Source organism: Micromonospora sp. HM5-17 (genome assembly GCF_003762835.1).
Taxonomy (GTDB): domain Bacteria; phylum Actinomycetota; class Actinomycetes; order Mycobacteriales; family Micromonosporaceae; genus Plantactinospora.
This window is the reverse complement of the sequence record NZ_RJWA01000002.1, coordinates 1-461,373: the sequence shown is the minus strand read 5'-3', so window position 1 is coordinate 461,373 and position 461,373 is coordinate 1. Positions and strand designations below refer to the sequence as shown.

At 72.7% G+C, this 461,373-nt stretch carries 371 protein-coding genes, 3 tRNA genes, 18 pseudogenes and 3 CRISPR repeat arrays (1 of these 395 only partly in view); of the genes and pseudogenes, 158 read left to right on the top strand and 234 right to left on the bottom strand.

Going from position 1 to position 461,373, the window contains the following annotated elements:
• The 4 genes from EF879_RS07305 to EF879_RS07290 all read left to right on the top strand — a co-directional run.
• A protein-coding gene (locus tag EF879_RS07305; protein ID WP_123556103.1) for a bifunctional aldolase/short-chain dehydrogenase crosses the window boundary here: on the top strand, nt 1–119 show its final stretch. 1,942 nt of this gene lie to the left of the window's left edge; the window shows 119 of its 2,061 coding nt (coding positions 1,943–2,061); the start codon falls outside the window, past its left edge; it ends in the stop codon at nt 117–119.
• On the top strand, nt 116–1,741 hold the full coding sequence (locus EF879_RS07300) for a rhamnulokinase family protein (RefSeq protein WP_233604291.1): 1,626 nt from the start codon (nt 116–118) through the stop codon (nt 1,739–1,741). Before EF879_RS07305 ends, EF879_RS07300 begins: the two co-directional genes overlap by 4 nt.
• 180 nt (nt 1,742–1,921) lie before the next feature.
• Nucleotides 1,922–4,087, top strand: a complete 2,166-nt coding sequence (locus tag EF879_RS07295; RefSeq protein ID WP_148086375.1) for an acyltransferase family protein — start codon at nt 1,922–1,924, stop codon at nt 4,085–4,087.
• Nucleotides 4,088–4,319: 232 nt separating this feature from the next.
• Nucleotides 4,320–5,423, top strand: coding sequence for an IniB N-terminal domain-containing protein (locus EF879_RS07290; RefSeq protein WP_148086374.1), 1,104 nt, complete (start codon nt 4,320–4,322; stop codon nt 5,421–5,423).
• A 153-nt stretch (nt 5,424–5,576) separates the two neighbouring features.
• Here EF879_RS07290 and EF879_RS07285 read toward each other — a convergent pair whose 3' ends face one another.
• The gene (locus tag EF879_RS07285) at nt 5,577–6,875 is read right to left on the bottom strand and encodes an ABC transporter substrate-binding protein (protein WP_123556096.1); all 1,299 of its coding nucleotides are present in this window, start codon (nt 6,873–6,875) and stop codon (nt 5,577–5,579) included.
• A gap of 493 nt (nt 6,876–7,368) precedes the next feature.
• Between EF879_RS07285 and EF879_RS07280 the strand changes: the two genes are divergently transcribed.
• Nucleotides 7,369–8,055, top strand: a complete 687-nt coding sequence (locus EF879_RS07280) for a methyltransferase (RefSeq protein WP_123556095.1) — start codon at nt 7,369–7,371, stop codon at nt 8,053–8,055.
• Between the two features lie 13 nt (nt 8,056–8,068).
• Entirely contained in the window at nt 8,069–9,286 is a 1,218-nt protein-coding gene (locus EF879_RS07275; protein ID WP_123556093.1) for a cytochrome P450, read from the top strand.
• Here EF879_RS07275 and lspA read toward each other — a convergent pair.
• Together lspA and EF879_RS07265 are read right to left on the bottom strand one after the other, a co-directional pair.
• The gene (gene lspA / locus EF879_RS07270; RefSeq protein ID WP_233604290.1) at nt 9,241–9,783 is read right to left on the bottom strand and encodes a signal peptidase II; all 543 of its coding nucleotides are present in this window, start codon (nt 9,781–9,783) and stop codon (nt 9,241–9,243) included. The two genes, EF879_RS07275 and lspA, sit on opposite strands and share 46 nt — an antisense overlap.
• A 262-nt stretch (nt 9,784–10,045) precedes the next feature.
• A complete protein-coding gene (locus EF879_RS07265; RefSeq protein WP_123556091.1) occupies nt 10,046–11,038 on the bottom strand; it encodes an aldo/keto reductase in 993 nt (330 codons plus the stop codon).
• 140 nt (nt 11,039–11,178) lie between these two features.
• Between EF879_RS07265 and EF879_RS07260 the strand changes: the two genes are divergently transcribed.
• Nucleotides 11,179–12,684, top strand: coding sequence for a PLP-dependent aminotransferase family protein (locus tag EF879_RS07260; protein WP_199736197.1), 1,506 nt, complete (start codon nt 11,179–11,181; stop codon nt 12,682–12,684).
• Here EF879_RS07260 and EF879_RS07255 read toward each other — a convergent pair.
• The 4 genes and pseudogenes from EF879_RS07255 to EF879_RS07240 all read right to left on the bottom strand — a co-directional run.
• Nucleotides 12,632–13,300, bottom strand: coding sequence for a response regulator transcription factor (locus tag EF879_RS07255; protein WP_123556087.1), 669 nt, complete (start codon nt 13,298–13,300; stop codon nt 12,632–12,634). The two genes, EF879_RS07260 and EF879_RS07255, sit on opposite strands and share 53 nt — an antisense overlap.
• A gap of 62 nt (nt 13,301–13,362) precedes the next feature.
• On the bottom strand, nt 13,363–15,096 hold the full coding sequence (locus EF879_RS07250) for a sensor histidine kinase (protein ID WP_233604289.1): 1,734 nt from the start codon (nt 15,094–15,096) through the stop codon (nt 13,363–13,365).
• 110 nt (nt 15,097–15,206) lie between these two features.
• Nucleotides 15,207–15,944, bottom strand: a complete 738-nt coding sequence (bioD, locus tag EF879_RS07245) for a dethiobiotin synthase (RefSeq protein ID WP_123556857.1) — start codon at nt 15,942–15,944, stop codon at nt 15,207–15,209.
• 134 nt (nt 15,945–16,078) lie between these two features.
• Nucleotides 16,079–17,212 (bottom strand): annotated as a pseudogene (locus tag EF879_RS07240) (8-amino-7-oxononanoate synthase); the annotation flags it as partial.
• Between the two features lie 260 nt (nt 17,213–17,472).
• Between EF879_RS07240 and bioB the strand changes: the two are divergent.
• From bioB to EF879_RS07220, 4 genes are all read left to right on the top strand, one after another.
• Nucleotides 17,473–18,468, top strand: coding sequence for a biotin synthase BioB (gene bioB, locus EF879_RS07235; RefSeq protein ID WP_123556085.1), 996 nt, complete (start codon nt 17,473–17,475; stop codon nt 18,466–18,468).
• 14 nt (nt 18,469–18,482) lie between these two features.
• Nucleotides 18,483–18,707, top strand: a complete 225-nt coding sequence (locus tag EF879_RS07230) for a hypothetical protein (RefSeq protein ID WP_123556082.1) — start codon at nt 18,483–18,485, stop codon at nt 18,705–18,707.
• Between the two features lie 184 nt (nt 18,708–18,891).
• Nucleotides 18,892–20,844, top strand: a complete 1,953-nt coding sequence (locus EF879_RS07225; RefSeq protein WP_123556079.1) for a lectin — start codon at nt 18,892–18,894, stop codon at nt 20,842–20,844.
• Nucleotides 20,845–21,101: 257 nt separating this feature from the next.
• Nucleotides 21,102–23,108 (top strand): glycoside hydrolase family 3 protein, encoded by a 2,007-nt coding sequence (locus EF879_RS07220; RefSeq protein ID WP_233604288.1) that lies wholly within the window; start codon nt 21,102–21,104, stop codon nt 23,106–23,108.
• A 74-nt stretch (nt 23,109–23,182) separates the two neighbouring features.
• Here the strand turns inward: EF879_RS07220 and EF879_RS07215 are convergent, their stop codons facing one another.
• Nucleotides 23,183–25,903, bottom strand: coding sequence for a glycoside hydrolase family 9 protein (locus tag EF879_RS07215; RefSeq protein ID WP_233604287.1), 2,721 nt, complete (start codon nt 25,901–25,903; stop codon nt 23,183–23,185).
• An 834-nt stretch (nt 25,904–26,737) separates the two neighbouring features.
• On the opposite strand from EF879_RS07215, the gene EF879_RS07210 reads away from it, so the two are divergent.
• Nucleotides 26,738–28,318, top strand: a complete 1,581-nt coding sequence (locus EF879_RS07210) for an aldehyde dehydrogenase family protein (RefSeq protein WP_123556075.1) — start codon at nt 26,738–26,740, stop codon at nt 28,316–28,318.
• Between the two features lie 178 nt (nt 28,319–28,496).
• Here the strand turns inward: EF879_RS07210 and EF879_RS07205 are convergent, their stop codons facing one another.
• From EF879_RS07205 to EF879_RS07170, 8 genes are all read right to left on the bottom strand, one after another.
• A complete protein-coding gene (locus tag EF879_RS07205) occupies nt 28,497–29,705 on the bottom strand; it encodes a GNAT family N-acetyltransferase (RefSeq protein ID WP_123556073.1) in 1,209 nt (402 codons plus the stop codon).
• Between the two features lie 37 nt (nt 29,706–29,742).
• Nucleotides 29,743–30,543, bottom strand: coding sequence for an amino acid-binding protein (locus tag EF879_RS07200; protein ID WP_233604286.1), 801 nt, complete (start codon nt 30,541–30,543; stop codon nt 29,743–29,745).
• A gap of 173 nt (nt 30,544–30,716) precedes the next feature.
• A complete protein-coding gene (locus EF879_RS07195; RefSeq protein ID WP_123556071.1) occupies nt 30,717–31,760 on the bottom strand; it encodes a LacI family DNA-binding transcriptional regulator in 1,044 nt (347 codons plus the stop codon).
• Nucleotides 31,761–31,842: 82 nt separating this feature from the next.
• Entirely contained in the window at nt 31,843–33,276 is a 1,434-nt protein-coding gene (locus EF879_RS07190) for a GH1 family beta-glucosidase (RefSeq protein ID WP_123556069.1), read from the bottom strand.
• Nucleotides 33,273–34,106: a carbohydrate ABC transporter permease gene (locus tag EF879_RS07185; RefSeq protein ID WP_123556851.1), complete on the bottom strand. Its 834-nt coding sequence runs from the start codon at nt 34,104–34,106 to the stop codon at nt 33,273–33,275. The genes EF879_RS07190 and EF879_RS07185 overlap by 4 nt, the downstream gene beginning before the upstream one ends.
• 71 nt (nt 34,107–34,177) lie before the next feature.
• Entirely contained in the window at nt 34,178–35,155 is a 978-nt protein-coding gene (locus tag EF879_RS07180; protein ID WP_123556067.1) for a carbohydrate ABC transporter permease, read from the bottom strand.
• 123 nt (nt 35,156–35,278) lie between these two features.
• Entirely contained in the window at nt 35,279–36,586 is a 1,308-nt protein-coding gene (locus EF879_RS07175; protein WP_123556065.1) for an ABC transporter substrate-binding protein, read from the bottom strand.
• Nucleotides 36,587–37,067: 481 nt separating this feature from the next.
• Nucleotides 37,068–37,613: a plasmid pRiA4b ORF-3 family protein gene (locus EF879_RS07170; RefSeq protein WP_123556063.1), complete on the bottom strand. Its 546-nt coding sequence runs from the start codon at nt 37,611–37,613 to the stop codon at nt 37,068–37,070.
• Between the two features lie 148 nt (nt 37,614–37,761).
• Here EF879_RS07170 and EF879_RS07165 point away from each other — a divergent pair, with 148 nt between their 5' ends.
• From EF879_RS07165 to EF879_RS07115, 11 genes are all read left to right on the top strand, one after another.
• Nucleotides 37,762–38,514 carry a pyrimidine reductase family protein gene (locus EF879_RS07165; RefSeq protein ID WP_123556061.1) on the top strand — a complete coding sequence of 251 codons (753 nt, stop codon included), beginning with the start codon at nt 37,762–37,764 and terminating at the stop codon, nt 38,512–38,514.
• A 129-nt stretch (nt 38,515–38,643) separates the two neighbouring features.
• On the top strand, nt 38,644–40,401 hold the full coding sequence (locus tag EF879_RS07160) for an ATP-binding protein (RefSeq protein ID WP_123556058.1): 1,758 nt from the start codon (nt 38,644–38,646) through the stop codon (nt 40,399–40,401).
• Between the two features lie 16 nt (nt 40,402–40,417).
• On the top strand, nt 40,418–41,563 hold the full coding sequence (locus EF879_RS07155) for an exonuclease SbcCD subunit D (RefSeq protein WP_123556057.1): 1,146 nt from the start codon (nt 40,418–40,420) through the stop codon (nt 41,561–41,563).
• Nucleotides 41,563–44,046: an AAA family ATPase gene (locus tag EF879_RS07150; protein ID WP_123556055.1), complete on the top strand. Its 2,484-nt coding sequence runs from the start codon at nt 41,563–41,565 to the stop codon at nt 44,044–44,046. The genes EF879_RS07155 and EF879_RS07150 overlap by 1 nt, the downstream gene beginning before the upstream one ends.
• Nucleotides 44,043–45,020: a hypothetical protein gene (locus tag EF879_RS07145; RefSeq protein WP_123556053.1), complete on the top strand. Its 978-nt coding sequence runs from the start codon at nt 44,043–44,045 to the stop codon at nt 45,018–45,020. Before EF879_RS07150 ends, EF879_RS07145 begins: the two co-directional genes overlap by 4 nt.
• A gap of 150 nt (nt 45,021–45,170) precedes the next feature.
• Nucleotides 45,171–46,022: a spermidine synthase gene (locus EF879_RS07140; protein WP_123556051.1), complete on the top strand. Its 852-nt coding sequence runs from the start codon at nt 45,171–45,173 to the stop codon at nt 46,020–46,022.
• Nucleotides 46,023–46,277: 255 nt separating this feature from the next.
• Nucleotides 46,278–46,970, top strand: coding sequence for a sigma-70 family RNA polymerase sigma factor (locus tag EF879_RS07135; RefSeq protein WP_123556849.1), 693 nt, complete (start codon nt 46,278–46,280; stop codon nt 46,968–46,970).
• Nucleotides 46,967–47,728: a zf-HC2 domain-containing protein gene (locus EF879_RS07130; RefSeq protein WP_123556049.1), complete on the top strand. Its 762-nt coding sequence runs from the start codon at nt 46,967–46,969 to the stop codon at nt 47,726–47,728. Before EF879_RS07135 ends, EF879_RS07130 begins: the two co-directional genes overlap by 4 nt.
• Nucleotides 47,729–48,779: 1,051 nt before the next feature.
• Nucleotides 48,780–49,775, top strand: coding sequence for a Pecanex-like protein 1 (locus tag EF879_RS07125; protein WP_233604285.1), 996 nt, complete (start codon nt 48,780–48,782; stop codon nt 49,773–49,775).
• Nucleotides 49,776–50,106: 331 nt separating this feature from the next.
• Nucleotides 50,107–51,027 (top strand): DNA-3-methyladenine glycosylase, encoded by a 921-nt coding sequence (locus EF879_RS07120; RefSeq protein ID WP_123556046.1) that lies wholly within the window; start codon nt 50,107–50,109, stop codon nt 51,025–51,027.
• Between the two features lie 179 nt (nt 51,028–51,206).
• Nucleotides 51,207–52,238, top strand: a complete 1,032-nt coding sequence (locus tag EF879_RS07115; RefSeq protein ID WP_123556044.1) for a glutathione S-transferase family protein — start codon at nt 51,207–51,209, stop codon at nt 52,236–52,238.
• A 301-nt stretch (nt 52,239–52,539) separates the two neighbouring features.
• On the opposite strand, the gene EF879_RS27165 is transcribed toward EF879_RS07115, so the two are convergent.
• Nucleotides 52,540–52,677 (bottom strand): hypothetical protein, encoded by a 138-nt coding sequence (locus tag EF879_RS27165; RefSeq protein ID WP_158624122.1) that lies wholly within the window; start codon nt 52,675–52,677, stop codon nt 52,540–52,542.
• Nucleotides 52,678–52,786: 109 nt separating this feature from the next.
• Here EF879_RS27165 and EF879_RS07110 point away from each other — a divergent pair, with 109 nt between their 5' ends.
• Nucleotides 52,787–52,990 (top strand): hypothetical protein, encoded by a 204-nt coding sequence (locus tag EF879_RS07110; RefSeq protein ID WP_123556042.1) that lies wholly within the window; start codon nt 52,787–52,789, stop codon nt 52,988–52,990.
• 108 nt (nt 52,991–53,098) lie between these two features.
• On the opposite strand, the gene EF879_RS07105 is transcribed toward EF879_RS07110, so the two are convergent.
• Nucleotides 53,099–53,314, bottom strand: a complete 216-nt coding sequence (locus EF879_RS07105; protein WP_123556040.1) for a hypothetical protein — start codon at nt 53,312–53,314, stop codon at nt 53,099–53,101.
• 132 nt (nt 53,315–53,446) lie between these two features.
• Here EF879_RS07105 and EF879_RS07100 point away from each other — a divergent pair, with 132 nt between their 5' ends.
• From EF879_RS07100 to EF879_RS28600, 5 genes are all read left to right on the top strand, one after another.
• Nucleotides 53,447–54,544, top strand: coding sequence for an ATP-dependent DNA ligase (locus EF879_RS07100; RefSeq protein ID WP_123556038.1), 1,098 nt, complete (start codon nt 53,447–53,449; stop codon nt 54,542–54,544).
• A gap of 123 nt (nt 54,545–54,667) precedes the next feature.
• Nucleotides 54,668–56,242 carry an alpha/beta hydrolase gene (locus tag EF879_RS07095; protein ID WP_123556035.1) on the top strand — a complete coding sequence of 525 codons (1,575 nt, stop codon included), beginning with the start codon at nt 54,668–54,670 and terminating at the stop codon, nt 56,240–56,242.
• Nucleotides 56,243–56,354: 112 nt separating this feature from the next.
• Nucleotides 56,355–56,822: a GNAT family N-acetyltransferase gene (locus EF879_RS07090; RefSeq protein WP_123556032.1), complete on the top strand. Its 468-nt coding sequence runs from the start codon at nt 56,355–56,357 to the stop codon at nt 56,820–56,822.
• 123 nt (nt 56,823–56,945) lie between these two features.
• Nucleotides 56,946–57,281 carry a helix-turn-helix transcriptional regulator gene (locus EF879_RS07085; RefSeq protein ID WP_123556029.1) on the top strand — a complete coding sequence of 112 codons (336 nt, stop codon included), beginning with the start codon at nt 56,946–56,948 and terminating at the stop codon, nt 57,279–57,281.
• Between the two features lie 289 nt (nt 57,282–57,570).
• Nucleotides 57,571–59,892, top strand: a complete 2,322-nt coding sequence (locus tag EF879_RS28600; RefSeq protein WP_123556027.1) for an LLM class flavin-dependent oxidoreductase — start codon at nt 57,571–57,573, stop codon at nt 59,890–59,892.
• 152 nt (nt 59,893–60,044) lie between these two features.
• On the opposite strand, the gene ligD is transcribed toward EF879_RS28600, so the two are convergent.
• Nucleotides 60,045–61,082 (bottom strand): non-homologous end-joining DNA ligase, encoded by a 1,038-nt coding sequence (ligD, locus tag EF879_RS07075; RefSeq protein ID WP_123556025.1) that lies wholly within the window; start codon nt 61,080–61,082, stop codon nt 60,045–60,047.
• A gap of 14 nt (nt 61,083–61,096) precedes the next feature.
• Nucleotides 61,097–61,585, bottom strand: a complete 489-nt coding sequence (locus EF879_RS07070; protein WP_148086373.1) for a hypothetical protein — start codon at nt 61,583–61,585, stop codon at nt 61,097–61,099.
• Nucleotides 61,586–61,763: 178 nt separating this feature from the next.
• Here EF879_RS07070 and msrB point away from each other — a divergent pair, with 178 nt between their 5' ends.
• From msrB to EF879_RS07055, 3 genes are all read left to right on the top strand, one after another.
• A complete protein-coding gene (gene msrB / locus EF879_RS07065) occupies nt 61,764–62,192 on the top strand; it encodes a peptide-methionine (R)-S-oxide reductase MsrB (RefSeq protein WP_123556021.1) in 429 nt (142 codons plus the stop codon).
• Between the two features lie 135 nt (nt 62,193–62,327).
• On the top strand, nt 62,328–62,588 hold the full coding sequence (locus EF879_RS07060) for a Prokaryotic metallothionein (RefSeq protein ID WP_123556019.1): 261 nt from the start codon (nt 62,328–62,330) through the stop codon (nt 62,586–62,588).
• A gap of 118 nt (nt 62,589–62,706) precedes the next feature.
• The gene (locus EF879_RS07055; protein ID WP_123556017.1) at nt 62,707–63,225 is read left to right on the top strand and encodes a GNAT family N-acetyltransferase; all 519 of its coding nucleotides are present in this window, start codon (nt 62,707–62,709) and stop codon (nt 63,223–63,225) included.
• 51 nt (nt 63,226–63,276) lie between these two features.
• Here EF879_RS07055 and hemQ read toward each other — a convergent pair whose 3' ends face one another.
• The 3 genes from hemQ to hemE form a co-directional block, all read right to left on the bottom strand.
• Complete coding sequence (gene hemQ, locus EF879_RS07050; protein ID WP_123556015.1) at nt 63,277–63,993, bottom strand: hydrogen peroxide-dependent heme synthase; 717 nt, start codon at nt 63,991–63,993, stop codon at nt 63,277–63,279.
• Nucleotides 63,990–65,402, bottom strand: coding sequence for a protoporphyrinogen oxidase (gene hemG / locus EF879_RS07045; RefSeq protein ID WP_233604341.1), 1,413 nt, complete (start codon nt 65,400–65,402; stop codon nt 63,990–63,992). The genes hemQ and hemG overlap by 4 nt, the downstream gene beginning before the upstream one ends.
• A gap of 92 nt (nt 65,403–65,494) precedes the next feature.
• On the bottom strand, nt 65,495–66,586 hold the full coding sequence (hemE, locus tag EF879_RS07040) for a uroporphyrinogen decarboxylase (RefSeq protein WP_123556011.1): 1,092 nt from the start codon (nt 66,584–66,586) through the stop codon (nt 65,495–65,497).
• Between the two features lie 147 nt (nt 66,587–66,733).
• Here hemE and EF879_RS07035 point away from each other — a divergent pair, with 147 nt between their 5' ends.
• Together EF879_RS07035 and EF879_RS07030 are read left to right on the top strand one after the other, a co-directional pair.
• A complete protein-coding gene (locus EF879_RS07035; protein ID WP_123556009.1) occupies nt 66,734–67,306 on the top strand; it encodes a DUF3000 domain-containing protein in 573 nt (190 codons plus the stop codon).
• Nucleotides 67,307–67,417: 111 nt separating this feature from the next.
• Nucleotides 67,418–68,737 (top strand): ribonuclease D, encoded by a 1,320-nt coding sequence (locus EF879_RS07030; RefSeq protein ID WP_123556007.1) that lies wholly within the window; start codon nt 67,418–67,420, stop codon nt 68,735–68,737.
• A 119-nt stretch (nt 68,738–68,856) separates the two neighbouring features.
• On the opposite strand, the gene galE is transcribed toward EF879_RS07030, so the two are convergent.
• Nucleotides 68,857–69,873, bottom strand: coding sequence for a UDP-glucose 4-epimerase GalE (gene galE / locus EF879_RS07025; RefSeq protein ID WP_123556005.1), 1,017 nt, complete (start codon nt 69,871–69,873; stop codon nt 68,857–68,859).
• A gap of 229 nt (nt 69,874–70,102) precedes the next feature.
• Between galE and EF879_RS07020 the strand changes: the two genes are divergently transcribed.
• From EF879_RS07020 to EF879_RS07005, 4 genes are all read left to right on the top strand, one after another.
• Nucleotides 70,103–71,296, top strand: a complete 1,194-nt coding sequence (locus EF879_RS07020; RefSeq protein ID WP_123556003.1) for a thiolase family protein — start codon at nt 70,103–70,105, stop codon at nt 71,294–71,296.
• 49 nt (nt 71,297–71,345) lie between these two features.
• Nucleotides 71,346–73,412: a 3-hydroxyacyl-CoA dehydrogenase NAD-binding domain-containing protein gene (locus EF879_RS07015; protein WP_123556001.1), complete on the top strand. Its 2,067-nt coding sequence runs from the start codon at nt 71,346–71,348 to the stop codon at nt 73,410–73,412.
• A gap of 227 nt (nt 73,413–73,639) precedes the next feature.
• The gene (locus tag EF879_RS07010; RefSeq protein WP_123556000.1) at nt 73,640–74,218 is read left to right on the top strand and encodes a TetR/AcrR family transcriptional regulator; all 579 of its coding nucleotides are present in this window, start codon (nt 73,640–73,642) and stop codon (nt 74,216–74,218) included.
• An 18-nt stretch (nt 74,219–74,236) separates the two neighbouring features.
• The gene (locus EF879_RS07005; RefSeq protein ID WP_370375466.1) at nt 74,237–75,262 is read left to right on the top strand and encodes an NAD(P)-dependent oxidoreductase; all 1,026 of its coding nucleotides are present in this window, start codon (nt 74,237–74,239) and stop codon (nt 75,260–75,262) included.
• 94 nt (nt 75,263–75,356) lie between these two features.
• On the opposite strand, the gene EF879_RS07000 is transcribed toward EF879_RS07005, so the two are convergent.
• Both EF879_RS07000 and EF879_RS06995 read right to left on the bottom strand, forming a co-directional pair.
• Complete coding sequence (locus EF879_RS07000) at nt 75,357–76,382, bottom strand: ion transporter (RefSeq protein WP_233604283.1); 1,026 nt, start codon at nt 76,380–76,382, stop codon at nt 75,357–75,359.
• Nucleotides 76,383–76,543: 161 nt separating this feature from the next.
• The gene (locus EF879_RS06995) at nt 76,544–76,936 is read right to left on the bottom strand and encodes a VOC family protein (RefSeq protein WP_123555994.1); all 393 of its coding nucleotides are present in this window, start codon (nt 76,934–76,936) and stop codon (nt 76,544–76,546) included.
• Nucleotides 76,937–77,121: 185 nt separating this feature from the next.
• On the opposite strand from EF879_RS06995, the gene EF879_RS06990 reads away from it, so the two are divergent.
• From EF879_RS06990 to EF879_RS06980, 3 genes are all read left to right on the top strand, one after another.
• Complete coding sequence (locus EF879_RS06990; protein ID WP_233604282.1) at nt 77,122–77,646, top strand: YbaK/EbsC family protein; 525 nt, start codon at nt 77,122–77,124, stop codon at nt 77,644–77,646.
• Between the two features lie 32 nt (nt 77,647–77,678).
• A complete protein-coding gene (locus EF879_RS06985) occupies nt 77,679–78,020 on the top strand; it encodes a cupin domain-containing protein (protein ID WP_199736193.1) in 342 nt (113 codons plus the stop codon).
• Between the two features lie 76 nt (nt 78,021–78,096).
• Entirely contained in the window at nt 78,097–78,528 is a 432-nt protein-coding gene (locus tag EF879_RS06980) for a thioesterase family protein (protein WP_123555992.1), read from the top strand.
• 100 nt (nt 78,529–78,628) lie between these two features.
• On the opposite strand, the gene EF879_RS06975 is transcribed toward EF879_RS06980, so the two are convergent.
• From EF879_RS06975 to EF879_RS06965, 3 genes are all read right to left on the bottom strand, one after another.
• Nucleotides 78,629–79,873 carry a cell wall metabolism sensor histidine kinase WalK gene (locus EF879_RS06975; RefSeq protein ID WP_123555990.1) on the bottom strand — a complete coding sequence of 415 codons (1,245 nt, stop codon included), beginning with the start codon at nt 79,871–79,873 and terminating at the stop codon, nt 78,629–78,631.
• Entirely contained in the window at nt 79,870–80,583 is a 714-nt protein-coding gene (locus EF879_RS06970) for a response regulator transcription factor (protein ID WP_123556844.1), read from the bottom strand. Before EF879_RS06970 ends, EF879_RS06975 begins: the two co-directional genes overlap by 4 nt.
• A gap of 143 nt (nt 80,584–80,726) precedes the next feature.
• A complete protein-coding gene (locus EF879_RS06965; protein ID WP_123555988.1) occupies nt 80,727–82,127 on the bottom strand; it encodes a PQQ-binding-like beta-propeller repeat protein in 1,401 nt (466 codons plus the stop codon).
• 200 nt (nt 82,128–82,327) lie between these two features.
• Here EF879_RS06965 and EF879_RS06960 point away from each other — a divergent pair, with 200 nt between their 5' ends.
• Nucleotides 82,328–84,058 carry a hypothetical protein gene (locus EF879_RS06960; protein WP_233604340.1) on the top strand — a complete coding sequence of 577 codons (1,731 nt, stop codon included), beginning with the start codon at nt 82,328–82,330 and terminating at the stop codon, nt 84,056–84,058.
• A gap of 80 nt (nt 84,059–84,138) precedes the next feature.
• Here EF879_RS06960 and EF879_RS27530 read toward each other — a convergent pair whose 3' ends face one another.
• The gene (locus tag EF879_RS27530; RefSeq protein WP_199736191.1) at nt 84,139–86,151 is read right to left on the bottom strand and encodes a hypothetical protein; all 2,013 of its coding nucleotides are present in this window, start codon (nt 86,149–86,151) and stop codon (nt 84,139–84,141) included.
• Nucleotides 86,148–88,004 (bottom strand): hypothetical protein, encoded by a 1,857-nt coding sequence (locus EF879_RS06950; protein ID WP_233604281.1) that lies wholly within the window; start codon nt 88,002–88,004, stop codon nt 86,148–86,150. Before EF879_RS06950 ends, EF879_RS27530 begins: the two co-directional genes overlap by 4 nt.
• Nucleotides 88,005–88,347: 343 nt before the next feature.
• Here EF879_RS06950 and EF879_RS06945 point away from each other — a divergent pair, with 343 nt between their 5' ends.
• Nucleotides 88,348–89,538 carry a hypothetical protein gene (locus tag EF879_RS06945; protein WP_233604280.1) on the top strand — a complete coding sequence of 397 codons (1,191 nt, stop codon included), beginning with the start codon at nt 88,348–88,350 and terminating at the stop codon, nt 89,536–89,538.
• Nucleotides 89,539–89,761: 223 nt separating this feature from the next.
• Here the strand turns inward: EF879_RS06945 and dxs are convergent, their stop codons facing one another.
• Nucleotides 89,762–91,756, bottom strand: coding sequence for a 1-deoxy-D-xylulose-5-phosphate synthase (gene dxs / locus EF879_RS06940; protein WP_123555978.1), 1,995 nt, complete (start codon nt 91,754–91,756; stop codon nt 89,762–89,764).
• 376 nt (nt 91,757–92,132) lie between these two features.
• Here dxs and EF879_RS06935 point away from each other — a divergent pair, with 376 nt between their 5' ends.
• The gene (locus EF879_RS06935) at nt 92,133–92,384 is read left to right on the top strand and encodes a hypothetical protein (protein ID WP_123555976.1); all 252 of its coding nucleotides are present in this window, start codon (nt 92,133–92,135) and stop codon (nt 92,382–92,384) included.
• Between the two features lie 12 nt (nt 92,385–92,396).
• On the opposite strand, the gene EF879_RS06930 is transcribed toward EF879_RS06935, so the two are convergent.
• Nucleotides 92,397–93,656, bottom strand: coding sequence for a class I SAM-dependent RNA methyltransferase (locus EF879_RS06930; protein ID WP_233604339.1), 1,260 nt, complete (start codon nt 93,654–93,656; stop codon nt 92,397–92,399).
• 119 nt (nt 93,657–93,775) lie between these two features.
• Nucleotides 93,776–95,857 (bottom strand): APC family permease, encoded by a 2,082-nt coding sequence (locus tag EF879_RS06925; protein WP_123555974.1) that lies wholly within the window; start codon nt 95,855–95,857, stop codon nt 93,776–93,778.
• Between the two features lie 214 nt (nt 95,858–96,071).
• Between EF879_RS06925 and EF879_RS06920 the strand changes: the two genes are divergently transcribed.
• Both EF879_RS06920 and EF879_RS06915 read left to right on the top strand, forming a co-directional pair.
• Complete coding sequence (locus EF879_RS06920; RefSeq protein WP_123555972.1) at nt 96,072–96,737, top strand: TrkA family potassium uptake protein; 666 nt, start codon at nt 96,072–96,074, stop codon at nt 96,735–96,737.
• Between the two features lies 1 nt (nt 96,738).
• Nucleotides 96,739–97,428, top strand: a complete 690-nt coding sequence (locus EF879_RS06915) for a TrkA family potassium uptake protein (protein WP_123555970.1) — start codon at nt 96,739–96,741, stop codon at nt 97,426–97,428.
• 86 nt (nt 97,429–97,514) lie between these two features.
• Here EF879_RS06915 and EF879_RS06910 read toward each other — a convergent pair whose 3' ends face one another.
• From EF879_RS06910 to dut, 4 genes are all read right to left on the bottom strand, one after another.
• Nucleotides 97,515–98,216 carry a DUF3159 domain-containing protein gene (locus EF879_RS06910; protein WP_123555968.1) on the bottom strand — a complete coding sequence of 234 codons (702 nt, stop codon included), beginning with the start codon at nt 98,214–98,216 and terminating at the stop codon, nt 97,515–97,517.
• 43 nt (nt 98,217–98,259) lie between these two features.
• Entirely contained in the window at nt 98,260–98,640 is a 381-nt protein-coding gene (locus EF879_RS06905) for an OB-fold nucleic acid binding domain-containing protein (protein WP_123555966.1), read from the bottom strand.
• A 257-nt stretch (nt 98,641–98,897) separates the two neighbouring features.
• Nucleotides 98,898–99,638, bottom strand: a complete 741-nt coding sequence (locus EF879_RS06900; protein ID WP_123555964.1) for a DUF3710 domain-containing protein — start codon at nt 99,636–99,638, stop codon at nt 98,898–98,900.
• Between the two features lie 105 nt (nt 99,639–99,743).
• Nucleotides 99,744–100,247, bottom strand: a complete 504-nt coding sequence (dut, locus tag EF879_RS06895) for a dUTP diphosphatase (protein ID WP_123555962.1) — start codon at nt 100,245–100,247, stop codon at nt 99,744–99,746.
• A gap of 92 nt (nt 100,248–100,339) precedes the next feature.
• Here dut and EF879_RS06890 point away from each other — a divergent pair, with 92 nt between their 5' ends.
• Nucleotides 100,340–100,843 (top strand): DUF3093 domain-containing protein, encoded by a 504-nt coding sequence (locus EF879_RS06890; protein ID WP_123555959.1) that lies wholly within the window; start codon nt 100,340–100,342, stop codon nt 100,841–100,843.
• Nucleotides 100,844–100,885: 42 nt separating this feature from the next.
• Here EF879_RS06890 and EF879_RS06885 read toward each other — a convergent pair whose 3' ends face one another.
• Together EF879_RS06885 and EF879_RS06880 are read right to left on the bottom strand one after the other, a co-directional pair.
• Nucleotides 100,886–101,737: a hypothetical protein gene (locus EF879_RS06885; RefSeq protein ID WP_233604279.1), complete on the bottom strand. Its 852-nt coding sequence runs from the start codon at nt 101,735–101,737 to the stop codon at nt 100,886–100,888.
• A gap of 155 nt (nt 101,738–101,892) precedes the next feature.
• Nucleotides 101,893–102,189 carry a DUF4193 domain-containing protein gene (locus EF879_RS06880; protein ID WP_123555957.1) on the bottom strand — a complete coding sequence of 99 codons (297 nt, stop codon included), beginning with the start codon at nt 102,187–102,189 and terminating at the stop codon, nt 101,893–101,895.
• 420 nt (nt 102,190–102,609) lie between these two features.
• On the opposite strand from EF879_RS06880, the gene EF879_RS06875 reads away from it, so the two are divergent.
• Nucleotides 102,610–103,149, top strand: coding sequence for a LytR C-terminal domain-containing protein (locus EF879_RS06875; protein WP_123555955.1), 540 nt, complete (start codon nt 102,610–102,612; stop codon nt 103,147–103,149).
• Nucleotides 103,150–103,389: 240 nt separating this feature from the next.
• Here EF879_RS06875 and EF879_RS06870 read toward each other — a convergent pair whose 3' ends face one another.
• Nucleotides 103,390–104,214: an inositol monophosphatase family protein gene (locus EF879_RS06870; RefSeq protein WP_123555953.1), complete on the bottom strand. Its 825-nt coding sequence runs from the start codon at nt 104,212–104,214 to the stop codon at nt 103,390–103,392.
• A 302-nt stretch (nt 104,215–104,516) separates the two neighbouring features.
• Between EF879_RS06870 and EF879_RS06865 the strand changes: the two genes are divergently transcribed.
• Both EF879_RS06865 and EF879_RS06860 read left to right on the top strand, forming a co-directional pair.
• Nucleotides 104,517–106,196, top strand: coding sequence for an RNA polymerase sigma factor (locus EF879_RS06865; protein WP_123555951.1), 1,680 nt, complete (start codon nt 104,517–104,519; stop codon nt 106,194–106,196).
• Nucleotides 106,197–106,442: 246 nt separating this feature from the next.
• The gene (locus tag EF879_RS06860) at nt 106,443–106,676 is read left to right on the top strand and encodes a hypothetical protein (RefSeq protein ID WP_123556838.1); all 234 of its coding nucleotides are present in this window, start codon (nt 106,443–106,445) and stop codon (nt 106,674–106,676) included.
• A 199-nt stretch (nt 106,677–106,875) separates the two neighbouring features.
• Here the strand turns inward: EF879_RS06860 and EF879_RS06855 are convergent, their stop codons facing one another.
• The 3 genes from EF879_RS06855 to EF879_RS06845 form a co-directional block, all read right to left on the bottom strand.
• Entirely contained in the window at nt 106,876–108,603 is a 1,728-nt protein-coding gene (locus EF879_RS06855; RefSeq protein ID WP_123555949.1) for a DEAD/DEAH box helicase, read from the bottom strand.
• Nucleotides 108,604–108,924: 321 nt separating this feature from the next.
• The gene (locus tag EF879_RS06850) at nt 108,925–109,554 is read right to left on the bottom strand and encodes a trimeric intracellular cation channel family protein (RefSeq protein ID WP_123555947.1); all 630 of its coding nucleotides are present in this window, start codon (nt 109,552–109,554) and stop codon (nt 108,925–108,927) included.
• A gap of 164 nt (nt 109,555–109,718) precedes the next feature.
• A complete protein-coding gene (locus tag EF879_RS06845) occupies nt 109,719–109,994 on the bottom strand; it encodes a DUF3039 domain-containing protein (RefSeq protein ID WP_123555945.1) in 276 nt (91 codons plus the stop codon).
• Nucleotides 109,995–110,069: 75 nt separating this feature from the next.
• Here EF879_RS06845 and EF879_RS06840 point away from each other — a divergent pair, with 75 nt between their 5' ends.
• Nucleotides 110,070–110,987 carry a pseudouridine-5'-phosphate glycosidase gene (locus EF879_RS06840; protein WP_123555942.1) on the top strand — a complete coding sequence of 306 codons (918 nt, stop codon included), beginning with the start codon at nt 110,070–110,072 and terminating at the stop codon, nt 110,985–110,987.
• The gene (locus tag EF879_RS06835; protein WP_123555940.1) at nt 110,984–111,928 is read left to right on the top strand and encodes a carbohydrate kinase family protein; all 945 of its coding nucleotides are present in this window, start codon (nt 110,984–110,986) and stop codon (nt 111,926–111,928) included. Before EF879_RS06840 ends, EF879_RS06835 begins: the two co-directional genes overlap by 4 nt.
• A gap of 81 nt (nt 111,929–112,009) precedes the next feature.
• Here the strand turns inward: EF879_RS06835 and EF879_RS06830 are convergent, their stop codons facing one another.
• The 3 genes from EF879_RS06830 to EF879_RS06820 all read right to left on the bottom strand — a co-directional run bounded on the left by EF879_RS06830 (nt 112,010) and on the right by EF879_RS06820 (nt 113,669).
• A complete protein-coding gene (locus EF879_RS06830) occupies nt 112,010–112,366 on the bottom strand; it encodes a DUF3099 domain-containing protein (protein WP_123556836.1) in 357 nt (118 codons plus the stop codon).
• 146 nt (nt 112,367–112,512) lie between these two features.
• Nucleotides 112,513–113,100 (bottom strand): HhH-GPD-type base excision DNA repair protein, encoded by a 588-nt coding sequence (locus EF879_RS06825; RefSeq protein WP_123555938.1) that lies wholly within the window; start codon nt 113,098–113,100, stop codon nt 112,513–112,515.
• Between the two features lie 206 nt (nt 113,101–113,306).
• Nucleotides 113,307–113,669, bottom strand: coding sequence for a nuclear transport factor 2 family protein (locus EF879_RS06820; RefSeq protein WP_233604278.1), 363 nt, complete (start codon nt 113,667–113,669; stop codon nt 113,307–113,309).
• A 564-nt stretch (nt 113,670–114,233) separates the two neighbouring features.
• Here EF879_RS06820 and EF879_RS06810 point away from each other — a divergent pair.
• From EF879_RS06810 to dtd, 4 genes are all read left to right on the top strand, one after another.
• Nucleotides 114,234–114,818, top strand: a complete 585-nt coding sequence (locus tag EF879_RS06810; protein ID WP_123555932.1) for a hypothetical protein — start codon at nt 114,234–114,236, stop codon at nt 114,816–114,818.
• 89 nt (nt 114,819–114,907) lie between these two features.
• Entirely contained in the window at nt 114,908–116,107 is a 1,200-nt protein-coding gene (locus EF879_RS06805) for a CPBP family intramembrane glutamic endopeptidase (protein ID WP_199736189.1), read from the top strand.
• 73 nt (nt 116,108–116,180) lie between these two features.
• The gene (locus EF879_RS06800) at nt 116,181–117,665 is read left to right on the top strand and encodes a methyltransferase (RefSeq protein WP_199736187.1); all 1,485 of its coding nucleotides are present in this window, start codon (nt 116,181–116,183) and stop codon (nt 117,663–117,665) included.
• Nucleotides 117,666–117,670: 5 nt separating this feature from the next.
• Nucleotides 117,671–118,093 carry a D-aminoacyl-tRNA deacylase gene (gene dtd / locus EF879_RS06795; protein ID WP_123555928.1) on the top strand — a complete coding sequence of 141 codons (423 nt, stop codon included), beginning with the start codon at nt 117,671–117,673 and terminating at the stop codon, nt 118,091–118,093.
• A 121-nt stretch (nt 118,094–118,214) separates the two neighbouring features.
• Here dtd and EF879_RS06790 read toward each other — a convergent pair whose 3' ends face one another.
• Nucleotides 118,215–119,003 carry a sporulation protein gene (locus tag EF879_RS06790; RefSeq protein WP_123556832.1) on the bottom strand — a complete coding sequence of 263 codons (789 nt, stop codon included), beginning with the start codon at nt 119,001–119,003 and terminating at the stop codon, nt 118,215–118,217.
• A 388-nt stretch (nt 119,004–119,391) separates the two neighbouring features.
• Here EF879_RS06790 and sigB point away from each other — a divergent pair, with 388 nt between their 5' ends.
• Nucleotides 119,392–120,357 (top strand): RNA polymerase sigma factor SigB, encoded by a 966-nt coding sequence (gene sigB, locus EF879_RS06785; RefSeq protein ID WP_233604277.1) that lies wholly within the window; start codon nt 119,392–119,394, stop codon nt 120,355–120,357.
• A gap of 91 nt (nt 120,358–120,448) precedes the next feature.
• Here sigB and EF879_RS06780 read toward each other — a convergent pair whose 3' ends face one another.
• Entirely contained in the window at nt 120,449–122,077 is a 1,629-nt protein-coding gene (locus EF879_RS06780; protein WP_123555924.1) for an ABC transporter permease, read from the bottom strand.
• Complete coding sequence (locus tag EF879_RS06775; protein ID WP_123555922.1) at nt 122,074–123,000, bottom strand: ABC transporter ATP-binding protein; 927 nt, start codon at nt 122,998–123,000, stop codon at nt 122,074–122,076. Before EF879_RS06775 ends, EF879_RS06780 begins: the two co-directional genes overlap by 4 nt.
• A 123-nt stretch (nt 123,001–123,123) precedes the next feature.
• Between EF879_RS06775 and EF879_RS06770 the strand changes: the two genes are divergently transcribed.
• Nucleotides 123,124–124,065, top strand: coding sequence for a TetR family transcriptional regulator (locus EF879_RS06770; RefSeq protein ID WP_158624121.1), 942 nt, complete (start codon nt 123,124–123,126; stop codon nt 124,063–124,065).
• A 323-nt stretch (nt 124,066–124,388) separates the two neighbouring features.
• Here EF879_RS06770 and EF879_RS06760 read toward each other — a convergent pair whose 3' ends face one another.
• Nucleotides 124,389–125,570, bottom strand: a complete 1,182-nt coding sequence (locus EF879_RS06760) for an acetoin utilization protein AcuC (RefSeq protein ID WP_123555916.1) — start codon at nt 125,568–125,570, stop codon at nt 124,389–124,391.
• Nucleotides 125,571–125,767: 197 nt separating this feature from the next.
• Nucleotides 125,768–126,637: a sulfurtransferase gene (locus tag EF879_RS06755; protein ID WP_123555914.1), complete on the bottom strand. Its 870-nt coding sequence runs from the start codon at nt 126,635–126,637 to the stop codon at nt 125,768–125,770.
• A 97-nt stretch (nt 126,638–126,734) separates the two neighbouring features.
• Here EF879_RS06755 and EF879_RS06750 point away from each other — a divergent pair, with 97 nt between their 5' ends.
• Nucleotides 126,735–127,424: a metal-dependent transcriptional regulator gene (locus EF879_RS06750; protein ID WP_123555912.1), complete on the top strand. Its 690-nt coding sequence runs from the start codon at nt 126,735–126,737 to the stop codon at nt 127,422–127,424.
• 154 nt (nt 127,425–127,578) lie between these two features.
• On the opposite strand, the gene EF879_RS06745 is transcribed toward EF879_RS06750, so the two are convergent.
• The 5 genes and pseudogenes from EF879_RS06745 to EF879_RS06725 form a co-directional block, all read right to left on the bottom strand.
• Nucleotides 127,579–128,124 carry a hypothetical protein gene (locus EF879_RS06745; protein WP_148086372.1) on the bottom strand — a complete coding sequence of 182 codons (546 nt, stop codon included), beginning with the start codon at nt 128,122–128,124 and terminating at the stop codon, nt 127,579–127,581.
• A gap of 334 nt (nt 128,125–128,458) precedes the next feature.
• Nucleotides 128,459–128,710, bottom strand: a pseudogene (locus EF879_RS06740) (DUF5522 domain-containing protein); the annotation flags it as partial.
• Between the two features lie 304 nt (nt 128,711–129,014).
• Complete coding sequence (locus EF879_RS06735; RefSeq protein WP_123555908.1) at nt 129,015–131,900, bottom strand: vitamin B12-dependent ribonucleotide reductase; 2,886 nt, start codon at nt 131,898–131,900, stop codon at nt 129,015–129,017.
• 65 nt (nt 131,901–131,965) lie between these two features.
• A complete protein-coding gene (gene nrdR / locus EF879_RS06730; RefSeq protein ID WP_123555906.1) occupies nt 131,966–132,478 on the bottom strand; it encodes a transcriptional regulator NrdR in 513 nt (170 codons plus the stop codon).
• Nucleotides 132,479–132,682: 204 nt separating this feature from the next.
• Complete coding sequence (locus EF879_RS06725) at nt 132,683–133,066, bottom strand: LysM peptidoglycan-binding domain-containing protein (protein WP_233604276.1); 384 nt, start codon at nt 133,064–133,066, stop codon at nt 132,683–132,685.
• A gap of 242 nt (nt 133,067–133,308) precedes the next feature.
• On the opposite strand from EF879_RS06725, the gene lexA reads away from it, so the two are divergent.
• Nucleotides 133,309–134,091, top strand: a complete 783-nt coding sequence (gene lexA / locus EF879_RS06720) for a transcriptional repressor LexA (RefSeq protein ID WP_123555904.1) — start codon at nt 133,309–133,311, stop codon at nt 134,089–134,091.
• Between the two features lie 242 nt (nt 134,092–134,333).
• On the opposite strand, the gene EF879_RS06715 is transcribed toward lexA, so the two are convergent.
• Nucleotides 134,334–136,121, bottom strand: coding sequence for a hypothetical protein (locus tag EF879_RS06715; RefSeq protein ID WP_123555902.1), 1,788 nt, complete (start codon nt 136,119–136,121; stop codon nt 134,334–134,336).
• Nucleotides 136,122–136,202: 81 nt separating this feature from the next.
• Complete coding sequence (hflX, locus tag EF879_RS06710; protein ID WP_199736185.1) at nt 136,203–137,654, bottom strand: GTPase HflX; 1,452 nt, start codon at nt 137,652–137,654, stop codon at nt 136,203–136,205.
• Nucleotides 137,655–138,027: 373 nt separating this feature from the next.
• Here hflX and EF879_RS06705 point away from each other — a divergent pair, with 373 nt between their 5' ends.
• On the top strand, nt 138,028–139,509 hold the full coding sequence (locus EF879_RS06705) for an NAD-dependent malic enzyme (protein WP_123555900.1): 1,482 nt from the start codon (nt 138,028–138,030) through the stop codon (nt 139,507–139,509).
• Nucleotides 139,510–139,741: 232 nt separating this feature from the next.
• On the opposite strand, the gene dapF is transcribed toward EF879_RS06705, so the two are convergent.
• Genes dapF through EF879_RS06690 form a run of 3 tightly spaced genes read right to left on the bottom strand, consistent with a single transcriptional unit; the run spans nt 139,742 to nt 142,321 of the window.
• The gene (gene dapF / locus EF879_RS06700; RefSeq protein WP_123555898.1) at nt 139,742–140,590 is read right to left on the bottom strand and encodes a diaminopimelate epimerase; all 849 of its coding nucleotides are present in this window, start codon (nt 140,588–140,590) and stop codon (nt 139,742–139,744) included.
• Between the two features lie 7 nt (nt 140,591–140,597).
• Nucleotides 140,598–141,614 (bottom strand): tRNA (adenosine(37)-N6)-dimethylallyltransferase MiaA, encoded by a 1,017-nt coding sequence (gene miaA / locus EF879_RS06695; RefSeq protein ID WP_123556826.1) that lies wholly within the window; start codon nt 141,612–141,614, stop codon nt 140,598–140,600.
• Nucleotides 141,584–142,321 (bottom strand): hypothetical protein, encoded by a 738-nt coding sequence (locus EF879_RS06690; protein WP_123555896.1) that lies wholly within the window; start codon nt 142,319–142,321, stop codon nt 141,584–141,586. The genes miaA and EF879_RS06690 overlap by 31 nt, the downstream gene beginning before the upstream one ends.
• Before the next feature lie 210 nt (nt 142,322–142,531).
• Between EF879_RS06690 and EF879_RS06685 the strand changes: the two genes are divergently transcribed.
• Nucleotides 142,532–143,740 carry a DUF349 domain-containing protein gene (locus EF879_RS06685; protein WP_123555893.1) on the top strand — a complete coding sequence of 403 codons (1,209 nt, stop codon included), beginning with the start codon at nt 142,532–142,534 and terminating at the stop codon, nt 143,738–143,740.
• 39 nt (nt 143,741–143,779) lie between these two features.
• On the opposite strand, the gene miaB is transcribed toward EF879_RS06685, so the two are convergent.
• Nucleotides 143,780–145,300 carry a tRNA (N6-isopentenyl adenosine(37)-C2)-methylthiotransferase MiaB gene (miaB, locus tag EF879_RS06680; protein ID WP_123555891.1) on the bottom strand — a complete coding sequence of 507 codons (1,521 nt, stop codon included), beginning with the start codon at nt 145,298–145,300 and terminating at the stop codon, nt 143,780–143,782.
• 126 nt (nt 145,301–145,426) lie between these two features.
• Here miaB and EF879_RS06675 point away from each other — a divergent pair, with 126 nt between their 5' ends.
• On the top strand, nt 145,427–145,687 hold the full coding sequence (locus tag EF879_RS06675) for a DUF2277 family protein (protein ID WP_123555889.1): 261 nt from the start codon (nt 145,427–145,429) through the stop codon (nt 145,685–145,687).
• Here EF879_RS06675 and EF879_RS06670 read toward each other — a convergent pair.
• Nucleotides 145,636–146,118, bottom strand: coding sequence for a hypothetical protein (locus EF879_RS06670; RefSeq protein WP_123555887.1), 483 nt, complete (start codon nt 146,116–146,118; stop codon nt 145,636–145,638). The two genes, EF879_RS06675 and EF879_RS06670, sit on opposite strands and share 52 nt — an antisense overlap.
• 919 nt (nt 146,119–147,037) lie before the next feature.
• Here EF879_RS06670 and EF879_RS06665 point away from each other — a divergent pair.
• The 9 genes from EF879_RS06665 to EF879_RS06625 all read left to right on the top strand — a co-directional run bounded on the left by EF879_RS06665 (nt 147,038) and on the right by EF879_RS06625 (nt 153,627).
• Nucleotides 147,038–148,234 carry a helix-turn-helix transcriptional regulator gene (locus EF879_RS06665; RefSeq protein ID WP_123555885.1) on the top strand — a complete coding sequence of 399 codons (1,197 nt, stop codon included), beginning with the start codon at nt 147,038–147,040 and terminating at the stop codon, nt 148,232–148,234.
• A gap of 215 nt (nt 148,235–148,449) precedes the next feature.
• The gene (locus EF879_RS06660) at nt 148,450–148,695 is read left to right on the top strand and encodes a hypothetical protein (protein ID WP_148086371.1); all 246 of its coding nucleotides are present in this window, start codon (nt 148,450–148,452) and stop codon (nt 148,693–148,695) included.
• Entirely contained in the window at nt 148,692–148,955 is a 264-nt protein-coding gene (locus tag EF879_RS06655; protein ID WP_123555879.1) for a hypothetical protein, read from the top strand. Before EF879_RS06660 ends, EF879_RS06655 begins: the two co-directional genes overlap by 4 nt.
• 335 nt (nt 148,956–149,290) lie before the next feature.
• Complete coding sequence (locus EF879_RS06645) at nt 149,291–149,800, top strand: hypothetical protein (RefSeq protein WP_158624120.1); 510 nt, start codon at nt 149,291–149,293, stop codon at nt 149,798–149,800.
• Nucleotides 149,801–149,910: 110 nt separating this feature from the next.
• A tRNA-Sec gene (locus tag EF879_RS27160) sits at nt 149,911–150,006 on the top strand.
• A 268-nt stretch (nt 150,007–150,274) separates the two neighbouring features.
• Entirely contained in the window at nt 150,275–151,051 is a 777-nt protein-coding gene (locus EF879_RS06640) for an amino acid ABC transporter ATP-binding protein (RefSeq protein WP_123555873.1), read from the top strand.
• Nucleotides 151,052–151,113: 62 nt separating this feature from the next.
• Nucleotides 151,114–151,977 (top strand): glutamate ABC transporter substrate-binding protein, encoded by an 864-nt coding sequence (locus EF879_RS06635; protein ID WP_123555871.1) that lies wholly within the window; start codon nt 151,114–151,116, stop codon nt 151,975–151,977.
• Nucleotides 151,978–152,059: 82 nt separating this feature from the next.
• Complete coding sequence (locus EF879_RS06630; protein ID WP_123555869.1) at nt 152,060–152,734, top strand: amino acid ABC transporter permease; 675 nt, start codon at nt 152,060–152,062, stop codon at nt 152,732–152,734.
• Nucleotides 152,734–153,627: an amino acid ABC transporter permease gene (locus EF879_RS06625; protein ID WP_123555867.1), complete on the top strand. Its 894-nt coding sequence runs from the start codon at nt 152,734–152,736 to the stop codon at nt 153,625–153,627. The genes EF879_RS06630 and EF879_RS06625 overlap by 1 nt, the downstream gene beginning before the upstream one ends.
• Before the next feature lie 361 nt (nt 153,628–153,988).
• Here EF879_RS06625 and rny read toward each other — a convergent pair whose 3' ends face one another.
• The 10 genes and pseudogenes from rny to EF879_RS06590 all read right to left on the bottom strand — a co-directional run bounded on the left by rny (nt 153,989) and on the right by EF879_RS06590 (nt 163,566).
• On the bottom strand, nt 153,989–155,764 hold the full coding sequence (rny, locus tag EF879_RS06620) for a ribonuclease Y (protein WP_123555865.1): 1,776 nt from the start codon (nt 155,762–155,764) through the stop codon (nt 153,989–153,991).
• Between the two features lie 724 nt (nt 155,765–156,488).
• Nucleotides 156,489–157,193, bottom strand: a complete 705-nt coding sequence (locus tag EF879_RS06615) for a 3-keto-5-aminohexanoate cleavage protein (protein WP_123556822.1) — start codon at nt 157,191–157,193, stop codon at nt 156,489–156,491.
• A gap of 201 nt (nt 157,194–157,394) precedes the next feature.
• On the bottom strand, nt 157,395–158,120 hold the full coding sequence (locus EF879_RS06610; protein WP_123556820.1) for a regulatory protein RecX: 726 nt from the start codon (nt 158,118–158,120) through the stop codon (nt 157,395–157,397).
• 24 nt (nt 158,121–158,144) lie between these two features.
• Nucleotides 158,145–158,648 (bottom strand): hypothetical protein, encoded by a 504-nt coding sequence (locus tag EF879_RS28595; RefSeq protein ID WP_370375465.1) that lies wholly within the window; start codon nt 158,646–158,648, stop codon nt 158,145–158,147.
• A gap of 195 nt (nt 158,649–158,843) precedes the next feature.
• Nucleotides 158,844–159,638: pseudogene (locus EF879_RS28590) on the bottom strand (recombinase RecA); the annotation flags it as partial.
• Nucleotides 159,639–159,656: 18 nt separating this feature from the next.
• Nucleotides 159,657–161,339 (bottom strand): annotated as a pseudogene (locus EF879_RS28580) (LAGLIDADG family homing endonuclease); the annotation flags it as partial.
• A pseudogene (locus tag EF879_RS28575) lies at nt 161,331–161,561 on the bottom strand (hypothetical protein); the annotation flags it as partial. The pseudogenes EF879_RS28580 and EF879_RS28575, both read right to left, overlap by 9 nt.
• A 210-nt stretch (nt 161,562–161,771) precedes the next feature.
• Nucleotides 161,772–161,972 carry a DUF3046 domain-containing protein gene (locus EF879_RS06600; RefSeq protein ID WP_123555861.1) on the bottom strand — a complete coding sequence of 67 codons (201 nt, stop codon included), beginning with the start codon at nt 161,970–161,972 and terminating at the stop codon, nt 161,772–161,774.
• A gap of 39 nt (nt 161,973–162,011) precedes the next feature.
• Nucleotides 162,012–162,374 (bottom strand): annotated as a pseudogene (locus EF879_RS06595) (MFS transporter); the annotation flags it as partial.
• Between the two features lie 49 nt (nt 162,375–162,423).
• Nucleotides 162,424–163,566, bottom strand: coding sequence for an acyl-CoA dehydrogenase family protein (locus EF879_RS06590; RefSeq protein WP_123555860.1), 1,143 nt, complete (start codon nt 163,564–163,566; stop codon nt 162,424–162,426).
• A 158-nt stretch (nt 163,567–163,724) separates the two neighbouring features.
• On the opposite strand from EF879_RS06590, the gene EF879_RS06585 reads away from it, so the two are divergent.
• Entirely contained in the window at nt 163,725–163,979 is a 255-nt protein-coding gene (locus EF879_RS06585) for a hypothetical protein (RefSeq protein WP_123555858.1), read from the top strand.
• 56 nt (nt 163,980–164,035) lie between these two features.
• Here the strand turns inward: EF879_RS06585 and EF879_RS06580 are convergent, their stop codons facing one another.
• Nucleotides 164,036–164,734 carry a UdgX family uracil-DNA binding protein gene (locus tag EF879_RS06580; protein WP_123555855.1) on the bottom strand — a complete coding sequence of 233 codons (699 nt, stop codon included), beginning with the start codon at nt 164,732–164,734 and terminating at the stop codon, nt 164,036–164,038.
• A gap of 29 nt (nt 164,735–164,763) precedes the next feature.
• The gene (locus EF879_RS06575) at nt 164,764–166,104 is read right to left on the bottom strand and encodes an aminotransferase class I/II-fold pyridoxal phosphate-dependent enzyme (protein WP_123555854.1); all 1,341 of its coding nucleotides are present in this window, start codon (nt 166,102–166,104) and stop codon (nt 164,764–164,766) included.
• 39 nt (nt 166,105–166,143) lie between these two features.
• Between EF879_RS06575 and EF879_RS06570 the strand changes: the two genes are divergently transcribed.
• Both EF879_RS06570 and leuE read left to right on the top strand, forming a co-directional pair.
• Entirely contained in the window at nt 166,144–167,397 is a 1,254-nt protein-coding gene (locus EF879_RS06570; RefSeq protein ID WP_123555852.1) for a bifunctional pyridoxamine 5'-phosphate oxidase family protein/GNAT family N-acetyltransferase, read from the top strand.
• Nucleotides 167,397–168,074 carry a leucine efflux protein LeuE gene (gene leuE / locus EF879_RS06565; protein ID WP_123555851.1) on the top strand — a complete coding sequence of 226 codons (678 nt, stop codon included), beginning with the start codon at nt 167,397–167,399 and terminating at the stop codon, nt 168,072–168,074. Before EF879_RS06570 ends, leuE begins: the two co-directional genes overlap by 1 nt.
• A 44-nt stretch (nt 168,075–168,118) precedes the next feature.
• Here the strand turns inward: leuE and EF879_RS06560 are convergent, their stop codons facing one another.
• The 10 genes from EF879_RS06560 to EF879_RS06515 all read right to left on the bottom strand — a co-directional run bounded on the left by EF879_RS06560 (nt 168,119) and on the right by EF879_RS06515 (nt 178,961).
• Nucleotides 168,119–169,102, bottom strand: a complete 984-nt coding sequence (locus tag EF879_RS06560; RefSeq protein WP_233604275.1) for a sporulation protein — start codon at nt 169,100–169,102, stop codon at nt 168,119–168,121.
• Nucleotides 169,103–169,273: 171 nt separating this feature from the next.
• Entirely contained in the window at nt 169,274–170,338 is a 1,065-nt protein-coding gene (locus EF879_RS06555; protein WP_123555847.1) for a hemolysin family protein, read from the bottom strand.
• A 76-nt stretch (nt 170,339–170,414) separates the two neighbouring features.
• Nucleotides 170,415–171,752 (bottom strand): hemolysin family protein, encoded by a 1,338-nt coding sequence (locus tag EF879_RS06550; protein WP_123555845.1) that lies wholly within the window; start codon nt 171,750–171,752, stop codon nt 170,415–170,417.
• 200 nt (nt 171,753–171,952) lie between these two features.
• On the bottom strand, nt 171,953–172,441 hold the full coding sequence (mnhG, locus tag EF879_RS06545; RefSeq protein ID WP_123555843.1) for a monovalent cation/H(+) antiporter subunit G: 489 nt from the start codon (nt 172,439–172,441) through the stop codon (nt 171,953–171,955).
• Complete coding sequence (locus EF879_RS06540) at nt 172,438–172,698, bottom strand: monovalent cation/H+ antiporter complex subunit F (RefSeq protein ID WP_123555840.1); 261 nt, start codon at nt 172,696–172,698, stop codon at nt 172,438–172,440. Before EF879_RS06540 ends, mnhG begins: the two co-directional genes overlap by 4 nt.
• Nucleotides 172,695–173,354 carry a Na+/H+ antiporter subunit E gene (locus EF879_RS06535; RefSeq protein WP_123555838.1) on the bottom strand — a complete coding sequence of 220 codons (660 nt, stop codon included), beginning with the start codon at nt 173,352–173,354 and terminating at the stop codon, nt 172,695–172,697. Before EF879_RS06535 ends, EF879_RS06540 begins: the two co-directional genes overlap by 4 nt.
• Complete coding sequence (locus EF879_RS06530; protein ID WP_123555836.1) at nt 173,351–174,856, bottom strand: Na+/H+ antiporter subunit D; 1,506 nt, start codon at nt 174,854–174,856, stop codon at nt 173,351–173,353. The genes EF879_RS06535 and EF879_RS06530 overlap by 4 nt, the downstream gene beginning before the upstream one ends.
• Nucleotides 174,853–175,443: a Na(+)/H(+) antiporter subunit C gene (locus tag EF879_RS28740; RefSeq protein WP_123555834.1), complete on the bottom strand. Its 591-nt coding sequence runs from the start codon at nt 175,441–175,443 to the stop codon at nt 174,853–174,855. Before EF879_RS28740 ends, EF879_RS06530 begins: the two co-directional genes overlap by 4 nt.
• Complete coding sequence (locus EF879_RS06520; protein WP_123555832.1) at nt 175,440–178,328, bottom strand: Na+/H+ antiporter subunit A; 2,889 nt, start codon at nt 178,326–178,328, stop codon at nt 175,440–175,442. Before EF879_RS06520 ends, EF879_RS28740 begins: the two co-directional genes overlap by 4 nt.
• Before the next feature lie 195 nt (nt 178,329–178,523).
• Nucleotides 178,524–178,961 carry a hypothetical protein gene (locus EF879_RS06515; RefSeq protein ID WP_233604274.1) on the bottom strand — a complete coding sequence of 146 codons (438 nt, stop codon included), beginning with the start codon at nt 178,959–178,961 and terminating at the stop codon, nt 178,524–178,526.
• A 110-nt stretch (nt 178,962–179,071) separates the two neighbouring features.
• Between EF879_RS06515 and EF879_RS06510 the strand changes: the two genes are divergently transcribed.
• Nucleotides 179,072–179,308, top strand: a complete 237-nt coding sequence (locus tag EF879_RS06510) for a MerR family DNA-binding protein (protein ID WP_199736181.1) — start codon at nt 179,072–179,074, stop codon at nt 179,306–179,308.
• Between the two features lie 69 nt (nt 179,309–179,377).
• Here the strand turns inward: EF879_RS06510 and EF879_RS06505 are convergent, their stop codons facing one another.
• Nucleotides 179,378–180,067, bottom strand: coding sequence for a response regulator transcription factor (locus EF879_RS06505; RefSeq protein ID WP_123555829.1), 690 nt, complete (start codon nt 180,065–180,067; stop codon nt 179,378–179,380).
• The gene (locus EF879_RS06500) at nt 180,064–180,843 is read right to left on the bottom strand and encodes a sensor histidine kinase (RefSeq protein ID WP_123556816.1); all 780 of its coding nucleotides are present in this window, start codon (nt 180,841–180,843) and stop codon (nt 180,064–180,066) included. Before EF879_RS06500 ends, EF879_RS06505 begins: the two co-directional genes overlap by 4 nt.
• On the opposite strand from EF879_RS06500, the gene EF879_RS06495 reads away from it, so the two are divergent.
• The 7 genes from EF879_RS06495 (at nt 180,831) to EF879_RS06465 (ending at nt 193,426) form a co-directional block, all read left to right on the top strand.
• Nucleotides 180,831–182,855: a multicopper oxidase family protein gene (locus EF879_RS06495; protein ID WP_123555827.1), complete on the top strand. Its 2,025-nt coding sequence runs from the start codon at nt 180,831–180,833 to the stop codon at nt 182,853–182,855. The two genes, EF879_RS06500 and EF879_RS06495, sit on opposite strands and share 13 nt — an antisense overlap.
• 60 nt (nt 182,856–182,915) lie before the next feature.
• Nucleotides 182,916–185,087: an MMPL family transporter gene (locus EF879_RS06490; RefSeq protein ID WP_199736179.1), complete on the top strand. Its 2,172-nt coding sequence runs from the start codon at nt 182,916–182,918 to the stop codon at nt 185,085–185,087.
• Between the two features lie 106 nt (nt 185,088–185,193).
• The gene (locus tag EF879_RS06485; protein WP_199736251.1) at nt 185,194–189,744 is read left to right on the top strand and encodes an ATP-dependent helicase; all 4,551 of its coding nucleotides are present in this window, start codon (nt 185,194–185,196) and stop codon (nt 189,742–189,744) included.
• 234 nt (nt 189,745–189,978) lie between these two features.
• Complete coding sequence (locus tag EF879_RS06480; RefSeq protein WP_123555821.1) at nt 189,979–190,449, top strand: hypothetical protein; 471 nt, start codon at nt 189,979–189,981, stop codon at nt 190,447–190,449.
• A 58-nt stretch (nt 190,450–190,507) separates the two neighbouring features.
• Nucleotides 190,508–191,134, top strand: coding sequence for a PadR family transcriptional regulator (locus tag EF879_RS06475; protein ID WP_123555819.1), 627 nt, complete (start codon nt 190,508–190,510; stop codon nt 191,132–191,134).
• Nucleotides 191,131–192,363, top strand: coding sequence for an NAD(P)/FAD-dependent oxidoreductase (locus tag EF879_RS06470; protein WP_123555817.1), 1,233 nt, complete (start codon nt 191,131–191,133; stop codon nt 192,361–192,363). The genes EF879_RS06475 and EF879_RS06470 overlap by 4 nt, the downstream gene beginning before the upstream one ends.
• A gap of 109 nt (nt 192,364–192,472) precedes the next feature.
• Nucleotides 192,473–193,426: a siderophore-interacting protein gene (locus EF879_RS06465; RefSeq protein WP_123555815.1), complete on the top strand. Its 954-nt coding sequence runs from the start codon at nt 192,473–192,475 to the stop codon at nt 193,424–193,426.
• A 168-nt stretch (nt 193,427–193,594) separates the two neighbouring features.
• Here the strand turns inward: EF879_RS06465 and EF879_RS06460 are convergent, their stop codons facing one another.
• Complete coding sequence (locus EF879_RS06460; RefSeq protein ID WP_123555813.1) at nt 193,595–194,533, bottom strand: LLM class F420-dependent oxidoreductase; 939 nt, start codon at nt 194,531–194,533, stop codon at nt 193,595–193,597.
• 40 nt (nt 194,534–194,573) lie between these two features.
• Here EF879_RS06460 and EF879_RS06455 point away from each other — a divergent pair, with 40 nt between their 5' ends.
• From EF879_RS06455 to EF879_RS06435, 5 genes are all read left to right on the top strand, one after another.
• Nucleotides 194,574–195,071 carry an N-acetyltransferase gene (locus EF879_RS06455; RefSeq protein ID WP_123555811.1) on the top strand — a complete coding sequence of 166 codons (498 nt, stop codon included), beginning with the start codon at nt 194,574–194,576 and terminating at the stop codon, nt 195,069–195,071.
• 41 nt (nt 195,072–195,112) lie between these two features.
• The gene (locus tag EF879_RS06450) at nt 195,113–195,889 is read left to right on the top strand and encodes an S-adenosyl-l-methionine hydroxide adenosyltransferase family protein (RefSeq protein ID WP_123555809.1); all 777 of its coding nucleotides are present in this window, start codon (nt 195,113–195,115) and stop codon (nt 195,887–195,889) included.
• A gap of 83 nt (nt 195,890–195,972) precedes the next feature.
• Complete coding sequence (locus tag EF879_RS06445) at nt 195,973–196,218, top strand: CPCC family cysteine-rich protein (RefSeq protein ID WP_233604273.1); 246 nt, start codon at nt 195,973–195,975, stop codon at nt 196,216–196,218.
• A 237-nt stretch (nt 196,219–196,455) separates the two neighbouring features.
• Nucleotides 196,456–197,292 carry an Fpg/Nei family DNA glycosylase gene (locus EF879_RS06440; protein ID WP_123555807.1) on the top strand — a complete coding sequence of 279 codons (837 nt, stop codon included), beginning with the start codon at nt 196,456–196,458 and terminating at the stop codon, nt 197,290–197,292.
• A gap of 396 nt (nt 197,293–197,688) precedes the next feature.
• Nucleotides 197,689–201,606: a hypothetical protein gene (locus EF879_RS06435; RefSeq protein WP_123555805.1), complete on the top strand. Its 3,918-nt coding sequence runs from the start codon at nt 197,689–197,691 to the stop codon at nt 201,604–201,606.
• Nucleotides 201,607–201,644: 38 nt separating this feature from the next.
• On the opposite strand, the gene EF879_RS06430 is transcribed toward EF879_RS06435, so the two are convergent.
• From EF879_RS06430 to EF879_RS06390, 8 genes are all read right to left on the bottom strand, one after another.
• The gene (locus EF879_RS06430) at nt 201,645–202,427 is read right to left on the bottom strand and encodes a hypothetical protein (protein WP_123555803.1); all 783 of its coding nucleotides are present in this window, start codon (nt 202,425–202,427) and stop codon (nt 201,645–201,647) included.
• 26 nt (nt 202,428–202,453) lie between these two features.
• Complete coding sequence (locus EF879_RS06425; RefSeq protein ID WP_123555801.1) at nt 202,454–203,317, bottom strand: PspA/IM30 family protein; 864 nt, start codon at nt 203,315–203,317, stop codon at nt 202,454–202,456.
• Between the two features lie 287 nt (nt 203,318–203,604).
• Entirely contained in the window at nt 203,605–204,300 is a 696-nt protein-coding gene (locus EF879_RS27525; RefSeq protein ID WP_233604272.1) for a helix-turn-helix transcriptional regulator, read from the bottom strand.
• A 192-nt stretch (nt 204,301–204,492) separates the two neighbouring features.
• Nucleotides 204,493–205,011: a CinA family protein gene (locus EF879_RS06410; protein WP_123555799.1), complete on the bottom strand. Its 519-nt coding sequence runs from the start codon at nt 205,009–205,011 to the stop codon at nt 204,493–204,495.
• Between the two features lie 88 nt (nt 205,012–205,099).
• A complete protein-coding gene (gene pgsA, locus EF879_RS06405) occupies nt 205,100–205,699 on the bottom strand; it encodes a CDP-diacylglycerol--glycerol-3-phosphate 3-phosphatidyltransferase (RefSeq protein ID WP_123556812.1) in 600 nt (199 codons plus the stop codon).
• 126 nt (nt 205,700–205,825) lie between these two features.
• The gene (gene rimO, locus EF879_RS06400; protein ID WP_123555797.1) at nt 205,826–207,343 is read right to left on the bottom strand and encodes a 30S ribosomal protein S12 methylthiotransferase RimO; all 1,518 of its coding nucleotides are present in this window, start codon (nt 207,341–207,343) and stop codon (nt 205,826–205,828) included.
• Between the two features lie 128 nt (nt 207,344–207,471).
• A complete protein-coding gene (locus tag EF879_RS06395) occupies nt 207,472–208,698 on the bottom strand; it encodes a hypothetical protein (protein ID WP_148086370.1) in 1,227 nt (408 codons plus the stop codon).
• A 114-nt stretch (nt 208,699–208,812) separates the two neighbouring features.
• Nucleotides 208,813–211,287: a DNA translocase FtsK gene (locus tag EF879_RS06390; RefSeq protein ID WP_123555791.1), complete on the bottom strand. Its 2,475-nt coding sequence runs from the start codon at nt 211,285–211,287 to the stop codon at nt 208,813–208,815.
• Between the two features lie 197 nt (nt 211,288–211,484).
• Here EF879_RS06390 and EF879_RS06385 point away from each other — a divergent pair, with 197 nt between their 5' ends.
• The gene (locus EF879_RS06385) at nt 211,485–211,967 is read left to right on the top strand and encodes a YbjN domain-containing protein (protein WP_123555789.1); all 483 of its coding nucleotides are present in this window, start codon (nt 211,485–211,487) and stop codon (nt 211,965–211,967) included.
• 41 nt (nt 211,968–212,008) lie between these two features.
• Nucleotides 212,009–213,532, top strand: a complete 1,524-nt coding sequence (locus EF879_RS06380) for a YbjN domain-containing protein (protein WP_123556810.1) — start codon at nt 212,009–212,011, stop codon at nt 213,530–213,532.
• Here the strand turns inward: EF879_RS06380 and EF879_RS06375 are convergent.
• The 7 genes and pseudogenes from EF879_RS06375 to EF879_RS06345 all read right to left on the bottom strand — a co-directional run.
• A complete protein-coding gene (locus EF879_RS06375; RefSeq protein WP_233604270.1) occupies nt 213,423–213,902 on the bottom strand; it encodes a DUF2784 domain-containing protein in 480 nt (159 codons plus the stop codon). The two genes, EF879_RS06380 and EF879_RS06375, sit on opposite strands and share 110 nt — an antisense overlap.
• A gap of 62 nt (nt 213,903–213,964) precedes the next feature.
• Nucleotides 213,965–215,653 carry a ribonuclease J gene (locus EF879_RS06370; protein ID WP_123555787.1) on the bottom strand — a complete coding sequence of 563 codons (1,689 nt, stop codon included), beginning with the start codon at nt 215,651–215,653 and terminating at the stop codon, nt 213,965–213,967.
• Nucleotides 215,654–215,684: 31 nt separating this feature from the next.
• Nucleotides 215,685–216,611 (bottom strand): 4-hydroxy-tetrahydrodipicolinate synthase, encoded by a 927-nt coding sequence (gene dapA / locus EF879_RS06365; protein WP_123555785.1) that lies wholly within the window; start codon nt 216,609–216,611, stop codon nt 215,685–215,687.
• Between the two features lie 46 nt (nt 216,612–216,657).
• A complete protein-coding gene (thyX, locus tag EF879_RS06360; RefSeq protein ID WP_123556806.1) occupies nt 216,658–217,401 on the bottom strand; it encodes an FAD-dependent thymidylate synthase in 744 nt (247 codons plus the stop codon).
• A gap of 259 nt (nt 217,402–217,660) precedes the next feature.
• Nucleotides 217,661–218,209: a DUF2752 domain-containing protein gene (locus tag EF879_RS06355; RefSeq protein ID WP_233604269.1), complete on the bottom strand. Its 549-nt coding sequence runs from the start codon at nt 218,207–218,209 to the stop codon at nt 217,661–217,663.
• A 169-nt stretch (nt 218,210–218,378) separates the two neighbouring features.
• Nucleotides 218,379–219,608: a winged helix-turn-helix domain-containing protein gene (locus EF879_RS06350; protein ID WP_123555781.1), complete on the bottom strand. Its 1,230-nt coding sequence runs from the start codon at nt 219,606–219,608 to the stop codon at nt 218,379–218,381.
• 268 nt (nt 219,609–219,876) lie between these two features.
• Nucleotides 219,877–221,118, bottom strand: a pseudogene (locus tag EF879_RS06345) (glycosyltransferase 87 family protein); the annotation flags it as partial.
• A 35-nt stretch (nt 221,119–221,153) separates the two neighbouring features.
• Between EF879_RS06345 and EF879_RS06340 the strand changes: the two are divergent.
• On the top strand, nt 221,154–221,711 hold the full coding sequence (locus EF879_RS06340; RefSeq protein WP_123555779.1) for a GNAT family N-acetyltransferase: 558 nt from the start codon (nt 221,154–221,156) through the stop codon (nt 221,709–221,711).
• A gap of 46 nt (nt 221,712–221,757) precedes the next feature.
• Here EF879_RS06340 and dapB read toward each other — a convergent pair whose 3' ends face one another.
• The 8 genes from dapB to EF879_RS06300 form a co-directional block, all read right to left on the bottom strand.
• On the bottom strand, nt 221,758–222,492 hold the full coding sequence (gene dapB, locus EF879_RS06335; protein WP_123556804.1) for a 4-hydroxy-tetrahydrodipicolinate reductase: 735 nt from the start codon (nt 222,490–222,492) through the stop codon (nt 221,758–221,760).
• 112 nt (nt 222,493–222,604) lie between these two features.
• Complete coding sequence (locus tag EF879_RS06330; RefSeq protein WP_148086369.1) at nt 222,605–223,402, bottom strand: hypothetical protein; 798 nt, start codon at nt 223,400–223,402, stop codon at nt 222,605–222,607.
• 224 nt (nt 223,403–223,626) lie between these two features.
• A complete protein-coding gene (locus EF879_RS06325; protein ID WP_199736177.1) occupies nt 223,627–224,991 on the bottom strand; it encodes a pitrilysin family protein in 1,365 nt (454 codons plus the stop codon).
• Nucleotides 224,992–225,107: 116 nt separating this feature from the next.
• The gene (locus EF879_RS06320) at nt 225,108–227,501 is read right to left on the bottom strand and encodes a polyribonucleotide nucleotidyltransferase (RefSeq protein ID WP_123555775.1); all 2,394 of its coding nucleotides are present in this window, start codon (nt 227,499–227,501) and stop codon (nt 225,108–225,110) included.
• A 274-nt stretch (nt 227,502–227,775) separates the two neighbouring features.
• Nucleotides 227,776–228,045: a 30S ribosomal protein S15 gene (gene rpsO, locus EF879_RS06315; protein WP_123555773.1), complete on the bottom strand. Its 270-nt coding sequence runs from the start codon at nt 228,043–228,045 to the stop codon at nt 227,776–227,778.
• A 352-nt stretch (nt 228,046–228,397) separates the two neighbouring features.
• Entirely contained in the window at nt 228,398–229,345 is a 948-nt protein-coding gene (locus EF879_RS06310) for a bifunctional riboflavin kinase/FAD synthetase (RefSeq protein WP_123555771.1), read from the bottom strand.
• Between the two features lie 53 nt (nt 229,346–229,398).
• Entirely contained in the window at nt 229,399–230,292 is an 894-nt protein-coding gene (truB, locus tag EF879_RS06305; protein WP_123555769.1) for a tRNA pseudouridine(55) synthase TruB, read from the bottom strand.
• A 578-nt stretch (nt 230,293–230,870) separates the two neighbouring features.
• A complete protein-coding gene (locus EF879_RS06300; RefSeq protein ID WP_199736175.1) occupies nt 230,871–231,431 on the bottom strand; it encodes a TetR/AcrR family transcriptional regulator in 561 nt (186 codons plus the stop codon).
• A 92-nt stretch (nt 231,432–231,523) separates the two neighbouring features.
• Between EF879_RS06300 and EF879_RS06295 the strand changes: the two genes are divergently transcribed.
• Complete coding sequence (locus EF879_RS06295) at nt 231,524–232,234, top strand: SDR family oxidoreductase (protein WP_123555765.1); 711 nt, start codon at nt 231,524–231,526, stop codon at nt 232,232–232,234.
• Nucleotides 232,235–232,465: 231 nt separating this feature from the next.
• On the opposite strand, the gene EF879_RS06290 is transcribed toward EF879_RS06295, so the two are convergent.
• The gene (locus tag EF879_RS06290) at nt 232,466–235,273 is read right to left on the bottom strand and encodes an AAA family ATPase (protein ID WP_158624119.1); all 2,808 of its coding nucleotides are present in this window, start codon (nt 235,271–235,273) and stop codon (nt 232,466–232,468) included.
• A 270-nt stretch (nt 235,274–235,543) separates the two neighbouring features.
• On the opposite strand from EF879_RS06290, the gene EF879_RS06285 reads away from it, so the two are divergent.
• Together EF879_RS06285 and EF879_RS06280 are read left to right on the top strand one after the other, a co-directional pair.
• The gene (locus EF879_RS06285) at nt 235,544–236,371 is read left to right on the top strand and encodes a hypothetical protein (RefSeq protein ID WP_148086368.1); all 828 of its coding nucleotides are present in this window, start codon (nt 235,544–235,546) and stop codon (nt 236,369–236,371) included.
• A 35-nt stretch (nt 236,372–236,406) separates the two neighbouring features.
• Nucleotides 236,407–237,180 carry a hypothetical protein gene (locus EF879_RS06280; protein ID WP_123555759.1) on the top strand — a complete coding sequence of 258 codons (774 nt, stop codon included), beginning with the start codon at nt 236,407–236,409 and terminating at the stop codon, nt 237,178–237,180.
• Between the two features lie 244 nt (nt 237,181–237,424).
• Here the strand turns inward: EF879_RS06280 and argG are convergent, their stop codons facing one another.
• Together argG and EF879_RS06270 are read right to left on the bottom strand one after the other, a co-directional pair.
• Nucleotides 237,425–238,876, bottom strand: a complete 1,452-nt coding sequence (gene argG, locus EF879_RS06275; RefSeq protein ID WP_123555757.1) for an argininosuccinate synthase — start codon at nt 238,874–238,876, stop codon at nt 237,425–237,427.
• Nucleotides 238,877–238,926: 50 nt separating this feature from the next.
• Entirely contained in the window at nt 238,927–240,306 is a 1,380-nt protein-coding gene (locus tag EF879_RS06270) for an MATE family efflux transporter (RefSeq protein WP_123555755.1), read from the bottom strand.
• Nucleotides 240,307–240,594: 288 nt separating this feature from the next.
• Here EF879_RS06270 and EF879_RS27520 point away from each other — a divergent pair, with 288 nt between their 5' ends.
• A complete protein-coding gene (locus EF879_RS27520; protein ID WP_123555750.1) occupies nt 240,595–241,437 on the top strand; it encodes a hypothetical protein in 843 nt (280 codons plus the stop codon).
• A gap of 88 nt (nt 241,438–241,525) precedes the next feature.
• On the opposite strand, the gene EF879_RS06260 is transcribed toward EF879_RS27520, so the two are convergent.
• Entirely contained in the window at nt 241,526–243,583 is a 2,058-nt protein-coding gene (locus EF879_RS06260) for a hypothetical protein (protein WP_123555748.1), read from the bottom strand.
• Nucleotides 243,584–243,780: 197 nt separating this feature from the next.
• Here EF879_RS06260 and EF879_RS06255 point away from each other — a divergent pair, with 197 nt between their 5' ends.
• Both EF879_RS06255 and EF879_RS06250 read left to right on the top strand, forming a co-directional pair.
• Nucleotides 243,781–244,059 carry a hypothetical protein gene (locus EF879_RS06255; protein WP_233604268.1) on the top strand — a complete coding sequence of 93 codons (279 nt, stop codon included), beginning with the start codon at nt 243,781–243,783 and terminating at the stop codon, nt 244,057–244,059.
• Between the two features lie 927 nt (nt 244,060–244,986).
• Complete coding sequence (locus EF879_RS06250) at nt 244,987–246,276, top strand: PQQ-binding-like beta-propeller repeat protein (RefSeq protein WP_123555746.1); 1,290 nt, start codon at nt 244,987–244,989, stop codon at nt 246,274–246,276.
• A 950-nt stretch (nt 246,277–247,226) separates the two neighbouring features.
• Here EF879_RS06250 and EF879_RS06245 read toward each other — a convergent pair.
• The 9 genes and pseudogenes from EF879_RS06245 to rimP form a co-directional block, all read right to left on the bottom strand.
• Complete coding sequence (locus tag EF879_RS06245; RefSeq protein WP_123555744.1) at nt 247,227–247,436, bottom strand: DUF6186 family protein; 210 nt, start codon at nt 247,434–247,436, stop codon at nt 247,227–247,229.
• The gene (locus EF879_RS06240; RefSeq protein ID WP_123555742.1) at nt 247,433–247,840 is read right to left on the bottom strand and encodes a hypothetical protein; all 408 of its coding nucleotides are present in this window, start codon (nt 247,838–247,840) and stop codon (nt 247,433–247,435) included. The genes EF879_RS06245 and EF879_RS06240 overlap by 4 nt, the downstream gene beginning before the upstream one ends.
• A gap of 140 nt (nt 247,841–247,980) precedes the next feature.
• Nucleotides 247,981–249,024, bottom strand: a pseudogene (locus EF879_RS06235) (bifunctional oligoribonuclease/PAP phosphatase NrnA); the annotation flags it as partial.
• Complete coding sequence (rbfA, locus tag EF879_RS06230; RefSeq protein ID WP_123556795.1) at nt 249,021–249,509, bottom strand: 30S ribosome-binding factor RbfA; 489 nt, start codon at nt 249,507–249,509, stop codon at nt 249,021–249,023. The gene rbfA and the pseudogene EF879_RS06235, both read right to left, overlap by 4 nt.
• 161 nt (nt 249,510–249,670) lie before the next feature.
• A complete protein-coding gene (locus EF879_RS06225; protein WP_123556792.1) occupies nt 249,671–249,964 on the bottom strand; it encodes a DUF503 domain-containing protein in 294 nt (97 codons plus the stop codon).
• A 187-nt stretch (nt 249,965–250,151) separates the two neighbouring features.
• A complete protein-coding gene (gene infB, locus EF879_RS06220) occupies nt 250,152–253,097 on the bottom strand; it encodes a translation initiation factor IF-2 (RefSeq protein WP_123555740.1) in 2,946 nt (981 codons plus the stop codon).
• A 93-nt stretch (nt 253,098–253,190) separates the two neighbouring features.
• Nucleotides 253,191–253,536: pseudogene (locus tag EF879_RS06215) on the bottom strand (YlxR family protein).
• A gap of 15 nt (nt 253,537–253,551) precedes the next feature.
• Complete coding sequence (nusA, locus tag EF879_RS06210; protein ID WP_123555737.1) at nt 253,552–254,607, bottom strand: transcription termination factor NusA; 1,056 nt, start codon at nt 254,605–254,607, stop codon at nt 253,552–253,554.
• Nucleotides 254,604–255,260, bottom strand: a complete 657-nt coding sequence (gene rimP / locus EF879_RS06205; RefSeq protein ID WP_123555735.1) for a ribosome maturation factor RimP — start codon at nt 255,258–255,260, stop codon at nt 254,604–254,606. The genes nusA and rimP overlap by 4 nt, the downstream gene beginning before the upstream one ends.
• Nucleotides 255,261–255,511: 251 nt before the next feature.
• Between rimP and EF879_RS06200 the strand changes: the two genes are divergently transcribed.
• Nucleotides 255,512–255,964 (top strand): hypothetical protein, encoded by a 453-nt coding sequence (locus EF879_RS06200; protein ID WP_123556789.1) that lies wholly within the window; start codon nt 255,512–255,514, stop codon nt 255,962–255,964.
• A gap of 97 nt (nt 255,965–256,061) precedes the next feature.
• Nucleotides 256,062–256,484 (top strand): ferritin-like domain-containing protein, encoded by a 423-nt coding sequence (locus tag EF879_RS06195; RefSeq protein ID WP_123555733.1) that lies wholly within the window; start codon nt 256,062–256,064, stop codon nt 256,482–256,484.
• Nucleotides 256,485–256,689: 205 nt separating this feature from the next.
• Here EF879_RS06195 and EF879_RS06190 read toward each other — a convergent pair whose 3' ends face one another.
• On the bottom strand, nt 256,690–257,400 hold the full coding sequence (locus tag EF879_RS06190) for a VIT1/CCC1 transporter family protein (protein ID WP_123555731.1): 711 nt from the start codon (nt 257,398–257,400) through the stop codon (nt 256,690–256,692).
• Nucleotides 257,397–258,254 carry a type I methionyl aminopeptidase gene (map, locus tag EF879_RS06185; protein ID WP_123555729.1) on the bottom strand — a complete coding sequence of 286 codons (858 nt, stop codon included), beginning with the start codon at nt 258,252–258,254 and terminating at the stop codon, nt 257,397–257,399. Before map ends, EF879_RS06190 begins: the two co-directional genes overlap by 4 nt.
• Nucleotides 258,255–258,737: 483 nt before the next feature.
• Between map and EF879_RS06180 the strand changes: the two genes are divergently transcribed.
• Both EF879_RS06180 and EF879_RS06175 read left to right on the top strand, forming a co-directional pair.
• Nucleotides 258,738–259,070, top strand: a complete 333-nt coding sequence (locus EF879_RS06180; RefSeq protein ID WP_123555727.1) for a helix-turn-helix transcriptional regulator — start codon at nt 258,738–258,740, stop codon at nt 259,068–259,070.
• Nucleotides 259,067–260,650 carry a SulP family inorganic anion transporter gene (locus EF879_RS06175; RefSeq protein ID WP_199736173.1) on the top strand — a complete coding sequence of 528 codons (1,584 nt, stop codon included), beginning with the start codon at nt 259,067–259,069 and terminating at the stop codon, nt 260,648–260,650. Before EF879_RS06180 ends, EF879_RS06175 begins: the two co-directional genes overlap by 4 nt.
• A 698-nt stretch (nt 260,651–261,348) precedes the next feature.
• On the opposite strand, the gene EF879_RS06170 is transcribed toward EF879_RS06175, so the two are convergent.
• On the bottom strand, nt 261,349–261,852 hold the full coding sequence (locus EF879_RS06170; protein WP_123555725.1) for a DUF456 domain-containing protein: 504 nt from the start codon (nt 261,850–261,852) through the stop codon (nt 261,349–261,351).
• A 146-nt stretch (nt 261,853–261,998) separates the two neighbouring features.
• Between EF879_RS06170 and EF879_RS27995 the strand changes: the two are divergent.
• A pseudogene (locus EF879_RS27995) lies at nt 261,999–262,724 on the top strand (DUF998 domain-containing protein); the annotation flags it as partial.
• Nucleotides 262,725–263,095: 371 nt separating this feature from the next.
• On the opposite strand, the gene EF879_RS27990 reads toward EF879_RS27995, so the two are convergent.
• The gene (locus tag EF879_RS27990) at nt 263,096–263,560 is read right to left on the bottom strand and encodes a hypothetical protein (protein WP_233604264.1); all 465 of its coding nucleotides are present in this window, start codon (nt 263,558–263,560) and stop codon (nt 263,096–263,098) included.
• 420 nt (nt 263,561–263,980) lie between these two features.
• Here EF879_RS27990 and EF879_RS06160 point away from each other — a divergent pair, with 420 nt between their 5' ends.
• Both EF879_RS06160 and EF879_RS06155 read left to right on the top strand, forming a co-directional pair.
• On the top strand, nt 263,981–265,273 hold the full coding sequence (locus EF879_RS06160) for a dicarboxylate/amino acid:cation symporter (RefSeq protein ID WP_123555723.1): 1,293 nt from the start codon (nt 263,981–263,983) through the stop codon (nt 265,271–265,273).
• A 63-nt stretch (nt 265,274–265,336) separates the two neighbouring features.
• Nucleotides 265,337–266,404 (top strand): NADH:flavin oxidoreductase/NADH oxidase, encoded by a 1,068-nt coding sequence (locus EF879_RS06155; RefSeq protein WP_123555721.1) that lies wholly within the window; start codon nt 265,337–265,339, stop codon nt 266,402–266,404.
• A 53-nt stretch (nt 266,405–266,457) separates the two neighbouring features.
• On the opposite strand, the gene EF879_RS06150 is transcribed toward EF879_RS06155, so the two are convergent.
• From EF879_RS06150 to EF879_RS06135, 4 genes are all read right to left on the bottom strand, one after another.
• Complete coding sequence (locus tag EF879_RS06150) at nt 266,458–267,297, bottom strand: GNAT family N-acetyltransferase (protein ID WP_123555719.1); 840 nt, start codon at nt 267,295–267,297, stop codon at nt 266,458–266,460.
• A 194-nt stretch (nt 267,298–267,491) separates the two neighbouring features.
• Entirely contained in the window at nt 267,492–267,749 is a 258-nt protein-coding gene (locus EF879_RS06145; protein ID WP_199736171.1) for a substrate-binding domain-containing protein, read from the bottom strand.
• Between the two features lie 94 nt (nt 267,750–267,843).
• A complete protein-coding gene (locus EF879_RS06140; RefSeq protein ID WP_233604263.1) occupies nt 267,844–268,071 on the bottom strand; it encodes a hypothetical protein in 228 nt (75 codons plus the stop codon).
• A gap of 404 nt (nt 268,072–268,475) precedes the next feature.
• Complete coding sequence (locus EF879_RS06135; protein ID WP_123555715.1) at nt 268,476–268,859, bottom strand: DoxX family protein; 384 nt, start codon at nt 268,857–268,859, stop codon at nt 268,476–268,478.
• Between the two features lie 182 nt (nt 268,860–269,041).
• On the opposite strand from EF879_RS06135, the gene EF879_RS28570 reads away from it, so the two are divergent.
• From EF879_RS28570 to EF879_RS28480, 6 genes are all read left to right on the top strand, one after another.
• Nucleotides 269,042–269,887 (top strand): nucleotidyltransferase domain-containing protein, encoded by an 846-nt coding sequence (locus EF879_RS28570; RefSeq protein ID WP_158624118.1) that lies wholly within the window; start codon nt 269,042–269,044, stop codon nt 269,885–269,887.
• Nucleotides 269,888–270,265: 378 nt separating this feature from the next.
• A complete protein-coding gene (locus EF879_RS06125) occupies nt 270,266–271,864 on the top strand; it encodes an arabinogalactan endo-1,4-beta-galactosidase (protein ID WP_123555711.1) in 1,599 nt (532 codons plus the stop codon).
• Nucleotides 271,865–272,104: 240 nt separating this feature from the next.
• Nucleotides 272,105–272,677 carry a PadR family transcriptional regulator gene (locus tag EF879_RS06120; protein WP_123555709.1) on the top strand — a complete coding sequence of 191 codons (573 nt, stop codon included), beginning with the start codon at nt 272,105–272,107 and terminating at the stop codon, nt 272,675–272,677.
• 252 nt (nt 272,678–272,929) lie between these two features.
• The gene (locus tag EF879_RS06115; RefSeq protein ID WP_123555707.1) at nt 272,930–273,535 is read left to right on the top strand and encodes a DUF4956 domain-containing protein; all 606 of its coding nucleotides are present in this window, start codon (nt 272,930–272,932) and stop codon (nt 273,533–273,535) included.
• Nucleotides 273,532–274,395, top strand: a complete 864-nt coding sequence (locus EF879_RS06110; RefSeq protein ID WP_123555705.1) for a polyphosphate polymerase domain-containing protein — start codon at nt 273,532–273,534, stop codon at nt 274,393–274,395. Before EF879_RS06115 ends, EF879_RS06110 begins: the two co-directional genes overlap by 4 nt.
• A 2-nt stretch (nt 274,396–274,397) precedes the next feature.
• Nucleotides 274,398–276,563 carry a CotH kinase family protein gene (locus EF879_RS28480; RefSeq protein ID WP_370375454.1) on the top strand — a complete coding sequence of 722 codons (2,166 nt, stop codon included), beginning with the start codon at nt 274,398–274,400 and terminating at the stop codon, nt 276,561–276,563.
• Between the two features lie 78 nt (nt 276,564–276,641).
• Here EF879_RS28480 and ispG read toward each other — a convergent pair whose 3' ends face one another.
• The 6 genes and pseudogenes from ispG to EF879_RS06080 form a co-directional block, all read right to left on the bottom strand.
• Nucleotides 276,642–277,814 (bottom strand): flavodoxin-dependent (E)-4-hydroxy-3-methylbut-2-enyl-diphosphate synthase, encoded by a 1,173-nt coding sequence (ispG, locus tag EF879_RS06100; protein ID WP_123555701.1) that lies wholly within the window; start codon nt 277,812–277,814, stop codon nt 276,642–276,644.
• A gap of 7 nt (nt 277,815–277,821) precedes the next feature.
• Nucleotides 277,822–279,069, bottom strand: a complete 1,248-nt coding sequence (locus tag EF879_RS06095; RefSeq protein WP_123555699.1) for an RIP metalloprotease — start codon at nt 279,067–279,069, stop codon at nt 277,822–277,824.
• Nucleotides 279,069–280,280, bottom strand: coding sequence for a 1-deoxy-D-xylulose-5-phosphate reductoisomerase (dxr, locus tag EF879_RS06090; RefSeq protein WP_123556780.1), 1,212 nt, complete (start codon nt 280,278–280,280; stop codon nt 279,069–279,071). The genes EF879_RS06095 and dxr overlap by 1 nt, the downstream gene beginning before the upstream one ends.
• Nucleotides 280,281–280,323: 43 nt before the next feature.
• On the bottom strand, nt 280,324–281,016 hold the full coding sequence (locus EF879_RS06085) for a Uma2 family endonuclease (RefSeq protein ID WP_123555697.1): 693 nt from the start codon (nt 281,014–281,016) through the stop codon (nt 280,324–280,326).
• Nucleotides 281,017–282,017: 1,001 nt separating this feature from the next.
• A complete protein-coding gene (locus EF879_RS26935; protein ID WP_148086367.1) occupies nt 282,018–282,341 on the bottom strand; it encodes a hypothetical protein in 324 nt (107 codons plus the stop codon).
• Nucleotides 282,342–282,587: 246 nt separating this feature from the next.
• Nucleotides 282,588–283,328: pseudogene (locus EF879_RS06080) on the bottom strand (hypothetical protein); the annotation flags it as partial.
• A 34-nt stretch (nt 283,329–283,362) separates the two neighbouring features.
• Between EF879_RS06080 and EF879_RS06075 the strand changes: the two are divergent.
• Nucleotides 283,363–283,869 (top strand): transposase, encoded by a 507-nt coding sequence (locus EF879_RS06075; RefSeq protein WP_233604262.1) that lies wholly within the window; start codon nt 283,363–283,365, stop codon nt 283,867–283,869.
• 424 nt (nt 283,870–284,293) lie between these two features.
• On the opposite strand, the gene EF879_RS26930 is transcribed toward EF879_RS06075, so the two are convergent.
• Nucleotides 284,294–284,734: a hypothetical protein gene (locus EF879_RS26930; protein ID WP_148086365.1), complete on the bottom strand. Its 441-nt coding sequence runs from the start codon at nt 284,732–284,734 to the stop codon at nt 284,294–284,296.
• Nucleotides 284,735–284,877: 143 nt separating this feature from the next.
• Nucleotides 284,878–286,068, bottom strand: a complete 1,191-nt coding sequence (locus EF879_RS06065) for a helix-turn-helix transcriptional regulator (RefSeq protein ID WP_123555694.1) — start codon at nt 286,066–286,068, stop codon at nt 284,878–284,880.
• A gap of 176 nt (nt 286,069–286,244) precedes the next feature.
• On the opposite strand from EF879_RS06065, the gene EF879_RS06060 reads away from it, so the two are divergent.
• Nucleotides 286,245–286,508, top strand: a complete 264-nt coding sequence (locus tag EF879_RS06060; protein WP_123555692.1) for a flavin reductase — start codon at nt 286,245–286,247, stop codon at nt 286,506–286,508.
• A 35-nt stretch (nt 286,509–286,543) separates the two neighbouring features.
• Here EF879_RS06060 and EF879_RS06055 read toward each other — a convergent pair whose 3' ends face one another.
• The 5 genes and pseudogenes from EF879_RS06055 to EF879_RS26925 all read right to left on the bottom strand — a co-directional run bounded on the left by EF879_RS06055 (nt 286,544) and on the right by EF879_RS26925 (nt 290,894).
• Nucleotides 286,544–287,818 (bottom strand): site-specific integrase, encoded by a 1,275-nt coding sequence (locus EF879_RS06055; RefSeq protein WP_123555690.1) that lies wholly within the window; start codon nt 287,816–287,818, stop codon nt 286,544–286,546.
• Nucleotides 287,808–287,999, bottom strand: a complete 192-nt coding sequence (locus tag EF879_RS06050) for a helix-turn-helix domain-containing protein (RefSeq protein WP_123555688.1) — start codon at nt 287,997–287,999, stop codon at nt 287,808–287,810. The genes EF879_RS06055 and EF879_RS06050 overlap by 11 nt, the downstream gene beginning before the upstream one ends.
• Nucleotides 287,996–289,305: pseudogene (locus EF879_RS06045) on the bottom strand (replication initiator). Before EF879_RS06045 ends, EF879_RS06050 begins: the two are co-directional and overlap by 4 nt.
• Nucleotides 289,302–290,411, bottom strand: a pseudogene (locus EF879_RS06040) (FtsK/SpoIIIE domain-containing protein); the annotation flags it as partial. The pseudogenes EF879_RS06045 and EF879_RS06040, both read right to left, overlap by 4 nt.
• A 144-nt stretch (nt 290,412–290,555) precedes the next feature.
• Nucleotides 290,556–290,894 carry a hypothetical protein gene (locus tag EF879_RS26925; protein ID WP_148086364.1) on the bottom strand — a complete coding sequence of 113 codons (339 nt, stop codon included), beginning with the start codon at nt 290,892–290,894 and terminating at the stop codon, nt 290,556–290,558.
• A gap of 414 nt (nt 290,895–291,308) precedes the next feature.
• Here EF879_RS26925 and EF879_RS06035 point away from each other — a divergent pair.
• Nucleotides 291,309–292,111: pseudogene (locus EF879_RS06035) on the top strand (IS5 family transposase).
• Between the two features lie 474 nt (nt 292,112–292,585).
• Here the strand turns inward: EF879_RS06035 and EF879_RS06030 are convergent.
• Nucleotides 292,586–300,454: a ricin-type beta-trefoil lectin domain protein gene (locus EF879_RS06030; protein ID WP_123555686.1), complete on the bottom strand. Its 7,869-nt coding sequence runs from the start codon at nt 300,452–300,454 to the stop codon at nt 292,586–292,588.
• A gap of 444 nt (nt 300,455–300,898) precedes the next feature.
• On the opposite strand from EF879_RS06030, the pseudogene EF879_RS06025 reads away from it, so the two are divergent.
• Nucleotides 300,899–303,994 (top strand): annotated as a pseudogene (locus EF879_RS06025) (DNRLRE domain-containing protein).
• 118 nt (nt 303,995–304,112) lie between these two features.
• Here EF879_RS06025 and EF879_RS06020 read toward each other — a convergent pair.
• Nucleotides 304,113–304,688, bottom strand: coding sequence for a GNAT family N-acetyltransferase (locus tag EF879_RS06020; protein WP_123555684.1), 576 nt, complete (start codon nt 304,686–304,688; stop codon nt 304,113–304,115).
• 385 nt (nt 304,689–305,073) lie between these two features.
• Complete coding sequence (locus EF879_RS06010; RefSeq protein WP_123555680.1) at nt 305,074–307,347, bottom strand: MMPL family transporter; 2,274 nt, start codon at nt 307,345–307,347, stop codon at nt 305,074–305,076.
• Between the two features lie 106 nt (nt 307,348–307,453).
• On the opposite strand from EF879_RS06010, the gene EF879_RS06005 reads away from it, so the two are divergent.
• Both EF879_RS06005 and EF879_RS06000 read left to right on the top strand, forming a co-directional pair.
• Nucleotides 307,454–308,182 carry a TetR/AcrR family transcriptional regulator gene (locus tag EF879_RS06005; RefSeq protein ID WP_123555679.1) on the top strand — a complete coding sequence of 243 codons (729 nt, stop codon included), beginning with the start codon at nt 307,454–307,456 and terminating at the stop codon, nt 308,180–308,182.
• A 169-nt stretch (nt 308,183–308,351) separates the two neighbouring features.
• A complete protein-coding gene (locus EF879_RS06000) occupies nt 308,352–309,950 on the top strand; it encodes an NAD(P)/FAD-dependent oxidoreductase (RefSeq protein WP_123555677.1) in 1,599 nt (532 codons plus the stop codon).
• A gap of 89 nt (nt 309,951–310,039) precedes the next feature.
• Here EF879_RS06000 and EF879_RS05995 read toward each other — a convergent pair whose 3' ends face one another.
• Nucleotides 310,040–311,614, bottom strand: a complete 1,575-nt coding sequence (locus EF879_RS05995; RefSeq protein ID WP_123555675.1) for a Rieske 2Fe-2S domain-containing protein — start codon at nt 311,612–311,614, stop codon at nt 310,040–310,042.
• Between the two features lie 260 nt (nt 311,615–311,874).
• On the opposite strand from EF879_RS05995, the gene EF879_RS05990 reads away from it, so the two are divergent.
• Nucleotides 311,875–312,141, top strand: coding sequence for a hypothetical protein (locus tag EF879_RS05990; protein WP_123555673.1), 267 nt, complete (start codon nt 311,875–311,877; stop codon nt 312,139–312,141).
• A gap of 84 nt (nt 312,142–312,225) precedes the next feature.
• Here EF879_RS05990 and EF879_RS05985 read toward each other — a convergent pair whose 3' ends face one another.
• The 8 genes from EF879_RS05985 to EF879_RS05950 all read right to left on the bottom strand — a co-directional run bounded on the left by EF879_RS05985 (nt 312,226) and on the right by EF879_RS05950 (nt 321,317).
• A complete protein-coding gene (locus EF879_RS05985; protein ID WP_123555671.1) occupies nt 312,226–313,473 on the bottom strand; it encodes a DivIVA domain-containing protein in 1,248 nt (415 codons plus the stop codon).
• Between the two features lie 95 nt (nt 313,474–313,568).
• Nucleotides 313,569–314,705, bottom strand: coding sequence for a 23S rRNA (adenine(2503)-C(2))-methyltransferase RlmN (gene rlmN, locus EF879_RS05980; protein ID WP_123555669.1), 1,137 nt, complete (start codon nt 314,703–314,705; stop codon nt 313,569–313,571).
• Between the two features lie 100 nt (nt 314,706–314,805).
• Nucleotides 314,806–316,353, bottom strand: coding sequence for a phosphatidate cytidylyltransferase (locus EF879_RS05975; protein ID WP_123555667.1), 1,548 nt, complete (start codon nt 316,351–316,353; stop codon nt 314,806–314,808).
• Nucleotides 316,353–316,910, bottom strand: a complete 558-nt coding sequence (gene frr, locus EF879_RS05970; RefSeq protein ID WP_123555665.1) for a ribosome recycling factor — start codon at nt 316,908–316,910, stop codon at nt 316,353–316,355. The genes EF879_RS05975 and frr overlap by 1 nt, the downstream gene beginning before the upstream one ends.
• Before the next feature lie 61 nt (nt 316,911–316,971).
• Entirely contained in the window at nt 316,972–317,739 is a 768-nt protein-coding gene (gene pyrH, locus EF879_RS05965) for a UMP kinase (RefSeq protein ID WP_123555663.1), read from the bottom strand.
• Between the two features lie 175 nt (nt 317,740–317,914).
• Nucleotides 317,915–318,745, bottom strand: coding sequence for a translation elongation factor Ts (gene tsf / locus EF879_RS05960; protein WP_123555661.1), 831 nt, complete (start codon nt 318,743–318,745; stop codon nt 317,915–317,917).
• Between the two features lie 129 nt (nt 318,746–318,874).
• On the bottom strand, nt 318,875–319,723 hold the full coding sequence (rpsB, locus tag EF879_RS05955) for a 30S ribosomal protein S2 (protein WP_123555659.1): 849 nt from the start codon (nt 319,721–319,723) through the stop codon (nt 318,875–318,877).
• 307 nt (nt 319,724–320,030) lie between these two features.
• On the bottom strand, nt 320,031–321,317 hold the full coding sequence (locus EF879_RS05950) for a hypothetical protein (RefSeq protein ID WP_123555657.1): 1,287 nt from the start codon (nt 321,315–321,317) through the stop codon (nt 320,031–320,033).
• A 519-nt stretch (nt 321,318–321,836) separates the two neighbouring features.
• On the opposite strand from EF879_RS05950, the gene EF879_RS05945 reads away from it, so the two are divergent.
• The 5 genes and pseudogenes from EF879_RS05945 (at nt 321,837) to EF879_RS05925 (ending at nt 328,220) form a co-directional block, all read left to right on the top strand.
• Nucleotides 321,837–322,196, top strand: a complete 360-nt coding sequence (locus tag EF879_RS05945) for a YraN family protein (protein WP_123555655.1) — start codon at nt 321,837–321,839, stop codon at nt 322,194–322,196.
• Nucleotides 322,197–322,774: 578 nt separating this feature from the next.
• Nucleotides 322,775–324,292, top strand: a complete 1,518-nt coding sequence (locus EF879_RS05940) for a YifB family Mg chelatase-like AAA ATPase (RefSeq protein ID WP_123555653.1) — start codon at nt 322,775–322,777, stop codon at nt 324,290–324,292.
• Between the two features lie 104 nt (nt 324,293–324,396).
• Nucleotides 324,397–325,662: pseudogene (locus EF879_RS05935) on the top strand (DNA-processing protein DprA); the annotation flags it as partial.
• A 235-nt stretch (nt 325,663–325,897) separates the two neighbouring features.
• Nucleotides 325,898–326,839 carry a tyrosine recombinase XerC gene (locus EF879_RS05930; RefSeq protein WP_123555649.1) on the top strand — a complete coding sequence of 314 codons (942 nt, stop codon included), beginning with the start codon at nt 325,898–325,900 and terminating at the stop codon, nt 326,837–326,839.
• 190 nt (nt 326,840–327,029) lie between these two features.
• Complete coding sequence (locus EF879_RS05925; protein ID WP_233604261.1) at nt 327,030–328,220, top strand: aminotransferase class V-fold PLP-dependent enzyme; 1,191 nt, start codon at nt 327,030–327,032, stop codon at nt 328,218–328,220.
• Nucleotides 328,221–328,267: 47 nt separating this feature from the next.
• Here EF879_RS05925 and EF879_RS05920 read toward each other — a convergent pair whose 3' ends face one another.
• The 23 genes from EF879_RS05920 to ftsY all read right to left on the bottom strand — a co-directional run bounded on the left by EF879_RS05920 (nt 328,268) and on the right by ftsY (nt 351,336).
• A complete protein-coding gene (locus tag EF879_RS05920) occupies nt 328,268–328,933 on the bottom strand; it encodes a murein hydrolase activator EnvC (protein WP_123555647.1) in 666 nt (221 codons plus the stop codon).
• A gap of 332 nt (nt 328,934–329,265) precedes the next feature.
• Entirely contained in the window at nt 329,266–329,589 is a 324-nt protein-coding gene (locus EF879_RS05915) for a DUF2469 domain-containing protein (RefSeq protein WP_123555645.1), read from the bottom strand.
• Nucleotides 329,586–330,398 (bottom strand): ribonuclease HII, encoded by an 813-nt coding sequence (locus tag EF879_RS05910; RefSeq protein WP_123555643.1) that lies wholly within the window; start codon nt 330,396–330,398, stop codon nt 329,586–329,588. Before EF879_RS05910 ends, EF879_RS05915 begins: the two co-directional genes overlap by 4 nt.
• Before the next feature lie 2 nt (nt 330,399–330,400).
• The gene (locus EF879_RS05905) at nt 330,401–330,859 is read right to left on the bottom strand and encodes an NUDIX hydrolase (RefSeq protein WP_123555641.1); all 459 of its coding nucleotides are present in this window, start codon (nt 330,857–330,859) and stop codon (nt 330,401–330,403) included.
• Between the two features lie 64 nt (nt 330,860–330,923).
• Nucleotides 330,924–331,565, bottom strand: a complete 642-nt coding sequence (gene lepB, locus EF879_RS05900; protein WP_123555639.1) for a signal peptidase I — start codon at nt 331,563–331,565, stop codon at nt 330,924–330,926.
• Nucleotides 331,562–332,458: a signal peptidase I gene (gene lepB, locus EF879_RS05895; protein ID WP_123555637.1), complete on the bottom strand. Its 897-nt coding sequence runs from the start codon at nt 332,456–332,458 to the stop codon at nt 331,562–331,564. The genes lepB (EF879_RS05900) and lepB (EF879_RS05895) overlap by 4 nt, the downstream gene beginning before the upstream one ends.
• Before the next feature lie 230 nt (nt 332,459–332,688).
• On the bottom strand, nt 332,689–333,045 hold the full coding sequence (rplS, locus tag EF879_RS05890) for a 50S ribosomal protein L19 (RefSeq protein ID WP_123555635.1): 357 nt from the start codon (nt 333,043–333,045) through the stop codon (nt 332,689–332,691).
• A 136-nt stretch (nt 333,046–333,181) separates the two neighbouring features.
• Nucleotides 333,182–333,958, bottom strand: a complete 777-nt coding sequence (gene trmD / locus EF879_RS05885) for a tRNA (guanosine(37)-N1)-methyltransferase TrmD (RefSeq protein WP_123555634.1) — start codon at nt 333,956–333,958, stop codon at nt 333,182–333,184.
• An 85-nt stretch (nt 333,959–334,043) separates the two neighbouring features.
• A complete protein-coding gene (rimM, locus tag EF879_RS05880; RefSeq protein ID WP_123556775.1) occupies nt 334,044–334,604 on the bottom strand; it encodes a ribosome maturation factor RimM in 561 nt (186 codons plus the stop codon).
• Nucleotides 334,605–334,613: 9 nt separating this feature from the next.
• Complete coding sequence (locus EF879_RS05875) at nt 334,614–334,874, bottom strand: RNA-binding protein (RefSeq protein ID WP_199736169.1); 261 nt, start codon at nt 334,872–334,874, stop codon at nt 334,614–334,616.
• Entirely contained in the window at nt 334,849–335,301 is a 453-nt protein-coding gene (gene rpsP / locus EF879_RS05870; RefSeq protein WP_123555630.1) for a 30S ribosomal protein S16, read from the bottom strand. The genes EF879_RS05875 and rpsP overlap by 26 nt, the downstream gene beginning before the upstream one ends.
• 374 nt (nt 335,302–335,675) lie before the next feature.
• Entirely contained in the window at nt 335,676–336,560 is an 885-nt protein-coding gene (locus EF879_RS05865; RefSeq protein ID WP_123555628.1) for a carbohydrate ABC transporter permease, read from the bottom strand.
• Nucleotides 336,557–337,468: a carbohydrate ABC transporter permease gene (locus tag EF879_RS05860; protein WP_233604260.1), complete on the bottom strand. Its 912-nt coding sequence runs from the start codon at nt 337,466–337,468 to the stop codon at nt 336,557–336,559. The genes EF879_RS05865 and EF879_RS05860 overlap by 4 nt, the downstream gene beginning before the upstream one ends.
• A 127-nt stretch (nt 337,469–337,595) precedes the next feature.
• Nucleotides 337,596–338,885: an extracellular solute-binding protein gene (locus tag EF879_RS05855; RefSeq protein ID WP_123555624.1), complete on the bottom strand. Its 1,290-nt coding sequence runs from the start codon at nt 338,883–338,885 to the stop codon at nt 337,596–337,598.
• Between the two features lie 731 nt (nt 338,886–339,616).
• Complete coding sequence (locus EF879_RS05850; RefSeq protein ID WP_123555622.1) at nt 339,617–340,270, bottom strand: DUF402 domain-containing protein; 654 nt, start codon at nt 340,268–340,270, stop codon at nt 339,617–339,619.
• A 2-nt stretch (nt 340,271–340,272) separates the two neighbouring features.
• Complete coding sequence (proS, locus tag EF879_RS05845; RefSeq protein WP_123555620.1) at nt 340,273–341,679, bottom strand: proline--tRNA ligase; 1,407 nt, start codon at nt 341,677–341,679, stop codon at nt 340,273–340,275.
• A gap of 114 nt (nt 341,680–341,793) precedes the next feature.
• Nucleotides 341,794–342,876 carry an amidohydrolase family protein gene (locus EF879_RS05840; RefSeq protein ID WP_123555618.1) on the bottom strand — a complete coding sequence of 361 codons (1,083 nt, stop codon included), beginning with the start codon at nt 342,874–342,876 and terminating at the stop codon, nt 341,794–341,796.
• Between the two features lie 195 nt (nt 342,877–343,071).
• Nucleotides 343,072–344,619 carry a signal recognition particle protein gene (gene ffh, locus EF879_RS05835; protein ID WP_123555616.1) on the bottom strand — a complete coding sequence of 516 codons (1,548 nt, stop codon included), beginning with the start codon at nt 344,617–344,619 and terminating at the stop codon, nt 343,072–343,074.
• A 195-nt stretch (nt 344,620–344,814) separates the two neighbouring features.
• Complete coding sequence (locus EF879_RS05830; protein ID WP_370375453.1) at nt 344,815–347,250, bottom strand: [protein-PII] uridylyltransferase; 2,436 nt, start codon at nt 347,248–347,250, stop codon at nt 344,815–344,817.
• Between the two features lie 22 nt (nt 347,251–347,272).
• Complete coding sequence (locus EF879_RS05825; RefSeq protein WP_199736245.1) at nt 347,273–347,611, bottom strand: P-II family nitrogen regulator; 339 nt, start codon at nt 347,609–347,611, stop codon at nt 347,273–347,275.
• 25 nt (nt 347,612–347,636) lie between these two features.
• Entirely contained in the window at nt 347,637–349,043 is a 1,407-nt protein-coding gene (locus EF879_RS05820; protein ID WP_123555612.1) for an ammonium transporter, read from the bottom strand.
• Between the two features lie 230 nt (nt 349,044–349,273).
• Nucleotides 349,274–350,095: an aminoglycoside phosphotransferase family protein gene (locus tag EF879_RS05815; protein ID WP_123556771.1), complete on the bottom strand. Its 822-nt coding sequence runs from the start codon at nt 350,093–350,095 to the stop codon at nt 349,274–349,276.
• 53 nt (nt 350,096–350,148) lie between these two features.
• The gene (gene ftsY, locus EF879_RS05810; protein ID WP_370375464.1) at nt 350,149–351,336 is read right to left on the bottom strand and encodes a signal recognition particle-docking protein FtsY; all 1,188 of its coding nucleotides are present in this window, start codon (nt 351,334–351,336) and stop codon (nt 350,149–350,151) included.
• 144 nt (nt 351,337–351,480) lie between these two features.
• Between ftsY and EF879_RS05805 the strand changes: the two genes are divergently transcribed.
• The 4 genes from EF879_RS05805 (at nt 351,481) to EF879_RS05790 (ending at nt 355,631) form a co-directional block, all read left to right on the top strand.
• Nucleotides 351,481–353,199, top strand: a complete 1,719-nt coding sequence (locus EF879_RS05805; protein ID WP_123555608.1) for an alkaline phosphatase D family protein — start codon at nt 351,481–351,483, stop codon at nt 353,197–353,199.
• A 110-nt stretch (nt 353,200–353,309) separates the two neighbouring features.
• Complete coding sequence (locus EF879_RS05800; protein WP_123555606.1) at nt 353,310–353,612, top strand: WXG100 family type VII secretion target; 303 nt, start codon at nt 353,310–353,312, stop codon at nt 353,610–353,612.
• 70 nt (nt 353,613–353,682) lie between these two features.
• A complete protein-coding gene (locus EF879_RS05795; RefSeq protein WP_148086363.1) occupies nt 353,683–355,236 on the top strand; it encodes a peptidoglycan-binding protein in 1,554 nt (517 codons plus the stop codon).
• 11 nt (nt 355,237–355,247) lie between these two features.
• Nucleotides 355,248–355,631 carry a hypothetical protein gene (locus EF879_RS05790; RefSeq protein WP_123555601.1) on the top strand — a complete coding sequence of 128 codons (384 nt, stop codon included), beginning with the start codon at nt 355,248–355,250 and terminating at the stop codon, nt 355,629–355,631.
• A 49-nt stretch (nt 355,632–355,680) separates the two neighbouring features.
• Here the strand turns inward: EF879_RS05790 and EF879_RS05785 are convergent, their stop codons facing one another.
• The 4 genes from EF879_RS05785 to EF879_RS05770 all read right to left on the bottom strand — a co-directional run bounded on the left by EF879_RS05785 (nt 355,681) and on the right by EF879_RS05770 (nt 361,121).
• Nucleotides 355,681–356,127, bottom strand: coding sequence for a protease inhibitor I42 family protein (locus EF879_RS05785; protein WP_158624117.1), 447 nt, complete (start codon nt 356,125–356,127; stop codon nt 355,681–355,683).
• A gap of 67 nt (nt 356,128–356,194) precedes the next feature.
• Entirely contained in the window at nt 356,195–356,815 is a 621-nt protein-coding gene (locus EF879_RS05780; protein ID WP_123555598.1) for an HAD-IA family hydrolase, read from the bottom strand.
• Entirely contained in the window at nt 356,815–360,393 is a 3,579-nt protein-coding gene (smc, locus tag EF879_RS05775) for a chromosome segregation protein SMC (protein ID WP_123555596.1), read from the bottom strand. Before smc ends, EF879_RS05780 begins: the two co-directional genes overlap by 1 nt.
• A 533-nt stretch (nt 360,394–360,926) precedes the next feature.
• On the bottom strand, nt 360,927–361,121 hold the full coding sequence (locus tag EF879_RS05770; protein WP_101370286.1) for a hypothetical protein: 195 nt from the start codon (nt 361,119–361,121) through the stop codon (nt 360,927–360,929).
• A gap of 438 nt (nt 361,122–361,559) precedes the next feature.
• On the opposite strand from EF879_RS05770, the gene EF879_RS05765 reads away from it, so the two are divergent.
• Together EF879_RS05765 and EF879_RS05760 are read left to right on the top strand one after the other, a co-directional pair.
• Nucleotides 361,560–362,561 (top strand): CAP domain-containing protein, encoded by a 1,002-nt coding sequence (locus tag EF879_RS05765; RefSeq protein ID WP_123555594.1) that lies wholly within the window; start codon nt 361,560–361,562, stop codon nt 362,559–362,561.
• 101 nt (nt 362,562–362,662) lie between these two features.
• Nucleotides 362,663–363,556, top strand: a complete 894-nt coding sequence (locus EF879_RS05760; protein WP_123555592.1) for an endo alpha-1,4 polygalactosaminidase — start codon at nt 362,663–362,665, stop codon at nt 363,554–363,556.
• Nucleotides 363,557–363,577: 21 nt separating this feature from the next.
• Here the strand turns inward: EF879_RS05760 and mutM are convergent, their stop codons facing one another.
• From mutM to rsmD, 8 genes and pseudogenes are all read right to left on the bottom strand, one after another.
• Nucleotides 363,578–364,441, bottom strand: coding sequence for a bifunctional DNA-formamidopyrimidine glycosylase/DNA-(apurinic or apyrimidinic site) lyase (gene mutM, locus EF879_RS05755; protein WP_123555590.1), 864 nt, complete (start codon nt 364,439–364,441; stop codon nt 363,578–363,580).
• 14 nt (nt 364,442–364,455) lie between these two features.
• The gene (gene rnc / locus EF879_RS05750; protein ID WP_233604259.1) at nt 364,456–365,265 is read right to left on the bottom strand and encodes a ribonuclease III; all 810 of its coding nucleotides are present in this window, start codon (nt 365,263–365,265) and stop codon (nt 364,456–364,458) included.
• Nucleotides 365,262–366,312 (bottom strand): annotated as a pseudogene (locus EF879_RS05745) (phosphate acyltransferase PlsX). The gene rnc and the pseudogene EF879_RS05745 overlap by 4 nt, the downstream one beginning before the upstream one ends.
• 114 nt (nt 366,313–366,426) lie before the next feature.
• Nucleotides 366,427–366,600: a 50S ribosomal protein L32 gene (gene rpmF / locus EF879_RS05740; RefSeq protein ID WP_123555588.1), complete on the bottom strand. Its 174-nt coding sequence runs from the start codon at nt 366,598–366,600 to the stop codon at nt 366,427–366,429.
• A 9-nt stretch (nt 366,601–366,609) separates the two neighbouring features.
• Entirely contained in the window at nt 366,610–367,173 is a 564-nt protein-coding gene (locus EF879_RS05735; protein ID WP_123555586.1) for a DUF177 domain-containing protein, read from the bottom strand.
• Between the two features lie 209 nt (nt 367,174–367,382).
• Complete coding sequence (locus tag EF879_RS05730) at nt 367,383–367,880, bottom strand: hypothetical protein (RefSeq protein ID WP_123555585.1); 498 nt, start codon at nt 367,878–367,880, stop codon at nt 367,383–367,385.
• A 175-nt stretch (nt 367,881–368,055) separates the two neighbouring features.
• Complete coding sequence (coaD, locus tag EF879_RS05725; RefSeq protein ID WP_123555583.1) at nt 368,056–368,541, bottom strand: pantetheine-phosphate adenylyltransferase; 486 nt, start codon at nt 368,539–368,541, stop codon at nt 368,056–368,058.
• On the bottom strand, nt 368,538–369,119 hold the full coding sequence (gene rsmD / locus EF879_RS05720; protein WP_123555581.1) for a 16S rRNA (guanine(966)-N(2))-methyltransferase RsmD: 582 nt from the start codon (nt 369,117–369,119) through the stop codon (nt 368,538–368,540). Before rsmD ends, coaD begins: the two co-directional genes overlap by 4 nt.
• 460 nt (nt 369,120–369,579) lie before the next feature.
• On the opposite strand from rsmD, the gene EF879_RS05715 reads away from it, so the two are divergent.
• Nucleotides 369,580–370,539 (top strand): cell wall anchor protein, encoded by a 960-nt coding sequence (locus EF879_RS05715; protein WP_148086362.1) that lies wholly within the window; start codon nt 369,580–369,582, stop codon nt 370,537–370,539.
• A 703-nt stretch (nt 370,540–371,242) separates the two neighbouring features.
• On the opposite strand, the gene recG is transcribed toward EF879_RS05715, so the two are convergent.
• Both recG and EF879_RS05705 read right to left on the bottom strand, forming a co-directional pair.
• On the bottom strand, nt 371,243–373,516 hold the full coding sequence (gene recG / locus EF879_RS05710) for an ATP-dependent DNA helicase RecG (protein WP_123555577.1): 2,274 nt from the start codon (nt 373,514–373,516) through the stop codon (nt 371,243–371,245).
• 43 nt (nt 373,517–373,559) lie between these two features.
• The gene (locus tag EF879_RS05705; protein ID WP_123555575.1) at nt 373,560–375,305 is read right to left on the bottom strand and encodes a DAK2 domain-containing protein; all 1,746 of its coding nucleotides are present in this window, start codon (nt 375,303–375,305) and stop codon (nt 373,560–373,562) included.
• 181 nt (nt 375,306–375,486) lie between these two features.
• Between EF879_RS05705 and rpmB the strand changes: the two genes are divergently transcribed.
• Nucleotides 375,487–375,678, top strand: coding sequence for a 50S ribosomal protein L28 (gene rpmB / locus EF879_RS05700; protein ID WP_123555573.1), 192 nt, complete (start codon nt 375,487–375,489; stop codon nt 375,676–375,678).
• Between the two features lie 216 nt (nt 375,679–375,894).
• On the opposite strand, the gene EF879_RS05695 is transcribed toward rpmB, so the two are convergent.
• Nucleotides 375,895–376,362 (bottom strand): GNAT family N-acetyltransferase, encoded by a 468-nt coding sequence (locus EF879_RS05695; RefSeq protein WP_123555571.1) that lies wholly within the window; start codon nt 376,360–376,362, stop codon nt 375,895–375,897.
• A 78-nt stretch (nt 376,363–376,440) separates the two neighbouring features.
• Nucleotides 376,441–377,379, bottom strand: a complete 939-nt coding sequence (locus EF879_RS05690; RefSeq protein WP_233604257.1) for a thiamine-phosphate kinase — start codon at nt 377,377–377,379, stop codon at nt 376,441–376,443.
• 137 nt (nt 377,380–377,516) lie between these two features.
• Here EF879_RS05690 and EF879_RS05685 point away from each other — a divergent pair, with 137 nt between their 5' ends.
• Both EF879_RS05685 and EF879_RS05680 read left to right on the top strand, forming a co-directional pair.
• On the top strand, nt 377,517–377,750 hold the full coding sequence (locus EF879_RS05685) for an Lrp/AsnC ligand binding domain-containing protein (protein WP_123555567.1): 234 nt from the start codon (nt 377,517–377,519) through the stop codon (nt 377,748–377,750).
• Nucleotides 377,751–377,774: 24 nt separating this feature from the next.
• On the top strand, nt 377,775–378,422 hold the full coding sequence (locus EF879_RS05680) for a DUF3515 domain-containing protein (protein ID WP_123555565.1): 648 nt from the start codon (nt 377,775–377,777) through the stop codon (nt 378,420–378,422).
• 123 nt (nt 378,423–378,545) lie between these two features.
• Here the strand turns inward: EF879_RS05680 and EF879_RS05675 are convergent, their stop codons facing one another.
• Nucleotides 378,546–379,643: a D-alanine--D-alanine ligase family protein gene (locus EF879_RS05675; protein ID WP_123555563.1), complete on the bottom strand. Its 1,098-nt coding sequence runs from the start codon at nt 379,641–379,643 to the stop codon at nt 378,546–378,548.
• 431 nt (nt 379,644–380,074) lie between these two features.
• Between EF879_RS05675 and EF879_RS05670 the strand changes: the two genes are divergently transcribed.
• Nucleotides 380,075–381,406: a 26S protease regulatory subunit gene (locus EF879_RS05670; RefSeq protein ID WP_123555561.1), complete on the top strand. Its 1,332-nt coding sequence runs from the start codon at nt 380,075–380,077 to the stop codon at nt 381,404–381,406.
• Between the two features lie 28 nt (nt 381,407–381,434).
• Complete coding sequence (locus EF879_RS05665) at nt 381,435–382,619, top strand: lipopolysaccharide assembly protein LapB (RefSeq protein ID WP_123555559.1); 1,185 nt, start codon at nt 381,435–381,437, stop codon at nt 382,617–382,619.
• A 49-nt stretch (nt 382,620–382,668) separates the two neighbouring features.
• On the opposite strand, the gene EF879_RS05660 is transcribed toward EF879_RS05665, so the two are convergent.
• Nucleotides 382,669–382,887, bottom strand: a complete 219-nt coding sequence (locus tag EF879_RS05660; RefSeq protein WP_123556767.1) for a hypothetical protein — start codon at nt 382,885–382,887, stop codon at nt 382,669–382,671.
• Nucleotides 382,888–383,350: 463 nt separating this feature from the next.
• Here EF879_RS05660 and EF879_RS05655 point away from each other — a divergent pair, with 463 nt between their 5' ends.
• Both EF879_RS05655 and EF879_RS05650 read left to right on the top strand, forming a co-directional pair.
• Nucleotides 383,351–384,196 (top strand): helix-turn-helix transcriptional regulator, encoded by an 846-nt coding sequence (locus EF879_RS05655; protein WP_123555554.1) that lies wholly within the window; start codon nt 383,351–383,353, stop codon nt 384,194–384,196.
• Between the two features lies 1 nt (nt 384,197).
• A complete protein-coding gene (locus EF879_RS05650; protein WP_123555552.1) occupies nt 384,198–384,425 on the top strand; it encodes a DUF397 domain-containing protein in 228 nt (75 codons plus the stop codon).
• Between the two features lie 152 nt (nt 384,426–384,577).
• On the opposite strand, the pseudogene EF879_RS27970 reads toward EF879_RS05650, so the two are convergent.
• The 5 genes and pseudogenes from EF879_RS27970 to EF879_RS05625 all read right to left on the bottom strand — a co-directional run.
• Nucleotides 384,578–385,174, bottom strand: a pseudogene (locus EF879_RS27970) (DUF998 domain-containing protein); the annotation flags it as partial.
• 101 nt (nt 385,175–385,275) lie between these two features.
• Entirely contained in the window at nt 385,276–386,337 is a 1,062-nt protein-coding gene (locus EF879_RS05640; RefSeq protein WP_123555549.1) for an ROK family protein, read from the bottom strand.
• A gap of 178 nt (nt 386,338–386,515) precedes the next feature.
• Nucleotides 386,516–387,643 (bottom strand): cystathionine gamma-lyase, encoded by a 1,128-nt coding sequence (locus EF879_RS05635; protein WP_123555547.1) that lies wholly within the window; start codon nt 387,641–387,643, stop codon nt 386,516–386,518.
• Between the two features lie 24 nt (nt 387,644–387,667).
• Nucleotides 387,668–388,663, bottom strand: coding sequence for an NAD(P)H-dependent glycerol-3-phosphate dehydrogenase (locus EF879_RS05630; protein WP_123555545.1), 996 nt, complete (start codon nt 388,661–388,663; stop codon nt 387,668–387,670).
• Nucleotides 388,660–389,406 (bottom strand): 1-acyl-sn-glycerol-3-phosphate acyltransferase, encoded by a 747-nt coding sequence (locus EF879_RS05625; protein WP_123555543.1) that lies wholly within the window; start codon nt 389,404–389,406, stop codon nt 388,660–388,662. The genes EF879_RS05630 and EF879_RS05625 overlap by 4 nt, the downstream gene beginning before the upstream one ends.
• A 176-nt stretch (nt 389,407–389,582) precedes the next feature.
• Between EF879_RS05625 and EF879_RS05620 the strand changes: the two genes are divergently transcribed.
• The 4 genes from EF879_RS05620 to EF879_RS05605 all read left to right on the top strand — a co-directional run bounded on the left by EF879_RS05620 (nt 389,583) and on the right by EF879_RS05605 (nt 394,401).
• Nucleotides 389,583–390,407 (top strand): NTP transferase domain-containing protein, encoded by an 825-nt coding sequence (locus EF879_RS05620; RefSeq protein WP_123555541.1) that lies wholly within the window; start codon nt 389,583–389,585, stop codon nt 390,405–390,407.
• Nucleotides 390,408–390,442: 35 nt separating this feature from the next.
• Nucleotides 390,443–390,640, top strand: coding sequence for a cold-shock protein (locus EF879_RS05615; protein WP_199736167.1), 198 nt, complete (start codon nt 390,443–390,445; stop codon nt 390,638–390,640).
• Nucleotides 390,641–390,970: 330 nt separating this feature from the next.
• Nucleotides 390,971–393,271, top strand: a complete 2,301-nt coding sequence (locus EF879_RS05610) for an RNA degradosome polyphosphate kinase (protein ID WP_233604256.1) — start codon at nt 390,971–390,973, stop codon at nt 393,269–393,271.
• Between the two features lie 95 nt (nt 393,272–393,366).
• A complete protein-coding gene (locus EF879_RS05605; protein WP_123555537.1) occupies nt 393,367–394,401 on the top strand; it encodes an NUDIX domain-containing protein in 1,035 nt (344 codons plus the stop codon).
• A 133-nt stretch (nt 394,402–394,534) separates the two neighbouring features.
• Here EF879_RS05605 and EF879_RS05600 read toward each other — a convergent pair whose 3' ends face one another.
• The 3 genes from EF879_RS05600 to leuC form a co-directional block, all read right to left on the bottom strand.
• A complete protein-coding gene (locus EF879_RS05600; protein ID WP_123555535.1) occupies nt 394,535–395,068 on the bottom strand; it encodes an HU family DNA-binding protein in 534 nt (177 codons plus the stop codon).
• A 174-nt stretch (nt 395,069–395,242) separates the two neighbouring features.
• Nucleotides 395,243–395,830, bottom strand: coding sequence for a 3-isopropylmalate dehydratase small subunit (gene leuD / locus EF879_RS05595; RefSeq protein WP_123555533.1), 588 nt, complete (start codon nt 395,828–395,830; stop codon nt 395,243–395,245).
• 15 nt (nt 395,831–395,845) lie between these two features.
• The gene (gene leuC / locus EF879_RS05590) at nt 395,846–397,300 is read right to left on the bottom strand and encodes a 3-isopropylmalate dehydratase large subunit (RefSeq protein ID WP_123555531.1); all 1,455 of its coding nucleotides are present in this window, start codon (nt 397,298–397,300) and stop codon (nt 395,846–395,848) included.
• A gap of 49 nt (nt 397,301–397,349) precedes the next feature.
• Between leuC and EF879_RS05585 the strand changes: the two genes are divergently transcribed.
• Nucleotides 397,350–398,036 (top strand): IclR family transcriptional regulator, encoded by a 687-nt coding sequence (locus EF879_RS05585; protein WP_123555529.1) that lies wholly within the window; start codon nt 397,350–397,352, stop codon nt 398,034–398,036.
• Nucleotides 398,037–398,338: 302 nt separating this feature from the next.
• Here EF879_RS05585 and EF879_RS05580 read toward each other — a convergent pair.
• The 3 genes from EF879_RS05580 to EF879_RS05570 all read right to left on the bottom strand — a co-directional run bounded on the left by EF879_RS05580 (nt 398,339) and on the right by EF879_RS05570 (nt 399,477).
• Nucleotides 398,339–398,411 (bottom strand) — tRNA-Glu (locus EF879_RS05580).
• Between the two features lie 85 nt (nt 398,412–398,496).
• Nucleotides 398,497–398,571, bottom strand: a tRNA-Gln gene (locus EF879_RS05575).
• A gap of 102 nt (nt 398,572–398,673) precedes the next feature.
• Nucleotides 398,674–399,477 (bottom strand): fumarylacetoacetate hydrolase family protein, encoded by an 804-nt coding sequence (locus EF879_RS05570; protein ID WP_123555527.1) that lies wholly within the window; start codon nt 399,475–399,477, stop codon nt 398,674–398,676.
• A 227-nt stretch (nt 399,478–399,704) separates the two neighbouring features.
• On the opposite strand from EF879_RS05570, the gene EF879_RS28565 reads away from it, so the two are divergent.
• The 3 genes from EF879_RS28565 (at nt 399,705) to EF879_RS05555 (ending at nt 403,414) form a co-directional block, all read left to right on the top strand.
• Nucleotides 399,705–401,318 (top strand): hypothetical protein, encoded by a 1,614-nt coding sequence (locus EF879_RS28565; protein ID WP_148086360.1) that lies wholly within the window; start codon nt 399,705–399,707, stop codon nt 401,316–401,318.
• Between the two features lie 33 nt (nt 401,319–401,351).
• Nucleotides 401,352–402,245 (top strand): 3-methyladenine DNA glycosylase, encoded by an 894-nt coding sequence (locus EF879_RS05560; RefSeq protein ID WP_123555523.1) that lies wholly within the window; start codon nt 401,352–401,354, stop codon nt 402,243–402,245.
• A 131-nt stretch (nt 402,246–402,376) separates the two neighbouring features.
• Entirely contained in the window at nt 402,377–403,414 is a 1,038-nt protein-coding gene (locus tag EF879_RS05555) for an aminotransferase class V-fold PLP-dependent enzyme (protein ID WP_123556764.1), read from the top strand.
• A gap of 191 nt (nt 403,415–403,605) precedes the next feature.
• Here the strand turns inward: EF879_RS05555 and arfB are convergent, their stop codons facing one another.
• The 5 genes from arfB to EF879_RS05530 form a co-directional block, all read right to left on the bottom strand.
• A complete protein-coding gene (gene arfB / locus EF879_RS05550; protein ID WP_123555521.1) occupies nt 403,606–404,025 on the bottom strand; it encodes an alternative ribosome rescue aminoacyl-tRNA hydrolase ArfB in 420 nt (139 codons plus the stop codon).
• 19 nt (nt 404,026–404,044) lie between these two features.
• Nucleotides 404,045–404,908, bottom strand: coding sequence for a S1C family serine protease (locus EF879_RS05545; protein WP_123555518.1), 864 nt, complete (start codon nt 404,906–404,908; stop codon nt 404,045–404,047).
• A gap of 181 nt (nt 404,909–405,089) precedes the next feature.
• On the bottom strand, nt 405,090–406,049 hold the full coding sequence (locus EF879_RS05540) for a VWA domain-containing protein (RefSeq protein WP_123555516.1): 960 nt from the start codon (nt 406,047–406,049) through the stop codon (nt 405,090–405,092).
• A gap of 109 nt (nt 406,050–406,158) precedes the next feature.
• The gene (locus EF879_RS05535; RefSeq protein WP_123555514.1) at nt 406,159–407,178 is read right to left on the bottom strand and encodes a DUF58 domain-containing protein; all 1,020 of its coding nucleotides are present in this window, start codon (nt 407,176–407,178) and stop codon (nt 406,159–406,161) included.
• Nucleotides 407,179–407,336: 158 nt separating this feature from the next.
• The gene (locus EF879_RS05530; RefSeq protein WP_123555512.1) at nt 407,337–408,389 is read right to left on the bottom strand and encodes a MoxR family ATPase; all 1,053 of its coding nucleotides are present in this window, start codon (nt 408,387–408,389) and stop codon (nt 407,337–407,339) included.
• 157 nt (nt 408,390–408,546) lie between these two features.
• Between EF879_RS05530 and EF879_RS05525 the strand changes: the two genes are divergently transcribed.
• Nucleotides 408,547–409,731, top strand: coding sequence for a hypothetical protein (locus tag EF879_RS05525; RefSeq protein ID WP_123555510.1), 1,185 nt, complete (start codon nt 408,547–408,549; stop codon nt 409,729–409,731).
• Between the two features lie 118 nt (nt 409,732–409,849).
• Nucleotides 409,850–410,836, top strand: a complete 987-nt coding sequence (locus tag EF879_RS05520; protein WP_370375463.1) for an endonuclease/exonuclease/phosphatase family protein — start codon at nt 409,850–409,852, stop codon at nt 410,834–410,836.
• A gap of 153 nt (nt 410,837–410,989) precedes the next feature.
• Here the strand turns inward: EF879_RS05520 and EF879_RS05515 are convergent, their stop codons facing one another.
• A complete protein-coding gene (locus EF879_RS05515; RefSeq protein WP_123555506.1) occupies nt 410,990–411,499 on the bottom strand; it encodes a hypothetical protein in 510 nt (169 codons plus the stop codon).
• A 568-nt stretch (nt 411,500–412,067) separates the two neighbouring features.
• The gene (gene cimA / locus EF879_RS05510) at nt 412,068–413,657 is read right to left on the bottom strand and encodes a citramalate synthase (RefSeq protein ID WP_123555503.1); all 1,590 of its coding nucleotides are present in this window, start codon (nt 413,655–413,657) and stop codon (nt 412,068–412,070) included.
• 334 nt (nt 413,658–413,991) lie between these two features.
• Between cimA and EF879_RS05505 the strand changes: the two genes are divergently transcribed.
• Nucleotides 413,992–414,729 carry a tyrosine-protein phosphatase gene (locus EF879_RS05505; RefSeq protein WP_123556762.1) on the top strand — a complete coding sequence of 246 codons (738 nt, stop codon included), beginning with the start codon at nt 413,992–413,994 and terminating at the stop codon, nt 414,727–414,729.
• Between the two features lie 91 nt (nt 414,730–414,820).
• On the opposite strand, the gene EF879_RS05500 is transcribed toward EF879_RS05505, so the two are convergent.
• Together EF879_RS05500 and EF879_RS05495 are read right to left on the bottom strand one after the other, a co-directional pair.
• Nucleotides 414,821–415,918, bottom strand: a complete 1,098-nt coding sequence (locus EF879_RS05500) for a branched-chain amino acid aminotransferase (RefSeq protein WP_123555501.1) — start codon at nt 415,916–415,918, stop codon at nt 414,821–414,823.
• 413 nt (nt 415,919–416,331) lie between these two features.
• Complete coding sequence (locus EF879_RS05495; protein WP_123556760.1) at nt 416,332–417,363, bottom strand: 3-isopropylmalate dehydrogenase; 1,032 nt, start codon at nt 417,361–417,363, stop codon at nt 416,332–416,334.
• A gap of 250 nt (nt 417,364–417,613) precedes the next feature.
• Here EF879_RS05495 and EF879_RS05490 point away from each other — a divergent pair, with 250 nt between their 5' ends.
• On the top strand, nt 417,614–418,474 hold the full coding sequence (locus tag EF879_RS05490; protein ID WP_123555499.1) for an FAD:protein FMN transferase: 861 nt from the start codon (nt 417,614–417,616) through the stop codon (nt 418,472–418,474).
• 364 nt (nt 418,475–418,838) lie between these two features.
• Here the strand turns inward: EF879_RS05490 and serA are convergent, their stop codons facing one another.
• From serA to EF879_RS05460, 6 genes are all read right to left on the bottom strand, one after another.
• Complete coding sequence (gene serA / locus EF879_RS05485; protein WP_123555497.1) at nt 418,839–420,440, bottom strand: phosphoglycerate dehydrogenase; 1,602 nt, start codon at nt 420,438–420,440, stop codon at nt 418,839–418,841.
• A gap of 216 nt (nt 420,441–420,656) precedes the next feature.
• Nucleotides 420,657–421,901: a mannosyl-3-phosphoglycerate synthase gene (mpgS, locus tag EF879_RS05480; protein ID WP_123555495.1), complete on the bottom strand. Its 1,245-nt coding sequence runs from the start codon at nt 421,899–421,901 to the stop codon at nt 420,657–420,659.
• Nucleotides 421,902–422,198: 297 nt separating this feature from the next.
• The gene (gene ilvC / locus EF879_RS05475; protein WP_123555492.1) at nt 422,199–423,212 is read right to left on the bottom strand and encodes a ketol-acid reductoisomerase; all 1,014 of its coding nucleotides are present in this window, start codon (nt 423,210–423,212) and stop codon (nt 422,199–422,201) included.
• Nucleotides 423,213–423,281: 69 nt separating this feature from the next.
• A complete protein-coding gene (gene ilvN / locus EF879_RS05470; RefSeq protein ID WP_123555490.1) occupies nt 423,282–423,797 on the bottom strand; it encodes an acetolactate synthase small subunit in 516 nt (171 codons plus the stop codon).
• A gap of 13 nt (nt 423,798–423,810) precedes the next feature.
• Nucleotides 423,811–425,745, bottom strand: coding sequence for an acetolactate synthase large subunit (locus EF879_RS05465; protein ID WP_123555488.1), 1,935 nt, complete (start codon nt 425,743–425,745; stop codon nt 423,811–423,813).
• Between the two features lie 264 nt (nt 425,746–426,009).
• Nucleotides 426,010–428,346 (bottom strand): bifunctional diguanylate cyclase/phosphodiesterase, encoded by a 2,337-nt coding sequence (locus EF879_RS05460; protein ID WP_233604255.1) that lies wholly within the window; start codon nt 428,344–428,346, stop codon nt 426,010–426,012.
• Between the two features lie 421 nt (nt 428,347–428,767).
• Between EF879_RS05460 and ilvD the strand changes: the two genes are divergently transcribed.
• Complete coding sequence (ilvD, locus tag EF879_RS05455; protein WP_123555486.1) at nt 428,768–430,618, top strand: dihydroxy-acid dehydratase; 1,851 nt, start codon at nt 428,768–428,770, stop codon at nt 430,616–430,618.
• 45 nt (nt 430,619–430,663) lie between these two features.
• Here the strand turns inward: ilvD and EF879_RS05450 are convergent, their stop codons facing one another.
• The 3 genes from EF879_RS05450 to EF879_RS05440 all read right to left on the bottom strand — a co-directional run bounded on the left by EF879_RS05450 (nt 430,664) and on the right by EF879_RS05440 (nt 432,903).
• Nucleotides 430,664–431,608 carry an alpha/beta fold hydrolase gene (locus EF879_RS05450; protein ID WP_123556756.1) on the bottom strand — a complete coding sequence of 315 codons (945 nt, stop codon included), beginning with the start codon at nt 431,606–431,608 and terminating at the stop codon, nt 430,664–430,666.
• Entirely contained in the window at nt 431,601–432,071 is a 471-nt protein-coding gene (locus EF879_RS05445) for a hypothetical protein (RefSeq protein WP_199736165.1), read from the bottom strand. Before EF879_RS05445 ends, EF879_RS05450 begins: the two co-directional genes overlap by 8 nt.
• Nucleotides 432,072–432,279: 208 nt before the next feature.
• Nucleotides 432,280–432,903, bottom strand: a complete 624-nt coding sequence (locus tag EF879_RS05440; protein WP_158624116.1) for a TetR/AcrR family transcriptional regulator — start codon at nt 432,901–432,903, stop codon at nt 432,280–432,282.
• Nucleotides 432,904–433,034: 131 nt separating this feature from the next.
• Between EF879_RS05440 and EF879_RS27515 the strand changes: the two genes are divergently transcribed.
• Together EF879_RS27515 and EF879_RS27510 are read left to right on the top strand one after the other, a co-directional pair.
• Nucleotides 433,035–433,322 carry a hypothetical protein gene (locus EF879_RS27515; protein ID WP_199736163.1) on the top strand — a complete coding sequence of 96 codons (288 nt, stop codon included), beginning with the start codon at nt 433,035–433,037 and terminating at the stop codon, nt 433,320–433,322.
• Nucleotides 433,319–433,594, top strand: a complete 276-nt coding sequence (locus tag EF879_RS27510; protein ID WP_233604254.1) for an SIP domain-containing protein — start codon at nt 433,319–433,321, stop codon at nt 433,592–433,594. Before EF879_RS27515 ends, EF879_RS27510 begins: the two co-directional genes overlap by 4 nt.
• Before the next feature lie 102 nt (nt 433,595–433,696).
• Here EF879_RS27510 and nudC read toward each other — a convergent pair whose 3' ends face one another.
• Nucleotides 433,697–434,614, bottom strand: coding sequence for an NAD(+) diphosphatase (nudC, locus tag EF879_RS05430; protein ID WP_370375452.1), 918 nt, complete (start codon nt 434,612–434,614; stop codon nt 433,697–433,699).
• Nucleotides 434,615–434,979: 365 nt separating this feature from the next.
• On the opposite strand from nudC, the gene EF879_RS05425 reads away from it, so the two are divergent.
• Nucleotides 434,980–436,710 (top strand): cellulose-binding domain-containing protein, encoded by a 1,731-nt coding sequence (locus EF879_RS05425; RefSeq protein WP_123555479.1) that lies wholly within the window; start codon nt 434,980–434,982, stop codon nt 436,708–436,710.
• 66 nt (nt 436,711–436,776) lie between these two features.
• Here the strand turns inward: EF879_RS05425 and EF879_RS05420 are convergent, their stop codons facing one another.
• The 4 genes from EF879_RS05420 to EF879_RS05405 form a co-directional block, all read right to left on the bottom strand.
• Nucleotides 436,777–438,453 (bottom strand): hypothetical protein, encoded by a 1,677-nt coding sequence (locus tag EF879_RS05420; protein WP_148086359.1) that lies wholly within the window; start codon nt 438,451–438,453, stop codon nt 436,777–436,779.
• Nucleotides 438,454–438,485: 32 nt separating this feature from the next.
• Entirely contained in the window at nt 438,486–440,879 is a 2,394-nt protein-coding gene (locus EF879_RS05415) for a SulP family inorganic anion transporter (protein WP_123555475.1), read from the bottom strand.
• Nucleotides 440,880–441,171: 292 nt separating this feature from the next.
• On the bottom strand, nt 441,172–443,415 hold the full coding sequence (locus tag EF879_RS05410; RefSeq protein ID WP_123555473.1) for a UvrD-helicase domain-containing protein: 2,244 nt from the start codon (nt 443,413–443,415) through the stop codon (nt 441,172–441,174).
• Nucleotides 443,415–449,906 carry a DEAD/DEAH box helicase gene (locus EF879_RS05405; protein WP_123555471.1) on the bottom strand — a complete coding sequence of 2,164 codons (6,492 nt, stop codon included), beginning with the start codon at nt 449,904–449,906 and terminating at the stop codon, nt 443,415–443,417. The genes EF879_RS05410 and EF879_RS05405 overlap by 1 nt, the downstream gene beginning before the upstream one ends.
• A 182-nt stretch (nt 449,907–450,088) precedes the next feature.
• Between EF879_RS05405 and EF879_RS05400 the strand changes: the two genes are divergently transcribed.
• From EF879_RS05400 to EF879_RS05390, 3 genes are all read left to right on the top strand, one after another.
• Entirely contained in the window at nt 450,089–450,400 is a 312-nt protein-coding gene (locus tag EF879_RS05400; RefSeq protein WP_123555469.1) for an AAA family ATPase, read from the top strand.
• 101 nt (nt 450,401–450,501) lie between these two features.
• Nucleotides 450,502–451,416: an AAA family ATPase gene (locus EF879_RS05395; protein WP_158624115.1), complete on the top strand. Its 915-nt coding sequence runs from the start codon at nt 450,502–450,504 to the stop codon at nt 451,414–451,416.
• 330 nt (nt 451,417–451,746) lie between these two features.
• The gene (locus EF879_RS05390) at nt 451,747–453,144 is read left to right on the top strand and encodes a CBS domain-containing protein (protein WP_158624114.1); all 1,398 of its coding nucleotides are present in this window, start codon (nt 451,747–451,749) and stop codon (nt 453,142–453,144) included.
• Between the two features lie 58 nt (nt 453,145–453,202).
• Nucleotides 453,203–453,659: direct repeats of the CRISPR family, unit length 29 nt; unit sequence GGGATCACCCCCGCGTGCGCGGGGAGCAC.
• A gap of 326 nt (nt 453,660–453,985) precedes the next feature.
• Here EF879_RS05390 and EF879_RS05385 read toward each other — a convergent pair.
• Nucleotides 453,986–454,348: a hypothetical protein gene (locus EF879_RS05385; RefSeq protein ID WP_123555463.1), complete on the bottom strand. Its 363-nt coding sequence runs from the start codon at nt 454,346–454,348 to the stop codon at nt 453,986–453,988.
• 217 nt (nt 454,349–454,565) lie between these two features.
• On the opposite strand from EF879_RS05385, the gene EF879_RS27505 reads away from it, so the two are divergent.
• Genes EF879_RS27505 through EF879_RS05370 form a run of 3 tightly spaced genes read left to right on the top strand, consistent with a single transcriptional unit; the run spans nt 454,566 to nt 457,749 of the window.
• Nucleotides 454,566–454,706 (top strand): hypothetical protein, encoded by a 141-nt coding sequence (locus EF879_RS27505; RefSeq protein WP_199736161.1) that lies wholly within the window; start codon nt 454,566–454,568, stop codon nt 454,704–454,706.
• Complete coding sequence (locus tag EF879_RS05375; protein WP_123555461.1) at nt 454,699–455,310, top strand: DUF6879 family protein; 612 nt, start codon at nt 454,699–454,701, stop codon at nt 455,308–455,310. The genes EF879_RS27505 and EF879_RS05375 overlap by 8 nt, the downstream gene beginning before the upstream one ends.
• Before the next feature lie 24 nt (nt 455,311–455,334).
• On the top strand, nt 455,335–457,749 hold the full coding sequence (locus EF879_RS05370; protein ID WP_199736160.1) for a tetratricopeptide repeat protein: 2,415 nt from the start codon (nt 455,335–455,337) through the stop codon (nt 457,747–457,749).
• A 53-nt stretch (nt 457,750–457,802) separates the two neighbouring features.
• Nucleotides 457,803–459,671: direct repeats of the CRISPR family, unit length 28 nt; unit sequence GGATCACCCCCGCGTGCGCGGGGAAGAG.
• 645 nt (nt 459,672–460,316) lie between these two features.
• A CRISPR array of direct repeats spans nt 460,317–461,324; the repeat unit is 28 nt; unit sequence GGATCACCCCCGCGTACGCGGGGAACAC.
• Nucleotides 461,325–461,373: the final 49 nt, after the last annotated feature.

Genomic DNA, 461,373 nt, shown 5'->3' with positions numbered 1-461,373 from the left:
AGGTGTTGCCGGAGCACGTCGCCAACGCGGTCTTCGCGCTGACCGGCGGAGACCTGTCGCACACCACCGGGCTGCACGTGCCGGTGGACTCCGGCGTGGCCGCGGCCTTCCTGCGGTGACCGCCCGGAGGACGGTCCCGGCCGGCCGGGCGGCGGCCGCCGGGGTGGATCCGGCTCCCGGGCCGGCGACCGCCGCGACGGTGGAACCAGCCGGCGCCGGGCCGGCGACCGCCGCCGGGGTGGGTCCGGTCGGCGGTGGCCGGGCCGACACGACCGCCGTGGCCGCGGTCGACCTCGGCGCCGGGAGCGGACGGGTCATGCTCGCCGAGATCGACCGGGACGGGGTGGCCCTGACCGAGGTGCACCGCTTCCCGAACGACCCGGTACGGCTGCTCGACACCCTGCACTGGGACGTGCTGCGGCTGTACGCCGAGACCCAGGCCGGGCTGCGCGCGGCGCTGGCCCGCCGGCCCGACCTGGCCAGCGTCGGCATCGACTCGTGGGCCGTCGACTACGGGCTGCTCGACGCCGGCGGCGCGCTGCTGGGCAACCCGGTGCACTACCGGGACCGGCGTACCGAGGGCGTGCCGGAGCGGGTGGTCGCGGCGCTCGGCGCCGACTACCTCTACCAGACGACCGGGCTGCAACTGCTGCCGTTCAACACCCTCTTCCAACTCGTCGCCGCCGCCGGCACGCCGATCCTGGACCGGGCGGAACGGCTGCTGCTCATTCCCGACCTGCTCAGCTACTGGCTGACCGGGACGGTCGGCACCGAGGTCACCAACGCCTCCACCACCCAACTGCTCGACGTCCGGACCCGGACCTGGGCGACCGAGTTGATCGACCGGGCCGGGCTGCCGGCCCGGCTGTTCGGAACGCTCCGCCAACCCGGGGAGCCGGCCGGCGAGCTGCGCCCTGAGGTCCGGGAGGCGATCGGCGCGAGCGGGCCGCTGCCGGTGACCACGGTCGGCTCGCACGACACCGCCTCGGCGGTCGTCGCGGTCCCGGCCGGAACCGACCGGTTCGCGTACGTCTCCTGTGGCACCTGGTCGCTGGTCGGGCTCGAGCTGCCGGAGCCGGTGCTGTCGCCGGAGAGCCGGGCGGCCAACTTCACCAACGAGGCCGGGGTGGACGGTATGGTCCGCTACCTGCGCAACGTGATGGGACTCTGGCTGCTCCAGGAGTCGCTGCGGGTGTGGCGCGCGCGGGGGTACGACCCGGTGCTGCCGGAACTGCTCGCCGCCGCCGCCCGGGAACCCGGGCTGGCCGCCGTGGTCGACCCGGACGATCCGGCCTTCCTCCCACCCGGCGACATGCCGGCACGGATCGCCGCCGCGTGCGCGGAGCGGGGTCAGCCCGTTCCGGAGACCCCGGCCGCGGTCACCCGGTGCATTCTGGACAGTCTGGCGCTGGGCCACCGGGCCGCGGTACGGCAGGCGCAACGGCTCGCCGGCCGGGCCGTCGACGTGGTGCACGTCGTCGGCGGCGGCGCCCGCAACGAGCTGCTCTGCCAGCTCACCGCCGACGCCTGCGGGCTGCCGGTGGTGGCCGGCCCGGTCGAGGCGACCGCCCTGGGCAACGCCCTGGTGCAGGCGCGGGCGCTCGGTGTGCTGGAGGGTGGGCTGGCGGAGCTGCGCGGGCTGCTGCGCCGCACCGAGACGGTGCGGACGTACCACCCGACGCCCGGGGCCGAGCCGGCCTGGCGGGCCGCCGCCGCCCGGGCCGGAGTTCGGGACGAGTAGCGGACGGTCACCGCATCATCACCAGTCGACGCACCCGGCCGAGGTTCGGGGCGGGTGGCGGAGGGCCGCCACCCGACGGCACCGAACAACGCTCATGAATCCCCAAAACAGCTCTGTTCAGGACGATATCTGTTAGGAAGGGGCTAACGGGACGACGAGCACAGGCTGGGAGGGTGACCGATGCCGACGCGGACGCGCCACTGGTCCCACCCGGTGGCCGGCACCCGGTCCGGCCACCGGACCGACCTCTCCGGGCTGGCCGCCGTGGCGCTCCTACCGTTGCTGGCCGCGGCCATCATTCCCGGGGTTCTCCCCGGTGGCGCCGCCGGGGTGGACGTCCTCTTCGTCCTCAGCGGCTTCCTGGTCACCAGCGTCCTGGTCAGCGAGTGGACCCGGGCCGGCCGGATCACCCTCCTCACCTGCTACGCCCGGTACGCCCGGCGCCTGCTCCCCGCCGCCGCGCTGGTAATGGCCGCGACGGGGCCGCTGATCCTGACCTGCCTGCCCCGATCATCGTGGCCGGACGCGGGCTGGGACCTGCTCACCGGTGGCCTCGCCGTCCTGAACTGGCGACGTGCCGCTCAGGACGCGGCGGTGCCGACGGTGCCGGACGCGGCGGCCGGTGTGCTCGCGCACTACTGGACGCTCGGCGTCGCCGGACAGGTCCTCCTGCTCTGGCCTCCCCTGCTCGCCGGTGCCGCCGCCTGGGCGTTCCACCGTCGACACCACGACCCACGCCGGGCACCGCTGCTCGTGGCCGGCCTGCTCACCGCCGGCTCCCTCGCCTGGGCGGTCGGCGCGTCGGGCGCACCGGCGGTCTTCGGCACCCACACCCGGCTGTGGGAGCTGACGCTCGGCGGCGGGCTCGCCCTGGTCGCGCTGCGTCCGGTGGGGCTGCCCCGGAGCGTCGCCGCCGTACTCGGCTGGGGCGGCCTCGCCGCGGTCACCGCCACGGTGTTCCTCCACCGTCCGGAATCGGCCGGCCTCGCGGCGCTGCCGCCGGCGCTCGGGACCGCCGCGATCATCGTCGCCGCGACCGCCCGGACCGGCCCGTCCGGCGCCGGGCCGGCGGGGACCCCGACGACCGGCGCCGGCCCGGTCCGGATCCTGGCGACCCGACCGTTGCGCGCCGTGGGTCGGCACTGCTACCCGCTCTACCTCTGGTACTGGCCCCTGCTGGTCGCGGCGCACGCCCGGTTCGGCGAGGTGCCCGTGGTGGCGGGACTGGGCGTACTCGGCGCCGCCGCGCTGCTCGCCGTCATCACCCACCGGTATGTCGAGGCGCCGGTGCGGGCCCGCGTACGCGGATGGTCGCCGGCCGAGACGCTGCGGACCGCCGCCCTGCTCCCCGCCGCGGCGGTGATCGGCGGACTCCTGCTCCAACTCGGCGTCTGGCCGCCCCGGCAACCGCACCCGCAGCCGGTGGCCGGGACGGCGCCGGCGGCGCCGACCCCGAGCCCCGCCCCGGCGCCGGGCGCCGCCGCGCTCGGCCGCTCCCCGGCGGAGAGTCCCGCCGGACGGCCGGTCGCCCGGGTCCGCTCGATCACCCCCGAACCGGTCGACGCCGGCCGGGACCTGCCACACGTCTACCGCCACAACTGCTTCTCGACCGGGCCGGACGCCCCCGCCCGGGCCTGCGTGTACGGCGATCGGGGCTCGCGCTTCACCGTCGCCCTGGCCGGCGACGACCAGGCCGCGAACTGGGTACCCGCGCTCCAGGCCGTGGCACAGGCGCAGGGGTGGCGGCTCATCACCTACCTCCGGGAGGACTGTCCGTTCCTCGACGTGGCGGTGGCGGGTCCCGGCGGTGGCCGGCTCGATGCCTGCGCCCGGTGGTACGCCAACGTCCGGACCGAACTCACCAGGACGGAGCGCCCGCAGCTGCTGCTGACCACCAGCCGCCGGTACCCGCTGACCTCGGGCGGCAAGATCCTGAGCGGCGACGCGGCGCACAAGGCGTTCGTCGCGGGGATGCGGCGCACCTGGTCGGGGCTGGTCGCCGCCCGGGTGGCCACGGTGGTGCTGCGGGACACCCCGGCGCCCGGCGTCGACGTCGCGGCGTGCGTCTCGGCGAACCCGACCCGGCTGACCCGGTGTGCCACGCCACGGCGCACCGCGCTCGACGCGAGCGCCGGGGCCGCCCAGGCCGAGGCGGTGAGGACGCTGACCGCCGTACCGCTGATCGATCTCAACAGCGCGATCTGCCCGGCGTCGCGGTGCGCGCCGGTCATCGGCGGGGTCCTCGTCTACCGGGACACCCGGCACCTCACCGCGACCTACGCGCGGACCCTGGCGCCCCGACTGGCGAGCGCGCTGGAGCGGATCCGCGGCGAGACGGCGCCGTAACCCCGCGACGAGACGGCGCCGTAACCGTCCCGCCGTCCGGGTGGTGGGGATGAATCGGGTCGCCGTCGGGGGCGTACGGGGGACGGACCCCGGGGACACGCCGGCCCCATCCCCTAAACCCCTAACCACCCGTCGGGTGGGGCACCGGGGCGATGAGGGCGAAAACGCGGGCTCGTCCCCGATGTCCGGTACGTCGAATCGGCCGTACGGTCATCGCCAGGTCTGGACCGACATGCCCAGATCATCCCCGCTCACTATCGAGGAGATCGTCACCGTGAGTACGGCACCCACCGCGGACTCGACCCCCAACCCGACCCCGGCGCCGCAGCCGGCCCCGGCTCCGGAGTCCCCCGCCGCCCCCGAGTCGACCGCGCCGGAGTCGACCCAGACCCTGCACGACTTCGTGGTCAACCTGCTCACCGACGCCGGCCTCCGCTCGGCGTTCGAACTCGACCCGGAGGGCACCCTGGCCCGCCTGGGCCTCTCCGACGTGGTCCCGGCCGACGTTCACGACGTGATCCCGCTCGTCGTCGACTCCGTACCGCTGCAGGGCCTCACCGACCTCAGCGCCGTGGAGGGCCTGGGCGCGCTCGGCGTGGGCTCGACCGGCGTCGTCGGGCAGGTCCAGACGGTCGCCAACCAGTTCACCGCCGGGGTCAACGGCACCGGCGCGGACGTCACCGTGGCGAACGTCGCCGCGGTCAGCGTCGACCCGGACGGGCTCACCGTCTCGGCCTCCTCCGGGCTGCCCGTGCTGGGTCTCGGCGGCGGCGCGACCGTCGACCTCTCGGGCGCGCAGGACGTGGCCGACACCCTCGACGCGAACGTGCTGGGCACGGCCGGCGGCCTCGGCGCGGTCGACGGGGTCCTCGGCACCGCCGACGTCGCCGCCACGACGCTGACCTCCACCGCCGGGACCGCCACCGACCTGATCGGCGCCGGTGACCTGGGTGGCCTGACCGACCTGACCGGCACGCTCGGCAACCCCACCGACCTCAGCGGCGCCCTCGGGGCCGCGACCGGCACCGTTGACGGCGCACTGGCCGGCGTCGGCGACCTGGACGGCACCCTGGACCGCACCCTGGACGGCGTCACCGGCACTGTCGGCGGCGTGGCCGACCTCGACGGCACCCTCGCCACGGTCACCGGCACGGTGGGCGGTGCCGCCGGCGTGACCGACCTGGCCGGTGTCACCGACACCGTCAGCGGGGTGGCCGACCTGGGCGGCACGGTGGGCACCGTGACCGGCACGGTCGACGGCGCACTGGGCGGCGTGACCGGGCTGGGCGGCACCGGCGACCTGGGTGTGCAGGGGCTGACCGACGGCGTCCTCTGAGACCACCCGCCACCGGTAGCGATCGCGGCCGGACCAGGCAGCGCCTGGTCCGGCCGTTTGACGCGCGGCGGGCCGACGCGGGCGCGGTACCCGGGCCGGACGACACGAACGGGGCCGCCGGAGTTCTCCGGCGGCCCCGGGGCGCGCGGGCGGTCAGCCCAGCTGGTTCCGTGCCTCCTCGAGCACCCGCTTGGCGCCCTCGGCGACCGAGATACGGCCGAAGATCACCTCGTCGTAGATCCGCTGGAACTCCGCCTTCACCGCGCCACCGCCCTTCGGCTGGGCCGGCGGGGTCGGCAGCAGCAGGCTCGCCACCGAGTTCTCGAACTCGTAGACCTGCTTGTCGGTCTCCGACAGGCTCGGCGCGATCGCGTCCCGCACCTTGGCGTTCGCCGGCATGCCCCGGGAGACCGCCAGCACCTTGCCCGCCTCGACGTCGTTGATCAGGAAGTCGATGAGCATGGCCGCCTCTTTCGGGTGCTCACTGCGCTGGGCGACGCTGTAGGCCATGGACATCGAGGCGATCATTCCCCGCTTCGGGGTGTCGCTGGGCATCGGCGCGATCGCCAGCGGGGCACCGTAGGCGCTGACCATGGCGGTGAAGCTGGAGTCGTAGTTGACCTCGGCGGTCACCCCCTTCTTGATCAGCGAGGAGTTCTGCACCGAGCCGTCGAGCTGGGTGGTGAGCGCCGGCGGGGCCAGCGCGCCCGCCTCGCGCATCCGCCCGGTCATGGTCCAGAACTCGGTCAGCTCCGCCTCGGTGAAGCCGAGCTTGCCGTCGTCGGTGTAGATCGCCTTGTCCCGCTGCCGCAGCCAGATGTCGAACCAGTCGATGGCGAAGCCGAAGTCGCCGAAGCCGGCGACCTTGCCGCCGCTGGCCTGGTTCAGCTTCTGCCCGGCCGCGAGCATGTCGTCCCAGGTCCAGTTCGGGCTCGGCGCCGGCACACCGGCCTTGGACCACAGTGCCGGGTCGTAGACGACCCCCTGGGTGTTCTGGGCGACCGGGATCGCGTACGTCGCGTCGCCGACCTTGCCGGCGGGAAGCAGGGTCGGGGTGATGTCCCCGACCCGCAGCGTGCCGTCCTCGATGTACTCGGTGAGGTCGCGCAACGCGTTGCGGTCGGCGTACTCCCGCAGGTAGGCCCGGTCCATCTGGATGACGTCCGGGGCGTCACCCCCGGCGATCTGTGTGGAGAGTTTCTGGAAGTACGCGTCGAAGGCACCGAACGACGTGTTCACCTTGATGTTCGGGTGCTTCTGCTCGAACAGGTCGATGGCCGCCTCGGTCACCTTGGCCCGGTCCTCGTTGCCCCACCACACGAAGTCGAGGGTGACCGTGCCGTCCGAGCCGCCGTCGTCGCCGCCACAGGCGGCCAGCGGCAACACGAGCAGTGCCGCCGCCGCGAGGGTGGCGACCCGTGCCGCTCGTGGCGTGCGCCGGGTGTGCACCATGAGTATCTTCTCCTTCCCGGTGGCGCCCAGGTGCCCCCGGTGGAGATTCGGCCGACGGCAAGCGCTTACCCAGGACGGACAGGGGTCGGGCTTGGCGTCGGAAGGCCATCCGACGTCGTCGTGGACCTGGTCGCGGTGTGGGGTGACGGTGCTGCTGGGTTATGGGGTGAAACGATTTAACACGTCCGGACGGTAGGGGCGCTCCGGCCGGTTGTCAAGGGAGTCACGACTCCCGCGACCTGCCCTTCCGGCCCGTCGTACCGCGCACTGCGGCGACGACATTGAACCGTTATACGGCGCCACCGGCGGCCCCGCACACCGGCGCCCGTCCGGCGAGACGTGCGGGCAGCGCGCCCACGCTCCGTGAGCACCTCCCACCCCGGTGCACGCTCCCAATCCCGGCGCCGGGACCCTCCGACGCCGGCCGACGGCCGGCCCGACACCGTGGCCCCGGGCCCGGGCCGGGACGGTACCCCGGGGACAATCTGTGGTTGTGTCGATGAACCCGGCTGACTTCGTTCGGGCCTACGCCGGACTCGCCCCGGTGACCGCGGTCCCGGAGATACGGCTCCACCAGGCCGCCGAACCGATCGGTCTCTGGGAGCTGACCGAGGGCGAGTTCCGCAGCGAGCAACCGCCGCCGTTCTGGGCCTTCGCCTGGGCCGGCGGGCAGGCCCTGGCCCGGTACCTGCTCGACCATCCCGAGACGGTCGCCGGGCGACCGGTGCTCGACCTGGCGTCCGGCTCCGGCCTGGTGGCGGTCGCCGCGGCCCGGGCCGGCGCGAGTCGGGTCCGGGCCGTCGACATCGACCCCACGGCGGTCGCCGCGATCGAGGTGAACGCCCGGGCGAACGGTGTCACGGTGGAGGCCGAACTCGGGGACATCCTCGACGGCCCGGCCGGCGACGCCGAGGTGGTGCTGGCCGGCGACGTCTTCTACAGCGCGCAGCTGGCCAACCGGGTGCTCCGGTTCCTGCTCCGGGCCGCCCGCGAGGGCGGGGCCCGGGTGCTGGTCGGCGACCCGGAGCGGGCGTACCTGCCCCGTTCCCGGTTCCGGAGAATCACCAGCTACGACATTCCGGTGCCGCCCGCGCTGGAGAGCGTCCGGACGAAGCACACCACCGTCTGGGAGCTGAATCCGGCCACTCCGGGGTCAGGCCGAGCCGACCCGTCGCACTGACTAGCGTGGTGACGTGCTGTTTCGCAGTTGGCAGGGGCCGGTCGCCCGCCCCTGGCCGGACGTCGTCGCCGTCACCGACCACGTCGGGGTCACGCACCTGGTGGTGACCCGGCACGCGCTGGTCCGGCAGGTGCTCGCCGACCCGACGACGTTCCTGCCGGACAACGCGCTGGACGCGGTGACCCCGATCCCCGTCGCCGCGCTACGGGTTCTGGTCGGGCACGGCTTTCGGCTACCCCCCACCCTGGCCAACAACGGCGGGCCGAGCCATCCGGAGATCCGCGGCATCGTGGCCGAGGCCCTGCACCCGCACCGGGTCGCCGCGCTCCGGCCCTGGCTGACCGCCGTCGTCCGTGACCGGGTCGACCGGCTTGCCGCCGCGCTCGACGCCGGCCGCGCCGTCGACCTCTACGCCGACCTCGCGGCCGACCTGCCGCTGCTGGCCCTGGCCCAGCTCGTCGACCTGCCCGACGAGCCGACCGACGTGGTCAAGGAGTTCACCCGGGCCGCCCTGGAACTGTTCTGGGCGCCGGTCGACGCCGAGCGACAGCGGGTCCTGGCCAAGATCGTCGGACGGTTCCACGCGGTGCTGCGCCGGTTCGCCAGGACCGGGGACGGCCTCGTCGCCCGGCTGCGCGCCGCCGGGCATCCCCCCGAGGTCGTCGTCGGCGCATTGTTCTTCCTCCTGGTCGCCGGGCAGGAGACCACCTCGCAGTTCCTCACCCTGCTGCTACACCGGCTCGCCGGGGAGCCCGCGGTCCTCGCCGGGCTGCGCGACGGCACCATCGCGGTGGACGACGTGGTGGAGGAGGGGCTCCGGCTGGAGCCCCCGATCGTCACCTGGCGGCGGGTCGCGGCCCGAGACACGACACTGGGCGCGACCCCCGTACCCGCGGGGACCAGCCTCGTGCTGTGGCTGGCCCGGGCCGGGCGTGATCCGGCGGTGGTGGCGGCGCCGGACGAGTTCGTGCCCGGTCAGCGCGGATCACGCCGACACCTGGCGTTCGGCGCCGGGGCGCACCGCTGCGTCGGCGCCCAGCTCGCCCGGCTGGAGGCGGCGGTGGTGGTCGACGAGGTCGCTCCGCTGCTGACCGACCTGACGGTGCTCCGGGCCCCCTGGTGCCCGGACAACCTGTCGTTCCGGATGCCCGACGCCTTTGTCGTCGCCCGCTCCGGATCGGCCCGTTACCCGTCGCGACGGCGGCCGTCCAGCGCGACTCCCCGCAGGTAGAGCAGGGCGATCAGGGCGCCGCCGAGCACCAGGCAGACGTCGGCGACGTTCCCCACGAAGAACCCGGCGTAGTCGATGAAGTCGACCACGTGTCCCCGGGCGAAGCCCGGCTGACGGAACAGTCGGTCCAGCAGATGGGTGGTGGCGCCGCCGAGCACCAGCCCGAACGCGATCCCCCAGGCCCGGGACCGGACCCGCCAGGCGAACCAGATGATCGCCAGCACGGCGATCGCCGCGATGATCGCGAAGAGCCAGGTGTGGTCCGTCCCGATCGAGAAGGCGGCGCCGGGGTTGTAGAGCAGGCGCAGGCTGAGCAGGTCGCCGAGGACCCGGAGGGTACGGCCGTCGGAGAGGGTGGAGACCGCCCAGAACTTGGTGAGCTGGTCCACGACGACGATCACGAACGCCAGGGCGAGCATCCGGGGAAACCAGCGGACGCCCCGCGGTCCGGACGCCGCCTGAGGCGCTGCCGGGTCCGCCTCGACCTGCTGCCGCATGACCTGTCCCTCCCACCCGCGCCGCCTGACGACCGCACCCAGCGTACGACCCCGGCCGGCGCGGGACGCCGAATCGCCCCGGCAATCCGGACATCCGGCCCGAGCCCGACCCGGCGGAGGTGTCGTGAGTCGGGTCACCGCCGATCGCCGAGGTGATCGGCCGGCGCGGTGACCGCCGCCCGGGCCGCCGCCCGGGCCACCGCCCGGGGCCGCGCAGCCCGCGCCCCGGGCCCGGAGCCCGCCGTGCCGGCCCGGCTCCGCGCTAGGCGGGCTGCGGATCCAGCAACGCGTCGATCTCGGCCATCTGGGCGGCGGTCAGCGGGCCACGCGCGATCGCCCCCGCGTTCTCCTCGGCCTGCGCGACGGACTTGAACCCCGGGATCGGCACCACGCGGGGACTGCGCGCCATGATCCAGCCGAGCGCCCCCTGCGCCAGCGTCCGTCCGTCGCTGGTGAGGATCTCCCGCACCGCCGCGAGGCGTTCGAGGTACCCGGCGTCCGGGCGCCCGTCGTGGAAGTACTCCACCCACGAGTGCCCGCTGCCGCGCACGTCGTCGGCGGGCAGCCGCGAGCCGGCGTCGTACTTCCCGGTGAGGAGCCCCATCGCCAGGGGCGTACGGGCCAGCCCGGTCAGGTCGGACTCCTCGCACGCCGCGAGGGCCTCGGTCGAGCCGGAGAGCACGTTGAGGCGGAACTGGGCGGCGGCGGCACCCCGCCGACCCGCCAACCGCCGGATCGCGTCCGGCTCGTCGGTGCTCCATCCGTAGCTGCGGATCAGTCCCTCGTCCACCAGGTCCTCGAGGGCGGCGAGGAGGTCGTCGGCGACGCCCGGCTCCACCACACCGACGTGCAGCTGGTAGAGGTCGAGGTAGTCGGTGCCGAGTCGCGCCAGCGACGCGAGGCAGGCACGTCGGACGTACCCGGGGGAAAGGTCGGTGCCGGTGATCTCCCGGCGGGACTCGTCGTAGGCGTAGCCGAACTTGGTGGCGATCAGTACGCCGTCCCGGCGTCCCTTCAGGGCCTGGCCGAGCACACGCTCGCTGTGCCCGGTGCCGTAGACGTCGGCGGTGTCGAAGAGCGTCACTCCCAGGTCGATGGCGCGGTGGATGGCCCGGACGGACTCGGCGTCGTCCACCAGCCCCCAACCGTCCGGCTTGCCGTCGAACAGGAAGTGCCCGCCGATCGCCCAGCAGCCCAGGCCGACGGCGCCGACCTCCTTGCCGAGCCGGCCGATGCCTCCACCCGTAGCGGTCATGCGTGCTCCTTCCACGGTCTCGATCGTGCGGAGGTAACGCTAGGGCGCGGTTGGTACGCTCCGAATAGCCAATCTCGCTCCCGCCGATCAGGCCATTTCGCATGCCACCGCCCCGCTCCCCCGCCCTTGCCGCCATCGGGATGACGCTGAACCGATCCACGGGCGTCCCCGTCTCCCGGCAGATCTACCAGGCGATCCGCGAGGCGATCCTCTCCGGACAACTGGGCTCCGGCGTACGGCTGCCCTCCTCGCGGGCCCTGGCGGCCGAGTTGGGTGTGTCGCGTACCACGACGCTCTACGCCTACGAGCGGCGCCGCGACGAGGGGTACCTGGAGGGCCGGGCCGGCGCCGGCACCACCGTGGCACTCCTGCGGGTCCCGCGGACGCCGTCGGTCGCCCCCGACACCGCCGGGGCGCGACCGCGGCTGTCGGCCCAGGGCACCCGTCTGGCCGGCATCCGGTGGTGGACCCGCGGGGCGGAGACGGCCGAGGCGCGCCCCCGCGCCTTCCCCGTCGGGCAGCCGGCCCTCGACGCCTTCCCCACCGACCTGTGGACCAGGCTCCTGGTACGGCGATCCCGCCGGTCGTCCCACGCGCTGCTGAGCTACCAGAGTCCTGCCGGCTACCGGCCGCTGCGGGAGGCGATCGCCGGGTACGTCGGCCTGGCGCGCGGTGTTCGCTGCACGCCCGACCAGGTCATCGTGGTGAGCGGGGCGCAGGCCGCGCTCAGCCTGACCGCGCGGCTCCTGCTCGACCAGGGCGACGACGCCTGGGTGGAGGATCCGGGCTACTACGGCGCGCGCGGGGCGATCGTCTCCGCGGGCGCCACGCCCGTACCGGTCCCGGTGGACCGGGAGGGTCTGGACGTCGATGCCGGTCGGCGCCGCGCCCCGGGGGCCCGGCTCGTCTACGTCACCCCGTCACACCAGTTTCCGCTCGGTGTGGTCATGAGCCTTCCGCGCCGGCTCGCCCTGCTCGAACACGCGCGCGACGCGGGAACGTACATCGTGGAGGACGACTACGACAGCGAGTACCGCCACGTCGGGGACCCGCTGCCCTCGCTCCAGGGTCTGGACAGCGCGGGACGGGTCATCTACGTCGGAAGCTTCAGCAAGGTGCTCTTCCCCGCGCTCCGCATCGGGTTCGTGGTCGTGCCAGAGCACCTGGTCGACGCGTTCGTCAGCGGACACCGGTTCGCCGCGGTGCACGCGCCCGTGCTGGAGCAGGCCACCCTCGCCGACTTCATCGCCGAGGGGCACTTCGCCCGACACGTCCGGCGGATGCGGGCGCTGTACGCGCACCGCGCCGCCACCCTGGCCGGCGCGGTCCACGCCGAACTCGACGGTGTGCTCTCCGTCGCGCCGCCGGCCGCCGGCCTGCACCTGATCGGTTGGCTGCCGCCGGAGACGGACGACGCAGCGGCGGCCGTGCGCGCGTCCCGGCACGGCGTGGAGGTGCAGCCGGTGTCCGCGCACGCTCTGGAGCCGTACGAACGCCCCGGGTTGCTGCTCGGGTACGCCGCGACACCGGAGGCGGAGATCGTCGCCGGAGTCCGCCGCCTGGCCGCGTCGCTCTCCGCACGGCCGGTCTCCGCTACTCCTCGCCGAGCACGTCCTCCGGCACCAGCCCGGCCTCGTACGCGATGATCGCCGCCTGGACCCGATTGCGGACGCCGAGCCGGACGAAGATGCTGCTGAGGTAGCTCTTCACGGTGCCCTCCACCAGAAACAGCCGCCGCCCGATCGCGGCGTTGGAGAGGCCGGCCCCGACCAGCGCCAGCACCTCCCGCTCCCGCTCGGTCAGGGCGGCGATCCGCTCCCGGGCCGCCGGTCCCCGGGCCAGCAGTCCGCCGCCGAGTTCGATGACCCGGCGGGCGACCTGCGGCGACAGGTACGCCGCACCGTCCGCCGCCGCCCGCACCCCGGCGATCAGCTCTCGCGGGTCGCCGGACTTGAGCAGAAACCCCGCCATCCCGTCGCCGAGCGCGCGGGCGATGTAGTCGTCCTCCCCGAAGGTGGTCAGCATGACCACCGCGGTCTCCGGGACGAGACGGCGGATCTGCGCGCCGGCGGTGAGCCCGTCAAGGCGGGGCATCCGGATGTCCAGCAGGGCAACCCGGGGCCGGTGGGACCGGACCAGTTCGACCGCGGCGCGGCCGTCGGCCGCCTCGGCGACCACCTCGATCTCCGGGTCCGTCGCCAGGATCGCCCGGACACCGGCCCGGATCATCATCTCGTCGTCGGCCAGTAGTACCGGAATCACCCTTGTCCCTCTCTGATCCCTTCCGGATCCGCCTCGTCGGCGACCACGACCGCCGCCGTGCCTCAGCCGGGCAGCCGTTCCTTGACCGCCAGTCGGCCGTCCACGAAACAGAGCCGGTAGACGACGCGCCCCATCGGGAAGCCGGCGTCCGGGTAGTACTCGCAGCTCGCCCCGGGCGGGGTGGGCGTGGTGCCGGTCGGGGCCGGCGCGGTGAGCTGCCGGCGCGGCAGCGCGTCACGGAGTTCGGCCCGGGACTGGCCGAGCCGCATCCGCTCGAACCGCTCGGCGGGCAGGACGCTGCCGAAGGTCGCGATCGGGTAGTACGCCAGGGTGAGCCCGACCGCGACCAGCGCCGGTACGGCGACCGCCGCCACCAGGCTGCGCCGGACCCGGCGGCGGGCCCGGTCCAGCCGCTCCACCGAGGCGGAGGGCAGCGGCGCCAGGAGGATGTCGTCATCGTCGACCGGGGTGCGGAGGGGCGTGTGGGGCAGCTCCGCCACCACCTCGAAGCCGCCCGCCGCCGGGCCGGCCCGCAGCGTCCCGCCGGCCGTCCGGACCCACTCCGCGAGGGCGACCAGCCCCGATCCGGTGGTCCTGAGGTCGGGCACCGGCCCGACCGGCGGCGGGTCGTTGGTCACCCGCACCACCGTCCGACCGGCGGTGCTGTCGAGCCGTACCGTGACCGCGGCGCCCGGTGCGTGCCGGTTCGCGTTGGTCAGCGCCTCCTGCACCACCCGGTACGCGGCCCGTTCGACCAGCGGCGGCAGACCGACCGACACGCCCGCCGCCACCTCCGCCCGCGACTCGGCCGGCGCGGATCCGTCCGCCGCTCCGGCGGGTCCGGTCGGCGCGGACCCGCCCCCCATCACCGCCGTCGCCGGCGAGGTGGCCGGGTCCGCCGGGCCCGCGGTGCGGGACCCGGGGCGCGGTGCCGGATCCGGCCCGGTCAGGAGCCGGATCGACATGCCGGCGGCGCGGGACCGCGCGACGAGGTCGGCGATCCCCTCCCCGACCGGCCGGGTCGGCGCGGGCTCGGCATCGTCCCGGAGAACCCCGATCACCTGGCGCAGCCGTTCGGTTGCCAGGGCCACGCTGGCCCGGACCTCCCCGGCCGCGCGGCGGTGCCGCTCGGCGAGGTCCGGCGCCAGCTCCAGCGCACCGGCCCGGAGCGCGATCAGGCTCAGCTCGTGGCCGAGTGAGTCGTGAATGTCCTGGGCGATCCGGGCCCGTTCCCGCATCCGGATACGCTCGACGGCCCCGCGTCGCTCCCGCTCGGCCAGCTCCGCCTGCTCCCGGTTGGCCAGGACCAGGGCCCAGCGCTGGCGACGGTAGCGGCCGACCAGCCAGGGCAGGACCCCACCGAACACCAGTGTGGTGGCGAGCAGGTACCACTGTTCGGCTCCGACGCCGAGGACGCCGAGGTTCAGCGCGGTCCCGCCGAGGGCGATCCCGACGAAGACGAGGGCCGCCGGAGCGACCCGTTCCATCCGCCGGCCCACCAGATAGCCCAGGACGGGGATCGCGAAGACGATGTTGCCGTCGAGGAGGGTCGCCAGCACGACGAGGGTCAACGAGACCAGCGGCGCCCGGCGACTCGCCCACACCGCCACGCCCACCACCAGCAGCGCGCCGGCCAGCCGGACGCCCGGCCAGAAACGGTATGGCGGGGTCACCAGCGCCCAGGTGGTCGGCATGGCGAGCACGGCCCAGAGCAGCCAGTCCAGGAGCGGCCTCCGCCGCCGGTGTAGCCAGGCACGGACGGGCGCCCACGTCGTGTCCCCTGCTCCGACCAGCACGCGGCCAGGGTACCGACCTGGCGGAGGGGGCGTTACCGACGAAAGTGAGGTACCACGTTGCCCGGCACCCGAGGACACCGCGCCGGCCGCTGCCCGCCGGACCGGTGGACTCAGCTGATCTCGTCGGCCCAGGTACGCCAGTCGTCGAGGACGCCGTAGAGGACCGGGGTGAGCCAGCCGGGCGCGGAGCGCCGGAAGACGCCGGGTTCCATGCTGCCGGCCCCGTCCGGCAGGGCACCGACCATGGTGGAGACCAGCTCGGTGAGGTTGGCCCAGTGCACCAGCTCCGGCTCGGCCGGCCAGGCGCCGAGGACCACGCCGGCCGGTACCGCCCGCCGCTCCAGCGCCTCCAGGGTCAGCGCGGTGTGGTTGAGCGTCCCCAGCCCCGCCCGGGCGACCACCACGGCCGAGGCGCCGAGCGCCACCGCCAGGTCGGCGACCGTCCAGGCCTCGCCCGAGGCCCGCAGCCCCATCGGAACCAGCAATCCGCCGGCCCCCTCGACCAGCACCAGGTCGTGCTTCTCCGCCTCGCTCCGGACCTCGTCGACCACGGTGTCGAGCTCCAGCGGCTCCGCGCTCGCCACCCGCGCCGCGGCCAGCGGCGCCAGTGGCTCTGGGTAGCTCACCAGCGTCCGCGCGGTCATCGGGGCGGCGAGCCGGGTCACGACGTCGATGTCCGACGGGGCACCGGTCGCGGTGCCGGTCTGGCCGGGTTTGAGCACGGCGACCCGCAACCCCGCGGCCTGGGCCGCGGCGGTGATCGCCGCGGTGACCACCGTCTTGCCCACGTCGGTGTCGGTGCCGGTGACCAGGACCGGCCCCCGCCAGGGCGCCGGGCCGATCACCACGGGCCCCCCGCCCCGGCGGCGGAGACGCCCCGGGCGGTCCCGCCCACGCCCGGGGCGTCGCCGGACCGCACTGGTGCGGCTCGCTCGTCCGGGCGCGGCCCGCCGGACCGCGCGGCGGGCGAGGCCCCGGCGGCCGGCGCGCACGCGACGATCACGTCGAGGGCCCGTTCGAAGTCGGCGCGGGCGACGCCCACGTTGACGGTGAGCCGCAACCGGGACCGGGGGTCCGGGGTCGACGGCGGCCGGAAGCAGCCCACCGCGACCCCGCGGTCCAGGCAGTCGGCCGCCCAGGTCACCGCCGCCTCGGGACCGGGTGCCGCCACCGAGATCACGCCGGCGGCCGGTTCCGAGACCGCCAGGCCGGCGGCGCGGAGCCGGCGGGTGGCGGCGGCGGCCCGGTCGGCCAGCTCGGCCCGCAGTTCGCCGCCGGCCCGGGCCAGATCGGCGGCGACGAGCGCCCCCGCCGCCACCGCCGGTGGCAGCGCGGTGTCGTAGATGAACGTCCGTCCGGTGTCGATCAGGTGCCGGATCAGCTCGGCCGGACCGGCCACGACGCCGCCGGCTCCACCGAGCGCCTTGGAGAGCGTGGCGGTCACCACCACGTCCGGCTCGCCGGTGAGCCCGGCCTCCGCGACCGCGCCCGCACCGTCCGGACCGCGGACGCCGAGCGCGTGCGCGTCGTCGACCAGGAGCAGCGCCCCGTGCCGACGAGCCACCTCGTGCAGCCGGGTCAGCGGAGCCAGGTCACCATCGACCGAGAAGACCGACTCGGTGACCACCACCGCCGGGCGGCCCGGCGCGGCGGCCAGCGCCGCGGCGACGGCATCGACGTCGAGGTGCGGCGTGACCACGGTCTCGGCACCGGAGAGTCGACATCCGTCGATCAGCGAGGCGTGGTTGTGTGCGTCGCTGACCAGCAGGGTGCGGGGCCGGGTCAGGGCGCGTACCGCACCGAGGTTGGCGAGATAGCCGGAGGAGTAGACGAGCGCTCCGGCCGTGCCCAGCCAGTCGGCGAGCGCTCCCTCCAACGCCTGGTGGGGCGCGGTGCTGCCGCGGACCAGCCGGGAGCCGGTCGCACCCAGGCCGTACCCGGTCAGTGCCTCGGCCGCCGCGGCCGTGACCGCCGGGTGGCGGGAGAGGCCGAGGTAGTCGTTGCCGGCCAGATCGACCACCGGCTCACCGGGACCGCGCGGCCGTAGCCGCCGGCTGAGCCCGGCCCTGGCGCGCAACCGGGACTTCCGTTCCAGCACCTCCAGCCAGCCTGGCACGGTCACTCCCCACTCGTCCGCGCCCGAAGGGTCGGGTGGCGGCGCTCGGCGGAACCCTCGGGCGGGTGGCTCCGCGGGGCGTCGGCACCGGCCCACCGCCGGCCGGACGACGGCCCCGAGCGGCGAAAATACCACCTGGACCGGCCCGCGGGCGGCCGCCGGGCCGACGGGGCACGGGATCCGATCGGAGCTGGTCGGGCGGGCCGCGGCTCGCCGGTCGGCACCCACCGACGGCCGGTCCGCCTTGTAGGGTACGGACCATGCCCGACATCCTCGACCAGGCACGGACCCAGGTCCTCGACGGTGGCGTCGGCCTCGACGAGGCCGGCGTGCTCGCCGTGCTCCGGCTTCCGGACGACCGGCTCTCCGCCGCCCTGCAGCTCGCCCACGAGGTACGGATGCGGTGGTGCGGTCCGGAGGTCGAGGTCGAGGGCATCGTCTCGCTGAAGACCGGCGGCTGCCCGGAGGACTGCCACTTCTGCTCCCAGTCGGGCCTCTTCGCCTCCCCGGTCCGCTCGGTCTGGCTCGACATTCCGTCCCTGGTGGAGGCGGCGAAGCAGACCGCGAAGACCGGTGCGACCGAGTTCTGCATCGTCGCCGCGGTCCGGGGCCCGGACGAGCGGCTGATGCGGCAGCTGCGCGAGGGTGTGGCCGCGATCCGGGCCGAGGTGGAGATCAATATCGCCGCCTCGCTCGGCATCCTGACCCAGGCCCAGGTGGACGAGCTGGTCGAGCTGGGGATACACCGCTACAACCACAACCTGGAGACCAGCCGTTCCTACTTCCCGAACGTCGTCACCACGCACTCCTGGGAGGAGCGCTGGGAGACGCTGCGGATGGTCCGCGCCTCCGGCATGGAGGTCTGTTGCGGTGGCATCATCGGCCTCGGCGAGACCGTCGAGCAGCGCGCCGAGTTCGCGGCGCAGCTCGCCGAGCTCGATCCGCACGAGGTGCCGTTGAACTTCCTCAACCCCCGGCCGGGCACCCCGCTGGGTGACCGGTCTCCCGTCGCGCCGCGCGACGCGCTGCGGGCCATCGCCGCCTTCCGGCTGGCGATGCCGCGGACGATCCTCCGGTACGCCGGCGGGCGTGAGATCACCCTCGGCGACCTCGGCACCCGGGACGGCCTGCTCGGCGGCATCAACGCGGTGATCGTCGGCAACTACCTCACCACGCTCGGCCGCCCGGCCAGTGAGGATCTCGCCCTGTTGGCCGAGCTGAAGATGCCGGTCAAGGCCCTGTCGGCCACGATCTGAGACCGGGGGCGCGGGTGGAGACGACGGAGCCGACCAGGGGCGGCACCGATCCGGCGGCCGGGCCGTGGTGTGACCGCTGCGGGCGGGCACTGGCCGACGGGGGTCACGAGGAGTGCGCGGCGGCCCGACGGCTGGAGCCGCCCCGGTTCTGCCCGGCCTGTCGCCGTCGGATGCGGGTACAGGTGCTGCCGGCCGGCTGGACGGCGACCTGCGTGGAGCACGGCACCACCCGGGGATGATCCGGGCGGCCCGAGGCCGCACGGGCCGGCCTCCGGTGGCAACCGTCCGTCCCCGGCGAGGCCACGGACCGTGAGCTGACCGCGAACCCGGACCCGGTTCATTGACACGAATTTTTTAAGAGTGTTATCTATTAGTGTCGGCCGGCCGTAGACGTTGGACGTGCGAACGAGGGGAACCCGTCCCATGAACCCAGCAGGTACGGCGGCCACGAGCCGCCGGGCCCGGCCCGCGCCGGCCACGACGCCACCGCCACGCACCGCCCGGTCGCTCCGACGCGTGCTGCCGGCCGGGCTGCTCGTCCTCGGCCTCGCCGCCACCGGTGCCGTCGCCGGCCCCACGCCGGCGGCCCACGCCGCCCGCGAGCAGGTGAACGTCTGGCTCACCACCACCTCGGACGCCGGTGGGCGTACCGTCACCCGCGGCCTCCAGCAACAGTCGCCGATCGCCTTCGCCGCCACCAGCCCCGGCGCGACCCACACCATCAACGTCGACGAGAACGTCCGCTACCAGCAGTTCGAGGGCGGCGGTGCCTCGATTACCGACACCACGGCGTACCTGCTGCGCGGCGGGGCGGTCAGCGCGGCCGCCCGGGACGAGGTGATGCGCCGGCTCTTCCACCCGACCGACGGCATCGGGCTCTCCTTCGTCCGCAACCCGATGGGTGCCTCCGACCTCTCCCGGCCGGGCAACGTCTCGCTCGACGACACCTGCTGCGACCTCTCCGACTTCTACGCCAACGGCTACGACACCAACGTCCGGCTGCTCACCGCGCAGGCGAAGTCGCTGAACCCGGCGCTGCGGGTCAAGGGCGTGCCGTGGAGCGCCCCCGGCTGGATGAAGGACAACGGCCGGATGGACCAGATGGGCTGGCTGAAGTGGGAGTACTACCCGATGTACGCCCAGTACTTCGTGAAGTACATCCAGACGTACCAGGCGGCCGGGATCCCGATCGACTACGTCTCGGTGCAGAACGAGCCGAACTGCTGCCGGGCGGACAACCCGACGGCGATGAACTACCCGGGGATGAACTGGAACGCCTCCGGGTTGCTGGAGTTCACCAAGAACCACCTGCTACCGGCGTTCCGGGCCGCCGGGATCACCACCAAGGTGCTGGTACACGACTGGAACTACGGGGACTGGGGCCAGATCGGCGCGGGCATCGTCTCCGACGCGGCGCTGCGGAACGACCCGCTCTTCGGCGGCATCGCCTGGCACGGCTACTTCGGCGACCCGGCGGTCGGCAGCCAGGTGCGCGCCCAGTACCCGTCCGTTCGGCAGTTCAGCACGGAGCACTCGGGCGGCAACTGGATCGCCAACCAGCACAACGAGGACATGGCGGACATCGTCACCTACGCCCGTAACTGGAGCAGCAGCCTGGTCAAGTGGAGCCTGGCGCTGAACCAGTTCCAGGGCCCGCACAACGGCGGCTGCGACGTCTGCACCGGTCTGATCACGGTGCAGGAGGGTGGGCCCCGGGCCGGCCAGGTCGACTACACCATCGAGTACTACACCACCGGGCACCTGACCAAGTTCGTCAGGCCGGGGGCGTACCGAATCGACTCGACCGCCACCAGCCCCGTGCTCAACGTCGCGTACCGCAACCCCGACGGCTCGAAGGCGCTGATCGCGCACAACGGTGGCACCTCGGCGCAGTCGATCCGGGTGGTCTGGGGTGGCCAGTCCTTCACGTACACCCTGCCGGCCCGGACCAGCGCGACCTTCACCTGGTCCGGGACCCAGTCCGGTGGCGGGCGCACCGGCCCGATCGTCGGCCTGGCCGGCAAGTGCCTCGACGTCGCGGGGGGCAACGCGGCCGACGGTACCCCGGTGCAGCTCTGGGAGTGCAACGGCACCGCCGCCCAGCGGTGGACGCTCGCCGCCGACGGCACCGTCCGGGCCCTGGGCAAGTGCCTGGACGTCCGCGACCACTCGACCGCCAACGGCGCGCGGGTGCAGATCTGGACCTGCACCGGCGCCGCCAACCAGCGCTGGACCGCGACCGCCGGCCGCGACCTGACCAGCGTCAGCGCCAACAAGTGCCTCGACGTCCTGGATCACAACCCGGCGAACGGCACCCCGACGCAGATCTGGACCTGCACCGGCGCCGCCAACCAGAAGTGGACCGTTCCGGCCTGATCCCTGGTCCCTCCTCCACCCCGTACGGTCAGCCCGGTCGTGACGCGGAGATCCCGGCGCGGACCGGCCGGGCCACCGACGCCATCAGATTCCGGTGGTCGCGGACACCGGATCCCCGCCCGGCCCCGGCGGCAACCCGCCGCCGGGGGTTTGTGGGCCCCCGCAGATAACAAACCTTACGGTTTGATATTGACGCCGCACGATCGATCTGGGAAGGATCGAGGGCGGCGCGTCCCCGAACGATCCTGGAGGCCACCGTGCGTGCACACCAACGATCCCGCACCCGGCTGACACCCCTGGTGGTCGGCCTGCTGGTCGCCGCCCTGCTGCCGGCGGACGCGGCATCGGCCACCCCCACCACCGGCGATCCCGGGTCCCCGTCCGCCCGACACGGCGACCGGCCCGCGTACCGCAACCCCTGGCTGCCCGTCGAGCGCCGGGTCGACGACCTGCTCCGTCGGATGACCCTGCGGGAGAAGGTCGGCCAGATGACCCAGGCCGAGCGGGCCGCGGTCGCCGACAACCCGAGCCTGATCGCCGAGTGGCACCTCGGCTCGATCCTCTCCGGCGGCGGCTCCGTCCCGACCCCGAACACCCCGGAAGCCTGGGTCGAGATGATCAACGGATTCCAACGGCAGGCGATGAGCACCCGCCTCGGCATCCCGATCATCTACGGCGTCGACGCCGTGCACGGGCACGCCAACGTCTACGGCGCCACCGTCTTCCCGCACAACATCGGGCTCGGCGCCACCCGGAACCCCGACCTGGTCCGGCAGATCGGCCGGGCTACCGCCGAGGAGGTCCGCGCCACCGGCATCCCGTGGAACTTCGCCCCCTGCCTCTGCGTGGCCCGGGACGAGCGCTGGGGCCGGACGTACGAGAGCTTCGGCGAGGACCCGAAGCTGGTCGGCCAGATGGCCAGCTACATCGCCGGATCGCAGAGCGCCGGGGTACTGGCCACCGTGAAGCACTACGCCGGTGACGGCGACACCGTCTACGACCACGCCGCCGCCGAGGCCAACAAGTCGCTGCCGCCGGACTCCCAGACGTACGTCATCGACCAGGGCGTCACGGTCAGCAGCCGAGCCGACTTCGCCCGGACCAACCTGGCGCCGTACTGGGACGCGATGCGGCGGTACGACGTACGCAGCGTCATGCCGTCGTACTCCAGCGTGGACTGGACCGAGGACGGCGTCGGCAACCCGGTCAAGATGCACGCCCACCGCGAACTGATCACCGACGTGCTCAAGGGCGCCCGGCGGTTCCGGGGCTTCGTCATCTCCGACTGGGAGGGCATCCACAAGATTCCCGACCCGTCGGACCCGACCAACGGCGGGTTGACCCCGTACAAGGTCCGAACCGGAGTCAACGCCGGCATCGACATGTTCATGGTGCCGCACAGCGCGCCGCAGTTCATCGAGCTGCTGGTCGCCGAGGTGGAGGCCGGCCGGGTCAGCCGGGCCCGGATCGACGACGCCGTCCGCCGGATCCTGCGGGCGAAGTTCGAGCTCGGCCTCTTCGAGAAGCCGTACGCCTCGACCGACGACATCGACGAGGTCGGCAGCCCGGAGCATCGCACCCTGGCCCGCCGCGCCGTCGCCGAGTCGCAGGTGCTGCTGAAGAACCGTAACCGGGCCCTGCCGCTACGCCGGGACGCGAGGCTCTACGTCGCGGGCCGCAACGCCGACGACATCGGCAACCAGGCCGGCGGCTGGACCATCCAGTGGCAGGGCGCCTCCGGCGACATCATCCCCGGTACGACGATCCTGGAGGGCATCCGCGAGGTGGCGCCCCGGGCGCGGGTCACCTACAGCGCCGACGCCTCCGCGCCGACCGACGGTGCCGACGTCGGGATCGTGGTCGTCGGCGAGACGCCGTACGCCGAGGGCTTCGGCGACGTCGGCGGCCCGGAGTGCACCTGGTGCACCCCGCCACAGCACGAGGAGAAGTCGCTCTCGCTCCAGCCGGGTGACCGAGCCGTCATCGACAAGGTCTGCCGCGAGATCGAGACCTGCGTGGTCCTCATCGTCAGTGGCCGGCCGCAGGTGCTGACCGACCAGCTCGACATCATGGACGCGCTGGTCGCCTCCTGGCTGCCCGGCAGCGAGGGGGCCGGCGTCGCGGACGTGCTCTTCGGCCGGCGTCCGTTCACCGGCCGGCTCCCGATGAGCTGGCCGCGCAGCGAGGCGCAGGTGCCGATCAACGTCGGCGACCGGGACTACCACCCCCTGTTCCCGTACGGATACGGCCTGCGTACCCGCTGAGCAACGGACCGGGGCCGCCGGGCAGCCTGCTGGTACCGCCCGGCGGCCCCGGAGTGGGACCGGCGCGGGACGGTTCAGCCGGTCGTACAGGCCGCGCCGTTGAGCGTGAACGTCGCGGGCCTCGGGTTGTTGCCGGGGTGGGAGCCGGTGAAGCCGAAGCTGGTCGAGGCCCCGGGTGCCAGGGTGCCGTTGTAGGAGAGGTTCGTCGCCGTCACCGCCGCACCGGACTGGGTGACCGTCGCCGACCAGGACTGGGTGATCCGCTGCCCACCCGGGAAGGTGAAGGCGAGCGTCCAGCCGTCGATCGTGGTCGCGCCGGTGTTGGTGATGGTGACCGTGCCGGTGAAGCCCGTGTTCCAGTCGGTGGTGGCGTAGGTGACCCGGCAGCCGCTGGTCGGAGTGGTGTCGGTGGTCACCGAGACCGGTGCCGACGGTGCCGAGGTGTTGCCGGCCGCGTCCACCGCGACGACGTAGAACTCGTACGTCGTGCCGGGCGTCAACCCGGTCACCGCGTACGTCGTGGCGGCGACCGTGCCGAGCAGGACGTCGGCGGCGCCGGCCTCCCGGTAGACCCGGTAACCGGTGACCCCGACGTCATCGGTGGCGGCGTTCCAGGTCAGCGTCGCGCCGCTGCTGGTGACCGCCGAGGCGACCAGGCCGGTCGGCGTACCCGGTGGGGTGGTGTCCGGGGTCGCCGGGGCGGGCTCGGCTCCCCAGATCAGCGTCTCCCCCTCCCAGAGCGCCAGCTTCGGGTTCGGCCCGGCGGCGGCCTGGTACGACGGGTCGTTGCTCGGGTCCCAGGTGCCGCCCTCCGGCACGCCGATCGTGAACTGCACCTCCATCCGGTGCTGCGACTGGCCCGCCGGGGCGATGGTGTAGCCGGAGCAGTCGACCTCGACGTACCAGATGTCGCCGGAGTACGGGTGGGCGGTGGTCGGCGCCGGACAGCCCTGGGTGTAGCCGCTGGTCACCTGGATCGGGCCGGTGCCCTCCGGGCGGAAGTAGTACCGGAACCGGGAGGTGGTGAGCGCCCGGGCCGGGAAGGCGGACCTGTTGTAGACGATCGCCTTGATCCCGGTGGCCCGCGGCCCGTTCTGCATCACCGTGGTCTCGATGGTGATCTCGTCCATGTCCGGCTCCTCCGGCTGCGGGAAGTCCGCCAGCGGGGTGCCGCCGTACTCGGCGTAGAGCCGGGCCAGCGCGGAGGTGAACCCGGCGTTGTAGTCGGTGGCGACTTCGTTCATCACGTAGTCGCCGCGGCTGTCCGTGTAGCGGTCGTCGGGTGCGGACGGGCCGCCGACCAGGGCGCCGTAGAGGACGTGCCGGGTCTCCTCCGGCACCTGCTGGCTGTCCCACCAGGAGCCGTGCGCGGTGCGGTGGTGCGGGTACTTCGGGTAGTTGGCACCGAAGCCGATCACGTAGCTGGAGTTGCGCGGGTTGTCACCGAGCGCGTAGTTGATCTGACGTACGGCGAAGTCGTGGTAGCGCGCCTTCCGGGCCACGTCGGTGAGCCGGTCGCTGTAGACCAGCGCGGCGAAGGCGGTGTTGGCGGCGTACCGCAGCGCGCCCCAGGTGTCCAGCACCGCCATCCCGCCGGGCGAGGTCCGGACCTTCTCCCCGTTCACCCCGACGGTCCACCAGTCGAGCCAGCGGTTGGCGTCGTCGACGTACTTCTGCTTTCCGGTCAGGTTCGCCAGCAGGACGTAGGCGCCGAACTGCTTGTTGTCCCACGCGACCGTCCACCGGTACATCCGGGTCGTCGACTGCGGCTCGGTGCCGAGCCGGTCGTACTCGCTCTCCGCCTTGGCCAGGTAGCTCGCCTCGCCGGTGGCCCGGTGCAGCCAGATCGCCCCCCAGACCAGCTCGTCCTGGTAGCCGCTCCAGGAGCGGTAGAAGTTCGTGGCATCGGTGATGCACTCGTGGTACGGCCGCCGGACGGTGTCGGCGAAGGTGTAGAGCTGCCGGGCGTGGGTGAGCAACCGGTCGGCGTACGCCGGGTCGGTGGGGCGGAAGACCATCGAGGAGGCGGCCATGGCCGCCGCCGTCTCGGCGGCCAGGTCCGAGCCGCCACAGCTCGAATCGATCTTGTACGCCGGGCGCGCCATCGGCAGCACCTCGGCCGGCCCCCACCACCTGTGGTCGTCGTCGCCCTTGCCGACCTGCCCGTAGAGGACGTTCGGCGCCGGGTGCGCCTTGACGAAGTAGTCGTTGACGAAGCGCAGGTTGTTCAGCAGGTGCGGCAGTTGACCGGAGGCGGCGTACGCGGCGCGGTACTCGACCGCCCCCCAGGCGAGCATGGTCGCGCTGAACGCCATCGGGAAGCCGAACTTGACGTGGTCGCCGGCGTCGTACCAGCCACCGGTGAGGTCGAGCCCGACGTCGGCCCCGTCGGTCAGCGCGGAGTCGCCCCGCCAGGAGACGCGGTTCCAGTCGGGGAGTCGGCCGGACTGCTGCGCCTCGTAGAAGAGCAGCGCCTTCTGCAACGCCTCCGCGTAGTTGAAGGGTCCGGCGAGGGCAGCCGGTGTGGCCGGGCCGGATCCGGCGCCGTCGCCCCCGGGGCCGGCGGCGCCGGCGGGATGCGGGCCGGCCAGGATGAGCCCGGCGGCGGTCAGCGCGGCGACGACGGCGGTCGCGGCGCGGTCGTACCAGCGGCCGGGCCGCTGCCCCCGGTCGGGGCGCGGCCGGCCGTCCGGGCGCTGCCGGCCGTCGAGCCGGTGCCGGATCGTGGGCCGGGGACGTGGTCCGGGCCGGGGACGCTGTCCGTTCGGCCGGGCCGGGGCGATGCGGTGACGCACGAGAATCGCTCCTGTCCGTGGAGCCGCGCGCGGCGACGCGTGGCGGGGGACGTCCGGGCGGATGGGGGCGCATCCGCCCCTTCCCCTGCGCGGTGCGCGGCGCGGGTGTCGGGTGAGAGGTGCGGGTCGGGCCGGTGGGGGTGCGGGTCCAGGGAGTCGCATCGGGCCTCGTCGGAGCACCGGGAGCGCTCCCATGGATAGCCAACAATGTAGCCACGCCATTGCCGGTTTGTGAAGAACCAAACCGGCGACCCGGGAGCCCGACCGGCGCACGAGACGGGGGACCCGGGGGGTCAGGAAAGCCCTTTCCCACCCTTTGACACTCCTCACATGATACATATCAATCAATATATTGACGCCGTTTTCGCGGCTCATCGTCGATCACTGGACGTCGATCCCGTCCACTCGTCGGCACCCGGGCACCGTCGGCGTTCCGCGATACGGGCGTACGGTTGCCGGCGCCACGCAAACCGGGGGACAGTACGCGCAGATCAGCGGTGCCACTGTCGCCGCCGCGCAGCTCACCGCGACCCGCCGGGACGCCGCCCAGCCAGTGCGGCGCGCCGCCCGGGTCGCTCGCCACCCACGGCCCTCCCGGAGCACCGGCCCCGCGTACGGCCCTCCGGAGGCCCACCGCAACCACATTGGCCGCATCGGAGCGGGCCGGCGTCCGCCGTCCCCGGGTGACCCCTCGACGCGCCGCCCGACCGGGGCCGCGTCCGCGCCGGCATACCCGGACCGCCACGGCGGAGGTCCGGGTCCGATCCCGGCGGCTCCGGGTCCACCCCGGACCGCGCCGGCCGCCCGACCGGCCACCGACCTGAGGAGGCAGCGATGGCACTGCGCCTTGCCGACGGCACCGCCTGGCAGGAAACCCTCGCCCGGGCGGTGGAGACGGCCCCCGAAGCGTTCGACCTCGAGCCGGGCCGCCCCGACGGGGCCGTCACCCTGCGCAACCTGATCGAGGGGGCCTGGCAGTCGACCGGCGCCCCGACCGCCGTCCGGACCCCGGTGGACAACACCGTGCTGGTCAACCTGCCTCGGCTCGACGCCGAGTCGGCCCGCTCCGCGGTGGCCTTCGCGGCCGCCGAGCACCGGGACTGGGCGGCCACCCCGCTCGCCGACCGGAAGGCCCGGGTGGTCGCGGCGCTCGACGCGCTGACCCCGCACCGCGACCTGCTCGCCCTGCTGCTGGTCTGGGAGATCGGCAAGCCGTGGCGGCTCGCCTGCGCCGACGTCGACCGGGCGCTCGACGGCGTCCGCTGGTACGTCGAGGAGATCGACCGGATGCTGGCCGGCGGACGCGAGCCGCTTCCCGGCCCGGTCAGCAACATCGCCAGCTGGAACTACCCGATGAGCGTGCTGGTCCACGCCGAGCTGGTACAGCTGCTCGCCGGCAACGCCGTGATCGCCAAGACCCCGTCCCAGGGTGGGGCGGTCTGTCTCACCGTGGCCCACGCGCTGATGCGCCGCGTCGGGCTGCCCGCCACCCTGGTCTCCGGCAGCGGCGAGGAGCTCTCCGAGGTGCTGGTCCGGGCACCGGAGATCGGCGCGGTCGCCTTCGTCGGCGGTCGGTCCAACGGCGGCAAGGTCGCCGCCGCGCTCCTCGACACCGACAAGCGGCACATGATCGAGCAGGAGGGACTGAACGCCTGGGGCATCTGGGAGTTCTCCCAGTGGGACATGCTCGCCACGCACCTGAAGAAGGGCTTCGAGTACGGCAAGCAGCGCTGCACCGCGTACCCACGCTTCGTGGTCCAGCGCGACCTGGTCGACCAGTTCCTCGACATGTACCTGCCGGTCGTCCGCTCGGTCCGCTTCGGGCACCCGCTCGCCGTGGACGACACCTGGAGCCCGGGCGACCCGCTGCCCGACCTCGACTTCGGGCCGCTGATCAGCGCCGGCAAGGCCGACGAGCTGCGGCGTAAGGTGGACGAGGCGGTCCGCGGCGGCGCGATCCCGCTCTACCGCGGCCGGCTCGACGGGGCGCCCTTCCTCCCCGGCCAGGACACCTCGGCGTACGTCGCACCCTCGGTGCTGCTCGCCCCGCCGGGGCGGTCCCGGCTGATGCACGCCGAGCCGTTCGGGCCGGTGGACACCATCGTGGTGGTGGACACCGAGGAGGAGTTGCTGGCCGCGATGAACGCCTCCAACGGCGCGCTGGTGGCGAGTCTCGCCTGCGACGACGAGGAGAAGGCGGCCAAGCTCGCCGTCGACCTGCAGGCGTTCAAGGTGGGCATCAACCGGCCCCGCTCCCGGGGCGACCGGGCGGAGCCGTTCGGCGGTCGCGGCGCGTCCTGGAAGGGCGCCTTCGTCGGGGGCGACCTCCTGGTGCAGGCGGTCACCGTCGGTGAACCGGGCGAGCGGCTCTACGGAAACTTCCCGGAGTGGACAGCCCTGCCGCCGAACATCTGAGACGTCGCTGTGGCCTCCACCCGACCGGGACCGGAGCTGACGGGGCCCGTCCGGCCGTCCCACCGGACGGGCCCCGCCCGTCTCGCCCCCGATGGGCGGCCCGGCGGCCCGGCCCGCCGTCTCGCCCCCGGTGGGCGTTCTCCGCGGTCCGGTCCCGAACCGGGACCGGACCGCTGTCTCAGGTCTCCGGCGCCTCGGCGGCGGCACGGGCGCGCCCGGCGGGCACGCCGGGGCCGGGCCGGGGACCGGCGGACGTCCCGAGGCCGCGCCCGGAACCGGCGGCCGCGCCGGGGCCGGGCTGGGCCGGAATCGGCAGCCTGGTCCCGAGCCGCTCGGCGGGCGGCGCGGCAGCGGAGCGCTCGGCCAGCGGCACGGTCACGCTCAGCAGGTTGCCGTCGCGCTCCACCGCGCCGGGCCGGTGGAACCGGTTCAGCAGGCGCAGCATCCCCACGTTGTCGGCCGGGGTGTACGCCGACAGCGCCGCGTAGCCGCCCCGGTCCGCGTACGTGGCGAGCCGGCGCAACAGGGCGCCACCCAGGCCCCGTCGCTGCCAGGCGTCCTCGACCAGGAGGGCGACCTGGGCGAGCTCGCCCTCGGCGACCAGGTTCGCCATCGCCACCACCCGGTCCGGATCCCCGGTCCCGCCCTCCGGCACCGCCAGCAGCGTCACCCCGCGCGCCGGAGCCAGCAGACGGCGCAGCCGCTCACCGTCCGGTCGGTCGGCCATCGTCGGGTAGCGACGGCGCAGGGTATCCGCGGAGCAACGCTGGTGCATCGCCTGGACCGCGGCCAGGTCCTCGGTGAGCGCCGGGCGGACCAGGACCTCGGCGCCCTCCGGCAGCACCAGGGTGACGTGCTCGACGCTACGCCGCAGCACGGCCCCGGCCAGCTCCAGCAGCGCCTGGGCGCGGGCGAACTCCGCCGGGGTGAAGGCGGGGGCGCTCCGGCCCACCTCGAACGTTCCACCGTCCGGGTCCGGCAGCCGCATGGCGCCCCGGTCGTACCCGGGACCACCGGCGGCGGGCAGCGGGCGCCAGGTCACCGAGTCGGCGGCGAGCAGCGTCCGCAGCGTCTCCCCCAGCGCGTCCGGGTCGTGCACCAGCCGGGTCGCGAGGCCGAGGGCCCGGGTCGGCTGATCCACGAGGCCCTGCGCCTCGCTGCGCGCCACCCAGCAGTCCCGGCCACGACCCTTCTCCACCGCCGCGACCAGGTCGTCCGCGGTGAGTTCGGCCGGCGCGTCGACCAGAAAGTCGTCCACCGCCCCGGCCTCGGTCGTGTGCACCTGCACGGTGAGGATGTTGACCCCGCGCAACGCGAGGCTCGCGGTGAGCACCGAGAGGAATCCGGGCCGGTCGGTCACGGTCGCTCTGATCCGCCACAGCGTCATGGTGACTCCCTCCCGGGTCCAGCCTGCCCGCCGACTGTTACTCGGCGATTGCCGGACCGGTGACGGTGGCCGTGGTCTCGGTCACCGCCGCCATCGCCGCGGCCCGGGCGGACGCGGCACCGGACGCCGCCGGTGCGGCACCGACCAGGTCGAGCCGATCGCCGAGGATCGTCGCGGCGGCGCGGACGAGTTGAGCGATCCGGTCCACCTCCGTGACGTGGAAGCCGGCCGCCACGAGCCCGTCGCCGTCCACCCGGGCGAGCATCAGCACCAGCCCGGCCCGGCCGAACGGCGCGACCGCGTAGTGGACCCCGGTCGGGCCGCGCAGGGCGCGGGCCCGCAACGGCGTCACCTCGGGCAGGCGCAGCGGGCTCGGCGCCCGCCAGCTCGCGTACGCCACCGCGGGTGCGCCGGTGCCCCGGACCGCTCCCGAGCCGGGCGCGCTGCGGGCCGCCCAGTCGGCCGGTACCACGGCGGCGGCGGCCCAGTCGGCGGCGAGCAGCCCCGGCACCGCGTCGACCAGCGTGGCGAGGCCGTGCGCCGGGTTCGCCGCGATCTGGGCCAGCAGCTCGGCGTCCTGTCCGCCACCGGTCGGCGCGCCGATGGCCCGCCACATGCCGTCGACCCGTACGCCGGGGATCGCGCCGAGCCCGGCGCTGAGCCGGTCGACCCGGGACGCCCCCGGCCAGACGACGGTGAAGTCGTCCACCGCCCGCCCGCCGAGCCGCTCCAGGACCACCACCTGGACGATGTCGGCCCCTGCCACGCCCAGCGTGCGGGCCACCTGGCCGAGTGTGCCAGGTCGGTCCGGCAGGGTCACCCGAACCCTCAGCAACATGTCCGTCCCCTCCGTCGGCGGACCGGCGCGGGTCACCGCCGGTGTGCTGGGGACCATGCTGCCCTATGACCATTTCGTCCCTGTTGCCATGCCATGTCCCGGCAGCAACAACCGGTACGTGCCGTGAGGAGGTGCCGTGGTCGGTGCCCGACCGGCGGGGTCGCGGGGACGGGTCAGGCCGAGCTGCGGTGCACGAGGTGGGTGTCGAGCAGGACGTACGGCGTCTCCCGCTCCTCCCGGCGGATCCGGGAGACGAGCAGCCGGGCCATCTGCCGCCCCATCTCCTCCATGGGCTGGAAGACCGTGGTCAGCGGCGGGTCCATCTGCCGGGCGATCGGGGCGTCCTCGAAGCCCACCACCGCCACGTCGTCGGGGACCCGGCGCCCCGCCTCGCGCAGCGCCCGCAGCGCCCCGCAGGCCATCAGGTCGGAGGCGACGAAGACGGCGTCGAGATCGGGGCAGGCCTCGAGCAGCCGGCGCATCGCCGCCGCACCGCTGCTCTCGCTAAAGTCGCCGTACGCGATCAGGTCGTCGCTGACCTCCGCGCCGCTGTCCCGCATCGCCTCCCGGTAGCCGCTCAGCCGAGCCACACCCACGCCCATGTCCTGCGGTCCGGCGATCGTGGCCACCCGCCGCCGTCCCTTGCGCAACAGGTGCTCGACGGCCAGCCGGGCCCCGCCGGCATTGTCCACGTCGACGAAGTACGCCCCGTTCGGGTCCGTCAGCATCCGGGCCGGCCGGCCGCCGAGCACGGTCGGCAGCCCGCGCTGCTCCAGCAGGGCGGGCAGCGGGTCCGCGTCGTGCAGGGAGAGGAGGAGCACACCGTCCACGTGCTGGTTGGTCAGGTGGTGCTCCATCCGTTCCCGCTCGGCCGGAGACTGCGCCATCGCCAGCCACAGCTGCATCGACGTCTCCAGCAGGGCGGAGCTGATCCCCCGCACGATGCCGGCGAAGAACGGCTCGCCGAAGACCCGCTCCTCCGACTCGGAGACCACCAGGGCGACCGAGTCGGTCCGCTGCGTCACCAGTGCCCGGGCCGCCCGGTTCGGCACGTACCCCAGCTCGGCGATCGCCCGTTGCACGGCGGCCCGAGCCTCCGGGCTCACCTGGGGCGAGCCGTTGACGACGCGCGACACCGTGCCCCGTCCCACGCCGGCGCGGGCTGCGACCGCGTCCAGGGTTGGCCGCCCGAGCGAGCGGGTGCGCTGCGTTGTCATCGTCTGCTCCTCCGACGTCGGGCGACCGGCACCGACCTGGCACGGGCCGGTGCCGGACCATCCCAGTACTGGTTGGCCACGCCTATTGTGCGGCCAAACCGTTACGTCGGATCACCTCGGTGTACCACTTCGCGCTCGACTTGGGAATCCGAAGCTGGCTGTCGTAGTCGACGTAGACCATGCCGAAGCGCTTCGTGTAACCCCACGCCCACTCGAAGTTGTCCAGCAGCGACCAGGCGAAGTAGCCGCGCAGCGGCACACCGGAGGTGATCGCGGTGTGACAGGCCCGCAGGTGGGCGTCGAAGTACGCCACCCGGTCGACGTCGTCGACCTCGCCGTCGACCACCTCGTCCACGAAGGCGGAGCCGTTCTCGGTGATGTAGAGCGGCAGCTCCGGGTAGTTCCGGTGCACCATCTGGAGGACCTCCACCAGCCCGGGCGCGTCGATCTCCCAGTTCATGTCGGTCACCGGGACCCCTCGGGTGACGAACCGGACCTGCTCGCTGCCGGGCCAGCTCGACTGCGCCCGCCAGTACGGCTCCGGCTCCACCCCCTCGATCGGCGCGGCGACCACGTGCCGGCTGTAGTAGTTGATCCCGAGGAACGACATCGGGGTGGCGACGACCTCCAGGTCGCCGTCCCGGACGTGGCCGAAGTCGGTCACCCCGGCGAGGTCCGCCACCACGTCCGCCGGGTAGCTGCCGCGCAGGATCGGGTCGAGGAAGAACCGGTTGGCCAGCCCGTCGATCCGGCGGGCTGCGTCGGCGTCGCCCGGCGAGTCGGTCTGCGGCGAGACGGCGTAGAGGTTGAGCGTCACCCCGACCTCGTGGTCCGGGGCGGCCGCGCGCAGCGCCTGGGTGGCGAAGCCGTGGCCGAGCATCAGGTGGTGGGCGGCGCGAATCGCCGCCGGCGGGTCGGTCCGGCCGGGCGCGTGCGTCCCGGAGCCGTACCCGAGGAAGGCCGAGCACCAGGGCTCGTTGAGGGTGATCCAGTGCCGGACGCGGTCACCGAGGGCCCGCTGGGTCAGCTCCGCGTACTCGGCGAACCGGTGCGCGGTGTCCCGGACCGGCCAGCCCCCGGCGTCCTCCAGCGCCTGGGGCAGATCCCAGTGGTAGAGGGTCACCCAGGGCTCGATGCCGTGCTCCAGCAGCTCGTCGACGAGCGCCCGGTAGAAGTCCAGCCCCGCCTGGTTGGCCGGACCGGTCCCGTCCGGCTGGATCCGGGGCCAGGCCACCGAGAGCCGGTACGCCTTCAGCCCCAGTTCGGCCATCAGCTTCACGTCATCTCGGTACCGGTGGTAGTGGTCGCAGGCAACGTCACCGGTGTGTCCGTGCAGGACCCGACCCGGGGTGTGGCTGAAGGTGTCCCAGATCGAGGCGGAACGGCCGCCCTCGTGCACCCCACCCTCGATCTGGTACGCGGCGGTGGACGCGCCCCAGACGAAACCGGGCGGGAAGGTCAACCCCTGCTCCTCCGTGAGGATCTGGGCGGACTGGGGGCTTGCGGAGCTGCTCACGACTTGACGGCGCCTTCCATGATGCCGCCGATGATCTGGCGGCCGAAGATGATGAACACGATCAACAGCGGTAGGGTCGCCAGCGCGGTGCCGGCGAAGAGCGCGACGTAGTCCGTCTGGTACGGCCCGGACGAAAGGATCTTCAACGAGTACTGGACGGTGGGCGTGTCGGGCGTGAGCACGATGAACGGCCAGAGGAACTCGTTCCAGGTCTGCATGAAGGTCAGCAGGCCGAGCACGGCCGCCGCCGGCCGCAACGCCGGGAGGACGACGTTCCAGTAGATCCGCCAGGTCGAGCAGCCGTCGAGCCGGGCCGCCTCGATCAGCTCGTCGCTGATCGCGGACGTCGCGTACTGGCGCATCATGAACACCCCGAAGCCCTGCACCAGGAACGGCACGATGACGGCCTGGAGGGTCCCGGTCCAGCCGAGCTCCACCATCATCAGGTAGAGCGGGATGACGCCGAGCTGGGTCGGCACCATCATGGTGAGGATGATGATCAGCAGGAGCGCGTTGCTGCCCCGGAACCGGAGCTTGGCGAACGCGAAGCCGGCCAGGCTGGAGAAGAAGATCACCGAGATGGTGACGATGCTCGACACGACGGCGGAGTTGACCAGTCCGTAGACGAACGCCGCGTCATCGTTGGCCAGCATCCGGTCGATGTTGGCGAACAGCTTGCCGCCCGGGGTGGGCGGCATCTCGTAGACCGCGCTGTTGTCCCGCGACGCGACGATGAAGGACCAGACGATCGGGAAGATCGAGAGCACGCTGCCGATGATCAACGCGAAATAGGTCAGCGGGCTGGCCTGCCAGAGCTGCGCGCCGGGCATCCGGACACGCCGCCGGCGCCGCCGGATCACCGGGGTCGGGGCCACCGGGCGGGGCAGGGTCTGCGTGGTGGTCACTTCTGCTCCCCCTTGACCGAGCGGCGGACCAGCGCGAAGTTGATCAGCGCGAAGATGATGATCATCATGAAGAGCAGCCAGGACATCGCCGACCCGTAGCCGTACTCGGCGTTGCCGGTGAAGGTCTGCTCGTAGATGTACATGGCCAGCGTCTGGAACTCGTGGTTGCCGCCGCCGCGGATCATCCCGAAGCCGTACATCAGGGGCTCGGTGAAGATCTGGAAACCGCCGATGGTGGAGATGATGACCGTGAACAGGATCGTCGGCCGGATCAGCGGCACCGTGATCGTCCAGAACTGCCGCCAGGCGGAGGCGCCGTCCAGCGAGGCCGACTCGTACAGGTCCTTCGGGATCGCCTGCATGGCGCCGAGGTAGATCAGGGCGTTGTACCCGGTCCAGCGCCAGTCGACCATGAAGGCGATGGCGAACCAGGAGGCGTAGCGGTTGTCCCGCCAGGCGATCGGGTCGATACCGACGGTGCCGAGCAACCAGTTCACCAGGCCGTACCGGTCCGCGAAGATCAGCGCGAAGATGATGCCGACCGCGGCCACCGAGGTGATGTTCGGGATGACGACCCCCATCCGGAACAGGGTGCGGGCCCGCATCTGCCGGTTCAGCAGGTTGGCGAGGATCAGCGCCGCGATCAGCTGCGGCACCGTGCTGAGCACGAAGATGCCGACGGTGTTGTACGCCGCGTTCCAGAACTGGGAGTCCTCCAGCAGGACGCGGTAGTTCTCCAGGCCGACGAACTCCTTGGTCCCGCTGAGCAGCTCGTAGTCGAACAGCGAGACGTAGACGGTGTAGAGGACCGGAAAGAGGCCGAAGACGCCGAAGAGGATGAAGAACGGCGCCACGTAGAGGTAGGGGGAGTACGTGATGTCCCAGCGACCGAGGCGGTACGACCGCTGGCGGGGCTCGGTGCGGGGCGGCGGTGCCGCGGCGTGCCGTGGGCGGGTGCCGACAGCAGAACTCATTGCAGGTCCTTCCGGAGAGGTAGGCGGCGGTGACCTGGCGGCGGCGCCCACACCCGGTGGGTGTGGGCGCCGCCGCCGGTCCGCGGGCAGCCGGGCCGGCGGACTCGGCAGGTCACCGGCGACTCAGCTGGTCGCCTTCTTGGCCTCGTCCATCGCCTTCTGCCAGGCGGCTTCCGAACTCAGCTGACCGCGCTCGGCCGCCTGCATCTGCGGCTCGACGATGGTCTCCCAGACCTGCTGGTGCTTGGCACCGAGGAAGACCGGCTTCAGGTTCTTGACGCTGTCACCGAAGATCTTGCCGGTCGGGGCACCACTGAAGTAGTCGCTCTTCTTGTCCTTGAACGCCGGGTCCTCGATACCGGCGATGTCCGACGGCATGGCGCCGGCCTCCTTGAACGCCGCCAGGTGGCCCTCCTTGCTGGTCAGGTACTTGGCCAGCTCGTAGGCCTCCTTCGGGTGCTTGGTCTGCGCCGGGATGGCGAGGTAGGACCCACCCCAGTTGCCGCCACCGCCCGGGATCGTGGCGATGTCCCACTTGCCGGCGTTGGCCGGGCCGGAGCGCTGCGCGATGACGCCCTCGGTCATCCAGGCCGGGCAGGGGATCGTGGCGAACGCGGAGTTCTTGAAGGCGGCGTCCCAGTCGGCGCTCCACCGCTGCGCCTTGGCGGTCAGCCCCTCGGCGGCCATCTGCAGACCCATGTCCCACGCCTTGCGGACGACCGGGTTGGTGTCACCGATGAACTTGTTCTCCTTGTCGAAGAAGAAGACCTCGGAGTTCTGCATGACGTACGGCTGCATCAGGCTGGTCGCGCTGTCCAGCCAGGCCGCCTTGACCTTGCCGCTGGCCTTGAACTGCCGGCCCAGCTCGATGTAGTCCTCCCAGGTCGTGATCCGCTTGGAGACCTCCTCCCGGTCGGTCGGCAGGCCGGCCTGCTGGAACAGGTCCTTGCGGTAGCACATGGCCAGGCCACCGACGTCGGTGCCGAGGCCGATCAGCTTCTTCCCGTCCGGGGTCAGGGCGTTGTTCCACTTCCACTCGGGGAAGTTGCTCTTCAGCTCGCCCGCGCCGTAGTCGAGGAGGTTGACGAACTTGTCGTGGTTCTGCACGTACTGGAGCAGCACGCCCTCCTCGAGGCCGACCACGTCGCCGGCGCCGCTGCCCGCCGCGAGCCACTGCACCAGCTTGGGCTGGAAGTCACGCAGCTCGCCCATCTTCTGGTGCTCCACCTTGATGTTCGGGTGGGCCGCCTCGAAGTCCTTGATCGCCTGGTCGTAGCCGAAGTTCTGGAAGGTCTGGAGGACCAGCTTCACCTGGCCTCCCTCACTGCCCCCATCGTCATCGCTCTTGCTACACGCCGTGCCGCCGAGGGCCACGCCCGTGGCGAGCGCGGCGACCGCGACAGTGCGGAGCCGACGCCTGATGACGCTCATCCCTGACCCCTCTCAGGTCGGTAACTCGTGTTGTGGTGGTGCCGTGTGTGTCTAGGCGCTTGGTGGCGCATCACGTTCGTTCAGGTGTTCCAGGTGTCACCGGTCGTGCCCTGCCCGTCGCCGGCTCGGACGGGTGGCCCGGAGCCGGCGACGGGATGCGGGTCTCACGCCGCCGCGACATACCGTGTGGCTTCGACCACATCTCGCCGGGAGCGCTCCCATGAGATTGCCGGCGGGTTTCCGGAGTGTCAATGGGTCAGTGGGAGCGTTCCCATTTCGTTACCGACGGCGGCGGGTCACTCACCCGCAAAGCGGGCGTTATCAATGAGGTAACAAGCGTGCCGTCACCCGGCGGCGCGATCCCGGAAGTCCGGGGCCGGCGATCGTGGGAGACCGGGGCCGGCGATCCCAGGAGAACCGGGGGCCGCGATCACGGGTCGTCGGCCCGGCCCGGGAACCTGTCGACGGGTCCGGTCCCGGATCAGCTCAGTCGGCGGACCAGCGTGCTCGCCCGGTCCGGATCGAACCGCGCCGGGTCGAAGGGGCGCCCGATCCAGCTCCGCATCGACTCGTGTTCCGGGTGCTCCGGATCGGCCAGCGCGGCCAGGAACTGCCGGTAGCCGAACGGACCCCCGACGTCCTCGGGCGGACAGGCGCCCGCGCCGTCGGCGCAGTACGGGTACCGCTCGTCCGGGTCCGCGCCGAAGACGTCCTCGACGGTGACCTCGTGCTCCCACCAGTCCCCGAAGTCGTAGACGTAACGAAAGCGGGTGCCCTTGGTCGCCACCGCGTCCAACCGGGTCTCCAGCTCGTCCCGGAACGTCAGCTCCCCGTCGGGATCCGGCTCGCCGTACTGCACCCCGTCGATGTCGAACGAGTGCAGGTGGTAGTTCTGCCAACCCAGCGCGCACTGGAAGACCCGGTGCACACGGTCCAGCGTGTAGCCACCGGGCACCAGCACCCGACGCCACACCGGCGGCGTGACGTCGGCCAGCGACACCTTGAGCTGGAAGATCTGTCGCGGCACGCTCTCCCACCCTCCCGGCTAGGCTGACCGGCATGATCTGCCGAGCGTGCCGGAAAGCGCGGCACGACGACTGCCGGGGCCGCAACTGGTGCGACTGCCAGCACCGTACCCCCGTACCCGTCCCTCCGGTCACCGGTCCAGCGAGCGAATGACCGAGAATGTCGCGATACGTCGTCTCTGGCCCCGGCCCGACGCGGACCCGCTGGACGACGCGGCCCTGGTCGAGCTCTACCCGCGGGCCGCCGAGCCGTGGCTCCGGATGAACTTCGTCGCCAGCATCGACGGCGCGGTGGAGCTCGACGGCCACTCCGCCGGCCTCTCCGGCGGGCCGGACGGGCCGGACAAGCGCGTCTTCGGCCTGCTGCGGATGCTCTGCGACGCGCTCGTCGTCGGCGCGGGAACGTTGCGCGACGAGGGCTACCGGGCGCTGCGGCTCGACGAGCGCCGCCGGGCCTGGCGCCGCGAGCGGGGGCTGCCCGAGTACCCCCGCCTGGTCGTGGTCTCACGGTCGCTGAACCTCGACCCCGGGTCGGTGGTCTTCGCCGACGCGCCGGTCCGCCCGGTCGTGCTCACCCACGCCCAGGCCACCCCGCCCCCCGGCCTCACCGCCGTCGCCGACCTGCTGCGCTGCGGGACCGACCGGGTCGACCTGGCCGCGGGGCTCGCCGCGCTGCGGGACCGCGGTCACACCCAGCTGCTGTGTGAGGGCGGGCCACACCTGTTCGGTTCACTCACCGCCGCCGGCCTGGTCGACGAGCTGTGCCTGACGGTGGCGCCGCTGCTGACCGGAGCGGGCGCCGGACGGATCACCGCCGGGCCGACGACCCGACCGCGCGCCATGAGGCTGCGGCACGTCCTGGTCGCCGGGGACACCCTGCTGCTCCGCTACACCCGCGCCTGAGTGTGACCGGGACGTCCCCGGCCGCCGCGTCGCGTGGCGGCTGTCGTACCGGTGAGGCAGGATGCGACTCGTGTGTCGTGACCAGATTCCCGCCCTGCCGGGGTCCCGACCGACGAGGGGGCCGCGCCGGTGACCGACATCGACCCGGACGCGTCCGACGCCGTGGTCGGCCGGGTGCTCGGCACCGCCGACGCCACCCCGCTCCAGTTCTGGACCGCGGTCACCCCCGGCAGCTACCTCCAGCTCGACGACGTGGTGGTGACGCGACGCGAACTGCCGGACCGTGAGCCGGTCACCATCGCCGGAGTGGTCACCCAGGTCCGGGCCCGGCACGAGGGCGCGCAGTTCGACTCCGACGTCTTCGCCATCGCCGACGGCACGCTGCCGGCCCTGGTGCAGGAGGCGGCCGAGATCACCACCACCCGGGTAGACCCGGAGCTCTACGTCCCGCCCTCCCCCGGGGCCCCGGTCTACCGGGCCGAGGGCGACGTCCGGTCGGCCGCGCTGCACTTCGACCGGATGGAGCGGCGGGTGCCGATGGGGATCGGCCGGGACGGCGTACCGGTCTACCTGAACGCCGACTTCCTGGACGGCACCCGCGGCGCGCACGTCTCGATCTCCGGCATCTCCGGGGTGGCGACCAAGACCAGCTTCGCCACCTTCCTGCTGTACTCGGTCTTCCGCTCCGGCGTCCTGGGCGGCGACACGGTCAACGCCAAGGCGCTGATCTTCAACGTCAAGGGCGAGGACCTGCTCTTCCTCGACCACCCGAACAGCCGGCTCGACGCCACGACCGTCGAGACGTACGCGAAGCTCGGGCTGACCGCCGGCGCCTTCCCGGACGTACGGGTCTACGCGCCGCCGCGGGCCGGGGACTCCTCCGGCACCCCGGACGTGAGCAGCCGGCTCGCCGGGGTCGACAGCTTCTACTGGACGCTCACCGAGTTCTGCGCCGACCGGCTGCTCCCGTACGTCTTCGCCGACGCCGACGACGAACGCCAGCAGTACACGATGGTGGTGCACTCGGTCACCGCCCACCTGGCCCGGTACGCGCAGCCGGCCGACGGCGGGGTGAGTATCGACGGCACCCGCATCCACTCCTACCCCGAGCTGGTCGACTTCGTCGTCGAGCGGCTCACCGACGAGGAGACCCGGTCGGACTGGGCCGGCAGCGCGGTCAACACCGGCACCGTCAACGCCTTCGCCCGGCGGCTGATCGGCAGCAAGAAGGACCTGGCCCGGCTGATCCGCGGCGATCTCGCCACCCGCCGGCCCCACCGGGTCAACACCGCGGAGAGCGCCCAGGTGACCGTGGTCGACCTGCACAACCTGCCGGACCGGGCGCAGCGGTTCGTGGTCGGCGTGACGCTCAGGAGCGAGTTCGAGCGGAAGGAGAAGGCCGGCACGGCCAAGCCGTTGCTCTTCGTCGTCCTCGACGAGCTCAACAAGTACGCCCCCCGCGAGGGCTCCTCCCCGATCAAGGAGGTGCTGCTCGACATCGCCGAGCGGGGCCGCTCGCTCGGGGTGATCCTGATCGGGGCGCAGCAGACCGCGAGCGAGGTGGAACGGCGGATCGTGACCAACTCGGCGATCCGGGTGGTCGGCCGGCTCGACCCCGCCGAGGCGTCCCGCCCGGAGTACGGCTTCCTCCCCGCCGCCCAGCGGCAGCGGGCGCTGCTGGCCCGGCCCGGCACCATGTTCGTCAACCAGCCCGACATCCCGGTCCCGCTCTGCCTGGACTTCCCGTTCCCGGCCTGGGCGACCCGGGTGTCGGAGGCCGGCGCGGCCCCCTCCGGGACGCTCCGGTCGATCACCCAGGCCGCCGACCCGTTCGCCGTGGTCGGCTCGCGCTCCGGGTCGCTCTCCGACGACGACATCCCCTTCTGACTCTCAGGGACGGCCTGTGAAGATCCTCCACACCTCCGACTGGCACATCGGGAAGGTCCTCAAGGGACAGTCCCGGATCGGCGAGCAGCGGGACGCGCTCGCCCAGGTGGTCGAGGTCGCCCAGGCCGAGTCCCCGGACCTGGTCATCGTCGCCGGGGACCTCTACGACACCGCCGCGCCCACACCGGAGGCGACCCGGCTGGTCACCCGGGCGCTGACCGCGCTGCGCCGCACCGGGGCCCAGGTGGTGGCGATCGGCGGCAACCACGACAACGGTCCGGCCCTGGACGCGCTGCGGCCGTGGGCCGAGGCGGCCGGGGTGGTGCTGCGGGGCAGCGTCCGGGACAGTCCCGCCGACCACGTCCTGGACGGCACCACCGCCGACGGCGAGCCGTGGCGGCTGATCGCGCTGCCGTTCCTCTCCCAGCGGTACGCCGTCCGGGCCGTCGAGATGTACGAGCTGACCGCCGCCGAGGCGGTGCAGACGTACGCCGACCACGTCGGACGGCTGCTCCGTCGGCTCGCCGAGGGCTTCGACGGTGCCGACCGGGTGCACCTGGTCACCGCCCACCTCACCGTGGCCGGCGCCCGTACCGGAGGCGGCGAGCGGGAGGCGCACACCGTCCTCAACTACGCGGTACCGGCGACGGTCTTCCCGAGCACCGCCCACTACGTCGCCCTCGGGCACCTGCACCGGGCGCAGACCGTCTCCGGTCCCTGCCCGATCCGGTACAGCGGCAGCCCACTCGCGGTCGACTTCGGCGAGGAGGAGAACACCCCGTCGGTCACCATCGTCGAGGTGGGCACCCACCGCGCCGCCACGGTACGGGAGGTGCCCATCACCGCCGCCGCGCCGCTGCGCACCGTACGCGGGACGCTGGCCGAGCTGGCCGAGCTGGCCGACCAGACCGCCTGGCTGCGGGTCTACGTGCGGGAGGCGCCGCGGGCCGGACTCCGCGAGGAGGTGCAGGAACTCCTCCCCCGCGCGCTGGAGGTCCGGATCGACCCGGAGCTGCTGCCGAATCCGGGAACCGCGCGGACCGTCCGACGCGCCGGGCGGTCACCCCGGGAGCTCTTCGCCGACTACCTGGACAGCCGGGGGCACGCCGACGACGGGGTCCGGGAGCTGTTCGACGAACTCTACGAGGAGGCGACGAGGTAGTGCGTCCGCTCCGCCTCGATCTGGCCGGCTTCACCGCCTTCCGGCAGGCCACCACCGTCGACTTCACCGACGCCGACTTCTTCGCCCTGGTCGGCCCGACCGGGTCCGGCAAGTCCAGCGTCCTCGACGCGATCTGCTTCGCCCTCTACGGCACCGTGCCCCGCTGGGGCGGCACCCGGGGTCTCACGAACGCCCTCGCCCCGTCGGCCGCCGAGGCCCGGGTCCGGCTGGTCTTCGAGTCGGCCGGCGCCCGGTACGTCGCCACCCGGGTCGTACGGCGGGACAGCCGGGGCACGGTGAAGACCAGCAACGCCGGACTGCAACTGATGCCGCAGGGCTTCGACGTGACGAAGCTCGACACCGGGCTCACCCCGGACGACCTCGGTGAGGTGCTCGCCGGCACCCCGGCCGAGATGGACGAGGCGGTGCTGGAGGCGGTCGGCCTGCCGTACGACCAGTTCACCAGCTGCGTGCTGCTGCCACAGGGGCAGTTCGCCGACTTCCTGCACGCCAAGCCGGCCACCCGGCAGCAGATCCTGGTCAACCTGCTCGGGCTCGGCGTCTACGAGGAGATCCAGAAGCTGGCGACCGCCCGGGCGGGCCGGGCCGAGGCGGCACTCGCCGCGGTCGATCGGGTCCTCGACGGGCTCACCGGGATCGACGACGCGGCGCTGGCGGACGCGGAGGAGCGGGTCACCAGGATGACGGCGCTCGCCGCCGACGTCGACGCCGCCGTACCGGAGCTCCGACGTGCCCGGGCGGCCGTGGCCGACGCCGAGGCCGCGCTGGCCACCCTCGACGCCGAGCTCGCCGAGCTGGCGGCCGTCCGACCCCCGGCCGACCTGGACGCGGTCGCCGCGGCGCTGGCCCAGGCCCGTACCGAGGCGGACGAGGCCGACGCCGCGGTGGCGCTCGCCGAGGAACGCGAGGAGAAGCTCCGGGGCGAGCTCGCCGCCGCCGGCGATCCGGCGGCGCTGCGGCTGCGCCAGCAGCAGCACGCCGAGCGGGACCGGCTCGCCGGCGAGGCCACCGCGCTGGCCGAGGCGCTGGCCGAGGCGGAGCGCCAGCACCGGGTCGCCGTGGCGGCCGTCGAGGCGGCCCGGGCCGACGCCGAGCGGGCCGCCCAGGAGCTGGAGGCGGCGCGGACGGCGTACCAGGAGGCGCAGGCCGCGGACCGGGCCGCCGCGCTCCGCGCCCACCTGCGCCCCGGCGCCCACTGTCCGGTCTGCGCGCAGCCGGTGGCCGAGGTGCCGGCGCTCCCGGCGGGGTCGGCGGTCCCCGCCGCCGAGGCGGCGGGCAAGGCCGCCCGGGCCGCCGCCGACGCGGCGAACCGGGTCGTCACCGAGCGGGAGCGGGCCGCCCGCGACCTGGAACGCACCCTGGACACCGCCCGGGCCCGGCACGACCAGCTCACCGCGCGACTGGCCGAGTTGGACGCCGAGCTGGCCGACTCGCCCGGGCCGGCGGCCCTGCGACGTGACCTGGAGGTGATCGCGGGGCTCCGCCGCGACCTGGAGGCCGCCGGTGCCGCGGTCCGGGCCGCCCGGGAGGCGGCCCGCCGGGCCCGCTACGGGGTGGAGGCCGCCGAGGAACGGCTCCGCGACGTCTGGCGGGTCTTCGACCGGGTACGGGACGGGGTCGCCCGGTTCGGTCCCCCGGCCGCCGACCGGGACGATGTCGCCGCCGCCTGGGCGGGGCTCCGGGCGTGGGCGGCCCAGGCCGCCGACGAGCGCCGCGCGGGCCGGGATGCCGCGGTCGCGGCGGTCGGCGCGGCGCACGCCGAGACCGAGGAGGTCGCCGCCCGGATCGGCGCGCTCTTCACCGCCGCCGGGCTTCCCGCGCCGGCCGGCGACGACGACCCGGTCCGGCTGGCCGCGGTGGCCCGGGAACGGGCCGAGGCGGAGCACCGCCGGCTCGTCGAGCGCCGCGCGCAGGCCCAGGACCTGGTCGCGCAGCGCGCCGGCCACGAGCGCGAGGCGCGGGTCGCCCGGACGCTCGCCGGCCACCTGCGGGCGAACAACTTCGAGCGGTGGCTGCTCGCCGAGGCGCTGGACCTGCTGGTCGACGGTGCCTCGCGGATCCTGCGCGACCTCACCGGTGGGCAGTACGACCTGGGCCACGACAAGGGTGAGTTCTTCGTCGTCGACCACCACGACGCCGGCCTGCGCCGCACCGTACGGACGCTGTCCGGCGGGGAGACCTTCCAGGTGTCGCTGGCGCTGGCCCTGGCCCTCTCCGAGCAGCTCGCCGGGATGTCGACCACCACCGCCAGCCTGGAGTCGATCATGCTCGACGAGGGGTTCGGCACCCTCGACGCCGCCACGCTCGACACCGTCGCCACCACCCTGGAGAACCTGGCGGCCCGGGGCGACCGCATGGTCGGGGTGGTGACCCACGTCCCGGCCCTCGCCGAACGGATACCCGTGCGGTTCGAGGTCCGCAAGGACGCCCGCGGCTCCCACATCGAGCGGGTCGGCCGGTGAGCGCGGCCCCCGTCCGGGCGGCCGGACGACCCCGAGTCCACGTCGACGCCTGGGACCCGACGTACGGAGCGTCGTTCGAGGCGGCGCCGGGGCCGGCTACCCCGAGCAGTGCGCAGGTCGAGGCCGGGGTGGAGCTGCCTCCGGACCAGTGGCGACCGCTGGCCGCACCGGACGGGGTGGAGCCGCCGCACGTCGTCCTGCTGGTCGACGGCGTACGCCGGATCGACGCCAGCCTCTGGATCGAGGAGCCGGACGGCGGGTCGTACCCGGGGCTCGCCGCGTCGTACGCCGCCGGGGTGGTCCGGTGCGACCTGCGCCGGGGCGCGGCGGAGCTGGCCGGCGCGGAGGTCGAGCGGGGACTCTTCACGGCCAGCCCGTCGGCCGAGGACATCCTCGCCGGGCAGATCCGGTACCCGGTGCACCGGCTCAGCGGCACCGGCGAGCTGAGCAAGCTGCCGGCCGCCGTCCAGGGGCCGCTGACCGCGTTGGAGGTCAAGGTCTCCGCCGCGGTTCGGGACGACGACGACCTGCTGGTGGTGGACGGGCCGCTACGCAACCGGCGGCAGCTGCCCCGGACGCTCGGCTACATCAAGACGCAGCACAGCCAGTACCTCGACGCCCGGCTGAGCGCGGTGGTGACCGGGCTCGGTGCCCGGCAGCGCACCCCGGTCTTCCGGCTCGGCACCGCCTGGGGCGGCTACTCCTGGTACCTGCGGCTGCCCGGGTCCGGCCGCGGGCCCTGGGCCGGGATCGTCCGGGTGGAGTGCTCGGCCGACCTGGCGGAGCGGGAGGCGATCGCACTCGCCGACCTCTCGCTGGTGACCCTGCCCCGGTTCGCCTCGACCGCGTACAAGGACCCCCGGGCGCCGCAGAACCTGATCCCGATCGCCGGCCTGGAGCGCCGGCTCCGGGCCCGGCTCGGCGACGGCCGGCTGTTGCACCGTGCGCTGACCCTGAGCAGCCGTCGGCGCTGAACAGCGCGACGCGACCGGCCGTCACCCCGAGCGGTCACCGGCGCCGAGCAGCCGTCACGGCCGAGCGCGCGTCGGCGTCGACCGAGTTCGGCCGGGAGCGGGTTGTGCGCGCACACCGGTCGAGAAGGTGGCGTTCCGTACACTTGGCCGGTGGGGCGGAGGCGGCGGACGGACCTGATCGCGGCGCGGGTCGACAGCGGTCTGGCCGAGCTGGCACCGGACCCGGACCGGCCGCACGCCTACACCCTGCTGGTCGACGGCGCGCCGCAGTCGCACGTCGACCTGACCGACCCGACCCACCTCGAGTTCGAGTACGTCCGCCGGATGGCGATCGTCGTCGACCTCGCCGCACCCGCCGGGGAGCCGCTGCGGGTGCTGCACCTGGGTGGCGGGGCCCTGACCCTCCCCCGGTACGTCTCGGCGACCCGGCCGGGCTCGACACAGCGGGTGGTGGAGGTCGACGCGGCCCTGGTCGAGCTCGTCCGCCGCGAGCTGCCCTGGCCGGCCGATCCCGGGCTGCGGGTCCGGGTGGGCGACGCCCGGGAGGTCCTGGCCACCTACCGCGACGCCACGTACGACCTGATCGTGGCGGACGTCTTCGCCGGTGCCCGGACTCCCGCGCACCTGACCTCGGTGGAGTTCGCCGCCGAGGCGGCCCGGGTGCTCCGGCCGGCCGGCACCTACCTGGTGAACATCGCGGACGGCCCACCGCTGCGGCACGCCCGGGCCCAGGTCGCCACGGTGCGGTCCGTGCTGCCGGAGGGCTGCCTCGTCGCCGACTCGGCGGTGCTGCGCGGCCGGCGGTACGGCAACCTGGTGCTGGTCGCCGGCCGGACCGCGCCGCCGGTCGCCGAGCTGACCCGGCGGGTCGCCGGCGACTGGTTTCCGGGTCGGGTGCTGCACGGTGCCGAACTCGACCGTTTCGCGGGCGGGGCACGGGTGGTCGACGACGCCCGGGCCCGCCCGTCGGCGCCCCCACCGTCGGGGCTGCTGGGACGCTGATCCGGTCGCCCGCGCCTCCCCGTGGGGCGCTGAGTTCGTCGCCCACGCCGGTCGGGCGGCGGGCGTTCCCTGGCGCGGTACGTGCCGCACGCCATCCCCGGAGCCGGGTGGTGGTGCGGCGCCACTGGTCGCGTCGGTCCGGTCCGCCGTTGATCCGTGGCGGGCCGGCGTCCGTATCGAACGGTGGTACCTCCACCGGCCCGACCGCGAACGGTCGGGCCGGTGGAGGACGTCGATACGGAGGGTGAGGGTGCGATGCAGGCGGTGGCCGGCGGGTGGCACGGCGAGCGGGTCATGCCGGGGCGACTGTGTGCCACCGCGCAACGCCGACCAATTCGGTACCGCAAAGGTCTCGACGCGCGGCCCGTGGATCGGAATGATGGGCCGGTGACGTCGCGACCGGCTGCCGGCCGCCACCACGCAGCGCCGACCGAGAACCGGAACTCCGACGAACTCGTCCGGTTGCTGTACGAGGAACATGCCAAGCCCCTGCTGATGTTCGTGCTGCGGCTGACCGGCGGGGACCGCCAACGGGCCGAGGACGTGGTGCAGGAGACCCTGCTGCGGGCCTGGCGCAACGCGGACCGGCTCAGGGCCGGCGGCCATGCGTCCCTGCGCCCCTGGCTGGTCACCGTCGCCCGTCGGATCGTGATCGACGACCACCGCAGCGAGCAGGCCCGGCCAGCCGAGACGTACGACCGCGACCTGGACGGATTCGCCGAATCGGACGCCACCGACCGGGTTCTGCGGACGATGACGGTCACGGACGCGCTACGGACGCTGAGCCAGCCGCACCGCGAGGTGCTGGTGGCGACGTACTTCCAGGGGCGGACGGTGCCGGAGGCCGCGGCCGAGCTGGGGCTGCCGCTCGGAACGGCCAAGTCCCGGGTCTACTACGCGCTCCGCGCACTACGCGCCGCCCTCCAGGAGCGGGGGGTGACCGAATGACTGGCGAGGTTCACCGGGACGTCGCGTCGTACGCGCTGGGCGTGCTGGACGAGCGGGACACCGCCCGCTTCGAGGAGCATCTGGCCGACTGCCCGTCCTGCGCCACCGAGCTGGAGTCGCTGCTGCCGGTGGTGGAGCTTCTCTCCGACGTGGACGGTCGCGACCTCGCCTGGGTCGAGCGGTCGGACGCGGAGGGCGTCCTCCTTGATCGGATGCTGGCCGCGGTCGGCGAGGAGCGCCGCCGCGCCCGCAACCGGCGGCTCTACACCCTGGCGGCCGGGGTCGTACTCCTGGCGATGCTGACCGGGCTGGGGCTCGTCGTCGGCACCCGGCTGGATGGCCCGGACCTCACCGCGCGCCCGCCGGGCGCCAGCCCCGGCTCGCCCGGCCCCTGGGTGAGCGGCCGGCCCGGCCCGGGGGCGTCCGACGGCGAGCGCCGGCAGGCCGACGACCCCGTCTCCGGGGTACACGCCGAGTTCGTCATGGAGGCCCGCCCGTTCGGCACCCGGATCTCCGTGGTGCTGAGCAATCTGACCGGGCCGCGGGTCTGCCGGCTCGTGATCGTGCCGGAGTCCGGACCACCCGAGGCGGTCTCGAGCTGGTCGGTGCCGCTCGCCGGGTACGGCACCAGCGCCCAGCCACAGCCGCTGACGCTCCAGGCCGCCACCGCCACCCCCCGAGACCGGATCAGCCGGATCCAGGTGGAGGAGATCGGTGAGGGCGGGGACACCACACCGCTGGTGACCGTGCCGCTCTGACCCCGGCGGCGCGGACCGGGGTACGACGATGACGGAGTTTCCCGTCCGGACGGAACGTGCCACGGCAATCACGAACCGAACAATTGTCGTCGGCGATTCTGCGCCGACCGCGCCGGTCCACAACATCGGAGCGCGGCGGGTCCCATCATAATCACACCGACGACCCCGACAGCAATTCGGCGCCGAATTGCCAATCCCCCATTTCGCCGCAGGCCGTCCGGGCGGCGTCGGTCGGTGGGCCGGTGCCCCGCGCCCGGCGGCCCGCCGCCACCGGCCGGACCCGCCGCCTCACCCGAAGGCAGGCCTCGGCCCCGGGTGGGATGGCGCCGCGGCGGGGCGACCGCATCGCGACGCGCGCGGCGGCGCGGCCGGATCACGACGCGGGAGCACCAGCGACGCCCGGTGCCATCCAGCGGGCGCTCTCCTGACGCGGACGGCCCACGCCGCGCCGCCCCCGCGGCGCCACGGCGGCGGTAACCCGGCGACGTCCGCGCCGGGGTGATCCCGCGGGGGACGTCCACCCGGGAAGCAACCCGATCGTTCGGGACGTGACCGGCCGCGGTCCCGCGGGACGTACCCGCGGTGGAACGACGCGGGGCAGCCGTGGGCACCGGCCGGCACCAGCGAGCAGCGGCGCCGCGACAGGCCGGGCCGAAAATATAAATCTCCTTTAAGTGGACCCTAAGAAATTCCTATCTCGGTGACCGTGGTTTGACTCTCCACCAACGCGCTCCGTAGGTTTTCCGCAGCGTTGCCCGTCGATTGTTGGAAAGGCAGGAAGATGGTGACGACGTTCGGGGCGGCGGCCCACGACCGTGACCGTCACCGGCTCCGCCGCCAGTCGGTCGGCCGGCTCGTCGACCGCCGAGACAGCGGTCCGGCCGCCCCCCGACCCGCCGGTCGACGCACGGATCTCCGCCCGCCGTCCCGGACGGCGCCGCGCTCCGCATCCTGTCCCGGTCGCCGGCTCCCCCTGGCCGTCGGCCTCCCCGCCAGGTCTCACTGAACCGACCTTGCGCGACCAACCCTCCTCAGGAAGAGGTGGCACCCCGTGAAGGACACCCCTGTCCGCTCCTCGCGACGGCGCTCGAATCGTCCACCCCGCAACAAGCGTCTGATCGCCGTACTCGCCACGCTGGGCGTCTTCGGCGCGATCGTCGCGGTCACCCAGGTCTCCAACGCCGGCACCTGGCGTCGCCCGCCAAAGGCCAAATCGTGTCCCACCGCGAGCGCCCCCGCCACCACACCATCCGCGGCGAGCTCGGATGCCGGGGCGGACCCGGCCGCGGCCGCGCCGGCACCGTCCACGACGGCCAGCAACCCGGGAACCGCGGCCAGCCCGGCGACCCAGTCGTACCACGACCACGGCGCACTCCAGCACCCCGGTGACGGGCAGCAGCCGGGCACGCTCGGCCAGCGAGGCCGGGGTGGGCGGCCCGGCGACGGCACCTGCACACCCAGCCCCGGAACGTCGTCGCCTGCCGCGCCCGGCAATCCGGCCCCGCTCGAACCGCTCGGCGCCGACTGCTCCGGCAGTGACCTGCCGGCCCACGACGGCTTCCAGAACGGCGAGCGCTGCGTCAGCACGGCGTTCGGCGAGGTGGCCGCCCCCGAGGACAACCCCTCCCTGCTGATCGTCTCTGCGCCGCAGACGGTACGCCGGAACCAGCAGTTCACGCTCCGGGTCAGTACCCGCAACCTGGTCCGCGACCGGTTCCTGCCGGCAGCGCAGGGCGGCTACTACAAGGAGAGCTCCTTCCTGAACGAGGACGGCATCGTCCGCGGCCACTTCCACTCCGCCTGCCGGATGCTGACCAGTAGCCGTACCGCGCCCGACCCGGCCCCGGCCCCGGCCTTCTTCGTCGCGACCGAGGATGGCCGGGGTGGTGTCGAACCGGACACGGTGACGGTGACCGTGCCGGGCCTCACCCAGCGAGGCGTGGCGCAGTGCGCGGTGTGGGCGGGGGACGGTTCGCACCGGGTGCCGATGATGGCTCGCGCCAACCAGATCCCGGCGTTCGACGTGGTCCGGATCACCGTCCGGTGATCCGCCCCGACCGAGACCCCGGTACCTCGGGACCGGTCGACTCGGGTGGACGGCACCGGGACGCACGACGCGTCCCGGTGCCGTTCCGCGTCGACGCCAGAGAACGCGGTGGTGACACACCAGAGAACGCGGTGCCGTCGACACCGCGCCCGGGCCGGATCCGGCACTCGGCCGGCGTCCGGCGTTGCCCGGCTCCGGCACGCCATCGCTGGTCCACGGTGGGGCGGCTGACCAGACGTCGCCGTCCGCGTCTCCGGCGACGCGGCACGGCACCGCCGCCCGGGCCGGCTCCGCGTCCTCGGTGTCCGGGCCTACGTGGCAGAGTGTCCGGGTGACCGGAACGGGGCCGACGGCGAGACGGGTACTGCACCCGCCGGCCGGCTACCACCTGGCCGGCTCCCTGCGACTGCTGGCGATGGGGATGCACGACCCGTGCGCCCGGTTCGTCGACGGGACCTTCTGGTGGGCGACCCGCACCCCGGAGGGGCCGGGGACGCTCGGGCTCCGCCGGGTCGGTGCCGACCTGGTGGCCGAGGGGCACGGACCGGGCGCCGACTGGGTGGTCGAGCACGCCGACGCCGTGGCGGGGCTCCGCGACGACGTCAGCGGCTTCGCCGAACTCGCCGCCGGGCACCCGGTGGTGGCGCGGCTGGCCCGCGTGTACCGCGGACTTCGGCTGCCGGCGACCGGCTGCCTCTTCCCCCGGCTGCTCCGGGCGATCCTGGAGCAGAAGGTGACCGGCAAGGAGGCGTACCGGGCGTACGCGGCGACGGTGCGGCACTTCGGGGCACCGGCGCCTGGCCCGATACCCAAGCTCTGGACGCCGCCCGATCCTGAGGTGATCGCCGCCGCGCCGTACTGGGTCTTTCATCCATTCGGCGTGGAACAGCGGCGCGCCGAGACGCTGCGCCGGGCGGCGGCCGAGGCGGGCCGGCTGGAACGCTGCGCCGACGCCGCGGAGGCGACCCGCCGGATGACCGCGATCGCCGGGATCGGCCCGTGGACGGCGGCGGAGGTGGTCCGGACCGTCTTCGGCGACCCGGACGCGGTGAGCGTGGGTGACCGCCACATCCCGAACACGGTCGCCTGGGCCCTGGCCGGCGAGGTACGCGGCGACGACGCCCGGATGCTGGCGTTGCTGGAGCCGTTCCGGGGCCACCGGGGCCGGGTCTGCCTGCTCCTGGAGGTCGACGGGCGGCAGGCCCCCCGGTTCGGGCCCCGGATGCCGCTCCGGTCCTTCGCCCGGTACTGAGCACCCCCGCGCCCACCGGTCGCGAGCCTCCCGGACGGGGCACCGGCCCCGCGGGGTCCCGAGCCACCCTTCGGCGGTGGCGAGCCGGCGCGCCGCCCTCACCCGGGCCCGAGGTGCCGGGGCCCGGAACCCGCCCGCCTCCTGGCGCGCCGGTCGATCGGTTGGGCGACGATGGTGGCATGACGAACACAGCAGGCGGCGGCAGGTACGTGAACCCGGATGGGGAGTTCACTCGCGACCAGCGGTACATCGCGACCCGGATCACCGCGGACGGGCGGGACGGCTATCCCGTGGAGCCGGGCCGGTACCGGCTGGTGGTGAGTCGCGCCTGCCCCTGGGCGAACCGGGCGATGATCGTCCGCCGGTTGCTCGGTCTCGAGGACGTCCTCTCCATGGCGATCGCCGGGCCGACCCACGACGCCCGGAGCTGGACGTTCGACCTCGACCCCGGCGGGCGGGACCCGGTGCTCGGCATCGAGCGTCTCCAGGAGGCCTACTTCGCCCGGTTTCCCGGCTACGACCGGGGGATCACCGTCCCGGCGATCGTCGACATCCCGACCGGTCAGGTGGTGACGAACGACTACGCCCAGATGACGCTGGACCTCTCCAGCGAGTGGCGCGCCTACCACCGGCCCGGTGCCCCCGACCTCTACCCGGAGGCGCTGCGTACGGAGATCGACGAGGTCAACGAGGTCGTCTTCACCGACGTCAACAACGGCGTCTACCGGTGCGGCTTCGCCGGCAGCCAGGAGGCGTACACGAAGGCGTACCACCGGCTCTTCGACCGGCTCGACTGGCTCTCCGAGCGGCTGGAGCGCCGGCGCTACCTGGTCGGCGACACCATCACCGAGGCCGACGTCCGGCTCTTCACCACCCTGGTCCGGTTCGACGCGGTCTACCACGGCCACTTCAAGTGCAACCGGCAGAAGCTCACCGAGATGCCGGTGCTGTGGGCGTACGCCCGGGACCTGTTCCAGACCCCGGGGTTCGGCGACACGATCGACTTCACGCACATCAAGCGGCACTACTACGAGGTGCACCGGGACATCAACCCGACCGGGGTCGTCCCGGTCGGCCCGGACCTGTCGGGCTGGCTGGAGCCGCACGGCCGGGAGGCGCTGGGCGGCCGGCCGTTCGGAGACGGCACTCCCCCGCCCCCACCACGCCCGGAGGAGGTCGTCCCGGCGGGCCACACCCCGCTCGCCAACTGACCCCCGCGACCGGCGCCGGCACGCGACGAACGCCGGCGGCGGGCGGAGACACGATGGCCACGAACGCCCCGCGCGGTGGGCGGACTACCGACGACGGCGGGCGGCGGCGACATCCGCGGCGATGCCCGGAAACGAGCGCTTTCCCCCCCGTCGACAACGGCGCGAAACGGTGCTGTGCCGATTCCGTGACATCCATGTCGGCCATCGGACCGCCCCGCCGGAACCGCAACGGAACTGCCGGTGATGCATCACGCTCCGCAACCGGTGGTCCGGGTCCGACCGGGCACCCCGGGCCGGGCTGTCATGCGTCGACGACGCCGGCCGCCAGGGTCGAGGGGGTGACGGCGGATTCCGCCGCCCCGGCCACGCCGCGGAGTGACCCGACACGCGCGGTGAGCACACCCGACGCGTTGATGAATGAGAATTCAGCTAGATTCATGCCCACACGTTGCGGTGATCCGTGCCCAGCCGCCCCCCATAGCCGCATAATGCAACACAGATCGCCAGCCATCGGGCTGAAGCGGCATTAAGGAGTGAAAGGCACGAATGTGAAGCTCACCTTCATTCGTAAGACAGCACAGTCACAGGTCAACAACTGCCCGTCGCTGTACCGCACCGACCGGGGCACCTTCATCGTGCAGGGCTGGCGGGTATCCGACGCCGAGGCGCTCTCCCAGCTCGACATCCCGCCGCACGAGACCGCGGTGGAGGTGCCGGAGGACGTGCTGGCGGAGATCGCGAAGGCTCTGTAGCAGCGGCCAGCGCGGTAGGTGCACCAGGGCCGATCGGCTCACCGGTACGCGGGGAGGCGTACCTCGGTCCCGAGATGGTGAGCCGATCGACCCCAGGACCGGCCCGCGCTACGCCGCGGGCAGTTCCCGCAGGTCGGCCAGGGTCACCGGGGTACGCGCCAGCAGCAGCCGTTCCAACGCGGCGACGTCACCCACCTCACCGAGTACGTCCACCCCGCCGACCTCCCGGCGGTAGCGGTACGCCAGCCGGTACCGGTACCGCCCGCCAATCCGCTCGATACTCACCTGCCACCGTCCGCAGCAGGCACACACCCATCCCCGCATGCGGGGAACATAGCCCTGACCTGCGGAAACACCGCCGGCGCCCCGGCTGCCGCGGGACGGCTGGGGCGGCCGGGACGGCTGGGACGGCCGAGCCGCCCCACCGGCCGGCGCCGATCTGGTTGACTTGGCCGGGTGAAACTGCCGATCAACCCGCCGGTCGAGCCGATGCTGGCCAGAAGCGTCCCGGAGATCCCCACCGCCGAGGGGATGACGTACGAGCCGAAGTGGGACGGCTTCCGCTGCATCGTCTTCCGGGACGGCGACGAGGTCGAGCTGACCAGCCGGGGCGGCAAGACCCTGACCCGCTACTTCCCCGAGGTGGTCGCCCAGGCCCGCGCGCAGGTGCCGACCCGCTGCGTCGTCGACGGCGAGCTGATCGTGATCCGTCGAAACAACCCGGACGGGCAGCCCCGGCTCGACTTCGAGCTGCTGAGCCAGCGCATCCACCCGGCCGCCTCCCGGGTCGCCCTGCTGGCCGAGACAACCCCGGCCGACTTCGTCGCCTTCGACCTGCTCGCCCTCGACGACGAGGCACTGCTCGACCAGCCGTACGCCCGGCGCCGGGCCCGGCTCGAGGCGGCGCTCGACGGGGTGGCGCCGCCGGTGCACGTCACCCAGATCACCAACGACCTGGCGACCGCCCGCCGCTGGTTCGAGATCTTCGAGGGGGCCGGGCTGGACGGGCTGGTCGCCAAGCCCGCCGAGATCCCGTACGAGCCCGGAAAGCGGCTCATGTTCAAGGTGAAGCACACCCGGACCGCGGACGTGGTGGTGGCCGGCTTCCGCTGGCACAGGTCCGGCCCGGTGGTCGGCTCGCTGCTGCTCGGGCTCTACGACGAGGCGGGGACGCTCCACCACGTCGGCGTGTCGGCGTCCTTCACCGCCAGGCGGCGCCGGGAGCTGCTGGACGAGTTGGCGGCGTACCGGGGCGCGGACGTGGCCGCCACGCACCCGTGGCTGCACGGCGACCACGCCGGCGCACAGCGGATCCCGGGCGCGCCGAGCCGGTGGACGGGGACCAAGAGCCTGGAGTGGGAACCGATCCGCCCCGAGCTGGTCGCCGAGGTCGGTTACGACGCGATGGAGGGGAATCGGTTCCGGCACACCGCGCAGTTCGTCCGGTGGCGACCCGACCGCCAGCCGCGCTCCTGCACGTACGACCAGCTCGACCGCCCGGTCCGTTTCGACGTCGACCAGGTCCTGCGCGGCGATCCGGCGGCCACCGCCTGACCGCGCCCCGACCCGCCCGCAGTCCGCTCCGCACCGGGTCCCGGCCCGCCGGATCCCCGGCGGCGCCACCGGGCTCGCCCCTGGCGCGTAGCCTGGCATCGGAGAAGATCACGGAGGAACCCCTTGGCCCGCACGCATCTTCGCCGGCCGTCCCTGGCCGGCCTCGTCGCCACCGTCCTGCTCGCCTCCGGCTGCACGTTGCCGGTCTTCGACCGGGGTGACGCCGGGGACCGGCGGGGCGGGACGGCGCCGACCGGCGCCGGCGCACCGGACTGGAAGCCCTGCCCGGAGGTGCCGCGCGAGCTCGTCGGGCGGGCCGCGGCGAACATGCGGTACGACTGCGCCACGATCTCCGTACCCGGAGACTGGACCACCGCCGGCGGTGCCGGCGCGAGCGGCGACGGCAAGCTGGAGATCGCCCTGCTGCGGGTCCGCTCCACCAAGCAGCGGGACCGGATCGGCTCACTGCTGGTCAACCCGGGCGGGCCGGGCGGCTCCGGCATCGACTCGGCGGTCTACCTCTCGTTCGGCCCCTCCTTCGGCGGGCTGCCCGACGAGGTGACCCGGCGGTTCGACATCGTCGGCTTCGACCCGCGCGGCGTCTCCCGCTCCTCCCCGGTCAAGTGCATCTCCGACGCCGACCTGGACGCCACCTTCGGCTACGAGCCGGACCCGACGAGCCAGGCCGCCTTCGACGGCCTCGTCGCGCTCAACCGGAGAATCGGCGAGACCTGCGGCGAGAAGTACGGCGACCGGCTCCGGCTCTTCTCCACCGAACAGGCGGCCCGGGACATGGACGCGATCCGGGTCGCGGTCGGCGACGAGAAGCTGACCTACCTCGGCTACTCCTACGGCACCCTGCTCGGGGCGACGTACGCGCAGCTCTTCCCGCGCAATGTCCGGGCGCTCGTCCTCGACGGCGCCGTCGACCCCAGGCAGGACCTGATCGCCGGTTCGGAGAGCCAGGCCAAGGGGTTCGAGCGGGCGTTCGGCAACTTCACCGAGTGGTGCGCCCGCAGCCCGCGCACGTGCCCGATCGCCCCGGATGCCCGGGCGGCGGTGACGGACGCGCTGGAGAACGCCCGGGTCTCCCCGGTCCGGAGCCCCGACGGCCGGGAGGCGACCGCCGGGTGGATCTTCTACGCGATCGTCTCCTCGCTCTACAGCGAGTCCGGCTGGCAGAAGCTCGCCGCCGCGATCGACTCGCTCCGGGCCGGCGATCCAAAGGGGGTCTTCGAGCTGGCCGACGCGTACGCCGAACGGGACGAGAACGGGAGGTACAGCAACCTCTTCGACGCCAACCTGGCGGTGAACTGTGCCGACGACGACTCCCGGCCGGGGTTGGACCGGATCCGAGAGTTGCAGTCCGAGTGGCGGAAGAAGTACCCGCTCTTCGGTGCCCCGCTCGCGGTCGGGATGCTGAGCTGCGAGTTCTGGCCCGGCCAGCGGGACCCGTACCCGACGGGGCCGGCGGTCGGTGCCCCGCCGATCGTGGTGGTCGGGACCACGGGCGACCCGGCGACCCCGTACGAGCAGACGGCGAAGCTGGCCGGGATGCTCGGCGTCGGTCGGGTCCTGACCTGGCAGGGCGAGGGGCACACGGCATACCCGCAGACGCGGTGCATCACCGACGCGGTCGACGCGTACCTGATCGACCTCACGGTTCCGGCCGAGGGCGCCACCTGCCCGGCCCGCTGACGCCGGCGGCGCGCGCGGTGCCGGCCGAGCGCGCCCGCGGGCGGAGGGCCCGCGGCGGGCGGGACGTGGGCGCCGGAGGTCGGCCCGGCCCCGCTGTGTCAGGCTGTCGGACATGGCTGAGCTGATCTTCCGTACGGCCCGCCGGGCCGACGTACCGGCGATCGTGGCGATGCTGCTCGACGACGAGATCGGTGCCGCCCGGGAGTCGGGTCCTCCGGTGCACGAGGAGATCGACGCCGCCTACTGGGCCGGCTTCGAGGCGGTGGACGCCGATCCGCGCAACGAGCTGGTCGTGGCCGAGCGCGACGGAGAGCTGGTCGGCACGATGCAGCTCACCTTCATCCCCTCGCTGAGCCGGCGCGGCGCGGAACGGCTCCAGATCGAGGCGGTCCGGGTCCGCTCAGACCTGCGTGGCCGCGGGATCGGCCGACGCATGATCACGTGGGCGGTGGACCAGGCCCGGGAGCGCGGCTGCGGCCTGGTCCAGCTCACCACCGACAAGCGGCGCGCCGACGCCCACCGCTTCTACGCGTCGCTCGGGTTCCAGGCCACCCACGAGGGCATGAAGCTCATCCTCTGAGGGCGGGCGGCGTGCCCCGGTCGGCGTGACGACGGTGGCGGACCGACGCCGAGGGCTCGGGACGTCGACGAACCGCGCCGCACGAGCCGGCCGGCGAGACAACAGTTCGCCTATACTCGAACGATGAACGCGGCCGCCCCGACCCGGGAACAGCTGAGCCTCCCCGCCGTCCTCGAGGCCCTGGCCAACCCGTTGCGCCTGCGGGTGGTGGCCCAGCTCGCCGCCGCGCCCGAGGCGGGACTCAGCTGCGGCGAGTTGCTCCCGGACGTCTCCAAGTCCACCGCCAGTCACCACTGGCGCATCCTGCGCGACGCCGGCATCCTCGAACACCGACGAGACGGGCGGCACATCCGCCCGGTCCTGCGCCGCGCCGACCTGGACGCCCGCTTTCCGGGGCTTCTCGACGTGGTCCTGGCGAACGCCCGGGAGCTGGTCCGGCCCGCGTCCGCCACCTCCTGACCGACCAACCAGGACGGTCGACCTCGACCGTCCGCGCCCGCCCGGGCCACGGCACCCCCTCTCCCCCGCCCCGGCGTCGTCACCCCATCGCCGGCGCCGCCCTCCGCCCGGACCCGCCCGGGGTCGCCGCCCTCCCCGCGCCTGCCGCCCTTCGCGATCGCCATCGCCGCGTGCCCGCACCCGCCGCTCGACAGGTCGGTCGGGGCCCGAGGAAGAGAGTTCGATAGTTCGAGTGTTCTAGTACTATCGAAGACGGGCCGAAGCCGCCCGTCGGCGCGAGGAGAGAGTGATGCCTGACTACGGACATGACCTGCTGTTCGGCACGTTCATCACGCCGACCGCGCACGACCCCGACCGGGTGGTGGCGTTGGCCGAGCTGACCGAGGCGGCCGGACTGGATCTGGCCACCTTCCAGGACCACCCGTACAACGCCGAGTTCCTCGACACCTGGACCCTGCTGAGCTGGGTCGCCGCCCGTACCCGGCGGCTTCGGGTCTCGGCCAACGTGCTCAACCTGCCACTGCGCCCACCGCCGATGCTGGCCCGGGCCGCGGCGAGCCTGGACCTGCTCTCGCGCGGCAGGTTCGAACTCGGCCTCGGAGCCGGCGCGTTCTGGGACGGCATCGCCGGGATGGGCGGACGCCGGCTGACCCCGGGACAGAGCCTGGCGGCGCTCGACGAGGCGATCGACATCCTGCGCGAGGTCTGGTCCGACCCGGCACGCGGGCCGCTCCGCGGATCGGGTGAGCACTACCCGGTGCCCGGGATGGCCCGCGGTCCGATGCCGCCACACGACATCGCCATCTGGCTCGGCGCGTACCAGCCCCGTGCCCTGGCGCTGACCGGGCGCAAGGCCGACGGCTGGCTACCGACCCTCAACCTGCTCGGCCGCGCCGGACGGCCCGACCGCCGGACGGCCAACCGCCTCATCGACGAGGCCGCGGTCACGGCGGGCCGCGATCCGCGGCAGATCCGTCGGCTGCTCAACCTCTTCCGGGTCGAGTTCTCCGCCGCGAGCCGCGGGTTCCTCCAGGGACCGCCGGCACAGTGGGTCGAGGAACTCCTTCCGCTGGTCCTGGAGGAGGGCTTCAGCGCCTTCCTCGTCGGCGGCGACGACCCCCGGCTGATCCAGACCTTCGGCCAGGAGGTCGCCCCCGCGCTCCGTGAGGCCGTCGCCCGGGAACGCGCCACCGGCACCGCCGCGGCCCGGCCGGCCCGACCCGTAGGGGAACCGGCCATACCCGTGCCCCGGCCCGATGTCGACGCCGACGGGCTGCCCGCGACGTTGTCCGCCACCGCCGTCCGACCCGGCGACCGCGAGTACGACCGGGTCCGGCACAGCTACCTCCGCAGAGGCTCTCCCGCGCTGGTCCTGCGCCCCGGCACCGCCGCCGAGGTCGCCGAGGCCGTGCGGTACGCCCGTAGCCGGCCCGGCCCGCTGTCGGTCCGCAGCGGTGGCCACGGCATCAGCGGCCGCTCCACCAACGACGGCGGGACCGTCATCGACCTGTCGCGGATGAACCGGGTCGAGGTCCTCGACCGGGCGACCCGACGCATCCGCCTCGAACCCGGTGCCCGCTGGGGCGACGTCGCCCAGGCTCTCGCCCCGTACGGCCTCGCCATGAGTTCCGGGGACTACGGTGACGTCGGCGTCGGCGGCCTCGCCACCGCCGGCGGGATCGGCTACCTCGCCCGCCGGTACGGTCTCACCATCGACCACATCCGGGCCGCGGAGATCGTCCTCGCCGACGGCCGCATCGTCCGGGCCGACGCCACCCACCATCCCGACCTGTTCTGGGCCATCCGCGGCGCCGGCGGGAACTTCGGCGTCGTCACGGCCTTCGACCTGGAGGCGTACGAGCTCGACACCGTCGTCCACGCCACCCTCATCGCCGACGCCACCGACACCGCCGACCTGCTCGAGCGGTGGGGAAAGCTGGTCGAGGCGGCCCCCCGCGAACTCACCAGCTTCCTCTCGCTCGTCCCCGGCCGGGGCCCGAACCCGGCCGTGGCCCAGGCCACCCTCGTGTACGCCGACGACGACGTGGCAGCGGCGCGGGACGTACTCAGCCCGTTCCTGGGCATCGGCCCGATCCTCGGTCAGCGTGCCCAGGCGGTACCGTACCCGGCGCTCGTCGTACCGCACCGCAACCGGCACACCGGTCAGGGGCTCGACACCACCCACAGCGGGCTGCTGGCGCACCTCACCCCGGAGGCGGCAGCATCGGTCGAGCGGATGATCCGCTCCGGCACCGTGCCGATCGTGCAGCTCCGCTCGGTCGGCGGAGCGGTCAACGACGTGCCCCGGGACGCCACCGCGTACCCGCACCGGAGCCAGAACTTCTCCCTGATCGCCGCGGGCGCCCCGGGCCGGACGGCGGAGTTCGAGCGCCACTGGGCCGACCTTCGCCCGCAGCTCGACGGCATGTACCTCAACTTCGAGACCGACACCGACCCGGCGCGGCTGCGCGACGCCTGGCCCGAACCGACCCTCGGACGGCTCCGCGCGCTGAAGGCGACGTACGACCCCGACAACGTCTTCAACCGCAACTTCCCGATCCCTCCGGCCGGCGCTGACGCCGCCGCGGCTCCCCGCCCCGCCGCCGCGTGACGCACCCACGGGCACCGGGCCGACTCGGCGAATCGCCCAGACGGCCCGGTGTCGGCGGCCGGGGCGCGAACGCCGGTGCCGGCGGCCCGTCCGAGAGGGCGGGCCGCCGTCGGCGCGCTGCTCGGAACGGGAGATTCGCCCGGCGTGGCGGCTCAGCCCCGGCGGTCGCGGTCCCGGGACGGCTGCACCCGCTTCGGCTCCCCCGGCATCTTCGGGTGGTCGGGCGGGTACGGCAGGTCGCCGCCCCGACCGTCCCGGTCGTCGCGGTCGGCCCACTCCAACAGGGGGGTGATGTCCCACGGCGCGTCGTCGATCCCGGCGTGCGGGTCACCGATCCTCGCGAACCGCTCCGGCACGGTCCGCAGGTCGAAGTCGTTGGGCTCGACGTCGGGCAGCTCGTCCCAGGTGACCGGCGTGGAGACGGTGGCCCGGGCGTTGGCCCGCAGCGAGTAGGCACAGGCGATGGTCCGGTCCCGGGCCATCTGGTTGTAGTCGAGGAAGACCTTCGCGCCTCGCTCCTCCTTCCACCAGGAGGTGGTGACCAGCTCGGGACGGCGGCGTTCGACCTCCCGGGCGAGGGCGATCACGGCCCGGCGTACCTCGGTGAACGTCCAGCGGGGCTGGATCCGCAGGTAGACGTGGACGCCCCGGCCGCCGGAGGTCTTCGGCCAGCCGACCGCCCCCACCTCGTCGAGCAGCGCCCGCACCTCGCCGGCCGCCTCCACGGCGTCGGCGAAGTCGGTGCCGGGCTGCGGGTCGAGATCGATCCGCAGCTCGTCCGGTCGGTCGACGTCCGCGCGGCGCACCGGCCACGGGTGGAAGACGACTGTCCCCATCTGGGCGGCCCACACGACGTGGGCGAGGTCGGCCGGGCAGAGCTCGTCGGCGCTCCGGCCGCTCGGGAACCGGATCGTCGCGGTCTCGAGCCACGGTGGCACGCCCCGGGCCGGCACCCGCTTCTGGTAGAACATCTCCCCCTCGATCCCCTCGGGGAAGCGCTGCAACGCCGTCGGCCGGTGCAGCAGGGCCCGCAGGATCCCGTCGCCGACCGCCAGGTAGTAGTCGACCATGTCCTTCTTGGTGAAGCCCCGCTGCGGGAAGTAGACCCGGTCCGGGCTGCTCAGCCGCACGGTGCGTCCGGCCACCTCGACCTCGAGGGGCTCCCCCTTCCCGGCGGCACCACCAGCCATGGGCCGACCCTATGTCACCGCGCCGACACCGGCCGGCCGTCCGCGTCCGGGAGGTTGCCGTATCGGTGCGCCTCCCACAGTTGGGCGATCACCACGAGCTTCTGCTCGAAGCGGGGGTCACGGTCGAGCGGCCCGCCGTCGTAGGGGGCGCCCAGCCGTAGCACCGCGCCGTCGCCCAGGTAGACGGCGACGACGGTACGGCCGCGACGCCGCTCCGCCCGGATGTCGACCACGTATCGCCACGGCACGCGGTCCCCCGACCGGTACGTCCGGCTTCGTACCCCGGAACCGTCCAGCGTCGTGCGGACCCGGAACCGGACGACGACCCCCCAGAGCAGGCCCACCGGCAGCGGTGCCAGGATGAGGAGCCAGACCGCCTCCGGCAGGTCCCGCTGCGGGGGTACCAGGGTGATGGCGGCGAGCACGAGCCCGCTGCCCAGCCCGCCCGTACGGAGCCCGTGTACCAGCGCCTGGCGCCAGGTCAGCCGGTACTCCGCCAGCACCGGCAGATGGTGCCGCCGTCCGGATCCGCCCGGCTCGATGGCCGCCCGCATGTCCTGTCAACGACTCGGCGGGCGGCCGGTAATCACCCACCGTGCACGACGGCCCGGCGGTCGCCGGCGTACGGGCGATCCCGCCGGTCGGTTACCGGGTCGAAGATCGTCGCCGTACCGTGGAGACATGGCTGCCGACGACAGGAATCTCCCGCTCGACCAGGACAGCGGGCTCCCCACCACCGAGGAGGAGTGGCGGGTCCGGCTCACCCCGGAGGAGTTCCGGGTGCTGCGCCAGGCCGGAACGGAGCGCCCCTGGACCGGGGAGTACGTGCACACCACCACCCCCGGCACCTACCACTGCCGGGCCTGCGGCGCGAAGCTCTTCTCCAGCGACACCAAGTTCGACTCGCACTGCGGCTGGCCGAGCTTCGACCGGGCGCTGCCCGGGGCGGTCCGCTACCTCGAGGACCGCTCGCACGGCATGGTCCGGACGGAGGTGCGCTGCGCGCGCTGCGACTCGCACCTCGGGCACCGGTTCGACGGCGAGGGGTTCACCCCGACGAACGCCCGGTACTGCATCAACTCGATCAGCATGCGACTCCAGCCGGAGTAGCCCCGCCTGACGGCCACCCGCACGGCGGCCGGCCCCTCCCGGGCGGGCGACTCGTCGGAGGTTTCGGCGTTCCGGTTGCCCGGATCCCGACGATGAGGCACGCTGCCGACAGATGCGGCGAGACGGGGGGCTGCCATGGCGACCTGCGAGGTCTGCGGCAACGACTACTGGATGGCGTTCGAGGTTCGGACGGTGAGCGGCGACGTCCACACCTTCGACTCCTTCGAGTGCGCCACCCACAGGCTCGCGCCGATCTGCGAGCACTGCGGGATCCGGATCCTCGGCCACGGCGTCGAGGTCGCCGGACGGTTCTTCTGCGGCGCCCACTGCGCCCGCGAGGTCGAGGGCGAACGCGGGGCGCAGATCCGCGACACCGTGGGCGTCCACCCGGCCTGATCGCCCGGCCCCGTCGGCCCACCCGGCATCGTCGCCGGGCCGGGTCGCCGGTGATCACTCCGGGGTTCGCGGCCCGCCCGCTCACCGACCGGCGCTCCGCCCCGCCTACCATCGCGGGGTGCCCACGCAGACGACGCAGACGGCCGCCTCGGGCCGACTCGAGTTCCGGGTCGCCTCCTTCGCCGACCTTCCCGCCCGGACCCTGCACGACCTGCTGCGGCTCCGGGTCGACGTCTTCGTCGTGGAGCAGGAGTGCGCGTACCCGGAGATCGACGGCCGGGACGTCGAGCCGGGCACCCGGCATCTGTGGTTCGCCCGGGACGGCCGTCCCGTGGCGTACCTGCGCCTGCTCGCCGAGCCGGGCGGGGCGGGGGAACCGGGCGGGGTGGCCCGGATCGGGCGCGTCGTGGTGGCCCGGGACGCCCGGGGCCAGGGTCTCGCCGCGCGGCTGATGACCGAGGCGCTGACCGTCGTCGGCTCCCGGCCGTGCGTCCTCGCCGCCCAGTCCCACCTGGTCGGCTTCTACGCCCGCTTCGGCTTCACCCCCAGCGGGCCCGAGTACGTCGAGGACGGCATCCCGCACGTACCGATGCGCCGCGACCCGGTCGTCGGGTCGGCGGACCGCTCCGGCGCCTGACGACCCGCCGCCCGCCCACGCCCGGGCGGGCGACGCGGGGGTGTGCGTCGGCTACGGGAGGTCGTTCACCAGGTCGCCGATCCCGCGACGCCGGCCGGTGAAGAACGGCACCTCCTCGCGCACGTGCCGGCGGGCCCGCGCGGCGCGCAGCTCACGCATCAGGTCCACGATCCGGTGCAGCTCGTCGGCCTCGAACGCGAGCATCCACTCGTAGTCGCCGAGGGCGAACGAGGCCACGGTGTTCGCCCGCACGTCCGGGTAGCCCCGCGCCATCCTGCCGTGCTCGGCCAGCATTTCCCGCCGCTCCGCCTCGGGCAGCAGGTACCACTCGTACGAGCGGACGAACGGGTAGACGCAGAGGTACGCCCGGGGCGTCTCGCCGGCCAGGAAGGCCGGGATGTGGCTCTTGTTGAACTCGGCCGGCCGGTGCAGCGCCAGCTGGGACCAGACCGGCGCCAGGTGCCGGCCGAGGACGGTGCGGCGCAACCGCCCGTACGCGTCCTGCAACGCGTCGCTGGACGGCGCGTGCCACCAGACCATCAGGTCGGCGTCGGCCCGCAGCCCGGAGACGTCGTAGGTGCCCCGGACCACCACGTCCCTACCGGCCAGCTCCGCGAAGAGCGTCTCGACCTCGGACACGAGGCCGTCCCGCGGCTGCGGCAGCGGGCCGGTGGCCCGGAAGACCGACCACATGGTGTACCGGATGGTCTCGTTCAGCTCCCGCAGCCGGGCCGCGTTGGTCTGCGCCGGGTTCTGTTCCACACTCATGGTCTCGCTGCTTCCCATGCCTTGACGATGTCCTCCGCCGCGGTCTCGCCCGAGCGGACGCAGACCGGAATCCCCACCCCGTCGTAGCCGGCACCGGCCAGCGTGAGGGTCGGGTACGCGTTCCGCAGCGCCGCCCGGGCGGCGGCGACCCGGTCCAGGTGACCGGGGGTGTACTGGGGCAGCGCCCCACCCCACCGCTGCACGTGGCTGGCGACCGGCTCCGGCAGCGGGACGCCGCCTCCCGCCCCCGCCACCAGGTCGGCGAGTTCCCGGTGCGCGGCCGAGACCAGCTCGTCGTCGGACCGGTGCAGCAGGTGTTCCTCGCCGTACCGGCCGATGGAGGCGCGCACCAGCAGGGTGCCGTCCGGCCGGCGCAGGTGCGGCCACTTCGTGGTGAAGAAGGTGGCCGCCTTGATCAGAGTCCCCTCCCCGGCGGGCACCAGGAAGCCGGAGAGGTCCGCGGGAAGTGCCTCGGCGGCCCGGGCCGGCAGGGCGAAGCTGACCAGCGCCACGCTGGCGTAGTCGAGCCGGCCGACCAGGGCGCCGACCGCGACGTCGACCCCGGCCAGCAGCCGGGCGGCGGGGCGGGCCGGCAGGGCCAGCACCACGGCGTCGACCTCGACCAGTTCCGGGTCCCGCGCCGGGCCGACCACCAACCGCCAGCCGCCGGAGACCGGGACCAGTTCCCGGACCGCCGCGTTCAACCGGATCTCGGCGCCGCTCGCCTCGGCCGCGGCCGCCACCAGCCGACTCATCCCGCCGGTCACGGTGGCGAAGACCGGCCCGCCCGGCGGGCGGGGAGCCGCGGCCTGGGCGGCCCGGACCGCGCCGGTCAGCGTCGGCTCGGTCCGGGCCGCCCGGGCCAACGCCGGCATCGTGGCGGCCAGCGAGAGCTGGTCGGCGCGACCCGCGTAGACGCCGCCGAGCATCGGGTCGACGAGTCGGTCGACCACGTCGCCACCGAGCCGGCGCCGGACCAGGTCTCCGACGGTGACGTCCTCGTCCGGGCCGAGCAGCGGCCGGCCGTCGTCGTGGTCCCGCTCCGGTTCCGGCCGGGCCACCGCCGCCACCGCGGCCAGGTCACCGGGTACGCCGACCAGGGTCCCCGGCGGGACGGGTCGCAGCTCGCCGCCGATCGCCAGCGCCGCCCGCCCGGTGGCCGGGTGCACCAGCGCGTCGCCGAGCCCGACCCGACGGGCCAGCGCGACCGCGGCGGAGTCCCCGCCGGCCGGGTCGCGGACCAGGAACGACTCGGCGCCGAACTCGACCGTCGCGCCGGCGAGGGAGCCGGTGCGGAGCTTGCCGCCGAGGGCGCCGGACTGTTCGTACACGGTGATCCGGGCCCCGGCGGGAAGCCGGTCACGCAGCCGGACCGCGGCGGCCAACCCGGCGATCCCGCCTCCGACCACCGCGACCCGGACACCCTCCCGGGCCCCGTCGTCGGCTCCCCGGCCTCCGGTCCGTTCGCTCCGCTCGCTCACGCGTCCCCACCCCTCCCCGGTCAGCCCGCGGACGCCTCGTGGACCAGGGCGACCACCCGGGTGAGGACGTCGGGATCGGTCTCCGGGAGTACCCCGTGACCGAGGTTGAACACGTGACCCGGGGCGGCTCGCCCCTCGACGAGGATCCGCCGCACCTCGGCCTCGACGACCGGCCACGGTGCGAAGAGCACCGCCGGATCCAGGTTGCCCTGGACCGCCTTGTCCGGGCCGATCCGCACGGTCGCCGCGTCGAGCGGGGTACGCCAGTCGACCCCGACCACGTCCGCACCGGCCTCGCCGAGCGCGCCGAGCAGCTCGGCGGTGCCGACCCCGAAGTGGATGCGGGGTACGCCGGTGTCGGCGAGGCCGCCGAGCACGGCCGCCGAGTGCGGCAGCACGAAGCGGCGGTAGTCGGCCTCGGAGAGCGCTCCGGCCCAGGAGTCGAAGAGCTGCACCGCGGAGACGCCCGCCCCGACCTGGACCCGGAGGAAGGCGAGGGTGATCTCGGCCAGCCGGGTGAGCAGCGCGTGCCAGACGTCGGGAGCGCCGTGCATCAACGCCTTGGTCCGGACGTGGGTGCGGGACGGTCCGCCCTCGACCAGGTAGCTGGCCAGGGTGAAGGGCGCGCCGGCGAAGCCGATCAGCGGGGTGGCGCCGAGTTCGGCGACGAGCAGCCGGACCGCCTCGTCCACAAAGGAGACGTCGCCGGGGTCGATGCGCCGGATCCGGGCCACATCCTCGATGGTCCGCACCGGTTCGGCCACCACGGGGCCGGTGCCCGGCACGATGTCCAGGTCCACCCCGGCCGCCACGAGCGGCACCATGATGTCGCTGTAGAGGATCGCCGCGTCGACGCCGTACCGCCGGATGGGCTGGAGGGTGATCTCGGCGACCAGATCCGGCCGGCGGCAGGACTCCAGCATCCCGATACCGTCGCGTACCCTGCGGTACTCCGGCAGCGACCGGCCCGCCTGCCGCATGAACCAGACCGGGGTGTACGGCACCGACTGGCGCCGGCAGGCCCGGACGAACGGCGACTCGGCTGGTCCGGAACGGGCCGATTTCTCGTCTCGGGCGGCGGTGCCCGTCCTCGCGGTGCTCATCGGCGCCATCGTGCCACGCGCTTCCGGGGCGGCGACGCGCAGCGCCCGGTTTTGTGGCGTAGCCGGCTTTCCGGCCCGGTTCGTCGCCCGGCGACGCGTCCCCGACCTCGGCGCGGCGCTCCCCCGCGCCGCGGACGATCGGCTTAGGCTGCGGATATGGCGCCCCCGATCGTCCAGCCCGAGACCTTCGCCCGCGCCGTGGCGGGGTTGCGCTCGGCGGTGCCGCGCGAGGAGATCGTCCTCGAGGAGGTCGGCGCCCCGCAGCGGCTCGCCCCGTACGCCTTCGCACTCGGTGCCACCGTGTACCGCGCCAGCGAGGCGGTGGCGACCGGGCGGCTCATCCTGCTGCACGACCCCGCCGGACACGAGGCGTGGCAGGGAACCCTGCGGCTGGTCACCTACGTCACCGCCGACCTGGAGGTCGACCTCGCCGCCGACCCACTGCTCCCGGGCGTCGGCTGGACCTGGCTGACCGACGCGCTCCACGCCTGGGACGCGGCGTACCGGGCGCTCGGCGGCACCGTCACCCAGACGATGTCCACCCGGTTCGGCGAGCTGGCCGGGCCACCCGCCGCCGGGGACATCGAGATCCGGGCCTCCTGGACACCGGTCGACGACGACCTGCGAGCCCACCTGCAGGCCTGGTGCACGCTGCTGGCCTCCACCGCCGGGCTCCCGCCGCCCGGGGTGACCTTGCTCCCCCACTCCCGCCCGGCGGGCGCGGCCTGACCTGGGCCGTGGCGGCGTCTCGCCCGTCCCAGCGGCCCCAGGAATCGCAGTGGGCCCGACTCGCCGGACCGGCTGCCACAGAGTGATCCGGACGAAGACTAGGGTTGGCAGGTGACCGACGAACCACCCCTGCGCCGTCGGGCCGCACAACGCCGAGCGGGGGACGAGCCGCACAGCCGTCCGGCGTCCGCGCCGGTGTCCGAGACCGTGGGGCCCGACCCAACGCCCGGCGGGCCCGTACCGCTGCTCACCCCGCGTGACGGCACCCCCGCGCCCGTCGAGACCCCGGCCCGCCTCGCCGAGGTCGTCGCCCGCTTCGCCGCCGGCACCGGCCCGGTGGCGATCGACGCCGAGCGCGCCTCCGGGTACCGCTACAGCCAACGCGCCTACCTGGTGCAGCTGCGCCGGGCCGGGGCCGGTACGGCGCTGATCGACCCGCTGCCCCTGCCCGACCTGAGCGCCCTCGACGAGGCGATCGCCGACGCCGAGTGGGTGCTGCACGCGGCCAGCCAGGATCTGGCCTGTCTGGCCGAGGTGGGCCTGCGTCCGCGACGGCTCTTCGACACCGAGTTGGCCGCCCGGCTCGCCGGGTTCGAGCGGGTCGGCCTCGCCGCCCTGACCGAGCAGCTGCTCGGCTACACCCTGGAGAAGCACCACTCCGCCGCTGACTGGTCCAGTCGGCCGCTGCCGGAGTCCTGGCTGACGTACGCCGCGCTGGACGTGGAGCTCCTGGTCGAGCTGCGGGACGCGCTCGCGGTGGAGCTGGAGCGGCAGGGCAAGGAGAAGTGGGCGGCGGAGGAGTTCGCCGCGCTCGTCGCCTCGGGCGCCCAGCCGCCCCGGCAGCGCCCCGACCCGTGGCGGCGTACCTCGGGTATCCACCGGGTCCGGGGTGCCCGGGCCCAGGCCCGGGTCCGGTCCCTCTGGTACGCCCGGGACGCGATCGCCGCCCGACGCGATTCCGCCCCGGGCCGCGTCCTGCCGGACGCCGCGATCATCGCCGCCGCCGAGCTGGACCCCAAGGACGAACGGACGCTGCTGACCCTGCCCGGCTTCGGCGGTCGCTCGGTCCGCCGGCTCGCCCGGGTCTGGCTGGACGCGCTCGCCGAGGCCCGGGCGCTGCCCGACGACGCGCTGCCGGTCGCCCCGGCCGTCGAGGGTCCGCCTCCGCCACACCGGTGGGCGGAGCGGGACCCGGTGGCGGCGGCCCGGCTGGCCCGGTGCCGGGAGGTGGTGACCCGGATCGCGGCCGCGCACACGGTGCCGCCGGAGAACCTGATCGCCCCGGACTCGGTCCGTCGCCTGGCCTGGATCCCGCCGGAGGAGGTCACCGCGGAGACCGTCGCCGAGACGCTGCGCGGCTACGGCGCCCGCAGCTGGCAGGTGGGGCTGATCGCCGAGGAGCTGGCCGCGGCCCTGGTCGACCCGGCCTGACCAGGCGGGCCGGCCGGGGCGGTTCCGGCGCGCCGTCGCCGGCCGCCCCGGCACGGCCCCCCTGGCGGGCTCCGGCGCGCCGCCGGGCACCGCGCGGCGGCGCGGGTGCCGGGGACGGGTTACTCGTCCGCGACCGGGTCCGGGCCCAGGACCTCGGTGCGCTTGCGGGCCCAGGCCAGGGAGTGCCGGATGCCGTCGGCGATGGAGAACTCCGGTTTCCAGTCGAGCAGGGTCCGGGCCCGGGTGCTCCGGGTGAACGAGCCGGCGCCGTCGCCGGGGCGGGGCGGGGCCTCGCCGACCCGCAACGGCCCGACGGCCTCGGTGAACGCGGCGACGAGCTCCCGCACCGTGGTCCCCTCCCCGGTACCGAGGTTGATCACCTCGACCGACCGCCCGCCGTCGGGGGGAAGGATCTCGTCGAACTTGAGCAGCGCCTGGACGTGAGCCCGGGCGAGGTCCCAGACGTGCACGTAGTCGCGGATGCCGGAGCCGTCCCGGGTCGGCCAGTCGGTCCCGGTGATCAGGAACTCCTCGCCGTTCTCGTAGGCGCCGATCATTTTGCCGAGGGCGTGCGTCGGGCGGGCGGTCTGGAGCCCGGTCCGCAGCTTCGGGTCGGCGCCGATCGGGTTGAAGTAGCGCAGCGACAGCGCCCGCAGCGGGGTGGCCGCGGCGGCGTCCGCGAGGACCATCTCCATGACCGCCTTGGTCCGGGCGTACGGGCTGGCCGGCTCCAGCGGGGAGTCCTCGTCGACCGAGAAGTCCTCCCCGGTGCGGTAGATCGAGGCCGAGGAGCTGAAGACGTACCGGTGCACCCCGTTGCGGAGCACGTGCTCGATGAAGTCGATCGACTTGGCGACGTTCTCCCGGTAGTAGCGCAGCGGCTCGGCGACCGACTCCGGCACCACGATCAGCGCCGCCGCGTGCACCACCGCGTCGATATCCGGGTGCTCGGCGAAGATCCGGTCCAACAGCTCCCCGTCGGCGATGTCTCCCTGGTAGAAGATCCGCCCTCGGGTGAACTCGATCCGCCCGGTGCTGAGGTTGTCCAGCACCACCGGCTCGATGCCGGCGTCCAGGCAGGCTGACGCCACCGTGCTGCCGATGAACCCGGCGCCACCCGCCACCAGTACCTTCACACCTGATCCTTCCGCCCGGCCTACTGGTCTGTCCGCGTTTCGCGGTCAACCTACCCGACCGTCCAATGACCCGACGCCGGGACGGTGTGTCCCGGACCACAGCGGGGGTCCGGACTGGCATAGTTACCGGCTAGTAGCATCCGACGTACCCGCCCGTGCCGGCGATCGGTCGGTCGTGGTGCCGTCCGGGCGGTGCCGAGGCCGAACCGCGGTCGAGAAGGAGGCTCCAGTGCCCCGTGAAGTCCGGGACGTCGTCTTCGTCGACGGCGTCCGCACCCCGTTCGGAAAGGCGGGTGGCATGTACGCGCACACCCGCGCCGACGACCTGGTGATCCGCTGCATCCGCGAACTGCTGCGGCGCAACCCACAGCTTCCGCCCGAGCGCGTCGACGAGGTGGCCATCGCCGCCACCACCCAGATCGGCGACCAGGGCCTCACCCTCGGCCGTACCGCCGCCCTGCTCGCCGGGCTCCCGAAGTCGGTGCCGGGCTTCGCCATCGACCGGATGTGCGCCGGGGCGATGACCGCGGTCACCACCGTGGCCAGCGGGATCGCCATGGGCGCGTACGACGTCGCCATCGCGGGCGGCGTCGAACACATGGGTCGACACCCGATGGGCGAGGGCGTCGACCCGAACCCGCGGATCCTGGCCGAGAAGCTCGTCGACCCCTCCGCGTTGGTGATGGGGGACACCGCGGAGAACCTGCACGACCGGCTGCCGCACATCACCCGGGAGCGTGCCGACGCGTTCGCGCTCGCCTCGCAGGTCAAGACGGCCAAGGCGTACGCCAACGGCAAGCTCCAGGGCGACCTGGTGCCGGTCGCCACCCGCGACCCGGAGACCGGCTGGGGGCTGGCCACCGTCGACGAGGCGCCCCGGGACACCTCGATGGAGAAGCTCGCCGCCCTGAAGGCCTCGTTCCGGCCGCACGGCCGGGTCACCGCCGGGAACGCGGCCGGGCTCAACGACGGCGCCACGGCCAGCCTGCTCGCCGCCGAGGAGGTCGCCCGGGAGCTCGGGCTGCCGGTCGCGATGCGGCTGGTCTCGTACGGCTTCGCCGGCGTCGAGCCGGAGGTGATGGGTCTCGGCCCGATCCCGTCGACCGAGAAGGCGCTGCGACTCGCCGGCCTGACCATCGACGACATCGGCCTGTTCGAGCTGAACGAGGCGTTCGCCGTGCAGGTGCTGGCCTTCCTCGACCACTTCGGCATCGCCGACGACGACCCCCGGGTCAACCCGTGGGGCGGGGCGATCGCCATCGGCCACCCGCTCGCCTCCTCCGGCGTGCGGCTGATGACCCAGCTCGCCCGGCAGTTCGCCGAGCACCCCGAGGTGCGGTACGGCCTCACCGCGATGTGCGTCGGCATCGGCATGGGCGGCACGGTCATCTGGGAGAACCCCACCTGGGAGGGTGCGAAGTGAAGCGGATGCCCCGAACGCGAACCCCGCGGCACGGACGGACGGTGACGAGGTGAGCCTGGAGAACCCGAACGAGGTGGTGACCCGCGCGCTGCTGCGGCTGGTCGCCGTACCCGGCCTGGACCGGCCGGCCGCACTGATCACCCTGGACAACGGCTTCGACCACACCAAGCCGAACACCTTCGGCCCGGCGGGACTGGCCAGCCTCGACACCGCGATCACCGAGGCGCTCGCCGCCGACCCGGCGTTCGTCGCGGTCACCGGCAAGCCGTACATCTTCTGCGTCGGGGCGGACCTGACCGGCCTGCCGCTGATCGCGGACCGCGACCAGGCCCGGGAGATCGGTCGGCTCGGGCACCGGGTCTTCGCCCGGCTACGGGACAGCCCGGTGCCGACCTTCGCCTTCGTCAACGGCGCGGCGATGGGCGGCGGCCTGGAGCTGGCGCTGCACTGCCACTACCGGACCCTCTCCCGCGGCGCCTCGGCGCTGGCGCTGCCCGAGGTCTCGCTCGGGCTGGTCCCCGGCTGGGGCGGCACCCAGCTGCTGCCGAACCTGATCGGCATCGCCGGAGCCGCCCAGGTGGTGATCCAGAATCCGCTGACGCAGAACCGGATGCTGAAGCCGGAGCAGGCCGCCGAACTGGGCATCGCCGACGTGCTGCTGGAGCCGGCCGACTTCCTGGAGCGCTCGGTGGAGTGGGCCGCCGGGGTGGTCCGGGGCGAGATCGAGGTGACCCGCCCCGAGGTCGACCGGGAGATGTGGGACGGAGTGCTCTACTTCGCCCGCAAGATGCTCGACGACAAGCTGCACGGGGCGGTGCCGGCCGCGTACCGGGCGCTGGAGCTGCTGGCGCTGGCGAAGGACGCGGACTTCGCCACCGGCACGGCCGCCGAGGACGAGGCACTGGCCGACCTGATCTTCAGCCCGGAGCTGCGCAGCGGCCTGTACGCGTTCGACCTGGTGCAGCGCCGGGCCAAGCGCCCGGTCGGCGCCCCGGACCAGGGGCTGGCCCGAAAGGTGACCAAGGTCGGGGTGGTCGGCGCCGGCCTGATGGCCTCGCAACTGGCGCTGCTCTTCGTACGCCGGCTCCGGGTGCCCGTGGTGCTGACCGACCTGGACCAGGCGCGGGTGGACAAGGGCGTGGCGTACGTCCACGCCGAGATCGACAAGCTGGTCGGCAAGGGCCGGCTCACCGAGGGTACGGCCGCCACGCTGCGGGGCCTGGTCAGCGGCTCGGTCGACAAGAGCGTCTTCGCCGACGCGGACTTCGTCATCGAGGCGGTCTTCGAGGACCTCGCGGTGAAGAAGCAGGTCTGGGCGGAGCTGGAGAAGATCGTCTCGCCGGAGGCGGTGCTCGCCACCAACACCTCCTCGCTCTCGGTCACCGCGATGGCCGCCGACCTGGAGCACCCGGAGCGCGTGGTCGGCTTCCACTTCTTCAACCCGGTCGCGGTCCTGCCGCTACTGGAGATCGTCCGGGGCGGCCGGACCGACGACGCCACCCTCGCCACCGCCTTCGCCGTCGGCCGCGAACTGCGCAAGTCCTGCGTACTGGTCGCCGACGCCCCGGCGTTCGTGGTGAACCGGCTCCTCACCCGCTTCCTCGGGGAGATCTTCGCCGCCATCGACGCCGGCACCCCGCCGGAGGTCGCCGACAGCGCGCTCGACCCGCTGGGGCTGCCGATGCGCCCGCTGGCGCTGCTCCAGCTCGTCGGGCCGGCGGTGGCGTACCACGTGGGGCAGACCCTGCACGCCGCGTTCCCGGAGCGGTTCACGGTGCGCGAGAGCCTGCGCCGGATCGCCGAGTCGGGCAAGCCGCTGCTGGTCGACGACCAGTTCAACCCCGAGGTGGCCGCGCTGCTGGAGGTCGGGGACACCCCGCTGTCCGCCGACGAGGTTCGGCAGCGTGCCCTCGACGCGCTCGCCGAAGAGGTCCGGATCATGCTCGACGAGGGTGTGGTCGCGGAGCCGCAGGACATCGACCTCTGCCTGATCCTCGGCGCCGGCTGGCCGTTCCACCTGGGCGGGATCACGCCGTACCTGGACCGGACCGGCACCGCCGAACGGGTCACCGGTCGTCGGTTCCTCCCGCCGGGGGTCGCCACCCTTCCCGCGTGACCGTCCCGGCGGCGCTGCGGGGCCGGTGCCGGCCCCGCAGCGCCGCCGACGGTCGACGGCATCGCCGAGGCCCCGCGCCGGGGCCGTGCGGACGGTGACAGCGCCGACGTCCAGGCCCGGCAACGACCCATCTCGGGCGGGGGCAGACGAGACGTCCCGGCGCCGAACAGCGGCGTACCACACCCGCATATTTGACTGATCATTCCAGAAACTGCTATCCTCGCCGCATGGCCCGCCCCAAGCAGTTCGACCCCGAGCGCGCCCTGGACGCCGCCATGGACGCCTTCTGGCGCAAGGGGTACGCGGCGACCTCCGCGCAGGACCTGGTGGACAGCACCGGACTGGGACGCGGCAGCCTGTACAACGCCTTTGCCAGCAAGCACCACCTCTTCCAGGAGGTGCTCCGGCGCTACGAGGAGCAGTGGACGACCCGGCAGGAGGCGATCCTCGACGGGCCCGGGGAGATCCGGGAGCGGATCCGCGCGGTGATGATGACCATCGTCGAGGAGGAGACCGCCGCCCGGGACGGGCGCCGGGGCTGTCTCGCGGTCAACGCCGCGGTGGAGCTGGCCGGACTCGACGCGGACGTCACCGCACAGGTACGCCGCATCTTCGGCCGGGTGGAAGAGGCGCTGTACGGCGCGCTCGCCCGTGCCCAGCGGGATGGTGAGATCGGCGCGGAGAAGGATCCGCGGGCGCTCGCGCAGTTCGTCCTCAACGCGATGTACGGCCTGAGGATCCTGGGCAAGACCGCGGACCGGCGCACCCTCACCGGCATCGTCGACACGACGCTGGCAGCGCTCTGAGCCGGTGGCGTCGCGTCTCTGGGCCGGTGGTGTGACACGGAAGCCGCGGGCTGCCCCGATTATTTCCGAATAGTCCAGAACGGCCGAATCGCCGAACGACCTGACGTCCCGACTACTCCCGGTCCGCCCGGACCGCCCGATCCCTCTTGGAGGAACACACTCATGACCAGCACCGCACCAAAGCCGACCGTCGCCGTCCTCGGCACCGGCATCATCGGCTTCCCGGTCGCCCGCAACCTCGCCCGGGCCGGCTTCCCGGTCCGGGCCTGGAACCGCACCCGCGCCAAGGCCGAACCGCTCGCCGACCACGGGGTGCACGTCACCGACACCGCCGCCGAGGCCGTCGAGGGAGCCGGGATCGTGCTCACCGTCGTCAAGGACGGCCCAGCCGTGCTGGAGGCCGTCACCGCGGCCGCGCCCTCGCTCGCCGAGGGCACCATCTGGGTGCAGCTGAGCACCGTCGGCGACGCCGTCGAGTCGCTGGCCGCGTTCGCCCGCGACCACTCCCTGGTCTTCGTCGACGCCCCGGTGCAGGGCACCCGCCAGCCCGCCGAACAGGGCCAGCTCGTCGTCATGGCGGCCGCCGCGCCCGAGGTACGCGACACGCTCACCCCGCTCTTCGACGCCATCGGCAAGCGGACGCTGTGGGTGGCCGACGAGGGCGAGAGCGGCGCCGCCAGCCGCCTCAAGCTGGTCCTCAACACCTGGGTCATCGCCCTCACCCACGGTGTCGGCGAGGCCCTCGCCCTCGCGAAGGGCCTCGGCGTCGACCCCGCGCACTTTGTCGAGGTCGTCAGCGGCGGCCCGATGGACAGCGGATACTTCCAGAGCAAGTCCGCCGCCGTCCTCTCCGGCGACTACACGGCCAGCTTCTCGGTGGACAACGCGGCCAAGGACGCCCGGCTCGTCCTCGAGGCCGCCCGGCGCGCCGGCGTTCGCATGGACCTGGTCGAGGCGGGCCACGCCCGTTTCGTCCGCGCCTCCGAACGCGGCCACGGCGACAAGGACATGGCAGCCGGCTACTTCGCGAGCTTCGACAGCTAGCCGCCCGCGCGCCGCAGTCCAGGGGCGGCGGGTCCGTGCCCCGGCCCACCGCCCCGCCTCGTACCGGGGCCCGATCCGGCCCTTCCCCTCATCCTCAGACCCGTACCCTGGCCGCCTTCCGGGCGGACTTCGAGCGGCGCCCGACGGCACGGCCGGAGCCGGTGCTGTGCGCCCGGGACCGGCGGCCCAGCTCGGCCTCGAGGGCGTCGAGGGCCGCACGCAACTCGCGCAGCCGGGCGTCCAGGTCGGTGGACTCCCGAGAGCGGTCCGGCCCGGCCCGGGAGCCGTCCGCCGCCGCCGGGGCCGGACCGGCCGGCGCCCCGGCCTCGACGGACGGGACGGTGCCCGGCCCGCGCCGGCCCCGCTCCGGCCGTTCCGCCTGGTGGGCCTCTTCCAGGGCCTTCACCACGATGCCGACCAGCAGGTTCGTCAGCAGGTACGACGCCAGGACGATGTAGGAGCCGTAGTAGACGATGCTCCACTCGGAGACGGACCGACCCGCCTCCAGGGCGTCGGTGACGCCGTCCAGCGAGAGCAGCAGAAACAGGGTGAGCATCGCCCGGCCGACGGTGCCGTACTTCTCCGGATAGACGTCGCCGAAGGCCATCCAGCCCACCATGGCGTACAGGTAGATGGTCAGGGTCGCGACCAGCAGGAAGCCGACCAGCCCCGGCAGGCTGCGCAGCACGCCCCCGATCACCACCCGCAGGCTGGGAAAGAGCCGTACCGCGCGGACGATCCGCGCCAGCCGGACCAGGCGCAGCAGGGTGATGCTCTCGCGTACCCCGGGCAGCAGCGGGGCGCAGACGATCGCCAGGTCGAAGAGGTTCCAGGCATCCCGGAAGAAGCCGCGGGGGGCGGTGAGGTGGGCGCCGAACCGCAGCGCCAGCTCGACCACGAGCAGGGCCAGGCAGGTGCGCTCGACGGCCAGCAGGACCTCCCCGGCCCGGGCGACCGCCTGGTCGTACGTCTCGACACCGAGCGTGAGTGCGTTGATGATGATCAGCGCGAACGAGACGCTCGTGAACCAGTCGGCCTCGACGATCCGCCCGCACCGGCCGGCCACCCGCGCCCCGAGCTCCCGCAGTCGCCGGGACGATCCTGGTGCCCTCTCGTCCACGCTGGCACTCCTCAGTGGATTGTGGTGTGTCGGCTGGACAGCGTAGTTCGTGTCCCACCCGCCGGCGCCGGGACGACCGGGCACGGACGACGGCCGCCCCGGCGACATGCCGGGGCGGCCGGGGAGACGCCACGGTGCGCGACCGGACGTCGCGTTTGCGCTCAGCCGGCAGCCGCCGCCCGCTCGGCCGCGCTGCGCCCCACGCAGAACTCGTTGCCCTCCGGGTCGGCCAGCACCACCCAGCCCGTGCCGTCCGGGCGCCGGTGGTCGGCGACCTGGGTCGCGCCGAGGCCGAGCAGCCGCTCGACCTCGGCGTCCCGGGTCCGGTCGGTCGGCTGGAGGCAGATGTGTACCCGGTTCTTCACCGTCTTCGGCTCCGGTACACGCTGGAAGTAGACGGTCGGGCCGACGCCGTCCGGCGCCGGCAGGACCGCCTCCGGGTCCCCCGGTTGGTCCTCCGGGTGCCGGGGACGGCCCAGCACCTCCGCCCAGAAGCCGGCCAGAGCGTACGGGTCCGCGCAGTCAAAGCTGACATTGTGAATAGACGAGGTCACAGTGATCCTCCGGATGGGAGTGTGCGCCTCGGTGCGAGCGTCAGCGGGACCGGTGCCGAGGCGCGGGACAGGACAGGACAACCATCGACCGCACCTCCCTTCACATCCAGGCTGACGCCGGAGAGCATCGCACGTCGGAGCGATCCGGGCAAGCGAGCCGAACCCTGCCAAGGAGTTGCTGAGCGGTGACTGGTGAGCTGGGCGGCGCCGTGGCGGCACCCGAGGGTCTGGAACTCTACGAGCGTCTCATCGCAGATCTGGACGCCGCGGGAGCACGTTATCGACTGATCGACCATCCGCCCGAGGGGCGTACCGACCTGGTCAGCGCACTGCGCGGGCACGATGTCGCGTGTGCCGCCAAGTGCCTCGTCGTCATGGTCAAGATTGGCAAGAAACGGACCCGGTACGTGCTCGCCGTGGTGCCGGGTGACGCCCGGCTGGACCTCCAGGCGGTCAAGACGCTGTTGGGTGGCACCTACGTCGCCTTCGCCGGCCGGGACAAGGCCGAGGAACTGGCCGGCAGCGTGAGCAGCACCGTATTGCCCATCAGCTACCACCCCGACCTCGAACTCATCGCCGATCCAGCGTTGCTGCGGATACCGGAGCTGTACTTCAACGCGGCCCGGCTGGACCGTTCGATCGCCCTGGCCACCGACGACTACGTACGTCTGGCTGCTCCGCGTATCGCCCCCATCACCACCGCGAACTGACCCAGGGCCGTTCCCCAGAAACAGAGGAACCCGTGTCGCAGACGGACTACGCCATCCATTATCAGCCGCTGTTCTCCGCACTCCAGATGATGGACGTCCAAGCGCTGATTGACCAGGTCGACGAGCCCTGGTACAACCAGACCCTCATCCACGTCGGAGATGTCTGGGTGCGGCTGGGCGTGATGCAGGGCGAGTTCCACTGGCACAAGCACGACGAACAGGACGAGTTCTTCTTCGTCCTGGACGGGCTGTTCCGCATTGAGCCGGAGGGTGCCGACACCGTCGAGCTCGGTCCCCGCCAGGCGTTCACCGTCCCGGCCGGTATGCTGCACCGACCCGTCGTCCCCGTCCGCAGCACCGTACTGAATGATTGAGAAGGCCGGCGTCATCGCCACCGGGGACTGACCCGCGTGGGGTTCCGACACGACCATGTGAGACAGGAGAGCCACCATGCGCGCCTCACTGCGCCCGGGACTGACCGCGCAACTGGACTATGTGGTACCTGCCGAGCGCACGGTCCCGTACCTTCTGCCCGAATCCGACGACTTCGCCGCCCTCCCTGCGGTCCTGGCCACCGGCTACCTGGTCGGCATCGTGGAATGGACCTGCATGCGCGCCCTGCACGGGCACCTCGAGAACGGCGAACAGACCGTCGGCGTGCACGTCGACCTCAGCCACGAGGCACCCACACCGCCCGGGGCGACGCTCACCGTCCACGCGGAGCTGACCGCCGTCGAGGGTAGGCAGCTCACCTTCACCGTCCATGCCCGCGACGACGCCGCCACGGTCTGCCGAGGCACACACCGCCGGGCGGTGATCAACGCCGAGCGATTCCGGGCACGACTCGACGCCCGAACAGCTACCGTGAAAACGGCTGTCTGACAACTCGGCAAAGATTGCCACGCGCGCCAACCGACGGCTTGCGCCCCGGCGGCGTGACCCGACCTCGTGTGCGTCTCGGCTGGCGGCCGACGCGGCAGGCTCACCCGGTCGGCAGACCGGCGGCGCCGCGGGCGTCGCCGGCACCGGGAACGCTGACCGCCGCCGAGGCGGCGACCACCGGGGTCGTCTCGGCCGCCGGAAGGCGCACCGTCACCTCCAGCCCTCCGCCCTCCTGGGCGATTGCGCTGACCGTGCCGCCGTGCGCGTCGCAGACCGCGCGGACGATCGACAGCCCCAGGCCCGAACCCCGAGCTCCGGTCCGCTCCCGGCCGCCCCGGCGGAACGCCTCGAAGAGCCCCGGCACGTCCGCCTGCTCCACCTCGAACCCGGTGTTTCCCACCACCAGCCAGGCGTGCTCACCGTCGGACCCGGTCGACACCCAGATCCGGCCGTTCAGGTGGTTGTAGCGGACCGCGTTCTCGATCAGGTTGCCGGCCAGCCGTTCCAGCAGCCCGGGATCGCCGACCACCGGTGCCGGCGCCAGGTCCGTGTCGATCTGGAGCCGCAGCCGGGTCGTCTCGGCCCGGACCGCGGACAGCGCCGCACTCGCTCCGGCCGCCAGGTCCGCAGGCGCCTTCCGGGCCAGCCGCCGGCCCGCCTGCGCCTCGCTGCGGGCCAGCACGAGAAGGGCGTCGACGAGGTTGTTGGCCCGCTCGGAGGCGTCCCGCACCACCGTCGCCATCCGCCGGTACTCCGCCACGTCCGCCTCGTCGTCGGCCATCGTCACGTCGATCTCGGTCCGCATCACCGCCAGTGGGGTACGCAGTTCGTGCGAGGCGTTGGCGACGAACCGCTTCTGCGCCTCGAACGCCTCGGCGATCCGGTCCAGCATCGCGTCGAACGTGGCGGCCAGCTCGGCCACTTCGTCGTCGGCGCCCGAGTAGCGAATCCGCTGGTCGAGCGTGGCCTCACCCAGCCGGCGGGCCGTCGAGGTGACCTGGTGCAGCGGGCGCAACGCCCGGCCGACCACCAGGTACGCCCCGGTGATCCCGACGACGCTGATCGCGAGCAAGGCGACCAGCCCCTTGACCAGCAGCTCTCGGGACTGGGCCTGGAGCAGCTGCGCCTGCCACTGCCGGGCCTCCAGCCTCCGGCCGTCGGTCAGCTCGACCACCGTCCCCGGCTGCAACTGGTCGGTCGGACGCAGCGCGTCGCCGACCAGCAGCCAGGCGAGCAGCAGCAGGATCGCGCCGGCGCCGATCAGCAGCACACCGTTGAGCAGCGTCAGCCGCAGCCGCAGGGTCGGCCGGATCCGGGGGCGCCGACGGGTCAGATAGACGGTCATACCCCACCCCCGTTCCGGACCGGCGCCGGCCCCGCCTGGCCCGACGGGTACGGCTCGGACACCCGGTAGCCGGCGCCGACCACGGTCTCGATCAGCGGCGGGTCGCCGAGCTTCTTGCGCAGCGTCATCACGGTCACCCGTACGGTCGTGGTGAACGGGTCGGTGTTGGCGTCCCAGACCCGCTCCAGGAGTTCCTCGCTGGAGACCACCGCGCCCCGGGCCTTGAGCAGCTCCTCCAGCACCCCGAACTCCTTGCGGGTCAGGTCGACGACGGCACCGCCCCGGGTCACCACCCGCTTGGCGGGGTCGACCACCAGGTCGGCGACGCTGAGCACCGGCGGCGCCGCCGGGGTCGCCCGACGGCCGAGCGCCTGCACCCGGGCGACCAGCTCCTCGAAGGCGAACGGCTTCGGCAGGTAGTCGTCGGCGCCGAGCTGCAACCCCTCCACCCGGTCCGCGACCGTGCCGCTCGCGGTCAGCATCAGCACCCGGGTCAGCGCGCCGGAGGCGGCCAGATCCGCACAGATCTGGTCGCCGTGGATCCCGGGCAGGTCCCGGTCGAGTATCACCACGTCGTACCGGGTGACGAAGGCCATCTCGTGCCCGGCATGTCCGTCGTAGGCGACGTCCACCGCCATGCCCTTGCGGCGCAGACCCCGCGCGATCGCGTCCGCCAGGTTGCGCTCGTCCTCGACCACCAGTACCCGCACCACGACCTCCCCGGGTGTCTCTCCCCCGACAACCTATCGGCGCAGCACAAGCCGACTGCGCGGGCTCGGCGCCCGACCGGCGGTGCCCACGACCGGCACGACGTCGCCCCGCGCCGGGACCGCCCCCGACCGGCGACGCCGGCTCACGGTCGGATGGGCAGCGCCCACAACCCGACGGAGGCGTCCACCCGCCTGCAGTACAGCCACCGTTCGGCGAGTCTGCACTCGCCGGAGACGCCCCGCAGCACGGTCAGCAGCCGCACCTGCCGGGCGGCCGTGTCGATCTCCGCCACCCAGGTACGCCGATCCCTGGCGGTCCGCACCCCGATCAACCGGCCCGCCGGTTGGTCCGCCGGCAGGACGTCCCAGATCCCGAGCTCGGCCAGGGACCGGCCGGTGTCCGGATCGAGGACGGCCAGCGGACCCGGCTGGCCGGGACCCGCCGCGGCGCTGCCCACCAGCTCCTCCCCGGCCTGGTACAGACTGACCCAGCGGCGGTCCGTCCACCGGGTGCGGCCGGTTCCGGCGTCCCAGACCCGTATCCCGCCGTCGTAGGAGTAGCTGCACAGGTGGGGCCCGCAGGTACTCGGCGCCAGCTCCCCGTCGACGGTCGGCGCCGACCATCGGCGGTCCAGCCCCGGCAGCCCGTACGCGGTGGCAACCCCGACACTCTGCGTGATGAACAGGTCGCCGGCCACGGAGCCGTGCCAGCCGGGATTGACGCCGGGCGCGGGCAACGTGGTCGCCGCGAGCAGGGCACCCGTGGCGACGTCCCGCGCCTCCACCCGTCCGGACGGCAGCACGACGACCAGGAGTCGGCTCCGGCCGTCCGTCTCGGACCAGCGGTAGTGGCGGCGGGTGCCCGGCGGGCTCGACAGCGACCAGCGGACCGCCCCGGAGACGGGATCGCGTGCCTCCAGGGTCGCCGGGTCACTGCCCTCCGGGCTCGCGGACCCGTCCCCGGGCTCCGCCGTCCCGGGCGGTGTCTCCGGGTCGCTGACCCCGATCAGCAGGTCGCCCGCGGCGCTGACGGCCTCCAGATATCCCGTTCGTTCCCAGCGGAACGCCCCGGTCGCCAGGTCCAGCACCCGTACCCGGGGCGGTCCGGTCTCGGGCCGGAACGCCGTCAGCACCAGGGTCCCGTCCAGCACCATCGGGGTGCCAAACCCACCGGTGGGCAGCCGGATCCGCCACGCCGGCACGGGCCCCACGTCGTCCGGCACGGCGCCCGGGATTCGGTAGGCGGTGAGCTGCTGTCCCACCGCACCCGGCACCGTCGGGTCGACGACGAGGAGCCACCCCGGGACGACCGTGACGGCGGAACCGAGCCGGGCCGGCACGCTCAGCCCCGGCAACGGTCGCGGCAGCGGATCCCCGGCGACGAGGAGGGTGAGCGCGCCGGCCAACACCGCCGCGAGGCTGGCCCGGAGCACCGTCCGCCGTCGCCACGCGGACCGGTCGGCGGACCGGCCAACCGGATCGGCGCGCCGGTCCGGGCCGTCGGACGCCGCGGAGCCGAGTTCCCCCAGGTCGATGATGACCACTTCGACTCCTTCCGGCAGCTTCCGCGCACGCCAGGCGGACCGCGCCGGGTAGCGGCAAATCGGGCGCCTCGTCACCTGTACGATGGCGCCTCGTGGCAGCTCCGGTGGTGAAGAACTCTTCGGACGCCGAGGCCGATTCGACCGGGGCCGGTCGATCCCGACTCCGGCGTGTCTTCCGGCTTCCCGCGCGGGCCGACGCACTGGTCATCGGAGCGTACGTCCTCCTCGGCGTCTATGTCTGCGCCAACTACTGGGCCGACATCAACCACCGGGTCTCGTCGCACCTGCCCACCGACCACAGCTGGTTCGAGTGGCTGCTGTCGCACGGCGCCTACTCCGTACGGCACCTGGAGAACCCGCTCTTCTCCACGCGGCAGAACGCGCCGGACGGCGTCAACATGATGGCCAACACGTCGGTGCTCGGGATCAGCATCCCGCTCGCCCCGCTGACGATGCTGTTCGGCCCGCAGGTGACGTACTCGCTGTACCTCGGCGGGGCGCTGGCGGCGACCGCGGCGACCTCCTACTGGATGCTCTCCCGCCACCTGGTCGCGTCCCGGGCGGCGGCCGCCGTCGGCGGCGCCTTCCTCGGCTTCGCGCCCGGCGTCATCCACCACGCCAACGGGCAGCCGAACTTCACCTCCAACTTCCTGCTGCCGATCATCGTGGTCCGGGTGCTCCGGCTCGGCGAGTCGGGACGCTGGCTGCGCAACGGCGTGGTGCTCGGCCTGCTGGTGGCGTACCAGATCTTCATCAACGAGGAGATGCTGCTGCTCACCGCGCTGGCCTGCGCGGTGATCGTGCTGCTGCGCGCGGCCTTCCGGTGGTCGCAGACCCGGGCCGAACTCTGGACGTTCCTGCGCGCGCTCGGGGTCTGTGCCGGGCTGGCGCTGCTGATCGCCGGCTACCCGATCTGGTACCAGTTCAACGGCCCGCAGTCCTACCGCGGCCTGCAGGGTGGGGTCTTCCACACCTGGGGCGAGGACCTGTTGGCCTTCGTGACGTTCCCCCGGGACAGCCTCGGTGGCATCCCGGAGGTGGAGAAGACCATCGGGCTCACCGAGCAGAACACCTGGCTCGGGTGGCCACTGGTGGTGCTGGCCGTGCTGGTTGCCGTGCTGCTCTGGCGGACCTCGCTGGCCGCCCGGATCGCCAGCCTGGTCGGCGTGCTCTTCGCCGTCGCCTCGCTCGGCCGGCAGATCCGGATCGGCGGGCGGTTGACCGAGCTCGAGGGCCCGTGGCACCCGCTGCCGGAGAACCTGCCGCTGGTCGAGATGATGATGCCGACCCGGCTGAGCCTGGTCGCGGTCGGCGCGATCGGCGTGCTCATCGCACTCGCCTGGGACGAGATCGCGAAGGCCCGGCCGGCCGGTGCGCCACGGCCGGCGGAGGGGGCCGGGCTGCATCGGCGGGTGCGGCTCCTGGCGTACGGCGCGGTGGTCCTCGCGCTCCTGCCGATCGTCCCCCGTCCGCTGCCCGCCCAGCACGTCGACCCGCCACCGCGGTTCATCACCTCGGGGGCGTGGCGGCCGTACGTGCCCGAGGGGCGCACCCTGGTGCCGGTGCCGATCCCGAGCAACGTCCACGGGCTCTCCACGCTGCGCTGGAGCGCGCTGACCGGGCACGAGTTCCCGATTCCCGCCGGTTACTTCATCGGCCCGGACGCCGAGGGCAACGGGGTGTTCGGCGCCCCGTCCCGACCGACCAGCATGCTGATCTACGGCACGATGGACCGGGGCGTGGCGCCCGCGATCACCGAGGAGCATCGGCGCCAGGCCATCGAGGACCTACGGTTCTGGCGGGCCTCCGTGGTGGTGCTCGGCGACCATCCGGCCGCGCCCGCGCTGCGCGTGCTGCTGGCCGCGCTGCTCGGCCCGGGTCAGCGGGTCGACGACGTCTGGCTCTGGGACGTGCGCGCCCTGGTCGGCTGAACGCGCGGACACCCCGACCCGGTCCGGCGAGGGCACGCCCCGGCGACCGTCCCGGACGGTCGGCCCCACCGGTTGCGCGCTCATCCGTCGACCAGGTGCCGGACGTCCCACACCCAGGCACCTGAGATCTCCCGTCCCGGCCCGAGGAGCCGGTCGAGGGTCTCCTTGACCGGGACGCCCCGGTGCAGGCCGCCCTGCACCACGATCGCCGCCCGCCAGTGTCTCAGGTCCTCGATCGCCTGCCGCCGCTCGGCCTCGCCGATCGGTGGCACCTCGCCGGTGACGGCGACCCGGTCCAGCAGGATCGCGGTCGGCCGGTCCGGCGAGCCCCAGCGGCCCTGCGGGTCGTCCGGGCCGGTCGGCCCGATGAAGTAGCCGCCCGGGGCGGTGAACGCCAGCCCGGTCCGGGCCGACCAGTACATCCCGGCCGTCGCCTCGCCGCCGGCGGTCGGCGGCACCGGGACCAGGGTCCGGCCCGGCGGCACGTACGCGCGCCACTCGCCGCTCGCCACGAACTCGGGCACCGGCCAGACCGGTTTGGTCCGCAGCGGCGCCGGCACCAGCGGCAGCAGCGCGGCGACGACCGCGCCCGTCCAGAGCAGCCTGATCGGCACCCGGTCGCCGCCGATCCGCGCCCCGGACGGCCGGCGCCGCCCCGCCGGCGCCTGGGGCGCGCGATCTCCCGCCCCGGACGGCTGGCCCGCCGGTTCCGACGCCGGATCCGCCGGCCCGGCCGCCGGCTCACCCGTCTCGGCCGCCTGGTCCGTCGGGGTTGGCGCCGGTCCGGCGTCCGGGGCCGGGCGGTAGGCCCGGTCGAGGGAGATCGCCAGCAGGATGGCGATGATCGGCACGCAGATCAGCGGGAACCGCGCCGGAACCGCCAGGTCGAGCAGCGGGAGTTCGGCGACCAGCCGGTACGGACCGGGTACACCGAGCAGCTCTCCGTTCAGCCGGATGTCGCGGCCGAGCGACAGCGCCGAGAAGACCACGGCGCAGACCGCCAGGGCCTTCACCATCGGCCGCCGCCACTGCCAGATCACGATGACCGCGCAGAGCACGATCAGGGTGAGTCCGAAGAAGGAGTTCTCCTCGGTCGGGTTCGGCGAGAGCAGGCCGGGGACCACGTCGAAGCCCGTGATCGACTGCCGGGCGGAGGTGGTGAACGATGCGACGTCCAGCGCGTACGAGGCGGGGTCGAAGGGCAGACCGCGGTAGTGCCCGGGCCCGAAGAACTGGAACCAGAGCGGATAGGCCAGCAGCACCAGCCCGGTCAGCGTTCCCACCCCGAGCCGGCCGAGGAAGGCCGGGGCCAGCCGCCGTGCCGTCGCCGGTGCGGCCACCGCGTAGCCGACGGTGAAGAGCCCACAGGCGAGCACCAGGAAGACCAGCACCTCCTCGCCGAGGAAGACCTGGTATGTCACGAGCAGGCCGAGCAGCACGCCGCGCCGGAGCACCCGGTCGGCGCGCGGGTCGAAGACCACCGCCAGGATCGCCGGCACCAGGAACTGCGAGATCATGTGCAGGTGCCCGGTGGCCTGCGAGATCATGCCGGGTGCGAAGCCGCAGAAGAGCCCGCCGACGACGGCGCCGACCCGGACGACGCCGAGCCGGCGGGAGAGGAACAGGTACCAGGCGGTGGCGGTGCCGGCGAGGGAGAGGACGACCGCGAGCAGGTACGCCGTCCGGGAGCCGGCGAGCACCGTCACCGGGGTCAGCGGTACGCCGAGACCCAGCACCGAGGTGTTCGCCATCAGGTTGACCCCGTCCGGTGCGTTCAGCGCGGTGCTGTAGAGCGGGTTCTCCAGTCTGGTGACCGCCCGCGCGGCCCGGGCGAGCATCCACTCGAAGAGCACCGTGTCGTTGTCGGCGTACGACATCCGGTCACGGTGCCACCACAGCTCTCCGGTGACGTAGCCGGCGACGGCGAGGTAGAGCAGGACGACCGCGACATCCGGCAGACGTCCCCGCCACCGGAGTCGGCCGTGTCGCCGGAGCCGGTCGCGCAGCCGGGCGGCGGGCCCGGACCAGCGCCGGGCCGTCGCGCCGCTGCGGGCCGCCGACGCGACCGGTGTGGACTGGTCCGTTCCGCTCACCTCGCGGTACGGCTGGTCAGGGGCCGGACGTCCCACAGCCACACGTCGTCGACCCGCTGGGCCGGTCCGGCGAGCTGATCCACCGTCCGACGCAGCGCCTCGACGTTGTCCTGCTGCACCGGCAGGACCAGGATCGCGGCTCGCCACTGGCGCAGCTCGTCCAGGCTCCGGCGGCGCTGCCGGTCGGTCAGCGTGATCGGTCGGCCGGTGGTCGAGACCCGGTCCAGCAGTGCGCTGAGGCCGCTCGGGCGCCCACCGAAGCGGCCCGGGTCGCCGCTGTTGCCGCTGCGCGGCGCCAGGAAGTAGCCGCCCGGGATCCGGAAGTCCAGGTTGGTGTAGGCCGCCCAGCGCATCCCGTGGGTGTGCCCCATGTCGGGGATCGGCACCGGCACCAGCGTCTGGTCGTCCGCGACGTACGGCCGCCACTGGCCGGAGGTGATGAAGTCCGGCACGGGTGGCCGGCCCACCTCGCGCAGCGGTAGCGGCAGGATCGGCAGCAGCGCGATGACGAGCGCGGTCACCACGACGGTCCGCACCGTACGACGGTCGGCGATCTCCATCGCCCAGGCCCGGTCGGTGGCGAGGGCCAGCAGCAGTCCGATCACGACGGTGGTGATCAGGCCGAACCGGGTCGGCACCACCGCGTCCAGCAGCGGCGCCTTGACCAGGACCTCCCACGGCCCCCAGTAGGAGCCCCGGTCCCACCAGGAGATTCGCTCGCCGAGGGAGAGGATCGCGAAGATCAGGCCGGTGGCGGCGAGCGCCCGGATGATCACCTCCCGGCGGAGCCAGACGACGATCGCCACGGTCAGCAACGCCAGACTCCAGCCGAAGAAGGCGTTCTCCTCCGAGTAGTTGGGGGCGAGGTTCAGGTTCGCCCGCTCGTTGCCACCGAGTGTGGTGGAGCCGGGTGCGAAGAAGGCGGCGATGTCGTTGCCGTAGTCGCGGACCGCGTCACTGAGCCCGTGGTACGCCTGCTTGCCGATGAACTGCACGGAGAGCGGGTACGCGAGCAGCGCGCCGGCGAGCACGGCGCAGACCGCGAGCCCGCCGAGGAGCGGACGCCACGCCGTCCGCCACCGGCCCGGCTGCTGCACGAGGACGGCGAGGAGGAAGACCCCGCAGGCCAGGGCGGTGAAGAGCAGGATCTCCTCGTTGATGAACGCCTGGTACGTCACCAGCAGCGCCAGGATCACACCGTCCCGGACCACCCGGGTCGAGCGGGTCAGCACCAGGACCCGCCAGACGATGAACGGCAGCAGGAACTGGGAAATGATGTTCGGGTGCCAGTTGGCGTGCGAGAGCATCGCCGGGGAGAAGCCGCAGAACCAGCCGCCGACGATGGCGGCGATCGGCGCCTTCACCAGGTGTCGGGAGAGGATGTAGTACCAGGCGGAGGCGGTGCCGGCGAGGCCGAGGGTCACCAGCACCACGAACGAGACGGCGGGCCCGAACAGCAGGGTCACCGGGACCATGGGGATGCCCAGCCCCAGGATCGCCGTGTTGGCCATCAGGTTGACGCCGTCAGGATAGTTCAGCCGGTCGGTGAAGAACGGGTATTCGCCGTGCAACACCACCCGCACGGAGTGGGCGAGGAAGTACTGCACCTGCGCGGGATCGCTGCTGTAGAGGGCGGCCACCCGACCGGCGGGGTCGAGCCAGATCTGGCTGGTCACCCAGAGCGCCGCGAGCAGGAAGGCCGCGTAGACCGCGAGGTCGCGCCGCCAGGTCGGCCACCGCGGCGGCCGGCTCGTCCCCGCCCCGGTGGTGCGGTCCGGCGTATCCGGCTCCTCGCCGGGACGTCCCGCGGCCGCCTCGGCGCCGGACGCCGTACCGGCCTGGGGATCGACCACCGTGCGGTCCTCGCCGCCCGACCCGGTCGGCGAGGCCGCCCCGGGATCCGCCGGCCCTGCCGCGCCCGGGTCGGTTCCGGTCGCCGTTCGCCCACCGAACCCGGTGTCGTCCGGATCCGGTGGGGTTTCGAGACGTGGTGCGGCAAGCGTCACAGTCGGCGGAGTCTACCGGAGTATGTCCGGGGTTCCCGGCGCCTGGGCGGCTGTTGCCGCAGGGCGAACAGGGCCGACCGGCTGGTCGGAACCCGATCGGTTGGCCTTTCCCGGGTGACGCCGGACCGGCGTCCGAGATCTCGTAGGATGTGCCTTCTGTAGACAGCTGAGACGGATCGGGGGCATAGAGGTGGGCGCAGTCCCGCGTCTCGGGGTGGCTGCCGCCGGGCTGGCGCTGGTTCTCGTCGCGACCGGGTGCGGCACCATCCCCACGGATCCTCCGGTGGCGCTCCGGGTCGGTTACGACACGCTCGACGGCACCCTGCCGGTGTGGCCTGCCCGGGGCGGGCTCACCGGCGACGCGCGCGCAACCGCCGCGGTTGCGGAGGCGGTCGACCGGTGGCGCTCACCGGTGGACGACCGGGTCCACCTGCCGACCTCGGGAATCCTCTGGCTCGGCGAGGTTGACGGGCGCCGGCGCGCGGTCGTCGCCGCCGACGTACCAGGCGAGGCGGCGTCCTGGCTGTTGCAGTTGACCGGCGAGGGTGACCGCTTCGTTGTCGACCGGGCGGTCGAGTACACCGACCCGGGCTACCTGGTCTACTCCGACGTCCTGCCGCTACAGCTCCCCTCCGGCCGGCGCTACCTCGTCTCGGCCCGGGTGGACCGGCTGCTCGGTCCAAACCGGCAGCCGTTGGCGGTCACCGACGGCATGACCGGCCCGGTGCCGGTGCCGTCCTGCACCGCCGTGACCATCTCGGCCCGGCTGCGGCCGAGCGAGTCGCTGCCGAACGGCAAGGCCGCCGACCGGCTCATCGACCTCGGTACCGGCATCGCGGGCCCGCGGTACCCGCTGGTCGGGGACGACACCGGGTCGGGCGCCCGCGCGCTCGACGGTCTCGACACCTGCATGCTCGCGGCGAAGACGGGCCCGTTCGGCAGCATTCTGCACCGCGTACACGACGAGGCGAGCCCGGGCTCGGTCCCGGCCTCCTGGCCGATCGACAAGATCTCGATCCGGGAGCTCGGCGAGGTCGAGCTGGACGGCGCCGGAGCGCCGGCCCGATTGGAGGAGCTGACCTGGCGTACCGACGAGGGGATGATGACCGCGGTCGTGCTCCGACCCGCCGGCGGCGGCCCGCCGGTGGTGTCGGCCGCGGACCGGGAGGGACCGCTTCAGGTGTACGTCGTGCCGAGCGCCCACCCCATCGTGGTGCTGACCTGGAAGAACACCACGGACAGCAGCCTGGTGTTGCCACCGGACGCGACACGGCGGCTCGACCGGCCCGGGCTGGTGGTGGTGGACCGACCGGCCAAGCGGGCGACGTACACCCTGATCGGTCCGGACGAGACCATCAACCGTACGGTCAGTCCGACCTGACCACGCGGCGCTGACCACACCCGAACGGACCGTGGCCCGCCCCGGTGGTGGTCCCCGGCCCGGGTCTGGCCGACGCTCCCGCCGCCTTCGGTCGTGCTCCGGACGCACGGCACCGGTCGGGGTGCCGGTGCCCCCGGGCGGCGCCGTCGGTTCGCCGCCCGGGGCACGTCCTCGAGGGTCGGTGGCGCAGGTGGCAGGGCGGCCCAGCGGGCCGCCCGGATGCTCAGTTCCGGTCGCTGCCGCCCTTGGTCACCCGGTCGCCGTTCGTGGCCACCCGGACCGGGGCGATCGGCTCGTCGTCGAGCCGGGAGATCCAGCCGGTGACGTCGCGGGCCACGTCCTGGGCGGTCAGCCCGAGGTCGGCGAGGATCTGCCCCCGGCTGCCGTGCGGATGCCAGGCCACCGGCACACCCAGGTCGCGCAGCGGCACCCGTACGTCGGCGTCGCGCATCGCCTTGGCCAGCGCGTCACCGACCCCGCCGGCGCGGACCCCGTCCTCGACGGTGACCACCAGCCGGTGCGCCTCGGCGAGGGTGACCAGCTCCGGTGGGATCGGCCGGATCCAGCGCGGGTCGACCACGGTGATGCCGTAGCCCTGCTCGGCCACCCGGGCGGCCACCTCGACGCCGAGCTGCCCGAAGGCGCCCACCACGACCAGCAGTACGTCGCGGCGGTCCGACTCCGCCAGCACGTCCACCCCGCCCGTCGGCGACTCGGCGGCGGTGATCCGGCGGATCGCCGGCAGGTCGGCGGCGACCGCACCGGTCGGGAAGCGCAGGATGGTCGGTCCGTCCTCGACCGCGATCGCCTCGCGCAGCTCGGCGCGGAGCGTGGCGGCGTCCCGGGGCGCGGCGATCCGCAGCCCGGGCACCACCCCGAAGATGGACATGTCCCAGATGCCGTAGTGACTCGGCCCGTCCGGCCCGGTGATCCCGGCCCGGTCCAGCACGAAGGTCACCGGCAGCCGGTGCAGCGCCACGTCGAGCAGCACCTGGTCGAAGGCCCGGTTGAGGAAGGTCGCGTAGACCGCCACCACCGGGTGCAGGCCACCCATGGCCAGGCCGGCGGCGGAGGTGACGGCGTGCTGCTCCGCGATGCCGACGTCGTAGACCCGCTCCGGGTACTTCCGGGCGAGCGCGGCGATCCCGGTCGGTTCCGCCATGGCGGCGGTGATGCCGACGACGTCCGGCCGCTCGTCCGCGATCGCGACCAGCTCGTCCGCGAAGACGTGGGTCCACTTCACCGACGGTGCGGCCAGCTGCTTGCCGGTCTGGACGTCGAACGCGCTCGGGCCGTGCAGGCAGTCCGCCTCGTCCTCCTCGGCGGGGCGGTAGCCGAGGCCCTTGCGGGTCACCGCGTGCACGATCACCGGCCCGCCGAAGCCCCGGGCCCGACGCAGCGCCGACTCCATCGCGGCGACGTCATGCCCGTCCACCGGGCCGACGTACTTGATGCCGAGGTCCTCGAACATCGCCTGCGGGGCGACCGCGTCCTTGATGCCCTTCTTGACCGCGTGCAGCACCTCGTACATCGGCTTGCCGACCAGCGGGGTCGAGCCGAGCGCCTCCTTGACCGTGTCGAGCACCTTCTCGTAGCTCGGGTTGAGCCGCAGCGTCGCCAGGTGGTCGGCAAGGCCGCCGATGGTCGGCGCGTACGACCGGCCGTTGTCGTTGACGACGATGACCAGCGGGTTCCGGGCGGCGGCGATGTTGTTCAGCGCCTCCCAGCACATGCCGCCGGTGAGCGCGCCGTCACCGACCACCGCCACCACGGCCCGAGACTCGCCACGCAGCGCGTACGCCTTGGCGAGACCGTCCGCATAGGAGAGTGCCGTCGAGGCGTGCGAGTTCTCGATGAGGTCGTGCTCGCTCTCGGCCTGGCTCGGGTAGCCCGACAGCCCGCCGCGCTGGCGCAACTGGTCGAAGCCCTCCTGCCGGCCGGTCAGAATCTTGTGGACGTACGCCTGGTGGCCGGTGTCGAAGAGCAGCCGGTCCCGGGGCGAGTCGAAGACCCGGTGCAGGGCGAGGGTCAGCTCGACGACGCCGAGGTTGGGGCCGAGGTGCCCGCCGGTGCGCGAGACCTTGGCGACGAGGAAATCCCGGATCTCGGCGGCGAGCAGCGCCAGTTCCTCGCCGGTCATCCGCTTGATGTCCTGGGGGCCGCGAACCGTGCCCAGTAGGCGGCCGGTGGGAGTGAGCTCCTCCTTCTCCACGGTCATGCCCTCACCCCACCAGGTCCGGATAGGGTGTCGGGCCGCACGGCACTGGGCTGGCTCAGTCGCTCCCTACGCAGGCTCATGACCGCAGAGTCTATCGGGACGGGCGTGGCGCGCAGCCCGGCAGCGAAGCCGGGGACGCCGGATCGGGGGACCGTCCGGTTCGACCTCGGGCGGACGCGCCACGGGCCCGGAGATCGGGAGAGTGCGGTCGATCGGACGGCGGCAACGCCCGGACGCCCAAGGGACCCGCCCGGCGAGTGGCCGGAGGTACCTCCACCGATCAGCCGAAGAATCGGGCGTAAACCCCCCAGAGCCGTAGCATGGGCGGTAACCCGCCCCCCAGAGGTGCCGCCCCGACCACCCCAGAGGTGCCGCAATGCCGCGTCCCGATCCCCGCCCGGCCCGCGCCGCCGGCCACGGGCGGTCCGCGCCGGTCTCCGGCCGGTACGCCGCCGGCCAGCTCCTCGCCGTGCTCCTCGTGCTGCTCCTCGCCCTGCCGGTGCTCCCGCTGATCCTCCTGATCATCGTCGTGATCCGGCTCCGCGGCCGGGCGGAGGCGCGCGCCGCGCGCCGCGATGCGGAGGCGGCCTCCGGCCGGTCCGGGATGCCGGCCCACGTCACGCCCTGAGAGGCACGGGGCCTACCCGGGGACCAGCAGCCCCACCAGTTCGACGTGCTGGGTCATCGGGAACAGGTCGTAGCCGCGCAGCGCGGCCAGCCGCCAGCCGGCCTCCCGGAAGGTGCGGAGGTCCCGGGCGAAGGCCGCCGGGTCGCACGCCACGTAGGCGACGGCACGGCGGGTGGCGGCGGCGACGGCCCGGGTCACCGCCGCGCCGGCACCGGCCCGGGGCGGGTCCAGCACGACCACGTCCACCGGCCCGGTGATGCGACGCCGCGCCAGCGCCGGGCCGACCGCCGCCCGGACCACCTCGACCCAGGGCAGGTCCCGCAGGTTCCGGCGGGCGGCCTCGACCGCCGCCGGGGCCGACTCGACCACGGTGACCCGACCGGCCGGACCGACCCGGCCGGCGAGTGCCGCCGCGAAGAGGCCGGCCCCGCCGTACAGGTCCCAGGCGGACTCGCCGTCGCGCGGCGCCAGCAGGTCGAGCACGGCCGCCGCCAGGGTGTCCGGCGCCGCCGGATGCACCTGCCAGAACGCCTCCGGCGGCAGTCGCCAGGTGCGGCCGAGAGCCCGCTCCCGGACCTGCTCCGCCGTCGGGAGCGTCTCGTCCGCCGCCCCGGCCGGCGGCACCGACTCCGCCGCCGACGCGTCCGGCTCGCCCAGGACGCCGCCGGTACCGAGGTCGCCGCCGCGGAGGGCACGTACGGTCACGTCGCCACCGGTCGAGGCGATCACCTCCACCGCGTCGGCGTCGGGCCACCGCCGCCCGCTGGCGGGCAGGATGGGCAGTTCCTGGATCGAGGGGTGGGCGATCAGGCAGCGGTCGATCGGCACCACCTCGTGCGAACGGTGTTTGAGGAGTCCGGCCCGGCCGGCGGCGTCGACCGCGTACCGGACCCGGGAGCGCCAGCCCAGCGGGCCGCCGGGGAGCGCCTCGACCGCGATGGCGAGGGCCTCGACCTCGGCGGAGTCCAGCCCGCCGACCCGAAGTAGCTGCTCGCGCACCACCGCCGCCTTCCACTCGCGCTGCGCCTCGGGGGCGACGTGTTGAAGGTCGCAGCCGCCGCAGCGGCCCGGCCGGGCGTACGGGCAGGGTGGCTCGACCCGCTGCGGCGCCGCCTCGAGGACGGTCACCGCGTCCGCCCGAAGGAAGTCCCGGCGGACCTCGGTGATCTCGGCGATCACCCGCTCACCGGGGAGGGCGTGCCGGACGAAGACCACCCGTCCGTCGAGCCGGGCCACGCAGTGCCCGACGTGTGCCACCGATCCAACGGTCAGCTCGACCCGCTCCGCCTCGCCCGGCCCGGCGAGGTCGGCGACGGTCGGCGGGCCGGCGGGAGCGGGAGGGTCTGCGGAGCCGGCGGGGGCGGCCGCGCGGCGCGGGTTCGACACGCCGGTCACCGCGGGCCGGCCGGGTCGTGGCCCGGCGCCGGGGGCGGGTCGCCGACGTCCCGGTCCGGCCGCCGCGAGGGGACCATCACCTCGTCCAGGCTGAGGCCGCGTGGACCGCGGGCGGGCCCCCGACGCAGCGTCGCGTCGAACCGATCCAGGTTCTTCCGGGCGCTCGACTCCAGTTGCCACGGGACGCTGGTCACCATCACGCCCGGCTCGAAGAGGAGTCGGCCCTTGATCCGCAGTGCGCTCTGGTTGTGCAGCAGGTTCTCCCACCAGTGACCGACGACGTACTCCGGGATGAAGACGGTGACCACGTCACGCGGCGACTCCCGGCGGACCGACGCGACGAAGTCGAGGATCGGCCGGGTGATCTCGCGGTACGGCGAGTCGATGATGGTCAGGGGAACCTTGATCCCGTGCCGCTCCCAGTCCGCCTGCACCGCCCGGGTGTCGCTCTCGTCGACGTTGACGGTCAGCGCGGTCAGCGTGTCCGGCCGGGTCGCCTTGGCGTAGGCGACCGCGCGCAGCGTCGGCTGGTGCACCTTGCTGACCAGCACGATGGCGTGGTTGCGGGCCGGCAGCACCGGCCGACCCTCGGGCGGCGCCAGCTCGGCGGCGACCCGGTCGTAGTGCCGGTGGATGCCGACCATCATCGCGTAGAGCAGCGCCATGGCGGCGATCGCGATCCATGCCCCGAGCAGGAACTTGGTGATCAGGACGACCACCAGCACCGTGCCGGTCAACCCCATGCCGAAGGCGTTGATGCCCCGGGAACGGATCATGCGCCGCCGGGCCGCCGGGTCCCGCTCGGTGCGCAGCATCCGGTTCCAGTGCCGGATCATCCCGGCCTGGGAGAGCGTGAAGGAGACGAAGACGCCGACGATGTAGAGCTGGATGAGCCGGGTCACCTCGGCCTGAAAGGCGACGATGAGCAGGCTCGCGGCGACCGCGAGGAAGACGATGCCGTTGGAGAACGCCAGCCGGTCACCCCGGGTGTGCAACTGCCGGGGCAGGTAGCGGTCCTGCGCCAGGATCGAGCCGAGCACCGGGAAACCGTTGAACGCCGTGTTGGCGGCGAGGAACAGGATCAGCGCGGTCACCCCAGCGACGACGAAGAGCAGCACGTTGTCGCCGAAGATGGCCTGCCCGAGCTGGACGGTGACGGTCTTCTGCACGTAGTCGGCCGGTCCCGAGTGGAGCTGCCGGGCCGGGTTCTCCATGAACTGTAGGCCGGTCAGCCGGGAGAGCCAGATGATCCCCATGATCATGGTGATCGCCACCAGGCCGAGCAGCAGCAGCGTGGTGGCGGCGTTCCGGCTCTTGGGCGGTTTGAAGGCGGGGACGCCATTGGAGATCGCCTCGACCCCGGTCAACGCGGCGCAGCCGGAGGAGAAGGCGCGCAGCAGCAGGAAGACCATGGCGAAGGCGGTCAGGTCGGCGTGCTCGGCGCTGACCACGAGGTCCGCGCTCGGCGCCCGCAGGTCGTGGCCGAGGACGAAGATCCGGACCAGGCCGGTGAGGATCATCCCGATGATGACGATCATGAAGCCGTACGTCGGGATCGCGAACGCGGTGCCGGACTCCCGCAGCCCGCGCAGGTTCACGGCGGTGAGCAGCAGTACCGCCCCGACGGCGATCAACACCCGGTGCGCGGAGACGAACGGCAGCACCGAGCCGAGGTTGGCCACGCCGGAGGAGACCGAGACCGCGACGGTCAGCACGTAGTCGACCAGCAGGGCGCTGGCCACCGCGAGGCCGGCCCGGCGGCCCAGGTTCACGGTGGCGACCTCGTAGTCCCCACCGCCCGAGGGGTAGGCGTGCACGTTCTGCCGGTAGCTCGCCACCACCGTGAGCATCACCACCACGACGGCCAGGGCGACCCACGGCGAGAAGAGGTACGCCGATGCCCCGGCGATCGAGAGGGTCAGCAGGATCTCGTCCGGGGCGTACGCGACGCTGGAGAGCGCGTCGGAGGCGAAGACCGGCAACGCGATGCGCTTGGGGAGCAGCGTGTGCTGCAACCGGTCGGACCGGAACGGTCGCCCCAGGAGAAGTCGCTTCAGCAGCGATATGGGTCGGGCCACAACCGCTAAGCGTACGACCGCCGGTGCGGGCGGCCGGCCGCTGCCGCCGATCATCCCTGGTGAACCCGGTAACACCGAGGGCCACCACCCCCGACGGGCACCCGTCGTGGTGAGGGTCAGGTCGGGTGACGCCGGAGGGAGGCCGCATGGCACCCTCAGGGTGTGCCCGTCCCACGGCGACGGGTCGGTCGCACGGTCACCCGGGAGGACGTACGTGCACGTCGTGATCATGGGTTGCGGACGGGTCGGCGCGACCCTCGCCGACACCCTCGAGTCGCGCGGCCACTCGGTGGCCGTCATCGACCAGGACGCGGACGCCTTCCGTCGGCTCGGCTCGGACTTCGGGGGCATCACCGTCACCGGCGTCGGGTTCGACGGTGACGTGCTCCGCCAGGCCGGCATCGAGCGGGCCGACGCCTTCGCCGCCGTCTCCAGCGGGGACAACTCCAACATCATCTCGGCCCGGCTGGCCCGGGAGACCTTCGGGGTCCCCCGGGTGGTGGCCCGGATCTACGACCCCAAACGCGCCCAGGTCTACGAACGGCTCGGCATCCCGACCGTCGCCACCGTCCGGTGGACCGCCGACCGGATCGTCCGGCACCTGGTGCCCGACGAACACGTGGAGATCTTCCGGGACCCGACCAGCACGGTCTCGATCATCGACGTGGCGGTGCACGACGACTGGATCGGCCGACCGCTGCGCGCGCTGGAGGAGGCGACCGGGGCCCGGGTCGCGTACCTGACCCGGTTCGGCATCGCCACGCTGCCGACCTCCTCCACCGTGCTGCAGGAGGGCGACCAGATCGCCATGCTGGTCACCGACGACATCGCCGACCAGGTGACGACGGCGGCGAGCCTGCCACCGGAAGGGAGGCGCTGAGATGCGGGTCGCCATCGCCGGCGCCGGCAACGTGGGCCGGTCGATCGCCCAGGAGCTGATCGACAACGGGCACCAGGTGATGCTGATCGAGCGGAAGCCCGCGATGCTCCGCCCGGAACGGGTGCCGGCCGCCGAGTGGATCCTCGCCGACGCCTGCGAGCTGACCAGCCTGGAGGAGGCCGACATCGCCAGCTGCGACGTGGTGGTCGCCGCCACCGGCGACGACAAGGTCAACCTCGTGGTCTCGCTGCTGGCCAAGACCGAGTTCGCGGTGCCCCGGGTCGTCGCCCGGGTCAACCGCGCCGAGAACGAGTGGCTCTTCACCGACCAGTGGGGCGTCGACGTGGCGGTGAGCAAGCCTCGGGTGATGGCCGCCCTGGTCGAGGAGGCGGTGACCGTCGGCGACCTGGTCCGGCTGATGACCTTCCGGCAGGGCGAGGCGAACCTGGTCGAGATCACGCTCCCGCCGACCGCGCCGTACGTCGGCCAGCCCATCCACACGGTGCCACTGCCCCGCGACGCCGCGCTGGTCGCGATCCTCCGCGGCAAGCGGGTGCTGGTGCCCAGCCCGGACGACCCGCTGGAGGCCGGCGACGAGCTGATCTTCGTCTGCACGACCGAGGTCGAGGACGAGGTACGCCGGGTGATCCTCGGCCCGGACCGCGTCGAACGGCCCCGCGGCGCCGCCTGAGACCGCGTACCGCCGGTGCGGCGTACCCTCGGGACCGCCGGGGACGGCGTCCGTCCGAGTATCGCCGGGTGGGCCCGGGCGTCCGATCAGCCGGTCGCGGCGGCGGGCAGCGCCGCCTCCCGCCGGTTCGCCCGGCGCACCACCCAGATCGTGACCACCAGCAGCAGCGCGTACGGCGGGTAGCCGAGCGCCAGCCGGGCGGCGCCGAGCGCGGTGCTGAGGTTGGCTGCCCAGAGGACGTGCTGCACGCCGACCTTGAGGACCCAGACCACGCCCCAGAGCACGGTGAGCCAGGTGAAGGTGCGGACCAGACGGGGGTTCTGTCGCCACTCGGAGCGTCCACCGGCCGCGATGATCGACCAGATCCAGCCGACCAGCGGCTGGCGGATCGCCGCGGAGCCGAGCAGCACCGCGCCGTACACGTAGCCGTAGACGATGCCCGGAAGGTAGAAGTCGCGCTCGTCCCCGGTCCGCCAGGCGATCAGCGCGCCGATGGCGATCCCGACGAGCCCGTTGACGGCGTGCCGGATCGGCCGCCGCTGGGCCAGCCGCAGCCCGGCGATCGCCACCGTGACGGCGAGCGCCGCGATCACCGCGGGACGCAGCTCGCCGATGATGTTGACCACCACGAAGACCAGCACCGGGATGCTGGACTCGACGATTCCACGCCAGCCACCGAGCTGCTCGGCAATCTGCTCGGTCAGGCTGGGAAGCGCCTCCCCCGCCCCGTCCCGGCCCGGGTCCGATTCGGGCTCCGTCTTGCCGACGGGCGGCTGTCCAGCTGTCATCTGGGTATCTTCCGGTCGCGGCCGGCGTCACCGGTCGGCAGCCTCACCGCGGCAACTCCAGCTCGTAGTACGGGTTGTAGATGACTTTACGGTCATCCCGAACGGCGACGCGACCACGAGCGGTCAAATGCCGTCCCGGCTCGATGCCGGCGATGCGCCGGCGGCCCAGCCAGACCAGGGTCACGGTGTCGCTGCCGTCGTAGAGGTCGGCCTCCAGCGTCGGCAGGTTGGTCCGCGGCGTGTAGACCACCGTTCGTAGCCGGCCGGAGACGCAGACGACCTGCCCCCGGCTGCACTGGCGGGCCGGCGTACCGCCCACCTCGGCGCTCTCCTGGCGCAGCTCCTGCGCCTCGATCTCGGCCTCGCTCGCGGTGAGCCGCTGCAGGAAGCCGCGCAAGGACGTCCGGCCCTGCTCGGTCGCCATGACCCGGTGTCACCCTCCCCGACGCGCCGGCCGGCGCGTCCGCTCGACACGGCTGGCCCGCAGCCGCACCGCAAGCGTACGCCGGAACGCCGTGCCCCGGCCCGTCGTCTCGATGCCGCACGGTCGTACGGGGCCCGGCCCGTCGTCCCGGGGCCGGGCCGGACGGGTGGCGGGGGCGCCCGGTCCGGCGCCCGCCACTCGTCCGGCCTGGATCGCCCACCCGCGACGCCCTGGCCCTGGCCAGCGCCGCGGGCGGGTCAGACGTCGCGACGGGGTGCGGGCTCCCCGCGGCGGGGTGTCTGCGGGCCCGACACCGCGCCGTTGACCCCCCGGCCCGTTCCGGGCGCGGGAACGGATCCGGCCGGCCCGGCGGTCGCCTCACGGGGCAGCCGCAGCGGCAGGGGCTCCCGAACCGGCTTGGCCTCCCTGCCCCGGTCCACGACGAGTCCGTTCAGGCACTCGGTGAGCGGTTCGGCGGCCGCGGGGTCGGTCGCGGCCCGCCCCTGAAAGACCCCCTGCACCATCCACCGGGGGCCGTCGATGCCGACGAACCGCAGATCGGCGACGCCGCCGTCCGGGGTCCGCACCCGGACCTTGAGCTCCGGGCCGTGGTCACCCTCGACCTCCTCGGCCACCATCCCGTCGGCGGCCAGCGAGGTCCGAATCTCCTCCCGCCACTCGTCCCAGATTCCCTCCGACCGGGGCGCGGCGAAGACCCCCAGTTGCAGGGCACTCTCGCCGTGCACCAGGACGACCTGCTGGATGACGCCGTCGGGGTTGGCCTGGACCCGTACCTCGACGTCCTGGACGGCCGGAATCCGCAGGCTGCCCAGGTCGAGCCGGGGTACCTCCGGCAGCGGCTCCGAGATGTCGTACGGGCCGCGGCTGCGGGGCTTGGACTCGGCCGCGGCGGGAACGTCCTGGGTGTCGACCACCGGCGGGCCCGACCGCTCCTTGCGGGCGTGACGCCCGCCGCCGCGTCCTCGGGAGAAGAACATCGTGCTTACGCTACCTTCCGTTCACGGCTGCGGGACGGGCCGACACTACCGGCGGATGGGGCCGCCGCGGACGGCGGCGACCGTCGCGCCGCGGGCGTCGCGGAGTCACCGGCCGATCGTCCCCTCAGTCTCCTCGCTCGGGTCACGCACGGTGACCAGGTCGGCGTGCCCGCCCGTCGAGCCGTGTCCGCCCTCGCCCCGTGCGGAGGCGGGCAACTCGTCGACCGGCCGGAACTCAGCCCGCTCCACCCGCTGCACCACGAGCTGCGCGATCCGGTCACCCCGGGAGATCTTCGCCGGAGCCGTCCGGTCATGGTTGATGAGGTTCACCAGAATCTCGCCGCGGTAACCGGCGTCGACCGTACCGGGCGCGTTGAGCACCGTCACCCCGAGCCGGGCCGCGAGCCCCGAGCGGGGGTGGACCAGGCCGACGTACCCGTCGGGCAGGGCGAGGGCGATGCCGGTCCGGATCAGCCGCCGCTCCCCCGGCGGGATCTCGACCTCCTCCGCCGCCACCAGATCCGCCCCGGCGTCACCCGGATGGGCGTACGACGGCAGCGGCAGGTCCGGGTCGAGCCGTCGGATCGGTACGGGCACCACGTGCGTCACGATCTCACTCTCCTGGCGAGGGTTGCCGAATCCTCGGTGGTCCCCACCATCCTGCCGGGTCGGGCCGCCCCGCCACGCCGTACCCTCACACCGTGGCCACGACGAGTTCCGATCCCGCCGCCGCACCCGCCCGCACCGGGTACGTCGAGCGGCTGACCCTGCCGTGGTGGCTGTGGCTGGCCGGCCTCGGGTTCGCCGCGCTGCTCGCCGCCGAAGTCTGGCTCGGCGCGACCGGCGTCCGGGCCTGGCTGCCGTTCGTGGTCCTGCTGCCGGTCGCCGCCGCCGGGCTCGGCTGGCTCGGCCGGATCCGGATCGCGGTCCAGGGCGACGAGCTCCTGGTCGACGATGCCCGGCTACCGGTCCGGTTCGTCGCGGACGCGATCCCCCTCGACGCCGCCGGCCGCCGGGAGGTGCTCGGGGTCGGCGCCGATCCGCTCGCCTTCGTGGTGCAGCGTCCCTGGGTCTCCGGCGCCGTCCAGGTGGTGCTGAACGATCCCGACGATCCCACCCCCTACTGGGTGATCAGCTCGCGTCACCCGGTCCGGCTCGCCGAGGCCATCCTCGCGGCACGCGACGGGGCGTCGGGCCAGGCCTGACCCTTCGGCAGCGGGACGCGCGAACCCGCCGCCGGGAGGCGGTCACCGGCCGATCGCGGGACGGCGCCGCCGCAGGTCCTCCCGGATCCGGTCGCCGAGCCCCCGGGTGGTCCGACCGTTGAGGAAGGCCGCCACCGCCGCCCCGGTGAGGAACGGACCGAGCGTGGTCAGGTTGCGGCCGAACCGTCGCAGCAGCCGGTCCCGCAGCTCGGTGCGGGCGGCCGTGCCGAGGACCGTGCTGATCCCCACCCCGGGCAGCAGCGGGTTGATTCCCCGCTGCGCCGCCCACGAGCGGAGCAGCACGACCGCGCGCTGGCCGGTGGTGCCGGGCAGCGACACGCCGTACGCCTCGTGCAACTCGCCGATGAGCTTCAGCTCGATCGCCACCACCGCGACGGTCTCGGCCGCCAGCAGCACGGGCGCCGAGAGCAGGGTGGGGGTGGCGGCCCACTCGACCGCCGCCAGGCCGCCGCTGGCCGCCCCCACCCCGGCCGTGGCTCGGGCGGCGTTGCGTACCAGTCGTTCCGCGAGCGCGTCGCCGTCGAGGCCGCCGAAGTGCCGCCGAAGCGTCTCCCGGTCTCGGACGGGCACGTGCGGGGCGACCTCGGTCACCACGTCGGTGAGCCACCGCAGGGCCGCCCTCGGTTTGCGCAACCGACCCGCGCCCCGACGGCGTACCTGGTCCACCAGCCGGCCGAGGAGCCGTCGCCGCCGGGTCCGGTCGAGCGCGTCGTCGGTCAGCGCCGCCACCGTCGTACCCAGCTCCGCGTCCTGCCCCGGCGCCCCCGGCCGTACCGCGGGCGTGGGCGTCGCAGAGCCGGTCGGTGCCGGCACGTCCGGACCGCGCGGCTCGGCCGGCGTCGGCGTCTCCCGCGCCGGGTCGGAACGACTCATCCTCGACCTCCCACGCCCGGTGACGGGTCGGCGCCACGTCACCGGGATCGCGTCAACCCGTGGCTCACGTCACGCAGGTACCCGCTACCCCCGCACGTCGAACCACGCGCGGCGACCCCCGCCCGGGGAGGTCGCCGCCCCTCCCCCCGAGGAAATCAGGCGCACTCCCGGCAGATCAGCTCGCCGTTGCGCTCCATCGCGAGCTGGCTGCGGTGGTGTACGAGGAAGCAGCGCGCGCAGCGGAACTCGTCCGACTGCATCGGCAGCACCTTGACGGTGAGCTCCTCGTCGGCCAGGTCGGCGCCGGGCAGTTCGAAGCTCTCGGCGACCTCGGCCTCGTCGACGTCCACGGCGGCCGACTGTGAGTCGACTCGTCGAGCCTTGAGCTCTTCCAGGCTGTCCTCGCCGAGGTCGACCTCGTCGCGACGCGGGGCGTCGTAGTCGGTGGCCATCGGTTTCACTCTCCCATATCGATATAGTCGCTTCCGGTTGTAACGCCGGAAGACGCTGTTTCGGTTCCCGCTGGCCGGCCGTCGCTTCCGGTTGCCCGCCCCGGCGCACGTCCGGATCGCAGCCGCCGGGCGGAACCCCCCGCCGAGCGGGGTACCTTACCCCCCTTCGGGCGAGGCATGTATACCGTCCCCGCGGCTTGGTTGTACGTCCGAGTGCCCGGAGTTGTTCCCAATGTGATTCAGGCGACACGAAGATAGGGTCGGCGATCGGCCGATCGTCGTCGGCGCGCCGACGGATTCGCCGGTTTCCACACCCGGTCGGACAACCGGCATCGGCACCGGCATACTCGATAGCCAACGGCGGCCGGGCGCGTCCGGCCGGCCGGCATCTGTCTCAGCCGAGTCTCGGGAGCCAAGTAGATGAGTTTCGCGCGCGTCAGGGCCCTCGTCATCGTCGGCGTGCTCGCGGTCGTCGCCGTGGTCTTCGTCGCGATCACCCTGGTCCGCGACACCCAGGCGGGCAAGGGTACCGCCGAAGACTGTCCCGAGGGCTACAAGCTGGCCGACATCCGGGTGCGACACCCAAAGGACATCAAGATCAACGTTTACAACGCGACCGACATCCAGGGCCTGGCGAGCTCGGTCAAGACGGACTTCCAGAACCGGCAGTTCCAGGTCCTCAAGTTTGGCAACGAGCCGAACAACAAGGGCATCGACGGCGTGGCGGTGCTGCGGTACGGTCCGAAGGCCGTCGGCTCCTACCACGTGCTGAAGGCGTACTTCCTGAACGAGGCGAAGCCGGAGTACGACGCGAACCGCGACACCGACGTGGTCGACGTGGTGATCGGTCCGGACTTCAAGCAGCTGGCCACGGTCACCGAGGTGAGCCAGGCGCTGGCCCAGAACGGTGGTGGGCCGCAGCTGCCCCCCAACACCTGCGCAGACCCGAACCTGCGCTGACCGTTCCCGGCGTCGCCGGCCGGACGGTCGGGCCGGCGACGCCGGGGTCGCGCGTCCCGGCCCCCTCCTCGGTCTGCCCCACCGTCCACGGTGGGACCCGCCACACCGGCGGACGGAGCCACATCTTCTGGCTCGACGGCGCCGATCACCCAACCCGACCGACGGGGGCGCCGCCCCGCCCGCCCCGCCGTGCCGCTCCGGGCCGGGCCCGACGGGGCCGACCACACCGGCCGGCCCCGGCTACGGCCCATCCGTGGCGCCGCACCGGGCCAGGTGGTCGTGGAGCGGGCCGAACAGCGCCGGAGGCGCGGCGATGACCAGGTCGGGACCGGGTCCGGCCCCGTTCAGACCGCCGACCCGCAGGCCCGCCTCGGTCGCGATCAGGCCGCCGGCGGCGTGGTCCCAGAGGTTGAGCCCGCGCTCGTAGTACGCGTCGACCAGGCCCTCCGCGGCCATGCAGAGGTCGAGCGAGGCGGCGCCGTACCGGCGGATGTCCCGCACGTGGGCGATCAACCTGTTCAGCACGCCCGCCTGGTGGGTGCGGCGCGCCGCGTCGTACCCGAAGCCGGTGGCGACCAGTGCCTGGCCGAGATCGGTCTCGGTGGAGCCGCGCAGCCGCCGGCCCTCCCGGTAGGCGCCCCCACCCCGGGTGGCGGTCCACTCGTCGCCCGTGGCCGCGTTGCGGACCACCCCGGCAACCACCTGACCGTCGACCTCTGCGGCCAGGGAGACCGCGTAGTGGGGGAGGCCGTACAGGTAGTTCACGGTGCCGTCGATCGGGTCGAGGATCCACCGGACGACTCCCGGGCCGCCGGACACCGCGACGTCGGAGTCGCCGTACTCCTCGCCCAACACCGCGTCCCCGGGCCGGAGGCTCCGCAGCGTCGCCACCACCTCCCGCTCGACCGCCCGGTCGGCGGCGGTGACCACGTCGGTCGCGGTGCTCTTGGTGGCGATTCCGGACACTCCCTCGGCCCGCATCCGCCGGGCGGTGTCGGCCGCCTGCCGGACGATCTCGACCGCCACCTTCAGCAGCTCGTCCGGAGCCGGAGTACCTACCTGCATGACGTCCCCTTCCCGCACGTCTGTGACGTGACGCCCCCGCCGCGAGTATCATCCTTACAAACTTCACACATGCACCGACTCGGTAGCCCCGGACCGCGCCTCCGGCGTGGTCTCCGGCGTGCGGCGCGGGATGATCGCCGCAGACGGCGTTACAATTCACGCCTGCCCACGCGCCACGGACCGCCGAGCACCGGCCGGCCCGGGACACGGGGGTCCCTCAACCACATCGGCCCGGCGCGACGCTTCGCGCTGCGCTGGCCGAAAACCGGCCGTGCTCGCTCATCGCCTCCGGAAGGTCATTCGTGACAGAACCCCGCCACATCGGCGCCGACGTCCGCTCGCTCACCGACACCCTGATCGCCCGTGCCCAGAGCGCCGGCGGCCAGCTCACGTCGGCCGAGCTGGCGCGCACCGTCGAGTCCGCTGAGGTGACTCCGGCCCAGGCCAAGAAGATTCTGCGTGCGCTCTCGGACGCTGGGGTGACCGTCGTGGTCGACGGCTCGGCGAGCACCACCCGTCGTCGGGTCGCCGCCGCGCGCTCCGCCACCCCCGCGTCCCGCGCGACCACCGCCAAGGCGACGAAGAAGTCCACGTCGCCGGCGCCGAAGCAGGCCCCCGCGGCCGACGAGGCGACCGGCACGACGCGCAAGACGGCGTCCCGGGCCAAGCCCGCGGTCGCCGCGGACGGCGCCGCCGCGTCGACCGGGGCCAAGGCGGCCGGCACCAAGGTGGCCGGCACCAAGGTGGCCGCCAAGACCACCGGGGCGCCCGCGAAGGCCGGCAAGAGCACGCGCGGCGCGAAGTCGGCCAGCACGGCCGGATCCACCAAGACCGCCAAGACGACTCCCCCCAAGACGGTGGACCCGGACGGTCCGATCGACGGCGACCTCGACCCCGAGGATCTCGCCGCCGACATCGAGGACGTGATCGTCGACGACACGGTCGAGCTGACCAAGGCGGCCGAGGCCGATGCGGCGGATGCGGCGAGCGACAACGACTTCGAATGGGACGACGAGGAGTCGGAGGCGCTCAAGCAGGCCCGGCGCGACGCCGAGCTGACCGCCTCCGCGGACTCGGTCCGGGCCTACCTGAAGCAGATCGGGAAGGTCCCGCTGCTCAACGCCGAGCAGGAGGTCGAGCTCGCCAAGCGGATCGAGGCCGGCCTCTACGCGGCCGAGCGGCTGCGCGCCGCCGAGGAGGGCGAGGAGGAGCTGCCCCGGGACTTGGTGCGCGACCTGACCTGGATCGCCCGGGACGGCGAGCGGGCCAAGAACCACCTCCTCGAGGCGAACCTGCGGCTCGTGGTCTCGCTGGCCAAGCGTTACACCGGGCGGGGCATGGCCTTCCTCGACCTGATCCAGGAGGGCAACCTCGGCCTGATCCGGGCGGTCGAGAAGTTCGACTACACCAAGGGCTACAAGTTCTCCACCTACGCCACCTGGTGGATCCGCCAGGCCATCACCCGCGCCATGGCCGACCAGGCCCGCACCATCCGCATCCCGGTGCACATGGTCGAGGTGATCAACAAGCTCGGCCGGATCCAGCGTGAGCTGCTCCAGGACCTGGGCCGCGAGCCCACGCCGGAGGAGCTGGCGAAGGAGATGGACATCACCCCGGAGAAGGTGCTGGAGATCCAGCAGTACGCCCGGGAGCCGATCTCCCTCGACCAGACCATCGGCGACGAGGGGGACAGCCAGCTCGGCGACTTCATCGAGGACTCCGAGGCCGTCGTCGCGGTCGACGCGGTCTCCTTCTCACTCCTGCAGGACCAGCTCCAGCAGGTCCTGCAGACCCTCTCCGAGCGCGAGGCGGGCGTCGTACGGCTGCGCTTCGGCCTCACCGACGGACAGCCGCGCACCCTGGACGAGATCGGTCAGGTGTACGGTGTCACCCGCGAGCGGATCCGACAGATCGAGTCGAAGACGATGTCGAAGCTACGCCACCCGTCCCGCTCGCAGGTGCTCCGCGACTACCTCGACTGAACCGGGGATAGTCAACCAACCGTAATAGATCAAATACTGAACGTACATCACCCGACGCTGCCCAATCGGTTCCCCCCGGGTGATCGTTGACGTGGCACCCTGGTGGCACGGCACACTGTCTCTACCACGTGTGACATCGCTCCCCGAGGGGCACACTGGGAAGGCCACAACCCACGAGGGTGTTACACGATAGGTGAGCAATGACCGACGAGAGTGTTCATCGGTGACGACCGCAGGAGGAAGGCGATGACCCCAACCCTCACGCCGCCGCCCGAGACGGTGGCTCCCCCAGCCGCCGATGAACGGTGCGACCGCTGCAACGCCGCCGGCAAGCTCCGGGTCACCCTCGCGGGTGGGAGTGAGCTGGTGTTCTGTGGGCATCACGCGAACAAGTACGCCGAGGAGCTGGTCAAGATCACGGTGCGCTACGCGACTGACCCGGAATTCACCTGGCGTGGCGCCGAACTGATGGCGAACTAGATAGCACCAACTAATGGCGAAATAAATAGAAACAGCACACAACGGTCGGAGGTGCCCACACCGGGCACCTCCGACCGTCTGTATGGCAGGGTCTCCTCGGGTCGCGGAGCGTGGTGCCCGTGCGAGCGACCGAGGTGGTCAAGGAGTTCACCCGGGCCGCCCCTCGGCCGGCCGGCGCCGGCACGGGGAATCCGCCGGCTCAGAGACTCTGGACCGTGGCGATCCGCTCCTCGAGCTGCTCGATCGTCGCCTGGGCGCTCGGCGGCCCCCCACAGCGGCGGCGCAGTTCGGCATGGATCTTGCCGTGCGGCAGTCCGGTGCGGTGGTGGTGCGCCGCGACCAGGGCGTTGAGTTGGCGCCGCAGGCGGATCCGGCGCTCCGCCGCGGTGAGCGGCCGGGCCGCCGGCTGCGGTGGCGGCGTGGCCTCGGCGCCGGTCTGGCGCCGCCGACGCTGCGCGGCCAGTTGCTCCGCCTGACGCTTGCTCAACAGCGTCGCCACCTGCTCCGCGGTCAACAGCCCGGGCAGCCCGAGATACTCCTCCTCCTCGGGGGTCCCCGCCTGCGCGGCGGTGCCGAAGGACGCCCCGTCGAATATCACCTGGTCGAGTTCGGCGGTCGCGGAGAGCGCCTCGAACCGCTTCTCCAGCTCGCCGCTCGCCCGCTCCGTACGCTGCGCCCGCGCCAGCAGGTCGTCGTCGAACCCCTCCCGCCGTTTCGGCTCGCCCAGTACGTGGTCCCGCTGCGCCTCCATCTCGCTGGCCAGGCTGAGCAGGTGCGGCACGCTCGGCAGGAAGATCGAGGCGGTCTCCCCGGGTCGGCGGGCCCGCACGAACCGGCCGATCGCCTGGGCGAAGAACAACGGCGTGGAGGCGCTCGTCGCGTACACCCCCACCGCCAGCCGGGGGATGTCGACCCCCTCCGAGACCATCCGCACCGCGACCAGCCACCGCTGGTCCGAGGCGGAGAAGGCCGCGATCCGCTCCGAGGCCCCCTGGTCGTCCGAGAGGACCACCACCGCCTTCTCCCCGGTCAGTCGCTCGATGAGCCGGGCGTACGACCGCGCGGCCTGCTGGTCGCTGGCGATCACCAGGCCGCCCGCGTCGGTCATCCCGCCCGTCCGCAGCACCTGCAACCGGGCGTCGGCCGCCCGCAGCACCTGCGGCATCCAGTCCCCGGCCGGGTCGAGCGCGGTCCGCCACGCCTGGGCGATCATGTCCTGGGTCATCGGCTCGCCGAGCCGGGCCGCCAGCTCGTCCCCGGCGCTGGTCCGCCACCGGGTCTCGCCCGAGTAGGCGAGGAAGATCACCGGACGTACGACGCCGTCGGCGAGCGCGTCCGAGTAGCCGTACACGGCGTCGGCCCGGGACCGCAGGAGGCCGTCGCCGCCGCGCTCGTACGTCACGAACGGGATCGGGTTGTCGTCGGACCGGAACGGCGTACCCGTCAGCATGAGGCGTCGCACCGCGGGTTCGAACGCGGCCTTGATGCCGTCGCCCCAGGAGCGGGAGTCCCCGGCGTGGTGGATCTCGTCCAGGATCACCAGCGTCCGCCGGGTCATCGTCCGACGGCGGTGCACCTGCGGGGCCATCCCGACCTGCGCGTAGGTCACCACCGCCCCGTGGAAGTCCGCCGACGAGTGCAGGTCGGCGTTGCGGAACGCGGCGTCGAGCTGGATCCCCACCCGGGCGGCGGCCGCGGCCCACTGGGTCTTCAGGTGCTCGGTCGGGGCGACCACGGTCACCGCCTCGACGGTCCCGTCGACGAGCAGTTCGGCCGCGATGCGCAGTGCGAAGGTCGTCTTTCCCGCGCCGGGTGTCGCGACCGCCAGGAAGTTCTCGGAGCGACGTCGCAGGTACTCCACCAACGCCTTGCGCTGCCAGGCACGCAGCGCGGGGAACGATTCGATGGCCGGCAGCGGGGCTCCCACGCAGAAACACTCCCCTCGAACGAAGAGATCCGACCCCCACACGAAAACGCCTCCGCGGCCGGAACGAGCGCGAAGGCCATATCAGCATAACCAGGAGAGCACCACCGACCCAGGAGACACCAGCGGCACGGCCGTCACATCCGGCCGCGAAACGTCCGGGTACGGGAGCGCCCGACGCGTGGGTCTGCGCGCACGAGTCGCGACGTCAGGATGACGCGGAGACCGTCCTCCGACTCGCCGAACGGCCGGGAGGGAGCGTCGGGGCAGCCGGTCCCCGCAGCCCCCACCCGAGCGGCGACGGCGAGCGCGGGGCCAGCCCGGTCAGCGCGGCGGCGCCGCACCCGGCGCCACCGGCGCGGACCAGCGGCGGCGCAGCGCCACGAGGCGGAGGGCGAAGACGACCAGCGCGGCGGTGACCAGCAGCCCCGGGTTGGCCAGTCCGGTCCAGTCGAGGACCACCACCGCGACCGCGCCGCCCAGGGATGCCACCGCGTAGATCTCGCGACGCAGCACGACCGGGATCTCCCCGGTCAGCAGGTCTCGGCCGAGGCCGCCACCGATGCCGGTGAGCATGCCGACCAGGCAGGCACCGAGCGCCGGCACCCCGGCGGCCAGGGCGGCCCGGGTACCGGTGACGGTGAACAGGGCCAGCCCGGCCGCGTCGAGCACCAGCACCGTCGGACGCAGGCGGGCGAGCTGGGGATGGAGCCAGAAGACCGCGGCCGAGGCGACGGCGGCGGTGGCCGCGTACCGCCAGTCGGCGAAGGCCAGCGGCGGGGTCTTGTCGATCACCAGATCCCGGAGGATGCCCCCGCCCAACGCGGCGACGAAACCGACGAAGACCACCCCAAAGAGGTCGAGCCGTTTCGCCACCGCCGCCGAGGCGCCAGAGGCGGCGAAGACGGCGACGCCGAGCAGGTCGGCGAGGAGCAGCACGGTCGAGGCGGTCACCGGATGGAGCGTACGAGGCGGTTGGAGGCACCGACCACCGCAACCGCCACCGGTGCCCAGAGACGAGACGCCCGCCACGCCCGCCGAGACGGGCGCAGATCCGCCGGGCCGGACCCGGGCCGGTGTGGGCCCCACCACCCGGATCCGTCGGCCCGGCGGTTCGGCTACTGCTGCGGGTTCGGCTCCGGGTCGTAGAACCGGTTGTCGTCCTCGAAGATCTCCTTGCACTCCGGGCAGACCGGGAAACGACTCGGATCCCGAGACGGCACCCACACCTTGCCGCAGAGCGCCTTGACCGGCGTACCGAGCACGAGAGCCTCGGTCAGCTTGTCCTTGGCGGTGTAGTGCGCGAAGCGCTCGTGGTCACCGTGCTCGAACGGACGCTCCACGGGCCGTTCGAGGATGGTGCCACTGCTCTGGGGGGCGACGGGTGTACTCACCCCTCCAGTCTGGCAGGTCACTGCCGGGTGGTCCACCGGAAGCGACACCCGGCGCAGCCCGTACGGTAGGCGATCGTGACCGATTTCCAGATCCGGTACGGCGCCGAGGTGGCCGCCGCACTCCGCGCCGGGCGTCCCGTTGTCGCCTGCGAGAGCACCATCGTCTCCCACGGTCTGCCCCGACCGGACAACCTGCGGGTGGCCCGGGAGATCGAGCAGACGGTCCGGGAGAACGGGGCGGTGCCGGCGACGATCGGCATGGTCGGCGGCGAGTTGATCGTCGGCCTCGACGACGCGCAGCTGACCCGGCTGGCCACCACGGACGGCGTCGCGAAGCTCTCGGTACGGGACCTGGCGGTTGCCGCCGCGACCGGCGCCGACGGCGCGACCACGGTCGCCGCGACCAGCGCGGTCGCCGCCGCGGCCGGCATCCGGGTATTCGCCACCGGGGGACTGGGCGGGGTGCACCGGGAGGCGGCACAGACCTTCGACGAGTCCGCCGACCTGGTCACGCTGGCCCGTACCCCGATCGCCGTGGTCTGCGCCGGGGTGAAGTCGATTCTCGACGTCGGGGCGACGCTGGAGCGGCTGGAGACGCTGGGCGTGGCGGTGGTCGGCTACCGTACCCGGCGCTTCCCCGGCTTCTTCGTCACCGACGGCGGCTTCGACCTGGACTGGGCGGTGGAGTCGCCGGAGCAGGCCGCGGCCGTGCTGGCGGCCCGGACGGCGCACGGCGTCTCGGCGGGGGCCCTGGTCGTGGCGAACCCGCTTCCGCCGGACGAGCAGCTCGACCCGGCGCTACACGACCGCACCCTGGCCGAGGGGCTGGCCCGGTTGGCCGCGGACGGAATCACCGGCAAGGCCGTCACCCCGTTCCTGTTGGCGCACTTCCACGCCGCCACCGAGGGGGCCAGCCTGGCGGTGAACGTCCGGATCATCCTGCGCAACGCGGCGCTGGCGGCACAGATCGCGGTCGCCGCCGCCCGGGGATGAACCTCCCGGCCCGGAGGACCGGCGCTCGTCCGCCCCGGATCCTGGTGGTGGGCGACATCGTCACCGACGTGGTGGCCGTGCTCGCGGATCGGTTGGCGCCCGGCTCGGACACCCCGGCCGGCATCCGGTTCGCCGGCGGCGGCCAGGCCGCCAACACCGCCGCCTGGCTCGCCTGGCGGGGGCATCCGGTGACCCTGGTCGGGGTCGTCGGCACGGACGACGCGGGCGATGCCCGGGTCGCCGAACTGACCCGGGCGGGGGTGCAGTGTGCGGTGCGGCGCTGCCCGGACGCGCCGACGGGGACGGTGATCGTGCTCGCCGACGACGGCGAACGGACCATGATCACCGAACGGGGCGCCAACCTCCGGCTGACCCCGGACGACATCGGGCGGGCACTGGCCGCGGCACCCGACGCGGGGCACCTGCACCTGTCGGCGTACCCGCTGCTCGACGCCGGGTCGCGGACGGCCGGACTGGCCGCGCTGGCCGCCGCGCGCGACCGCGGCCTCACCACCAGCGTGGACGCGGCCTCCGCGGAGCCGCTGCGGCGGCTCGGCCCGGCGGCGTTCCTGGACTGGGTCCGCGAGGTCGACCTGCTGCTCGCCAACGCGGACGAGGCGGCGGTGCTGGCCGGCCCCGGTAAGCCTGCGACGCAGGCGCGGCGGCTCGCCGAGGTGGCTCGCAACGTCGTGGTGAAGAACGGGGCCGCCGGGTCGGTCTGGGCCGAGCGGGACGGTGTGCTGGTCGAGTCGGCCGCCCGGCGGGTGCCGGTGCGGGACGTGACCGGAGCCGGGGACGCGTTCGCCGCCGGGCTGCTGTCGGCCTGGGTGACCGGCCGCGGCCCGGCCGAGGCGCTGCGGTGGGCGGCGGAGCTGGGCGCGGCCGCGGTCGCCGTGGTCGGCGCCCGCCCCGACCCCGGAAACCCCGACGGGCGCGGCTGACCGCCGGCCGTACGCCGGCACCGGCGCATCCCCGTTCCCCGATGCCCCGGATTCCCGCGGTCCCGTGCTCCGCCCGGTCGGTCAGGGTTCGGCGTCGATGATCCGGTGCGGGCGTTCCTCGGCTGCGAGCGCCCGCGGCGAGGTCTCCGCGACATGCCGGCGGCGCAGCCGGTTGGCGAGCCGGTGCTGCTCCTTCGGCGGACGGTCGTTGGCGAGGAGCACGGCCAGCCAGGGGAGCAGGACCATCCCGACCACGCAGAGCGGCAGCCAGAGCCAGAGGAGTGGTGCCTCGACACCGACCAGGATGGCGCCGGCGATGATGCAGACGGCCCGGATCGACATCATCACGAGGTACCGGCGTTCGCGGCTGCGCAGCTGGTCGTCCTGGCTACGTGCGGCGTCGGTGATCAGAATCGGCTGGTACGCCTGACGCTTCACCACGGCCCTCCCCGGGAGCTAGGGGCATCCGATCCCGGACACCGTCGGTCCCGGGATGCCGCCTCCCATCCTCGCACCCCGGCCAGGGATCCCGACGGCACCCGGCGACGGTACGGCCCTCGCCGGCCGAACGGGCCGGCGATCGCTCAGCCGGTCGCGCGCTCCTTGGCGGATGCCTTCACCTGCTGCTTGTACTCGCGGACCCGGGCCAGCGACGCCTCGTCGGTGACGTCCGCGATCGAGTGGAAGACGCCCTCCGCGCCGTACGTCCCGGCCGCCTCACGCCAGCCCGGCGGCTGGACGCCGAGACGCTTGCCGAGCAGGGCGACGAAGATCTGGCCCTTCTGCCGGCCGAACCCCGGCAGTGCGGTGAGCCGCGCGAGGAGGTCGGCGCCGTCGGTCGCCTCCGACCAGAGCCGGCTCGGGTCGCCGTCGTAGCGCGCGACGAGGACGCGGCACACCTCCTGCACCCGGGCCGCCATCGCCTTCGGAAACCGGTGCAGGGCGGGACGCTCGGCGAAGACCGCCACCAGCGCCTCCGGGTCGTAGTCGGCCAGCTCGGCCGCGTCCGGTTCGTGGCCGAGCCGCCTCGTCAGCTCGTACGGGCCGGCAAAGGCCTTCTCCATGCTGACCTGCTGGTCGAGAACCATGCCGATCAGCAGCGCCAGCGGGCTGCGCCGAAGCAGGTCGTTGGCCTCGGCGGCGATGGGCAGCGAGAGCGTCATGCCCCTCATCCTGCCTGGTCCGGCGCCTGGACCGGCAGCCACCCACCGGCCCGCGTCTCCACCCCGCCCCATCCACGGCCACCGGGTCCGAGGCGCCACCCCGGCCGGGCCGCGGGTGGATGGCGCGCCGACGTCGGAGTGTCCGTCGGCGCGCCGCCCGTCTCCCCCGGTTCACCCGGACCACGGCGTCCGCGGCCGGGCGCACCCGGTCGCGGTCAGCCGGGTACCCGGTCCAGGAAGCCGTAGACCGCCCTGATCCGGCCGTCCGCGGCCACCCGGGCGACGTCGAAGCCGACCACGACCGGCTCGCCCCCCTCCGCCGGGACGAGTTGCCACCCGAACCGGACGATGTCGTGGTGTCCGTCGACCAGCCCGGTCGGCCGGAACACCAGGCCGGGGAACTTCTCCCGGACGCCGGTGACCAGCGCCGCGAGTCCGGAATGCCCGGCGACGTCGGCGAGCGGGTCGGTGTAGGTCGCATCCGCGACGAAGAGCACGCCGATCGCCGCCGCCCGGCGCGTGGCGTCGGGCTCGTTCCAGAGCGCGAAATACCGCTCGACGAGGTTGGAAAAGTCCACGGATTGCTCCCTTCGGATCGGATCGGCGGGACGGCCCGCGCGCCGTACCGCCGGCCGGGGCAACCCTCCCGCAGGCACGTGGTCCCTGTCGATTACCTCCGAGGTCATCCGGGCGCGGCACCGGCGCCCGGACCACGACGTCGGTCAATGTTGCCGCCATCCCGGGAGCGTGGTGGAATAGCTCATATCGCCGCGGTGTGGGGGCAACCACACTGCGCACGGGCACCACCAACCGGGAGCACCACGGGCAGCCTCTCCGGCATCGGGCGGATCGCCATCCGCGCGCCGTCGTCTCCGGTCGCGCGCCGATCCGGCCACGATCCGACCCCGCCGTGATCGGTCCGGCCGCGCACCGGTGTCACGGCGTGCCGGGCGGGCGGCAGCCGCCACGCGAGTCCACCGACCGGTCGTCGGGCCACCTGTCCCCGCCGACCCGTACCGAGGTGGCGACGCGTACCGCGGCCACCGTCCCGACAAGGCAGAACCGTCCGACGGACGTCGTCCCGGTCGAGCGACGGCCGGACCGGAGGTCCGACGGACCAGACCGGCGAGGTGCTACGAATCATGATCTCCCGTACGAGCATCGCGGGGTGGTACCGCAACCGCTTCGTGTGGGTGGCGGTCATCCTGCTGGCGGTGTCCGGCACGGCGGTCGTCCTGGCCAACGCCGGCGGCTCGGAGGCCGATCCGGTGGACCTGAAGGCCCAGATCACCGCCCGGATGCGGACCGTGCTCGAACAGTCCGACCCCACCGCACACCAGCACCACGAACACCACCCCGCGACCAGCCACACGCCGGAGGGCGGCAAGGCGCCCGTGGTCTGCGGGGTCCACGTGTACGGCTTCGAGCCGGCGAACGCCACCGTCCTCGCCGAGGTGAAGACCGTGTACGGCTTCCACCTCTGCGGCGTCGCCGAGCAGAAGCGTCCGTGGGACTGGGCGGTCAAGCTGGCCGGTCCCCTGATCATGGACCTGTCGACCGACCCGCCCGGCATCCAGGTCGTCGAGGCGACCGCCGAGGTCCGGTTCATCGACCGACTCCGGGAGATGTTCCCGGACCCCTACGAGGAGCAGGCGACCAAGGAGGCGTTGAGCGAGTCGGAGATGGCGGACCTGCGTCGCCGGTACGACGCCGCGGCCGGACTGTGACCGTGGCGGGCCCCGGCGCGGGCGACTGATTTCGATCCGATCCACTCCCGGGGCTGCGGTCCTCGGCTCCGGCCGGCAGGCTGGGGGCCGTGACCACTCCACCTCCGCCCGGTACGCCCTACCACCGGCTGGCCCGGACCGCCCGGCACCGCTGGTGGCGGCCGGTACTCGGTACCGTGTTGCTCGCCGTCGGACTCCTCACGGCGATCTGCCTGCTCTACGGGGTCATGGCCGCCATCGGTCACCTCGCCGGGAGATCCGCCACCCCCGACGCGCCTCCCACACTCGGGCCGCTGGCCGACCTCGCCGTCGGCCTCGTCGCCATCGCCGTGGCGCTCCCGCTCACCCTGCTCGCGGTCCGCTGGGTGCAGGCCCGGCCGGTGGGGACGATCTCCTCGGTCTGCGGCCGGCTCCGCTGGCGCTGGCTCGGCACCTGCCTCCTGGTCGCCGTACCGGCGGTGGTGGTGCTGCTCGGCGGGGGCATCGGCCTGCTGGCCCTGACCGGCGGGGACGACGAACCGGCACCGGCCGGGACGGGCTGGCCTGGCTGGCTCGGCTTCCTCGGCGCCCTGGCCGTGCTCCTGGTGCTGGTGCCGTTCCAGGCCGCCGCCGAGGAGTACGTCTTCCGCGGCTGGCTGCTGCAGGGCGTCGGGGCGTTCCTCCGTACGCCGTGGCCGGCGATCCTGGTGCAGGCGGTGCTCTTCGCGGCGGCGCACGGCTGGGGCACCCGGTGGGGCTTCGCCGACCTCGCCATCATGGCGACGCTGACCGGCTGGTTGACCGTCCGTACCGGCGGTCTGGAGGCCGCGGTCGCGCTTCACGTGGTCAACAACCTCATCGCGTTCGGGGGCGCGGCCGCGACGGGTGAGCTGGCCGCCGAGGAGGCCGCGGCAGACGCCACCTGGGAGATCTTCGCGGTCAGCGTGCTGGTGCACCTCGGCTACACCATCGTGGTGCTCCGACTGGCCCGCCGCCGGGGACTGGCCACCGTCTCTCCCGAAGCGGTGCCGCCGACCGGGATGGCGACGCCACCGTCCGCCGGGGCGGCGGGACCGCCGGCGCCGACGGGGTGGCCGCCCGCTCCCGCCGCCGGGACCTGGCCGGTCGGGGCGCCGCCGACGGCGCTCGGCACCGGCCCCGCCGACCGCGCTCACGGAACCACCGCACCGGATCTCCCGCGGACCGACGGCGCCGAGCCCACCACCGGATCGGGCGGCCGACCCAGCGGGCCAGGCGAGCACGTCGCCGAACCGGTTGGTGAGACGGGGCCGCCGGGGAACCGCCGGTAACCCGACGGGGTGTTCGACGCGCCGGTCCGGGGGTTGCGGGCAGGCCGCCGGCCCCGGCGGGCAGGATGGACGCGTGGACCGGTACGACATGCTGCTGTCCCCCGCCGGGGTGGATCAGCTCCGGGAGGCGCTCACCGCCGCCCGATACACGTCGAGCGGCATCGCCGAACGGCTCGGTTCGCGGGCCACCAGCGGCCTGGCCCGCAACGACTTCCGGGCGGCGCTGCGGGCCACCATGGACCGGGACCCGCTCGCCACGCTGATCCGGCTCTTCGTCTGCGGGCAGACCGAGCCCGAGGCGGCGGTCCGGGCGGCCCTCGCGCCGCTGCCGCTGGCCGAGGCGCTCGCCGGTGGCCTGGTCGAGCCGTACGGCGACGGCCTGCGCCAGGGCGTCGACCTGGAGCCGTACGGCGACAACTGGTGGGTGCTCTCCGACGTGCCGGCCAGCGCCCGTCCGGGCCGGCCCCTCCCGCCGGACCACGTGCTCGGCATCGGCGGCGCCTCCACCACCCTGCTCGGAGCGACCATCCGCCGCCCGGTCGCGACCGCCCTCGACCTCGGGACCGGCAGCGGGGTGCAGGCGCTGCACCTGACCGAACACGCCCGGTCCGTCACCGCCACCGACATCTCGGACCGGGCGCTGCGCTTCGCCGCGACCACGGCGGCGCTGAACGGGTACCGCTGGGAACTGCTCAAGGGCGACCTGGTCGCGCCGGTGGCCGGCCGCCGGTTCGACCTGGTGGTGAGCAATCCGCCCTTCGTGGTCGGCCCCGGCACCGCGACGCACAGCTACCGCGACTCGGGCCGGGTCGGTGACGGCATCGCGGCGGAACTCGCCGCCGCCGCGCCGGACCTGCTCACCGAGGGCGGCACGATGCAGTACCTGGCCAACTGGCTACACGTGGCCGGCGAGGACTGGGGTGAGCGGGTCGCCGGCTGGTTCACCGGCACCGGGCTGGACGCCTGGGTCGTGCAGCGCGAGGTGGCCGAGCCGATGGCGTACGTCGACCTGTGGCTGACCGACGCCGGTGAGGCACCCGACCCGGACCGGATCGCGGCCTGGCTGGACTGGTTCGACGCGCACAAGGTGGAGGCGATCGGCTTCGGGCTGATCAGTCTCCGACGGGGCGGGCACGACGATCCGGTGGTACGGGTCGAGGACCTACGCCAGCAGGTGCAGCCCCCGATGGGCGAGCAGATCGCCGCCTGGTTCGACCGGCAGGACTGGCTGCGGGCCCGCGACGAGGACAGGCTGCTGGCCACCCGCTTCCGGGCCGCGGACGGGCTGCGCCTGCGCCAGGAGGCCGCGATGGGCGACGAGGGCTGGGTGGTGGACCGGCAGGTGCTGGTGATGTCGCACGGGCTGCGCTGGAGCGAGGAGGTCGATCCCCTGGTGTTGGCCCTGGTCGGTGGGGCCAACGGGCAGGTGCCGCTACGGGATCAGCTCGCGGTGCTGGCGCTCGCGCACGACGTACCGGCGGAGGATCTCGCCGAGGCGGCCGGACCGATCGTCGCCCACCTCGTCGAGCGCGGCATCCTCGTCCCCGTGGCAGACTGACCCCCGTGCGGGCGGTGGTGCAGACGGTCAGCCGGGCCAGTGTGACGGTGGACGGTGAGGTGGTCGGGGCGATCTCGGACGGGCTGCTCGTCCTGCTCGGGGTGACCCACGGCGACACCGTGGCCACCGCCGCGACGATGGCCCGCAAGGTGCACGAGCTGCGCATTCTCGACGACGAGCGGTCGGCGGCGGAGACCGGGGCACCGATCCTGGTGGTCAGCCAGTTCACCCTGTACGGCGACACCCGCAAGGGACGGCGGCCGAGCTGGACGGCGGCGGCCCCGGCAGAGATCGCCGAGCCGTTGGTGACCGCCGTCGTCGAGGCGCTGCGGAGTCGGGGCGCGACGGTGGCCACCGGGCGCTTCCGGGCACACATGCTGGTCGAGAGCGTCAACGTCGGCCCGCGGACGGTGCTGCTGGAACTCTGACCGCCGCCGGCGCCGCGTTTCGATGCCGCGGCCACGACCTGGACGGCGGCCGGAGCGCACCCGGATCGTGCAAGGAGCGGACCCGGAGGCGGAAGCAGCTGGGCCTCCGAATCGCTGGGCGTCAGAAGAAAAGACCACGCCGCTGCAGCGACTGTCGCAGCCAACGGTCGAGCTGGCTCGCCCAGTCGGTCCGATCCACCGTGGCGTAGTCGACGGTGAACCGGCCGAACGCGTCACGGCCCTCGGTGAAGAGCCCGCCGCGTTTGTCGAGTTCCAGGACGACCTGGAGTTCCTGGGGCGTGGCGACGAACGTCAGCTCGAGCTGGTTGATCGCCCGGGCGTACCGGGGGCCGGGGTAGAACTCGATCTCCTGGTAGAACGGTAGCGACTGCCGGACGCCGTAGATGTGCCCGCGTTCGACGTCCGCCCGGCTGAACCGGAAGCCGAGCTGGAAGAGGGCGGCGATGATCTGCTCCTGGGCCGGGAGCGGGTAGACCGCCACCGGGTCGAGGTCGCCCTTGTCCACGGCCCGGGCGACTTCGAGCTCGGTACGCAGGCCCATCGTCATCCCGTGTAGGTGCTGGCCACCGATCTCGGTGATCGGCGTCTCCCACGGCACCTCGAACCGGAACGGGATGTCCCGGCGCTCGCCGCTGCCCAGCCGGAACGGGCCGGCCGCCTGCTGCCGGTGGAACTCCTGGATGGTGTCGTACTCGGCGTCGCCGCTCTCCACCTCGACCCGGGTCACCAGCCCCAGCGCCACGTACGAGATGTCGACCGGGTGGTCACCTCCGACGACGTGGATCTGGCCCTCGAGATACCCGCCCGGCCGGCAGTTGGGGTTGACCAGCACCGTCTCGACCGACGGGCCGCCCACGCCCATCGCCTGTAGCAACCGCTTGAAGACCACCACGTCCTCCGTCCGTTCGACTCCGGCGCTCCTCGGCCGCCCGGCGTACCGTGGGATCCACGACCGCCGGCCCGGTCGCACCGTAGCGATCGCGGGCAAGAGCCGGCCCACGGGAATCGGCCGGCCGGGCAGACAAATGCACGGAACCGGGTCGAACCTCCACCGTGCACCTCCCGGATTCATGCCATCCGATCGGTCGCCTCACCGGAGTTTCACGCCCCACCGGCCAAGCTAGGTGACACCAGCGCGGTTGTCCGCTGGTACGCGCCACTTTGTCGAAGCGGGGAGGCGACAGACGATGGTCATGCACAAGGACGGGAAGTCTCGCCCGGCCGGTTGGGCCGGTACCGATAACGGGTCGGTCCGCGCGGGTGCGACTGACCAGACCATGGTCGACCTCGACGCCGCCGACGAACGGGGCGCCTCGGCCGACCTCGTCCGGGCCTACCTCAACGGGATCGGCCGGACCAAGCTGCTCACCGCCGTCGAGGAGGTGGAGCTGGCCAAGCGGATCGAGGCGGGGTTGTACGCCGAGGAGAAGCTGGCCGCCGACGCCGAGGCGCCCGCGGGCACCGCCCGCCTCTCGCCCGAACTCCGCGCCGACCTGGAGACGGTCGCCGCGCAGGGCCGGGCCGCGAAGAACCACCTCCTCGAGGCGAACCTGCGTCTGGTAGTCAGCATCGCCAAGCGTTACACCGGGCGGGGTATGGCCTTCCTCGACCTGATCCAGGAGGGCAACCTCGGCCTGATCCGGGCGGTCGAGAAGTTCGACTACACCAAGGGCTACAAGTTCTCCACCTACGCCACCTGGTGGATCCGCCAGGCCATCACCCGGGCCATGGCCGACCAGGCCCGCACCATCCGCATCCCGGTGCACATGGTCGAGCAGGTCAACCGGATGGTCCGGACCCGCCGCGACCTCGCCACCACGCTGGGCCGGGAGCCGACCGTCGCGGAGGTCGCCGCCGCGCTCGGCGTACCGGAGTTCCAGGTGATCGAGCTGATCTCGTACGACCGCGAGCCGGTCAGCCTGGACCAGGCGGTCGGCGAGGACGGGGAGAGCGCGCTCGGCGACTTCGTCGCCGCGGTCGACCCGCGGGAGGAGCCCGGCGACTCCGTCTCCCAGGGCATGCTCCGCAACGAGGTGGAGATCGTCCTCTCCACCCTCTCGCAGCGGGAGCAGGCGGTGATCCGGCTCCGCTTCGGCCTCGACGACGGTCGGCAGCGCACCCTCGACGAGGTGGGACGGGAGTTCGGCCTCTCCCGGGAGCGGATCCGCCAGATCGAGAAGGTGACGCTGCACAAGCTGCGCCACCCGTCCCGCGCGGAGCGCCTCGAGGCGTACGCGAGCTGACGTGGTCGCCGCGGGTCCCGGCCCACAGTGACGGTGGCCGGGACCCGCGGTGTACGGGCGAGACCGCCCGGCGGCCCGGCGGGTGACCGGCTCAGCCGAGCGCCAGGTCGCGCCGGCGGAACAGCGCCAGCCCCGCCCCGGCCAGCGCCACGGCGACGAGCGACAGCACCACCAACGGCGTGACGGTGGGGTCGGCGGCCGGCACCGCCGGCAGGTGGGTGAACGGCGAGATGTTCAGCACCGGCTGCGGCAGGTCCAACAGCGCGCCGAGCTGTCCCAGCAGGACGCAGAGCAGCAGGGCCGACCAGGCGAGCGCCACCGACCACCGGGGCAGCAGCCCGAAGAACACGACCACCAACCCGGCCAGGACCAGCGCTCCCGGCGCCTGCACCAGCCCGGCAACGGTCATCCGACCGAGCTCGTGCCCGATGTCCCCGGCCACCAGCCCGTAGCCCAGCCCGGTGCTGGCCCCGGCGAGGGCGAGCAGACCCACGGTGCCGAGCCCGGCGCAGAGCAGGTGCCCGAGGAGCCAGCGGGGCCGGCTCACCACGGTGGCGAGGAGCCCTTCCAGCGTCCCGAGCGCCTCCTCGCCACGCAGCCGGAGCACCGCCTGGGTGGCGTAGCCCGCCACAGCCAGGGCGAACATCGCCATCACCACACCCAGGAACGCGTCGACCAGCTGGTCGGTACCGCCGAGCTGGACGATCAGCTCGGCCGCCTGCGCGCTCTCCCCGACGAAGCTCTCCATCTCGTTGCCGACCGAACCCATCGCCAGCCCCATCACCGCGATCCCGATCGCCCAGCCGAGCAGCACACCCCGCTGGAGTCGCCAGGCCAGACCGAGCGGGCTGAGCAGACCGGGGGCCGCCGTCGCCGGGCCGCGCCGGACCGCCAGCAGGCCGCTGCCGAGATCCCGGCGCGTGGTGAGCAGGAACGCCACGCCGACGGCGGCCGCCGAGAAGCCGGCGGTCAGGGCGAAGACCCACCACCGGTTCCCGTCGAACGGCCGGACCTGGTTGGCCCAGCCCAGCGGCGAGAGCCAGGAGGGCCAGGCACTGATCACCCGGAGACCGTCCGCCGACACGTCGCCCCAGGCGTAGCCGGCGGCGCGGAGCAGGAAGGCGGCCCCGACCGAGGCGGCGGCGATGCCGTTGGCCCCGCGTGACGTACCCGAGATCTGCGCGGCCACCGCGGCGATCGCGGCGAACGAGATGCCGATGCCGGCGATCGCGGCGGCGAACGCGACGGAGCCGGACAACGGCAGGTCGCCGCCGACGAACACCAGGGCCAACAGCACCCCGCTGACCAGGTTCGCCCCCGCCGTCGCCAGCAGCGCCGCGCTCAGCGGGGCGTGCCGGCCGACCACCGCCGACCCGAGCAGTTCGGACCGCCCGGTCTCCTCGTTCTGCCGGGTGTGCCGGACCACGGCGAAGGTACTCAACAGGGCGGCGAGCACGGCCAGGCTGGTGTACGTCTCGGCGGTGACCACCGCGCCCAGGCTCGGCCCGGAGGCGGGCCCGTTGAAGGCCCGGGCAACCACGCTGGCGGCGCTGGTGATGGCGTAGCTGATCCGGTCCTGTTCGGTCGGGTACAGGCCGGCCACGCTCTGCATGATGGTGGCCCCGATGCCCGGCACGGCCACCGCCCAGACCAGGAGTTTCACCCGGTCCCGACGAATGGCGAGCCGGGTCAGTCGAAGCGTGCCGGTGAAGCCGTTCATCGGACACCCGCCGCCACCGGCCGTGCCGCCTCGGAGGTCGTGAGGTCGTCCCCGTAGTGCCGCAGGAACAGCTCCTCCAGCGTCGGCGGGGTGCTGGTCAGCGACCGTACGCCGAACTCCGTGAGGTGCCGCAGCACCGGATCGAGCGTGCCGGACTCCACCTCGAACCGGGTGGTCGTCCCCTCGACGCTCACCGCGTACACCCCGGGCAGGTCGGCGAGCCCGTCGACCGGCCGCTCGGTCTCGACCGTCATCGGTGTCCGGGTCAGGTGGCGCAGCTCCGCGAGGGTGCCCGACTCGACCGTCCGGCCGGAGCGGATGATGCTGACCCGGTCGCAGAGCGCCTCGACCTCGGCCATCACGTGGCTGGACAGCAGCACCGTCCGTCCGGCGTCCCGCAGCTGCCGGACGTGGTCCTGGAAGACCGCCTCCATCAGCGGGTCCAGGCCCGAGGTCGGCTCGTCGAGGATGTACAGCTCCACGTCGGAGGCGAAGGCGGCGACGAGGGCCACCTTCTGCCGGTTGCCCTTGGAGTAGGTGCGGCACTTCTTGGTCGGGTCGAGGTCGAAGCGTTCCAGCAGTTCGTCGCGGCGTCTCCGGTCGAGCCCACCGCGCAGGGCGCCGAAGAGGTCGATCGCCTCCCCGCCGGAGAGGTTCGGCCAGAGATTGACGTCCCCCGGCACGTACGCGAGACGGCGGTGCAACGACACCGCGTCCCGCCACGGGTCACCGCCGAGTACGGTGACCCGGCCCCCGTCCCGGCGCAGCAGCCCGAGCATGATCCGGATCGTGGTGGACTTGCCCGCCCCGTTGGGACCGAGGAACCCGTGCACCTCGCCGGCCCGGACGGTCAGGTCGAGCCCGTCCAGCGCGCGGGTGGTTCCGAAGGTCTTCACCAGGCCGGCCACCGAGATCGCCGTCATGGCACCCCCTTACGTGAGTCGAGCGCGACATCTCCGCGCGTCTCGCCTCGAGTGTACTGACCGATGGTAGGGGCTGCGCGAGCAGCGATCTTATCGCCGGTCAGGAGCCGGTACGCTGCGGGAATGGACCGACCGACCGCTCCGGACACCCGGGGGCGGATCCTGCAGACCGCCCTCGACCTCTTCGCCGCGCACGGCTACCAGCGCACCTCGCTACGGGCGATCGCCGATCAGCTCGGGCTCACCAAGGCCGCCATCCTCTACCACTTTCCGAGCAAGGAGGACCTGCTGCTGGCGCTGATCGAGCCGCTGCTCTCCGACCTGGAGGCCGCCGTGGCCCGGGCGGCCCGGCTGCCCTGGCCGGCGGCCCGCTGGGCGGCCCTGGAGGGCTGGCTCGACACCCTGCTCACCCACCGCCGCCCGCTCGGGATGGTCTTCAACGACCTCTCCGTGATCCGTCACGGCAGCACCCTGACCCGGATGATGCGGATCGCCCGGGACGCGTACAACCTCGTCGCCGGCCCCGGGGCGACCCGGATCGAACAGATCCGCGCGGTCCAGGCCACCGCGATGCTGGGCGATCCGATCGTCTTCTTCGCCGACGTTCCGGTGGAGGAGCTACGGGTGGAGCTGCTCGACGGGGTGGCCCGGCTGCTGGGTGAGGCACCGCCGGACGGGGTGGCGGGCATCGACGGGGAGCTGCCACCCCGGTCGCGGCCACCGCTCGCGGCGGGCCGGGACGAGCGACGCACCGGGTCGGACAAGGTCGCCGGGCCGGATGGGCCGGACGAGACCGCCGCCGGCCAGCGGCTCGCGCCGGCCGGCGCCCCGCCGGCCACGGCGTCCGAGCGGGGTACCCGCGGCCGGCGGCGTGGCGTCGGCCGCCCCCGGGCGATGAGCGGCGAGCAGATTCGGACGGCCCGGGCCCTGCACGCCACCGGCTCGCACACGGTGGAGCAGATCGCGGCCCGGCTGGGCGTCTCCCGAGCGACGGTGTACCGGCACCTGAAACCGACGGACCGGTCCACCGACGCCATTTTTGAGACAGATTTTGAAACAAATTAGAGACTATTTTGAGACGACAAGGCGCCGGTCACGGCCTTCGGGTGCGGGTTCGGGTGCGAGTGCCGGCCTCCGCGGCGGTGATGGCGTCGACGCGGAACGGCACGGTACGTCGGCTCCGGGCGTGCCCCGGGGCACCGGCACGGCGCTCGGGATGGTGCTGGTCGTCCGCCCTGGCGGCTCGGGAGACCAGCAACGAGGTCCGGCGGTCGTTCCGTTCACCACCGGGGCCGGACGGTCGCCGGGGTCGTCCGCCACCGTCGCCCGGACCGCGGGGTGGGGTCGCGGCGCGCCAGCGGCCCCGGCGTCCCCGTGAACGCCAGGGTTCAGGCCGCCGGATCCTGCGGGTCGAGGCCGTACAGCGGGAAGACCGCCCTGCGGGTGGCCAGGATCGCCCGGTCCACCGCGTCCGGCTCGCCGCTCGGCTGCCACGGCTCGTACGACACGTCGGCGTCGTCGGTCATCCGTGGCGGCACCTCGCGTTCGGGCCGCCGAGCCCGGGCCAGCGACCGCCAGGCCGGTGGGGTCGGCGTGTCCGGGTCGACGGGTTCGCCGGTGGCCACGGCCAACAGGTGACTCCAGGCCCGGGGCACCACCTCGACCAGCGCGTAACCGCCCCCACCGGTGGCCACCCAGCGGCCGTCACAGAGCTCGTCTGCGAGCGCCCGCAGCGCGAGGTAGCTGGCCCGCTGCCCGTCCACACTCAACCGCAGGTCGGCGAGGGGATCGAGACGGTGGCTGTCGGCGCCACACTGGGTAACCAGGATCTGCGGCCGGAACGCCCGGAGCAGCGGCGGGACGACGGCATGGAAGGCCCGCAACCACCCGGCGTCGCCGGTGCCCGGTGGCAGGGGGAGGTTCGCCGCGCTGCCCTCGGCACCGGCTCCGCCGATCTCGTCGGAGAACCCCGTGCCGGGGAAGAGCGCCAGCGGCGTCTCGTGAAGGCTGATGGTCAGCACGCGCGGATCCCCGTAGAACATCTGCTGGACGCCGTCGCCGTGGTGGACGTCGACGTCGACGTAGGCCACCCGCTCCGCGCCGAGGTCGAGCAGCCGGGCGATCGCCACGGCCGGGTCGTTGTAGACGCAGAAGCCGGCCGCGCGGCTCGGCATGGCGTGGTGCAGTCCACCGGCGATGTTGACCGCCCGCCGGGCCTCGCCCCGCCAGACCGCCTCGGCCGCCGCCAGGCTGGCCCCGGCGACGAGGGCGCTGGCCTCGTGCATCCCCTCGAAGATGGGATTGTCCGAGGTGCCGAGGCCGTACCCGGAGAAGAGCGGGTCGTGCGGGGCCGCCCGCACCGCGTCGAGATAGTCCGGCCGGTGCACCCGGGCCAACGCGCTGTCGTCGGCCGGGGTCGGCGGCACCACCCGGACACCGGGACGGTCGAGGATGCCCAGTTCGCGGGCGAGCGCGAGGGTCAGCTCCACCCGGACCGGGTCCAGCGGGTGATCGCCCAGGTCGTACGTGAGCAGCCGCTCGTCCCAGATCACCACCGTGCCATCCGACATGGCGCCCATCGTCGCATGCCGACGGTCCGTCGGCGGCGAGCGCGGGACCGAAGCGCCGCGGAGATCCGGCCTGCCGTCCCGGTGGGGCACCGGACGACCAGCACCCGGCTCACCACCCCACCCCGGAGCCGGACTCACCCTCCGGGAACCGGAGCCCTCCGGCGCGGTCCCGCGCGACCGGGCCGCGCCGTGCTCACTCAGCGCCCCGAACGAGGACTGGGTGCACCGTCGCCGGTCGCCACCGGGCGACGGGGATCGGTTATCCACTCGCTCCAGGAGCCGACGTAGAGAGCGGCGTCGGGGTAGCCGGCGACGTGCAGCGCCAGCACCGCCTGGGCCGCGGTCACCCCGGACCCGCAGTACGCCCCGACCGGCACCCCGGGCCGCACCCCGACCTCGGCGAACCGGGCCCGCAGCACCTCGGGGGGCGCCAGCCGACCGTCCCCGTCGACGTACTCGGCGGCCGGCAGGTTGACCGCGCCCGGAATGTGGCCGGCGACCGGGTCGATCGGCTCCGTCTCACCGCGGTACCGGGGTGCGGTCCGGACGTCGAGGAGCACGCCGGCGACCGCCCGGGCCGCCGCCGTCTCGGCGTCCAGCGTCGGCATCCCGCCGGGGCGTACCGTGATGTCGCCCGCCGGCGGCGCCGGGGATTCCGTCGTCACCGGCAGTCCGGCGGCGGTCCACGCCGGGTAGCCGCCGTCCAGCACCCGGACGTGCCGGTGACCGGCCCACCGCAGGGTCCACCACGCCCGGGCCGCGGCCATCCCGTCGCCCCCGTCGTAGGTGACCACCGGCCGGTCGGCCCGGACCCCGGCGGCGCGCAGCGCGCGCTGGAGCGCGGCCGGGTCGGGCAGCGGGTGCCGCCCGCCGGCGCCCGGCGGCCCGCACAGGTCGGCGTCCAGGTCGAGGAAGACCGCGCCAGGGAGGTGGCCGGCGAGGTAGTCGGCCCGGCCGGGCGGCCCGACGAGCCGCCACCGTACGTCCAGCAGGGTGGGTGCGTCGGCGGAGGTCAACTCCGCGGCGAGCTGGGTCGGGTCCACGAGAAGATCGGCTGTTCCGGACACGGCGTCCAGTCAACACCATCGGGGTCGCAAGCGCGCGGTTCGGCGACGCTGAATATCGGTACGCCGGGGTACCATCGGTTGTCGGAGGGCCACTACCGTGAACCACCTTGTCGACACCACCGAGATGTACCTGCGCACCATCCTCGAACTGGAGGAGGAGGGGGTGCCGCCGCTGCGTGCCCGGATCGCCGAGCGCCTGCGGCAGAGTGGTCCAACCGTCAGCCAGACCGTCGCCCGGATGGAGCGCGACGGACTGCTGACCATCGAGGACGACCGCCACCTACGCCTCACCGAGCTCGGGCGGACGCTCGCGATCGCCGTCATGCGGAAGCACCGGCTCGCCGAGCTGCTGCTCGTCAACGTGATCGGGATGCCCTACGAGGAGGCCCACGAGGAGGCCTGCCGGTGGGAGCACGTGATGAGCGACGAGGTGGAGAAGCGGGTCTACGAGCTGCTCAACCGCCCCACCCGGTCGCCGTACGGCAACCCGATCCCCGGGCTGGAGGCGCTGGTCTCCAACTCCGACGTGCCGACCTCCGAGGCGCCGGTCGAGGGCGAACGGAACCTCGCGTTCCCCGGCCTGAGCGGCCAGGTCGTCGTCCGGCGGATCTGCGAGAGTGTCCAGACCGACGCGGACGTGCTGCGCCAACTGCACGCGGCGGGCGTCGACCCGGGCGCCACGGTCACCGTCGCCCAGGAGCGGGACGGTGTGACCATCGACCGCTCCGGCGACAAGATCCGGCTTCCGCGCGAGGTCGCGTCCCGGGTCTTCGTCGCCGCGCGCTGAGGTCTTCGTCGCCGCGCGCCGGGTCTCCCTGCGCCGATCCGCGGAGCCGGGACGATCCTCGGCGGCGTACGCGGAGTCGGCGTACCCCGGGTGGCGGGCCGGTGCCGGCCACCCGGGGTACGCGGGCGACGGTCTGCGGCCTCGTGCCCCCGGTTCAGAGGCTGCTGATGTCGATCTTCTTCGCCAGGGTGACCAGCTTGCCCGCGAACTCGTCCAGGTCCACCGGCTCGTCCCCCTCGGGGAAGGTGTAGCGCAGGTTCACCAGGCGGCCGTTGCCGGTGAGCCAGCCCACCTCCACACCGGGCCCCGAGCCCTTGGCCGCCTTCGTGGTCGCCCGGTACGCCGCCTTGCCGAGCCCCTTGACGGACGTGCCGCCCCGCGGCACCACCTCGTCGGCGAAGATGCCGCTGTCGGCGGTGGTCGGACTCACCGCGAGCGCGAGTTCGGGCCCGTCGGCGGCCTCGCCCCGGACGACGCAGGTGTCGGTCTTGCCGTACCGGCTCGCCGCCGAGACCTCGAACCGTACGCCGATGGCCTCCTCAATCACCGGATAGTCCAGGAGCTGGCAGGCGCCACCGGCAGAGGCCGCGGGCAGCCGTACCACCTCCGGCGCCGGGATCGCCTGGGGCGGTGGGGAGTCGTCACCGCACGCGGAGAGCAGCAGCAGTCCGGCACCGATCAGGCAGAGTCGCCCGCGCATCTCCCACCTTCCGTCCGGCCCGGCCACGTCGGCCGGGAACCCGTCGGACACCGTACGGCCTCGACCCGGTCGACGGAAACTCACCCGCCGGAGTGGGAGGAGACTGCCGAGACAGTCAGCCACACCCCGCTGACGGCGCCCCGGAGCGTCCGGAGACGACGGCCGGTCCGACCGGCGACGCCGCGTCGCGTGGGCCGGCGGCCGCGCCAGTGCCGTCCGGGACCGATCGACCGCCGTCCGGGCCGGCCGAGCGCGACCGGTCCAGGCCGGCCGCCTCTGCGCCGCGTGCGCCAGCGGGGGTCACGCCACGCGCGCCGGCCGACCGGGGCGGATCGTCGACGTACGGGCAGTGCCGGCAGCCCCGGCCGCAGCAGGTGCCACGGCGCGCGAGGAAACCGGCGGTGAGCACGAAGAGCCCCGTCACCGGGTCCGGATAACCGGCCTCGCCGGCCGCGAGGGCGGCGGAGTGCGCCGCCAGGATCCGCTCTCGGTCCGGGTGCTCCGGAGGCAGTCGGGACGGATGCGGTTGGTCCAGCGGCCGGGGCGCCAGCGGTCGTCGGCGTCCTTCCGTCCTCTCGTCCCTCACCGCCCCGAGCCTAGTCGCTGCCGGTGGTGCACCGGCAGACCTGGACCGGCCGCGGGGGCTGGACCGGCCGCGGGGATCCGGCGCGAAGCCCGAACCCTCGGAGCGGCCACCGCCGCCCCGTCTCGTCGCTCTCCGTGCCGGATGCATAGACGCCGAAGCGACCGCCCGACCCCTACCGGGTCGGGCGGTCGCCGTCGTTCCGCTGCCGGCCGGCGCCGCGGCCCTCACGATCGCGGCCCGCCGGCCTCCCGCCGGCGTCGCCATCGCGCGGTTCGGCGTGGCCGCGGCGGTGACCCGGCTCGGGTCAGCTGCAACCGGAGGTCGAGCCGCAGCCCTCGCAGACGTAGCAGCTGCCGGCCGGACGCATCTTGGTGCCGCAGGTGAAGCAGAGCGGGGCGTCGGCCGCCTTGCCGAGCACCGCCTCCATCAGCTCGGTGGAGGAACCGACCCGCGGCGCGGGCCGCTCCGCCGCCGACCCGGCCGGCTTCTCCACCGGCTCCGGCGCGGCCGGCTCCGGCCCGGCGGGCTCCGTGGGCTTCGCCACCGGCGCGGAGGCGGCCATCCCGGCCAGGTCCACCGCGCTCTCCGGCTCCGTCTCGGCCCGCAGCTGCGCCGCCCGCTCCTTGGCAGTGAAGATGCCCAGCTCCGCCCGCCGCTCGTACGGCAGGAAGTCCAGGGCCAGCCGGCGGAAGATGTAGTCCATCACCGAGGTGGCGAGCCGGATGTCCGGGTCGTCGGTCATCCCGGCCGGCTCGAACCGCATGTTGGTGAACTTCGCGACGTACGTCTCCAGCGGCACCCCGTACTGGAGGCCGATCGAGATGGCCACCGAGAAGGCGTCCATCACGCCGGCGAGGGTCGAGCCCTGCTTCGACATCTTGAGGAAGACCTCGCCGAGGCCGTCGTCCGGGTACGACGAGGCGGTGAGGTAGCCCTCCGCCCCGCCGACCGAGAAGGACACGGTCGAGGAGGGGCGCTTCTTCGGCAGCCGCTTGCGCACCGGCCGGTACTCGACGACCTTCTCGACCACCGGCTCCACCGCGGCCGACTCCGCCGCCTTCTCCTTCTTGGCCCCCTCCTTCTTGGCCGCGGAGAGCGGCTGGCCGACCTTGCAGTTGTCGCGGTAGATCGCCAGCGCCTTGAGGCCGAGCTTCCAGCCCTCGAAGTAGATCTGCTCGACGTCCTCGACGGTCGCCGACTCCGGCATGTTGACCGTCTTGGAGATCCCACCCGAGATGAACGGCTGGATGGCGGCCATCATCCGGACGTGCCCCATCGGGGCGATCGACCGCTCGCCCATGGCGCAGTCGAAGACCGGGTAGTGCTCCGGCTTGAGCCCCGGCGCGTCCACCACGTGGCCGTGGTCGGCGATGTACTCGACGATCGCCTCGATCTGCTCCTCCGGGTAGCCGAGGCTGCGCAGCGCCCGCGGCACGGTCTGGTTGACGATCTGCATCGAGCCGCCGCCGACGAGCTTCTTGAACTTGACCAGCGCCAGGTCGGGCTCGACTCCGGTGGTGTCGCAGTCCATCATCAGCCCGATGGTCCCGGTCGGGGCCAGCACCGACGCCTGCGAGTTCCGCCACCCGGACTTCTCGCCGATCCGGTTGCCCTCGCTCCACTGCTTCGTCGCCTCGCGGACGATCTCGGCGGCGACCGGGCCGGCCGGCTGGATCGCGTCGTTGGCGGCGGCGTGCTTGCGCATCACCCGCTTGTGCGGCTCCGCGTTGCGGGCGTACCCGTCGTACGGGCCGACCACGGCGGCCAGCTCCGCGGAGCGGCGGTACGCCGTACCCGTCATCAGCGAGGTGATGGCGGCGGCGAGCGACCGGCCCTCCTCGGAGTCGTACGGCAGGCCGGAGGCCATCAGCAGCGCGCCGAGGTTGGCGTAGCCGATGCCGAGCTGCCGGTAGGCCCGGGTGGTCTCGCCGATCTTCTGGGTCGGGAAGTCGGCGAAGCAGATCGAGATGTCCATCGCGGTGATGACCAGCTCGACCGACCTGACGAACTTCTCCACCTCGAAGCCGCCGTCGGCGCGGAGGAACTTCATCAGGTTCAGCGACGCCAGGTTGCACGAGGAGTTGTCCAGGTGCAGGTACTCCGAGCACGGGTTCGACGCGGTGATCCGGCCGGTCTCCGGGCAGGTGTGCCAGTCGTTGATCGTGTCGTCGTACTGGAGGCCCGGGTCGGCGCACTCCCAGGCGGCCTGGGCGATGGTCCGGAACAGGGTCTTGGCGTCGACGGTCTCGATCACCGAGCCGTCGAGCCGGGCGCGCAGGTCGAACGTGCCGCCCTCCTGCACCGCCCGCATGAACTCGTCGGAGACCCGGACCGAGTTGTTGGCGTTCTGGTACTGGACGCTGACGATGTCGGCGCCGCCGAGGTCCATGTCGAAGCCGGCGTCGCGCAGCGCCCGGATCTTGTGCTCCTCCCGGGCCTTGGTGAGGACGAACTCCTCGATGTCCGGGTGGTCCACGTCCAGGATGACCATCTTCGCGGCCCGCCGGGTCGCGCCGCCGGACTTGATGGTGCCGGCGCTGGCGTCCGCGCCGCGCATGAAGCTGACCGGACCGGAGGCGGTGCCGCCGCTGGAGAGCAGCTCCTTGGAGGAGCGGATCCGGGAGAGGTTCACCCCGGAGCCGGAACCGCCCTTGAAGATCAGCCCCTCCTCCTTGTACCAGTCGAGGATCGAGTCCATCGAGTCGTCGACGGAGAGGATGAAACACGCGCTGACCTGCTGGGGCGAGGCGGTGCCGACGTTGAACCAGACCGGCGAGTTGAAGCTGAAGACCTGGTGCAGCAGCATCCAGATCAGCTCGTGCTCGAAGATCTCGGCGTCGGCCGGGCTGGCGAAGTAGCCGTGCTGCTCCCCCGCCGCCCGGTAGGTCTTCACCACCCGGTCGATGAGCTGCTTCAGCGACCACTCCCGCTCCGGGGTGCCGACCGCGCCCCGGAAGTACTTCGTGGTCACGATGTTGGCGGCGTTGACGCTCCACGACTCCGGGAACTCCACGCCGCGCTGCTCGAAGTTGATCGAGCCGTCGCGCCAGTTCGTCATGACGACGTCCCGGCGCCCCCAGGTCACCTCGTCGTACGGGTGCACGCCCTCGGTGGTCCAGACCCGCTCGATCTTCAGCCCGTTCGCCGCCCGGGTCCGGGACTTCCCTGTTGCCACGCTATCCCCCGACATCTCATCCGCCCCCTTACGCGCGCACGACGATCCGTACGCCGTCTTGATCTCGAAACTGACAGGTACTAGCTGGTGGGCGCCGCGGCCGCACCGGCGCCCTGACCCCGGCTGTCCCCCGACTGGCCGCGGGTCGCCGACGCCGCGCGCAGCGCCTCGATTTCCCGCTCGAAGTCGTCCAGCGACTCGAACGACCGGTACACGCTGGCGAACCGCAGGTAGGCGACCTCGTCCAACTCCCGCAGCGGGCCGAGGATGGCCAGCCCCACCTCGTGGCTCGGCACCTCTGCCGCGCCCTTGGCCCGGACCGTCTCCTCCACCCGCTGGGCCAGCAGCGCGATCGCGTCGTCGTCCACCGGGCGGCCCTGGCACGCCTTGCGCACCCCGCCGATAATCTTCGTCCGGCTGAACGGCTCCGTGACGCCACTCCGCTTGACCACCGCCAGAACGGCCTCCTCGACGGTGGTGAACCGCTTTCCGCACTCGGGGCAGGCCCGCCGCCGACGGATCAGCTGTCCGTCGTCGGCCTCCCGGGAGTCGACGACCCGGGAGTCGGGGTGTCGACAGTACGGGCACCGCATCGCCGACCCTCCTTCCGCCGCCGCGGCGTCCCCGCGCTGCCTCAACCGTAGAAGCGATGGGTAGTTGAACCCCAACCTGTGGGCAACTTACAGCCTTGTTACTACTACATCTAGGGGTCGACCGTATGCCCAGGAGGGGGCCAGGTCAAGTTGGCGGGGCGTGGTGAAGCCCGCACATTGTCAACCGGCCGACAGGGTCGGCCGTTACCGGACCATGGGCAGAATCAGCCGTTGGCCGACCTGAAGCGGCGCGGAACCCAACCCGTTGAGCCGACGGAGCTCCTCGACCACCACGGCCGGATCCCGCTCGGGGCGGTGCCGTTCGGCCACGGACCAGAGACTGTCCCCCGGCTGGACGACGACGATCTCTGGTGCCCCCGCACCGGACCCATCCGGCGGGCCGGCCGCGCCGGCCCGATCGGCGGGCGCACCGGCGCCGGGGTCGGCGGCTCGGGAGGCCGGGGAGAGGATCGCCGCGGCCGTGGCCACGAGGAGCAGCAGGAGGATCGTCACGACCAGCCGACCCCGGCGGGTCAGTCGCAGCCGGCCGCCGTGGGACGCCCTCGGAACCCCTGCCGCACCCATCATGACCTCCTAAATCGAACATAGGTTCGAATGGCCGGACTACGATGGTCTATCAGAACACCCGTTCGATGTCGAGCATCCGGGGACGACACGCCGGACGGAATGTCGTACAGATGTTTGAAGCTGTGTGATCTCACCTATACGGTCGTGACCATCGACACCGGCTCGGCGCCATCCGGGCGGCGTCGAGTGCCCACGACGCACCAGGAGCCGCCACGGCGGCGCACCGCCACCAGGAGGACGACGTGTCGACCGACGACCGGCCGAGCCGGCCGAACGCCCAGAAGCGCACCGCCCCGAGCAGCCGGACCGTTCGGCGGGGCGGGACCCGGACCCGGGACGGCGCGCCGGCCCTGCGCGCCGTCACCCCCGTGGTGAGCACCTTCCCCGACCTGGTGACGGCCGACCTCACCGCGCGACAGCGGCGCATCCTCGAGTTCATCCGGAACTGGGTCGAGCGGTACGGCTACCCGCCGAGCGTCCGGGAGATCGGGGAGGCGGTCGGGCTGGTCTCGCCGTCCAGCGTCGCCTACCAGCTCAAGGAGCTGGAGCGGAAGGGCTTCCTGCGCCGCGATCCCCACCGTCCCCGCGCCGTGGACGTCCGCCCGCCGAGCGAGATCGTCGACGACGAGGCCGCCCGGGCGCACCGCCCCGCCCCGGCATACGTGCCGTTGCTCGGCCGGATCGCCGCCGGTGGGCCGATCCTCGCCGAGCAGGCCGTCGAGGACGTCTTCCCGCTCCCCCGGGAGCTGGTCGGCGAGGGCGAGGTCTTCATGCTCCAGGTCAAGGGCGACTCGATGCTGGAGGCAGCGATCTGCGACGGCGACTGGGTGGTCGTCCGGCAACAGCCGACGGCAAACTCCGGAGAGATCGTCGCCGCGATGCTCGACGGCGAGGCGACGGTCAAGACCTACCGCGTCCGCGACGGGCACGTCTGGCTCATGCCCCAGAACCCCGCCTTCGACCCCATTCCCGGCGACAACGCCACGATCATGGGCCGCGTGGTGGCCGTCCTGCGGCGCATCTGACCCCACCCGACCCACCGTCGTCCCCACCGACGCGGACCCGTCCCAGCGGGTCGGCGTCGGTGTCTCGGCGGACCTGACCGGGACCGACCGGCCGCCGGCCGCAGCCCGCGCGCCGCCCGGCCCCGGCTCACCTCGCGACGGCGGCGTAGCGGCCACCGACGCAACCGCACCTCGGCGGCGCCCCGCTCGCCACTCGGCGGCGTACCCACACGGCGCCGCTTCGACCCGATCATTCGACCCGATCAGCGGTAGTCGTAGTTGTCGGGACCACCGGACCGCGGGCCGGGCTGGCCGTACTGGCCGGCGCGCGGTGCGGGGTCGTCGTGCCCCGAGCCGGTCCAGGGCTGCTCGTCCGGGCCGGGCCGGCCGCCCCGCCGGGCCGGCTGCGCACCGCGGCCGTACACCCCGCCGCCGCCCGGCTGCCCGCCGTAGACCCCTCCGCCACCGGACCGCGGACGGGCGACCGGCGCACCATCCGGCCGAGGCCGACCCGCCGGCGGTACGCCCCGCTCCGGGCCACCCTGCCCACCGCCGTACACCCCGCCCCCGGCCGGCCGGCCACCATACACCCCACCGCCACCGGACCGCGGACGGGCGACCGGCGCACCATCCGGCCGAGGCCGACCCGCCGGCGGTACGCCCCGCTCCGGGCCACCCTGCCCACCGCCGTACACCCCACCCCCGGCCGGCCGGCCACCATACACCCCACCGCCACCGGCGGACCTGCGCCGGCCCACCGGCTCCAGGTCGTCGGCGGGCCGGTCGGATCGGTAACCCTGGCCGTAGCCTCTGCCCCCGGAATCCTGGCTCCACCCGCCATCGCGGTCGTCGTGCCCCGGCTGTCGGCCGGTCGGCGCGGACCCGCCCGGCCGCGCCTGGCGGCCCGCCCGCGGACCGAGATCGTCGTCGTCTCCGCCGCCCGCGCCCGTTCCGTCATCGGGCCGGCGACGCGCGCGGACGATGCCGAAGACGCCGAGCGCGACCAGCAGCGCCCCGAGCACGCCGACGCCGCCGATCAGGTACGTGATGTCGTCGAGGGTCAGCGAGTCCGTCCAGGAGCCTCCCGAGTCCTCCGCGTCCTTTTCCGACTCGTCGTCGGCGGCGGCCGCCGCCGTGGCCGGGGTGTAGCTCAGGATCGTCACGTCGGTCGGCTCGTCGAGCGAGGCGACGTCGGAGACCGTCAGGAAGCTCTTCCCGTCCGCGCTGTAGGCGATCGCCTCGCCGAACGGGTCCTCCAGCGGCGTCATGCGCGGTGTGCCGGTGGTCAGCGTCTTGACCAGGTCGCCGTCCTGGACGTCCCACTCGAACGCGTCGGCGTAGGTCCGGACCACGATCCGCTTGCCGTCGGGGGAACGGGCCGCGCCGGTGATGGTCAGCCGACCCGCCGGACCGAAGCGGTTGGCGGTGGTGGACTTCGGCAGGGAGAACTCGCCGGCCTTCTCCAGCGGCACGCCCACGGTGTTGTTCTTCTTCAGCTCCTCGGCGGGCCGGTAGATCTCCGCCTTACCCGTCGTCTTCGTGATGATCAGCGGAACGCCGTCGTCCCCGATCAGCAGCGCCTCGGCGTCGCGACGCTGCTCGTCCGGGTAGGCGAGCCGGTGGATCACGGGGCGGCTGGAGCCGCTCACCGGCATGCTCCACAGCGCCACCGTGGGGCGTCGCTCGGTCCCGTTGTCCCCGGTGTCCGCGATCCACACGGTCTTGCCGTCGGGAGAGATCGCGAGGTCCTCCGGATCGAGCGGGCCGTTGCCGCCGTACGTCACCGCCGTGTCGAGCCGGCACCTCTCGTCGAGCAGGAAGACGCGCTCCCGGCTGGGGTCCTCGCTGCCGTCATTGATCACGATGTAGCCGTCGGAGGTGGCGATCAGCCCCGAGAGCTCGCTCATCCGCTCGTCGGTGATGGTACAGACCTTCTTGCCCGGCTCGGCGTACGCCGCGACCGCGTCGACGCCGAGGTCGACCCCGACCAGGGAAAAACCCAGCCCGAGCACGCCGCAGCCGACCAGCACCGTGGAGAGGATTCGCCGCATTCGCTCAGTGTCGCATGCGGCGGTGCCGATCCGGGGAGGCGGCTGATCAACCTACCGTGGCCGTGTCGCGGTCGGCCAGCCTCATCCGGCTGTTTCCTGGTAGGGCGCGAGTTCTGCCGCGAGCGCCGCGTCGACCCGGACGTGGACCCTCGTCCCCTCCGGCAGGTGGGCGGTGCCGAGCACCTCTCCCTGCCGGTGCACCCGGGCCACCAGGTCGCCTCGGTCGTACGGCAGGATCGCCCGCACCTCGACCGCCGGTCGCGGCAGCCGTTCCTCGATCGCGGCCCGCAGGTCGTCGATGCCGCGGGCGGTCCGGGCGGAGACGAAGACGGCGTCCGGCCACTCGCGCTTGAGCCGGAGCAGGGTCTCCTCGTCCGCCGCGTCGATCTTGTTGACCACCAGGAGTTCGGGCAGCTTGTCGGCGCCGACCTCGGCCAACACCGTCCGGACCGCCCGAACCTGCTCCTCCGGGTTGGGGTGTGCCCCGTCCACCACGTGCATGATGAGGTCGGCGTCGGCGACCTCCTCGAGGGTGGAGCGGAACGCCTCGACGATCTGGTGCGGCAGGTGCCGGACGAATCCGACCGTGTCGGCCAGGGTGTAGACCCGGCCGTCCGACGTGTAGGCCCGCCGGGTCGTCGGGTCGAGGGTGGCGAAGAGGGCGTTCTCCACCAGGACCCCGGCGTTGGTGAGGCGGTTGAGCAGGCTCGACTTCCCCGCGTTCGTGTAACCGGCGATCGCCACGGCCGGAACGTTGCTCCGGGTCCGCCGGGCCCGCTTGGTCTGCCGGACCGTCCGCATGGCCTTGATCTCGCGGCGTAGGCGGGCGATCCGGTGCCGGATGCGCCGCCGGTCGGTCTCGAGCTTGGTCTCACCCGGGCCGCGGAGGCCGACGCCGCCCGAGCCGCCGCCCCGCGCGCTCCCACCCGCCTGCCGGGACAGGCTCTCGCCCCAGCCGCGGAGCCGGGGCAGCAGGTATTCGAGCTGGGCCAGCTCGACCTGGGCCTTACCCTCCTTGCTCTTGGCGTGCTGGGCGAAGATGTCCAGGATCAGCGCCGTCCGGTCGACGACCTTGACCTTGATGCGTTGCTCCAGGTTGCGCAGCTGCGAGGGCGACAGTTCACCGTCGCAGATCACGGTGTCGGCCCCTGTGGCGAGGACCACGGACCCGAGGTCGTCGACCTTGCCCCGACCGATGTAGGTGGCCGGGTCGGGGCGGCTGCGTCGCTGGATCAGCCCCTCCAGCACCTGCGACCCGGCGGTCTCGGCGAGCGCCGCGAGCTCGGCCAGGGAGTTCTCCGCGTCGGTCACGGTCCCCTCGGTCCAGACGCCGACCAGGACCACCCGCTCGAGTCGCAGCTGCCGGTACTCAACCTCGGTGACGTCGGTGAGTTCGGTGGAGAGACCCGCGACCCGGCGCAGCGCCTGGCGGTCCTCCAGTTCCAGTTCACCGGTGGTGACGTCGTCACCGCCGAGGACGATGGGGTCGAGATCCTCGTCGGCCAGCCGAACGAAGCTCTCCTGGTCTCGCAATCCGCCCTCCTGTATGGGGCCCCGACGCCCGGCTGGCGTCTTTGCTGTCTGGTGTCGCCTATCCTGCCGTTTTCGGCCTCGGCGGCAGTGGCACCAATCGTGACACGGCCGACGGCCCTACGCACCCGCTATATCCCCCGGCTGCGCCGTCCGACGCCCCCCGGCGCGGAGCCGTCGACCGGGGTATGCCCCTCCGTCGCTGCTGGATGCCTCGACGGGCCGGGCCTGGCGTCAGGACCGTTTCCGGACGGTCCTAGGGTGATCCGGGTCGCCACAGGGCGACCACCGCCGGGGGCAGCGGTTTCCCGTCGCCCGCGGGCGGTCAGAATGCTGACGGCGGCAACGACGCCGCGGGACGACGACGGAGGACGACGTGGCGATCACCCGACTGCCGAGCGCCGGATTCTCGATCACCATCCGGATCGGCGTGACGGCGGACGCTTCGGCCATCGGCCGGCTGACCACCTGCGTCGGCGAGGCCGGCGCCATCGTCACCGCGCTCGACGTGGTCGACTCGGACCCCACGACCGTCATCGTCGACCTCACCTGCGACACCGCGGACGCGAACCACGCCGACCAGGTGGTGCGGTCGTTGACCGCCCTGGACGGGGTGGATGTCCGGAAGGTCTCGGATCGTACCTTCCTGCTCCATCTCGGTGGCAAGATCGAGGTCTCGCCGAAGGTGGCACTGCGCAACCGCGACGAACTCTCCCGGGCGTACACCCCGGGGGTCGCCCGGGTCTGCCTGGCGATCGCCGAGAACCCCAGGGACGCGCGGCGACTCACCATCAAACGGAACACGGTCGCGGTGGTGACCGACGGCTCCGCCGTACTCGGACTGGGCAACATCGGCCCGGCGGCGGCGCTGCCGGTGATGGAGGGCAAGGCGGCGCTCTTCAAGCGGTTCGGCGGGGTCGACGCCTGGCCCGTGGTGCTCGACACCCAGGACCCGGACGAGATCGTCTCGATCGTCCGGGCGATCGCCCCGCAGTACGGGGGGATCAACCTGGAGGACATCGCCGCGCCCCGCTGCTTCGAGATCGAGACCCGGCTGCGCGAGCTGCTCGACATCCCGGTCTTCCACGACGACCAGCACGGCACCGCGATCGTCGTCCTGGCCGCGCTGACCAACGCGCTGCGTGTCGTGGGCAAGAAGCTCGCGGACGTCCGGGTGGTCGTCTCGGGCGCCGGCGCCGCCGGTACGGCGATCATGAAACTGCTGCTCCGTCAGGGCGTCGGCGACATCATCGCGTACGACCGGCAGGGCGCCCTGCACCGCGGCCTGACCGGGCTGAACCCGGCCTGGCAGTGGCTGGCCGAGAACACCAACCGGGAGAACTTCTCCGGCGACCTGCGCAGCGCGCTGCGCGGCGCGGACGTCTTCATCGGGGTGAGCGCCCCCAACCTGCTGACCGGCGAGGACATCGCCACCATGGCCCCGGACGCGATCGTCTTCGCGCTGGCCAACCCGGATCCGGAGGTGGATCCGCGGGAGGCCCGCAAGTACGCCGCGGTGGTCGCCACGGGCCGGTCCGACCAGCCGAACCAGATCAACAATGTCCTCGCCTTCCCCGGGGTGTTCCGGGGAATGTTGGACGCGCACGCCGAGGAGTTCACCGAGGAGATGGCGATCGCGGCCGCCCGGGCCATCGCCGACGTGGTCGGGACGGACAAGATCAATCCCACGGTCATCGTGCCGAGCGTCTTCGACTCCCGGGTCGCACCCGCGGTGGCGGCGGCGGTCCGGGCCGCGACCCGCCACCCCGCTCCCCCGCCGGCCGCCGACCCGGGACCGGCTGACCTGCCCGAGATCGCCGCCGAGGCCGCGGCGCCAGTCAACCCGCTCTCCAGCTGACCGCGCTCGCCGGTGCCGGCGGTGCCCGTCCGGCCCGTCTCGGACGGGCGCCGTCGCCCCTGCTTCACCGGCCGACACCCATCCGGACGCGCCGATCCGCGAAAGGACCAGCGCGTCGGAAACGGCCTCGACTCCCGCGGTGAGGGGCGCGGCGCGACCTGCCCGCCCCGGCGCCGGCGATCTCCCGGCGTGGCTCAGCCGATCCCGCGTGGCCCAGGCGATCCCGCCCGGCTCAGGCGACGGTCAGCGCGGCGAGGTCCACCTCGCCCCGCGCGACCAGCACCGCCGGCCCCGCGAGCCAGCAGGTCCGCTCGTCGACCGTCACCGTCAGCCGACCGCCCGGTACGTCCACCGCCACCACCCCGGCGCGGCGACCGGCGTCCCGGAGCACCACCGCCGCAACGGCGCAAGCCCCCGAGCCGCAGGAGAGGGTCTCCCCGGAGCCCCGCTCGTGGACCCGCATCCGCACGTGCAGGTCGGCCCCTGCCACCGGCTCCGCTGGATTCACGAACTCGACGTTGACGCCGGTGGGGAAGAGCGCCGCGTCAAACCCGGGCATCCGGGTGAGGTCCAGGGCCGCCAGTTCGACGTTCGCCGGCAGGACGCAGACCAGGTGCGGATTGCCGCAGTCCACGGCCGTGCCGGGGAGGGTGAGCCCGCCGACGGTGGCGACGCCCCGGCCGGTGATCCGGGGCACGCCCAAATCGACCGCGAGCTCCCCCGCGCGGACCTCGACCCGGACCACGCCGGCGCGGGTGGCGACGGGCAGGGTGCCGCCGACCGGGCCGGCGAGCCCGTGCGCCGTCAGGTACCGGGCGAAGACCCGGACGCCGTTGCCGCACATCTCGGCGAGCGAGCCGTCCGCGTTCCGGTAGTCCATGAACCACTCGGCCGTGCCGGCGTACGCGACCGCCTCGGGGTGCTTCGCCGCCCGTACCACCCGCAGGACGCCGTCGGCACCGATGCCGCGCCGCCGGTCGCAGAGCGCGGCCACGACCGCCGCGGTCAGCTCGAGCTGACCGTCGGGGTCGGGCAGGATGACGAAGTCGTTGCCGGTGCCGTGGCCCTTGGTGAACTGCACGCCCCCATCATTCCCGAGCCGCGGCGACCAACGCCAAGGCGGCCTCGACCAGGTCCGCGCGGGCCGCGTCGAGCCAGGTGATCCGGGGGTCGCGCCGGAACCACGAACGCTGGCGGCGGACGAACCGCCGGGTGGCCCGGACGGTCTCGTCCCGGGCCTGCGCCTCGGTCAGCTCGCCGTCGAACATCCGCAGCACCTGCTGGTAGCCGAGGGCGCGGCTGGCCGTCCGGCCGGCGCGGAGCCCCTGGACCTCCAGCGCCCGGGTCTCCTCGACCAGCCCGGCCTCCCACATCCGGTCCACCCGCACCGCGATCCGCTCGTCGAGGAGCCCGGTCTCCAGGTCGACCCCGATCTGGACCGCGTCGTAGAACGGGACCGGTTGGGGCAGCGTGGCGGTGAACGGTGCTCCGGTGAGCTCGATCACCTCGAGTGCCCGGACGATCCGTCGCCCGTTGCTGGGCAGGATGTTCCGCGCCGCCACCGGATCGGCCGCCTGCAACCGGGTGTACAGCGGCGCCGGTCCCCGCTGGCGCAGCTCCTCCTCCAGCCTCGCCCGCACCGCCGGGTCGGTGCCGGGGAAGTCGAACTCCTCCAGCACCGCCCGGACGTAGAGCCCCGACCCGCCGACCAGCAGCGGCACCCGGCCCCGGGCGAGGATGTCGTCGATGGCGGCCCGGGCCAGCGTCTGGTACTCGGCGACGCTCGCTGGCGCGGTGACCGGCCAGATGTCCAGCAGGTGGTGGGGCACGTCGTCCCGCTCGGCCGGGGTGAGCTTGGCGGTCCCGATGTCCATGCCGTGGTAGAGCTGCATCGAGTCGGCGTTCACCACCTCACCGCCGAGCGCGCGGGCCAGGGCGAGGCTCAGCGCGGACTTGCCGGCCGCCGTCGGCCCGACCACCGCCACCACCCGCCCCCGGCCAGGGGTGTCCCGACTCCGGCCAGCCGCCCCGCCCGGGTCCGCGGCACCACCGGCGCGGCCGGGGTCCGACGCGGTCACCGCGGTGCTCCCGGCGCCGGGGTCCAGGTCGCGACGAAGTAGCTGACCCCGTACGGCGCCGCGTAGTAGGACAGCTCTCCGCGCCAGGCACCGCCGCGGGCGGCCGCCGCGAGAACCTGCCAGGGCGCCCGCCCGGCGACCCGCAGCCGCGCCGACAACCGGGGCTCCAGGGCCAGCAGCGCGGCACCGTCGGCGGCCGCCAGTGCCGCCGCGACCGCGTCGTCGTACGGCTGGGCGCGCGGGTCGTCGTACCCGGGGGACCGCTCGCCCCGACAGGCCGAGCCGTCCCCCATCGCCAGCAGCGCCCACGGCCCGTCGTCCTCGCCGATCATGCTGGCGAGCCGGACGCACTCGGCGACCTCGGCCCGCTGCGCCACGCCCCACAGCCGCCACGGAAGCGATTGCCCGCCGGGCCGGCGGCTCGCCAACCAGGCGCCGACCATCAGGCTCAGCGGTAACCGCGGCCGCACCACCGCGGCCTCGGCCGGATCGCCGAGGACGACCTCGACCGGTACACCCCATGGCGCGAACGAGCTCCGAATGGGAAGGTGGTACGGCTGGGTCTCCGTGTCGGCGCCGACCACGACGAGACGACGGGCACCGGAGTCGACAAGTCGGGCGACGGCGGCGTCGCAGGCCTCTCGGAGGCCGTCGAGTTCGCCGGCGGCCGCCCCGGCGAGCGCGGGAACGATGATCGGTGGATGGGGACAGACGGCAGCGGCGACCAGTGGCACGGCCCCACCGTAGCGACCGGGCCGGGCGTCCGGGCGCGGGCCGGGCCGATCCCCGCGCGGCCAAAGACACCGTATGGTCACGGTCGACGATAGGCGCTCGACGGGGACCGGGTTGGACCTGTGACAATGCCGGGAGAAACTTCGCTGCGCCGTGGCGGCGTACGCTCGGGACCCCCAGCCCGGCGACGTCGGGAGAACGAGGATGGGCACATGAGTGACTGGACTGCCTTTGGACGCGTGGATGAGGACGGGAACGTCTACGTCAAGACGGCCGAGGGCGAGCGCGTGGTCGGTTCCTGGCAGGCCGGATCACCGGAGGAGGGCTTGGCCCACTTCGCCCGCCGTTTCGCCGATCTGGTCACCGAGGTCGATCTGGCCGAGGCCCGCCTCAACTCCGGGGCGGCGGATCCCTCCGGCTCGCTGACGACCATCCGCCGGCTGCGGGCGTCGCTCGCCGACGCGCACGTGGTCGGCGACCTCGACGGGCTGGCCGCCCGGCTGGACCGGCTCGCCGTCCTCGCCGAGGAGAAGGTGGGCGAGGCCCGGGCGGCGCGCGAGACCGCGCGGGCCGAGGCCGTGGCCCGGAAGACGGCGCTCGTCGAGGAGGCCGAGAAGCTGGCGGCCGAGTCGACCGGCTGGAAGGTTGCCGGGGACCGGCTCAAGGAGATCCTCGAGGAGTGGAAGACGATCCGCGGCGTCGACAAGAAGACCGACGGCGAGCTGTGGAAGCGGTTCGCCGCCGCCCGGGACGCCTTCACCCGACGCCGCGGCGCCCACTTCGCCATGTTGGACGCCCAGCGGAAGCAGGCCCAGGCCCTCAAGGAGCAACTGGTGGTCGAGGCCGAGTCACTGGCGGACTCGACGGACTGGGCACCGACCGCCGCCCGGCTGCGGGAGCTGATGGCACAGTGGAAGGCCGCGCCCCGAGCCTCGAAGGAGGCCGAGGAGCGGCTCTGGGAGCGGTTCCGGGGGGCGCAGGACGCGTTCTTCTCGCGACGCAGCGAGGTCTTCTCGGCCCGGGACGCCGAACTGCGCGCCAACCTGGAGCGGAAGCAGGCCCTGCTCGCCGAGGCGGAGGCGCTGGACGTCGACGGCGACCCGCGCGGGGCGCAGGCCAAGCTCCGGGAGATCCAGGGCCAGTGGCACGAGGTGGGCCGGGTGCCACGCGAGGCGGCGGCCGGGCTCGACCGTCGGCTGCGGGCGGTGGAGGAGAAGGTTCGGCAGGCGATGGACTCGGCGTGGCGGCGGACCGAGCCGTCGGCCAACCCGCTGCTGGCGCAGATGCGGGACCAGGTGGCCGAGGCCGAGCAGCGGCTGGCCCGGGCCCGCAGCGCCGGTGACGCCCGGCGGATCCGCGAGGCCGAGCAGGCGCTGGAGACCAAGCGGCGCTTCCTCCAACTCGCCGAGCAGGCGAGCTGATCCGCCCCGGGGCGACGCGAGGGCCCCGGGGCGCATCCGTCAGCGGTCGCAGGCCACCGCCGGGGCGGGTGCCGGCGGCGGCACCCCGACGGTGGGCAGCCCGAGGGGAACGGCCGTCCGCCGCGGGGCCAGCCCAGCCTCGTAGGCGTCCCCGGCCCGGGTACGACGGTGGGCCAGCGGCTCACCGTCGGCGTTGAGGTGGTGCGGTGCGGCGTACGTGACGACGGTGTGCACCACGTCCCCGGGCCGGATCTGCCCGGCCAGCGAACCGGCGTCGAAGTGCACCAGCCGGCCGTCCCGGGCCCGCCCGGACATCCGGCCGGTCCGCTCGTCCTTGCGCCCCTCGCCGACCGCGACCAGCACCTCCACCGGGGTGCCGACGAGCTTGCGGTTCTCCGCCCAGGTGATCTCCTCCACCGTGGCGATCAGCCGGTCGTAGCGTTCCTGCACCACCTGCTTGGGCACCTGGTTGGGCATCTCCGCGGCCGGGGTGCCGGGCCGCTTGGAGTACTGGAACGTGAAGGCGGAGGCGAACCGCGCCTCGCGGACCACCTCCAGGGTCCGTTCGAAGTCGGCCTCGGTCTCCCCGGGGAAGCCGACGATGATGTCGGTGGTGATCGCGGCGTCCGGCATCGCCGCCCGCACCTTCTCGAGGATCCCCAGGTAGCGCTCGGCGCGGTACGACCGCCGCATCGCCCGCAGCACGGCGTCGGAGCCGGACTGCAGCGGCATGTGCAGCGAGTGGCAGACATTCGGCGTCTCGGCCATCGCCGCGATCACGTCATCGGTGAAGTCCCGGGGGTGCGGGCTGGTGAACCGGACCCGCTCCAGCCCCTCGATCTCGCCGCAGGCGCGGAGCAGCTCGGCGAAGGCCGACCGGCCACCACGGTTCCGGTTCGGCTCGCCGTCGTCGAACGCGACGCCGTAGGAGTTCACGTTCTGGCCCAGCAGGGTGACCTCGAGCACACCCTCGGCGACGAGCGCCCGGACCTCGGCGAGGATGTCGCCGGGCCGTCGGTCCCGCTCCCGGCCCCGCAGCGCCGGCACGATGCAGAACGTGCAGGTGTTGTTGCAGCCCACCGAGATCGACACCCAGCCGGCGTACGTCGACTCGCGGCGGGCCGGCAGCGTCGAGGGGAACACCTCCAGCGACTCCAGGATCTCCACCTCGGCGGCGGCGTTGTGCCGGGCCCGCTCCAGCAGCACCGGCAGCGAGCCGATGTTGTGGGTGCCGAAGACCACGTCGACCCAGGGTGCCCGGCGGACGATCTCTCCCCGGTCCTTCTGGGCCAGACAGCCGCCGACGGCGATCTGCATCCCGGGCCGCCGCTCCTTCACCGGACGCAGGTGGCCGAGGTTCCCGTAGAGCCGATTGTCCGCATTCTCCCGGACGGCGCAGGTGTTGAAGACCACCACGTCCGGATCGTCGGTCTCGGCGGCCCGGACGTAGCCGGCCTGCTCCAGCAGTCCGGAAATCCGCTCGGAGTCGTGGACGTTCATCTGGCAGCCGTACGTACGCACCTGGTAGGTGCGGGGGCTGCCCGGGGCTGCGGTAGTCATGACAGTGACAGAGTATCCGCAGCGGGCGGCACGCCCGATCCATGCCTGCGGCGCGATCCCGTCCCCCGTGCATCGAGGGCGGCGGAGACGATCACGCCGAGAGATCGCGAAGCGAGGAGGAGCGCCATGTGCCGGAGCATCCGGACGCTGCGGGAACCGTACACCGAGGTCGTGACGGACGCGGACATCGAGGCTGCCGCGTTGCAGTACGTCCGGAAGATCTCCGGGTTCCGGACCCCGGCCGCGCACAACGCCGAGGCGTTCCACGCCGCGGTGGCCGCGGTCGCGGAGGCGACCCGAACCCTGCTGGACCGGCTCGTGGTCCGCGGCGGTGGTCAGGCCGCCGCGAGGGCGGGCAGCACGGAGTCCGGCACCCAGCGGGACTGATGACAGGGTGCCCAGCCCCGGCACCGGGGGCTCAGCACGGTACAGAGCCGCTGGTTGGAGAGGATCACGCCGTCGTCGGTCTCCCGGACGTCCAGGTGCACCGGACGGATCGTGCCGTCGGGGGTGACCAGCAGGTGCCGCCCGGCGTCGAGGGTGTCGTCCGGCAGCAGGCAGGCGCGGCGCAGCCGGCGGGCGAACGCCGCCACGGCGACCACCTCCACCGCGCCGGTCGGCACGGCGTAGCAGTCGACGGCGGTCGGGAAGTCGCCGGGCCGGTGCCAGACATCGGCGAGCACCGCGCCCTGCGACAGGTCCGCCGGGTCGATCGCGCCGAGCGGCAGCACCGGTACGCCGAGCGCGTCGGCGAGCGCGGGACGGATCTCCGTGGCGGCGACGCGCCCCTCGATCCTCCAGTTCCACAGCTCGATCATTGCCGCCTCCTCGCTCTGCTCGGTACCGCCCGGCCACGCCTCGTGGTCGGGCGCCCGCGTCGGCCACCCCCGGTCGTCGGGTGGGCGGCCCTCACCCCGATGGTGCCGGGCGGACCGGGTCGAGCGCGGCTAAGTTACCGGTCTGTGACCATATCTGCCGAAATAGACGACCCTTGACTACCTATTGTAGTCAGACGCATCCACCACTCCGGTGTGACGCGCCCGGGATGCTCACCCTACGTGGTCAGCGCAAGTACGAAACGTCAGGCATCGGACAAGTGTGAGGCAGGCTCGGCCCGACCGGTCTCCCGCCGACCCGGCCGGAAGCGCGTGATTGTCCACCGGACCCGCCGCACGCCGAGCGGAACGGACGGACATGCCTACCATAAGGGACAGAACAGCGCCGCCAGCCGCGGAGGCGGGCAGGTACCTGGTGGTCCTCACGGTCTTCGAACCGGCGCCCTCCCGTCGGTGATCCTCACGGCGTTCCTCGGCGACGAGGAGCGCGTCGACCGGCTGTCGCTGGTCGACGCGCGGGAGCTGCTGTCCCGGCTCCGCCTGGTGCTCCGGCTGGCGGGTACACGGTGAAGCTGCTCCGCCGGACCCCGCCCCCGAACCCCGCCGCCGTGGCCGCGGCTCGCGCCGCCGAAACCCAGGCCGAGGTCGCCCGGCTCCGCGCCCTGGCCGAGCTGCGCCGCGAACAGGAGGCCGCCGACCGCCGCGCGCAGGGGGACATACTGTGGGCCCCTCCCCTGCGCGCCGCTTCCACGGCGGTGCAGGTCTCGGCAACGGGTACCGGAGAGCTGTCCCGGTGGGTGAGCCCGTCAACCTGCTGGACCGGGTACCGTCCGAAGTGGCGGCCCCGCCGGAGTAGCGGTCGGCGGGCCGCCGCCCAGACCGCTACCTGGGAGCGTGGACCATGTCCGACCCGGCACCGTTCGGTGCCCGACTTCGCGCCCACCGAGAGCGCGCGGGCAAGACCAGAGCAGTCCTCGGCGGTCTCGTCGGTCGCAGCGAAGCATGGGTCAAGGCCCTGGAAACCGGCCGCCTGCTCACCCCCCGGCTGCCGATGCTGATCCGCCTCGCAGAAGTCCTCGACATCACCGACCTGGCCGACCTGACCGGCCACCAGTCCCTCCCGGTCGCCTCCGTGACCCGCGCCAGTCACCCCGACGCCGACCGGATCGCCGCAGCGCTGCAGCGCACCACCCTGCCGGTCGGCGACCCGACCCCGGCCGACGTGCTCCGCGGCCGGGTCGACCAGGCGTGGGCGCTCTGGCACCGCTCCTCCACCGAGCGAAGCGCGGTCGCCGCCGTGCTGCCCGACCTGCTCGACGCCACGCGGGTGTCCGCGCGCCGGCTCGACGGCGCCGCGCGCCGCGCGGCGCTGGTCGAGCTGGCCCGGGTCTACCACCTGGCCCAGCTCTACGCCGCCGATCAGCCATACCCCGAGCTGGTCTGGCTGTCCGCCGACCGGGCGATGACCGCCGCGCAGGACGCGGACGACCCGGGCGCCATCGCGGCCGCGGCCTGGTACTACGCGCACGTGTACCGGGCGTCGAACCAGGTCGACGCCGCCGAGCAGGTGCTGACCGACGCTGCTTCGATGCTCGACCCCGCCGCCGGCCCGGAGCAGGCCGCCCGCTGGGGACAGCTGCACCTCGGCCTGGCGCTGGGGCACGCCAAGGCGGGCCGGGCCGGGCAGGCGTGGCGAGCGTGGGACACCGCCGACCGGACCGCAGCCCGGCTCGGCGACGGATACTCCCACCCCTGGTTGATGTTCGGCCCCACCGCCGTTGCCGCGTACGGGGTGACGGTGGAGATCGACCTCGTGCGCCCCGGGGAGGCCACCCGGCGGGCCACCGCCACCGACTACTCGTCCCTGCCGTCCCGCACCCGCCGGGCAACCCACCTCGTTGACGCGGCCCGCGCCTACATGATGCGCGGCGAGGACGTCGCGGTCGTGCACCTGCTGGGCCGCGCGCTGCGGGAGAGCGGCGACACCGTCCGCCACCGGCCGCACGCCCGGATGGCGGTCCTCGAGCTGACCGGCCGGCGCGGCACGGTCGGCGAGGACGCGCGGGAGCTGGCGCTCGCGATCGGCCTCGACGGGTAGCCGTCCCACGCGGACAGTTTGTCCCCGTGGCGCTCCGTGAACACGTCTACGTTCCTCCGTGAGGGCGCCCGGGCTGGGCGTACGCAGCAGGCCCAGGCGCCCTGCCGGTCCGGGGTGGCCCGCGAAGTCCACACCCCGGGCCGGTGATCCGATCAGGTGGAGAGCCCCGCTTCGTGGCCTGGGGTCCGGGGCGGGGTGACCGGTGGGAGGTGACGGTGGGTATCAGGGCGTGGTGGGAGAGCCGCCGGCGGCGGCGTGTCGTCGAGGTCGAGCGCGCGGCGCGGGAGCAGGACATGGTTGGGGTGGAGGCCGCCCGGCAGCGGGTCATCGAGCTGGCCCGGCGCGAACGCGAGGAGCGCGACCGGCGGCAGATGGCGTGGATCGGGCCGGCCCGGATCGACGGGCTGCCGCTGGTGACGTGGGGGCGGGCCCGCCAGTACCGAACCGGAGGTGGCCGGTGAGCGGCGACCCGCGGCCGGAGCTGCCGCCGCCGGCCGCCACGGCCGCTGTGGTGCGGGCGATGACCGCCGAGACCCGGCGGGCCCGGGACGCTGCCGCGGCGGCCGCCCGGCCCCCGCACCTGACCCCGGCGGTCTCGATCCCCGACATTCCCTCCGGCACGCTCCTCAGGCTCGGGCCGGACGAGTGGTCGCACTGCGCAAGGCTGCCGCCCGGCGCTCATCTCGACATGTCCGTGTCTCGCGCGTGCATCGGACCGTGATCCGGCAGGACGAGGCCGGCCTGTGGGTGTGGGTGGTCGGTCACGAGCAGCCGCGCTGCGGATGGACGTCAACCCCCGTCCACGCCCCGTGCCTGCACCTGCTGGTGCGGGTCGACGCCCTGACCCGGGCGGCCGCCCATGATGGTGCCCGAGGGTCGGCCGGGGCCCGCCGTTGAGGACGCCTACCGGATCATCACCTGGCACGCGGAGGGCAACGCCTGCTCACAATGCCGGCCCGGCTGGTGCCCCAGCCAGGAGTGGGCGCTGTGGGTGATCCGTGACGGACGACGAGCATCGGCCGCCGGAGGACGTACGGTCAGATCTCACCGGCGTCGGTGCTCGTCCGGGATCCCCTGGCCTCGTGGACGATGATCCCGTGCGGGTCGAAGGAGCTCGACCCCGCGATCACGCCACCCACCGACCTCGTGCAGGGTGAGCCCGGCGGACCGGAGCACGTCAGGCAGCCAGAGCAGTCGCATCAGGCCTCCTCACGTGGCCGGGGCGACGATCAGCAGCCGAAGGGCGTACGAGGACAACGACCTGATCTTCTGTCAGGCGGACGGGAAGCCTACTCCCCCGAGTACGTCTTTCGGCACTTCAGGGATCTCGCCCGGTCGGTGGGGCTGCCGCCGATCAAGCTGCACGGCGGCCGGCACACCGCGGCGACGCTGCGGCTAAAGGCGGGCACCGACCTCCGGATCGTCAGCGCGCAGATGGGGCACAACAGGACGGGAATCACGCGCGATCTCGACCAGCAGGTTCGGCGCGCGGTTCTGGACCAGGCGACGGAGGCGGTGATCCGGCTGACTCCGGAGCAGCGGAAGCGCGGCGAGGCGGCGGGCTGATGCCCGACGTGTCCCTGACGTGTCCAGAATCCGGCGTGATCAGCGGCGGTTGGCGGGCAAGCAGACCGGACACCAGCTACGATCAGGGACGGAACATCGCCGCCGGCCCCGGAGGCGGGCAGGTACCTGGTGGTCCTCACGGTCTTCAAAACCGATGCGGCCGAGGAGCTCGGTCGGGCGGGTTCGATCCCCGTACGCCTCCGCCACCCCCGCCGACACCGGCGCCGCCCGTTTTCGCCCCCGACCTCCGGTCCGGTCCGCCCGCAGGCCCCCGACCTCGCCGCCGGCAGACGCACATCAGACCGGGTCGGCCACGAACAGTCGCGTCACCCTGACGGATCGTGTCCATTGTCGTGTCCGTCGTTACCGCCCCGTGATGAAGTCGATGATGTCCCAGCACGTCAGGTCTCCTAGAGTTGCGTCACCGATTCAGCAGAATCCGGTGTCACAGACCGTGGACGAGACAGGTGGGGCATGACCGAGCGGAGCCAGGCGGGCGAACTGAGTGGTACCGACCGACCGCTCATCCGGCTTGACGGAGTCAACAAGTGGTTCGGCCCGTTGCACGTGCTACAGGACGTCAACCTCTCGGTGAACCGGGGCGAGGTGGTCGTGGTGATCGGCCCGTCCGGTTCGGGCAAGTCGACGCTGTGCCGGACGATCAACCGGCTGGAGCCGATCAACTCCGGGACGATCACGTTCGACGGACAGCCGCTGCCCGCCGAGGGCCGAGCCCTGGCCCGGTTGCGTAGCGAGGTGGGCATGGTCTTCCAGTCGTTCAACCTCTTCGCCCACAAGACGATCCTGGAGAACGTCACGCTCGGGCCGATCAAGGTGCGGAAGGAGAAGCCGGAGTCCGCCCGGCAGCGAGCCCTCGCGCTCCTCGACCGGGTCGGCATCGCCAGCCAGGCGAACAAGTTCCCCGCCCAGCTCTCCGGCGGCCAACAGCAGCGGGCCGCGATCGCCCGGGCCCTCGCCATGCAGCCCAAGGCGATGCTCTTCGACGAGCCCACCAGCGCCCTCGATCCCGAGATGGTCGGCGAGGTGCTCGAGGTGATGACGTCGCTCGCCGCCGACGGCATGACCATGGTGGTGGTGACGCACGAGATGGGCTTCGCCCGGCACGCCGCCAACCGGGTCATCTTCATGGCCGACGGCCAACTCGTCGAGGACGCTCCGCCCGCCGAGTTTTTCGCCAACCCGCGCAGCGAGCGGGCCAAGGACTTCCTGTCGAAGGTCCTGACGCACTAGGCGTCCCGTGTGGAGCGCCCGGTCGGCTGGCCGGCGCGCAACGTCGAAGAAGGGGAAGAGGAATGCGAATCACGCGCGTGGCGGCGATGGCCACGGCCGCGGCACTCTCGCTCACCGTTGCCGCCTGCGGCGGTGATGACAACGCCGGTTCGGGCAGCAGCGCGTCCGGGATCATTGGCAAGGCCCAGTCGAGCAAGAAGCTGGTCATCGGGGTCAAGTCCGACCAGCCCGGCCTCGGGTTGCAGACCGGCAGCACGTACGAGGGCTTTGACATCGAGATCGGCAAGATCATTGCCAAGGGCCTCGGCGTGGACGAGAGCGGCATCGAGTGGAAGACGACGGTCTCGGCCAACCGGGAGCCGTTCATCCAGCAGGGCACCGTCGACCTGGTGATCGCGACGTACACCATCAACGACGAACGCAAGCAGAAGGTCAGCTTCGCCGGGCCGTACTTCGTCGCCGGGCAGGACCTGCTGGTCAAGGCGGACAACACCACCATCACCGGGCCGGAGTCGCTGGACGGCAAGACGGTCTGCTCGGTGACGGGCTCCACCCCGGCCAAGCGGATCCAGACCGACTTCCCGAAGGCGAAGCTCCAGCAGTTCGACGCGTACACCAAGTGCCTGCAGCCGCTGCTGAACGGCCAGGTGGACGCGATGACCACCGACGACATCATCCTCGCCGGCTACGCCGCGCAGGAGCAGTACGCCGGCAAGTTGAAGGTGGTCGGCAAGCCCTTCTCCACCGAGCCGTACGGCATCGGCCTGAAGAAGGATGACGTCGAGGGCTGCAAGAAGATCAACGAGATCCTCACCGCCGCCGCGGCGGACGGCAGCTACAAGGCGGCCTGGGACAAGACCCTGGGCAAGAGCGGCACCCCCGCGCCGACGCTGGACACCAGCAAGCTGACCCACTGCCCCGCCTGATCGACCGACCAGGGGCCGGCGGTGACGATCCGCCGGCCCCGACCGTCGTTCAGGGCCCGATGTGCTCTCCAGGAGCAAGGACATGGACGTATTCAGCGATCCGCGGAATATCGACGCGACGGTGTCGGGCTTCCTCTGGATCCTCAAGCTGACCGGCGCCTCCGCAGTACTCGCACTGGTGCTCGGCGTGATATTGGCCGCGATGCGGGTGTCGCCGATTCCCGTACTGCGGCTCTTCGGCGCCGCCTGGGTCAACATCTTCCGCAACACGCCGTTGACCCTGATCATCTTCTTCTGCTACTTCGGGCTCTACAGCACGCTCGGCCTGAGCCTCTCCGAGGACCTCAATCTGAACATCTACTGGCTCGGGGTCATCGGGCTCTCGACGTACACCGCCGCGTTCGTCTGCGAGGCGGTCCGCTCCGGCATCAACACCGTGCCGGCCGGGCAGGCCGAGGCGGCCCGGGCGATCGGCCTCACGTTCGCCCAGACGCTGCGCATCATCGTCCTTCCGCAGGCCGGCCGGGCGGTGGTCGCGCCGCTCGGCAGCATCCTGATCGCGCTCTGCAAGAACAGCACGATCGTCGGCACCATCGGCCTGATGGAGTCGTCCAGCGTGATGAAGGACCTGATCAACTCGTACGGCAACGCCGGCATCCTGATCTTCGCGGTCTTCGCCGGCGTCTTCGCGCTGCTCCTGATCCCGACGGGCTACCTCTTCGGTTGGCTCGCCAACCGGCTGGCGGTGAGGCGGTGATGAGCAACACCTCGTCGGTCCTCTACGACCACCCCGGTCCCCGGGCCAAGGTCCGCAACACGATCCTGACGGTCGTCTTCGGCGTCGCGATCCTGGCCCTGCTCTGGTGGATCTACCGCAAGTTCGACGACGCCGGGCAGTGGGCCGGCGACCTCTGGAAGCCGTTCCTCGAGGCCAACACCTGGACCGGGTTCATCCTGTCGGGCCTGCGCGCGACGCTGCTCGCCGCGGCCACGGGCATGGCGCTCTCGCTCGCCTTCGGCGTCATCTTCGCGGTCGGACGGCTCTCCGACCACTGGTGGATCCGGGTGCCGTGCGGCGCGGTCGTCGAGTTCTTCCGGGCCGTACCGCTGCTGCTGATGATCTTCTTCATCTTCTACGCGGTGCCGTTCCTGATCCAGGCGCCGGTCTCGGCCTTCTGGGCGGTGGTCATCGGACTCACCCTGTACAACGGCTCGGTCCTCGCCGAGGCCTTCCGTGCCGGGATCCGGGCGGTGCCGCTGGGCCAGTCCGAGGCGGCGTACGCCCTCGGCATGCGCAAGACCCTCGTCATGCGGCACATCCTGGTCCCGCAGGCCGCCCGGTCGATGCTCCCGGTGATCGTCAGCCAGCTCGTCGTCCTGCTCAAGGACACCGCCCTCGGCTACATCGTGGCCTACCCCGAGCTGCTCCAGCGTGGCGTCAACGACCTCTCCGCCAACTTCGGCAACGTCGTCGCCGCCGCGATGGTGATCGCGGCGATCTACATCGTCATCAACTCGCTGCTCACCCTGCTCGCCGGCTGGCTCGAACGGCGGACCCGCAGCCGGGGCGGGCGGACCCCGAAGAGCGCCGACACACCGCCGCCGCTGCCGTCCGGCACGACGGACCAGGGCGCCGTCGTCGGCGCCTGAGCCGAGCCGCGCCCCGAGGCCGCGCCTTCCGGCGGCGCCGGGTGCTGACCTCTCCCTGGCGGTTGCCGCTCGAGGAGCGGCAACCGCCAGCACGGTTCGGGGGTCAGCCCCGCGACCACGCCGCGTTCCCGGTCTCCCCGGACGGCACGCCCGTGGGCGCCGACCAGGGGCACGGGTGTGGCACAGCTCAGGGCTGGCCCAGGACCCGCCGACACCCGTCTCTCGCCCGGGACGGGCGCCATTCGCGGGTCCCACGGCCGGGCCTCTCGGCGCCCCGGCCCCGCCGCCGGCCCCAGGGGACGCCCCGGGCAGCGACGCCGGTCCGCTGGTCCGCGGCCGTCACGCCGGGCGCGGCGCGCCGTCAGCGGGCGATCTCGGTGACCCGCGACTCGCGGACCACGGTCACCCGAATCTGCCCCGGGTACGTCAGCTCCTCCTCGATCTGCTTGGCCACGTCCCGGGCCAGCACCGCCGCGCCGATCTCGTCGACGTCGTCCGGCCTGACCATCACCCGGATCTCCCGGCCCGCCTGCATCGCGAAGACCTTCTCCACCCCGGGCTTGCCGGCGGCGATCTCCTCGATCCGCTCCAGCCGCTTGACGTACGCCTCCAGGCTCTCCCGGCGCGCGCCCGGCCGGCCGCCGGAGCAGGCGTCCGAGGCCTGGGTCAGCACCGCCTCGATGGTCTGCGGCATCACCTCGTTGTGGTGTGCTTCGATCGCGTGCACGACCTCCTCGGGTTCGCCGTACTTGCGGGCCAGATCGGCGCCGATCAGCGCGTGGCTCCCCTCCACCTCGTGGGTCAGTGCCTTGCCGATGTCGTGCAGGAACGCGCAGCGCTTGACCGTCGCTATGTCGAGCCGCAGCTCCGCCGCCATGATCCCGGCGATGTGCGCCGTCTCCACGAGGTGCTTCAGCACGTTCTGCCCGTACGACGTCCGGTACCGCAACCGACCGAGCAGGCTCACCAGCTCCGGGTGCATCTCGGTGATGCCGACCTCGACCAGCGCGTCCTCGGCCGCCCGTTGGCAGAGCAGCTCCACCTCCTGCTTGGCGGTCTCGAAGACCTCCTCGATCCGGTGCGGGTGGATCCGGCCGTCGAGCACCAGCTTCTCCAGGGTCAGCCGGCCGATCTCGCGGCGTACCGGGTCGAAGCAGGAGAGCAGCACCGCCTCGGGCGTGTCGTCGATGATCAGGTTGACCCCGGTCACCGACTCGAAGGCCCGGATGTTGCGCCCCTCCCGCCCGATGATCCGGCCCTTCATCTCGTCGCCGGGCAGGTGCAGCACGCTGACCACGCTCTCCGCGGTCTGCTCGCTCGCCACCCGTTGGATCGCGTCGACCACGATGTGCCGGGCCCGCTGTTCGGCGGTGTTCCGGGCCTCCGCCTCAATCTCCCGAACCAGGATCGCCGCCTCGCGCTTGGCCTGGCCCTCGATCGTCTCGATCAGCTCGGCCCGGGCGGCCTCGGCGGTGAGCCCAGCGATCCGCTCCAGCTCCCGTCTCCGCTGCTCCTCCGCCTCGGCCAGGGCCGCCTCCCGGGCTGCCAGGGCCGCCTCGCGCTCCGCCAGCTCGGCCGCGGTCGTCATCAGCCGGCGCTCCCGCTCGGCGAGGCGCTCGACCTCCTCGGCGTGCAGCCGCTCCCGCTCGTCCATCCGCTGCGCCCGCCGCTCGAGCTCGGCGGCCTGCTCCCGGGCCGTGGAGGCGAGCAGTGAGATCTCCCGCTCGCCGCTGCGCCGGGCCGCCGCCCGGACCTGCTCCGCGTCTGCCTCCGCCTGCCGGTGCGCCCGGTCGAGAACCGTGTCCGCCTCGGCGCGGGCCGCATCCAGTAACCGGCGCGCCTCCGCGCGGGCGGCCCTGGCCTCGGCCTTCGCTGCGGCGGCGTCCGCCCGAGCCGCGGCCGCCGCCGCCTTGGCCATGTCGACGCTGGACGAGGCCTCGTCGGCTGCGCTGCGCAACGCCGCCAGCGACTGCTCCTGCCGGTCCTTCTCGGCGATGAACGCCGGATCGTCCGGCAGCGTCGCGGGGGCGGCCGCGGCGAGCCGGCGCAGCACCCGGGCTCCGAGGACGATGGCGACCAGGACCAGTACGGCCAGCCCGACGATCGCGGCCAGCAGGATCCACTCCACGCCGCTCACGGCGCCACCTCGCCGCGTTCACGCTCGCCATCGGCGTCGGTCGTGGGCCGGCCGATCCCGGCCCCGCCACCGCGCGCGGCGTCACGGCGCGCCCGGGCGCCCTCTCTCTCCGTAGCCCGCTCGGTCATGGCCGCCTCCCCTAGCCGTCCGGCGCCGGAGGGCTACGCCTGTGGGTGAGGCGCGCCCCCTACGGCTGTCACGACGCCCGACCGAGGCGGCTGGCCGACGGTACGGCCATCTGGCAGCGCCCCGGGGAGCACCGCCGACGGCCGAGATGTGGTACCACGGTTTACCGGACCGGCCCGCCCGGTAGCCGGCTATCTGGCCAAGGGACACCTGGCCCAAGTGATGCCGTACTGTTACGCGATCTATGTTGTGCGCTTAGCCTGCAATGGTCGGGAAAACTCGTCTAAGGCGAGGCTAGGTCGCGATGGGGCGTCCGGTCAAGAAACTCATGATCCGGTGGGGTCCCTAACGCAACGCATCCCACGCGCTCACGGCGCGCCGACATGATACCGGGCATAGCGGGGCAAGTCCGGTATCCGACTCACGGTAGCCGCCGCCGAGCAGGACCGGTCGGCGTCGCCGGACGCGCTTCCCGCTCCGGGCCAGGCCAGGGCCATCGGGCCAGGCCGGGACCACCGGGCCAGGCCAGGGCCACCGGGCCGGGTCCGCGACGCCGGCGGTCCGGCCACGGTCCACCACCCCAGCCGGCGTCCCCGCCTCAACCCGCTCCCAGCGCCACCGCCGCCGCCACCAGGGCGGGGTTTCCGGAGGCGGGTGAGCCGTCCGGCAGGCTCTGGATGTCCTCCAGCCCCACCCGGGTCGACAGCCCGCGCCGGACAGCCTCGGCGAGCACCTCCCAGACCGCCGGCCCCTCGGCGTGCAGCAGCGTCGGCGGCCCACCGGCCGGCAGCGCGGCCAGAATCGCCCGCGCCGTCGCCAGGGCGGTGGCCGGCTCCGGCTCCATGCACTCGACCAGCACCCGCAGACAGGGCACCCGCCACCGCCGGTACGTCGACACCGCGTTCACTGTCCAGACTCCGGCCTCGACCGCCACCCCGCGCTCGCTCAGCGCGCCGGCCACCGCCTCGGCGCCCAGCTCGTGCACGTTGACCGAGGCGAAGTCCGGCAGCACGGTCCAGGCCCGGATGGCCGCCACCTGGGCCGCCGGGTCCGGCTCGATCCAGGCGCCGGTGCTGACCCCGACGGGCAGGCCCGGCGAGGCGGCGCGAATCGCGGTGACCGCCGCGGCGATGTCGGCCGGCGCGAGGGACTCTCGTCCGGCGGCGTCCCGGGGATGAACGTGCACCGCCGCCGCACCGGCGGCCCGGCACCGGGTCGCATCCGCTGCCAGCTCGGCGGGGCTGATCGGCACGGCGGGATGGTCGTCCCGGCTCAGCCCACCGTTGAGACAGGCCTTCAGCATGGTCTCCCCCTCGCTCCCACCGCGTATCCCGGTCACCTCCCCGAGCAACCGCGTGCGCCGACTCCCGGACGAGGCGGCTGCGGCGTGCCGACGGGGCGGCGCCACCATCGCCCCATCGTGTCGCAGCGCGCCGGCGACCGGACGGACGCCGGGTGACACAGCACCAGCCGGGAGGCTCTCGTCCGGCGCGCCCGCCAGCGGCTAGCGGACCTCCTGGTCGAACCCGGTCTCGGCCTCGGCGAGCGCATCGGCGTCGATCCGGTCGGCGAACTCCGCCGCCTCGGCGTCCCCCGCGGCGAGCGCCTCCTTGACCACCCGGATCGCCACCCCGGGCGGATATCCCTTGCGGGCCAGCATGCCGACCAACCGCCGGAAGACCGCGTCTGGGGCGCCGGAGATCGTCCGCAGCTTCCGCTCGACCAGCGCCCGCGCGGTCTCGGCCTCGGTCGTCTCGTCCAGCGCCTCGAGCGCCTCGGAGGCCGTCTCCGCGTCGACCCCGCGCTGGCGCAGCTCGGTGGCGAGCGCCCGGCGGGCAAGGCCCCGCCCCTGGTGCCGACTGGTGACCCAGGCCCGGGCGAAGGCGGCGTCGTCGATGATCCCGACCTCGTCGTACCGGTCCAGGACCTGGGTGGCGACCTCCGCCGAGATGCCCTTCCGGGTCAGCGCGGCCGCCAGCTCGGCCCGGGTTCGGGGCCGTACGGCGAGCTGGCGCAGGCAAATTTCCCGAGCCAGTTCGGCCTCGTCCCGCGGCCGGGGCGGCTCGGTGTCGTCCCCGGGCCGGTCGTCGGCACCGGGGAGCAGGCCGTCGACCGGCCCAGCGCGCCGAGGACCGGAGCGGCCCCGGCGCGACCGGCCCGTCCCGCCGTCACCCGTACGGGCCGGAGCGGCGTCCCAGCCCCGGCCCGTACGGGCACCACGTCGTCCCACCACGTCGGCGACTCAGCCGGTGGCTCAGAAGTCCACCGGCGGCAGCTCCGGCCCACCGGTCGCGTCGCCCCCGGGCACCCCGACGCCGAGCTTCTCCAGGATCTTCTTCTCGATCTCGGCCGCCACGTCCGGGTTCTCCCGCAGGAACTCGCGGGCCTTCTCCTTGCCCTGGCCGAGCTGGTCGCCCTCGTAGGTGTACCAGGCCCCGGACTTGCGGATGATCGACTGCTCCACACCGACGTCGATCAGCGACCCCTCCCGGGAGATGCCCCTGCCGTACATGATGTCGAACTCGGCCTGCTTGAACGGAGCCGCGACCTTGTTCTTCACCACCTTGACCCGGGTCCGGTTGCCGACCACCTCGGTGCCGTCCTTGAGGCTCTCGACGCGGCGTACGTCGAGCCGGACCGAGGCGTAGAACTTCAGCGCCCGCCCACCCGTGGTGGTCTCGGGGCTGTTGTGCACCAGGATGCCGTCCGCGAGGTAGTTGTGCGAACCCTCGATCTCGATGTCGAACCGGTCCATCATCGTCTCGTCCCGTCGGACCTCGATGTCGAGAATCCGCGCCGGAAGCGGATGCATGACCGGCTCCACAAACTCCGGCCTGACGCTGTACTGCCCCCGGAACCTCGGCAGGAGCATGTCTTCCATGCACCCGGGGACGTACGGCGCCACGAGCTCCTGGAACCTTTCGGACGCGGCGGTGGTGAAGCGTACGACGTCACCCCGCTGGGTCAGCGTCACGTCGAGACCCCAGGAGTCCCGCAGATACTCCACGAGTCGCTGCCGGCTCCCCTCGCCCAGGGCCTCGACACAGATCTCGATCCGCCCGCTGTCACCCCGGGTCGGCTCCTGCGCCCCCGTGAACGTCCCGTTGTCCATGTACCACACAGCAAGGGCGAACGGGGTCAGCTGCTTGAGGTAGTCCCAGCTCAGGTGCTTCTTGCCGTCGCCGAGGTAGACCGCCTGGCGCAGCTCGCCGAGCTCGGCGAGCGGGGTGAGGTCGACGACGACCTCCCCCTCGGCGGTGGAGCTGCGGCTGTGCGGGATGTTGGCCAGCAGCGACACCTTCCAGTCGAGGTAGGCCGCCTGCGCGACACCATGTCCCATCCGGAGGCGTCCGCTCTCCGCGTCTGGCCGGCCCGGGGTCGACAGATTCGCGTTGCCCAGCAACGCGCCCAGAACGAGCTGCCACTGTGCGGGACCGAGCAGGTGCGGCTGGGCGAGCATCACCCGGTCGCCGACGGCGAGCTCGCCGGCCTCACGCCACCCACCGGGGGTCATGATGAGGTGGTTGCGGGTCATCGACATGGTCGCCCGGTCATGCCCGGCGTCGCCGCCGGCCCGCTCGACCGTGAACCGCAGGAACTCCTCGGTCTTGCCGTTGTTGAACCAGTTGACCACCCGGCGTGGCACCAGCCGGCCCAGGTCGCCGTCGTAGGAGAGGACCTCGACGTTCCGCTTCTCGGTGACGATCGTGCCGAGAAGCTCCTGGGAGCCGTCGGCCAGGGTCACTTTCGTGTCCCACGATCCGCATCCGAACATGACGCCGATCTTCTCCCGGAGCTGGTTGATGAAGATCGCGGTGGTGCCGGTGTGGTTGAGGACGCCGGTGATCTTCCGCAGCGCCTGGCTCATCAGCCGGGCCTGGAGGCCGACGTGGCTGTCGCCCATCTCGCCCTCGATCTCGGCACGCGGCACCAGCGCGGCGACCGAGTCGATCACGATGATGTCCAGCGCCCCGGACCGGACGAGCATGTCGGCGATCTCCAGAGCCTGCTCACCGGTGTCGGGCTGGGCGACCAGCATCGCGTCGGTGTCGACCCCGAGCGCCTTCGCGTACTCCGGGTCGAGCGCGTGCTCGGCGTCGATGAAGGCGGCGATCCCGCCGGCCCGCTGGGCGTTGGCGACCGCGTGCAACGCCACCGTCGTGTTGTGCGAGAGCACACCGTTGGCGAGGAAGCTGTGGGTCTGCGGAAGCACCACGTCGAAGGTCGGCTGGAGACCCGCATCCGTCACCGCCACGACGTCCTCGTACGTGTAGGCGGAGTCGGCCAGCCGACGCAGGTGCAGCAGGATGGCCCGGCCGGACTGCGACAACCGCGCCGACCGCCGCTCACCCCATTCGACGATCTCGGACAGCCGGCTCCGGGAGCACGCCGGATCCCCCTCCGTCCGGACGAGGTCACCGGCCAGCCGGTCAAACTCGCGGTCACCACCGCAGTCGTCGCGAAGATCCTGGATCAGGCCACGGAGGTGCGGAATGTGCTCGGCCTGCGCGTCCCGAGGGCTCTGCCGGAGGAGCGTCTCGACCTGTGCCCGACGCCGGGCGGACCGGAACCCGATCTCGCTGAGGAAGCGATGCGTGACCGAAGGGTCGATCGTCACCGACCAGTGGTCCCGCTCGTCCGTCGCGTGCCACCCGGCGGCGACGGTCGCCGGGATGCCGAGACCGTAGAGAAGCAGCTGCACCTCACGGGCGAGCTGCTCGGAGGCGGTGCCAAGCCCGATCGTCGCGCTCTGGTCGATCCGCCCGTCGCCCTCGAACAACGCCGACAGGAAGGCCCGTTGCACCTTGTGGCCAGCGGTACGGACCCGGTAGGGCACGGTCGTGCCGTGGGCGGTCACGTCGTCGAGGCCGTACTCCTCGGCAAGGCGTCGCCGAAGTGCCCCGTCGGAGGCGACGAACGCCGTGTCGTCGTGGTGGCGAACCGCGACGCCGAAGAGGTGGTCCACGAGGCGACAGAACTCGCCACTCACCTCCGGATCCCCGGTGGTGAACCGGATGCCGTGGTCGTCACCCCGCGAACCCTCGGTCACGAGGTAGCCGAGCAGGACCGCCTCGTCCTCGGACAACCCGTCGCCGCCGGCCGCCTCGACCGCGCCGAACGTGGCGGAGACCAGGATGTCACCGGGCCGGATGCTCCCCACGGTCCGCCAGGCGATGAAGCCCCGCTCGGTCATCACCCGCAGGGGGTGGTTCGTGGTCGCGGTGATCGTCCGCCCGGACCGCAGCGTGAGCGTGACCACCGGCTTGCGGTCGTTGTGGGTGAGTGCCGCGACCGACTCCAGCTCGCCCCGCTCATTGACCATCCGGACGCCGAGGTCGCTGATGTCGGTGACCCGACTCGTGCAGCTCGCCGGCTGGCCACACCGCGCGAAGAGCTCCGCGACGGTCTCGAGGCCGCGATCCGTCCACAGGTAGGTGTCTGCGGTCAGGCACTTACCGCTGCTCTCCGGGCCGAAGATCTCGATGACCCGGCCGCGCGGAAGCCCGCCCACCCCCAGCGCCACGTCGAGCGCGATGGAGCCGGTCGGGATCACGGCGGTCTGGACGACCGGCTTCTCCCCCAGCCGCATGACCGAGCCCTTGCCGAACTGCTTGTCGATCTGAGCGAGAGCAAGTTCGAGTGCCTTCTCCCGGTCAGGTCCTGCCGCCATGGTCGCCACCCCTGCCTTCGCTGGCGTCTTCGCCGCACTTTTCGTCACGCGCACACGCTAGGCGCCCGGTCCGACAGTACGCGGCCGGCTGGCCATGACCTGTGGACGGGCACCCCGCCTGTGGACAATAGCCGAACAGGTGTACGACTCAACCCGCGACACGCGAAAACTACCAAAAGTACTTACTGGATCACGTACCGCAGTGATGACTCAACGAAGCTGGGCCGGCACCCGGTCGGGGTAGGCCGCGCAGACCGCGCGCCACACCACGGCCGCCTCCTCGCCGGCGTCGAGCGCCTCCTGGATGGTCCGACCGCCCAACTGGGGCAGCACCTGGTCGACGGCGATGCTGCCGGCGTACGCCGGGCCGAACGTCTGTTCCAGCCGCGCCCAGAAGTCTGTCAGCCGCACCGCGACACTCCCTCTTCTCCCTGCGCCACGCGGACCGCCTCACGCCGTCGCCGGCGCCGACGTCGTCCGCCACGCTAGCGCCAACAGCGGTACCAGGGCGACCGCCGCCAGCACGTCGAGCACCGGATAACCGGCCGTCTGGATGACAAACCCGCTCACCGCCCCGGCGAGCGCTCCGGCCAGCCCCATGGTCAGGTCCGACAGGCCCGGGACGGCGGGCCGGACCTCGGCCGACACCGACTCCGACAGCAGGGTGGAGCCGGCCACCATGGTGGCGGACCAGCCGAGCCCGAGCAGCGTGAGCCCGGCCGAGACCCGCACCGTGTCGTGCCCGGTTCCGGCTCTCGCCGCGGTCGTCTCCGTCGCCACCCTGTCTCCTCCCCCGCTCCGCGCCGGGGTGCCGGGGAAGGCCGTCCGCGCGCGCCCGGCCCTCGGCCGCCCCGCCCGTACGCTACAGGCCGAGGTCGCGGCCGATGATCTCCTTCATGATCTCGGTGGTCCCACCGTAGATGGTCTGCACCCGACCGTCCAACCAGGACCGTGCGACCGGGTGCTCCAGCATGTAGCCGTACCCGCCGTGCAGCTGGACGCAGCGGTCGGCGACCCGGTTCCGCAGCTCGGTGGTCCACCACTTGACCTTGGCGGCGTCGGCCGGGGTGAGCCGGCCGGCGACGAACTCGGCGACGCAGTGGTTGAGGAACGTCCGGGCGATGGTCACCTCCGTGTCGAGTTCGGCGAGGAGGAACCGGTTGTGCTGGAAGCTGCCGACCGGCCGCCCGAACGCCTCGCGGGATCGGACGTACTCCAGGGTGAGGGCGAGCAGCCGTTCGGCGGCGGCGACGGCCGAGACGGCGATCCCGAGCCGCTCCCGGGGCAGGTTCGCCATCAGGTGGTAGAAGCCGTGGTTCTCGGTGCCGACCAGGTTCGCCGCCGGCACCCAGCAGTCGTCGAAGAAGAGTTCGGCGGTGTCGTTGGCGCGCAGGCCGACCTTGGCCAGCCGGCGGCCCCGGGTGAAGCCGGGGGTGTCCCGCTCGACCGCGATCAGGCTGACCCCGTGCGGGCCGCGTTCCGGGTCGGTCTTGGCGACGACGACGACCAGGTCGGCCAGTTCGCCGTTGGTGATGAAGGTCTTTTGTCCGTTGAGGACGTACCCGTCCCCGTCCCGGACCGCCGTGGTCCGGATCCCGGCCAGGTCGGACCCGGCGCCCGGTTCGGTCATCGCGATCGCGGTGATCAGGTCGCCCGAGCAGAACCCGGGGAGCCAGCGCTGCCGCGCCTCCTCGGTGGCGAGGTCGCGCAGGTACGGCGCGACGACGTCGTTGTGCAGCCCGAACCCGAGGCCGGAACAGTTGGCGGCGACGATCTCCTCGGTCAGCACCGCGTTGAACCGGAAGTCGTGCTGGCCACCGCCGCCGTACTCCTCGGGGATGTCCAGGCCGAGCAGGCCGGCGGCACCGGCGCGGCGCCAGACCTCCCGGTCGACGATGCCGTCGGCCTCCCACCGATCGTGGTACGGCACCGCCTCGCGGGCCAGGAACGCCCGGCACAGGTCCCGGAACTCGTCGTGCACCGGCTCGTAGAGATGCTGCTGCATGTCGGACAGTCTGCCGCGCCCGACGGATGGCCGGCCCGCCGGTGTGCGCGCCGGCCGCCGGTGTGCGCGCCGACCCGCCGGGTAAGCGGAACCGGGAGGACGGGCACGGGACCGGGCGGCACAGCGCAACGAGGGCGAGGGTGAGGGTGAGGGGACGCGTGGCGAGGACGTCGAGCACCGGGAACGGGCCCGGCACGGTCCGGGTCCGCTTCACCGACGGCCCGGCCGACGGCACGCTGCGGGACCTGCCCAGCGGTCCGGACGGGATCCCGCCGGCCCGGTGGATCCTGACCGGCGGTGGGCCGCTCGGCGCCGGGCCGGAGCACCTCTACGAACGCGGGCCACGGCCCGAGGCCGGCGCCCCGTGGCCGATGCGCTGGGTCCGCACCGACCCGGTCGGGATGACGGAGTAGCGCCCCGGTGCCGGCCTGCCCGCCGACCCGCGCGCCCCCCGGCACCCAGGTCCTGGTCAGCGCAGCGCGCCCGCCACCACCTTCAGGTCGGCGACGAGCCCGGCGTACGCGGTCTCCCGGTCGTCGGCGCGGAGCACCGCGGAGGGGTGGATGGTCGCCACGAGCCGGGTCGAGGCCACGGACTCCCGCTGCCCGGTCGGGCCGACCGGCACCCTGGCGAAGTCCTGCGGTCGCTGTGCCGAGTCGGGCCAGGGCAGCAGCACGCCCCGGGACTGGGTGACCCGGAACGACGGCCCGAGCAGTGCCTTCGCCGCGGTGGCGCCGAGCACCACCACGACCTCCGGGTGCAGTCGGGCGAACTCGGCGACCAGCCAGGGCCGGCAGGCGACGATGTGGGTCCGGTCCGGAGTCTTGTGGATCCGCCGCTTGCCCCGCAGCTCGAAACGGAAGTGCTTGACGGCGTTGGTGATATAGAGTTCGCGGGGGTCGATGCCGGCCTCGTCCACGGCCCGGCGCAGCAGGTGGCCGGCCGGGCCGACGAACGGCAGACCCTTCCGATCCTCCATGTCACCCGGCTGCTCGCCGACGAAGACGACCCGGGCGTGTTCGTCGCCCCGGCCGAAGACGGTCTGGGTGGCGTCCCGGTACAGCTCGCACCCCCGGCAGCCGCGTGAGGCGGCGCGCAGCGCGTCGAGGGTGTCGGCGTCGGGCGGGATGAACTCCTGTGCCCCGGGTGCGGTCTCCGTCTCAGACATAACGAGCTTTCTACCCCGTACCTCCGACGTCACGCACTGAGGGTGGGGGGTGTGGCGGGCGCGGCGGCCCGGACCACCGCGTCGGCCAGCGGCGCGATGTCGGAATCGGCGAGCGGGCTGACGGTGATCCGGATGCCGGGCCCGCTGCGGAGCCGGAAGAGCGCACCGGGGGCGACGACGTACCCGGCGTCACGCAGCCCGGCGACCGCCCGGGTCTCGTCGGGCACCGGGACCCAGACGTTGATCCCGGTACGGCCGTACGCGGCGAGCCCCCGTTCGGCGAGCGCCGTACGCAGCGCCGCCACCCGGTCGGCGTAGCTGCGCCGGGCCCGCGCGATCCGGTCGGCCACCTCCGGGTCCCGCCAGAGCGCGAGGGTGAGTCGTTGCAGCACAGTGGAGATCCAGCCGGAGCCGACCCGGAGTCGGCCGGCGACCCGGGCGACCGTCGCCTCGTCACCGGTGAGGACGGCGAGCCGCAGGTCCGGCCCGTACGGCTTGCTCGCCGAGCGGACGAACGCCCAGGTCCGGGTCGCCCCGGCGAGCGGATACAGCGGCTCGACGCAGATCTCGGCGGCATGGTCGTCCTCGATGAGCAGGACGTCGGGATGCCGGCCGAGCACCGCCCGGAGTTCGGCGGCCCGGTCGGCGCCGACCGCCGCCCCGGTCGGGTTCTGCGCCCGGCTGGTCACCACGACCGCCCGGGCGCCAGCGGCGAGCGCGGTCCGGAGCCCGGCCGGGGTGGGGCCGGCCTCGTCCACCGGAACCGGCACCGTTCGGAGCCCGAGCGCGGCGACCAGGTCGAGCAGGTTGGCCCAGCCCGGGTCCTCGACCGCGACCGCGTCGCCGGGGCGCAGGTGGGTGACGAGCAGCCGCTCGATGCCGTCGGAGGCGCCGCCGGTGACGGTGACCGCCGTGGCGGGTACCCCGTCGGCGGTGAGTCGCTGTCGGGCCGCCTCGACCAGCTCGGGCAGGACGCCGCCGCGTTCGTATCCGATCGGGGTGCCGTCGGTCGCGGCGAGGGCGGCCAGGTGGGGCCAGAGCGGCGGGAGCAGGCGCTGGTCCGGCCCTCCGATGGAGAGGTCGAGGGCGCCGGGTGGGGCGGGGAGACGCAGTTCGACCCGACGGGCGCCGACCGGCGGCTCGGGCCGGATCCGGGTGCCGTGCCGGCCGGCCGTCTCCACCACGCCGCGCTGCCGGAGCACCTGGTACGCCTTGGCGACCGTGCCGGGGCTGACGCCGAGCCGGCTGGCGAGGGCTCGGACGGCAGGGAGCGGGGCACCGGCGGGAAGGGCGCCGGTGCGCACCCCCGCCTCCACGCTGGCGGATATCTCGGCAGCCGTCGTGCCGCGGAACTGATAATGTTCTGCCACAGTTTAAAGATTGTACTATAACAAAAGGGCGGCAGCCGGATGGACCAGCAGACGACGTACGAGAAGACGCACAGGACCACGGCGAACCGGGATCGGGGAAGGATCAGCTACCGGCGGGCGGCGGTGCACGAGCTGCTCGACGAGGCGTACCACTGCCACCTCGGGTTCGTCGTGGAGGGCGAGCCGCGGGTGTTGCCCACCCTGCACGTCCGGGTCGGCGAGACCCTCTACCTGCACGGCTCGACCGGCAGCCGGCCCCTGCTCGCCGCCCGGGGCAACGCCGGTGTGCCGGTCTGCATCGTGGTCACCGCGCTCGACGGTCTCGTCTGTGGCCGGGCACACGCCCACCACAGCGCCAACTACCGGTCGGTGGTCGCGCACGGCACCGCCCGCCTCGTCACCGACGAGGCCGAGAAGCGGGCGGTGCTGACCGCGCTGGTGGAGAAGGTGGGCCGGGGCCGGGCCGCAGACAGCCGCCCACCGACCCGCCGGGAGCTCGCCGAGACCGCGGTCCTGGCACTGCCGCTGCGCGAGGTGTCGATGAAGACCCGCACCGGCGGCGCCGCCGACGAACCGGAGGACCACGACCTGCCGTACTGGGCCGGGGTGCTACCGCTGCGGACCGTACGCGGCCGGCCCGAGCCGGACCCCGGGGTGACCGCACCGCTACCGGACTACCTGCGGGCCGACCTCTCCCCCTGGTACACCCCATCGCCGATGGCCGGCACGCAGGTCCGGCTCGAACCGCTGGCCGAGTCCCACGTCGACGACCTGTGGGCGGCCACCCGCGACCCCGAGGTCTGGCGGTTCCGGAGCGTCGCCCAGCCGGCCAACCCGACCGACCTGGCCGAGGTCGTGCGGAACGCGCTGGACGCGGCGTGGCGCGGCGAGCGGGTGCCGTGGGTGATCCGGGACGCGCGCTCCGGCGCGGTGATCGGCACCACCTCGTACCGCGACATCAACCCGCCACACCGCGCCGTCGCGATCGGGCACACCGTCCTGGGACGTCCCTGGTGGGGCACCGGGGCGCACGCCGAGGCCACACTGCTGCTGCTGGTCCGGGCCTTCGACGTCCTCGGTGCGGAGCGGGTGGTCTGGCACGCCGACGTCCGCGACCTCCGGTCGCGACACGCCATCGAGCGGGCCGGCGCCCGGCGGGAGGCGGTGCTGCGCCGGCACCGGCTGCGCCCGGACGGCACCTGGCAGGACACCGTGCAGTACGTCATGCTCGCCGACGAGTGGCCGGAAGCACAGATCGCGCTGCGGAGTGGCCTTCTCCCGGCGGCACGGTGATGATCGACATCGTGCTGGGAATCACCGACATCTGGACCTACCTGCTTGGCACCATCGCCATCGTCCTGCTCCCCGGCCCCAACTCGCTCTTCGTGCTCAGCACCGCGGCCCGGGCCGGGGTACGCGCGGGCTACCGGGCCGCCGCCGGGGTCTTCCTCGGCGACGCCGTGCTGATGGTGCTCTCCGCGGCCGGGGTGGCGTCGCTGCTCCGGGCACACCCGCCGGTCTTCATGCTGATCAAGTACGCCGGTGCGGCGTACCTCGGCTACCTCGGGGTGACGATGCTGCGCGGGGCGTGGCGACGCTGGCGCACCCGCGCCGACACGTCCCGCCCGGCCGACGCCGACACACCCGACGAGAGCGCCGCGACGGGATCGAGGCCGTTCCGACGCGCGCTCATGATCAGCCTGCTGAACCCGAAGGCGATCCTCTTCTTCATCTCGTTCTTCATCCAGTTCGTCGACCCGGGCTACCGCTACCCGGCGCTGTCGTTCCTGCTCCTCGGGCTGACCGCCCAGGTCGTCAGCGCGCTGTACCTGACCCTGTTGATCTTCGGCGGCACCTTCCTCGCCGCCCAGTTCCGCCGTCAGCGGCGGCTCGCCGCCAGTGCGGCCACCGGGGTTGGGATGCTCTTCCTCGGCTTCGGCGTCAAACTCGCCACCGCCGGCGCCGGCTGACCCGCTCGGGAAGCTCAGCCACCGGGGCCGGGAGGGACCCCGGCTCAGGTGCCGTCACCGCCGATCCCGCCCGCGCCGGCGTCGGTCTGCCGGAATCGGTCGGCGTCCGCCCCCGGGGACTCCCGGGGCGGGGCGCCCGGCGGGGCACTGTCCGGGGTGTTGGTGCCGGAGGGTCCCGGATGCACCGAAAAGCGGTCTGGTGGCCGGACCCGGGCCGCACTCCGCCGGGTCGCGGTCCACACCGGACGTCCGGCGGCGGTGGCGGCGTGCCGCGCCACCGCGTACCGGAGCCAGCCGTCCACGACGCTGACCCAGTCGAGCTCGGCCGCGCCGGCGTGGTGGACCCGGAACCGGCTGATGCTGACGTGACCGGCTCCGGCGAGCGCGACCCGACGGTCCAGGGTGAAGATCACCTCCACGCCGTACCGGTCGGCGACGAACGTCACCTCCAGCTCGCTGAACGGGCCGCCGTAGAGCGGGGCCGCCCAGAAGGCGATCCGCTGGTGGAACGGCAGCCGCTGGTCGACCCCGGGTAGCCGCCCCGCGAGCAGGCCGACCTGCCGCAGCTGGAAGCCGAGGTCGACGAGGGTGGCGAGGACGCCCTCCTGCGCCGGGAGCGGGTGTACGTACACCGGGCGCAGGTCGCCACGGTCGAGCATCGGGCTGACCGCGACCTCGGCGCGCAGCCCCATGCGCAGGTTGAGATAGCCGGAGCCGTTGATCACCGTCACCGGGGTCTCCCACGGGATCGGCACCCGGAAGTCGATGCCGCGCCGTTCGTGGGGAGCCAGCACGAACGTACCGCCGGCGGGCACCCGCAGAAACTCGGTCAGGACGTACTCGGCCGAGCCGTCTGCCGGCTCGACCCGGGTGACCAGCCCGAGGGAGAGGTGGTCGACGGTCGCCCCGGACCGGCCGGCGCCGACCGTGACCCGGCCGGGCAGCGTCAGCCCGGGCCGGGTGCTCGGATTGGCCAGCACGGTCCGCACGGTCAGCCCCGCACCCGGCAGCAGCCTCCCGAACCCCACCACCGGGTCCTTCCCGCGGCGGCCGCCGGGAAACCCAGACAGGCCGCGGGTCCGAAGGCCTGGACAGGCCCGTCACCTCCGGCGCCCCGCCACCGCGGCAAGGGCCTACCCCGGGCCGACCCCCGCAGCGACCCGGACCGGACCGCGCCCAGGAACCGGGACCCGGGCCGCTCAGCGCAGTCGCCGGCCCCGGGGCACCGGGTCGGTCTCGTCGTCGAACTCCCCGATGACCTCCTCGAGAAGGTCCTCCAGGGCCACGAACCCGACCGGCCGGCCACCGTCGACACCGTTGCTGACCAACGCGAGCTGCGCCTGCTCGGCCCGCATCGCGGCGACCGCCTCGGTGACCGTCGCGGTGGCGGCGAGGGTGAACGGCATGCTCATCAACTCCCGGGCCGTCGCCGTACGCCCGGCGGTGGTGGCCCGGACGGCCTCCCGTACGTGCACCACACCGGCCACCTGGCCCGGTCCCTCCAGGACGGCCAACCGGGATCGGCCGCTGGACCGGCACACCTGCTCGATCCGCTCGGCGGAGTCGTCGGGGCGTACCGAGACGATCCGCTCCAGCGGCTCCATCACCTGCGCCACCGTGGTCGCCTGCAACGCCAGCATGCTCGTCAGCATCTCGTGCTGGTCGGCGGCGAGCAGCCCGTGCTCGTGGGACTGCTGGAGCAGCATCCGCAGCTCCTCCGGCCCGTGCGCGTGCGCCAGCTGCTCCTCCGGACGTACCCGGGCCAGCCGGAGCGTGGCGTTGGCCAGCTTGTTGAGCGCGGCGAGGACCGGCCGAGCGACCCGGGCGAACGCCCGGAACGGCAGGGCGAGCAGCAGCGCCGAGCGCTCCGGGTCGGTGATCGCCCACGACTTCGGGGCCATCTCCCCCACCACCAGGTGCAGGAAGGTGACCAGGGCGAGTGCGACCAGCAACGCGATGGCGTGGCTGGCCCCGGTGGGGAGCCCGACCGCGTGCAGGACCGGGCTGAGCAGGTGCTCGATGGCGGGCTCGGCGAGGGCGCCGAGCCCCAGCGTGCAGGCGGTGATGCCGAGCTGGGCGCCGGCCAACATCAGGGTCAGCTCCCGGGCGCCGTCGAGGGCGGCGCGGGCGGCCCGGCCACCGGAGGCGGCGGCCTGCTCCAGCCGGTAACGCTTCGCCGCCAGCAGCGCGAACTCGGCCGCCACGAAGAACCCGTTGAGGGCGAGCAGCAGCAGGGAGATCAGCAGTGCCCACGTCGTGCTCATGCCGGTACTCCGTCGCGCTCCGGACCGCCGTGAGGCATCACCGCGCCGAGCCCCGCGACTCGCTCGTTCCGCTCGCTCATGCCAGCACCCGCAGCCGTACGGAGTCGGCGACGTGGCGGTCGACCGCCAACACCTCGACGTGGGCCCGGGGGATGGGCTTCGCGGAGTCCGTCTCCCCGTCTGGGGAGAGCCGGATCTCCAGCCGGTCACCGACCTCGGGGACGCGACCCAACTCCCGCATCACCAGACCGGAGAGGGTGTCGTACTCGGGCGCCTCCGGCAGGGTGATGCCGGTGCTGTCGGCGACCTCGTCGATCCGCCACCGGGCCGGCACCACCCAGGAGCCGTCGGCCTGCCGGATCGGGGCCCGTTCCGGCGGGTCGTCCTCGTCTCGGATCGGCCCGACCAGCTCCTCGGCGATGTCCTCGAGGCTGATCACCCCCGCGAAGCCGCCGTACTCGTCGACCACGCAGGCGAGCTGCCGGTGCCCGGCCCGCAGCCGGTCCAGCACCGTCGGCAGCGGCAGGGTCGCGGGCACCAGCAGCGGCGGTACGGCGACCGCCGACACCGGGGTGGTGGCCCGTTCCGCCGGCGGCACGCCCAGGATGTCCGCGATACCGACGACTCCGACGACGTCGTCGACGCCCTCGGCGCCCCGGACCGGAAACCGGGAGTGCCCGGTGTCCAGCAGCTCGACCAGTCGGCTGAGCGGCTCGTCGGCCCGGATGGTGAAGACGTCCACCCGGGGCACCATCGCCTCGGCGGCGGTGAGCTGCCGGAAGTCGAGGCCCCGGTCGAGCAGCGTGGACATCTCCGCGTCGAGCTGCCCCTCCTCCCGCGACTCGGCGATGATCTGCTCCAGGTCCTCCGGCGTGGCGCCGCTGGGCAGTTCCTCGACCGGCTCGATGCCGACCCGGCGCAGCAGCCGGGTCGCGGCGGCGTCGAAGAGCCGAATCACCGGCCCGGCGACCGCGAGGTAGAGCAGTGTCGAACGGGCGAGTGCCCGGGCCAGCGGCTCGGCCCGGACGATCGCGAGGTTCTTCGGCGCGAGCTCGCCGAAGACCATCTGGACGATGGTGGCGATCACCAGCGCCAACGCGACCGACAGCGGGATACTGACCGCGTCGGAGATCCCGACCACGCCGAACAGCTCGGCCAGCCCGTCACCGAGGTACGGCTCGGCGACGTAACCGACGAGCAGGGCGGTGACGGTGATCCCGAGCTGGGCGCCGGAGAGCATGAACGAGAGACGTCCGGTGACCGTGAGGGCGCGTTGGGCGGCCACGTCGCCGTTTTCGGCGCGCTGTCGGAGTTTGCCCCGGTCTACCGCGACATAGCCGAATTCCTGGGCCACGAAGTAGCCCGTGGCGGCGGTCAGCACAATGATCAGGAAGAGACCGAGCACGATCAGCACGGGTGGCTCAGCGCTCCCCGCCGCCGCGACCGATGCGAGGGATGCCGGGTATGACCCGGCTGCCTATAGCTGCCCTCCTCGGCAGTTGAGTGGATCACGCGACCATCCTACCCGGGGCGGCCACCCTCAACCGGACAACCATCGGTCGAACGACCGGCACCCGGAGGCGGTCGAGCCTGGTCACGGCGGGGGTGTGGGGCTCACTCCCCGGCCGCTCCGCCGCGCCCCGGAGCCGCTCCCGGGTCCGACTCCGATCCGCCCTCCCGGCCGGTCCGCTCTCCCCACGCCCCCTCCGGGTGGCGCGATCCGCCCTCCCCCTCGGCCGGCCCGCCCTCCGGGCCACTCGACCGGCCCTCCCGGCCGGCCAGTTCGTCGACGACCAGCAGGTCACGACGCACCCGCCCGGTCCGGTACGCCGCCCGCCCGATCAGCTGGGCCGCGAGCGGCGCGGTCGCCAGCTGGAACACGCCGATCAGCAGCAGGGTGGCGACGTCCTTTCCGTCGCGCAGGCTCACCGCCAGGGCGAGCAGGATGAGCAGGCTCCCGAGGACCTGTGGCTTCGCCGCCACGTGCATCCGGGAGAGCACGTCGGGAAACCGGACCAGCCCGATGCCGGCGAGCAGGCTGAGGACGCCGCCGGCGAGCAGACAGCTGGCCACCAGTCCGTCCAGTACGGCCTCGCCGCTCACGCCTCCTCCTCGGCGACGAACCGGACCAGGGACACCGAGCCGACGAAACCCATTGCCGAGAGGGCGAGCAGGATCGGCAGCGTGGTGGCGTGCCGGTTGACCGCCGCCTCCGTGCCGAGCGTGCCGATCATGATCGACAGCAGTGCCTCGATGCCGACCACCCGGTCCAGCAGGTCCGGCCCGCGCACCACCCGGAACAGGACCAGCCCCGCGGCGGCCATGAGCAGGACGACGACGATGACGACGATGGCACTCATCTGGGGTGCTCCTCGACTCGGTTGAGGTGGGTGGACAGCTCCCGCAGTTCGGCCGGGGAGCCGATGGCCCGGACGAGCCGGGCTTCGAGGGCGTGGGTGCTGGTCCGGGCCGCCGCCACGTCGGTGGCGTCCCGGACGTTTAGGACGTGGAGGTAGAGCGTGCCCGTCTTCCGCTCCGTCTCGATGATCAACGTGCCGGGGACCAGCGACAGCACCTCGGCGGTGAGGGTCAGGTTGAGGTCGGTGGGAATCCGCAGCCGTACCCCGACGATCGCGTTCCGCAGCCGGTAACGGGGACGGACCGCGGCCCAGCCGACCTGGACGCTCGCGACCACCAGTTCGATGACGAACCGCACGACGAGGTGAGCCAGGGCCAGCGGGCGCAGCCGGCCCTCGAAGGTCACCGGGGGAAGCGGAAAGACGACCAGAACCACCGTGGCGACCAGCACGCCGCCGACGACGTTGCCCCAGGAGAACTCCCCCCACCACAGGCTCCAGACCGTGACCAGCCAGGCGATCGTGATCAGCTGGTCGCGGGCCCGGCGCCAGGTGAGCCGCCGACCCGGTCTCCGCCCGGCCCCCGCCCGCCGGCCCGGCCCGTCCGACCCGGCCGGTCCGGACGGGTGGGCGTCCCGGTCGTCCGGCCGCCCGGTCACGGCGCACCCCCGGGGAAGACCGCGTCGACGTACGGGGTGCGCCGGTGCAGGTCCTCGGCCGCCCCCACCCCCACCGCGAAGATCGGACCGGCGGCGACGGTCAGCAACAGGCCGAACAGGACGAGCGCGGCGGTGGCGCCGACCATCAGCCGGGGCAGCTCTGGCGCCGCCCGGCGGTCGGCCGCCCGGGGGGCGTGCCAGAACGCGAGGTTCCAGGCCTTCGTCGTCGCGTAGAGGGTCAACAGGCTGGTCAGCGACCCGCCGGCCACCAGAAGCCAGACCAGGGGTCCGCCGGCGGCCACCCCGGCCTGCAACAGCCCCAGCTTGCCGAGGAACCCCGAGAACGGCGGCACGCCGGCGAGGTTCAGCGCGGGCACGAGGAACATGAGGCCGAGCAGCGGCGCCGTCCGGGCCAGTCCGCCGATCCGGTCCAGGTGGGTGGTGCCGGTCCGGTACTCGACCAGCCCGGCGGCGAGGAACAGCGTGGTCTGGATGGTGATGTGGTGCACCACGTAGAAGATCGCCCCGGCCAGGCCCGCCACCGAACTGAGCGCCACCCCGAACAACAGGTACCCGAGGTGACTCACCAGGGTGAACGACAGCAGCCGCTTGACGTCGCTCTGGGCGACCGCGCCGAGAATGCCGACCAGCATGGTCAGCAGGGCCACCACCAGCAGCCCGTCGGCCAGGCGGCCACCGGGGAAGAGCAGGGTCTCGGTCCGGATGATCGCGTAGATCCCGACCTTGGTCAGCAGGCCGGCGAAGACCGCGGTGACCGGCGCCGGCGCGGTCGGGTAGCTGTCCGGCAGCCATGCGGAGAGCGGGAAGACCGCCGCCTTGATGCCGAAGGCGAGCAGCAGCATGAGCTGCAGCGCCAGCCGCAGGTTGGCGGGGAGCGCGTCCATCCGGCCGACCAGTTGCGCGAGGTTCACCGTGCCGGTGGCCGCGTAGACCAGGCCGACCGCGGCGAGGAAGATCAGCGATGACACGAGGCTGACCAGGACGTACGTCGTCCCGGCTCGGATGCGCTCCTCGGTGCCGCGTACGGTGAGCAGGACGTAGCTGGCGACCAGGAGAATCTCGAAGCCGACGAAGAGGTTGAACAGGTCGCCGGTGAGGAAGGCGTTGGTCAGACCGGCCGTGAGCACCAGGTAGGTGGGGTGATAGATGGCCACCGGCGCCTGCTCGCCCGGGTCCGCCCGGCCCTCCCCGATCGAGTAGAGCAGCACGCAGAGGGTCACCGCCGCCGAGACCACCAGCATCAGCGCGGCCAACCGGTCGGCGACCAGGACGATGCCGAGTGGGGCCGGCCAGGCACCGACCCGGATCACCGCCGTGCGGCGAAAGTGGGCGTACCAGAGCAGCAGCACCGCGACGACGAGGACGGCCGCCACGGCCGCGACGCTGATCACCCGCTGCGCGACCGGCCGCCGGGCCAGCACCAGGGTCAGCGCCGCCCCGAACAGCGGTATCACCACCGGAAGCGGGACGAGGAGTCTCATCTGCCACCCGCCTCGTCCCCACCCGTACCCCGCCCCGGCGCGGCGTCTGGTCCCACGCGCCGCCCCCGCCCCGCCTCCGGCCGGTGCGACGAGGGGTCCGCCTCCTCGTCGAGCCGACGGGGCGGCGGCTCCGGATCGACCTGCTCCGGGTCGACCTGTACGACGCCGCCCCGCCATTCGTCGGCGAACGGGCCGGTGCCGAGACTGTCGTCCGGGACGGCTCCCTCGCCCCGCTCGGCCAGGCGAACGACCCGGCGGTCCTCCAGGTCGTCCCGCACCTCGTCGTGCCCGATCAGCTGCCAACTCCGGTACGCCATGGCGAGCAGGAACGCGGTCATGCCGAGGTTGATGACGATCGCCGTGAGCACCATCGCCTCGGGCAGCGGGTCGCTCATTTCGGCGGGCGAGGTGACCCCGAGGATCGGCGCCCCGCCAGCGCGGCCGGCCAGAAGCAGCAGCAGGTTGATTCCGTTGCCGAGGAGGATGACGCCGAGCAGCACCTGACTGAGGCTGCGCTCCAGCAACAGGACGGTCCCCGCCGCACAGAGCACCCCGACGAGGACCACCAGCACCAGTGGGGGACTCATGCCGGCTCCCCACCGCGCCCGCCGGTCCGCCTCGGGCGGGCCGGGGCCGGGGCCGGCTGCGGCATACCCGGGTCCGCCTCGCCGATCCGCAGCCCGCCCCCGGTCTCGTGCTCCGCCTCGATCTGCCGGTCGACCTCGGCACCGAGGCTGCGCAGGATGTCCAGCGCCAGGCCGATCACGACCAGGTAGACGCCGAGGTCGAAGAAGACCGAGGTGACCAGGTGCACGTCGCCGACCAACGGTAGGTGCAGGTCGAGTGTCGCGCTCTGCAGCACCTGTCCGCCGGCCACCATCCCCGCGAGCCCGGTGCCGACCGCGACGAGGAGGCCGAGACCGAGCACCACCCCGGCATCGACCGGGGCCGCCTGGTCGAGTTCGTGCCGCCCACCGGCGAGGTAGCGGACCGCGAGCGCCAGGCCGGCCACCAGCCCGCCGGTGAAGCCGCCCCCGGGAGCGTTGTGCCCGGACCAGAGCAGGAAGATCGAGAAGAGCACGACGGTGTGGAACAGCAGCCGGACGACCACCTCCAGGACGATCGACCGGCGCCGGAAGTGGAGGGTGGGTCCGGCCCGCAACCAGATCCGCTCCGGTCCGGGCTCGGGCAGGTCGCGACGACGGGGCCGCGCGGGACCGCGCCGCCGCTGGAAGATCAGGCTGGCCACCCCGGTGGCGGCGGCCACCAGCACCGAGATCTCCCCCAGGGTGTCCCAGGCCCGGATGTCGACCAGCGTCACGTCGACGACGTTGCGGCCGTGCCCGAACTCGCGGCTGGCCTCCGGGTAGTCGACCGAGATCGGGAGGGAACGCCGGGTGCCGGCGGCGGCCAGCGCCAACCCGGCCATCACCAGCCCGACCGCCACGCCGAGCCCGATCCGCAGCCAGCGGCTCCGGCGGAGGGGGCGGACCGAGAACCGCGCCGGCAGGCGACGCAGCACCAACACGAAGATCACGAGCGTCACGGTCTCCACCAGGAACTGGGTCAGCGCCAGGTCCGGGGCCCCGTACAGCACGAAGAGCACGCTGATGCCGTAGCCGCTCACCCCGACCAGGATCACCGCGGTGAGCCGACGCCGGACCCGGACGGCGAGGACCGCGGCCACGGTGAGCACCAGCCCGACGGCGGCCCAGAGCGGATGGTCCCAGCGCGGTCCCTGGTCCGGCCGGACGGCGCCGAACAGCAGAACGCCACCCGGGGCGACGACCAGGACCAGCAGGATGACGCCGAGGTACTGCGGCAGCGACCCACGCTGCGTCGCCCCGGTGACCTGGACCGCGAGCCGGTCGAAACCCCGGGTGAGGTGCCGGTAGACGGCACCCCCGTCGAGGGGGGCGCGCAGCCGGGCCAGCGCTCCGCCGAGGCGGTCGCGCACGGCGAAGAGCAGTCCACCGGCCGCCAGCCCTCCGGCCGACAGGGCGAGCGGCCCGGGACCGTGCCAGAGCGCCAGGTGCCCCCCGGTGGGCCCGAGGGTCCGGGCGTACGGCCCGAGCAGGTTGCCGACCCCGCCGGCGAGGACGCCGAACGCCAGCCCCGCGAGGGCGAGCAGGGCGGCCGGGACCAGCAGGTCGGGTTCGACCGCCCGGGTCGGGGTGGGCGGCGTCGCGGGGCGGTCGGCGAAGGCGCCCCAGACGAACCGGGCGGTGTAGGCGACGGTCAGCGCCGAGCCGGCGACCAGGACGGCGAGCAGCGGTGGATCCCCGACGAACGCCGCGAAGACCGCCTCCTTGGCGAGGTAGCCGACCAGCGGCGGCACGCCGGCCATCGAGGCGGCGGCGAGCACCGCGACCGCACCGACGAGCGGCATCCGCCGCCACAGCCCGGAGAGCACGGTGAGGTCGCGGGTGCCGGCCCGGCGGTCGACGATGCCGACCACGAGGAAGAGCGTCGCCTTGAACAGCGCGTGGGCCAGCAGCATCGCGGCGCCGGCCAGGGCGGCGTCCGGGGTGCCGGCGCCGACGACCACCATCAACAGCCCGAGTTGGCTGACGGTGCCGTACGCGAGCAGCAGCTTGAGGTCGACCTGGCGCAGCGCGGCCCAGCCGCCGAGCAGCATCGTGCCGGCCCCGGCGGCGAACAGCACCGGGCGCCACGGGCCGGCGTCGGCGTAGACCGGGGCGAGCAGAGCGACCAGGTAGACCCCGGCCTTCACCATGGCGGCGGCGTGCAGGTAGGCGCTGACCGGGGTGGGCGCAGCCATCGCGGCGGGCAGCCAGAAACTCGCCGGGAAGATCGCCGACTTGGTGAGCGCGCCGACGAGGATCAGGACCAGTGCGGTGGCCAGGTAGGCGCCGCCCGGGGGCGGCCGGGCCGCGACCTCCGACCAGCGGTACGTGCCGGCGTGCTGGCCGAGCATGACGAAGCCGACCAGCATCGCCAGCCCGCCGAGGGTGGTGACGATGAGTGCCTGGGTGGCGGCACGGCGGCTGGCCTGCTGCTCGGGGTGGTGCCCGATGAGGAGGTAGGAACAGACGCTGGTCAGTTCCCAGAAGACGTAGAGCAGCAGGAGGTCGTCGGCGACCACCACGCCGAGCATGGCGCCGACGAAGCCGACGAAGATCCCGGCGAACCGGCCGAGCCCGGGCTCCTCGGCGTCGAAGTACCGCACGCAGTAGACCAGCACCAGGGCGCCAATGCCGCCGATCAGTGTCACCATCAGCCAGGAGAGGGTGGTGACGCGCAGCGCCAGTTCCAGCCTGAGCCCCGGCGCCCACGGGTACGTCTCGACGACCGCGCCGCCGCGCCGGACGTCCGGGACGACCGCCGCCGCCCAGCCGACGGCCGCGGCCGGTGCGAGCGCCAGTAGCCGGTACGCGGGCCGACCCCAGCGCCGGACCAGCACCGGCGCGATCGACGCCGCCCCGAGCTGGAGGGCGAGCAGCATCAGCATGCGTACTCCCGGTAGGTGTCGGCCTTCTCCCGGTGGGTGTCGGCGTGCAGGCGCGGTCGGCGATCCTGCGACCCACAAGGATCAGACGACAGACTTGCCGGTAGCGGCGGAGATTTGCCGGAATCCACCCGGATCGCGGTGCGGGGGCGCCGGGTGCGGGGACGCCGGGTGCGGGGACGCCGGGTGCGGGCGGCGTCAGCAGACGGCGCAGGGCGAGTCGACCGGACGGTCGGACTCCTCCGGCTCCGGCCGGCTGAGCACCACCAGGTCCGACCGGCCCAGTTGACGGAGCACCTGGTTGATCACCTGTTGGGCCGCGGTGAGCGAGCGTCGGGGCAGCACCCGGCCGTGGGGCTCGCGGCGCAGCACCAGAGCGTGCACGGCAGCCCGGACGCGCGCCCGGTCGACGGCGCTGGCCGCGGTGGTGTCGGCGACCAGACGCCGCAGGGCGGCGCCGAGTCGCTCGGCGAGCTCGAGCTCGGCCCCGCGCAACGCGATCCGCGCCACAGTCAGGTAGGCCTCGACCCGTCGGGCCAGCACGTCGGTGTCGGCGACCGGACGGCGGACCACCGGATCGTCACGGTCGACCGGGGCGTCGTGGTCCACCGGGGTGTCGCCCGGAATGCTGGTCATCCGGCCCCCCTTGGTGCTGAGCTGAGATTTCGCAGAAGTTACTGTAAGTCGCACTCCTCTTGCAAGCAGTTAAGTACGACGTACCACACGGTAGTGGCCACCGTCGATATGTGGATGCCCCGGCGGGGGTCGCACACATCAGGTCCCTGCTCGCTGCCGGGCTGCCGACCAGCGTCATCCGCGAGCTGCTGCCCTGCGTCAGGGGTCCGGGTCCGGCGCTGGAGCACTGCGCGGCGCCGACGCTTCGGAAATGGCTCCACGAGCTGGACGGCAGGATCGCCGCACTCCAGCAGGCGCGATCCGCGCCGACCCATCTCCTTGCCGCCATCGCGGGTGCGGAGGCGTGATCGAGGGTGGCGCGGCCGCGATCCGGCGGATGGACTCGGCACGGGCCGCCCGAGACAGACGCCTGGTGGCTAGGGGCTGACCAGGCCGGTCTGATAGGCGATGACCACCAGTTGCGCGCGGTCGCGCGCGCCCAGCTTCCCCATGGCACGGCTGACGTGGGTGCGGGCGGTCGCCGGGCTGAGGAACAGCCTGGCGCCGATCTCGTCGTTGCTCAGGCCCTGCCCCACCAGGGCCAGCACCTCCCGCTCGCGCTGCGTCAGCACCGCCAGCCGGTCGTGGCCGGCCTGGGCGGCCCTGCGGGTCGCGGTGACCTGGGCGATGAGGCGTCGCGTGATCCGCGGGGCGAGCAGGGCGTCGCCAGCGGCGATCACCCGAACCGCGTGTAGCAGCTCCGCCGGTCCGGCGTCCTTGAGGAGGAAGCCGCTCGCACCGGCCTGCAGCGCGTCGAAGACGTACTCGTCGGTTTCGTAGGTGGTCAGGATCAGGACCCGCGTCTGCTGAAGCCCGGGCGTCCTGGCGATCTCGCCGGCGGCCTGGATGCCGTCCACCTTCGGCATCCGGATGTCCATCAGCACCACGTCAGGCCGCAGGGCGCGGGCCCGCTCCACGGCCTCCGCGCCATTGGTGGCCTCCCCCACCACCGTGATGTCGTCCTCAAGATCGAGTAGGACCTTGAAGCCGGATCTCACCAAACTCTCGTCGTCGGCGAGCAGAACCCTGATCGGAGGGCTCCCCGGCGACACACCGGCCTGGTTCACGACCGCACCGTTCCGGCCGGAACCAGGGGCAGCCGTGCCCTGACCTCAAACCCTCCACCCGGCCGCGGTCCGGCGGTCAGCTCACCGCCCAGGAGCTGGCAGCGCTCGCGCATTCCGGTAATGCCGCGGCCCGGCTCGGTCGAGCCGCCGTCGCCACCCGGATCGCACGGACTCCACCGGGCCTGGCCTGGCGCGTGCCGCCGCCCCTCGTCGGTCACCCGGACCTCCACGACGTCCACGCCGAAGTCCAGGCCGATCGTCACCCGGGTCGGGCCGACGTGGCGGATCACGTTGGTGATCGACTCCTGCAGGATGCGGTAGACCGCGCTGCCCACCGCACTCGGTGGTGGCGTACTCGGCGACGTCATCTCGAGCTTCAGGTCGAGTCCGGCCTCGCGTCCCGTCGTGACGAGTTCCTCGATCTGCTCCAGGCCCGGGTGTGGCACCCGCCCCTCGGTGGAGTCACGGAGTACCCCGAGGATGGCCCGCATCTCCCGCAACGCCTGGGCACTCGTCTGCTCGATGGCCACGAGCGTCTCGCGTGCCCGTTCCGGGCGTTTGTCGAGCACGTGCGCGGTGACACCGGCCTGAACGTTGATGATCGCGATGGCGTGGGCCACGGTGTCGTGGACCTCGCGGGCGATGCGGAGCCGTTCGGCATCGACCCGCGCCCGTGCCTCCTCCTCCCGGGTCCGTTCGGCCCGTTCGGCCCGTGCCTCGGCCTCGGCCGCGATGAACCGCCGGGACCGGACCGACTCACCGAGTGCGGCACTCATCACCGACGCGCCGATCCGGATTCGGCGCCGGGTTCGCCGCCGCGGTCCGGCGCGCCCGGCTCGCGTTCCGCCTCCTGGTGGCGGCAGTCCTGGTGACCCTCGCCCGGGTGACGACGGTGGTGCTGCTCGCCAGCCACGGCTGGTGGTTCGTGCAGGAGAAGGTGCTGCTCGGGCTGCCGATGCTCGGCCTCGCCGGAACGATCGCCGTGTCGGTCGCCGGACGGCAGCTGCGCGCCACGGGGTCGGCGTCACCCGCGGCAACGCCGACCGGCAGCGTCGTCTGGCTGCTCACCACCGGGTACGCCGGGTTGGTCGGTCTGCTGGTCTCCTTCCTGGCCGGGTACCCCCTGACCTGGAGCACCGCGCTGCTCGCCGGCTCGGTGGTCGGCGCCGGTGCGCTGCTCACCGCGCGGGTGGTCGCGACGCGGGGCGCGGACATCGCCGGGGCGGCGGACGGGTCCCCCGCGACCGCCGACGACGACGCCCGGGCCGAGCCGACGCCGGCACCGCCGGCGTACCGCGGACCGGCGGTCTCGCGCCGCCGGTTCGTCAGCCTGGCCGGGGGAGCGGTCGTGGTGGGCATGGGAGGTGCCGGCGTCGGCCTGGTGTTCCGGCCGGGCGAGTCCGTCGTCGCCGGAGGCGGCCCGCCGGACCCGTCCCGATCCCGGTCGGCGGTGTCCGTGGCCGACCTGCGGGGGGCCGCCGAACCGGCGCCCGGCGGCGCCAGGCGCCGGTACGACCTCCGCGCGCGGACGGCCACCGTCCGGCTCCCGTCCGGCCAGGAGGTCGAGGCGTGGACCTACGACGGCCAGGTACCGGGCCCTTCGATCACCGCCACCGAGGGTGATCTGATCGAGGTGACGCTCCACAACGTCGACATCCCGGACGGGGTGACCCTGCACTGGCACGGTTACGACGTGCCGTGCGGTGAGGACGGCGCCCCGGGCGTGACGCAGCACGTGGTGGCACCCGGCGAGACGTTTCGCTACCGCTTCCGCGCCGACCAGGTCGGGACCTACTGGTACCACACCCACCAGGCGTCCCACCGCGGGGTGCGCAAGGGGCTGTACGGTGCCCTCGTCGTGACCCCACGCGAGGCGTGGCCGGTGGCCGGCGCCGCCCCGGCGGCGCAGCTCGACCTGACGCTGCCGGTGCACACCTTCGACGGCACCGTGGTGCTCGCCGACCGGGACGGACGGGCCGAGCACGCCGTGCCGGCCGGTACGCCCGTACGGCTGCGGTTGATCAACACCGACTCGGACCCGCACCGGGTCGCCCTGGCCGGCACGCCGTTCCGGGTGGCGGCCGTCGACGGTCGGGACCTTCACCAGCCCGGCGAGGTGAGCCGAGTGGGGCTGCACCTGGCCGCGGGTGGACGGTACGACCTGGTCTTCGTCATGCCGGACGCCCCGATGGCGCTCGTGCTCGACGACGATCCGAATGGCGGGGTACGGCTGCGTCCGGACGGAACCGGCGGGGGCGATGACCCCGCCGGCACCGACATTTCGGGCTGGCCGGAACTCGACCTGCTGCGGTACGGCACACCGGCGGTGATTCCGTTCGACGCCGACCGGGCCGACCGGCACTTCACGATCGTGCTCGACCGGGGCGTGGCCATGGTCGACGGGCGGCCGGCGTACGCGCAGACCGTCAACGGTCGCGGTCATCCGTCCGTCCCGGACCAACTCGTCGCCGAGGGCGACGTCGTCCGGTTCACGGTGGTCAACCGGAGCCTGGAAACGCATCCCTGGCACCTGCACGGCCATTCCGTGCTGGTCCTGTCCCGCGACGGCAAGCCGTCGTCCGGCAGTCCACTGTGGGTCGACACGTTCGACGTGCGCCCGGGACAGGTGTGGGAGGTGGCATTCAAGGCCACAAATCCCGGGATCTGGATGAACCACTGCCACAATCTGCCGCACGCACACCAGGGAATGATGTTGCGGCTTCGCTACGACGGCGTCACCACACCATTCGGCGACTCGCACGGCAAACGCTCGGGTCACCGTCACTGACCTGACCCGCGCCGCCGACACACGCACGACTGCGACACTCGACCAGTTGAGGAGAACATGATGACGGCCGAGGCTGCCCGCGCAGAGGGAGCGCTGGCGAGACTTGCCCGGTTCTGTTACCGGCGCCGCCGCCTGGTCCTGCTGACCTGGATCGTCGGCGCGATCGCCATTGCCTTCGTGGGCTTCACTTTCGGCGCCGCCGCCGACAACGACTTCTCCGGGGGACATTCCGATTCCGCCAGGGCGCAGGCGTTGATCGAGAAGCACTTTCCCGAGCGGCGGGGCGACACGCTGACCCTGGCGATCAGGGCAGAGCAGGGGATCGACGACCCCGCCGCGCGGCAAAAGATCGAGAAGGTCATCGCGGACCTGGCCGCCTCACCCGTCACCGGGCCGGTGACCTCGCCGTACGAAGACCGAAACCTGGTCACGCCGGATCGGCGTATCGCCCGTACGACCATCCCGCTGACCGACACGGAGGTGACGAAGAGCGAAATCAAGCCCCTCGTCGACACCGTCAAGGCCGCCTCCGGCGACGGCGTGACGCTGGGGCTGGGCGGGGCGACGGCGGAGAAGGCCGAGCGGCCCCCGCAGGGGCCGGCCGAGGGTGTGGGCATCGTCGCGGCAGCGGTGATCCTGTTCATCGCCTTCGGGTCGCTGGTGGCCATGGGCCTGCCGATCGTGACCGCGCTGCTGGCGCTCCTCGGCGGCATCGCCGTGATGAAGCTGGTGGGGCACCTGGTGCCCGCACCAGACTTCACCGTGATCATCGCGGCGATGGTGGGGCTCGGCGTCGGCATCGACTACGCGCTGTTCATCGTGACCCGCTACAGGGACGCCCTGCAGGAGGGCGACGACCCCGAGAGCGCCACGGTCACGGCCGTCACGACCGCCGGTCACGCGGTGCTGTTCGCCGGTACGACCGTCGTGATCGCGCTGATGGGTCTGATCGTCATGGGACAGCGGTTGATGACCGGAGTGGCCGTCGCGACGTCGGTGATCGTGCTGGTGACGATGGTCGCCGCGGTGACCCTGCTGCCGGCGTTCCTGGGCTTCGTCGGCCACAGGATCAACTCGCTGCGCGTACCCCGCCGCACGTCCCGGCTCGCCGGCGTCGTCCCGTCCCGGGAGCGCCGGACCCTCGCCGAGCGCTGGGCCGGCGTGGTGCAGCGCAGGCCGCTGGTCTCCGCGGTCCTGGCCGGCGCGGTCCTGGTGGTGGTGGCCTTCCCCATGCTGTCGATGCGGCTGAGCAACCCCGACGCCAGTGTCCAGCCCCGCGACCGGAGCAGCTACACCTCGTACGCGATCCTCTCCGAGGGCTTCGGTCCCGGCTACGGGGCGCCCCTGATCTTCGCCGCCGAGGTCGGAGCCGGAAACACGGACCTCCGTCCCGTCATCGAAGCGGTCGCCAAAACCGAGGGCATCGCCTACGCCACACCCGCTCAGCTCAGCAGGGACGGACAGGCCGCGATCTTCATGGCCTTCCCCATGACCGGGTACCAGGACGAGGCGACCGCGGATCTGGTACACCGGCTCCGCGCCGACGTGCTGCCCGAGGCGCCCGGCGGCGACCGCGTCTACGTCGGTGGCCCGAACGCCGCCACGATCGACATCGCCGACGACATCAGCGCTCGCCTGCCCCTGATGATCGCGGTCGTCGTCGCGGTGTCCCTCGTGCTGCTGATCGCGCTGGTGCGGTCGGTCACGATCGCGCTGCAGGCCGCCGTGATGAACCTGCTGTCGATCGGCGCCGCCTACGGCGTGCTCGTCGCGGTCGTCCAGTGGGGCTGGCTGGGATCGGCCCTCGGGTTCCCCACCACCATGCCGATCACGACGTGGGTGCCGATGATGATCTTCCCGGTCCTGTTCGGCCTGTCTATGGACTACGAGGTCTTCCTGATCTCGCGGGTTCGTGAGGAGTACCAGCGCACCGGCGACACCCGGACGGCCGTCGCCCGCGGGATGGCGCGGACCGCAGGGGTCATCACGGCCGCGGCCGCCATCATGATCGCCGTCTTCACGACCTCCCTGCTCGGCTCCGACGTCTCGGTCAAGCAGGGCGGACTGGGCATGGCCGTCGCCGTGCTCATCGATGCCACGATCATCCGGTTGATCCTCGTCCCCGCGGTGATGGAACTGTGCGGCAAGGCCAACTGGTGGATGCCCGGACGCCGGGCACGACGAGTGACCTCGGTCCCACCCGTCGTCGTCGGGGAGAAGGCGGGAGTCTGATCCGTTCTGCGGCCCGGGCCCTGGGGTACGCGCCCGAAGGCCCCCAGGACCCGGGCCGGACGTGCCGGTCGTCGGACCGACCAGGCAGGATTGGCCGGTGACCGACGTGCTGCAGCCGTTCGGGGCGGCGACCCGGGAGTGGTTCCGCTCCGCCTTCGCCGCACCCACCGAGGCCCAGGCCGGGGCCTGGCGGGCGATCGGTGCCGGCCGCAACACGCTGGTGGTCGCGCCGACCGGTTCCGGCAAGACCCTCGCCGCGTTCCTCTGGTCGTTGGATCGGCTGGCCCAGCAGCCGGTCCCCGACGATCCCCGACGCCGCTGCCGGGTCCTCTACGTCAGTCCGCTCAAGGCCCTCGCGGTCGACGTCGAACGCAACCTGCGCGCGCCGCTGACCGGCATCCGGCACGCGGCGAGTCGGCTCGGCCTGCCCCTGCCCGAGATCACCGTGGGGATGCGCACCGGCGACACCCCGGCCGACGAGCGGCGGGCCTTCGCGCGTACCCCGCCGGACATCCTGATCACCACTCCCGAGTCGCTCTTCCTGCTGCTCACCTCCGCCGCCCGGGACGCGCTGCGCGGCGTCGAAACGGTGATCGTCGACGAGGTGCACGCGGTGGCCGGCACCAAGCGCGGCGCTCACCTGGCGCTCTCGCTGGAACGGCTCGACGCGCTGCTGCCCGCCCCGGCACAGCGGATCGGCCTCTCCGCCACGGTGCGGCCGATCGACGCGACCGCCCGGTTCCTCGGCGGGGCCCGCCCGGTGACCGTGGTACGGCCGGAGCCGACGAAGACCGTCGAGGTCAGCGTCCAGGTGCCGGTGGAGGACATGACCCGCCTCGACGAGCAGGCGGACCCGGAGGACGACGTACTCGGCGGGCCACGTCGGGCGTCGATCTGGCCCGCGGTGGAGGCGCGGGTCTACGCCCTGGTCCGCGCGCACCGCTCGACCATCGTCTTCACCAACTCCCGGCGCAGCGCCGAACGCCTCTGCGCCCGCCTCAACGAGTTGGCGGCGGAGGAGTTCGAGGGCGCCCGCCCGCCGCTGCCGCAGCGGCTACCGGCCGAGATCATGGCCCAGTCCGGGGCGGCGGCCGGCGCACCGCCGGTGATCGCCCGGGCGCACCACGGCAGCGTCTCCCGTGAGGAGCGCCGGCACATCGAGGAGGCGCTCAAGTCCGGGCGACTGCCGGCGGTCGTCGCCACCTCCAGCCTGGAACTCGGGATCGACATGGGCGCGGTCGACCTGGTGGTGCAGATCGAGGCACCGCCGAGCGTCGCGGCCGGGCTGCAACGCATCGGCCGGGCCGGGCACCAGGTCGGGGCGGTATCCCGGGGCGTGGTCTTCCCGAAGCACCGGGGGGACCTGCTCTCCTGCGCGGTCGTCGCGGAGCGGATGACCGAGGGCGCGATCGAGGAGCTGCACTACCCGCGCAACCCGCTGGACGTCCTCGCCCAGCAGATCGTCGCGATGGTCGCGCTCGACGAGTGGCGACTCGGCGACCTGGCCGCCCTGGTCCGCCGGGCGGCGCCCTTCGCCGAGCTGCCGGACTCCGCCCTGCACGCCGTCCTCGACATGCTCTCCGGGCGCTATCCCTCCACCGCCTTCGCCGAGTTGCGGCCCCGGCTGGTCTGGGATCGGGCGACGGACCGGCTCACCGGTCGGCCCGGCGCACAGCGGCTGGCGGTGACCAGCGGCGGCACCATTCCGGACCGCGGGCTCTTCGGCGTCTTCCTGGCCGGGGCGGAGCGGGCCGCGCGGGTCGGCGAACTGGACGAGGAGATGGTCTACGAGTCCCGGGTGGGGGACGTCTTCCTGCTCGGCTCCTCGTCGTGGCGGATCGAGGAGATCACGCCCGACCGGGTGCTGGTCTCCCCCGCCCCCGGACAGGCCGCCCGGATGCCGTTCTGGAAGGGCGACCAGCTCGGCCGCCCGGTCGAGCTGGGCCGGGCGATCGGCGCCCGGCTGCGCGAACTGGTTCGGGCCCGGGACGACGAGGCGGCCCGAGCGACGCTGCGCGCCGGCGGGCTCGACGACTGGGCGGCCGACAACCTGGTGGCGTACCTGCGGGAACAGCAGGCGGCGACCCGCGCGGTGCCGGACGACCGGACCGTGCTGGTCGAACGCTTCCGCGACGAGCTGGGCGACTGGCGGCTCGCGGTGCACTGCGTCCTCGGGGCGCGGGTCAACGCGCCCTGGGCGCTGGCGATCGGCCGGCGGCTCGCCGATCGGTACGGGGTCGACGCGCAGGTGCTCCCCTCCGACGACGGCATCGTGGTGCGGCTGCCGGACACCGCCGACGATCCACCCGGCGCCGAGCTGGTCGCCTTCGACCCGGACGAGATCGCCGCGCTGGTCGAGGAGTCGGTCGGCGGCTCGGCGCTCTTCGCCGCCCGGTTCCGGGAGTGCGCCGCCCGGGCGCTGCTGCTGCCCCGCCGCGACCCGCGCCGGCGGCAGCCGCTCTGGCAGCAGCGGCAACGCGCCGCGCAGCTGCTCGACGTGGCCCGGGAGTACCCCGACTTCCCGATCACACTCGAGGCGGCCCGGGAATGCCTCCAGGACGTCTTCGACCTGCCCGGCCTGGTGGAGCTGCTGCGGGACGTGGCCGCCCGCCGGGTCCGGCTGGTCGAGGTGGAGACGCCCCGGCCCTCGCCGTTCGCCCGTTCGCTGCTCTTCGGGTACGTCGGTGCGTTCGTCCACGAGGGCGACGCCCCGCTGGCCGAGCGCCGGGCCGCCGCGCTGGCGCTGGACACCGGGCTGCTGGGCGAGCTGCTCGGCCGGGTCGACCTGCGGGAACTTCTCGACCCGACGGTGGTCGCCGAGACCGAGCGGCAGCTGCGCTGGTTGACCGAGCAGCGCCGCCCCCGGGACGCCGAGGACGTCGTCGAACTGCTGCGCCTGCTCGGCGACCTCTCCGAGGCCGAGCTGGCCGAACGCGGGGTCCCGCCCGCCTGGCTGGCCGGGTTGGCCCAGGCCCGGCGGATCCTGCGGGTCCGGATCGCCGGCGAGGAGCGCTGGATCGTCGTCGAGGACGCCGGCCGGTACGCCGACGCGCTCGGCGTGGCGCTGCCGGTCGGGATCGCGGAGGCGTACCTCGACCCGGGCGCCGACCCGCTCGGTGATCTCATCGCCCGGTACGCCCGGACCCACGGCCCGTTCGCGGCGGCGACCTGTGCCGCCCGGTTCGGGCTCGGGGTCTTCGTGGTGGAGCAGGCGCTGCGGCGGCTCGGCGCCGACGGGCGGGTGGTTTCCGGGGAGTTCTCCCCGACCAGCGCCGGCGCCGAGTGGTGCGACGCCGAGGTGCTGCGGCTGCTGCGCCGTCGGTCGTTGGCGGCGCTGCGCCGGGAGATCGAGCCGGTGCCGGCCCGGGCGCTCGCCGCCTTCCTGCCGCGCTGGCAGCAGGTCGGGGCGGCGGCGCGCGGGGTGGAGGCGGTCGCCGCCGCCGTGGAGCAGCTCCAGGGGGTCGCCGTGCCGGCCTCCGCGCTGGAGAGTGTGGTGCTGCCGGCCCGGGTCGCCGACTACTCGCCCGCCTACCTCGACGAGCTCTGCGCCGGTGGCGAGGTGGTCTGGGCCGGTGCCGGGGCGATCGGCCGAGGCGACGGCTGGGTCGTCCTGGCGTACGCCGACGCCGCGCCGCTGCTGCTGCCCCCGCCCGACGAGGCGCTGACGCTGAGCCCGCTGCACGAGGCGGTGCTGGCGGCGCTCGCCGACGGGCAGGCGTTGTTCTTCCGGTCCCTGGCCGACCGGGTCGCCACCGCGCTGCCGGAGTCGGCCACGCCCGACGACGCGGCACTGGTCGGCGCGGTCTGGGACCTGGTCTGGGCGGGTCGGCTGACCAACGACACCCTGGCCCCGCTGCGGGCGCTGCTCAGCGGTGGCGGGGCGCACCGGGCCCGGCCCGCCCCGCCCCGGACCCGCTACCGGCGCCCGGGACGTCCGGTACTGCCGATCCGGACCGGGCCGCCGACCGTGGCCGGGCGTTGGTCCCGGCTCCCCGACCGGGACACCGATCCGACCCGTCGGGCCGCCGCGCTCGCCGACGTCCTGCTGGAGCGGCACGGGGTGGTGACCCGGGGCGCGGTGACCGCCGAGGGCACGCCGGGCGGCTTCGCCGCGGTCTATCCGGTCCTGGCCGCGCTGGAGGAACGCGGCGCGGCCCGGCGCGGCTACTTCGTGGAGGGACTCGGCGCGGCCCAGTTCGCGGTTCCGGGAGCGGTGGACCGGCTCCGGGCCCTGGCCGAACCGGAGCAGCGGGGACGCCGGCCCGGCCCGGCGCGGGTCCTCGCCGCCACCGACCCGGCCAACCCGTACGGCGCGGCACTGCCCTGGCCGGCCCGGGTCGTCGACTCCGGCGACGGGGCGGTCCAGCCGACCGGCCACCGGGCCGGGCGCAAGGCGGGCGCCCTGGTGGTCCTGGTCGACGGCGATCTTGTGCTGTACGTCGAGCGCGGCGGCCGTACCCTGCTCTCCTTCTCCGACGACACCGAGGCGCTGGCCGCCGCCGCCCGAGCGCTGGCCGAGGCGGTCGGTACCGGCGCGCTCGGCACGCTCGCGGTGGAACGTGCCGATGGTGGTTCGGTGCACGCCTCCCCGCTGCGCGACGCGCTCACCGCTGCCGGCTTCCGGGTCACCCCCCGGGGCCTGCGGCTGCGCGGCTGACCCCGGCTCCGGTCACGCGGCCGGCCCGGTCGGCCGGTTGGCCGGCGGCCCGGCCCGGTGACCCCGCTCGGCTCCCGTCGTCCCGGGTCCGTCGTCCTCGTCGCGCGCCCTGTGACGCCCCCATCGCCTGCGCGCACCCACAGATTAGTTGACACTGACTATTCGGTTATGGATAGTTGGAGCTGACTAAAACCACCGACGTCGGGACCACATCCAGCCGGAGGAGGCAGCACGATGCCCACCCCACAGACCCATTCCGACGCCCCGGTCCGGATCGCCGCGCACCGCGGCGTGACCAAGCGGCTCGGTCACTGGACCACCGCCCGCGCCGTCGAGGTCCGCGCGCACCGCGGCGCCGCCGTCCTCGACCTCCGCTCACCGCGGATCCCGGCCGGCGAGCTGCGGATCACCGTCGACCTCGACCGCGCGACCCTCACCCTGCTCGTCCCGGACGACGCCGCGATCGACGACTGGGACCTGCACCGGGTCGGCCGGGCGCGGGTGACCGACCCGGAACGTCCGGACACGCCCGGAGACCGGCGGATCACCCTCACCGGGACGCTCCGGAACGCCGAGGTCCGGATACGCCGCCGCGGGCTCGCCGTACTGACCGCGATGTGCTCCCGGGAATACTGGGTCGACCTACGGCGGGCCCACCGGGAGGGCCGGCCACCCACGGTGGTTGACCCGGCCCACCCCGGCTGACCGCCGCCCACACCGACGCGGGGCCGCCACCGGCCCGCGTCCCGAGGCGGAGAGTCAGATGACCAAGAAACGAAAGGTCGGCAACCTGCTCGCGCTGGCCGTGCTCTCGTACCTGAGCGATCGCCCGATGCACCCGTACGAGTTGAGCCGGACGCTGCGCGAACACGGTGACGACCGCAGCATCAAGTTCACCCACGGCTCGCTCTACATGGTGATCCAGCAGTTGGCCCGGGCGGGGTTCGTCGTCGAGCAGGGCACCAGCCGCGCGGGCCAGCGCCCGGAGCGAACCGTGTACGCCGTCACCGACGCCGGCCGGGCCGAGCTGCACGACTGGCTGCGCGAGCTGATCGAGGAGCCCCGGCACGAGTACCCGCACTTCGTGGCCGCGCTCTCCCTGATCGCGGCGCTGTCACCGAACGAGGCACTACGCCTGCTGCGCCGCCGCCTGGAGCGGCTCGACGCGCAGCGGGCCGAGATCCGCGCCCTGATCGACGCCGCGCTGGCGCAGGGCGTGCCCGGGCTCTTCCTGATCGAGGAGGAGTACCGGATCGCCCTGCTGGAGGCCGAGTCGTCCTTCGTGGAGCAGCTCGTCGACCGGATAACCGACACCGAACTGGGCTGGGGGCGGCAGTGGGCCGCACTCCGCGGCGAGCCGCCCCCGGAACGAACAGGAGGCAGAGCATGACCGACACCAGAACCGCGCTGGTCATCGGCGGCGGAATCGCCGGCCCGGTGACCGCGATGGCGCTGCGGCGGGCCGGCATCGAGGCCACCGTCTACGAGGCACACCCGGAGACCGCCGACGGGATCGGCGGCGCGCTGAGCATCGCCCCCAACGGGCTCAACGCGCTCGCCGTCCTCGACGCCGACGAGGCGGTACGCCGGATCAGCGAACCGCTGACGGCGATGGTGCTGCACAGCGGGACCGGCCGCCGGCTCGCCACGCTCAACAGCCCGTCCCACCTGCCGACCATGCGGCTCGTCTGGCGTCCGGACCTGTACCGGGCGCTGTACGACGAGGCGACCAGCCGGGGCATCCGGATCGTGCACGGACGGCGGCTGGTCGGAGTCACCGACTCCGGTCCGGCGGTGACCGCGCACTTCGCCGACGGTACGACCGCCAGCGCCGACGTGCTGGTCGGCGCGGACGGCATCCGGTCAACGGTCCGTTCGCTGATCGATCCGTCGGCGCCGCAGCCCCGCTACACCGGGCTCATCAGTTTCGGCGCCCGGATGGCCGCCACCGGACTGCCCTCCACCCGGGGCGAGATGATCATGGTCTTCGGTCGCCGCGCGTTCTTCGGCTACCAGGTCAACGACGACGGCAGCGGCGGCTGGTTCGTCAACCTGCCGCGCCGGGAGCCGATGACCCGGGCCGACGCCCGGCGGACCTCGGCCGGGCAGTGGCTGGGCGTACTGGCCGAGACGTTCGCCGACGACCGCGTTCCCGCCACGACGCTGATCCGGCGTACCGATCCGGCGGACCTGTTGATCGTCGGCCCGATGGAGGACCTGCCGTCCGTGCCGACCTGGCACCGGGGCCGGGTCGTGCTGGTCGGCGACGCCGCGCACGCCCCGTCGAGCAGCTCCGGACAGGGCGCCTCGCTGGCGATCGAGAGCGCGGTGGAGCTCGCCCGCTGCCTACGGGACCTACCGCACCAGACGGCGTTCCCGACGTACGAGCGGCTGCGCCGGCCGCGGGTCGAACGGATCATCGCGATGGCGGCCCGGACCAACCGCGACAAGGCGGCGGGCCCGGTGGGCCGGGTACTGCGGGATCTGCTGATGCCGCTGGTCATGAAGGTCGCCCGCCTGGAGCGGATGAACTGGCAGTTCGAGTACCGGATCGACTGGGACGCGCCGGTCGGCGCCGCGCCGGTTGGGGCGGAGCGGCCGGAGCGGGTCGGCGCCTGAGCGGAACGGGACCGCACCCACCACCCCCGCCAGGAGGTTAGGCTAACCTAACGATTCGTCCAGCGCCCGGTGCGCGACACCGCCCGGGTACGTATCGAAAGGCAGCCCGATGACCGAGGTCTCCACCGCCGCCCCGCTGGTCGCCCCGTGGCGGTTCTTCCCCGCCGAGGTTGCCCGACTCCACCGGCTCAGCCCGTCGTTCCTCCGGGTCACCTTCACCGGCGCGGAGCTCGACACCTTCGCCGACCCCGGCTACGACCAACGGATCAAGCTCGTCTTTCCGTTGCCGGAGCACGGCTTCCGCCACCTCCCCGACGGTCCGGACTGGTACCCGCGCTGGCGTGCCCTCCCCGACGAGCTGCGCAACCCGTTCCGGACGTACACCACCCGGGCCGTCCGGCGCGAGGCACGCGAGGTCGACGTGGACATCGTGCTGCACGAGGCCGGCGGCGCGTTCGGCCCGCACGGCCCGGCGGCCCGTTGGGCGCTGGCCGCCCGGCCCGGCGACCAGATCGTGATCGTCGGGCCCGACCACGCCTACCCCGGCGACCACGGCGGCCGGGAGTTCCAGCCGGCTCTCGCCGACCGGCTCCTGCTGCTCGCCGGCGACGAGACCGCGGTGCCGGCGATCGCCGCGATCGTGGAGCGGCTGCCGGAGACGGCCCGGGGTGAGGTGCTGCTGGAGGTGCCGCACCCGGAGGACGTCCTCGACCTGCCGGCTCCGCCCGGGGTCGCCGTCAGCTGGCTGCCCCGCTCCGGGGCACCGCACGGCAGCCGGCTGGTCCCGGCGGTCCGGGCGGCGGCGGAGCGACTGACCCTGGCGGGCGGCACCCCGCCCATCTGCCCGACCGGCGCCGCGGCCGACGACGGTGCCGACCCGGACGAGGAGCTGTGGGAGGTGCCGGTGGGGCTGTCGAACGGCCGCCACTACGTCTGGCTGGCCGGCGAGGCCGGCGTGATCCGGACGCTGCGCCGGCACCTGGTCAGGGAACGCGGCCTGGACCGCGAGTCGGTGGCCTTCATGGGCTACTGGCGGCTCGGCCGCGCCGACGACGGTGTCTGACCCACCGCGCCGCCGTCCACTCCGGGTCACCGCCCGGGGCGTACCACCCCGCCCGCCCGGGTGCCGGACGACCGCGCCGGCGGGATACCGGGCGGCCCGGGCCCGGTGGGCCCGCCCGGAGACACGGTGCCGGGGTGCGGCCCCGGCCCCCGGGCCGCCCGGCCCCGGCTAGAGCTGCGGCGCCACCTCGGCCGCGATCAGGTCGAGGTGGTCCAGGTCGGCCAGGTCGAGCACCTGGAGGAAGATCCGCTCGGCACCGTGCTTGGCGTACTCCTGGATCTGCTCGACCACCTCGGCGGGCGTGCCGGCGACGCCGGGTCCGGCGCGCAGTTCCGCCGGGTCGCGGCCGATCGCCTCGGCGCGGCGGCGTACCTCGGCGTCGGACCGGCCGCAGACCACGGTGAGCGCGGCGGAGAGGACCAGCGGCCGGCGACCGCTCGCGGCCCGCCCGACCTCCGCACAGGCCCGGGCCACCGCGGCGTAGCTGCGGGCCACGCTCTCGGCCGGCTCGAACGGCACGTTGAACTCGTCGGCGAAGCGGGCGGCCAGCATCGGGGTACGACGCAGCCCCTTGCCGCCGATGATCACCGGCGGCGCCGGCGACTGCACCGGCTTCGGCAGCGCGGGTGAGTCGGTGAGCTGGTAGTACCGGCCCTGGTAGTCGAAGGTCCCGCCCGGCGGGGTGTGCCACAGCCCGGTGATCACCTCGAGCTGCTCGGTGAGCCGCGCGAAGCGCTCACCGGGCGGCGGGAACGGAATGCCGTACGCCCGGTGCTCCGGCTCGTACCACCCGGTGCCGAGCCCCAGTTCGATCCGCCCGCCGCTCATCGCGTCGACCTGGGCCACGCCGATCGCCAGCGGACCGGGCAGCCGGAAGGTCGCCGAGCTGACCAGGGTGCCGAGCCGGATCCGGGAGGTCTGCACCGCCAGGGCGGCCAGCGTCAGCCAGGCGTCGGTCGGGCCGGGGAGCCCGTCCCCACCCATGGTGAGGTAGTGGTCGGACCGGAAGAACCCGTCGAATCCGCACTCCTCGGCGTGCCGGGCGATCCGGAGCAGGTCGTCGTACGAGGCACCTTGCTGAGGTTCGGTGAAGATACAGAGCCGCATACTGCTACCCTGCCAGGCGATTCGGAAGGGGGATGGACGGGTGTCGGAGGTCCGCGTCCGAGCGGTGACGCCCGCTGACCGGAGCGCCGTCGACGCGCTGCACGACCGGGAGTGGGGCGGGCCGTACGTGATCGCCCACGACGTCCGGTACGACCTGCGTGAGCTCCCCACCCTGGTCGCCGTCGACGCCGCCGGGGCGGTGCGCGGCGCGCTCGCCTGGCACCTCGACGGACGAGGGCTGGAGGTGGTCAGCATCGTCGCCGACAAGCCCGGCACCGGGGTCGGTACGACGCTGCTGGAGGCCGCGGCCGAGACCGCCCGCGCGCACGGGGCGGAGCGGCTCTGGCTGATCACCACCAACGACAACCTGCGGGCGCTGCGCTTCTACCAGCGGCGCGGCCTGCGCATCGTCGCGGTGGACCCGGGAGCGGTGGACCGGGCCCGGCTGCGCAAACCGATCATCCCGACGGTGGGCGAGCACGGCATCCCGCTCCACGACGAACTCGTCCTCGAACGGCGGCTGGACGGCGCGGCCTGACATCCGGATCCGACCCGGCCGGCGGGCTAGTCTTGGCGGCTGTGTCCGGGTACGCATGGCTCAGCCTGACCACCGACTACGGCCGCTCCGACGGTTTCGTGGCCGCCTGCCACGGCGTGGTGGCGCGGATCGCGCCCCAGGTCCGGGTGATCGACGTGACCCACCTCATCCCGGCCGGGGACATCGTCCGGGGCGCCGCGATACTCGCCCAGACCGTCGGCTACCTCCCCCCGGCCGTGCACGTGGCGGTGGTCGATCCCGGCGTCGGGACGGCCCGGCGCGGCGTGGCGCTGCGCACTCCGGGCGGGCTGCTGGTCGGCCCGGACAACGGGCTGCTGCCCTGGGCCGCGACCACGCTCGGCGGGGTGACCGAGGCGGTGGAACTGACCAGTCCGGACTGGTTCCCGACGGTCTCCCGCACCTTCCACGGCCGCGACGTCTTCGCCCCGGCCGCCGCCCGGTTCGCCCTGGGCGCGGCCCTGACCGAGGCGGGGCCGGAGATCGACCCGGCCGGTCTGGTCCGGCTCCCCGATCCGGTCGTCGAGGAGGGCGACGGCTGGCTCTCGGCGGAGGTGCTGACGATCGACCACTTCGGCAACGTGCAGCTCGCGGCGCCCGGCGCCGCGTGGCACCGGCTCGGCGGGACGGTCCGGATCGGTGGCCGTACGGCGGTCCGGGGCAGCACCTTCGCCGACGCGTCCCCGGGCCAACTCGTCGTGTTCGTCGACTCGGCCGGCCAGCTCGCCGTCGCCGTGAACGGCGGCCGGGCGGACCAGGTGCTCGGGGTCGGCCCCGGGGACGTGGTCCGGCTGGAGTGATCCGCCCCGGCGCCGACCGGAGTCCGGGAAACCGGACATCGTCCACTGTGCCCTGCCGTACCGCTGTGGAATGCTGTACCGCCGTGGGGAAACACTCGATCGATGTCGCCGCCTGCCCGTGCTGCGCACACCGAACCGGGGGCGGCACCTGTCCTGTCTGTTTCTGGACCGACGACGGATCCACCGATAAGGACGCCGACATCCCCCGGGGCGGCCCCAACGGTGATCTGAGTCTGTCGCACGCCCGGCTCAACTACGCCATCTACGGCGCGAGCCACCCGCGCTACCAGGACGTCGTCCGTCCGCCGCGCCCGGAGGAGATGCCCTGAGCCGTCCGGGCGGAGTACGTCCGTCCGCCCTGACGTGCTCCGCCCGGACGGACCGCCCCGACCCACCGCCGGGACCGGGCCACCGGGGACCGGCGGCGGGTCGGACCGCCTCGGGCAGGCCGGGGCGCGTCGCACACGTCGACGGAGTCGCTCCCGGCATCCCGTCGAACCCGTCGTTCCGGTGACCTCCGGCGGTTGGCTGGCCGGCCGCCGGAGCGTCGGGAGGAGGATGGACGGGTGCCCGAAGGCGACACCGTCTGGAACACGGCCCGCGTGCTGCACCGCGCGCTGGCCGGTGGCCGACTGACCGCCACCGACTTCCGGGTGCCGCAGCTGGCCACCGCCGATCTCACCGGCGCCACCGTGCTGGAGTCTCGCTCCCGCGGCAAGCACCTGCTGCTGCGCCTGCGCGTCCCGGTCCCGGCCCAGCCCCAACCCGGAGCCGAGGGTACGGCCCGCCACGGCAGCCGCCGGCTGACCCTGCACTCGCACCTGCGGATGGACGGCGCCTGGCGGGTGTACGCCCCGGGCGAGCGGTGGGCGGCGCGGCCGGCGCACACGATCCGGGCGGTCCTGCGTACCGCGGACGCCGTGGCGGTCGGCTACCACCTGCACGAACTCGCCCTGCTGCCGACCGCGGAGGAGGAGAGACTGGTCGGACACCTGGGCCCGGACCTGCTCGGCCCGGACTGGGACCCGGCCGAGGCGGTCCGCCGACTCGCCGCCCAGCCGACCCGGAGCATCGGCGAGGCACTGCTCGACCAGCGCAATCTCGCCGGCATCGGCACCCTCTACGCGTCAGAGGTGCTCTTCCTGCGCGGGGTCTCGCCCTGGACACCGGTCCGGGACGTACCGGATCTGGCCGGCCTGGTCGCGCTCGCCCACCGGTTGCTGATGGCCAACCGCGGGCGGTGGACCCAGAGCACGACCGGCTCGTTGCACCGGGGCCGGACCACGTACGTGTACGGCCGGCGCGCCGAGCCCTGCCACCGATGTGGGGCCACGATCCGCAGGCGCGAGCAGGGTGAACGGATCACCTACTGGTGCCCGGTCTGCCAGCCCGGTCCGGGCTAGCCGGGACCGCATCACCCGCGACGCGGTGGCACCCGGCGCGCCGCCCACGGCACGCACCGAACCGCCCTGTGGCGGCCGCGTCCGACGGGAACCGGCCCCGGCGCGCCGCGGCTGACGCTTCGGGTCAGTCCCGCCCGGACCGGCGACGAGGACGATCCGCCCCCGCACCGGGTACGGCCGTCGACCCGCCCGACGTCGGGGTGCCGTTTCTGGCTCCTGGCCGTCTCCCCCACCCGGAACCGTATCCAAACCCGGCATCGAGCGGTTGACTGGTTACGGATCGTCAGCACACTGCGGACCGATGGCGCTTCGCTCGGTGCGTCCGGCCGCTGGCGCGCGGAGCGGCGCGGCGGCGGCCGGACGGGCGATGCCGCGGGCTGATCTCCGGGGAGGCGCATGATCATGTTCAGGAGGTTCGCCACACGCTGGGCCGCCCGCGTCGCAGATGTCAGGCAGCGGCGGGCCGAGTCCCACCGGCAGCGGTCCGCGGAACAGCGTGCCGACCAGCGACGATCCGAGGAACAGCGATCCGAGGAGCGGCGTGGTGCGGACGAACGGCACGGAGAGGCGCGCGCCCCGGCACGGCGCCTGACGAACCAGCGGGCTGACGGCCGACCGGAACCGGGGTCGCAACCCCGAAACCGCGCGGTCCCGGGTCAGCGGACCGAGGGATCGGTCCCGTACCGGCCCGGCGATGGGCCGGTACGGGTACCGGCGGCCCGGGTCGGTGACCCGCCGCCGGCCGTACCGGTCCTCGACCCCACCGCCCCACCGGACTACTTCGGGTTCGTCCCGAACGTCGCGTACAGTCCGCTGCCCGTGCTGGACGCGACCGGAGCGGTGCTCCCGGGCACCGGCATCCGGAAGTTCGTCACCGCGCTCCCCCGGGTCGGACGCGACCCGACCGAGCTGGGCGCCCTGATCCCGGTGGCGGTTCCCGACACCACCACCTACCCCGGCTGCGACTACTACGAGATCGGGGTGCAGGAGTACACCCAACGTCTGCATCCGGACCTGCCGCCGACCCGGTTGCGCGGGTACAGGCAGCTCAACAACGGCACCGACGCCACCGGGCACAACACGGTGGCGCCGTCGGCCCGGCCGTACCACCTCGGGCCGCTGATCATCGCCCAACGGGACCGTCCGGTACGGGTCAAGTACGTCAACCAGCTGCCGACCGGCTCCGCCGGCGACCTCTTCCTACCGGTGGACCCGACGGTCCGGGGGGCGGGTCCGGGCCCCCAGGGCGGCCTGGAACGGTACCCGCAGAACCGGTGCTCCGTGCACCTGCACGGCGGCGACGCCCCGTGGATCAGCAACGGCGGCCCGAACCAGTGGTTCACCCCGGCCGGCGAGCCGACCCCCTACCCGCGCGGAGCCGGGTACGCCGCCGTGCCGGACATGCCCGCCCCGGGTGCCGGCGCGGTCACCGCCTACTACCCCAACCGGCAGAGCGCCCGGCTGCTCTGGTACCACGACCAGAGCGAGGGGATCGCCCGGCTGACCGTCTACTCCGGACAAATCGGGCTCTACCGACTGGACGACCCGGTGGAGCGGCAGCTCGTCGCCGACGGGATCGTCCCGGCCGAGGAGATCCTCCTGGTGCTGCAGGACCGGACCTTCGTGCCGGACGACGCCCAGCTCGCCGCCCAGGACCCGACCTGGGACGTCGCCAACTGGGGAGGTCGAGGCAGCCTCTGGTTCCCACACGTCTACATGCCCCGACAGAACCCGTACAACGAGTCGGGGAGAAACCCGATGGGACGCTGGGACTACGGGCCCTGGTTCTGGCCGCCGGTCACCGGGATCACCCGCGGGCCGGCGCCGAACCCGCACCACGACCCGCAGAGCCGGCCGTGGGAGCCGCCGGTCCAGCCCGGCACCCCCACCCCGTCCGCGGTACCGGACGCGTTCCTGGACACCCCGCTGGTCAACGGGGTCGCCTACCCGTACCTGCGGTTGCGCGCGGCGGCGTACCGGTTCCGGATCCTCAACGCCTGCACCGACCGCAGCCTGAACCTCCAGCTCTACTACGCGGCCTCCCACGCCCCGATGTGGCACCCGGACGGCACCCTCGCGGACGGCGACGCCGGCGAGGTGCCGATGGTGGCGGCCCGGCCCAACCCGCACTTCCCGCCCCGCTGGCCGACGGACGGGCGGGACGGCGGGGTGCCGGACCCCGCCGCCGCCGGTCCGGACTGGATCCAGATCGGCTCCGAGGGCGGGCTCCTGCCGGCGGTGGCGGTCATCCCCAGTCAACCGATCACCTACCGGGACCACCACGAGGACGCGACGGTGGTGGACGTCACCGACCACGCCCTGCTGCTGGCCCCGGGCGAACGCGCCGACGTCATCGTCGACTTCTCCGCCGTACCCCCCGGCTCGAACCTGATCCTCTACAACGACTGTCCGGCGCCGCTGCCCGGCTTCGACCCGCGCAACGACCACTACACCGGCAACCCGGACCAGACCAGCTCCGGCGGGGCGCCGAGCACCCGCCCCGGATACGGCCCGAACACCCGGACGCTGATGCAGATCCAGGTGGTGGGTCCGGCGGCGCGGCCGTTCGACCTGGACCGGCTGACGGCGGCGCTGCCCGAGGCGTACGGACGCAGCCAGCCGCCGCCGATCGTGCCGCAGCCCGCGTACGACGCCGCCTTCGGCACCCACACCACCGAGCCCGGGTACGCGGCGGCCGGGGCAACCTCACTGACCTTCACCCCGTACGGCGGCTCCGGTCCGGTGACGCTGCCGCTGCGCGCGAAGGCGGTCGTCACCGAGTTCGACCCCGAGTACGGCAGACAGACCTGCCTGCTCGGCACCGACCTGGCCCGCACCGACGGCCTGGTGCAAACCACGATCCCGTTGACCCGAGTCGACCCGCCGACCGAGGTGCTGCTGCCGTCCGACCCCGACACCCCGGTCGGGTCACCCGGGGACGGCACCCAGCTGTGGCGGGTCACCCACCACGGGACGGAAACCCACGCCCTGCACCTCCAGCACGGCACCGTCCAGCTGGTGAACCGGATCGGTCGGGACGGGACCGTCCGGCCCCCGGCCCCCAACGAGCTCGGCTGGAAGGAGACGATCCGGGTCAACCCCGGCGAGGAGACGGTCGTGGCGGTACGACCGCTCCGACCCGAGCCGCTGCCGTTCACCGTCGGGGACAGCGTGCGGCTGCTCGACCCGACCCGGCCGGCGGGGACCGCCGACGGCTACACCCAGGTCGATCCCGCCACCGGCGGGCCGGCGTCGGTGACGAACCGCCCGTACAACTTCGGCTGGGAGTACGCCTGGCACTGTCAGCAGCTCGGCCATGCCGACCAGCAGATGACCCGGCCCGTCGTACTCCGCTGCTCCCCGGCCGCGCCGACCGGGCTCGCCGCCCGGCCCGCACCGGGCTCCGCCACCGTGCTGCCGGCGATCGTGCTCGCCTGGACCAACAACGCCCCGGCCGACACCGCGACGCGCGTCCCGGAGGCGGGTGGCCCGGCCGGCGCCGCGGGTGCCGCCCCCGGCCGTGTCGCCGGCCCGCCCGCCACCCGCAACCTGGTACAACGGGCCACCGACGCCGCCTTCTCCCGGGACGTGACGACCTTCGTCGTCCCGGCCGCCGAGAACCGGTACACCGACTCCACCGTCACCCCCGGGGTCACCTACCACTACCGGGTCCGGGCGGAGAACGGCGTGGCGCACTCGGCGTTCTCCGCCGGGGCGAGTTGCGCGGTTCAGCTCCTACCCCCCACCGGCCTGGTCGCGACCGTCGCCGCCGACCCTCCGCTGCGGGTCAACCGGGCCTGGGTGAACCGCTCCTTCGCCACCAGCGTGGACCTCCAGCGGGCCACCAACCCGACCTTCACCAGCGGGCTGGTCACCACCACGATCCCGGTCACCACCAGCTACCCGGACGTCCCGGTCGCCGCCGACACCACCTACTACTACCGGGTACGGACCAGCTATCTCGGCGCCTCGTCGCCCTGGTCCACCGTGGCGACCGTGGTCACCCCGGCGCCGCCGGACACCCCGACCGAGGTCACCGCGACCGTCGAGCCCGCCGGCCCGGGCCCGGGAGTCACCGTGCGGCTGCGCTGGTCCATGCCGGTGACCAGCCGGGTCGGCGCCTTCACGCTCCACCGCGCCACCAGCCCGGACTTCGGCCGAGGGCTGACCACCGCGACCCTTCCCGGCACCGTCCGGGTCCACCTCGACGTCGACCTGGCCCGCGACACCGTCTACCACTACCGGATCCAGGCCACCAACCCGGCCGGGACGTCCCGGTTCAGCGCCCCGATCGTGATCCGGACCCCGGCCTGAGCTGGCGACACGCGGCCATCCCTCCCGTCGCCGGCCCGCTACCGCGTGGCGTCGGCCGGCGGGCGAGTCGCCCGGCGCAGCTCCGCCAGGCCGGTCGCCACGCCCCGCAGCAGGTCGGTCGCCTCGGCGAGCCGCGAGACCGCACCGTCGCCGTGATCCTGTCGGCCGTCCTCGGCGACGTAGCCGGCGGCCGCCGCCACCAGCCGTTCGTAGGCAACGACCCCGCTCTCGAGCTGCCCCAGCAGGGTTCGGTGCGCGGATTCCAGCTCGGCGCGGGCGTCCTCGGGAGCCAGGTGCAGCGCGCGCTCCACGCTCGCCGCCCGGTCCGCCAGATCCCGCAACGCCCGTTCGGCCACCGCCGCCTCCAGCGCGGCCGACTCGGCGGGCCCGCTCAGCCGGGCGGCGAGCCCGGCCATGGTGGCCGACGCCCGGTCCAGCCGGCCCCACGCCGCCGCGGCGGCCGTACCGCGCAGGGCCAGCCGGGCGCGTTGCCGGCGTACCTCCGCCAGCGCCTGTCGGCCGGCGGGCAACCGCTCCACGGCGGCGACCAGCCGGGCCCGGGCCTGCTCGGCGGTGATCGGCTCGGGTGCCGGCGGGATCGGCTGGGCCGCGAGCGCCCGCAGGTCGGACCAGCGCCAGAGTGCGAGCGTCACGGACCCACCGGCCGCCGCGGTCCAGACCGCGTCCGGCAGCCCGAGACCCTGGTACGGGATGAGCACCGCGGCCGCCCCGGTGAGGCCCCCGGCCAGGACGCTCCACCGGCGGACCGCCCGGCGCAGGCGCCGCAGCCGGCGCAGGTGTCGGGTACGCCGATCCGCCATCACGTCTCCTCTCCCGTGCTGGCGGCTCAGCCGGCCGCGGTGTTGCCGTCGGCCTGCCTGTCCCGGGCCAGGCTGGCGCGGATCTCGTCCAGTCGGGCCACACCGGCCGGATCCGCCGCCGGTGCCGCCGGCTCCACGGCAGAGGTGGCCGGCGTGGCGCCGAGCTTCTCACCGGCCATGCTGGCCCGAATCTGCTCCAGCCGGGAGGCGCCCGCCAGGTCGAGAGTGGACTTCTGAAGTTCCAGCATCCGGCCCTCGATCGAGTTGCTGGCCAGCTCGGCCCGGCCCATCGCGGTGGCGTACCGACGCTCGATCCGGTCGCGCACCTCGTCGAGCGAGGGGGTGCCACCCGGGGCGGCGAGCGCGGACATCGACTCCAGGGAGCGGGCGATGCTCTCCTGCATCTTCGCCTGTTCGAGCTGGCTGAGCAGCTTGGTCCGCTCGGCCAGCTTCTGCTCCAGGAGCATCTTGTTGTTCTCGACCGCCCGACGGGCCTGCGTCGCCGCGTTGATCGCCTGGTCGTGCAGCGACTTGAGATCCTCGGCCGCCTGCTCGGCGGCGACGAGCTGGGTGGCCACGGTCTGGGCGGTCTGCTCGTAGCGGGCGGCCTCGGCCTCGTCGCCGCTGGCCCGGGCCCGGTCGGCGAGGACCAGGGCCTGCCGGGCCATCCCCTGGAGACGCTCGACCTCGGACATCTGCCGGGATAGCCGCATCTCGAGCTGGCGCTGGTTGCCGATCACCGCCGCGGCCTGCTGGACCAACGCCTGGTGTTGGCGCTGCGCCTCCTCGATCGCCTGCTGGATCTGCACCTTGGGGTCGGCGTACTCATCGATCTTGGCGCCAAAGAGCGCCATCAGGTAGCGCCAGCCCTTGACGAACGGGTTAGCCATCTCCCCGGTATCCCCTCAGTGTCGATCGCTCCGCTGCCGTGCCGGCCGGGCCGCCGGAGCACCGACGCGACACGATCTCCATCGTCCCAGTCCCGCGCCACCCCGGCGTACGACCTCGGGGGATGTTCACCGGACATGCCGCTCCGGCCCCACCGTAACGCGCGGTCGTCCGGGTGGCTACACCGTCGACCCTGGTCGGGCCGGACCCCGGACAGCGGTTGGCAGGCCAGGACGAACCGGACGGCCGGACGCCCCGGCGCAAGGATGGGTCGGGACCGCGGCCCGACTCAGGCGACGCAGACGACGTCGCGCTCCGGGCTGGCGCCCGCGGGCGGGTGGATCCGGCGGGTGGCCCGGAGGGTCGCCTTCAGCGGCGAGTCCTGCCGGACGGTCACCGAGACCGTACCGTCGGTCGCGACCTGCCGCACCGTGTCGCCGGGCAGCGGTCGGACCCCCCGACGGGGGCGCCCGGGTACGGCGGACCGCCCCGGACGGGCGGCGACCATCCGGTCGGCCAACGCCGCCCGCGGGCCGGACTCGCCGCGGCGCGGCACGGCCGCCGGCTTGCCGTCGGACGCCGGCCGGACCGGCTTTGCGGAGTGCCGCGTCGCCGGCTTGGGCACCGCGGTCTCGGCGTTCTTCGCCGCGCCCTGCCGGCGGGCCGGCGTCCCCGACTCGGGACGGGCCGCCGGCGCCTGCTCCGGCCCCGGTCGCTCCTTGGGGGATGGCACCAGTACGTCGGGAAGCCGCTCAGCGATCTCGACCGTCTCGCTGACGTCCCGGAGCAGTTCGGAGAGGCGGGCGCCGAGGGCGTCGCAGATCGCGGCGAGCAGCTCGCTGGACGCCTCCTTCTGCCCCCGCTCGATCTCGGAGAGGTAGCCCAAACTCACGTTCGCAGCGGAGGAGACCTCGCGCAGGGTCCGATGCTGTCCCTGCCGGCGCGCGCGCAGCGCATCACCGATGACCCGGCGTAGCAGGACCATCACACCTCCCGTGTCGCGGGACAACCTTCCCCGGACGTCGGACCGGCGCCGTCGGCGTCGACACACCGCGCGGCGGTGACCACAGCGGTGGCGACCCACGGCGTCGGCTTCCCGAGCCTTCCCGCAACCGTACCCGCTGCGAGCGCTCACGACATCCCGGCCCGGCCGGGAAATCCGCGCGGCGACCGCCGGTCAGTCCCCGGTGACGGGGGCCGGTGCCTCGGCGTGCAGCCGGTCGGCGAGCAGCCGCAGGGCGGCCCGGACCGCGCCGACCCGGATCTGCCGCCGGTTGCCGTCGAGGTCCAGCCGTCGGACCTCGGTGCCGGAGGGGCCCGTCGCCGCCACGAAGACCAGCCCGACCGGCTTGCCGTCCTGCGGCTCCGGGCCGGCCACCCCGGTGGTCGCCAGGCACCAGTCGGCGCCGCACCGCTGCCGGCCACCCTCGGCGAGCGCGACCGCCACCTCCGGGTCCACCGCGCCGCGCGCGGCGAGCAGGGGTGCCGGGACTCCGGCCAGCGACGCCTTCGCCTCGGTGGCGTACGTCACCAGGCCACCCCGGAACACCCGGCTCGCCCCGGCGACGTCGACGATCGTGGCCGCCAGCAGTCCGCCGGTGAGCGACTCCACCACGGCGAGGCTCGCTCCCCGGTCCGCCAGGGCGTGCACCACGGCCGCGGCGGCGCCGTCAGCCGCCCGCTCGTCCGCGTCCATGCCACTCCCTCCCGTCGGCCGGGTCCGCGCCCGGAACACCGCGCCCGGAACAACCGGACGCAGCGACCGTACCGGACGGGCGGGGACGTCACCGGACCGGGCGTCGCAGCCGCAACGCCCGGACCACGTAGTCCAGGCCGGTCAGCACCGTCACCACGACGGCGACGCCCAGGATCCACGGGCCGACCCACGCCGCGCCCGCCGGCACGGGCCAGAGGTACCAGACGATCGCCAGGATCTGGACCGCCGTCTTGGCCTTGCCGCCCCGGCTGGCCGCGATCACGCCGTACCGGATCACCCAGAACCTGATCAGCGTCACCCCGAACTCGCGGGCCAGGATCAGCACCGTGACCCACCAGGAGATCCGGTCGTACCACGACAGCAGGACCAGCGCGGTGCCGGTCAGCGCCTTGTCGGCGATCGGGTCGGCGACCTTGCCGAACGACGTCACCAACGCCCAGCGGCGAGCGATCCAGCCGTCGACCAGGTCGGTCACGGACGCCAAGGCGAAGATCAGGCAGGCGGCCACCCGCCAGCCCGGCCGGGCCAGCTCGGAGACGACCACCAACCCGACGAAGACCGGAACCAGGGCGAGCCGGAGCGCGGTCAGCGCGTTTGCCGCATTGACGACCGGGACCGGCCCGACCCGGCCCGTCGGCGCCGCCCGACCGCCACCCGTACCCGCCACCGGCGCGTTCGCCCCGCTCGACACCGGCTCCGCCGCCTCGGTCACGGCGTCACCCCACCGCACTCGACGACGTCCCACGGTCGGCACGGCCCGGGCCGGCGGGTCCGCGGTACGGGCGCGGCGGCCTCACCCGATCCCCCGGGGAGCCGCCGAGACCATCTCCTCCGGCACGGCGACCAGATCCACGCCCTCGGTGCCGGTCACGGTCGCCCGGACCAGGTCGCCCGGGCGCAGCGCCGCCAGGTCGACCCCACCCGCCTCGGGTGCCACCAGCGTGGTGGACCCGTCCACCTCCGGTGCCTGGTGGGCCGCCCGGCCCTCCACCACGCCGCCGTCGACCGAGTCGATTAGCACCTCGACCGTCGAGCCGATCCGCTCCTCGGCGCGCTGGGCGCAGAGTTCGTCAGCGAGCGCCGTGATCCGGTCGTAGCGGCGCTTGATCGTCGCCGCCCGCACCTTGCCCGGCAGTCCGGCGGCCTCGGTCCCGTCCTCGTCGCTGTAGTCGAAGACACCGACGGCGTCGAGCCGGGCCGCGGTGAGGAACCGGACCAGTTCCTCGACGTCGCCCCGCGTCTCGCCGGGGAAGCCGACGATGAAGTTGCTCCGCGCCCCGGCCTCCGGCGCCAGCTTACGCACCTCCGCCAGAAGGTCGAGGAAACGGGCGGTCGACCCGAACCGTCGCATCCGGCGCAGCACCGGCTCGCTGGCGTGCTGGAAGGACAGGTCGAAGTACGGCGCCACGCCCGGCGTGGTGGTGATCACCTCCACCAGCCCCGGCCGCGTCTCGGCCGGCTGCAGGTAGCTGACCCGGACCCGCACGATGCCGTCGATCGCGGCGAGCTGCGGCAGCAGCTTCTCCAGCAGCCGGGGATCGCCGAGGTCCTTCCCGTACGACGTGGAGTTCTCGCTCACCAGGACCAGCTCGCGGACGCCCGAACGGGCCAGCCACTCGGCCTCGGCCAACAGCTCGTCCGGGGGCCGGGAGACGAACGCTCCCCGGAAGGCGGGGATGGCGCAGAACGCGCAGCGCCGGTCGCAGCCGCTGGCCAGCTTGAGCGAGGCGACCGGGCCGGAGTCGAGCCGGCGGCGCAGCACCGGACGCAGGTGGGCCGGGGTGCGCTCGTCGGCGACCAGGGTGTCCCCGGCCGGGCGGGCGGCGGGCTGGCCGCCGTGCCCCGGGACCACCACGTCGCCGCGCTGCCGGGCTATCGGGGTCACCGGAAGCAGCTTCCGCCGGTCCCGCGGGGTGTGTGCGGGGAGGCGCTCCCCGTCCAGGACCGCCGCCAGGCGGGCGGAGATCTCCGGGTAGTCGTCGAAGCCGAGCACCGCATGGGCCTCGGGCAGGCTGTCGGCCAGCTCACGACCGTACCGCTCGGCCATGCAGCCGGCCGCCACCACCCTGGCACCGGTGTCGGCGGCGGCCAGCAGGGTCTGGATCGAGTCCTGCTTCGCCTTCTCGACGAAGCCGCAGGTGTTGACCAGCACCACGTCGGCACCCTCGCCGTCGGTGCTCACCTGCCAGCCGTCGGCGTGCAGCCGGGCCGCCAGCTCCTCCGAGTCGACCTCGTTGCGGGCACAGCCCAGGGTGAGCAGGGCGACCCGACGGCCGGCGGCCGGAGACGGGGAGGACGTGGCAGACACCACCCGAGGGTACCGGTCGGGTCCGACGGCCCGACGAGGGCGGTACCGCCTCGGTCGGCTGGGTCACTCCGAAATCCGCCGGCCGGGGTCGCGGTCGAACGTCGCGGCGGGGCCGGAAACCGGCGGGCCGGTCAGGGCAGCGAGGCCAGTGGCAGGCCGAAGAGCACCCGGCCGCCCGGGCCGGCGGAGCTGTTCCGGGACCACTCGGTGATCGACCAGACCATCCCCGTCTCGAACCAGTAGGTCAGCGCCTCGGGATGCAACGACCAGCACGTACGGGTGGTCGCGCCGTCGATCGTGCAGGTCTTCGAGACGCCGGGTGTCCCGTCGGGGGTGAAGCGCCACAACTGCCCGTGCAGGGTCGCCGAGCTGTGCGCGACGTACCAGCGGCCGTTGAAGGAGAGCACCCCCTGCTGGTTCCCGACGGCGCTCGCGTACGCCTCCGTCGGGGTCGCCGAGGCGGGCAGGAGGAAGTCGGCGCCGAACGGGTAGCGGATGAGCCGGCCACGCTTGGTCTGGTCGCTGAAGTACTCGGCGGTGACCAGGCTGTCCGGGCTCGTGCTGCGGTCCAGGGAGATGCTGGAGAAGCAGGGCACAGCGGTGTCGCTGGACATGCTGCACGCGCCGCTGCTGTAGGTGTAGTAGCCGATCTGCGGCATGACGTACTTGTATCCGTAGGCGGCCCAGCCGTCGCTGCCCTTGCCGATCCGCGCGGCGCTGGACGTCGTACGCAGGATGTGCGACATGCTGAACACCCGCAGGGCGACGCTGCCGTTGCCGACCGCGTTCACGATCAGCTTGTCGCCGTACCAGACCATCCCACCGATGTGCGTCTTGGCCGCGGTGAAGTTCGACCCGGTGGAGTTGGGGTCGACCAGGTAGACCCACCGGTAGACCGGTGCGTTCGGGTTGGTGTAGTCGATGAAGGCCACCTTGGCGTCGTTGTAGCGGGCGTGCGCGGTGTTCGCGTACACCCAGCCGGAGAGGATGGCCCGCTTGGCGCCCCAGGCGCCGTCGTCGTCGGCGTCCCCGGAGCTGGTGAGGCCCTGGGGCGCCCAGGCCTCGGTCGTGGCGTCCTCGGTGTTGAAACACCACTTCGTGGTGGCCGTTGGGGCGATCGGCAACGCGGCCAGCTCCTCGCTGTTGCAGGTCGTCATGGCCCGGTTGCCGTCGTCGAGCACGGTCGCGACGCCGACGTTCGGCAGCGCCGCGTCGAGGGCGTCGATCGCCGCGGCCGATTCCGCGTGCCAGGTCAGCCCCATCTTGCTCCGGCTCACCGCGACCAACGGATCCGCGTATGCCGCCTGCGCCGGGGTGGTCGGCAGGACCACACCCGCGACCGCCAGAACGCCGGCCACGATCCCGCCGGCCCACCTTCTGCCGCGTACCATGCCCCCGCGCTCCCATCGTTGTCTGTGGACAGACGAGGGTAACATCGATCATCCTGCTCGGGGAGGCCGGACGCCGACGGATCAGTCGGCCGGGCGGAGCGAGGCCAGGACCTCCTCCAGTTCGTCCGGTTTCACCAGGACGTCCCGCGCCTTGGAGCCCTCGGACGGGCCGACGATCCCCCGCGTCTCCATCAGGTCCATCAGGCGCCCGGCCTTGGCGAAGCCCACCCGCAGCTTGCGCTGGAGCATCGAGGTCGAGCCGAACTGCGAGGTGACCACCAGCTCGATCGCCTGCACCAGCAGGTCGAGGTCGTCGCCGATCTCCTCGTCGACCTTCTTCTTGCCGTCCTGGGCCGCGGTGAGCACGTCGGGTCGGAACTCCGGCTCCCGCTGGCTCTTACAGTGCTTGACGACGTCGTTGATCTCCGCCTCGCTGACCCAGGCGCCCTGGATCCGGATCGGCTTGGAGGCCCCCATCGGCAGGAACAGCGCGTCGCCGCGGCCGATCAGCTTCTCCGCGCCCGGCTGGTCCAGGATGACCCGGGAGTCGGCCAGCGACGAGGTGGCGAAGGCGAGCCGCGAGGGCACGTTCGCCTTGATCAGACCGGTCACCACGTCGACCGAGGGCCGCTGGGTCGCCAGGACCAGGTGGATGCCGGCGGCCCGGGCCAGCTGGGTGATCCGAACCACCGAGTCCTCGACGTCGCGGGGCGCCACCATCATCAGGTCGGCCAACTCGTCGACGATCACCAGCAGGTACGGGTAGGGCCGGATCTCCCGCTCGCTGCCCGGCGGCGCCTTGATCTGCCCGGCCCGCACCTTGCGGTTGAAGTCGTCGATGTGCCGTACCCCGTTGGCGGCGAGGTCGTCGTAGCGCATGTCCATCTCGCGGACGACCCACTCCAGCGCGTCCGCCGCCTTCTTCGGGTTGGTCACGATCGGGGTGACCAGGTGGGGGATCCCCTCGTAGTTGCTCATCTCGACCCGCTTCGGGTCGATCAGCAGCAGCCGCACCTCGTCCGGGGTGGCCCGGGTGAGGATCGAGATGAGCAGGCTGTTCAGGCAGCTCGACTTCCCGGCGCCGGTGGCGCCGGCGATGAGGATGTGCGGCATCTTGGCGAGGTTGGCCACCACGTAGCCGCCCTCGATGTCCTTGCCGAGCCCCACCAGCAACGGGTGGTGGTCACTGGTCGCCGCCCGGGAGCGCAGCACGTCGCCGAGCGCCACGTCCTCCCGGTCGCTGTTCGGGATCTCCACCCCGACCGCGCTCTTGCCCGGGATCGGGCTGAGGATCCGGACGTCGGGCGACTTGACCGCGTACGCGATGTTGCGGGAGAGCTGCGTGATCCGCTCCACCTTCACGCCGTGGCCGAGCTCGACCTCGTACCGGGTGACGGTCGGGCCCCGGGTGAAGCCGGTGACCGCGGCGTCCACGTCGAACTGTTCGAAGACACCGGTCAGCGCGGCGATCACCTCGTCGTTGGCCCGGCTGCGGGTCTTCGGGGCGCTCCCCGGCCGGAGCAGGTTCGCCGGCGGCAGGGTGTAGTCGCCGGCCAAGCCGGTGAGCGCGAGCTGCTCGGCCCGGGTCGGCAGCGGCGAGTGCTCCGGCGGCTCGGGAGCCTTCCGCGCGGCGGGGACCTTCGCCGGGGGCCGGCGCGGCAGCACGACCGTGTCACGGGTCGCCGGCTCGTCGTCGTACCCCTCGTCGTCGTCCCCGGGCGGCTCCGGACGCGGCCTCGGGCGGCGGCGGGCCGACCGGCGCTCCTGGGCGGTCGGGTTCTCCGCCTCGTCCCGTTCCGCGGACTCCTCCGCTCCCGGCTGGCCGAGCACCGCCCCGGCGAGCAGCCCGAGCCGCTCCGGGATCTTGTTGATCGGGGTGGCCGTCACCACCAGCAGGCCGAACAGCAGCAGCAGGATCAGCAGCGGCACCGCCACCCAGGCGCTGACCGCCCGCTCCAACAGCCCGCCGACGCCGGCCCCGAGCAGCCCACCCGCGTAGTCCCGCTCGACGTTCGTCGTTGGGTGCTGGCCGATGTGCAGCAGCGCGGCGGTCCCGACGAACAGCGCCGTCCAGCCGACCAGGCCCCGGCCCCGGTGCTCCGGCTCGGCCGGCGTCCGCATCAGTCGGACCGCGCCGATCAGCAGCAGGATCGGCAGCACGATCGAGATCGCACCGATGAAGAGCCGGATCGTGTCGGCGAGCCGTTCGCCGAGCGGGCCGGCCGAGGAGAACCAGAGCGCCACCGCGCTGAGGATGGCGAGCCCGAGCAGGAACAGGCCGGCACCGTCGCGCCGGTGCTCCGGGTCGAGCTCCCGGGCCGTGGCCGCCTGCCGACCGATCCCCCGCACCGCCCAGCCGACCGCGTGGGCCAGCCCGAGCCAGGCGGCCCGGAGCCCACGGCCGAGGTAGACGGCGGGACCGGGCCGCGCCGGACGCCGGGCCGCGGGCCGGGCCCGGGTCGGCTGTGCCCGCCTGCCGCGGGTACGGGAGGCGCCGCTCCGGGGGGTGGACCCACTCCGGCGCCGGTTCGCCTGAGAGGAGGTACGGCCCGCCATGAGTTCACACGTTAGCGCCGGGCGTCGGGGATGCCAGGCTTTTGCTGTCCGTGTCCGCACGTCCACCGTGGATCGTGCACCGGTGCCCCACGCCGTGGTTCCCCGGCCTACCATCACGGACGGACCAGCGGCGGCGTCGGCCCGCACGCGGTGTCGACGGGAACGTCGGCCCGCGGGCCGGCCGGGAGGGGATCGGCATGCCCGAATCGGAGTTTCAGGAGACGACGGACCCGGCCGAGGGCGGTGGCCGACCGCAACGGCTGCACCCGCTCAGCAACGAGCTGATCGCCAGCGTGCTGGAGAGCCGCGGCTACACGTACTACACGGACGAGGATGGCGACCTCGTCGGCCGCTGGGACGACAGCGTGATCTACTTCTTCCGGCTCGGTGCCGCCGGTGAGCTGTTGCAGATCCGCACCATCGCGGGAACGAGCTTCGACATCGACGACGTACCCCGGCTGTACGCGTTCTGCAACAGCTGGAACCGGGACCGGTTCTGGCCGAAGGCGTTCGTGCACGTCGACGACGACGGCAGCGCCCGGGTCTGCGGGGAGGTGGTCACCGACCTCGAGCACGGGGTCACCCCGGCTCAGCTCGACCAGCTGCTCGGCTGCGGCATCTCCACCGGGGTGCAGATGTCCGCCGCCGTCGCCAAGCTCCGTCCCGAGGGGGCGGCGTGACCGGAGACGACCTGCTCGCCGCCCTCGACGAGGCCCGGGACATGCCCGACGGCGACGAGAAGATCGCGGAGTTGGAGCGGATCACCGCGCACGCCGACGCCGCCGCGGACGTACGGCTCGGTGTCGCCGCGCGGCTCGCGCTGATCGAGGCCCACAACTACCACACCGAACGGTGGCGGATGCTGGAGCCGTTCGAGTGGTGCCTCGCCGCCTTCGACCGGGACCCGGATCTGTTCGACCCGGCCGACGCCGAACTGCTGCGCTGGTACCACAAGTGGGCGGTGGCGGCGCTGCGCGACAACTCCCGGATGGGGCTCGCCCGGGCCCGGGCCGCCCTCGACGACCTCGAGCGGCGGATCCGCGCCGACGGGCAGAGCCCGCACCCGGTCTACAGCCTCCGCTGCCGGATCGCCGACCACGTCGGCGACCAGGCGGCGGCGCAGGACTGGTTCGCGCGCTGGCGGGCGGCGCCGCGCGACGACAACAGCGACTGCGCCGGCTGCGACCCGGCCAACCAGGCGCGACTGCTGGCCGGATGGGGCCGCTGGGCCGAGGCGGTCGAAGCAGTCGAGCCGGTCCTCTCCGGCACGGTGGGCTGCCCGGAGCAGCCGGCCCGGGCGCTGGCCACGGTGCTCGTGCCGTACCTGCGGCTGGGCCGGTACGCCGACGCCGCCCAGGCCCACGTCCGGGCGTACCGGCGGCACCGGCACGAGCGTGACGCGTTCCCGTTCCTCGCCGACCACCTGCGGTTCTGCGCCCTTACCGGGCACCACGAGCGCGGACTGGAGATCCTCGAACGGCACCTGGGCTGGCTCGACCGCCCGTACGACGAGTTTTCGGCGATGGAGTTCGCCGCCGCCGGCGCGCTGGTCTGCCGCCTGGCCGAGGAGGCTGGCTTCGCCCGGTACCCGATCGACCGTCCCGGGTACGGCGAGCGGCACGCCGCCCGGCTGACCGTCGCCGCGCTCGGCGCCGAACTGGTCGCCACCGCCCAGGACCTCGCCGGCCGGTTCGACGCCCGCAACGGGACGAACCACCAGACCGGGCGGGTCGCCGGCTGGCTCGCCGAGCGCCCGGTGACCGGCCCCGTTCCGCTGCCGCCCGACGAGCCGAGCAGCGGCCCGGCCGGTCCGGTCCCGCCGGAGGGCTGGACCCAGGTGGTCGCCCCGCTCACCGTGGCGGCGGTGGTCAACGTCCTGGAGGAGCGGGGTGACCACTACGCGGTGGACCCGTCGGGGACAATCGGCGGCCGGTGGGGCGACGCGCTGATCCAGTTCCACCGGCTGGGCGAGCGGGGTGAGATCCTGCACGCCCAGGTGACCGCCCGTCGCCGGCTACCGGCCGCCCGGCTGGCCGAGGCCTACGAGTTCTGCAACGCGTGGAACCACGACCGGCTGCTGCCCAAGGCGTACGTCCAGGAGGGCGGGGAGGGTGAGCTGATCCTCGCCGGTGACGTCACCACCGACCTGGAGCACGGCGTCTCGGCCGGTCAGCTCCGGGTGCTGGTCGCCGCGACCCTCGCCACCGGGGCCGAGTTCGCGGCCGCGGTGGCGGCGCTGCCCTGAACCATCCGGGCCGGTGCCAGCGGAGCAGTCCGGCCCAGGAGGCCACGACCAGCACCGCGACCAGCGCCTGGGCCAGGACGGCGTACCGCTCGGGGTAGATCACGCCCTCGACGTACCGGTCGATGAAGCCCTGCCCGACCCCGGACTCGCCGGCCCGGCGTCGGGCCCAGTGCTCCAGGTAGGTCAGCGGGCAGACCAGCTCGGCCGCGACCACGGTGACTCCCCAGGCCGCCGCCGCCAGGTGCAGCCAGATCGTCCGGGGCCAGCGCCAGGCGAGGAAGCCGCCGACCACCAGGTACGCCAGGAAGAGGGCGTGCAACCCCAGGACGACGGTGGTCATCAACCGGTACAGCATCGCCACCCCCTCCACGCGGGAAGGCTGGCCAGCGGACCGCCCCGCGAACCCGCGTCAGCGGCCGACCCGGCCCCGGCTCACACCTCGACCACGGTCGGCACGATCATCGGCCGCCGCCGGTAGGCGTCGTTGACCCAGCGCCCGACCGTACGGCGGACGATCTGCTGGAGCTGGTGCGGATCGGTGATGCCGTCGGCGGCGGCCCGGCCGAGCGCCTCGGTGATCAGCGGGATGACCGGGTTGAACGCGTCGGGGTCGTCGGAGAAGCCCTTGGCGGAGACGGTGGGCCCGCCCACCACCTTGCCGGTCACCGAGTCGACCACCACGGTCGCCGAGATGAAACCGCCGTCGCCGAGGATCCGCCGCTCGGTCAGGAGCGACTCGCCGACGTCGCCGACGGCCAGACCGTCGACGTAGACGTACCGGCTCTTGACGTGGCCAACGACCCGGGCGCGTCCCTCCACCAGGTCCACGACGTCGCCGTCCTCGCAGAGCACCACCCGGTCGGGCGCGATTCCGGACTCGATGCCGAGCCGGGCGTGCGCGCGCAGGTGCCGCCACTCGCCGTGCACCGGCATCAGGTTGCTCGGGCGGGTGACGTTGAGCAGGTAGAGCAGCTCGCCGGCCGGGGCGTGCCCGGAGACGTGCACCTTGGCGACGTCCTTGTGGATCACCGTGGCGCCGGCCCGGGAGAGCTGGTTGATCACCCGGTAGACCGAGGTCTCGTTGCCGGGCACCAGGGAGCTGGCCAGCACCACCGTGTCGCCGGGGCCGACCGTGATGTGCCGGTGGTCACCGGTGGCCATCCGGCCGAGCGCGCTCATCGGCTCGCCCTGCGACCCCGTCGACATCAGCACGATCTGGTTCGGCGGCAGCGAGGTCGCCTCGTCCAGCCCGACCACCAGCCCCGGCTCGATCCGCAGCAGGCCCAGGTCGCGGGCGATCCCCATGTTGCGGACCATGGACCGCCCGATGAAGGTCACCTTCCGGCCGTGCTCGGCCGCCGAGTCCAGCACCTGCTGCACCCGGTGCACGTGCGAGGCGAACGACGCGACGATGATCCGGCCCCGGGCCTTGGCGAAGATCGAGTCGAGGACCGGACCGATCTCCCGTTCCGGTGTGACGAAGCCGGGGATCTCCGCGTTGGTCGAGTCGGAGAGGAGCAGGTCCACCCCTTCGGCGCCGAGCCGGGCGAAGCCGGCCAGGTCGGTGATCCGGCCGTCCAGCGGCAGCTGGTCCATCTTGAAGTCGCCGGTGTGCAGCACGAGCCCGGCGGGGGTGCGGATCGCCACCGCCAGCGCGTCCGGGATCGAGTGGTTGACGGCGAAGAACTCACACTCGAACGGCCCCAGCCGCTCCCGGTCGCCCTCCCGCACCGTCAGCGTGTACGGCTCGATCCGCCGCTCGGCGAGCTTGGCCTCGACCAGGGCGAGGGTGAACTGCGACCCGACGAGCGGAATGTCCGCCTTGTGGGCGAGCAGGTACGGCACGGCGCCGATGTGATCCTCGTGGCCGTGGGTCAGGACGATCGCCTGGATGTCGTCGAGCCGGTCGAGGATCGGGGTGAAGTCCGGCAGGATCAGGTCGACCCCGGGCTGCTCGACGTCGGGAAAGAGGACGCCGCAGTCGACGATCAGCAGTTTGCCGTCGTACTCGAAGACCGTCATGTTGCGCCCGATCGCGCCCAACCCGCCCAGCGGGATGATCCGGAGTCCGCCCTCGGGCAGCTCGCCCGGCGGTTCCAGCTCAACACCCGGCTGACTCATGCCGCCTCCCCACCGCGCATGATCAACCCACTCATGCCGGCAGCTCCAGGCCGGCGGCGGCGCAGTCCGCGCGGAGCTGGGCGATCTGGGCCTCGGTGGCGGCCACCAGCGGCGGGCGCAGCGGCCCGGCGGGCAGCCCGCGCGCGGCGAGGGCCGCCTTGACCAGGATCGCGCCCTGGGTCCGGAAGATCCCGGTGAACAGCGGCAGCAGGCGGCGGTGCAGGGCCAGCGCCGCGGCGGTCTCGCCCCGGTCGTACGACTCGATCATCTGCTTGGTCAACGCCCCGGTGAGGTGGGTGGAGGTCCCGACCAGCCCGACCGCGCCGACCGCCAGCGAGGCCAGCGTCAGCGCGTCCTCGCCACAGTAGTACGCCAGGTCGGTGCGGCTGGTGACCCAGGAGGTCGCGACCAGGTCGCCCTTGGCGTCCTTGACCGCGACGATCCGCTCGTGCTCGGCGAGCCGGACCAGCGTCTCGGTCTCGATCGCCACTCCGGCGCGGTGCGGGATGTCGTAGAGCATCACCGGCAGCCCGGTGGCGTCGGCCACCGCGGTGAAGTGGGCGATCAGCCCCGCCTGGGGCGGCTTGTTGTAGTACGGCGTCACCACCAGCAGTCCGTGCGCGCCCGCCTTCTCGGCGGCGGCGGCCAGCTCGATCGTGTGCCGGGTGTCGTTGGTGCCGACGCCGGCGACCACCCGCGCCCGGTCGCCGACCGCCTCGACCACGGCCCTGATCAACAGCTCCTTCTCGGCATCGGTGGTGGTCGGCGACTCACCGGTGGTCCCGTTCACCACCAGGGCGTCGTTGCCCTGCTCGTCGACGAGGTAGGCCGCGAGCCGGGCGGCGCCGTCGAGGTCGACCGAGCCGTCCGGGGCGAAGGGGCTCACCATGGCGGTCAGCAGCCGGCCGAAGGGGCGGGGCGTCGCCCGATCACCGGCGGCAGGGTGGTCGTGGGTCATGCGAACAACCTATCGGAATCGCGCCGTCGGGCCAGCGGGGACGAGGTCAGGACAGTGGGGCGTACGGGCTGCTGGCGACCTCGGTGCCGTCCGGCAGGGTGCTGATCGTGAAGTCGGCGAAGACGTTCGGGGCGACCCGTTGGAGCTGGCGCAGGCACTCGACCGCCACCTGGCGGATCTCGACGTCGGCGCCCTCGGCGGCCCGCATCGCCACGAAGTGCCGCCAGGCCCGGTAGTTGCCGGTCACCACGATCCGGGTCTCGGTGGCGTTCGGTAGCACCGCGCGGGCCGCCTGCCGGGCCAGTTTGCGGCGCAGCGTCGGATTCTCGACATCCGCGAAGCGTCGCTCCAACCCCTCCAGCAACTCGGTGTACGCCCGCAGGCTCGCCTCGGTCGCCTCGACGAACCGCTTGTGCAGCTCGGCGTCCTCGGCGATCACCGCCGGTTCCACCATCGCGGCGTCCCGCTCCGGGACGTACCGCTGGGAGAGCTGGGAGTAGGAGAAGTGCCGGTGCCGGACCAGCTCGTGGGTGAACGAGCGGGAGACCCCCGTGAGGTACATGGTGACGGTGCCGTGTTCGAGCACCGAGAGGTGGCCGACCTCGATGATGTGGGCGAGGTAGCCGGCGTTGGTCGCGGTGGCCGGGTTGGGCTTGCGCCAGGACTGGTAGCAGGCCCGGCCGGCGAACTCGGCGAGCGCCTGGCCCCCGTCGGCGTCGGTCGACCAGGGTACGTCGTCCGGCGGCTCGAAGTGCGTCCACGCAATGACCTTGACCTGCGGTCTCACCATCTCCGGCATTCCTGCGACTGTAGTCGCCCCACCGGGCCCCGGCAGCGCCGGGTTGACCGTGCCGGCGGGCGGTCACCCCGCATCGGTCGCCGGCTGCGCGGTGCGGACCGCCACCGGGCGGCACCCCGTACGCACGACCACCGATCCGATCACCCGAGCTGCTCCGTGTCTCGGTCGTACCGGAGGCGCCGGGATGGCCGGATCCCGGGGAGGCGCAGCACGAATCCACAGAGGAGGCCTGAGCCCGACGGTGGGGGCCTCAGACGTAGAACGTGTCGAAGGGTGCCCAGGGCAGGTTGCGGAGCACCGAGAAGACCCCCCAGACCGCGAGGAAGATGCCGATCGCCTTGGGCGTGATCTCCAGTTGTGGCAGGCGCCAACCGAAGACCAGCCGGCCGGCCCAGGCGACGTACAGGTAGAGCAGGAACGGCACGGCGAAGACGAAGAGCAGGTGGTGGCGGGCGGCGGCCGGCAGGTCACCGTGCAGGAGGTACCAGGCGGCCCGGGTGCCGCCGCAGCCCGGGCAGTCCAGGCCGGTGGTGAGCTTCAGGAAACAGGTGGGTGGGGCGTCGGGCGCGCTGTTGGTCGGGTCGGCCCAGATCGTGTAGCCCACGGCGCCGGCGATACAGCCGAGCGCGGCCAGCGGCGCCGCCCAGCGGGGCAGCCGCGCCTGCAACCAGGTGACCAGCCGGGTGATCCGGTCGGGCTCCACCACCGGGTACGGCGGCACCGGGTGGGCTGGCCACCCCGGCTGCCCCGCCCCGACCGGCGCGCCGGGCGACGCCGTCAGCGCCGGTGACCCGGTCATCGCGGTTTCGCCCGATGGCCCGGCCGTCACCGACGCACCTGACGACCCGGTCGTCACGGTCTCACCCGGCGTCCACGGCCCGGCCACCGCGGCGATCTGGCCGGTCCGACCGTCTCCCACGCTCGTCATCCCATCCCGCCGATGCATCGTTGTTCGCGCCTGTCGCACCTCACGGTACCGCGCCGACGCCGGCGAGCGCGGTAGCGAGCGGCCCGGCGAGATCCCCGGCGACGGGCGGGGCCACCCGGTCGAGGCCGAGCCAGCCGGCGAGTCGGTACAGCTCGGCGGCGAGCGCCTCCGCCGTCTCGGCCGGGTCGACGTCAGGCTCGCCCCAGGCCGCCGGCACGAGGAGTACGCCGGCCCGGCGGTCCGCCTTCAGGTCCACCCGCGCGACGAACCGGTCCCCGAGCAGGAACGGCAGCACGTAGTAGCCGTACACGCGTTGCGGCGCCGGCACGTAGATCTCGATCCGGTACGTGAAGCCGAAGAGCCGCTCGGTCCGCGACCGTTCCCAGATCAGCGGGTCGAACGGGCTGACCAGGGTGCGGGCCCGGACCCACCGCGGCAGTCGCGCCTCCCGGTGCAGGTAGGCGGGTGGGCGCCACCCCTGCACCCGGACCGGCAGCAGCTCTCCGGCCTCGACCAGCTCCGCGATCGCGGCGCGGGCCGCGGCGACCGGCAGCCGGAAGTAGTCCCGCAGCTCCGGCTCGGCCGCCACACCCAGGGCCCGGGCCGCGACCCCGACCAGCCGTCGGTACGCCTCGGCCGGGCTCGGCGTCGGCGCCGCCAGCACCTCCGCCGGCAGCACCCGCTCCGGTACGTCGTAGACCCGGGCGAAGGAGCTGGTCCGGGCGGCGGCGGTCAGCTGGCCGGCCCAGAAGAGGTACTCACAGGCCCGCTTCACCGCCGACCAGTTCCACCCCCAGTTGCCGGTCTCCCGGGGGGCGTCGTGCTCGATCTCGGCGGCGGTCATCGGGCCGTTGTCGCGTACCTCGGCCAGCACCCGGGCGACCAGCTCCGGTTGCTCGACGGCGATCCGCCGCATCCCGCCCCAGGCGTCGGTGTGGGCGGCGGCCATCCGCCAGCGCAGCGCCGGATGCAGCCCGACCGGCAGCAGCGACGCCTCGTGCCCCCAGTACTCGAAGAGGTCACAGGGCCGCCGGTAGGCGGCCCGGTCCAGCAGGTCGACCGGGTACGGCCCGAGCCGACTGTAGAGCGGCAGGTAGTGGGCCCGCTGGAGCACGTTGACCGAATCCATCTGGAGCAGACCGATCCGGTCGAGGACCCGACGCAGGTGCCGGCGGGTCGGCACCCCGCCCGGCGCGGGATCGGTGAACCCCTGGGCGGCGAGGGCGATCCGCCGGGCCTGGGCCAGGGACAGCGACTCGGGTATGGCCACGAGGGTGCACCCTAAGCCAGCCCACCGACACGATCCGCCCGGGTCACCCGCCGGTGACGAACTCCAGGAGTCGGGGCGAGGGCCGCGGGCGGCGTGGGACCGACCCGGTCGCCCCGCCGGCCCGGTCGGTACGGTCATCCACCCCGCCGGCCGGGGACGTGCGATCGTCACCCCCGCCGGCCTGGCCGGCGTTGTCGAGCCTGCCGGAGCGGTCGGCGTGATCGGGCCGGCCAGAGCGGTCGGCGCGGTCACCCCCGCCCGCCCGGTCGGCGCGGTCACCCCGGTCGGCCCCGTCGACGCGCGCCGGAAGAGTCGGCCCGCGTACCGGCAGCACCAGCAGCAGCGCGACGCTGATCCAGACGTAGGCGTTGCTCCCGACGACGCCGAGCAGCCCGTCGAAGCGGCGCTCCCAGATCCAGACCAGTCGGCTGATCAGGATCAGGTACGCGACGACCGCGAAGCCGAGTAGCGCCCGGCGCCGCCGGCTTCTGGCCGGGGCGGCGTACCCGCGGTCGACCAGCAGGATCAGCGCCGGGATCAGCCAGACCAGGTGGTGCACCCAGGTGACCGGGCTGACCAGGCTCTGGACGACACCGGTGAGGGCGAGCCCGGTCACCTCGTCCCCGGCGGCCGCGGCCGGCCGCACCCGCCAGACCCAGACCGCCAGCGTCGCCACCACCAGCAGCAACCAGAGCAGCCGGCTCGGATGCTCCGGGTCCAGCCGGGCCACCACCCCCTGCCAGGACTGGTTGGAGATGAACGACAGCGTGCCGACCCGGTCCGTGTCCCAGAGCGCGGCGGTCCAGAACTCCCGGGAGGCGTCCGGGGCCAGCACACCAGCGAGCAGCGTCGCCCCCGCCGCGGTACCGGCGGCCACCAGCGTCGCTCGCCACCGCCGGGTGACCAGCAGGTACACGATGAAGATCCCGGGGGTCAGCTTGATCGCGGTGGCCAGCCCGATCCCCACCCCGGCGAAGTGGCGGTAGCGGGAGGGCAGTCGCCGCCCGAACGGGGTCACCGGGGCGACCAGCCAGAGCAGGTCGGCGCCGACCAGGAAGAGCAACAGCATGTTGACCTGGCCGAAGTTGACCGTCTCCCGCATCGGTTCGAAGGCCGCCGCCAGGCAGAGCGTGACCGCCAGGGTGAACCACCGGGTCCAGCCGGCACGGCGGGCCATCGGGTCGACCAGCCACCAGATCAGCAGCGTGCTCGCCAGCACGGTCAGCGTCACGTGGATCGCGATCGCGGCACGCCAGCTCAGATACGCCAGCGGGTACATCACCAACGCGGCGAAGGGCGGGTAGGTGAAGCCGTACTTGCTGTCCGGCTTCAGCCAGTCGTAGATCATCCCGTCCGCCCGTACCCAGTGGCGCAGCGCTCCCCAGTAGACCGCGAGGTCGAAGTAGCCGTGCCGGACGGCGGCCACGGAGAGAAAGCCGGTGACCAGGACGGCGAGCGCGATCACGAAGGGCACCTGGTACCGGGCCCGGGAGAAACCACCCTGCGCCACTGTCGCCCCCCTCGCCTTGCGTAGGCTCACCACTCATGGCTCTCGGGTACGTCCGCCCGGCGCGTCCCACGGACGTCGCCGAGATCGCCCGCATCCAACTCGCGACCTGGCGGGTCGCGTACCGGCGGCTGCTCCCCAGGCACGTGCTCGACGACCTGGACGAGACGTGGCTTGCGGACCGGTGGAGCGCGGCGGTCGAGTCCCCACCCTCCAAGCGGCACCGCGTCCTGGTCGCCGTCGAGCAGGCCGAACAATCGTATCTGGTGGGATTTGCCGCTTCCGGGCCGCCCGACGAGCAGGCCCTGGCCCCCAACGAGCCCCCCGAGGCGCTCGGCCCGGCCACCGTCGCCGTGACGGACCTGCTGGTGGAGCCGCGGTGGGGGCGGCGCGGTCACGGCAGCCGGTTGCTCGCCGCCTCCGTCGACCTGTGGCGGGCCGACGGCTTCGACACGGCGGTGGCCTGGGCATTCGACGGCGACACGGCGACCCAACGGTTCCTCACCGGCGCCGGCTGGGAGCCGGACGGGGCGGCCCGGGCCCTGGATGTCGACGACATGCTGGTGCCGCAGCTCCGCCTGCACGTCCGGCTGTAAGGAAGGGCCCCTTCCTATACCAAAAACGATAAGAAGGGGCCCTTCCTTACAGCAGGGCGTCGAGGCCGACGGTGAGCCCGGGGCGGCGTGGCACCTGACGGACGGCCAGCAGCACGCCGGGCATGAAGGAGGCCCGGTCGAAGGAGTCGTGCCGGATGGTGAGCGTCTCCCCGGTCGTCCCGAAGAGGACCTCCTGGTGCGCGACCAGGCCGGCGGCCCGGACGGAGTGCACCCGTACGCCGTCGATCTCGGCTCCGCGCGCCCCCGGCGCCTCGTCCCGGGTGGCGTCCGGCGCCGGTCCGAGCCCAGCCTCGGCCCGGGCCCGCGCGACCAGCCGGGCGGTGTGCGCCGCCGTACCGCTCGGCGCGTCGAGCTTCCTCGGGTGGTGCTGCTCGATGATCTCCACCGACTCGAAGAACCGGGCCGCCCTGGCCGCGAACTGCATCATCAGTACCGCGCCGATGCCGAAGTTCGGGGCAATCACCACACCCACACCAGGCCGGTCCACCAGCCAACCGCGCACCTGCTCCAGCCGCTGCTCGGTGAAGCCGCTGGTGCCGACGACGGCGTGGATCCCCCGGTCGATGCACCAGCGCAGGTTGTGCATGACGACGTCGGGAGTGGTGAAGTCGACGACGACCTCGGCCCCGGCATCGGCGGCGTTGTCGAGCGGGTCGCCCTGGTCGATCCGCGCGACCAGGGCGAGGTCGTCGGCGGCGTCGACCGCCCTGCACACCTCGGCCCCCATCCGGCCACGGGCGCCCAGCACCCCGACCCGCATCGGCCCGCCAGACCGGCCCGGGCCCGTGGCGGGCGCGTCCTGCGGGAAGCCGTCCGACCGGCCGGACGAGGTGGTGGGCAGTGTGTCACTCGCGTCGTTCACGGGCGACAACCTATCCCAGCGGGGATGGCTCGCGGGCGCCGGAGCCGGGACCGGCGGCCTCAGGCCCCGGACGTCGGAGACCAAGCGGTACGCCGGAGCGGCGCAGGAAGCGTAGGCCCCGTCTGAGGTACGTCCGCGGGTTGGTGTCGAGGTACCGCGCCCAGGACGGGTCGGGTTCGGCACGCAGCCAGGCGTACCGGGCGAGGGCGTAGCCGTACATCGGCTCCGTCAGGTAACCGAGTCTGCTGGCGGACCAGCCGGTGTGATCCCCGGAGAACTCGAGCGCGGCGTTGGCGGTGAAAACGCCGAACCCGAGGTAGACGGTGACCAGATCGGTCAGCGGCTCCTGGTCGGGCCGGTCCGGATCGACCCGCTCCTCGCCCAGCAGGCGCTCGTGTGCCAGCTCGTGCGCGATGGTGGCGATCAGCGCCAGCGGCCGACGCCCGAGCGACTCCTCCAGCGAGATCACCGTCCTGCCCTCGGTCACCCGGTAGTGCCCCGCGGCCCCGGACCAGGCGAAGGAGCCGCCCGTCAGCTCCCGCAACGCCCGCTCGGCCACCTGTTCGCCGTGCAGTTCCACCCGGATCCGCTCGGGGTCCACGGCCAGGTACCCGCAGACCCGGCGCACCGCGCGGTGCAGGTCCTCCGCCGAGCCGGTGTACGCACCGGGAAAGAACTGGTCGGTCGGCAGCACGACCGGAGAGCGCAGCCAGGCGTCGCCGAACTCCGCGACGCACCACCGCAGGTTGTCGTCGATCCACTGCTGCTCGTTGGCGGCCACCGGGCACCGGGGAGCGAACCAACCCATCCACCCACCTCCTTGAGCGGAGGGTAGCGACATGACACCAACCGGCGATCACCCACGCGGTCCACGGGAGGGCGCCACCGCGATCCACGCGATCCGACGCCCGACATCGACATCGCCCACGCGGTCCACCGGACGGCGTCAGCGGCGCCCACGCCACCCACGTGATCCACCCGGCGACGTCGACGTCGCTCACCCGGCACAGGCGGCGCCGGCGCCCGCGGGAATCAGCGCTCGGCGGCGAAGTCGTCCTGGTCGAAGGGGCCGACCACGGCCAACGACATCGGCCGGGTCAGCAGGTCGGCGGCGAGCGCGTTCACCTCGTCGGCCCCGACCGCGTCGATCCGGGCGAGCAGCGCGTCGACCGGCAGCAGGTCGCCGTAGAGCAGTTCCCCCTTGGCCAGCCGGCTCATCCGGGAGCCGGTGTCCTCGAGATTGAGCACGTACGAGCCCTTCGCCATCCCCTTGCCCCGGGCAAGTTCCGCCTCGGTGATGCCGTGCGCGGCGACCTCCGCCAGTTCGGCGCGGACCAGGTCCAGCACCTCGTCGACCTTGCCGGGGGCGCAGCCGGCGTAGACGGCGAAGAGCCCGGTGTCGGCGTACTGGCTCGAGTAGGAGTAGACCGAGTACGCCAGGCCGCGCCGTTCCCGGATCTCCTGGAAGAGCCGGCTCGACATGCCGCCACCGAGCACGTTGTTGAGGACGCCGAGCGCGAAGCGTCGGTCGTCGAGCCGGTGGATGCCCGGGCAGCCGAGCACCACGTGGGCCTGCTCGGTCTCCTTGTGTTCGACGACGTGGCCGGGGCGGCGGTGCCGTACCCCCGGCTCGGCTGGCCGCAACGGCGCCGGCGGTGCCGGCTCGGTGTCCAGCGGGGTGCCGCGCAGCGCCTGCCGGACCAGTTTGACCACGGCGGCGTGGTCGAGGTTCCCGGCGGCCGCGATCACCATCGACGGTGCGACGTAGCGGCGCCGGTAGAAGCTCTGGATCTGCCGCCGCGACATCGGCGTGATGGTCTCCTCGGTGCCGGAGATCAACCGGCCCAGCGGATGATCGCCGTAGACCGCCCGGGCCAGCAGGTCGTGCACCTCGTCGCCGGGCTCGTCGTCGTGCATGGCGATCTCTTCGAGGATGACGCCGCGCTCGGTCTCCACGTCGGCGGGGTCGAGGACGGAGTCGGCGACGAGGTCGCACATCACGTCGATCGCCAGCGGCAGGTCCTGGTCGAGCACCCGCGCGTAGTAGCAGGTGTACTCCTTGGTGGTGAAGGCGTTCGTCTCGCCGCCCACCGCCTCGATCGCCGCCGAGATGTCCAGGGCGCTGCGCTTGCGGGTGCCCTTGAAGAGCAGGTGCTCCAGGAAGTGCGAGACCCCGGACTGGGGCTTGGTCTCGTCGCGGGACCCGACCGCCACCCAGATCCCGAACGAGACGCTGCGCATCGCGGGGATCGCCTCGGTGATCACCCGTAACCCGCTGGGGAGCACGGTACGGCGTACGGTGCCGCCGAGCGGATCGCTGTCGACCACCCGGGTGACGGCCCGGGCCGCCGCGCCCCCGGGGGCGGCGGACAGAGGCGCTCGTATCGCCCGACTCACGAGAACCTGGCTCCTAGGTTGACGGGACGCCGCGTGCCGCACCCGCCGCCCGACCTACGCGGCGCGTGCGGCGCGCCGACCTGCGCGGACGGCACAGGTCGGCGCGGACGCGTGGCTCAGCTGTGCCGGTGCCGGCGGCGACGCGGCTGCTCGCCGCCGCCCTCGCCGGGCTCGCCGCCCTCGCGGTCGCCTCGGCTCGGGCCCCGGTCCCCCCGTTCCCGGTCGCCGCGGTCGCGCGGCCCCCGGTCGCCACGGTCCCGGCCGACCGGCCGCTCGCCGGCCGCACCCGTCGGGGCCGGTGCCGGGACCTCCTCGCCCTCCGGCCGTACCTTGTCCAGGTAGATCTTGCCGCGGGCGTCGATGTCGGCGATCTGTACCTCGATCTTGTCGCCGACGTTGAGGTAGTCCTCGACCTTCTCGACCCGCTTGCCGTCGCCGACCTTGGAGATGTGCAGCAGGCCGTCCCGGCCGGGAAGCAGCGAGACGAAGGCGCCGAACGCCGCCGTCTTGACCACCGTGCCGAGGAACTTGTCCCCGACCTTCGGCAGGGTCGGGTTGGCGATCGCGTTGATCCGCTCGACGGCCGCCTCGGCGGCGGGGCCGTTGGTGGCGCCCACGTAGATCGTGCCGTCGTCCTCGATGGAGATCTCGGCTCCGGTCTCGTCCTGGATCGCGTTGATCGTCTGGCCCTTCGGGCCGATCACCATGCCGATCTTGTCGACCGGGATCTTCACCGTGGTCACCCGCGGCGCGTAGTCCGACATCTTCGCCGGAGCCTCGATCGCCTCCTGCATCACGTCGAGGATCACCTGCCGTGCCTCGTACGCCTGCTGCAGCGCGGCGGCCAGCACGTCGGACGGGATGCCGTCGAGCTTGGTGTCGAGCTGGAGCGCGGTGACGAAGTCCCGGGTGCCGGCGACCTTGAAGTCCATGTCGCCGAAGGCGTCCTCGGCACCGAGGATGTCGGTCAGCGTCACGTACTGGGTCTTGCCGTCGACCTCGTCGGAGATCAGCCCCATCGCGATGCCGGCGACCGGCGCCTTCAGCGGTACGCCGGCGCTCAGCAGCGACAGCGTCGAGGCACAGACCGAGCCCATCGAGGTGGAGCCGTTCGAGCCGATCGCCTCGGAAACCTGGCGAATCGCGTACGGGAACTCCTCGCGGCTCGGCAGCACCGGAATCAGTGCCCGCTCGGCCAGGGCCCCGTGCCCGATCTCGCGCCGCTTGGGCGCGCCGACCCGGCCGGTCTCGCCCGTCGAGTACGGCGGGAAGTTGTAGTTGTGCATGTAGCGCTTGGACTTCTCCGGGGAGAGGGTGTCGAGCGCCTGCTCCATCCGGAGCATGTTCAGCGTGGTGACGCCGAGGATCTGCGTCTCGCCGCGTTCGAAGAGCGCCGAGCCGTGCACCCGGGGCAGGACCGCGATCTCGGCGGTCAGCGGCCGGATGTCCCGCAGACCCCGGCCGTCGATCCGGACCTGCTCCCGCAGCACCCGGGCCCGCACCTCGGCCTTGGTCAGCGACCGGAACGCGGCGTTGATCTCCTTCTCGCGGCCCTCGAAGCCGTCCGTGGCAAGCTGCTCGACGACCCGCTCCCGGATCCGCTCCAACGCCTCCTCGCGGTCGGCCTTGCCGGCGATCCGCAGCGCCTCGGCGACGTCGGTCCGGGCCGCGTCGACCACCGCCTGGTAGACGTCGTCGGTGTAGTCCAGGAAGATCGGGAACTCGGCGACCGGCTTCGCGGCGACCTCGGCGAGCTCGCTCTGCGCCCGACACAGCTCCCGGATGGCCGGCTTCGCCGCCTCGAGGCCGCTCGCCACGACCTCCTCGGTCGGGGCGGGCGCGCCATTGGCGATCAGACCGATGGTGTGCTCGGTGGCCTCCGCCTCGACCATCATGATCGCGACGTCGCCGTCCTCCAGCACGCGGCCCGCGACGACCATGTCGAAGGTGGCCCGGGAGAGTTCCTCGTACGTCGGGAAGGCGACCCACTGGCCCTCCACGTGCGCCATCCGGGTCGCCCCGATCGGGCCGGAGAACGGCAGACCGGAGAGCTTCGTCGACATCGACGCGGCGTTGATCGCGACCACGTCGTACGGGTGCTGCGGATCGAGCGCCAGCACGGTCTCGACGATCTGGACCTCGTTGCGCAGCCCCTTGACGAAGGAGGGGCGCAGCGGGCGGTCGATCAGCCGGCAGGTGAGGATGGCGTCCTCGCTGGGGCGGCCCTCGCGCCGGAAGAACGAGCCGGGGATGCGACCCGCGGCGTACATCCGCTCCTCGACGTCGACGGTGAGCGGGAAGAAGTCGAACTGGTCGCGGGGCTGCTTGCTCGCCGTGGTTGCGGAGAGGACCACGGTGTCACCGAGCTGGGCGAGGACCGAGCCGGCGGCCTGCCGGGCGAGACGGCCGGTGGAGAAGGTGACCTCACGGGTGCCGAAGGACCCGTTGTCGATCACGGCGGTGCGGTACTGGGTGCCCAGGGTGGTTATCGAGGTGGACGTTTCGGTCATGGTGCGGTTGCACTCCTTCGATCGGGGGCCCGCGACTGCCCTCCACACCGGATCCGCCGGTGCGAGACCGTAGCCAGAGAAGCTGCTCAGACGGCCGGTCTTCGATCGAAGCGCCCGGGGTGCCGGCGGTGTGCCGGCCGGCCCGGGGGCCACTACCGAGGACCGGTGCGTCGACCGGCTCCCGTGGGGTGGTCGCGCTGGCCCCTGGTTTGGGTGGTGGTGCCGGGCGGGAGGAGCGGCGGTCGGTTGGCGACGGCCGCTCCTCCCGCCCGGGTCACCGCCGCAGGCCGAGCCGCTCGATGAGCGACCGGTAGCGGTTGATGTCCTTCTTCTGCAGGTAGTTGAGCAGCCGGCGGCGGCGGCCGACAAGCAGCAGCAGGCCGCGACGGCTGTGGTGGTCGTGCTTGTGCACCTTCAGGTGCTCGGTGAGGTCGGCGATCCGCTTGGTCAGGACCGCGACCTGCACCTCGGGCGACCCGGTGTCATTCTCGGAGGTCGCGTACTCCTGGCGGATCTTGGCTTTGGTCTCCTGGTCGAGCGCCATGTCTCCCTGTTCCTGGATTGTTGTCTGCGCCCGCGGCGTCGTCTGCGCGGGCGGCCTCGCACCCACGGCGTCGTGCAGGCACGCGAGGCCCACGCCGATGACTCGACGTTTCCGTCAGGCTACCAGCCTGCCACGGCCCGGCCGAGTCAAGGGCACACCACGGCGGGTCGCCGGTCGACCGAGGCCCGGAGGAGCGCGGTCAGCGCGACCCCAGACCCGGCGGGGTCGTGCGCGGCCCGCCGGATTCGCTGAGTGGCCCGACGGAGGCGGTACGTGGCCCGACGGAGGCGACGGGAGATCCGCGAGGGCGGCGGAAACCCCGCGTGCCGGCGGGTGGCGGCGCCGGCTCCGATCACCCCAGCAACAGGCTCCGGCACTCCGCCACGTCCTCGTTGATCTGCGCGACCAGTGGTTCGATCCCGTCGAACTGCCGCATCGGGCGCAGGTACGCCACAAAGTCGAGGCCCAGCCGCTCGCCGTAGAGATCACCGGTGAAGTCCAGGACGTACGCCTCGACCCGGCGCTCCCGCCCGGAGAACGTCGGGTTCGTCCCGATGGAGACGGCGGCGGGCAGTCGCTCCTCCCGCTCCCCCGACCGGCCACTCCGACGGATCAGCCAGGCCGCGTAGATGCCGTCCGCGGGGACCGCCGCGTACCGGTGGCAGAGCAGGTTGGCGGTGGGGAAGCCGAGTTCCCGACCCCGCTGGTCGCCCCGGACCACCACCCCCTCGAGCCGGTGCGGCCGGCCCAGCGCGGCCGCCGCGGCGGTCACGTCGCCGGCCGCCACGCAGGCCCGGACGTACGTCGAGGAGAAGACGGTGTCGTCGACGGAGACCAGCGGCGCCCCCTCGACGGAGAAGCCGAACGTCCGCCCCAGCCGTTCCAGCAGCGCGACGTCCCCGGCCGCCCGGTGCCCGAACCGGAAGTTCTCCCCCACCACGACCAGTGCCGCGTGCAACTGCTCGACCAGGACGTCGTGCACGAACGCCTCGGGCGACAGCCGGGAGAAGTCCGGGGTGAACGGCACCACGCAGAGGACGTCCGCGCCGAGCTCCTCGATCAGCTCCGCCTTCCGGGCGGGCTCGGTGAGCACGGCCGGGTGGGAGCCGGGCCGGACCACCTCGGCCGGGTGCGGGTCGAACGTGACCACGATCGACCGCAGGCCGAGATCCCGGGCCCGCTTCACCGCGTGTCCGATGATCGCCTGGTGTCCCCGGTGTATGCCGTCGAAGACGCCGATGGTGATCACCGAGCGGCCCCAGCCGACCGGTGCCCCGTGGTATCCCCGCCACCGTTGCATTCCGACTCTCCTCCTGGTCTCCTCGCACCCCACGCCGACCGGCAATTTCACGGTCAGGCAGGCGCCAACACGATCTCCGCCCGGGCCCGCCCGCCCTTCTCACTGACGATGGCGATCAGGTTGCCCTCCGGCCCGAAGACCGCGTACGGCCCGGCGATGCCGACCGGGTCGAGCGGCCCGCCGTGCGAGAGCACCTTGGCCTCGTCGGCATTCGCCTGCCGCTGGGGGAAGAACCGGCGGGCCGCCGCGTCGAGCGGCAGGTTCACCACCTCCGGGGCGCGCTCCTCCAACTCGGGCAGGGTCGACGCCTCGGCGAGCGTGAACCCGCCGACGGCGGTGCGGCGCAGCGCGGTGAGATGCCCGCCGACCCCGAGCGCGGCGCCGAGGTCCCGGGCCAGCGCCCGGACGTACGTCCCGGAGGAGCAGTCGACCACCACGTCCACGTCGACCACGGTCCGCCCGTCGACGGTCTCCCGCCGAACCTCCAGGACGTCGAACCGGGAGACGGTCACCCGCCGGGGAGCCAGGACGACGGACTCGCCGTCGCGAACCCGCTGGTACGCGCGCCGACCGTCGATCTTGACGGCGCTGACCGCGCTCGGCACCTGGTCGATCTCGCCGGTCAGCGGGACCAGGCCGGCCCGTACGCTCTCCTCGGTGACCCCGGCGGCGTCGACGCTGCGCACCACCTCGCCCTCGGCGTCGTCGGTCACGGTCGACTGGCCGAGCCGGATCGTGGCGGTGTAGCTCTTGCCGGCGCCGATCACGTACGTCAGCAGCCGGGTCGCCCGGCCGACGGCGATCACCAACACGCCGGTGGCCATCGGGTCCAGCGTCCCGCCGTGCCCGACCCGTCGGGTCCGGGCCAGCCGGCGGATCCGGGCGACCACGTCGTGCGACGTCATGCCGCCGGGCTTGTCGACCACAACCAGACCGTCTGCGCTCACAGGGGTCCAGCCTGCCAGAGGCGTCTGCGAGCCGGCACGCCACCCAGGCTGTAAGGAAGGGCCCCTTCTTATCGTTTTTGGTATAGGAAGGGCCCCTTCCTAACACACACCCCGGGGCGACGAGAGAAGGTCAGGGTCCGGTTGCCCAGCCCAGACGTCAAGGGCGTCTCGCGTGACCTTGAGACCTAGGATCGGACCGCGTGGAACCCGGCTCGGAGGATGAGGCGACGTGGTCGGCGTATGGAGGCAGAGCAGGGATCCGACCGGACCCGCCTCGATCTCGACGCGACTGCCTGGCGGGCCTTCGTACGCGCTGTCACGTTACGGCAGTCAACGCCTCGACGTGGGTGAGCTGGGTTCGTGAGCCACAGTGAGGGCATCCGCGACACGTCGAACCTGATGGCGATCATGAATCTTAAAGTGATGAGAAACGCGACAGTTGGTCTATAGCCTCGCAGGTCAAGAAGTCCTGCTCCCCGTGTACGCGGGGGTGACCCCCTGGTCGCGTCGGTGAGTCGACGGAGGGCGGGGCGCGGTAGCGGCCCCGCCCTCACCCTGTTGAATCCGCCCAGGTGCGGTCAGGCCGCGGTGTCGAGCAGGTGTTTGGCGGCGCGCAGTGCGAGGCCAGCCAACGGTTCTCCCCGCATGACGGCGCGCACCGAACATCCGTCGAACAGCAGGACCAGCTGCGCCGCCAGGAACGCCGGGTCGGCCACCTCAAGCTGTTCGGCCTGCCGCAGGAAATATGACTCCATCTCCTTCTTGAGCGACAACGCGACCATCGATGCTTCATGAGAGGGATTATGTAGCTCGATGGCCGCATTCACCAATGGACATCCGTGGAACGACGGCGACTCGGAGTTTTCCTCTAGACGGGCGAACACGTACAGGATCCGCTCGCGGGGGGGCAGGTCGGCGGCCGGGTCGGGAAAGTACGCGGCAATGGTCGCCGGCCCGTGAACGCGGAGGCTCTCGGCGATGACCTCGTCCTTGGTCGCGAAGAGCTGATACATCGACTTCTTTGACACGCCCGCGGTCCGGCACAGCCGCTCTACGCCGACCGCGGAGCTGCCCTCCGCGTAGAAGAGGTCGGCGGCGGCGCGCAGCAGCCGCTCGCGGGGCGCAGCGGTTGGGGTCATGGACACAGGCTAACCCTGGACCTTGACGACTGGAAACCGACCGGTTTACGGTTGGCGGAAACCGATCGGTTTCCAGCCTGTGGAGATCGTTTATGCAGCTCAAGAACGCCGTGGTTCTCGTTACCGGCGGCAACCGTGGGCTTGGCAAGGCGTTTGTCGAAGAGGCCCTCGCCCGGGGCGCGCGCACGGTCTACGCCGCGGCCCGGGACCCTCGGTCCGTGACGACCCCCGGCGCCACGCCCATCGCCCTCGATGTCACCGATCCTGATGCCGTCAAGCGCACGGCCGCCGATGCGCAGGACGTGACGCTGGTGGTGAACAACGCCGGTGTCATGCGGTACCAGAGCCTGCTACACGGCGATCTGGACGAGGTCCGACGCGAGTTCGAAACGAACTTCTACGGCCCGGTGCTGATCACCCGAGCGTTCGCACCGATCCTCCCGGCAAACGGCGGCGGACGCTTCCTCAATGTGAACTCGGTGACATCGTGGTTCAGCCGCGGTCTCTCGTACAACGCGACCAAGGCTGCCCTGTGGCAGGCCACGAACGGCTTCCGGCAGGAGCTGGCAGCCCAGGGCACCCGCGTGACGAGTCTGCACGTCGGGTTCATCGACACCGACATGGCCGCCAGCATCGACGCTCCGAAGTCCGACGCCCGCGAGGTCGCCAGAATCGCCCTCGACGGCGTCGAGGCCGACGCGGACGAGGTGCTCGCCGACGACCTCGCCCGCACCATCAAGCAGGGACTGGCCGGTGACATCTATCTCCGCCCGCTGCCGCCGCCCGGTCGGGTGGAAGGGTGAACCCGCTCCCCGGATCCGCGGTACGCTCACCCCGCCTCGGCGCCCCGCGCCGGCGGCCCCAGGCAGGCGGCCCCAAGCGGCCCGCGCCGGCGCCCCGCGTGGGGGATCCACGGCGGTCGTGACCGGCTGGCCGTTGTGAAAGGCGTGATCGCCGGCCGACGTGACCGCGACGGCCCGGTACGGGTCCGCGGGCAGGCTGGGCTGCCGTTGCACGGCTACCCGTGACACGTACTAGGGGCCGACTCTGGAGCCTTCATCAACCACCAGCCGACCGGCTTCGAGCTCGGTGGCGATTCGGGCTGCCATGGCGGTACGCGAGCGCACGCCCAGCTTGGCGAAGACCCGCGACAGGTGCGACTCGACCGTACGACGGCTGAGGAAGAGGCGGGACGCGATCTCCTGGTTGGTCAGGCCGCTCCGGACCAGCTCGGCGATCTCCCGCTCCCGCGCGGAAAGCGCCACGCGGGGCGGGGTTTCGGCCCGATGCCGGTCGAGTACCGAGCGGAGCCAGGTCGCGCCGTGCGCCTCGTAGCCGTCCCGCGCACGCCGCAGGGCGTCCCGGGCGCGTCCGGCCCGGCCGCCGCGGATGTACGCGACGCCGGCCAGGTGCCGCGAGAGTGCCGCCTCGATCGGCGCCTCGGCGGCGACGAGTCGGTCGACGGCCTGGTCGGCCAGCGCCGCGGCCTCGTCGAAGCGGCGGGCGCGAAGCGCCACGTACGCGCGTGCCCAGGTCGCCCAGCCGGCCTCGTAGGACAGTCCCGCGGCCTCGGCCACCGATCCGGCCCGTCGGGCGAACCGTCCGGCACCGCCGAGGTCGCCCGACCGGGCGAGCGCGACGGCGCGCAGGGTGTCGCGCGGCACGGCGGTCGGCGGCCCGGCCGGCCAGGACTCCCGCGGGCCGGAGACGATGTCCAGGCACGGCCCGGTGTTACCGGCGGCGAGGTGTGCCATGGCGAGATTGACCCGCGCGACGCGCCACCACATCCGGGACCGTGGTCGGCCGGTCGCGGCGAGGCGGTCGGCGGCGGCGATGGTGGCGGACGGGCCGGCGGTCCACAGCAGCGGGCGTAGCGACACGGCCTCCGCCATGGCTCGCATCTCGGCGCTGCCGATACGCCCGGCCACGGCCGCGGCCTCCTCGGTGAGCTGGACGGCCGGCGCCAGATGCCCGAGCCGGGTCTGCACCGCGGCCCGCACGACCAGCAGGTACGGCACGGCGCTACTGTCGCCGGTGCTCGCCACGACCTGCGCCGCCCGGTCGAGCTCCCGGACGGCCGCGTCGACGTCGCCCAGTTGCATGTGGACCCAGGCCAACGGGCCGAACAGCTCGACGTGCGGGCGCAGCGTCGGGCTGGTCGCGGCGTCCGCCAGCCTGGTCGCCGCGGCGGCGTGGTGCCGGGCGCCGGCGACGTCGCCGTCCTGGAGGCTGCCGAAGGCGTGCAGCGCCCGGGCCGCGGCGGCGAGCGCCGGCCGGTCGTCGCCGAACAGCGCGAGTGCGCGCTCCGCGTGGCGCCGCGTCGCCTCGCCGTCTTCGCGGAGTGCCCCGAGCGCGGCGAGTTCCACGCACAGCTTCCCCTCGGCCGCCGGCGGCAGCCGCCCGCCGTTCAGCTCCGCGGTGAGCAGCATCTCCGCCTCGTCGATGTCGCCGCGCATGCGGGCGACGAACGCGCGGAAGGCCGCCGCCTCGGTGCGTACCGGCTCGCTGGCGTGCGCCAGCTCGCGCAGTACCTCCCGGCTGCCCTCCAGATCGCCGCCGAGGCCCAGTGCGCGGGCGTACCGCAGCAACACGGCAGGCCGTCGGTCACCGAGGCGGTCCGCCGGCAGCAGGCGCAGCGCCATGCCGAGCCAGTGGGCGGCCTGGGCGGGCGCGCTGTACGTGAAGGCGAGCCCCGCCTCGATCAGCACCTCGGCGGCGGCCTCGTCACCGGGCTGGGCCGAGCGTGCCACGTGATGCGCCACCACCTGGAGCGATCCGCCGTGCGCCCGTAGGTGTGCCGCCGCGCGGGCGTGCGCGGCGAACCGCCACGCCGGGCCGGCCAGCTCGTGCGCGGCGGCGCGGACCAGCGGATGACGGAACCGCAGCTGGCCTCGGTCGACGTCGATCAGCCCCCGTCGGTGCAGCTGGTCGGCGCCGGCGATGACCGCCCTGGCCGGCAGCTCGGCCACGTACGCGACGAGGTCGATCGACGCGTGGGCCCCGGCGACCGCCGCCGCGTACGCGACGCGCCGTTGCCGCTCGTCGAGATCGGCGATGTCGGTGACGAGCCCGGTGAGGATGCGGCTCTCCGAGGCGTCGATGTCGTGGTCGTTCACGAGGGCGGCGAGGGTGTCGTCGCGGAGCCGGGACAGGGCCTGGACGTAGAGCGGGTTGCCGCCGCTGGCCCGCGCGATCAGTGCTCGGCGCCGGGGCGGCACCTTTGGCAGGAGCTTGTCGACGTCGGCCGGCCCGAGGTGCGGCAGGCTGATCTGGGTGGCGGCCGGGCCGACGTGCGCGATCGCGTCGACCACGCCGGCTGGTGGCTGCTCGGTGCGGAACGCGACCGCCACCAGCGTCGGTCCGCGTGGCGGCTTGCGGATCAGGTACTCGGTCAGCTCCAGCGACGGGGTGTCGGCCCAGTGCAGGTCGTCGAGGAGCAAGGCGACACCGGGTGGGCGGGCGCCGTCGAGCAGCCGCCACACCCCGGAGTAGATGCGCGCCCGGTCCACCGACGAGGCCGAGCCGGCCCCGTGGCCGTCGACCGCACGCCGAACGGCGTCGCCCTCCCCGTCGGCGTGCCGCCCCGGCAGGAGTGGCCGGAGCGCCTCAGCGTACGTCGCGAAGGGCACGTCCTGCTCGAACTCGGTGGCCTGGCCCGCGCAGACCAGCAGGCCGGCCGCCGCCGCCCGCTGCGAGAGCGCACGCAGCATTCGGGTCTTGCCGATGCCCGGCTCACCGCACAGCTTGACCACCGCGAACCCGCCACCGGCCACGGTCGCCACGGCGGCATCCAGCGCCGCGAGCTGGGCGTCACGGCCGACGAGCGGCGCTTCCGGAGCCACGGCGCCTCCCCAGACTCGCTGCTGGGCCAATGATAGGCGTCGACTCGAGAGATTCCATTCCGTAGTTTCACGGATACCGCGCCCGGCGCGCAGACGCGATGCTGGCCAGGCGCCCGGCGGACGAGCGGACCGGCGGCGCACTCGGCAGACCGGGCGCGGCCACGTGTCGCCGTCACGCCGTCACGCCATCACCCGCGTGGACCACACCAGCCCCGCGCCGCGCGTCGCGTTCGCCCGACGTTCCGTGCGGCGTGGCCGGAGGAGGCAACGATGCGAGGAATCAGAGTGCGGGCGGCGAGACCGCTGTTGCGTGGCATCGCCGCCGCCGCGCTGGCGTTGGCCGTGGCCCTGACCGGAACCCCGACGCCGGCGAAGGCCAGGGCCAGCAACATCAGCTACTGGGTGTTCATCGACGTTCTCGTCAGCGCCTTCGAGAAGGGCCGAGACGGCAGATACACCCCGGGCGAGATCAACGAGCTGGTCCAGCAGGTCATCAGCGCCATCAACGGGACGAAGAACGACGTACTCGAGCGGCTCGACAGCCAGATCACCAACGAGCTGCGTGGCAAGGCCGAGGCGGCCCTGACCAAGGCCGAGATGCTGCGGGTGCCGTGGCTCGCCGGCCCGGCGATCAACAGCATGCACGACGCGGCGTACGCGGCCAAGGCGCACCTGGCCACGGTCAGCGAGTCGGACGCCGCGCTCAACGACGTGGGCAAGGCGATGATCGTGCTGTTCACGGAGCTCCACACCGCCTACCTCACGGTCGACGCCGAGGAGGGTACGAACCTCGCGCGGGCCCAACTGCCCTACTTCCGGCAGGGGCTGGAGTACCTCATCCAGGAGATGGCCCCGGATTGCACGTTCTCCGCGCATCCCCAGGGCGTCTGGCGGAGGTACATCTGCACATTCGCCGATCGAACCGTGACGGCCTGGTACTGGGCGCACAAGGACGAGTACTCCATCGACGACGGCCCGCCGATTCCCGGGCCCCTCGACCTGAAGCACGTCGAGGACTTTCTGATGGCCGACACCACCAGACCGCTTGCGCAGCAGACCCTGGACGTGTTGCTGCGCCAAGGCGTCCCACTCCCGTGACCCCCGTGATGCCCATCCGAGGAGGAAGCGCGCACATGAGACGGAGATTCGTCAACGGCGTCGTCGCCGCCACCGTCGCCGTGGTGCTCACCGTCAGCGGCACCACCCAGCCCGCCCAGGCAGCCTGGAAGGACTGGGCCAACATCATCGTGTCGGTGGCCCAGAGCCTCCTTGGTGGGGGCAATGACATCGAACGGGCCAAGCGGGAGATCATCGCCGCAGTCGAGAACGCCAAGCAGGAGATCCTCGACCACATCGACGCGATCGCCGCCGCCGATGTCGAGGCCTGCACCGAGGCGGCGGTCACCAAGATCGCCCAGATCGACAGCATGCCGGGGAGCCTGCTCGGCCCGTTCGTCAACGGTGCCGTCGACTGCGCGGCGCTGTCCAGGTCGTACTTCAACGCCGTGCAGAGCCTCTCCGCGGCCGACACCATCGGCAAGCTCATGGGGGTCATCCACGGGATCGCGATGGTCGGCTTCGCCAAGTACGGCCTCTCCACCACCGGCCTGCTCGACGGCGTGATCAGCGGCTACCAGGCGATCGTCACGAAACTGGCGCCGACGTGCAGCGAGCAGACGATTCGGGAGTACGACAGCATGGGGCGGGTCGTGACCGTCGAGATCCAGTACACCTGTGTGGCGTACAACGGTGACTCGGCGTGGGACTCCGAGCTGTACTACCGCGGCAGGCTGCAGGGACCGCCGCTGGACCGGGCCAGGGTCGACACGGAGGCCACCCGGAACACCAGCCGGTGGATCGCCCAGCAGGCGCTACCGACCCTGCAGGCGCTCCGGGCGCAGGTCTGACCCGACCGCGGTCCGAGGGCCCGCCGCTCCCCACGGCGGGCCCTCGGGTCGCGCGTCCCGCCACGACCTGCCCGAGTCGGCGCCCGGTCTGGGCCCGGAGCTCCGGCTGGCAGGTGTCCGCGTCGGCGGACCGCGGGTGGGTCGTCGCCCCCGCTACCCGCCCCGCCCGCAGCCGCTGCCACGACCTCGTCGGGATGCCGTGGCCGGCGAGCAGCTCGCCGGCCAGGAGCGTGGTGATCGCCGATCAGTCGGTGCCGGCCTCCATCGCCGCGTGGTCGAGCAGCGCGTCGGCCTCGGAGACCTCGCCTCGGGAGGCGATCGCCTCCGCGCCCCCCTCCGGCATCGCGCCGATCAGCCCGGTCGTTGTCGGCTGGGCGGAGCCGAGCAGGGCCGGATGCGGGCTGCCCCCGACCATGCCGAGTCGGGCGTACTGCTCGAGCTTGGTGCGCGAGTCCGCGATGTCGAGGTTGCGCATGGTGAGCTGGCCGATCCGGTCGGTCGGGCCGAAGGCGGAGTCCTCGGTGCGCTCCATCGACAGCTTGTCGGGGTGGTAGCTGAACGCCGGCCCGGTGGTGTCCAGGATCGAGTAGTCCTCACCGCGTCGCAGTCGCAGCGTCACCTCGCCGGTGACCGCGGACCCGACCCACCGCTGCAACGACTCGCGCAGCATCAACGCCTGCGGGTCCAGCCAGCGGCCCTCGTACAGCAACCGGCCGAGCTTCCGCCCCTCGGTGTGGTAGCTGGCCAGGGTGTCCTCGTTGTGGATCGCGTTGACCAGCCGCTCGTACGCCACGTGCAGCAGCGCCATCCCCGGCGCCTCGTAGATGCCCCGGCTCTTGGCCTCGATGATCCGGTTCTCGATCTGGTCGGACATGCCCAGGCCGTGCCGCCCGCCGATGGCGTTGGCCTCCAGTACGAGATCGACGGCGGAGGCGAACTCCTTGCCGTTGATCGTCACCGGCCTACCCTGCTCGAACCCGATGGTGACGTCCTCGGGGATGATCTCCACCTCGGGGTCCCAGAACCGTACCCCCATGATCGGCTCGACGATCTCGATGCCGGTGTCGAGGTGCTCCAGGGACTTCGCCTCGTGCGTCGCGCCCCAGATGTTGGCGTCGGTCGAGTACGCCTTCTCCACGCTGTCCCGGTAGGGCAGGTTGTGGGCGAGCAGCCACTCCGACATCTCCTTGCGGCCGCCCAGCTCGCTGACGAAGTCGGCGTCCAGCCACGGCTTGTAGATCCGTAGCGACGGGTTGGCGAGCAGGCCGTACCGGTAGAACCGCTCGATGTCGTTGCCCTTGAAGGTGGAGCCGTCTCCCCAGATCTGCACCCCGTCCTCGAGCATCGCGCGCACCAGCAGGGTGCCGGCGACGGCCCGGCCGAGGGGCGTGGTGTTGAAGTAGGTCCTGCCGCCGGACCGGATGTGGAAGGCGCCGCAGGCCAGGGCGGCCAGCCCCTCCTCGACCAGCGCCGCCCGGCAGTCGACCAGCCGGGCGACCTCCGCGCCGTACGCCAACGCCCGCCCCGGCACCGACTCGATGTCGGGCTCGTCGTACTGGCCGACATCGGCCGTGTACGCACAGGGCACGGCGCCCCTGTCGCGCATCCACGCGACCGCTACCGAGGTGTCGAGGCCGCCGGAGAAGGCGATCCCGACACGTTCACCGACAGGCAGGGAGGTGAGCACCTTGGACACGGGTCATAGTATTGCACAGAGCTGCATGGTCATGCAGCCTCCGGTCGAGGTCACCGGGTGACGCCGAGCACCAGCCAGCGGCCGGAGCGAATCCGCAGCAGGAGTCCGACCAGCCGAAGCAGCACAAAGAGCGTCAGTCCGGCCCAGATGCCGCCGAGGCCGAGATCGAGAAGGTGGCTCAGCCAGATCGCCGGGAGAAAGCCGCCGAGGGCGCCGGCCACGGTCAGGTCGCGGAGGTACCGGACGTCGCCGGCGCCGATCAGCACCCCGTCGAGCGCGAAGACGACGCCGGCCAGCGGCTGCATGGCGACGAACCACGGCCAGGCGAGCAGGGCCTGGTCGCGTACCTGCGGGTCGGCGCTGAACCAGCCCGGGATGATCCCGACGCCGGCGCCGATCAGCACGGCGAAGGCGATGCCGCAGAGTCCGCCCGCCACCGCGGTCCGCCGGGCGAGCATCCGGGCGCTCGCCGCGTCGCCGGCCCCGAGGGCCGCCCCGACCAGCGACTGGGCGGCGATGGCGAGCGCGTCCAGCAGCAACGCGGTGAAGAACCACAGCTGTAGCGCGATCTGGTGGGCGCCGACCGCCGCGACACCGAACCGGGCCGCGACGGTGGTCGCGGACAGGAAGCTGACCTGGAAGGCGGCGCCCCGGATCAGCAGGTCTCGGCTGAGCACGAGCTGGCGCGCGATGACCCGGGGCTGCGGGGCCAGCGGTACCCGCTCGACGACCAGCGCACCCGCGAAGAGCAGCCCGCAGAGCGTCTGGGCGACCGCGTTGGCGATCGCCGAGCCGACCAGGCCGAGCCCGACCACGTGAACCAGCACCGGGCAGAGCGCGGCCGAGAACAGGTTCGGGCCGAGCACGAAGTACACCGGTCGCCGGGTGTCCTGCACCCCCCGCATCCAGCCGTTGCCGGCCGCCGCGAGCAGGAGCCCGGGGGCGCCGAGCGCCGCGACCCGCAGCCAGAGCGCCGCGCCGTCGGCCACCTCGGCGGATTCGTCGCCGGCGAGGGTACGCGCCAACGGGCCGGCCACCACCTGCATGACGACCGACATCAGCAGGCCGGCGGCGAGGGCGAGCCAGGACGCCTGGACCCCCTCGGCGACCGCCGCGGGCCGGTCGCCGTACCCGAAGCGGCGGGCCGTCCGCCCGGTGGTGCCGTACGCCGTGACCGTGCCGATCCAGGCGACCAGCGTCATCACCGGTCCGCCGACGGCGAGCGCGGCCAACGGCACCGCGCCGAGGTGACCGAGCACGGCGGTGTCGACCAGCACGTAGAGCGGCTCGGCGGCCAGCACCACCAGGGCGGGCAGGGCCAACGTGGCGATCCGCCGGGCGGACGCCTCGACCGGCCGGGCGGACGCCTCGACCGGCCGGGCGGACGCCTCGACCGGCCCGGGTGGCGGCGCGGTTTCACGATCGCTCATGGGGAAGGATCCTGGCACGCGGCAGGTAAGGACTACAAGTCATCCCGTTACTTACACCGACCACCGCCGTGCCGACCGTCACCATCGCACCGGTGGCGCGAACGTCCTCGTCGTCGGAACGATGGCCCGTCCCGGCACACGGATCGTGACCCGTCCGCCACCCCGACCTCGGAATCGACGTCCATCACCCGAGTGGCGGTTCTGTGCCACGCTGCAGGGAAGAGCCCGATCCGGCAGCCACCGATCCGAACGCGCCGGCCCAGGGCGGTCTCGGGAAGGGGAGTCGTGATGCGTACCGGTGCGGGAGTCGTCACGGTCGTTGGCGCGTCGGTCGCGCTACTGGTGTCCGGGTGCGGCGCGGGCGAGCCGGCGGAGAAGCCCAACCTGCTCCTGGAGTACGCCAGGGCGGCCACCGTCACGAACGACAAGCACCCCCAGTTCCGCACCGCCTCCACCCCCGAGGATCGGCTCGCCAACGTCGCCGCCCACTACAGCCCGGAACAGATCCAGTACGACCTGCTGGCCGCCACGAGGTGCGACGAGGAGGACGGCTGCCGCCCGCCCGGTGCGGTCCACAGGGCGGCCGACGACTTCGCCGGGCCCGACGGGACGCTCTACCAGCGCTCCATCCTGGTCAAGCGGGAGGACGGGTCGCTGGAGGTGCTGGACGTGTACGTGGCGCGGAAACCCGACGACGGTGCACTCCTGATCGACAACACCGGCGACACCTACGAGGACCTGGAGGACTTCCGCGAACACAACGATCTGCTGGGCTCGGACGACTGGATCTACGCACCCGTCAACATCACCTCCGTACCCGGCGACGGCGAGGTGGTGACGGTCTCCGGGCACACCCCCTTCCGGTGGCAGCCCTGGGCGGTCGGCGGAATCGTGCTGACCGGGATCCTTGCCGGGGTCCTGGTACTCCACCGCCGCAGGGCCAACCGCAGCCCCTTCGACGCCGACTGGACGTGGCCCGCGCCAGACCACCCGGCACCCGATCAGCCCATGCCGGCACCCCACCGGCCCACGCCGGCGCCCGATCACCCCGCACCGCACCAGCGCAACGACCAGCCCGGCAGCGGGCTCGACGACCGGCCCGACGCCGCCGAACGGCCCACCGCCGGGTAGCGGGCCGGTCAAGCCCCAGCCGGAGCAGGCGCCGCCCCGGCCCGGCGGCTGCCGGCCTACTCCGACCGCTGCTCGGGGTGGACCGCGGTCAGAGGCCGAGAGCGTGGACGGCGGCCGGCAGGGTCGCCGCGGTCGCGATGTGACGGACGTCGTCGCGGTCCCGCAGCCACACCTGGCAGGTGCCGCCCTCGTAGTGAACGGCGACGGGCTGCCCCGCGTGGTGGCGGGCGAGCCGACGGAGCAGCGGTACGGGATCGTGGACGACGGCCGGCGTCGGGGCCTGCGGCACGGGGATCGGGACGATCGGATCGTCGGGGACGCTGCCGGCGATGACGAGTTCGAGGTAGTCGAGGCAGAACGCCACGGCCGCCTCCGGGGTGGCCCGGGTGGGTGGGTCGGCGGGAACGACCGGCGCCCCGGGCGGGCGGATCGTGACATCCCAGCTCTCCCCCTGCCCGAGCCGAAGGTCTCCGGCGTCCGGCGCGTGGTCGGTGAGCGTCACCGTGATGGCCAGGCGCAGCCCGAGGACGAGCCGCACCAGGTCGGCCACGGGTGGTACGTCGGGCCGGCGGGCCAGCACGAACCGTCGCGCCCCGGGCCGGCCCCGGCCGACCTGCCGGAGGTACGCGGTCAGCGGCTCGTCCCCGGCCCGGTGCAGGGTGACGGTGCCGTTCCGCAGGTCACGATCAACATCGCCACCGCCGTCGAGCTCAACCAGATCCTCGGGGCGTACGCCGAAGGCATGGGCCCAACCGCCGAGCCGGAACGGGGCCGGGAGCTGGTGCAGCGGCGCGCCGCCGGGGTGGGTGGCGACGACGGGTGCCGGCAGGCGCAGACCGGCCCGCCAGATGTGCTCACCGGCCTGCGGGAGGCCGTCGTCGGCCCACCAGACGAGTTCGCCGGCCTGCCAGCCCGCCGCGTCGACCCGCCAGGTCAGGTGCACGACCAGGCTGGTCAGATCGGTGATCGTCACGGTCACCCCGTCGTGGAGACGGTGGGTGTCACGGCAGGTGCGGCAGGGTAGCAGCAACGGTGCGCGGCCGGAGCCGCCGCAGGTCGGGCAGTCGGGGTCAATCCGTCCGGCGCCCAGCCGGCAGTCACAGCGGCGGAGCGGGAAGTCCGGGGCACAGTCGGGGCAGTCGACGGACGGGACGGGGGCGCCCCGCCACGACGGGGCCGGGGGTTCCCAGCCGCGCCGCAGCACCGCGCGACGCCGCTGGCAGAGCTGCCCGGCCGGCCTTTCGGTACGGATCTCGGCGGTGTCGGCGTGCAGCGTGGTGTGCCACCAACGACCGTCGCGCCAGATCGCCTGCGCCCCGGCGGTCGGGGCACCGGTCGCCAGGTCGACGCAGTCGGCGAGGATGCGTCGTTCGAGCCGATCCAGGTCGACGCGCGGCGGGTCGGCCGGTGGCCGGTCCCCCGCGTCCAGGTAGTACGCCGGGACGTGCCGGCCGCGTTCCTCCAGGCCGTAGAGGGCGTCCAGGTCGCCGGTGGCGGCGATCGCCTGGGCCAGGTTGTCGGCGTCCCGCCCGGGCTCGCACGGGACCGGTCCGCCCGGCACCTCGTACCGGAGGTACCAGCTGAAGCCGGCCCCGTCCGAAGCCCGGCGGCGGGCCTCGACGACCAGATCGAGGCAGAGCAGACCGGCGAGTCGGCAGCGCCGGCCCAGCTCGGCCGCGGGGTCGCGGGGTGGGGCTGCGACGGTACGGCCGAGATAGAGCCGCCACGGCTCACGGGCCTCCCCGGCGAGCGCCTCCGCCTCCAGCGTCCTCCGGGACGCATCCGGCAGCTCCGGCCGCCAGCCGCGTGGCAGCAGCACCAGCGGGCCGTCCGGCGAGCCCGGCTGCCGTACGTCACTCCACGAGCCGACGTCGACCGTGGCGGCCAGTTCGCGCAGCAGCGGGGCCAGCGGCAGGCACCAGCGCTGGCCGTTGCCGGGCCAGCGTACCGGCTCCACCACCCCGGGTACGACGTTCGCCGAGGCCACCGCCCCGGTGTCCAGGTTCGCCATCGTCAACACAAGCTGCGCGCGGCGCCGTCCGGTCTGCCCGCAGTCGGGGCACGGCTGGTCGCCCATGCCGGCCCTCGGACAGAGCAGGCAGTCGTGGTACGGCTCCCCGCGCGACCGGACCTCCTCGTCCGCCATCCGCCGGTCACCCCCATAGGTACGACAGTGCAGGCGACCAGGGTGACCGTCAGACCGTCACCCGAGCGGCACAACGTGGACAGTCGGGATGCGGGCTTCCTCTATTCTTCGCAGGTGGTGATCGGCCAACCACGCAGGCGTACGGCCGAGGCGCCTGCGCCGGTGCCCACGTCCAGCCCAGCGCCAGCAGCCAGCACATGGGGAGGAACCGAATGGCCAGCATCGAGGAAGTCAAGGCGGCGCTGATGCAAGCCGCCGAACAGAGCGCCAACGCGCTCAACCAGATCCGCTCCGCCACCGAGCAGACCGAGCAGGTCCTCACCCGTCTCCGGGCTGTTGCCGCCGGCACCAACCACCCCAAGGTCGCGGAGGCCATCCAGCGCGCCGAGCAGACCAGGCAGCGGCTGGCGGAGGCCGCTACCCTGATCCAGGGCAGCGGCGGCGCCGCCCGCGAGTACGTCAGCGTCCTGGGCTGACGACACCCGACGGCGGCGGTCGAGGACGCGTGTCGGTGGAGACCGCTCGGTTGACGGACGCCATCGGGCCGGCGGCAGCGCGGTGGCCGACACCATCGACACGAGTGGACAGTGCCGAGGGACCGGGTCGCCGTGCCGACCTGGTCCCTCGCCCTGGCCGTCGTCGTGGCCCGAGGGCTTCGACCCCGAGTCCGTCACCGGCTGACCCCACCCGGCGCCGCACCCCGCCGGCCCGGGATCCGCGCCGGTCCGCACCCGGTGCCGCCCGGCGGGGCGCCCCATGCACCCGGGACCGTCGAAACCCAACGCCTGGAGTACGGTGGACGGGTCATTTGAAACCTTTGCGGCTGTATGCAGGATGGGTCAGGCCTGAGCAACCGCGTGGTCGTCGACCGCGCGGGCACCGGCACCACCTGGGCGGCGATCGGCCCGGCTCGCCGACGCTGCGGTGAGGTGGCCGCGTACCGGCTGGCCGCATCCAGCGGGACGGCCGCGGGAGCCTCCGGGCCGCTCCCGCACCCGGGCAGCTCGTCCGGACGGCAGTCGCCGCGCGTCAGCCGCAGTCCGACCGGTCTCAATGGAGGCAACACACTGATGACCACCCCGCATGGTGCGCCGACACCCGGGCCCAACTGGGGAGGACCTCAGCCCCCGCCATCGCAGCAGGTCCCGCCGGGCCAGCCGCCCGCCGCGTCGGCTCCGGCCGGGCAGCCGTACCCGCCACCGCCCCAGCCTCCGGCCGGGGCGCCGTCCCCCGGCGGGATACCCGGCCAGGCTCCGTACCCGACCGTACCGGGACAGCCCGGTGCCCAACCGGCGGGACAGCAGCCGTACGCAGGATCACCGAATCCGGCGTTCGGCGCGCCCCCACCGGCGCCCAAGCCGTCCCGGCGTGGCCCCCTTCTCCTGCTGGGCGCTCTCGGCGTCGTGGTCCTGCTGGTGCTGGCCGGAGCGGGCATATGGGTCGCGGCCACCCAGTTCGGTGGTGACGGTGGCGGTGGCGGTGGCAAGGGCCGCGGCGGCATCGGCACCCTGAAGCTGGCCTGGTCCATGGACCTCAAGAAGCCCGCCGAGGGTGAACCGAACAACGCCTACGCGATGCTGGGTAGCTGGATGCTCGACCAGACCCTGGTACGTGCGCAACACGACAAGGTGACCGCGTTCACGCTTGCGGATGGCAAGGAGGCCTGGAGCATTCCGGTGCCCCAGGGCACGACGGTGTGCACCACCTCGCCGGACCCGGCAGATGGGGTGGTGGCTGTGGTCTACGGTCCCAAGGACCGGTGTGACCAGATGGCCACAATCGATCTCAACAGCGGCCAGCGGAAGTGGACGGTGAAGATCCCCTTCCGGGTGATGGAGCCGGACATTCCCCTCAGCGACATGGTGCTGGATCCCCGCCCTGTCCCTCAGGTGATCACCGTGGGTGACAGCGTACTCGTGTACGCGGAGAACAAGGACTACGACCGAGAGATCGTCGTGTACTCGATCACGGACGGGACGCGGCGCTGGGGGACGGAAGACCGCTGTTCCTTCCTGGGGCTGAACGCCGACGAGAAGACCGTGGTCGTGGGTCAGACGTGCCTGGACCAGTACGCCGTGCTCGGGCTCGACATGGCGACCGGCGCGGAGAAGTGGCGCACCTCCCTGACCAAGGAGCAGGAGGTGGACCGCGTCCTGTCGGTGTCGCCGACCATCCTCGCCGCGGACGAGGCAACCGGGCCCGGTAACCTCGTGGTGCTCGACGACGCCGGAAAGGTCATGCACACGATTCCCCGCATCGTCGACAACGTCGAGTTCGCGAAGGCCGGCCCGGATACCTTCAGCTTCCCCTACCTCGTCAGCGACGACACCCTGTACGTGCAGCTGGACCGCAAGATCGACGTATCCGACGGCCAGATCGTCGCGTTCGACCTCAAGAGCGGTCAGGTCAAGTGGAAGTCGACCGGGCACACCTGGAAGCCCACCATGATCAGGATCGCCGACGAGGGACTGCTGGCGTTGGAGGCCAGCCCGAACGACGGCTCCGTCCGACTGGTACGTGTCGACCTGGGCAGTGGCAAGGTGAGCGACGTGGCCCAGGGGCCCGACGGTGTCATCAACGCATTCGACAAGTACCAGATGTATGAGCGGAACGGCACAGTCGCGATCATGACCGCGCCCTGGACCCCTCTCGAGATGGAGAAGGCGATCTGGGTGTTGCGACCGGAATCCTGATCCGCCGACGTCACGCCGGTGCTGCTGCCGGCTCGGCAGCCGTCCGGGGGGGCGCCGCGCCCCCGCCCCCTGGCCTGCCAATCCGCTCCGACGACTCGGACCGGACGTCTTCGAACCGGATGCCCGCGTGTGCGCGGGATCCAGGCGCCCCGCACGGCGCGGGTCGCCGGGCCGGGCGAGGGCGGCTGGTCGCGCGTTGCCGAACGCCCCCACAGTGGACCACCGCCCGCCCGGGTGCCACCTGCCGCCCCATCGGTCGGCATGCCCGCCAGGGATCGGACGGCGATCCCGACCGGTCAGGTCCGGGTGGACGTCCGAGCCGGGCAGCCACGGCCGGCTCGCGCTCGCTGGCGGGGGCTCGGGACCGACGACACGTCCCGGGTACCACTCACGACCGGGGTTCCCACGGCCGGGGGTCGGGAGCGGGCGTCGGAGCAGTGGTCACTGACGGGTGTCCATCGAGATCTGCAGTGCACGCCGGGCCTGCTCCCGGGCCTCGTCGGTGATGTCCGGCTTGGGCTTGCTGGGCTGTGCCGCCATGGGAGAACTCCTTCCAGGGCATGTGGCGCGGCGCTGCCGCGCTTCCAGCGGCGGGTCCTGCTGAGTCAGCCTCGGCGCGGCGGTCCGGGTTCTCCGGACGGATACGGCCAGGGCAGCGTGAGCCCGGGTCGGTCGACCCTGGAGGTGGGCGATCTGCGCGGCTGCCGGGCGGCCCGCTCGGGTGGAGCGGGCGTGCCCGGTCCTAGGTGTCGTCCTCGACCCTAGGTATCGTTCAGTTCCGCTACCCAAGTTATCGTTCAGGTCCACATCCTGTGCGGCATTCCCGCCATCCGGGACACGCCCTGGAACGGCGGCGCCCCTGACGCGCGCCCGGGCTGCACGTCAGCGGCCCGACCGCGATCCGCGCGCTCTGGTGGGCGCCCGTGCCGTACGCGTGGTGGGTCACCCGGTCATCGGGCGAAGAAGTGCCACCCCATCCACCACCAGAACCCGATCACCGCGATCCGGCCCACCGGCACCGGGCCCACCTCGTACCGCATCACGTACGCGCAGACGTCACCGAAGGTCGGAATCCGGGAGTTCTCCCGGCGGGCGGCCCACTCGACCACCGCGAAGAGCACCAGGGCCGTCAGGAACCCCGTGATCGCGACGAGCCTCATCGGCGCACCAGCCCCCAGAACGCCCACAGCCAGGCGAAGTACGCCGCGGATCGCACGAGCGAACCCTCCAGCAGCGGATCGGCGAGCTTGGAGAAGGTCGGAAAGTCGTCCCGGGAGCCGAGCAGGAAGGTGGCCGCCTCGAACACCCCGAAGATGAGGACCGGCACCAGCCACCAGCCGGCGCCGGCGGTCAACCGCTGGGGCACGGCCCGTCGGGGAAACCGAGGCGAGAGCCCCACCCAGGCGAGCGCCCCGCCCAGGCCGATCGAGTAGAGGTTCGCCGCGGTCGAGAAGGAGGGAAGCTGGCCACCTATCAGGGAGAGGAAGGCGAGGATCGGGACCGAGAAGACCGGTCGGTCCCAGGCCCGGGGCACATCGGCGGAGAGCTCCGGTTGTTGGTCCATCAACCGATTGTCGCCAAGCCGACGCCGAGCGGAAAGCTCAACGCCGGCGCGGCTCACTGCTGATCTTGCAGCTCAGACCCGCTCTGGGGCGCCCCGGCACCGGGGGCGGGCGCCGATTCGGTCTCGACCGCCTCGCCACCGACACCCCGCGCCAGCTCCGCCCGGATCGCCGCGACCACGTCCGAGATGGCGCCGTACGCGGTGAAGCCGGCCGCCAGCCGGTGCCCGCCGCCGCCGAGCGCCACCGCCACCCGGCTCACGTCCGTGGCGCCCTTGCTGCGCATCGAGACCGCCCACTCCGCCTCGGCGACCTGCTTCAGCACGAAGCTCACGTCGGCCTCCGCGGTGCAGCGGACCGAGTCGATCAGCGCCTCCAGGGTGTACGGTCGCTGCCCGTGTCGGGCCAGGTCCTCCAGGGTCGCGTACGTCCAGACCATGCCCCGACCGCCCACCGCCGCCGGCTCCAGTTTGGTACGCGCCAACACGTCCCCGTAGAGCCGGACCGCCCCGTACGGACGAGTGTCGAAGATCCGCCGGGAGATCTCGCCGGGCTGGATGCCGGTGGCGAGCAACCGCGCCGCCATCTCGTGCACCGCCGGGGTGGTCATGTCGAAGCGGAACGAGCCGGTGTCGGTCGCCAGTGCGATGTAGAGGCACTCGGCGATCTCCCGGTCGAGCGGCGCGCCGAGCCGGTCGAGCAGTTGCTCCACCACCACCGAGGTCGCGGCGGCCTCGGCGTCCACCAGGTGGATCCCGCCGAACCGGGTGTTCGAGGCGTGGTGGTCCAGCACCAGGGCGGTGCCGGCCCGCTCCAGCCGGTCGGCCAGCTCACCGAGCCGAGACACCGCGGCGACGTCGAAGCAGATCACCAGGTCCGGGTCGGGATACGCCTGGACCGCCGGCACCAGCAGGTCGAGGCCGGGCATGCCCTGGAACGGCTCCGGCACCTCCGGCCGTCCCGGGAAGGTGGCCTGAAGCTGCCGTACGCCGAGCCGACGCAGCCCCAGGCCGAAGCCGAGCATGCTGCCGAGCGCGTCTCCGTCGGGGTTGACGTGGCAGATGAGCAACACTCGGCCATCGGCGGGGAGCCCGGTGACCGCCGCCACCGCCGCCGCCCAGTCCGCGTCCGTCGGCCGTCCCGCCGTCGGCGGCGTGAGGTCGGCGAGCAGGGCGCCGCCGGTCACCGCCGGTCACCAGGGGCGCCGGCCGGCGGGGTGTCGTCGTGGCCCCGGTCGCCCTCGTCGATCTCGTCGTCGTCCAGCCGGTACGGCTGCGCGTCACCCGCGTACTCCGCCTGGGCCGCGAGGCGCCGCACCTCGGCGTCCGCGTCCCGCGCCGCCGCCAGCAGGTCGTCGATGCGCTTGACCTGGTCCTGCACGTTGTCCAGGACGAACGACAGGGTCGGCGAGTGGCGCAGCCCGAGCGCCTTGCCGACCGTGCTGCGCAGGAGCCCCTTCGCGCTCTCCAGCGCGGCGGCGGTGGACGCCCGCTCCGTGGTGTCGCCGAGCACCGTGTAGTAGACCGTGGCGTCCCGAAGGTCGGGCGTGATCCGGGCGTCGGTGATGGTGATCATGCCGAGTCGCGGATCCTTGATCTGGGTACGCACCACCGAAGCCACCAGCTCCCGCACGCGTTCCGCGTGCCGGCGCACCCGGGCCGGGTCCGTCATCTCCACACCTCCACGGCGTCCTGCTTCCCGGCCGGGCCGACGGCGCCCCGCGCCGTGGCCGGACCGGCCGACCTGCTGAACACTACCCGCGCGGCGGGCGGCCGTGCCGCCGCCGTCGTCATCCGCCGCCCCGGGCCGGCTCCGCCTCCAGGTGCCGCCCCTCAGTCATCCTCGCCGTGCAGACGCCGCCGTACGGAGAGCAGCTCGACCTCTGGCCGGCCGGCGACGAGCCGCTCACAGGCGTCCAGCACCTCGCCGACGTGGCGCGCCTCCGAGGCGACCAGCGCGACCCCGATCTGGGCTCGGCCGTACAGGTCGAGGGCGCCCACCTCGGCGGCCGAGACCTCGAACCGGCGCAGGGCGGCGACGATGGGCCGGACGTACGACCTCTTCGCTTTCAGCGAACGCGAGTCCCCGGGCAACAACAGGTCGAATACCGCGGTTCCGGTGTACACGGCGGAAGGGTACGCCATCGCGTCACGCCTGATCACCGCCGGTCCGGGCGCCACGGCGCTACCCCCGACACCGATCCACCGGCGATCCTCCGACACCGCGCCGGTCGGTGGGCAACGCGGAGGCCCCGACCGGCGAAGACGCCGGTGGCCGGGACCCGCGGGCCCCGGCCACCGATGTCGATTCCGCTCAGGTGCGCGGCTTCTCGCGCATCTCGAACGTCTCGATGATGTCGCCGATCTGGATGTTGTTGAAGTTGCTCAACGTCAGACCGCACTCGAAGCCCTCACGGACCTCGGTGGCGTCATCCTTGAACCGCTTGAGCGAGCTGATCGTGAGGTTGTCCGCCACGACCGTCCCGTCACGCAGCAGCCGCGCCTTGGCGTTACGGCGGATGACCCCGGAGCGGACGACGCAACCGGCGATGTTCCCGACCTTGGACGAGCGGAAGATGTCGCGGATCTCCGCGCTGCCCAGCTCGACCTCCTCGAACTCCGGCTTGAGCAGGCCCTTGAGCGCCGCGTCGATCTCCTCCAGGGCCTGGTAGATGACGGTGTAGTACCGGATCTCCACGCCCTCGCGCTCGGCGATCTCCCGGACCTTGTTCGAGGCCCGGACGTTGAACCCGATGATGGTCACCGCCTCCGAGGAGGCGCTGGCCAACATCACGTCGCTCTCGGTGATCGCACCGACGCCCCGGTGGATGATCCGCAGCTGGACCTCGTCCGGGATGTCGAGCTTGAACAGCGCGTCCTCCAAGGCCTCGACCGAACCCGAGCCGTCACCCTTGAGCACCAGGTTGAGCGAGGTCTTCTCGCCCTCCCGGAGCTGCTCCATGATCGTCTCCAGGCTGGGCCGGCGCTGGGAGTTGGCGAAGCTCGCCGCCCGCCGCCGCGCCTGCCGCTGCTCGGCGATCTGCCGGACCGTACGGTCGTCCTCGGCCGCCAGGAAGGTGTCACCCGCGCCCGGCACCGAGGTCAGACCGAGGACCATGACCGGACGGGACGGGCCGGCCTCGGTGACCGGCTTGCCGTTCTCGTCGAACATGGCCCGGACCCGGCCGTGGGCCCCGCCGGCGACGATCGAGTCGCCGGCCCGCAGGGTGCCCTTCTGCACCAGGACGGTCGCGACCGCGCCACGCCCCTTGTCCAGGTGCGCCTCGATCGCCACGCCCTGCGCCGGCCCGTCGACCGGAGCGGTCAGCTCCAACGCCGCATCCGCCGTGAGCAGCACGGCCTCGAGCAGGTCCTCGATGCCGATACCGGGCTTGGCCGCCACGTTGACGAACATGGTGTCGCCGCCGTACTCCTCGGCGACCAGGCCGTACTCGGTCAGCTGCTGGCGGACCTTGTCCGGGTTCGCCTCGGGCTTGTCGATCTTGTTGACCGCCACCACGATCGGTACGTCGGCCGCCTTGGCGTGGTTGAGCGCCTCGATCGTCTGCGGCATGACGCCGTCGTCGGCGGCGACCACCAGGATGACGATGTCGGTCACCTGCGCACCACGGGCACGCATGGCGGTGAACGCCTCGTGACCCGGGGTGTCGATGAAGGTGATCGCCCGTTCCTGGCCCTCGTGCGACACGGTGACCTGGTACGCGCCGATGTGCTGGGTGATGCCACCGGCCTCGCCCTCGACCACGTTCGCCTTGCGGATCGCGTCGAGCAGCTTGGTCTTACCGTGGTCGACGTGACCCATGACGGTCACCACCGGCGGGCGACTGACCAGGCGGTCCGAGTCGACCTCGGCGTCGAGGTTGATGTTGAACTGGGCCAGCAGCTCGCGGTCCTCGTCCTCGGGGCTGACGATCTGCACGTCGAAGCCGAGGTGCTCGCCGAGCAGCATCAGCGTGTCGTCGGAGCAGGACTGGGTCGCGGTGACCATCTCGCCCAGGTTGAACATCTCCTGGACCAGCGAACCGGGATTCGCGTTGATCTTGTCCGCGAAGTCCGACAGCGACGCACCACGCGGCAGCCGGATGACCTGGCCCTGGCCGCGCGGAGCGCCCGAGCTCATGGTCGGCGCCGACAGGTTGTCGAACTCCTGTCTGCGCTGCTTCTTGGACTTGCGACCCCGGGTCGGCCGGCCACCCGGGCGCCCGAAGGCACCCGCGGCGCCACCACCGCGGCCGCGGCCGCCACCGCCGGGACGCCCCGCGCCACCGGCGGGAGCGCCACCACCGCCGCGGAAGCCACCGCCGCCACCGCCGCGGAAACCGCCGCCACCGCCGCCACCGGGGCCGCCACGGAAGGCACCGCCACCGCCGCCACCGCCGCGGAAACCACCACCACCGGGCCTACCGGCACCGCCCGGACCGGGGCGACCCGGCGTACCGGGGCGGCCGGGGCGCTGCGCCGGCATGGATGCGGGGCTGGGCCGAGGCGGCATCGAGGCCGGGCTCGGCCGAGGCGGCATGTTGGCCGGGTTGGGCCGGGGACCGCTGGGTGTGGCCGGGCGCTGCCCGCTCGGGGTGATGCCGAAGGGGTTGTTGCCGCCGCTGCGCGCCGGCGGACGGGCACCGGGCCGGGGGCCGGGGGTCGGGGTGCCGGGGGGCGCCGGCCGCGCCGCCGGTGAGCCCGGACGCGGCGGAATGGTGCCCGGTCCCGGCTTCGGGCGGGCCGTGGCGGTGCCGCCGTCGGCGGGACGCTCCGGCCGCGCGGTCTCCGCCCGCTGCTGTTGCTGCTCCCGAGCCGCCTGGGCGGCCTGGGCCGCCTTGACGGTCGCCTCCTGCTCGGCCTTCAGGGCCGCGGCCCGCGCCTCGGCGGCGGCGACCTCGATGTCGTGGGCGCTCGCCGGCTTGGCGGGAGCGGCCGGAGGCGGACCCGGCACCGGTCCCTTCGGCTTCACCGGCGGGGTCATCCGGCGCGGCGGCGCCGGCTTCGCGGAGATCCTGGGCTCGCCACCATCCGGGGTCGGGGACGCCTTCGGCGTCGGCGGTGCCGGCGGAGCCGCGGGGGCCGCCGACGCCTCCTGGGCCTGCGAGAAGGCGCCACGCAGCCGACGGGCCACCGGGGCCTCGACAGTGCTCGACGCGGACTTGACGAACTCGCCCATCTCCTTCAACTTGGCGAGAACGGTCTTGCTTTCGACCCCGAGCTCCTTAGCCAGCTCGTGTACACGGGCCTTACCTGCCACTGCACTCCTCACTCCGAGGTCGTGCGGGCAGCACCCGCACCGACCTCACTCGTGCACTTGAAGCCTGGTCATTTCTGCGACTTCATCGTGTGCTCATGTCGGTCGTCCTACCTTGCTTGCGGTCCGTTGCGTCGACCCCGCCCGATCCACCGACCGGTCGTGGTGTGTCAACGCCTTGGAGGTGCTCGGCCAACTCACTCGCGTCGGGTACGCCAGCGATGCGCAGCGCCCGCCCGAAGGCACGGCGCCGCAGTGCCAGCGTCAGGCAGGCCGGATCGGGATGCAGGTGCGCTCCCCGTCCCGGCAGCCTACGGGACGGGTCAGGTCGGAGACTGTGACCAGTCTCATCGACGACCGCAACCACCCGCAGCAGCTGGCCGGCAGGCGCTCGCCGCCGGCAACCCACACAGGTGCGTTCCGGCCACGCGCGTCGTACCACTGAAGAAGTCTACCCCTACCCTGCCGAGATCGCGCCGTCCGCCTCCGCCGCGTGATCAGCATTGCCCTGCCGGCCGGGGGACGCCGGACCCGACATCTGGTCGGTATCGGGACGGATGTCGATACGCCAACCGGTAAGCCGGGCGGCGAGCCGGGCATTCTGCCCTTCACGTCCGATGGCGAGGGAGAGCTGGAAATCCGGGACGGTCACCCGTGCGGTCCGGGTCGCCGCGTCGACGACCTCGACCCGCAACGCCTTCGCAGGGGAGAGGGCGTTGCCGACGAAGGTCGCCGGATCCTCCGACCAGTCGATGATGTCGATCTTCTCTCCGTGCAGCTCGCTCATCACCGCCCGGACCCGCTGGCCCATCGGGCCGATACAGGCGCCCTTGGCGTTCACCCCCGGCACCGTGGACCGTACCGCGATCTTGGTGCGGTGACCCGCCTCGCGGGCGATCGCCGCGATCTCGACCGTCCCGTCGGCGATCTCCGGCACCTCGAGGGCGAAGAGCTTCTTCACCAGGTTGGGATGGGACCGCGACAGGGTGATCTGCGGGCCGCGGAACGTCTTGGCCACGTGCACCACGACGCAGCGGATCCGCTGGCCGTGCTCGTACAGCTCACCGGGCACCTGCTCGGACTGCGGCAGCACCGCCTCGACCTTGCCGAGGTCGACCGAGACGATCCCCTTCTCGGCCCGCGCCTCGTGTGCCTGGATGACACCGGTGACCAGGTCGCCGTCCCGGCCCGCGTACTCGCCGAAGTGCACCTCGTCGGTGGCCTCGCGCAGCCGTTGGAGAATCACCTGCTTCGCGGTCATCGCGGCGATTCGGCCGAAGTCGTGCGGGGTGTCGTCGACCTCCCGGATGACCGTCCCCTGCTCGTCCAGTTCCTGGGCGTAGACGCTGGCCTCGCCGGTCTTCCGGTCGATCTCGACCCGGGCGTGTGCCCGGGCCCCCTCGGTGTGCCGGTACGCCGTCAGCAACGCAGTCTCGATCGCCGCGAGGATCGTGTCGAACGGGATCTCTCGCTCGCGCTCCAGGGCGCGCAACGCCGCGAGGTCGATGTTCACCGCTCCTCGCCCTCCACATCTTCGTCGTCGCCGTCTTCGAGGTCGTCATCGCCGCCGGCCAGATCGTCCTCGGCGATCTCGTCGAGCCGGCTGAACTCCACCTGGACCCGGCCCGGGCCGAGTTCCGGGTACGTCCATTCGGTCAGGCCGTCGTCGGTACGCAGCACCACCCGCTGCTCGTCCGCCTCGACCACCCGCCCGGTGAGCTTCCGCGGCCGCCGCTCGGCCTCCGCCGCGTCGGGAGCGGCGGGCGTCACGGTCACCTTCACCAGCCGGCCCACGTTCCGCCGCCAGTGGCGGGGCAGGGTCAGCGGCCGGTCGACCCCGGGGGAGCTCACCTCGAGCTGGTACTCCCCGGCGACCAGGTCACCGCCGGTCTCCTCCGCCTGGTCGAGCGCCTTGGAGAGGGCTCGGGATACGTCCGCCACCGCGTCCAGGTCGACGCCGCCGTCGCGGTCCACCACCACCCGGACCACGTGCCGGCGCCCGGCCCGGGACACCGACAGGTCCTCCAGGTCGTAGCCGGCGGCGACGACCACCGGTTCGATCACGGTGCGCAGCCGGTGTCGCCGGGCAGGCGTGTCGTCCCGGGGACGCCCGGGAGCGCGCTGGTCCGTCCTCGGCCGGCCTGCGACACGGCCACGCTGCGTCATCTCCGCCCCCTCTCACGGTCACCGGCCACCGTCCGGTGGCCATACCAGCGTGCCACCGGACAGTCGCGTCCGGCGGCTGCGCAGAGCGTAACGCGCTGCCGCGCTCGGGGCAGGGTCGGCGCACCGACGACCCGGCCGGTCCGCCGGGCCGGGGCCGACCCCGGCGGAGGCGCCGATAGTGTTGACTGAGCCGCGTGCGGAGCGGAGACATGAACCAGCAGAACGGCGCACCCGGGCGATCCCGCCGCGAGGTGGTGCGCGCCGCCGCCCTCCTCGCGCTCGTCGGCACCGCCGGCGGACTGCCTGGATGCGGGCTCTTCGAGGACGAACCCGACCCCCCGCCCGCCCCGGACCCGCTCGCGCCGCTGATCACCGGTGCGCTCGACCTCGCCGCCCGGTACGAGGCCGCCGCCGCGGCCGTCCCCGAGCTGGCGGAACGGCTCCGGCCGATCGCCGAGGCGCACCGGGCGCACGCCGCAGAACTGGCCCGGGTGACCGGAACGACCCTGCCCACCGCCACCGCCGCCCCGCCCGTCGTCGGCGACGCGCAGGACCGGAGCGGGGTGCTACGCGGCCTCCGCGAGGCCGAGCGGGCGGGCCGGAACACCGCCCGGCAGGCCTGCGTCGAGGCGCCGCCGGAGCGGTCCGCGCTGGTGGGTTCGATCGCCGCCGCCCGGGCCACCCACCTGGAGGTGCTCTCGTGAGCGGGCCGGGTGGGCGCGCCAACCGGTACGCCCGGCCCGCCGGTGTCCCGGCGGGCCACCCGACGCGGCGGGACAACGCGACGAGCGAGGAAGCGGAATGAGCAGCGAACTGGCGGCGGCGCTCGCCGCCGAGCACGCGGCGATCTACGCGTACGGACCGATCGGGGTACGTCTGAAGGGCAAGGCGGCCGAGCAGGCCCGGGAGGCGGAGGCCGCCCACCGCGGCCGTCGGGACAGTCTGATCCTGCTGCTGAGCCAGAAGGGCGGCGAGGTGCCGTCCGCCGCGGCCGGGTACGAGCTGCCGTTCCCGGTCACCGACGAGGCCAGCGCGCTGCGGTTGGCGATCGAGATCGAGGAGCGGACCGCGGCGGTGTGGCGGGCCGCGCTCCCGGCCACCGAGGGTGCCGAACGCACCAGCGTCCTGGACGGGCTCACCGACGCGGCGGTCCGGGCCACCCGTTGGCGCCGGCGGGCCGGGATCACCCCGGTCATCGTGCCGTTCCCCGGCAGACCGGCGTGACCGCCTCCCGTCGGACCCGACCAGCGGCTCCGGTCGGAGCCGCCGCGGGGTGAAGGCCCGTGCCGGTGCCCGCAGACGCCGGGCTGCGGGTCCTTCGGCGCGTACCGGACGGACGCCCCGGCCCTGGCCGCCCCGGCCGGGGCCGGGGGCGCGAACGGTACGGAGCAGCCGGCCGTGGCGCGCGAGCGGGAGCGGCCGGCGGGTTTCAGGCGACGCCGACGCCGATCAGCCGGCCGACCAGGTACGTCGCCCCGGTTGCCAGCGCACCCAGCAGGAGCTGACGGCTGCCGCTGACCCACCACCTCCGGTTGGTGAACCGGGCGACGACCGCACCGGCGACGAAGAGGCCGAGACCCCCGACCGCGAGCGCCAACCACAGGCTGTCGAAGCCGAGCAGGTAGGTGATCAGCGGGATCAGCGCGCCGGTGGAGAAGCAGACGAACGAGGAGAAGGCGGCCGTCCACGGGCTCGGCCGGTCGTCGGCGTCGACGCCGAGTTCCTCCCGGACGTGCACCCGCAGCGCCTCCTCCGGGTTGCGCCGCAGCGCCTCCGCGACCTGCTCGGCCAGTTCCCGGGAGAGTCCGCGCTCCACCCAGATGTCGGCGAGTTCCCGAGCCTCGCCGGCCGGATTCCGCTCCAGCTCCCGACGCTCCTTGACGACCTCGGCCTCGACCTGCTCGTTCTGCGACTGCACGCTGGTGTACTCGCCGAGCCCCATCGAGATCGCCCCGGCGACGAGCCCCGCGAAACCGGTCAGCACGATGCTGCGCGGCGCGACGCCACCACCGCCGACCCCGGCGATCAGCGCGATGTTGGTGACCAGCCCGTCCATCGCACCGAAGACGGCCGGGCGCAGCCAGCCGCCGGAGACGTCGGCGTGGTGGTTCTTGTCGACCGGGGTCGAGGCGTCGGTCACGGTAGCGTCAAGATCTCGTAGCCGTCTTCGGTCACCACGATGGTGTGCTCGAACTGGGCCGTCCAGCGCCGGTCCTTGGTCACCACGGTCCAGCCGTCGGGCCAGATCTCGTACTCGTGGGTGCCGAGGGTGATCATCGGTTCGATCGTGAAGGTCATCCCCGGCTCCATCACGTCGGTCGGGCGCGGACTGTCGTAGTGCGGGATGTAGAGGCCGCTGTGGAAGGCCTCGCCGATGCCGTGCCCGGTGAAGTCCCGGACGACGCCGTAGCCGAACCGCTTGGCGTACGACTCGATCACCCGGCCGATCACGTTGATCTGCCGTCCCGGGGCGACGGCCCGGATCCCCCGCATCATCGCCTCGTGGGTCCGCTCCACCAGCAGCCGGGCCTCCTCGGAGACCTCGCCGACGCAGAACGTGGCGTCGGTGTCCCCGTGCACCCCGTCGATGTACGCGGTGACGTCGACGTTGATGATGTCGCCGTCCATCAGCACCGTCGAGTCGGGGATGCCGTGGCAGATCACCTCGTTCAGGCTCGTGCAGCAGGACTTGGGGAAGCCCTTGTAGCCGAGCGTCGAGGGGTAGGCGCCGTGGTCGATCAGGAACTCGTGCACCACCTTGTCGATCTCGTCGGTGGTGACGCCCGGCTTGCAGTACTCCCCCGCGAGCTGTGTCGCCTGGGCGGCGAGCCGGCCGGCGACCCGCATCTTCTCGATTGTCTCGGCCGTCTGCACGTGCGACCCGCGGTACTCCTTCGGCCGCTTCCGCCCGACGTACTCGGGACGGGCGATGTGCGGCGGCACGTGGCGCCGCGGGGAGAGGGTGCCGGGGGTCAGCGGGGCGCGGACGGTCATGACCTCCAGCGTATCGCCGCGACCCCGGCACGCTCACCCGCCCGGGCCGCCGCCACCGGCCGTACCTCCGTCCCGGCGCCCGAGCGACGGCGGTGAGGACCGAAAAAAGGCATAGACGACTCGAGCGACACGAAGTACCCTTCCGGCCCGTCGGGCCGACCATCCCGCCGGTCACCGGGCCGGGCCGACCATCCCGCCGGTCACCGGGCCGGGCCGGCCATCTCGGCTGTCACCTGGCCCCGGCTGTCACCCGGCCGGGCGGGCCGGAGCGCGGTCCCGGCCGTGATCGCGTCGCGGGGCCGCTCGCCCCCAGACGTCCCTCGCCGGCGACCGGGCCCGACAACCCGCTTCGACACCGGCGTGCCGCCGCGTTTCGGGCTCCCCACACCGTGTCAACCAGCAGCCGGCACGGGCACCGTGACAGAGATCACGAACCCCTGCCCTGCACCAGTTTCCTAGTTGAACAACTTTTCAATTGTCCAAATGCAGATTCCGCTCTATCAAGCCAAGGCCGAGTTCTTCCGGATGCTCGGTCACCCGGTCCGGATCCGGGTACTCGAACTGCTGGGCGACGGTCCCCGCCCGGTCCGCGACCTCCTCGCCGAGACCGGGGTGGAGGCGTCCAATCTGTCCCAGCAGCTCGCGGTGCTACGCCGGGCCGGGATCGTGGTCTCCAACCGGGACGGTGCCCAGGTGGTCTACACGCTGGCCGGTCCGGACGTGGCAGATCTGATGCGGGCCGCCCGGCGCATCCTCACCGAGATGCTGCAGGGCCAGGCCGAGCTGCTGGCGTCCCTCAAGGACGGGGTCGAGTGAGGCTGGCCGACCTCCTGCCCGGCCGGGCCGACCTGGCCGCCGTACGTCGTAATCCCTGGGCCGACCTGCTCGCCGGCCTCACCGTCGCGGTGGTGGCCCTGCCCCTGGCCCTCGGCTTCGGTATCGCCTCGGGGCTCGGCGCCGCCGCCGGCCTGGCCACCGCGATCGTGGCCGGGGCGCTGGCCGCCATCTTCGGCGGATCCAACCTCCAGGTCTCCGGTCCCACCGGGGCGATGACCGTCGTCCTGGTCCCGATCGTGGCGCGGTACGGTCCCGGCGGAGTGCTCACCGTCGGCTTCCTCGCCGGACTGCTCCTGATCGGGTTGGCGGTGGCCCGCGCCGGCCGGTACGCCCGGCTCGTGCCGGCTCCGGTGGTCGAGGGGTTCACCGCCGGGATCGCCGTGATCATCTTTCTCCAGCAGGTACCGGCCGCGCTCGGCACGGTCGGAGAAGGCGAGAAGGTCCTGCCGGTCGCCGGTCGAGCCGTCCGGGACTTCGTCGCCCGGCCGGACTGGGTGACCCTGGGGATCTCGCTCGGCGTCGCGGCCGTCGTCCTGATCCTCCTGCGGTGGCGCCCGCAGGTCCCGGCCTCGTTGCTCGCGGTCGGGGCGGCGACCCTCTGCGCTGAGCTCGCGGACCTCGACGTGGCCCGGATCGGCGCGCTGCCGGCGACCCTGCCCGAGCCCTCGCTGGACTTTCTCCGCCTCGACGCCCTCCCCCGGCTGCTCCCCTCGGCGGTCGCGGTCGCCGCGCTCGCCGCGCTGGAGTCGCTCCTCTCCGCCACCGTGGCGGACGGGATGCGCCGAGGCGAACGCCACCACCCCGATCGGGAACTGTTCGGGCAGGGCATCGCCAACCTGGTGACCCCACTCTTCGGTGGCGTACCCGCCACCGCCGCCATCGCCCGGACCGCGGTGAACGTTCGTGCCGGGGCGGTCTCCCGGCTCGCGGCGCTGACCCATGCCATCGTCCTCGCGGTCATCATGCTCGCCGCCGCGCCCCTGGTCGCCGGTATTCCCCTCGCCGCACTCGCCGGGGTGCTGCTGGCAACCGCGGTCCGCATGGTGCAGCCCGGCGTGCTGCGGGCGATCGCGAGGGCCAGCCGGGCGGACGCGCTGGTGCTGGTCCTCACGGCGGGGGCCACCGTGCTGCTGGATCTGGTGGCGGCGGTGCTGATCGGCCTGGTCGTCGCCGGCGCGTTGGCGCTGCGGGCGGTCGCCCGCTCGCTGCGGGTCCACAGGGTCCCGCACGACGAGCCGCTGCCGCACCTGACGGTCTACCGCCCGACCGGGCCGCTCTTCTTCGCCGCCGCGCACCAGCTCCGCCAGGCGCTGTCCACGATGGAACACACCGACGTGGTGCTACTGCGTCTCTCCGGCGTGACCGCGATCGACGCCTCCGGTGCACTCGCACTGCGCGAGGCGATCGAGGAGCTACACGACCGGAACATCACCGTCCACCTGGCCGGGATCCGACCCGAGCACCGGCAGGCGCTGGCCGCGCTCGGCGTACTCGAGCTGGTGGACGAACGGGTCCACGCCGACGCCCCGGCCGCGATCGCCGCGCTGCGGTCGGGATGACGGCCCCGGCCCGGACCGCGCCGGGACACGCCGACCGACCCGGCCAACCGTACGCTCGGGGCCTCCATCGAGCTGTTCCGCGCCGGCGGCCGCGGAGGACTCCGCGCCGCCGGCACACCCCACGCCGCCCCGCCGGCTAATTCCGTTGCCCGAGGCTCGGCCGTGGCGCATGCTCGGAGGCGTAACGGGGGGGGTTCGACACCGCGCGCCGCAGCCGACCGCGGCGCGCAGGGTCCATGACCTGACCCGACCGGCACGTGCCCACCAGCTCGTGTCGAGGCGTGGCAGGCGCCGGACCCACACCGGGTCCTCGGACGACCCGGTCACCGGCGGCGCGGGACGCGGTCACCTCTCTCGTCGGATACGGCACGTCGTGCCAGCGCCCGCCCCGCGCCGCCCACCGGTGAGCATCGCCGTCCTCGTCTCGTCATCGCGTCACCGTGGTCCGGGCCAGCCCGGTCCGGGGTCGGTCTGGTCCGGGTCGGCCCGGCTCCTTCCGGGGGCGTTTGGAACCCGGCAACGGCCCACAGCCGGCAGGGTCCGAGGCCGGCAGGGTCGGATCCGGCGGGGAGCGAGTCGGGGACGGGCCGGGGGACGATGGGCCGGAGTCGAGCAGGCCAGCTGCGAGCGGCACGGACGGTTGCCGGAACCGAATGTGGAGTTGCGACGCCGCCCGTGCTCCGCCCTCCGGGGCCCGCTCAGGTGAGGACGAGACCGACCAGCCAGATGCCGGTGACGACGAGCGCCGCGGCCAGCTCGACCAGCAGGGCGAGCCCGACCGCCTGCAGGGCGTGCCTGGTGGAGGGCCAGGCGAGCCGCGGATCACCGAGCCGGATCAGCTCCGCGAGCCAGAGCCCGAGTACGAAACCGAGGACCAGCCCGATCATCGGTACGACGAAGAAGCCGACGACGCCGAGCACCCCGCCGGACAGCAGGGACAGGTTCGGTACACCGCTGCGCTTCAGGTTCCGGCCCGGCCAGAGGTACTTGGCGATGGTGCCGATGAGCGCGACCAGGGTGGCCAGGGCCAGCACCACCCAGGGCCCGGCGCCCGAGCCGTCCCCGAAGATCGCCCAGATCAGTACGCCGAGCCAGCAGAGGATGATCCCGGGGACGATCGGCGCAAGCACCCCGACAACGCCGACCACGATGATGACGCCGCAGAGGAGCGTCACCAGTCCTTCGGTGTCCGTCATCTCCATGTCGTCCAGCCTCTCCTACCGCCGCCAGGCCGGAGCCGGCCTCCCGTCGGGCGGGCCGGCGCGCCCGGACGCGACGGAACCGTGGCGGACCATGGCGGAATCATGCCGGACAGCCCGGCGTCGAGCCGGGCCGCTCCCACCGGTCCGTGCCCACGGCGGATCCGAGCTCGGCGGCGAACGCGCGTCTACCGACCGATCCCGGGCCGGATAGGTTTGGCCGCGTGGCGCGGGCACCTCTCAGCCGGACGAACAGCGTCGATGGCCGGTTCGGCCACCGGCCGGGGCCGGACCTGCCCGCCGTCAGCTCCCGGCCGCAGCGGGGCACGGTCGACCGCAGGCCGGGCCGGGGACACACCGCCCGGGCGGCCGCCGCCTTCGCCGCCGCGGCCTGCACCGTCGCCGGCACGGGCGCCGTCCTGCTCGCGGTCCGTGCCGCCCCCAGCCTGGGACTCGCCGGGTATGTCAGCGAGGCCGGCACCGCCCCCAGCCCCGGGGCGGCCCTCTACCGGGCCGGGATCTTCGGGCTCGCCGCCGGGCTGGCGCTCCTCGCCGCCGCGCTGCCGCCGACGACCCGGGTCGCGGCGGCCCTGCTCGGGGCGAGTGCCGCCGGCACCGTGGTCTCGGGGGCGGTGCCGTGCACCAACGGCTGCCCCCTGCCGCCGTACGAGTCGGTCAGCCTGGCCGACCTGGTACACGGCGGCGCGAGCGTCGCCGCTGTCGCCGCCGGGGTCTTCGCGATGCTGGCGCTCTGGTCGTCGGCCGAGGTCTCCCGGCCGGTACGTCGGCTCGCCGCCGGCGCGGCCGTCCTGGCACTGCCGCTCTCGGCGGCCGTCGGGCTGGGGATGGTGATCGTGGGACGCGGCCTGCTGGTCGGGGTGGTGGAGCGGCTCCTGCTCGGCATCGGCGTGCTCTGGCTCGGCGCGACCGCGCTGCGGATCGGCACCAGCCATCTCCTGGCCACGCGGGCGGGGCCCGCGGCCGGCCCGCCGCGACATCCGCGCCCCGCGTCCCGACGCCGGTGCGATCGGCGGCTCCCGGACGACGACTCGCCCGGACCATCCGCCGGTTACGCGGATCCCGGCTCCGCTCGAACCACCGCCCGGCCCGACCGCCCCGGCGGCGACCCACCGCGCCACCCGCCCGGGGGCGAGCAACCGCGCTGGCCCGGCGGCGATCTACCGCCGGACCGATCCGGCGGCGAGCAACCGGCGCACCGCCCCGGCGGCGTCGAGGCCGCGCCGTCTCACGGCGGGCCCGCCCGGTCCGGTACCGGAGATCCGACTCCCCGCTCGGCGGCGGACTCCCGGCCACCGGTCGCGGCAACCGCCCCGAACGTGACCAGGACCGCCAGCACGGCGAGGAACACACCGGGACCGAGCCGGGGCACGACCATCGGGACCACCCCGGGGAACAGGGTGGACGCGTCGTCGTAACCGAGCGCGACGAGGATCGCCGACAGGGCGGCGGCCGCACCGGCGACCAGGGTCAGCACGGTCGAGGTCCGGCGTCGCGCCGGCCGGACGACGACCCTCCACGCCACGGCCGTGTAGAGCGCCGACAGGCTCGCCAGATGCAGCCACCAGTACGGCAGCCGGCGCAGCGGTACGTCGATGTCGCCGTACCACGCCCAGGGCAGGGCGAGCGCGGAGAGCAGGCTGAGCAGGGCCGCCACGACCACCGCCGACAGGGTCACGCCGCGGCTTCTCATCGTCGCGGCCTCCTCGCCCACGGGGGACGTCCGCTCCGTACCGAGGCGGTGTGCCGGGCCGGCGTGACCCGCCACACACCCCCATCGGCGGGATTACGAGGTCTGGATCGAGTCACCACGCGCATCCCGGTGTGATCGGACGCGGGATCCGGATCCGCCCCGGCCAGCCAGATCGCGCCGACCGTAAGGAGCTTCACGGGTACCGCTCCTTTTGCTTCCTCGCGTGACGTCGTATCGTCACTGAGCGATGACGAACATCTGGTTCCTGACCGTCCGCCTGTACGTCGACCTGCGGCTACAGGCCAGCGCCGGCTGTCGCGGCTGACCGCGTCCCCTCGACCGTCAGACCGCCCTCCGACCGCGCCCGCGGACGGTTCCCGACCCGATCGGGCCGGCCGGACCAGACCCCTTGGACCCGTCATGCCCACTCTTCTACGCAAGATTCCCTTCTCCGTACAGATCCTGCTCGGCCTCGTGTTCGGGCTCGGCCTCGGCTACCTGGCCCGGGTCGCCGACCTCTCCTGGCTCGGCACCACCCTCGACACCATCGGCAGCCTCTTCGTGCAACTGCTGCGGGTCGCCGTACCGCCGCTGGTCTTCACCGCCATCGTGGTCAGCGTCGTCAGCCTGCGCGGAGTGGCCAACGCCGCCCGGCTGGCCCTGAAGACCCTCCTCTGGTTCGGGATCACCGCGCTGGCCTCGGTCGCCGTCGGCATCGGTCTCGGCCTGCTGACGAACCCGGGCCGGGGTGTCACGCTGGACCTCAGCGCCGCCAAGGAACCGCAGCGCACCGGCTCGTGGACCGACTTCCTCACCGGCCTGGTGCCGACGAACGTCTTCGGCGCCTTCGTCGAGAACAACGTGCTCCAGATCGTCTTCCTGGCCGTGGTCGCCGGCATCGCCGCCCTGCTGGTCGGGGCCGCCGCCGAGCCGTTCGTCGAGTTCAACCGCTCGGTACTGGCGATCGTGCAGAAGGCGCTCTGGTGGCTGATCCGGCTCGCCCCGCTCGGCACGCTCGGGCTGATCGGCCACGCCGTCGAGGCGTACGGCTGGGATCTGCTGGCGCCGCTCGCCACGTTCACCACGGCGGTGTACGTCGGCTGCGCGATCGTGCTGCTCGTGGTCTACCCGCTGGTGCTCGTCCTGGCCGGCCGGCTCAACCCGCTGCGCTTCTACGCCGGCGCCTGGCCGGCGATCGAACTCGCCTTCGTCTCGCGGTCGTCCGTCGGCACGATGCCGGTGACCCAGCGGGTGGTGGAGCGGCTCGGCGTGCCCCGCGAGTACGCGTCGTTCGCCGTACCGTTCGGTGCCACCACCAAGATGGACGGCTGCGCCGCCGTCTACCCCGCGCTGGCGGCGATCTTCGTGGCCCAGGTCTTCGGGGTGAACCTCAGCCCCCTCGACTACCTGCTGATCGCGTTCGTCTCGGTGGTCGGCTCGGCCGCCACCGCCGGGCTGACCGGGGCGCTGGTGATGCTCACCCTCACCCTGAGCACCCTGGGACTGCCGCTGGCCGGTGCCGGTCTGCTGCTCGCCATCGACCCGATCCTGGACATGATGCGGACCGCGACGAACGTGGCGGGCCAGGCCCTGGTGCCGACGGTCGTCGCCGCTCGGGAGGGCGTGCTGGACCGGGCCACGTACGACTCCGCCGGCCGGCGGGACCTGACCGAGGAGGTCCCCGCCGAGTCGCCGGCCCCGGTCGCGGCCTGAGCCGACCCTGGTCCTCCCGGTCTGGATTTCTCTGATCTCTAGGGTTCTTAGGAAGGTCGCCGAATGAGCGTGCTGTTCACGCCCCTGACGCTGCGCCAGGTGACGTTACGGAACCGGGTGGCGATGGCGCCGATGTGTCAGTACTCGGCGGGGCCGGACGGCCTCCCCACCGACTGGCACCGGGTGCACCTGGGCGCCCGCGCGGTCGGCGGGGCCGGGCTGGTGATCACCGAGGCAACCGCCGTCCTCCCCGAGGGGCGGATCAGCCCTCGGGACACGGGACTCTGGTCGGATGCCCATGTCGACGCGTGGCGGCCGATCACCGCCTTCGTCGCCGAAGCCGGTGCGGTGCCCGCCGTCCAGCTCGCCCACGCCGGCTTCAAGGCGTCGACGTACTGGCCCTGGGCACCGGCGCAGGGCGGGGTGCCGGACGCCGAGGGCGGCTGGACCCCGGTGGGCCCGGGCAGCGAACCGTTCCTGCCGACGTACCGGACACCGGAGGCGCTGGACGCGGCGGGCATCGCCCGGGTGGTCGACGCGTTCGCCACCGCCGCCGCCCGGGCACTGGCCGCCGGGTTCGCCGCGGTCGAGGTGCACGCCGCGCACGGCTACCTGCTGCACGAGTTCCTCTCCCCGCTCACCAACCACCGCGACGACGACTACGGCGGGGACCGGGCCGGGCGGACCCGCCCTGTCCTGGAGGTGACCCGGGCGGTCCGGGCGGCGGTCGGCGACGACGTACCGGTGCTGGTCCGGATCTCGGCGACCGACTGGGTGCCGGACGGCTGGACACCTGCCGACAGCGTGCTGCTGGCCCGGGACCTGGTCGCCGCCGGCGCCGATCTCATCGACTGCTCCTCCGGCGGGCTCGCGCCACACGCCGAGATCCCCATCGGGCCCGGCTACCAGGTGCCGCTGGCCGCCCGCGTCCGTCGGGAGGCGGGGGTGCCGACCGGAGCGGTTGGCCTGATCACGGAACCCGAGCAGGCCGAGGCGATCGTCGCCGACGGGGAGGCGGACCTCGTGCTGCTCGGCCGGGAGTTGCTGCGCGACCCGTACTGGCCGCGCCGGGCGGCGGCGGCGCTGGGCGCCGCTCCGCCGACTCCGCCGCAGTACCGGCGCGCCTGGTGATAGGAAGGGCCCCTTCTTCTACGAAAACCGATAAGAAGGGGCCCTTCCTTTCATCAAAAGAGGACGGTGGCGAAGGTGCCGACCGAACGGAAGCCGCACCGCTCGTAGACCCGGCGGGCCGGCGCGTTGTAGTCGTTGACGTAGAGGCTGACGCTCGGGGCGACCCGGGCGAGGGCGTCCCGGACCACGGCCGCCATCGCGGCCGTGGCGATGCCCCGACCGCGCCAGGCCGGATCCACCCAGACCCCCTGGACCTGCGCGGTACGCCGGGTGACCACCGCCAGCTCGGCCTTGAAGATCACCTGGCCGTCGACGAACCGCGCGTACGCCCGCCGGGTCCGCACGAGGTCGGCGACCCGCTGCCGGTACGCCCGGCCGCCGTCCTCAACCAGCGGGGAGACCCCCACCTCCTCGGTGTACATCGCCACCGCCGCCGGAAAGAGCAGGTCGACCTCGCCCGGCCGGACCGGGCGTACCTCCGGGTCCGGGTCGACCGGCGGCGGTGCGTCGGTCGCCAGCAGCGGCTGGTTCGGGCGTACGTCGCGGGCCGGACCCCAGCGCGGGGCGAGCCGTTCCCAGAGCCCGAGTACCCCGTCGGCCCGCCCGACGATCGACGAGCAGTACCGTTCCTCGGACCCGAGCGTTTCGGCGAAGGCCGCGATCGCCGTCGGGTGGGCGCAGATCGGGGTGAGCTGGCTTCCCAGCCAGCAGAGCGCCTCGATCCGGTCGCGCTCGCCGTAGCCCAGCACCCGGCCGTCCGCCCGCCACCAGGAGAGCCCGTTGGTGGCGACGCGTTCGGCCACCTGGGCGGCGGCGAAGGGATCGAGGTCGAGGATCCGCTCCACCGTGGCACGCTCGGCCTCACCGAGCTGACGTACCGGGACCATCAGCACGGTTACCAGCCTGCCAGATCAACGGCCGGGTGGGGGCTGATCACGGTCCGCCGATCCCGCGAGTACCCGGCCGGGCCGGACGGCGGGTACGCCAGCCCGGGCGGGGCGGCCCGGACCCGGCCCGGTACCGGCTCGGCTGTCCGGGTCCGGGCCGACCATCCGGGCTGCCCCGCCGAGGTGTGGCGGGACCAGCGCTACGCGGACCCCCGGATCACCGGTTCGGCCGGGAGGATCACCGCGGCGTACGACTCGCCGGCCAGGTGGCCGAGGAGCAGCCGGACCATCTCGGCGCTGAGCCGGGCCCACGGCTGCCGGATCGTGGTCAGCCGGGGCACCGGGGTGCTCGCCACCTTGGAGTCGTCGAAGCCGCCGACCGCGACGTCCTCCGGCACCCGGCGGCCGGCCCGGTGCAGGCAGTACACCGCCCCGACCAGCAGTACCGCGGTCGGCACCCACCGCGACCAGAGTGGCCCGGTCGCGGCCGGCCCCGAGCGGGTCGGCCGGGGTGTCCGGCGGCCAGGTGTCCGGGCGGGTTCGCGGTCGCCATCAGCGCTCCTGTCCAAACGCCCGGTGCTGGACCAGTCGCAGGAAGCCGAAGGAGAGCACCAGGGTGACCGCGGCGATCAGCACCGAGGTGGCCGCCGCGGCGTACGGGTCGTTGATGGTGAAGGCGTCGCGGTGCACCTTCATCAGTGGCGTCCAGGTCGACGAGATCGCGTTGGTCAGCGGGGCGAGCGCCATCGGCTCACCGAACACCTGGAGGGTGGCGATCATCGTGAAGACCAACAGGCGGCGACCAGGTTGGCGGCGAGCGCCACCGCCAGGATCGTCCCGCCGAGCGGACGGGTCATCTCAACCTCTCGGTGTCCGGGGGCATCGGGTGGTGGTCCCGAGACACGAACTGGGAGCGCTCACAGTCCTGGTTTACCGGGCACTCATGTCAATAGAGGTATCGATGACTGATCTGCTCTTCGAGCCGTGTGTCATCGTGTGCCACGCCGCTGGGAGCGTGCACAGGTCGGTGACAACGCCGCCGGCCACGGCAGCACCTCGGCCGGCGACGACTGGTCGACACCGCCTCGTACGACGGTCTCCCGCCCCTGCCCGCCGGGGGCGGGTACGCGTACCACGCATCCGACGGCGGCGGCCGCCGGAGGGGCGGCCGCCGCACCCGGCGGTCAACCGGTGAAGGGCTCGGGTCCGAAGCGGCCCCAGGCAACGAAGACGGCCATCGCGAGATAGACCAGGTCGGGCAGAATCGTCGCCCTCTCACCACGGCGGAGGCGCATGATCACCGCCCCGGTGAACAGCAACGCCACACAGACCGCGGTCACCGGCACGAGAACCGGTGCGATGTCGAGTACGGCTGGCAGGATCAGCCCCGCCGCCGCCAGGATCTCGAGGATCGCGATGGTCCTGAGCGCGCCGGGGCTGAAGTCCATTACCCACTCTCCCGCGCGACCCACGGCGGCTATCCGCTCCCTGGGTATGAACATCTTGGAGGTGCTGATCAGGAGGACCGTGGCAAGTATGCCGGTAACAATCCACAGGGCAAGGTTCATGAACGCTCCCTTCGCACACCTTCGTGCTCGTAGCCCTGACGCCGTTGCCCGGTGAAGTGTGACGGCCTGTTGCCCAGCTCACCCCGACGTGGCCGAGGACGGCGTACCGTGCGCGGACAACAGTGGAGCCGCGCCCCCGGCCCGGGTCCTGCGGTGGCCACCGAGCTGCCAGAATCGCCCACGTGATCAACGAGTTGACCCGGACCTACCTCGACGCGGTCGACCGGGCGCTGCCCGGATACGTACGCGGCCTCTACCTGGTCGGGTCGGCCGTGCTCGACGCCTGGCGGCCCGGGGTCAGTGACGTCGACACGGTGATCCTGACGTCACGTCCGGCCGGTGCCGACGACGCTGCCGCCCTCGCCACGGTGCACGCCGGGATGCCGGACTCGCCGCACCTCGACGGCGTCTACCTGGAGCCGGCGTTGGCCCGATCGTGGCCGGACGACCAGCGGGTGGTGCCGCACGTCGTCAACGGGACGTTCACCGCCGACCAACCCTGCGGCGACCTCACCCCCGTGCTGTGGTTGACCCTGCACCGTTACGGCGTACGGGTGCGCGGCCCGGCAGTCGCCGAGCTGGGCGTACGGGTCGACCCGGAGGCGGTACGCCGGTACAACCTGGACAACCTGCGGACGTACTGGCGGTCGCGGGCGGCGACGACCCGGGCAGCACTAACCAAAGTGGACCCGGACGAGCCCGTGGAGGCCGGCACGGTGAGCTGGTACGCGCTCGGCCCGGCACGGCTGCACCACACGCTCGCCCACGGGGACGTCATCTCGAAGGCCGCCGGGGCGTACCTCGGACAGCTGTTTCCCGCGTACGCCGACCTCGCGCACCGCGCCGTCCGGTGGCGTGCCGGGGCGCCGGAGCGCTTCACCGCCGCCGACCTCCGCGCCGCGCTCGACAGCGTTGACCGGGTGGCCGAGGACGCCTGGCGCCGCTTCGGCATCCGGGCGACCCGGTCGAGCAGCGGCGCGGGCCCCGGGACCCGGACCGTGGCACGGGGTCTGTCCACCCCGCGGTGACGGGGTCGGCCTCGGACCCCGGCATCGCCGGCGCCTGACCTGACCCAGACCCCTTGACATAGGCGTACATCAATGATTCTGTGAGCGCTCACCGCAGAGTGTCCCCGCCCGGCAGACATTACCTCACATCACCGCAGCCAGACGTCGATCGTGGCGTGCTGTAAGCGCTCCCACCAAGGAGGAACGTTGCCGCGATGCGGCACAGAACACTCAGGTTCACACCGGTCGGACCGGCCACGGTCGCCGCCGTGGTCGGCGTACCCGAGCGTGCGGAACCGGCGGCGGTGACCGGGCGGTCGGGGGCCGGCGGTGCCGCGCACCACGACGGGTAGGCGGGCACCGGCCGGCTTCCCCACCCCTCCGACGGAAGGAAGCACCATGAGCGGTTCGTCCCGACCGCTGCGCAGCACCGCCACCGTCACCGGCGCGTTCGTGCTGCTCACCGCCGTCCTGCTGGCCGGCACCACCGTCCCCGCGTCCGCCGCCACCACCCTCACCAACCCGGGCTTCGAGGCCTCCGGCGGCACCCAGACCCCGCCCGGCTGGTCCGAGTCGTCGGCCAGCGGGCAGCAGAGCGCGAGCTTCACCGAGGCGGGCGGACGCTCCGGCACCTACCGGCTGTCGCACTGGGCGTCGTCGGCGTACCAGGTGGAGACGTACCAGCAGCTGACCGGGCTGGCCACCGGGTCGTACACCCTGCGGGCCTGGGTCCGGTCGGGCGGCGGCCAGGTCGCCACGTATCTGGCGCTGCGGGACTGCGGCGGCACCGAACAGCGAACCCCCATCCCGACCACCTCCACCTGGACCCAGATCTCGGTGACCGCCCAGGTCACGACGGGCCGGTGCACCGCGAGCATCGTCTCCAACGCCCGAGCCGGTAACTGGATCAATGTGGACGACCTGGAGTTCGGGCCCACCGACGGCTCCGGTGGCAACCCCGGCCCCAACCCGAACCTGATCCGCGGCGTCGACATCTCGTCCCTGAAGAAGAGCGAGGACCGGGGTGGCGTCTACCGGGACGCCGCCGGCAACCCGCGCGACGCCGTGCAGCTGTTGCGCGCGGCCGGCGTCAACTACGCCCGGCTGAGGGTCTGGGTCGACCCGGCCGACGGCTACAACAACCGGGCCCGGGTGCTGACCATGGCCAGCCGGATCAAGGCGCAGGGAATGCGGCTGCTGGTCGACTTCCACTACTCGGACACCTGGGCGGACCCCGGCAAGCAGTACAAACCCGCCGCCTGGAGTGGCTACAGCTTCACCCAGCTCCGCGACGCGGTCTACCGCCACACGTACGACATCCTCAGTGCGCTGAAGGCGCAGGGCACGCCGGCCGACATGGTGCAGGTCGGCAACGAGATCAACGACGGGATGCTCTGGCCCGACGGCCGCAGTTCCAACTGGGCCAACCTCGCCGCGCTGCTCACCGCCGGCAGCACCGCGGTGAAGGCGGTGGACGCCTCGACCCTGGTGATGCTGCACCTGGCGGAGGGCGGCAACAACGCGCAGCACCGATGGTGGTTCGACCAGGCCACCGCGCGGGGCGTGCCGTTCGACGTGATCGGGGTGTCGCACTACCTGTACTGGCACGGGTCGCTGTCCAGCCTCCAGTACAACCTCAACGACCTGGCGGCGCGGTACGGCCGGCCGGTGCTGGTGGCCGAGACGGCGTACGGCTTCACCCTGGACGCCGACGACGCCGAGCCGAACATCTTCAACGCGGCCCTGCAACAGGCCGGCGGCTACCCCGCCACGCCCCAGGGGCAGGCCGACGCGCTGCGTGCCGTCTTCGACGTGGTGAAGGCGGTGCCGAACGGCCGTGGCCTCGGAGTCTTCTACTGGGAGCCGACCTGGACCGCGGTGCCGGGCAACGGCTGGGATCCGGCCGATCCCTCCTCCGGCAACGGCTGGGAGAACCAGGCGCTGTTCGACTACGGTGACCACGCCCTGCCCGGTCTCTCCGTCTTTGGCACCGTCTGACCCGTCCGACGCGGGCGGGAGTTCATCCGGGGAGCCTGGCCACGCCCGGCCGGGCTCCCCGTCCGTTCGGGCGCCGCCGCCTGCACCGCTGATCGCTCCCACCGCCGGTGACCAAGTCCGCCACCGCTGATCGCTCCACCGACGTTCATCAGTCCCGCCGCCGTTGATCACTCCTCCGATGTTGTCGGCGATGCATTCCCGATATATCGTTGAGGCCTCACCGATACTCGAGGAGGATCCATGGGATTCCGTCGGTTCTGGGCCGACCACGAGGCCCGAATGCGCAGTGGCTTCGGCTACCCGCCCTTCGGTCCGCCGGGCGGACACGGCTTCGGCCATGGCCACGGTCGCGGCGGCCGGCACGGACGGAGTCGCCGCCCGAACGTCCGCAGCGCGGTCCTGGCGCTGCTGCACGAGCGACCGATGCACGGCTACGAGATGATCCAGGAGTTGGACTCCCGCACCGGCGGCGCGTGGCGCCCCAGCCCCGGGTCGGTGTACCCCACCCTTCAGCTGCTGGAGGACGAGGGACTGATCGCGACGGTCACCGACGGCACCGGCAGCCGGAAGCGGTTTGAACTCACCGAGGCCGGACGACCGGAGGCGGAACAGGCGTCCCAGGCACCCCCGTGGGCCGAGTTCGCCCCGGAGACCATCAACAGCTGGCACGAGATCCGCGACGCCGGCTTCCAGGCCATGAACGCGCTTCGCCAGGTCATGATGACCGGCACCGACGAACAGCGGGAGCGGGCCGCCCAGGTGCTGGACGAGACCCGGCGCAAGCTGTACGCCATCCTCGCCGAGACGGAGTGAGCGGCGGTTTCCCGGGTCACCGCGCCCCGGTACGGCCACACGGCGGGCCCGATCCCGCAGACCGGTCGGGCCCGCCGCGCCACCCTGCCAGCGCCGGGATAGTCTGACCCATTATGATCGACATAAATCGATCTTTTTCTGTAACGAAACGTTAGCAGGATCCGGGCGACACATTTACTGACTTCGATGTAACCTGGACGTCGGTGACCGTTCACCCCACGGCCACCGGATGACATCCAGGAGGATCCGCAGATGCCGCAGCCGGCGCTCTTCGCGATCGACATCGTTGCCGTGATCCTGCTCGTGTTCGGCCTCTACTTCCCCCGGCACCGGCGGCGCGACCTGGTGGCCGCGTACCTCGGGGTCAACGTCGGGGTGATGGCCGTGGCGAGTTCCCTCGGCACCAGCGGCGGAGGCGCCGGCCTCGGCCTCGGCCTGGCACTCTTCGGCGTACTCTCGATCATCCGGCTGCGCTCGACCGAACTCGACCAGCACGAGGTCGCCTACTACTTCTGCGCCCTGGCCCTCGGCATCCTCTCCGCCCTCGGCGGTGGGGCGGCGTGGCACATCCCCGCGATGATGGCCCTGATCCTGCTGGTGATGTTCGTCGGCGACCACCCCCGGCTCCTGCGCACCTACCGCCGGCACAGCATGCTGCTCGACCAGGCGATCACCGACCACCTCACTCTCGTCGCCCACCTGGAACAACTCCTCGGCGCCCGGGTCCACGCCGCCGCCGTCCAGCGGGTGGACCTGGTCAACGACACCACCCTGGTCGACGTCCGCTACTCGGTGCCGACCGGAGCCACGGCCACGCCCCGGGTCACCGCCCCCGCCACCGGAGGCGTACGGCGATGAGCACCTCCGTGACCTGCACGCCGCTGATGGGGCGGGACCCGATCGGGCTCGACGAGCTCGTCGCCCGAGCCGCCCTACAGACCCGGGTGGACCGCAAGTACGTCCTCCCCGTCGCCGAGGCGTGGGCGGTGCTGGCGCTGGCCGAGCCGGGGGCACGCGTGTTGGAGATCGACGGGATCCGCTCCTTCGGGTACGAGTCGACGTACTTCGACACCCCGGAGCTGAGCAGCTACCTCTCGACCGCCCACCGACGCCGGCGCCGCTTCAAGGTCAGGACGCGGACCTACCTCGACTCGGCGCTCTGCTGGTTGGAGGTGAAGACCCGGGGCGCCCGGGGCAGCACGGTGAAGCACCGGCGGCCGTACCGGCTCGACCACCACGCCACCCTGGCCCCGGGGCTGGCGTTCGTCACGGAGGTCCTCGCCCGGGAGTCGATCCGGCTCGGCGCCGACCCGGTGTTCGCCCCCACCCTGGTCACCCGCTACCGACGCAGCACCCTCTTCCTGCCCAGCACGGCGAGCCGGGTCACCGTGGACACCGAGCTGACCTGGCAGGGCGCCGGTCCGCCGCTGTGCCTGCCGGAGCTCGTCGTCGTGGAGACCAAGACCGGATCCACCGCCTCCGACGTGGACCGCCTGCTCTGGGCGCGTGGGCACCGCCCGATCCGGATCTCCAAGTACGCCACCGGCCTCGCCGCGCTCCGGCCGGAGCTGCCGGCGGCGCCCTGGCGCCGCACCCTCCGCCGGCACTTCGCCCCCCTGATCTCCGACGGCCGCCACCCCGCCGCCACGCCGCCGCCGGTCGCCGGGCACCCCCGCGTGCCCGGCCCCACCCGTCCCCTCGTACCGGAAACGGAGTGACCGTGCGCAGACTCGTGTACTACGCGGTCGGCATTCTCGCCGCCGCCGCGATCGGGGCAGACCTCGGCCCTTCCTCGGCCCCGGGCACCGCGACCCGGCCGGCATCGGCCGCGACCGGTGACAGCACCGCGCGGACCGGGCCGGACGGCGCGGCCGGCACCGCCGCCGGCATCGGTACCGGTGCCGGGGTGGCCGACGCGGCCCGGGCCGGGGGCGCCGACCTGACGTCGGCGGACCTTGCCGGCGACATCACCTTCTCGGTGCCGAGCGGCACCTTCGTGGGCGAGGTGTCGGTCTCGCTCGGCACGACGATCCCCGGTGCGGTCATCCGCTACACCACCGACGGCCGGCCGCCCACCGCCTCCTCGCCGAGCTACGCCGGCACTCCGCTGCGGTTCACCCGCACCACCCAGCTCCGGGCCCAGGCGTACGTCGACGGCACCGCGACCGGAGCACCCGGCACCGCCATCTACGTGGCCCGGGCCGTCGAGACCAGCCACGACCTGCCGGTCCTGCTGCTCGACGCGTACGGCCAGGGCGCGCCGGGACGCGAATACGTCGACACCGCGGTGATGGAGTTCCAGCCGACCACCGGCACCACCTCGCTGGCCGCCTCCCCCAGCCTGGTCAGTCGGGCCGGCTTCCACCTGCGCGGCAACTCGAGCGCGATGTTCCCGAAGGTGCCGTACCGGCTGGAGCTGCGGGACAACACCGACGACGACCTCGACCTCCCGCTGCTGGGCATGCCCGCCGACTCGGACTGGGTGCTGCGCGGCCCGTACACGGACAAGGCGCTGATTCGCGACGCCTTCGTCTACGGTCTCGGCCGCGACCTGGGGTTGCACGCGCCGCGGTTCGCCTTCGCCGAGGTGTACGTCAACCTGGACGACCAGCCGGTGAGCGCCGACGACTACCAGGGCGTCTACCTCATCGTCGAGACGATCAAGAACTCGAAGAACCGGCTGGATCTGAAGCAGCTCGACGAGGACGACGTCACCCTGCCGAAGATCACCGGCGGATACATCTTCAAGTTCGAGTGGATGGCCGCGGAGGAGCCGACCCTGCCCTGCACCGGCCCGGCCCAGACCTGCTGGAACTACCTGGAGGTGGTCGACCCGGACCCGCTGAACTCGGCCCAACGGGAGTGGCTCACCCAGCACATCCAGCAGTTCCACGACATGCTCCACTCCCCCGGGTTCGCCGATCCGGTGACCGGCTATCCCGCCTGGATCGACGTGGACTCGTTCGTCAACCACATGATCATCTACGAGCTGAGCCGGGAGATGGACGCGTACGTCCGCAGCGCGCACTTCTACAAGGACCGGGACGGCAAGATCACCGCCGGGCCGCTGTGGGACTACGACCTCTCGTTCGGGGTCGGCGGCTTCTTCAACAACAACCAGACCTCCGGCTGGCAGTACCAGCAGACCCGGTTCCCGGCCTCGCCGAACGACTGGTTCCAGCGACTGGTCCAGGACCCGGCCTTCGTCAACCGGGTCAAGGCCCGCTGGCAGCAGCTCCGGCAGGGTCTGCTCTCCAACGCCCAGCTCCAGGCCCGGATCGACAGCCTGACCGCGCCGCTGACCGCCGCCGCCGAGCGCAACTTCGCGAAGTGGCCGGTCCTCTCCACCCCGATACTCGGTCCGTTCATCACCCCGACCGCCGCCACCTGGAGCGGTCAGGTGCAGTACATGCGGGACTGGATGTTCGAGCGGGCCGCCTGGCTCGACTCCACGGCCGCCTGGGGTGGCCCGACGACGACACCACCCACGACGCCGCCGACCACACCGCCCACCACACCGCCGACCACGCCCCCGACCACCCCGCCGGTGACCACCACGCCACCGACGACCCCACCGGTCCCCGGGCCGTCGTGTACGGCGAGCTACAGCATCGTCAACCAGTGGCCGGGTGGGTTCCAGGCGAACGTCCAGGTCACGGCCGGCTCGGCCGCGATCAACGGCTGGCGGGTGACCTGGACCTTCGCCAACGGCCAGACCATCGCCCAGGCCTGGGACGCGACCGTGACGACCAGCGGCGCGACGGTGACCGCGACGAACGCCGCCTACAACGGGGCGCTCGCCGCGGGCGCCAGCACGACGTTCGGCTTCCTCGGTTCGTGGACCGGCACCAACAGCCCACCCACACCAACCTGTACGGCCTCCTGACGACCGGATGACGACAGCGGCGCCGCCCCCGGGAACGGGGCGGCGCCGCTGTCCGTACGGAGCCTGCGCAGACGGTCGTCAGTGCACGGTGACGGTGGGGCCGGCGGCGAGTTCCCGCAGCTCCTCCGGCAACTCGGCGCCCATCTCGTCGGCGAGCCGGGCCGCCTCCTCGATCAGCGTCTCGACGATCTGGCCCTCCGGAACGGTCTTGATCACCTTGCCCTTGACGAAGATCTGGCCCTTGCCGTTGCCGGAGGCGACCCCGAGGTCCGCCTCACGGGCCTCACCCGGCCCGTTGACGACGCAGCCCATCACCGCGACCCGCAGCGGCACCGGCAGCCCCGCCAGGCCGGCGGTGACCTCCTCGGCCAGCTTGTAGACGTCGACCTGGGCCCGACCGCAGGACGGGCAGGAGACGATCTCCAGACCGCGCTCGCGCAGGCCGAGCGACTCGAGGATCGCCGTACCGACCTTGATCTCCTCGACCGGCGGGGCGGAGAGCGAGACCCGGATCGTGTCCCCGATCCCCTCGGCCAGCAGCGCGCCGAAGGCGACCGCCGACTTGATGGTGCCCTGGAACGCCGGGCCGGCCTCGGTCACCCCGAGGTGCAGCGGGTAGTCGCACTTCTCGGCCAGCAGCCGGTACGCCCGGATCATCACCACCGGGTCGTTGTGCTTGACCGAGATCTTGATGTCGCGGAAGCCGTGCTCCTCGAAGAGCGAGCACTCCCAGAGCGCCGACTCGACCAGCGCCTCCGCGGTCGCCTTGCCGTACTTGGCCAGCAGGCGCTTGTCGAGCGAGCCGGCGTTCACCCCGATCCGGATCGGCACCCCCGCGTCGCTCGCGGCGTGGGCGATCTCCTTGACCTTGTCGTCGAACTGCCGGATGTTGCCGGGGTTGACCCGGACGGCGGCGCACCCGGCGTCGATCGCGGCGAAGACGTACTTCGGCTGGAAGTGGATGTCGGCGATCACCGGGATCTGCGACTTGCGCGCGATCGCCGGCAGCGCCGCCACGTCGTCCTGGGACGGGACCGCGACCCGGACGATCTGGCAGCCCGCCGCGGTCAGCTCGGCGATCTGCTGCAGCGTCGCGTTGACGTCGGCGGTCAGCGTGGTGGTCATCGACTGCACCGACACCGGCGCGCCGCCGCCCACCGGGACCGGACCGACCATGATCTGCCGGCTCTGCCGCCGCTTCGCCAACGGCGGCGGAGGTACGGCGGGCATGCCGAGGCTGACTGCGGTCACTGGGCACTCACCTTTGGATCAGGGTTATCGGGTTCACCACGTCGGCGGTGATGGTCAGCAGCGTGAAAGCGCCACCGATCAGGATCAACGCATACGTTACGGGCATCAGCTTGAAGTAGTCGACCCGCCCGGGATCGGGTTTACCGAGCCGGGTGAAGATCCACGACCGGACGCGTTCGAACCAGGCGATGGCGATGTGGCCACCGTCCATCGGCAGCAGCGGCAGCAGGTTGAAGACGCCGATGAAGAAGTTCAGCGAGATGAAGAGGAGGACGAAGACCTCCCAGAGGCCGTGCTGGACCGCCTCGCCGCCGAGCCGGCTCGCCCCGACCACGCTGATCGGGGTGTCGACGTCCCGCTCGCCGCCGGTGATCGCGGTCCAGAGCGCCGGGATCTTCTGCGGGATCCGCTGGAGCGCGTGCAGCGTGTTCACCGCCATGGTGCCGGTGAAGTCGGCGGTCGCCCCGAACGCGTCGATCGGGCCGTACGTCACGGTGGCCGGCGTGGTGGGGACCAGGCCGACGCCGAGCGCGGAGGTGGGGCCGACCGGTCCGTCCGGCTGGTCCTGCGGCGGCCGCTGCACCTGGGCGAGGGTGACGGTGGCCTGCTGGGTGACGCCGTCCCGGAGGTAGGTGACCTGGACCGGGCCGGCCTTCGTCGCCCGTACCGCGTCGAGCAGCTCGCCCCAGTTGCGCACCGGGGTCGTTCCGATCGCGGTGATCACGTCACCGTCCCGCAGGTTGGCCTGGCCGGCCGGGCTCGCCGGGTCGCCGGCCTGGCAGGCGCGCTCGACGTTCTCGACCACCACGCAGGGCGCCACCGCGATCTTCGCCGGCTCCGCCCGGAAGTCGGCGTCCGTGGTCGGGAAGTCGGGGTTCGGCAGCCCCATGAAGATCGCGGCGAACCAGAGCGTGACGATGGCGAGCGTGAAGTGCGCCGCCGAGCCGGCCGCCATCACCGCGGTCCGCTTCCAGAGCGGATACCGCCACATGGCCCGGGGCTCGTCCGCCGGGTCGACGTCGTCGTCCTGCGGGGTCATTCCGACGATCTTGCAGAAACCGCCGAGCGGAATCGCCTTGATCCCGTACTCGGTCTCACCCCGACGAAACGACCAGATGGTGGGACCGAAACCGATGAAGTATCGGGTCACCTTCATCCCGAACCGCTTGGCCACCAGCATGTGCCCGGCCTCGTGCAGGCTCACCGAGATGAGGATCCCCAGAGCGAAGGCCACCACCCCGAGCAGGTACAGCATCAGGCTCCTTCCACCGCCAGCGCGATGATCTCCCGGGCGCGGGCCCGCGCCCAGGACTCGGCGGCGAGCACCTCTTCGACCGTACCCGGTTCGGGGAAGTCGGGTGCGGCGTCGAGTACCCGCTCCAGCGTGTCGACGATGCCGAGGAACGGCAGCCGGCCCGCCACGAAGGCGGCCACGCACTCCTCGTTCGCCGCGTTGTAGATCGCCGGGCGGCAGCGCCCGGCCGCCCCGGCCTGCTTCGCCAGGCGTACGGCGGGAAACGCGCTCTCGTCCAGCGGTTCGAAGGTCCAGCTCTGCGCGGCCGTCCAGTCGACCGCCGAGGCGGCCTCGGCGACCCGGTCCGGCCAGCCGAGCGCGAGCGCGATCGGCAGCCGCATGTCCGGCGGGCTCGCCTGGGCCAACGTCGAGCCGTCGACGAACTCGACCATCGAGTGGATCATCGACTGCGGGTGGACGACCACGTCGATGGCGTCGTACGGCACCCGGAACAGCTCGTGGGCCTCGATCACCTCGAGCGCCTTGTTGACCAGGGTGGCGCTGTTGATCGTGACGACCGGCCCCATGTTCCAGGTCGGGTGGGCGAGCGCCTGCTCCGGGGTGACGGCGGTCAGCTCGTCCCGGCGCCGACCCCGGAACGGCCCGCCGCTGGCGGTGAGGACCAGCCGGCGTACCTCGGCCCGGGTCCCGCCGCGCAGGCACTGGGCCAGCGCCGAGTGCTCGGAGTCGACCGGGACGATCTGGTCCGGTCGGCGCAGTGCGGCCCGGACCACCGGCCCGCCCGCGACCAGCGACTCCTTGTTGGCCAGCGCCAGCGTCCGGCCGGCCCGCAGCGCGGCCAGGGTCGGCGCCAGCCCGAGCGAACCCACGACCCCGTTGAGGACGACGTCGCAGGGCCACTGCGCGAGTTCGGACATCGCGTCCGGCCCAGCAATGATCTTCGGAAGTCTGACGTCACCGCTGGCCCAGCCCTGGCGGCTCGCCTCGGCGTAGAAGGCGAGCTGGAGGTCCTGGACGGCGGACGCCTTGGCCACCCCGACCGCCTCGACCCCGAGTTCGAGGGCCTGGGCGGCGAGCTGGCCGACGTTGCCGCCGCCCGCGCCGAGCGCCACCACCCGGAACCGATCAGGATTGCGCCGGACGATGTCGATGGCCTGGGTGCCGACCGAACCGGTCGAGCCGAGCAGAACGATCTCGCGCGGGGAACTCACCGGCACATTCTCCCCGATCGCCCCTGAACGTCCGCTGAGAGCCTCAGCCGTCCCCGCCCGTGTTCCCGTCCGCCGCCTCCCCGTGCGGCTCCTCCGGCTCCTCGGGCAGTTCCTCCGGCGGGGCCTCCTCACCGAGCAGGTCGCCTGGGTCGATCGAGAACTCGAAGGGCCTCCGCATCTCGAACGTGGTTCCGGCCGCCGCCGCGGCCTGCGGCCGGTACTCCCCGTCGATCAGCTCGAAGAGGGCGATCGTGGGAACCCGGTTGCGCAGGTCGACGCGGAGGAAGAACGGTACGCCGGCAGCGGCGTACTCGCGGGGCCGGTCGATGACGTCCTTGCGACGGTTGCCGGGTGACACGACCTCGCCCAACAGGACCGCGTGCCTGATGTCCATGGTTGTCCGGCCCCCGCCGGGAACCCTGAGGACGACGATGTCGGGAATGAAGAGATCGTCGCCGGAGACGACGTTCGCTTCGAGGTAGAGCCACAGCTTGGCCCGGCGGGCCGCCTGCTTCAACAGGTACCCGAGATCGAGCTCGGCATCCTGGTGGTCGTATCCGGCGTGGGGTGTCACGATCACGCTTCCGCTCAGGACCTCAACCTTGGGGCCGTTGGTCTCCGGCAACAGGTCGAGGGCGAGCTGCGCGGTCCACGGCTCGTCACGCCACCTCAGCACGTCGAACGACGGCTCGGTGGGCTCCGGCGCCGGCTCGGGCGCGTACGCGGCCTGGGCCATCCGGGCTCACCCCCTCAGCGGGACATTCTGCTCAGACCAGCCTAGCCCCGCAGCCCCGTCGTACGGCGTCGCACAAGCTGTCCGACAGCCGCCGATGGGTGGGCTGCGGCCCGTCGGGTCCCAGCAGCGGGTTGATGCTCACGCGGGGCTGGTGCTCACGGCGTCACCGCTGCTGTCAGGACGTCGACCCGGACCATCAGCTGCCGCAGAGTGGGTGTGGGTCGACATCCTCCCCGGTGCAGGCAGGGTGTTCGTGGCCAACCACCCATACCCACAGCCCACGCTGGTCCTAGCGGGTGACGGTACCGTGGATCCTGGACACCGTTATCCGTAGGTGAGCCCCGGGTGGCACGGCCGCAGCGTGCGACCGCTCGCCGGCGCGAGCCGCAGCGACCGCCCTCCGGGCGACCCTTGACCCCGAAGACCTCTACGGCCCCTCGCCGCCAACACCACCGGACAGGCACCTGACGGCGCCAGCCCGACCACCACCCGCCCGCCAGCAGTCCGAGACTGACTGAAATGACCGATAGGCACGTGTAGTACGGGATGTCTGGCTCAAAACTGCTATACCAAATTCAAGAGCGGCCCGGCTCTGCCGGGCCGCGCGCACGCGCTACGGCCTATGGCCCCGCGCGCACGCCCACCAACACCCGGGACCCCATCGAGGAATCGCCGCCGATCCGCCGGCCGAGGCCGCGACGATCCTTCGCCCAAGGGTGAGTAGCTTGGTTCCGGGGATCGACGCCGCACCGCTACGCGGCGCGCCACCAAACAGCCAGCCAGCCGAGGCGAACCGCATGGCATTTACATATCGGTATGCATTGAGGGTTTTTGACGGCAACCGTGACGGCAACGCGGGCCACCGACCACGAACATGCACAGCCGGCCGTTACTCTCCGTGACCTGCTCGCCCACCACCCATGCCCGGAACCCCACCACATTGAGCAGTCGCGACCAGGCTCCGGGCCGACGGAACTCGGGTCAGGTGCGAATCACGGAGGCTAGGGAATGCCGAGCACTTCAGAAACTGCTTCATGCACCCTGTCCGCTATTCGCTGCAATCGCGCCCGCTCCGCTTCATCTTTCGCAACCCGGTCAATCTGCCACTCGACGAATTGCGGTGCAAACCAGATTAGTTTCACTAGCTCCGAACTCACCGTATCCGACCCAATCGAGATTGCAGCAGGAATCCGCCGAAGTAGCTCGACGTACGCATTCCCCTGACTTTCGTCAAACACTCCCGCCCGAAGCTTCCCAAGGAAGCCAGCCTCCTCATCCCATGCCTCGTCGAGAGCCACGATCAGGGACTCTTCGCCTTCCGCCATCTTTAGCTTCTCCCCCAGACACCCACGATCGCCTCAGCAGGGACATGCTGGAACAACAAGACTTCCTTGTCTCTTCTCGCGTAAGAGGCATGCCTCCTGCTCGTCGGAAATGGGCCGTCCGAGATGTCCTCGACTCGCCCCACGAGCCGCGTGTCAATTGCGACATACCCATGGCCTGAATCGTACTTATCTGCTGCCACACAGCGACACTTACTCGCCGAAATCCACGGGGTGGCCTTCTTGCCAGGCGAGGACCTGGTCGCCCTCGCGGAGTGTTTCGATTGGTTTGTGATCGCCGTCGGCGGTGACCACCTTGGTGCCGGCCGCGAAGCTGTGCCGCGGGCAGCTGTCTCCGGTGTTGCCAGCGCCGTCGTTGGTTTTGCCGGCGCCGCTGCTGCCGGTGGTGCCGGCGTTGCTGCGGCTGGAGCCGCCGGTGGAGCCACCAGGCTTCGAACCGCCGCCGGACTTGGACCCGCCGTCGGACTTGCCGCTGCCGCCGGAGCGGGCGGAGGACGCGCGAGGGTTGGCGTTGGCCTGGGCTTCCCGTTGTGCGGGGTTGCCGGTCTTCTTGGTGGTGTTGACCGCCTTGTTGCTGGTGGTGTTGGCCGCGTCGGCGGCCTTCTTCCTCGCGGCCTGGGCGGCGCGTTTGGCACGCTCGATGGCGAGTTTCTTGGCGTTGAGGGCGGCCTGCTCGGCGGCGCGGGCGGCGGCCAGCACCGTCTCGGCGGCGCGTTTGGCGGCCCGCCAGGCCTGGACGGCGGCGATGGTGCGGTCGATGGCCCGTTTCACCGACCGGATCTTGGTGATCTTGCCCCAGGGGATCGCGCCGATGATCAGGCTGGCGCAGGCCCACAGGTCACCACCGAAACAGTTGATCGCACCGTTGATGCCGATGAACTCTTTGAGCACGTACCAGGCGGTGTCGAGGATGACCGACACCAGGGACCGGTTCGCGGCAGCCTGGGCCTGGGCGACCTGCGCGGCCGACGGCGGCATCCACGACGGCGCACGGGTCGCAGAGTTGACCAGCCTGCTCACCCTTGCCGGCTGGCCGCCCGGCACGCGGATGATCGTGCGTCGCGAACGGCCACACCCCGGCGCACAGTTGTCGCTGTTCGAAGAACACGACAGCTGGCGCTACACCGCGTTCGTCACCAACACCACCGTCGGCGCCCTGCAGCGGCTGGAAGCCCGCCACCACGCCCACGCCCGCGTCGAGGACCGCATCCGCCGCGCCAAAGACACCGGCCTGCGCCGGCTACCCTCCCGCGAGTTCGCCATCAACACCGCCTGGTGCCAGATCACGGCCACCGCCAACGACCCGATCGCCTGGCTACAACTACTCACCCTCGACGGCGAACCGGCCAAAGCCGAACCGAAACGACCGCGCTACCGCCTGCCACACACCGCCGCCCGCCTCACCCGAGGCCAACACCGCCACCGACCACGCATCCCATCAACCTGGCCCCGGGCAGACCAGATCACCACCACGTTCACCCGAATCGCGGCCATCCCCGCCCCCGGCTGACCCACTCAGCCCAACCCCGACGACCGGAGAACCCAAGAAGACCACGCCCACCACCGCGACAGACGGCCCACCCCATGCCCCCGACCAGATCGCACCGAACACCAGCGACCACAGGCGCGGGACCGAGGCGGCCGACATCAGCCGTGAACGATCGAGGCTAACTAATCTAATGAATACCCCTCAAGCCATTCCCAGTCCCCCGGCAGGTCTCGCAGCCTGGGAAGGCAATACTCTAGCGCCTCTCGTAGAGAATGAAAGTCTGAATGGATTGACCGAAGATCACCCAGCGCCGGCCCAGAAAGCACGACCGTCCAGGGTTTTTGCCCGAATCCTAGGCGCTCATGGTCGACCTTCAGAAGCATGGTCACGCCATGGCGACCAAGATCCTCCATGAGTTCTGGCAGGCCAAACCCGGTCTCAAGCACTAGAAGCCCCTCAACATACCTGCGATCTCGCCAACGTCCATGGTATGGCCCTTCTTTCTGGAGTTGCTCACCCGGGCGACCACACTCCACAGTTCATCGGAATTCGGTCCACTGATGATATTGTTCCTCTGCATCAATTCCGACACAACCGCATGGGCCGTACGCTTGTTTCCGTTGTCATACATATGGGAACCCGCAATATCCCGTACCAACACTGCCAACTTCTCCCAGAAACTATTGTAACGGGATGCATTGGTCAGCGCGTTAGCGGCAGATCCATTGAGTTCGTGCCTGCCACCGAAACTGCGATTAATGTCATCAATTTCATCTGCGGAGATGCCGTTCTTAAACCCTCCGCCGCAGTTGTGTACGAGGACCGGCGTTGTGCCAGCCATCACATAGTAGGTGTGGCCTCGCCACGATGGCCGTGGCGAGGTCACGGCGTCGATCTTGGCAGGGAGCTGGGCTTTCGCTCAACCACCCGCCGACAGCCCATCGATTGGCGGCGATTTTGACCGCAGCCGTGACAGCAACGCGGGCGCACGCCGAGCTGAGGGCGCGGGGCGTGACGTCAGTCGGGCGTCTACTCGGTCGGTTGCCGGCTGGTGGCGGGCTTCTTCTGTGCGCGGCGGTCGATGAGGCGGTCGACGGCGGTGACGCGTCGTTGGAGGCGGGAAGAGCCCGCGTCGATGGCGGTGGTGTCGATGCGGGCGAGGACCTCTCGGGCGGCGTCGAGGTCGCCTGCTCTGGCGTGGCCTTCGGCGAGCCAGGTTTGGTAGAGGGCGACTTCGCGGGCGTGGTCGTGGTTGTAGGCGGCGAGTGCGCGGGTGAGCAGCGGTTCGGCGGCGGCTGGGGTGCCGAGTTCGATGAGGCAGCGGGCGGCCATGACGTCGATCTCGGCACGGTTGAGCCAGTACACCCATTCGGGTTCGGTTACGCCGTCGGAGCGCTGGTCGTAGGTGTCGTCGACGGCGTCGAGGGCGCGGCGAGTGGTGTCGGTGTCGCGGAGGCGGGCGGCGGCCCAGGCGAGGCGTTCCAGCAGCAGCGCCTGCACGAGCGGGCTGGCATCGGGGGCGCCGGTGACGGCGGAGCGGGCGATGAGGAGGGCGTCTTCGCGTTTGCCGACATTGGTGATCTGGTAGGCGAGGCTGGACAGAAGTTGCGCGCCCAGTGCTCGGTCGCCGGCTGCTTCGGCGGCGGTGACGCCGGACAGGTAGAGGCGTTGGGCGTCGGGGTAGTGGCCGGCGTCGCTGGCGACCCAGCCGGCGAGTTGGGCCAGTTCGCCGATCACGGTGTACAGCCGCTTGCCGAGTACGTCGGTGTAGGAGGCGGTGCGGGCGAGGTGTTCGGCCTGGTCGAGTTCGGCGCGGATGACGGGTAGCAGGGTGCGGCTGCCGACGGTGTCGTCGAGATGCCGCAGTTCGATCACTCGGCCTTCCAGCGATTCGATGAGCCAGGTGCCGATTCGACGCCCGGCACGTAGCTGCCGGGGGACGGGTGGGTCGCCGATGAGCCATTCGTGGGTGAGGCGGACCGGGTCGTGTGGGGTGCCGATCGGCATGCCGAGGACCTGTTCGTAGCGTTCGACGACGTCGGGGGTGGTGGGGCGGCGGCCGGTTTCGACGAGGCCGAGGTAGGGCTTGCTGAAGTGGGTGAGCGCGGCCATGCCGGTGAGGCTGTGCCCGGCGGCCTCGCGGGCGGCCCGCAGGTGCGCGCCGAGGTCGGCGGTGTCGGGTGTAGACGGGGGAAGACCCTCGCCTGCTTCCATGGTCATCTGTCTCCCCTGATCCTGGTGGCAGGCCCAGCGGGGACGTGCATCGAGTCCGGACCTGGCTGGTGCTGTTCCGGGAGGGCCGGGACCGGTTACGAAGATCGGCATTCTTCATACCCGGGTGTGTGCCCGGCCCTCCCACCGTAGACCACGGGCGTCCTCCGGAGGGTTGGGCAGCGATGTCGATGCACGTGCCGGTTCGTCCGGCGTGGACCTGTGCGGGGCGTGGGCAGGCGTGGCCGTGCCTCACCCGCAAACGTCAACTGTTGGCCGAGTTCGCCGGGGCGCGGGTGTCGCTGATGCTCTACCTGTCGCGGTTCTTCGTCGAGGCCTGCGTGAACATGCCGGCCACCACGTCGGGGACCCTGTATCGCCGGTTCTTTACCTGGCCGTACGAACCAACCGACGGCCGCCGCGGTAACGTGAGCGCCCCGCCGGGGTGATGATCCCGGCGGGCGCGTTCTCGGTTGCTTCGGGTTCAGTCGTCGGAGGTGGTGTCGGGGTCGTCGTCGGGCTGGTCGGGTTGCAGCGCCTGGTCCATGGACTCGACGGCGTGGCGTTGCAGGCGGAGCCGGACGTGGGAGTAGATGTCGGCGGTGGTGTGGATCTGCGCGTGGCCGAGCAGGTCCTTGATCGTCACCAGGTCCACGCCCTGTTCCAGCAGCAGCGTGGCGCAGGTGTGTCGAAGATCGTGAAAGCGGATGTAGCGGACGTCGGCGAGTTCGCAGATTGCCTGGTGGTGGCGGTGTATCGCGGCCGGGTCCATCGGCCCGCCTGTGCTGGTGGTGAACACGAGCCCGGTTTCGATCCAATCGTCGCCGGCCTCGCGTCGGTCGATGTCCTGTCGGGCGCGGTAGCGCTTGAGTGCCGTGACGCAGTCGCGGGGCAGGACGATGCGTCGTGCGGAGCGGTGGGTCTTGACCGGCTGGAAGGTGGGGCCGCCTCGGGTGCGGGCGAGGGTGCGCCGCACGTACAGGTGGCCGGTGTCGAGGTCGATGTCGTCCCAGCGCAGGCCGAGCAGTTCGCCGCGACGTAGTCCGGTGCGTAGGGCCAGTTCGAACAGAGGGCCGTGGCGGTGGTAGGCGGCGGCGAGGAGGTAGCGGCGGGCTTCGCCGGCGGTGAACGGTTGGAAGTCGCTGCGCGGTGTGGGTAGCCGTACCGAGCTGGCGACGTTGCGGCCGATGAGGCCTTCGCGGACGCCGTCGGCGAGGGCGGCCGAGAGGACTGCCCGGATGTAGCGGACCGTTGCCGGGCGGATGTGCTTGTTGCAGCAGTTGCCGATTGCGCAGCAGCGCGGCCGGCGGGCCTTGACCGGATGGTTCGGGTTCCGTCTGGCGTCCCAGCCCTGCGCGCAGCACTGGCACACGCTTGGGAGTCGGTCGAGGAAGGTCCGCACGTCCCGGACGGTCAGTGTGCCGAGTTTCCGCGCGCCGAGGCCGGGGATCAGGAACCGGCGGACCAGCGATTCGTACGTGACGTACGTGGTCGCCCGGAGCCGATGCCGGGCCACGCCGGTCAGCCACGCGGTCAGGTACTCCCCGACGGTGAGGTTCGGGTCGGCGGCCACGACCAGGCCCTGGTTCGAGTCGGCCAGTTTCTCGGCGAGCTTGTCCGCCGCCTGGCGGCGGGTGGCGCCGAAGACGTAGATGCGCTTGCGGGTGCCGTCGGCGGCGAGGACGTAGCCGGCGCCGCACCAGCGGCCGTCGGCGCGTTGGAAGATCGTGCCTTCGCCGTTGACCTTTCTACCGGCCATGATCGGCCTCCTTGGTCAGTGCGCCGAGGTAGCCGGCCAGGGACCGGGCGGGAATGCGGCGGCAGCGGCCGATACGGACGGAGTGCAGCCGGCGGGAGCGGATGAGGTCGTAGACGGTGTGCCGGCCAACTTGCAGCCGGGCCATCACGTCGGTGACGGTCAACAGGTCGGGGCCGCTCATTGGTCCTCCCCGAGCTGGCCGGTGTAGCGCCAGTCCCCGACCGTGAGCAGGTCGGTGGTCGGGTCGACACCGACAGCCTCGGCGTGGCGGGTCAGCCGCCACCGGCGCCGCTCACCGCGCAGCGCGGTGAAGGTGGTCGAGTAGGCCAGTGACTTGCTGGTGACGTGGCCCCGGTAGCCGAGCTGGTGCGCCCACCGACACAGCCGCAGCCCCCGCAGGTCGGGCAGTCCGCCGAGCCGCCAGCAGGTCTCCACCAACATGCGGCCGTGCTCGGGAAGCCGGTCGAGGCTGACGCCGGGACACCGGCCTGTGCCCGAACATGCCCGGCACCAGCGCCGAGCGTCGTCGCCGGGGCGTAGGCCGTCGCCTCGACACGCGCGGCAGAACAGTGGAGGCACGTCAACGCCGACGACCTCGGCGGTCTTCGTGGCGTACTTCGCCACGTACCGGGCCACCACCACATCCCCTGCGGGAAGCGGCTGGATGTCGACCTGCCGCCCCCACCGCAGCACACGCCCGCCGACGACCGCTGGCGTGGGGACGGCGACGACGGGGACCGCCCGGCGGATCGCGGTTTCCAGCACGTGGAGTGTGGCCCAGGTCGGCGGCGGGGTGGGCAGGCCGTCCGGCCCGTCGAGCCGGACGATCGCGTGGAAGTGGACCACTCCCCGCGCCTGGAACCCGGCGAGGCGAAGGCCATCCGCACCTGCCGGGCCGCCTCACGCCGGGACAGACCCGCCACAGCCGCGAGGGTGCGGCGTGCCTCGGTGGTGAACCGTGCCCACAGCATCCCGGCGTGGGCGTTGAACAGCACCTGCCCCGGATAGTCATAGTTGTCCGGTTCGAGGGGGGTGCCGATCAGCGGATCGCCCGGCAGATGCCACCGAACGCAGCCAGCCCCGGCGCGGTGGCAAGGACGAAGGACGCCGCCCCTTGCGGGGCCGAGGTGCACCGGCCCGAACGACGGCGCGGTCACCGTCACGAACACCCGCGGCCGAGGTACGCCACCTACCGCCTCGGTGGGCTCGTCGCGGAGCCCGGCGGCGATCAGGTGGAAGGCGTCGAGCTTGTACAACGTCGAACACGCCGGACACCGCACGGCACGCCGGTCACGGCACCGCACCATGATCGTCTGCCGGTCGCCGGTGTCAGCGAGGACACGGCCGATACCTGCCTCGACCAGCAGACCACGCCCGGTCAACCGGATCGGATGCCGGCACACACCAACCCGGCCCTCCACCTCCTGAGCGGCGGCGATGCGAACCAGGGCGTCGAGGTCGACGCCGGCAGCGGTGGATGGCATCATCGGCGCAGCTCCTCTCCACACATGGGAGGGCTGCTTGCGGGGAGAGCGGCGGGGTGTTCTTGGCGGAATGAGCCGCCGCCCTCCCTGTCCTCATCACCGGGACGGTCCACCCCGGTAACCTCGGCGAGCAGCCGCAGCGGGTCGCACACCAGTCCGGCAGTGTCCGCCGCGATCCGGTCAGCAGCCTCGTCACTGACGTACGGGGTGCGGACCAGCGTGAACCCGGGCCGGCCTTCGGCCACCATCGACGCCACCCCGATGTAGGCGGGGTCCTGCAACCGGCGCGGATGCTCATCCGGGAAGCCGGTGATGTTCGAGCCGAGCACCGCCGTGGCCGCCTCGCTGGTGCGCTGCGCGAAACTGACCGCGACCTGGCAGTTGTCCCGGATCTTCGTCGGGATCGCATCCCCGGTCGCCTTCTGCGTCGCCAGGATCACCTGGATACCGACGTTGCGGCCCTTGCGCACCAACTCCTCCACCAACCGGGCCGTCTGCCGCGCCACCGCATCGCGCTTCTTCGACTCGGCGTCGGTGCCCTTGGACTCGTTGAAGAACGTGTGCGCCTCATCGATCACCACCACGACCAGCGGCCACGAGGCGGACGGGCCGAGATGCCACACGTTCTTCACCCCGAGCACCGCCCGAATACACCGCTGACGGCCCGTCATCAGCTCATGCACCCGCACCAGATGATCACGGACCTGCTCCGGATCGTCCTTCGCCGACAGCCACGCCCGACGGAACAGCTCGTCGTAGTCCGGACCACCCTTGCCCTCGATCAACACGAACTGCACCGCCGGACTCGCCGCGAGTTGACAGAACCGCGCGTTCAGCAGCGAGGTCTTACCGAAACCGGCCAGCCCCGCAACCACCACCCCAGACACCCCGGACGAGCGGACGGTGACCGGCTGGCCATCAGCGTCAACACCCGCCGACCACGTCCGCACGTGGTCGGCGGTCGCGGCCTGCCCATCCCAGACGCTCGGTTGGGTCAGCGGGTCGACCAGCAACGCCCGCAGCCGGACCAGACCCGGACGGACCTGCGCCACCCGCACCTGCGGCACACGCCACGCATCGGCGAGATACCCGGCGGCGTCCTGAAACTCATCTGCATGTGTGCCGCGTGTCTGACATCAGCCGCGACAGCAACCGGGGCGCACAGTTACAACCAGCGGCGCACAGCGGAGCGGCATCGCCACGGCGGGCCCGAACGCTCGGTGTTACACCGAGATCGATTCCAACTAACCCGATCATTGACCTACAGGGAACGGCAGATAGCCAATTAAACGACGCAGTTCCTCGGGAGCTTCTTTCAAGAAAGGGTCAATTGCCCGCCGCACCAATCGCGACGCCACAATTACCTCGACATCGGTCCCTTCGTCAAGCGAATCAGACAGAACGCCCAGGGGCGTGACGATGGCCGATTCGATACTCGCTGGCAAAGCGTCGAGATATTCTGTGTCTTCGGTCAAGACCAAGTCTACAAGTTCTTGCGCGCGCAGGCGAAGCGCCGAAACATCCAAACTCCGCGATTCCGCCTCGGCCCCCGCCCAATCCGGTAGCCACGAGGGCAGACCGACTACACCCATGGTCTCCCACCCTTCGAGCATCGAAAGCTTGGTCCCAGTCCAGGTAGACCGGGCCAGGACGAGGTCGGCGGGCGACACCGACAGCGCCAGCCCGCCGACCCATCCCAAACTAGCAGGACCTTACTCTGCCCTAATCCTTAGAATATTCAGTAGAGGTTGACACGCATTCGGGCAGGGGCTGATGGGAGTGCCGTGTGCACTGCCTTGTGAGTTGAGACCGCGCACTCGTACAGCCCTCATCGATCCACCTACAATTCCGGCAGCACCTTCAGCAGCCTCTGCCTGAATTAGACACATGACCTCTGCACATCCGCCATGGTGGCCCGAATCCTTAAGAGCTCCTAACGCGATCTTGGTTGGTGTGGTCTGGGTGGGGTGAGGATCGTTCACCCGGGTGTGGGTAGGCCGTGGGAGATCGATGACGGGTTGTGGGCGTTGGTCGAGCCGCTGCTTCCGCCGTGGCCCGCCAGATCACCCGGACCACGTCCGGTACCGGACCGGCTCTGTCCGCAGGGCATCCTGTTCGTGCTGTACACCGGGATCGGCTGGGAGGACCTTCCCCGCGAGCTTGGGCTACGGGTCCGGGATGACCTGCTGGCGCAGGCGACGCCGCTGGACCGACGCCGGGGTGTTCGACCGGCTACACCGCCTGCTGCTGGCCGAGGTGAACGCGGCGGGTCGGATCGACTGGTCACGCGCGATCGTCGACGGCGGACACATCCCCGCGAAGAAAGGGGCGAGGGAACCGGCCCGTCCCCGGCCGATCCGGGGCAGGCCCGGCAGCAAGCATCACGTGATCACCGACGGTGCGGGAACACCTCTTGCCGTGTTGACCACCGGTGGCACCGTGCCGGACATCAGCAGAGCCGTCGACCTGGTCGACGCGGTACCACCCATCGCCGGACGACGGGGCCGGACCCACCGACGGTTCTCCGTGTTGTTGGCGGACACGGGCTACGACAGCGCCAGGTTCCGCACCGCCTGCCGGCAGCGGCGGACCGAGCCGATCATCCCCCAGCGGGGACGGAAGCACATCAAGGGCCCGGGGCAGGCTGCGCTACGTCGTGGAACAGAGCATCGCCCTGCCCCACCAGATCCGCCGCCTGGCCATCCGATGGGAACGCCACCTCGACCTCCACGAGGCGTTGGTCAGTCTCGGCTGCGCCCTCATCCGCTGGCGACGCCTGACCAAGCAAACAAACCCAAGATCGTGTTAGGAGCTCTTAGCTACAACCACATGAATCAGACGCCCTCTCACCATATCTACAGCCAATAAACGTCACCCACCGCGAGCCGCCTAAGCGCACTCGCATCCTCGGTAATAAGGGGGCTCTCTTCGTGTCCAGAAATCTTCAGAAAAGCCCAATCCATCCGCTCTGCCACCACAAACCAACTTCCCGACTCCGGATTAATCAAGTACACTTTGTCATCGGGAGCCAAAGGGCCAACTTCATTATTACCCGGACCGTTTTCCGACGCCGACCCGAGCCTGACAGAAAATTTGTGGTAGGCCGAGTCTAACTTCATCCTCGACACACTATGAAACATCACGTCAACGATCCTCTGCCTCTCGACCGCCTCGGGGTGCGAGAATCCGCGCAGTAACAGCTTAGAGTGTCCAGGCTCGTAGGCCCAGAGACGAACCATGAAATCGAGCTCAAGAGGAGTAACCGCAGGTCGATAATTATACATCAAACCCCCACTCGCACCCAGTCATTTACTCTTCGGTTCCACCGATAGAATTCGACCTTCTCAAGCAAGCCGGCATCGGCCACCTGCAGCAACTCCCATTGGGTATGCATGATACCTGCGCGCCCGTACCGTTCAAACGCGGTTTTGGCGGATCTAACGGCCGATTCAACACCACCACCAGCACCAGGCAAACCGTCCAGCATGAAGGAGATCCTTGTCGTTCCCGAAACCACACCAGCAACGGCGTCCTTCACTTGTTCCTCCCAGGGATAATCCGGCGTACCACTAATTCTCCGCGCACCCACCTTGGCCGCGAAGGCACCCAGTCCACCGTTACCGATTCCACTACTCTTGTCATACCGACCGAGTGCAACATGATCGATTTCGTCATTTGAGCCAGAGCCCGCAGAACCGCTGCCACTATCACCACCACAGTTATGCGCGAGGATTGGCGTCCTACCCGCTAGAACGTAGTACGTGTGGGTGTTGGTGGTGGTGAGGTTGTGGACGGTGGCCCGGGAGGTCGTCCAGTGTTGGATGGCGGTGATCTGGACGTGGGTGCCGGCGCTGGTTTGGAGCCATTGGCCGGGTTGTAGGTTGGTGGCGTCGATCCACTCGTGGAGTTTGGGTACCCAGAAGGGGTGGCCGTCGGTGGCGGTCACCTCGGCCGTCTCCGAACCGTGCGGTCCGTCGGTGTCGATGACGACCGTCACCAGGTGTTTGACACCGTCACCCTTGATGACCGCGGTGACCGTCTCCACCTCGGTGTCCCCGGTCTCGGGGTCGGTGGCGACGACCTTGTCACCGGGTTTGACGTCCTCGATCGGCTTGGTGGAGCCGTCGGCCATGAGGACGGGGGTGCCGGGGGTGAAGCTGTTCCTGAGCGGGCAGCTGTCTCCGGTGTTGCCGGCGCCGTCGTTGGTTTTGCCGGCGCCGCTGCTGCCGGTGGTGCCGGCGTTGTTGCGGCTGGTGCCGCCGGTGGTGCCGCCGGGTTTGGAGCCGCCGCTGCTGGATTTGCTGCCGTTGCCGCTGTTGGCGGCGGTGGATCCTTTCGGGTTGGCGTTGGCCTGGGCGTCCTTCTGGGCGGGGTTGCCGGTCTTCTTGGTGGTGTTGACCGCCTTGTTGCTGGTGGTGTTGGCCGCGTCGGCGGCCTTCTTCCTCGCGGCCTGGGCGGCGCGTTTGGCACGCTCGATGGCGAGTTTCTTGGCGTTGAGGGCGGCCTGCTCGGCGGCGCGGGCGGCGGCCAGCACCGTCTCGGCGGCGCGTTTGGCGGCCCGCCAGGCCTGGACGGCGGCGATGGTGCGGTCGATGGCCCGTTTCACCGACCGGATCTTGGTGATCTTGCCCCAGGGGATCGCGCCGATGATCAGGCTGGCGCAGGCCCACAGGTCACCACCGAAACAGTTGATCGCATCGTTGATGCCGATGAACTCTTTGAGCAGGTACCAGGCGGTGTCGAGGATGATCGACACCAGGGACCGGTTCGCGTCGGCCTGGGCCTGGGCGACCTGCGCGGCGGTCAGACCGGCTCCGGCCAGGGCGGCGGCGTACTCGGAGGCGGTCAACGTCACGGACAGGCCGGACGGATCGGCCAGGGTGACCGGGTTGTTGTGGGCGTAGGTGTAGCCGTTGTTCTGCTGCGGGTCGGTCAGGTCCAGGACCGGGTCGGCGGACAGGAACCGGCCCACGGACGGGTCGTACAGGCGTACCCCCAACGGGATGTAGCCGGAGGCGTCGTCCCGCATCGCGCCGAGGAACCCGGTGTGGGTGCGCATGTTCTGACCCAGACGCGCCTCACCGCGTGGGTTGCCGAACGGATCCTGCTTACGGATCCGCGGCTGCATCCCGCCGTAGAGGGCGACCTCGGCGTACGGGCTGCCCTGATGATCCCCGGCGAGAGCCACCAGGTTCACGGCTCCGGCGCCGAACGCGAACCGCAACACGGTGCCACCCGGGACCGGGTAGTAGCGCTGGCAGTCGACCAGCACCCCACCCTGCTGGACGGTGACCCGGGACTCACCCAGGTACAGGGTCGCCTGCCGAGCCTGGACGGTCAGCAGCCGGGCGCCATCGGGGCCGTAGATGTGCCGCGTCTCGTCCTGCGGCTCCCACCGCTGGGCGGTCGCGGCGTTGTCGCAGCCGGCCAACACGATCGGGGTGGAGTCGGCCGTGGCCGCGTCCTTCACCGTCAGACACAGGCCGGAGGCGACGTGGGTGAGCTGACCGGTCGAGGACCGTTGCAGCCGCTGCGCGGCCGACCCGTCACACTTCTGGATCTGCACCGCCGACCCGGCCGTGTTCCCGGCCGGCTGCACACACCAGTTTTCGTACGCGGCCAGGGTGCCGACGTTGGCGTCAGCCTGACCCGGTTGCGGGGTGAACGTCCACCGCTGCGCGACGGACCCGTTGCACGAGTACAGCTGCACCTGCTGGCCCGGTGTCGCCGCACCGGAGCTGAGGTCCAGGCACTTGTTGGCCAGGCCAACGTAGGCGGTGCGGCCCTTGCCGCCCTGGCCGGTGATCCGCTCGACCTGGCCGTCGTAGGTCCAGGACAACACCTGCTGGTCACCGCTCTGCACCGACGTCACCGACCTGGTCTCGCCGGTCAGCTCGTACAACCGCTCCGCCACGGCGGTGACCTCCGCGCCCTCTGGCGTGCGGTACTTCCTGGTCACCGTCGTCAGCGTCCGCGGCTGACTGCCGTCGGCCCTGCCGTAGCCGTAGGTGGTGACGGCGTCCTTGCCGGTGTCACCGGTCAGGTCCTTCTCCACCAGCCTGGTGCGGTTGCCGAGCAGGTCGTACTCGTACTCCTGCCAGTAGCCGGCACCGTCCGGCCCCGCCGTCACGTTCAGGGCACCATCCGACCCAACCGGACCGTCGGCGCAGGACTCCTGGTCGGCGGACGTCCACGCCTTCCGCAGCTGGCCGAGCGCGTCATAGGTGAAGCACTGCCGCTCGGCGATTCCCGTCGACCGCTCCCGGATGGCGGTGACGTTGCCGGCCGCGTCGTACGAGTAGGAGCGGTGCGAAACCAGGTTGCCGCCGATGATCGTGGTGTCACCGGTCTGCTCCCGGTAGACGCGCTGATCCGTCAGCGCCCCACTGGCGTCGTCGTACGACGCCATCGTCCACACCCGGTACGGCTGCGCGCCCAGCGTCGAGCGCAGCACCTGCCCGTACGGCGAGTACACCGTCTCGGAGCCGTACCAGTCCCTGCCCGACACCGACAGCGGCAGGCCGTCCTTGGTGTAGCGGACCAGGATCTTCTCGGCCGGCAGGTTGCCGACCGCGGGCAGGGTCATCGACTCCGCCAGCCCGGTGTCGGTGTACGTGTACTCGTAGGTGTACGAGGTCCGCAGCCCCCACGTCCCGGCGACCGTCTCGGGCAGCGTCAGTGTGGTCGAGGTCGGCTGGTAGTCGTTGGTGTAGCCACCGATCGTCTGCGTGTACGGCAGGCCGTCGGTGTAGCGGGTCGCGGCGGCCGGCAGGCCCTTGCCGCCCGGCGCGGTGTCGTAGGTGTACTCGGCCAGCAGGGTTCCGCCACTGTCACCCAGCCGCTGCTGTGTCGGGCGGGACAGCTCGTCGTAGCCGTTCCAGACGGTGACATTGCGCGCGTTGGTGGCGGTGAGCTGCCGGTCCCGGTGGTCGTAGGTGAACCGCGAGGTGCCGGTGTCCGGGTCGGTGGCGGTCACCAGCCGGCCCCGCTGGTCGTACGACCAGGTCCACGGGTGGGTCGGGTCGGCGGAGTGGGTGGCCTTCACGAGCTGGCCACGCGAGTCGTACTCGTACCGCATCGAGGTGTACTCGGTGCGGGCGGTATTCGTGAAGGTGTCCACCCGGGTGGTCCGGCCCAGCGCGTCGCTGAACACCCGGTACGAGGCGGAGCCGACCGGGTTGATGACGGTGGAGTAGTCGGCGCCGTACTCGTATCGGGTGGCCCGTTCCGGCGCGTCGACGCCGTTGAGGACGGGCATCTCCTCGACCACCCGGCCGAGGCCGTCGTAGGTGTAGCGGGTGGCGTTGGGTACGGTCGTGTCCGCGAGCGGGGTGAACAGCGTGCCGACGGGTGAGCCGTCCGCGAGGTAGGCGTTGTTGCTCTGCCACACCTCACCGGAGGTGTTGTAGAGCGTGTCGGTGATCAGCCGGCCGCCGCCGACCGCCTCTTCCTGGGTCTGCCGCGTCCGGCCCAGGCCGTCGTAGATCGTGACCGAGGTCTGGATCCGGTTGTCGTGCCCGCGGGTGAAGGTGGTGATGTACGGAGGCTTGCCGGCCGGGACCGCGTACTCGGCCCGGAAGTCCGGGACGGCCGCCGGCGACGGGGTGCGGCCCGGTCCCCACGCCTCGACGAGCCGACCCAGCGGGTCGTACCTCGCCTCGCTGACGTGCCCGTTGGGGTCGGTGACCCTGACCGTGACGGCCCGGCCGGGGTCCAGCTCCTGGACCTGCCGGTGCCCGAGCGAGTTCTCCTCGGTCACGCTGAACGCCTGGCCGACCGCCGGGGTGTAGGTGATCCGGGAGGTCTTGCCGTCGGGGTCGGTGCGGGAGACGACGCGGCCGATGGCGTCGAAGGCGGTGGTGCCGTCGGACTGGAATCCGGAGCCGTCGCCCTTCAGTGACCAGGTCTGGGTGGCGAGTCCGCGGGCCGTGCTGCCGAGGCCGACGCCGTACGCCTGACCGTCGTAGGCGACCCGGCCGGCGGAGATCAGCGTCGTCAGGTCGTCGAAGGTGGCGGCGTCGCAGGTCGTCGGGCTGGTGCGGATCTGCTTGGTCAGGCCGACGAGGTTCTTGTCGAGCTGGTGGTGGTACTCGACGAACGTGCAGGACTCGTCGCCGCTGCGGCTGGTGTCGCCGAGGGACTCGATGTGGGTCGGCAGGCCGTGCGTGGTCTCGAACGTCGTCCTCGTCTCGACGACCCGCTGGGTGCGGTTGTCGTCGCCGGTTCCGGAGGAGCGGGCGTAGGCGACCTGCCGGGCCTCGGTGACCCGCCAGGCGCGCAGCGGGCTGAGGCCGTCGTCGCGGGTCCGGCTGGCGAGCTGCCGGGCCTCGGGGTACGTGACGGCACGGGTCAGCCACTCGGTGTCGGCGTCGTCGGCGCTGGCGTACGTCAACTCCTCGGCGATCCGGCCGGCGAACGGCTCCCGGTCCTTGGCGATCTCGGCGCCGGTGATGTCCCGGACCGACACGTCGTCGCCCAGGCCCTGGAAGTAGCGGGTGACGGACTTGGTGCGCCGGGCGCCGATCTCGGGGTTGTCCGCACCGGTCAGCACCGTGACCTGGGCGAAGCCGGCGAACTGGGAGTACGTGCGGGTGGACTTCTTGGTGAACTCCTGCTCGGCCAGGCGCCATCTCGGGTTGGCGTACTCGTACCGGGTGACGGTGGCGAAGGCACCGTCGACGTTGGGGAGTTCCTCGACGCTCTCGACGACGTACTTCTGGAACCAGTCGATTTCCTCGGCCGACGGGTCAGGGTGCCAGAAGGCCGGGTAGCAGAGCCGGTTGTTGGCCTTCAGCGCGGCCGTGTCGTTCTTGCCGGGAAGGCCGGTGCCGGTGGCGCAGTCACCCTCGGGCTGCTTGTAGGTGACGATCGTCTCGCCGCCGTACTCGTTGATGACCCGGGCGATGCGGAGCCGGGAGAAGCCGGGCCGGTCGTCCCGCTTGACGCGGTTCGGCATGTCCTCGGCGTTGGCCTCGAACCGTACCGGGTTGAGGGTGATCCGCTCGTCGGTGGCGCCGCTGCGGCCGTACCCGGTCCGGGTGATCGACTCCAGCCAGAGCGCGGTGTTGGGGCCGGTCCGCAGGACCGGGAAGGACTGCTTGAGCTGGTACTCGTCCACGACCTGCAGGTCGGTCGTGTCGGGGCGCCGCTGCGCGTACGTGGTGATCTTGTCCAGACGCTTGCGGGAGAAGAAGGACGGCCCCGCGTTCCAGCACTTCTCGTTGGCGGAACACCGCAGGTCGGCGGGGGTGTCGTACCAGATCCGGTACTTGCTCGGGTCCTTGCTGGTGAAGTTGGCCTCGGTGCAGGTGACGGAGCCCTCGGCGAAGCAGCGTTCCGCGACGGTGAAGGAGATCCGGGCCAGCGGTGGGGTCGAGAAGATGGTGTCGCGCCGCTGCCCGTAGTCGATGCGGGTCAGGTAGCCGCCGCGGTCGTACGCCACCGGCTTCTTGAAGTTGAAGTTCCGGGCGTAGTAGTTGGTCTCCTTGGCCCACCACAGGGACATGGCGTTGCCGTGGATGTCCTCGACGTAGTCGAGCCCCCACCGCCAGGCCTGGGTGCAGACCGAGCCGCTCCAGTTGCCCGCCTGGTAGCAGGGCTCGCCGGGGTGGTTGCCGTACACCGGCACGGTGAGCACGGAGTTGGTGACCGGGTCGTCCTCCGCGCTGCCGTGGTCGGACCAGCCGGGCAGGCGGTTGCGGCCGAAGTGGTAGCGGGTGCCGTCCCGGGTGGTGACGATCCAGTACTCGCCGTCCGCGTCACCGTTCGCCAGGCTGGTGTCCTTCCGCAACTCGACCTTGGAACCGTCGCCGTTGGCGGTGAACCAGGCACCCTGGTCCTCGTCCCACACCAGCTCGGTCGTCATCCCGCCGAGGGACAGGGTGGCGTTGTTGGAACCCCAGCACAGGTCGGCGGTCTTGTGGTTCGCGTTGTTGGCGCCCGACTTCTTCGCGTCCTGGCGGCAGTTGGCGTAGCTGCGGGTGATCGCACCGGCGTTGTAGTCCCAGCCGTCGCCGATCCAGGAGGCCTGGTTGTTGGTGGCGGAGGTGCGGCCGTCCACCGACTGCGAGGAGTACGACAGGGCGACCTTGGGCATGAGGCCGCCGGCGGTCTCGGGCACCTGGACCTGGTACGAGTAGGTGAACGCGCCGGACGAGGAGCCCGCTGCCCACGAACCCGAGGAGAGCAGCGGGGTCGCGGTGAAGTCGCCGCCCGCCGAGGCTCCGGTGTCCAGCACACCGACCACGCTCGACGTCGACGCGTCGGCGGCGCTCGTGCCGCGTCCGGCGCTCTCCGACTCGGGACCGGCCGGGACGCCGAGCAGGGGGCCGACCGGCACGCGGCCGGTGACCACCCGCCGGGTCGGCTCGTCCTCGTCGTCCGTGCCCCGGGCCGCCGCCTTCGCGGCAGGTACCAGTCTCACCTCGCTCGGCACCGCCCGCGGGGTGGCCGTGCCGGGTGTGGTGGACGCCGTCCCCGTGCCGTCGTCGGTGGCGCAGTCGTCGCTGTTCGGGGCGTCGTAGACGCAGTGGGGTAGCAGCATGACGCCGAAGCGGTCGGCGGCCTGCGGGCCGTACAGGTCGGCGAAGGGCGTGTAGTCGACGCTGAGCGCGACCTCGGCGGCCGGGTCGGCGGTCTCCGGCGGCGTGATCTTCATGATCAGGCCGGCCACGCCGGCTTCCTGGGACGCCTCGGGTGCGGCGAGATCGACGGCCCAGATCCCGGCGAGGTCGGCCGGGTCGGCCCCCTCCGGGACGCCGAGCGCGACCGGCAGGTCGTCGACCGGCACGGTGGTGCCCGGCTCGATGCCGGTCAGGTCCACGACGCCGCTGTCCTGCTGCCACGGGGTGACCGCCTGCGGCTCGTACGGGACCACCGGTACCGGATCGGCGGTGGTCAGGTTTGTCTCGGCGCTCTCGTTCTGCCTGACCCGCGCGCTCTCCGGGATGTCCGGCAGGTCGACCTGGAGCTCCTCGCGGCCCATCCCGGGGCCGGGCACCGCCCACGCGGCGGCGGGCAGGCTCGTCGCGACCAGCGTCGTGGACAGGCACAGCACCAGCGCGGCACGCGCCCGGCGCCACCGAGGTCGGCCCGGTTTCGTCGGGGTGCGTCGGCCAGGCCACCGTCGGGACAGCAAACCGGTACCACGCATACGCGTCGACTCCCACCAGGCGCGAGGACACAGAGAAGGCGCGGAAGCACCGCAAGGCACGCACCAGCCATGGCACGCGAGTCAGCACTCTGCGTTAGGCGGGATCCCCTACTCAAGGTCACGAAACGTGACCGGAGCGAAGTGTCGGTGATCTCTGCCACCGTCCATCTCGGTCATACCGGCGCAGAGCATGTGGATAATCCAAATAGGACGTAGAGGATCAAGGACCCACACACCGACACCAAATATTCACGCACTTGATCAATTTCCGGCGTAACGACCTCAATCCGGTGAGTGATTATCACGAATAGATAACGTTTCCGGGATGGACGAGACGCCCCGGTGCTGTGCGATCGTGTGCCCCGCGCCGTGCCTGGCGACCTGCCGGGAGCGCTGCTGTCCGTGTCTCACCTGTCCGCTTGGCCCAACGGGAGTAGACCCGCCGTGACCGCGCCTCGCCTGCTCAGCCGCTTCGCGCGCACACGCACCAGGCTGGCCCTCAGCCTGGGCCTCCTGCTGGCACTCGTCGCCGCCCCGCTGCCCTGGTGGCTCGGGACCGACGAGCCCCACAACCTGGCGGCGCCGGCCGCACCGGCCGTCCCCCGGGACGAGGCCGCCGCCCGAGCCGAGGCCATTCGGACGGGTCGGGAGGTGCTCGTGGAGACGGCGACGAGCGAGACCTCGCTCACCTGGGCACTCCCGGACGGGAAGCTACGCACCACGATCCACGCCATACCCCAGCGGACAAAGAACGCCGCCGGGCAGTGGGTGCCGATCGACATCACCCTGACCCGCGGCGAGAAGACTCCCAGCGGCCTCGACATCCGGCCGACCAACCCGCCCAGCCCGGTGCGGTTCTCCCGCGGTGGCACGGCTGACGACGCGACCGAGACCCTGGTGGCCGAGGTGGACGTCGAGGGCCACACCATCACGTACACCTGGCCGGGACCTCTGCCGGAGCCGGTGCTCGACGGCGCCCGGGCCCTCTACCCCGAGGTGCTTCCCGGGGTGGATCTGCTCGTGGTGGCTCGCGACGCCGGTGGCTTCGGCCAGTTGCTGATCGTCAAGAACCGCTCGGCTGCCACGATCGAGGCGGTCAGGCGCGTCAGCTACGGACTCCGCTCGAAGACCGCGGTCTTCCGGCACGACCCGGACACCGGCGGCGTCCGGGTCGTCGACCCGATCGACGGCCACGAGATCGCCTCGATCCCCACCCCGTTCGCCTGGGACTCCGCCGGCCGTGACCCGGAAACACCGGATGCTGCCCCCCGCACCTCCGTGGCCACCCCCACCGACGTCCTGCGGCTCTCCGGGCTCAACGGTGTCGAGCCGGGCGCCCGACACGCCCCGATGCCCACCCGACTCGACGGCGACGGCACCGGAGACGCCCGCCTTCACCTGGACGCCGCCGCCACCGGGCTGCTCACCGAGGCGGACGTCCGGTTCCCCGTCTTCCTGGACCCGACCCTTTACGGCGACACCCTGGCCTGGGCAACGGTCTACAAACAGCACCCGAACACCAACACCTACAACGGCACCAACTTCAACAACGGCACGACGGTCGCCCGGGTGGGCTACGAAAAGGACACGCCGCTGCTGACCCGCTCGTTCTGGCGGATGCGCTTCAGCACCGGCCTCAGTGGAGCGACGGTCAGTGAGGTCACCTTCAAGGTGCTGAACAACCACTCCTACAGCTGCGCCGCCCGGCCGATCACGGTTGCGTTGACCGGTGCCATTTCCTCGGGTACCACGTGGAAGAAGCAGCCAACGTGGATAACCGATCAGGAAACGAAGTCCTTTGCCCACGGTTACAACAACAACTGCAAGGACGACTACGTCAGCTTCGACGTCAAGAACGCGGTTGAATCGGCCATCACCAACGGCTGGTCCAACATCACGCTCGGCATGTACGCTGAGGACGAGTCCGACACGCAGACCTGGCGCAAGTTCGAGGTGGCCAAGTCGGAGCTGCGCGTCACCTACAACCGGCCGCCGAAGGAACCGACCGACGGCACCACCTCCCCTGGCGGTGCCTGCGCGATCGGCGGCAACGGAATCACGATCGCCAAGACCAACATCACCCTGTCGGCGAGGGCTACCGACCCTGATGGTTCCGGAGACCTCAAAGGGCTGCGCTTCCGGTTCTGAAAGACCGGCACGACGGTTCCCCAGGGCACCCTGGTCACCCCGGATGCCAATGGACGGGCGTCTCTCGTCATCCCCTCCACCACGGTTGAGGACAAGGCCACCTACTCCTGGGACGTACGCGCCGAGGACAAGTCGGACAAGGTCTCGTCGTACTTCCCACCCGGTAGCGATCCGTGTCGCATCACCATCGACGCCTCGGCTCCCCCGGCCCCCGACGTCACCAGCGAGGTGTTCCTGCCCGCCACCCCCGACGGTGCGACCTGGTCGACGGTCCGGTTCGGCGGCACCGGCCCCATCACCTTCACCGCAGCCGACGCGGTCCGGTTCAGCTACTCCTTCGAAGGCGTCGGCAGCACGGACGTACCGGCCACCGGCGGCACCGCCACCGTGCCCGACCTCAGGCCGCGACACGCCGGCCCCACCACGTTGCACGTGTACGCGTACGACGCGGCCGGCAACCGGAGCGCCCGGACCGACTACCACTTCTACGTGCCGCCTCGGGACACGGCCGACGGTCCCGGCGACACCGGGGGTGACGGCATCGCCGATCTGCTCGTCATCGACGCTGAGGGCAATCTGCGGACGTACGCCGGTGACGTGAACGGGGAACTGCACTCCTGGCTCGTCGGCTCGTACACCAACGACCGGACGCTCAACCCGCCGGGCCACTGGTACGACCCCGCGACCGGCACGGCTGCCCTGATCACCAAGTACGCCGACGTGTACCCCGGTGACGGCGCGACCGACGTCTTCGCGCGCACCCCGGACGGCGGATTCTGGCTCTACCCCGGGGACGGATACGGTACGTTCAACGTCGATAAGCGGCTACGGGTGCTGCTCCCGTCCAATGCGCCGGACCCGTCGACCTGGACCCAGATCAAGGCGGTCGGCGACCTCACCGGCGACAAGCTTCCCGAGCTGGTGCTGCGGTCCGGTACCGCCTTCTGGGTGCTGACCGGCTACACGGGGGCGAGTTTCCAGGAGGCGATCCTGATGGAGGGCTCGTCGTGGGGCCGCCGTGAGATCGTCAACGTGGCGGACATCGACCTCGACGGCACCCCGGACCTGCTCTGGCGCGATCTGAACACCGGCATCATGAACGTCCGGCACGGGAAACCAGGCTCGGCGCCCGGCAGCGTGAACCTCGATTCGCTCAAGACCGCGGCGAACTCTCGGGACGGCGACGTTCAGTACGGAACCAACTGGACGGAGGCGAACATCAGCGCGGTGATCGGCATCCCGGACGTGAACGGAGACCGAGTGCCCGACCTCTGGGCCCGCCTCGCCTCAACCGGGCAGATCCGCCTGTACCACCCGTCCACCACCGACACCAACGCCCCGGTGAAGGTCGTCATCGAGGAGGACTGGGGAGGCGTCAAGACGTTCGGCTGATCGCCCCGGAATCCGGTCACACCATAGGCGGCCCTTCGCGGCGGCCGAACGCCTCGAACGGGACCGGGTCTCGACCGAACGCGCACCGGAAGCCATCGAAGGATGTGCCTGGAAGCCGTCAGCTGTCCCGTCCGCTGTCGCTGATCCGGCAAGGTCGGCGAAGGACGAACGTCTCCAGCTCCTCCCCGCCGTACCAGCTCGTGCGCCGACCGATCGCCGTCATGCCGATCCGCCGCGCCACCCGCATCGACGCCTCGTTACCGGGCGAGACGACGGCGTAGATCTCGTCGACCCCGAGGGCGAAGCCGCGCTCGATGGCTCCCCGGGCTGCCTCGGTGGCGTACCCCTGCCCCCAGGAGTCGGGGTGGAGGTGCCAGCCCACCTCGATGTCGTCCGTCAGCTTCGCCTCGTCGGTTCCGGGTAGCGGCTTGAGCATCGTCGTGCCCACCACCAGATCGTTGTCACGGCGCTGCACCGCCCAGATGCCGTAACCGGCGCCGAATATGGCGTTACGGGCCTGCCAGCGGCGTACCGTCTCGGCGGCACCAGCCCGGTCCCGCAACGGAAAGAGCGGTACGTTGAGGAAGCGGACGACCTCCGGTCGCGAGTACATGTCGAAGACACGGTCGAGGTCGGCGGGCTCCTGGGTCCAGTCCCGAACAACGAGCCGGTCTGTCGCGTAGATCGTCGCCATGGCACCGGATCGTAGTGAGTAGGCCCTGGCACTCGGCCGGGCGCGGGTGAACACCCGACGTCAACTGGACGGCTGATCGTATTAGGAGTTCTACCGAGGACACGGAATCGACCAGCTACGGCTGGACTACCCGGCACAGCGGCGGGCCGGTGGCACCCCGCCACCGGCCCGCCGCGCCGCAGCCGCGAGATCAGTCCGTACAGATCGTCAGGTCGACGGCGAACGGTCCGGTCGCAGGCACCTCGAATACCGCCGGTCCAGCGTCGTCGCCCTCGACAGAGCAGGGGACGTACGGCGTGGCGTCGCGGGCGGACCAGACGGCGCACCGGCTCGGCGGCAGACGCCGCCGAGCCGGTTGACTGACCACCACTAGCCGCGACGCGCACTACCCGCGACGCGACTCGGTCAACACCATCGCCTCCTCCACCAGTCGGTGCGCGTCCTGGCTCGGATCGGCCGGCTCGCCCGCCGACTCCCGAATGCCGTACCGGCGGTAGACCCGGGCGAGCGGGCCCGGCGCCCACCAGTTCCACCGGCCGAGCAGGCGCATCGTGGCCGGAACGAGCAGCGCCCGGACCAGGGTGGCGTCGACCGCGATCGCCACGATCATCCCGATCCCGATCAGCTTGATGGAGGCCACGCCGCCGGTGGCGAAGCCGGCGACCACGATCCCGAGCAGCAGCGCGGCCGCGGTGATGATCCGACCGGTGTGCTGGAGCCCCGTGGCGACCGAGGCGACGTTGTCGCCGGTACGGTCCCACTCCTCCCGGACCCGGGAGAGCAGGAAGACCTCGTAGTCGGTGGCGAGGCCGAAGAGCACCGCGAGCATCAGGATCGGTGTGCTGGGTTCGATGAACCCGGTCGGGGTGAAGTCCAGCCAGTCGGCGAAGTGCCCGTCCTGGAAGATCCAGACCACCACCCCGAACGAGGCGCCGATCGAGACCAGGTTCATCAGGACCGCCTTGATCGGCAGCAGCACCGACCCGAAGGCGAGGAAGAGCAGCACCAGGGTGGCGGCAGCCATGATCGCCGCCATCAGCGGCAGTCGGGAGGTGAGGCTCTCCAGCATGTCGACATCCGCGGCGGTCCGGCCCCCCACCAGCACCTCGGCGCCGGCCGGGTCCGGCAGGGCCCGGATCGCGTGGACAACCTCCTCGGCGACCGAACCCGTCGGCTCACCCTCGTAGGTGACGCTCAGCAGGGTCGAGTCGCCCCGGTTGGCCGTCACCGCCACCTCGGTCACCCCGGGGAGCCGGTCCACCTCGGCGGCGAACTGCCGAGCCTGCTCGACGTCGGCCCCGGAGACCAGGACACTGATCGGGGCGACGCTGCCCCCGGGGAACTCGGCGGCGATCCGCTCGGTGACCACCCGGGGTGTGGCGTCGGTCGGAAGTACGCTCTCCCCGAAGCCACCCGCCTCCATCCGGAAGAACGGCGTGGCCAGCACCGCCAGCACCGTGATGACCCCGACCAGGTACAGCACGGGGCGCCGCATCACGCTGTGCGCGAGCCGGGCCCAGGCCCCGGAGCCGACGCCGGCCGTCCCGGCCGCGGTCGCCCCGGCGGCGTACCCGTCGGCCCGTCCGTTCTGGTCCGCGCCGCCCGTGCGGGCGCGCGCCGCGCGACGCCACCGTGGCAGCGGTACGGCCAGCGCGTTGATCCGTGGGCCGAGGACCGCGAGCAGGGCCGGCAGGACGGTCAGCGACGCGAGCATCGCGACCAGGACGGCCGCCATGCCGCCCAGTCCCATCGACGTCAGGAACGCCTGCGGGAAGATCAGCAGGCTGGCCAGGGCGGTCGCGATGGTGAGCCCGGAGACCATCACCGTCCGTCCGGCGGTGCTCATGGTCCGCGCGATGGCGCTCGGCACGGGGTGTCCGGCCGCGAGCTCCTCCCGGAACCGGCTGACGATGAAGAGCGCGTAGTCGACCGCCATACCGAGCCCGATCAGCGTGATGATGTTGATCGCGAAGACCGAGATGTCGGTGACCATGGCGAGCAGCCGGGTCGCGATGAACGCGCCGAGGATGGCGAGCCCGCCGATCAGCAGCGGGGTGGCGGCGGCGACCAGACCTCGGAAGATCAGGACGAGCAGCACCAGCAGCACCGGCAGCGAGAACGCCTCGGCCCGGGTGACGTCCTCGCTGATCTGCGCGTTCGCCTCCGCGAGGAAGGCGACGGTACCGCCGGCCTGGGTGGTGACGCCGGGTGCCTCCAGCGCCGGCCGCAGTTCGTCGTACGCCTCCTGCTGCTCGTCAGGGTCGGTGGCGCGCAGCCGCACCACCGCGTACGTCGCGTGTCGGTCGTGCGAGACCAGGTTCGGCGCCTGGGTCTCGTACCAGCTCGTCACGCTCTCGACCTCGGGACGTTGGCGCAGCCGCTCCAGGGCCGCGGTGACCGGGTCCCGGAAGGCGGGCTGGTCGAGAGTGCTGGTCGGGCTCGAGTAGAGCACGACCAGGTCGGCGTTCTGGTTGCCGACCTCGGCGGTGATCCGGGCCGCGGCCCGGCTCGACTCGCTGTCCGGGTCGTCGTATCCGGCTCCGGTCAGCGTGCCGAACACCCCGCTTCCCCACGTCGCGCCCAGCGCCACCAGCGCCAGTGCGGCGGCCAGCACCGCCCACCGGAGTCGCACCACGGCGCGGCCCCACCACAAGAACATCGCCTGTCCTCCCGCCGACGGCTAAGGTCTTACGTAACGGTTCGTTATTTCGGTGAACGCCGTTCACTCTGGCAACCGGCGTTCGCATCTGTCAAGGGAGGTCGCTATGACGAGACCCACTCGCCGGGAACGCCTCCGCACCGCCACCGTCACCGAGATCAAGGACGGGGCACGGCGGCTCCTTGTGACAGGCGGCCCAGAGGCGATCTCCCTGCGGGCCATCGCCCGGGACATGGGGATGACCGCCCCCGCCATCTACCGCTACTTCCCCAGCCTGGAGGCGCTGGTCATCGAGCTCGCCGGAGATCTCTTCGACGAGCTGCGACGGCACGTCGAACACGCCCGGGACACGGTCGGCGTCGACCCGCTGGACCAGCTCGCCGCGATGGCCCGGGCCTTCCGGGACTGGGCGATCCAGCACCCGGCCGAGTTCACCCTCGCCTTCGGCAGCACGGTCCCCGGGATGGATGCGTTCCAGGACGGCTGCCTGGACGAGAACCACCCCGGCGCCCGGTTCGGCATGGCGTTCCTGCGTCCCATGATCGAACTCTGGCGCCGGGCACCGTTTCCCACTCCCCCGGCCGACGTCCTGGACCGCCGGCTGGCCGCCTCCCTGGAGCCACTACGCCGCGCCCACGGTGACGTCCCGGTCGAGGTGGCGTACGTCTTCCTGACCGGCTGGACCATGCTCTACGGCCTGGTCTCCCTGGAGATCAACAACCACCTTCGGTGGGCGGTCTCCGACCCGCAGGCGCTCTTCGAGGCGGCGCTCGCCGGCTTCCTGGCACAGCTCACCGGCGCCGTCGCCACCCCGGCCGGCGCCGTCACCCGGTGACCGCGGTGTCCCCGGCGGGTGCCCGGGCGGAGCCGGAACCGGAACCCACAGCCGGAGGCGTCTGAGGAAACCTCACAATCCCGGTTGGAGCATTCCGCCAATACGCCCGCCCGCGGCGGCACGCGCGATCGTCGCCCCCGGCGCACCACGCCGACTAGGCTTCCCGACCATGGACGCCGAGTTGCCGGGCCGGGCCGACGTCGTGGTCGTTGGTGCCGGCCACAACGGTCTGGTCGCCGCCGTTCTGCTCGCCCGTGCCGGGCTCGACGTCGTGGTACTGGAGGCCGCCGAGACCGTCGGCGGGGCGGCCCGGACCGAGCGGCCGTTCGCGGCGGTGCCGCAGCTGGGCCACTCCACCGGCGCGTACCTGCTCGGACTGATGCCGCCGGAACTGGTCCGGCTCCTCGGGGTCGAGATTCCCACGCTGCGCCGGGACCCGCACTACTTCCTCCCCACCCCGGGCGGCCCCGGCTCGCCGTACCTGCTCTTCGGCGTCGACCGGGAGGCGACCCGGGCCCAGCTGACCCGGTTCTTCTCCCCGGCCGACGTCGCCGCCGACGACGCGATGCAGGCCGAACTCGCGGCGCTCCGGGAGGACCTGGCGCCGGCCTGGTTGGCCGAGCCACGGCCGGTGGAGGAGATCGCCGACCGGCACGTCCGGCCCGCGCTACGCCAGACCTTCGTCGACCTGGTACGCGGCTCCGTCGCCGACTACCTGGCCCGGTTCGACTTCCGCTCCGAACTGCTGGTCTCGATGTACGCCGTCACCGACGGCCTCTCCGGGCTCAACGCCGGGCCGGACGACTCCGGCACCGGACACAACTTCCTGGTCCACAACATGTGCCGGCTTCCCGGCGCCGGCGGCACCTGGATGATCGTGGCCGGCGGGATGGGCACGGTCTCCCGGATCCTCGCCGACGCCGCCCGTGCCGCCGGGGCCCGCATCCGCACCGGTACGCCGGTCACCGCGATCACCGTCGCCGGTGGTGCGGTCCGTGGCGTGGAACTGGCCGACGGACGGGGCATCGCCGCCGAGGTGGTGCTCGGCGCCGGTGACCCGTACCGGCTGATGGCGCTCGTGCCCGACGGCGCGCTGCCGGCATCGCTCACCACGCGGATGGCGGCGGTCCGGCGTACCGGCACCACCCTCAAGGTCAACCTGGCCCTGGCCGGCCTCCCGACGTTCTCCTGCCTCCCCGCCGGTGCGCCGAGCCCGTTCGGCGCCACCATCCACCTGCTTCCGGGCTCCGCCTCGCTGCTGCCGGGCGGGTCCGGAGACTCGCCGATGACGGCGCTACGCGCCATGTGGGCCGACGTGAAGGCCGGACGGCTGCCGGACGAGCCGACCATCGAGTGGTACCTCCACACCACCGTCGACCCGTCGCTGCAGGACCCGGCCGGCCACCACTCCTCCGCGCTCTTCGTGCAGTCCGTCCCGTACGCCCCGGCCGACGGCTCCTGGGACGACCTCCTGCCCGGGTACGTCGAGAAGCTGCTCGCCATCTGCGACCGGTACGCCCCGGGCACCTCCGCGCTGGTCGCGGACGCGGTACCGCTGACCCCACCCGGGATCGAGGCGCACTTCGGCATCACCGGCGGCCACATCCACCACGTCGACAACACGGTCTCGTTCACCGACCGGATGCCGTACGCGACCGGGCTCCCCGGGCTGTACGCGGGCGGCGCCGGCTGCCATCCGGCGGGGAGCGTGATCGGGGCCGCCGGGCACAACGCCGCCCGGCGGATCCTCACCGACCTGGGGCGCTGAGCCGACCGCGCCACGGACCGCCCGCCCGTCGGTCGGCCCGACGTCCGGCCCGGCGGCCCGGCGCCCGCTCGGGAACCGGACCGAGACGGTCAGCTGTTCGACCCGGCGGCGGGGGCCGGGGCGTCGGCGCGACGCGCCCGGATCCGGTGCCCGACGCTGGTGAGGCAGCGCCCGCTCTCCAGGTCGAACCGCCAGCCGTGGAGCTGGCAGGTGAGCTGGCCGTCCTCGATGACGCCGAACCGGCTCAGGTCCGCCTTCAGGTGCGGGCAGCGGCGCTGCACCACCCAGTCGCCGATGGTGATGTCCTCGGCGTCGACCGCCCGCTCGTGCTCGTCGTACCAGCCCTCGGCGTACTGGAGACGCTCCTCGGAGAGGCACTTGAAGAAGGAGTAGACGTACTCGTTGTACTGACCGATCCGGGCGGCCGAGAAGCGGCAGGAGAGGAAGAGCGAGTTGACCCAGTCCACCTCGCCGGTGTAGAGCAGGTGCTCGACCAGGGCCCGCTCGGTACGGAAGCGGTACCGCACCTTCTCGTCGGCGTACGGCCGCACCTGCTTGCCCGGGAAGTCCACCACGATCGACTCGACCGACTCGCCGTCGTAGCCGACCAGGTCGAACCGGACCGGCCCACCGACCCCCTTGGCCAGGTAGATCGACTCCTCCAGCAGCGGCTCGATCCGCCGCTTCATCTCCTTGAGCACGTCGATCTCGGGATGCCGCCAGGTCGCCCTCTCCGCCTCGATGATCGGGCGCTTGCGCTCCCGCATCTCCTCCAGGTGGGCGACCTTGTTGGCGAAGAACTCGTCGACCGGCACCGGGTGCGTGGTCTCACAACCCTCGGTGGTCAGCTCGGCCACGCTGCCGGGCAGCAGCACCACACCGTTGGTGCCGCCGACCTTGGCGTACTCGCGCAGGAAGACCGACTGGTCGGGGAAGATGTTCCCCTCGTCGCCGAAGATGTCGTTGAACCGCCACAGCTCGTCGTCGAGGAAGCAGGGTGGGCCGGCGATCGGGAAGACGTACGACGCCTTGAGGTCGTTGATGTAGCGCCATGTGCGGTCGAACTGCCGCTCCCGCTTCTGCTTGCCGAACGCGGTCTTGGCGGCGGTCGGCAGCTCGTAGACCATCGGGTACCAGATCGCGCCGGAGAACTGGAGCATGTGGGCGTGCACGTGGCCCAGCCGGGTGAAGGCGCTCAGGTCGGTCGGGCGGGCGTCGTTCTGGTTGAGCAGGCGTACGCCGTCGTACTCGACCCAGAGCGACGAGTCACCGATCGGGCCGTCGGTCGGGCTGGTCAGTGCCTGGATCATGATCCTGAGGCCGCCGTCCAGCTCGACGACCTCCTCGTTGCGGGTCCGGATGAAGCGGGTGAAGCCCAGCTCCCGCAGCTCGTCCTCCAGCTCGGAGGTGGGGAACGCCGGCAGCAGGACGGTCGCCTTCTTGGAGACGAACCGCTTCAGGTGCGCCGCGTCGAAGTGGTCCCGGTGCAGGTGTGAGACGTACAGGTAGTCGACCTGGCCCAGGGACTCCCAGTCGAGCTGTGAATTGTCCGGGAAAGGGAACCATGAGGCGAAGTACGCGGGGTTGACCCATGGGTCGCAGAGAATGCTCCCCGCGCCGGTGTCGATCCGCATGCTGGCGTGCCCCGTGCCGGTCACTCGCACCGCACAATCCCCCTAGACATCGACTGTTCCGTCCTGGTCGCAGACAACCACGGCGTACGCCAAACGCTACCGGAGGGGCCGGGCCGACCGACCCGCGACGCCCGGTTGTGTGCTCCGGTCCGTCCCCGCGCAGGATACGACCGCCCGGTACGGCCGGCGGGCCCGGCGGATCTCCCGGTCACGCGACCGGCGGGCCAGGCGGATCCTCGGTCGTGCGGCCGCCGGAGGTGCGGAGCCCCGCCACGCCCCGCGCACCCCGCATGCCAGACTTACCAGGATTCGATCGTGAGGAGGACCGGAAAGTGGCTGGAAGCGAGCCGGTGACGTCACCCGACCAACACAAGCCGGGGAACCGCAAGGCGGGCCGGATCGGGGCGATCCTCTCCGCGGCCGCGCTGGTGGCGATGATGTTCAACAACAACGAGGTCAGCGGCACGGCGAAGCTCTGGCTCGGTGGCATCGCCGCGTTCCTGGTCGCCGCGGTCATCGGCGACGCGGTCCTGCGCCGCAACGGCCTGCGTTCCTGACGCCCATCCCCGCGCCGGCGTCACCGCCCCCGGCTCCGGTCGCCGACGGCTCCCGGAGCCGGGTCGGACACGCGGGCGACCCGCTCACCTGCCGAGCAGCAGGTCCTTGACCTCCTTGAGCGCGGCATCGACCTCGGCCTCGAAGTAGCCGCCCGGGACCAGCTCGAACCGCAAAGTGTCGAGATCGTTCGGATTCACCGGCATCGGGCCACGCCCCGCCACGCTGTTGAGAATCTCCTCGAACAGGCGGTCGACCTGGACCGGGTCGTAGCCGCTGCCGAAGCGCCGCACCTGGAACGTCCGGCGGATCTGGTCGATCCGCGCCAGCTCGCTGCCCGGCCCGCCGAAACCCGGCCCGGGGGGCGGCGCAGCGGCGCCGAACGCGGGAGGAGGACCGGCCGGCGGTGGGCCCGCCACCGGGCCGTCACCGAAACCACGCCCGGGGCCGCGCAGCTCGCGCTCCGGCATCCGGATCTCGGCCGTCATGTCCGCCTTGGCGCGCCGGCCGGCGGCGAACCCGTCGAAGCGGTCGTTCGGGTCGAACCCTGCTCCCACCGACCCGCCCGGGCCACGGGGGGGCACCGGCCGCTGCGGCTCGAAGCCGCCCCGCCTCGGCTCGAACCCGCCGCGCTGGGGGGCGAACCCACCCCGGGGCGGCTCGAAGCCACCGCGCTGCGGCTCGGGTCCGCCGCGCGGTTCGAAGCCACCGCGCGGCGGTTCGAAGCCACCGCGTGGTGGCTCGAACCCTCCCCTCGGCGGCTCCGCGGCCCCCCGCCGCGGTTCGAAGCCGCCGAAGGCGCCCGTGGGCTCGTCGTACTGGCCGTAGGTGTCGCCGGGCGGGCCGGCCGGGGCCGCCATCGGTCGGGGAGGCGGCGCCCCCGGAGGTAGGCCCCGGTCGTCCCGCATCGGCGGACCCATTCGATCGGGCGGACCGAACCGTTCCGCCGGGCCCATCCGGTCGGGCGGTCCCATGCGGTCGGCCGGAGTCATCCGCTCCGGCGGGGTGGGGCGATCGGCCGGGCCGGGCCGGTCGGGATGGCCGCCCCGGTCGTTACGCCGGGGAGCCGCGGCCCGCGCCCCGGCCGCCCGCCGTTCCTCAAGCTCGGCGATCTGCCGCTCCACCCGGTCGAGGTGCAGGTCGACCTGCCACTCGTCGTACCCGCCGAACCGCACCCGGAAGACGACGTCGTGCACCTCCTGCGCGGCGACGGGCTCCCCGATCGGCTCCCCGGCGAGCGTGGCCTCGACACGGTCCAGAAACGAGTCCACCTCTTCGACCTTGTAGCCCCGCCGCAGCGCTTTGCGCCGGAAACGCTGACCATGACTCGCCACGATGTCTCCTGGTTCGCTCGCTTCGCCCGCTCATACCGTCCCGCGGTACGGGTCGGCATCGCGGGTAGCACCCTCAAGCCCCATGACCTGTCCACTCACCCCGCCACCGCCGACGCGGCCAGCTGGCCGCAGGCGCCGTCGATCTCACGCCCGCGGGTGTCCCGAACCGTGGTCGAGACACCGGCCGCGCGAAGCCGGCGGACGAACTCCCGCTCCACCGGCTTCGGGCTCGCGTCCCAACGACTCCCCGGAGTCGGGTTGAGCGGGATCAGATTCACGTGGGCCAGCCGACCGGCCAGCAACCGGCCGAGGAGGTCGGCGCGCCACGGCTGGTCGTTCACGTCTCTGATCATCGCGTATTCAATCGACACGCGACGGCCCGTACACTCCGCGTAGTGCCACGCGGCGTCCAGCACCTCGGTCACCTTCCACCGCTGGTTGACCGGCACCAGTTCGTCGCGCAGCTCATCATCGGGCGCATGCAGCGACAACGCAAGAGTCACCGACAGTCCCTCCTCGGCCAGCCGGCGCATCGCCGGGACCAGGCCGACCGTGGAGATGGTGACGTGCCGTTGCGAGAGACCGAGCCCTTCCGGAGCCGGCGCGGTCAGCCGCCGCACCGCCGCGATCACCCGTGCGTAGTTGGCAAGCGGCTCGCCCATGCCCATGAAGACCACGTGGGACAGCCGGGGCGGCGACCCGGGGAGCGCCCCGGACGCGGCGACCCCGGCGAGGTGGACGGCCTGGTCGACGATCTCGGCGGTGGAGAGGTTGCGGGTGAGGCCGGCCTGCCCGGTCGCGCAGAAGGGGCAGGCCATCCCGCAGCCGGCCTGGCTGGAGATGCAGGCGGTGACCCGGTCGCGGTATCCCATGAGGACGCTCTCGACCAGCGACCCGTCGTGCAGCCGCCACAGCGACTTCCGCGTCGCGCCGCCGTCGCAGGCGACGTCCCGGACCGGGGTGAGCAGCTCGGGCAACAGCGCGTCGGCCAGTCGGCCCCGGCTGGCCGCGGGGAGATCCGTCATCCGCGCCGGGTCCCGCACCAGACGGCCGAAGTAGTGCGCCGAGAGTTGGCGGGCCCGGAAGGCGGGCTCGCCCAGCTCGGCGACGACGGCCTGACGCCCGGGCAGGTCGAGGTCGGCGAGGTGCCGGGGCGGCATCGCCGCGCGACGCGACGGTGCGGACCCGACCCGGGTGTCGGGAACGGTCTGGATCACGGGCAGGCTCGTCATGGCCTGTCCAGTCTCCCACGTCCTGGCGACAACGCACCCGCCCAGAGGTGTCGAACCCGCGGGGCGTTCCGGGTGACCTGCGGGAACACCGTCACGATGGTCACCCTGCCGGGGCGATGAGCGCCAGCAGCAGATATCCCGTCGGAACGGCGAACAGGATCGAGTCGAGGCGGTCCATCAGACCGCCGTGCCCCGGCAGCAGGTTGCTCATGTCCTTGATCTTCAGATCACGCTTGATCATCGACTCGGCGAGGTCGCCGAGGACCGCGGCCGCCGAGATGGCCAGGCCGAACAGCGCCCCCCACCAGAGTTCGACGTCCAGCAGGAGCCAGAGCAGCAGGGCGCTGCCGAGTGCCGCCGCGGTCACCGAGCCGACGAGCCCCTCCCAGGACTTCTTCGGACTGATCGTCGGTGCCATCGGGTGCTTGCCGAACGCGACCCCGGCGGCGTACCCGCCGGTGTCGGTGAGCACCACGGCGGCCAGGGTGACCAGGATCCGCAGGTCGCCGTCGGGCGGCACGGCGAGCAGCGCGGCGAAGCCGCCGAGGAACGGCACGTACACGGCGATCAGGGTGGCGGCGATCATGTCCCGCTGGTAGCCGGCCGGACCGTCCCCGAGCCGCCACACCAGCGTCGCCAGCACCGTCACCAGCAGCCCGAGGCTGAGCGCGTCCGGCCCGGCCCACCAGGCGAGCCCGACCATGAGCAGCCCGCCCGCGACCAGGGGGACGAACGGCGGGTGGGCGCCACCCGTCCGCATCGCCCGGGTCATCTCCCAGATGCCGATCGTGACCGCGACGGCCACCACGACGAGGAAGGCCGGGCGGAACAGGAAGAGCGGAATGACGATCGCCGCGCCGAGTCCGAGGCCGACCCCGATCGCGGCCGGCAGGTTACGGCCGGCCCGCCCGGTGCCGGCCGGCTTGCCGGAGCGCGTCGCCCGTCGACGGCCCGGGCCACGTCGCCGGGGCGGCTCCGGGTCGGCGTCCGCCGGCCCCGGTGCCGGCTCGGCGCCCCGCGGAACCGGGTCGTCGGCCGGAACGGCGTCGTCCCACCGCGCGGTCCCCGCCGGTGCGGCGTCCCACCCTCCAGACTCCGCCGGTGCGGCGTCGTCCCACCGCCCGGCTCTCTCCGGGGCGGCCTCATCCCACCGCCCGGGTCCGGCCGGGCGCGTCGGCTCCACCCGGGGCCAGCCGATGGGATTGGTCGGAACGTCCGCGCCGGCATCGCCGAGATCGGCGCCGTCCGGGTACGCCGACCGTCCGTTGGCCGGCTCCCGGTAACGGCGATCGGGATCGGGGCGACGGTAGCCGTTCCCGGAGCCGGTGCGGCCGTCCTCCGGGTAGTCGGCGCCGGGGTAACCGGCGGGTGCGGTCGGATAGCCGCCGCCGGCCGGTGCCGGGTAGCCGCCGGGCACCGGGTAGCCGTCCGACGCCACGGTATAGCGGTCCGACGGCACCGCATAGCTGTCGGGCGCGGCACCGGCGTGCCGCGCCCTGACCAGGGTGTCGTCGTCAGCAGCCGGCCATGATCGGCCGGGCGGGACGTCCCGACGCTCGGCGTCACGGGACCACTCATGGCCGCGCGGCTGCTCCGGCCGCTGCCAGCCGCGCGGCTCCGCGCCGCCGTACGGGTCGACGTGGGACATCAGACCTCGAGCAACTCTGCTTCCTTGTGCTTCACCAGCTCGTCGACGTGCGCCACGTACTTCTGGGTCAGGTCGTCCAGCTCCTTCTCGGCGCGCCGGCCCTCGTCCTCACCGGCCTCGCCGTCCTTGACGATCCGGTCGAGTTCCTCCTTGCCCCGGCGGCGGATGTTCCGGATCGCCACCTTGGCCTCCTCGCCCTTGTGCCGGGCGACCTTGATCATGTCCCGCCGCCGCTCCTCGGTCATCTGCGGGAGGAGGACGCGCAGCTGGTTGCCCTCGTTGCTCGGGTTCACCCCGAGGTCCGAGTCACGGATCGCCTTTTCCATCGCCTGCAACTGGGAGGCGTCGTACGGCTTGATGATCGCCATCCGGGGTTCGGGCACGGCGACCGAGGCCATCTGGGTCAGCGGGGTGGGGCTGCCGTAGTAGTCGATAATGATCTTGGAGAACATGGCCGGAGTGGCGCGACCGGTACGGATCGCCCCGAACTCCTCCTTGGCGTGCTCGATCGCACGCTCCATCTTCTCCTCGGCCTCGAGGAGGGTGTCGTCGATCACCTGCTCCCTCGCCTCCTTCTGCTGGATGCTGCTCCGATAAACCGGCTTCCGATAAACCGGCTCACGCCGTGATCAACGTCCCGATACGCTCGCCGCTGACGGCCCGGATGATGGTGTCGTCGCCCTCGGCCCCGAAGACCAGCATCGGCAGGCCGTTCTCCTCACAGAGGCTGAACGCGGCGGCGTCCGCGACCCGCAGACCGCGACGCAGGACGTCGGAGAAGGTGATCTGGTCGAGCTTGCTGGCGTCCGGATCGGTCCGCGGGTCGGCGGTGTAGACCCCGTCCACCCCGTTCTTGCTCATCAGGACCACATCCGCGTGGATCTCCAGGGCACGCTGCACCGCCACGGTGTCGGTGGAGAAGTACGGCATGCCGGCGCCGGCGCCGAAGATCACCACACGCCCCTTCTCCAGGTGCCGGATGGCACGCAACGGGATGTACGGCTCGGCGACCTGGGCCATCGTGATCGCGGTCTGCACCCGCGTCTCGATGCCCTCCTTCTCCAGGAAGTCCTGCAGCGCCAGGCAGTTCATCACCGTGCCCAGCATCCCCATGTAGTCGGCGCGGGCACGGTCCATCCCGCGCTTCTGCAGTTCCGCGCCGCGGAAGAAGTTGCCGCCGCCGACCACGACCGAGACCTGCACGCCCCGGCGGACCACGGTGGCGATCTGCCGCGCGATCGACTGCACCACGTCCGGGTCCACCCCGATAGCGCCGCCGCCGAACACCTCTCCGGAGAGCTTCAGCACCACCCGACGGGCCCGCCCGGGGGGCGGCGCCGTGGGGTCGTCCGCCGCCGAGGTCCGGTCATTCACAACCTGCGTCATCCGACCCGCCTTCCCACGCCGACATCCGGCGCCACGTCACCCAACTGCCGCTGCTGACCCTACGTGACGAGGAGGCCGCGGTGCCTGTCACGTACACCTGCGGCCTCCTCTCCGAGTTGACCTCCCACCGGGTCTCGGGTCCGCCGTACCCGGCGAGAGAGGACGTCTTGTCGTCTCAGGCCTGCCCGACCTCGAACCGGACGAACCGGGTGACCTCGATACCCGCCTCGGCCAGCACCTGCTTCACCGACTTCTTGTTGTCGGCGACCGAGGCCTGCTCGAGCAGGACGAAGTCCTTGAAGAAGGCGTTGACCCGACCCTCGATGATCTTCGGCAGGGCCGCCTCAGGCTTGCCCTCCTCGCGCGCGGTCTGCTCGGCGATCCGCCGCTCCGAGGCCACCGTCTCGGCCGGCACCTCGTCCCGGGTGAGGTACTTCGGCCGCATCGCGGCGATCTGCATCGCGATACCGCGCGCGTCGGCGTCGGCCGCCTCGTCCGTCCGGCCGGTGTACTCCACCAGAACACCGACCTGCGGGGGCAGGTCCTGCGACTTGCGGTGCAGGTAGACCGCGACGGTACCGTCGAGCCTCGCGAAGCGGCTCAGCACCAGCTTCTCGCCGATCTTGGCGGACTGCTCCTGGACCGCGTCTGCCACCGTACGGCCGTCCGGCAGGGTCGTACCGAGCAGCGCCTCGGCGTCCGCGACACCGGCCCGCTCGCCGTGCTCGACCAGCTGCTGGGCGAGGGCGATGAAGTCGGCGTTCTTCGCGACGAAGTCGGTCTCACAGTTGAGCTCGAGCAGCGCCTTGCCCGAGTGCGCCACCAACCCGTTGGCGGCGGTACGGCCGGCCCGCTTGCCGACATCCTTCGCACCCTTGATACGCAGAATCTCGACGGCCTTGTCGAAGTCACCCTCGGCTTCGGTGAGGGCCTTCTTGCAGTCCATCATGCCGGCGCCGGTGAGGTCCCGGAGCTTTTTGACGTCCGCGGCGGTGAAGTTGGACATGACTCTCTCTTCGATGTGAAACGCGGCTGATTCGGTGTCTACTGCGGGTGTACCCCGGTTTTCGGGGCGCCGTGCCAGTACCGGCCGGGTCCGCCGGCCGTCACCCGGCCGACGGACCCGAAGGCGCCGTCACTCGGCGGCGACGCTGGCCGGCTCGCTGGTCTTCTCCGACTCGCCGCCGACCTTCTTCTCGTTGTCCTCGATCAGCTCACGCTCCCACTCGGCGAGCGGCTCGTCGGCGCCGACGACGCCCGGCTCGGGCTTCTCGTCGCCACCGCGACGCTTGCCGGAGCGGGCGATCAGCCCGTCACCGACCGCCGAGGCGATGATCTTGGTCAGCAGCTCGGCCGAACGAATGGCGTCGTCGTTACCCGGAATGGGGAAGTCGACCTCGTCCGGGTCGCAGTTGGTGTCGAGCACCGCGATCACCGGGATGCCCAGCTTACGGGCCTCGTCGACGGCGATGTGCTCCTTCTTGGTGTCGACCACCCAGATCGCGGCCGGCAGCTTCTGCATGTCCCGAAGACCGCCGAGGGTACGGGTCAGCTTCTCCTTCTCGCGGGCGAGCTGGAGGGTTTCCTTCTTGGTGTAGCCCTGGGCAGTGCCGGAGAGGTCGCCGAGCGCCTCCAGCTCCTTCATCCGCTGCAGCCGCTTGTAGACCGTCTGGAAGTTGGTCAGCATGCCACCGAGCCAGCGGTGGTTGACGTACGGCTGGCCGACCCGGGTCGCCTGCTCGGCGATCGCCTCCTGGGCCTGCTTCTTCGTGCCGACGAAGAGGATGCTGCCACCCTCGGCGACCGTGTTGCGCACGAAGTCGTACGCCTTCTCGATGTAGTCGAGGGTCTGCCGCAGGTCAATGATGTAGATGCCATTGCGCTCGGTGAAGATGAAGCGCTTCATCTTCGGGTTCCACCGCCGGGTCTGGTGCCCGAAGTGGACGCCGCTCTCCAGCAGCTGGCGCATGGTCACTACGGCCATTGTGGGGTGCTCCTTCAGTTATCCCTGGTTGTCACGCCGGGCCGGCGGCCTGGCGTCCTGGCGCCTGATCGCCGGCCTACGGACCCGATGTCGTCATCGGGACCAGGGGGCCGTCGCCCCACGGATGGACCGTGGAGAGGGCACGCGAGGTCGACCGCGCACAGCAGTCGCCAGTCGTCAAGTGTACGCCCCGTCCCGTTCCGAGGCGTAGAAACCCCCGCCTGCCCGCCCGGGCCACCCGGTCCCCGCCAGACCGAACCGGACAGCCGCCCCAGTCGGGTCCCAACGGCACACGGACGCGGGGCGCTCAGCCCGCGGCCAGTCCCGCGGCGACGAAGAGCGCCAGCCCGATGGTGAGGTATCCGGTCGGGGGACGGAGCCAGGCCCGTACCGGATCTCCGAAGGCCGCGGCGCCGGTCATCAGCCCGTAGAGCCCGGTGGCGAAGGCCGGTATCCCCAGCACCAGGAACGTTCCGGCAAGCAGCGCCCGCGGCGCGACCTCGTCGCCCACCGCACCATCGAGGAACAGCCGTACCGCCGGCACCTCGAAGATCAGGGTGAGCACCGTCAGCATCACCGCCAGCGCGGGGCGACGGCTCCGGTACAGCCCGTCGGTACCGGCCGGAGTCGCCGGTGCCGCGACCGGCGGGGTGACCTGGGGGCGCAACACCGCGCCACCGTTCTCTGGTACGTCGTCGACCGCGGCGCGGGCGTCGAGCTGCGGCACCAGCCCGGTTGGTTGGTCCAGCGGCCCGGCCGGGTCGGCGGCCCGCCCCGGCTGCACCACCGGGTATCCCCGCAGCGGCGAGTGGGTGTTCGCGGCGGCGCCGGGGATCGGGGACCCGCCGCCGGCGAGGGTGCCCGGCGGGTCGCCGTCGCGGTCGCCCTCGAGCGGCGCACGATCGGGAGCCGTCAGCAGAGGATCCGCCGACCGCGCGGGATCGCCGGGCTCCGCCGACCGGGCGGCGTGGCCGTGACTCGGCGGCGGCCCAGGGTCGCCGGGGCTCACCGGCCGCGGAAGCTCGTCGGCGCCACCGTGGTCCGGTGCCTCGTGCCGGCCGCCCCCGACCTCCCGCCCCGCCGGCGCGAGGCTGTCCGCGGTTCCGACGCCGGCCTGGAACCCCTCCGTGGCGGCGGACTCCCACGACGTACCCGGATAGCCGGCGTCGGCCGGTCCGGCCGGGACGTCGAACCGGGACACGGGCGCCGCTCCGGGCAGCGGGACCTCCAGCGCAGGCCCGGGGCTCGCGTGGCGGCCGCCCCGGGCCGCGGCATATCCCGCCGGTTCCGCGGGGTCGTCGTACCGGGGTGGGCCGGCGGACGCCGCGAGGTCCTGGTAGCCCGGTACCGGGCCGCTCGTCGGGTGCTCCGGTGTGCCGTACCGGGGTGGGTCGCCGTACCGCTCGGTCGCGTCGTCGACGGGTACGCCCTGGGCGCCGCCGAACCCCGGCCCGCCGTGCCGTCCGGTGCCGAGGCGAGCGGCGTCCGGGTGGCTCTCCGCCCCGGGCTCCCGGTATCGCGGGTCGGCGTATCCCTGCTCGTCGGCCCGCCAGCCGGAAATTCCGGCCTCCGGATAGCTGCGTTGGTGATCCACGGGCAGGCACCGTATGTGAACTCCGGCGGAATCCGCCACTCCGCTGACCCAGATGCCGGTTTCCCCGTTGCTATTCCGCTTTTGCCGCCCGGATCCTTTGCCGCCGGATTCCGGTGGTCGCCCGGCCTTGTGCCGCCGGCCCCTCGTGCGACCGGCCCCTTGTGCGACCGACCCCTGGTGTCGCGGGATTCCTGCGTCGCGAAATCCCCTGTGTCGCGAGATTCGTGTACCGCGAGATTCCTGTGCCGCGGGCTCTTGTGCCATCCCGGATCCGTCGAACCTTTTGGTACTGGTCCGGATGGGTGTTCACCCCTCCGTCCAAGCCAGGAACCGCGCAACCCCGGGCCAGGATTCGGCGCCCTTCCGAGCCAGGATTGGGGCGCTTCGCCCGGGTCGGGTGTCCACCGCCCCTAGCACCTCGACCCCATGATCGTCCGGTCGTCCACAGCCCCCTGCGATGTCCACAGCCTCGGCCGTCCGGCTTGCCGGGACGCACGCGGCACGGCACCGTCGTCCGACATGACAGGAGAGCGGCGGGCCGTCGGCGCGTACGGCGAGCGATGCGCCGTACGGCATCTCGTCGAGTCCGGCCTGCGGGTGGTGGCCCGGAACTGGCGGTGCGCGTACGGCGAGATCGACATCATCGCGTGGGAGGGCGAGACCCTCGCCTTCTGCGAGGTCAAGACCCGACGCGGCGACGCCTTCGGCACGCCGGCGGAGGCCGTGGTCGGGGCCAAGGCTCGCCGGCTGCGCCGCTTGGCCGCCGAGTGGTTGCGGAGCACCGATACCCACGCCGACCAGGTCCGATTCGACGTCCTCGCGGTCTATCCGGCCCGGTCGGGCGCCGCCCGGGTGGAACACCTCCGCAACGCCTTCTGAGCCGGCTCATCGGGCCGGGACGGGCCACCCTCTGGTCCCGACGGTCGAAGCCGGTCCGGGGCCCGATCCTGCGCTTCACATCGCCCGGCCTCACGCCGCCGCCCCCCGTACGAGCAGCCGACGCGGCGCGCGTCTGACCCGGTTCGCCCCAGACGGCCCTGTGCCACGTCCACGTGCCGGTATTCCGGGTCCGCCCACCGGCACCGCCGGCATGGTCCCGGGGTCGCCGTCCCCTCCGCGGCGCCATCTCATCGGCGGCGCCCACCGACGTGGCTGCCGGGGACGAGCCCGAGATCCCCGCCGCCCGATCCACATCCGTGCCGGTGGCGCGGGGCTCGCCGGCGTGCCTCACCGGGCTCGCCGGTCCATCGTCAGCGCCGTAGCAGTGCGCCAGGCCGAGGCCGCGGCGGCCCGGGGCGGGCCGTGGACGGTGAGACCCCATAGCACACGAGACGCATGATCGTCCGGTTGTCCACAGGGCACCCACTCATCCACAGGGCATGCCGACCGCTCCCCCAGGCCGGGCTCGACTCCGGCACCGTCGTGGTCATGACGCCGACAATCTCCGGGACCGTCCGATGAGCTACGCCAAGGTGCTCTGCGTCGGTCTGGTCGGGGTGACCGGACACCTCGTCGAGGTCGAGGCCGACCTGGCTCCCGGCCTCCCCACCGTCGTACTCTCCGGACTGCCGGACACCGCGCTCAACGAGGCCCGCGACCGGGTACGCGCCGCCGTCGTCAACTCCGGGCAGCGCTGGCCCAACCGCCGGATCACCGTCAACCTACTCCCCGCCACGCTGCCGAAACACGGATCGGCTTTCGATCTCGCGATCGCCGCCGCCCTGCTCGGTGGCGCGGGCGAGCTGCCCCTCGCCCCGTTGGAGGGGGTCGCGGTGCTCGGCGAGCTGGGCCTCGACGGGACCGTTCGCCCCGTCCGGGGCGTGCTGCCGATGGTCGCCGCGGCGGCGCGGGCGGGGATCACCCGGGTGGTCGTACCGGTCGAGAACGCGGCCGAGGCATCCGTGGTGCCCGGGGTACGCGTCCGCGCCGTCGACAGCCTGCACCGGCTCGTGGCGTTCATCCGCGACGGCGCGTCGCTGCTGGATCCGCCGGCCCCTCCGCCGATCCCGTCGCGGCCCGGCCCCGACCTGGCCGACGTGGCCGGCCAGGAGCTGGGTCGGCGCGCGCTGGAGATCGCCGCCGCCGGTGGGCACCACCTGGCGCTGATCGGTCCGCCGGGGGCGGGCAAGACGATGCTCGCCGAACGGCTCCCCTCGATACTGCCGGAGCTGGACGACGAGGCGGCGCTGGAGGTGACGGCGCTGCACTCCATCGCCGGGCTACTGCCGAGGGACGGCCGGCTGATCCGCCGGCCGCCGTTCCAGGCCCCGCATCACACGGCGACGGTGGCGTCACTCGTCGGCGGCGGCTCCGGGCTGGCCCGACCGGGAGCGGTCTCGCTGGCTCACCGTGGCGTGCTGTTCCTCGACGAGGCGCCCGAGTTTCAGCGGGGGACGCTCGAGGCGTTGCGCCAACCGCTGGAGAACGGCCGCGTCCTGCTGGCGCGGGCCAGGGGCGGCACGGAGTATCCCGCCCAGGTCCAGCTCGTCGTCGCGGCCAACCCGTGCCCCTGCGCGAAGCCCGCCGGCGACGTCGCGTGCGAGTGCGCGCCGCTGGCGCGCCGCCGCTACCTGGCACGGCTGTCCGGGCCACTGCTCGACCGGATCGACGTCCAGGTGACGCTGGATCCGCTGCGTGCGGTCGAGCTGATGGACACCGGCCGTCCCGCGGAGTCCTCCGCGGTGGTCGCGGAGCGGGTCGCCAGGGCCAGGGCCGCGGCCGCCGCGCGCTGGGCCGACGGCGGGTGGCGGGTCAACGCCGAGGTCCCGGGCCCAGACCTGCGGCGGTCGCGATGGCGGCTGCCGGCGCACGACACCCAGGCGCTACGGAAACTCCTCGACTGCGGCGCCCTCTCGGCCCGCGGCTTCGACCGGGTGACCCGGATCGCCTGGACCATCGCGGATCTGGACGGCCGAGACCGGCCAGACGCCGACGACATCGACGAGGCGATTCAACTACGTACCGGGAGCATCTGATGGGCGGACCCATTACGGGAGATTCACCCGGACCAACGCGACCGTACCGGGGAGCCGGCGCCGACACCGGGCCGCAGCCGACAGCGGCGCCGGACGAGACACCGATGCGCGCCGCGGTCATGGACGAGATCCGGCGTGCCCGCATCGCGCTGACCTGGCTGGTCGAGCCGGGGAGCCGGGCCGTCTACCGACTCGTCAAACGGTTTGGCCCGGTCGACGCCCTGCGACGGCTGCTCGCCGGCGACATCGCCGACGAGCGGCTGCGCACGGTGGTCACCGCCCGGCTCGCCGGGGGCGACCCCTGGGAGATCGCCGATGCCGCAGCCGAGGCCACGGAGCGGCTCGGTGCCCGGCTCGTGACGCCCGAGGACGACGAGTGGCCGGCCAGGCTGGCGCATCTGGAGCGGTTGACCTTGGCCCACGCCGACCGCCGGGTCGATCAGGAGACCGCGCCGCCGCTGTGCTTCTGGGTACGCGGCGCCTGGGACCTGGGCGAGGCGCTGGAACGGTCGGTGGCGGTGGTCGGATCACGGGCCGCCACCCCGTACGGGCAGCACGTCGCCGCCGAGATCGGGTACGGCCTGGCCGAGCGGGGCTGGACGGTCGTCTCGGGTGGTGCCTTCGGCATCGACGCGGCGGCGCATCGCGGCGCGCTCAACGCCGACGGCCGGACGGTGGCGGTGCTCGCCTGCGGTGTCGACCGCCCCTACCCGGTCGGCAACACCGCGCTCTTCGACCGGATCGCCGAGGTCGGCCTGCTGATCAGCGAGTGGCTTCCCGGGGCGGACCCGCTGCGTCCCCGGTTCCTGATCCGCAACCGGGTCATCGCCGCGGCCACCGCCGGCACCGTGCTGGTCGAGGCGGCCGCCCGCAGCGGCGCCACCCAGACCCTGCGCAGGGCGCTGGCCCTGCGGCGGCCGTCGATGGTGGTGCCGGGACCCGTCACGTCTGCGATGTCGGTCGGTGCGCACGAACTGCTCCGGGAGTATCCCGAGGCCCGCCTGGTGACCGGCGTACCGCACATCCTGGAGGAGGTGGGCCGGATCGGGGCCGACCTGGCACCGCCGGCCCGCGGCCCGGCACGGCCTCGGGACCTGCTCGACGACGAGGCCGCGCTGCTCCTCGAGTCGGTGCCGCGCCGCGGCGTCCTGGGGGCGGAGGCGCTCGCCGCCCGGGCCGGGCTCGGCCTGCGTACGACGCTGCGAAAGCTGTCCATGCTGGAACAGCTCGGTTTCCTCATCCGGCGCGACGCCGGGTACGCGCTACCGTCAACCTCCGCGGCGGACGCGCTGTCGTCCGCCCTCGCGGCGACCGCGCTGCCGCCAACCCCCGGGCCGACCACACGCGGCCCGACGGGTCCCGGCATGGCCCCCGACCGGGGCGATCCCGCCGGCCGCGCCGAGCGACGTACCCCCGCCGGCCCCGGCAGTCCCGAGGAGCGTGTCGCGCACGGTAGCCCCGCCGACCGGGACGGCCACGGACACACCGGCGGCACCCACGAAGCCCTACCGGGCGGCAGGGGTCTCCGGCCCGGTGGGGATCCGCCGCCCGGCGCACCGCGCGTCGGGGTTGACGGCAGCACGACCGCCGCGCACCGTCAGCTCGATGAGCCGCACCGAACGCAGTACCCGGGCCCGGCATGAGGCACTACCGCAGCCGCTACGCGAGGCCGTCGACGAGTTCGCCAATCACCTCTCCCGGGTCGACAACAGGTCGGCCCACACCGTCCGCGCCTACGTCACGGACCTCGTCTCGTTGCTCGATCACGCGAGCCGGATGGGCTGCACGAGGCCGGACGACCTGGACATTTCGGTGCTCCGGAGCTGGCTGGCGCGACTGCGCACCCTGGGCGCCGCCCGCGCTTCACTGGCCCGCCGGGCCGCGTCGGCCCGTACCTTCACCGCCTGGGCGCACCGGACCGGCAGGATGAGCAGTGACGTCGGTCAGGCGCTGGTCAGCCCACGGGGACGCCGGGAACTCCCCGCCGTGCTCCGGGCCGACCAGGCGACCGCACTGGTCCAGGCACCCGGCCAGGACCTGTCACCGGTGGCCACCCGGGATCGCGCCGTCCTCGAACTGCTCTACGCGACCGGCATCCGGGTCAGCGAGCTGTGCGGCCTCGACCGTGACGATGTCGACGCCGCGCGCCGGGTGGTCAGGGTCCTGGGCAAGGGTGGCAAGGAGCGGTCGGTGCCGTACGGGATCCCCGCGCAACGGGCCCTCGACGACTGGTTACGGATCGGTCGGCCGGCACTGGCCGGGCCGAGGAGTGGTGACGCCCTGCTACTCGGGACCCGTGGCGGGCGCATCCAGGCGACGGTCGTACGCCGCCTCGTCCACCACCACGCCCGGGCCGCCGGCCTCCCCCGGACGAGCCCGCACGGCCTCCGGCACTCCGCCGCCACCCACCTCCTGGAGGGCGGAGCGGACCTCCGGGAGGTGCAGGAGATCCTGGGGCACTCCTCGCTGTCCAGCACCCAGATCTACACCCATGTCTCGATGGAACGCCTTCGCGCCGCCTACCAGCGGGCACATCCGCGGGCATGATCGCCTGACGGCTTGACCGCCGACCCGGTGGACCGGGGCGCCCGGCGCCTCGCGCCAGGACGACCAACCGGAGCGACCGCCCGCACACCCCGTACGACCCCCCCGCCGGGCCCTCGCAGGTTGCCGTCGACGGGGAAGCCCGGTACGCGAGCCGGCTCCGGGCCGGCAGCCGAGCCGATAGGATCATGCGGTGAGCACGACCGGGCCGCGCCCGCCCGAGCCGATCCCCGGCGCCCGTCTCCTGTTCTCACTGGACCCGGGGGTCGTCCACCTCAACCACGGCTCGTACGGCGCGGTTCCCATCCCCGTCCAGCGGACCCAGCAGCGGCTGCGTGACGAGGCCGAAGCGAACCCGATGCGGTTCTTCGCCCGCGGTCTCGTCGACCGGATCGCGCACGCCCGCCGGCACATCGCCGCCTTCCTCGGCGCCGACCCCGACGGCACCGCGCTGGTCGGCAACGTCACCATCGGCGTCGGCATCGTGCTGCAGTCGCTGCGTCTGGGGCCGGGGGATGAGGTGCTCTGCACCGACCACGGCTACGGCGCGGTGGCCCTCGCGGTCGATCGGGAGGCACGGCGCACCGGTGCGGTCCGGCGTACTCTCACCGTGCCGTTGCAGGCGACCGACGAGGAGATCATCGAGATCGTCCGGTCGGGGCTCCGTCCCGGACGCACGAAGCTGCTCATCGTCGACCACCTCACCTCGTCCACCGCCCGACTCTTTCCGGCCACGGCGATCGTCGCCGCGGCCCGGGAGCGTGGGGTGCCGGTCCTCGTCGACGCCGCGCACGCGCCCGGGATGCTGCCGATCCCGGTCGGAACGATCGGCGCCGACTTCTGGGTGGGCAACCTGCACAAGTGGGCGTACGCCCCACGAGGTACGGCCGCGCTCGTCGTGGCACCGCAGTGGCGGCAGCGGATCGAACCGCTGGCCGTTTCGTGGCAGCAGGAGGCCGGTTTTCCGCTCCGGGTCGAGTGGCAGGCGACGCTGGACTACACCTCCTGGCTCGCCGCTCCGGTGGGGGTCTACACGCTCCGCACCCTCGGCGCCGAGCGCGTCCGGACCCACAACGCCCAGCTCGCCGCGTACGGGCAGTGGGTGGTCGGCCAGGCCCTCGGCGTGGCGCCGGCCGACCTGCCCAACCCCGGCGGGCCGATGGTCTCCATGCGGATCCTGCCGTTGCCCGCCGGCCTGGCGACGACGATCGCCGACGCGACGGCGCTGCGCGAGCGAATCGGCGACGAGCTCGGTGTCGACGTCGCGATCAACGCGTGGCGGGGCCGGGGCTGGCTCCGGCTGTCGGGGCAGGTCTACAACCGGGCCGACGAGTACGAACGGCTCGCCGAGGGACTCCCCGCCCTGCTCGCCCGGCACGTCTGATCCGCCCGAGCCGGACCCGGCCGGTCCGGACGCCGGCCCGGTCAGGGTCATGCCCGCGGGGCGGGAGCTGTGCCGGGACCATCGGGCCGCCGAGGATGTGCGGCCGGACGGGTTCCGTTGCCGGGCGGGATCGGCAGCAACCGGACTCGGCCGAGGCCCAGCAGCAGGAGCGGGTCGAGGTACTCCTCGCCGCGCCGCAGCCCCCAGTGCAGGCAGGCAGGTGGGCCGGCCAGGCACCCGGGATGCCCCGCGAGGAGCACGCCGAGCGGCTGGCCGGCCGCGACCCGGTCGCCGGCCGCGACGACCGGCCGCACCGGCTCGTACGTGGTCCGCAGGCCGTTTTGGTGGCTGACGCTGACCACCGGGCGGTTGGCGATCATGCCGGCAAAGAGGACGGTGCCGGGGCCGGCGGCCCGTACCGTCACCCCGACCGGCCCGGCGAGGTCGACGCCCCGGTGCCCCCGCTGCCAGGGCTCGGGCGGAGGGTCGAACGGTCGCACCACCCGGGGCACCCCGTCCAGGGGCCACCGAAAGCCGTTCGCGGTGGGTGCGCCGCGGGCCGGCACGTCTCGCGGCGACCCGGCCGGGACCGGCGACGGCTGCGACAGCCAGGCCCGCGACGGCGTGCCCGGTACGACGGCGGTCAGCACCAGCACCAACGACGACACCAACAGCGCCGGAATCACGACCCGGCGGCCCGATCTCCCCCTCATGGGGGTGCAGCGTCATCCGATCGGCCTGCCTCCGCAACCGCCGGGTCCGACGCCTGTGCACAACCGACCCGCCTGTGGAAAACGCTCCGGAGGATCCGGTGATCTGGTATAGGGCGCCCGTTGCCGTGGTCGAGGTCCGACCGGCTGGCCGGGGTGGCCGGGGAGATCGGGGGCTGGCCAGGCGTCATCGGACCCGCGGCGGCTCGCCGTTCGCGCGGATCCGCTCGGAGAGCGGCTGGCCCGGGCGGCCGGCGGGGCGACCCGGCGGGTCCGGTCAGGGCGGCCCGGGATCCGGTTCCGCCAGGTGGAACGCGGCCGTCGGCGGAGAACGATCAGGCGCCGAAGCCGGTATCCGTGGGAAGGGAGATGTCCGGCTTCTCAAGCTCTTCGACGTTGACGTCCTTGAACGTCATCACTCGGACATTCTTCACGAAGCGGGCAGGGCGGTACATGTCCCACACCCAGGCGTCGTGCATCTCCACCTCGAAGTAGACCTCGCCGTCGGAGTTCCGCACGTGCAGGTCGACCTGGTTCGCCAGGTAGAACCGCCGCTCCGTCTCCACGACGTAGGAGAACTGGCGAACGATGTCGCGGTACTCCCGATAGAGCTGCAGCTCCATCTCGGTCTCGTACTTCTCGAGATCTTCCGCGCTCATCCCACTCCGCCTTCCATGGCCACATCTTCCCCCACCGGGGCGGACGGCCGAGGCCGCTCGCCCAACGCCACGCCGACGGTACTCCCTGGCTGGCCGGACCGCGCCATCGACTCGATTCCCCCGAGCCGGGCCGGGCGTCGGACCCGGGGCGGATGATCGATCCGTCCGGAGACCGTGGCGACGTTGACGTACGAGAAACGGTGCTCCGGGCACGGCCCCTGCCGCTCCAGCGCGGCGGTGTGTTCGGCGGTGATGTATCCCTTGTGTTCGGCGAACCCGTACCCCGGATACTGGCTGTCCAGTTCCACCATGATCCGGTCCCGGGTGACCTTGGCCAGCACGCTCGCCGCCGCCACGCACGCCGCGACCTGGTCACCCTTCCAGACGGCGAGCCCGGGAACACCCAGCCCGTCGACGCCGAAGCCGTCGGTCAGCACGTACTCGGGGGCGACGGAGAGCGAGGCCAACGCACGGCGCAGGGCCAGCAGGTTGCAGGCGTGCAGGCCCCGGAGATCCACCTCGGCCGCCGGGATGATCACCACGGCGTGGGCGAGCGCCCGCTCGACCACCTCGGCGTAGACCCGCTCCCGGGCCGCCGGGGTGAGCAGCTTGGAGTCGGCCAGCCCGTCGATCTCGCCACGCCGCCCCTCCGGCAGCACCGCCGCGGCCGCCACCAGCGGGCCCGCGCAGGCGCCCCGGCCCGCCTCGTCCGCCCCGGCGACGTACCGGAAGCCGCGCCGCCGCAACGCGCGCTCCATCGCATAGATGCCGCCCTCGCGGCGGACCACCGTACGGGGTGGGGTCAGCACGACTACTCGCTCTCCAACGCCCGGCGCAGTACCTCCGGCAGGTCCGTGGGATAGACCCGCTCCGTCGTACGCGCCAACTCCTCCATCGTCCACCACCGGTGGACGTCGATCGTCTCCCGCTCCACCGCGTCGAACCCGGCGGTGTCCACCTCCCAGGCGTCGACCCGCACCAGGAAGAACTGCTGCTCCTGGCGGTACCACCGGCCTCCGAAGGAGAACTCCGTCACCTCCCGCCAGACCGGCTCGCCGATCTCATCCGGCGGGATCCGCAGCCCGGTCTCCTCGGCCAGTTCCCGGGCCGCCCCCACCGCCGGCTCCTCGTCCGGATCGAGTCCGCCGCCGGGAGTGAACCAGTACCGATGCTCGGGCCGCGCCGGATCCCACCCCCGGAACATCAGAATCCGGTTCTCGCTGTCGAGCAGGAGCACACGGGCAGCCCGCCGTGGGGTGAAGACGGTCATTCGACCAGCCTAGTCCCGGCCGGGACCGGGTCACCGCCCACCGTGACCCCGTCGCCGGCCGTGCCTACGGGTTCGGGATGGCGTCGAAGGAGTCCGGCACCGACAGCCAGGTGGCCCGGCCGATGGGCCAGAAGACGGTGAAGGCCCGGCCCACCACGGCGTCCTCCGGGATCGTCGCGACCTCGATGTTCTGCTGGCTGTTCTGCCAGTGCTCAAGCGAGTCCCCGGAGGCGGAGCGGTGGTCGCCCATCACCCACAGCCGTCCCGGCGGGACGGTGATGTCGAACTCCGTGTCGGCCGGCGGGTCCTGCTGCCCGTTCTCCGTGAAGATGTACGGCTCGTCGAGCGGCTGCCCGTTGATCATCAGCCGGTTCTGCTCGTCGCAGCAGACCACCCGGTCACCGCCGACCCCGATCACCCGCTTGATGAAGTCCTCGCCCTCCGGATTGCCGGTCCACTGGGTCGGGGCCTTGAAGACCACGATCTCGCCCCGGCGCGGCGACCGGAAGTCGTAGACCAGCTTGTTGACGAGCACGCGGTCGTAGACGTCGAGGGTGTGCTCCATCGACGGCGACGGAATGTAGAACGTCTGCAGCACGAACGCCCGGACCAGCACGGCGACGAGGATCGCCACGCCCAGCAGGATGGGTAGCTCCCGCCAGAACGAGCTCCGCGGCTTCGGCTTGTCGGTCTGCTCGTCAATCACGGGAGGAGCCTACGACGCCGGGGACGGAACGATCGCCGAGAACGCGCGGTGACGAGCAGAGAGCCCATGATTGGCATAGCAATGGCCGCATCTCCCAACTGTGACGCACCGGGCCGAGCCTCGCCCAGCGCGGGCGCGGCGGTCGGCGTCGGCAGGTTCTCGAAGGTCTCCGGCACCGGCAGGGACGTCCAGTGGGACATCGGCCACACGATCACGAACGCGCGGCCGATGACGTTGTCGATCGGCACGGTGCCCTGGCAGCGGGCATCCTGCGACACCAGCCGGTGGTCACCCATCACGAAGAGCTGACCCGGTGGCACGAGGACCTCGTCGAACCGGCGGGAACGGCACTCGTCGCGGTTCGGCGGAACGTCCAGTGGGGAGTTCTCCCGCACGTACGGCTCGTCGAGCGGCACGCCGTTCACGGTGACCCGGCCCTGGTCGTCGCAGCACCGGACGCGGTCCCCGGGGAGCCCGATGACCCGCTTGATGAAATCCTTGTCGCCCGGGCGGCTCACCCCGACGAGGTCGCCGATGGTCCGGCCCAGCTTCGCGAGGAACCCCGGATCCGGATCCTCGGTGAGCTGCGGTGTCCACTCCGCGGTACCCCGGAAGACGACGATCTCACCCCGCGCCGGGTCCCGCAGGTCGTACACGATCTTGTTGACCAGAACCCGGTCCCCGATCAGCAGGGTGTCCTCCATGGACCCCGACGGGATGAAGAAGGCCTGCAGCAGGAAGGTGCGGATCAGGACGGCGAGGCAGAAGGCGACGACGAGCAGCAGGGGAAGCTCCTGCCAGAGCGGCATCTGCTTACGGGTACGGCGGGCTCGTCGGGGCCGACGACGCCGCCACGGCTCGACATCGTCCTCTTCGTCCACGCTACCTACCACGCTTCTCCCCGGTCCCGAGATACCGCGTCGTCACCGGACCACATCGACGACGGCGCACCGCGAGCGGTAGCGCGGGGGTGTGCCACGGCCCCGACTCCTGCCGGGGCCGTGAAGTCGCTGCTGCCCGTGTAGCCAGCGTAGTCGGCCCGGCCCCGAACGGCACCCCGTGATGCCGTACGCCGCCGCGCTGGCCACGTCCCCGCGATCGACGTCGACGCGGTGGCCGGGGATCAGCTGGCCCGCTTCTCGCGGCGCTCCTTGATCTTGGCCTTCTTGCCGCGCAGCTCACGGAGGTAGTAGAGCTTGGCCCGACGTACGTCGCCCCGCACCACCACCTCGATGCGGTCGATCGCCGGGCTGTTGATCGGGTAGGTCCGCTCCACGCCGACGCCAAAGCTGATCTTGCGGACGGTGAAGGTCTCGCGCAGGCCCGCGCCCTGGCGCCGGATGACGACGCCCTCGAAGACCTGGACCCGGGACCGGTTGCCCTCGACGACCCGGGCGTGCACCTTGACAGTGTCACCTGCCCGGAAGTCCGGGATATCGGTCCGCTGCGACTGAGCGTCAATGGCGTCCAGGATGTTCATCGCTGCATCCTCGAAGGCTCGCGGCGCACCGGTGTCGGCGCGCGGATGGGTGATTCTGATCTTCTGCCGGCCCCGGCGGGGGCCGGCGCGGGATCCTCGCAGCCGCCCGCGGGCACGGACGACTGCGGCAACCCCACTACTCTGCCATATCGCCGACCGGGGGCTGAAACCCGGCCCCGGCCAGGAGCTCCACGTCCTTTTTGTCCAGCTCGTCGGGTGCCAGCGCGGCCAACATGTCCGGCCGGCGGGCGGCCGTCCGGAGCAGTGCCTGGTCGCGCCGCCAGCGGGCGATCCGCCCGTGGTCCCCGGAGCGAAGGATCTCCGGAACGTCGTGCCCCCGCCAGGTCGGCGGCTTCGTGTAGACCGGTGCCTCCAGCAGGCCGTGGGCGTGCGACTCCTCGGCGAGCGAGTCGGCGTTGCCCAGCACACCGGGCAGGAGCCGGGTCACGGCCTCCATGATCGCCAAAACCGCGACCTCGCCGCCGAAGAGCACGTAGTCACCGAGCGAGACCTCCGTCACCGGCATCCGGGTGGCGGCGTGGTCCAACACCCGCTGGTCGATCCCCTCGTACCGCCCGCAGGCGAAGATCATCCAGGGCTCGGCGGCCAGCTCGTGCGCCATCGCCTGGGTGAACCGGACTCCGGCCGGGGTCGGCACCACCAATCGCGGCGCCGGCTCCGTCCCGACCGGGGCCAGCTCGTCCAGTGCCTCCCCCCACGGCTCCGGCCGCATCACCATCCCCGGCCCACCCCCGTACGGGGTGTCGTCGACCGTCCGGTGCACGTCGTGGGTCCAGCGCCGGAGGTCGTGCACGGCGACCTCCAGGACCCCCGCCGTCCGCGCGCGTCCGATCAGGGACAGCTCCAGCGGAGCCAGGTACTCCGGAAAGATCGAGACTACGTCGACCCGCATCCGCGGCACGGGGCCTCTCCTGTCGTCTCCGGTGGCTCGTCTCCGGCGGCGGACCGGCTCGGGTCGGCCGCCTCCGGCTCCCCGCTCACAGGTCCAGCAGCCCCCCGGGCGGGTCCACCACCACGCGACGACCGGGCAGGTCCACCTCGGGAACGATCGCCTTGACGAACGGGATCAACGCCGTACGCCCGCCCGGACGGCGCAGCACCAGCAGGTCGGAGGCGGGGGCGTGGTCGATCCGGGCAACCTCGCCGAGCGTCTCGCCGGTCGGGGTGACCGCGACGAGGCCGATGAGCTGGTGGTCGTTGAACTCGTCCGGGTCCTCCGGCGCCGGCAGCTCGGCGCTGTCGACCAGGAGCAGGGTGTCGCGTAGCGCCTCCGCCAGGTTGCGGTCGTAGATCCCCTCGAAGGTGACCAGCAGCCGCCCCTGGTGCCAGCGGGTCGCCTCCACGGTGAGCCGCTCGGGGACCCGGAACAGCTCGCCGTGGGGGGTCACCGGTGGCGCCCCGGCCGGACGCTCCGCCGGGTCGGTACGCAGCACCGACCCGGCGGCGAACCGCGCCTCGGGATCGTCGGTCCGCACCTCCACGGTGACCTCGCCGCGGATACCGTGCGGACGGCCGATCCGCCCGACGATGAGGAGCATGACCACCCGTCAGTACGAGTCGACGATGTCGACCCGGACGCCACGCCCACCGATCGAGCCGATCACCTGGCGCAGCGCCTTCGCGGTCCGGCCGGAGCGGCCGATCACCGTCCCCAGGTCATCGGGGTGGACGCGGACCTCCAGACGCTTGCCCCGGCGGGAGTCGACCAGCCGGACCCGTACGTCCTCCGGGTGGTCGACGATCCCCTTGACCAGGTGCTCGAGCGCCGGCCGGAGGGGCACGTCAGGCCTGCTCGCCGGAGTCCGCACCGGCCTGCTCCTCGGTCTTCGCCTCCTCGGCCTGCGCCGGCCGGGCCGCCTTCTTCGACGGCTTGGCGGCCGACGACTCGGCGAGCCCGGCGGCCGCCTTGGCCTCGGCCTCGTAGATTGCCTTACGGTCGGTCCGCTCGGGCGCCTTCAGCAGCGGCGGCGGGGGCGGGAGGCCCTTGAACTTCTGCCAGTCGCCGGTTTTCTCCAGCAGCCGCTGGACAGCCTCGCTCGGCTGGGCGCCGACGGAGAGCCAGTACTGCACCCGGTCCGACTTGACCTCGATGACCGAAGGGTCCTCCTTCGGCTGGTAAATCCCGACGAACTCGATCGCCCGACCATCGCGCTTCGTGCGCGAGTCGGCGACGACGATACGGTACTGCGGGTTGCGGATCTTACCCATCCGCAAAAGCCGGATCTTTACGGCCACAGTGTGTTCGCTCCTGTTGCGATGTCCACCATCCCGATGGCGGGCGGTGCGCGGGCGAGAGCCGACCGGCGCAGTGGGGTTGAGCCGGGGACTGCTCGACGGACTGGCGGCACGCCCGGGTAGAGGGCGCCGGACGTGCGCCGGATACCAGCGACCCATTGTGCCAGACGCGGCTGGGTTCCTTGCCACCGGACCAGGCAAACCCGCCGTGCCGGACCGGGCCGGGCCGGCACGGCGCCCCGCAGCGACCCGGGCGGGCACACCGGTCGCCGGGGTGTGCGTGGGCCCACCGTGACGGCGCCGACAGCGTGCGCCCGCGGCACCCCCGGTGGGCCCACCCGGGCGGGCGACGGCGGCGGGGCCGGCCCGCCGCCTCAGCCCTTCGTCGCACCGGCGGTCAGACCGCCGATGAGCTGGCGTTCGGCGACCGCGTAGAGCGCCAGCGCGGGGATCATCGCCACCACGACGTACGCGAGGATCCGCGCCGTGTCGCTGGCGTACTGGCCCTGGAACTGCTGCACGCCGAGCGGCAGGGTCCACCAGCTCTGGTCGTTGAAGATCACCAGGGGCAGCATGAAGTTGTTCCAGCTCGCCACGATGGCCAGCACCGAGACGGTCGCCAGCGCGGGCCGGGCCATCGGGAGCAGGATTTTCCAGAAGAAGCCGAAGGGACTACACCCGTCGACCGTCGCCGCCTCCTCGATCTCCCGGGGGATCTCCCGGAAGAAGCCCCGCAGGACGATGATCGTGACCGGTAGGCCGAAGGCAGCCTGCGGCAGGATCACCCCGAGCGGGTTGTCCAGCAACCCCATCGCCCGGAGCAGGACGAACAGCGGCAGGATCGCGACCGCGAACGGGAACATCAGCCCCATCGCGAAGAGCGTGAAGAAGAACTCGCGGCCCCGGAAGGCGAACCGGGCGAAGACGTACGCCGCCATCGCCGACACCCCGACCACCAGCACGGTGGTGGCCACCGCGATGAGCAGGCTGTTGCCCAGTTGCCGCCAGAACGACGCCGACACGAAGATGTCGGTGTAGTTGGAGGTCACCCAGGGATCGGGCAGCCCGAACGGGTTCTGGGCGAGCTGGCCGTTGTCCTTGAACCCGCCCAGCACGCCATAGATGATCGGCACCACGATGAAGGCGCCGATGGTGATGCAGGTCAGGTGCAGCAGCGCGGAGACGACCGGGCTGCGGCCCCGGCGCCCGGTCCGGCGGGCCGCCGCGTCACGTCGGGCGAGCGTACCCGGCCCGCTCATGATCGACCCTTTGCCACGGTGATCGCCCCCTCCATGTCGCGGCGCAGCACGAACCGCTGGTACAGCAGTGCGAAGACGAGACTGATGATGAACATCGCCATGCTGATCGCCGTGCCGTAGCCGACCTCGAAGCGGCGGAAGCCGTACTGGAACATGGTGATGGCCATCGTCTCGGACGCGTTCACCGGCCCGCCGCCGGTCAGGACCCAGACCGCGTCGAAGAGCTGGATCGTGCCGATGATCGACAGGAAGATCGCGATCCGGATGGTCGGGCCGAGCAGCGGCAGGGTCACGTGCCGGAAGACCCGCCAGGAGTCGGCGCCGTCCACGGAGGCCGCCTCGATGAGCTCCGCCGGGATGCCCTGCCGGGCGGCGAGGAACAGGATCATGTAGAAGCCGAAGTACTTCCACGTGATCACCACGAAGACCGCGTACAACACGGTGTCGGGGTCGGAGAGCCACTCGGCGGCCAGGTTGTCCATGCCGACGGCCCGGAGCACCTCGTTGGCGAGGCCGACCTCCGGGGAGAGCACCATCGTGAAGAGGACGGCCGTGATGACCTCGGAGAGGACGTACGGGGCGAAGAACATCACCCGGTACACCGCCCGGAACCGGATCTTCTGGTTGAGCAGCAGCGCGAGCGCCAGCGCGATCGGCAGTTGGACGCCGAGCGAGAGCACCACCAGGATGAAGCCCCGCCACAGGTCGCCGAGGAAGATCTCGTCGGCCAGCATCCGGCGGTAGTTGTCTAGGCCGATGAAGTCGGTCGGCAGTCCGCCGAAGCCGTTCCACTTGAACAGGCTGGTGTAGGCGGCGAGCACGATCGGGCCGAGCACGACCAGACAGAACAGCAGCAGTGCCGGCGCCAGGAAGACGACGATGGTCGGCCAGCCGCGATCCCGGAACACGGTGCGGAGTCGGGCCCGGCTCCGGCCCCGGGACCGGGGCCGGGGAGCGGACTGCTTCCCGACCCCGGGCCGCGCGGTCGCCGGCACCCCACGCGCGGACGGCGGGCGCTGGGTGCCGGTCGGGTGACTAACGCTTCGCGGCATTGGTGATGGACTCTGCGACCTGTTCGGGGCTCGCCTTCCCGGCGATCAGCTCCGTGACGCTGGCGTTGATCTGCTCGCCGATCGCCGGCGCCCACGCCTGGTCCAGGTAGAGCTGGAACCCGGTGGCCTCGGACACGGTCTTGGCGACCAACTTCTGGTTGGCGTCGGTGAGCGCCTCCTCGGCGCCCTTGGCGACCGGGATGATGGAGTTGGTGGCCGCACCCTTGCGCTGGCTCTCCAGGCTCAGCAGGAACTTGAGGAAGTCGACGGTCTGCTCGGGCGCGTCGTGGCCGATCGCGAAGCCGTTCCCGCCGCCGAAGACATCGGTGATCTTCCCCGCGCCCCCCTCGACCGCCGGGAACGGGAAGAACGCGATCTTGTCGCCCTGTCCCTTCTGGTCGGTCGAGTACGCCGCCTGCGTCGAGGGCGCCCACTGGCCCATCAGCTCCATCGCGGCCTTGCCGTTGCCCACCAGGGCCGCCTGGCCGTCCGGGTTCGGGTACGTCGCACCGAGGAAGCCCGGCTGGAACGGCTCGAGGTCGACCAACTCCTTCAGGCGCTGTCCGGCCTGGATGATCTCCGGGCGCCGGAAGTCCTTCGCGGCGTTCGCCGCCTCCAGCGCATCCGCGCCGCCGATGCGCAGCACCAGGTAGGAGAAGTAGAAGTGGGCCGGCCACTTCTCCTTGCCGCCGAGGGCGATGGGGATGGTGCCGGAGGCCTTGAGCTTACGGACCACCTCCAGGAACTCGCCCCAGGTCTGCGGCGGGGCCGCGATGCCGGCCTTGGCGAAGAGGTCCTTGTTGTACCAGAAGCCGACCATGCCGTTGTCGAACGGCAGGGCGTACTGCTTGCCGTCGACCTGGTAGTACTTCAGCGGCACCGGCGAGATGTTCTCGATGAAGCCCGGCATGGCACCGCTGATGTCCTTGACCAGGCCGGCCTCCACCTGCTGCTTGAGTACGCCGCCGCCCCAGGAGCTGAAGAGACTTGGCGCCTTGCCCGACTGGGTGACGGTGGTCAGCTTGGACTTGAAGGCCTGGTTCTCGAGCGGCGTGATGTTGATCTTCACGTCGGGGTGCTGCGCCATGTACGCGTTGGCCAGCTCGGCCCAGACGCTGAGCATCGGGTCGGTGTTGGAGATGTGCCACCACTCGATGGTGGCCTTGCCGTCGGCGCTGCCTCCGTCGTCATTGCCGCAGGCGCCGAGGAGCGCGGCACCCGCGCCGGCCCCGGCGAGGCCCAGTAGCGATCGACGAGTGATATGGGTGGTCATGCGCTGTCCCTTTCAACGGGCATGCAGGACGTACGGCCCGGCTGGGCCGTGGCGGTGGTTCCGAAACATCCGGGCTGAGTTCCGAGAATCAGGATCCGATGCGCCGCACGTTACGACCCCCCGTAGGCAAAGGTCAATACCTACGGCTCGACTGAAAGCCAATGGTTATCCGATCAAGACCGCCGCGCTACCCCGGCCGTGACTATCGGAAAACTACCGATAACTCCCCCTCCCGAGCCTGCCCGCGGGTCCGGCGGCTGGGGCTCGGAGTCCCAGGCTCACGCACGCCACCGGCCCGGTCGGCCCCGCCCGAGGTCCGCGATCCGCTCCTGCGGATCGCCGCACAGCGCCGCGAACCCGGGGGGACGCCCCGGCACCGCCGCGCTGCCGGCCGACGAGGCCATCCGGGGCGGCGCTCCGGACGCCGTACCGGCCGAGGCCCTCGGGGGAGGGGGAGGGAGTCCACGCAGGCCAGGACAGCCTTGGGAGAGGGAAGAAGCTTACGCGGGCCAAGGCAGCCCCGGAGAGGGAAGGAGGCAGGCAGGCAGACAGGCCGAGGCCCTCGCGGCACAGGAGAACCCCGACGGTCGGTGAGGCGAACCGAGGCGCCGGTCGTGAAGGAGCCGGCCCGACCCGCGCCCGGGCCGGGGCACCGGGGCGTGACCGTGGTGTGGCGGGCGAGCGACCGGTCCGCTGGACAGCCGGCGAGTGCGGGCCGAACCGGCGAGAGGTCAGCGCGCGGGTGGACGGTCCCAGCCCGCCGGCAGGGTCGGCACCGGCCAGTCGGGGTCCGGGACGAAGTCGGTCCAGGTGCCGTCGAACGGGAACTCCCCGGCCTCGGCCAGCTTGATCACCCGCTCGCCCTCGGCCCGCACCGCCGCCGGATCCGGCACCCAGTAGTCGTCCGGGTAGGCCAGCCGCTCGGCGAACTCGTCCTCGTCCTTCCAGGCCCAACTCCGGTCGGGTCGGATAACCACGTCGAGGTCCTGGTCGACCATGTCGACGCCGGCGACCTCGCCGTCGTCCCAGCGGACGGCGTGCTCCTCCAGGTTGACGTACCAGTTGGCGAACCGGTCGTCCTCGGTGCGGAAGAACCAGACCGAGTGGTTGGCCCCGGCGGGCAGGAACTTCAACACCGGCGGGCCTTCCCAGGTCGAGACGCTGAGCCGGTAGGAGTTGGTCAGCCACTCGGCAAACGACATGGCCCGCATTCCCCGGCCGTCCGCGGTGACCTCGTGGGCCACCGGCGTCTTCCGGGCGATCCAGAGCAGCAGGCCGCGCTCGTCGTCGCTGACCACGCGGCCCGGCCGCACCCAGCCGATCCGGCCCCGCCGGACGTTGCGGTGCAGGACGACCCGGCCCGGGGCGAAGCGTGACTCACCCACGGTCAGTAGGAGCGGGCCAGGATGGCCACCAGGTCCGGCTCGTCCTCCGAGTCCGGCACCGTCCCGTCGGCCCGACGCAGGCAGCGGACCGTGACGCCCTGGGCGTTCGCCTTCGCCTCGCCCTCGACCCCCACGACCGACCACGGCACCCGGGCCCAGCCGGTCGCCGCCGCCGCGATCGCGTCGTCCAGGGACTCCACGTCGGCCGTCCGGGACTCACGCATCGCCAGCGCCTCGTCGTACAGCGCCTGCTGGTCGGCGTCGAGGGCGGCGAGCACCGCCGCGACCACGTCCGGCACCGGGACGGTGGTCTTCGATCCGTTGGTACGCCGAACCAGCACCGCGTTGCCGGCGGCGAGATCGCGGGGACCGACCTCGATCCGTACCGGATAGCCCTTGAGCTCGGCGTCGACTGCCCGGCGGCCGAACGGGGTGTCGATCCGGTCGTCGAACCCGACCCGGACCCCGGCGTCGCGCAGCGCGTCGCGGAGCTTGACCGCGGCCTCGGTGACCCCGTCGCCCTCCTTGACCACCATGACGTAGGCCTGCACCGGCGCCAGCCGGGGCGGCACCCGCAGCCCGTTGTCGTCGCCGTGGCACATGATCAGTCCACCGAGCATCCGGGTGGAGCTGCCCCAGGAGGTGGTCCAGGCGTGCTCCACGGTGCGCGCGGCCGAGGTGTAGGTGATGTCGAACGCCTTCGCGAAGTTCTGCCCGAGCTCGTGCGAGGTGCCCATCTGCAGCGCCTTGCCGTCGCCCATCATGCCCTCGAGGGTGTAGGTGCGGATCGCGCCGGCGAACCGCTCCCGGGCGGTCTTCAGGCCGGTCAGCACCGGGATGCCGAGGACGCCGACCATGAAGTCCTCGTAGACCTCGTGCAGGATCTTGCGGGCGTACGCCCGGGCGTCGGCCTCGTCGGCGTGCGCGGTGTGACCCTCCTGCCAGAGGAACTCACTGGTCCGCAGGAAGACCCGGGGCCGCAGCTCCCAGCGGACAACGTTCGCCCACTGGTTGAGCAGCAGCGGCAGGTCCCGGTACGAGTCGACCCACTTGGCCATGAACTCGCCGATCACCGTCTCGCTGGTCGGCCGGACCACCACCGGCTCGGCGAGCTGCTTGCCGCCGCCATGGGTGACCACCGCCAGCTCCGGCGAGAAGCCCTCGACGTGCTCCGCCTCGCGACGCAGGTAGCTCTCGGGGATGAAGAGCGGGAAGTACGCGTTCTCCGCCCCGGCGGCCTTGATCCGGGCGTCCATCTCGGCCTGCATCCGTTCCCAGATGGCGTAGCCGGTCGGGCGGATGACCATCGTCCCGCGGACCGGCCCGTTGTCGGCGAGCTGCGCCTTGGCGATCAGGTCCTGGTACCAGCGGGGAAAGTCCTCCGCACGGGGAGTGAGCACGCGTGCCATGAGGGCACATCTTAGGCGTCCGCGCCGGGAACGCCGCGACCGGGCGAGGACCCGTGCGGCCCGGGTCCGCCGCTCCGGCGCCGCCGTCCGGCCGGTGGTGGCGCGGCCGGCCGGTCAGCGCACCACCCGGCCCCGCAGCACGATCCGGCGCGGAGCCTGCACCACCCGCAGGTCGGCCCGGGGGTCGGCATCGTAGACGACGAGGTCGGCGAGGCCGTCCTCGACGAGCCCGGGGAAGCCGAGCCACTCCCGTGCCCGCCAGGAGGCGGCGGCCAGCACGTCGACCGTCGACATCCCGGCCCGCTCGTGCAGCAGCAGCATCTCCCGGGCGGCGAGCCCGTGGTCGATGCCACCGCCCGCGTCGGTCCCGACGTAGATCGGCACCCCGGCCTCGTACGCCGCCCCGACCACCGAGGGGAAGTTGTCCCGCAGCGCGAGCATGTGCTTGGCGTACCCGGGGAACTTCTCCCGGGCCTGCTCGGCGATCCCTCCGAAGATCGTCTCGATGTTGATCATGGTAGGCACCAGGGCGGTCCCGCGCCGGGCCATCTCCTCGACCAGGTCGGCGCGGAGCCCGGTGCCGTGCTCCACCGAGTCCACCCCGGCACGGACCATGATCTCGACCGCCGCCTCGGAGAAGGTGTGCACCGCCGCCCGGGCGCCGGCGGCGTGCGCGGCCTCGACCGCGGCGGTCAGGGTCGCCTCGTCCCAGGACGGCGCCAGGTCACCCGTGCTCCGGTCGAGCCAGTCGCCGACGAGCTTGACCCAGCCGTTCCCGGCCCGGGCCTGCTCCGTCACCGTGGCGCGGACGTCGGCGGCCTCGACCTCCAGCGCGATGCCCCGCAGGTAGCGGCGGGGCGACGCGATGTGCCGCCCGGCCCGGGCCAGCCGGGGCAGGTCCGGCTCGTCCTCCAGCTCCGGGTACGGGTACGGCGAACCGGCGTCCCGGATCGCCAGCACCCCGGCGTCCCGGTCGATGGTGGCCAGCGCCCGTGCCTGGTCCAGCGAGGTGATCGGCACCGCCCCCGGGGCGATGCCGGGATGGCAGTGGGCGTCGACCAGACCAGGAAGCACGAACCCCCGGTCGGCGACGGTCTCGGCGCCCGGAACCGGGGTGAAGGTGACGCGGTCGCCGACCAGCCAGAGGTCACGGACCTCGTCGTCAGGGAGCACCACGCCCCGCACGTGCAACGCCATGCCTCAGTCCTACCGGATCACCGGATCATCTCGTCAGCCAGGGCTCCGGTCCAACCCTCGTCAGCCGGAGCTCCGCTTCGATCTCGGAAGCCGGGCTGCCGGGGTGCCCTCGCGGCAGACCCGTGTGTCGTCGTCACAGTCCTTGGGGACGGACGCGGTCACAATCCTTGGAGACGGGCGCGCGAGACCGCAGGCTCACCTGTCCCGGTCGTCCCGCTTGGTGAGCTTGCTGAAGTCGAGCTTCGGCAGCTTGAACCCGGGCGGCAGACCCTGGTTGCCGGCCAGGGCGGTCGGATCCAGGCCCGGCGGAAGCTGCGGCATCCCGGCGGCGGGGAAGCCGCCGGCGGGACCGCCGACCCGGGGGCGGCCACCGCCCTTGCCTCCCTTGCGCTTGTTCTTCGGCGACTTGGTCGCCTTGCGCCGGGCTCCGGGCAACCCCATCATGCCGCCCATCTGCTTCATCATCTTCTGTGCCTCGGCGAAGCGGTTGAGCAGCTGGTTGACGTCCATCACGGTGACCCCGGAGCCGTTGGCGATCCGGGCCCGCCGGGAACCGTTGATGATCTTCGGGTTGACCCGCTCGGCCGGCGTCATCGACCGGATGATCGCGGTGACCTTGTCGAAGTGCTTGTCGTCCAGCTCGGCGAGTTGCTCCTTCATCTGCCCCATCCCGGGCATCATCGCCAGGACGTTGGCGATCGGACCCATCCGGCGTACCGCGATGAGCTGGTCGAGGAAGTCCTCCAGGGTGAACTGTTCGCCGCCGAGGAGCTTGGCGGTCATCTTCTCCTTCTGCTCGGCGTCGAACGCCTGCTCCGCCTGCTCGATCAGGGTGAGCACGTCGCCCATGCCGAGGATCCGGCTGGCCATCCGGTCCGGGTGGAAGATGTCGAAGTCGGCGAGCTTCTCACCGGTGGAGGCGAAGAGGATCGGCTGGCCGGTGACGTGCCGGACCGACAGGGCCGCACCACCCCGGGCGTCACCGTCGAGCTTGGAGAGGACGACGCCGGTGATCCCGACCCCGTCCCGGAACGCCTCGGCGGTCCGGACCGCGTCCTGACCGACCATCGCGTCGATGACGAAGATGACCTCGTCCGGGTCGATCGCGTCCCGGATGGCGGCGGCCTGCGCCATCATCTCGGCGTCGATGCCGAGCCGGCCGGCGGTGTCGACGATGACGATGTCCCGGGCCGCCCGCCGGGCGTGTTCGATCGACGCCTTGGCGACCTGGACCGGGTCGCCGACCCCGTTGCCCGGCTCGGGTGCGAAGACCTCGACCCCGGCCCGGTCGCCGAGCACCTGGAGCTGGTTGACCGCGTTCGGGCGCTGGAGGTCGGCGGCGACCAGCAACGGCTGGTGGCCCTGGCCCTTGAGCCAGTTGGCCAGCTTGCCGGCCAGGGTGGTCTTACCGGAGCCCTGGAGACCGGCCAGCATGATCACCGTGGGGGGCTGCTTGGCGAACTGAAGCCGGCGGCTCTCGCCGCCCAGTACCGCGATGAGTTCCTCGTGGACGATCTTGATAACCTGCTGGGCCGGGTTCAGCGCCTGCGACACCTCGGCGCCCCGGGCCCGCTCCTTCACGGTGGCGATGAAGGACTTCACCACGGGCAGGGCGACGTCCGCCTCCAGCAGCGCCAGGCGGATCTCCCGCGCGGTGGCGTCGATGTCGGCGTCGGTGAGCCGACCCTTGCCCCGCAGCTTGCTGAAGATCCCGGAGAGGCGGTCACTCAAGGTGTCAAACACGGCACAACATCCCGTTTGTCGTATTCATCCGAGCAGGACGTGACCGGGACACGTGTGTCCGGCCACCGCAAGGGTAGCCGGACACCTCCGCCGATGTGGCCAGCCCGCCCCAGCCGGTCTCCGCTCCGGGACGTCCGCCGCCGGTGTTAGGAAGGGCCCCTTCTTCTACCAAAAGCGATAACAGGGGGCCCTTCCTTACACAGCGGCGAGGACCGCGGCCTCGATCCGGTCCCGCTCGGCCTGCCCCGGCCAGCTGCCGACCAGGTAGAACGCGTCGACCACGTCGCCACCGAGCGTGGATATCCGGGCGGCGCGGACCTGGGCGCCGGCCTCGTCGAGGGCGGTGGTGACCCGGTAGAGCAGGCCCCCGGAGTCGGCGGCGCGCAGTTCCAGCACCACCGCGTCGGTGGCGGCCGCGCGGTGCCAGACCACCCGTGGCGGGGAGCCGCCGCCCCGGGCGGCGAGGACGCGGCTGCGGAGGCGCTGGAGCAGCGAGACGTCACCGATGACCGCCCGGCGCAGGTCCGCGGCGAGGGCGACCGGGTCGGGCGGGGTGCCGTACCGGGGTTGGACGACGCACTCGACGAGGGCGCGGCCGTCGACGGTGGAGGCGTCGGCGGCAAGGACCTCGAGCCGGTGCAGGGCCAGGCACCCGGCCACCGCGGCGAGCAGGCCCCGCCGGTCGGCCGCGGCCACCGCCACCCGGTCCCCCTCCAGGTGTACGGCGGGCAGCGGCCCCGCCACCAGCGCCGGGTCCGGGGTCGGCGGATCGGGGAGCTGTCCGGTGTCGAGCCGGGTGTGCACCCGGCGGACCAGCTCGGCGATCAGCCGGCCCTTCCAGTCCGACCAGGCGGCCGGGCCGGTGGCGTGCGCGTCGGCTCGGGCCAGCGCGTGCAGCAGGCCCAGCGTCGTGGCGTCCCGTACCGCCTCGGCGACCCCCGCGACGGTCACCGGGTCACCGATGTCGCGCCGGGTCGCCACCTCCGGCAGCAGCAGGTGCAGCCGGACCAGCCGCTCGATCAGCGCCACCTCGGCGGGCGGCAGCCCGATCCGGGCGGCGATCCGGGCCGCGACCGGTGCCCCGACGACGCTGTGGTCAGCGGACCCACCGGGCCCCTCCGGCCGCTCGGACCGGGCCCCGGCGTCGCCGCCGTCGAGTCCCTTGCCGACGTCGTGCAGGAGGGCGGCGAGCAGCAGCAGGTCGGGCCGGTCCACCTCGCGGGCGTACGCGGTCGCCTCGGCGGCGGTCTGGACCAGGTGCCGGTCCAGCGTGTAGCGGTGCACCGGGTTGTGCTGCGGCAGGCTCCGCATCCGGGGCCACTCGGGGAACCAGCCGTCGACCAGGCCGTACCGGTCACAGGTCTCCCAGGTCGGCACCAGACCGGGACCGGCGCCGAGCAGGGTGAGCAGCGCGGCGCGGGCCGCCGGTGGCCAGGGGGTCGGCAGCGGCGGGCAGTACGCGGCGAGCCACTCGCACGTCGCGCGGGCGATCGGCAGTCGGGCGGTGGCCGCGGCGGCGGCGACCCGCAGCGACAGGCTCGGGTCGGGGCGGGCCCCGATCGCGGTCCGGGCCAGCACCAGTTCCCCGTCCTGGGCCACCACGTCCCGGGCGACCGGGCGGCGCAGCGGGCGGCCGTCGGCGCCGCGGCGCCGTCCCGAGCGGAGCCGGTCGGCGGCACGGAAGGCGTCGTCGAGGGCGTGGCGGACGGTCCGGGCGTCGCCGGCGACCCGGCGCAGCAGGGCGTCCCCGTCACCCGCGGCGGCGCCGGTGCCGGTGGAGGCGACCCGCAGCCCGAGCAGGCCGGCGACGGCGGCTCGTTCCTGGGCGAGCAGTCGGTCGACCCGCCGCCCGACCGACTGGTGCAGCGCGTCGCGGGTGTCGAGCAGGCGTACGTGGGCGGCCCGGACCGCCGGCCGGAGCGCGTCGGTGATTCCCGCGACGGCGATGGCGCGGAGCAGGCTGACGTCCCGCAGCCCGCCCGCGGCCTCCTTCAGATCTCCTTCGAGGAGGAACGCCAGCTCGCCGTGGGCCTGCCAGCGGGCGGCGGTGATCTCCCGCAGCCGCGGCAGCGCCCGGACCGCGGTGCGCCGCCACTGGTCGACGGCGGCGCCGACGAGCTGGGCGGTGAGCGTTCGATCCCCGGCGACGTGCCGGGCGTCGAGCAGCCCGAGCGCCACCCTCACGTCGTCGTGGGCCACCGAGAGCGCCTCGGGGATGGTCCGCACCGAGTGGTCGAGCCCGAACCGGGCGTCCCAGATCGGATACCAGAGGGCGGCGGCCAGGTCGTCCATGCCCGGCACCCCGGCATGGAGCAGGATCAGATCCAGGTCTCCGCACGGGGCGCACTGCCGACGCCCGAGGCCGCCGACCGCCACCAGGGCGATCCCCGGCACGTCGACGGTGTCGGTGCCGGCAGCCGGTCCGGCGCCCGTCCCGCCCCGCCCGGGGCCGGCCGGTCCCCCGCCGGTCCGGCCGACCCCGGTGGCGGCGAGGCCGGCGGTGAACAGCCCGGTCAGCCACGTGTCGAGCGCCGCCGCACGCTGCTCGCGTGCGGCGGCGCCGATGCCGACGACGAGCGGGGGTCGGAGGTCGAGGTGCCCGACGGTCGCCGATGCGGTTCCCCTGCTCATCTGGGTGGCGGTGATGGCCGTGCTACAGCGCGTCGAGGCCGCGTTCGCCGGTACGGACCCGGATGACGTCCTCGACGGCGGTCACCCACACCTTCCCGTCGCCGATCTTCCCGGTACGGGCGGCCGTGACGATCGCGTCGACGACCTTGTCGACGTCGATCTCGTCGGTCAGCACCTCCACCCGGATCTTCGGCAGGAACTCGACGGTGTACTCGGCGCCCCGGTACACCTCGGTGTGGCCCTTCTGCCGTCCGTACCCCTGGACCTCGCTGACGGTCAGGCCGGCCACGCCGAGGGCGTGCAGGGCCTCCTTCACCGCGTCCAGCTGGTACGGCTTGATGACCGCAGTCACCAGCTTCATGTCCAACCCCTCCATCGGAGAAACGCTAACCGGCGACCTTCTCGCTGACCGGAGCGGCGGACTCGCCCGCCGCCGTGTTGCTGCTGGAAGTACCGACTCCGGCGAGGGCGAACGCGCCCCCGCCGCTGCCCGAGGCCGTGGAGAGGTCGTAGCCGCTCTCGGCGTGCTCCGCGATGTCGATGCCGTCGACCTCGGCCTCCTTCGAGACCCGGAAGCCGATGCTCTTCTCGATGACGAAGGCGAGCACCCAGGCGATGGCGAAGGACCAGACGGTGACGATCAGGCCCGCGAGCGCCTGCCGGCCGAGCTGGGTGGCGCCGCCGCCGTAGAAGAGGCCGTCGGAGGCGCCGATCGCGTCGGTGATCGCGCTGTTGACGCTGCTGGTGGCGAAGAGGCCGAGCCAGAGCGAGCCGATCCAGCCGCCGACGAAGTGCACGCCGACCACGTCGAGCGAGTCGTCGTAGCCCAGCTTGTACTTCAGGCTCACCGCGAGGGCGCAGATCCCGCCGGCGACCAGGCCGAGCAGCACCGCGGCCCAGGGTGCGATGAAGCCGCAGGCCGGGGTGATGGCGACCAGGCCGGCGACGGCACCGGAGGAGGCGCCGACGAGGGTGGGCCGACCACCCTTGATCCACTCGACCGCGATCCAGCCGAGCACGGCGGCGGCGGTGGCGAGCTGGGTGTTGATGAAGGCCAGGCCGGTCACGGAGTCGACGGTGAGCTCCGAGCCGGCGTTGAAGCCGAACCAGCCGAACCACAGCAGGCCGGCGCCGAGCGCGACCAGCGGGACGTTGTGCGGCTTCATGGCCTCCTTGGGCCAGCCGAGCCGCCTGCCGAGGACCAGCGCCACGCCGAGCGCGGCCGCGCCGGCGTTCATGTGCACCGCGGTGCCCCCGGCGAAGTCCAGGGCCTTGATGTTCCCGTCGCCGCCGCCGATGAGGCCGCCGCCCCAGACCATGTGCGCGACCGGGAAGTAGACCAGGGTGGCCCAGCCGAGGGCGAAGAGCAGCCAGCCGGCGAACTTGGCCCGGTCGGAGATGGCGCCGCTGATCAGCGCGGTGGTGATCACCGCGAAGACCATCTGGAACGCCATAAACACGTAGAGCGGGACGCCGATCCCGCTCGGGCTGTCGGCCGTCGCGCCCCAGAGATCCGTCTCGGAGAGGAAGGTCTTGGTGCCGAGGTACTGCGAGATGTCGCCCCAGAAGCCGTTCACGTCCGAGCCGAAGGCGACGCTGAACCCGTAGAACCACCAGAGAACAGAGATGAGCCCGATCGCGGAGAAGCTCATCATCATCATGTTGAGCACGCCCTTGGACCGGTTCAGGCCGCCGTAGAACAGCGCCAGACCGGGCGTCATGAGCAACACGAGAGCCGTCGACACCAGCAGCCAGACGGTGTTGCCGGAGTCGATGGTCGGTGCTTCAGGCACGCTGGCCTCCTAAGGTTTGGTTACCCTCCTTCCCGGCCCACCGAGGCAGCATCGCCCGTACGCCGGTTGCGCGGAAGCTTCGTGGCTCGCTGTTTCACCCGAGGTGCCCACGCGGTTTCTTCCGGGTGACGCGTTGTTTCCAACGTGTGAAGAAGTCCGCACCATGGGTGGAACGGACGGGGCAAACCCCGCCGAATAGCCCACCGGACAGGTACGGACAGCGACGCGAGCTACCGCAGGGCGTACTCCAGGGTGTGCCGTTCGTAGTCGAGCAGCCGGAGGTCCCGCATCGGGCGCCGGAGGTGGCCCTTGTGCACGATCCGGACGAACGCCGGGTCGCCGGCCGCCGCCATCCGCCGGATCCCCTCGATGTGGTCCACGATCCGCTTCCGGATCGTCCGGACCAGCCGGTGCCGGTCCCGGGGGATCAGCCCGTACGCGTCGGCGAACAGCCGCAGCCGTCGGGGCCGGTTCGGGCGCTTCCAGCCGAGGGTGTACGAGTCCCGGTCGGAGAAGAGCGGCACCCAGGTCCAGGCCGCGTAGGCCACGTCGTAGATCCGGGCACCCGGCGACGCCAGGTCGAAGTCGATCAACGCCAGCGTGCCGTCCGGCCGCCAGATGACGTTGTGCGGGGCCGCGTCGTGATGGCAGATCACCTCGGTGTCCGGCGGCGGCGGACCGAACGACCGCCAGACCGCGTTCGGCGGCGGCTGGAAGCCGTACTGGGCGTCGTGGAACATCCGCAGCATGGTGGCGACCGTCACCAGGGCCTCGTCGGTGACCCAGTGGGGGGCGAGCGGGTACTCGCCACACTCGCCCTCCAGGTAGGACAGCACCTCACGGTTGCGTGAGTCCATCCCAAGGACCCGCGGCGATCCGGTGAAGCCGACGTATTCGAGGTGGCGCAGCAGGGCGTGCACCGCGGGCGTCCACGGCCCGGCGTTGCGCCGGACCGTGTCGCCCACTCGCACGACGGTGCTGACGTTTCCGCCGTGCAGCGGGATCTCCTGCGATGTCACGTACGTCTCTCCTGAGGAGCGGCGCTGGTTCATCTTCACCACGGTCGCGCCCGGGGGCGGGGCGCGGCAACCAGAGTCCCCCGAGACTACGCGTCGACGTTGAGCGGCTCGGTGCCGAGGAGCGCGTCAACAAATTGTGCCGGGTCGAACGGCGCGAGATCGTCCGGTCCCTCGCCGAGCCCGACGAGCTTGACCGGGATGCCGAGCTTGCGCTGGACGGCGATGACGATCCCGCCCTTGGCGGTCCCGTCGAGCTTGGTCAGGACCACGCCGGTGACGTCCACCACCTCGGTGAAGACCCGGGCCTGCTCCAGGCCGTTCTGCCCGGTGGTGGCGTCGAGCACCAGCAGCGTCTCGTCCACCGGCCCGTGCCGGGAGACCACCCGCTTGATCTTGCCCAGCTCGTCCATCAGGCCAACCTTGTTCTGCAGCCGGCCGGCGGTGTCGATCACCACGGTGTCGACCGACGTCTCGATGCCGCGCTGGACCGCGTCGAACGCCACACTGGCCGGGTCGGCCCCCTCCGGGCCCCGGACCACCTCGGCGCCGACCCGGCTGGCCCAGGTGGTGAGCTGCTCGGCGGCGGCGGCCCGGAACGTGTCGGCGGCACCGAGCAGCACGCTGCGCCCGTCGGCGATCAGCACGCGAGCGACCTTGCCGCAGGTGGTGGTCTTGCCGGTGCCGTTCACCCCGACGACCAGCAGCACCGCCGGGGTGCCGTCCTCCCGGGTCGCCCGCAGCGTCCGGTCCAGGGTCGGGTCGAGCACGCTGACCAGTTCCTCGGCGAGGAGCGCACGCAGTTCGGCGGCGGTCCTGGTGCCGAGCACCGCGACCCGCTCCCGCAACCGGTCCACGATCTCCCGGGTCGCCTCGACCCCGACGTCGGCACCGATCAGGCTGTCCTCGATCTCCTCCCAGACCTCCTCGTCGAGGTGGTCCCGGGAGAGCAGGCTCAGCAGTCCCCGGCCGAAGACGTTCTGCGACCGCGCCAGCCGGGCCCGCAGCCGGACCATCCGCCCGGCGGTCGGCTCCGGCCGCTCGCGCACCGGCGGGGCCGGCGGGGCCTCCACCGTGGGGACCTCGACCGGTGGGGCGGCCGGCGCCTCGACCGGTGGGGCGGCCGCCTCCCCCGCCTCCGGCGGTGCCGGCGGCACCGGCGGTGCCGGCGGGATCGGTGGCAGCGGCGGGGCGGCCCGCCGGCCCCGCCGGGTGACCACCACGCCGACCGTCAGGCCCACCGTGAGGAGCACCAGTACGGCGATCACGACCGACATGACCACGAGGTTGTCCATGCGGACGATCCTGTCAGACGGCGAACGTCCAGGCGCGGCGGCCGGACGTGTCCCGTGCCGATCCGGCCCGGGTAGGCTGCCCGGAGCGTGTTGCGCCCGACCACCCCACCGCTCGGAGATCGCGTGATGCCCACCCGGCCCGCCGCCCGGCTGCTGATCGGCCCGGTTCTGCGCCGGGTCGTCGAGACCCGGGCCACCGTCTGGGTGGAGACCAGCGCCCCGGCTGTCGTCCGGGTCCGCACCCCCGACGGCGCGGGCGGCGAGGCGGCCACGTTCCGCGCCTTCGGGCACCACTACGCCCTGGTGGTGGTGGACGGGCTTCGGCCCGGCGCGGTCACGCCCTACGAGGTCTTCCTGGACGACGAGCCGGTCTGGCCGGAGCCGGGGTCGTCGCTACCGCCGAGTGTGATCCGTACCCGCCGGGCGGATGATCCCACGGTCCGCCTCGTCTTCGGCTCCTGCCGGGAGACGACCCAGCGTGCCACGGCCCGCCGGCTGCCGCCGGACGCGCTCGACGCGTACGCCCGGCGGATGATGGCCGCGCCCGACCCGGCCCGGTGGCCGGATCTGCTGCTCCTGCTCGGGGACCAGGTGTACGCGGACCAGCCCTCGCCGACGGTGCGCACCCTGCTGCGGCGCCGACGCGACCGGAGCGTGGGCGCCCCACCCGACCAGGTGGTCAGCTTCGACGAGTACACGAAGCTGTACCTCGAGTCGTGGCGGGATCCCGAGATCCGCTGGTTGCTCTCCACCGTGCCGAGCGTGATGATCTTCGACGACCACGAGATCATCGACGACTGGAACACCTCGACGCCGTGGCGGCTCGAGGCACACCGGCAACCGTGGTGGTCGGAGCGGATCACCAGTGGGCTGGCGTCGTACTGGGTCTACCAGCACCTCGGCAACCTGGCCCCGGAGGAGCTGGCGACCGACCCGGTCTACACCGCGGTCCGGGCGGCCGGGGACGACGCCACCGAGGTGCTGCGCGCGTTCGGCCGCCGGGTCGACGCCGAGGCGGTCGGGTACGACGCGGCCCTCGGCCGGGGCGAGTCGCCGGACGCCGCGGCGGTCGCCGGACGCTACCAGTGGAGCTATGCCCTGGACGTGGGCCGGACCCGGGTGGTGGTGCTGGACAACCGGTGCAGCCGGGTGCTGGACCGGGCGCACCGGGCGATGCTGCCGCCGGCCGAGTGGGCCTGGTTCACCGACCAGGTGCGGGGAGACCACGACCACCTGGTGGTCGGGTCGTCGCTGCCCTGGCTGCTGCCGCCCGGCATCCACCACGTCGAGTCGTGGAACGAGCGGCTGGCCGGCTCGCCCCGACCCGGGGTGGCGGCGTTCTCGGAGCGACTGCGTCGGGCGCTCGATCTGGAGCACTGGGCCGCGTTCCGGCGTTCGTTCGACGCGCTCGCCGCCCTCTTCGTCCGGGTCGGCACCGGGGCGGTCGGGGGCGCCGACCCGGGTTGCCCACCGCCGGCGTCGATCAGCGTCCTCTCCGGCGACGTCCACCACTCGTACATCGCCCGGGCCCGGTTCCGGGGCACACCGGTGGCGACCGCGGTGCACCAGCTGACCTGCTCGCCGTTTCACAACCAGGTGCCGGCCCCGATGCGTCCGCTGCTCCGGGTCGGCTGGTGGCGACTACCGTCGGTGGCGGCTCGGGCGCTCGCCCGGACGGCCGGGGTGCGCCGGCCCCCGGTGCGGTGGCGCAAGCTCGCCGGGCCGTACTTCGGCAACGCGGTGGCCACCCTGCGCCACGAGGGTCGGACCGCCGAGGTGACGATCGAGGGCACCCGCCCCGACGGCACCCTGCACACCGTGGCCCGACGTACCCTCACCGGCTGACCGCGGCCCCGTTCCGGCCTCGGCGTCGGCTGACTCCACCGCGGCACCACGGGCCCCACCGGGGTGACACCGGGCGATATCGTGCTTCGTGGACGAGGGGAGGCGGCCGAATGTTGCAGGTGGACGCGGCCGAATTGCGGGCGACGGCGAAGCGGCTACGGGATGAGGTCGCGAACGGCGTCGGTGGGGCGTGCGAGGCTACCTCGGCCACCGAGGGCGGCGGCATACTGATCGGTTTCGACCAGTACGGCAGTCGCGACGGCTACCAGGCCGTCTCCCAGGCCTGGCGGGCGGAACTCGGCGCCTTCGCCGAGGCCATCCGACAGCTCGCCGACGCGTTGGAGAAGGCGGCCGACAACTACGACCGATCCGACCGGGACGCGGCCCGCCGGCTGGGCGGAGGTCACCGATAACCAGACAGTGGACGGCGACCCGGTCCGGGCTGCCCGCCCGGGCACCAGCGACGCGGGACGGAGGACCGGCATGAGCGACGACACCCCACTGCCCCGACTCAAGGAACTCCAGGGCGGCATCGCCGGCCAGAACGGCATGTGGAACTCGGGCGCGCTGCACTACTCGCTGCGTAACGCGATCCAGGTGTCCGGACCGAGCGGTTATCCGTCCGGTCTGGAATCACTCGCCGGCGACTACCGCCGGGCCGAGAAGGTTCTCGACGAGGCGTTGTTGGCGATCGGCGAGATCCGACGGCAGCGGCTGCCCAGGGTCTGGGCCGGCGATACCCAGGTCGCCGCCACCGACGCGCTCGCCGCCGCCGAACGTGGGCTGGAGCGTGGCGTCGGCGTACTGGGCCGAATCGCCAAGGAGCTGTTCCGGCTGGCCGACGCCGTGGGGGCCGCGCAGAAGCGGGACCGCGACGGGCTGACGCCACTGCATGAGGCGTACGGGCTGACCGAGGAGATCACCGCCGGCCCGTTCATCGACCCGCTGCACTACGACGGCGACAAGATGCACCGGGCGCACCAGCTGGCCATCGCCGGGATCGGTGACCGGGTCGACGCGCACAGCGCGCTCGCCGAGACGTCCCGCGAGGTCAGCAGCACCTTCCATGACCTCGCCTCGCAGGCCCGGTTGCAGCGGCTGGCCGACTCGCCGCTGTCCGCCCTGGACGAACTGCTGCTGATCGACGCCGGCAGCAGCGGCACCAGTGTGGACGGGGCGATTCTCACCGCCGCGATGGCCGACCGGGCGGCCGACCGCCTGGCCGCGATGAGTGAGGCGGACCGGGCCCGGATGGAACAGCTGCTGGCCGGGGCGGGCAGCCCGGAGCACCGGGCATACCTGATGCGCGCGCTGGCCGCCGGCTACGACATTGACAAGATCACCGAGTTCAACCGCCTCATCGCCCCGTACGGCGACGACCCGGCCTGGCTGTGCGCACACCTCAACCCGATCGGGGGCGACTCGGCGCCGAGCGGGCAGCAGCGGCCCACGACGTTCGACGGCGCCCAGTGGACCCAGGGGCAGTACCCGACCTGCGTGGCCTCCTCCACGGTCACCGCCCGGGCCATGGTCGACCCGCTGTACGCGCTCGAACTCACCACCGGCGGCCACCCCGGCGACCCGGCGTACGACAACGGCGAGGCCTTCGCCCGGCGGCTGCGGGACGAGCAGTTCCGGGTCTACGACGGCGGGCGCTCCTGGTACCAGAACCTGCCGTTGATCGGCACCGACGGGATGACCAACAACCAGTCGGCGACCGTCGCCGACCAGGAGATCGGCTCCCACACCGGCGCGGACTACGAGAACCGGAACGTCGGCAACGCGGACGAGCGCCGCGCGGTGCTGCCGGAGATCGAACGCGCGGTGGACGAGGGGCACCCGGTGCCGTTCTCCAGCCGGGACGGCAACGGCGGACACCAGATGCTGATCATCGGCCACGACGGCGACCGGCTCCAGATCTACAACCCGTGGGGGTACACGGTCTGGGTCGATGAGGACGACTTCGTCAACGGCCGCCTCGACTCGATCGGCAACGGTGTACCGAAAGAGTTCACCAGCGTCCGGCTGCCGAAGTGAGGAGGGGCGCGATGACCAATCGGCGAACCGACGAGGACGAGCTGCGGACCATCGACGTACCGGCGGGACTGGTGGCCGGACTCCGGTCGGGACGGGCCCCGGCCGGGGAGGTGACGGTCGCCGCGGCCCTGGCGGCCGACCGGCTCGGCACCCAGCCCCGCTCGCTGACCTTCCTGGCCGAGGTGGTCCGGCGCGGCGGCGTCGGGTACGCGGTCACCCTGCCGGAGCCGCTGCCCACGCCCGAGCAGGCGGCCCTCGCCGCGACCTGGCTCGGCGCGGCGGACTCGGTCACCGAGCGGGGTCCGGCGTACGACGAGACGGTGGCGCGCTGGCTGGAGAGCGTCGCCCTGGTCGTGGCAGCCCGCCGGCAGGCGGGAGCGGGCCGGCCGGGCTGAGCCTCCCGGAGACCGTCACCGTCCAGGCCCTCAGACGACCGGCAGGGCCTCAGGAGACGGTCACCGTCCAGGTGACCGTTGTCGACTCCGCCCTGGTCCGCTCGTCCCAGCAGCCCTGGAAACAGTTGGTCAGGGTGACGGTCACCTGTCCGGCGCGTTCCGCGTCGAACCGGAAGTAGTGTTTGCCGCCCCCACCCCCGATCGACGGCCCGAACAGCCGGTCGGACAGGCTGTTCGAGATCAGCTCGTCACCGACCAGCGTCACCACGCCGTCCGGCTCGGCCGTGGCCGACCACCTGTCCCCGACCGAGGGTCCACGGTCCGGCACCTTCAGTGAGAACCGGTCACCGACCTTTACGGTGACCGAGGGCGACGAGGCGTCCAGGACCGTGCCGTAGACGACGTGCCGCCGGATCAGCGCTCCACCCAGTGCGGCGGCGACAGCCAGCACCGCAACCACGACCACGATGGACACCACACGCCTGACGGAGATCACGGCCGACACGATATCTGCCGGGCGCCAGGTGCGAGTGCACTGGCCGCGCAACGATCGACTGCGGCGGTCAGAGTGCGAGCACCGCCCGGAGGTAGCGCAGATCGTCCGGTCCGTTCCACCGGTACGCCGACAGCCCGGCGACCCGGGCGCCGCGGATCGCCCGGTCCTCGTCGTCGACGAAGAGCACCCGGGACGGCGGGGCGCCGACCGCCACGCACGCGTGCTGGAAGTACTCCTTCGCCGGCTTGGGCACCCCCAGCGTCGAGGAGTTGACCACCACGTCGACCTCGTCGGTCAGGCCGAGGAGCTTCAGGTCGGCGTCGAGCAGGTCGGTGGCGTTGGTCGCCAGCCCGACCCGTACGCCGGCGGACCGGACCTGGCGGACGAAGGCCAGGACGTCCGGGTCGACGCTTCCCCGGTCCGCCTGCCACTCGTCCACCGCCGCCTGCGCGTTCTCCCGCCCGCCGGCCGCCTCGGCCACGGCGTCGACCACCGCCGCCATCCAGTCGGCGTGCCGGAGCTGCCCGGTGATCGCCGGTTGCAGCAACGACCAGGCGAACGCGGTGTCGCGCAACACCCCCGCCGGCAGGCCGTGCCGGCGTTCCGCCGCGGCGGCGGCCTCCGGATCCCACCGCCGCAGTACGCCGTCTAGGTCGATCAGGAGCGCGACCGGCCGTTCCCGGCGCATCAGGCGTCCTCGGTACGGAGCCGCTGGCTGATCACCTGGGTGATCCCGTTGCGCATCGTCACGCCGTACAAGGCGTCGGCCACCTCCATGGTCCGCTTCTGGTGGGTGATGATGATCAGCTGGCTCTTCGCCCGCAACTGGGTGAGGAGGGTGATCAGCCGGCCGAGGTTGACGTCGTCGAGCGCCGCCTCCACCTCGTCCATGATGTAGAACGGGCTGGGACGGGCCCGGAAGATCGCGACGAGCAGGGCGATGGCGGTGAGCGACCGCTCACCACCGGAGAGCAACGACAGTCGCTTGATCTTCTTGCCGGGTGGACGGGCCTCCACCTCGACGCCGGTGGTGAGCAGGTCGTCCGGGTCGGTGAGCACCAGCCGCCCCTCGCCGCCGGGGAAGAGCACGGTGAAGACCTCCTCGAACTCCTTCGCCGTGTCGGCGAAGGCGCTGGCGAAGATCTCCAGGATCCGGTCGTCGACGTCCTTGACGACGGTGAGCAGGTCCCGCCGGGTCGCCTTGAGGTCCTCGAGCTGCTCGGAGAGGAACTTGTACCGTTCCTCCAGCGCGGCGAACTCCTCCAGGGCGAGCGGGTTGACCTTGCCGAGCAGCGCCAGCTCCCGTTCCGCCTTCGCGGCCCGCTTCTCCTGCACCGCCCGCTCGTACGGCACCGGCTCCGGCACCGGCCGGCCCTCCCGCTCGGCGGCGGCGACCTCGGCCTGGGTCGGCGGTACCGGCTGCTGCGGGCCGTACTCGGCGATCAGCGTCTCCACGTCGAGCCCGAAGTCCTCGGCGGCCTTCGCCTCCAACTGCTCGATCCGCATCCGCTGCTCGGCGCGGGCCACCTCGTCGCGGTGCACCGCGCTGGTCAGCCGCTCCAGGTCCGCGCCGAGCCGCTTGGCCGCGCCGCGTACCTCCTGAAGCTCGGCCTCCCGGGCGGAGCGCACCTTCGCCACCTCGTCGCGGTGCTGCTCGGCGGCGGCGAGCGAGACCGCGAGCCGGGTCAGCGCCTCCCGGGCGCCGATCTCCACCGCCCGGGCGATCGCCGCGCCGCGGGCCCGGGCGGCCCGGCGGGCCGCGGCCCGCTCCCGGGCCGCCCGCTCCGCCGCGGCCTGGCGCAGCAGCGAGTCGGCGCGGCCGGCGATCGAGGCGACCCGCTCCTCCGCGGTACGGACGGCGAGCCGGACCTCCATCTCGTTCTGCCGGGCCTGCGGAAGGTACGCGGCGATCTCGTCGCGCTCCTCGGTCGAGGGTTCGGCGTCGATCGGAGTCGCCTCGGCGATCCGCAGCCGCTCCTCCAGCTCGGCGAGGGCGGCGAGGTCACGTTCCCGGGCCTGCTCGGCGCGGGCCCGCGCCTCGGCGAGCCGGTCCATCTCCGCCTTCGCCGACCGGGCGGCGGCGCCGAGTTCGGCGAGCCGGCGGGCGGCGGCGTTGCGGTGTCCCTCCGCCTCCCGCTTGACGGCCGCCGCGGCGGCGACCTCCGCCTTCCGCTCCGCCAGCTCCTCGCGGGCGGCGGCGAGCTGTTCGCGCAGCCCGGCGACGGTCTGCTCGGCGGCGAGCCGGTTGGCCCGGGCCTCCTCGACGGCGGCCTGCACCTCCAGGTAGCTGGGCGCCTTCGCCGAGCCGCCGGCCGCGGTGTACCCGCCGATCACGTCCCCGTCCGGGGTGACCGCGCGCAGTTCGGGGTTCTCCGTCACCAGCCGGGTGGCCGCCGCGAGGTCGTCGACCAGGACGACGTCCCGCAGTGCCCGGTGCACGGCCGGCCGGACCTCGTCGGGGCAGCCGACCAGGTCCGGCGCCCACCGCGCCCCGGGCGGCAGCGCCGGCCGCAGCGCGTCGGCGGAGCCGATCATGCCCGGTCCGGCCTGGCCGCCGACCAGGAACTCGGCGCGCCCGGCGTCGGAGATCCGCAGCCAGCGCATCGCCTCGGCCGCCTCGTCGACCCCGGCGACCGCGACCGCGTCGGCGAGCCCGCCGAGGGCGGCGGCCAGCGCCGCCTCGTGGCCCGGCGCGACGGTGAGCATCCCGGCCAGGCTGCCGAGCAGGCCGGGTATCGTCTCGGCCCGGGCCAGCAGCGCCCCGGCCCCGTCCTTGCGGCGCAGGCCCAGGGCCAGGGCCTCCTCCCGGGCCTTCCAGGTCGCCGCCTCCTTCTCCGCCGCCCGCTCCGCGTCCGAGAGGGAACGCACGGTCGCCGCCGCGGCCTCGTGGGCGGCGACCGCCTCGGCGTGCCGGGCGTCCAGCTCGGCGTTGTCCCGGTCCGCCTCGCTGGACTGCTCGGCCACCGCGTCGAGTTCGGCCTGCGCCGCCTCGGCCCGCAGCTGCGCCTCGGCGTGCGCGGCGGCGAGCCGTTCGATCTCCTCCGCCGCCGAGCTGGCCCGGGCCCGGGCGGAGTTGACCTGCCCGGTCAGCCTGGCGAGCCCCTCCCGCCGATCGGCGATCGCCTTCGCCGCCGCCACCAGCGCGCGCTCCGCCTCGGCGAGCTGCCGTTCGAGCTGCTGGCGGTGCTCCACCGCCTCGGCGAGCCGGACCTGGTCCTCGGTGAGCGCGGCGCGCAGCTCCTCCTCCTGCTCGCGGATGGCTTCGGCCTCGGCCTCCAGTTCCTCCGGATCGCGACCGGGTCGCTCGTCATCGGGGGTGGCGCTGAGGTGGCGCAGCCGCTCCCGGGCCAGCTGTTCGGTGGACCGGAAGCGTTCGGCGAGCGCGGAGAGCTGGTACCAGGTGTCCTGGGCCCGGGCGAGGAGCGGGGCGCTCTCGGCGAGCTCGGCCTCCAGCTCCGCCAGCCGGGTCTGCACCTCGGTGTACTCCCGTTCCACCTCCTCGCGCCGCTGCCGCAACGCCGCCTCGTCGGCGATCTCCTTCTCGAGGGTGGCGCGGAGCGTGGCCAGGTCGTCGGCGAGCAGTCGCAGCCGCGCGTCCCGGAGGTCGGCCTGGATCCCGGCGGCCCGGCGCGCCACCTCGGCCTGCTTGCCCAGCGGCTTGAGCTGGCGGCGCAGCTCCGCGGTCAGGTCGGTGAGCCGGTTCAGGTTGACCTGCATCGCGTCGAGCTTGCGCAGCGCCTTTTCCTTGCGCTTGCGGTGCTTGAGTACGCCGGCCGCCTCCTCGATGAACGCCCGGCGGTCCTCCGGTTTGGCGTGCAGGACGGCGTCCAACTGGCCCTGACCGACGATGACGTGCATCTCGCGCCCGATGCCGGAGTCGGAGAGCAGCTCCTGGATGTCGAGGAGCCGACAGGAGTCACCGTTGATCTCGTACTCGCTCTCGCCGGAGCGGAACATCCGGCGGGTGATCGACACCTCGGTGTACTCGATCGGCAGGGCGCCGTCGCTGTTGTCGATCGTGAGCGTCACCTCGGCCCGACCCAGCGGGGCCCGGCCGGCGGTGCCGGCGAAGATCACGTCCTCCATCTTGCCGCCGCGCAGCGCCTTGGCGCTGTGCTCTCCGAGCACCCAGGCGATGGCGTCGACGACGTTCGACTTGCCCGAGCCGTTCGGCCCCACCACGCAGGTGATCCCCGGCTCCAGCCGGAAGGTCGTGCTGGAGGCGAAGGACTTGAAGCCCTTCACCGTCAGGCTCTTGAGATACACGTTCGCATTCCTCGTCGACGTGCCGCACCCGGATGGTCGGCGTGCGGACCGTCGGGTGGATCCGCCGCTCTGGCGATCCGGCATGTGCCGGCCCGGCGGACCCGCCCCGCCTGGGTCGCCGACCCGGTCAGCCGCGTCCCTCTCGCCGGCTCGATGGCTCGCTCCCCGCGGTGGGAGCCTGGTCAACCCGCAGGGTAACCCGGGTGGGGGCCGACCACGACTCGCCGCGCGCCGACCAGCGTATCCGACACCCGGAATCACCCGCGTTCCGGCTGGTCGGGCGTCGACGGGAAACGACCGGCCGGACGGCCGCGTCGGTACCGGCCCGGCGGCGCGTCGACCGGTCGGCGAACGCGGTACGTCAGGGAACGCGACACACCCGGGGGTCTGGCGCGCGTGGGCCGGGTCCGGGGCGAGCACCCGGGCCAAACACCCAACACACAAAACTGCGCGCCGCCACGAATGTGTCGGCGCGCGATTTCTGGGTGCGATTCAGTTGTATCAGGCGGGGCGCCGGTGACCGACGCCGGAGATCAGGTGAGCGCGGGCTCGGCCAGCCGGAGCAGATCGTCCGCTTCGGCGACCGCTGCCGCGAGCCGGTCATTCTCGGCACGCAGCCGCGTCGTCTCGAACTCCAGTGCCTGGACCCTGGCACGCAGTCGGGTGACCTCGTCGAGCAGACGCCGGTCTGGCGCCGCGCCAACGTGGCCGTAGAGGGCCTTCGCCATATCGTCTCCTTGTAATGCGCTGCCGGAAAGGCCGGCCAACGCGCGCCCAACTCGTTCGCGACTCCCCGCCCGCAAGACAAACGCAGGCATGGTCGGGCGCGACTGGCGACACTTACATAGTGTGCCGATGTCCCGGCTCAGTCAAGTTTCGCCGGATCTGGACACCGGTGTGTCGTCAATCGGAAACCGAGGGCCGTCGCGAGATACGAACCAGGTCGCCGTTCGGACACCCCGAGTCTAGCTCCAGTCGATGTCCGACTCGGCATTGCCCCTGGCCAGACGCCTCGGACCCGCTGTCCGACCCGCCTTAGATCTTCCTTAGCCGCGTTGCCCCAGGCCAGAAGGCACGCGTAGCGTCCGCACGGCAGGACCGGTACGTCGTGGCGTCCGGCTCGACCAGCCGGAGCCCCGGCCGGCGAGACGTGGGAGGCGTGAAACGTGCACGGGTGGAACGACCCGGTCGACTGGAGCGGGGACGACGACCCCATCGGCGGAGACGGCACCGTCTCCCGGCCCGTCCCACCGACCCGGCACCCGTTTCCGGACGCCGGGCGACGAGGCGCACACGAGGGTCGCTCCCCGGCCGAGTCGGACTTCTTCGCACCCGGCCGGGGCGACGGACGCGGAGAGCGGGCGAGGGCCGGGGGCACCGGTCCGGACGACCGCCGCGATCTCCGCCGACCCGGCCGACACCGCCGCCGGCACCGCCGCCGGGGTCCGCTGCTGCTCGGGGTCGTGGTCACCGCCCTGCTCGGGGTCCTCGGCGTCGGCGCTGCCCTGCTGCCGCCCCGCCTGACCGCCGCGCCCGGCGATCCCGCTCCGGAGCAGCGGCCGGCACCGGGCGCGGCGGCGCCGGGACAGCCGGACGCGGCGCTGGCCTCCCCCGAGGCCCCCACCACCGTCGCCGCCGAGACGGTTCCGACCCCCACCGCGAGCACGGCCCGGCCGCGTCCACGACCGAGCGCCACCACCCGGGCCACGCCGACCCGGAAGACCACCGGCCCGGCGCCGCGCCGGACCACCGCCACGGCGCCGACCCGGTCGAGCGGGGGCGGGGACAGTCGGGAAGCCCAGGTACTCGAGATCGTCAACCGGGAACGGGTCGCGAACGGCTGCGACCCCGTCGTCATCAACAGCCGGCTCGCCGAGGCCGCCCGGCTGCACAGCCAGGATCAGGGCGAGCACACGACCATGTCGCACATCGGCAGCGACGGCAGCACGTTCGTGGAACGGGCCCGACGGGCCGGGTACGACGCGCCGATCGGCGAGAACGTGGCCATGGGCTACCCCACCGCCGCCGCCGTGATGGAGGGCTGGATGAACAGCCCGGGACACCGGGCCAACATCCTCAACTGCGAGGCCCGGGCGATGGGGGTCGGGGTGGCCACCGGGGCCGACGGCCGGCTCTACTGGACCCAGATGTTCGGCGCCACCCCCTGAGCCCGCCGCCCGGTGCGCGGCCGCGCGCACCGGAACCGGCCGTCGGCTCGTTGGCCCAGGGCGAGGGGGTGTGCGGCCGGTGACCACCGCGGCTCACTGACGTGCCGGGCCGGAGCGGTCGGGTCCGGCGGCCTGACGTACGCCGCCGACCACCACGCCCGGGCGGCGGCACCGGGCCGCTCCGGCGCGCCGTCGCCCTGTCCCTGACCCTCGCCCTGCTGCTGCCCGCCCCGGCGTGCCGGTTCCTGCCGACCCGGTCCGCCCCGGTGCCGCCCTGGCCGGGCGGCGCCACCCCGAGCTGGCAGTGGCAGCTCACCGACCCTCTCGACGCCAGCGTCGAGGCCCAGGTGTACGCGCTGGACGTCTTCCGTACCTCGCTGGAGGAGGCCCGCCGGCTACGGGCCGACGGCCGCCGGCTCATGTGCCACGTCGAGGTCGGGGTGTACCAGGAGTCGCGCCCCGACGCGGCGCGGTTCCCCGCCGCCGTACTCGGGGAGCCGGCCCGGGTGCCCGGACAGCCGGGCGGCGCCCCACGTGGCCGCTGGCTGGACATCCGACAGTGGTCCACGCTCGAACCGGTGCTCGCCGACCGGTTCCGGCTCTGCCGGGGCAAGGGCTTCGTCGCCCTGCTGGCGGTCGGGATGGACGGGTACCGGCAGCGGACCGGCTTCCCGTTGACCTTCGACGACCAGCTCACCTTCAACCGCCGGGTGGCCGCGCTGGCCCGGCAGACGCAGCTCGCGCCGGGGCTGACGAACGACCTCGACCAGGCGCTGGCCCTGGAGCCGTACTTCGACTTCGCGGTCACCGAGGAGTGCGTCCGGCACGCGCGGTGTCAGCGCCTGGTGCCGTTCGTGACCGCGGGCAAGACGGTCTTCCACGTCGAGTACGAGATGCCGCCGGACCGGTTCTGCCTGGTCAGCCTCGGCTTCGGCTTCACCTCGATCCGGAAGGAGCGGGACCTCGGCGCGTATCGGGAGACATGCCCGACCTGACGTCGCCGCCCGGGCCGCCCGTCAGCGGCCCGCCGGCCGGGCCGTACGGGGCCGGGGCTGGCACCGCGGGCAGCTGTACGACGACCGGTTCATGAACGGCTCGCGCCGGATCGGCGCGCCGCAGCGGCGGCAGGGCAGGCCCTCGCGGCCGTACACGTTCAGTTCCCGGGAGAAGTAGCCGCTCTCCCCGTTGACGTTGACATAGAGGGCGTCGAAGCTGGTCCCGCCCTGGGCGATCGCCTCGCGAAGGACGTCCCGGACGTGGCCGAGCAGTCGGGTGATCGCCGGTCCGGTGAGCGCCTCGGTCGGCCGGGCGCCGTGCAGCCGCGCCCGCCACAGCGCCTCGTCGGCGTAGATGTTGCCGACCCCGGAGATCAGGGTCTGGTCGAGCAGCGCCCGCTTGATCTCGGTGCGCCGGCGCCGGATCGCCGCCACGAAGTCGGCGTCGGAGAACTCCGGGTCCATCGGGTCCCGGGCGATGTGCGCGATCTCCGCGGGCAGGCTCGCGCCGCCCTCGGAGACCGAGAGGCCGCCGAAGGTGCGCTGATCCACGAAGCGCAGCTGCGACCCCCCGTCGTCGAAGGTGAACCGGACCCGTAGGTGGGTTTCGTCCGCGGCCGGCGGCGGCTGGACCAGCAACTGCCCGGACATGCCCAGGTGCCCGACGATCGCGTCGCCGCTGTCCAGCGGCAGCCAGAGGTACTTGCCGCGCCGCCGGGCGCCGACGATCGTCCGCCCGGTCAGCACCGCGGCGAAGTGCTCCGGGCCGGCGAGGTGCCGGCGGACGGCGCGCGGGTGCCGTACCTCGACGGTGGCGATCCGCCGACCGGTGACCCAGCGGGCCAGCCCGTCCCGGACGGTCTCCACCTCGGGTAGCTCAGGCATGCGTACGACCTCGATCAGCTCGCGGAGTGCTCGACGCTCTCGGCGCCGCCGCCAGGCTCGGCGCCGCCATCGCCGCCACCGGGCCCGGCGCCGCCGTCGGCCGCCGGCTCGGCGGGCTGCTCCGAGAGGGTACGCCAGGCCGCCTCGGCGGCCCGCTGCTCGGCCTCCTTCTTGCTCCGGCCGTCGGCGCCGCCGTAGGTGCGGCCGGCCACCACCACCCAGGCGGTGAAGGTCTTGGCGTGGTCCGGGCCCGCCTCGTCGATGCGGTACTCGGGGACACCGAGCCCGAGCGCCGCGGTCAGCTCCTGGAGGCTGGTCTTCCAGTCCAGTGCCGCCCCCCGCCCGGCCGACTCCGCCATCAGCGGATCGAAGAGCCGGTGGATGACGCGGGAGGCGGTGTCGAGCCCGTGCTGGAGGTAGATCGCCCCGAGCAGCGCCTCCAGGGTGTCGGCGAGGATGCTCGCCTTGTCCCGGCCCCCGGTGGCCTCCTCGCCCTTGCCCAGTAGGAGGTACGGCCCGAGACCGAGCGGGCCGAGCCGGCGGGCCACGTCGGCCAGGGCGCGCATGTTGACCACGCTCGCGCGGAGCTTGGCGAGCTGCCCCTCGGGCAGGTCGGGGTGGTTGTGGAAGAGCGCGGTGGTGATCACGACGCCCAGGACCGAGTCGCCGAGGAACTCCAGCCGCTCGTTGGTCGGCAGGCCCCCGTTCTCGTACGCGAACGAGCGGTGGGTCAGGGCCCGCTCCAGCAGTTCCGGATCCAGGGCGACCCCGAACGCCGCCTCCAGGTGCGAGATCGGCGGCCGCCGCCGCTTCTCCTTGGTCATGGCGTCTCCTCGCTCCGCTCGTCGCCGTGGCTCGGGCGACCGAGCCGGCTGGCTCGCGCGTCCCGTTCGCTCACGCGCTCACCTCGGTGTCGGTGGTGCGGTTGGCCCGTCCAGCTCGGCGAGCAGGGTCGCGACCGCCGGGATCACCCGGCGACGGTGCAGGTGGGCGGCGAGCGCGATACCCGAGGCGACGTCGTCGTGCCGGGCCGCGCCGTGGCAGACCACCACGGTCCCGGCGACCCCGAGCAGGGCGGCGGCGCGCGGGGCGCCACCGCCGGTCGGCGCTCCCCCGGCCAGCGCGTAGGCTCCCTCGATCCCCTTGAGCAGGACGTTTCCGGTGAATCCGTCGGTGACGACCACGTCGGCCCGCGCGCCGGAGGCGACCTCGTACCCCTCGACCAGCCCGACGTAGCGGGCGGCGGCCGGCAGCGCCTGCTCGGCGAGGAGCGGGGCGGCGGCCCGGCGGGCCCGGTCGCCCTTGCCGGGTTCGGTGCCGACGGAGAGGAGGCCCACCCGGGGCCGGGTCAGGTCGTGGGTGACCGCGGCGTACGCCGCGCCGAGGACGGCGTGCCGGGCCAGGGTCACCGGCCGGGCCTCCAGCGAGCCGCCGACGTCCAGCAGCGCCACCGGGCCGGCCAGGGCGGGCAGGGTGGCGACCAGCGCGGGACGGCGTACGCCGGGCCAGCGGCCGAATCCGAGGACGGCGGCGGTGACCGTGGCGGCGGTCGAGCCGGCCGAGACGACGGCGTCGGCGGCTCCCTCGACGACCGCGCGGACGGCGGCGCCCACGGTGCTCTCGGCCCTGCCGAGCGTGGCGGCGTCCCCGGTCATCGCCGCGGCGTCACGCACCGGCCGGACCGCGATCCGGTCGCGGTCGGCGGGGCGGAGCGCGGCGACCAGCCCGTCGGCCACCTCGGGAGGGCCGACGAGCAGGAGACACAGGTCGGGGTCGGCGCCGAACGCCCGCAGAGCGCCGTCAACCACGACGGCGGGAGCCTCGTCCCCGCCGAGGAGGTCGACGGCGATCCGCACGGTGCCCGGCTCCACGGGTACGCCGGCCGTCACGCGACGGTCGGCGCCGGTGGGAGCCGGCACACCGGGCAGTCGCCGGGGCGAATGCGCCGCCCGACCGGAGGTCGGGGGCGTCACACGCGTTCCGGGTCAGACCTCGATGACCTGACGGCCGTTGTAGGTGCCGCAGACGGTGCAGGCCGCGTGCGGCAGCTTCGGCGACTTGCACTGCGGGCAGGCCACGGTCGGGACCGCCGTGGTCTTCCACTGCGCCCGGCGGGACCGGGTGTTGCTGCGCGACATCTTGCGCTTGGGGACGGCCACGGTTTCTTCCTACTCCTCTTGACGGATCAGTTGCGACAGGCCTGCCCAGCGGGGGTCGAACTGCTGGTGGCTGTGGTCCGCCGGCAGCTCGTCCCGGTGCACCCCGCACTCGGGGCACAGTCCCGGGCAGTCCTGCCGGCACACCGGGTTGTTCGGCAGCGCGAGGACCACCGCGTCCCGGAGCGCCGGCTCCAGGTCGATCAGGTCGCCCTGCATCCGGCCCACCTCGAACTCGTCGGTGGTCTCGTCCGTGGTGCTGTGCTCGTAGGCGTACAGCTCCTGGATGGTGACGACCAGCGAGTCGGTGATCGGACGCAGACAGCGACCGCACTCGCCCTCGATGGGACCGGTGACGGTCCCGGAGACGAGGACGCCCTCAGACACCGACTCGAGCCTCAGGTCGAGGCTCAGGTCCGCGCCCTCCGGTACGCCGATCAGCTCCAGGCCGAGGTCCGCCGGTGCCGGCACCGTCCGTTCGACCGTACGCAGAACGCCAGGTCGGCGTGGCAGGTCCCTCGTGTCGAGGACCAACGGCGACCTGGGATCCAGGTGGGTCGGTAGATGCTTGGGCATAGTCAGACTCCGGCCTGTGCGAGGCCGACCTCACACGTTACCTGAGCAGCGGGCACAGCGTCGAACCGGGGCACCGGCACGTCCGGACGACCAGCCGGGTCTCTCCCGGCCGGCCACGCCGGTCGCGCTCCTCACCCGCACCCCGGACCTCGGTGGCACCGCCGGCAACCGGGAGGTCCCACCCGAGGGGATGATCCGGACAGGCGAGGTCAGAACGACAGGGGGCGTTCGTTCTCCTCTCCCTGGAACGAGCCGATCTCCCGCAGGGCGTGCATCTTGTCCCGACCGCGCTCGATCGAGGCGAGTGCCCTGGTCAGGAACTGTTCGAAGTTGGCCAACGCCGTGTCGACGTAGTCGTCGACCTCCTCGCGGAGCCGCTGGGCCTCGGCCCGGGCCTCCGCGATGATCCGGGCGCCCTCGTGCTCGGCGGAGACGGTGATCTCGTTGACCGAGACGAGCCGGGCGTGCTCCGCCTCGCCCTCGCTGATGATCCGGTCCGCCTCACGCTTGCCGGCCTCGACGATCTTGTCGCGTTCCTCCAGCAGCGCCGCCGCCCGGCGCAGTTCGACAGGCAGCTCGGCCCGCAGCTCCTCAAGAGCGCCGATCAGCTCGGCGCGGTCGATCATGGCGGTGTTACGGGACATCGGAACGGAACGCGCCGCCTCCACCATGCCGATGATCTCGTCTATGCGATCGAGCGGGTCCACAGGTACCTCACTCCCGTCGTTGCTTCGGTCGACCTACATGATGAGGCGTCGAACCGGGTTGCTGACCACCATGATGCGGTGCGGTCGCGAACCGGGGTCTGACCGGCCCGGGGCCGGCGCGTCGCAACGTCGGGATCGACGCGGGTCGACTCGGGCACCCGTTTCCGGCAAGGGGTCAGGAGCCGGGGCGGCGCAGCCGCTCCCGCAGTCGTTCCCGGACCACGTCCGGCACGTGCGGCGAGACGTCGCCGCCCCACTTCGCCACGTCCTTGACCAGACTGGACGAGAGGAACGAGTACGCCGGACTGGTCGGCATGAAGAGGGTCTCGACCCCGGCGAGCCCGATGTTCATCTGGGCCATCTGCAACTCGTAGTCGAAGTCGCTGACGGCGCGTAGCCCTCGGACCACCACCTTCGCCTGCTGGGCCCGGCAGAAGTCCACCAGGAGACCCCGGAACGAGGCGACCCGGACGTTGTCGTAGGAGCTGATCACCTCACGGAGCATGTCGAGCCGCTCGTCGATGGTGAACAGCCCACGCTTGGACTCGTTGATCAGGACACCGACGATCACCTCGTCGAAGAGCCGACTGGCCCGACCGATGATGTCGAGGTGTCCGTTGGTGACCGGATCGAACGAGCCGGGACAGACCGCGCGTCTCATGATCGGCGACCGTACCAAAGAGTGGTCTCACCGTAACGGCGACATCGCTGTGGAGTGAGCCCCCGCACCCACTCGACCGGGCCGGTACGGCTCGACCGCTCCAGCACCACGAGGGCGTCCTCGGCCAGCCAGCCGTTGCCGAGCAGCGCCTCCTGCAGCGCGACGAGTTCCGCCTCCGGCACCGCGTACGGCGGGTCGGCGAAGACGACGTCGTACGGGCCGTCCTCGGGCGCGGTGGCGAGGACCTGCTCGACCCGGGCGGTCACCAGCCGGGCGGTGCCGGGAACCGGGTCGGCCGTCGCCGACCGCAGCAGGGCGAGGTTCTCCCGGATCACCCGGGCCGCCCGAGGGTCGGACTCGACCAGCAGCACCTGGGCGGCCCCGCGGGAGAGCGCCTCCAGCCCGACGGCACCGGATCCGGCGTACAGGTCGGCGAAGCGGGCACCCTCGAGGTCGAGCGCTGACCCGATCGCGCTGAACAGCGCCTCCCGGACCCGGTCGCTGGTCGGCCGCGTCCGGGAGCCCGGCGGCGCGGCGATGCGTCGTCCGCCGAGCACGCCGGCGACGATCCGGGTCATGTCGCCGTCCTCCGCACGCCTCTGACGCTACGCGACGACACTGATCATCCTTCCGGCGGTGCGGTACCCACGCCCATCGCTCCGGCAGGGCCGTACCCGCACTCATCCTCCCGGCGGCGCCGTGTCAACGCGCCAGATTGGACCACTCGACCGAGTGAGGCGGACGGGTGCCCGGTCGGAACCGAAGGATCGGACAAAGAGACACACCGGGAGCACGGAGGGAAATACCACAGTTACTTGCCGTCTATCAATCGTCTCAGATTCACAACATCATCGTTAGAAGCGCCTGAGAGGTGTTTTCGTACCAGCGCAATCGATAAGGTCTGGCGCTGTGCCGGCAGCGGTTTGCCGGCCCAAGACGTCGGAAGGCGGTTATTCGCAGGGTCGAGCGCCATTACGACGCCCCCCCATTCCGCCGGTTCCACGTCTTACCGTGACGCCCTATCCCTCAGGAGCACGCGTGATCCGTCCAAAGTCTCCGATGCGGCGCGCCCTCGCCATCACGGCTGGCACGCTGATCGGCGCCGCCGGAGCGGTGGCCTTCTCCGCCCCGGCGTACGCCCACCACCCCGAGATCTACGGCACGTACTGCCAGGTCAAGGGGACCAACACCTACGAGTTCACCTGGACGGTCTACAACAGCGAGCGGGACATCACCGGCGAAATCACCAAGGTGCGGCCCGGGGACGTCGGCGACATCAAGGTCGGGGCCATTCTCCCGAAGAAGGGCGACGGCCCGCTGACCGGCACCGAGACGCGCACCATTGACCGGCCGGGGACCAACACCACCCTCACCGTCGGGGCGAAGTGGGTACGGGGCCGCACCATCATCACCGAGGAGCGCACCGTCAAGGCGGTGAGCAAGGGGAAGTGCCAGACCCCGCCGACCACCCCGCCTACGACCCCTCCGACCACGCCGCCGACGACGGAGCCGCCGGCGACCCCGCCCGCCACGGAGCCGCCGACGACCCCGCCGACCACTCCCCCGGTCACCGAGACCCCGGAGCCGACCCCGTCGGTGACGCCGAAGCCGGTCGAGCCGGTCCGGACCAACGAGTCGACCTGTGACGAGCTGATCATCTCGGTGGAGAACCCGACCGACAAGGCGATCAGCGTCGTCCTCACCCCGAACAAGGGCGAGGCGAAGACCCTGACCGTGGAGCCGGGCAAGACCGGCAGCGTCACCTTCCCGGCCTCCGAGGGCCTGACCGTCACGCCGAGCATCGACGGCACCGAGGGCGAGCCGATCGCGTACGAGCAGCCCAAGGACTGCACCTCGGGCGGTGGCGGCGGCGAGGGTAGCCTGCCGCTGACCGGTGCCGCCGCCGGTGGCATCGCGGCCGGCGCCGTGCTGCTGGTCGCCGCCGGTGTCGTGCTGTACATCGTGGCCCGCCGCCGTCGGGTGACCTTCACCGCCTGATCGGCAGCAGCCGCACCAGCTGAACCATCCGTCTGAGGGCGCGTCGGCCTACACGGTCGGCGCGCCCTCAGCCTTTCCCGGGGCGGCCTTTTCCGGGGCCGAGGACGGCGACGGCTGAGAAGACGACAAAGGTCCGGACCGCGGGGCGAACGTCGAATCGACACGTGGCCCACGCCACTCCCGTTTCCGGGGAATGGCGACACCCCGGCTCACCGTCACGGCAGCGACCAATCTCCCGCGGCGTACCACCGCCACCGCCCCGCCCGCGCCACCAGATCACGGTTCCCGGCACGGAAATGCCCGGAGTCATCCCCGGAACGCCCAATAATCCCGGCATCGGGGTGCGAGGAACGTCACCATCAACGTCACCATCAACGTCACCATCAACGTCACCATCGCGGCGACGCGGTGACGGCATTTCGCGACCGGTGCCACGGCGCCGCTTCCGCCGACCGGACACGAGTGTGTGTCGCCAATCCGACACGACCGTCCGGGTCTGACGAGTCCCCGCGACGCGCCGCGCGGCGCCGACCCGGGCCGCCATTTTGGCGCCCCACGCACCGGTGGTCGAACGTCGCCGCGGTCCATCCCGGGGGACGCGTAAACCATGGCGAAACCGGTCCATCACGAAATGGCCGGCCGCGCCACGTGCCTTCGCCGACCGGCACATCGGCCCGGACGCCTGCCCGTCCGCGCGGACGTGTCAGCCCTTCTCGAGGTATTCGGCGCGCTCGGCGTCGACCAGGGCGGCCACCGAGGCGGCCAACGCCGGATGCCGCGTGAGGTCCGGGTCCTCCTCGATCAGCGCGATCGCCTCGGCCCGGGCATCCCGGATCAGCTCGGCGTCACGGAGCAGCGACAGCAGCCGTAGGTGCGACCGCCGGCCGGACTGGGTCGCGCCGAGGACGTCCCCCTCCCGCCGCTGTTCCAGGTCGAGCTCGGCGAGCCGGAACCCGTCGGTGGTGGAGGCGACCGCGTCCAGCCGCTGTCGGGCCGGCGTACCCTCGACCGCCTCGGTGACCAGCAGACAGAGACCGGGCGCCGAGCCCCGGCCGACCCGACCACGGAGCTGGTGCAGTTGGGAGACGCCGAACCGGTCCGCGTCCAGCACGATCATCACCGTCGCGTTCGGGACGTCGACCCCGACCTCGATCACCGTGGTCGCGACCAGGACGTCGAGGTCTCCGGCGGCGAACGAACGCATCACCGCGTCCTTCTCGTCGGCCGGCAGCCGCCCGTGCAGCACCCCGATCCGCAGCCCGTGCAGCGGCCCGTCGGCGAGCAGCGGCGCCACCTCGGTCACCGCCAGCGGGGGACGCTTCCCGTCCTCGCCGGCGGCGCCCCCCACCTCCTCGGCGGTCGCCGCCTGGTCGCCGATCCGGGGGCAGACGACGTACGCCTGGTGGCCGGCGGCGACCTCCTCGCGCAACCGGCGCCAGGCCCGGTCCAGGTACGCCGGCTTCTCCGTCGCCGGTACGACGTGCGAGGCGATCGGCGAGCGCCCCCGCGGCAACTGGGCGAGGGTGGAGACCTCCAGGTCGCCGTAGACGGTCATCGCGACCGTCCGCGGGATCGGCGTCGCGGTCATCACCAGCACGTGCGGCGGCTGCTCGGCCTTGGCGCGCAGCGCGTCCCGCTGCTCGACGCCGAACCGGTGCTGCTCGTCGACGACCACCAGGCCGAGGTCGGCGAAGTCGACCCCCTCGTACAGCAGGGCGTGGGTGCCGACGACGATGCCCGCCTCCCCGGCCGCCACCGCCTCCAGGGCCCGTCGCCGGGCCGCCGCGCCGAGCGAGCCGGTGACCAGGGCGAGCCGGGTGCCGCGCGGGTCACCGTCCAGCTCGCCGGCCCGACCGAGCGGGCCGAGCAGGTCGAGCATGCCCCGGTAGTGCTGCGCCGCCAGCACCTCGGTCGGGGCGAGCAGCGCCGCCTGACCACCCGCGTCGACCACCTGGAGCATGGCGCGCAGCGCGCAGACCGTCTTGCCGGAGCCAACCTCGCCCTGGAGCAGCCGGTGCATCGGGTGCGGGGTGCCGAGGTCGGCGGCGATCTCCTCGCCGACGTCGCGCTGCCCCGCCGTCAGCTCGTACGGCAACCGGGCGTCGAAGGCGGCGAGCAGGCCGTCGTCGCGCCGGGGTCGGGGCCGGGCCGGCCAGGCCGCGGCCCGCCGCTTGCGCTGCGCCAGGGTGAGCTGTACGGCGAACGCCTCGTCCCACTTCAACCGTCGCCGGGCCCGGTACAGATCCTCCTTGCTCGCCGGGCGATGGATGTCGTGCAGCGCGGTGGCGAGCCCGACGAGGTTACGGGTCGCCCGCACCGTGGCCGGGAGCGGATCCTCCGGCAACGTGACGGTGTCCAGCACCACCCGTACGCACCGGGCGATCACCCAGGTCGGCACCGCCGCCGCGGCCGGATACACCGGGATCAGCGCCCCGGCGAACTCCTCGATCTCGTCACCGGTCACCGGACCGGCGGCGCCGCCACGGGCCGCCCCGCCGTCCGGGGTGTCCGCGGCCGTCGCGTCGTCCCCGTCGCCGCTTGGGGCGTCGGGGAGCAGGACGTACTCCGGCCCGTTGAGCTGGCGCCGGCCCCGGAACTCGGTCACCTTGCCGGCGAAGAGCCCCCAGCGGCCCGGTCGCAGGTCGCGCTCCCGCCACACCTGGTTGCCGAAGAAGGTGAGGGTGAGCAGCCCGCCGGAATCGTCGCCGACGGTCACCTCGAGCAGGTTCCCGCGCCGCTGCCGCATCGGCCGCACGGTCGTCTTCCGCACCTGGCCGAGTACGGTGACCTGCTCCCCCACCACGAGGGAGCGGATGTCGGTGTGCTGGCCCCGCTCGTCGTACCGGCGGGGGAAGTGGTAGAGCAGGTCGCCCGCGGTGTGCAGGTCGAGGTGGGTGGCGAGGGCCTTCGCCGTCTTGTCGCCGACCAGCCTCCGCAGCGGGGTCGCCAGCCCGGCCGGTTCCGCCGCGCCCGTCATCGCCGTCCTCCGTGCACCGTCTCGACTGTCACCGACGCCGCCGTCACTCGACGCCCACCAGCAAGGGATAGAACGGCTGACCGCCCACGTAGTGGTGCACCTCGACGAACGGCCACCGCCGGGCCAGGTGGGCCCGGAGCGCCTCGCCCAGCCCGGGCGGGGCGTCGGCGCCGAGCAGCAGGGTCACCAGTTCCCCACCGCCGCCGAGCATTCGGTCGAGCAGCTCCCGACAGGTCGTCTCCAGGTCACGGCCGATGAGGTGCACCTCGCCGTCCACCAGACCCAGGACGTCGCCCGGCTGGCAGCGGCCGGCCACGGTCAGCGCCTCCCGGTCGGCGGGGCAGACCTCGGCGTACCGGCAGGCGCCGGCCGCCTCCGCCATCGCGATCACGTCGTCGGCGAAGCGCCGGGACGGGTCACGGACCGCCAACGCGGCCAGCGCCTGCACCGGGGAGCGGGTGGGGACCACGCTGACCCGTACCCCGAGGGTCTCGGCCTCCTCCGCCGCGGCCCGGGCCGCCTGGGAGTCCCGGTCGGTGGGCAGCACCACCACCTCCCGAGCACCGGTCGACCGGATCGCGGCCAGCAGGCCGCCGGCGGACGGGTGCGGCGCCACCGCGGTGGCGCCCTCGGCGGCGAAGATCTCGGCCAGGCCGGAGCCGTCGGCCACCACCACCGCCGCCCGTTCCGCGGCGCCGGCCGCCGCTCCCGGCGCCGGCCGCCCGGCCGCCTCCGTCGCCGCCGGTGGCCGGGGTGATCCCGACGCATCGGCGGCCACCGTCGGGGCCCCGGGGCCCGGCCCGTCCGCGAACCGGGTCACCGAGATCTGGTACGGCCGGCCGGCCACCACACCGGCCTCGATCGCCGCCCCCACGTCGTTGACGTGCACGTGCACGTGCCAGGTGCCGACCTCGCCGGAAGCGCCGTCGCCGACCATCACGAGCGAGTCCCCGAGTCGGGCCAGATCCGTCCGGAGCCGGCCCACCGCGTCGGGCGTGGCGTCGAGGAGGTACTGCACCTCGTACGCGTACTCGGGCGAGCCGGTCTCCCGGACGGCGGTGGCGGGCGGGCCCGGGAGCACCGCGAACCGGACGGCCGGGGGCACGCCGGTAAGGGCCTCGACCAGGGCGTGGAGCAGGAGGCAGAATCCGCGTCCGCCGGCGTCGACGACCCCGGCGGAGGCCAGCTCCGGCAACTGCTCCGGCGTACGGGCCAGCGCCTGGTCGGCGGCGGTCGCGGCGGCCCGGGCCACCGTGGGAAGGTCGTCACTGTCGGCCCGCTCCGCGCCGGTCGCGGCCGCCGCGACGACGGTGAGCAGGGTCCCCTCGACCGGCGCGGCCACCGCCGCGTACGCGGCCGTGCTCGCGGCCCGCAGCCCGGCGGCGAGGGCCCGCCCCCGGACCACCGGCACGTCGGCGAGGGCGTCGGCGAGCCCGCGCAGGACCTGCGCGAGGATCACACCGGAGTTGCCCCGGGCGCCGAGCAGCGCGCCCCGGGCCAGTCGGCGCAGGACCCCGGCGTGCCCGGAACGTCCGCTCTCCACCTCGTCGTCCCCGGCCTCCCGGGCCGCACCGGCCTCGTCGATGGGGTCCGGGCCGCCGCCCGGATCCGGCGCCGACCCCAGCGCCTCCTGGGCCGCGGTCAGTGTGAGCAGCAGGTTGGTGCCGGTGTCCCCGTCCGGCACCGGGTAGACGTTGAGCCGGTTGATCTCGGCCTGGTGTCGGCGGAGCGCCCTCAGCCCACCCGCGCACCACCGGCGCAGGGCGACGGCGTCGAGGGTCTGCGGCACGGCGAGAAGCCTACTGGCGACCACCGACGCGACGCCCGGTCTGGCGTACGATCGGCCGCGGTCCCGCCGACCGGCGGAACCCCGGTTGGCCGGGTGAACCGGGCATCGGGTAACCTGAGCAGGTTGCCTGGCCAGTGCCCTGCCGGCAACCTGACGGACGATCAATTCCCAGGAGTATCCCGTGGCTAGCGTGTGCGACATCTGTGGCAAGGGGCCTGGCTTCGGCCACAACGTGTCCCACTCGCACCGGCGGACGAACCGCCGCTGGAACCCCAACATCCAGTCGGTGCGTACGCCCGCGGGCGGTGGCACGACCCGCAAGCTCCAGGTCTGCACCTCGTGCATCAAGGCCGGCAAGGTCGCCCGCGCCTGACCACGCCGTGACGCGCGGACAGCCGTCGGGGCACCGGCCCCGGCGGCTGTCCATATCTCGGCCCGTATGGCGGTCCGTATGCCGACGGCCGTCCGCCTCTCCGCCCTCGGCGTCCGGTCCCTGAGGGTCGGGGCCACGGACGGCGGTCACCGGGCATCGCCGGCCCGAAGTCACTGGCGCGACGCGGCCGGAGTCACCCGCACGACCGGGCCGAGGTCACAGCCAGCGGCCGAAGGAGAGCACGCTCGGCGAGCCACGGTAGTAGCCGAAGTCGGGGATCCGTTCGAAGCCGCTGCTCTGGTAGAGCGCGATCGCCTCGGGCTGTCGGTCGCCGCACTCCAGGATCAGCCGTCGCCGACCGTGTCGGCGGGCGGACTCCTCCACCGCGGCCAACACCGCCCGGGCGATCCCCCGGCCGCGGACCGCCGGGGAGACGTACAACCGCTTCAGTTCGGCGACCTCGCCGGTGTCGCCGTGCGAGCGCCAGCCGGCGCAGCCGACCGGCTCGCCGTCCAGGTACGCCACCAGGAAGGTCCCGGCCGGTGGTACGAACTCGTCGGCCGCGACCGGGGTCTCGTCGCCGCTGCCGCCGTACCGCGCCGCCAGGTCGGCCAGCGCGGCGCTGATCAGTCGCTGCGCCACCGCGGAGTCGTACCGCTCGTCCCGGATCTCCAGCCCACTCACGCGGTAAAGGGTAGGACCGATCCCGCGCCTTACCACAGCTCCGGTTTCCGGCGTGTGACGAAGGCCCCGGCGGGCGGCTCAGCGGAAGTGGTCCCAGCCGGCCGGCCCCGGGTACGGCCGCCCGTCCACGGTCACCCCGGACCCGTGCACCACGTGGCCGATCCGGCGCCAGCCGGCGGGGAGCGGCTGGTCCTCGGGGAAGGTGGCGGCGATGGCGTGGTCGTCGCCGCCTCCGAAGACCCAGGCGTACGGATCGACCCCGAGCGCGTGCGCCGCGTCCCGCATCTGGGTCGGGATCTCGAACGCCGAGCCGAGCAGGTCGATCCTGACCCGGCTCGCCGCCGCGATGTGGCCGAGGTCGGCGATCAGCCCGTCCGAGATGTCGATCATGGCCGTGGCACCGAGTCGGGCCGCCTGCGGCCCCGCCCCGTACGGCACCTCGGGACGCCGGTACGCCTCGACCAGCACCTTCGGGCTGCGGAACCCGCGGGACAGGATGGTGTGGCCGGCCGCGGCGTAGCCGAGCCGCCCGGCGAGCGCGACGACGTCCCCGGCCCGGGCCCCGCTCCGGACCACCGGGTCGCGACCGTCCAGGTCGCCGAGGGCGGTGACCGCGATGGTGAGGGTGGGACTCGCCGACATGTCGCCGCCGACCACGCTCGCCCCCACCTTGGCCGCCTCCGCGCCCAGACCGTCGGCGAGCCCTTCGGCCCACTGCACGTCGAGGTCCGGGGGCATGCAGAGCGCGACCAGCAGCGCCGTCGGCACCGCACCCATGGCGGCGATGTCGGCCAGGTTGGCCGCCGCCGCCCGATGGCCGACGTCGACCGCGCTCGCCCAGTCGCGCCGGAAGTGCCGCCCGTCGACCAGCACGTCGGTCGACGCGACCACTCGGGCGTCCGGGGCGTGCACGACCGCGGCGTCGTCCCCCGGCCCGAGCAGGGCGGCCGGTCCGCTCCCCAACCGTGCCGTCACCCGGGCGATCAACCCGAACTCGCCCGCCCGCGTGACGCTCACCCCAACCTCCCACCGCACCCGTCGAGCCGGCCGACTCGATTGCTCATCGTGTCTCCCTTGACCACCCATCGAGATCCGACCTGCTCCGTACGGTATTTTCACGGTCGAGCCGCTCAGCGGAGGACGGGAGGCCGGTCGTGGTCCAGGCGTACATCCTCATCCAGACTGAGGTCGGTAAGGCACGTGACGTGGCCGCACGGATCTCGGATATTCCGGGGGTCGTCCGCGTCGATGCGGTCACCGGACCGTACGACGTGGTGGTCCTCACCGAGGCACACACCGTGGACGAGTTGGGCAAGATGATAGTCAGCAAGGTGCAACTGGTGTCCGGCATCACCCGCACCGTGACCTGTTCCGTGGTGAGGCTGTAGATGACTTCCGTGGTGAGGCTGTAGATGACGCGGGTCACCGGGGCGGACCGGACGGACACGGAGGCAGCCGAGAACCGGACGGACCCGCCCGGGTCCACGCCGCGTGGCGACCGGACCACCCGCCAGGCGGCGCTCTGGGCCACGGTCATCGCGCTGCCGCTGACCCTGCTCGTCGGCATCCTCGCCGCCACAAGCCTCGCTCCCGACCCCGCCGTGGACAAGCCGACGCCCTCGCCGACCACCGCGGCCCGGCCGCAGTCGACGGCGCCGGTGGAGATGGCCGCACCCGTCCTCGCGGAGCGACCGGCCACCCTGTGCCGCGCGCTCCTCTCCCAGCTTCCGGCCACGCTCCGGGGTCTGGCCCAGCGGCCCGTCACCGCCGGTCCCGAGCAGAACGCCGCGTACGGCGACCCCGCGGTCACCCTCGCCTGCGGCGTGCCGGCCCCGACGTTCGCCCCGGAGGCGGAACTCTGGGTGGTGAACGGGGTCTGCTGGCTGCCCGAGCAGCGTTCCGACGGCCTGCTGCTGACCACGGTGGACCGTGCGGCGGCGATCCGACTCAGCATCCCGGCGGCGCAGTCTCCGACCCTGGAGTGGGCGGCCCCGGTCGCCGAGTCCATCGTCGCCGCGGTGCCGTCGGTGAAGAACCCGCCCTCCGGCTGCCTCTCCTGAGCCCACCCGGCGTCCCGCCGGCGAGCCCGGGCGGATGTCCCAGCCCGGGGGCGGACGTCGGAGCCGGGGTGGCTGTCCGCGGCGTACCGGCCGGGTGGGCGGATCCGCCCGGCCTCGCCGCCGTCAGTGCAGACCGGTGCCCCGCCGCAGCGCGGTCCGGATGAGACGGCTCACCAGCTTCGGGTACTCCAACCCGCTCGCCGCCCACATCTGGGGGAACATCGAGGTGGGGGTGAACCCGGGCATCGTGTTGATCTCGTTCAGGTAGACGTCCAGTTCCGGGGTGACGAAGAAGTCGACCCGGGCCAGCCCCGCGCAGTCCAGCGCGGTGAAGGTCCGGCAGGCGTACTCCTGAATCTGCCGGGTGACCCGTTCGGGCAGGTCGGCCGGAATGTCGTACTCGCAGCCGTCGTCGAGGTACTTGGCCTCGAAGTCGTAGAAGTCGTGCTCGGCTACCCGGATCTCGGCCAGCAGCGAGGGCTCCGGGCCGCCGCCGGCCTCCGCCTCCAGCACGCCGCACTCGATCTCCCGGCCGACGATCGCCGCCTCGACCAACACCTTCGGGTCGACCTGCCGGGCCGTGGCCACCGCCGCCTCCAGGTCGGCCCAGTCGGAGACCTTGGTGATCCCCACCGACGAGCCGGCCCGGGACGGCTTGACGAAGACGGGAAGCCCCAGCCGCTCCCTGTCCTCCTCGGTCAGACTGGCCCCGCTGCGCAACACGACGTACGGGCCGACCGGGATGCCCTCGGCGGCGGCGAGCTTCTTGGTGAACTCCTTGTCCATCGCGGCGGCCGAGGCGAAGACGTTGGCGCCGACGTACGGGATCCCGGCCATCTCCAGCAGCCCCTGGATGGTGCCGTCCTCGCCGTAGGCACCGTGCAGGACCGGAAAGACCACGTCCACGTCGGCGAGTGCCTGCGGCCCCGCGGCCGGATCCAGCACCATCAGCCCGTTGCCGGTGGGATCGGCGGGCAGCACGACCGCGGTCCCGGCGGCGGCGGTGATCTCGGGGAGACGGCGTTCCGTGATGGCGAGCGCGCTCGGGTCGCCGTCGGTCAGCACCCACTGGCCCGCCCGGGTGATGCCGACCGGGACCACGTCGTACTCGTCGGGGTCGAGCGCGGCGAGGATGCTGCCCGCGCTGACGCAGGAGATCGCGTGCTCCGGGCTGCGACCGCCGAAGACGACGGCCACGCGGGTCTTGCCTGGGGTGGTCATCGGTCACCTTTCCTTGCGTCGCCGTTCCTCGCGTCCGTCGCGGGCCGTTCGTCGGGCCACCGGTCGCCGTACCGCGGGGGCACCGGCACGGCCGCGTCTCGCCATCTTCGCGGGACCGCCCGCGCGCGGCGACGGCGGGATCCGCCACCGCCGCCCGGAGCCGGCCGCGCCCGCGCCGCGGCCGTTCGCGACGCGACGGCGGGGCTTACCCGCCGGGCTTCCGCCTACGCTCCCCGTACGCTCACCGGCTGACCCTACTCTGCGTGGCCACCGTCCGGGTCCACGCCCCGTTTCGGGGCGGGAAAACCTCTGTCCGGGTGGTATCTCCGGCACGATCCGTGACGAGCACCACCGGTGACGGCTGTGGCGCGCGGTGACTGCGGTGACGGGGCGTCGCCCGTGTGGCGGTCGCCGTCTAGGCTGCACGTCTTGTGAGTACCGATGCGGTTATCACCAGTCTGACCGCTGCCGTCGAGGCGAACCCAGACGACGTACCGCTGCGACTGCACCTGGCCGGGGTGCTGCTCGACGCGGGACGGTCGGGGGAGGCGATCGCGCACATCGGCCAGGCGCTCGCCCGGAACCCGCAGGATGGGGAGGCCCAGCGGCTCATGCAGCGGGCACTCGGCGGGGGCCCCACCCCGGCCGCGCCCGCGGCGGGCCCCACGGCCGGTCCGGAGCCCGCGACGCCGGCGTCCCCGGGGCCCGGTCCGGCGGAGCCGGCCGCGCCGGCGACGGGTACGCCGACGGGACCGCGACCAGCCGGAGGACGGCCGGAGGACGACCCGCTGGCCGCCTACGAGCAGGAGCTGGCCGACGTGGTGCCCCCGAGGTTCGCCTCGGCCAGTGACGAGCCGGAGCCGGTGACCGGCGACGACGACCGGATGTTCGACGTGGAGGTGTCCACGATCCGGCTCGCCGACGTCGGCGGGATGACCGACGTCAAGGAGCGCCTGGAGCTGGCCTTCCTCGGCCCGCTGCGCAACCCGGAGCTCCGCAAGCTGTACGGCAAGAGCCTGCGCGGTGGCCTGATGCTGTACGGCCCGCCGGGCTGCGGCAAGACCTTCCTGGCCCGGGCGATCGCCGGGGAGATGGGGGCGAAGTTCATCTCCCTGTCCATCGTGGACGTGCTGGACATGTGGATCGGTAACTCCGAGCGCAACCTGCACGAGCTGTTCCAGACCGCACGCCGGAGCGCCCCGTGCGTCCTCTTCCTCGACGAGGTGGACGCGCTCGGGCACAAGCGCTCCAAGGTCACCTCCAGCAACATGCGAACCCTCGGCAACCAGCTCCTCGCCGAGCTGGACGGCGTGGAGGGCAACAACGAGGGTGTCTTCGTTCTCGCCGCCACCAACACCCCCTGGGACGTCGACCCGGCGCTGCGCCGCCCCGGCCGGCTCGACCGGGTGCTGCTGGTCCTGCCCCCGGACGCCCCGGCCCGCGCCGCGATCCTGGAGTACCACCTCCGCGACCGGCCGATCGCCAACATCGACCTCCGGCGCATCGTGAACGCCACCGAGGACTTCTCCGGCGCGGACCTGGCCCACCTCTGCGAGTCCGCCGCCGAGTACGCGATGGCCGACTCGATCCGCCGGGGCGAGGTACGCATGATCGAGCAGCGCGACTTCGACCGGGCGTTGAAGGACATCCGTCCGTCCACCAAGCCGTGGTTCGCGACCGCCCGGAACGTGGCGATGTTCGCGAACGAGGGTGGCGCGTACGACGACCTGGTGGCGTACCTGAAGCGACGGAAGATGCTATGACGTTCCACGACACCGCCGCGACCGCACGATGACCGTCGAGACAGCCGGCACGGCCGGCGGAATTGACAACGATCCGGAACGCGCGGCACGGACCAAGCTCGTCGAGCGGGCGCTCCACCTCGCCGAGATCGGGCGGGTCCCCGAGGCGTACCCGCTGCTCGCCGAGGCGCTGCGCACCAACCCTGAGGACCCGTTCGTCCAGCTGGCGATCGCCCACTGTTACCAGTTGCAGGGCCGCTGGTCGAACATGCTCACCATGGTCGACCTCGCGGTGCGACGCGCCCCGATGGACCCCCAGGTCCACCGCAAGCGCTCCGTGGCGCTGCGCGAACTGGGGCGGATCCCGGAGGCGGTCGCCGCCGCCGAACAGGCCCGGACGCTCGACCCGGACGACGCCCGCAACGAGATCGTCCGCGCCGAGGCGCTCCTCCGGCAGACCGGCACCCGCGCCGTGCTGGCCGCGCTCGCCGCCACCACCCGGGCCCGTGAACTTGACCCGCAGAGCGTCTGGGCGCACCTCACCGAGGCCAGCGTGCAGCGTCGGATGGCCGAGTTCGGGCGGGCCCGGGCCGCGTACCGGGAGGCGCTCCGGCTCGCCCCGGACAACCCGACGGCGCTGCACGGCCTGGCCACCCTCGACAGCATGCGGGGCCGGGCGGTCCGGGCGGACCCGGCGCTGGGCGGGATGCTCCAAGTCGCCCCGACCGACCCCGCCGCGTTGCGGGCCGCGACGCGCGGCGCCCGTCAGGTGCTCTGGCTGCTCACCGACCTCGGGTGTCTGCTGCTCCTGCTCGCCGCGGTCGTGGTCGGGATCGCGCAGAGCCTCCCGACCCGCCTGGTGGCGGCGGCGGTCGGCCTGGGCGTGACCGGCGCGGCGACCCTCGGGGTGCTGGTGCTGCTGTGGTGGCGGATGCGGCGGCTCTCCGCCCCGATCCGCACCCTGATCCGCACGAACCTGCGCCGCCCGACCTTCGTCGCGGCACCGCTGCGGTTGGTGGCCCTGGTCCTCGCCATGCTGCTGATGAATCTCGGCCCGAACCCGCCGGAGGTGGTCGAGATCGTGGGTCCGGTCCTGGTCGCGACGCCGATGTTGACCCTGCTGGTCCGGTGGCGTACCCGGGCGCTGCGGGAGCTCGGCTGGTTCCTCCGCCGCTGGTGGTTCCGGCTTGCCGCGATGCGGTCCGGCGTGTCGGTCGGCACCGGTTCCGGCTGACCGCGTACCGGCCCGACCGGGCGGTCGGGCCGGTACGGCGGGTTCCACCTCACGGCTCGACGCGGCGGCGGCCGACGGCGAGCACCTTGACCCGCTGCCGCCCCGCCCGGACCATGCCGAGCGCGGCGAAGGCGGCGGCGATCCGCTCCGCGGCCTCACGACTCGTCGCGCCCACCACCTGCCGGCGCCGCTCCGGCTCGATCCGCTCGTCCCGGCCCTCCTTGGTCAGCGGTCGTACGTCGGTGAGGACGACGAGATACCGGGTCATCAGGGCGATCCCCACCACCGGGCCCGGCAGGGGGGCCAGCATCCACCACCGGGACGTCGGTCAGCCCGCACGGTGCGCCGCCTCGGGCTCGGCGGTCGTGGCGGCGAGTCCGCCCCCGCGGTCCCGGCACACGTAGGCCAGATCGGCGTGAATCCACGCTCCGTCGTTGTCCCGGAGCACGGGCTGGGCGCACCACCGGCACCGGGACACCCGGGGCCAACACCGGGTCACGGTCATCTGCTACCCCCAGGTCCGCAAGCCGCGGGAAGGGACACGGCGACCGGGTACGGGAAGCTCCGGTCGCCGTGCGCCTCATTCCCCTCTGATCACTCACAGCCACCGTCGACACGACCACTGGCAGTGAGGATGTGACAACAGATTGCCAGTTGTGAACGCGTGAATGCAACTCTCATCACCGTTCTCTCATGCACACATTCCCGTCTCCCTATGACAGGATCGATGCATGGCTCCGAAGTCCTTCCGGGCCCGCCGGCTCGGCATCGCCCTCCGCCACGCCCGCGAGGCCGCCGGGTTCACCCTCGAGCAGGCCGCCGACGAGATCAACAGCACCCGCAGCACGCTCTCCCGGTACGAGAACGCGCAGACCATCGTCAGCCCGGCCACGGTACGCGCGCTGCTGACCCTCTACCAGCGGCCGGAGAGCGAGATCGAGGACATGGTCCAGCTCGCCAAGGAGGCACGGAAACCGGGCTGGTGGGTCTCGTACTCGTACATCCTGGACCGCCGGACCATCGACTTCATCGCCGTCGAGGCCGAGGCGACGGCGATCGCCAACTTCGAGCCATCCGTCGTCCCCGGCCTACTCCAGACTCCGGAGTACATCCGGGCGATCATGCGGGGCGGCCCGCACACCCTCGCCGACGACGAGGTGGAGCAGCGAGTCCAGATCCGGCTCGGCCGTCAGGAGCGGCTGAAGGAGCCCGACCCACCCATCTTCGACGCCATCGTCGACGAGGGCGCGCTGCTCCGTCCCGTCGGCGGCGAGGCGGTGATGGCCGCGCAGCTCCGGAGCCTCCTCAAGACCTCGGAGCTGCCGAACGTCACCATCCAGGTCATCCCGCTGCGGGCCGGCTACCACCGGGGCACCCGCGGCTCACTGCACATCCTCGAGTTCGCCGACCCCGAGGACCCGATCCTCGCCTCCGTCGAGACGGTCGCCGGCCAACTGATCCTCGACCGGCCGCACGATCTGCGGACCTGCACGAAGATCATGGAGCATCTGCGGGCCGTCGCGCTGAGTCCCGCGGAGAGCCGCGACACCATCAACCGCCTGCTGAAAGGACTGTGAGATGTCACCGGAGACGACCGCGTCGCTGGCCGGCGCCAGGTGGCGGAAGAGCAGCCACAGCGGCGATCAGGGCGCCTGTGTCGAGTTCGCCCTGCTCGTCGACGGCACCGCCACACCCACCGTCGCGATCCGCGACTCCAAGGACACCACCGGCCCGGTCCTCCGCTTCACCCCGAGCGCCTGGACCGCATTCACCACCGCGCTGTCCGCCTCCCCAACGCGCCCCTGACCAGGGGGAGGTTGGCGGGTGTCCGGGCCACGTCCCCCCGGCAGCACTCGGCACCCGCCCCGGCGCGGGGCCCCCGCCCCCTGCCCCGCCGGTCCGGGCCGGCGGGCAGGGGGCGCGGCGGCAATCCGGCACAGCCGTCCGACCAGAACGGCCAGCAGCACCAGCTCGGTGCCGACCAGAAGGCGTTCCACCAGCCCCATCAGCACCCGGTCACCCGGGAAGGCGACGTAGTAGAGCGCGCCCAGACCCAGCACGCTCACCACCGCGAGGGCACGGAGCAGGGGTACGACACCGCACCAGCGGGGATCGGCGGCGAGGCGACGTACCGCCAGCAGGGTGGCGAGCGGCAGCGCCACGAAGGCCGCGACCGAGACGTACCGGTGGAGGTAGCCGGTGGGGCTCAGCTCGACCGTCCCGAGTGGATCGGTCGGGACCAGCGCCGCGGTGATCAGGCCCAGGCACCAGGCCAGCAGGAGCACCTCCACCAGCCGTCCCACCGTCGTCCGCGCGGCCCGCAGCGCCAGCGGCACGGCGAGCGAGGTGGCGCCGAGGAGGAAGATCGCGAGGTTCATCGGCCAGCCGCGGTCCGACACGGCGTAGTCGCTGATGGTCAGCGACACCGGGCTCAGCCCGGGTGCCGGTACGAGGTGGGCGACGATGCCGAGGACCGTCGTCAGAACCAGACCACCGGCCGCGACCACGGCGAGCGGCCGGGCACTCCGCGACGGAGGGAAGGGTACGACGCTCATGCACCCAGCCTGGTCCGCCGCCACCGCCCAAAGACTCCGGCGGGATCCCCGACCGTTCCCCGAGTTCCGGCACCCTGAGGCGGCTCAGGGTGAGGCTGGCCCTACCGGGAGCTCTCCCGCCGTCCACCCGTCGGCGTGGTGTCACCGTTCAGAAACGCCAGCGCGGCGATCGCGGAGCCGCGCGCACCGGCCATGTCGAGGTCGGGCACCAGCGCGAACCGGGCCCGCTCCTCCTGTTCGACCCGGAGCGTGGTGTGGGCGCGGACGGTGGCCAGGAACCACTCCCGGAACTGCGGCGGGGCCTCCACCACACCGCCGCCGACGAAGTACGCGTCCGGGTCGATGACGTTGGCCACGATGGTGAAGAGCCGGCCCAGCGCCATCGCCTGCTGCTCGAAGATCCGGATCGCCATCGGGTCGCCGTCCACACCGTACGACCGCACCCGGCGGGCCGCCTCGCCCGGCTCCAGTTCGCCGAGCGGGTGGCCGACAAACCGGGTCAGCCAGTACGGCAGCAGGTTGCGGCGGATCCCGGTGAGCGAGGCGACGCTCTCGGCGTCGCCGGCGAACCCGCAGTTGCAGAGCGGGGTCCGCTGCCCCTCGGCGAGCAGGCCGAACATCGGGATGTGCACGTGGCCCAGCTCGCCGGCCATCCCGGCCGTCCCGGTCACCACCTGCCCGCGTTCGATCACCCCGCCGCCGAGCCCGGTGCCGACGATCGCGGAGACCGAGGAGCGGTGCCCCGCGTCGTCCCCGAAGAAGGTGTGGTGGGCGTAGAGCGCGGCGGCGTTGCCGTCGTTGTGGTAGACGACCGGCAGGCCGAGCCGACGCTCCAGGGCGCTGCGGATGTCGTAGCCGCGCCAGGCCGGCTGGGAGAAGTTCGTCGAGCCCCTCGAGGAGATGACGCCGGTGGCGCTGGCCGGGCCGGGAGTGTCGAGGCCGACCGCCCGAACCTGGTCGCGACGGGTGCCGGTTTGGTCCAGAACCTTCTGCATCGCCTGGGCGAGTGCCTCGACCGCCGCCTCCGGCCCCTCCAGCACCTGACACGGGGTCTCCACCAGCGTGTCGACCAGGAACCGCCCGGTGACGTCGAGCACGGTCGCGTTGTTGCTGTGGCCGCCGTTGTCGAGCCCCACAACGACCGGTATGTCGGAGTTTGCCACTGTCCTGCCTCCCGGGTGCGGCGGTCGGCGAGGGCCGGAACCGGATTCGGCGGTGCCGGCCGAGCCCGTTGTCCATACCCTCCCGCACCAGCGGAATTCCCACATCCCCCGTTTGCGTGGCCCGGCGTCCACGCTCGCGCCCCGCCGCGGAGGCGGGGCCGGCCGGGAACGGCCCCTCCTACGGCTCCCCGGCGGCGTCGAGCGCGGCGGTCAGATCGGCGAGCAGGTCGGCGGTGTCCTCGATGCCGCAGGAGAAGCGCAGGAAGCCCGCGGGGACGTCGTCCCCCCACTGGGCACGCCGGTCGGCGGTGGTGTGCAGGCCGCCGAAGGAGGTCGCCGCGAAGACCAGCCTGCTCGCGGCGAGGAACCGGGCCACACGGTCGGCGCTGCCCAGGTCGAACGACACCACACCGGGGAAGCGCCGCATCTGCCGGCTCGCCACCGGGTACGCCGGGTCGTCGGGCAGGCCGGGCCATCGTACGCCGGTGACGTCGGTGCGGGCCCGCAGCGCCGCCGCGACCGCCGCGGCGTTGGCGCTCTGCCGGGTCAGCCGCAGGTCGAGGGTGGCGAGCGATCGGTGCGCCAGCCAGGCGTCGAAGGCCCCCGGGATCGCGCCGGTGGTGGTCCGCCAGGCCCGGATCGGTTCCAGCAGCTCGGCGGCGCGACTCGCGACGTACCCGAGCAGCAGGTCGGAGTGCCCGGTCAGCGCCTTCGTGCCGGAGGCGACCACCAGGTCGGCACCGAGGTCGAGCGGTCGCTGCCCGAGCGGGGTCGCGGTGGTGTTGTCGACCGCCAGCAGCGCGCCGGCCGCGTGCGCGCGCTCGGCGAGGTCGGTCACGTCGCAGACGTCCAGCCCCGGGTTGGCGGGCGTCTCGACCAGGATCAGCCGTACGCCGTCGAACGCCGGGTACGGCCCGGCGGTCGGTACGAACCGGACCTGCACCCCGAGGCTGGCCAGGGTCTCGGTGGCGAACGCCCGCACCGGGAAGTACCCGTCGGTGGGAAGCAGCACGGTGTCGCCGGGGCGCAGCAGCGGCAGCAGCACGGCGGTGAGCGCCGCCTGTCCACTGGCGAAGGCGAGCGCCTCGCCCCCCTCCAGCTCCCCGATCGCGGCCTCCAACCGCCGTCGGGTCGGGTTGTCCGGGCGGCCGTAGCCGTTCGGGGTCGCCTCCGGCCCGGCCGCCGGGTCCAGGTGGTACGGGGCGGCGAAGACCGGGCCGGGCAGGAACGGCTCGCCGGGTGTCGGTTCCGGCAGGCCGGCGTGCACGCACCGGGTGCCGTCACCGGGTGTCGATCGGTCGGACATCAGACCCCCCTCGGCTCGGTGCCGCTACTCGGGCCGCGGCTTACGGCTCATCAACACCGCCATCGCGTCCCGCGGGTCGGCGCCCTCGTGGCAGATCCGCTCGACCTGCTCGGTGATCGGCATCTCCACCCCGTTGGCCCGGGAGAGGTCGCGGATCGCCAGGCAGCTCTTGACCCCCTCGGTGGTCTGCCGGGTCGCCGACTGCGCCTGCTCCAGGTTCTCCCCCCGCCCGAGGTGTTCCCCGAAGGTCCGGTTGCGGGACAGCGGCGACGAGCAGGTGGCGACCAGGTCGCCCATGCCGGCCAGTCCGGCGAAGGTGAGCGGGTCGGCCCCGAGCGCGACGCCGAGCCGGGCGGTCTCGGCCAGACCCCGGGTGATCAGGGTCGCCCGGGTGTTGTCGCCGAGGCCCATCCCGGCCGCGATCCCGGCGGCCAACGCGATCACGTTCTTCACCGCGCCGCCCAGTTCGCAGCCGACCACGTCGTCGTTGGTGTAGGGCCGGAGGTACGGCGTGCTGATCGAGGACTGCACCAGCGTCGCCCGGTCCATGTCGGTGCAGGCGACCACCGTCGCGGCCGGCTGCTCGGCGGCGATCTCGGGGGCCAGGTTCGGCCCGGAGACCACCACCACCCGGCTCGGGTCGACCCCGGCGGTCTCGACGATGACCTCGCTCATCCGCTTGGTGGTGCCGAGCTCGATCCCCTTCATCAGCGAGACGAGCGTCGAGTCGGGCTCCAGGTACGGCACCCAGCCGGCCAGGTTGCCGCGCAGGGTCTGCGCCGGCACGGCCAGCACCACGAGGTCGGCGCCGGTGATGGCCTCGGCGGCGTCGGCGGTGGCCCGGACGGTGGGCGGCAGCCGCAGCCCGGGGAGGTAGTCGGGGTTGCTACCGGTGTTGCGGATCGCCTCGGCCACCGCCGGCCGGCGGGCCCAGAGCACCACCTTCCGGCCCGCGTCGGCGAGGACCTTGGCGAAGGCCGTACCCCAGGATCCGGCACCGAGCACGACGGCGTGACTCATGCCGCACCTCCGGCGGACTCTCCGGCGTGCTCGCCGGCCCGCCGTTTCGCCGGCGGGGACCAGAGCGGCGGTGGCGTCCCACCACGGATCTCGGCGAGCATGTCCCGCAGCCGCAGCATGATGGCGTCGGTCATCTCGTCCAGAACGGCCCGACTCGGCGTCGCACCGGCCCAGGGGCTCAGGTCGACCGGAGGACCGGCCACCACGGTGACCGGAATCCTCGGCCGGAGGCTGAGCTTCTTGGTCCGGGGGTCGAAGATCTTCTCCGGCCCCCACATCGCGACCGGGATCACCGGAGCGCCGGTGGCCAGCGCCAGCCGCGCCACGCCCGTCTTGCCCCGCATCGGCCAGAGGTCGGGCTCACGGGTCGTGGTCCCCTCGGGGTAGATCACCACCGCGCCGCCGTCCCGGACCGCCGCTTCCAGGGCCTCCAGGGACCGGGCCGCGTCGACGGTGCCCCGCTCCACCGGGATCTGCCTGCACCGGAGCAGGATCCGACCGACGACCGGCACCCGGAACACGCTCGCCTTGCCGAGAAACTGCGGCCAGCGGCCGGCGTCGTAGATGAAGTGCGCCGAGACCAGTGGGTCGGCGTGGGACAGGTGGTTCGGCACGATGATCACGCCGCCGGAGGCGGGTATGTGCTCCATGCCCCGCCAGGTTCGCCGTGTCCAGACGGTCAGCACGGGCTTCACCGTCACCACGACGAAACGCCGCCAGAACCCCAGCCTGCGCCGTGCCACTGCGCCTCCTCGTACTTCCCTGCCCTGGCCCGGCCGCCCGGGGCGTCGGGGCGGGACGTCGCCTCACCGCCCGCAGCGAAATCATGCCTGCTCGCCCTGGGTGCGGCCAGTGAGGGGTACGCCGCACGCGGTCCGGCGCCCGCCGGCGTACCGGGCGCGGCTGGCAGGATTGCCGTGTGCCTGAGCCGAACTGGACCGTGGTGATCCCGGTCAAGCGCCTGGCGCGGGCCAAGAGCCGGCTGCGGGGGGCGCTGGCCGGGGTACGGCACGAGTCGCTCGCCGTGGCCCTGGCCGCCGACACCGTCAGCGCCGTACTCGCCTGCGCACCGGTGACCGAGGTGCTGGTGGTGACCGACGACCCCGAGGCCGCCCGGGTGCTGGGCGGGCTCGGTGCCCGGATCGTGCCGGAGCCGTCGACCGCCGGGCTGAACGCGGCGTTCGCGCACGGCGCCGCCCAGGCCGTGAACGGGTGGGTGGCCGCACTCACCGCCGACCTGCCGGCCCTTCGACCGGCCGAGTTGGCCGAGGCGCTTCGGGCCGCCTCGGCCGGGTCGGGTGGCCCCGGCGACGAGGACGGAACCGCTGCCCGGGCCGGCACGACCGGTCCGCGCCGCACCGGTGACGACGCCGCCGCGGGCCACGGCATCGGTCCGGGCGGCGGTACCCCCCGGCCCCGGCCCGCCGGCGCCCCGGACGTACGCCGATTCGTCGCCGACGCCCCGGGCACCGGAACGGTGCTGCTCACCTCGGCCCCGGGGACCGCACTGGACCCCCGGTTCGGCCCCAACTCGGCGGCGGCGCACGCCAATTCGGGCGCCCGCCCGCTCACCGGCGCCTGGCCGACCCTGCGCCGGGACGTCGACACCCTGCCGGACCTGCGCGCCGCGATCGCCCTCGGCGTCGGACCGCACACCGCCGCGCTGACCGGTCCGGCGGGGCCGGCCCTGGGCCCGGACCCGGCGGCGGGCGCGGCCAGCCGGCTGGCCGGGGCCGACGCGTGAGCCGCCGCCCGCCACACCGGTGTACCGTGCTGGACATGCAGGGCACGGTGGCCCACTACGACCCGCAGACCCGCAGCGGCAGACTCCTGCTCGACGACGGCCGGGAGGTCGCCTTCCCGGCCGAGGCGTTCGACGCCTCCGGGCTGCGGCTGCTCCGCCTCGGCCAACGGGTACGGCTCGACTACGACGCGGACGGCACCCTGGTCCGGGTAACGTTGCCCACCTTCCCGTGATCCGGTACGGGCAAGTTCATCGTCCGTTCATCAGCCCGGGGCAATGATGATGGGGTGAGCACCCCGTCGTCCCGCCGTTCCGCCCGGTCCCGTGCCTCCCAGCGCTCCGCCCCGGCTACCGGGAGCGCCGGCCCGGGGCAGCCGGACGCGACCGCGCGGGCGAGGGCGGTCCGCACCGACGGCGCCCGGATCCGGGGCGCCCGGAGCGACCCGGCCGGAGCGGCCGACGATTTGGGCCGCACCGCCGACACGGAACGGATCCCGGAATCGGTCAGCGAGGGACCTTTTGGGCCGGGCCGGGCCCCGGTCGCGGAGCCGGGACGCAACCCGGTGGCGGAACGGCCCGGAATCTCCGCCGCCGGGCCGGGTAGCGCCGCGCCCGACGTCGGGATACCCGCGCGGAGCGGTGCCGCGCCGACCGGGGAGGCGCGGGCCGGGCACCCGGCCGAGCCCGGAAACAGGGCCGAGCCCGGTAACGGGGCCGAGGTTCCCCCACCACCGGACCGCTTCCTGAACCGGGAACTCTCCTGGCTGGACTTCAACGCCCGGGTGCTCGCCCTGGCCGAGGATCCGGCGACGCCGCTGCTGGAACGGGCAAAGTTCCTGGCGATCTTCGCGAACAACCTCGACGAGTTCTACATGGTCCGGGTCGCCGGGCTGAAGCGCCGGCTCCAGGCCGGACTCCCGGTCCGGGGCGGCGACCAGATGCCCCTCACCACCCAGTTGGAGCGGGTCTCCGAGACCGCCGCCGACCTGGTCGCCCGACACGCCGCCTGCTTCGTCAACGACGTGATGCCGAAGCTCGCCGCCGAGAACATCGGGCTGGTCCACTGGGACGGGCTGCCCGCTCCGGAGCGACAGCGGCTCAGCGCGTACTTCCGGGACCAGATCTTCCCGGTGCTGACCCCGCTCGCGGTGGATCCCGCGCACCCCTTCCCCTACATCTCCAGCCGCTCGCTCAACCTGGCGGTCGTGGTACGGGACCCCGACGGTGGGCCGGAACTCTTCGCCCGGGTCAAGGTGCCGAACAACGTACCCCGGTTCGTCCGCGTCGAGCGGGACGTGCCGGGAGGGCGGTTTCTCCCGGTGGAGGAGCTGATCGCGGCCCATCTCGACCAGCTCTTCTCCGGGATGGAGGTGGTGGAGTGCCACCTGTTCCGGGTCACCCGCAACGCCGAGGTGGAGGTCGACGAGGACCGCGACGAGGACCTGCTCCAGGCCCTGGAGCGGGAACTGGCCCGGCGCCGGTTCGGCCCACCGGTACGTCTCGAGGTGGCCGCCTCGGTCTCGGACCGCGTCCTCGACCTGCTGGTGCGGGAACTCGACATGGACAGCCACGACGTGCTGCGGGTGCCGGGCCTGCTCGACCTGACCGCGCTCTGGCAGGTCTACAACGAGTGCGACCGGCCCGACCTGAAGGATCCGCCCTTCGTGCCGGCCACCCACCCACGGCTGGTCGAGGGCGAGGTGCCGCGGAGCGTCTTCGCCACCCTGCGCGACGGGGACATCCTGGTGCACCATCCGTACCACTCGTTCGCCACCAGCGTGCAGCGGTTCATCGAGCAGGCCGCCGCCGACCCGAACGTGCTGGCCATCAAGCAGACGCTCTACCGCACCAGCGGCGACTCGCCGATCGTGGACGCCCTGATCGACGCCGCCGCGGCGGGCAAGCAGGTGGTGGTGCTGGTGGAGATCAAGGCGCGTTTCGACGAGGTGGCCAACATCGGCTGGGCCCGGATGCTGGAGCGGGCCGGCTGCCACGTGGTCTACGGCCTCGTCGGCTTGAAGACGCACTGCAAGATCGCCCTCGTGGTCCGGCAGGAGGGCAACCAGATCCGCCGGTACTGCCACATCGGCACCGGCAACTACCACCCGAAGACCGCCCGCCTCTACGAGGACTTCGGGATGCTGACCGCCGACCCCGAGGTGGGTGCCGACCTCACCGACCTGTTCAACGTCCTCACCGGCTACAGCCGGCAGACGTCGTACCGCCGGCTGCTCGTGGCCCCGCAGGGCATCCGGCGCGGCCTGGTGGAGCGGATCGAGCGGGAGATCGCGCAGGCCCGGCAGGGCCGGCCGGCCCTGGTGCAGTTCAAGGTCAACGCCCTGGTCGACGAGACGATCGTGGACGCGCTCTACCGGGCCTCGCAGGCCGGCGTCCAGGTCGACCTGCTGATCCGGGGGATGTGCACGCTCCGGCCCGGCGTACCGGGGCTGTCGGAGAACATCCGGGTGCGCTCGATCCTGGGCCGGTTCCTGGAGCACTCCCGGGTGTTCCGGTTCGGTCACCCCGGCAATGCCCGACCGGGCGGGGCGACCGGGGCCGCCGGTTCCGGCCGTGCCGCCGGAGGCGGTGGCCGAATCCCGCCGGAGGACGTCGAGTTCTGGATCGGCTCGGCGGACCTCATGCACCGCAACCTCGACCGTCGGGTGGAGGCGCTGGTGCGGGTGACCGACCCGGTCGCCCGGGCCGAACTGGACGACCTGCTGACCGCCGCGATGAGCGACGAGGTGGACGCCTTCGAGCTCGCCCCGGACGGCAGGTGGACCCGCCGGGCCGGCCGACCGGACGCGCCGCTGGTACACCTGCAGGAGGCACTGCTGCGCCGAATCGCCGGAAGCGGCACGTGACCGGCGGTGGTGGGGTTGCGATGACCGGAGAGACGGCACGTCGGCGACGGGTCCGGGCCGGACCGGGACGCGTACGGTGGCGGGGGTGAGGTGAGATGACGCCGGAGGAGACGGCCGCCGGGCGGCCGGTCCGGGCGGCCGGCGGCGTGGTCTGGCGGCGTCGCGGCGGCACCGTCGAGGTGGCGGTGGTGCATCGACCCCGGTACGACGACTGGTCACTGCCCAAGGGAAAGCTGGATCCGGGCGAGCACCCGCTGACCGCCGCCGTGCGCGAGGTGGCCGAGGAGGCGGACGTTCGCGGGGTGCCACAGGTACGGCTCCCCTCGGTCCGGTACCTGATGCGCAACGGTGTCCCGAAACTGGTCGAGTTCTGGTCGATGCGGATGGCGGAGACCGGCGGCTTCCAGCCGGGCACCGAGGTCGACGACGTACGGTGGCTGCCACCCGACGAGGCGGCCGGGCTGGTGAGCTACCCGCACGACGTCCGGGTGTTGCGGGACTTCGCCGCGCTGCCGCCGGTGACCGCGGTGCTGGGCGTGGTCCGGCACGCGTACGCCGGGAGGCGGGGCACCTGGTCGGGGCCGGACGAGGCCCGCCTTCTGGATTCCGACGGCTGGGCACAGGCTCGGACCCTGGCGGGGCTGCTCGCCCTGATCCGCCCGGTACGGCTGCTCTCGGCGGCGCCCCGGCGCTGCGTGCAGACGCTGCAACCCCTCGCCGATTTGCTCGACCGGCGGATCGAGGTCGACTCGGTCTTCGACGAACCCCGGCCGGGGCAGGCCGCGGCGGAGCGGGACCTGGCCGCCGCCGACCGGCTCCTGGCGGTGGCCGCCGCCGACACGTCGGCCGTGGTGTGTGGTCAGGGCACGGTGATTCCGCCGGTGTTGGCCCAGCTCGACCGCGTCTCCGGGGTTCGGGCGGGGCTCGGCACGGCGGCGGGTCGGGACGACACGGCCCAGCCCCGCGGGGCCGCCGCGGCCGGACCCCCGCCCCGACCCGCGCGGCCCAGGTCCGCGGAGGAGTTCCAGACCCGTCACGGCGACGGTTGGCTGCTCGCCTTCGCCGGCGACCGGCTCGTCGCGGTCAGCCGCCTCGACGGCACCGACGGCCTCGCCGGTGGGTCGCCCTGACCGCGCCGCGCCGTCGGGCATCCGCCGGGCGCCACCCGGCGACCACCGCACCGGCGTACGCGACGATTCCGGCCCCGGACAGCGTCGAGGGCGCCCTCCGGGCAAGCCGGACGAGCGCCCTCGGCGTACGTGGTCAGCGCTTGGCGGCCTTCTTCGCCGGCGCCTTCTTCGCCGGCGCCTTCTTCGCGGTGGTGGCCTTCTTCGTCGCCGCCTTGGCCGTGGTCTTCTTCGCCGCGGTGGCCTTCTTTGCCGGGGCAGTCTTCGCGGCCGTGGCCTTCTTGGCCGCCGCCTTGGCCGGCGCCGCCTTCTTGGCCGCCGCCTTCTTGGCGGCGGCCTTCGTCGCGGCGGCCGCGGTGGCGGCCTTCTTCGCCGCGACCGTGTTCTTCGGGGCCTTGCCGCTGGCGACCATCTCCTTGAACCCGGCGCCCGGCCGGAAGGCCGGAACGGATGTCTTCTTCACCTTCACCGACTCGCCTGTTCGGGGGTTGCGAGCTATTCGGGCCCCCCGGACGCGCTTTTCGAACACCCCAAACCCGGTGATGGCCACCCGATCCCCCTTGGTGACCGCCGCCTGAATCTCCGCGAGGACCGCGTCGAGCGCCGACGTCGCCGTCTTCCGGTCCCCCAGACGAGCGGCGAGAGCCTCGATGAGCTCGGCCTTGTTCACGACTTCCCTCCCAATGTGCAACTGGACTCAACGCGAGCCATTCTGCGCGCACGGTATGCCCTGTGCCACCGGGATACAAACATCTGCTGGAAAAAACCCATTGTGTCGCAACGGATTCGCCCCCGCCGGGCGAGCCGACGGGGGCGAAAACGACTGGGAGGGCTGGCGTTCCGGCTATGCCACCACGGGCCGGAAGGGTGATCTTTGGCGCTCGTACGCCGTGATCTCCGCCTCATACCGGAGGGTCAGTCCAATGTCGTCCAAGCCCTCCATCAGCCGCCACCGACTGAAGTCGTCGATGGGGAAAGACCAGGTGTGGCCGGCGGCCCGCACCTGCCGAGCCTCCAGGTCGACGGTGACCGGCGTGCTCGGCTCGGACTCCGCCAACCCCCACAACACTTCGACAGCATTCAATTCAAGCTCGACCGGAAGGAGACCTTCCTTGAGGGCGTTGCCGCGGAAGATGTCCCCGAAGCCGGGGGCGATGACAGCCCGGAACCCCCAGTCGCGCAACGCCCACACGGCATGCTCCCGGGACGACCCGGTGCCGAACTCCGGACCGGCGACGAGAATCGACGAACCGGAATATGAAGAATCGTTGAGAACGAATGACGGGTCCTCGCGCCAGGCGCTGAAGAGGCCGTCGGCGAAGCCGGTCCGGGTCACCCGCTTGAGGTACACGGCCGGGATGATCTGGTCGGTATCCACGTTGGACCGGCGCAGCGGGACCGCCGTACCGGTGTGCACGGTGAACTTCTCCATGTCAGGTCAGCCCCTTCACAGGTCGGCGGGAGCGGCGAGCCGGCCGACCACGGCGGTGGCGGCGGCGACCGGTGGCGAGACGAGGTGGGTACGTCCGCCCCGACCCTGCCGGCCCTCGAAGTTTCGGTTGGAGGTGGAGGCCGAGCGCTGCCCCGGGGAGAGCGTGTCCGGGTTCATCCCCAGACACATGGAGCAGCCGGCGAAACGCCACTCCGCACCGGCCTCGATGAAGATCTTGTCCAGGCCCTCCTGTTCGGCGGCCTCCCGGACGGCGGCCGAGCCGGGCACCACGAGCATCCGTACGCCGTCGGCCACCTTGCGCCCACGCAGCACGTCGGCGGCGGCCCGCAGGTCCTCCAGCCGGCCGTTCGTGCAGGAGCCGACGAAGACCACGTCCACCGGAACGTCCCGCAGCCGGGTGCCGGGCTTGAGGTCCATGTACTCCAGGGCGCGCCGGGCCGCGGCCCGCTCCGCCTCGGTGTCGAACTCCTCCGGGTCGGGCACGACCGAGTCCAGCGCGGTGCCCTGCCCCGGGTTGGTGCCCCAGGTGACGAACGGGCTGACCCGGCTGGCGTCCAGCACCACCTCGCTGTCGAAGGTGGCACCCGGGTCGGTGGCGAGGGTCCGCCAGTACGCCACCGCGGCGTCCCAGTCCGCCCCCTTGGGGGCGTGCGGACGGTCCTTGAGGTAGGCGAAGGTCGTCTCGTCCGGGGCGATCATGCCGGCCTTGGCGCCCCACTCGATGGACATGTTGGCGATGGTCATCCGGCCCTCCATGGAGAGCCGGCGGATCGCCTCGCCCCGGTACTCCACGATGTGGCCGCGCCCGCCGCCGGTACCGACCTGGGCGATCAGCGCCAGGATCAGGTCCTTGGCGGTGACGCCGGGAGCCAACTCGCCGGTCACGGTGACGGCCATCGTCTTGGGCCGCAGCTGCGGCAGCGTCTGGGTGGCGAGGACGTGCTCGACCTCGCTGGTCCCGATGCCGAAGGCCAGGGCGCCGAACGCGCCGTGCGTCGCGGTGTGTGAGTCGCCGCACACGATGGTCATGCCGGGCTGGGTGAGCCCGAGCTGCGGTCCGATCACGTGCACGATGCCCTGGTTGTCGTCACCGAGCGGGTGCAACCGGATGCCGAACTCGGCACAGTTGCGCCGCAGCGTCTCGATCTGGGTTCGTGACGTCGGGTCGGCGATGGTGAGCAGGTCACCACGCCGGAACCGGAACGACGGGTCGTCGTAGCCGGTCGGGGTGTTGTGGTCCTCGGTCGCGAGCGTGAGGTCGGGGCGGCGGACCCGGCGCCCGGCCAGTCGCAGGCCGTCAAAGGCCTGCGGGCTGGTGACCTCGTGCAGCAGGTGCAGGTCGATGTAGAGCAGGTCCGGCTCACCGTCAGCGGACCGCACCACATGAGCGTCCCAGACCTTCTCGGCCAAGGTCCTCGGCGAGGACGGCTCTGGAGTGACTCCCACCATCTGGACATCCTAAATTCTGGGAGGTAGGTTTCGGCTTGTGGGACACAGTATGAGCGGTGTCGGCGTTCTCGACAAGGCGGTGGTCATCCTCGCCGCCTGCGTCGACGGCGCCAGCCTGGCCGAACTCGTCGAGCGCACCAAGCTGCCCCGGGCGACGGCACATCGCCTGGCCCAGGCCCTGGAAATCCACCGGATGCTGGTACGCGACACCCAGGGCCGGTGGCGGCCCGGACCTCGCCTGGGGGAACTGGCCAACGCCGCCCCCGACGTGCTGCTGACCGCGGCGGAACCGCTGCTCGCCGCACTCCGCGACGCCACCGGCGAGAGCGCCCAGCTCTACCTGCGCCGGGCCGACGAGCGGATCTGCGTGGCGGCCGCCGAGCGGGCCAGCGGACTACGCGACACGGTGCCGGTCGGTTCCGTGCTGCCGATGACCGCCGGGTCGGCGGCCCAGATCCTCCTCGCCTGGGAGCCGCCGGAGGCGGTCATGCCCCTGCTGCCCCGGTGCAAGTTCACCGGCCGGACCCTGGCCGAGGTACGCCGGCGCGGCTGGGCGCAGAGCGTCGCCGAACGCGAGGCCGGCGTGGCCAGCGTGTCGGCGCCGATCCGCGACCGGACCGGTCGGGTCATCGCGGCGATCAGCATCTCCGGCCCCATCGAGCGGCTCGGCCGCCGGCCGGGCGACCGGCACGCGATGGCGGTGGTCCGGGCCGGTCAACGCCTCTCCGGCCTCTGACGCGTCGCCGGATCCTTCCCGGGCGCACTGGCCGCGACCGGCCCCGTCGGCCCGCCGCCCGAGGTCAGCCGGTCGGGGGGATCTCGGCATTCGACCACCGGTCCGGGGGCGGACGTGCGATGCTCGAACCGTTACCGGAGCGACACGAACCATCGTGACCGGACCACGCGGCGACGTGCGTGGCACCGGTACGCGGGAACCGGTCAACGGCGACCGGTGGGTAGGAACTCCATCGTCACGGCGGACGGTGCCGCCGGGACGACAACGGCCCGCGTCATCCATGGTGACGCGGGCCGTAACCGTAGCCCCGACCGGATTCGAACCGGCGCTACCGCCTTGAGAGGGCGGCGTCCTAGGCCGCTAGACGACGGGGCCAGGAACTTTCCCTCGTTGTTGACCTTGCGGCCAACGGTGCTGAACTCTATCAGAGCCAGCAACCGGCGCCCTTTCGGGCATCGGTTGGCTGGGGTACCAGGACTCGAACCTAGACTAACTGAGCCAGAATCAGTCGGGCTGCCAATTACCCCATACCCCATCGGTGCTTGCCGCACCGAAAGCGAACTTTACCCGACGCCGGGGTGGAGACCAAATCGGGTTCGGTGCCGGCGCGGAACGAGGCCCGCTCCGGCGCCCCACCTCAGTCCAGAGCCACCACCGGGTTCGACAGTTCGCCGATCCCTTCGATACTCACGGTGACCGTATCCCCCGCCGTGATCGGACTAACCCCCGCCGGCGTACCCGTCAGCACCACGTCGCCGGGAAGCAACGTCATCACGTGGGAGATGTAGGACACCAGGGTCGGAACGTCGAAGACCATGTCCTTGGTCCGGCCGAGCTGCCGTACCTCCATCTCGTCGGGTCGCCGCCCCACCTCGCAGCGGATCTCCAGGTCGCCGGCGTCGAGCCCGGTGGTGATCCAGGGACCGAGCGGGCAGAACGAGTCGAAGCCCTTGGCCCGGGTCCACTGCCCGTCCGAGCGCTGGAGGTCGCGGGCGGTCACGTCGTTGGCGCAGGTGTAGCCGAAGATCGCCCGCGCCGCCGCCTCCCGGTCGGCGCGGCGCGCCCCGGGCGGCCCGATCACGACCGCCAGCTCCGCCTCGTGCTCGACTCGCTTGGACTGCACCGGCAGCCGGATCGCGTCCCGGGTACCGATCACCGAGGTGGAGGGCTTGAGGAAGAGCAGTGGTTCGGTCGGCACCTCGGCACCGTGTTCCGCGGCGTGCTCGACGTAGTTGCGGCCGACGCAGACCACCTTGCTGGGCAGGATCGGCGAGAGGAGCCGGACGTCCGCCAGGGCCCACCGGGCGCCGGTGAAGCGGATCTGGCCGAACGGGTGGCCCTCGATCTCGGCCACGGTCAGCCCTTCCGGACCGGCCTGCGGGTCGCCCTCGACGACGCCGAACGACATTCCCTTGCCATGAGCGAAACGAGCGATACGCACCTGGCCAATCTATCCACCGCGCCGGCCCCGGCCCGGTGGTCGGCCTCCGCGTCGTGATGTGGCTCCGGCCCGCGGGTCGGGCCTCCGCGCCGTGGCTCCGGCCGCCCCGGATCCGCGACCGCGGGGGGCGCAAGATACCGCAGTCGGCCGCTCCGGTCAGCGGTTCACCCCTTCCGTGCCGACCCGCGCGACGGCGCGCCTAGCGTCGGGGCCGGGAGGAGTCTGTGATGCCTGCATCGACCCGACTACGCACCGCGGGGGCGGTGGTCGCCGGCTGTCTGCTGGCAACCGCGGCGCCGGGCGCGCCCGCCCAGGCGATCACCCCGCCGATCACCGTCACGATGTCCAGTTCTGGGGCAGGAACGCCCCGTTACGAGATCCGCATCCACAACGACACCGACGGGATCGTCAAGACCACGGTCCGCCAGGAGCTCCCCGCGGGAGCGATCCCGGCGAGCGTCAGCGAGGGCGGCCAGACGGTTCCGTCGTCCGACGGCCGGCCGAACACCGAGGTGGTCTGGCAGGTGCAGCTCGGCGGTCGGGCCACCGCCGTACTGAACACGACCCTGACCGGGCCACCTCCCGGCGCGACCACCGTCACCGCTCCCGCCTGCGCGTACGTCGCGAACGGCAGCACGCCGTACGACTGTGCCACCGCGACCTGGCCGCCCGGGGGCGGCGGGGGCGGCTCCGGGGCCGGAACCGCGGCCGGGGCGGCCGACTCTCCGCCCTGGTGGCGGGGTGGCCCGGTACGGGGCGCCGCCGCCGGCCTGCTGGTGCTCCTCGCCGTGGCCGGTGCGGTGCTCTGGGTTCGCCGACTGCGGCGCCGCCGGGTGGCCGCCGAGACGAACCGCCCCTCCCCCGCCGGGCCCCGCGACCCCGGGCCGGAGCGCCGGATCATCCGCAGGGTCGGCTGGCCGATCGTCCGCGCCACCGCCCGGGTCCGGGGTGACGCGAAGATCCCGGCACCGGCGAGCGTCCGGGCCGCCACGGGACACCGGAACAACGCCGGCCTCGGCCCCGACGGGCTCCCCGTCCCGGACGTCCGGCCGGGCGTGGCCGCCGCGCCGGACGGCGTACCCGGTCCCGCTGGCGGGACGGCCCCGGAGAGTGGCCTGGTCGGGATCGCCGGCGGTGCCCGGTACGTCGGACGTGCCCCGATACCGCCCCAGAATCCCGTTCCCGGCCTCGACACCGAGGCCGCGGACGAGCCGGACGAGGACGTTCCCGCCGCGCGGCCGGTCGAGGAATCAGCGGCGCCGTCCCCGGCGATCGGGCGCGCGCCGAAGCCGCGGACCTCGCCGCCGATCCGGGGCGTACGTCGACGCCGCCCGCCCGCCTGGGTCGCGGTCGGGACCGCCGCCCTGCTCGCCGTCGCCCTGGCCACCATCACGGCCTGGACCGGGACGAGCCAGGTGAACGCCATCAGCTCCCGCCAGCAGCCGTCGAGCGGGGCCTGGATCGGCCGGACCGTGGCCGGGCCGGTGGGGACCGCCCTGCGCGACAGCGCGTTCGAGTTCACCGTGTACCGGCTGACCTGTCCGCCCGGCCCCGTCGGATGCCAGGCGATCGTCGGGGTACGCAACATCACCGACAAGAGCCAGCAGTGGTACGGCCAACTCCAGCGGGCGTACCTGCCCGGGGGCGACTGGGTGACCGCCGACGTGCCGGCGACCCAGGTAGCCAACGCGGGTGAGGACCCGTTCGCCGCACCGGTGCCGGCCGGTCGACGGATGCTCGTCCCGTTGGTCTTCGCCCGGACGGGGTCGACGCCGCCGACCCGGATCGAACTGCGCAGCGCGGTCTTCTCGGCCGGCGTCAGCGTCGCCGTACCACGGTAGGGCCGGCCGAGCCACCGGCCGTACCCTGGACCGGTGACCGCCGCCCTCGACCACGCGCCCGACGTCGTCCTCGACGCGGCGCGGTGGCGTGCCCGGCGGCAGGCCCACGAGCACCGGGTCGAGCGGTGGATCGCGCCGCACCTGGCGCGCCGCCAGGCCGGGATCCGGCACCCGGTCGAGGACTTCCTCTTCACCTACTACTCGCACCGCCCGGCTCAGCTGCGGCGCTGGCACCCGGGCGCCGGGGTGGTGCTGCGCGACGCCGACCCGGCCGAATTCGGCCCCGCGTACCGGCGGGACCGGCGCGGACTCACCCTCGACACCGAGGCGGTACGGCGGCGCCGGGCCGACGCGATCGACTGGATCCGCACCCTGCTGGTCCGGACCGCCGAGCGGCCGGGGTTCTTCGGCTGCTTCGGCCTGCACGAGTGGGCGATGGTGTACCGGCAGACCCAGGCGGAGGTCCGACACAACGCCTGGCCGCTCCGGCTGGACCCGGAGCGGACCGCCGAGGTGGTGGAGAACGCGCGGATCCGGTGTAGCCACTTCGACGCCTACCGGTTCTTCACCCCGCCGGCCCGGCCGCTCAACCTGCTCACCCCGACCCGCGAGACCCAGCACGACCTCGAGCAGCCCGGCTGCCTGCACGCCAACATGGACCTCTACAAGTGGGCGTACAAGCTCTCCCCGCTGGTGCCGAGCGAGCTGGTCGCGGACTGCTTCGCGCTGGCCCGCGACATCCGCACCCTGGACATGCGGGCCAGCCCGTACGACCTCACCGACCTCGGCCACCCGCCGGTGCGGATCGAGACCCCCGAGGGCCGGGCCGAGTACGTCGCCGCGCAGCGCGGCTTCGCCGAGCGGGCCGCCCCACTGCGGGCCCGCCTGATCGCCGAGTGCGACCGGTTCTCGCGCCCGGCGGTCTGACCGGCGGGCGCCGGCCGACCCGCGGACCGGACGACCGGACGGCCTGACCGGAGGATCAGCCACCCCTCCCGGCACCGGTGCGCGCGGACCACGACGACGGCGTGGCGGCGGGCCGTCGCTACGCTGGGCGGATGGATCTGCGGCAGGCACAACAGCTGTGGAAACCGGAGCCGGGCTGGCTGAACACCGCGAGTTACGGCCTTCCGCCCCGGCCGGCCTGGGACGCGTTACAGGGCGCGCTCGATGACTGGCGGTCGGGGCGTACGTCGTGGGAGGGCTGGGACGCCTCGACCCAGCGTTCCCGGGTCGCCTTCGCCACCCTGCTCGGGGTGGCGGCGGCGGACGTCACGGTCGGGGCCACGGTCTCCCAGCTGCTCGCCCCGGTCGCGGCGGCGCTGCCGGCCGGCGCCACCGTGCTCGTCCCCGAGGTCGAGTTCACCTCCAACCTCTTCCCCTGGCTGGTCCAGAGCGACCGGGGAGTCCGGGTTCGGACCGTGCCGCTCGACGACCTCGCCGACGCGGTCGACGCCGACACCGACCTGGTGGCGTTCAGCCTGGTGCAGTCCGCCGACGGCCGGATCGCCCGGTACGCCGACGTCCTGGCCGCCGCCGAGGCGCACGACGTCCGGGTGGTGGTCGACGCGACCCAGGCCTGCGGCTGGCTCCCGTTCGAGGCGGGCCGCGCCGACGTGGTGGTGGCCGGGGCGTACAAGTGGCTGATGGCGCCGCGGGGCGCCGCCTTCGGCTACCTCTCCCCACGGATCCGCGAGCGGCTCGTCCCGCACGCCGCGAACTGGTACGCGGGCGCGGACCCGCACGCCTCCTACTACGGGCTGCCGCTGCGGCTCGCCGACGATGCCCGCCGGTTCGACATCTCCCCCGCCTGGTTCTGCTACGTCGGGGCGGCACCGGCGCTGGAGCTGCTCGTCGAGATCGGACTGCCGGCGATCCGCGACCACAACGTCCGGCTTGCCAACCGGTTCCGTACCGGGCTCGGTCAACCGCCCGGCGACAGCGCGATCGTCACGGTCGACGTGCCGGGTGCGGCGGAGAAGCTGACCCGTGCCGGGGTACGGGCGGCGGTCCGGGCCGGCCGCGTCCGCGCCTCGTTCCACCTCTACACCACGGAGGAGGACGTCGACCTGGCCCTGTCCGCCCTGCTCGACTAGCCCGGTCGGCGACGGGGCCCGGAACACGGCCCGGCGCCCCACCACCCGGCCCGGCGCCCCACCACCCGGCACGGCGCCCCACCACCCGGCCCGGCACCCACGAACCGGCCCGGCGCGCCCCACGAACCGGCCCGGCGCGCCCCACGAACCGGCCCGGCACCGTCGGGGCGGGCAGGACGGGTGCCGGGGCCTCAGTCCAGGTCGCGGCGGCGGAGCTGCTTGAGCTGGCTACGCCGCTTCTTCTCAGTGAGCCGCCGCTCCTTGGCGGCCCGGCTCGGCCGGGTCGGGCGGCGCGGTGGCGGTGGTGGCGCGACGGCGTCGGCGAGCAGCGCCGCCAACCGGGCCTGGGCCGCCTCCCGGTTGCGCAGCTGGGCGCGGTGCTCGGCGGCGGTGACGGTGAGGACGCCGTCGACGAGCCGACCGGCCAGGCGTTCCAGTGCCCGGGCCCGGAGTCGCTCCGGTAGCGCCGCCGAGCGGGCGACGTCGAAGGAGAGCTCGGCCCGGGAGTCGGTGGTGTTCACCCCCTGCCCGCCCGGGCCGCTCGACCGGGAGAACCGCCAGCGCAGCTCCGCGTCGGGGATGACGAGCCCCGGTCGGATGGTCACAGCCATGAGATCACCGTACGGCCGGTCAGCCGCCCTTGCCGATGATGGTGTCGGCGGTCTGCTGGACCTGCTCGATCGGGATGGCGAACCCGATCCCGATCGAGCCGCTGCCGTCGATGGTGGCGATCGCGGTGTTCACCCCGACCACCTCCCCTCGGGCGTTGACCAGCGGACCGCCGGAGTTGCCGGGGTTGATCGAGGCGTCCGTCTGCACCGCCGTGTGCCGGTTGTCGCCGAGCCGTACCTCGCGGTCCAGGGCGCTGACGATCCCGGCGGTGACCGTGCCGGAGAGCCCCAGTGGGGATCCGACCGCCAGCACCGGCTCGCCGACCCGGGTCGCCCCCGGCTTCGCCAACGCCAGGGGCGTGAGGTTGGCGGCCGGCGGGACCCGCAGGACCGCGATGTCGCTGCTGGAGTCGCGGCCGACGAGCCGGGCCGGGAACTGCCGCCCGTCCGGGGTCTCCACCATCACCGCGCCGCCGTTCTCCGCGCCGCCGCCCCGGGCCACGATGTGGTCGTTGGTGACGACGTGGTGCAGGTCGTCGAGGGCGAAGCCGGATCCGCCGGCGGACTTGCCGCCGCCGGCGACCATCACCGAGACCACTCCCGGCACCACCTGCGCGGCGGCGGCCACCAGGTCGGCCGGCACCGCGGCCTGGGCCGTCGCCTGCTCGGCCGGGATCTCGCGGCTGGCGACGTACCCGCCGGCCAGACCACCGGAGACGACGGCGAGGGTCACCACGGCGAGCGCGGCGAGCAGCCGCCGGCGTCGACCCACCGGGCCGGACGGGGGCGCCGGTACGTCGGAACCGCGGCCCACGCCCGGTTCGAGATCCGGTGAGATGAACCATGGGCCGCGGGGTTCACCGAGCCCGGTCTGCACTGCCATGACTCACTCCTCGTCAGCTCGCTCCTCGTCGGTTCAGCACCTCGGTGGTCCAGCACCTCGTCTCAGCACCTCGTCGATCAGGCCGCCACCCGTCGGCGGGTCGTCCGTCCGGCCGGGTACCCGCCGGCCCGGGGCGTTCCACCGGTGCGACCCTCGGCCCGACCGGCGGAGCGCGGCCCGATCAGGGCAGGCGGGAGAACCAGAGCATCGACCCGCCGGCCGCGGCCAGGGCCAGCACCAGCCCGAATCCGATGAACCGGGCGGAGATGTCCTGTTTCTCCAGGCGGTAGCCCACCGAGGTCCCGATGTCCTCGTAGACCGCGCGCAGTTCGTCGCTGCTCCCGGCCTCGTGGTAGCCGCCCTTGGTCTGCTCGGCGACCGCGCGCAGCGTCTGGCCGTCCACCGGGACCCGGATCGGTCGGCCGCCGCGGGCGACGTACCCGGACGGGGTGCCGAACGAGATGGTGTGGACCGGCACGCCGTCCTGCACCGCCTCCTCCGCCGCGCTGATCGGATCCCGCCCGGAGGTGTTCGCCCCGTCGGAGAGGAGCACGATCCGGGCTGGTGGCGGCTCCTGTGCCCCCGGTACGTCGAAGGTCCGGATCGCCTCCAGTGAGGTCCCGATCGCCTCGCCGATCGCGGTGCCCTGCACCCCGGTGCTCCCCTCGGCGAGACGCCGGATCCCGGCGTGCAACGCCGTGCGGTCGGTCCCGGGCGGCACCAGCACCGCCGCGCTGCCGGCGAAGGCGACCAGCCCGACGTTGAACTCGTCGGGCAGCGAGTCGACGAACCGGTGGGCCGCGGACTTCGCCGCCGCCAGCCGGTCGGGTTCCACGTCGCTGGCGAGCATCGAGGTCGAGACGTCCACCGCCAGAATCACGGTGGCGCGTTCCCGGGGCACCCGGACCTCGGCCTGCGGGCGGGCGAACCCGAGGACCAGGAGCGCCAGCATGGCCAGAAACAGGCCCGCCGGCAGGTGGCGACGCCAGCCCGGCCGGTCGGGCGCGACCCGGTCGAGCAGGCGCAGATTGGTGAACCGTACGGCGTACCGGCTGCGCCGGCGCTGGAGAAAGACGTACCAGACGGCGAGTCCGAGCACGCCGAGGAGCAGCAGAAGCCGCTCCGGCGACTCCCAGCTCATGACGCCTCACCTCCCACCCGCTCCGGGCCGACTCCGTCCGCCCCGGGCCACCCCGGTCGCCGGGCGGCGTACCGAGGTCTCCACCGGTCGGTCCACGTCCCGAACCCGGTCATGTCGTGCCTCCCCGTACCGTCCCGGCCGGCGGACGGTTCACCCCGGCCAGCCGGCGCTGAATGTGGACGTGTCGCACGATCTCGGTCGTCCAGTCCTGATCGGTCCGCAGTGCGAGGTGGGCGGCTCCGCTGCGGCGCAACGCCTGGCGGACCAGGTCACGCTGCCGGGCCGCCGCCTCGGCGTACCGTTCGCGCAGCCGGCGGTCCCCGGTCGCGACCTCCCGGCGCCGTCCGGTCTCCGGGTCCACCATCGTGATCACGCCGACGTCCGGCAGCTCCAGCTCACGCGGGTCGACGACCTCGACGGCGAGCACCTGGTGCCGGGCGGCGAGGCGTCGGATCGGTTGTTCCCAGTCGGGCGTCCCGGCCTCGTCGTCCGGGAGGCCGTCCAGGAAGTCGGAGACGACGACGGCGAGTCCCCGTTTCGGGGTGGCCCGGTGCAGCACCGTCACCGCCTCGGCGAGCGGCGGTGGCGTGGCACCGACCTCGCCCCGGGGCGCGGTGAGCATCGTGGTGAGCAGGCCGAGCAGGTGGGTCCGGCCGGTCCGGGCCGGCAGGCGGCGCAGCCCGGTCCCGTCCAGCAGGTACGCGCCGAGCCGGTTGCCGACCCCGGCGGTGAGGAAGCCGACCGCCGCCACGGCCGCCACCGCCAGCTCCCGCTTCTCCAACTCGGCGGTGCCGAAGTCCATGCTCGGCGTGGAGTCGACCAGCACCCAGGTGGTGAGTTCCCGGTCGGCGTCGACCTCCCTGACGTGCGGCACGGTGGTCCGAGCCGTCACCGCCCAGTCCATTCGGCGTACCTCGTCCTCGCCGGGCCGGTACTCCCGGCTGCCGGTGAACTCGCTCCCCGGCCCGGGCAGCAGCCCCAGGTGCTGGCCGTGGAGCAGCCCGTCGAGCCGACGGGTGACCAGCAGTTCCAGCCGGCGCAGCCGGTGTTCCGGGGCGAGCTGCCGCAGCGTCGGGTCGTCCGGCCGCCGCCCGGTCCGGTCGGCCGGGGACGCCCCCGGAGAGCTCACCGCACGTCGCCAGGACGGCGCCGCCGACCAGGCACGCGCCGCGGAACCCGGCCCCGACGGCTGAGCCGTGCCCGGCCAGGACGGCTGGGCCGTGCGCGGCCGTGCCCGGTCACCCGGACGGCGCAGCGCCGGGTCCCGGCCCGGGGCGTGTCGGCGGATCACGCGACCGCCAGGTTGGGCCGGTGGTGCCCGTCCCGGGTCGGGGCGATCCGGGGCGGCGGCACCGCGTCGACCAGCCGACGTACCACGTAGTCGGCCGGCACCCCGTCGGCGACCGCGTCGAAGGAGAGGACGAGCCGGTGCGCGATCACGTCCGGCGCCAGTTCCCGGATGTCGTCGGGGAGCACGTAGTCCCGATTGCGCAGCAGCGCCTGCGCCCGGGCGGCGGCGACCAGGCCGAGCGTGGCCCGGGGACTCGCGCCGTACGCCAGCAGCGGCGCCACCTCCGGCACGCCGAACCGCGCGGGATCCCGGGTGGCGAGGATCAGCCGTACGACGTACTCGGCGAGGGCGTGGTGGACGAACACCCGGGCGGCCCGCTCCTGGAGCCCCCGGAGCCGGTCCGGGTCGAGGACCTGGCGGGCCCGGGGACGTTCCGCGCTCATCCGGTAGAGGATCGCGAGTTCGTCGACGTCGCTCGGGTAGTCGACCAGCACCTTCATCAGGAACCGGTCGCGCTGGGCCTCCGGGAGCGGGTAGACGCCCTCGGACTCGATCGGGTTCTGGGTGGCCAGCACCAGGAACGGTGCCGGCACCGGATAGCTCCGGCCACCGATGGAGACCTGGCGTTCGGCCATCGCCTCCAGCAGCGCGGACTGCACCTTCGCCGGCGCCCGGTTGATCTCGTCGGCGAGCACCAGGTTCGCCATCACCGGTCCGAGTTCGACGTCGAAGGTCTCGGCCGACGCCCGGTAGATGCGGGTGCCGACGATGTCGGACGGCACCAGGTCCGGGGTGAACTGGATCCGGGAGAAGCTGCCACCGACCGCGGTGGCGAGGGTCTGCGCGGCCAGCGTCTTGGCGACGCCCGGCACTCCCTCCAGCAGGCAGTGCCCGTCGGCGAGCAGCGCGGTGAAGAGGCGCTCGACCAGCCGGTCCTGCCCGACGATGACGCGTTTGACCTCGAAGAGCGCTTGTTCGAGCTCCGGCCCGACCGCGTCGCTCTCGACCGGCCTGGGGCGGGTGGTCACGGTGTCTGACATGTCCGTCACGGTGCGGGCTTCCCGGCCTCGGCGGCGACAAACCTGCGAGTGCGGACGGCGGCCACGTGGCGGGACGCCACGGTACCGCGCCGCACGACCGTCCCCATAGAATCGAGCGCGGCAAAACCGTCACCAGGGGCGGGACGGGTCGAAACGGGGAGGCCGGGTGCGGTTTCGACGGTCGCTGGCGAACCTGCTGGTGGCGGCATCGATCGGGGTGGCGGGAGCGACCGGGGCCGACGTCGTCGGCGCCATCCCGGGTCGGCCCGGCTTCCTCCCGGGCGGGGCGGCCGCGGTCGCCGCGCCGGACACCGCGCCCGCGCCGCACTACGCCGGCATCCGGGTCGTCCGGGCGGTCCCGGGCGCGCCGAGCACTCCGCGGATCACCCTGCCTCCGGGCTACCGCCTGCTCGCCGGCGACCGGCACCGGGCGGCGAGCCGGAGTGAGTTCACCGCCTTCATCAGGGGGCCCCGCAGCGAGCGGGGCATCCCGGTCACCATCGACTGGCCCGAGGCGTCCGTCGGATCCGTGGTCGCCGCCGACACCCGGCTCGCGCTCCACCGGCACGCCGGCGCCCCACACCGGGTGACCGTGGTGGTCCCGGTCGTCTGGTCGTCACCCGACGCCAACCAGGCGACCCTCCAGGTCTGGAGCATGCTCAGCCGGTCGACGGCGAGTGGACTGCTCTGGCGGATCGAGCACAACGACCCGGACCGGGCGGTGGGCCCCTGGGCCGGCGGGCCGTGGCCGGCGGTGCAGGCCACCGCCGTCGTCAACTGGATGGTCGCCGCCGAGGCGGTGCTCCGGGATTCGGGACTGATCGCCGAGGCCCGGCGCCGGGGCCACTTCTTCTCGCTGATGGGCTTCGAGACGAACAACCCCCTGCACCCGGACAATCCGCCGCACTGGCATCTCGCCTACTATCCGGGCCGCGACCACGGCGCGCCGCGGGCCCAGGTCCCGCACTTCTGGGTCGACGAGCGCGGCGGCACGTTCTACAACGGCATGGACGTCCAGGGTGCGGGCCGGCGCGCCTTCCGGGCGGGCGAACCGGCCCGGATCCACGCCCCGGACGGCACCCTGCTGGTCACGCTCACCATCCGCGCCGACGGCGGGCTCGACATCGCGCCGGCGGTGGGTCCGCGTTACTCGATCACCGCCCCGGACGGGAACTTCGGGCACAGCGTCGACGTCGCCCGGGCCGGGGTGCCGTGGCGGTCGTTCGCCACCCGGGACGACGTGAAGATCGGCGTCCTGGTGGTGCAGGTCCGGGACGCCGGCTCGACGGCCCCACACCGCACCACGGTTTACCGGTACGACGCGCTGACCGGGGTGTTGAGCGGCAGCTGACCGCCGTCGACGCCGACCCGGTCGCTGCCGCGCCGGACGTACACGCTTCCGCCACACGTTCTCCACATCGGACGGCTAGCCTTCCGGCATGACCACCGCGGATCTTGTCCCCGGCCCAGTGGCCGATCCGGCGCCCCGGACGCGTCGGGCCCCGGCACGGTGGCTGACCGGACTCTGCTGGCTGCTGGTCGTACCGGGCCTGGCCTGGGCCGCGGTCCGGGTGGCCGGGCTGGAGCGGGGACCGGCCGTGCAACTGATCGCCTTCACCCCGTACGTGGCCGCCTGGGCCCTGCTGCCGCTCGGGCTCGCCCTCGCCCTGCGGCGCTGGTGGGCGGCGGGGGTGGCGGCGCTGACCGCGGTGACCCTGGTTGGTCTCGTCGCGCCGCGGGCCCTGCCCGATCCGCAGCCGGCCCCGGGCGGCCCGCCGTTGCGGGTGCTCACCGCGAACCTGCTCGCCGGGGCGGCGGATCCGGGGGCGCTGGTCGCCCTGGTCCGGAGCCACCGGGTCGACGTGCTGGCGGTGCAGGAGTTCACCCCGAACGCGGAGGCGGCACTCGACCGGATGGGCCTGGCAGCCCTGCTGCCGTACCGGCAGCTCAACCCGGAGCCGGGGACCACCGGATCGGCGCTCTACTCCCGGTTTCCGCTCAGCGACGGCGGGGTCCGGCGCAACGGCGGCGGCTTCACCCAGGCGTACGCGACGGTGTGGCCGGAGGGTGCCCCGCCGGTGCTGGTCGAGTCGGTGCACCCGCTCGCACCCTCGGCCCTGAGCACGCTCCCGGACTGGCGTGCCGACCTGGCGGCCCAGCCGCCTGCCTCGCCGGACGGCCCGCTGCGGATCCTGGCCGGGGACTTCAACGCCACCCTTGACCACGCACCGCTGCGGGACCTGCTCGACACGGGGTACGTCGACGCCGCCGCCGCGGTCGGGGCCGGGTTGACCGGCACCTGGGGCCCGTACGACGGCGACCTCATTCCGCCGGTGACCATCGACCACGTCCTGGTGGACCCGCGGATCGCGGTCACCCGGGTGGCGGTCCGGCCGCTGCCCGGTTCGGACCACCGTCCGGTGCTGGCCGAGCTGACCCTGCCCCGGAAGGGCTGAGCCGGCCCTGTCCAGGAGGGCTGAACCCCGGCCCTGCCCCGGACGTGCGGGGCTGGGCCCGCATCGGAAGGGCTGGGGCGTCCACGGCCCGGGCCGGGACGGGAGTCGGCCCCCGCCTCGGTGCGGAGGCGGAGGCCGACGTCGGGGAGGGCGTCAGGGCAGGAACACGGCGAGGTGGAAACTCCGGTTCGCCGGCTGGTTGGCGGCGTTCCAGGTCTGCACGAAGACCCCCTGGGCCAGGTTCGTCCGACCGACCACCGAGATCAGGCCGGATGGCGAGACCCCGACGCTGCCGGTCAGCCCGATCGTGCCGACGAACGCCCCGTTGTTGACGGGGGTGTTGAAGACCACCTGGTACTGGCCGAGGCCGAGGAGCGTCACCGAGACGGCTCCGTCGCCCCGGATCAGGCCGCCGTTGGCGCTGACGACCGCGAAGAGCGTTGCACTCGCCTGCTGGGGGCCGGCCTTCGCCGCCGCGGCCTTGGCCGCGTCGATGTCGGCCTGGGTGACCGGTGGCTGCTGGACCACCCTGCCGTCGACCCGGACCGCGCCGGGGTCGACGCCGGGGTCCGGAGCGGCGACGGCCACGCCGCCGCCCACGAGCGTCAGCGCGAGCGCCCCGACGGCGAGCAGGAGGGACTTGCGCCCGAAGATCTTGGCCATGACATCATCTCTTTCCTCTTGACCGAAATGGTGATGGTCGTGCCGGCGACGGCGTTGTCTGATGGCCGCTGGCGATACAACCCACGTCCCACCGGGTCGACATTGACGTCGGACCGCTTCAGCGGATGCGGAAGGGCCCACGCACGCCAGGTTTCGTCGGTAGAACGAGGGCTGAGCCCAATAGTCGGTGCAGGAATACGGTCGCTGGAAGACACATGATCGGCGCCGATCAGTGCTGCTTTTACCAGCTGATACTACTCAGAGTGGCCACTCGACAACTACGAGGAAACATAGCATTTGACAAAGGAGCAGGTCAATAGCGGTATCACCCGGTCGAGGACCGTAACCGGCGGTGACGGGCCGCAGCGTCACCACCGGGATAAGAACCGAAGAAATGCGATGAACAATTCGTCTTTCACATTTCCGGTTCACTTTTGACGTACCCCGCCGGCGCACGCGCCACAATGGTCCGACACGACGACGGCCCCGCCCCCGGGCGCTCGATGCGCCGGGAGGCGGGGCCGTCACACCACCGTGCGGTCCGGTCCGCCCTTCGCCGTCGGACGGTTCAGACCTCCGCCGCGGTCCGCGCGACGCCGTAGGTGAGGGCGTCGACGAGCGCGTGCCAGCTCGCCTCCACCACGTTCGGGTGGACGCCGACCGTGGTCCAGTCGCGGCCGTCACGGTCGGCGGTCTCCACCAGCACCCGGGTGACCGCGCCGGTGCCGTGGCTCCCCTCCAGGATGCGTACCTTGTAGTCGGCGAGTTCGAAGTTGCGCAGCTCGGGGTAGTGCCGGAGCAGCGCCACCCGCAGCGCCTCGTCCAGGGCGTTGACCGGGCCGTTCCCCTCGGCGGTGGCGATCACGCGCTCGCCGCGTACCCGGATCTTCACGGTCGCCTCCGAGACCACCGCGCCGTCCTCGCGGTGCTCGACCAGGACCCGGTACGACTCCAGCGCGAACGGCCGCGGGGCGCCCTGTCCGGGCAGCTCGCTGCGGACCAGCAGCTCGAACGACGCGTCAGCGGCCTCGAACGACCAGCCCCCCGCCTCCAGCTCCTTCACCCGCTTGGTCACCCGGGTGGCGGCGTCGGGATGGCCGGCCAGGTCCAGGCCGAGTTCCCGGCTCTTCAGCTCGATGCTGGCCCGGCCGGCCATCTCCGTCACCAGGATCCGCATGTCGTTCCCCACCACGCCGGGGTCCACGTGGTTGTAGAGCACCGGATCCACCTTGATCGCGCTCGCGTGCAGCCCCGCCTTGTGGGCGAAGGCGGCGGCCCCGACGTAGGCCTGGTGGGTGTCGGGGGCGATGTTGGCGATCTCCGCGATGGCGTGCGAGACCCGCACCATCTGCGCCAGGCAGCCCTCCGGTAGGACCGGCAGCCCGAGCTTGAGTTGCAGGTTGGCGACGACCGTGAAGAGGTCGGCGTTGCCGGCCCGCTCGCCGTAGCCGTTGGCGGTGCCCTGGAAGTGCCGCACTCCGGCCTCGACGGCGGCGATCGTGTTCGCGACCGCGCACCCGGTGTCGTTCTGGGTGTGGATGCCGAGCCGCTCCGGTGCGACGCCGATGCGCTCGATCAGCGCGCCGATGGCGGCGGTGACCTGGGAGGGCAGCATCCCGCCGTTGGTGTCGCACATGACCGCGACCTCGGCGCCGGCCGCCAGCGCCGTCTCGACCACCGCGGCCGTGTACCCCGGGTCGTACCGGAAGCCATCGAAGAAGTGCTCGCAGTCGAGGAAGACCCGCCGCCCCTCGGCGACGAAGAACGCCACGGTGTCCCGGACCATCGCCAGGTTCTCCCCGGCGGTGGTGCGCAACGCCCGCTCGACGTGCCGAAGATCGGACTTGGCGACCAGGCACACCGCCGGGGTCTCGGCGTCGAGCAGCGCGCGGACCTGCGGATCGGCGGCGACGTCGAGCCCGGCCTTGCGGGTCGAGCCGAACGCCACCAGGATCGCGTGCTTCAGGTCCAGCTCGGTCCGGGCCCGCCGGAAGAACTCGGTGTCCTTCGGCATCGCGCCCGGCCAGCCGCCCTCGATGAAGCCGACGCCGAACTCGTCGAGCAGCCGGGCCACCGCCAGCTTGTCGACGACCGAGTAGCTGATCCCCTCGCGCTGCGCACCGTCACGCAGCGTCGTGTCGTAGACCTGGTACGTCATCTGTTTCCCTTCGAGAGCGGCGCAGCCCCTGCTCCGGATCCCTCTCGCCCCACAAACAAAACGACCCCCCGCGGATGCGGGAGGTCTGCGCGCTCGGCGGAGAGGTTGCCGGCGCGCTAGCTGCCAATAATGAGTGCGGAGCAGGTCACGGACGGTACTCTGCCACCTTCGTCGGCGATGTGGGAGGGAAAGTCCACATGGCGGGACCGGTGGCGTCGCCGCCGTGGACTCCCCCGGCGATCCGTTCCGCCCGGGAGCCGGCGACCACCGCGCCGGCGCGCACCCGGGATCCTCCCCGCTCGGCCGACCGGCCCCGGGGCAGTACGGTGTTGCGGTGGACGTGGCACCGGCACCGGCGACGACCTTCACGACCCTCGTCAACTTCCGGGACGTGGGCGGGGTGCCCGGGCTGGACGGCCGGACGGTCCGCCGCGGTCGCCTCTACCGGTCAGACTCGCCGCACCGGATGGACGACGTCGACCAGGCCGCCTTCCGCGCGCTCGGCATCCGCACCGTCGTCGACCTGCGTCGCCCCTCCGAGGTGAGCCGGGACGGTCGAATTCCGGAGTACGCCGGACTGGTCTACCGACACATCCACCCGGAGCATCCGCTCTGGGAGGAGACGCCGTACACCGAGGATCTCGGGCTGGCCCGCTACCTGGCCGACCGGTACCACGACCTGGCCGAGATCGGCGCGGCCGGACTGGCCGCCGCGATCGAGGTGATCGCCGACGCCGCGGCCGCCCCGCTGCTGGTGCACTGCGTGGCCGGCAAGGACCGCACCGGCGTGGTCTGCGCGCTGACCCTGTCGCTGCTCGGCGTCGCCGACGACGCCATCGCCGCCGACTACGCGCTGAGCGCCGAGGCGTCGGCGCGGCTCAGCGAGTGGCTCGCGACCATCCTGCCCGACACGACCCCGGTCCCGGCCCCGTTCCTGGCCTGCCCGGCGGAGGCGATGCGGCTCTTCCTCACCGAGCTGCGCGACCGGCACGGCTCGGTCCAGCGGTACCTGCTCGGCGCCGGGCTCGACCCGAGCCGGATCGACGCGCTCCGCGCCCACCTCCTGAACTGAGCCCGGGCGGCCGCCGAACCGGGCCCGGACCGCCGGGGCATCGCTGCCGGGACGGCCCGAGGCCGGGTGGACCCGGCCTCGGGCCGAGCGGTCACGGAATCCGGTGGATCCAGCCGTTGACGTCCTCGATCCGGCCCCGCTGGATGTCCACCAGGGTCTGCCGCAACCCGGTGGTGATCTCACCGGGCGTGCCGTCGGCGATGGTGAACTCCCCGTCCGGGTAGCGCACGCGGCCGATCGGCGTGATCACCGCCGCGGTGCCGCAGGCGAAGACCTCGCGCAGTCGGCCGCTGGCGGCGTCGGCCCGCCACTCGTCGAACGCCACCGGCCGCTCGACCACGGTCCGACCCTGCTGACGGGCCAGGGTGATCAGGGCGTCGCGGGTGATGCCGGGCAGGATCGTCCCGCCGAGCGGCGGGGTCACCAGGCTGCCGTCGTCGTAGACGAAGAAGATGTTCATCCCGCCGAGTTCGTCGACGTACCGCCGCTGCACCGCGTCCAGGAAGACGACCTGGTCGCAGTCGTGCTCGATCGCCTCGGCCTGGGCCGCCAGCGAGGCGGCGTAGTTGCCGCCGCACTTGGCCGCGCCCGTGCCGCCCGGCGCCGCCCGGGTGTACGTCGGCGACACCCAGACCGTCACCGGCTGCACGCCCTTGGCGAAGTACGACCCGACCGGTGACGCGATCAGCAGGAAGAGGTACTCGTGCGCCGGGCGCACCCCGAGGAAGACCTCGTTGGCGAACATGAACGGACGCAGGTAGAGGCTGCTCTCCTCGGTGGTCGGCAGCCAGGCCCGGTCGATCTCGATCAGATGCCGGAGCGAGTCGAGGAATGCCTGCTTCGGCAGCGGCGGCATCGCCATCCGGCGGGCGGACTCGACGAACCGCGCCGCGTTGGCCTCCGGCCGGAACAGCGTCACCCCGCCGTCGGCCGCGTGGTACGCCTTCAGCCCCTCGAAGATCACCTGGGCGTAGTGCAGCACCGCGCTCGCCGGATCCATCGCGATCGGCGCCCGGGCCTCCACCCGGGCGTCGTACCAGCCCTTGCCCTCGACGTACCGGATCGTGACCATGTGGTCGGTGAAGATGCGGCCGAATCCCGGGTTGGACAGGAGCGCCTCGCGCTCGGCGGCGGCTACCGGCTGAGGATTCGGACGGATCTCGAATTCGAGCTTGTCACCACCGCTCATCGCACTGCCCTCCGTGGAAGGAACCGGCACCCGAAGTCGGGGGTGCCGGAGTGAAGTCGTGTCTGCAACTTACCCCGAACGGTCGTTCAACCTCGACCCTCCGGTCGGCCACGGCGCCACCCGCGCCTTCACCCAGAACCGGCGGTCCGGCCGGCCATCGGTGCCACGGATTCGCAGCCCATCGGTGCCGGACGGGCCCCGCCGCTCGCCCGCCGGGCCGGTCGTGCTCGCCCGGGGTGCCGGACTCGTCCGCCACCACGCGTCGACGCCGCGGCCCCGGCGCGGGCGGGGCCTGCGGCGACACCGCCCGGCTCGCGCGGTGAGCGTCGGGCCGGCCGGCTCCGGTGGAGTCTCCGGCCCGGTCTGGACCGACCACGTCTCGGCGGGCCCGCCCGGCAGCGGACGCGCCGGGGTCAGCCCGCCGCGTGCGCGGCGATCCGGTCGCCGATCTCGGCGGTCCGCCGCACCGAGTTGGGACCCCGGGACGCCAGCTCGGCGGCGACCGCCTCGGTTACTCGACGAGCCGCCTCGGGGTGGCCGAGGTGGTCGAGGAGCAGCGCGGCGGAGAGCACCGCCGCGACCGGGTCCGCCACGCCCTGGCCGGCGATGTCCGGGGCGGAGCCGTGCACCGGTTCGAACATGGACGGGTGGATCCGCTCCGGGTTGATGCTGCCGCTGGCGGCCAGGCCGATCCCGCCGGTGACGGCGGCGGCGATGTCGGTGAGGATGTCGCCGAACAGGTTGTCGGTGACCACCACGTCGTACCGCTGCGGCTGGGTGACCAGGAACATCGCGGCGGCGTCGACGTGCTGGTACTCGGTCTCGACATCCGGGTGCTCGGCCGCGACCGCGGCGAACGTCCGGGACCAGAGCGAGCCGGCGTGGGTCAGCACGTTGGTCTTGTGCACCAGGGTGACCTTGCGCCGCTCGCGCCGCGTGGCGCGGGCGAAGGCGTCCCGGATCACCCGCTCGACGCCGTGCCGGGTGTTCAGGCTCTCCTCCGTCGCCACCTCGGCCGGGCTGTCCCGGTGCAGCGTGCCACCGGCGCCGGCGTAGAGCCCCTCCGTGCCCTCCCGGACCACCACCAGGTCGATCTCACCGGGCTTCACGCTGGCCAGCGGACCGGTGACGCCGGGCCAGAGCCGGGCGGGACGGAGGTTGACGTACTGGTCGAAGTCGAAGCGGAGCCTGAGCAGCAAACCACGCTCCAGCACCCCGGGCGGCACACTGGGATCACCGACCGCCCCGAGCAGGATGGCGTCGTGCTGGGCCAACTCGGCGAGGACCGAGTCCGGCAGCACCTCACCGGTCCGGTGGTAGCGTGCCGCGCCGAGGTCGTACTCGGTGGCCTCGACACCGGGCAGCACCGCGTCGATCACCTTGCGGGCCTCGGCGACCACCTCCGGCCCGATGCCGTCACCAGCCACCACCGCGATTCGGGCCACCGCCACTGTCCAGCTCCTTTGCCGCCTCGTTCGTGTCTAGGGAACGTTAAGGGACCGTCCCGTTTCCCGGTACGTCTCTCCCGCTATTTGAGAACCCCGGGACATTCATGGGAACCCCGGACACTCAGGATCTTCTCAGGTGGCACTCATGGAGCAACCATCTTCGCTCCCTATGGTGTGCCGCAGGGGGCCGGAGGGGCGGCCGGGGAATCTGGATCCAGGGGGGAAGATGAGGTTCCAGGGGGCAGGCATGCGGGTCCCGGGGAACGGCCGGGGCCGCGGTCAGCGCCGCCGGGGCGGACTCCCGGCCCCCGCGGGCGGGCGAGGTCGGCCGGACCTGCGGCTGGGCGCCGGCCGGCGGCACGACCGACCGGGTACGAGCCTGGCCGACCGGGTGGTCGCCCGGCACACCGTACGGACCTCGATCGCCGAGTACACGATGATCCTCAACGGCGCGGGCACGCTCGGCCGGCGGGAGATCGGCGAGGCGTTGCGCGACGCGGTCGCCGAGTTGCGGGCGATCGACCTGACCTACAGCCCGGCCCGACCCGCCAGCCTGGTGTCGCGGCTGCGCCGGGGCGAGATCAGCGCCGACGCGTACCCACCGTTGGCCGACATCGTGGCCCGGTGCGCGGCGATGCGGGCCGCCACCGACGGCTGGTTCGACGCCTGGGCGGTCCCCGGCGGCTTCGACCCCGGTGGCCTGCTCGGAGGCTGGGCGGTCGAGCGGGCGGCGGCGCGGCTACGCGCCGCCGGGGTCGAGAACTACGCCGTCGTCTGCGGCGCCGACCTGACGGTACGCGGGCACGCGCCGCACGGCGGCCCGTGGCGGATCGCCGTACACCACCCGACCGACGGGCACCGCCCGCCGATGCTGCTGGAGCTGACCTCGGGGGCGATCGGCACCTCCGGGGTCGCCGGCCGTCGCGACCACGTCGTGGACCCGCACACCGGACAGCCGGCGAACCGGCTGGTCGCCGCGACGGTGATCGGCCCGGACCTCGCCGTCGCCGACGGCTACGCCACCGCGCTCTTCGCCGCCGGCCGGGCCGGACTCGACTGGTTCCCCACCGCGGACGGCTACCGGGTCCTCTTCGCCGCCGCGCGCTGACCGAACCGAGAGACGCCGCCCCCACCCGCGCCCGCGCTCGGGGAGCACCGCGCCGGTCCCGTCCGGGTGATCGGCCGAAGACACGCGATCGGCCCCCGCGGTCTCGGCAACGACCGCGGGGGCCGATCAGCGACGAGTGCGCGTGGCTCGCGCACACGGGGGTGCTGATGGCCCGGCCGGCGCGACGCCTCATCACCCGAAGACGAGTCCGCGCCCAGGAACTCGCCGGGTATCCGCGTCAACACGCTATCGACCGTACGTGATTCCTCGCAAGAGCCACAGTTCCGCGTGTCCACCGGGGCCGGTGGCGGTGTCCCCCGCGGGGCACCGCCGATCGCGCCGCCGTGAAACCCGCCCCTGCCGGTCAGACCTCGTCGCGCAGGTCGGCCGCGCTCGCCGCCACCGCGCCGATCGCGTCCGCCGCCGACCCGAGCAGGTCCGCGGCGACCGCCGAGTCGACGGTGAGGGTCATCAGCGCCTCACCGCCCGCCTCCCGCCGGGCCACCTGCATGGCGGCGATGTTGACGCCCGCCTCGCCGAGGATCGAGCCGACGGTGCCGACCACACCGGGACGGTCGGCGTAACGGAAGAAGAGCAGGATGCCGTCGGCGCCCAGCTCCAGGTCGAAACCGTCCACTTCGGTCAGCCTGATGGCGTCCCGGGTACCGCTGTGCACGACGGTGCCGCTGACCCGGACGGTGCGGCCGTCCGGCAGCGCCCCGTGCACGGTCACCAGGTTCGTGTGCTCGGTCGTCTCCGCGTGCGTGGTCAGCTCCACCGTGACCCCACGGTCGGCGGCCAGCAGCGGCGCGTTGACGTACGTCACCTGCTCCTCGACCACCGAGGCGAAGATCCCCTTGGTGGCGGCGAGCTTGAGCACCGAGACGTCGTTGGCGACGATCTCGCCCCGGACCTCGACGGTGACGCTGGCGGCAACCCCGCCGGCCACCGCCGTGAAGACCTTGCCCAGCTTCTCCGCCAACGGCAGCAGCGGTCGGACGTCCTCGGCAACCACCCCGCCGGCCTGCACGTTGACCGCGTCCGGCACGAACTCGCCCTGGAGGGCGAGCTTCACGCTGCGGGCCACCGCGAGCCCGGCCTTGTCCTGCGCCTCGACGGTCGAGGCGCCCAGGTGGGGCGTGGCGACGACGTTGTCGAAGGCGAAGAGGGGCGAGGCGGTGCAGGGCTCCTTGGCGTAGACGTCCAACCCGGCACCGGCGACCCGACCCTCGGCGATCGCGTTGGCCAGGGCCTGCTCGTCGATCAGACCGCCCCGCGCCGCGTTGATGATCCGGACCCCGGGCTTGACCAGAGCCAGCTCCTTCTCGCCGATCAGGCCGACCGTCTCCGGGGTCTTCGGCAGGTGGATCGAGATGAAGTCGCTCTCCCGCAGCAGCTCCTCCAGCCCGACCAGCCGGACGCCGAGCTGCGCCGCGCGGGCGGGCTGCACGTAGGGGTCGTACGCGATCAGCCGGGTCCCGAACGCCGCCATCCGCTGCGCGAAGAGGACCCCGATCCGGCCGAGGCCGACCACGCCGACCGTCTTGCCCTGGATCTCGACCCCGGTGTACTTCGACCGCTTCCACTCCCCCGCCTTGAGGGCGGCGCTGGCGCTCGCGGTGTTGCGGGCGACCGCGAGGAGCAGGGCGACGGCCTGCTCCGCGGCGGAGACGATGTTCGAGGTGGGGGCGTTGACCACCATCACGCCCCGGGCGGTGGCCGCCGCCACCTCGACGTTGTCCAGCCCCACGCCGGCCCGGGCGATCACCTTGAGCCGTGGTGCCGCGGCGATGGCCTCGGCGTCGACCTGGGTGGCGCTGCGCACGATGAGCGCGTCGGCCTCGGCGAGCGCGCTGAGCAGCGCGGGGCGGTCGGTGCCGTCGACGTGGCGTACGTCGAAGTCGTGCGCGAGCACGTCGAGGGCGGCGGGAGCGAGCTCTTCAGCGATCAGTACGACGGGAGTCATTGGTCCTCGAATGTGTCGTCCGGGCGAGGTCTGCGGCCACGTGGGCGCCGCGCTGCGTCCCGCGCTCCGCCAGTCGGTCGTCCTTACACGGTGCGGACGCACCTGTCTGCCGATCGTATGCGTCGGGCTGTCCGCCCGCGCCGGGGACCCACGTGAGTGCCCTCACAGCGAGACACGGATCGTTCCGCCCTCCGTGGTCGCCGAGGTCGCCGCGGCTCAGGCCGAGGTGACCACCTGCGGCTCCGCCAGGGACGGGCGCGGCCGTGGCCGGGCCACCAGCGTGGCGGAACCGAGCTGGCGGAAGGTGTCCGCCTCGTTCTCGAGGCTCTCCCGAAGCAGGTCGAGGGCGAGCGAGCCGACCGGTGGGTAGATCCGCTCCCGGGGCGGCTCCTCGCCCGGGGCGAGCGCGTTCTGGGCGGTCATGAAGTCGAGAATCGCCTGCCGGACCGGGGGCAGCGCGATCGGCGAGTGGTAGAGGACGTTCAGCGCCTGCATCCGCATGCCCTGGACGTGCTCCTCGCCCTTGTTGTCGTGGAAGTGCGGGTTGCGGGTCTCGATCTGCAGCACCGGCACCGAACTCGCCATGACCTCCGGATGTGCGGTGTCGAGCACGCCGCCGAACTGCTCGAACAGCTCCACGAACTCGAACGGCTCCACGGCGAACCCGCCGGCCAGCCGCATCCGCAGCCCCAGGTCGAGGCTGAGGGCGTGCTCGCCGGCGTTGCCGGTCGCGATCACCTCCGTGCCGAACCCGGAGTACTCCGCCACCAGGCGGTTGAGGAACTCGTTGGTGATCTCGGAGCTACGGCCGCGGCGGCTGAAGAAGAGCCGCCCGTCCCGGAGCTTCGGCTTGGAGTGCCAGGAGATCCGGACCATCGCGTACGGGTTGGCCGCCAGGTGCAGACCGGCGGCGTAGACCTTGACGTACTCGTGGACGGCGCCGGGGACGTAGTTGTCGGCGTCGATGTAGCCGAGGTAGGTGCGACCGGTCAGCGCGGCCACCGCCATGCCGATCAGCATCGCCTCGCCCTTGCCGGTGCGGACCAGACCGTCGTCGTCGATCAGTTCCGGCATGCCGGCCGCCTTGAACGCGGCGGCCACCCCCGGATCCCGCTGGTGCACGATGATCGCCGGCCGCTCGGCGGCCCGGCAGAACTGCTCCAGCGTCTGCGCCTCGATCTCGTACCGATCGACCGGCTGGCGAGCGCTGTTCGAGACGAGCACGATCAGACAGTCGTGCGGTATCCCCGAGAGCACGCCCTCGATTACTCTGCGTGTCTCATTCATGCAGGGAATGACGATGACCATCTGCCGCTCGATCGCGCGCATCGCGGCCTGCGTGACTATGCCGTCACCGGTTGCCCCGGTGGCATCACCCGAGTCCAACTGTATGACGCGCTGAAGTTCGTGGATGCGAACGGCGCCGAAACGCTCAGTACGGTGCGATAGCTCCAGTCGCATGCGGCGACCCTACCCGAGCCCGCGCGCTAACGGCCCGTAACCACCACGCATTTCCCGCCGCTGACGGTGACGGCGATCACCGGACACCGACCGGCAATGATCCGGTAACGTGCGCGACCCCGCCCCGGCGCCGGGGTACCGGTCGGCGCGCCCGCCGCGCTCCCTCCCCGCCCGGGCCAGGGTCGACGCGTGGAAAACCGGACCCGGCGGCGGGCACCGGGCCACGAACGCCGGCCGGAGCCGGGGCCGTGGCCCCGGCTCCGGCCGCACCCGTGACTCGGGCCGGAACGCCCGCGCTCAGGCGGTCTCGGTGATCGGGCGGTCCACCCAGCTCATCATGCCGCGCAGCTTCTTGCCGGTCTCCTCGATCGGGTGCGCCGCCGCCTCGGCCCGCCACTTGGTGAAGTTCGGCCGACCCGCGTCGTCCTCGGCGATCCACTCCCGGGCGAACTCACCCGACTGGACCTCGGCGAGGATCTTGCGCATCTCCTCCTTGACCCGCGCGTCCACCACCCGCGGGCCGCGCGAGTAGTCGCCGTACTCGGCGGTGTCGGAGACGCTGTACCGCATCCGGGCGATGCCGCCCTCGTACATCAGGTCGACGATCAGCTTCAGCTCGTGCAGGCACTCGAAGTAGGCGATCTCCGGCGCGTAGCCGGCCTCGGTGAGGACCTCGAAACCGGCCTGCACCAGCGCCGAGACCCCACCGCAGAGGACCGCCTGCTCGCCGAAGAGGTCGCTCTCGGTCTCGTCCTTGAAGGTGGTACGGATCGCGCCGGCACGGGTGCCGCCGATCGCCTTGGCGTACGCCAGCGCCAGCGGGAACGCCGTGCCGGTGGCGTCCTGCTCCACCGCGACCAGGCACGGGACGCCCTTGCCGTCGACGTACTGGCGGCGGACCAGGTGACCCGGGCCCTTCGGCGCGACCATCGCCACGTCCACCTCGGCGGGGGGCGTGATGAAGCCGTACCGGATGTTGAAGCCGTGGGCGAAGAACAGCGCCTTTCCCGCGGTCAGGTGCGGTGCGATCGCCTCCGCGTAGAGCGCGCGCTGCACGGTGTCCGGCGCCAGCAGCATGATCACATCAGCCTCGGCGGACGCCTCGGCCGGGGTCAGCACCCGCAGCCCCTGCTCCTCGGCCTTGGGCCGGCTCTTCGACCCCTCCGGGAGGCCGATCACGACCTCGACACCCGAGTCGCGCAGCGACAGCGCGTGGGCGTGGCCCTGGCTGCCGTAGCCGAGCACCGCGACCTTCTTGCCCTGGATGAGCGACAGGTCGGCGTCGTCGTCGTAGAACACCTCAACGGTCATGACTGTCCTTTCCTGCAGCGGCCTGACATGGTCCGCCGACGTTGATTGCGGTGTACGGCACCGGCCCGCTCAGGCCGCCCGCAGCGCCGCGCCGGTGGTGATCGACCGGGACCCCCGCCCGATGGCCACCAGGCCCGACTGCACCATTTCCTTGATTCCGAACGGTTCGAGATCGCGCAGCAGCGCGTCCAGCTTGTCAGCGGTACCGGTCGCCTCGATCGTGAGGGTGTCCGGTGCGACGTCGACCACCCGGGCGCGGAACAGGTTCACCGTCTCCAGCACCTGGGAGCGCTGCGTCCGGTCGGCCCGGACCTTGACCAGCAGCAGCTCCCGGGCGACCGAGACCGCCGGGTCCAGCTCGACGATCTTCAGCACGTTGACCAGCTTGTTGAGCTGCTTGGTCACCTGCTCCAACGGCGAGGTCTCGGCGTTGACCACGATGGTGATCCGGGAGATCTCCGGGATCTCGGTCTCCCCGACCGCGAGCGAGTCGATGTTGAACCCGCGGCGGGAGAAGAGACCACTCACCCGGGCCAGGACCCCGGGCTTGTTCTCCACCAGCACGGACAGGGTGTGCTTGCTCATCTCTTCGCAGCCCTCACAGCTCGTCGTCGTCGAAGGTCGGGCGGACCCCGCGGGCGAACATGATCTCGTCGTTGCTGGTGCCGGCGGCGACCATCGGCCAGACCATCGCGTCCTTGCCGACCACGAAGTCGACGACCACCGGCGCGTCGTTGATCTCCATCGCGGCCTTGATGGTCCGGTCCACGTCGGCCTTGCTCTCGCAACGCAGCCCGACGCAGCCCAGCGCCTCGGCCAGCTTCACGAAGTCCGGGATCCGGTGCTTGTGGGTGCCGAGTTCGGTGTTGGAGTAGCGCTCACCGTAGAAGAGCGTCTGCCACTGCCGGACCATGCCGAGGTTGCCGTTGTTGATCACGGCAACCTTGATCGGGATCCCCTCCAGGGCGCAGGTCGCCAGCTCCTGGTTGGTCATCTGGAAGCAGCCGTCGCCGTCGATCGCCCAGACCGTGGTCTCCGGCTTGCCGACCTTCGCGCCCATCGCCGCCGGCACGGCGTACCCCATGGTGCCGAGGCCGCCGGAGTTCAGCCAGGTGTACGGCTTCTCGTACGAGATGAACTGGGAGGCCCACATCTGGTGCTGGCCCACCCCGGCCACGTAGATCGCGTCCGGGCCGACGATCGCGCCCAGCCGCTCGATGACGTACTGCGGGGCGAGGGTGCCGTCGGTCGGCTCGTCGTACCCGAGCGGATAGCGTTTGCGCAGGTCGTTCAGTTGCGCCCACCACTCCGTACGGTCGGCGGTCCCGCCGGGCTGACCGCTGGTGGCCGCCCGGATCGCCTCGATCAGCTCGTCGATGACGTACCGGGCGTCGCCGACGATCGGCACGTCCGCCGCGCGGTTCTTGCCGATCTCGGCCGGGTCGATGTCGGCGTGCACCACCGCCGCCCCCGGGGCGAAGGAGTCGAGCCGGCCGGTGACCCGGTCGTCGAACCGGGCGCCGAGCGCCACGATCAGGTCCGCCTTCTGCAGCGCGTAGACCGCGGCCACGGTGCCGTGCATGCCCGGCATGCCGAGGTGCTGCGGGTGCGAGTCCGGGAAGGCGCCCCGGGCCATCAGGGTGGTGACCACCGGGATCCCGGTCAGCTCCGCCAGCTGGCGCAGCCCCTCGGTGGCGCCGGCCTTCAGCACACCACCGCCGACGTACAGCACCGGACGCCGGGCGGTGGTCATCAGCCGGGCCGCCTCCCGGATCTGCTTGCCGTGCGGGTGCAGGGTGGGCCGGTAGCCGGGCAGTTCGAGGGTCGGCGGCCAGCTGAAGGTGGTCTGCGCCTGGAGGACGTCCTTGGGGATGTCGACCAGCACCGGCCCGGGCCGGCCGGTCGCCGCCAGGTGGAACGCCTCGGCCAGGACCCGGGGGATCTCGTCCGCCGTCTGGATCAGGTAGTTGTGCTTGGTGATCGGCAGGGTGATCCCCTGGATGTCGGCCTCCTGGAAGGCGTCCGAGCCGATCATCGGCCTGGCGACCTGGCCGGTGATCGCCACGATCGGCACCGAGTCCATGTACGCGTCGGCGATCGGGGTCACGAGGTTGGTCGCGCCGGGCCCGGACGTGGCGATGCAGACCCCCACCTTGCCGGTCGCCTGGGCGTACCCGGTCGCGGCGTGTCCGGCGCCCTGCTCGTGACGGACCAGGATGTGCCGCATCGACGAGTCGTAGAGCGGGTCGTACGCCGGCAGGATGGCGCCGCCCGGGATACCGAACGCGACCTCGACCCCGAGCGCCTCCAGCGACTTCACCAGCGCGCCGGCGCCGGTGACCGCGACCGGCGCCACCGCCCGGCCGCCGACGGCGGAGGTGCGGGCCGGTGACTCGGCGAGCGGCGCGCCCGGGTCGCCGGCCGCGCCGGCCCGGGGTCGACGGTGATGCTGGTCGGAGGGATCACCCTCGACCACGGCGGGCCGGTGCCGGCGCACGCTGTTGGCCAGGGTCTCTGGTGTGGGTCTCGTCATGGCTATTCAGGCCTTCGGCTCGGAGCAGCGATCTTGAAGTCTGGTGGTCGGCGCGGGGCACGGCCGCGCGGGCGGACGTTCCGCCGGGGCGTGACTGGGCCGTCCGGTGGCAGGAGCGGTCCGCCACACGCGGTGGCCCGCCCTGCCAACGACGTAATTGGCCAACAAAAACGGCCCACGTGCTGATGCACGGGGCCTGCGCACTCTCGGATCCGAGAGTGCGCTCAGATAAGTACTCGGAAGGACCTGGTCGGCGACATGGGGTCAAGCCTGACGTATCTCACGCGCTGAGTCAACTGATCCCGCATTCTGGGCAGACGACGAGCCCGGGCCGGCGGGCGGGGCCGGGCTGTCCCCTGGGGTACGCGGCACCGGGATCCGGGCCCCCGGCGAGGTGGCCGCCTCCAGCATCGCCTCCAGGTGCTCGGCCGGTACGCCCCAGCCGAAGAGCTGCCCCTGCCCGAACCGGCAGCCGGCCTCCACCACGGCGGCCAGCTCCGTCGGGTTGGTCACCCCCTCGGCGATCACCTTCAGCCCGAGCTGGTGGCCGAGGCGGACCACCACGTCGACCATCGGGGCGACGAACCGGCCCTCCCCGTTCGGCACCCGGACCGGCTCCGGACCGGCGACCAGGCTGTGGTCGATCTTGAGAATATCGATCGGCAACCGCCGTAGCTGTCCCAGCGAGGAGTAGCCGGCGCCGAAGTCGTCCAGGGCGATCCGTACCCCGGTGGCCCGGAGCGCCGCGAGGCGGCGGATCAGCTCGTCCAGGTCGGTCGCCACCGCGTGCTCGGTGATCTCCAGCACCAACCGCTGCGGCGGGACCCGGTGCGCCCGCAGCGCCTGGGTGACCTGGCTGACGTACTCCCGGGCGTGCAGTTCCCGGGGCGAGACGTTGACCGACACCCAGACGTCGTGACCGTCGGCGAGCCAGATGGAGAGCTGGTGGCAGGCCTGGTGCAGCACCCAGGAACCGAGCTTGCCGATCATCCCGCACTCCTCGGCCAGCGGGATGAACTCGTCGGGGCGGACGTTGCCCAGCTCGGGGTGGCGCCAGCGCAGCAGCGCCTCCGCGCCGACCGGGCGAATCGAGGGAATCGCCACCACGGGCTGGAACGCCAGGCTCAGCTCGTCGCGCTCGATCGCGCCGCGCAGCTCGTGCTCCAGGATCGTCCGGCGGCGCAGCAGCCGGTCGTAGGCGACGTCGTACCGCTCGACGCGGTTCTTCCCCCGCTGCTTGGCGTAGCGCAGCGCCAGGTCGGCGTTGCGCAGCAGGGTCTCGACGTCCGCCGCGTCCGCGTGGTCGGCCACCCCGATGCTCACGGACAGGAAGACCTCCCCGGCGCTGTCGTGGTACGGCGCACCGACCACCCCGAGCAGCCGCTCGGCGACCCGCTCCGCCTCGGCCGGGCGGGCCTGCATCAGCACCGCGAACTCGTCCCCGCCGAGGCGGGCGGCCAGGTCGCCGGGGCGGAGGTTGCTGCGCAGTCGGCGCCCCACCTCGACCAGCACCGCGTCACCGACGTCGTGCCCCCGCACGTCGTTGATGTTCTTGAAACCGTCGAGATCGAGCCCGAGCAGCACGTAGGGAGTGTTGGTGGCCTGTTGCTGCTGCAACGCCCGCAGCAGCCCCCGGCGGTTGGCCAGCCTGGTCAGCGGGTCGGTGTGCGCCAGCTCCCGGAAGTGCGCCTCCCGCTCGGCGAGGCGGCCGGCGTAGCCGCGTACGTCGTTGAGCGCCAGGTACTGGCGGGTCACCAGGCCGAACCCCTCCACGATGCCGGCCACGACGGCGACGAGGGTGAACGTGCCGCCCACGACGAGGTGGTAGACGGCGGAGACGGCCATCGCGACCATCGGCAGGAAGGCGTACGCGGTCCCCCGTCGGATGACGTCCCCGTCCGGTCCGTCGTCCGACGGGTCCGGTGCCCGGCTGGCCAGGATCACCACCAGCAGACCGAACGGCAGGAGCGCGGCGCCGAAGACGGCGACCCCCGGCACCGAGCGGCAGACCCCGGCCGCCACGGTCAGGCCGCACCCGGTCACCAGGGTCACACCTCCGCCCGCCAGCACCAGGCCGTGCCGGGGCGACGAGGACCGCACCCCGACGATGAAGGTCAGCCCGGCCGCCACCGCCAGGGTCACCGTGGTCAGCACGATCGCCAGGCAACCCTCCGGCGTGTACGCCCCGAGCAGCCGGGTGGGCTCGGCCACCAGCACCCAGCCGACGAACCAGAGCGCCGCGCCGATGACGAGCCCGTCCAGCACCAGCCGCAGCGCGGCGGGGCCGTCGTGCGCCGCCCCCGGCAGCCGGAGCAGACCGGCGCAGAGCAGCAGCCCGCCGAGCGTCACGCCGACCGCGACCAGCGTGGCGAGGTCCGCGCGCGGGGCCGACGGATGGGCGTCGTGCGGGACGGTGAGGACGCCGACGAGCCCGACCACGGTGGCGGCGGCCACCAGCGTGCCGCCGGCCGCGAGCAGCCACTGCCCGACCCGGCGGGGTCCGGTGTGCCGTCGGGCGGTGGTCGCGAGCAGCACCGGGCCGCTGGCGGCGGCGAGACCGAGCACCACCGCGAGGACCGGGACATCGAAGGCGCCGTGCACAGCTTCACTCTGCCGGACCGTTCCCCTTCCGTGGGGAGGGCCCCGGGTGATCCTCGTCGTGGGGCGAAGAGCGCCGATTCGGGTGTCCGGGACGATCGGGTCGATCGGCGGCCCACCACCGTCGTCGACCTCGGCACAGTCGACCCCCCGCGTGGCCGGTCGCGGCCGAGACTCCCCATCCGACTGCCGAGACTTCCCACCCGGCCGGGCCACGGCCGGGGCGCCTCGCCCCGGCCGCCGAGGCTTCCCGCGCGGCCGGTCGCGGCTCGAGGTGCCTCCCGGCCGGTCGCGGCGGACGGTCCGCCGGAGCGCCGGTGCCCGCCCGGGACGCGGGTCCCCGGCCCGGAGCGCGCCGTCCCGCTGGCTGGACCGCGCCGGGCGCCGGGACGCGGGGCGGCGCCGATGGTGCCACACTTGTCGAATGCCAGACCTGCGGTCGAAGACCTCCACGCACGGCCGGACGATGGCCGGCGCCCGCGCCCTGTGGCGGGCCACCGGGATGACCGACGACGACTTCGGCAAGCCGATCGTCGCCATCGCGAACAGCTTCACCCAGTTCGTCCCCGGCCACGTACACCTCAAGGACCTCGGCGGACTCGTCGCCGAGGCGGTGGCCGAGGCCGGCGGGGTCGGCCGCGAGTTCAACACGATCGCGGTCGACGACGGCATCGCGATGGGGCACGGTGGCATGCTCTACTCGCTGCCCAGCCGCGAACTGATCGCCGACGCGGTGGAGTACATGGTGAACGCGCACTGCGCCGACGCCCTGGTCTGCATCTCCAACTGCGACAAGATCACCCCGGGCATGCTCCTGGCCGCACTGCGGCTGAACATCCCGACGGTCTTCGTCTCCGGCGGCCCGATGGAGGCCGGCAAGACGGTGGCGATCGAGGGGGTCGTCCACGACAAGATCGACCTGATCGACGCCATGATCGCCTCGTCCAACGAGACGGTCACCGACGGCCAGCTCGGCGCCATCGAGCGGTCCGCCTGCCCGACCTGCGGCTCCTGCTCCGGCATGTTCACCGCGAACTCGATGAACTGCCTGACCGAGGCGATCGGCCTGGCGCTGCCCGGCAACGGCTCGACGCTCGCCACCCACGCCGCCCGCAAGGCGCTCTTCACGCAGGCCGGCCGGCTGATCGTGGAGCTGGCCAACCGCTGGTACGGCGAGGACGACGCCTCCGTACTGCCCCGGTCGATCGCCTCCCGGGCCGCCTTCGAGAACGCGGTCGCCCTCGACGTGGCGATGGGCGGCTCCACCAACACGGTGCTGCACCTGCTCGCCGCCGCCCGCGAGGCGGAGCTGGACTTCCACGTCTGGGACATCGACGAGATCTCCCGTCGGGTGCCCTGCCTGACGAAGGTCGCGCCGAACTCCACCAAGTACCACATGGAGGACGTGCACCGGGCCGGCGGCATCCCGGCGATCCTCGGTGAGCTCGACCGGGCCGGCCTGCTGCGCCGGGACGTCCACGCCGTACACTCGCCGAACCTCGACACCTGGCTGGCCAACTGGGACATCCGGGGCGGCAAGGCGACCCGGGAGGCGATCGAACTCTTTCACGCCGCGCCGGGCGGGGTCCGCACCACCGAGCCGTTCTCCACCACCAACCGCTGGTCCAGCCTGGACACCGACCCGGTCGAGGGCTGCATCCGGGACCGGGCGCACGCGTACACCGCCGACGGCGGGCTGGCGATCCTGCGCGGCAACCTCGCCCCGGACGGTGCCGTGGTCAAGACGGCCGGGGTGCCGGAGGATCGCCACGTCTTCCGGGGGCCGGCGAAGGTCTTCGAGTCTCAGGAGGCGGCGGTCGAGGCGATCCTCGGCAACCGGATCGTCCCCGGGGACGTGGTCGTGATCCGGTACGAGGGCCCGAAGGGCGGGCCGGGGATGCAGGAGATGCTCTACCCCACCTCGTTCCTCAAGGGACGCGGCCTGGGGCGGGACTGTGCCCTGATCACCGACGGTCGCTTCTCCGGCGGCAGCTCCGGCGTCTCGGTCGGGCACATCTCCCCCGAGGCGGCCGGCGGCGGGCTGATCGCGCTGGTCGAGGACGGTGACGAGATCCTCATCGACATCCCGCAGCGGCGGCTCGAACTGCTCGTCGCGCCGGAGGTGCTGGAGGCCCGCCGGGTCGCCCAGGAGAAGCGGGACCGGCCGTACACCCCGGTCGACCGGGACCGGCCGGTCTCCGCCGCCCTGCGCGCGTACGCCTCGATGGCGACCTCGGCCAGCGACGGCGCCTACCGCCGCGTCCCCGAGATGTAAGGAAGGGCCCCCTGTTAACGCTTTTGGTGGTAGAGGGGGCCCTTCCTAACAGCTGCTCGTGGCGCCCGCGAGGAAGTCGGTCACCAGCGCGGCCAGCTCGGCCGGACGTTCGGCGACCATGGCGTGACTGGCGCCCGTGAGGTGGACGACCCGCAGCGACGGGTTGTCCACCGCCGCCAGCCGCTCCGCGAGGCCGCGCCGATACGCCGCGTACAGCTCGGCGAACGCCTCCTGCTCCGGCAGGTTCTCGGTGGCGAGCACCAGCAGCAGCGGGCACCGGACCTCGCGGTACGCCGGAAAGAGGTCCACCGTCTCCATCGCGACCCGTAGCTGCTCGGTCAGGGTGGGATCCGGCCGCAGCCGGCTGCCACCCTCGACCGGTACGAGGTTGCGCTCGAACGCCTCCACCCAGGGCTCCTCGGCGGAGCCGTACCGCTGGGCGAGGGCCCGTTGCCCGGCGAGCGCCGCCTCGACCTGCGCCGAGTCGAGCGGCTGGGCCAGCCCGGCCGCCATCGCCGTGAAGACCTCGTGGAGCCGGGCGAGTTCGGCGGCGGCCCGGTCCGGGGCCAGCCCGACAAGGTCCTCCGGCCGGGCCGGGGTGGGACTGCCGTCGAGGCTGACCGCGCCCGGGCACTCCGGGTGCCGTGCCGCCCAGAGCGCGGCGAGCATCCCGCCGAGGGAGTGCCCGACCACGGCGGGCCGGTCCAGTCCCAGGTCGTCGGCGACGGCGGCCAGGTCGTCGAGCGCCGCGTCCCAGCTCCACGGGCCGTCACCGGAGTGACCGTGCCCCCGCAGGTCCAGGGTGACCACCCGGTGCGCCGGCCGTAGCAGGTCGGCCAGTCCGGTCATTGTCGCCAGGTTGCCGCCGGCTCCGTGTAGGAGCAGCAGCGGGGTACCGGTGCCGCCATGGTCGCGGACCGCGATCGGCACCGATCCGGAGGTGACCACCCGGTCGGTTCGCGGTGCTGTCTCGGTGTGATTCTCAGCCACGGTGGGCTCGCCCTTCCGCACGTAAACGGTCACGGACGGAGGAGGGCAGGACCCCGCCCTCGGGGTGCCGGATCAGCTTTCCGCGGCTGACCAGGTCGTGCACGCCCTGCCGGGTGATCCCGAGCATGGCGCCGGCCACCGCGTACGAGACCGACGCCGCGGTGGGGTGCCCGACGCGCCGGGCAACGACCTGCCCGAGCGGGGTGCCCCACCAGTCGAGCGGCGGCTCGAAGGGGCCGTCTCCGGGGTAGAGGGTGGAGACAATCCGCATCACGGTGTTGACGGCTTCCTGGTCGTCCCCGCCGAGTAGTCGTTGGGCCCAGGTCTCGGCCCGGACGCGGACGAGCGTACGCAGCGCCGCAACGGCGTCGTCGCCGTCGAGCAGGATCTCCAACGGGTCGAGCAGCCGGATGTCGATCGTCCGAACGAGCTGGTCGACGACCTCGTGATGGCTGGGGGACACCACGCCTCCTCCGTTACTTGACGACAATCGTCAAGTACTTGACGCCAACTGTCAAGCAGACCGCGAATCCCGGCCCGGATCTCGCCCACCACGAACCCCGGCCCGGGGTCTCACCACGTGAGCCCGGGTCTCACCGTGAGCTCGGATCTCACCCCGTGAGTTCGACTCTCACCCCGTGAGTTCGACTCTCACCCCGTCAGCCCGGGTCTCATTCCCGCCCGGTGGGGTTGAGCAGGGCGGTGAGTACCTCGTCCACCCGGGCGAGCACCGACTCGACGGCCGTCTCCTCCGCGGCCGCACCCTCGGCAAACCACCCCTCGAGGACGCCGCGCAGGCCGTGCAGCAGGAAATCGACGGTGAACGCCGGATCCCGGACCGCCAGTTCCCCGGCCCGTACGCCGTCCTGGACCAGCTCGAGCAGGCTCTCCCTGATCGGCCCGAGTTCGTCGGGCTCCTCGATGCCGGCCTCGTGGAACAGCAGGGCCACCAGTCGGCGATTCGCCGCCCAAAACCCGATCATGCCGGTGACGAACCGGCGTATCCGGTCCAGCGCGCCCACCTCCGCGCCGGCGGCGACGGCGTCGGTGCCGGCGGCGAGGATCTGCTCGTTGCACCGCCGCCGTAGGGCGGTGAAGACCTGGGCCTTGGAGCTGAAGTACTCGTAGACCGTCCCCTTGCCGAGGCCGGCCTCGGCGGCGATGCCGTCGATGGTGGTGGCGTCGAGCCCGTGTCGGAGCAGGACCCGGGTCGCCGCGTCCAGGATCTGCCCTGGTCGCTCGCCCGGGGCCCGGGGCACACGGCGGCGCTTGACGCTCGGTCTGGTGGCGCTCATGCCGCCGGAGCCTAGTCGTCCCCTTGACAACCGACCACCGGTCGGTAGGTTCGGAACCATACCGACCGACCGTCGGTCAGTAATCGTTTCACCCGTTCACCGCCGTCATGACGGCCCGGAAGGACCCACCGATGCGCACCGCTGCCGACCTGCTCTTCCTCTCCGGCACCATCGCGGAGGTCGAGCCCCTCACCCACCGGATGCGTCGGATCCGACTCACCGGCGAGCGATTTCGGGGGCTCGACTGGCAACCCGGGCAGCACGTCCGGGTCAACGTCACCCCGACCCGGGACTGGCTCCGTCGCCCCGGCGACGCCCGGCGCAGCTACTCGATCTGGCACCTCGATCCCGACGCCGGCCGTTCGGCGCGATGTTGCGTGCTTTGCCCGCGACAGTTCCGGCGTACGGCGTGCTGGTGACCGACTCACCCGCGGGCGAACTTCCGCTGCCGGCGGACCGTGCGCTGACCTGGGTGCACCGGGGCACCGCCAACCCGGCCAACCCCGCACCGCTGCTCCGGGCGCTCCGCGCGCTCGACCTGCGCGACGCCGGGCCGGGGACCGCGTACCTGGCCGGCGAGGCCCGTACCTGTCAGGCGGTCCGGGACCACCTCGTCCGGGAACGCGGCTGGTCCCGCCGGAACATCCTGGTCAAGCCGTTCTGGGCGCCCGGACGGCGGGGACTCGACTGAGCGACCGAGGCGGACCCGATCCTAAGAACGGAGTGCCGGGAGGCCGCCGGCACACGCTGCCCTCCCCCGGGCCGCCTCGACACCCCCAGACCCCGGGGTCGATCAGTCCTGTTCCGCGTCGAGCCACGTCTGGAGCAGGAGCCGGTCGATGGAGTCCGGCCTGCCCAGCCGTCCGCGCGCCGCCCGACGGGCGCGCAGGTCCGCCCGGGAGAACCAGCGGGTTTCCACCAGTTCCTCGCCGTCGACCCGGGTGGCCTCGCCGCGGGCGCGGGCGACGAAGCCCACCATCAGCCCGGCGGGGAACGGCCACGGCTGGGACGCGACGTACCGCACCTGGTCGACGACGATCCCGGCCTCCTCGGCCGCCTCGCGCCGGACCGCGTCCTCCAGGCTCTCGCCGACCTCCACGAAGCCGGCCAGCAGCGCGAAGGCGTCGTCGTCCGCTCCCGCGTGCCGGGCCAGCAGGCAGCGAGCCGGCGTCCCGGGTGCCTCCACCAGCATGATCACCGCGGGGTTGATCCGGGGGAACAACTGCTGGCGGCACCCGGCACACTCCCGGGCCGCCCCACCCTCGACGGATCGGGTCCGCGCGCCGCAGGTGCCGCAGTAGCGCTGGTGGCGGTGCCAGTAACAGAGGCCCCTGGCGTACGCGAGGACGGCCGCCTCGGCCGGGTCGAGGTGCTGGACCAGCCGACGGAGGTCGACCGTCCGCTCCGCCCCGGTCGCGCGCAGCGCCTCCGCCTCCGGTACGCCGCTCAGGTCGACCGCGAACAGCGGCCGGTCGCCGTCGATGCCGAGGAAGACCGGATCACCGACGGTGGCCGGCAGCCAGGCCGAGTCCACGCCGCCGAGCCGCACGACCGTGTCGGCGGCGACGAGGCACCGGTCCCGCCACAGGGGAACGATCTGGGTCCGAGGTGTGGTGAGCGCCGCGTGCAGCCGTTCCGGCTCGCGACGGAGCCGGACCGCGCGGTCCAGGCGTCCACCGGCGTACCAGATGGCGGTCATGGTGTCGGTCACGTCCGCGCCGCCGTCCGGCCGCCGCGGCGGGGCCGGCGGTGACGTGCGGCGGGCAACCCGGACACGGCGGACATCCCGGACACGGTGGGCTGCGAAGGATGGGGGCACGACCTGGGCACCGGCACCCCCGCATGCTATGCGCCGTACGGCCTGCGGGACAGCGCCCCGCGTACGAGCAGCCAGTTTTCGTTGACACCACCAGTACGACACGTAACATAGACATGAATCGATTGATGGCGACGTGTCGGCTTCTACCCGGGAGGCACGCCCGCTCCACGTCTCGCGGCATCGTCACCCCACCACGGAGCACGTCTCCGTCGACCCGCGTCTTCGTCGACCCACCATCCCCGTTGGGAGGACCACACATGCGGCTCCATCGTTACCGGTCCCGGCTCTGGTCGGCCGTGACCGTGACCTCCCTGGTCGCCGTGAGCGGAGCGGCCGTGACGGTCGCCGCACACGCGGCCGCCGCCGGGTGCAGCGTCACGTACACCGTCGGCTCGCAATGGCAGGGCGGCTTCACCGCGACGGTGGCCGTCACGAATCTCGGCGACCCGCTCAGCTCGTGGACGCTGACCTGGAGCTACGCCGCCGGCCAGCGCGTCACCCAGGCATGGAACGCCACCGTGACGCAGAACGGCAGCGAGGTCAGCGCCCGCAACGCCAGCTACAACGGCAGTCTCGGCACCGGGGCGACCACCTCGTTCGGCTTCAACGGTTCCTGGACCGGGAGCAACCCCGCGCCCACCAGCTTCGCGCTGAACGGGACCGCCTGCACCGGCACGCCGGGTGAGAACCCCACCTCGCCGCCGTCGACGCCGCCCACGACGCCGCCGACGACCACGCCGCCCGAGAACCCGACCTGGGGTACGGCGCTGCCGCCGGCGAACGCGGCCACCAGTCGGGCGTACGACCTGATCACCGTCGCGAACGAGAAGGGGTACCTGCCCCGGGCGGGCGAGTGCTCGGTCGAGGTCCACGCCCGCTACTGGACGTACGGGCCGGACGGCAAGGTCTACCCGACCTGGCACCCGACCCGCGACCCCAGCGGCTGCACCTTCGGTCACGAGCACGGTGACGACCCGCGTACCTCGGACCTGTACAGCAGCGTCGGCTGGCCCGCCTTCGGCTACACCAGCGAGGTGATGCTGGAGAACATGCCCGAGGCCAGCCACCGGCACGAGGACCACGTCGGGCACAAGGTGCTCGCGGTGAACAACTCCAACGTGATCCAGGGCGACAACGGCACCAGCTTCTTCCCGCCACAGGGCCCGGTGATCGCGACCTGCGACGTCCTGCTCAAGTTCCACCAGGGCACCCACTCGCCGGACGCGTTCACCAACAACGTCCACGAGTTGCTCTTCAACCAGCGCTGCACCCAGACGAACGGCCAGGTCATCGAGGCCCGGTACAACGCGATGATTCCGCTCGGGCGCGCCGGCGGGTTCAGCCCCAGCGAGTGCCCGGGCTTCGGCGGACAGTTCATCACCGTGGGACCGCCGGTGCCGGCCGACTCGCCCTCGGAGACCCGGTCGCTGGGCCGGCTGATCACCGAGCCGGGCTGCATCCAGGCGATCCGGGAGGGCCGCACCCACTACGACCCGCTCTACCCCAACCCGGTGCCGTTCACCGTTTCCGACATGGACGACTTCTGGTTCTCCGACGTCCAGGTGACGGGTTCCGGGCTGAGCTTCCACCTCGCGCCGCTGTTCTACGTGGTCAACCCGTCGCGTTACTACGACCCGAGTAAGCCCAACAACCTGGGCCGGATCGTGGACCTGTGCTACACCGACCTCCGGGGCGGTAGCTACTGCGACGAGGCACGCCGGATCACCCAGCAGACCGGGCAGCAGCTCGCCTGGGACGACCCGCGCTCGCCGTTCAAGGGCACCCTGCGGGAGTTCCGGCCCGGCACCTTCTCGGTGCGGAACAGCGGCCCGACCACGGTCTACACCGACGTGTACGGCCGCAACGTGTCGACCAGCCCGTTCCCCGGATCGATCCAGCAGTACTTCTCCGGCAACCAGAGCAGCGAGATGTACGTCCGCGGCTCCACCAAGGACTACGCCGCCACCGGGGTCCACGCCCCGAACTGACGGTTCCACCACCGGGCTCGCGGCCGAGTGCCGGCCGCGAGCCCGGCTCCGTTCTGCCGTCCGGAGCTAGCCGTCGGCCTCCTCCGGCTTTCCCTCGAGCAGACCGCACCGGCGGGCGATGTCCACGGCGTCGCGCAGTTCGCCACGGCGAGCCAGCGTCAGCGCGACCTGTTCGGCCACCCGCCAGGCAGTCCAGACGTCCGGTGCCGCGTCGAGCATGGCGGCGAGCAGGCTGAGGTCGTCGGCCTGGCCGGCGACCGTTGCCACGTCGGCAATCTCGGAATCGTATTCACGACCGGCCACCGCCCGGGGCAGAACCGTACGCGCGTCGGCTGCCGACGGTGACATGAACGCACGCCAGTCCTCGATCCGGGGAAAGGCGGTGGTGACCAGGTCGCCGAACAGGTCGAGATCTCGGGCCGGCAGTCCGGTACGAAAAGCCAGATCGACCAGCCTCACCGCGACCCACGAGTACCCCTGAGCAGCCTTCGCGAACACCGGATCAAGCGCGGTGGGGTCGCCGGCTTCGACCAACACGACGCCGCGTACGGCGTCGATCAGCGCCGGCCAGTACGTCCGATCTGCCAACCGTTCCTGTAGCCGCGGCACGTGCACCTCGAGGATTTCGGCGCGTAGCTGCTCATCAGCCAGGGCGGAGGCGAGCCGCACGACGTCCAGCACGACATCGCCGAGTGATTCGGGGGAAATCCAGGGACCGACCAGCGCCTCCAGGATGGCGCGAAGCCGCTCCGGGGTTGCCGCCTCGCGCCGGGCGGCCAGCCACCGCACCAGCTCACGGGCGAGCGGGGCGGGTCCGTACTTCGAATCGCGTTTGCGGTGGCGCATCCGCCCCAGAACCGCCAACGCGTCATCGACCCGCTCCAGACCCAGGAACAGTCGCGCGAACCGGTGTTGGTAGGTCATTCGGCTGACCTCGCTGCGGCCGAGTCTGGGACACTTCCGGAACGCGGTCACGAGCGCCTTGGCCCGCGCCGGGGCGAGCCCGGGCACCGCCAGCGTCAGCAGCGCGCACTGCTGGTCATCCGGGTAGAGCCGGGCGGCCAGCGTGAGTGCGTCGTCGAACCGGTCCGCCGCGACGAAGGCCGCGATCAGCCGTTCGCCGTCAACATTCGCCTCGACGGTTCCGCAGCGTCGCTCGATCTCGGCCAGGCCGAGTGGTCCCAACAGGGCCGCCGCCGCGGCGAGGCGGGGCCGGTCACGCTCGCCCAGCAGTGCCGACCACCGGTCGAGGTACTCGGGCTCACCGACGTGCGCCTCGGCCAGCACCGAGATCACGTCCGAGATCCGCACCGCTCGACGGTCGAACACGCTGTCGTCGCTCGGCCGATCCTCCAGCACCTTCCGGAGCAGCGCCTCCTCCGCGTCAGGATCGCCGGCCACGAGTCGAGCCAGCGTCCCGGCGACCGGCGGCCCGGGGTTGGGGCTTCCTGGCAGGCTGCCGACGAAACGCCGGAAGGGTTGCTCGCCGTCGAGTGCGGCGTACGCGAGCCTCACGGCCTGCTCGCGGGTGAGCATGTCCGACACCGTGGCGAACCGCGGTGGCAGCGGGCCCTCCAGGCAGGCCGTCAGCTCCTCGATCGCCCGGGTGTGATCGCCACCGCGGTAGCAGGCGCATGCCCAGTCAATCCGCTGCTCCGGAATCACCCGCCAGTTCCGGGGCGGCGTGTCGAAGCGCGCGAGCACCGCGCGAGCGCGATCGGCAAGATCAGCGGTCGTGATCATGCGCGGACGGTAACACCGACCGCCGACACGGTTCAGGAATGCACCACCGTGCCGCGCTGCTGGTCCCTCGCCGGGTGGTCCGGCAGCGACGTGAACCGTTGCCGCTGCTCGTCGAGGACCATCAGCCGCCCGGTCGAGATGTCGAAGAAGAGCCCCTGGACGGAGACCGTCCCCGGGTCGACACCGCGCGTCGCCAGGAAGTCCCGGATGGCGGTGAGCTGGAGGGCGACGTTGACCATCGCCAACTGGTCGACCTCGGCACGGCCGTCCTCGGACGCCGCCCGCCCGATCGGGTGCCCGGCCCGCCACGCCTCCAGGCTCGGCCGTCCCCAGCGCAGCCAGCGCCCGAGGTGACTGTCCTGGCCGGCGAGCCCGCTGAGGAGCCCGTGCATGGCGCCGCAACCGGAGTGCCCGCAGACCAGCAGGGCGGGCACCCGAAGCACCTCGACGGCGTACGAGAGCGAGGCCGCGACCGAGGACTCGGCGTGGTGGTCGGCGGGGACCAGGTTGCCGATGTTGCGCACCGTGAAGAGGTCGCCCGGCCCGCTACTGGTGATCACGTTCGGCACGATCCGCGCGTCGGCGCAGGTCAGGAAGAGACTGTGCGGCCTGTGCCGGACGCCGAGCTCGACGAGGTGGGGCCGCAGGCGCGCGACCGAGCGACGGTGGTACTCGCGTACCCCGGCGTGCAGCGGACGCAGCGCCGCGTGGACGGCGCCCGGGTGGTCGTGGTCACCGCCGTCGCCCGCCCCCTCGAGGTGCCGCGCCTGCCAGCTCGACCACGGCGAGAACCAGCGGGGTGGCACGAGGGCGTGCACCCGGCGGGACGGCCGCGCGTGCCCGGCGCGCAGCGCCGCGGGCCCGACCTCGTCCAGGTGCACGATGCCGCCGGCGGCCTCGTGCTGGCGTATCCACCAGTCGAGGTGGTCGAAGGCCGCGTGGTCCAGGTAGTCGGTGGCGAGTTCGAGGTCGACCCGGCTGCCCGGCGGCACCCTGGCGAGGACGGCGGAGAGCCGGGGGATGGCGAGGAAGCTGAGGGTGCCCTCGACGAACACGGACCAGTGTTCGCGTCCGCCCGGCGCGATCCGCAGCCGCTCGGCGTGGACCTTCGCCCAGACGACGCGCCGGAGGATCAGCACCATCGCGAGGCCGAGACCGATGAGCACCCCCTCGAGCAGGTTGAACACCACCACCCCGAGAGCGGTGGCGACGTAGACGGCCAGCTCGCGGTGTCGGCGTACCCGCTGGATGTCGGAGATCTTCACCAGTTGCAGGCCCACCACGACGAGGAGCCCGGCGAGCGCGGCCATCGGGATCCGCTCGACGAGTACGACGAGCAGCACCGCGAACAGCAGGACCCAGATGCCGTGCAGGACGGCGGAGGCGCGGGTCCGGGCCCCGGCGTTGACGTTCGTCGAGCTGCGCACGATGACCCCGGCGACGGGAAGCCCGCCGAGCACCCCGGAGACCGTGTTGGCGAGGCCCTGGCCGACCAGCTCACGGTCGAGGTTGGTCGGCCACGTCGCACGCCCGCCCGGGGCGTCGGGCTCGACACGGTCACCGTGGGCGGCACGGGCCGCGCGGGCCGCGCGGGCCGCGCGGGCCGTCAACCGGTCGACCGCGGTGGCCGACAACAGGCTCTCCACGCTGGCGATCACGGCGACGGTCAGCACCGCGGCGGCCACGGCCAGCCAGTCTCCGTCGGGCAACGCCGGCAGGTGGACGGCCGCCAGCAGTGACCCGGGCATCTCGACCCGGGCCAGGTCGACGTCGTCCCACACGATGGCGACCAGGGTGGCGAGGAAGACGGCGACGAGGGGACCCGGCACCCGGCGGGCCGGTGCCGGCAGGCGGGGCCACAGCAGCAACAGTCCGACCACCATCAGCCCGATCAGCGCCGCGTGGTCGTGCCGGGTCGCCAACTGTGCGGGCAGCTCGACGAGGTTATGCAGCGGCGTACTGCCCGGTTCGCCGCCGAGCATGACGTGCAGCTGGGCGAGCGCGATGGTGATGCCGATGCCGGCGAGCATCCCGTGCACGATCGCCGGCGAGAGCGCCAGCGCGCCCCGGGCGACGCGGCTGAGTCCGAACCCGACCTGCACCACACCGGCGGCCACGGTGATCGCGCAGGTGACGGACCAGCCGAAGCGCTGCACCAGCTCGGCGACGACCACCGTCAGGCCGGCCGCCGGGCCGGAGACCTGGAGCACCGAGCCGCCGAACAGGCCCGCCACAACCCCGCCGATCACCGCGGCGATCAGCCCGGCGGCCACCGGCGCCTCGGAGGCGGCCGCGATCCCCAGCGACAGCGGCACCGCGACCAGGAAGACGACGAGCGACGCCGGTACGTCGTACCGCAGGTCCCTGCGGATCCAGTGACTGACCCGGGCCGTCGTTCCGGCCACGCTGATCGACGTGCGCACCATGCTGCCTCCTCCGGCTCCACGCCGTACGGCAACGGGAGCCCGTGCGCGGGGCGCGCCTGGAGCGTGTGCGGAGTCCCGGTTGCCAGCGGCTGGGGCGATAGAGGGGTGTTGGTCGCAATTGCCAGCATTCTAGCGTTACGCTGCGTCGATCCCAAGAGTACGGACGTCCCACGTTGGAGCGACCGACCTGCGCGGACGGCCACCGCGACACCGACAGGTGTCGAGATCACGATCGGTGGACGATGATCGCGGGCAGCGCGTACGGAGGCCGCCGCCGAGCCGCCCGGGCGGGTCACCGATCCGCGACCGGGTTCACCAACCGCTCGGCAAGAAACGGGCTGGGCCTACCGTTCCAGAAAACCGCCAGGCTGTCCCGGGCGCGGGTGGCGGCGACGAAGAGCAGCGAGCGATACCGTTGGCGTTCCCGCTGGTAGCGCTTGGGGTCAGTGTGCCGATAGCGGTCGATCGACTGTGCGGGCACCAGGCCGTCGCTGACCCCGGCGATGATGATCCGCTGATACTCCAGGCCCTTGAAGCGGTGCATCGTACCGACGTGCACGCCGTCGGTCCGGCTCGGCCCGTCCGGACCGATCTCCACCGCCGGAATTCCGGCCGCATCGAGCCGGGCAACGACCTCGCCCACCATCTCCCGGGTCGGTACCGCGATCGCCACCGAGCCGTCGGTCGGATTGCCCCACGCCGCCACCTGTTCGACGATCAGCTCCCGTTCGTCCCGCCACGAGGAAGCGCCCCGGAAGGTCGGTCGCTCCCCCGACAACAGCGACCGATAGCCGGCGAGGTCCTCCGCTCCCCCGTCGAGATCGTCATACGTCTCGCCGCTCATGATTTCCAACGCGGCGGCCAGGATCTGCCGGGTGGTGCGGTAGCTCAGCGTCAGACGGGCGGATCGTCCGCGGATGTGGATGCCGAGGCTGCCCAGCGTCACGTGGTTGTCGTAGATCCGCTGGTGGGTGTCGCCAACCAGGAACAGGTCGTCCGGGCCGGGCGCGACCATGGCGCGCAGCATCTTCCAGTGGGCGGCGCTGAGGTCCTGTGCCTCGTCGACCACGATGTGCCGGTAGCGGTGCCGCAGGAACCCGCCCGAATCCTCCGGCGGCAGGCCTTCGTTGCGGGCCGCCCGGTCCATCTCCAGCCGGGCCGCGCGTTCCGCCACCTGGCGCCAGGTCCACTTGCCCTGGTCGTCCAGCCACTTGGTGAACCGCTCGGTGAGCTGCCACACCTGGTCCCGCTGGGCCCGGCTGAGGGCACGGCCCCGGCCGGGGCGCCGGGCCCTGAAGTAGTCGGATCGGGAGCTCAGCACCTGGCCGAGGATCACCTGGGTCCATTCGGCGGCGAGGAACTCCGCGTCCCACTCCGTCTCGCCGATCTCCAGCAGAAAGTCCTGCCACAGCTCGGGCGCCCTGTTGTCGTCGACGATGCGCTTGCCCACCCCGGCCTTGGCCTCGGCGACAACCCGGCTGGCCAGCCGGTCGATGTTGACGATGTCGACCCGGGCGACCAGTTCCTGCCCGCCGAGGGCGATCAGTCGGGTCCGTAGATCCGCCGCGAGGTTGCGGTTGAAGGTGGTCAGCAGGATCGGCTTGTCCGTACCGGGAGGCAGCTTCCGGACCAGGTGGGCCACCCGGTGCAGGGCGACGATCGTTTTTCCGGTGCCGGGTCCACCCCCGACCCGGGCGGGCCCCTGGTACGACTTCTCGACCAGCGCGCGCTGGGCGGGGTGCAGGAAGATCTGCCACCGGGCGAAGGACTCGGCGAGCATCGCCCGCAACGCCTCGTCGTCCGAGGAGACCTGGGTGGCCGGGCGGCTGACAGCGGCCCGGTAGTCGTCGAGGTCGACCGGCTTCGTTTCGCGTACCGGCTCGGTGACGTGGGTCAGCACCTCGTCGTAGGACCGGCCGTCGTAGAGCGACAACAGCACGTCGGCGGTGAGCTGAGGGGCCCGGTCGACCAGCTCCAGCAGCGCGGTCTCACTGGCCAGCTCTCGGATCTGTGGCAACAATGGTTCAGCGACACCCAACTCGACGAGTTGGGCGTCGCTGAACGCCGCGAAGAGCGGCGTCGGCGACGTCGGCGACGTCGGCGGCGCCGTGACCGGCCCGGCCGGCGGCACCGGCGACTCCGGCGACAAGGCGGCCGGCGCGGCCGGCGGCACCACCCGGCCGACGATGCTGTCTCCGACCGGGGCCAAGTCGATCACCTCGATGCCGCCGGTCACCCGGTTGATCCGGTACGCGTAGCGATCAAGGTTGTCGTAGACCTCTTTGCGGTGCCGGATCGCGACGAGCAGGTAATCCTGGTCGGCGATGTGCAGCAGCAGCGCGCGGTAGTCCTGGTTGACGCGGGCTGACCAGAGGCGGGCGTCGCCGCTGAGCTGCTTGAGCCGTAGCCCCGGATTGTGCGGGTTGCGCCGGAACTTGTGCATGAACTCGTAGACGGCGCCGATGTCCGCCCGAGGGAGTTTCATGACCTCCCGGTCAGCCCGGTCCAGCATGCGCAGTGTCACGGCCTTGGCCATCACCGACGATCTCCCCCCGTTGGCTGTGCGGCACCGGGTGGCGGTGCGAGCTGGTCGATCAACTCGTCCGCCGACCACTCCTGGGCGGTCCGGGCACGCCAGCCGGCGGCGGCGTACGCCGTGTCCCGACCGATGATCTCGGGATCGTCAGGGGCGCCGGACAGCACCACCGCGATCCGCTGCTCGGGCCAGGCCAGCTCGGCTGGCCAGCCCTGGTCACCAAGTTCGTAGCCGACGACCGGCGCGGGCAACCCTCGCCGGATCAGGGTCCGCACCAACGCCTCCAGCGCCGACTCGTCGCGATCAATGTACTGGAGTACCTCCCGCCACGAGTGGTCGACGTCGATGGTCTCCTCCGCCGGTGGCGGCGCCGGCTCCGGAGAGCGACCGAGCCAGGCGGCGGTCTCGGGATCGATCGGCGTCGGCCGATGGGCCAGCCGTAGCCCGGTACCCTCGCACACCGCCATCGACATCGGGTCAAAGCCATCCAGTGCGGAAAATGTCAACTGCGCACCGTCGCCGCCGCCGGCGGCGAGGAACTGGAGGAGATTCCCCCAGCGCAACCATGCCGCCCAGCGGCGGCGGTGTCGCTGCTGGGCGTCCTCGCTCGCGGCTCCGACGGTTTCCGGCCGGTCATCGATGATCGCCAGCGCCGACCAGACCGGCACCCCATCGCGTCCGTCAACGATCAGGGTCACCGGGCAGTCATCGGCGTCGACCGCCCGGACCAGGCTGATCCGGCCCGGTGCGGGTGGCGGCAACGGCGCGCCGCGCAGCGAGGCGAGGATGCGCTCACCGATACCGCTGGAGTCGGCCCGGGTCGGCCTCTCCGTGGCCTGGCCCAACAGACCGGCGAGGGCCGCCTCCGTTCGCCGCCGCCACAGGTCCGGGTCCGGCTCGGCGAGGAAGCGCAACAGCAGCTCGACCGGATTGGTCCAGACGTACCGCTCCAGTTCGCCGGGGTCGGACTCTGGGGCCGTCTTCCGGTAGTGGTCGCGGGCCCGCTGCTTCGCCAGCCCGCCGTAGGGCTCCCAGCCGGCGGCAGCACCACCGTCGGCACCCTCGGCACCGGTCCGCCAGCCGTCGACGTCGTCCCAGGTGAGGCCGAAGACGTAGAAGTCGTGGGCGCGGAGCCTGTTGCGCTTCTCCGCGTCGTCGGCGAGCCGATTGTGCGCCGCGGACGCGTGGTACTTGAAGCCGTCGAGGTAGACGACGACGTCCGGTGCCGGTGCGTCCAGGCGCCGGAAGTGCACGTCCGGTCGGGTTCCCCGGATGGTGTTCTGGAGCTTCATCTGCCAGTGCGTGACATCGACACCGTTCGGCGCGGTGATCCACAGGTCGCGCAGGCGGGCGCCGTCGTGGTCGGTCCGTTTCTCGACGCGTACGCCCGAGTCGGGCTGGCCGGCCCAGGTCAGCAGCTTGGTGAGAAACCGTGCCTCAAGCTCGCTCTCCACCTGCTGGATCAGCGAGATGTCGTCGGTACGGATGCCGGAGCTCACCGCCCAGGTGTCGAGGAGCCGGCTCAGCATGCCGAGCGCCTCGGCCCGGCTCATCAGCGCGTACTCGTGGTCGCGGGCGTACCGCAGCAGGCAGCGGTGGCAGGCGACCCGGCCCTCGTGCTGACAGACGCAGGTGCCGATGATCTGCCGGGCCCGTTGGAGGATCCGGCGGAACTGTTCGGGGTCGGCGAGCCGGTGCAGGTAGCCGGTGCCCTGCGGCTGGGTGTCGTAGACGACGACGTAGTTGCGGGTCGCCGGGCTGGTGCGGTCCGGCATGGTGGCTTCGAGCTTCTGGATGTGCGCCGGGTCGCCGCCGTACTCGGCGGCGATGCCGAGTCGGATGGCGGCGGCGAACGACACCACGCGTTCCCGGACCAGAGCGGTGACCGCCGGGATGAGAATCCGCAGCGCCTCGGTACGCAGCTCGTGCGCGAGAATGATCGGCACGTGCCGGGCGGTGCCGGGCGACCGGCGGTGCGGGCACCAGGGCCGGTGGTGCTCGGCCTCCCTACTCACCGCCGACCCCGACAGGAGCGCCGCGACCTCCTGGCTCGGGGTGGGCTGCCCGTCGATGGTCGTCCCGCCGCAGGAGTCGCAGGTGTGGAACGGGTTGAGCCGCACCTCCTGACCACCGAAGTACTCGGTGGCCCGGTCGTAGCGCCGCGCCCCGAGGTTGTAGTGCCGGACGATGGCGTCCCGGGTGTAGTCGACGCCGAAGGTCTCCGTGGTGTGGCGCCAGGAGGAGTCGATCCGGTCCGGGTCGATGTCGACCGTGGCCGGGGTGACGTAGAAGCGGCGTTGCCGGTCGTCGCTGTCGTCCCGGATCCGCGCGTCGTCGCGCCGGTCCCGGCTGAAGACCCGGGTCGGGCGGAGGACGGTGAAGACCCGGCTCTGGTCGGCCAGCCCGGGATCCTCGCAGCGGGGGCAGGGTCGGGTGTCCTCCTGGGCCAGGTGGGTACGGGCGTAGCCGCACCGGGCACAGATCCGCCACCGCTCGTACGCCGGCCGGTTTACCGGACCAAGGTCCAGTCCGGAGATCTCGTGCTGGTAGCCCCGGACGTAGTAGATGTTGCCGGGGGCGAGTTCGACCAGCGCCGGCCGCGCCGGGCGGTCGTAATCGCGCAGCTCGGTGTGGAAGCGGCGGTTGCCGTCCGGCAGCTTGTCCTCCCAGGTGAGGGTGGCCTCCAGCATGGTGCGGTGGTCGATCAGCGCGTAGTTGGGCAGCAGACCGAGTTCGACCAGGGTGCCGTGGGCGGCGGCGCCGGCGAGGCGGTGCAGGAGCTTGCGGACCTCACGCGCCTCCGACCTCAGCATCCGCTGCTCGCGGGCCTGGTCGGGATCGCTGGTGACCAGCGTGGCGGCGACGGCCTCGATCCCGGCGAGCCGGCGCAGCAGGTCGTCCCGGCGGGCCTCCCAGTCGGCCCCGGCCCGCTTGACCCGGTCGATGAGGCCGGCGTCGGCGAACTGACGTAGCTGCTCGGCGGCGGGGCGGGAGACCTTGTCGCCGAAGAGTGCGAGGAACCTTCCGACGAGCCGCGCGGCGTCCCGCTGCCCGGCCTCGGCGAGGGTGGTGAGCCACCCGCCGGACCCGAAGAGCCGGTGGGCGCGGCGGGGCAGCGGCAGGACCCCGGGGAGCCGCCCCCGAGCGGCGAGATCGATCAGGTGCGCGAGGTACTGCCGGCGCAGAATCTCCACGGCGGAGAGGAAGCAGCCGGGCGGGACAATCTGCCCGGCGATCATGTTCGTCGGGTCGGTCAGGTAGTAGCGGTCCCGCTCGGTACGGCCGACCATTGTGAGCACCAGGGCGTTCCCGCTCCGGCGGCCGGCCCGGCCGGCCCGTTGTACGTAGTTGGCCGGCCCGGACGGCAGCGAGGCGAGCACCACCGCCGAGAGGTCGCCGATGTCGATCCCCATCTCCAGGGTCGGGGTGCAGGAGAGGACGTTCGGGTCGGTGTACCGCTCACCGGCCCGGAAGCGCTGTTCGACGGTTTCCCGCTGGGCCCGGGTGAGCATGCCGGTGTGCTCGCCGGTGACCACCCGGAACACCGGGCTGTCCAGGTAGAGCCGCCGGTAGTAGTCATCCGGGGCGCTCTCGTCGCGGACCGGCCGCAGCCGGCCGCCGCAGCGGCACTGCGGACACGGCTGGCCCACCCAGTCGACGATCCGGTCGGGATGCTCGGTCTGCTGCCAGTGGCAGGTGTCGCAGCCGATCCCGGCCTCGATCGCGGCGGCGTCGTCGAGCCGGGTCACCCGCAGGTGGCCGGGGAGCAGCCCATACACCCGGTTGCCGTCCTCGGTGTCCCCGACCGCGACGATCCCGGCCGCGGCCAGCGCCGGGAGCAGCCGATCGAGGTAGTGGCTGGCGGCCGGTGGGTCGAGCCCGAGGCATCGGCTGGTCCAGTCCTGGTACCAGTTGCCCTTGGTGCCGATCGCGTCGAACTCCGATCGCGCCTTCGGACGGGCCAGCAGGAACGCCGGCCCGGAGAGCCCGTGCGGAAACGCCGGCATCCCCGCCGGGCGTCCGCCCCAGATCTGCCAGCGGGTGCCGCCGCGTCGCAGGTACGGGACCAGCCACTCGTGGTAGATCGCCCCCCGGGCGCGCAGCCGTTCCAGCAGCCCGCGCAGGAAGGCGCGGTAGCGGGCGTCGTCGGGCAGCGGCCCGCCGCCAGCGCCGGGCCCGGTCAGGTGGACGTCCCGGCACAGCGCCGCCGCGCCGGCCGGGTCGTCGAGGCCGACCTCGACCGCGACGGTACGGGTCAGCTCCAGGGTCCGGCCCTGCCGGGCGCGCAGCCCGGTCTCCAGGATGGTGGCGAAGGCGAGCCGCTCGCCCACCAGCGTCCAGGTTCTCCGGTCACCGGTGTTCTCCCCGGCGAGCAAGCTGTCGACCCCGGGTTGGTCGTGCAGGTCGGGCGGGACGACGGTGGAAAGGATCTCCGGCTCGACGGCCGCAGCGATCATCTCGACGATCAGCTCGTCCAGCCCGACCGGCACCCCGGGACGAAGCTGTTGGGCCAGCAGCGTCCGCAGCGAGAACGCGTACGACCGGTTGGCGACGAACCCGGCCCGGTGGGCGGCGTCCTGCACCGAGTCGTTGAAGAGCAGGGTCTTGCGTTCGCCGGGGCCGAGTTCGCCGCCGGTGAAGAGCTGGGTGATCGCGACCGAGGCGAGGGTGGCCAGGCCGGCACCGAGGTAGCGGATACCGTGGTCGAGGCCGCAGGAGGGGCAGCGGTCCTTTTCGGCGGCGTCGACGCTGGTCAGGTCACCGAGGACGACCACGGACTCGTCGCCGAGCCGGCCGGCCCGGTCGGTCGCCGGGTCGAACGGGCGGACCCGGCGACCGTGTTCCAGGACCAGCAGGCCCCGGTCACGGTGCTGGATCTCGTCGGCGGTGACCGCGATGAAGGACCGGACCCGGCGCTTGTCCCGGCCGACCGAGGCCGAATAGATCCGGTCCGGATCGGTCTCCAGCTCGTGCGGGTCCCGCTCGGGTGAGAACGCCGCCCAACCGGAGCGCCCGCAGTGCCGGCAGTAGATGGCGGGCAGCAGCGGATGGTTACGGTCCGCCACCACCCGGTCAGCCTCCGGCGCGAACGGGTCAGCCTCCCGCTCCGGCTCGCCGTACCAGGCGAAGGTGACCTCCGAACCGACACCGCGCAACAACCGGGAGACCGACCGCACCCACAGGTGGGTTTCGATGTTGAGCAGCGGCCGGCGGGGATGCTCCGGGTTCGCCGCGGCGGCGAGCAGGCCGACGAACCGGGCCAGGGCCCGCGCGGTGATCTCGGGTCGGGTCTTCATCGCGCTGCCCCAGCCGATGGCGTTCTTGCGGGGCAGGACCTCGATGACCTCCTCGAAGGTGCGCGGTGCCGGGCCGAGCGCGTCGAGCAGCGCCTTGGTCAGCGGATGTGTGCGGAGCAGCTCACCGAGCCGGCCCCGGTCGGGCGGGATCTGGCCGAGCAGGAGTTCGGCGAGCCGGTCGTTCGCCTCGGCCGGATCCCGCGCGTCGACGGCGGCCAGGACCTCCGGATCGGGCAGGGGCAGCTCGTAGTCCTGCCGGGAGATGAACTCGGCCGGCTCGTACCGCTCCTCCTCGATGAGCGAGTCGGGCGGAAACGGCACCCCGAAGACCTGCTCGGCGACCTCGCGGATCGCGGTACCGCTGTCCCGGCCGCCGCCGGAGCCGAGGGTGGCCGAGGTGGCGACCGGACAGATCGGCCCGAGTGGGCGTTCGGGCGTGTCGAGGTTGAGGGCGGCGGCGAGGCGGCGCAGCAGGATCGCCACGTCGGTGCCCTGCGCGCCGTCGTAGGTGTGGAACTCGTCGAGTACGACGTACGCCGGAGCGGCCCCCTCCCACAGCGGCAGGTCGTCGACACGCTGGAGGAGCAGGTCGAGCATCTTGTAGTTCGTGATCAGAATGTCGGGCGGATTTCGGCGCATTTCTGAGCGCTTGGTCAGCACCCGGGGATACTCGACCGCGGCCACGTCGCCGATGTAGAGACCGGCGGTGACCTGGTGCAATTCGGCATTGTTGGTGAGGAGTTCGTCGATCCGCTTGGTCTGGTCGGCGGCAAGCGCGTTCATCGGGTAGAGCAAGATCGCCTTGATACCCGGCCCGTGCCGCAGCCGGGCCCGCCGGCAATGGTCGAGGATCGGGATCAGGAACGCTTCCGTCTTGCCGGACCCGGTGCCGGTGGTGATCAGGGTCGGCTCGGCCGCCTTGCCCACAGTGGAGAGCCGGGCGAACGCTTTCGCCTGGTGAAGCCAGGGTTCGAGGTCAGCCGGTGCCCAGTCCAGAGTGGAGCGCCAGGTGTCGGGAGCGGGCCGGAACGGCGTGCGGATCCGCAGGTACGGCCCCCGAAAGATGCCCTGCTCAGGGTGGGTGAAAAACGCCTCCAGCCCACGCCGTACCGGTTCGTCCGTCAGCCCAAATGTGGTGGTCAGATACTGGGTGAGCGTTCGGCGAAGGGTGTCGGCGGCGATCGTCGGCCTCATGAGCAACTCACCGCAGGCATGCTACTCCGCGCGATCAACACGCAATCTGTCGTGAATCTGTCTACTGAGACGCGCAAACCCCCACAGGTCGGTTGCGGTGCGCCAGCCGCGATCGCGACGGGCCAGTCGGCCGCGGCGGCGTTGGCCGCCCGGAGCACGCCTGGACCCAGTAGGCTCCCAGCGTGGCCGTCAAACGTCCGCCGTACCTGCTCAGGCTCAAGGTGAGCAATTTCCGGAGCCTCCGCGACGCGGAGGTACGGCTGGGCGCGCTCAACGTTCTGGTCGGCCCGAACGGCGCCGGGAAGTCCAGCCTGCTCGACGTCATCGCCTTCCTGGGCGACGCCATCCGGGAGGACCTGGCGCCGGCACTCGACCGCCGGGGCGGGTTCGATCGTGTCCTGTTCCGGGGCGCCGACGACGACAGGATCGGCATCGAAGTCGAGGCCGCAGCACGAGACACAGCAGCGCCCGGACGACGGACAGCTACTCGTTGACGTTCTCACCCGGGCCGCTTTCCGGGGTTGGGCGGGGCGCACGAAGTTCTCGCCCGCGGAGTCCTGTCCTGAGGCGCGCGGAGTCGTTCCTGTTCGAACGAGTGGCCGGTCCGGGTCGCCGGATCGAGATCAAGGGCAGCAAGATCATCTTTGACGTCGACGGCAAGGAAAGCAGTGCGAGCCTGCGGGAGGGCTCCCTCGGGCTGTCCACGTTGCCGAAGTTGAGCCCTGAAGACGGCGGCGAGCAGGTGGAGGCGCTGGCAAACCTGTTCGCCAGCTTCCGGGTCTTCGACGTCGACGTGGCCGCCGCCCGCCGCCCGTCCACGCAGCCGCTGAGCCCACGGTTCGACAACAACGCCGCCAACCTGGCAGCCTTTCTCGCCTACGTGGCGAACCATCACCCCGACCGATTCGCCGCCCTGGTGGCGGACGCCCGAAGGTTCATCCCCGGGCTGGAGGACCTGGACTTCGAGACGATCGGCGGAGCCGGTGAGGGGACGGTGCTCACCCTGATCGAACGTGGTCTCCCCGGCTCGACGACGCTACAGGAGGCGTCCTACGGCTCGATCCGGGCGCTCGCTCTCCTCGCCCTGCTCTACGATCCCGCGCCACCGCGCCTGACCTGCATCGAGGAAATCGACCACGGGCTGCACCCACACGTACTCGACCGACTGGTGGAACTGCTGCGAGAAGCGTCGGAGCGTACGCAGTTCCTGATCGCCACCCATTCCCCTCCGCTGGTCAACCGGCTGCGGCCTGCCGAGCCGATCGTCTGTGAACGCGGTGAGGACGCCGCCTCCCGCATTCCCGCCATCGAGCCCGAGCTTGTCCGGCAGATGGAGGCAGAGCTGCACGGGGAGATCGCGGAAGATCAAGCATCGCTACTCGTCGCTCCCATGGCCCGTCCACGCCGTCGTACCAGCGTGGGAGACCGAGACCTGGTGGTTTCTCTTCCCGCAGGCGGTGAAGGCGGTACGGCCTTCCTGGCGCCTACCCGACGACTACGCTGGCCGTGATGTTGGCAAGATCCGGAATGCCAAGGAGGCATTGAAGAGGGCGGTGCGCCCGCCGGGGGTCAAGCCGTCAGCCTTCAAGCCGTACAGCGAGGCCGACAGCGTGGAAATCGCGCGACACATCGTGGCGATGAAGCTGCTGTCACCCCGTGGTTCGCAAAGAGCGCGAGTTGGATGGTGTTCCTCGAGAAGGTGGCGAAGGCCTGACCTCCGTGGCCGACGGCCGCCTCGCCGCTCGTCCACGCGCCTGTCGTAGCGTCCTTGCAGTCGATCCACTTCGGTCAGTAGCATTCCATGCCTTCCACCGTGCCCACCCCCTGGAGAGACCTCCGCATGTCCTCACCTCGGACGCGTCGCGAAGTTCTGATCAACGGACGCCGGGTCCGCATCTCCGACCTGCTGGACGCCGGGCTACTCACCGACGGCCAGGAGCTGTTCTTCGAGCAGCGGCTCGGGATGACGCCCCACCGGTCGACGGTGGTCTCGCCGGGTCGGCTTCGGCTTCCGGACGGTCGGGAGTTCGCCACCCCGTCGGCGGCAGCCAGCGCGGCGAGCGGTCTGGGCACGGTGCCGGGCTGGGAGGCCTGGCGGGTCGGCCGCAACGGCCCCACCCTGCACGAGCTGCGTCGACAGCTCCTGGCCATGGTCGCCGCCGAGACGGCGACATCGGACGCGGAAAGCCGAGACCCGGCGGACTCGGCGGCGGCCCGGGACCGGCTCGCAAGGCTCGAGGCGGCACGGGAAAAGGCCAAGTCAGGTGAGCCCGAGGCGTTGACGGTGCGTCAACTCCTGGGCTGGTGGGGGTTCGAGGACCGCGACCGGGAGGTCATCCGGCAGATCGACGCCGATCTCGCAAACCATGGCCTCACCACGGTGCCCGATTTCCGCGCCGTCAGCCTCGACCGGACAGTCCGGCTCGTCACCCCGCCGGAGCCCGCCGAGCAGAGTCAGCCGGGCAGCCCGATCTCCGACGACTCCGGATCACTCCAGGCAGACCTGACCGAGGAGAGCGACGCCGAAATCGGGCTGACCCTCGGCAACCTGCTCTCTGGCGAGGACACCCTGGTGTCCATCCCGCCGACCGCCTCCCTGCAGGAGGCCATCACGATCATGCGGCTGAACGATTTCTCCCAGCTCGCGGTCCTGCCCAACCCGTACACGCTGCACGGGGCGGTGAGCTGGAAGTCGATCGCGCAGGCCCAGCACGCGGATCCGCGAGCGACGCTGCGGGACACCATCGTGCCGGCCCAGGTCTTCGACTACGACGTACGCCTGCTCCGGGTACTGGACACCATCCGCCGGGAGGGCTTCATCTTCGTCCGCGACTTCGACCGCAAGATCACCGGCATCATCACCGCCGCCGACGTGGTCGACAAGTACGACGAGACGGCAACCCCGTTCCTGCTGATCGGCGAGGTCGACCAGGAGCTGCGCCGGCTGATTCAGGGCACCTTCGACGCCGACACCGTCCGCGAAGCGTGTGACGCCGCCGGGCAGACGTTCCGCTCGTTCGAGACCATGACCATGGGCAACTACCAGGCCGTCCTGGACAATCCCAAGTGCTGGGCGCAGCTCGGCTGGCCGGTGGACCGCAAGATATTCATCAGCCGCCTCGACCATCTGCGCAGGGTGCGCAACGGCGTGATGCACTTCAATCCCGACCCGGTAAAGCCAGCCGACGTTGACAAGCTGCGCCTTTTCCTCGACCTGATCCGAACTTTCAACAAGTAAATCCAGCCACCCGCCCAGGTCGACATCGCTCGCCGAGGCCGGATCGAAAACCAAGCCGGAAATCACCCCCGCGTACGCGGGGAAGAGGGCTACCTCGACGCCGGCCGGTGGTCCGCCTGCGGATCACCCCCGCGTGCGCGGGGAGCACGCGAGGAACGAGCGACGCTCGCGACTGGATTGGGGATCACCCCCGCGTGCGCGGGGAGCACATCGCCTCGATCTGGTCGAGGATCGCCGACCGGGGATCACCCCCGCGTGCGCGGGGAGCACGGCGGTGGCGCGATGAGCCGCGGGCCCCTGTGGGGATCACCCCCGCGTGCGCGGGGAGCACTCCGCCCCCGGGGTTGGTAAAAGCACATTCGCGGGATCACCCCCGCGTGCGCGGGGAGCACGGCGTCAAGCGCCAAGCGACGCCGCACCTTCGGGGGATCACCCCCGCGTGCGCGGGGAGCACCCGACGACTGCCCGGATTTGTCGGCGGCGGCAGGGATCACCCCCGCGTGCGCGGGGAGCACACTTCTTGACCTGCGGCGCTAAAGATCAACTCGCCGAGTTTCCTTCACTTGATACCCCAAGATCACATCTTTCACTGTCGTATGAGGACCGATACGGTGACTTCCGGGTCCACCCTGGCAGGCGTACCTGTGCAAGCGCAAGGGGACGACCACTCTGGGGCAGGTCGGCAACCACGTGACCCCAGACCCTCACGTCAATGGGCGGGCGATGGCGAGCGACCGAACCGGAGCCGCACTATCCACAAAGCCGCACCCCCATCAGGAACAATCATCACGGTCCTCGAAGAATCCACCGAGTCTATCGAGTTCAAGGCAGCTCATACCGGTCAGCAGGATGACGCATCCGACAACCGAGCCATCGAGATGTCGAAGCGCACGACAGACCTCCCACTCAAGCCCCGGTCAGAGGCCGAGGGCGCCAAGGGCGGCCGGGAGGGTGGGCGCGGCGGCGAGTCGGCGTACGTGTGACCGAGCCATAGACAAGAATTCGCCACCGCGCCGTCACGCGCTTCGATGATGGCCCGCGCGACGTCGTCATGTCGGAATCGATCTCGCAAGAGCGTGACCAGCGAGGACAGCGCGTTCTGAGCAGGCTCGGCGAGGGATGTCGCCGCCCACGCCACCAGCGTCGGGACGGCGGCAATCATGATCAGATCTGCCATGGGGACGACCTCCTCGTCGATGCCCACGACGGTGCACCGTTACCCCAGCACAATCCAGGAATCTCGATGTTACTCTGTGTCAAACCCGCTCAGACAGTCACGGGAGATCGACCATGAGTCACTCGAGGTGGGAAGCTGATCCATCGGCGGCGCTCGTCCGCCGCTGGGGAAAGTCCCCGCACGAACTCGCCAACACCTCCGGCGATGGCAGCTGCCCCGACATCTGGGACTCGACAACGATGACGTGGCGGTGATTGGGCAGGACCTCACCACGGCCTACCAGTCCAGACTCCCGGAGGGAGTGTCGATCGACCCCGGCGAGCGACTGGTCGTCATTCCCCGGTCGACGATCCTGGCGGCGAAGGCGGATATCCCGGATGCATGATCTCTTCCAGGGGATCGCTGGCGAACGGCTTTCCCTGGCTGAATACTGGCCGGACTTCGAAAAGAACTTCTGGCAGACGACGGCGCCAGGATTCTGGAAGCTGGAAAGGCAACAGATTTTCCAGGAGCCCGACAACGCGAGCTGGAAGGCGTTCGCCGACGGCGACTGGGCCGGAGCGCTGCGCGTGCTCGACGAGCAGCGGGAGAGCTTCGCTGACTACTACCGCAGGATCGCCGCGCGTGGATTTCGCACCCGACGGGTCCGGGTGGTCGAGAAGCCGATGACGCCCTATCTGCAATGGGAACTGCACGTGCTGCGGCTACGCCACAAGTACGGCGGGCTCACCAGGGTCGTCGGGCCGGAACGAGTTGCCCCATACGAGACGACCGAGCCGCTGCCGGAGATTTACACGCTCGGCACGGCGGTGATGTACGAGGCGATCTACGACGCCGACGGCGTGCTGGCGGCGGCCAACCGCTGGACCGACCGGGATCTCATCGTTCATTGCCAGACCCTCATCGAGAACCTGTACCGGACCGGCGAGCCACTTGACGCGTTCTTCGCGCGGGAAGTCGCCACGGTCGCGCCGCCGGGCGGGCACTAAGTCGATGATCGGGGGTGGGAGCCAGTGATCGGCGGAGGAGCCGACGAGCGCCGGGAGTCCCACTCGCACGTCAACTACTCCGAGTTGTCCGGACCGGCCGATCTGGTGCAGGCCCGGGACGTACACGGTGGGGTGCACTTTCACGGCGGTGGGGCGCCATCCGCCGAGCCACCACCCCGGCAACTTCCGGGCGACGTACGAGGCTTCGTCAACCGACACCAGGAGTTGACGTTCCTCGACAGCCTGCTCGCCACCGATCAGGGTGACGGCCAGACCATCACCCTGACGGTCATCACCGGCACCGCCGGGGTCGGCAAGACGTCGCTCGCGCTGCGCTGGGCACACCGGGTCCGGCAGCACTTTCCCGACGGCCAGCTCTACGTGAACCTCAGGGGGTACGACCCCGGACAACCGGCGACGCCGGAACAGGTGCTCGACCGCTTCCTCCGGGCTCTCGGCGTCCCGGCGGCGGCAATCCCCGCCGATTCGGAGGACAGGGCGGCGCTCTACCGATCCCGCCTGGCTGACCGTCGGATGCTGGTGGTCCTGGACAATGCCGCAACGGTCAGCCAGGTGCGTCCGCTCCTGCCCGGCACCGGTGCCTGCCTGGTCATCGTCACGAGCCGGAGCCGGCTCTCCGGGCTCGTCGCCCGTGACGGTGGGCGCCGGCTCACCCTGGACATGCTGCCCGAGGACGACGCGATCGCCCTGCTCGACCGCATCATCTCCCCCTACCGGGCCGACGACGACCCCCACGAGGTGGCCGAGCTCGCGCGGCTCTGCGCCCGGCTCCCGCTCGCGCTCCGGATCGCCGCCGAGCGGGCGGCGAGCCGACCGTTGATGCCGCTCGATGAGCTGATCCAAGACCTACGTGACGAGTCGGCGCTCTGGGACGCGCTGAGCACCGGGGACGACGACGAAGCCGACGCGGTACGCACGGTGTTCGCCTGGTCGTACCGAGCCCTCGCCGAGGAGACGGCACGCGTGTTCCGGCTGCTGGGGCTGCATCCCGGCCCGGAGTTCAGCGCGGCGGCGGCAGCGGCGCTGGCCGGCGTACCCCGGCCACGGATACGGCAGCTCCTCGACGCGCTCGTCGGCGCCCACCTGCTGGAGCACCGCGCACCGGACCGGTACCAGCTTCACGATCTGCTCCGGGCCTACGCGCTCGACCAGGCACGCGCCCTGGAACCCGAGGAGCAGCGACAGAAGGTACTGCGACGCATTCTCGACTGGTATCTGCTGACCGCCGACGCCGCCCTGGCAAAGACGCTGCCGTTCGACCGACGCATCGAGCTGGAGCCGCCCGCCGATGTCGTACCCCTGAGCTTCGCCAGCGGTGCGGAGGCCGACGCCTGGTACGACGCCGAACGGGACAACCTGGTCGCTGCCACGCGAGCCGCCGCACGGGCCGGACTGCATCGCACCACCTGGCAGCTCGCCGCGGTGCTACGCAGCGTCTTCATGCACCGCAACGCCTTCGACGACTGGCAGACGACAGCGCAGCTCGGCCTCACGGCTGCCCGCGCCCTGTCCGACCGGTACGCCGAGGCGGAGCTGCTGGAGAGTCTTGGCAAGGCGGCTTTCCAGGCCCGGCGGTTGTCGGAGGCAGCCGAGCACCACCGGGCGGCGCTGGAGATCCGGCGACAGCTCGGCGACCGGTTCGGCGAGGCCGTCTCGGCCAACGCGCTCGGACTGCTCGGCCTACGACATCGTCGGCTCGACGACTCGCTGCGGCACTTTCACCAGGCACTGACGATCTTCGAAGAGATTGGCAACCGCCGATGGAAGGCGCTGCTTCTCTGCAACCTCGGCGAAACCTGCTATGAGCTGGCTCGCCTGCCGGAAGCCGCCGACCTGCTCCACCGCGCGCTCGCCATCCAGCGGGAGATCGGCGACCGTGGGCAGGAGGGCAACTCGCTCTTCTTCCTGAGCATGACCTGGCGCGAGTCAGGGCGGATGGCCGAGGCCCGCGAATCGATCGAAGCAGCGCTGACCATCGCCCGGGACGCCGGCAACCCGGTGTGGCGGGCACACTGGCTGGTGGAGCAGGCACGGGTGCTGCGGGCGATGGGAGAGCCGGCGGCGGCACTGGAGGCCGTACACACGGCCGCGACGCTGCAACGGCAGGTCGGCGACCGGAGCCGGGAGGCGATGGCGCTCGACGGGGCCGGCGAGGCGTACGTCGATCTCGGCCAGCCCGAGGAGGCGATCAGGTTTCACGTCCTAGCGGCAACCATCCATCGCCAACTCGACGACGCCTGGCAGTTGGCGCTCACCCTGGTGCATCTGGCGACCGCCCTGACCCAGGCGGGTCGGCCAGCAGAGGCGATTCCGCACCTGGTGGAGGCACACACCCTGGCGAGCCAGTTCCCCGACGCCCGCGCCGTCGCACTGTGCGAACGGATCGGCCCCGAACTCGACCACCTCGGGGACATCTAAATCGACTAGCGTCGAGATCTTTCCCGAATGTGCGAGACCGGAGCCGGGGTTTCGGGATCACCCCCGCATACGCGGGGAACAGGTGCTTCCTTGGCTGCGCGTCGCTGCCGTTCGCGGGATCACCCCCGCGTGCGCGGGGAAGAGCGGGTCGTGCCCGCGAGCCGGGCCACCAGATCGGGATCACCCCCGCGTGCGCGGGGAAGAGGCACGCCGAGTCACCCGAGACGAAGTTCGGCGAGGGATCACCCCCGCGTGCGCGGGGAAGAGGACCTGGCTGCCGTCCGGCGTGCGCTGCGGGCGGGATCACCCCCGCGTGCGCGGGGAAGAGAATCGCCGCGCTCCGCGGCGGCGCGGCCACGGGGGATCACCCCCGCGTGCGCGGGGAAGAGCTGATCATGCTCATGTCACTTTCCGTGCTGAATGGGATCACCCCCGCGTGCGCGGGGAAGAGGACCGCCGTGATCGCGTTGCTGGTCAGCTTCGGGGGATCACCCCCGCGTGCGCGGGGAAGAGGCGCCCCCTGTCAACTTGTGATCCGCGCCCCGTGGGATCACCCCCGCGTGCGCGGGGAAGAGGCCCCGATAGTCTCCTCGTCGAGGCTGCCCATCGGGATCACCCCCGCGTGCGCGGGGAAGAGTCGGCGGCCGGCACATGGTCGAGCACCTCGACGGGATCACCCCCGCGTGCGCGGGGAAGAGCCGACGCGTCGGCGGCCCCGCCGACAACACCGGGGATCACCCCCGCGTGCGCGGGGAAGAGGCTCGATGCTGGCGCACTCGATGGCGTGCGGGTGGGATCACCCCCGCGTGCGCGGGGAAGAGTGCCTGGCGCCGACCGACGGCGCCCCGCCGCTGGGATCACCCCCGCGTGCGCGGGGAAGAGTCGAACGAAATGACCATGTTCGGCGTGGCGCCGGGATCACCCCCGCGTGCGCGGGGAAGAGGAGCGAGAGCATGTGGCGGAACAGGTCCGCACGGGATCACCCCCGCGTGCGCGGGGAAGAGGCTACGACGTCGGAGGAGCGCGTGGACCCCGAAGGATCACCCCCGCGTGCGCGGGGAAGAGGGTGGTGCGGCGGGGCTGCTGCCGCCCCCGAGGGGATCACCCCCGCGTGCGCGGGGAAGAGCTTCTCCACCGGCTGCGCCACCCAGGGATTGTGGGATCACCCCCGCGTGCGCGGGGAAGAGCTCACCGAGCTGATCGGAACCCTGCTACCGCAGGGATCACCCCCGCGTGCGCGGGGAAGAGGACGACCCGTCCGGGCGCGCGGCTGTGACCTGGGGATCACCCCCGCGTGCGCGGGGAAGAGTCCAGATCGTCGCGAAGGTTGGTGGTGTGGGAGGGATCACCCCCGCGTGCGCGGGGAAGAGCGTAGGTGCCGTCGTGTGATGGTGTGACCTACCGGATCACCCCCGCGTGCGCGGGGAAGAGGGTGACCGACCGTACCGACGAAATTCGCCTCGACGGATCACCCCCGCGTGCGCGGGGAAGAGGCCATCGTACCGTCCGACCCCGTCGATGTCAGGGGATCACCCCCGCGTGCGCGGGGAAGAGGCCGTCGATCAGCGACATCAAGGCGACCTCGGCGGGATCACCCCCGCGTGCGCGGGGAAGAGGCTACTGGGCACGTCTGCGGAACCTCACCGGGGGGATCACCCCCGCGTGCGCGGGGAAGAGATCCAGCGCGGCGAGACCAGCGTTGCCGACGAGGGATCACCCCCGCGTGCGCGGGGAAGAGAGCAATTCGGCCGCCCACACCTCGGGGACAAAGGGATCACCCCCGCGTGCGCGGGGAAGAGATGTTCCTGATCGCATCATCGATGATGGTCAAGGGATCACCCCCGCGTGCGCGGGGAAGAGTGGCTCTCGAAGAGTCGCTTGTTGTCCCCGCCGTGGATCACCCCCGCGTGCGCGGGGAAGAGACTTTTTGACCTGCGGCACTAAAGATCAACTAGCGAGATTTCATTCACTTGCCGTCCCAAGATCACACCCCCCACCGTCCCATGAAGACCGAAGCGGAGCCGACATCACCGAGACCTGCCCCGCCAGACACATGCCCGCGCCATGGTAAGCCACAACCCCTACAAGGAGACAGAACCGTAATCGCGCACGCAGCGGACGCGACGGCTACCGCACGATGACAGCACGAAAAACACCGCCAACCCGATACAGCACAGCACAATCACGGCAATACCGCTGACCGTGGATCCACACCAACATGCTCAGCGCTAGATGACATCCCCCAGCTGTCGGCGACGGCTGAACTGTGACTCCTCAGCGTCGGGCGAATCGTGACCCCCTTCTCTTGGACCGTTGCTTGCGGTCAGTCGGTGATGCTGGCCGCCGGAGACGCGACCAAGGTCGCGGACGCGTAACCGATAGCCGCCGCCCTTGAGGGAGATGACCTCGACGGGGCGGACAAGACGGTCGCGCTAGGCACAACCATCGTGCCCGCAGGGACACCCCCGCGTACGCCGGAAACAGGCGGTGAACCTCACCGTCCCCGCCCGAACGACGGGATGCGCGGGGAACACATCGAGCGGGGCGACATCGCCCAGGCCGAGCGCGGATCACCCGCGCGTACGCGGGGAGCACTCCGGTTGTCAGCAGGATAACTACACAGGGGAATGGATCACCCCCCGCGTACGCGGGGAGCACTATAGCCCGACTCAGGAGCCCAATCCACCGCCGGGATCACCCCCGCGTACGCGGGGAACACAGCGCCCGGGCCTCGAGGATCGCTCCCTTGCCGGGATCACCCCCGCGTACGCGGGGAACACGCGACCGCATCCCACGGCGGGATCCGGTGCGGGGGATCACCCCCGCGTACGCGGGGAACACCCTCCTTCCCGGGGGTTGACAGCCAAGGTGCGAGGATCACCCCCGCGTACGCGGGGAACACCGAACTCACCCCCGAGCAGATCGACCGTGTGCGGGATCACCCCCGCGTACGCGGGGAACACCGCCAAATCATCGCCGACGCCGACCTGGAGCCGGGATCACCCCCGCGTACGCGGGGAACACGTCAGCCTCGGCGAGCGCGCCACCGGCGACCAGGGATCACCCCCGCGTACGCGGGGAACACCTGATGCGGGTCCTAGCCCTGGTCCACCGGTACGGGATCACCCCCGCGTACGCGGGGAACACGCGGATGCCAGCCGTGTCCGCGCTGGCGAAGGCGGGATCACCCCCGCGTACGCGGGGAACACCCAGGACGGGTCTGTCACTGGATCGGCAGACGCTGGATCACCCCCGCGTACGCGGGGAACACCCTCCGATCCTGTGGCGAGCACTCCGGCAGCGGGGATCACCCCCGCGTACGCGGGGAACACTTGTCACCGGACTTGGACTTGTCCGGCTTGACGGGATCACCCCCGCGTACGCGGGGAACACTCGACCCGACAACGCAAACCGTTGCGCACGATGGATCACCCCCGCGTACGCGGGGAACACACACGCTGTCTTCCAGGGCGGCGCCCCGACCGGGGATCACCCCCGCGTACGCGGGGAACACTCCACGTCGGCCGCCACACGAGCCCGTCCTGGAGGATCACCCCCGCGTACGCGGGGAACACGAGGTCCTCGCCGGCAATGCCGTCGTACAGCAGGGATCACCCCCGCGTA

Excerpts from the sequence above, each read along its gene's own strand:
- leuC (WP_123555531.1), bottom strand. The coding sequence starts at position 397,300 with ATGGTGGGAGTCACTCCAGAGCCGTCCTCGCCGAGGACCTTGGCCGAG.
- EF879_RS06125 (WP_123555711.1), top strand. The coding sequence starts at position 270,266 with ATGAGCGGTTCGTCCCGACCGCTGCGCAGCACCGCCACCGTCACCGGC.
- EF879_RS28595 (WP_370375465.1), bottom strand. The coding sequence starts at position 158,648 with ATGATGGACCGGTTCGACATCGAGATCGAGGGTTCGCACAACTACCTC.
- EF879_RS07285 (WP_123556096.1), bottom strand. The coding sequence starts at position 6,875 with ATGGTGCACACCCGGCGCACGCCACGAGCGGCACGGGTCGCCACCCTC.
- EF879_RS06635 (WP_123555871.1), top strand. The coding sequence starts at position 151,114 with ATGCGAATCACGCGCGTGGCGGCGATGGCCACGGCCGCGGCACTCTCG.
- EF879_RS07085 (WP_123556029.1), top strand. The coding sequence starts at position 56,946 with ATGAACGCGGCCGCCCCGACCCGGGAACAGCTGAGCCTCCCCGCCGTC.
- EF879_RS26925 (WP_148086364.1), bottom strand. The coding sequence starts at position 290,894 with ATGGGTGTAGTCGGTCTGCCCTCGTGGCTACCGGATTGGGCGGGGGCC.
- EF879_RS07175 (WP_123556065.1), bottom strand. The coding sequence starts at position 36,586 with ATGAGCGTCATCAGGCGTCGGCTCCGCACTGTCGCGGTCGCCGCGCTC.
- nrdR (WP_123555906.1), bottom strand. The coding sequence starts at position 132,478 with ATGCGGTGCCCGTACTGTCGACACCCCGACTCCCGGGTCGTCGACTCC.
- rplS (WP_123555635.1), bottom strand. The coding sequence starts at position 333,045 with ATGAACATCCTGGACGCCATTGACGCTCAGTCGCAGCGGACCGATATC.
- EF879_RS05840 (WP_123555618.1), bottom strand. The coding sequence starts at position 342,876 with ATGGCGTTGCACGTGCGGGGCGTGGTGCTCCCTGACGACGAGGTCCGT.
- EF879_RS06460 (WP_123555813.1), bottom strand. The coding sequence starts at position 194,533 with ATGCGGCTCTGTATCTTCACCGAACCTCAGCAAGGTGCCTCGTACGAC.
- EF879_RS06410 (WP_123555799.1), bottom strand. The coding sequence starts at position 205,011 with ATGGACGCGGACGAGCGGGCGGCTGACGGCGCCGCCGCGGCCGTGGTG.
- EF879_RS06530 (WP_123555836.1), bottom strand. The coding sequence starts at position 174,856 with ATGAGACTCCTCGTCCCGCTTCCGGTGGTGATACCGCTGTTCGGGGCG.
- EF879_RS07290 (WP_148086374.1), top strand. The coding sequence starts at position 4,320 with ATGCCCAGATCATCCCCGCTCACTATCGAGGAGATCGTCACCGTGAGT.
- EF879_RS28600 (WP_123556027.1), top strand. The coding sequence starts at position 57,571 with ATGCCTGACTACGGACATGACCTGCTGTTCGGCACGTTCATCACGCCG.
- rpsO (WP_123555773.1), bottom strand. The coding sequence starts at position 228,045 with ATGGCGCTCGACCAGGAGACCAAAGCCAAGATCCGCCAGGAGTACGCG.
- EF879_RS07295 (WP_148086375.1), top strand. The coding sequence starts at position 1,922 with ATGCCGACGCGGACGCGCCACTGGTCCCACCCGGTGGCCGGCACCCGG.
- EF879_RS06470 (WP_123555817.1), top strand. The coding sequence starts at position 191,131 with ATGACCGACACCAGAACCGCGCTGGTCATCGGCGGCGGAATCGCCGGC.
- EF879_RS05945 (WP_123555655.1), top strand. The coding sequence starts at position 321,837 with ATGACAGGAGAGCGGCGGGCCGTCGGCGCGTACGGCGAGCGATGCGCC.
- trmD (WP_123555634.1), bottom strand. The coding sequence starts at position 333,958 with ATGCGGGTCGACGTAGTCTCGATCTTTCCGGAGTACCTGGCTCCGCTG.
- EF879_RS06050 (WP_123555688.1), bottom strand. The coding sequence starts at position 287,999 with ATGAGCGGCCCCGACCTGTTGACCGTCACCGACGTGATGGCCCGGCTG.
- EF879_RS06580 (WP_123555855.1), bottom strand. The coding sequence starts at position 164,734 with ATGTCTGAGACGGAGACCGCACCCGGGGCACAGGAGTTCATCCCGCCC.
- EF879_RS06065 (WP_123555694.1), bottom strand. The coding sequence starts at position 286,068 with ATGACCATGGAAGCAGGCGAGGGTCTTCCCCCGTCTACACCCGACACC.
- EF879_RS05410 (WP_123555473.1), bottom strand. The coding sequence starts at position 443,415 with ATGGCCAAGGCCGTGACACTGCGCATGCTGGACCGGGCTGACCGGGAG.
- EF879_RS06520 (WP_123555832.1), bottom strand. The coding sequence starts at position 178,328 with ATGCTGATGCTGCTCGCCCTCCAGCTCGGGGCGGCGTCGATCGCGCCG.
- EF879_RS06270 (WP_123555755.1), bottom strand. The coding sequence starts at position 240,306 with ATGAGCGATCGTGAAACCGCGCCGCCACCCGGGCCGGTCGAGGCGTCC.
- EF879_RS06260 (WP_123555748.1), bottom strand. The coding sequence starts at position 243,583 with ATGGCGGACGAGGAGGTCCGGTCGCGCGGGGAGCCGTACCACGACTGC.
- EF879_RS06435 (WP_123555805.1), top strand. The coding sequence starts at position 197,689 with ATGATCATGTTCAGGAGGTTCGCCACACGCTGGGCCGCCCGCGTCGCA.
- ilvD (WP_123555486.1), top strand. The coding sequence starts at position 428,768 with ATGCCAGACCTGCGGTCGAAGACCTCCACGCACGGCCGGACGATGGCC.
- EF879_RS05465 (WP_123555488.1), bottom strand. The coding sequence starts at position 425,745 with ATGACGAGACCCACACCAGAGACCCTGGCCAACAGCGTGCGCCGGCAC.
- EF879_RS06240 (WP_123555742.1), bottom strand. The coding sequence starts at position 247,840 with ATGGACCAACAACCGGAGCTCTCCGCCGATGTGCCCCGGGCCTGGGAC.
- rlmN (WP_123555669.1), bottom strand. The coding sequence starts at position 314,705 with ATGACGAGCCTGCCCGTGATCCAGACCGTTCCCGACACCCGGGTCGGG.
- EF879_RS05815 (WP_123556771.1), bottom strand. The coding sequence starts at position 350,095 with ATGAACCAGCGCCGCTCCTCAGGAGAGACGTACGTGACATCGCAGGAG.
- tsf (WP_123555661.1), bottom strand. The coding sequence starts at position 318,745 with ATGTCCAACTTCACCGCCGCGGACGTCAAAAAGCTCCGGGACCTCACC.
- EF879_RS06380 (WP_123556810.1), top strand. The coding sequence starts at position 212,009 with ATGCCCGACGGCGACGAGAAGATCGCGGAGTTGGAGCGGATCACCGCG.
- EF879_RS07225 (WP_123556079.1), top strand. The coding sequence starts at position 18,892 with ATGAACCCAGCAGGTACGGCGGCCACGAGCCGCCGGGCCCGGCCCGCG.
- EF879_RS05920 (WP_123555647.1), bottom strand. The coding sequence starts at position 328,933 with ATGAGGGGGAGATCGGGCCGCCGGGTCGTGATTCCGGCGCTGTTGGTG.
- EF879_RS06430 (WP_123555803.1), bottom strand. The coding sequence starts at position 202,427 with ATGGCGGATCGGCGTACCCGACACCTGCGCCGGCTGCGGCGCCTGCGC.
- EF879_RS05585 (WP_123555529.1), top strand. The coding sequence starts at position 397,350 with ATGAGCGGTGTCGGCGTTCTCGACAAGGCGGTGGTCATCCTCGCCGCC.
- EF879_RS06095 (WP_123555699.1), bottom strand. The coding sequence starts at position 279,069 with ATGCTGTACCTGCTCGGGGTGGTGGCCTTCGCTCTGGGGATCCTCATC.
- EF879_RS05770 (WP_101370286.1), bottom strand. The coding sequence starts at position 361,121 with ATGGCGAAGGCCCTCTACGGCCACGTTGGCGCGGCGCCAGACCGGCGT.
- EF879_RS06630 (WP_123555869.1), top strand. The coding sequence starts at position 152,060 with ATGGACGTATTCAGCGATCCGCGGAATATCGACGCGACGGTGTCGGGC.
- map (WP_123555729.1), bottom strand. The coding sequence starts at position 258,254 with ATGACCGTCCGCGCCCCGCTGACCCCCGGCACCCTCTCCCCGCGGCGC.
- EF879_RS05790 (WP_123555601.1), top strand. The coding sequence starts at position 355,248 with ATGACCAATCGGCGAACCGACGAGGACGAGCTGCGGACCATCGACGTA.
- EF879_RS05540 (WP_123555516.1), bottom strand. The coding sequence starts at position 406,049 with ATGAGCTGGGAGTCGCCGGAGCGGCTTCTGCTGCTCCTCGGCGTGCTC.
- EF879_RS06870 (WP_123555953.1), bottom strand. The coding sequence starts at position 104,214 with ATGCAGGTAGGTACTCCGGCTCCGGACGAGCTGCTGAAGGTGGCGGTC.
- EF879_RS06875 (WP_123555955.1), top strand. The coding sequence starts at position 102,610 with ATGAGTTTCGCGCGCGTCAGGGCCCTCGTCATCGTCGGCGTGCTCGCG.
- EF879_RS05375 (WP_123555461.1), top strand. The coding sequence starts at position 454,699 with ATGCATGATCTCTTCCAGGGGATCGCTGGCGAACGGCTTTCCCTGGCT.
- mutM (WP_123555590.1), bottom strand. The coding sequence starts at position 364,441 with ATGCCTGAGCTACCCGAGGTGGAGACCGTCCGGGACGGGCTGGCCCGC.
- EF879_RS06975 (WP_123555990.1), bottom strand. The coding sequence starts at position 79,873 with ATGACCGTCTATCTGACCCGTCGGCGCCCCCGGATCCGGCCGACCCTG.
- sigB (WP_233604277.1), top strand. The coding sequence starts at position 119,392 with ATGGTCGACCTCGACGCCGCCGACGAACGGGGCGCCTCGGCCGACCTC.
- EF879_RS06675 (WP_123555889.1), top strand. The coding sequence starts at position 145,427 with ATGTGCCGGAGCATCCGGACGCTGCGGGAACCGTACACCGAGGTCGTG.
- EF879_RS06670 (WP_123555887.1), bottom strand. The coding sequence starts at position 146,118 with ATGATCGAGCTGTGGAACTGGAGGATCGAGGGGCGCGTCGCCGCCACG.
- EF879_RS06615 (WP_123556822.1), bottom strand. The coding sequence starts at position 157,193 with ATGCTGAAGGCCTGTCTCAACGGTGGGCTGAGCCGGGACGACCATCCC.
- EF879_RS05660 (WP_123556767.1), bottom strand. The coding sequence starts at position 382,887 with ATGACCCGGTATCTCGTCGTCCTCACCGACGTACGACCGCTGACCAAG.
- EF879_RS06355 (WP_233604269.1), bottom strand. The coding sequence starts at position 218,209 with ATGACCGGGTCACCGGCGCTGACGGCGTCGCCCGGCGCGCCGGTCGGG.
- EF879_RS06120 (WP_123555709.1), top strand. The coding sequence starts at position 272,105 with ATGGGATTCCGTCGGTTCTGGGCCGACCACGAGGCCCGAATGCGCAGT.
- EF879_RS06685 (WP_123555893.1), top strand. The coding sequence starts at position 142,532 with ATGAGTGACTGGACTGCCTTTGGACGCGTGGATGAGGACGGGAACGTC.
- EF879_RS27515 (WP_199736163.1), top strand. The coding sequence starts at position 433,035 with ATGCGCACCGCTGCCGACCTGCTCTTCCTCTCCGGCACCATCGCGGAG.
- coaD (WP_123555583.1), bottom strand. The coding sequence starts at position 368,541 with ATGAGACGCGCGGTCTGTCCCGGCTCGTTCGATCCGGTCACCAACGGA.
- EF879_RS06295 (WP_123555765.1), top strand. The coding sequence starts at position 231,524 with ATGCAGCTCAAGAACGCCGTGGTTCTCGTTACCGGCGGCAACCGTGGG.
- thyX (WP_123556806.1), bottom strand. The coding sequence starts at position 217,401 with ATGGTGAGACCGCAGGTCAAGGTCATTGCGTGGACGCACTTCGAGCCG.
- EF879_RS05795 (WP_148086363.1), top strand. The coding sequence starts at position 353,683 with ATGAGCGACGACACCCCACTGCCCCGACTCAAGGAACTCCAGGGCGGC.
- EF879_RS06030 (WP_123555686.1), bottom strand. The coding sequence starts at position 300,454 with ATGCGTGGTACCGGTTTGCTGTCCCGACGGTGGCCTGGCCGACGCACC.
- rsmD (WP_123555581.1), bottom strand. The coding sequence starts at position 369,119 with ATGACCCGGATCGTCGCCGGCGTGCTCGGCGGACGACGCATCGCCGCG.
- EF879_RS27990 (WP_233604264.1), bottom strand. The coding sequence starts at position 263,560 with ATGAGAAGCCGCGGCGTGACCCTGTCGGCGGTGGTCGTGGCGGCCCTG.
- mpgS (WP_123555495.1), bottom strand. The coding sequence starts at position 421,901 with ATGCGACTGGAGCTATCGCACCGTACTGAGCGTTTCGGCGCCGTTCGC.
- miaB (WP_123555891.1), bottom strand. The coding sequence starts at position 145,300 with ATGACTACCGCAGCCCCGGGCAGCCCCCGCACCTACCAGGTGCGTACG.
- hemE (WP_123556011.1), bottom strand. The coding sequence starts at position 66,586 with ATGGCGCCGATGAGCACCGCGAGGACGGGCACCGCCGCCCGAGACGAG.
- EF879_RS28565 (WP_148086360.1), top strand. The coding sequence starts at position 399,705 with ATGCCTGCATCGACCCGACTACGCACCGCGGGGGCGGTGGTCGCCGGC.
- EF879_RS06935 (WP_123555976.1), top strand. The coding sequence starts at position 92,133 with ATGCCGCGTCCCGATCCCCGCCCGGCCCGCGCCGCCGGCCACGGGCGG.
- EF879_RS05780 (WP_123555598.1), bottom strand. The coding sequence starts at position 356,815 with ATGCGCCGGGAACGGCCGGTCGCGCTCCTGATCGACCTAGACGGCGTA.
- ilvC (WP_123555492.1), bottom strand. The coding sequence starts at position 423,212 with ATGACCGTTGAGGTGTTCTACGACGACGACGCCGACCTGTCGCTCATC.
- EF879_RS05915 (WP_123555645.1), bottom strand. The coding sequence starts at position 329,589 with ATGAGCGCGGAAGATCTCGAGAAGTACGAGACCGAGATGGAGCTGCAG.
- dxs (WP_123555978.1), bottom strand. The coding sequence starts at position 91,756 with ATGACCGTGGAGAAGGAGGAGCTCACTCCCACCGGCCGCCTACTGGGC.
- EF879_RS06155 (WP_123555721.1), top strand. The coding sequence starts at position 265,337 with ATGAGCGTGCTGTTCACGCCCCTGACGCTGCGCCAGGTGACGTTACGG.
- rimP (WP_123555735.1), bottom strand. The coding sequence starts at position 255,260 with ATGACGCAGCGTGGCCGTGTCGCAGGCCGGCCGAGGACGGACCAGCGC.
- EF879_RS05440 (WP_158624116.1), bottom strand. The coding sequence starts at position 432,903 with ATGAGCGCCACCAGACCGAGCGTCAAGCGCCGCCGTGTGCCCCGGGCC.
- EF879_RS06980 (WP_123555992.1), top strand. The coding sequence starts at position 78,097 with ATGCGCGCCTCACTGCGCCCGGGACTGACCGCGCAACTGGACTATGTG.
- EF879_RS06745 (WP_148086372.1), bottom strand. The coding sequence starts at position 128,124 with ATGCGCGGGCGACTCTGCCTGATCGGTGCCGGACTGCTGCTGCTCTCC.
- EF879_RS06915 (WP_123555970.1), top strand. The coding sequence starts at position 96,739 with ATGCGGGTCGCCATCGCCGGCGCCGGCAACGTGGGCCGGTCGATCGCC.
- EF879_RS06640 (WP_123555873.1), top strand. The coding sequence starts at position 150,275 with ATGACCGAGCGGAGCCAGGCGGGCGAACTGAGTGGTACCGACCGACCG.
- cimA (WP_123555503.1), bottom strand. The coding sequence starts at position 413,657 with ATGACGTACCAGGTCTACGACACGACGCTGCGTGACGGTGCGCAGCGC.
- EF879_RS06160 (WP_123555723.1), top strand. The coding sequence starts at position 263,981 with ATGCCCACTCTTCTACGCAAGATTCCCTTCTCCGTACAGATCCTGCTC.
- EF879_RS06195 (WP_123555733.1), top strand. The coding sequence starts at position 256,062 with ATGAGCAGCGAACTGGCGGCGGCGCTCGCCGCCGAGCACGCGGCGATC.
- EF879_RS06060 (WP_123555692.1), top strand. The coding sequence starts at position 286,245 with ATGTCGATGCACGTGCCGGTTCGTCCGGCGTGGACCTGTGCGGGGCGT.
- EF879_RS06010 (WP_123555680.1), bottom strand. The coding sequence starts at position 307,347 with ATGTTCTTGTGGTGGGGCCGCGCCGTGGTGCGACTCCGGTGGGCGGTG.
- EF879_RS05990 (WP_123555673.1), top strand. The coding sequence starts at position 311,875 with ATGCCAGACTTACCAGGATTCGATCGTGAGGAGGACCGGAAAGTGGCT.
- EF879_RS27520 (WP_123555750.1), top strand. The coding sequence starts at position 240,595 with ATGCGTACCGGTGCGGGAGTCGTCACGGTCGTTGGCGCGTCGGTCGCG.
- EF879_RS07200 (WP_233604286.1), bottom strand. The coding sequence starts at position 30,543 with ATGTTGCTGAGGGTTCGGGTGACCCTGCCGGACCGACCTGGCACACTC.
- pyrH (WP_123555663.1), bottom strand. The coding sequence starts at position 317,739 with ATGACGCAGGTTGTGAATGACCGGACCTCGGCGGCGGACGACCCCACG.
- EF879_RS07210 (WP_123556075.1), top strand. The coding sequence starts at position 26,738 with ATGGCACTGCGCCTTGCCGACGGCACCGCCTGGCAGGAAACCCTCGCC.
- EF879_RS06020 (WP_123555684.1), bottom strand. The coding sequence starts at position 304,688 with ATGGCGACGATCTACGCGACAGACCGGCTCGTTGTTCGGGACTGGACC.
- ligD (WP_123556025.1), bottom strand. The coding sequence starts at position 61,082 with ATGGCTGGTGGTGCCGCCGGGAAGGGGGAGCCCCTCGAGGTCGAGGTG.
- EF879_RS06905 (WP_123555966.1), bottom strand. The coding sequence starts at position 98,640 with ATGGCGACCGAGCAGGGCCGGACGTCCTTGCGCGGCTTCCTGCAGCGG.
- EF879_RS06085 (WP_123555697.1), bottom strand. The coding sequence starts at position 281,016 with ATGGCCCAGGCCGCGTACGCGCCCGAGCCGGCGCCGGAGCCCACCGAG.
- EF879_RS05390 (WP_158624114.1), top strand. The coding sequence starts at position 451,747 with ATGTCCTCACCTCGGACGCGTCGCGAAGTTCTGATCAACGGACGCCGG.
- EF879_RS05675 (WP_123555563.1), bottom strand. The coding sequence starts at position 379,643 with ATGACCACCCCAGGCAAGACCCGCGTGGCCGTCGTCTTCGGCGGTCGC.
- EF879_RS06490 (WP_199736179.1), top strand. The coding sequence starts at position 182,916 with ATGACGGCCGAGGCTGCCCGCGCAGAGGGAGCGCTGGCGAGACTTGCC.
- leuE (WP_123555851.1), top strand. The coding sequence starts at position 167,397 with ATGATCGACATCGTGCTGGGAATCACCGACATCTGGACCTACCTGCTT.
- EF879_RS06500 (WP_123556816.1), bottom strand. The coding sequence starts at position 180,843 with ATGAGTGCCGCACTCGGTGAGTCGGTCCGGTCCCGGCGGTTCATCGCG.
- EF879_RS05615 (WP_199736167.1), top strand. The coding sequence starts at position 390,443 with ATGCAGGGCACGGTGGCCCACTACGACCCGCAGACCCGCAGCGGCAGA.
- EF879_RS06285 (WP_148086368.1), top strand. The coding sequence starts at position 235,544 with ATGCGAGGAATCAGAGTGCGGGCGGCGAGACCGCTGTTGCGTGGCATC.
- EF879_RS06760 (WP_123555916.1), bottom strand. The coding sequence starts at position 125,570 with ATGTCGGATGGCACGGTGGTGATCTGGGACGAGCGGCTGCTCACGTAC.
- EF879_RS06115 (WP_123555707.1), top strand. The coding sequence starts at position 272,930 with ATGCCGCAGCCGGCGCTCTTCGCGATCGACATCGTTGCCGTGATCCTG.
- EF879_RS07010 (WP_123556000.1), top strand. The coding sequence starts at position 73,640 with ATGGCCCGCCCCAAGCAGTTCGACCCCGAGCGCGCCCTGGACGCCGCC.
- rpsB (WP_123555659.1), bottom strand. The coding sequence starts at position 319,723 with ATGGCCGTAGTGACCATGCGCCAGCTGCTGGAGAGCGGCGTCCACTTC.
- EF879_RS06860 (WP_123556838.1), top strand. The coding sequence starts at position 106,443 with ATGACCCCAACCCTCACGCCGCCGCCCGAGACGGTGGCTCCCCCAGCC.
- EF879_RS06515 (WP_233604274.1), bottom strand. The coding sequence starts at position 178,961 with ATGACCAGCATTCCGGGCGACACCCCGGTGGACCACGACGCCCCGGTC.
- EF879_RS06775 (WP_123555922.1), bottom strand. The coding sequence starts at position 123,000 with ATGACGGCGATCTCGGTGGCCGGCCTGGTGAAGACCTTCGGAACCACC.
- hemQ (WP_123556015.1), bottom strand. The coding sequence starts at position 63,993 with ATGAGTGTGGAACAGAACCCGGCGCAGACCAACGCGGCCCGGCTGCGG.
- EF879_RS05635 (WP_123555547.1), bottom strand. The coding sequence starts at position 387,643 with ATGTCCGACCGATCGACACCCGGTGACGGCACCCGGTGCGTGCACGCC.
- EF879_RS05425 (WP_123555479.1), top strand. The coding sequence starts at position 434,980 with ATGCGGCTCCATCGTTACCGGTCCCGGCTCTGGTCGGCCGTGACCGTG.
- EF879_RS06835 (WP_123555940.1), top strand. The coding sequence starts at position 110,984 with ATGAACCTCCCGGCCCGGAGGACCGGCGCTCGTCCGCCCCGGATCCTG.
- EF879_RS06180 (WP_123555727.1), top strand. The coding sequence starts at position 258,738 with ATGCAGATTCCGCTCTATCAAGCCAAGGCCGAGTTCTTCCGGATGCTC.
- EF879_RS06310 (WP_123555771.1), bottom strand. The coding sequence starts at position 229,345 with ATGCAACGGTGGCGGGGATACCACGGGGCACCGGTCGGCTGGGGCCGC.
- rimM (WP_123556775.1), bottom strand. The coding sequence starts at position 334,604 with ATGCTCCTCATCGTCGGGCGGATCGGCCGTCCGCACGGTATCCGCGGC.
- EF879_RS07165 (WP_123556061.1), top strand. The coding sequence starts at position 37,762 with ATGACCGAGAATGTCGCGATACGTCGTCTCTGGCCCCGGCCCGACGCG.
- EF879_RS06300 (WP_199736175.1), bottom strand. The coding sequence starts at position 231,431 with ATGACCCCAACCGCTGCGCCCCGCGAGCGGCTGCTGCGCGCCGCCGCC.
- EF879_RS06480 (WP_123555821.1), top strand. The coding sequence starts at position 189,979 with ATGCCCACCCCACAGACCCATTCCGACGCCCCGGTCCGGATCGCCGCG.
- serA (WP_123555497.1), bottom strand. The coding sequence starts at position 420,440 with ATGACTCCCGTCGTACTGATCGCTGAAGAGCTCGCTCCCGCCGCCCTC.
- EF879_RS05930 (WP_123555649.1), top strand. The coding sequence starts at position 325,898 with ATGAGCCGCACCGAACGCAGTACCCGGGCCCGGCATGAGGCACTACCG.
- EF879_RS06900 (WP_123555964.1), bottom strand. The coding sequence starts at position 99,638 with ATGTTCTTCTCCCGAGGACGCGGCGGCGGGCGTCACGCCCGCAAGGAG.
- EF879_RS28740 (WP_123555834.1), bottom strand. The coding sequence starts at position 175,443 with ATGAGTCCCCCACTGGTGCTGGTGGTCCTCGTCGGGGTGCTCTGTGCG.
- rbfA (WP_123556795.1), bottom strand. The coding sequence starts at position 249,509 with ATGACGGACCCGGCCCGGGTGCGCCGGCACGCGGAACGCGTGCGGGAG.
- EF879_RS06885 (WP_233604279.1), bottom strand. The coding sequence starts at position 101,737 with ATGAGTCGTTCCGACCCGGCGCGGGAGACGCCGACGCCGGCCGAGCCG.
- EF879_RS27165 (WP_158624122.1), bottom strand. The coding sequence starts at position 52,677 with ATGAATCTAGCTGAATTCTCATTCATCAACGCGTCGGGTGTGCTCACC.
- bioB (WP_123556085.1), top strand. The coding sequence starts at position 17,473 with ATGCCCGACATCCTCGACCAGGCACGGACCCAGGTCCTCGACGGTGGC.
- EF879_RS06465 (WP_123555815.1), top strand. The coding sequence starts at position 192,473 with ATGACCGAGGTCTCCACCGCCGCCCCGCTGGTCGCCCCGTGGCGGTTC.
- EF879_RS06330 (WP_148086369.1), bottom strand. The coding sequence starts at position 223,402 with ATGGGTTGGTTCGCTCCCCGGTGCCCGGTGGCCGCCAACGAGCAGCAG.
- EF879_RS05975 (WP_123555667.1), bottom strand. The coding sequence starts at position 316,353 with ATGTCCCACGTCGACCCGTACGGCGGCGCGGAGCCGCGCGGCTGGCAG.
- proS (WP_123555620.1), bottom strand. The coding sequence starts at position 341,679 with ATGGCACGCGTGCTCACTCCCCGTGCGGAGGACTTTCCCCGCTGGTAC.
- EF879_RS05420 (WP_148086359.1), bottom strand. The coding sequence starts at position 438,453 with ATGATCACGACCGCTGATCTTGCCGATCGCGCTCGCGCGGTGCTCGCG.
- EF879_RS06280 (WP_123555759.1), top strand. The coding sequence starts at position 236,407 with ATGAGACGGAGATTCGTCAACGGCGTCGTCGCCGCCACCGTCGCCGTG.
- EF879_RS05680 (WP_123555565.1), top strand. The coding sequence starts at position 377,775 with ATGACGCGGGTCACCGGGGCGGACCGGACGGACACGGAGGCAGCCGAG.
- EF879_RS05515 (WP_123555506.1), bottom strand. The coding sequence starts at position 411,499 with ATGGCCAAGATCTTCGGGCGCAAGTCCCTCCTGCTCGCCGTCGGGGCG.
- EF879_RS06385 (WP_123555789.1), top strand. The coding sequence starts at position 211,485 with ATGCCCGAATCGGAGTTTCAGGAGACGACGGACCCGGCCGAGGGCGGT.
- dapA (WP_123555785.1), bottom strand. The coding sequence starts at position 216,611 with ATGACCCACGACCACCCTGCCGCCGGTGATCGGGCGACGCCCCGCCCC.
- EF879_RS05800 (WP_123555606.1), top strand. The coding sequence starts at position 353,310 with ATGTTGCAGGTGGACGCGGCCGAATTGCGGGCGACGGCGAAGCGGCTA.
- EF879_RS06725 (WP_233604276.1), bottom strand. The coding sequence starts at position 133,066 with ATGATGGGTGCGGCAGGGGTTCCGAGGGCGTCCCACGGCGGCCGGCTG.
- EF879_RS05490 (WP_123555499.1), top strand. The coding sequence starts at position 417,614 with ATGCGGGTCCCGGGGAACGGCCGGGGCCGCGGTCAGCGCCGCCGGGGC.
- EF879_RS07180 (WP_123556067.1), bottom strand. The coding sequence starts at position 35,155 with ATGAGTTCTGCTGTCGGCACCCGCCCACGGCACGCCGCGGCACCGCCG.
- EF879_RS05555 (WP_123556764.1), top strand. The coding sequence starts at position 402,377 with ATGGATCTGCGGCAGGCACAACAGCTGTGGAAACCGGAGCCGGGCTGG.
- EF879_RS06555 (WP_123555847.1), bottom strand. The coding sequence starts at position 170,338 with ATGAGCACGACGTGGGCACTGCTGATCTCCCTGCTGCTGCTCGCCCTC.
- EF879_RS07130 (WP_123556049.1), top strand. The coding sequence starts at position 46,967 with ATGACTGGCGAGGTTCACCGGGACGTCGCGTCGTACGCGCTGGGCGTG.
- EF879_RS07195 (WP_123556071.1), bottom strand. The coding sequence starts at position 31,760 with ATGACAACGCAGCGCACCCGCTCGCTCGGGCGGCCAACCCTGGACGCG.
- EF879_RS06370 (WP_123555787.1), bottom strand. The coding sequence starts at position 215,653 with ATGAGTCAGCCGGGTGTTGAGCTGGAACCGCCGGGCGAGCTGCCCGAG.
- recG (WP_123555577.1), bottom strand. The coding sequence starts at position 373,516 with ATGACGGGCGCGGCGGAACCGGCCGGGCTGGCGACCCCGCTGCGGAGG.
- EF879_RS06425 (WP_123555801.1), bottom strand. The coding sequence starts at position 203,317 with ATGGCTAACCCGTTCGTCAAGGGCTGGCGCTACCTGATGGCGCTCTTT.
- rnc (WP_233604259.1), bottom strand. The coding sequence starts at position 365,265 with ATGACCAAGGAGAAGCGGCGGCGGCCGCCGATCTCGCACCTGGAGGCG.
- EF879_RS06735 (WP_123555908.1), bottom strand. The coding sequence starts at position 131,900 with ATGTCGGGGGATAGCGTGGCAACAGGGAAGTCCCGGACCCGGGCGGCG.
- EF879_RS06005 (WP_123555679.1), top strand. The coding sequence starts at position 307,454 with ATGACGAGACCCACTCGCCGGGAACGCCTCCGCACCGCCACCGTCACC.
- leuD (WP_123555533.1), bottom strand. The coding sequence starts at position 395,830 with ATGGAGAAGTTCACCGTGCACACCGGTACGGCGGTCCCGCTGCGCCGG.
- EF879_RS06170 (WP_123555725.1), bottom strand. The coding sequence starts at position 261,852 with ATGGAGATGACGGACACCGAAGGACTGGTGACGCTCCTCTGCGGCGTC.
- EF879_RS06390 (WP_123555791.1), bottom strand. The coding sequence starts at position 211,287 with ATGGCGGGCCGTACCTCCTCTCAGGCGAACCGGCGCCGGAGTGGGTCC.
- EF879_RS07205 (WP_123556073.1), bottom strand. The coding sequence starts at position 29,705 with ATGACGCTGTGGCGGATCAGAGCGACCGTGACCGACCGGCCCGGATTC.
- EF879_RS05545 (WP_123555518.1), bottom strand. The coding sequence starts at position 404,908 with ATGGCAGTGCAGACCGGGCTCGGTGAACCCCGCGGCCCATGGTTCATC.
- dapB (WP_123556804.1), bottom strand. The coding sequence starts at position 222,492 with ATGCGGGTCGGGGTGCTGGGCGCCCGTGGCCGGATGGGGGCCGAGGTG.
- EF879_RS06340 (WP_123555779.1), top strand. The coding sequence starts at position 221,154 with ATGGCTCTCGGGTACGTCCGCCCGGCGCGTCCCACGGACGTCGCCGAG.
- EF879_RS06570 (WP_123555852.1), top strand. The coding sequence starts at position 166,144 with ATGGACCAGCAGACGACGTACGAGAAGACGCACAGGACCACGGCGAAC.
- EF879_RS05940 (WP_123555653.1), top strand. The coding sequence starts at position 322,775 with ATGAGCTACGCCAAGGTGCTCTGCGTCGGTCTGGTCGGGGTGACCGGA.
- EF879_RS06540 (WP_123555840.1), bottom strand. The coding sequence starts at position 172,698 with ATGAGTGCCATCGTCGTCATCGTCGTCGTCCTGCTCATGGCCGCCGCG.
- EF879_RS06135 (WP_123555715.1), bottom strand. The coding sequence starts at position 268,859 with ATGAACCTTGCCCTGTGGATTGTTACCGGCATACTTGCCACGGTCCTC.
- EF879_RS07090 (WP_123556032.1), top strand. The coding sequence starts at position 56,355 with ATGGCTGAGCTGATCTTCCGTACGGCCCGCCGGGCCGACGTACCGGCG.
- EF879_RS07115 (WP_123556044.1), top strand. The coding sequence starts at position 51,207 with ATGACGAACACAGCAGGCGGCGGCAGGTACGTGAACCCGGATGGGGAG.
- EF879_RS05655 (WP_123555554.1), top strand. The coding sequence starts at position 383,351 with ATGGCTCCGAAGTCCTTCCGGGCCCGCCGGCTCGGCATCGCCCTCCGC.
- EF879_RS26935 (WP_148086367.1), bottom strand. The coding sequence starts at position 282,341 with ATGGCGGAAGGCGAAGAGTCCCTGATCGTGGCTCTCGACGAGGCATGG.
- EF879_RS05650 (WP_123555552.1), top strand. The coding sequence starts at position 384,198 with ATGTCACCGGAGACGACCGCGTCGCTGGCCGGCGCCAGGTGGCGGAAG.
- EF879_RS06255 (WP_233604268.1), top strand. The coding sequence starts at position 243,781 with ATGGGGAGGAACCGAATGGCCAGCATCGAGGAAGTCAAGGCGGCGCTG.
- EF879_RS05805 (WP_123555608.1), top strand. The coding sequence starts at position 351,481 with ATGCCCACCCGGCCCGCCGCCCGGCTGCTGATCGGCCCGGTTCTGCGC.
- EF879_RS05405 (WP_123555471.1), bottom strand. The coding sequence starts at position 449,906 with ATGAGGCCGACGATCGCCGCCGACACCCTTCGCCGAACGCTCACCCAG.
- EF879_RS06910 (WP_123555968.1), bottom strand. The coding sequence starts at position 98,216 with ATGACAGCTGGACAGCCGCCCGTCGGCAAGACGGAGCCCGAATCGGAC.
- EF879_RS05855 (WP_123555624.1), bottom strand. The coding sequence starts at position 338,885 with ATGACCACCCATATCACTCGTCGATCGCTACTGGGCCTCGCCGGGGCC.
- EF879_RS06625 (WP_123555867.1), top strand. The coding sequence starts at position 152,734 with ATGAGCAACACCTCGTCGGTCCTCTACGACCACCCCGGTCCCCGGGCC.
- EF879_RS06810 (WP_123555932.1), top strand. The coding sequence starts at position 114,234 with ATGATCTCCCGTACGAGCATCGCGGGGTGGTACCGCAACCGCTTCGTG.
- lspA (WP_233604290.1), bottom strand. The coding sequence starts at position 9,783 with ATGCGGCAGCAGGTCGAGGCGGACCCGGCAGCGCCTCAGGCGGCGTCC.
- EF879_RS06475 (WP_123555819.1), top strand. The coding sequence starts at position 190,508 with ATGACCAAGAAACGAAAGGTCGGCAACCTGCTCGCGCTGGCCGTGCTC.
- EF879_RS06780 (WP_123555924.1), bottom strand. The coding sequence starts at position 122,077 with ATGAACGGCTTCACCGGCACGCTTCGACTGACCCGGCTCGCCATTCGT.
- EF879_RS06000 (WP_123555677.1), top strand. The coding sequence starts at position 308,352 with ATGGACGCCGAGTTGCCGGGCCGGGCCGACGTCGTGGTCGTTGGTGCC.
- EF879_RS07260 (WP_199736197.1), top strand. The coding sequence starts at position 11,179 with ATGACGCTGAACCGATCCACGGGCGTCCCCGTCTCCCGGCAGATCTAC.
- EF879_RS06055 (WP_123555690.1), bottom strand. The coding sequence starts at position 287,818 with ATGGCCGGTAGAAAGGTCAACGGCGAAGGCACGATCTTCCAACGCGCC.
- EF879_RS07060 (WP_123556019.1), top strand. The coding sequence starts at position 62,328 with ATGGCGACCTGCGAGGTCTGCGGCAACGACTACTGGATGGCGTTCGAG.
- EF879_RS06590 (WP_123555860.1), bottom strand. The coding sequence starts at position 163,566 with ATGCAGCAGCATCTCTACGAGCCGGTGCACGACGAGTTCCGGGACCTG.
- EF879_RS27525 (WP_233604272.1), bottom strand. The coding sequence starts at position 204,300 with ATGGTCCTGCTACGCCGGGTCATCGGTGATGCGCTGCGCGCGCGCCGG.
- EF879_RS07035 (WP_123556009.1), top strand. The coding sequence starts at position 66,734 with ATGGCGCCCCCGATCGTCCAGCCCGAGACCTTCGCCCGCGCCGTGGCG.
- EF879_RS07265 (WP_123556091.1), bottom strand. The coding sequence starts at position 11,038 with ATGACCGCTACGGGTGGAGGCATCGGCCGGCTCGGCAAGGAGGTCGGC.
- EF879_RS05605 (WP_123555537.1), top strand. The coding sequence starts at position 393,367 with ATGACGCCGGAGGAGACGGCCGCCGGGCGGCCGGTCCGGGCGGCCGGC.
- EF879_RS06140 (WP_233604263.1), bottom strand. The coding sequence starts at position 268,071 with ATGATCGCCACCCTCCAGGTGTTCGGTGAGCCGATGGCGCTCGCCCCG.
- EF879_RS05905 (WP_123555641.1), bottom strand. The coding sequence starts at position 330,859 with ATGACCGTCTTCACCCCACGGCGGGCTGCCCGTGTGCTCCTGCTCGAC.
- EF879_RS06880 (WP_123555957.1), bottom strand. The coding sequence starts at position 102,189 with ATGGCCACCGACTACGACGCCCCGCGTCGCGACGAGGTCGACCTCGGC.
- EF879_RS06320 (WP_123555775.1), bottom strand. The coding sequence starts at position 227,501 with ATGACCGAAACGTCCACCTCGATAACCACCCTGGGCACCCAGTACCGC.
- EF879_RS05865 (WP_123555628.1), bottom strand. The coding sequence starts at position 336,560 with ATGAGCGGGCCGGGTACGCTCGCCCGACGTGACGCGGCGGCCCGCCGG.
- arfB (WP_123555521.1), bottom strand. The coding sequence starts at position 404,025 with ATGGCTGTGACCATCCGACCGGGGCTCGTCATCCCCGACGCGGAGCTG.
- EF879_RS06665 (WP_123555885.1), top strand. The coding sequence starts at position 147,038 with ATGTCCGACCCGGCACCGTTCGGTGCCCGACTTCGCGCCCACCGAGAG.
- EF879_RS05830 (WP_370375453.1), bottom strand. The coding sequence starts at position 347,250 with ATGAGCAGGGGAACCGCATCGGCGACCGTCGGGCACCTCGACCTCCGA.
- ftsY (WP_370375464.1), bottom strand. The coding sequence starts at position 351,336 with ATGTCGGTCGTGATCGCCGTACTGGTGCTCCTCACGGTGGGCCTGACG.
- ilvN (WP_123555490.1), bottom strand. The coding sequence starts at position 423,797 with ATGAGCAAGCACACCCTGTCCGTGCTGGTGGAGAACAAGCCCGGGGTC.
- EF879_RS07105 (WP_123556040.1), bottom strand. The coding sequence starts at position 53,314 with ATGCGGGGATGGGTGTGTGCCTGCTGCGGACGGTGGCAGGTGAGTATC.
- EF879_RS05825 (WP_199736245.1), bottom strand. The coding sequence starts at position 347,611 with ATGAAGCTGGTGACTGCGGTCATCAAGCCGTACCAGCTGGACGCGGTG.
- EF879_RS06770 (WP_158624121.1), top strand. The coding sequence starts at position 123,124 with ATGGACCGACCGACCGCTCCGGACACCCGGGGGCGGATCCTGCAGACC.
- EF879_RS06110 (WP_123555705.1), top strand. The coding sequence starts at position 273,532 with ATGAGCACCTCCGTGACCTGCACGCCGCTGATGGGGCGGGACCCGATC.
- EF879_RS06825 (WP_123555938.1), bottom strand. The coding sequence starts at position 113,100 with ATGAGGGGCATGACGCTCTCGCTGCCCATCGCCGCCGAGGCCAACGAC.
- EF879_RS05665 (WP_123555559.1), top strand. The coding sequence starts at position 381,435 with ATGACCGTCGAGACAGCCGGCACGGCCGGCGGAATTGACAACGATCCG.
- msrB (WP_123556021.1), top strand. The coding sequence starts at position 61,764 with ATGGCTGCCGACGACAGGAATCTCCCGCTCGACCAGGACAGCGGGCTC.
- EF879_RS07135 (WP_123556849.1), top strand. The coding sequence starts at position 46,278 with ATGCAGGCGGTGGCCGGCGGGTGGCACGGCGAGCGGGTCATGCCGGGG.
- EF879_RS05735 (WP_123555586.1), bottom strand. The coding sequence starts at position 367,173 with ATGCCCAAGCATCTACCGACCCACCTGGATCCCAGGTCGCCGTTGGTC.
- EF879_RS06715 (WP_123555902.1), bottom strand. The coding sequence starts at position 136,121 with ATGCGGCGAATCCTCTCCACGGTGCTGGTCGGCTGCGGCGTGCTCGGG.
- EF879_RS06245 (WP_123555744.1), bottom strand. The coding sequence starts at position 247,436 with ATGAGGCTCGTCGCGATCACGGGGTTCCTGACGGCCCTGGTGCTCTTC.
- EF879_RS05415 (WP_123555475.1), bottom strand. The coding sequence starts at position 440,879 with ATGGTGCGCACGTCGATCAGCGTGGCCGGAACGACGGCCCGGGTCAGT.
- EF879_RS05630 (WP_123555545.1), bottom strand. The coding sequence starts at position 388,663 with ATGAGTCACGCCGTCGTGCTCGGTGCCGGATCCTGGGGTACGGCCTTC.
- EF879_RS07185 (WP_123556851.1), bottom strand. The coding sequence starts at position 34,106 with ATGCCCGGCGCGCAGCTCTGGCAGGCCAGCCCGCTGACCTATTTCGCG.
- EF879_RS05500 (WP_123555501.1), bottom strand. The coding sequence starts at position 415,918 with ATGAGCGGTGGTGACAAGCTCGAATTCGAGATCCGTCCGAATCCTCAG.